Raw genomic sequence first — 461,373 nt, 5'->3', positions numbered from 1 at the left:
CTTCTTTGAATTGAGCCAAAGTTGGTAAACAGCCATTCTACGTCCAAACGGCAATAAATACCACTCTTTCTCCATTAATACTCGTTTCTTCGCAATGACAGTCAGCATAACAAATGCCCCTATGGATACAGCTGTTAAACCCGTCACCATAGCTACCATACGTGAAGACAGTGAATGGCTTAAGATTGCCGATACAAACTGTAACCAGACAAGTACAACGACTGCCATACTGAAAGAGGCTGTCCCAACTTTTTTATAAAAATCGACAGATGCTAGCTGAATGCCAGTCAATGTTTTTAAATAAATAATTAGTAAAATCGCTGTTAATAATAATCCTATATCATTTACGATAGCCGCTCCTAATACACCTAACCAACCGATTAATCGTACATTCAGTATCATTTTTAGCAGAAAACCTAGCATTAAAAATAGAGCTGGCTTTTTTAATTTTCCATAGCCTTGTAAAATCGCTGTAAATGTAAGAATAATCGATAATGGTACAATTTGGAATACATAGACGATTAATACTTCGGATAAAGTATTCGTTTTGAAAAGCATTTCATTTAAATACGGCATAACTAGCATTAAACCCAAGGCTGCAGACCAGCCGAATAGTATGGACGCTTTGTACGTTAATTGTATAAATGGAACTGCACTGCGCCCCTCTTGTTTTTTAGATAAATGAGCAACAAGCGGAACAATAGCAAGCGACAATGAGGATGCAATGACAACACCTAGTTGAACTAAAGGTTGTCCACGATCATAAATACCTTTTGTTTCCTTCGCCATTGTAGGATTCATGCCATTATCAATTAATGCTGAATATATCGTAAACGAATCGACAAGCTGATATCCAAGTAGTAGAAGACCGCTCATACTGACACTTAAGCTTAGCCATGTCACCTCTTTAACAATGGGCAAACTTGAAATAGGATGTAGTTGTAGTTTAGTTAGCTTTAGCCCAAAACGTTTATATGAGATATAGGCAAGTAATAACAAGGCCGTAATTTCACCAATTACAGTACCAATAACAGCCATTTCACCTGCACCATAAAGGGATTTAGTAGTCGTCATAATGATAAATGTTCCTGCTAAAATAACAGTAACTCTTACCGCTTGTTCGAGGACTTGGGCATAAGCAATCGGCTCCATAATGCCTCTAGATTGGAAGCCACCTTTTAAAATAGCCAATGCTGGCATAACCAATACTACAAATGAGCCTGAGCGAATCAATGGTGCTAATTGAGCATCTCCCATCAATTGGGCAATTTTTTCAGCTCCTCCAAATAAAACAGCAAAAAACAGTAGCGATAACACCGTCAAATACCGAAAAACCACACGCATAATAGTGCTTCGTCTTTGATTACGTTCTATTGTATCAACAATGCAATCATTATCTGCAAGCATTTTAGAAATGGCTATAGCAAAGCCACTAGATGTCCAAACAACGAAAATCGATATAACTGGATATACCTGTTGATAGATATAAAAGCCTTCATCTCCAACTAGATTTTGAAAAGGTACACGATAAATTGCACTAAGAACCTTTACAATAAGAGCCGCTATTGTCAATAAGGCGGCACCCTTCATGTAGCTTTTCATGCCAAAACGTTGCGACATAAATTGCCCTCTTTCCTTCTTAACAATGCCAATAGTATAGCATATCTCAAAAGTTTGACGCGCTAAGGAGCTATACTGTTCCTATATTGACCAATCTTTATGTACGCAAAAAAAGTTATTGTTCAGCCTTAAAGGTCATCGCAATAACTTTTCCATGCATCAACTATTCATTTGTTTAGCTAAGAAGTTTGCAGCTGTTTCCACTACTTTTACCTCTACTTCACCGACAAAATGCACTTTAGATAAGGCAATAATGCAACCTATCGGATCACCGTTCACCATAATAGGTGTCGCACAATACGATTTCACTTGCTCATATTGCCCAGGGACAATTTCAATCGTTGTCTCCATTTTTTCTATTTTTGTTGAGCGCTCTTCCATGAAGCTCTCCGCAAAGGATGTAATGCGACGGTTAATATATTCCTTTTTACCAATCCCTGCAACTGCGATTACCTCATCGCGGTCAGTGACAAATGCTGGTGTTCCTAATGTTTCATAAAGTGTTTCAACATATTCTCTTGCAAATTCACCCAAATCATTGATGGGCGAATATTTTTTTAATATGACTTCACCTTCACGGTCCGTATAAATTTCAAGCGGGTCGCCTTCACGAATACGTAGCGTCCTACGAATTTCTTTCGGAATAACCACACGCCCTAAATCATCAATACGACGAACAATTCCTGTTGCCTTCATTCTAATGCCTCGCTTTCGCTACAATGAAATTTTTATTCAACTATAGTATGGTTTTTTTTTAAACAATCTATGCAAAAACTGAAGAAAAAGGATTTCACAACCATCAAATTTTTTCAAAAAACTGTATTACTTACATCAATCAACTCCTTATTAGATTACCCAAGGAACAAATTTCTATAATCAATTCATAAAAAAACTGGAAAAATAAAAAGGCTATCTTATCTCTTCCATAAAAAGATAAGATTAGCCTTTTGCTATTTTTTTGCCTTATCGATAATTTGCATTAGCTCTTCCAAAATATCAAAGGGTTGATATTTTCCGCTCTTACGCTCATCGATTGTTAATTTCAACTGCATGCCATCCATACCAAAGCCAACAGCACGCTCAAACTTCATTGACGCTTCAATAATCTTACTGCCATCGACATTGGCTGTCCCCTGTTCGGATAATAGGATAGTAATAATTTTTTGCTTTTCCTTTACAGATACTACTCCAGCACCTAAGCCCCAAACCTTCATTCTTGCTATTCGTAGTAGACGCTCTGTTTCTATTGGAAGATCGCCAAATCGATCCTCCAATTCCTCCATGATTTCTTCGTACTCCTCCACCTGATCCATTGCCTTAATACGTTTATACATTTGGATTTTTTGATACCCATCTGGAATATAGGCATCAGGGATATAAGCATCAACACTTAGCAATATTTCTATATCTGGCTTTTCTTCTTTTTTCACACCTGTTTGACGTTCAGCAATGGCATCCTGAAGCATTTGTGAGTATAAATCAAAGCCGACTGAATCGATAAAGCCATGCTGCTGCGCACCAAGTAAGTTACCTGCTCCCCGAATAGATAAATCACGCATAGCAATTTTAAAGCCGGAGCCTAGCTCAGTAAATTCTTTAATTGCCTGCAATCGTTGTTCTGCTACATCTGTCAATACTTTGTCACGTTGGTACATAAAGTACGCATAGGCTACCCTGTTAGAGCGACCAACACGTCCACGTAATTGATAGAGCTGCGCTAAGCCCATGCGATCAGCATCATGAACAATTAATGTATTCACATTTGGTATATCGACGCCTGTCTCAATAATGGTTGTTGTAACAAGCACATCATAGTCACCCTCTAAAAAGGCTAAAATCACAGATTCCAGCTCTGACTCTGTCATTTTTCCATGCGCAAAGCCTATACGTGCTTCAGGGACAAGCACTTGAATCTCCTCAACCTTTCGAGCCATATCTTCTACTCGGTTATATAAATAAAACACTTGTCCGCCACGCGCCATTTCCCGCTCAATAGCTTCTCGCACTAATGCGCCACTGTGCTCCATCACATACGTTTGAACCGGGAATCGGTTAGCTGGTGGCGTTTCAATAACAGATAAATCTCGGACTCCTACCATTGACATGTGAAGTGTCCTCGGGATTGGAGTTGCCGTTAAAGTTAAAACATCAACATTTGTCTTTAGCTGTTTAATTTTTTCCTTATGTGTCACACCAAAGCGTTGTTCTTCGTCAACAATTAACAAACCAAGATCTTGGAAAATTAAATCTTTAGATAAAATTCGATGTGTTCCTATAACTATATCAACGCGCCCCTCTTTTAAGCCTTTTAATGTGGCAGACTGCTCCTTTTTCGTTCGGAAACGAGATAACAGGCCAACATTAATGGCAAAATCCTGAAAGCGCTCACGGATGGTTTCATAATGCTGCTGGGCTAAAATCGTTGTAGGAACGAGGAATGCAACCTGTTTACCATCTTGAATAGCTTTAAATGCTGCACGAATGGCTACCTCGGTTTTACCATAGCCTACATCACCGCACACTAAACGGTCCATAGGGCGTTCTCGCTCCATATCTCGTTTCACTTCTACAATAGAACGTAGCTGATCCTCTGTTTCCTCATAAGGGAACAATGACTCGAAATTACGCTGGTCATCATTATCAGGTGTAAAAGCATGCCCCTTCTCAGCTTCACGCTTCGCATATAGCTTAATTAAATCGTCGGCAATATCCTGTACAGCAGAAGATACCTTCGCTTTAGCCTTTTTCCATTCAGCGCCACCTAATTTATGTAGCTTCGGTTCACGATCCTCTGACGCCACATATTTTTGGATTAAGTCTATTTGTTCTACAGGTACGTATAGTTTATCGTCTGCACGATAGCGAATATGCAAATAATCCTTATGTGTACCATTGACCTCTAATGTTTCTACACCAATATATTTACCAATCCCATGATGAACATGTACAACATAATCACCTGGTTTAATTTCCGTATAGCTTTTAATACGTTCAGCATTAGTCATTTTTTGTGTACGTGCTTTTTTCTTTGCCTGCTGTTTAAAAAGCTCGTCTTCTGTCACAATTGCTAAACGTTGCAGTGGCAACTCAAAGCCACTCGACAAGCCACCATCTACTATATAAATACCAGGTTCTGTTGGTTCACCAATAGCCGTATGAATATCGTATTCTCCAAGCATGTGCTGAACCCGTTTAACACGTTCTTTATCTCTTGCAACAATCAGTACGGTAAATTTACCAAGTAACCAACGTTCGACTTCAGTTTGAAGCAATGACATTTGTCCGTGAAATTGCTGCATTGGCTTACAAGAGAAATTAGTTGTCTTATTAAACGTTATTCCAGCAAATGTTCTTGAAAATAATGAAAATGATAGCTTCTGTTGTGACAACATTGCTTGTATTTCTTTTAATGTAAAGGCAGGTTTGACATCATGAACCATTTTTCCTTCTTCAATTAAAGATAAAAACCATTCATCCTCTTCACGTTCCCATGCATCCATCACTTCCTGAATGCGTCCAAGCTCGTCAAAGAGCACAATACCATCTTGTGCAAAATAATCTCCTAAATAAGCTGTTTTATCGTATAATAATGAGCCATATTTATTTACGTAGTCGGGTAAATTCCCTTGCTGTAACAATTCAATATCATATTGAATATATTGATACAGAAGTTCTTTTGTCTCCTGCTTTTTTACCTTCTTTAGGCTTGCAGCCAATGCCGCTTCTAAACGGCCTGCTAATGCCTGCCTTTCTAACTTAGTTAGAATGACCTCTGAAGCAGGAAGAATACGAATCTTTTGTAATTTATCAATCGAACGTTGATCATCTGCTGAAAATGTTCGTATGGAATCAACCTCAGTATCAAATAATTCAATTCGAATAGGTGCTTCCAAATAAGGTGGATAAATATCTAGTATGCCTCCGCGCAACGCAAATTCTCCAGGTGTCGTTACCATTGAATTACGCACATAGCCCATTTCAACTAATGTTTGTAACCAAGTATCTATTTCAATCTCATCGCCTACAGCTGTTTGTAAAAAATATTGTAGCCAATGTTCCTTAGGCTGCATTATTTTCCGTAAACCTGCCACTGGTATGACGTAGACAGCCTTCTCACCTCTAGCTAAGCAATCGAGTGTTGCAATTCGCTCCGCACGTAGTTCTGGTGAAGCAACAGAAAGGTCTGCTGCAATGAACTCATCCGCTGGATAATAATGAACATGCTCTTCACCTAATAATCCAGCAAGCTCATCAACCATCTTTTGTGCCTGCAGTAGATTAGGAGAAACAATGTAGATTGGCTTCTTCACATGCTCAAATAACGCATCGACCATTACGGGGCGTGCGCTTCCTGTTAAACCAGTAATAAGCTGTGATGCAGTTTGACCGCTCTGAATCTCCTGTAAAAATGATGTAATATGTTTATCCTGCGACACAAGCTGTCGTAAAACCTCCACAGTCAAAAGCTCCTTTCAGCATAAAATTCTAAATTTTCAATGCTATTATTCTAGTACTATTTTATTTATCTTTCTTATCAGCTATTTTATAAAATGGAAAAAGCCTTGAACACACATGAAGTGCGTCAAAGCATCCTTCCAATTATTGAATCCATTTATTGAGTGCGTGATAATCTGGATATTGTTTCAGCGAATCCTCACATTGCTCACAAATGCAGTGCACAGTCGTTTGTCCATGTTGATCTTTCTCAACATAATCATCTGCTTCTCCCAATTCAAAAATATGCAATTTTCGAATTGTATCATCTGCATCAAATGGTAGTGTCCCTATTTCTACTTCACAATGCCGACATCGGTAGCGAACTGACATCTCCAAATCATCCTCCTTTAAGCAGCTTTCTACTTAAAGTATAGACATTTATAAAACGGATTATGCACTTTCCAATGGCATCCGCATTGCAATAACTTGAAAATTAGAGAATTGATTTTTGCTTGTAGTAAAGACTAATCACTACAAACATCAGCTGTCATGATAGTAAAAGGTCTGTAGTCATTCACCTTAAACCAGTCCAATTATCCAAAGACTTTAACGGAAATTTATTAGTGGCATTCCATCTATTTGCTAGCGTTAAAGTGATTCATCACATCAAGAAATGGCTTTGAAAGAGATGCTTCAACAGCATTTACAGAATTTTCAATGGCTTCTTCAATAAGACCTTGATCGTCCTTTGAAAATCTTGCTAATACATAGTCTGCTACCTTCATACCAGCTGGCGGGCGGCTAATCCCTACTCGGATACGATTAAATTCCTGAGTACCAAGATGCTGAATTAAGGATTTAATGCCGTTATGACCACCTGCACTTCCTTTTTGTCGCAGACGTAATTTACCTGTTTCTAAATCTAAGTCATCATAAATAACAATCAAATCTTCTACATCAATATCAAAATAATCCATAAGGGGACCGACACATTCCCCTGATAAATTCATATATGTTAAAGGTTTAACAAGTAGAACCTTTCCCTCAGGTCGATGTACAGTTGTATACATCCCATTAAATTTCGAGTTTGTTAAAGGTGTTCCCCATTTTTCTGCTAATGCATCAATAACATCAAAGCCAATATTATGTCTTGTATGTTCATAAGGTTTACCTGGATTTCCTAATCCAACGATAATTTTCATAAGTACCTCTCTCTTCTTTCCAATCTAATAGTCATTATTTTACCATATAGCACACCTAGAAAGCATTTTGTACAATCCTACTGACATAAAAAAAGGCTAATAAGAAAGCCGTAGCCTCCTTATTAGCCTTACCCATTATTTACTTTTATACTTGCTCTTCCACACTTTCTGTAGTCTCTTCCCCTACAGAAGGAGGCGCCACAACGGTTACTAATATATAGTCATCTTCACTGATGATTTCAACAGGTATTTTTTCACGAATATCTGCTACCGTTAGGGTTTCCCCGATTTTCAATGCTGAAATATCAACATCAATTGATTCAGGTAACGCCGCAGGTTTTACTTTCACTTTCAATTCTAAGTTAGGCTGCATTAAAATACCGCCCTCACTTACTCCAACTGACTGACCAAGTAATTTAATCGGAACATCAGCTTCTAACTCTTCAGCCATATTAATAGCTAAAAAGTCGACATGATTTACTTCATCTTTCAATGAACATTGCTGTACCTCTGACACAACAGCATTCACTTTTTTCCCCTCTAACTCTAGTGAAAACACACTATTTTGCCCATTTTTTTGAATGGATTTTTTAAAATCTTTTGCAGCAATAGAAATTGGGGTTGAATCTAACTTATAGCCGTAAATAACTGCAGGAATGGCTCCCCCTTTTCTAAGTTGGGTTAATGTCGAACGATGCCCAGTTTCGCGCCTTGTAACACTTAATACTGTACTCATACCTCTTTATTCCCCTTCCAAGAAAATTATTTACGCCTTATCAACAATGTATTTGTTGAAGGCTATGATAATATTTAGCTCTATTTTTTAACTTAGAGTAAATATTATTAAGACACATTATCTATTATACCCCTTTGTGAGATGATTCACACCAAAAGCACTCATCTATTACGTCATCTTCACAAAAATGAATATAAAAAAGACAAATCCACCCAAAAAGGTAGATTTGTCTTTAACTCGCCATATTTATTAATCAAATAGAGTACTTACAGATTTGTTTTCATAAACACGAGAAATAGCATCAGCCATTAATTTAGCTACAGAAAGCTCCGTAATTTTAGGCGATTTTTTCTCTGCTGGCAACTGAATTGTATTTGTCACAACTAATTCTTTAATAGAAGAGTTTTCAATACGTTCAATCGCTGGGCCAGATAATACAGGGTGTGAGCAGCAAGCATAAACTTCTTTAGCGCCAGCAGCACGTAAAGCATCGGCACCAATTGTAATTGTACCTGCTGTATCAATAATATCATCAATCAAGATTGCCACTTTACCATCAACATTACCAACAATGTTCATAACTTCCGCAACATTTGGTTTCGGACGACGTTTGTCAATAATTGCAATCGGTGCTTTTAATCGTTCAGCCATTTTACGAGCACGTGTTACCCCACCATGGTCTGGTGAAACAATCACGATTTCATCATCTGGAATACCTTTAGATTTGAAGTAATCAGATAGTAATGGTACCGCCATTAAGTGGTCAATTAAGATATCAAAGAAGCCTTGGATTTGAGGTGCGTGTAAATCTAATACGATAACACGTGTTGCACCAGCAGTCTCAAGTAGGTTAGCCACTAATTTAGCTGTAATTGGCTCACGCGCCTTTGCTTTACGGTCTTGGCGTGCATAACCATAATAAGGCATTACAACGTTTACTGTACGAGCAGACGCACGTTTAACTGCATCTACCATAATTAAAAGCTCCATTAAATGTTCGTTTACTGGTGCAGAAGTAGACTGCACGATAAACACATCACAACCACGAATACTTTCTTCAATGCTAATTTGAACTTCTCCATCGCTGAAGTGCTTAACAGAAGATTTACCTAATTCAACGCCCATTTCCTGCGCAATTTCTTGAGCTAATGGATTATTGGAATTAAGTGAAAATATTTTTAATTGTGAGTTTGCATAATGATACGGCATGATGGCCTCCTGTTTAGTTGATAATTATTTTGAATTTAATTTGCTTACATAATTCGGTTTGTTTTCTTGTCGTGCACGAGCTATTGCTAGTGCGTCTTCAGGAACTTCTTTAGTAATTGTAGAACCTGCTGCAATAAATGAACCTTTTCCAACTTTCACTGGTGCTACTAAGTTAGTATTACATCCTACAAATACATCATCTTCAATAATTGTTTTGAACTTGTTTTTTCCATCATAATTTACTGTAATGGAACCACAGCCAATATTGACGTTACTGCCTATTTCTGCATCACCAATATAGCTTAAATGCGATACTTTCGTGTCATTATCTAGCTTGCTTTTCTTCACTTCTACAAAGTTACCAATTTTCACATGGCTACCGATGTCTGAAAGTGGTCGAATATGAGCAAATGGCCCAATAGCTGTATCATCCGCAATAGCGCTTTCACGTACAACAGAAGAATGTACAGTTGTGCGGTCACCAATGCGACTATCTACAATTTGAGTATTTGGTCCAATTATGCAATCTTCACCGATAACAGTGGCACCTTCAATCATTGAGCCTGGTTGAATAACCGTATCGCGCCCAATAACTGCGTCTGCGCTAATATGCGTTGTTTCAGGATGTATAATTGTGACACCATTACGCATATGTTTTTCATTGATTCTCGTACGCATTAATGTCTCAGCTTGTGACAAAGCTACACGATCATTGACACCTAATGTTTCTTCAAAATCATCAGTGACATAAGCTTCAACAATATCACCTTGCTTTTGTAAAATTTCAATGACATCCGGTAAATAATATTCACCTTGTGCATTGTCATTTTTCACAAGCTTCAATGTTTCAAATAACAATTTGTTATCAAAGCAGTATGTGCCCGTGTTTATTTCTTTTACTAATTGCTGTTCTGCTGAAGCGTCCTTTTGCTCAACAATTTGCTCAACCTGTCCGTTATCGCCACGTAAAATACGACCATAGCCAGTTGGATTTTCCGCAATCGCTGTTAAAATAGTTGCTTTAGCATTCTTTGCTTGGTGATGTTCGAATAAAGCCTGCATTGTTTCAGGACGAATTAGTGGTGTATCCCCACATACAACTAATGTAGTTCCTTCTTCGTTACCTAAAATAGCCTCAGCTTGTTGAACAGCATGAGCTGTACCTAACTGTTCGGCCTGCAGAACATACTCGCTTTTATCTCCAAGCTGTTGTTGCACTTTCTCTGCACCATGTCCAACAACCGTTACAATGCGATTTACATCTAACGTTTGAATATGATCCACCACATGTTGCACCATTGGTTTCCCACATACTGGATGGAGCACTTTATATAATTTGGACTTCATACGTGTACCTTGACCTGCAGCCAAAATGACAGCAAAAATATTGCTCATCTGTAAGTCCTCCAATACGCTCATTTTCTCTTATGACTATATAGCAAAATTCATCTATTTTCAAGGCATGTAGAGTTGACAAAAAGATGAATTACAAAATCCATTGCACCTTATGCTCGATTGTCATGAAGTATATCCTAAAATTACTCATATTCTCTTTTTATCAAAATAAAAAGAACCCTTCCTACTAGAAGAGTTCTTCCTCATTTTCTACACATTAATTTGTAGCAAATCCTTTAATAGGTATTTATTCCCTTTTTATTACACACCAATACCCTCTAATTCTTCCTCTTTGCCCGTTTCCTCTATTTCGCTAGAGTTATGATAGGCGTTTAAAATGATCTCTTGAATTTTATTTCGAGTGTCAGAATTAATTGGATGGGCAATATCTCTAAACTCCCCATCCGGTGTTCGTTTACTTGGCATAGCTACGAATAAACCAGTATTTCCATCAATTACACGAATATCATGAACAACAAACTCATTGTCAAGTGTAATGGAAGCAATCGCACGCATGCGACCATCCGTCTGTACTCGACGTAATCTCACATCAGTAACTTCCATTTTCTCACCACCTCTCTTCTTAGATGCCTTCATGAAAATATCATATCCTCAATTACCGAATATTTTCCTTTTAATAGTCTATCAAATTTTCTAAAAAATTTGAATACTTATTAGAATAATATTTTTTCTTATATACGGAATTTTTGACAATTGTTTGTCAGCTTAAAAAAATTCCCTAAAAAGAAGAGCGTTTCTCTTTAGGGAACTTAACGAATTATTTTATTTTACGATTGCGATAACTTCGATTTCTACTTTTACATCTTTCGGAAGACGAGCTACCTCTACAGCTGAACGTGCTGGTTTATGGTCACCAAAATGGCCTGCATAAACCTCATTCATTGCGACAAAGTCGTTCATATCTTTCATAAAGACCGTTGTTTTCACAACATGATCTAAAGAAGTTCCAGCTTCCGCTAAAACTGCTTTTAAATTAGCGAACACTTGATTTGTTTGAGCAGTAATATCGCCTTCCACTAATTCACCTGTAGCTGTTAATGGAATTTGACCAGAGCTATAAAACATACCGTTAACAATAATCCCCTGTGAATATGGTCCGATGGCTGCTGGCGCATTTGTTGTTGCTACTACTTTCATTTGTCATGTCCCCTTTTAGAAAAATAGTTACCTTCACTTAATGCAATTGTACGATCTTTTTCGTTCACTTCATGAAGCTTTACAAGTGAATAATAATCATCTACTAAAGTTTCGTCGGCATGCTCAGCCTCCACAAGCACCGCGATGCCTGCTAGCTGACAGTCAAATTCCTCTAATAGATTTTTCATGCCGTTCATAGTACCACCGACCTTCATAAAGTCGTCAGTAATTAACACACGTTGTCCACTCTTCATGCTTCTTTTTGATAATACCATTGTCTGAATTCTTCTGGAAGAACCAGACACATAGTTAATGCTAACTGTAGAGCCCTCAGTTACTTTACTGTCTCTTCTCACAACTACTACTGGTACATTTAAATGTCTTGCAATGGCATGGGCAATGGATATCCCCTTAGTTGCTACAGTCATTATGACATCAATTTGTTGATCTGCAAAGGCAGAAGCAAAGACCTTCCCTACACGATTTATTAAATCTGGGTTTCCTAGCAAATCTGTCATAAATAAGTAACCGCCTGGTAACAATCGATCTGAATGTTCAAGCTCTGCCTTTAAATCCTGAATGACTAAACGTACTTCTGCCTCGGACATCTTCGGAATATACTTTACTCCTCCAGCAGCACCTGGCACTGTCATCAATAACCCGATTCCTTTTTCTTCGAATGTTTCCTTTACAATCGTTAAATCCTCACTAATGGATGACTTCGCAGATTGATATAGTTCTGAAAAATAAGTTAGCGGGATCAGCTGATGTGGATGTTCTAGTAAGTAGTACGTCATATCAACTAGTCGTTCACTACGCTTCCATTTCATGCGACCCTCTCCTAAACACGAATATTTATAGGTAAAATTAACACAAATTTGCGTTTCTAAGCAAGCGTATTCCGCTCACCTAAAATTCGCACTGCATAAACTTCCTCACAAAAACCACGTAAACCATTATAAATGCGACTAACACGAGCTTCACTATCAACTAGTCCAAACACAGTCGGGCCGCTTCCACTCATTAACGTAGCATCTGCACCAAAGCGTTTCATTTGTTCTTTTAACATCACAACTTCTGGATGTAAGTTAAATGTTACAGTTTCCAAAACATTTCCTAATGAAGAACATAATAGCTCATAATCTTTTGTTTCTATCGCTTGTATCATTTGCTTGGTATTTGGATGTTTCAACCCTTCAACCTTAAGACCCCCATATACCTCAGCCGTTGACACGCCAATTTTAGGCTTTGCTAATACAACCCAACAGTTTGGAGGGGCTGGTAATTCAGCTATTTTTTCTCCACGGCCTGTAGCGAGTGCTGTGCCACCATAGACACAAAACGAAACATCCGAGCCAATTTTAGCACCCAGCTCCGCTAATTCATCTATCGATAACCCTAAATCCCAAAGCTCATTTAGTCCCTTTAATGTAGCTGCTGCATCACTACTGCCACCTGCAAGTCCAGCCGCAATGGGTATTTCCTTTTCAATAGTAATGGATACACCTTGCCTAATGCCGTATGTATCTTTAATGAGACGCGCTGCCTGATACGCAAAATTACGATGATCATTTGGTACAAAATTATCTGTTGAAATAATTTGAATAACACCGTCTTCTCGAGATTCAAGACTGATACGATCAGCTAAATCGACAGTTGTCATAACCATCTCTACTTCGTGAAAATTATCTGGCCTTTTATAAAGTACATCTAATGTTAAATTGATTTTTGCAGGCGCCTTTACATAAAGCATCTTTCTTCCTCCCTTATAGCTACACGTATAAACAGTTCTTTTTTTCGCGCAAGATTATTCATTTTATTTTACCATAATGAGAATGCGAAAATGGAAAAAAAGAACCGTTTACCCTGTTCGGAGTAACGGCTCTCTCTCGTCAGTTGTATTTGTTGTGTCAGTAAGGATTTTCATCCTTGCTGAATGAAACTTTATAAGATGACTACTTTAATAAAAATAGCCTACTTATGCTCTTGCTCATTACTTGCCCGTTCAGCCATTTCTATGGCACGTTTGACCATATTACCAGCATCTCGAGCTTTTATGCCGCCCCAGCCTTCCTTTTGCACAACATCATAAAATCCAAGCTCTTTTGCGATCTCTTCTTTTAATCGAGGTGACATGATACCTTTTCTAGGCATATAAACTCCTCCTTTAACAACTGACGAATTTAGTATGCCCGTGAAAACGCAAAACACTCATGTAGTTTTTAACATACATGAGTGTTTCTAAAATATAGAAATAAGTACTAGAAACTATTTTGCGACAGCAGCTTTTGCTTCGTCTAAAAATGTAATCTCTACTGCTTCAGTTAAAATATCTGTGTAGCTATACGATACGCGCTTGCACGTATTGTCTTCTTGATCGAGCTCTACTACAAAGATAGCGCGATATGTCTCACGTAATATCCCTGCACACTCAACCGTTTTCTTGCGACCACCATTTGCTTTTAATTGCAAACGTTTACCCAAATGACAATCCAACGACTTTTTAATGTCCGCTAAAGTTTTTGGCATTTTCGCTTACACCTCACTACTAACTAGTATAAGCGAATCGCCCAAAAATGTCAACAAAATATAATATTTTATCAGCCCATTATAAATCTTGTCAACTTATTTTTTATAAAAAGCATATATTTTTTTACATCCATGAAAAAATGTTAACAAAAATTCTTACTTTGCAAACACAGGATATAGTGCATCGGCTAATTTTCCAAACTCTTGAATAGTAAGTGTTTCTCCTCGACGAGTTGGCTCAATTGTAGCTGCCTCTAATGCCTGTAAAATTTGTTCCTTTTGTGCCTTCCCATTTGGTAAACCAGCTTGCAGATTATTGTAGATTGTTTTTCTTCTTTGAACAAAAGATGCTCGAGTCACAACAAATAAAAAATCCTCATCTATTACTTTTACTGGTGGCTCGTCATGCTTGATGAGCCGAATAACCGCTGAATCGACATTTGGTTGTGGCATAAACACTGTTTTTGGTACAGTCATAGCAATATCAGCCTTAACATAATACTGAATCGCAATAGATAATGAACCATATTCCTTCGTTCCAGGCTTAGCCGTTATACGATCAGCCACCTCTTTTTGCATCATGACAACAAAACCTCGGATTGGTAATCGGTCATTTAGCAATTTCATTAAGATTGGGGTAGTAACATAATACGGTAGATTGGCAACGACCATAATATCTTCAATACCTGGCATTTCCTCCGCAATAATCTTTGCAACATCTGCCTTAAGAATGTCAGAGTGGATAATAGACACATTATTATATGGACTAAGTGTGTCTTCTAGCACAGGTAATAAACGTTGATCAATTTCAAAGGAAACAACCTTTTTGGCACTTCTCGCCAAATGCTCTGTTAGGGCACCAATACCAGGACCAACTTCAATTGCGCCACTATTTTCTGTTAAATTTGCGTGACTTACAATATTTCGTAAAATATTAGGATCAATTAAAAAGTTTTGTCCTAAGCTTTTTTTAAATGAAAATCCATACTTTTTTAAAATTTCCTGTGTACGAATTGGTGTTGCAATATCCTTATGCATCATTTTCCTCCTGATCTAACTGTGCGACCGCCGCACCAAATTGCTGTTCTGTAATCTGAAACATTTTTAACCTTTTATGAAGCTGTTTACCGTTTGTAGCACCGATATTTAAAATTTCTCCCAGTCGATCACGTCGCTGTTTTGATTGTGGATAGCCAATCAAACGCGCTGTCATTAAATCTTCCAGTGTAATATCATCTTCGTTTGGCACATCTTGTTTAGGGGTATAGACATGTCGTAATGCTTCACGTATATCATCGTCAGCTGCATGCTCAATCCCCAAGCCTTTACCATTCTTCGCAATTGTTTTGGCTTTTGGTAAAAAGGCATGTTTCACTCCTTGAACACGCTCTTCAATAATGGCACGTATTCGACGTCCTGGGTAGTCAGGATCCGTAAATACAATAACACCACGCTTTTCTTGAGCATGTTGGATTCGCTTCAATGTTTCTTCAGAGATAGCAGATCCATTTGTTTCTATAGTATCTGCTTGTACGGCACGCTTAATAGCTGTCGTATCATCTTTTCCTTCAACGACAATGATTTCTTTTATTTGCAAAAAGACTCCTCTTTTCTATCTACCTTATCTTCTGACCATTTTACAACTGCAAGATACCGTTTGTACAGAAATACAGGGTTTGAACGAGCCTTCTAGCGAACGTACCGTCAAACATTGCTAATAATTAGCATTCCAACGCCTTCTTTCAAGGGGCGTTTGTTGTACTTACTGTTTAAACAGTTGTTAAAACAAAAAAAAGCCTCCCTGCCAGTCAAAACAGGAAAGCTCCATTAGTGAAATAACATTTTGATTAATTTTACAATTTTTTTAATTTAATACTTTAATACGCACTTTCTTACGTCCCCAGTTACGTGCCTGAGCATCTGTTTGTACAAGTATATCGATCTTATTACCCTTAATTGAGCCACCAGTATCTCCAGCGATAGCTGTACCATAGCCTTCAACCCATACTTTTGAGCCTAATTTAATAACAGAAGGGTCAACTGCGATTACCTTCATACCAGAATTTGAACGCAAGTTTATACCAGTTGCTGATGTACCAGTACAACCGTTGCAATATGGTGTATAAGCTGTTGCCGTTACATAGAATTCTTTACCACTAGCTGGCTCTGCTGAACCACGTGACACAGTTGCTGCACTTGCAACGACTGTTTTTGTGCCAACTGCAACGACTTGTTTTTTTGGCTCTTTTAAAACTGCCTCTGCTTGTAGGTTTTTAGCTACAACCTTGCCATTTTCTTTGACAACTTCATACGTACGAGAAATTGAGCCCTTCTCGCCCGTTGCCACTACCTTTTGTTTCCCCTTTTGCAATGAAGCATCCTGCTTCTTTTCAACTGCGAAATCTAAAGAGTCTTCCACTACATCGATAACCTTTTCTACGCGAACTACTGCGATTTTACTCTGTGGAGTAATAACGTCCTCCAGGTTATTTTCGACACGATCGAATTCATTTAACTGAATTCCTTGTTGTTTTAAAAAGTTAGCGACCGTAGTCGAAGTGGACCATACTTGTCTTTTGTTTACGCCATCGACAAGCGCTACTTGAAACGCTTTTTGAATATCGATTTTGTTCTCTGCTCCTAGTTCAGTATCTAGACCTTGTGCTAAAGAGTCGTGTTCAGATACTTCAATATTTGCTTCCTTCAAAATGTCTTTCACTAGTGTTTCAGTTGTCCAAACTTTTGACTGATTTCCATCAACTGAAATAGTTACTTCTTTTGCCTGTTCCCATTGAATTGCTAATCCATTAACAATTTTGGTGTTCAGAGAGGGTGATATTTTATCATGCGCTGCTACATCTATATTTCGATCTTGTAATAATTGTTCTACAGTTTTGGCATGTGTTGAAACTTCGATTGTTTCTCCGTTTGCTTCAAGCGTTACGGCTTTTTTCGTACCTTGATAAAGTACGAAAGAGATTACAGATACAAACAGGACAAGTGAAATAATTCTTATCACTGCTTGCTTACTCCTCAATGATCCTAAGAACAAGTTTTTCATGGAATTATTTGACATGAAAAAACGCCTCCTTAATACAAGGTTGGATTATACGGACTAGTTTTGGCACTGTCAACCCGAAAGTATTTCTCTGAAAATTGACTTCTATGTTTTTGCCAACCACAAACCCTGTATTGGAGGCATCTAAGCTAGTTAATTGTCAATCCCAAAAAAAATTTTCGCATTGGCGGTAGTTGCTTGTGCAATTTCCTCAATTGTTAACCCCTTCAATCGCGCAATTTCCTCCGCAACTAAGGGCACAAAGCTTGGTTCATTACGCTTACCTCGATGTGGATGTGGCGCCAAATATGGTGCATCTGTTTCAATCATCAAGTGCTCTAGAGGTATTTCCGTAGCCACTTCCTTTGGCAGACGTGCATTTTTGAATGTCACTGGTCCACCAAGACTAATCATAAAATTCATAGCTATACATTCACGTGCTGTTTCTACACTCCCACTAAAGCAGTGCATAACACCCCCTACGGATGCTGCGTTTTCTTCACGCAAAATTTGTACAACATCCCCTGTTGCATCCCTGTTATGAATAATGATTGGCAAACCTAACTTTTGCGCTAATTGAATTTGTTTGCGGAAAAGTGCTTGTTGAACTTCTTTTGGTGACTTATCCCAATAATAGTCCAAACCTGTTTCACCAATGCCAACTATTTTTGGATGTGCAGCTAATTCCTCAATCCAATCTAAATCTTGTTGCGTACAATCAATAGCGTCTACTGGATGCCAGCCAATGACACCATAAACAAAATCATATTGCTCTATTAATTGCATTGTTCTATTAATGGTTTTACGGTCAAAACCAATAACAACCATTTTCTCTACTCTAGCTTCAAGGGCTCTATCAATTACCTCTTGAAGGTCTTCCTCATACTGATCTGCATTCAAATGTACATGTGTATCAATAAACATCTTCATTCTCCTAACATCGATTTTATTAAAATTTATTATTTCATATTTTTCGTAAGCATTACAATTTTGTTACAAACCATTCGGTATTGTGACATTCCACTTAATCGACAATACTTGCAATAATTCTATATACCCATAAAATCACATTTTTCACACCATATAAATTATTTCAAAATAACAATAACCTAATTTCTCTAACAGATTTGAAAAGCCTGCTGAATAATATGTATTCAGCAGGCCTTTCTTAGTTTGTTACTTTACTTTCGCACCATTTTCTAGTTTTGGATCAACTGATGCTAATTTTAAAATTCCATCTTTTTCACCAGCTAGAATCATTCCTTGTGATAATTCACCACGTAGTTTAACTGGCTTCAAGTTTGCTACGACAATCACTTTTTGACCGATTAATTCATCAGGTGTATAGAATTTTGCAATACCTGAAACTACTTGACGTTGCTCATATCCAAGATCCACTTGAAGCTTTAATAATTTATCTGCTTTTGGAACAGTTTCACATGCCGTAACAGTCGCCACACGCAAATCAATTTTCATAAAATCATCAATGGTAATTTCAGGAATTTCTGGGTTTTCGTCAGTCTCTGGAGTCTTTTTAGTCTCTTCTTCTTGTGTTGTTTTCACAGAGCCACGCATTTCCTCACGAATATAAGCAATTTCAACTTCATTTTCCAAGCGTGGGAAAATTGGTATCCCTTTTTCTACCACTTTAATGTTTGTTGGAATAGTATTGCCGAATGTTTCAATTGTATCCCATGCTAAGAATTTGTCATCTAAACCTAACTGATCGATCATACGTTTCGGTGTTGTTGTCATAAATGGTTGTAACATGACAGCAATTTGGTGTAAGCTCTCTGCCAAATTTCGCATAACGGCTCCTAATTTTGGCTTATCTGACTCTTCTTTTGCTAACACCCAAGGCTGTGTCTCATCTATATATTTATTAGTACGCGACACCAGTGTCCATAAGTCAGCAAGAACAACACTAAATTGCATTTTTTCCATACTTTCTTCATATTTAATACGCACCGACTCAGCTTGCTCTTTTAATGCTGCATCAAATTCTGTTGATTGAAGATTTTCTGTAGGAATAATACCATCAAAATATTTATTAATCATTGAAATAGTTCGATTTAGTAAATTTCCTAAATCGTTCGCCAAATCAAAGTTTGTACGTTCAATAAATGATTCTGGCGAAAATACACCATCAGAGCCGAATGGTAATTCACGTAAAAGGAAGTAACGTGTCGCATCTAGGCCATAACGTTCGATTAACATTTCTGGATAAATGACATTGCCTTTTGATTTAGACATTTTACCGTCTTTCATCATAATAAAACCATGTGCAAATACTTTTTTCGGTAATGGTAAATCTAACGCCATTAAGAAAATTGGCCAATAAATTGTATGGAAGCGCACAATATCTTTCCCTACTACATGTACGTCTGCTGGCCAGTACTTGTTGAATAGTGTTTCATCGTCAGACAGGTACCCTAGAGCTGTAATATAATTCGTTAATGCATCCACCCATACATAAATGACATGCTTTGGATCCCCAGGTACTTTAATCCCCCAATCGAAGGACGTTCTTGATACTGATAAATCTTCTAGCCCTGGTTTAATGAAGTTATTAATCATTTCATTTTTTCGTGATTCTGGCTCAATGAATTCTAGGTTTTCTTCATAATAAGTTAATAAACGATCTGCGTATTTCTTCATATTAAAGAAGTACGATTCTTCTTTTACTTTGTGTACTGGTCGACCACAGTCTGGACAGTTCCCATCAACTAATTGAGTTTCTGTAAAGAATGACTCACATGGTGTACAATACCAGCCTTCATATTGGCCTTTATAAATATCACCATTATCTAAAAACTTTTGGAAAATCTTTTCGACAGCTTTCGTATGTCGCTCTTGCGTCGTCTGTATAAAATCATCATAAGAAATATCCATTAAAGACCAAAGCTTTTTCGCAGCATCTGCAATTTCATTTACATAATCTTGAGGGTGTTTCCCCGCTTCGGCTGCTTTTTCTTGTATTTTTTGCCCATGTTCGTCCATTCCTGTTAAAAAACGAACATCATAACCACGTAAACGTTTATAGCGTGCAATAGTATCAGATGCAACGGTTGTATATGCCGTACCAATATGAAATTTCCCACTTGGATAGTAAATGGGTGTTGTTATATAGAATGTTTTTTGTTTTTCACTCACAAGAACTGCCTCCATTGTTTTACAATATACTTTCTATTCTAACGAAGTACCAAATTCGTTTCAATGAAAGTTTATCATATGCGAAAATTGTCGAATAATATATTGAATCCATTAAATGACTTAAATAAGAATCTTTTTTACTATTGTTGAAAATATTTATTAAAAACCTTTTAAAATGAATAAAATAACTGCATTCTTCTCAAAAAAATTTTTTAGAAAGCATAATATTAGTGTATTAATTAATTGACGTTTATGGCATTACTTGGTATGATAACTATCAGACAAGGAAATTATGTCGAAATTTGACGAAATACCAATATAACTTTTAATAATTAGGAGGAAATCTATTATGAAATCAACAGGGATTGTTCGTAAAGTCGATGAGTTAGGTCGTGTAGTAATTCCTATCGAGTTACGCCGTACGCTAGGTATTGCTGAAAAGGACGCTTTAGAAATCTATGTGGATGACGATAAAATCATCTTAAAAAAATATATGCCTAATATGACATGTGCTGTTACTGGTGAAGTTTCCGATGATAACTTCCGTCTAGTTGGAGGCAAATTAATTTTAAGTCCAGAAGGCGCTGAAATGTTAGTAAAAGAAATCCAATCTAATTTAAAAAAATAATTGATTGCTCACCTAAATCAAATACAATGATTTAGGTGTTTCTATTTATATAATTTACTATACCCAATTTCTAAACCCCATATAATGTCCATGTCAGACCTTTCTATTTAAGGGTACTATTATTTACAGTTATTATCAATTTAAAATCAAATAAAGAGCTACCTTAGTAAGGTAACTCTTTACTATTATTGACTATGATATTCATTATAAACATCTCTTTTAGCTACTTGTCTCAACTTGGCTACTTCCTTAATGGCTTCTTTTGATGTTATATTCGATTGATTTATGATGAAATCAACATGTTCAATAATGGACATTGTCTCCCAATAAGCCTTTGCATGTTCATCTTCCTCTTCGGCAGAGCTATTGCCTTCAAGAACAATACAAAACTCTCCACGAATCTCTTGGGTTTGCGACCATTCTACAGCTTCAGCTAATGTGCCGCGTAAAAACTCTTCAAATTTCTTTGTCAGCTCACGCGCGAGGACAACGCGACGGTTTCCGAGTATTGCTTCCATATCTTTTAATGTATCTTTTAAGCGATGAGGTGCCTCATATAATAAGATAGTTTCTTGACGTTTTTTTAATTGCTCTAACTGCTGGCGTCGATCTTTTTTTCCACGATTCAAAAACCCATAAAAGAAAAATGGCTGTGGTGTTAATCCAGAGGCAATTAATGCTGAAATCGCAGCATTGGGACCTGGTACTGGCACAACTGGAAAGTTTTGGGCAATTGCTTTTTCAACTATGTCCGCACCTGGATCAGAAATACAAGGTAAACCCGCATCACTTACTAATGCAATTGTTTTCCCTTCGTGAAGCATAGATAATAATTTTTCGCCACCTACTGCTAAATTATGTTCATGGTAACTGATTAATGGTGTTTCGATATCAAAGTAATTACATAGCTTCTTTGTATTTCTAGTATCTTCTGCCGCAATAATATCGGCTTCTTTTAAAATGCGAAGTGCACGTACACTCATATCCTCTAGATTTCCAATAGGCGTTCCTACCAGATATAAACAACCTGTCAGATCGTGTATTGTACTTTTTTGTGATTTCACGATTCACCCCTCCTTATATAGTTTATTTTCTGCATTCTTGTTAATTGCTTAAAAGCATATTCAGCACGCATTGCTTCTTGCTTTGTCTCAAACATTTCTTTATAAATACATTTCACTGGGCCTCTAGCTCTTGTATATTTTGCCCCTTTACCAGCGTTATGTACAGCAACACGCTTTTCTATATTATTTGTATATCCTGCATAAAGGGTTTGATCCGCACACTCTAGCACATAAAAGTAGTGATTACTGCTCTTTTCCATAAAGAATGTCTCTCACTTCTGCTGTATATTCGTTATTGCCATCATAGACATACAAGGGTGGCAAGATTTTCAAATCCGGTTTTCCATCTTTTATTCCTTCTATTAATAATGTATTGGCTTCTTTGCCTTCTTTCGGATAAATGAGTTGCATCCGTTTGGGCTCTAAGCGATTTGCTCGCATAGCTGTAACAATATCTAATAATCGACCTGGACGATGGACAAATGCCGCCTTGCCACCTTGCTTTAATAATTTACTTGCAGATTGGATGGCTTCTTCTAATGTTAAATATAATTCATGTCGTGCAATGGCATGATGTTCACTGAGATTTTTATCACTTGCTTCATGTGCTAAAAAATAGGGAGGATTGCAGGTAACAACATCATACTGTTCTATGCCTAAGTGTTTTGGTATTTCTTTTACATCACCAAGAATCATTTGAATTTGGTTTTCCAGTTGATTGTAATGGATGCTTCTCTCTGCCATATCAAATAAACGGGGCTGAATCTCAACTCCCGTAATTTCCCCTTTTGTACGTGCACTTAAAAAGAGAGGAATTACGCCATTTCCTGAGCATAAATCAACAATTTTTCCCTTATGATAGGGAATATTGACAAACTTTGAAAGCAACACTGCGTCTAACGAAAACGAAAAGACGGAGGGACTTTGAATAATACGCAAATTCTCCGCCAATAAATAGTCTAATCGCTCATCATCCTTTAACCATTTTTCCATGCTTATTCCTCCTACGCTACAAAACAAAAGACTGATACCACCGTAGTGGGAATCAGCCTTCTATTACACATTTTGTTTATTTAAAAATGATAGACAAAACAGACAATCTTCACCTTTACGTGAACTTCCAAAATGAACATGACAAACGTGGAAGCCTTCCTGGTATAAGCGAGCTAGGTTATCATAACCTTCACCTATATCTAGAGGACTCTCTTTCTTTACTTCAGCAGCTTGTACGGAGTTTGTATTAGAAAGTAGTTCTTCCAGACGTGTACGAAGATGATGATTTTCTGTTTCAAGCGCCTTATGCTCTTCCATCATTAACGCTACAAATTGTTTCAATGCACCAAATTGCTCCTGCATTGCTTCGAGCTGTTGTTCGAACTCCATAACGGTATCCAAGAAATTACGGTCCTTCACCCAAGCCACCTCGTTAAATTCTCTATCTTAAATAAGATTTTTTTCGCATGCTAGCAGTTCTTCTAGTGTATACTCAACTGTGCGTTCCTGCTCATGTAAATATACTTGAATAAGTCTTTCCAGCACATTTAACCCTACAACTTTCCCGCGACCATCTGGTGTCATCGCTACCTCACCTATATCTGGCATGCCCTCTTTTGCCTCTTCATATTCATCATTTTCATACTTTAAGCAGCACATTAAACGTCCGCAAAGACCTGATATTTTTGAAGGATTTAAAGATAAGTTTTGATCTTTAGCCATTTTAATAGAAACTGGCTCAAAATCACCTAAAAATGTGGAGCAACAAAGCATTCTTCCACATGGGCCGATACCACCTAATAATTTTGCTTCATCACGCACACCAATTTGGCGAAGTTCGATACGTGTTCTAAAAACCGAAGCTAAATCTTTTACAAGATCCCTGAAGTCAACACGTCCTTCAGCTGTAAAATAAAAAATAATTTTATTACGATCAAATGTATATTCAACATCTACAAGTTTCATTTCTAAATTATGCTCTATAATTTTAGTACTAGCGAGTTCAAATGCACGTTTCGACTCAGCTGCATTTTCCTCTACTTGTATACGATCACGATCATCTGCTGGTCTAAGTACTTGTTTTAGTGGTAATACAACATCATTATCACCTACTACTTTTTGAGGGACAACTACTTTTCCATACTCTACCCCGCGAGCTGTCTCTACAATAACATATTGACTATCTTCTAGTAGAAATGATGCCGGATCAAAATAATATATTTTACCCGCCTTTTTAAAGCGGACTCCTACTACATTATACAAATGTATATCCCTCCTGCAGATTTAGCATTAACTGCTCAATCAATAACGTCCTATTCATGTTACGTTGTAAAGAGGCGCGCGCTTGTAAAATAGATTCCATTTGACTTGATAGTCGCTCATAAGTGGAATGTAACGCAACTTCTTTAAATAGTGGTAACATGTCTGGATAAGTACAAGCTGCCTCGGGATTAGCTTTTATTGACACTATATCACGGTAAGCAAATAGTAGTAAATCCAATGCTTGCTCCATCTCGCCTTTTTCTTTAAAATGTGGTAACCACTCTTCATGTGCAATAAGCATTGCCTCGTGTACATTTTGCCGAATGGCCTCCACTAATTTTAACACTGTTTTTCGAGCGAGTGCAAACTGCTCATCATTTGCCAAAAATATAGCCATTTCGAGCTCGTTTGTCATCATGCTTACTGTTGAAGCCATCGAATCCGAAATATTATTGTCCTGTAAGTGCTTCAACAAAACATGACGTGGCATTTTTTGAAATTTGATATGTTGGCAACGAGAACGGATTGTTGGAAGTATTGACTGCATTTGCTCTGTTAATAATATGGCAGTTACTTCTCCATCCGGCTCCTCTAAAAATTTAAGTATCATATTGGCTGATGCTGTATTCAGACGGTCTGCATGATGAAGCACATAGATTTTACGCCCTTCTTCTACACCCATCATTTTCATCTCGCCAATAAGTTCTCGCATTTGATCAATTTTTATAAATTGACCATCTGGATAAATTTGATGAATATTTGGGTGATTTCCCGAATCCACACGTCTGCAATTTCGACATGTTTCACATGGAACATTTCCATTTGGTTGCTCACATAGCATTAATTTGACAAAAAAGGTCATAATATCTGCCTTGCCTGTCCCTTTTTCGCCATCAAAAATATATGCATGTGCTAATCTATTTTTGTCAAAAATCGTTTGAAGTTGCTTCATTACGACTGGCTGTAGCGTGAATAGCTCTTCAACATTCTTGGCCATACATTTTAATTCCTTCCTGTATCTACAACAAAAAGTGTAACTGTCTCCAATTTTTACTTTTTGAAAAGAAACATTACAGTGCTTCCTAGTTTAGTGGCAAGCTGCCAAATCAAAATTTGAAAAAAGCCCGCGCCTAAATGAGAATGAGACACGGGTTTTACATATATAAATTAATTAGTAAGCCTTTAATCTCACCGATTTTATCAAGGAGGTCTATCGCTTCTTTTTCCTCGTCTAAGAGATCTTGGGCAAGTTCGACAAGACGTGTATCAATAGTTTCAATGATTTTTAATCGTCTGCCTTCGCCAAAACGATTCCATGTATGTGATTGTTTTAAATCCATTCCATGTTCTACTGTCTCTTGTAGAAATCGTTTTACAAGCATTTTAAACTTAGCAAGTTCCCGTAAATTACGTGACCTTGCAACACGATCACCAGCACTCGAAATATCTCCTAATAAACGTGTTAGTTGCTCTGTTTGCAGCTTGTTACCTTGCTTAACGACCATATCTCCAAATCGGTTATTTTGATTATTATTTTGTAGTGGCTCATTGCGATTTGTATTTAACCCGACACGTATATCTTGATTAATCTTCAAGCTGGTTTCGCCCCACTATCTTTATCAATTTCTCCCTGCATTGGGATAAATATCAGGATCATTAGATAAGCCTAATATCAGTGACCTCTTACGAATGGAGGCTACTTATTAAAAATGATGGAATTGTTCAATTGGTAAAACAAATACAGTAGCTCCTCCTACCTCTACCTCCACAGGGTAAGGTATATAGGAATCGGCATTTCCTCCTAATGGAGAAACTGGCGCAACCATTTGCTCCCGTGCTCGACAATTATCCCGAATAATATCTAAAAGTTTGGGTATGAGAGAGTCTTCAGTTCCTATAAGAAATGTCGTATTTCCTGAACGTAAAAATCCTCCTGTGCTCGCTAATTTAGTTGCGCGAAACTGATTTTTCGTTAAAGCATTTGATAAGCGACTGCTATCCTGATCTTGCACTACAGCTACGACTAACTTCATTCGCACTCACCCCTTTTATAAAATTCACCTAAATAGGTTTTCATACTATTCCTAAGCATTTATAAACATTAATACTTCGACTATTATCCATGTGAAATTAATTACACCTCGGCATAATTACGTCCATATTTTATCAAGCTTGCTCGTAATTCAGTAGGTATCTGCTGAATTAGATAAAATAATGGATAGTATCATTATATCACAATGTTGTGGACAACTTCATGCTTTTAGTGCATTGCTTCCAATAATAATAACCATACATCTTCAACAACATGCTCAATATGTTGGTCTGCATTCACTACACGTATACGTTCTGGGTACCGATCGACTAGTTGTAAATATCCTTCACGTACCTTCTGATGAAATGGCAAACTTTCAACATCTAAACGATTTACTTCTCTCTTGTCAGTTGCATGAATACGTGCTAATCCAACCTCTGGTGGAAGATCAAATAATATAGTTACGTCAGGTAATTTCTTACCGATAGCAAATTCGTTAATAGAAAGTACCTCATCAACACCTATTCCTCTTGCATAACCTTGATAAGCTAAAGATGAGTCGATAAAACGATCACATATTACCAACTGACCAGCATCTAAAGCTGGTTGTACTTTTTCAAAATAATGCTGACTTCTTGCTGCAGCATATAACAATGCTTCTGTTCGCTCGTCCATAGCTGTATGTGCAGGATTTAAAATAATGGTTCTTATCTTTTCTGCAATTTCGATGCCGCCTGGTTCTCTTGTTGCTAGAACGTCAATATTTTTTTCTGCTAGTCGCTCAGCTATCATTTGAATGATTGTTGTTTTCCCTGCTCCCTCTGGGCCTTCGAATGTAATAAATATATTGCTTTTCATGCTGTTATTGCCTCCAACTATCTAATGACCTGAATCATTTTTTCTGCTAATCGATGATTTCCTTGGAATGTCGCTCCTGCTGCTAATAGCTCTTCCAGTTGACTTAATTTTGCTACGGTTATTCTTTCTCCTGGAACAAGTAATGGAATACCAGGCGGATAAGGAATAATCATACTTGCTGAAACCCTTCCCATTGTACGCATATATGGTAACCATTCTTTACTTAATGATGCAATTTCATTAAAGGTATAAATAGGTTCAGTAATAGGTACAAAATGATAGGCTGTTTGAGAAGCAGCTATGCTATCCGTTTTAGTTGTGTTTAATAGCATTGTTATAGCTTCTTTTATGCGGACTCTTATTTCAGCAAATGGGTAAGGATGTCCTTGCTTCAGCAAAGGTAACACAAATAATACTTGATTCGCATCAGCTAGCTCTCCATAGACATGCTTGGCCTCCAGTACCTCCTGTAATTGAAAACCACTATAACCATTGACACGTAACAATACCTTAAGTGGATCATCTACTTCAATTACTTCTAAGGAACCAATTGATCGTAATGCTTCAATCCATTGTTTCTTTTTTTCTATTATATATGCCCCATCACTCTCCATATATGTCTGTACATAATAGCGAGCATCATCTAATGAGGCTAATAATACATAGGATGGGCTACTAGATTGCAGCATACGTAGATAGTGATGTATTTTGTCAGCATCAATTAATTTCGACTTAACATGCATAAAGGATGCCATCGTCATTGCTGGTAATGTCTTATGTGCTGATTGTACAACGACATCTGCTCCTAATGACAAAGCGGATGGTTGAAATAATGTACACGCATTAAAATGAGCGCCATGTGCCTCATCCACTAAGACAGGGATTTCTTTTTCATGACAATAAGCAATTTGTTGCTGTATTTCATTCGATGTCATCCCATAATAAGTAGGATATGTTAAAACGACCGCTTTCGCCTCTGGATAATTTTTCACTGCTTCTTTAAGATCTTTATAAGTGACATGCGTTGCCGTTAACGTTCGCTCATCCCAGATTGGTGAGACAAAAATAGGCTTAGCCCCCACAAGTTCAATGGCGTGGAAAATTGATTTATGGGCATTACGTTGGACAATAATGGTATCACCTTTATCACATGTAGCATAAATCATCGTTAAATTCCCAACAGTAGAACCGCCCACTAGAAAGAAACTCTTCATTGCTCCATATGTATCTGCTAGTAAATTTTCTGCTTCTAATATCATTTCCTCAGGGTAATGCAAATCATCTAAACCTGTTAATTCAGTTACATCATAACGCATAACATCTTTAAATGCTTGCGGAAGATGGGACAGTTCGCCATGCTTATGACCTGGGACATGAAAAGAAATATTTTGTTGTTGTCTAAAACGTTCTAATCCCTCTATAATTGGCTTTTTCTTTTGCAAAACAAACACCCATTTTCGTTAGATTCTTATTTAATTATACGAAATTATAACGAGATAAAAAAGCTATCCCTCAACAAGGTTCTCCATATTTATCTGTTGAACTAAAATTTTTCAACAAAACGTCTTATTATCTCTGTTTCCATTGCATCTAGATTACTTTGAGTTTACTCCAAAGGAATCATCGTTTAGAGGCTATGTGACAACATAATTTAGTCACGCCGGCATTCTATTTGAATAGATATTTGAATAGCCACTAAAAAGCAGACATTCTTTACCTCATTATCGAAGAGAGAACATTTAGTAAAAAAACATTTGCTCATTCCATATAAAAACCGATTATTGCCGTTATCTGCAATAATCGGTTCTCCCACCCTTTTCCACAAAACTATTCTTTCACCACTTTAACGGCCATTTCCTTTACTAATTGCTCCACTAGTCTTGGGACAAAATTATCTAAAACTGGATTCATCATTCCTGCTAAAAAGCCGCTAGCCTTCATTGTTAACTTACCAGTAAGTTGCAATGATTGATCTTGATTTTGTTTTATTTCAAATGAACCATCGCCATTTATCGGATCGGATAAGCCCTCCAAATCAAAAAGTATCTGATGAGCATCTGATTTTTTCACCTTCAGCTCCACTTTAACAGCTTTTTGAATAATGCCAAAATCTCCTTGAAAGACCCAAATCATATCATTTTCATTCAATAATTCGTGGTGTAAGTAACCTGGTATTAAAACAGCCCATTGTTCTTTATTTTGAATAAATTCCTCTAACTTTTCTTTCTGCATACTGATATTCTTACTATATTGTCCAGTTGCCATTACATTGCACCCCTTTGTGTGTTTTAATCACTCCATTAAACTTTAACATTTTATAGGTCTCTAAATAAATAAAAAAAACCACTGATTTCTCAGTGGTTACTTTGTTGCCTAGCGACGTCCTACTCTCACAGGGGGAAGCCCCCAACTACCATCGGCGCTAAAGAGCTTAACTTCCGTGTTCGGTATGGGAACGGGTGTGACCTCTTTGCCATCATCACTAGACTATGGTCGACCTTCAATACACGGCGTATTACTGCGTCAGCTGCTCTCGTTCAATCAGTCACGTACAGAAGTACGCTCCTTCAATCACTCGTTTGCTTCCTTGTTCTACTTGTGTCTTGAAGCTCTTTTTTTATTGAAAGTTTTGTTCTTTCAAAACTGGATAAACGGTTCATTGAATGGTTCAAACATTTTGGTTAAGTCCTCGATCGATTAGTATTCGTCAGCTCCATGTGTCACCACACTTCCACCTCGAACCTATCTACCTCATCGTCTTTGAGGGATCTTACTTACTTGCGTAATGGGAAATCTCATCTTGAGGGGGGCTTCATGCTTAGATGCTTTCAGCACTTATCCCGTCCACACATAGCTACCCAGCGATGCCTTTGGCAAGACAACTGGTACACCAGCGGTGTGTCCATCCCGGTCCTCTCGTACTAAGGACAGCTCCTCTCAAATTTCCTACGCCCACGACGGATAGGGACCGAACTGTCTCACGACGTTCTGAACCCAGCTCGCGTACCGCTTTAATGGGCGAACAGCCCAACCCTTGGGACCGACTACAGCCCCAGGATGCGATGAGCCGACATCGAGGTGCCAAACCTCCCCGTCGATGTGGACTCTTGGGGGAGATAAGCCTGTTATCCCCGGGGTAGCTTTTATCCGTTGAGCGATGGCCCTTCCATGCGGAACCACCGGATCACTAAGCCCGTCTTTCGACCCTGCTCGACTTGTAGGTCTCGCAGTCAAGCTCCCTTGTGCCTTTACACTCTACGAATGATTTCCAACCATTCTGAGGGAACCTTTGGGCGCCTCCGTTACCTTTTAGGAGGCGACCGCCCCAGTCAAACTGTCCGCCTGACACTGTCTCCTACCCCGCTAAGGGGCATGGGTTAGAATTTCAATACAACCAGGGTAGTATCCCACCGACGCCTCCTTCGAAGCTGGCGCTCCGAGATCTCTGGCTCCTACCTATCCTGTACAAGTTGTACCAAAATTCAATATCAGGCTACAGTAAAGCTCCACGGGGTCTTTCCGTCCTGTCGCGGGTAACCTGCATCTTCACAGGTACTATAATTTCACCGAGTCTCTCGTTGAGACAGTGCCCAGATCGTTACGCCTTTCGTGCGGGTCGGAACTTACCCGACAAGGAATTTCGCTACCTTAGGACCGTTATAGTTACGGCCGCCGTTTACTGGGGCTTCAATTCGCAGCTTCGCTTGCGCTAACCACTCCTCTTAACCTTCCAGCACCGGGCAGGCGTCAGCCCCTATACGTCACCTTACGGTTTTGCAGAGACCTGTGTTTTTGCTAAACAGTCGCCTGGGCCTATTCACTGCGGCTCTCATGCGCTTGCACGCTCAAGAGCACCCCTTCTCCCGAAGTTACGGGGTCATTTTGCCGAGTTCCTTAACGAGAGTTCTCTCGCACACCTTAGGATTCTCTCCTCGACTACCTGTGTCGGTTTGCGGTACGGGCACCTCTCACCTCGATAGAGGCTTTTCTTGGCAGTGTGAAATCAGGAACTTCGTCCATACGGACTCGCCATCACAGCTCAACGTTACAGTGTGCGGATTTGCCTACACACACGCCTTACTGCTTGGACGCGCATAACCAACAGCGCGCTTACCCTATCCTACTGCGTCCCCCCATTTCTCAAACGGTGAGGAGGTGGTACAGGAATATCAACCTGTTGTCCATCGCCTACGCCTATCGGCCTCGGCTTAGGTCCCGACTAACCCTGAGCGGACGAGCCTTCCTCAGGAAACCTTAGTCATACGGTGGACGGGATTCTCACCCGTCTTTCGCTACTCATACCGGCATTCTCACTTCTAAGCGCTCCACCAGTCCTTCCGGTCTGACTTCAACGCACTTAGAACGCTCTCCTACCACTGACATCGTAGATGTCAATCCACAGCTTCGGTGAATCGTTTAGCCCCGATACATTTTCGGCGCAGCGTCACTCGACCAGTGAGCTATTACGCACTCTTTAAATGATGGCTGCTTCTAAGCCAACATCCTGGTTGTCTGTGCAACGCCACATCCTTTTCCACTTAACGATTACTTTGGGACCTTAGCTGGTGGTCTGGGCTGTTTCCCTTTTGACTACGGATCTTATCACTCGCAGTCTGACTCCCGTGTATAAATATCTGGCATTCGGAGTTTGTCTGAATTCGGTAAACCGGGATGGCCCCCTAGTCCAAACAGTGCTCTACCTCCAGTATTCTCATCACGAGGCTAGCCCTAAAGCTATTTCGGAGAGAACCAGCTATCTCCAAGTTCGATTGGAATTTCTCCGCTACCCACACCTCATCCCCGCACTTTTCAACGTGCGTGGGTTCGGGCCTCCAGTAAGTGTTACCTTACCTTCACCCTGGACATGGGTAGATCACCTGGTTTCGGGTCTACGACCACGTACTATTTCGCCCTATTCAGACTCGCTTTCGCTGCGGCTCCGCCTTCTAAAGCTTAACCTCGCACGTAATCGTAACTCGCCGGTTCATTCTACAAAAGGCACGCTATCACCCATTAACGGGCTCTAACTACTTGTAGGCACACGGTTTCAGGATCTCTTTCACTCCCCTTCCGGGGTGCTTTTCACCTTTCCCTCACGGTACTGGTTCACTATCGGTCACTAGGTAGTATTTAGCCTTGGGAGATGGTCCTCCCGGATTCCGACGGAATTTCACGTGTTCCGCCGTACTCAGGATCCACTCAGGAGAGAACGAACTTTCGACTACAGGGCTTTTACCTGCTCTGGCGGACCTTTCCAAGTCGCTTCATCTAACTCGCTCTTTTGTAACTCCGTATTGAGTGTCCTACAACCCCAAGAGGCAAGCCTCTTGGTTTGGGCTCTTCCCGTTTCGCTCGCCGCTACTCAGGGAATCGATTTTTCTTTCTCTTCCTCCAGGTACTTAGATGTTTCAGTTCCCTGGGTCTGCCTTCAAGACGCTATGTATTCACGTCAAGATACTACGCCATTAAACGTAGTGGGTTCCCCCATTCGGAAATCTCCGGATCAAAGCTCACTTACAGCTCCCCGAAGCATATCGGTGTTAGTGCCGTCCTTCTTCGGCTCCTAGTGCCAAGGCATTCGCCGTGCGCCCTTAATAACTTAACCAAGTTATTAAGCCTATAAAAAAACTTAAAAAATAAATGTGTTTGTTACAATTTCAATGTCGTTTTATCCAGTTTTCAAAGAACAAGTTTTGAAGATTTTCATTCAAGAAAGAATGAACCTTCAAAACTGAACGCAAAACGTAATCTTACAAACCCTAGGTTTGTATTCCGAAATAATCCTTAGAAAGGAGGTGATCCAGCCGCACCTTCCGATACGGCTACCTTGTTACGACTTCACCCCAATCATCTATCCCACCTTCGGCGGCTGGCTCCAAAAGGTTACCTCACCGACTTCGGGTGTTACAAACTCTCGTGGTGTGACGGGCGGTGTGTACAAGGCCCGGGAACGTATTCACCGCGGCATGCTGATCCGCGATTACTAGCGATTCCGGCTTCATGTAGGCGAGTTGCAGCCTACAATCCGAACTGAGAACGACTTTATCGGATTAGCTCCCTCTCGCGAGTTGGCAACCGTTTGTATCGTCCATTGTAGCACGTGTGTAGCCCAGGTCATAAGGGGCATGATGATTTGACGTCATCCCCACCTTCCTCCGGTTTGTCACCGGCAGTCACCTTAGAGTGCCCAACTAAATGATGGCAACTAAGATCAAGGGTTGCGCTCGTTGCGGGACTTAACCCAACATCTCACGACACGAGCTGACGACAACCATGCACCACCTGTCACCGTTGCCCCCGAAGGGGAAACTATATCTCTACAGTGGTCAACGGGATGTCAAGACCTGGTAAGGTTCTTCGCGTTGCTTCGAATTAAACCACATGCTCCACCGCTTGTGCGGGCCCCCGTCAATTCCTTTGAGTTTCAGTCTTGCGACCGTACTCCCCAGGCGGAGTGCTTAATGCGTTAGCTGCAGCACTAAGGGGCGGAAACCCCCTAACACTTAGCACTCATCGTTTACGGCGTGGACTACCAGGGTATCTAATCCTGTTTGCTCCCCACGCTTTCGCGCCTCAGTGTCAGTTACAGACCAGATAGTCGCCTTCGCCACTGGTGTTCCTCCAAATCTCTACGCATTTCACCGCTACACTTGGAATTCCACTATCCTCTTCTGCACTCAAGTCTCCCAGTTTCCAATGACCCTCCACGGTTGAGCCGTGGGCTTTCACATCAGACTTAAGAAACCACCTGCGCGCGCTTTACGCCCAATAATTCCGGACAACGCTTGCCACCTACGTATTACCGCGGCTGCTGGCACGTAGTTAGCCGTGGCTTTCTAATAAGGTACCGTCAAGGTACAGCCAGTTACTACTGTACTTGTTCTTCCCTTACAACAGAGTTTTACGAACCGAAATCCTTCTTCACTCACGCGGCGTTGCTCCATCAGGCTTTCGCCCATTGTGGAAGATTCCCTACTGCTGCCTCCCGTAGGAGTCTGGGCCGTGTCTCAGTCCCAGTGTGGCCGATCACCCTCTCAGGTCGGCTACGCATCGTCGCCTTGGTGAGCCGTTACCTCACCAACTAGCTAATGCGCCGCGGGCCCATCCTATAGCGACAGCCGAAACCGTCTTTCAGTATTTCACCATGAGGTGAAACAGATTATTCGGTATTAGCCCCGGTTTCCCGGAGTTATCCCAAACTATAAGGTAGGTTGCCCACGTGTTACTCACCCGTCCGCCGCTAACGTCAAAGGAGCAAGCTCCTTCTCTGTTCGCTCGACTTGCATGTATTAGGCACGCCGCCAGCGTTCGTCCTGAGCCAGGATCAAACTCTCCATAAAAGAAATTTGAATAGCTCAAATTGTTTTGCTGGCATCAATTTTGATGTCCAAAATTTTGTTTCGTTCACTAACAGAAGTTAGTTACTGAAAACTTTATTGATTACGTTTTGCTTGTTCAGTTTTCAAGGTTCATTTCGTTAACTGCTGTTTTAGCAGCAACTCTTATATAATACCATGTCGTATATAATGTGTCAACATAAATTTTTAATTTATTTTCGTTTCAATCAGTTATATTAGCGACTTTTATAACTATATCATATTCTTTTCATATTGCAAGCTTTTTATAAAAAAAATATTAAAGCTGTTATTCCTAATACACCCGGAATACCTAAGACGGCAATAGTTAAGACTGAAAATAGATTGATGGGTACATTATATCCTATATAACCAATACCTAAATGGATTATAAATAATAATAGAAAAGCAAATGCAAATCTAAACCAAAACACCGATAACCCTTCTAAAATCTTACCTAGTTTAGCATGTCTTATTATTACATAAAGAAAAAGAAGCCCTACAGGAATACTAATACTCATAATTACTAACCAAGACAATATGGTTGCCCCCTCAATTAAATAATTATGAAAGTTTATGTTTCCTGTATCGCTTCTATGAATATTTAAATAAGAACTATTTTATTAATACCTTGCGAATTCTAGCTTCCTTAAATAAATAGAAATGAATACTTTCTGCTGTTTTGCGTTGAGCAATTACCCCGAGATCATAGTCATCCATTAATTCTTCTATTATCTTCGCCTGCTGTAAATCCTCTTTTGTTTCTTTTATAAGATTCACAAGCCTATCATCGAATTCTTTTTTTAACTTTCCTTTACTACGGAAGAACATATTAATCCCTCACTCATAATTCGCGTCGGCCTTCCATTGCCTTAGATAGCGTAACCTCATCTGCGTATTCTAAATCTCCCCCTACTGGCAATCCATGCGCAATACGAGTCGTACGAATCCCTGAAGGTTTGACAAGGCGAGATATGTACATAGCTGTTGCCTCACCTTCAATTGTTGAATTCGTAGCTAAAATAAGCTCTTGTACACTTTCATCTTGCAAACGCACTAACAAGGAAGCAACATTAATATCCTCTGGACCGATACCATCCATTGGAGAAATTGCACCTTGAAGTACATGATACATGCCGTTGTAGTCACGCATTTTTTCCATTGCAATAACATCCTTTGTATCTTGCACAACACAAATAATAGAATGATCTCGCTGCTTGTCTGCACAAATGTGACATGGGTCTACATCTGTTATATTGCCACAGACAGAACAGTAACTCAGGTTTCGTTTAGCATCAATCAATGCTTTAGAGAAAGATAATACATCGTCTTCTTTCATAGATAACACAAAAAACGCCAGACGAGCCGCGGTTTTCGGCCCGATACCTGGCAATTTCATAAAACTATCGATCAATTTAGATATTGGTTCTGGGTAGTACATATGATTACCTCCTAGAATGGAAGGTTTAAGCCTTGAGTGAATTTACCCATCGTTGAGTTTGTTTTTTCTTCTACCTTTTTCAACGCTTCGTTTGTTGCAATAACAATTAGGTCTTGTAACATTTCGATGTCTTCTGGGTCTACTACAGCTTCATCTAGATTTACTGACACTACTTCACGCTGACCAGAAACTGTTACTTTTACCATGCCGCCGCCTGCAACACCTTCAAATTGCTCAGCATTTAAAGCCTCTTGAGCCTCCATCATTTCCTTTTGCATTTTTTGCATCTTTTTCATCATACCTTGCATATTTCCCATTCCACGCATAAATGTCTTCCTCCTAAAAATTTAATCTTCAATAATTTCAACAAAATCTTTACCAAAGAGCTTTTCAGCCTCTGTCACAAGTGGATCTTGTGAAGCAAGAGGTTGGGCATCATCGATAAATGGTTCATCTGGCATTTCTGCCGGTGGTGGCTCTAATAATTCTTCTCCATGCTCTGAGACAGCCTGTGATTTCTTTTGCTGTAGACTGTGATCACGGATAAACTCTTCACGCATTTTCAACCAAGATTCTTCTGGTATACATAGCATCTCGTACATTGTACCAGTTTGCCCAGCAATTAATTGTGTAAAGTGAGCCTTTAAAGATTGGTTATCGGCAACCATCTGACAATGAATATCATACTTGAATTTTAACACAAAAGCACTCGAAGATGCCGCAACAGGTTCAGCCTCTGCTAAAAGAGCCGATTGAGATTTTTGCATTTGATTTAATGCTTGTGCCCAAACTGACTTGATACGTTGCACATCTTGCTTTGTAGCATCTTTCAACACTTCCTGAATACGACCAGTGGGTGCTTTATAGCCATTCGGGTTTTTAGCACGAGGTCTTTGCTCTTTTTGCGTTGACGTCATTTGCACAGGAGTTCCTGTTTGCAGTTGCAAGGATAATTGTTGAATCATCTGCTCAAGCGCTACCACCTTTTGCGTGAGTTCTGAGCTTTGTACAGTTTCGTTCATAGCCACCGTTTGATGCGCTAACCCTCCCGAAAATTGTGCCATTTTAAGCAATGCTGTTTCTAAGTAAATTTTCGTATGGTGAGAGAAACGCATCTCCTGCTGTACTTTTGCGAGTATATCAATATAGCCATAAAGCATATCTGGAGCAAATTCGTGTGCTAAAGTAAATACACGCTCCTCAGGGGACACTAACTCTAAAAGTTCAGCTAAATCATCACTTGTTTGAAGTAATAGTAAATCGCGGAAAAAAGTAATTAAATCTTCTGAAAGGCGCAAGGGATCCTTGCCATCAGCTATAAGTTGCTCTAAAAGAGCTAGCATTTGAGCAACATCTTTTACTTTCAATGCTTCAGCTAAGTCATAAAAAACATCCTGACTAATTGAACCTGTAACTAATAATGTGTCCTCAAGCTTTAATTTTTCCCCACTAAATGACACAACTTGGTCTAGCAAACTTAAAGCATCACGCATTCCTCCTGCGGCTGATTGTGCGATCACCTTTAAACCTTGTTCTTCATATGGTAAATCAATATCTTCTAGGACGACCTTCATACGTTCAATAATATCATTGGTAGAAAGTCGCTTAAAATCAAAGCGCTGACAACGAGAAATAATCGTTGCAGGCAATTTGTGAGGCTCTGTCGTTGCTAAAATAAATACAGCATGAGGAGGTGGCTCTTCCAAAGTTTTTAAAAGAGCGTTAAAGGCACTTGTAGAAAGCATATGCACTTCGTCTATGATGTACACCTTATATCTACTGCTTGCAGGAGCAAAGCGAACCTTTTCTATAATATCCCTAATCTCTTCAACACGTGAATTCGAAGCCGCGTCAAATTCAATGACATCAGGATGGGAGCCATCCGTAATACTTATGCATGTAGCGCATTCATTACACGGTTCTTTCGATGGTGCATGTTCACAATTTAAAGCCTTCGCAAAGATTTTGGCTGTACTTGTTTTCCCTGTACCACGCGGCCCAGAAAATAAGTAAGCATGCGTTGTTTTATTTGCTAGGAGAGCATTTTGTAGCGTTCTTTTGACATGTGCTTGGCCAGACATTTCTCGAAAAGATTGCGGTCGATACACACGATAAAATGCTTGATACGTCACTGATTTCCTCTCTCCTTCTCCATTTAATTGAATAGTTATATTATAGCATTTGCCTTCTTATATAGAAAATGAAGTTACTAAATTTAAAAATAAAAAAGCACCCGCCTTATAGTAGACGGATGCTTTGAATTGGCAAGTTAATGCCGTGCACCTTTCCTTGACAGCCGCACATAAGCGTTACTCTTGTCGTTAGCTCGGATTAGGCAACCCCGCGGCACATGGATAAGACCACTTAATGCTGCTTCCTTCCGGACCTGACATGGTTCATGGGTATCCATTGCGCAGGACCCAATCGTCAACACTACGTGCAAAAGGCAGACCAAACAATACGGACAGCCTCGAAAAAGGAATTCAGTCTCGCTAGAGCGGATTGCGAGTTACAGGACACCGCTACCTTCCCACCTAGCACGGCAATAACTAGTATACTGACAGTTTGTATAAATTGCAACTTAATGCACAAATTATTTATTTCCAAGCCCTGAATAAACTACTTAAATTTTTTTCAAAAAAAATATTGACGAGTGTTTCTAGTTATGATAAATTTATTTTTGTCGATAAGACAGCAGAGCAATATAACATGGAGGTATACCCAAGTCTGGCTGAAGGGATCGGTCTTGAAAACCGACAGGCGGGTAACACCGCGCGGGGGTTCGAATCCCTCTACCTCCTCCATTTTTAAAATTTCCGACTACAATTGTAGCCGTTTTTTTTTTGCCAAAATTGTATGTATTACTTGTTAGATACCACTTCCGCCTCGGTTGTGGTATTTTTTATTATATGAATGATGGGAGGTTGTAATATTGCAATCGAAATTATCTATGACACGTGCTTCCCTTACTTGGATTTTCATTATTGCTGTCCTGACCGCAATTGGTAGTGAAATTAAAATTATGCCATTTGCTAATACAACATTCCGTTTTGGTTTAGGTACGATCATCTTCTTTTTATGCACACTACTTAAACCTACACCGATTATTTTAGCTGGTATTGCAACAAGTATAGTGACAACAATTTTTCGTGTTATTAATTCCACGTTACACAACGTTCCAATTTCTGAGAGTCTATTTAACCATTTACCAGCCGCGTTATTTTATGTATTGTTTGCAGTGTGCCTACAAATTTTAGATATTCAACAATATAGAGAAAAACCTTTAAAACTTGGTTTACTCGTCGCCTTTAGTGAGGTCATTAGTAATTTAGCAGAACAAATTTTTCGATTTTTTGTCCAAAATTATACTTTTTTATTTCTTCATGACCTTCTGATCCTATTAGCCGTAGCTATATTACGTAGTTTTTTTGTAGTAGGTATTTATAGCTCCATTTTGATTGCTGAGCAAAAAAAACGAGTACAAGAAATGCTCAATATCGGTTCTGACCTCTATGTTGAGACCCTATACTTAAAAAAATCAATGAACCATATTGAAACTATTACAGCCAGCGGTTATGAATTATATCGACAGTTAAAAGTGCTAGGTTATCGAGCTGAAAGTTTACAGGCACTTCATATTGCCCAGGAAATCCATGAAGTGAAGAAAGATTCTCAACGTATATATGCTGGTATTTCGAAGATTGTGGGCGAAAGAAGCTTCGGCCCTTTCGTATTATCTGAATTATTGCATTATATTGAAGAAGGCAATAGGAAATACGCTGAATTACTTGGGAAGGATATACAATTTAATACATGTATAGACTTCGATTTTCAAACAAAGGAACATATTGCACTCCTTGCTCTTTTAAATAACTTATCTGCCAATGCTGTTGAGGCTATTGAAGAACAAGGTATCATTTCTATTGCTATTGGGCGCCAAGAAGATAATACTGTAATAACAGTATGTGATAATGGGCAAGGAATTTCACAAGCAGATATTTCTGTTATCTTTGAACCTGGATACACAACCAAGTTCAATATTGATGGTGTAGCGGCAACTGGCATTGGGCTTTCACACGTTGCTGAATTAGTAGAAAAATTAAAAGGCTCAATAACCGTTGATTCAGACGATCAATATACAACGTTTAAAATCATAATTCCTACGCAAACTATTCAAACGGGAGAGACTTAAATGAGGTATTTTATTGTAGACGATGATCGTGCAAGTCGTGTTATGTTAAAACAAATTATTGAAGATAGCGGGCTAGGTACAGTTATTGGTGAGGCACGTAATGGTGAGGATGCCATACCACAGATTTTAATGACGCAGCCAGAATTTGTGTTAATTGATTTACTGATGCCCAAGCTCGATGGTATAGCAACAGTTGAGCAACTTATGCAAAATCGTTTTGAGGGACAATTTATTATGATTTCACAAGTTGTGAATAAGGAAATGGTTGGTGAGGCCTATGAACAAGGAATTGATTTCTTCATTCATAAACCAATCAACCGTATCGAAGTAGAAAATGTTTTGAAAAAAACAACTGAACAATTTCGACTTAAAAATTCACTGTTAGTTATACGTCAATCACTTACAAACATTGAATTAACTGAACAAAAGGCTCATAAAGCAACATCACGAGATCATATTCAATCTATTTTAAATGATATGGGCATTGTCGGTGAAATTGGTAGTGAGGATATAATTGCCATTATAGAAACATTACTTGCTCATCAGCATAAGATTGCACCTCTTCCTCCATTAAAAGAGCTGTATGAAGAAATTGCAGCTGTGACAAAGGCTACACCCGATGACATATTAAAGGAAAGTAAAGCCATTGAACAGCGTGTGCGCCGAACAATATTAGCTGCAATGATTAATCTTGCTAATTTAGGGGTTGTTGATTATACAAACTCTGAATTCGAGTACTATGCCCCACGCTACTTTGATTTTAAAGAGATTCGCCAGCTCATGACACAAATTGAAGACCACGATAATCGTAAAGCAAAGGTTAATATTAAGAAGTTTATTCAAGTTTTATATTCAGACATTTTAACAAAAGTAAATTAATTTTCTCGGATTTTGTCGGATTCCGTAAGTCCTCTGTATTATTAAAGTAAGGCGTGTCCTGAAAATTTAATACTAGGGGAGGTACAAAGGATTTGAAAAAGAAATTTAAAATCAGTTTAGCCGCTCAAATTTTAATCGGTTTGATTTTAGGGATCATTATTGGTGGTATCTTTTACGGAAACCCCAAAATTGAGACATATTTACAACCATTAGGGGATATATTTTTACATCTAATTAAGATGATTGTTGTACCGATTATAATTTCGACTTTAATCGTTGGTGTTGCTGGTACTGGAGATATGAAGCAACTTGGACGATTAGGCGGGAAATCTATTATTTACTTTGAAATTATTACAACTGTTGCCATCGTAGTTGGATTACTTTCTGCGAACATTTTCCAACCTGGTGCAGGTATAAATATGAATGAACTATCTCAAGGTGATATTTCAAAGTATGTATCAACAACTGAAGAAGTACAGCATGAGGGGCCATTTGATATCATTGTAGGCATTGTCCCAACAAATATCATTCAGTCAATGGCTGAAGGTGATATGCTTGCGATTATCTTCTTCTCAGTTCTTTTTGGTTTAGGGGTTGCTGCAGTTGGTGATCGAGGAAAACCAGTCTTAGACTTCTTCCAAGGGGTAGCAGATGCTATGTTCTGGGTAACAAACCTCGTAATGAAATTCGCTCCACTTGGGGTATTTGGTTTAATTGGTGTAACCGTTTCCAAATATGGGTTTGCCTCCCTGGTTCCACTTGCCAAATTGGCCATTCTTGTATATGCAACAATGCTATTCTTTATCTTTGTCGTTCTTGGCCTTGTGGCAAAATTCGCAGGAATTAGCATCTTCTATTTAATTAAAGTATTAAAAGATGAACTAATTTTAGCGTTCTCTACAGCAAGTTCTGAAGCTGTATTACCACGTGTTATGATGAAAATGGAGAAATTAGGTGCGCCAAAGGATATTGTTTCCTTTGTTATACCAACTGGTTACTCCTTTAACTTAGATGGATCAACACTCTACCAAGCCATTGCAGCATTATTTATTGCTCAAATGTACGGTATTCACCTAAGCATTGGTGAACAAATTACGTTAATGCTTGTACTAATGGTTACATCTAAAGGGATTGCAGGTGTTCCAGGAGTATCATTCGTAGTACTTCTAGCAACTTTAGGTACTGTCGGTATTCCACTTGAAGGACTAGCATTTATCGCTGGTATTGACCGTATTCTTGATATGGGACGTACAGTTGTTAACGTAATTGGTAACTCATTAGCGTCATTAGTAATGGCAAAATGGGAAGGTCGTTTCGATCGCGAAAAGATGAAAAATTACTTTAATGATAATGAAAATCTAGCGTAAGTTAAAAAAATCCTCACGATGTTGGATGGCATCGTGAGGGTTTTTTTATTTTGCTAATATTTTATCTAAATAAGCTATAATGGATTCTTTTCCATTGACATGTGCTTCCTGTGCACGCTTTTCATCTTTTTCGAGTTTGGCTTCTGCTGCTGCTACAATTTTTTCAGCCTCTTGCTGTGGCACGACAATCACACCGTCTACATCCCCAATTATATAATCACCAGGGAGAACTGTTACTCCCCCTATGGCAATGGGCACATTTACTTGACCACCACCATTTTTATTGCCTGCAGCTACGGTAGTACCTAACGAGAATATAGGGAAATTTAGCTCCCGAATTGCTTCAATATCACGGATTACGCCATCTACAACAAAACCTTGTACACCAATGCCCTTTGCTAAGGAAATCACAAAATCTCCAGCTACCGCTCTATTCGTATTTCCTTTTGCATCAATTACTAAAATATCCCCTTCATTCGCTGCTCTAATTGCTTCCAATACTGCCCCGTTTTCACCATCTGGTAAACGTACAGTCACAGCTCGCCCTGCAATTTTAAAATGATCTGCTAACGGCTTGATATCACTACGCAAATTGGTATGCCCACCTGTCGCATCTGATATAGCTGTAGTTGGTAGATGCTGAAAGCTTACTTCCACTTTTGTCATACATAACACCCCTATTATGATTGATGAAAGCCTTACACTATTATTGTAAATAAAAAATATAGACTATTTCAATATATATCGAAAACAAGTGGAAAAAATGACAACAGTATTTCACCATTATTTTTTATGAAATATGTGTATTGATATTAAAATGGCATCATCTATTTAAAGGATAGTGCCATGTTTAAGATTAAATAATTTCGATAAACTGCTTGGATTGTTCATCTAATGCTTCAGCAGCAGATGCAATTTCACTAAAATCATTTGTAGTGACGGTAATTTGTTCATTCGTTTTATCCGCTTTTTCAGCTATCCTTGTAATACTGTCTGTCACCTGACTAATTTCTCGTTCAATCCCTTCAACATTATCTTTCACTTCTGAAATGGATTGCTCAACTCTTACAGAAAGCTTTCGAACCTCTTTGGCTACTACATCAAAACCTCTACCATATTCGCCAGCTCTAGCTGCTTCAATGGCCGCATTTAAAGCCAATAAATTAGTTTGTGAGGCAATCTCTTGAATCGTTTTGACAATGCCTTTTATAGAATCCGCTTGTTTTTGAAGCTGTGCAAGATTACTTACATTTTCATTTGATTCCTGTGACACTACTTGAATGGTTTCCAGTAGGTCCTGGCTATTTTGAATACCAGCTTCTGAACGCTGATAAAGCTCTTTAGACATACTCTTTAATTTGTCGGCTACGCTCATTATCTCATTTTGACGTTCAGTAATATTAGCAGCTATTTTAGAAACACCTATTACTTTTCTTGTATTATTTGCGAAAACAGGCATATATGTCGCTTCCAACCAAATTCTTTGACCGTTAGCATCGATTCGCTCAACTTTATCCTGATAGCTATTTCCAGCTGTTAGATTACGCCAAAATTTATCGTACTCGCTACTATTCGTAAAATCAGGCAAGCAAAGTTCTTTATGGTGCTTTCCTAACATCTCCTGTACGGTATAACCTAATGTTTGAGCAAATAGCTCATTGACGTATGCTACTCTTCTGTCCATATTAAAGCGGATAATTGCTATATTACGTTCAATGGCTTGTACTACTAAATCATCGGTTACTTGAGCATCTACACTGTGCATATACAACACCTCATTTATTTCTATTTTTTACTTAAAATATAATTATTTAACTTTTATCTTACATAAAAAACATGGGAATGCTCACCCATGTTTTTTTAATAAACGTAAAACACCTTTCGAAGTCGTTGCCACATGAAAGAGCGCCTTTTGTTCTGCACGTATAAAGTCTTCCTCTAACATTATTTTAAAATGCTTCAAAATTGCATTATAGAATCCATTTACATTATATAAAATGACAGGTTTTTCATGCAGTCCAATCTGTGCCCAAGTAAATACCTCAAAATATTCATCTAAAGTTCCTGCGCCACCAGGAAGAGCAATAAAGGCATCGGCTAACTCTGCCATTTTAGCCTTACGAATATGCATAGAGTCTACAAAATGAATCTCTGTTAATGAGGCATGTGCCAATTCTCTCTTCTGTAAATGAGTGGGCATCACACCAATTACTTCTCCACCCGCTGCTAAAACAGCATCGGCTACCTTCCCCATTAACCCTGTTTTAGAACCACCATAAACCACACCATGACCGCTGTTAGCTAGTGCTGTACCTAGCTCCGCCGCCTTCTCAGCATAAATAGGATTTTTACCTAAACCAGATCCGCAATACACTGCAATTCTTATAGTAATCCCTCCTATTCAAAAAACGTGCAACAATCAGCTATATATTGTCCCACGTTTTTTGGTCATTTACTTTTACTTTCGTAAATGGCTTGTTTGTTTTAGCATATGACTGATGCGGCTCACAATTGATTCAATGGCATCAGGATTTTTTAATAAATCATAATCGTTAATATCTAAACGAAGAACTGGACAGGAATTAAAGTTATTAATCCAGTTTTCGTAGCGTTCATGCATTTCTACCCAATAATCATTCGGTGTCTGTTGCTCCATGGCACGTCCACGCTCTTGAATACGACCAATAACTGCATCAATTGGTCCTTCAAGATAGACAAGCAAATCTGGATGCGGGAAATAGGGTGTCATCACCATCGCATCAAACAAATTTGTATATGTTTCATAATCTGTCGGACTCATTGTTCCTTTATCATAGTGCATCTTAGCAAAAATCCCAGTATCTTCGTAAATGGATCGATCTTGTACAAATCCTCCGCCATATTCAAAAATACGCTTCTGTTCTTTAAATCGCTCTGCTAAAAAGTAAACCTGTAAATGAAAGCTCCATTTTTCAAAGTCATCATAAAATTTATCAAGGTATGGATTCGTATCTACTTTCTCGAATGATGTACGAAAGTTTAGTGCCTCTGCCAACGCCTTTGTCATCGTTGATTTTCCTACACCAACAGTTCCTGCAATAGTGATGACTGTTTGTGGTGGAATATCATACTTCTCTCTTAAATTCATTATTGCAAACTCCTTTGTTGTAACGTATCTTTAATTATTTTTAAAACATGTTCTAAATCATTTGGATTTTTTACAAAATCAAGCTGATCTCCATTAAATCGAATAACTGGAATTTCAGGATGCATGTTCTCAAAATGCTGGATAAAGGAATGATAATCAGCCACAAGCTGCTCCATGTAATCTCGTGAAATCATCTTTTCAAATTCTCGACCACGCATGGCGATACGCTTCATTAATGTTTCAACGCTGGCATGTAAATAAACCACTACATTTGGAACAGGCATATCCTTCGTTAAAATTCTATAGATTTCCTCGTACTTGTCGTACTCAGTTGGCGCCAATGTACGTTTCGCAAATATTAAATTTTTAAAAATATGATAGTCTGCTACAACCGGTTTGGCATGCGCTAATCGAAATTTTTTAATATCCGTTAATTGCTTATAGCGATTACAAAGGAAGAACATTTCCGTTTGGAAACTCCACTCCTCAATGTTTTCATAAAACTTATTTAAAAAAGGGTTTTCGTCTACAATTTCTTTTAATAGATGGTAATTAAATGTCGCTGCTATCTCTTTTGATAAAGAGGTTTTACCAACACCAATCGGACCTTCTACCGTAACAAATGGAACCGTCACCAGAAGTTCCTCCTTTTTGTTCGATGGATTATCACGTTGTGCCCTACTTTGGCACCTCATTCATTAAATAAATCAGTACTTTTCATTCTATCATAGTAGGAAAATGAAAAACAGAATCAACCTATTGATTGTTCTAGTAAATTTCTCTGCGCGATTTTTCTCTAATTCATAGAAAAAAGACATCGAGAATATACTTCCCAATGCCCTTACAATTCTTATAATTTCACTCGCTGTAATCGTAGTGCATTCAATACTACCGATACCGAACTGAAAGCCATTGCCGCCCCTGCCACCCACGGAGCAAGTAGACCGATTGCAGCAATAGGAATACCTAATGTATTGTAGGCAAATGCCCAAAATAGATTTTGTTTAATATTACGCATTGTTTTTCGACTCATTAGAATGGCATCTGCGATACTATTTAAGTCACCACGAATTAGCGTAATGTCTGCCGCTTCCATCGCAACGTCTGTTCCTGTACCGATTGCCATACCAATATTTGCGGTTGCCAGTGCAGGTGCATCATTAATACCGTCACCTACCATCGCTACTTTTTTCCCTTGAGCTTGAAGCTTTTTCACTTCATCTGCTTTGCCTTCAGGTAATACTTCAGCAATTACATGATTTACGCCTACCTCTGTTCCTATGGCTTGAGCAGTCCGTTCATTATCACCAGTCATCATGATGACCGTAATGCCCATATCCTGTAAACGATGAATAGCCTCTTTTGATGTATCTTTCACTGTATCAGCGACCGCTACTAAGCCTGCATATCGACCATTAATGGCAGCAAGCATCGCTGTTTTGCCGTTGCGTTCTAGTTGCTCCATGGTTGGTAATATATCATCAATATAAATTCCATATTGTTGCATTAATTTACGTGTACCAATGACAATACCTTGACCTGAGACAGTTGCCTGCACACCATAACCAGGTATTGCTTCGAAGAATCGAACTTCACCTAAAGCGATACCACGATCTTCTATACCGTGTACAATGGCTTCTGCTAGAGGGTGCTCTGATTGTTTCTCAGCTGCCCCAATTAAAGATAAAAAGCGTACTTCATCCTGCTCTGATGCTAATAAAACATCTGTAAGCTCAGGTTTACCATGTGTCACTGTACCGGTTTTATCTACAACTACTGTATCAATACTTTGTGTTTGTTCTAAATGTTCTCCACCTTTAAATAAAATACCAAATTCAGCTGCACGTCCTGAGCCTGCCATTATTGACGTTGGCGTTGCTAATCCAAGAGCACATGGACAAGCAATGACAAGTACTGCAATTAAAACCTCTAAAGCAGGTGTAAATTCACCAGGTCGAACCCATATAATCCAAATTAAAAATGTGACAATTGCAATGCCAACAACGATTGGTACAAAAATTCCTGAAATTCGATCTGCCAAACGTTGAATCGGTGCTTTTGATCCTTGAGCATCTTCTACCACTTTTATGATTTGCGCTAATGCTGTATCACGACCAACCTTTGTCGCTATCATTTTAATAAAACCATTTTTATTAAACGTAGAACCAAATAATGGATCGCCTTGTTTTTTATCAACTGGTAGACTTTCCCCTGTTAACATTGATTCGTCAACGGCTGTTATTCCCTCAATTACCTCGCCATCAACTGGAATCTTTTCCCCTGGTTTCACTAACATTACATCGCCAATGATCACTTCTTCTAAAGGAATCTCTTTTTCTACACCATCACGTACAACAATAGCGGTTTTGGCTTGAAGTCCCATTAGTTTTTTTATGGCTTCAGATGAGCGTCCTTTTGCTTTTGCTTCAAATAATTTACCTAATAAAATTAATGTAATTAAAACTGCACTCGTTTCAAAATAAAGATGTGGACCATGATGTGATCCTATCGTCACAATTGCTTGATAGACACTATAGAAATAAGCTGCTGATGTCCCCATGACCACAAGTACATCCATATTTGCACTGCCATTGCGTAATGCTTTATAGGCACCTACATAAAATTGCTTACCGATAATAAATTGCACAGGAGTAGCCAATAGCATTTGGACCCATGGATTCATAAGGAATTCTGGCACATATAAAAATGACGTAAAGGAAAAATGGCCGACCATCGTCCAAAGCAATGGTAAAGAAAGAATAGCCGAAAAAATAAATTTCCGTTGTTGCTGTTTAATGGCTTTTTCACGGTAATCCACTGTTTCCTGCTCATCTGCCTTTTGATGAGCACCATAGCCTAACTTCTCTACCTTTGCAATGATATCTGCCATGGACACTTCTGATGGATTAAACTCAATCACCGCTTTTTCCAGTGCTAGGTTAACATTGGCAGAAGAAATACCACTTAGCTTATTTAACCCTTTTTCAATGCGAGTCGCACAAGCTGCACATGTCATACCCGTAATATCAAGCTCAGTCTTTTGTTTAACAACACCATAACCTAGTGCTTCTATTTTCTTTTCAAAATCTTCTTCAGTTAGCTTTTTTGAGTCATACTTAATAGATGATTTTTCTAGCGCTAAATTAACCGTCGCTTGTTCTACCCCATCCATTTTATTTAAGCCTTTTTCTATACGAGTGGCACAGGCTGCACACGTCATGCCTGTAATTTGCAAATTCGCTTCTTTTATATCAGAACTCATTTACCTTTCACCTCTCCTTATACCAACAGGGGGTATATAATTTTGAAAATAAGAGAGTGCTACAGGAGCACTCTGCAACTACTATTTTACATCATAGCCTTGATCATCAATTGTCTCTTTAATTTGATCAATGGATACCTGTGCATCATCAAATGCAACATCAACTAAACCATCTGCTAAATTAACTTTTACTTGTTCAACACCAGCTAAAGCACCAACATTTTTTTCAACTGCACTTACACAATGACCACATGACATTCCTTGTACATTTAACGTTACGTTTTGCATAATAAAATCTCTCCTTTTAATATGGTTTATATTTATTTTTTCATTAACTTTTGAATCGTTACTACTAACTCATCTAAAACCGCTTCATCGCCCTCTGATAAACGATCTACAACACAACCCTTTAAGTGACCTTCTAATAATATTTTTGCCACACTATTCAATGCGGACTGTGTAGCAGATAGTTGCGTAATAATATCATCACAGTAAACGTCTTTATCAATCATTCCTTTAATGCCGCGAATTTGGCCTTCAATACGATTTAAGCGCGTTGTTAAATCCTTTTTCACACGCTCAGGGTGATGACTTTTTCGACAAGACGTAGCTCCCTCTGTATGACAAACATCATCTTTTACTGTGTCTTCCATTCTACCCCTCCTATCTCAACTTCATAATACTATACCCAAGAAGGGTATGCAAACGATAAAAATTTTTTCTATTCATGATGATGCTCATGATCATTTTTAAATTGGCATAAAATTGTATTTTCATGTTGATGTGATGCCGTTTCTAATTGAATGGTTACATGCTTAATACCCTTATGCTCAAGATTATGTTCAATTTTTCGTAGAATATGCTCACCATCAGCTATTTTTAACTGTTCATTGACAACCGCATGACAGGACAATGCATTCGTTCCACTAGTAATTGTCCAGATGTGTAGATCATGGATACTTTTTATTCCATCCGTCTGTTCTATTAGTTGAATAATCTCCTGAACATCTACATTTGAAGGTGTTCCTTCCATTAAGACATGGATTGAAGCCTTTGTGACATAGTAGCCACTTCTTACTACTAATAAAGCAACAATTACGCTCGCAAGTGGATCTGCCCAGCCCCAGCCAAAAAACATAATTAATAAAGCCGCAACAATTGCCCCTACAGACCCTAGCATATCGCTAAGTACATGTAAAAAAGCGCCACGCATATTTAAATTATCTTTTGTGTCACTGCCACGCAGCATAATCCAAGCCACTAAAATATTAATGAACAAACCAATCGTACTAATAATAAGCATTCCTGAAGTAGCTACTTCAGGCGGATTGGCAAAGCGTTTAAACGCTTCATAGAAAATAAATAATGCTATCCCTATTAATGTAATACCATTTAATACAGCAGCTAAAATTTCAAATCGTTTATAACCATACGTTTTACTATAGCTAGCCGCCTTTTCTCCAAACATAAAGGCTAACATCGCAATACCTAAAGAGATAGAGTCACTTAACATATGACCTGCGTCTGATAAAAGAGCTAAGCTATTCGTTAAAAAACCACCAATTGCCTCTACTATCATATAGCCTGTAATAATAATAAACGACAGTAATAACACCTTTTTATTTGCACCATGTGTATGATCATGACCGTGATCGTGTTGATGTCCCATTTGTATTCCTCCATTTCATTTAATTATGTGTCGCATGCTCAATAGCTTGCTTCAATAAATTCATAATGTGATCGTCATCCTTAGAATAATACAAGGTTGTTCCCTCTCTTCGAAATTTCACTAAGCGTAAATTTTTTAAAAAACGTAATTGATGAGAAACAGTCGATTGGCCTAAATCTAAAATTTCAGCAATGTCGTTGACTGAATGTTCATCTGTACATAGTAAGTTTAAAATGCGAATTCGAGTCGGATCACTCAATGCCTTAAAGGTTTGAGATACTACAAATAATGTCTCTTCATCTAAATGCTGAATTGCAATTTTTTGTGTTTTTGAACTTTTTAATGTTTCATCCATAAAAGTTTACCCCATTCTTAAATATTTATATATGAGCATGTGTTCATGTATAAATATATAGGGTTATTTTAGGAATGTCAATAATCAACTATACCGAAGCCTAGTTGCATTCAGATTTAGCTTTGTGCTTACACAAAGCGTTCCTTTCTGATTCCTTGACACCCGCTGAAAGAAAGTTAAAAGTAGCAATTACCAATTAAGCAGGATAAACTACTTTATAAGGAGAGATTTTTAGTGGATATTTTTGAAACAGATCGTCAATTTATGAAACAAGCATTAGAAGAAGCCAAAAAAGCAGCTATACTTGGGGAAGTGCCTATAGGTGCTGTACTTGTTTATAATGGGGAAATTATTGCAAAAGCTCATAATTTACGAGAAACAACACAAAATGCAACAACACATGCTGAGCTAATGGTTATTCAAGAGGCTTGTAAAAAAATCGGCAGCTGGCGTCTCGAAAAAACAACACTCTATGTTACGCTTGAACCTTGCCCAATGTGCGCAGGTGCAATTTTGCAATCTCGTGTACCACGTGTTGTCTATGGTGCAAGAGATATCAAAGCAGGCTGTGTAGATTCACTCTATCGTTTATTAAACGATGCACGCTTTAACCATGAATGTGAAGTATCTGAAGGAATCTTAGCAGATGAATGTGGACAAATCTTAACCGATTTTTTTAAAGCTTTACGAGAGCGTAAAAAAGCTGAGAAAAAAGCACGTATAGCTTCGGAAAATGAGACTATCAATTAAAGAAGGTGCCTCCTAATGAGACACCTTCTTTTTTATCCTCAGAGTAATAGCAATATATATGAACTGTGTCGTAGCAGCAACAGCATCTTCATAGGTAATGAACATTAAGGTTAAATAGTTAATCGTCTGAAAACACATTCACCTTCGATATAACTTTGCTTGTAAAGATACATCTGGTGGTCAATGAGTAACGTTCCACCATTAGCTTCCTGTAACTGTCCTTTTCTTTCTTCATTTACTTAGTATAGCATCCACTTTCATTATGAAGAACTTGTGCTATAAAATCTTTCTCTGTTCTAGTTCCCCTGTTAATAAAATCGAAGCATTTTTCTTTGCGCTAAGACTGGCCTTTTCAAGTTGAGACTTCATTTCAGTGTTAGTCGTAATGAAACTTTCTAGACGATAAGCCGTATGATTATCTCAAGATAGTTTATGTCCCAGGAAATTATCTAAGTATTTTAATTGCTTACTTTCATAAAAATGCTTTGAGAATTCAATTACCTCCATAGCTTTCCATTGCTCCATAATGGGATAAGTTTAGCGATAAATAATTAAAACCATCTAATGTTGTAAGCTGTTGCCCATAGGTTAAAACGGATTTCCCTGATTGCATGACTTCAAAAACGGTACTTGTTTCAGGTGTTAAGCCACTTTCTAATTAATATATTTAAATTTGCTAGATTATAAAAAATTACAAAACCTTTCATGGGAGATTTCAATTTTGGAAAAGCAAAAAAGCTATTTTAGATTCTCCCCTAAAGGATGGTCTAAAATAGCCTTTATTTGTTTTTTATTTTGGTGCGATTACGTCTTTACCACCCATATAAGGTCTTAAAACTTCAGGAATCACTACGCTTCCATCAGCTTGTTGATAGTTTTCCAGGATAGCCGCAACTGTACGACCAATGGCAAGACCTGAACCATTTAATGTGTGAACATACTCTGGTTTTGCATTTGGTTCACGACGGAAGCGGATATTTGCACGTCGTGCTTGGAAATCCTCAAAGTTAGAACAAGAAGAAATTTCACGGTACATGTTTTGTGCTGGAATCCACACTTCTAAATCATATTTCTTCGCTGCAGTAAAGCCTAAATCGGCTGTACACATTTTTAGTTTACGATATGGTAATCCTAATAATTGCAGTACTCTTTCAGCATGACCTGTTAATAGCTCTAACTGTTCGTATGATTCCTCTGGTTTTACAAAACGAACTAGTTCTACTTTATTGAATTGGTGTTGACGGATTAAACCACGTGTATCACGTCCTGCAGAACCTGCCTCTGAGCGGAAGCATGCACTGTACGCAGCAAAACCTTGTGGTAAAGCCTCAGCTGGTAATATTTCATCACGATAGAAGTTCGTTACTGGAACCTCTGCTGTTGGAATCATGAAATAATCAGTTTCTTCTAATTTGAATACATCTTCCTCGAATTTTGGAAGCTGTCCAGTACCTGTTAAGCTATCACGATTTACAATGACAGGTGGTAGCATTTCCTCATAGCCATGCTCTTCTGCATGTAAATCCATCATGAACGTCATTAATGCACGTTCTAAACGAGCTCCAAGACCACGGTAGAATAAGAAACGGCTACCTGTTACTTTTGCGCCACGTTCAAAATCCACAATTTTCAAATCTGTCGCTAGATCCCAGTGTGCTTTAATATCAAAATCAAATGCTGGAATTTCACCCCAAGTATATTCCTCAACATTGTCGTCCTCTGTTGTGCCTACTGGTACAGATTCATGAGGAATGTTTGGTAAACGCATCATCATATCTTTAAAGCGCTCTTCTACATCATTTAATTGATTGTCTAATTCTTTAATTTCATCGCCTACCTGACGCATACGAGCAATGACTTCATCTGCGTTTTCCTTATTGCGCTTCATAAGTGAAATTTGTTCAGATACTTTATTACGTTCTGCTTTTAATTCTTCCGTTTTAGCAATTAATTCACGACGCTTTGCATCTAAGCCTTCAAAGTCATCTAAGTTACCTAAATCTTCATTACGTGTTAATAGCATTTCTTTAATTTCCGCGAAATTATCGCGTACACGTTTAATATCTAACATATTCATACCTCCAATAGTTTCTTTAATGATGGGAAATTGTTGCATCAAAATAAACACAAAAAAGCCCTCATCCCTGGAAAGGGACGAGAGCTACCCGCGTTGCCACCCTAATTGACTAGGCGTATGCCTAATCCACTTATTTTATAACGGCATTTCAGCCGGCTACAGCCTACTTCACTCACTTCGACTGTGCAACTCCAGGACGGATTCACAAGTGCTTTTATCAGCTTCCACCAACCGCTGACTCTCTAAAAAAAACGTGCTTGCTACTACTTCCCATCATCGTGTTCAATTATTTAAATTTTAACCATACTGTACTATATGAAAACAAATTTTGCAAGTCATACCATAGAGGAGACAAAATATTCAAGAATTCGCTTATCTGCTGTTAATTCAGGATGAAACGAACAACCTAATAAATGACCATCTTGCGCCAAAATTATTTTTCCGTCATGCTGAGCGAGAACATCAACATCTTTACCTACCGCTTCAATATGAGGTGCACGAATAAAAACTGCTGGAATACGTGCACCTATTTTAGGAATATCCAGTTGAACTTCGAAGCTATCTATCTGACGTCCAAATGAATTTCTTGCTACCGTCACATCCATAACTGCTAAATGCGGTTCGTCATCCACTAATTGATTGGCTAATAAAATTAATCCTGCGCATGTCCCAAATACCGGTAAACCTTGCTGTGCAAGTTCACGGATTGGCTCTAGTAGGTCAAAACGGTCCAGCAATTTTCGCATTGTCGTACTTTCCCCACCAGGTAGTACAAGTCCATCGAGATTCACTAAATCCTTCTTCTGTTTTACTAAAATCGCTTCACAATCAAGCCCTTCTAACATTTGGACATGCTCACGGACTGCTCCTTGTAATGCTAAAACACCAATTCGTTTCATTTTACCAGCCTCGCTCTTGCATACGCTCGTTTTGCCCAAGCTGTGCAATATCAATACCCTTCATTGGTACACCGAGCTCTTTAGATATTTCAGCAATTAGCTTATAGTCTTTATAGTGGGTAGTCGCCTCCACAATAGCACGTGCAAATTTTTCTGGATTTTCGGATTTGAAAATACCAGAGCCCACGAAAACGCCATCAGCTCCAAGCTCCATCATTAATGCAGCATCGGCTGGCGTAGCAACACCACCTGCCGCAAAATTTACTACTGGTAAACGACCAAGACGTTTAATTTCTCTTAATAATTCGAAAGGAGCCCCCAGTAATTTTGCCTCCGTCATTAATTCATCTTCTGTCATACCCACTACTTTACGTACCTGAGCATTTACTTTGCGAATATGTCGAACTGCCTCCACTATATTCCCTGTTCCTGGTTCACCTTTTGTTCGTAGCATTGACGCGCCTTCTCCGATACGACGGGCTGCTTCACCTAAATCACGACAGCCGCACACAAACGGTACTGTGTAATCACTTTTTAATAAATGGTATTCTTCATCTGCTGGTGTTAAAACTTCACTTTCATCAATATAATCAACCCCCATTGCCTCTAAAACGCGTGCTTCAACGATATGCCCTATACGTGCCTTTGCCATAACAGGAATGGTTACAGCCGCCATTACTTCCTCCACAATACGAGGATCAGCCATACGTGCAACGCCACCTGCCTTACGAATATCTGAAGGTACCCTTTCTAATGCCATAACGGCTACAGCGCCTGCTGCTTCTGCTATTTTTGCTTGCTCTGCATTAATGACGTCCATAATAACGCCGCCCTTTTGCATTTCTGCCATTCCACGTTTTACTAACTCTGTACCTGTTTGTTTCATTTTCTAACCTCCACCTTTATGATGAAGTTTAGTATAATAGAAATTGACCATATAAAAATATCCAGTTTTTAAAATAATCATAAGGTCAGGAGGTTATACAACATGGATATGCTTTTATTTCAGCTTGAAAGAGATAGTAATAAACCGCTTTATGATCAGCTTTATAACGGTATTAAGGATGCTATTATTTCCAAGAAAATAATGGTAGGAGAAAAATTACCGTCAAAAAGAAAATTATCCGATTTTTTAAATATTTCTCAAACAACAATTGAAATTGCTTATGCACAGCTATTAGCTGAAGGTTATATTATGTCTAAATCACGGGTTGGCTACTTTGTTGAAGAAATAGATGAACTACCCTACATTCAGCAAGACAATGTAACCTCCGTCAATGAGCATCCTAAGAAAAAAACATACAAAATTGATTTTAATCCTGGTTCTATTGATATCGATGCCTTTCCGTTTCAAACATGGAGAAAGTATGCGAAAGAGCTTTTTGACGATACCTCAAAAGAATTATTATTAACAGGTGAACCTCAAGGTGAACTTTCTTTACGTACAGAGATTGCAAATTATCTATATCAATCACGCGGTGTTGTCTGTCATCCAAAGCAAATCGTAATTGGCTCTGGTACTGAACAGCTTCTGCCTATGATCCTACGTCTTTTTAACGACGATACCTGCTTTGCCCTAGAAAACCCAGGGTACCCAGCCGTGCATCGTATGTTTTCGCAGCATAAGCGAAAAGTCTATCCGATTGCAGTGGATGAAGAGGGAATTATTATTCATGAGCTTGAAAAAACGAGCGCTAATGTCGTTTATATTACACCCTCACACCAATTTCCTACCGGTGCGGTATTATCTGCCACTAGACGGGCACAAGCTTTAAACTGGGCTGCTCAGAGCTCCTCACGTTATATTATTGAAGATGATTATGATTCGGAATTTCGTTATGCTGGAAAACCAATTCCTGCACTACATGCCTTAGATCGAAATGATACAGTGATTTACATGAGTACTTTTACAAAGTCATTAATGCCATCCTTGCGAGTAGCTTATTTTGTACTTCCACCTAAACTACTTGCCACATATAACGATGTCTTTAATTATTATTCATCTACTGTACCTCGCTTCGATCAGCATATCGTGGCAAATTTTATGCGAGACGGGCATTTTGCAAAGCACCTCAATCGAATGCGTAAAGTTTATCGAAAAAAACATGATAAGCTAACCTCCTTTTTAGAAAAATATTCTTCAGCGATTAAAATAACTGGTGAACAAGCTGGAATGCATATTTTATTAGAAGTACAGCACATTTTATCAGAAAAACAATTACAGCAACTTGCTTCTCAAGCGGAGATTGGTATTTATCCGTTATCTGCTTATAGACTAGACCATTATGAATCTTCACATGCTCAATTTTTACTTGGCTTTGGTGGAATACCTGTTCAAACAATTGAACAATCCATTGAACAGCTGATGGATTGTTGGGAAATAGAAAAAAATGACCCGTCTACTAGTTAGTAGATAGGTCATTTTCTTTTACGTTTCAATCAATTGAATCTGATAGTGTTCAAACCATGTATGAATTTGCCCTAAATATGCTAAAAGCTGAGGCCCTGCCATTAATTGCCCATACCATGGAATTTTAAAAGAGCTACCTCCCGATTCAATTAACTCTGCAAGCTTTTGTCGTTCAAATAGTTCATGTAAAATTGAATTTTTATCGTGAAGGATTTCTCTCAACCATTTTTGAACACCTGCTGTATAAACAGGGTGGTACGTTTTAGGATAAGGATTCTTTTTACGATACAACACTTCATCAGGTAATAAGTGTGCCATCGATTTTCGAAGTAATCCTTTTTCTATTCCATCCAAATTCTTCATTTCCCACGGAATATTCCAAGCATATTCCACAAGCCTATGATCTGCAAAAGGAACACGCACCTCTAAACTTGCCCCCATGCTCATACGATCTTTTCTTTCTAACAATGTTTGCATGAACCAGAGCATATTTAAATAAAACATTTCTCGATGTCTTGCTTCTGCCGGACTTTCTCCATCTAACAACGGTACTTCAGCCATTGTTTGTGTGTAGAGTTGATGTGCATAGGACTCAATTTTTAATTTTTTATCCCACTTCTCTTGAAGTAATCCACCTCTTTCAGACAATGAACGAATCCAAGGAAAACCTGAAGTTTTTTCTTGAAACCATGGGTATCCACCAAAAATTTCATCTGCACACTCTCCTGATAATGCTACAGTAAAATCTTTTTTTATTTCTCGACAAAACCATAATAACGATGAGTCGACATCTGCCATTCCAGGAGAATCCCGGACGATCACTGACTCTACTAATAAATCAATTAACTGCTGTTGCGTGATTTCCTCTGCATGATGTGTTGTCTGGAAAGTATCCGTCATTTTTTGAATCCAATACGTATCCGTTGATGTTTGGAAAGCATGTGGATTAAAGAAACGTTCATTATCTTCGTAATCGATAGAAAATGTATGCAATTTATGATTTTGTTGTTGAAATCTATTTGCTGCAATACCGGTAATGATACTGGAATCAAGTCCACCTGAAAGAAATGTACAAATAGGTACATCTGAAATAAGCTGACGTTCAATCGCATCCGTCAATAAAAAACGAACATGCTCAGTAGTTTCCTCTAATGTTTCTTCATGCCTTTGGCTTTGTAGCTGCCAATATGGCCACTTTTTCAAGCCTTCTCTGGAAAACCGCATAGCATATCCCGGTCTTAATTCCTCGATATTTTGAAAAAGTGTCTTGCCTGGTGCTCTAGAGGGCCCTACAGCCATCATACTTGCCAATCCTTCCACATTTACACTTGCTTGAACCATGGGATGTGCCAACAAGGCCTTCACTTCAGATGCAAAAAGCACACCGCCTTGTTGCTCTGTATAATACAAAGGTTTCACACCTAATCGATCTCGGCATAAAAATAGTGATTGTGTTTGCTCATCCCAAACACCGAAGGCAAAAATGCCATTTAAAAAATCTACACATTTTTCTTTCCATTCAATATAGGCAGTTAATAACACTTCCGTATCTGAATGTGTTGTAAAGCTGTGGCCTCTTTTTAAAAGTTCTTTACGTAACTCTTCCGTATTATAAAGTTCGCCATTGTATGTAATGACATAGTTTACGCCATCATGTATTTTTTTCATTGGCTGTTTGCCGCCAATTAGATCGATAACTGCCAATCGTCGATGGCCAAATGCAATATGCTCACTACACCAAATATTTTCATCATCCGGCCCTCTTTTATTTAATGTTTGTGTCATCGATTTTAAAATTGTGTCACTTGTTCTTAAATCCCTTTGAAAACTAGCCCATCCTGTAATTCCACACATTTAGCCACATCCTTTCGCCTATTAGCTTATGCAGGACTATGCTAAAATGTGAAAAAGCACATGAATGCTTTATAACATTCATGTGCTTATTAACTATAGATTAAAATAGTCCCCCAACAAAGTCTGTAATGCCTCCCCATAAATTGCCGAAGAAGTTACCTATACCTTGGAAGAACAATGAAATACCGCTAGCACGCTCTACAGCCTCTGTTGTGACAACATCGGATGAAATATCCTTGCCATCGATAAAGCCGTAATCAGTGCCTTCTGTGCGCTCAATAACGACCTTTCCTACAACAGTGTCTTTCTTAACATCTGCCTCTAAACTCTTTTTATCTAAAACCAATGTAGGTTTATATAAATCTTTATCAGAAGACTTAATCATAAATGAAATTGGTTCTTTTACTGCAATCGCTACTTTGTCTTCTTTACCTTTTGTCACTTTTACCGTTTTTTGATCTTTGAATGTATAGTTCGCTGGTAAAATTTCTTGTTTAGAGAATTGTGAAAAACCATAATTAAATAATTTTGCTGTGGCATCAAAGCGAGCTGCATATGATCCTTGTCCATTTGCATCAACAGCTTTCATAACCACCGCAATCAAACGAGTACCATTGCGCTCTGCAGTACCTGTGAAGCAGTGACCTGCAAAGTTTGTTGTACCTGTTTTTAATCCATCTACCCCTTGATATTCATACACTAATCCAGGTAACATAAAGTTCCAGTTAGACATTTCAATGGCATCATCTGTGCCTTCACGGAACGTTTTCTTTGTAATTTGAGATGTTTCTAAAACCTTCGGGTGGTCTTTTAATAGATGATACGCCAATTTAGCTACAGATTTAGCAGGCATTACATTTTCGTCTTCTGGACCTGTACCTGATGGATGCATACCAAATAAATCAGCGTTATTAAGACCCGTAGAATTGACAAATTTATAGCCCTCTAAGCCAAGTTCCTCTGCTTTTTTATTCATTAACTTTAAAAATTCAGTCTCAGAACCCGCAATCGTTTCGGCAATAGCTACGGTTGCCGCATTTGCCGAATAAATGGCCATGGCTTCGTATAACTCACGGATCGTGTAAGAGCCATCTCTACGTAAAGGTACATTACTTAATGCACGATTTTGAGACATACGATACGTATAATCTGTTACTTGATATTCCTGTTCCCACTTAACTGTCCCTGCATCAATCGCGTCCAGTAACAGGTATTCAGTCATCATTTTCGTCATACTTGCAATACCTAGTGAAGTATCTGCGTTTTGTTCATATAAAATTTTCCCTGAATCTGCGTCAATTAAAATCGCAGCATCCACTGTTAATCCCAAATCTGTTTCCGCATTTGCCTTTGCAGGAATACCCGCAAAAATACTAAATAATAAAACAGGGATTAGGAGTAAACGTAATACGGTGTTCATTTTCTTTTTCACCTTTAAAGCCCTCCAAAAAAATAATCTTGTCCTCGACATTTTATCATAGATAACAACAACCGTGTTGACTCTCTACCATAAAAAAATGCTCTCGCGCCATCTTTGTAGACGATGCGAAAGCATAAAAGTTGCAAGTAATTTATTACATGGAATAGTTTGGTGATTCTTTTGTAATCTGTACATCATGTGGATGTGATTCACGTAGACCAGCACCTGTCATTCTAACAAATTGTGCATTATCTCGTAGGTGCTCAAGATGTGGTGCTCCACAATAACCCATACCAGCGCGAATACCACCAATCAGTTGGTAAATTGTATCAGCTAATGGTCCCTTATATGGAAGGCGACCCTCAATACCCTCAGGTACTAATTTTTTCGCATCCTCTTGGAAGTAACGATCTTTAGAACCTTTTTCCATTGCTCCGATAGAACCCATACCACGGTAAACTTTGAAACGACGTCCTTGGAAGATTTCTGTTTCTCCAGGAGATTCAGATGTACCTGCAAGAAGTGAACCAAGCATTACAACATTACCTCCAGCTGCTAGAGCTTTTACGATATCACCAGAGTATTTAATACCACCATCAGCAATAATTGTTTTACCAAGCTCACGAGCTACTGTAGCACAATCATATACTGCTGTAATTTGTGGTACACCCACACCAGCTACAACACGTGTAGTACAAATAGAACCTGGACCAATACCTACTTTAACAACATCTGCACCAGCTTCAAATAATGCACGTGCACCTTCTCCTGTTGCTACGTTACCAGCAATGATCTCTAACTCTGGGTAGGTTTCTCGGATTGAACGGATTGTTTGTAAAACGCCTTCTGAATGCCCATGGGCTGTATCGATTACTACAATGTCAACTTGTGCTTCTACAAGTTTCTCAATACGCACCATTGTATCTTTTGATACACCGACTGCTGCTCCTACTAGTAAACGACCATGTGTATCTTTAGCAGCATTTGGGAACTCAATTACTTTCTCGATATCTTTAATTGTAATAAGACCAGTTAATCTACCTTCTTCATCTACAATTGGAAGTTTTTCGATTTTATATTGTTGAAGAATTTTTTCAGCATCCTCTAAAGTCGTTCCTACAGGTGCTGTAATCAAATCTTCTTTTGTCATTACATCTTCAATTTTTAAAGAGTAATCAGAGATAAAACGTAAGTCACGGTTTGTAATAATCCCTACTAGCTTTTGATTTTCCATACTATCAACAATAGGTACACCAGAGATTCGGTATTTACCCATTAGATGCTCAGCATCGAAAACTTGATGTGTCGGAGTTAAGAAGAATGGGTTTGTAATAACACCATTTTCAGAACGTTTTACTTTTTCTACTTGTTCAGCTTGCTCATCGATCCCCATGTTTTTATGAATAATACCGATACCGCCTTGACGTGCCATAGCAATCGCCATTTTAGACTCTGTAACTGTATCCATACCTGCACTGACCATTGGAATGTTTAATTTAATCTTTGGTGTTAATTGAACAGATAGATCAACATCTTTCGGTAATACTTCGGAATGAGCTGGTACTAATAATACATCATCAAAAGTTAAACCTTCTTTGGCAAATTTAGTCTCCCACATTTTCGTAACTTCCTCCTATAGTTAAAAGAATATTAATTGTAAGATTAACAACGTGGACTGCTACTGTCAAGAAACTTATAAAAGAAAGACAATTCAGATTTTTAATGATAGCAAATTTTAATTAAAAATCCAAATAAATAGCTACAGTAAAAATATAGAATGAGTTAGATATATTTAATTTTTTCATAATATTTCTTAGAAAGTAATTGTTTTTTGTAGAAAATCCTTTAAATTATTAAAGAATTTCATTAGGAAATAAAAAAACAGCCAGCACACAGCTGACTGTTTTTTTTGCCTAGCGATGTCCTACTCTCACAGGGGGAAGCCCCCAACTACCATCGGCGCTAAAGAGCTTAACTTCCGTGTTCGGTATGGGAACGGGTGTGACCTCTTTGCCATCATCACTAGACTATGGTCGGCTTTCAATATACATCGCATTTCTTCGTCAGCTTCTGTCGTTCAGTCAGTCACGTACTTGAGTACGCTCCTTCCCTCTCTCCATTGCTTCCTCGAACTACTCGTATTTTGAAACCCTTCATAAAAGAAATTATTCTTTCAAAACTGGATAAACGGTTCATTGAATGGTTCAAACGTTTTTGGTTAAGTCCTCGATCGATTAGTATTCGTCAGCTCCATGTGTCACCACACTTCCACCTCGAACCTATCTACCTCATCGTCTTTGAGGGATCTTACTTACTTGCGTAATGGGAAATCTCATCTTGAGGGGGGCTTCATGCTTAGATGCTTTCAGCACTTATCCCGTCCACACATAGCTACCCAGCGATGCCTTTGGCAAGACAACTGGTACACCAGCGGTGTGTCCATCCCGGTCCTCTCGTACTAAGGACAGCTCCTCTCAAATTTCCTACGCCCACGACGGATAGGGACCGAACTGTCTCACGACGTTCTGAACCCAGCTCGCGTACCGCTTTAATGGGCGAACAGCCCAACCCTTGGGACCGACTACAGCCCCAGGATGCGATGAGCCGACATCGAGGTGCCAAACCTCCCCGTCGATGTGGACTCTTGGGGGAGATAAGCCTGTTATCCCCGGGGTAGCTTTTATCCGTTGAGCGATGGCCCTTCCATGCGGAACCACCGGATCACTAAGCCCGTCTTTCGACCCTGCTCGACTTGTAGGTCTCGCAGTCAAGCTCCCTTGTGCCTTTACACTCTACGAATGATTTCCAACCATTCTGAGGGAACCTTTGGGCGCCTCCGTTACCTTTTAGGAGGCGACCGCCCCAGTCAAACTGTCCGCCTGACACTGTCTCCTGCCCCGCTAAGGGGCATGGGTTAGAATTTCAATACAACCAGGGTAGTATCCCACCGACGCCTCCTTCGAAGCTGGCGCTCCGAGATCTCTGGCTCCTACCTATCCTGTACAAGTTGTACCAAAATTCAATATCAGGCTACAGTAAAGCTCCACGGGGTCTTTCCGTCCTGTCGCGGGTAACCTGCATCTTCACAGGTACTATAATTTCACCGAGTCTCTCGTTGAGACAGTGCCCAGATCGTTACGCCTTTCGTGCGGGTCGGAACTTACCCGACAAGGAATTTCGCTACCTTAGGACCGTTATAGTTACGGCCGCCGTTTACTGGGGCTTCAATTCGCAGCTTCGCTTGCGCTAACCACTCCTCTTAACCTTCCAGCACCGGGCAGGCGTCAGCCCCTATACGTCACCTTACGGTTTTGCAGAGACCTGTGTTTTTGCTAAACAGTCGCCTGGGCCTATTCACTGCGGCTCTCATGCGCTTGCACGCTCAAGAGCACCCCTTCTCCCGAAGTTACGGGGTCATTTTGCCGAGTTCCTTAACGAGAGTTCTCTCGCACACCTTAGGATTCTCTCCTCGACTACCTGTGTCGGTTTGCGGTACGGGCACCTCTCACCTCGATAGAGGCTTTTCTTGGCAGTGTGAAATCAGGAACTTCGTCCATACGGACTCGCCATCACAGCTCAACGTTACAGTGTGCGGATTTGCCTACACACACGCCTTACTGCTTGGACGCGCATAACCAACAGCGCGCTTACCCTATCCTACTGCGTCCCCCCATTTCTCAAACGGTGAGGAGGTGGTACAGGAATATCAACCTGTTGTCCATCGCCTACGCCTATCGGCCTCGGCTTAGGTCCCGACTAACCCTGAGCGGACGAGCCTTCCTCAGGAAACCTTAGTCATACGGTGGACGGGATTCTCACCCGTCTTTCGCTACTCATACCGGCATTCTCACTTCTAAGCGCTCCACCAGTCCTTCCGGTCTGACTTCAACGCACTTAGAACGCTCTCCTACCACTGACATCGTAGATGTCAATCCACAGCTTCGGTGAATCGTTTAGCCCCGATACATTTTCGGCGCAGCGTCACTCGACCAGTGAGCTATTACGCACTCTTTAAATGATGGCTGCTTCTAAGCCAACATCCTGGTTGTCTGTGCAACGCCACATCCTTTTCCACTTAACGATTACTTTGGGACCTTAGCTGGTGGTCTGGGCTGTTTCCCTTTTGACTACGGATCTTATCACTCGCAGTCTGACTCCCGTGTATAAATATCTGGCATTCGGAGTTTGTCTGAATTCGGTAAACCGGGATGGCCCCCTAGTCCAAACAGTGCTCTACCTCCAGTATTCTCATCACGAGGCTAGCCCTAAAGCTATTTCGGAGAGAACCAGCTATCTCCAAGTTCGATTGGAATTTCTCCGCTACCCACACCTCATCCCCGCACTTTTCAACGTGCGTGGGTTCGGGCCTCCAGTAAGTGTTACCTTACCTTCACCCTGGACATGGGTAGATCACCTGGTTTCGGGTCTACGACCACGTACTATTTCGCCCTATTCAGACTCGCTTTCGCTGCGGCTCCGCCTTCTAAAGCTTAACCTCGCACGTAATCGTAACTCGCCGGTTCATTCTACAAAAGGCACGCTATCACCCATTAACGGGCTCTAACTACTTGTAGGCACACGGTTTCAGGATCTCTTTCACTCCCCTTCCGGGGTGCTTTTCACCTTTCCCTCACGGTACTGGTTCACTATCGGTCACTAGGTAGTATTTAGCCTTGGGAGATGGTCCTCCCAGATTCCGACGGAATTTCACGTGTTCCGCCGTACTCAGGATCCACTCAGGAGAGAACGAACTTTCGACTACAGGGCTTTTACCTGCTCTGGCGGACCTTTCCAAGTCGCTTCATCTAACTCGCTCTTTTGTAACTCCGTATTGAGTGTCCTACAACCCCAAGAGGCAAGCCTCTTGGTTTGGGCTCTTCCCGTTTCGCTCGCCGCTACTCAGGGAATCGATTTTTCTTTCTCTTCCTCCAGGTACTTAGATGTTTCAGTTCCCTGGGTCTGCCTTCAAGACGCTATGTATTCACGTCAAGATACTACGCGATTAAACGTAGTGGGTTCCCCCATTCGGAAATCTCCGGATCAAAGCTCACTTACAGCTCCCCGAAGCATATCGGTGTTAGTGCCGTCCTTCTTCGGCTCCTAGTGCCAAGGCATTCGCCGTGCGCCCTTAATAACTTAACCAAGTTATTAAGCCTATAAAAAACTTAAAAAATAAATGTGTTTGTTACAATTTCAATGTCGTTTTATCCAGTTTTCAAAGAACAAAGCTACTGCCTGCTTCTACATCTCGCAGCTTTGCGACGAAAGCGTAGCGACAGGAGCACATAATTAGAAGTAATTCATTCAAGAAGAATGAACCTTCAAAACTGAACGCAAAACGTAATCTTACAAACCCTAGGTTTGTATTCCGAAATAATCCTTAGAAAGGAGGTGATCCAGCCGCACCTTCCGATACGGCTACCTTGTTACGACTTCACCCCAATCATCTATCCCACCTTCGGCGGCTGGCTCCAAAAGGTTACCTCACCGACTTCGGGTGTTACAAACTCTCGTGGTGTGACGGGCGGTGTGTACAAGGCCCGGGAACGTATTCACCGCGGCATGCTGATCCGCGATTACTAGCGATTCCGGCTTCATGTAGGCGAGTTGCAGCCTACAATCCGAACTGAGAACGACTTTATCGGATTAGCTCCCTCTCGCGAGTTGGCAACCGTTTGTATCGTCCATTGTAGCACGTGTGTAGCCCAGGTCATAAGGGGCATGATGATTTGACGTCATCCCCACCTTCCTCCGGTTTGTCACCGGCAGTCACCTTAGAGTGCCCAACTAAATGATGGCAACTAAGATCAAGGGTTGCGCTCGTTGCGGGACTTAACCCAACATCTCACGACACGAGCTGACGACAACCATGCACCACCTGTCACCGTTGCCCCCGAAGGGGAAACTATATCTCTACAGTGGTCAACGGGATGTCAAGACCTGGTAAGGTTCTTCGCGTTGCTTCGAATTAAACCACATGCTCCACCGCTTGTGCGGGCCCCCGTCAATTCCTTTGAGTTTCAGTCTTGCGACCGTACTCCCCAGGCGGAGTGCTTAATGCGTTAGCTGCAGCACTAAGGGGCGGAAACCCCCTAACACTTAGCACTCATCGTTTACGGCGTGGACTACCAGGGTATCTAATCCTGTTTGCTCCCCACGCTTTCGCGCCTCAGTGTCAGTTACAGACCAGATAGTCGCCTTCGCCACTGGTGTTCCTCCAAATCTCTACGCATTTCACCGCTACACTTGGAATTCCACTATCCTCTTCTGCACTCAAGTCTCCCAGTTTCCAATGACCCTCCACGGTTGAGCCGTGGGCTTTCACATCAGACTTAAGAAACCACCTGCGCGCGCTTTACGCCCAATAATTCCGGACAACGCTTGCCACCTACGTATTACCGCGGCTGCTGGCACGTAGTTAGCCGTGGCTTTCTAATAAGGTACCGTCAAGGTACAGCCAGTTACTACTGTACTTGTTCTTCCCTTACAACAGAGTTTTACGAACCGAAATCCTTCTTCACTCACGCGGCGTTGCTCCATCAGGCTTTCGCCCATTGTGGAAGATTCCCTACTGCTGCCTCCCGTAGGAGTCTGGGCCGTGTCTCAGTCCCAGTGTGGCCGATCACCCTCTCAGGTCGGCTACGCATCGTCGCCTTGGTGAGCCGTTACCTCACCAACTAGCTAATGCGCCGCGGGCCCATCTTATAGCGACAGCCGAAACCGTCTTTCAGTATTTCACCATGAGGTGAAATAGATTATTCGGTATTAGCCCCGGTTTCCCGGAGTTATCCCAAACTATAAGGTAGGTTGCCCACGTGTTACTCACCCGTCCGCCGCTAACGTCGAAGAAGCAAGCTCCTTCTCTGTTCGCTCGACTTGCATGTATTAGGCACGCCGCCAGCGTTCGTCCTGAGCCAGGATCAAACTCTCCATAAAAGAAATTTGAATAGCTCAAATTGTTTTGCTGGCATCATTTTGATGTCCAAAATTTTGTTTTGTTCACTAACCAAGGTTAGTTACTAAAAACTTTATTGATTACGTTTTGCTTGTTCAGTTTTCAAGGTTCATTTTATGTTTTCTCTTTGTTAAGAGCTAACTTTTATATAATAACATGTTTAATATTTAATGTCAACAGTTATTTTATTTTTATATTTTAGTAGTTGCTTATCTCAACAGCAACTTTTATATAATAACACCTCATTTATTATTGGTCAATAGTTTTATATAAATAATTTTAAACGAACTAAAATTTCAACCTTGGCCAATTCCGTAAAAATTGAATTGTACGATTTCTTCCTATTTCTAAAAGAGTTTCTTTTGTCTCCTCATTTAAATCAAATTGAGTTGCACTATAATCTTCTACAGGAATAAAGATAATATCTCTTTCATGTCGCCTTGATATATACCTCTCATCATGTGCGTCTTTCATAGTTGAAAATAATGCTTCAAATAAGTTTAGGCCATTTTTAATTTCTTGCGGACATTGTTCTTCTCTCCTTCTGCTTAGCTTCAAACCCAAAATTGGTCGTACTTTTCGACCTTCTTTATCATCAAATATCCATAATGGGAAATTACTTAAAACCCCACCATCCACGATTACTGATTCTCCTTTGCCAGTTTTTAAGGTAACTGGTTCAAAGAAAAATGGTATACCACAACTCATACGTAGTGCACAAGCAACTGAAAAGTTCTTCGCATCAATCTGATATTTGTGTAGATCATCTGGTAAAACAATCATTCTACCATTGGTCAAATCTGAAGCTACTAATTTTAGTGAATCTTTAGGCAAATCTCCAAAAGTATATACACCTTTTGCAGCTAATTTTTGAAAAAACCATTTTTCTAATGCCTTTCCTTTATAAAGACCTAAATGATTATAAACATTTATCCATTTCATAAAAGGGAAAGGTAATATTGTTCTTCTAGGATCCAGTAATGAAGGTACATCCAATTCTTCTAGCATAGCTTCGATCTCTTTACCGCTATATCCCGCAGCAATAAACGCAGCTAAAATTGCACCTGCACTTGTACCAGCTACACGTTTAAAACGAAAATGTTCAGCTTCTAGTACTTGATATGCCCCAACCAGGGCAAATCCCTTCAAACCACCACCAGAAAAAACGCCATCAATCCACAAAATTTCCTCTCCTTTTTGATGTAATCTTTACAGTATAAGAGAGGGTAATGATGATTAGAACTAAAATTTATACTTTATTGTCGAAACCTAAAACATGGTTAACAACTTTTGTTTATGATCAAATTGGATTTTTTCTAATATACGGAATAAAAGGGATTTCACAAAAGGAAGGTAATTAGTACATACTGACCTATTAATTAAGAGAGACGTTTTTTCTATGGCTATTAAGAGTAAGTTACCCATTTGAAGTAAAATGAGGGCAAATGAAATGAAGTTGCTTGTATACCAGTAAAACAAGTACTAGAGGAACTGAATATAAAACATACACAGTTAAAATGCTATTGAAACAATTCGTAGAGGAGAAAGAGGCGAAACAGTCAGGTAAGGTAAGGGCAGGCCATACATTTCGTTATGGTTAAGGTGAAATCACTACATTTTTCAGAAATCTACCAACAAAAAAATAGTGTAACGATTTATGCAAAAATATAATTGGTCTTATTATGTCATAGTAGAGAAAGGAAGCGCACAGGACATTCCATACATATAGCTGAAAATAAATTTAAATTAGTCAAGATTTTTATGCACGAACAACCCTTCATGATCATTTGATCCTCAAGAATACTGTTGTCATTGACTATATATTTCTGAATGTTTTTTGTTTCTTCCTACTGTATCTACATAATATCCACGACATCAAAACTCCCTGTTAATATATTTGTATTTCAGATTCGCCTGTCAATCAAATTTCATTAAACTACCTTTCCCTTTCAAATAACCCATATGAAACACTTAATTTTGGAGAATTACTCACCAACATATGAATATAATCAGGGCAGGCTGTTGCTTCGATAATTTCTGCTCCTTTTCTTTCACCTAACTAGCAAAGGATTCTTCCTATATTAACTTTAATTTGTACACAAATAATCTGCCTTCTATATTTTGGCGCAAAGACAATGTGATACTTACAATTCCATGTTGTGTGTGCTAAACTCTTGTTATCTATTTGGATCCCCTTTCGTACGAAGTCGGTTGACCAGACCAGAATTCATTATACGATTGGGGATTTTTTCTTGTCCATAGCTAGAAGCTCTTTAGAACCCCTCGCATAGCAAGGGGTTTTCAAAAGATACAAAAATAAAAAAACAGCCAGCACACAGCTGACTGTTTTTATTATGCCTAGCGACGTCCTACTCTCACAGGGGGAAGCCCCCAACTACCATCGGCGCTAAAGAGCTTAACTTCCGTGTTCGGTATGGGAACGGGTGTGACCTCTTTGCCATCATCACTAGACTATGGTCGGCTTTCAATATACATCGCATTTCTTCGTCAGCTTCTGTCCTTCAGTCAGTCACGTACTTGAGTACGCTCCTTTCCTCTCTCCATTGCTTCCTCGAACTACTCGTATTTTGAAACCCTTCATAAAAGAAATTATTCTTTCAAAACTGGATAAACGGTTCATTGAATGGTTCAAACGTTTTTGGTTAAGTCCTCGATCGATTAGTATTCGTCAGCTCCATGTGTCACCACACTTCCACCTCGAACCTATCTACCTCATCGTCTTTGAGGGATCTTACTTACTTGCGTAATGGGAAATCTCATCTTGAGGGGGGCTTCATGCTTAGATGCTTTCAGCACTTATCCCGTCCACACATAGCTACCCAGCGATGCCTTTGGCAAGACAACTGGTACACCAGCGGTGTGTCCATCCCGGTCCTCTCGTACTAAGGACAGCTCCTCTCAAATTTCCTACGCCCACGACGGATAGGGACCGAACTGTCTCACGACGTTCTGAACCCAGCTCGCGTACCGCTTTAATGGGCGAACAGCCCAACCCTTGGGACCGACTACAGCCCCAGGATGCGATGAGCCGACATCGAGGTGCCAAACCTCCCCGTCGATGTGGACTCTTGGGGGAGATAAGCCTGTTATCCCCGGGGTAGCTTTTATCCGTTGAGCGATGGCCCTTCCATGCGGAACCACCGGATCACTAAGCCCGTCTTTCGACCCTGCTCGACTTGTAGGTCTCGCAGTCAAGCTCCCTTGTGCCTTTACACTCTACGAATGATTTCCAACCATTCTGAGGGAACCTTTGGGCGCCTCCGTTACCTTTTAGGAGGCGACCGCCCCAGTCAAACTGTCCGCCTGACACTGTCTCCTGCCCCGCTAAGGGGCATGGGTTAGAATTTCAATACAACCAGGGTAGTATCCCACCGACGCCTCCTTCGAAGCTGGCGCTCCGAGATCTCTGGCTCCTACCTATCCTGTACAAGTTGTACCAAAATTCAATATCAGGCTACAGTAAAGCTCCACGGGGTCTTTCCGTCCTGTCGCGGGTAACCTGCATCTTCACAGGTACTATAATTTCACCGAGTCTCTCGTTGAGACAGTGCCCAGATCGTTACGCCTTTCGTGCGGGTCGGAACTTACCCGACAAGGAATTTCGCTACCTTAGGACCGTTATAGTTACGGCCGCCGTTTACTGGGGCTTCAATTCGCAGCTTCGCTTGCGCTAACCACTCCTCTTAACCTTCCAGCACCGGGCAGGCGTCAGCCCCTATACGTCACCTTACGGTTTTGCAGAGACCTGTGTTTTTGCTAAACAGTCGCCTGGGCCTATTCACTGCGGCTCTCATGCGCTTGCACGCTCAAGAGCACCCCTTCTCCCGAAGTTACGGGGTCATTTTGCCGAGTTCCTTAACGAGAGTTCTCTCGCACACCTTAGGATTCTCTCCTCGACTACCTGTGTCGGTTTGCGGTACGGGCACCTCTCACCTCGATAGAGGCTTTTCTTGGCAGTGTGAAATCAGGAACTTCGTCCATACGGACTCGCCATCACAGCTCAACGTTACAGTGTGCGGATTTGCCTACACACACGCCTTACTGCTTGGACGCGCATAACCAACAGCGCGCTTACCCTATCCTACTGCGTCCCCCCATTTCTCAAACGGTGAGGAGGTGGTACAGGAATATCAACCTGTTGTCCATCGCCTACGCCTATCGGCCTCGGCTTAGGTCCCGACTAACCCTGAGCGGACGAGCCTTCCTCAGGAAACCTTAGTCATACGGTGGACGGGATTCTCACCCGTCTTTCGCTACTCATACCGGCATTCTCACTTCTAAGCGCTCCACCAGTCCTTCCGGTCTGACTTCAACGCACTTAGAACGCTCTCCTACCACTGACATCGTAGATGTCAATCCACAGCTTCGGTGAATCGTTTAGCCCCGATACATTTTCGGCGCAGCGTCACTCGACCAGTGAGCTATTACGCACTCTTTAAATGATGGCTGCTTCTAAGCCAACATCCTGGTTGTCTGTGCAACGCCACATCCTTTTCCACTTAACGATTACTTTGGGACCTTAGCTGGTGGTCTGGGCTGTTTCCCTTTTGACTACGGATCTTATCACTCGCAGTCTGACTCCCGTGTATAAATATCTGGCATTCGGAGTTTGTCTGAATTCGGTAAACCGGGATGGCCCCCTAGTCCAAACAGTGCTCTACCTCCAGTATTCTCATCACGAGGCTAGCCCTAAAGCTATTTCGGAGAGAACCAGCTATCTCCAAGTTCGATTGGAATTTCTCCGCTACCCACACCTCATCCCCGCACTTTTCAACGTGCGTGGGTTCGGGCCTCCAGTAAGTGTTACCTTACCTTCACCCTGGACATGGGTAGATCACCTGGTTTCGGGTCTACGACCACGTACTAATTCGCCCTATTCAGACTCGCTTTCGCTGCGGCTCCGCCTTCTAAAGCTTAACCTCGCACGTAATCGTAACTCGCCGGTTCATTCTACAAAAGGCACGCTATCACCCATTAACGGGCTCTAACTACTTGTAGGCACACGGTTTCAGGATCTCTTTCACTCCCCTTCCGGGGTGCTTTTCACCTTTCCCTCACGGTACTGGTTCACTATCGGTCACTAGGTAGTATTTAGCCTTGGGAGATGGTCCTCCCGGATTCCGACGGAATTTCACGTGTTCCGCCGTACTCAGGATCCACTCAGGAGAGAACGAACTTTCGACTACAGGGCTTTTACCTGCTCTGGCGGACCTTTCCAAGTCGCTTCATCTAACTCGCTCTTTTGTAACTCCGTATTGAGTGTCCTACAACCCCAAGAGGCAAGCCTCTTGGTTTGGGCTCTTCCCGTTTCGCTCGCCGCTACTCAGGGAATCGATTTTTCTTTCTCTTCCTCCAGGTACTTAGATGTTTCAGTTCCCTGGGTCTGCCTTCAAGACGCTATGTATTCACGTCAAGATACTACGCGATTAAACGTAGTGGGTTCCCCCATTCGGAAATCTCCGGATCAAAGCTCACTTACAGCTCCCCGAAGCATATCGGTGTTAGTGCCGTCCTTCTTCGGCTCCTAGTGCCAAGGCATTCGCCGTGCGCCCTTAATAACTTAACCTAACGGCTTTCAATACATATTACATTTCGTTGTCAGCGTCACTCGTTCAATCAATCACGTACTCAAGTACGCTCCTTCATTCACTCGATTGCTTCCTAGAACTGCTCATGTCTTGAAACCTTCTAATGTTATTAAGCCTATAAAAAAACTTAAAAAATAAATGTGTTTGTTACAATTTCAATGTCGTTTTATCCAGTTTTCAAAGAACAAAGATTGGTGGAGCCTAGCGGGATCGAACCGCTGACCTCCTGCGTGCAAGGCAGGCGCTCTCCCAGCTGAGCTAAGGCCCCAAGAGGTATATATGGTGGGCCTAAATGGACTCGAACCATCGACCTCACGCTTATCAGGCGTGCGCTCTAACCAGCTGAGCTATAGGCCCTCTTGGAAGTTTTATATTATTTAATAAACCTTCAAAACTGAACGCAAAACGTAATCTTACAAACCCTAGGTTTGTATTCCGAAATAATCCTTAGAAAGGAGGTGATCCAGCCGCACCTTCCGATACGGCTACCTTGTTACGACTTCACCCCAATCATCTATCCCACCTTCGGCGGCTGGCTCCAAAAGGTTACCTCACCGACTTCGGGTGTTACAAACTCTCGTGGTGTGACGGGCGGTGTGTACAAGGCCCGGGAACGTATTCACCGCGGCATGCTGATCCGCGATTACTAGCGATTCCGGCTTCATGTAGGCGAGTTGCAGCCTACAATCCGAACTGAGAACGACTTTATCGGATTAGCTCCCTCTCGCGAGTTGGCAACCGTTTGTATCGTCCATTGTAGCACGTGTGTAGCCCAGGTCATAAGGGGCATGATGATTTGACGTCATCCCCACCTTCCTCCGGTTTGTCACCGGCAGTCACCTTAGAGTGCCCAACTAAATGATGGCAACTAAGATCAAGGGTTGCGCTCGTTGCGGGACTTAACCCAACATCTCACGACACGAGCTGACGACAACCATGCACCACCTGTCACCGTTGCCCCCGAAGGGGAAACTATATCTCTACAGTGGTCAACGGGATGTCAAGACCTGGTAAGGTTCTTCGCGTTGCTTCGAATTAAACCACATGCTCCACCGCTTGTGCGGGCCCCCGTCAATTCCTTTGAGTTTCAGTCTTGCGACCGTACTCCCCAGGCGGAGTGCTTAATGCGTTAGCTGCAGCACTAAGGGGCGGAAACCCCCTAACACTTAGCACTCATCGTTTACGGCGTGGACTACCAGGGTATCTAATCCTGTTTGCTCCCCACGCTTTCGCGCCTCAGTGTCAGTTACAGACCAGATAGTCGCCTTCGCCACTGGTGTTCCTCCAAATCTCTACGCATTTCACCGCTACACTTGGAATTCCACTATCCTCTTCTGCACTCAAGTCTCCCAGTTTCCAATGACCCTCCACGGTTGAGCCGTGGGCTTTCACATCAGACTTAAGAAACCACCTGCGCGCGCTTTACGCCCAATAATTCCGGACAACGCTTGCCACCTACGTATTACCGCGGCTGCTGGCACGTAGTTAGCCGTGGCTTTCTAATAAGGTACCGTCAAGGTACAGCCAGTTACTACTGTACTTGTTCTTCCCTTACAACAGAGTTTTACGAACCGAAATCCTTCTTCACTCACGCGGCGTTGCTCCATCAGGCTTTCGCCCATTGTGGAAGATTCCCTACTGCTGCCTCCCGTAGGAGTCTGGGCCGTGTCTCAGTCCCAGTGTGGCCGATCACCCTCTCAGGTCGGCTACGCATCGTCGCCTTGGTGAGCCGTTACCTCACCAACTAGCTAATGCGCCGCGGGCCCATCCTATAGCGACAGCCGAAACCGTCTTTTAGTGTTTCACCATGAGGTGAAACAGATTATTCGGTATTAGCCCCGGTTTCCCGGAGTTATCCCAAACTATAAGGTAGGTTGCCCACGTGTTACTCACCCGTCCGCCGCTAACGTCGAAGGAGCAAGCTCCTTCTCTGTTCGCTCGACTTGCATGTATTAGGCACGCCGCCAGCGTTCGTCCTGAGCCAGGATCAAACTCTCCATAAAAGAAATTTGAATAGCTCAAATTGTTTTGCTGGCATCATTTTGATGTCCAAAATTTTGTTTTGTTCACTAACCAAGGTTAGTTACTAAAAACTTTATTGATTACGTTTTGCTTGTTCAGTTTTCAAGGTTCATGTTCATTATTTCACTGTCACCTCTTGGCGACTCATTTATAATATCAAGATTCTAAAACTATGTCAACACTTTCTCCGAAAATATTTAAATGCAATATAATTAAATGCGTTTAAACACCATCATAGCAAATAAGACTACTACCTAATGGATTAATATTGTCTGTTATTTTATAGAAATATACTATCCAGACACTTAGTAAAGAAGATGCAAACTATACTCAACATGGACACATACTTTACTAATGGCATGAAGGGTCAAAAAATGGCAAGCCATAATATATGGTTTGCCCTAATATTTTTTAAAGACTTGTTATAATTCGTGAAATATAAAAACTACGATTTTTTCCTAAATCAAAAATTTCTCCTGAATGGATTAATTTAATGAGTGGACGTGTTGGTGCAAATTTATTTACAAACATTACTTCACCACGTTCCAAATTAGACAGTTCAACAATCGTACCTATAGGAAGATCTGCAACAATATCGATTAAAGCACGTACTACTTTAATATCGAACTTCCCAAACTCAGATTCATTAATCATTTCTATAACTTTAAATGAAGATTGTTTTGATCTATATACTCGTTCACATGTCATAGCATGAAAGACATCTGCCACAGCTATAATTTGAGCAAAAATTGAGATATTAGCGATCTTTTCACCTTTCGGATAGCCACTTCCATTTAAACGTTCATGGTGTTGGAAAATTGCCTCTTTCATTGTCTCCTTTAAAATCGTTAAATCTTTTACCATATTATAGCTATAAATTGGATGTTTATAAATTTCATCATACTCTTGCTCTGTTAAAGGTGTCTTCTTATCTCTAATACGTGGGTGTACTTTAGCCATACCACAATCAGCTAATAAACCACCTATTGCAACTTGAATGGTAATCCCTCTATCATAACCAAGCTTTTGAGCAATCACTGCGGAAATCAAACCAGTTGCAACACAATGGTGATACAAGTAGTCTTTCGCATTTGAATACTCATTTAAATCAAATATAATTGTACGATCATCTAGGACCATCTCTACTAGAGGTAAAATAATTGTCCTTGCCTTGGCAATATCTACTTTTGCTCCGGCTTCCCAATTTTTAAATTCTTTTTTGAATTGTTCAACAGAATTATTATAGACTTTTCTAAAAGTCGGTATTTCTTCTATCACAACCTCAACATCATTTTCTTTCTTCTCTACTCGAGTATCGTTTTCATTTTTATAAACGGGGACGTTGAAAATATTAAACGCATGAAATACTTGCAAATGTACGTAGGAAATCATCGTATCTTTAAAAATGATTGGATACTGTGTATTAGCAAAAATATCTTCAGAAATTACTTTACCAACGCCTAACTCTGAAATCGGAACATATATAGTTTCCACGAAATGAACACCTCTCCACTGTTTCTTGCTTCAAATAAGGTATCTTCATTTTATCATGGAATTCTAAATAATTACTTATTTTTCATTATTTACGTAAAAAAACCGATGAACGACATGTAATTCTGTCGTCATCGGTTGAAATTATTCCTCTATTTCATCTTCTTCGTCTTCTGGAGACTCTTCAGCTTTTTCAACTTTAGCTACAGTCGCAACTAATTCGTCGTCTCCTAATCGAATTAAACGAACTCCTTGCGTACTACGTCCAATTAATGAAATATCATTGATATCCATACGGATCAACATACCGTTGATTGTAATAAGCATGAGATCTTCAGAACCATCAACTGTTTTCACAGCTACCATAGGTCCATTTTTATCTGTAATCTGGATGGTTTTCAGACCTACACCACCGCGACTTTGTAAACGATATTCATCTTCAGAAGTACGTTTACCGTAACCTTTTTCAGTAACTACTAAAATTTCTTGCCCTGGTTCGACAATCTCCATGCCTACTACTTCGTCACCATCACGTAGCTTAATGCCTCGCACTCCACCAGCTGTACGACCCATAGAACGAATGTCATCTTCTTGGAAACGAACGAGCATACCATCGCGTGTACCAATAATCACTTGCTTATCTCCATCTGTTAGACGTACAGAAATAAGATCATCATCTTCTCGTAAGCTAATAGCTATTAAACCATTTGTTCGAATGTTAGCAAATTGTGAGACAGGTGTACGTTTCGTAATACCTGTTTTCGTCGTAAAGATAAAGTAAGCATCTTCATCAAACGATCCAACGCGAATCATGGCTGTTACTTTTTCACCTTTATCTATGTTGAGTAGGTTTACAATTGGTAATCCTTTAGCGGTACGACCGAACTCTGGAATTTCATATCCTTTTGCTCTAAATACTTTACCTTTGGTCGTAAAGAATAAAATTGTATCATGGGTAGAGGTATTCATTAGATGCTCTACAAAATCATCTTCGTTTGTCCCCATTCCTTGTACACCACGACCACCACGCTTTTGACTACGATATGTATTCGCAGCTAAACGCTTGATATAGCCATTATGTGTTAAAGTAACAACTGAGTTTTCAACAGGAATTAAATCCTCATCCTCAATCATTTCTAGACCACCAGATGTAATCTCAGTACGGCGTATATCATTAAAACGTTCTTTCACCTCTAAAATTTCAGTACGAATAATATCCACAATTTTTTCTTCATCCGCTAAAATTGCTTTTAAATCCGCAATAAGAATTTGAAGCTCTTGGTATTCTGCTTCAATTTTTTCACGTTCTAATCCACTTAAGCGAACTAAACGCATATCTAAAATAGCTTGAGCCTGGCGCTCTGATAAGCTAAAACGCTCCATTAATTGCGGCTTTGCTTCTTCGCCGCTACGCGAACCACGAATGATGGCAATTATTTCATCAATATGATCGAGTGCAATTCGTAAGCCTTCTAAAATATGAGCACGATCTTCAGCCTTTCGAAGTTCGAATTCTGTACGACGACGAATAATTACCTTTTGGTGCTCTAAATAATGGTAAAGCATTTCTTTTAAGCCCAATACTTTTGGTTGACCATTTACTAATGACAGCATATTGATACCAAAGCTTGATTGCATAGCTGTTTGTTTATATAAATTATTTAAAACTACATTAGCGTTGGCATCTTTACGAACTTCAATGACTACTCGCATACCGCGACGGTCAGATTCATCACGTAAATTTGTAATACCATCTATTTTTTTATCACGTACAAGCTCTGCAATTTTTTCAATAAGCTTAGCCTTATTCACTTGGTAAGGTAATTCATGAATAAGAATGGTCTCCTTACCATTTGACTTTTGCTCAATTTCCACCTTCGCGCGAATAATGATGGAACCACGTCCAGTTTCATAAGCTCTGCGAATACCACTACGCCCTAAAATCAATCCTCCAGTAGGGAAATCAGGACCTGGAATAATATCCATTAACTCCTCAGTAGTAATGCCTGGATTTTCAGAAAGTGCTATAACAGCATCAATTGTTTCTCCTAACTGGTGAGGAGGAATATTCGTTGCCATACCAACGGCAATTCCCGCAGCACCGTTCACTAAAAGGTTTGGATAGCGACTTGGTAAAACAATTGGTTCTTTTTCTGATCCATCATAGTTATCAGTGTAGTCAATTGTATCTTTATTGATATCACGAAGCATTTCCATAGCTATTTTAGACATACGTGATTCTGTATAACGCATGGCTGCTGCTCCATCACCATCAACAGAGCCAAAGTTTCCGTGACCATCAACAAGCATATAACGATAACTAAAATCTTGCGCCATACGTACCATTGCATCATAAATGGATGAGTCACCATGTGGATGGTACTTACCCATTACATCCCCAACAATACGTGCTGATTTTTTGTAAGCTTTATCTGCGGTGTTACCTAATTCCTGCATCCCATATAAAATACGACGATGAACTGGTTTTAATCCATCACGTACATCAGGTAATGCACGCGATACAATTACACTCATTGCATAATCAAGAAAGGATGTTTCAATTTCTTCTGTGATATTAACTCCTTTAACACCGGAGCGTTCTTGTTCTGACAAAGTGTAGACCTCCTCTCAAGAAAAATTAGATATCTAAATTAGCGTATACGGCATTTTCCTCGATAAATTGACGACGAGGTTCAACTTCATCGCCCATTAAACGCTCAAATGCTTGGTTAGCTTTAATTGCATCATCTAATTCTACTTGTAATAATGTGCGGTACTCTGGATCCATTGTTGTTTCCCAAAGTTGCTCAGCGTTCATTTCACCAAGACCTTTATAACGCTGCACATTTGGTTTTGGCATTTTTGGTAGTCGTTCTATAATTTCTTTTAATGTTTCTTCATCGTAGCAGTACTCAATATGCTTACCTTGTTTCACTTGATAAAGTGGTGGCTGTGCAATATAAATATAGCCTGCTTCTATAAGTGGTCGAAGGAAACGGAAGAAGAATGTTAAAAGTAATGTACGAATATGTGCTCCATCGACATCGGCATCTGTCATGATAATGATTTTATGATAACGAGCTTTTTCTAAATTAAACTCTTCACCAATACCTGTGCCGAATGCTGTAATCATTGCACGAATTTCCGCATTCGATAAAATTTTATCTAGTCGGGCTTTCTCAACGTTAAGAATCTTACCACGTAAAGGCAAAATCGCTTGGAAGTGACGGTCACGTCCAGATTTAGCCGAACCGCCGGCTGAATCACCCTCAACAATATAAATTTCACAATCAGCGGGGATAGTAGAAGAACAGTCAGCTAATTTACCCGGTAAGCTTGATACTTCAAGTGCATTTTTACGACGAGTAAATTCACGTGCCTTTTTCGCAGCTACACGTGCACGGGCAGCCATTAAACCTTTTTCTACAACCTTACGAGCAACAGTTGGATTTTCTAACATAAAACGTTCAAAGCCATCTGAGAATAATGAATTAGTAATTTGACTTACTTCTGAATTCCCTAGCTTTGTTTTCGTTTGTCCTTCAAATTGTGGATCTGGATGTTTAACAGAAACAATAGCTGTTAACCCTTCACGTACATCCTCGCCTGTAAGATTGGCATCAGATTCTTTAAGCAATCCATTTTTTCGAGCATAGTCGTTAATAACACGTGTAAGGGCTGTTTTAAAACCAGACTCATGTGTACCGCCTTCATACGTATTAATATTATTAGCAAATGAAAAAATATTAGAGGAGAATCCAGCATTGTATTGCATAGCAATTTCCACTGAGATGCCATCCTTCTCTCCAAGAACATCAATTGGATCATGGATTGGCTCTTTAGATTGGTTTAAATGCTCAACATAAGATCGAATACCACCTTCATAGTGATATGTAGTTGAACGAACCTCTTCTTCTCGTTCATCAGCAATCGTAATCTTAATACCACGATTTAAATAAGCCAATTCTCTAATACGATGAGCTAAAATATCATATTCATAAACAGTCGTTTCTTTAAAAATTTCTGGATCAGCTTTAAATCGCGTTGTTGTACCATTGTGGTTTGTTTCACCGATCACCATTAATTCTTGAACAGTTTTCCCACGTTCAAACTTAATTTCATGAATATGACCTTCACGATGAACCTGAACAATTGTTTCAACAGAAAGTGCATTCACCACTGATGCCCCAACTCCATGAAGACCACCAGAAACTTTATAGCCTCCACCGCCAAATTTACCACCAGCATGTAAAACTGTCATAATAACTTCAACAGCTGGCTTACCCATTTTTTCTTGAATGCTAACTGGAATACCTCGACCGTTATCTTCTACGCGAATCCAGTTCTCTTTTTCAATTGTTACTTGTATATCAGTACAAAATCCTGCAAGAGCTTCATCGATACTATTATCAACAATTTCCCATACTAAATGGTGAAGCCCTTTAGAACTTGTTGAACCGATATACATCCCTGGTCTTTTACGTACTGCCTCTAAACCTTCTAGTACCTGTATCTGATCGGCTTCATAAGCTTGGTTTTGTAAACCTTCGTTCTCTATAGCCACGGCTTTCATCTACTCCTTCATAACATCATTGTGTGTAAATGAATGAACAGTCAACCGAGCTGACTATTACCATTCTTTTGTAATCTAAAAAACTACCCTGGCTAACTTTTTTCAATCGCACCTTGTTTCACGTGGAACAGTTGAGCCTGTTCCATCGTTTCATGATGAATTCCATCCACACTTGTAGTTGTTACAAAGGTTTGGACTTCACCTTGAATGGTATTTAATAAATGCGATTGACGATAATCATCGAGTTCCGACAAAACATCATCTAAAAGTAGTATGGGTGTTTCTTTTGTTTCTTGTTTAATTAATTCAATTTCAGCAAGCTTTAAAGACAATGCAGTTGTACGTTGTTGTCCTTGAGAGCCATAAGTTTGAACATCATAGCCATTTACTAAAAACTGCAAATCATCACGGTGTGGGCCAACAAGTGTCACACCCCTGTCAAATTCACGTTCTCTCGCTTCAATCAATTTTTGATGTAAAGTATTTTCAATTTCACTGGTAGAGTGTTCTTTTTCAATACCAGCTACCGTACGATATTTTATAACCAGTGTTTCCTTGCCTTGTGATATGCCTGCGTGTATAGGTTCAGCCCACTCCTGCAATAAATCCATAAATTGAAATCTTTTACGAATAATTTGGGTAGCTGCATGAATATATTGTTCATTGTAGACCTCATACATCACATCATTTGACATGGACTTGCCTTGATTCATCTTTAAGAAATGGTTACGTTGTTTTAAAACTTTTTGAAAGGTCAATAAATCATGTAAATAGACAGGCGAAATTTGCCCAATCTCCATATCAATAAAACGTCGGCGTATTTGAGGACTCCCCTTTACAACGTTCAAGTCTTCTGGCGCAAACATAACAACGTTCATTTGACCAATATAATGACTGAGGCGACTTTGCTCTATATGATTTATCTTGCCCTTTTTACCTTTCTTTGTAATCGTAAGTTCGATTGGTAAAATACCATGCCTTTTTTTAACGGCCCCTTCTATTTTACCATAGTCTGAATCCCAACGTATCAATTCTTTATCGTTCGTTGTTCGATGGGATTTAGCCATTGCTAAAACATAGATGGACTCCATAACATTTGTTTTTCCTTGAGCATTTTCACCAATAAAAACATTAATTTTTGGAGAAAAGTTTAAAGCTAAGGCATCATAGTTACGATAATTTGTAAGTTTTATTTGCTCAATATACATAATTTATTGTCCAGCTGGTCCTACGATTTGGAAGCGACCACATCCGGGAATATTTATAACGTCTCCGTCACGTAATTTTCGACCTCGACGATCGTCTACTTCTCCATTTACATATACAGCATTTTCTTGTAAAAACCACTTGGCCATGCCACCTGAACTAATGGCATCAGTGATTTTTAAAAGCTGCCCTAACGTGATGAACTCCTCATCAATTTTAATGTCCTGCATAGTGTGTTTCCCTCCGAATACAGACTGTCTATCTCTCTATCATACCTAAAATTACGCCATAAGTAAAAAAAGATAGTCACAATAGCGACTATCTTAGCAGTTATGAAATTTTTAATAAGTTCGTACAGGTAAAATCAATTGTAAAATAGCATCATCGTGAACGGAGCGTAAAATAAATGGTCTCATCGCTCCTGTAAATTGAATAACTACATCTTGGCCATCAATTGCTTTTAAAGCTTCCATCATATATTTTGCACTGAAGGAAATTTTCAAGCTTTCTCCTTCTAATGATTCAACAGGAATTTCTTCTTGCACTTTACCGATCTCAGGAGAATTAGAAGAAACTTCAACTGCTTGGTTATCTAATATTTCAAAACGTACAACATTGTTACGATCTCCTCGTGCAACAAGTGACGCACGATCGATAGCTTGTAATAAAGCTTTACCGTTAATCGTTACATTTGTTTGATATTCTTCAGGGATTAAACGCGTTGTATCTGGGTAATTGCCTTCCAGTAAACGAGAGAAGAATAATACATCACCAGTTTTAAATAATACTTGCTGGCTTGTAATAACAATTTGCACTAGATTTGTTGAATCTTCTAGTACTTTATTTAATTCATTTAAACTTTTCCCTGGAATAACTACGCTATGTTCAACTTCTGGTAAATTTTCCAATTGCACTTTACGTCTTGCTAATCGATGACTATCTGTTGCAACACAGATTAAAGTTTCGTTTTTGATCTGCCAGTTTACACCTGTCAACACTGGTCTACTTTCAGAAGTGGCAACAGCAAATACTGTTTCACGGATAATTGTTTTTAAAAGATCTGCCGGAATAGTAAATTTTTGATCTTCCGTTAATTCTGGTAATAATGGGTACTCTGCTGCATCAGAGCCAATTAGATGGAACTCAGATTTACCTGAACGAATATGCGTTTGGAAACCTGGTGTTACTTGGATTTCAACATCGTTTGTTGGTAATTTACGTACAATTTCATTAAACATACGTGCTTGTACAACAATAGATCCTGTTTCAGTAATGTGAATAATTTGTTGTCCATCTTCCTCTACTGGAATAAATGTTTGAATTGTAATATCAGCATCACTACCTGTTAAGCGGATACCTTCCTCTGTTACATCAATTTTAATCCCCGTTAAAATCGGAATAGTTGTTTTTGAACTTACTGCTTTCATGACATCATTTAAACCCTCTAATAAACGGTCACGTAAAATATCAAATTTCATTCTATTTCCCTCACATATTTATATTATTTATTTATATAAAATAAAAAGATATAGTAATAGGCCCTGTGGATTTGTGGATAAGTGTATTTTTATGAATAAAATCAGTCTATCCACATGTAGATAGACTGTGTATAAGTTTGTGTTTAAATAGTTGGTTTGTCCACAGTAATTACTTACCTAACATACTACGAATTTGTTTAACATCTTGTTGTAGTTGAACGTCATCTTTCAACATAGAAGATATTTTTTCGTGTGCATGGATGACAGTCGTATGGTCGCGACCACCAAATTCTTCGCCAATTTTCGGCAGCGAAAAATCTGTTAATTCGCGTGATAAATACATAGCGATTTGGCGTGGGAAAGCAATTAATTTTGTACGTTTTTTGGCAGAGAAATCTTCTAAACGTATATTAAAATGTTCCCCTACTGCATTTTGAATATCTAGTATTGTCACTGCTCGCGGCTTTGAATTTGGGATTATATCTTTTAATGCCTCAGCTGCTAATGTTGCCGTAATATCTTTGTTCACCAGTGAAGAATAGGCGACGACGCGAATAAGCGCACCTTCAAGCTCCCTAATATTGGAGTCAATCTGGTTCGCAATATAAAGCATTACTTCATTTGGTACCTCTAGACCATCTGCTTTTGCTTTTTTGCGCAAGATAGCTATACGAGTTTCCAAATCAGGCGGCGCAATATCAGTTATTAACCCCCACTCAAAGCGTGAACGTAGACGATCTTCCAATGTTGGAATTTCCTTAGGAGGACGGTCACTGGATATAACAATTTGTTTTGATTCTTCATGTAAAGTATTAAAAGTGTGGAAAAATTCTTCTTGAGTTGATTCTTTTCCAGCAAGGAATTGAATATCATCAATTAGCAGTACATCCACGTTGCGGTACTTATTGCGAAAATCAAGTGCTTTGTTATCACGAATAGAGTTAATAAATTCATTTGTAAATTTCTCGGATGATAAGTAGACTACTTTTGCATTTGGATTATGTTCTAAAACATAATGGCCAATCGCATGCATTAAGTGTGTTTTACCTAACCCAACTCCCCCATAAATAAAGAAAGGATTATATGCCTTTGCAGGGGCTTCAGCGACAGCTAACGAGGCAGCGTGTGCAAAGCGGTTACCAGAGCCAATAACAAACGTATCAAAAGTATATTTCGGATTTAACATACCTGGTGAAATATCATGGTGATCGTTATTTTTCGCTTGGATAATCGGCGCCGGCAAATCGAAATCGTCCGAATCCTGGTTTTTTTGAACAACAAATTTAATAAGCAAGTCTTCGCCTGTAAGCTCCGTTAATATACCTGTAATCAAATGAATATAATGATTCTCAAGCCAGTCTCGAGCAAACGAATTAGGCGCAGCTATTGTCACAGTGGAACCACTACCATTATAAGATAGTAGTTTTGTAGACTTTAGCCACGTTTCGAAGCTTGGTTTAGAAATTTTTTGTTCAACTTGAGCCAGGACATTATTCCATAGTTCTTCTAAATGTTCCAAGCTGCTAATCTCCTTTACAGTGTTCAATACATAAAAAAAAATCGCATTTATAGAAATGGTAAATACGTTCATATTACAACTCGTCCACATAATCACAAGCTGTGGATAAAAGTTAACCAAAGGCTGTGATAAAAATTATCCACAGCATATTAACAGTTGTGGATAATTAAAATGTTCATTTCAGTTTTCAACAAAGTGAAGCACAGTAATCGTATCAGAAAAACAAAGCTATTTCAATAGTTTATGAAACTTATCCACATAGCTTGTAGTTATGCACTTTAGAGTTGTCCACAAGCACTGCGTATGTGAAAAAGCTGTAGATAATCATTGTGGATAAAAAATAATGCAAAAAATACTATACACAACTCTGTGTAAAAAAAACAAGTACTCTGTGGATAAATATTTTATGTTCATGCAATAAATAATCTTTGAATTAGTAAAGATGCAATAGATTGATTTTGATACATAGATTAGCTGGTTAAAAGAAATTTATGAAATACATTGACAAAATAACTAGAAACTTTATATAATATTCGAGTCTGTATGTTGAAAAATTCAACTCATATCAGGAGGTGTCTATATAAATGAAACGTACTTACCAACCAAAGAAACGTAAGCACAGCAAAGTTCACGGTTTCCGCGCACGTATGAGCACGAAAAACGGTCGCAAAGTTCTTGCTGCTCGTCGTCGTAAAGGAAGAAAAGTTTTATCAGCATAAAATAAGTCCACTGAGCCACATCAGTGGTCTTTTTTTTCTTTATTTTTGGTAAACCTAGAAATGAGGATCAAAAGATATTATCTAATAGCAGGTGAAAGAAATGAAAAAACGCCAAAGAGTGAAAAAAAATGATGATTTTCAAAAGGTGTTTAAAAAAGGTAAATCTTTCGCTAATCGTCAGTTTGTTGTTTATTTTTTAGCAAAAGAAGGGCAAACAGAATTTCGTGTAGGTTTATCGGTTAGTAAAAAGCTTGGAAATGCGGTAACACGCAACAAAATAAAACGCTATATTCGACAAAGTATTCAAGAATTAAAGGATGATTTAAAGCCGAATATGGATTATGTTATTATCGCCAGACATCCGGCGGCCACTATGGATTTTCATGAAGTGAAACAAAGTTTGCAGCATGTACTACAAATCGCAAAGGTAATGAAGAAAGTGTAATGTATGCAAGCAAGTGGTGAAAATACGCCTGTACTGTTAGTAATGGAGTAGAAATAGAGCGGTTTTGCATACAATTATAAATAGAGGAATATACGCGTAGGGGTATTTGTAGCGTGCGATTTCATAAAAAAATATGTAAAATTCGCAACATAACTTAGGAATAAGTATATGTAGTTAGAATATTTAGTAGAGTGAACGTTATAGGCGTGATAAAATAACTGATAACTTTATCTTTATTGAGGACGTCCCAAACGCTGGCTAAATCATGATAAAGTAGCTGGCAGATCTTGAGGTAGGAAACTGCCAGTGAATGAAGAAATGCATATAGAATGAAGAAAAAGTGAATAGTAATTGTAGGGGGAAGAAGGTTGAAAAAACAACATTGGGTAATTTTGTCACTAGTATCAGTAGCCTTACTACTTTCTGGTTGTACAGAATTCAATGAACCAATTTCAAAAGACAGCACAGGCTTCTGGAATGAATTCATTGTTTGGCCGTTGGTATCAGCGATAAAATACTTTGCTGATTTGCTCGGTACGTATGCATGGGGGATCATTGCCGTAACGATTATTATTCGTTTAGCAATTTTACCTTTGATGATTAAACAAACAAAGAGCTCTAAAAAGATGCAAGAAATTCAACCAAAATTGAAGGAACTGCAGAAGAAGTATGCTTCTAAGGATGCTCAGACACAACAACAATATCAGCAAGAAATGATGAAGCTAATGAGTGAATCTGGAGTAAACCCACTAGCAGGGTGTTTACCAGTAATCATTCAAATGCCAATTTTAATTGGTTTCTATCATGCAATTAGTCGTATGAATGCTACATCTACATTTGATTTAGGAAATTTCTTTATCTTCCCGTTAGCAGATCCTGCACCTGCATTAGCAATTACGGCAGGTTTAATGCAATTTATCGTATTACGTACAGGACCAGCAATGGATAATCCTCAAATGAAAATCATGATGTATATTATGCCATTCATGATCATTGGTTTTGGTATGGCCTTACCAGCTGCATTATCACTATATTGGGTAATCGGGAATATTATTTCGATTTTCCAAAACCTGTATATTTATAAACCTTGGAATAAAGATAAAACACAACCTGCTCAAAATGGAGGGGCTAAAAAGTGAAACAACTTACGCAAATAGGCGCAACAACACAAGAAGCGATCTCATTGGCGTTACAGAAACTTGGCAAAACCCGTGAACAAGTAGATGTTGAAGTTTTACAAGAAGGTAAAAAAGGATTTTTAGGTTTTGGTGCACGTTCTGCAGAGGTACGTGTAACAGTAAAGGAAGTTCAGGTTCCGACAATTGAAAGTGACAAAGCCGAACCGCAAAATGCGACTAAATTAGACGAACCATTAGTAGTAGATGATGTTGAAACAATAAGTTCACAAGTTTCTGAACAACCAAGTGAAATCGAAGAAGTTCAACAAATCGTAAAAGAGCAAAATGAGGAAGAAGACACGGCAAACCCAATTGAAGAGGCAAAAGCTTATTTACAAAGTATTGCTGAACAGTTGGCTATTGATGATCTTGATATTGCTACGACTCGCGAGGGGAAATATGTATTATTTCAACTAAAAAGTGAGAAAGCTGCACTGCTTATAGGAAAACGTGGTCAAACACTAAATTCCTTACAGCAATTGACGCAACTCGTATTGAATAAAAGCGCTAAGCAGTTTTTAATGGTGAAATTGGATGTAGAAAACTATCGCGAACGTCGACAAGAAGCTTTAGAATTACTTGCAGATCGAATGGCGGATAAAGCATTACGCTTAAATCAACGTGTGGCATTTGAACCAATGCCGTCTTACGAGCGAAAAATAATTCATAATCAATTAGCAAATCGTCTAGATCTTGAAACGTATTCAGAAGGCACAGAGCCTAATCGTTATTTAGTGATTGAACCAGTAAATAATAATTAGTCTGCTGCTGTAAACATACAGACACTATATATTGAAAGGTCATTTTATCTTCGTGATAAAATGACCTTTTTTAGTGAGGCAAAGAATAGTGATTTTTGTCGAAAATAAGATAACCTAAAAAATTGATATTATCCACATTTGGAAATGATCCTTACTTTAGATTTTGTTGAAAATATGTTAGTCTAAGGTGTTAGTAAGTATTGGTCGGTTTCGATTATCCACATGTGGATAACGTTGAGGAGGTCATTAAATGGAGTTCGATACAATTGCTGCGATATCCACACCTATGGGTGAAGGTGCCATAGCTATCGTTCGTTTAAGTGGGGACGAGGCAGTGACAATTGCAGATAAAATATTCAAATCACCTGGTGGGAAAAGTTTAACAACGAAAGATTCGCACACCATTCATTATGGTCATTTAGTTGATCCTAAAACAAGTGAGGTAGTAGAGGAAGTAATGCTATCACTGATGCGTGGACCAAAAACATTTACACGTGAGGATGTAGTTGAAATAAATTGTCACGGTGGACTAGTTTCAGTGAATCGTGTATTGCAACTTGCGTTAACGAATGGAGCAAGATTAGCTGAGCCTGGCGAATTCACAAAACGAGCGTTTTTAAATGGACGTATTGATTTATCTCAGGCTGAAGCGGTTATGGATCTGATAAGAGCTAAAACAGATCGTGCGATGAATGTTGCTTTGGGTCAAATGGATGGAAAATTATCGAGACTTATTGGTGATTTACGCCAAGCTTTACTAGAGACATTGGCACAAGTAGAGGTTAATATAGATTATCCGGAGTATGATGATGTAGAAGAAATGACAGTACCTGTATTAGTAGAAAAATGTACATGGGTAAGAAATGAAATTAGTAAACTTCTACAAACATCTTCTCAAGGAAAAATTTTACGCGAGGGCTTATCAACTGTTATTTTAGGTCGTCCAAATGTAGGGAAATCTTCTCTTTTAAATAGCTTAGTACAAGAAAATAAGGCCATAGTGACAGATATTGCAGGAACTACTCGTGATATTATAGAAGAGTATGTCAATGTACGCGGTGTTCCACTTCGTTTAGTGGATACAGCAGGTATTCGGGAGACAGAAGATATTGTTGAACGAATTGGAGTAGAACGTTCTCGAGAAGCTCTTCGTGGAGCAGATTTAATTTTGTTTGTATTAAACTACGCAGATGAATTTACTGCTGAGGATGAGCGTCTATTCAAAACAATTGAAGCGATGGATTACATCGTTATTGTCAATAAAACAGATTTACCGCAAAAAATTGATTTAGCACGTGTCGAAGAATTAGCTGATGAGCATCGTATTGTAACGACTTCCTTGTTACAGGAAGAAGGCATTACAGAGCTAGAAGAAGCCATTGCTGCTTTATTCTTTGAAGGACAAATCGAAGCGGGCGATTTAACATATGTTTCAAATGCAAGACATATTGCACTTCTGCACCAAGCACAGGCAACGGTTGAAGATGCAATAGCAGCTGCACAGGAAGGTGTACCAGTTGATATGGTACAAATCGATGTAACAAGAACATGGGAAATACTTGGTGAAATCATTGGTGACACTGTACAAGAAAGCCTAATTAATCAGCTATTTTCACAGTTCTGCTTAGGAAAATAAATTGATAAGAGAAAGGAAGATACGAGCATGCCAACAAAATATGAGGCAGGCACGTTTGATGTTATTGTAATTGGCGCAGGTCATGCAGGTTCAGAAGCTGCACACGCTGCGGCTAAAATGGGCGCTAGCACATTAATGCTAACAATCAATTTAGATATGATTGCATTTATGCCATGTAATCCATCTATTGGTGGCCCTGCCAAAGGAATCGTCGTACGTGAAATTGACGCTTTAGGTGGCGTCATGGGGAAAGTTATCGATAAAACACATATACAAATGAGAATGTTAAATACAGGGAAAGGTCCAGCAGTACGTGCATTGCGCGCACAAGCGGATAAAGTTTTGTACCAACAAGAGATGAAACGTGTGTTGGAGGAAACTGAAAACTTAACAATCCATCAAGGAATGGTTGAAGAGCTGATTATTGAAGATGGGGAAGTTAAAGGAGTCATTACACAAATTGGTGCCGTTTATCGTGCTAAAACAGTCGTTGTGACAACAGGTACTTTCTTACGCGGTGAAATCATTATTGGTGATATGAAGTATTCAAGCGGTCCTAATAACCAACAACCTTCGATTCGCTTAGCCGATAATTTAAAAGAGCTTGGCTTTGACCTAGTTCGTTTCAAAACAGGTACTCCACCACGTGTAAATAATCGTACAATTGATTATGACAAAACAGAGATTCAACCAGGGGATGACGTTCCACGTGCATTTAGTTTTGAAACAACTGAGTTCATTATGGACCAGCTACCTTGCTGGTTAACCTATACAAGTCCTGAAACGCATGAAATTATTGAAGCAAATTTACATCTTTCACCGATGTATTCAGGAATGATTAAAGGGACAGGGCCACGTTATTGCCCGTCTATTGAGGATAAAGTTGTGCGTTTTAATGATAAGCCTCGACACCAAATTTTCTTAGAGCCAGAAGGCCGTAATACGCGTGAGGTGTATGTTCAAGGTTTGTCAACGAGCTTACCAGAACATGTCCAAACACGTTTACTAAAATCTATTCCTGGCTTAGAAAATGCGGAAATGATGCGTGCTGGTTATGCCATTGAATACGATTCAATTGTGCCAACCCAATTATGGCCGACATTAGAAACAAAACGCATTAAAGGCTTATATACAGCTGGTCAAATTAACGGTACATCTGGTTATGAAGAAGCAGCCGCACAAGGCTTAATGGCGGGAATGAATGCTGCTGCTAATGTACTTGGTAAAGAGGAGTTAATTTTAAGTCGCTCTGATGCCTATATTGGCGTTTTGATCGATGACTTGGTGACAAAAGGGACAAATGAGCCATATCGTTTATTAACATCCCGTGCAGAGTATCGTCTATTGTTACGTCACGATAATGCCGATTTACGTTTAATAGAGCTGGCTTACAAAATGGGCATGATTCCACAAGAAAGATATACAAAGTTCATTGAGAAAAAGGAACTGATTGAAACTGAAATTGCACGTCTTCGTGAAATCATTATTAAGCCAAATGAAGCAACCCAATCTGTTATTCGTTCTGTTGGCGGTAGTGAATTAAAGGATGGTATTCGTGGCGCAGATTTATTAAAACGTACTGAAATGCATTATGAGTTAATCGCATCTTTAATTCCTGCAGAAATAGAGTTTACGGATGAAGTAAAAGAACAAATTGAAATTCAGCTTAAATATGAAGGCTATATCGAAAAAGCATTACAACAGGTAGAGAAGCTACACAAAATGGAAAACAAAAAAATTCCTGAGAATATTGATTACGATGCGATTTCAGGTTTAGCAACAGAAGCACGTCAAAAGTTAAAACAAGTTATACCACTTTCTATTGCACAAGCTTCTCGTATTTCGGGTGTTAACCCAGCTGATATTTCCATTCTGCTTGTTTATATTGAACAAGGTAAAATCGCGAAAGTAAGCAGCTAATCAACAGCGTAAAGTGAATAAGGGGCGGGCATACCATTGTGCCCGCTTCCTATTTTTAAGGTTATACTGCTGAGTGAAGTAGTATAGTAAGATCGATAAAGGAGACTTTACATGAACGAACAACAATTTATTGAGGCTCTGAAAGAGAAAGGCATCGAACTTTCGGATAAGCAGATCGCTCAATTTAAAAAATATTTTGAATTACTTGTCGAGTGGAATGAAAAAATGAATTTAACCGCTATTACAGATTTAGAAGGCGTTTATTTAAAGCATTTCTTCGATTCGATCAGTGCCTCATTTTATTTTGATTTTTCAAAAGTAATTACTGTTTGTGATGTTGGAGCAGGTGCTGGTTTCCCTAGTATCCCTATTAAAATCTGTTTCCCGCATTTACATGTCACAATTGTCGACTCCTTAAATAAACGAATTACATTTTTAAATCATTTAAGTGATGAGCTACAATTAGAGAATATGCATTTTGTACATGCACGAGCAGAAGAGTTTGGTCAAAATACAAAATATCGTGAACAATTTGATGTGGTAACAGCACGCGCTGTAGCTCGTTTATCAGTGTTATCTGAGCTATGCGTACCTTTAGCAAAGCAAGATGGTTATTTTGTTGCTTTAAAGGCTGCAGCAGGAGCAGAGGAATTAAAGGATGCTAAAAAAGCTTTAATAACATTAGGTGTTAAACTGAGAGAAGAATTTTCTTTCAAGCTACCTGTTGAAGAAAGTGACCGCACTTTATATATATTTGATAAAATAAAAGGAACACCGAAAAAATACCCGCGTAAGCCAGGTGTACCAAATAAAACACCAATTCAATAATTAGTGTTTCATGTGAAACTTCTCAAAGTAGAAAATATTTTTTCTATTTTGAGCATACATACTAGTTATGGATGGTTCACGCAAAAGACATCTATGAACTATATACATTTGATGAAATATAATAAATAATAATAGAATGACACTTAGCAAGATAGTTACTTAAAGGTGGTGCCACTTGGATGAAAAGTCCTTTTTCACGTTTTTTTGGAGGCGGGAGTAAAACGGAGCCTATTGTGAAAAATGAAGTAGAACAAGCAGAGGCGGTTCATGCAGCGGAAGAAGTCATAAAGTTGCCTATTGATCAAATTGTACCTAACCGTTTTCAGCCACGTACTATTTTTGATGATGAAAAAATTGAAGAATTATCAAGAACCATTCATACACATGGTGTGATTCAGCCAATTGTTGTACGTAAAACATCAGAAAATCAATATGAAATCATTGCCGGTGAGCGCCGTTACCGAGCGATGAAAAAGCTACAATGGACAGAGGTCCCTGCTATTGTACGTAATTTAACTGATAAGGAAACAGCTTCTATTGCGCTAATAGAGAACTTACAGCGTGAGGAGTTAACCGCAATTGAAGAAGCGGTAGCCTATCAAAAATTATTAGAGCTTCATGAGCTAACACAAGAAGCTCTGGCCCAAAGACTTGGAAAAGGACAATCCACTGTAGCCAATAAATTGCGTTTATTAAGGCTGCCGGATGAAGTGCAGCAAGCCATTTTGAAGCGTAAAATATCTGAACGACACGCACGTGCATTAATTGCTATTAAGGATCAACCATTACAATTAGAAATTTTACAGCTATCGATTGATAATGAATGGAATGTTCGTCAGTTAGAGGAGCAAATTCAAGCCATATTAAACCCAGTCACAGACGAGCCGGAAGAAACAGTACCAAAGAAAGCAAAACCAAAACGTAAGGCTATAAGTAAAGATGTGCGCATTGCTTTAAATACCATTAAACAATCACTAACAATGGTAACGAAAAGTGGTATTACAGTAAAAACAGAAGAAGAAGATACAGAGGAATACTATCAAATTACAGTGAAGATACCTAAAAAGAAAAAGGTGCAATAAATTATTTTAAAAAAGTAATATATTGTTCTGTCCAATACTGAACAGAGGAGATATCTCAGAAAAATAAATGAGATATCTCCTTTTTTGTATATATTCTTAATATTTTATACAACTCTCTTCAATTTTTTTGATAGAATGAAAGTTAGATAGCGTATTAAATAGTGATTTTACAAATGATTTGTCAAAGTTAAGTTTGATAGATGAAAGCAGGTGCTTTTAAATGGGTAGAATTATAGCAATCGCCAATCAAAAGGGTGGCGTAGGTAAAACAACAACTTCGGTCAATTTGAGCGCTTGCCTAGCATATTTAGGTAAGAAAGTGCTATTAATTGATACCGATCCTCAGGGGAATACAACAAGTGGACTTGGTATTAATAAAGGAGAAATACAAGCTTGTATTTATGATGTGCTCATTGATGATGAAGATGTTGAAAATGTCATTCAAAAAACAAACGTAGAGAATTTATCAATCGTGCCAGCAACCATCTCACTTGCAGGTGCAGAAATTGAATTGGTTTCGACTATTTCAAGAGAAGTGCGTTTAAAACATGCACTGCAAAATGTGAAAGAAGATTTCGATTATATAATTATTGACTGTCCTCCATCTTTAGGGCTTTTAACTATTAATGCTTTAACAGCTTCAGATGCGCTCATTATCCCTGTACAATGCGAATATTATGCGTTGGAAGGGCTAAGTCAATTGCTCTCAACTGTTCGCCTTGTTCAAAAGCATTTAAATCAGCAGCTCTATATTGATGGCGTTCTATTAACAATGCTAGATGCACGCACAAACTTAGGGTTGCAAGTTATTGATGAAGTAAAAAAATATTTCCAAGATAAAGTATACAAGACGATCATTCCTCGTAATGTGCGATTAAGTGAGGCACCAAGTCATGGTCAACCAATCATCACTTATGACGCAAAATCGAGAGGTGCAGAAGTTTATTTGGAGATGGCGAGGGAAGTGATTAAAAATGGCTAAAGGTTTAGGAAAGGGTATTGGTGCACTATTTCCAGGAGAGTCTTTAGAACAAAGTGGTCAAGTGGAAGAAATTCAATTAGATTTAATTGTGGCGAACCCCTTTCAACCTCGTAAAATTTTTGATGAAGAAAGTTTACAAGAGTTAGCAGATTCGATTAAAGAACATGGTATTTTGCAGCCAATTGCTGTGCGCAAAAAAGGACGCAAATTTGAAATTGTTGCAGGGGAACGTCGTTATAGAGCATGTCTGTTAGCTGAATTAGAGGTTATTCCTGTCATCATAAAAGAGCTATCAGATGCACAAATGATGGAGTTAGCTATTTTAGAAAATCTTCAACGTGAGGATTTAACCGTTATTGAAGAAGCGGAAGCCTATCAGAGTCTAATGGAAAACTTACATTTAACTCAAGAAGAATTATCGAAACGGTTAGGGAAAAGTAGACCACATATCGCTAATCATGTTCGGTTGCTTGCTTTACCAGAAGATGTACGTAAATTTATGAATGATGGTACCTTATCGATGGGGCAGGGACGAGCATTACTTGGCCTGAAAAATAAAAGAAGAATCTCAGAAGTGGCTAATAAGGTCATTAATTTAGGGTTGAATGTACGTCAAGTTGAAATGCTAGTACAAAACTTAAATGAAGAAGTTTCACGTGAAACAATTCCACCAAAGAAGAAAGATATATTTGTATCAGCCAAGGAATCCCAATTACGAGACTACTTTGGAACAAATGTTCAAATCAAAAAAACAAATAATAAGGGGAAAATTGAAATTGAATTTTATTCTGAAGATGATTTAGAACGTATTTTAGAAATACTAAATTTACAGGAAGAATAAAATACATTTCTATAACTTAATCAGAGCGCCAAGCAAACAGGCGCTCTCTATTTTTTAGAGAGAAGGAAGGCTTAAGTGTGGTATTACTAGGGGCATTGATTAATGCTGTGCTAATAGTAGCAGGTGCATTAGTAGGGCGCATTTTTAAAAATATTCCTGAATCTATGAAATCTACTGTACTATCTATTATTGGCTTAGCAGTCACATTATTAGGGATAAAAATGGGCTTTGAAAGTGATAATTTTATTATATTAGTAGTAAGTTTAGTAGTAGGTACTGTAATAGGTGAGTGGTTAGATTTAGATAGACAAATGAATCGTCTAGGGAAATGGGTAGAGAGTTTATTTCGTACAAAACGAAATGACCAAAATCAAATTAGCATAGCAGAGGGCTTTGTCACTGCCTCCTTAATTTTTGTTGTTGGGTCAATGGCTGTAATCGGTGCACTCGATAGTGGTCTTCGTAATGATCATAATGTATTAATTACAAAAGGATTAATAGATGGGTTTACATCCATTATTCTAGCATCCACTTTAGGCATTGGTGTATTGCTATCTGCCGTACCTGTTTTTGTTTATCAGGGATTAATCGCACTTTTTGCAGGCGTTATCAGTTCCTTTATACCTGATGCTGCACTACAAATGTACATTACAGAAATGACAGCTGTAGGCGGTGTTATGATTATGGCAATAGGGTTAAATATTGCTGGCTTAGCTAAGATCAAAGCTGCTAACTTGCTGCCAGGTATCGTCATTGTTGGTATTATGGTGGCTATCTTCTACACTTTTCAATGAATAGCGATGGGAAGCCAATAATAAAGCTCTTGAAAGTTTTTCAGCCATAGCATAAGAAATATGAAGTCTTGTATTTTGTAAAACGAGCATTTCCATAAAGCCTCCAATATTGACGATTCCTTTAACGGAAATGTCTCCGATTGGGGGTAATTCTTTTTTTACAGCCTTGCCAGGGAAGATGGGTCCACTTTGCACTGAAATATGACCAACATTTTGTTCACTGCCTAGACAGGCATCAATCGCAATAATGAAAGGTTTTGTAGTATGATTGTGTAGCTGTTGCATTGTAGAATCAAGATTTAGAGCATGTAAAGGATCTTCTAAAGAACCTACAATTTCATAGGGAAAGCTGACAGATTTTTTTAAAAAGCTACCTGTTAATGGCCCAAGTGTATCGCCCGTACAACGGTCACTGCCAATACAACAAAAAATTAGTCGTTCATGATGAAACGGTATATGTTCTAAAAATAATGTACTTAATTGCCAAACGGCATTTTTACTCTCGTGATGAAGGGAATAAGGTAGTAACAAATTTGGTATAGTATTCATAAAAAAACTCACTTTCTTTTTATTTTTAGAAGTGCTCAATTTTTATGCAGTATACGCAAATTTTTAGCAAGTTATTCAAGAGGTGGTAATTATGGAAGAGAATAAAAAATTAATGGAGAGATACTGGGATAAGCTCACATCTGAGGACCTTTGGGAATCGGTTATTAATGCATCTTTAGAGATATTGCTCATTTTATTAGCATCATGGATTGCAGTAAGATTAGGTAAAAAATTTATTAAAAAAGTGTTTTTAATACGAATGCGTTCCCCATTAAACCACTCAGAGCGACGCCAACGAACAATTGCAAGATTATTACAAAGTGTGATTTCCTATGTTGTTTATTTCTCTGCAATTATTGGGATTCTTTCTTCCTTAGAAATAAAGGTAGCAGGTTTATTGGCTGGTGCAGGGATTGTTGGTTTAGCAATTGGTTTTGGCGCTCAAAGCTTAGTGAAGGATGTTATTACTGGATTCTTTATTATCTTTGAAGATCAGTTTGGTGTAGGGGATTATATAAAAATTAACGCAGCAGAAGGTACGGTTGTAGAAATTGGTTTACGTACAACGAAAATTAATGGTGCTACAGGTGAGCAATTCATCATTCCGAATGGTGCAATTGGTGAGGTCGTCAATTATTCTGTTAACAACTCCAAAATTTTTATAGATTTACAAATGGCTACTGAGGCTGATTTTGAAAAAGCAGAGGCAATAATTAATAAGTATTTAGAAACATTACCAAAAATGCATAAGGAGCTAATAGCGACGCCAGTATTTTTAGGTGTGCAAAATGTTAAAGGGACAGAGGTAACGATACGAATAGCTGCTGAAACATTACCGCAGCAGCAATATGGAGTAGCACGTAGTATTCGCCGTGACGTTACCAAACTTTTTGAAGAAAATAATATACCAATGGCCTATCCAAAAATGATGTTCTATGGGAAAGAAGAAGGGAGAAGTGAATAATGGAAGCGAAAAAATTTGGTTTAAATGATATTGTTGAAATGAAAAAACAACATCCATGTGGTACCAATAAATGGAAAATCATTCGTATGGGGGCAGACGTACGTATCAAATGCGAAGGATGTCAGCATAGTGTAATGATTCCACGCCGCGACTTTGAGAAAAAAATGAAAAAGGTTTTAATTTCTGCTAATGAGGCGTAACATCAGGCATATTAGACTTTTTATGAGTGAATCAATATAATAGATAAGGTTATATGAGAGAAAAAATTTGAACTGAGTATAGAAAGGTTGTGTCCATTCATGGCATTAACAGCTGGAATCGTTGGTTTACCTAACGTTGGAAAATCAACATTATTTAACGCAATTACAAAAGCGGGCGCATTGGCTGCAAACTATCCATTCGCAACGATTGATCCAAACGTTGGTATCGTTGAAGTACCTGATGCACGTTTAGATAAATTAACAGAATTAGTTGTACCGAAAAAAACTGTACCAACTGCATTTGAGTTCACAGATATCGCAGGAATTGTAAAAGGTGCTTCCAAAGGTGAAGGATTAGGGAATAAATTCCTTGCTCATATTCGTGAAGTAGATGCAATTTGTCAGGTTGTACGTTGTTTTGTAGACGAAAACATTACGCACGTATCTGGTGCAGTAGACCCAATTGATGATATAGAGGTTATTAATCTGGAGCTTGCACTTGCTGACTTAGAATCTGTAGATAAACGTTTACAACGTGTTAGCAAAATGGTAAAACAAAAAGATAAAGAGGCTATGGTGGAAGAGCCAGTTCTTCTAAAAATTAAAGAGCAATTAGAAAACGGTAAACCGGCACGTGCGGCTGAGCTTTCTGATGATGAACTAAAGATAATTAAAGGTCTTCATTTACTAACAATTAAACCAATGCTATATGTAGCAAACGTTTCAGAAGATGAAGTAGCAGATGCTGACAATAATGAGTATGTGAAAAAAGTACGTGAGTATGCTTCAGCAGAAGGTGCTCAAGTTATTACAATTTGTGCAAAAATCGAAGAAGAAATTTCTGAGCTTGATGATGAAGAAAAAGCTATGTTCTTAGAAGAACTTGGAATTAAAGAATCAGGCTTAGATCAGTTAATCCGTACTTCTTATGATTTATTAGGATTAGCTACTTACTTCACTGCAGGCGTACAAGAGGTACGTGCATGGACATTCCGTAAAGGGATGAAGGCGCCACAATGTGCAGGTATCATCCATACGGATTTTGAACGTGGCTTTATTCGGGCAGAAACAGTTGCTTATGCTGATCTATTAGAGGCAGGTTCTCAAGCAGCAGCGAAGGAAGCTGGTAAAGTACGTCTTGAAGGTAAAGAATATGAAGTACAAGATGGCGATATTATGCTGTTCCGCTTTAATGTATAAAAACTGACAAGGGCAATCGAAAATGGTTGCCCTTTTTCGATTGTATCATTATCAGAATTTTTAACGTATGGAGGCGACTAACGCATGAATGCTTTGCAAATTAAGGAACGTGGTTTAGAGTTTGAGCAACTGGGGATGCTACCACAGGACGTCTTAGATTTTATTTATGAGCAACAATTATTTAAATTGTTCACGTCAAAAGAATTAGGTGGTAAGGATTTAGATTTAGTAGAGGGTGTAAAAGTATTTCAGCAAATGTCTGCACTCGATGGTAATGTCGGCTGGCTAATTACTATTGGTACAGGTGGAAATGCATTTATCCCAACATTCAGCCAGGATATTTGTGAGAAAATCTATATGCCTAAAGAAGCAGTCATAGCAGGCAGTGGTTATCCAACGGGAATAGCTGTAAAAACAGATGGAGGCTACTACATAACGGGGCAGTGGAAGTATTGTAGTGGCTCTAACTATGCGTCAACATTTACAATGAACTGCTATATTGAAGAAAATGGTGTCAAAACAGAAAAAATTATTAGCTGCTCAGTGAACCCGCAAGATGTTGAAATTTTGAACGATTGGTGTGCCATGGGCTTGAAGGCAACAGCAAGTCATACAATCCGTGTGAACAATGTTTGGGTACCACAGGAAGCTACTTTTCAATTAGGTACAATCAGAAATAATTATGGCGATTCAGTACATAGCTTTCCATTTACCACTTTTGCGGAAGCTTCCTTTTTAAGTGTTTGTCTTGGGATAACAGAGAATTTTTTAGAAGAAGCAACCGTTTTAATGAAGCAACGAAATCATGATAGAAGCTGGGCTGAGCATATTGGATCCCTTCAGTTTTTATTAATGCAACAGCAGAAACGTTACAAGCAATACGAGGAACAATTCTATACAACATTATCTAAATATTGGGAATTACATCAACGTGGTGATCAATTATCCGAAGAGGACTTATCACAATTTACACAAATGAGTAAGGATATTGCTGCAGCTTGCCTAGAGATAGCGAATAATTTAATACGCAGTCTTGGTATGGATGCTATTACAGAAACATCCACTATTAATCGTATTTGGAGAAATTTATACACAGCGGCCCAGCACGGATTTTTAACGCCTTAAATTAGAATCTGTAGCTAGTCATTTCTACGCTACAGATTCTTTGAATGATGAAGTGTTACTTTAGTGAGCTATCCTTTTCCAGTGGTAGATAGACATAAAGTTTCGGCAATTTGGGATCATCCCGTATCAAAGCATCTCTTGGATATTTTCGTAATTCTTTATACATGGAAAAATCACCTACTGCTCCTGCTATTAAAAAAGCCCCAATCAGGATCAAAACCGTACTATTGAGATAAAACCCAACAATGGTTGGAAGGATGCCGGTTGTCCAGAATGGCAGTAATAGAGCCTTTTTCATAGCATGATTGAAAAGAGGCTGTTCAGTCGTCGCGTAGGCAATGCCAAGCTCTAAATTGATGCCGTATTTTAAAGCCTTAAAGGGCACTTTGCCAAAAAACATAAAGCCAATTAAATGAAAAACCTCATGTAGTATAATAAAAATAATATACAACGCCACGAACAGTGCTGTGCCACTAACCATGTTCCAAACAGAAAAATGAAAATCTTTAAAGCAAATATATTGAATAGCTGTAAATAATATGACAAGACCACTAGTGATCACAAAATTGTCGATCATTAATTTCTTTAAATCTAATTCGATAACAATAGGCTCTTTATTATTAGTTAGCATGAAGGCGCTCCTTTCAAATATACTGTCATTATATAATGAATTATTAGTTTGTGACTTGAAAGAAATGTATCTATATGTTACAATTCATTGATGTGAGTAATAATTAATTACTTGCTCCTTGCTCCCTTCAATAGGAGAGCCTAAGTCCATAAGGAGGTGTAAACAGATGAGAAAATACGAATTAATGTACATCGTACGTCCGAACATTGAAGACGAAGCGAAGAAAGCTTTAGTTGAACGTTTCAACGAAATCTTAACTTCTAACGGTGCAGAAGTCATCGAATCAAAAGAGTGGGGCAAACGCCGCTTAGCTTATGAAATTAAAGACTTCCGCGAAGGTTACTACCAAATCGTAAAAGTAAACGCTTCTTCAGATGCAATCAACGAATATACACGTCTTGCTAACATCAGCGAAGACATCATTCGCCACATTGCAGTTCGCCAAGAAGCTTAATAATTAATTTTTAACAAAACGCTGAAAAGGAGGTTGCATTCTGATGATAAACCGTGTCGTATTAGTCGGAAGACTAACAAAAGATCCTGAGCTACGTTATACACCAAATGGAATTGCGTCTACAAGATTTACAGTTGCTGTAAACCGTGCATTCTCAAATCAACAAGGTGAACGCGAAGCTGATTTCATTAGCTGTGTTGCATGGCGAAAACAGGCTGAAAACCTAGCGAACTTCATGCGAAAAGGAAGTTTAATTGGGGTAGAGGGCCGTATTCAAACAGGCAGTTATGAAGGACAAGACGGTAAGCGAGTATACACAACAGATGTCGTGGCAGATAGCGTACAGTTTTTAGAACCCCGTAATGGTAGCGGTGCACCTGCTCCTCAATACGGTGGTGGACAAACTTACGGTAATAACCAACCGTCATATGGCGGTGGTCAACCACAACAACAGTTTGGTGGCGGCGCAATGCCAGGACAGGGTTCCTATGGCGGCGATGCTTATCAGCAAAATCAACCACCTATGAATCAGCCGAATTATACACGTGTAGATGAGGACCCATTTGCGAATAGCAAAGGGCCAATAGAAGTATCTGAGGATGATCTTCCATTTTAATGCTTCTAAAATTATAATAAGATAAGGAGGAGACATACTATGGCACCACGTCGCGGAGGCCGCAAACGCCGTAAAGTTTGCTACTTCACTTCAAACAATATTACGCACATCGACTACAAAGATGTAGATTTATTAAAAAAATTCATCTCTGAGCGCGGTAAAATTTTACCACGTCGCGTAACTGGCACAAGTGCAAAGTACCAACGTAAATTAACTTCAGCTATTAAAGTATCTCGTATCATGGGATTACTTCCATTCGTAGCAGAAGACAAATAATATTAAAAAAGTACAACATTGGTTATTGAACCTTTGTTGTACTTTTTTTATGTACTTAATTTCAAATATATGTAAAAATATTATAGCAATAGCTGCGGATTATTGTAGAGGTCTTAGATTTTATAAATATTTTAGAACAAAAAGGATTATCATCAAATACTGTAAAAAGTTATTTAGAAGATTTAAAGGTTTTTTATTTATGGCTAAATAGGAGAGTTTGAAATTCTATGAAGTAAAGCCAGCAGATATACCGAACTTCATTGAGTTTATAGATAATCGTCAAGCTAGTAAAAAGGTTTCTCCTGCAACATTAAATCGTTACTTAGCAACAACTAGTTCCTTTTATAGTTAAAACAATAAAAGTGTGAGTTAATCTGAATATGTATCTCGTATAGTATTACCAAACCGTTTTATAAACTGAAATTAGAAGGAACAAGTCAGAATTTATTTTCGAACGCTTAGACAAAATAAAACTGTATTCTTTTACCTCTTGTTTAAAATCATCCTCAGTAAAAAAGAGTAGTCAAAGTTGACTACTCCTTAATACCACGGCTTTATTCATTTAATAAATATATTACTCTCTTTTTGCATCTAATCGCCGACGAAATACTAAAGCCGAGACAGCGAAAATAACGAAAGCTAATGTTGAAGCAGCCGTAACCATCTGTAACACAATTCCTATTGGAGATTTGAACAACAAGGCGACCGAGATGATTAAAACGGCACCAGTTAAACCCATTCCTAAAATCGAGATTGCCAAAACCTTATTCATCTAATCACCTCACAGGTAGTTGAAACAAGCTACCGCTCCAGCAATACCCCCTGCACCAATAACAGCATATGCTCCAATACATGCAGCACAGATTGGAGCAGTTACTGGTGTCGGTGCTGCACACGAACCGCCACACGCAACCGCAATAATATAAGCCACCGTACCACCGACACCAAGTACTGCTCCAAGACAACTTGCCACTGCTCCTATACCCATCGGTTGAATCATAGATGGCTCTTCTGCAAGTAATTCTTCATCCGTCATATAAGCAATCCCAGCATCCTGAGATTTAACAAGTGTTCCATTCAAATACGTCGAAATCTGGAAATTTCCTAGCTCATTCTGGGTAACCAGCATTTCATTTGTCTGCAATACATTATGATCCTCATCTAAGAATACCGTTATATTACTAGGAAGGCTATAATCCCCATGCAAAGGAACTGTAACCGCCGTAACTCCACCACCAACAGTGTACACACTCGAACCTTCCAAATCAAATGCAGACACAGGAGCTACATTCTCAACTTTCCCCTTCTCGACTGCACGGAGCGTTGTATTAACCAGTTCCTTAGCAAGTTTGCCGGTAACTACAACAATACTCGGAGCATCCTCAGCTTGCACAGAAACATCTTTAGCTGGAGACAAACCTAAACAAAAAACAGTAAAGATCATTAATACTGGCAAATACATTTTTTTTGCCATCGACATAATAAAACCTCCCATTTTTAGTATTTTGTTACAAATTATTAATTCTACACCAAATCTAAATTTCCTTCTTTTTGGTAATTAATATATTTATCTGCAACAAAAAAGTAGACATTATTTTTTTGAGTTGATAACTCGTGCAATTAACACTTAACAGCCCTTGAGATTGCATCAAATACAGGATAGCTCTGCCTAATTCTGTATCTAACATGATTCTATCCCTCAAGGGCTTTTGTGTTTAAAATACAAAGAAGAAAGGAGGGATTGGTCTAGAATAATAAAACTCAGATTATACATGTTTTTTTGTTTGATAGTGTTATCAATTGAATACACAAGGATTACATACTGTATGGTAAGAAGGAGACATACTATGGCACCACGTCACGGAGGCCGCAAAGTTTGCTACTGCACTTCAAACAATATTACGCACATCGACTATAAAGATGTGGATTTATTAAAAAAATCCATCTCTGAGTGAGGTAAAATTTTACCACGTCGCGTAACTGGCACTAGCGCTAAGATTAACTTCAGCTATCAAAGTATCTCGTATCATGGATTCGTAGCAGAAGGTAAATAAGATTGATGACGTTAAGGTAACGGACCTTACATCAACTTAAAAACCAGCATATTACGATATTCGAATCAGTATATGCTGGTTTTTTGTTATAGGTAAAAGTCATTTTTTCAAGCCTAATATACGTTTTCTCTTCATGGACCGTTGAATTTGCACCAGTAATGTACCAAAATATTTTATAAGCAAGCGCAGTAATACTAAACAAGAATGATAAAATTAATGGCAATGCATATAGTGATCTAAGTGATTTTTGTTCAATACTATGAAAAAATGGTACAATAAAGGGTAGTAAGTTTGACTGAAAAAAAGGAAGGTTTTCAATGCCGAATAATCAAACAAAAGCGCTTGTACAAGGCTCAATGATGGTTGCACTTTTTACAATATTAATGCTGATTTCTGCATATGTACCATTCATCTTTATAGTAGCTTTATTATTCGCTCCTCTACCGATTGCTTGGTATAGTGCAAATTACAAGCGTTCCTCATCAATACTCGTTGCAATAGTAGGCTGTATCCTAACCACTATCACGAGTGGAATAACCATGCTACCGTTTGCCTTTATTTTAGGGCTATTAGGTGTCATTATGGGTAATGCAATTTATCTGAAGAAAAGTAAGCTCTATTTATTTATGTCAACAGGGATTGCTAATCTAATCTCCATGGCAATGGTTTATCTTGCCTATGTAAAACTTGCAGGAATTGACTTCATTAGCATGAGTTTAGAAATGGTTCGTAAAAATTATGAACAATCTAATGAATTTGCAAAAAGTGTAACGGGGCAAGTAGCTTTACAACCAGAACAGCTTGAGGCGATGCTTAAAACAATCGAGCTGACGATGCCTGCAACGATAACAATATCAGCATTTTTTGCTGCATTTATTATCATCACGTTAAATTTACCAGCTTTAAAACGACTAGGAGTAGATGTACCGAAGTTTGCTCCGTTCCAAAATATGAGATTACCACGCTCTATTTTATGGTATTACATGATTGTTTTATGCATTAATCTGTTTATGCGTCCAGAGGCTGGTTCCACGTTAGATATAATTGTATTAAATGTTTCTTATATTTTATGGATTTTACTCATTCTACAAGGGATATCTTTTATCCATTATTTCATTTCTAAAAAGGGCATGCCAACGGGAGTAAAATGGGTAGCTACCGTATTAGCTATTCCGTTATCATCCTTCATGATTTTACTTGGTATTGTTGATTTAGGTTTTGACGTACGTGCACTTGTAAAGGGGAAAACTAAAGAATAAGGGGCTGATTGTAATGGGGACTTTTAGAAAACGACCAATTCGCTATCCGCTTTTTGTTCTTTCCATATTTGGAATTGTGACGTTCGTGCTTCTATGTATTTGGAATATCGGGATAGGTATCGGTTATGGGGTAGGTTTTATTTTATTAATGGCCTACACATGGAAGGTAGAAAAGATTGCTTTTGAAGAAACTGAAAAGCATATTGAATCCATTTCCTTCCGAATGAAAAAAGTAGGCGAAGAGGCATTGCTTGAAATGCCTATCGGGATATTGCTCGTTAACGAGCAATATGAAATCGAATGGTCGAATCCATATATGCAAGGTATCTTAAATATGGAATCATTAGTGGGAGAAGGTATTGTCGATATATCTGACGACATCTATGTATTAATGAAGACCGAGGAAACAAACGAGGCTACGATTACACTAAGTGATCGGAAATATCGTGTGTATTATAAAAAAGAGGAACGATTACTATACTTCTTTGATATAACAGAACAGATTGCCATTGAAAAGCAATACTATGCAGATCGTACAGTTATTGCTATCTTATTTGTCGACAATTATGATGAAATCACACAAGCTATGGACGACCAACCACGAAGTTTAACAAATACGATGGTTACGTCAATTGTCAATGAATGGGCTGCTGAGCATGGTGTATTTGTCAAACGAATATCATCAGATCGTTTTTTAGCGGTACTAAACGAATCTATTTTAACAGAGCTTGAAAAGAAAAAATTTGCTATTTTAGATACTATTCGAGAAAAAACAGCTCAGAAAAATTTATCATTAACATTAAGTATTGGTGTAGGGGCTGGATCATCATCACTAGTAGAGCTTGGTGAATTGGCACAATCGAGTCTAGATCTTGTATTAGGACGTGGCGGTGACCAAGTGGCGATCAAACAACCTACTGGAAAGCTTAAATTTTACGGTGGGAAAACGAATCCAGTTGAAAAGCGTACACGAGTTAGAGCTCGCGTCATTTCACACGCATTGCGTGATTTAATTCAAGACAGTGACCAAGTGTTTGTTATGGGACATAAAAATCCTGATATGGATTCCATAGGTGCATCTGTCGGTGTACGAAAAATGGCTCAGATGAATGATGTAAAAGGCTATGTCATTATAAACTTTGATGAATTAAATGGTAGTGTGACACGACTCATGAATGAAATTGAGAGTAAATCCGATTTCTATGAAAATTTCCTAACACCTGAGGAAGCTGCTGGGAAAATGACAGAAAAATCATTGCTCGTGATCGTGGATACTCATAAACCGAATTTAGTCATCGATGAACACTTATTGAAGCTAGCTGAAAAGGTTGTCGTAATCGACCACCATCGTCGAAGTGAGGACTTTATAGAAAATCCTACACTTGTTTATATGGAACCATATGCATCATCGACGGCTGAGTTAGTGACAGAGTTACTAGAATATCAGCCGAAGCGTGCAAAGATCAATATGCTAGAGGCTACTGCGTTACTGGCAGGCATTATTGTCGATACCAAAAGCTTTACACTTCGAACAGGAGCACGTACATTTGAAGCGGCTTCTTATTTACGAACGAATGGTGCTGATACAATATTGGTGCAGCGTCTTTTAAAAGAAGATGTGGACACCTATATTGAGCGCTCCAAAATTGTGCAAACCGTGCAATTTGTAAAACCTGGAGTAGCTATTGCTGTAGGAGAGGAATCGAAAGTGTATGACTCTGTTTTAATTGCACAAACAGCAGATATTTTACTAACCATGAAGGATGTTAGTGCATCCTTTGTCATTGCACATCGAGCAGATGGAAAAATTGGTATAAGTGCACGATCTCTAGGGGAGGTCAATGTACAGCTCATCATGGAAAGGCTTGGCGGCGGTGGACATTTAACGAATGCTGCCTGTCAAATAGAGGCTAAATCCATTGATGGTGTGAAAAAACATTTAGAAGAGGCCATAAATGAGGTCTTTGAAGGGAGTTCTGACTAATGAAAGTAGTATTTTTAAAAGACGTTAAAGGAAAAGGAAAAAAAGGTGAAATTAAAAATGTAGCTGATGGCTATGCACAAAATTTCCTGATTAAAAATGGCTATGCTGCTGAAGCAAATGCTCAAGCACTGAGTCAATTAGATGGACAAAAAAAATTAGAAGCTAAAAATGCAGCAGCTGAATTAGCTGAAGCACAAGCATTAAAAGAGAAATTAGAAGCGTTAACAGTTGAGGTAAAAGCAAAATCAGGTGAAGGTGGCCGCTTATTCGGCTCAGTATCAACAAAGCAAATTGCTGATTCATTACAAAAAGTACATGGCATTAAAATTGATAAACGTAAAATGACTTTACCTGATGGCATTCGTGCTCTTGGCTTTACAAATGTTCCTGTAAAATTGCACCATGAAGTATCAGCAACGTTAAAAGTACATGTAACGGAAGAATAAGGAGCGACGATCCATGAGTGAACCGATGATGGACCGCGTTCCACCGCATAACCGGGAGGCGGAGCAATCGGTTATCGGTGCAATATTTCTTGAACCACAGGCGTTAATAACAGCATCAGAAATTTTATTGGTGGATGATTTTTATTTAAATGCCCATAAGAAAATTTTCGAAACGATGCTACGCTTGAGTGATCAAGGAAAAGCGATAGATGTTGTAACAGTTACAGAAGAGTTATCAGCTAAAAAGGAGATTGAAGATGTTGGCGGGCTATCTTATTTACTAGAGCTCGCCAATGCTGTCCCTACAGCTGCTAATGTCGCACATTACGCCAAAATCGTTGAGGAAAAGGCGCTATTACGTCGATTGATTCGTGTAGCTACGAAAATCGTTGAGGACGGCTACACACGTGAGGACGAGGTAGAGGCATTATTAGGCGAAGCAGAGAAGAAAATGATGGAGGTTGCCAATCGAAAGAATGCTGGTGACTTTAAGCATGTTAAAGATGTGCTAGTGGAAACATTCGATAATATTGAGAAACTTCAATCACAAAAGGGAGATGTAACGGGTATACCGACAGGCTTCCGTGATTTAGACAATATTACGGCGGGCTTCCAGCGCAATGATTTAATTATTGTAGCAGCACGTCCTTCTGTAGGGAAAACGGCCTTTGCGTTGAATGTGGCGCAAAGTGTCGCCGTACAAGCGCGTGAGAATGTGGCAATATTTTCTTTAGAGATGGGTGCAGAGCAACTTGTCATGCGTATGCTTTGCGCAGAAGGCAATATTGATGCACAAGTTTTACGTACAGGTGCTTTAACTACGGATGATTGGGGTAAACTAACTATGGCAATGGGTAGTTTATCGAATTCAGGAATTTTTATTGATGATACACCAGGTGTACGAATCAATGAAATTCGTGCGAAATGTCGACGTTTAGCACAGGAAAATGGACTCGGAATGATCTTAATCGATTATTTACAGTTAATTCAAGGTAGTGGCAAACCGGGAGAAAACCGTCAGCAAGAAGTATCGGAGATTTCACGTTCCTTAAAGGGACTAGCCCGTGAATTAAAGGTTCCTGTTATTGCACTATCACAGCTATCTCGTGGGGTTGAGCAGCGACAGGATAAACGACCAATGATGAGTGACTTACGTGAATCGGGAAGTATTGAGCAAGATGCTGATATTGTTGCCTTTTTATATCGTGATGACTATTACGATAAAGAATCTGAGAGTAAAAATATGATCGAAATTATTATTGCAAAACAGCGTAATGGTCCAACAGGAACCGTTACACTGGCCTTTAAAAAGGAATTCAATAAGTTCATTAATGTGGATTGGTCTCAAATGCCACCACCACCGCCACGTGATTAGTCGTTATTCAGATAAGTTGCCTCTTAAGTAATGCAATATTACCCATAGATTAAATTAATCTGAATGTTCGATAATATTCATATCATTCTGTTATTAAACACGAACGTTGAATCAGATTTTTTGATTTTATGTTCGTGTTTTTTCACTGTTTTTTATTGACGGGGCGTTTCTATCATTGTTACAATGATTGAGGCTTGAAAATTGAGATACAAAGGTATCTAACGGAGGTGCTGATTATGACATCAGTAGTAGTTGTAGGAACACAGTGGGGAGACGAAGGGAAAGGTAAAATTACAGATTTCCTTTCGCAAAAAGCCGATGCAATCGCTCGCTTTGCAGGTGGAGATAATGCAGGACATACCATTAAAATTGATGGTGAAACATACAAACTACATTTAATTCCATCAGGGATCTTCTATAAAGAAAAAACTTCAGTAATTGGTAATGGATTAGTTGTCAATCCAAAGTCATTAGTAACAGAGCTTAAAGGTTTACAGGAGCGCGGCATTAATACAGATAATCTACGTATTTCTAATCGTGCACATGTTATTTTGCCTTATCATATTAAGCAAGATATTGCAGATGAAGAAAGTCGTGGCGATAATAAAATCGGCACAACTTGTAAAGGGATTGGACCTTGCTATCAAGATAAAGTAGCGCGTATTGGAATCCGTATGGCTGATTTACTTGATAAGGAAATCTTTGAAGAAAAACTACGTCATAATTTAGCCATTAAAAATAAATTATTTGAGAAATTCTATGAAGTTGAAGGCGTAACATTCGAAGAAATTTTCGAGGAATACTATGGCTATGGACAAGAAATCGCAAAATATGTCGCAGATACATCTAAAATCTTAAATGATGTCCTTGATGAAGGCGGCAAAGTGTTGTTTGAAGGTGCACAAGGAATTTTACTTGATGTCGATCAAGGTACGTATCCATATGTAACATCTTCAAATCCAGTTGCAGGTGGTGTAGCGATTGGAGCAGGTGTTGGTCCATCACGTGTGACAAGTGTTATTGGCGTATCGAAGGCCTATACATCTCGTGTAGGAGATGGTCCTTTCCCAACAGAATTATTTGATGAAGTGGGTCAACAAATTCGTGAGGTTGGTCGCGAATATGGTACAACAACAGGTCGTCCACGTCGTGTAGGTTGGTTCGATACAGTCGTTGTTCGTCATTCACGTCGTGTAAGTGGAATTACACATCTTGCACTTAACTCTATTGACGTTTTATCTGGTTTAGAAACAGTAAAAATCTGTACAGCATATAACTATAAAGGTGAAACAATTACGGAGTATCCAGCAAATCTTCATATTATTGAACAATGTGAGCCGATCTATGAAGAGCTTCCAGGCTGGTCAGAGGATGTAACGAGCTGCCGCACTTTAGAAGAGCTACCTGAAAACGCACGACGCTATGTAGAGCGCATCAGTGAGTTAACTGGCATTCAAATTGCTACTTTCTCAGTGGGACCTGCTCGTGAGCAAACAAATGTTTTAGTGGATGTTTGGGAAGCCTAATAAAGTAAAATAAATTGAAATGGGCGTGCCATATGAGGTACGCCCATTTTTAGTGAATATCCCTTTTCTTAAAGCGACCGCCTTTTACCTCGGCGATATTACCGATGGCTAAAAATGCATTGTCATCAATTTCTGCAACAATTGATTTTAACTTCGCTTCTTCTAAACGAGTAATAACGGTAAAGATAACTTTCTTATCGTTCCCCGTATAAGCCCCCTCCCCATGAAGGAAGGTAACACCACGACCAAGTCGATCCATAATCGTTTGTCCAATTTCATCAATTTCATCACTTATGATATAAACCGATTTTGATTCTTCTAATCCTTGAATAACAATATCAATCATTTTATAGGCAATATAGTATGCAATGATGGAGTACATGGCCTGCTCCCAATTAAAAACAAAACCTGCCACTGCAAAAATAATGACGTTGAAGATCATAATGATTTCCCCGACTGAAAACGGTGTCTTGCTATTAAATAAGATGGCTAATATTTCAGTTCCATCCAATGAACCACCATAACGAATGACAATACCGACACCAACGCCTAAAATCATTCCACCAAAAACTGTAGCCAATAGTGTGTCTTCCGTAAATGGATGTATGTTATGTAAGGCAAGTGTTGCTAACGAGAGTACAGTAATACCGAGCCCTGTAGAAATAGCAAAGGTTTTCCCAATTTGTTTATAGCCTAAAAAAATAAAAGGTAAGTTTAAAATGAAGATGAAAATACCAAGGGGTAAATTTAATAAATGAGATGTGATAATGGAAACGCCTACGATGCCTCCATCCATGATGTGGTTAGGTACTAAAAATAGCTCCAAGCCCAATGCCATTATTATTGCACCTAGCGGAACCATAATAATCCTAAGAAAAATTTTACGCATATTATTTTTCTGCATTCTCAACATTTTTGTTGAGATCTCAGAGGTTTGTGAATCACTCAATTTAATCGCTCCAATCAAATAATGTATTTTCTTTTATAGTTTATCGGAATATTAAAAAAGTAAAAAGTATTAAGTCGAAATTCACTTGAAAAAATTTAGAGATTAATATACCAATGGCTCAATATAGTTTATTTTATCCTTCTATAGGCAGGTGTTTTTTATAACCTAATATATGAATAAAAATACAGTCATTACTAACTATATAAAATTTATTCTATGTAACAATTAGTAGATAAATAATACATTTACATTACAAAAGGGTGAAATCATTCAAACGCCATTTTCTTTATGGTAAATTATAAGGGTGCAAAAAATCCTTGTGGGTAAATCATCCTACTATAGGGTAAAGTTGGAAGGGGCTTTATTGATGAATTCGTTTTGGAAAAGAAAAGAAGAAAACAATAGATTCACCTACAATTTTTCTTCTTTTAAAAAGGCTTCAATCGTTGCAGTTTTAATGACCAGCCTAACGATTAATATGGGTTTTGCTAAGGAATATAATAAAGAAAACTTAAATAAAATTTTCCACGTTTATGTGGGTAATGAATATATTGGTGCAGTATCTGATGAGAAAGCTATTCAAGAAATCATTGCCTCAAAGGAAAAAGTAGCGAGTCAGCAATTCAAAGGATTATCGATTGATGCTAGTTCAGCTGTTAAAATAATCCCAGAGCAAGTATTTGCGAATGAAACAAAAGATGCGGAAACGTTATCCAAACTTGAGCAATCTTTAGTAGCAAAATCCGATGCTTTTACATTATTAGTTGATCATAAACCAGTTGTATCATTAGAGAATACAAAGGCTTATGAAAAGACTGTCCAATTGTTAAAGCTACAATATGTTTCTCAGCAAGAATTAGATAAACTTGCTGAAACCCAGCAAGCTATTAACAATTTACCTGAATTACAAAATGGTGAATCTCGTCTATTAGATATTTCGTTTAAACAGGGAGTTTCGGGATTGTCGCAAAAAGTTACACCGACTGAAATTGTATCGCCTGAGCAAGCGGTAAAATATTTAATGACAGGCTATCTTGAGCAAGAGACATATAACATTCAATCAGGTGATGTGTTAGGGTCGGTTGCTAAAAAACACAATTTAACAACAAGCGAACTATTAGCATTGAATCCTGACATTACAGTGGATACAGTTTTACAAATTGGACAAGCACTAAATGTTACAGTGGCAAAACCGTTTGTAACACTTGAAGTGAAAAAAGAAAAGAAAGTTGCAGATGAAATTCCATTTAAAAAAGTGGTCAAAGAAGACCCTACAATGTATAAAGGCGAAAAAGTAATTAAACAAGAAGGCGCTAATGGAAAAAAAGAAACAACCTATGCATTAACGTCTGAAAATGGAGCACAAACTTCAAAAGTTGCATTAGCAGAAAAAGTTATTCAACAACCAGTAGATCAAATTGAAGTAGTTGGTACAAAGGTAATTTCTTCACGAGGAACTGGTGAATTTGCATGGCCAGCAGTAGGAGGCTATATTTCAAGTGGCATGGGTGAACGTTGGGGAGCCTTCCATCGAGGTATTGATATCGCTCGTCCAAGTAACTACAATATTTTAGCTGCTGATAATGGCGTAGTTGTTGCAGCTGGTACTTCAGGCAGCTATGGTAATCGCATTGTTATCAATCACAATAATGGCTATACGACACTTTATGGGCACCTATCTTCAATTAATGTTGAAGTGGGCCAAGTAGTGGAAAAGGGTTCTGTAATTGGAATAATGGGTTCTACTGGAAATTCGACAGGTACACATTTACACTTTGAAGTTGAAAAGAACGGTTCATTAGAGAATCCGTTATCTTATGTAGGTCGATAAACATGTGGAATAGAAGGCAGTCCAAATGGTGGGCTGTCTTTTTTCAATTATTTCCCGAGAAATAATTGTTGGAATATATCATTTTCTGTCACTGTATAAGATGGATTGAATATCGATTAATGCATAGAACTCGAAAGCATGATAGAGTTAAGAGTAGTGAATTTACAAATACACATTGTTTAAGAATAGATAAAAAGCGAAAGGGAGAGAATGAATGAACAAAACCATTTTAGTTGTTGACGATGAAAAACCAATCGCAGATATTTTGCAATTTAATTTGATAAAAGAAGGCTATAAAGTTATTTGTGCTTATGATGGTGATGAGGCATTAAAAAAAGTAGAGGAAGAGCAACCAGATTTAATGCTTTTAGATATCATGCTACCAAAGCGCGATGGAATGGAAGTGTGTAGAGAAGTACGTAAAAAATACGATTTCCCTATTATTATGCTAACTGCTAAGGGCTCTGAGATTGATAAAGTATTAGGATTAGAGATGGGCGCAGATGATTATGTCACAAAGCCATTTAGTACACGAGAGCTGATTGCACGTGTGAAGGCTAATATGCGCCGTCTACAAGTTGTTGCTCCTGCAGCAGAAGAGGCTGAGGAAGAGTCTAATGAGATTGTTGTGGGATCTCTTGTTATCCAACCAGATGCTTATTTAGTAATGAAGCGTGATGAAGCAATTGAACTGACACATCGTGAATTTGAATTACTTCATTATTTAGGAAAACATATTGGTCAGGTCATGACACGAGAGCACTTACTACAAACAGTATGGGGCTATGATTACTTTGGTGATGTACGAACAGTTGACGTAACAATTCGTCGTTTACGGGAAAAAATTGAGGATAATCCTAGTCATCCCGCTTGGATCGTCACACGACGTGGTGTAGGTTATTATTTACGAAATCCTGAACAGGAGTAATAGGAATGCAGAAAGTGAGCTTCTTTAAATCCATTCATGTCAAACTAGTGCTGATTTATATTTTATTAATATTGCTTGCCTTACAAATTATCGGTATCTATTTCGCTCGTGAATTAGAACGAAATTTGAAGAGCAACTTCCAAGATTCCATTTTTCAGCGTGTCGACTTGATGCAATATAGTATTCGTGAAGAAATATTAAAGGAACGCGATGAAAGCATGCCTAAATTAGAAGAAAGTCTAAAATCCATTGTGATGGAGTTTTCTACTGGTTTAAAGGATGTTTCGAATGGAGATATTTTAGAAATTCGTGTTATTGATGATAGACAAAGAATTCTTGCCACATCGGAGCTTGAAAATCAAAATTTAATCGGACAACGTTCTAATACGGATCTAGTGCGTCGAGCCATATCTGCTGAAACACTCTTTGACATCATTAAACTAGACAATAAAACGAGAAATCGAGTGTGGGTATTAGCGAATCCGATTAGAGCTGGTGCAGGACCAGACGATGAAATTATCGGTGTTCTCTATATTGAAGCTAATATTGAATCCGTTTTTGAACAAATGAATGACATTAACCGAATTTTCCTTGGTGGTACGGCTATGTCCTTAGTTATTACCATCTTCTTAGGTATTCTTGTTGCACGAACGATTACACAGCCAATTGCTGATATGCGAAAGCAGGCTCAGGCGATGGCAAAGGGGAACTATTCTCGGAAAGTACGAGTATACGGTACGGATGAAATAGGACAGCTAGCCATTACCTTTAATCATTTAACCAACCGTTTACAAGAAGCACAATCGACAACAGAAGCCGAACGTCGAAAGCTAGATTCGGTTCTGACTAATATGACAGATGGCGTTATCGCGACCGATCGCAAAGGACGTATAATTCTGATTAATGACCCTGCACTAGAATTACTGCATATTTCAAGAGATATTACATTAGGACGTCCTATCGCCTCTGTATTGGGAATTGATCAGGAATATGGCTTTGAAGACTTAATTCATATGAATGATGCGATCAATTTAAACTTTAGTACAGCCGATGCACCCTATATACTTCGTGCTAATTTCTCTGTTATTCAAAAAGAGACTGGTTTTATTAACGGTTTAATTACTGTACTGCACGATATAACAGAGCAGGAAAAGATTGAAATGGATCGTCGAGAATTTGTATCGAATGTATCACATGAGTTAAGAACGCCGTTAACAACGATGAATAGTTATTTAGAGGCACTAGCAGATGGGGCATGGAAAGATGAAAATATTGCTCCGACATTTTTAAATGTGACACAAACTGAAACAGAGCGAATGATTCGTCTAGTGAATGATTTATTACAATTATCAAGAATGGATAGTTCGGATTATGAGTTGAATAAAGATATTGTGTTATTCAATTCATTCTTTAACCGTATTATCGACCGATTTGAAATGTCTAAATCGGATAAAGTCCAGTTTGAACGATTATTCCCTGAAACATCATTCTATGTAGAAATTGATACGGATAAGGTGACACAAGTCATCGATAATATCATTTCGAATGCCATTAAGTATTCACCAGATGGCGGTAATATTCGCTTTGGCTTTACTGGACAAGAAGACATGCTGAAGGTCATGATTTCTGATGATGGCATGGGTATTCCTAAAGAAAATGTAGGGCGTATTTTCGATCGTTTCTATCGTGTGGATCGTGCACGTGCTCGTTCTATGGGAGGAACAGGCTTAGGATTAGCTATTGCGCGGGAAATGATTGAAGCTCACGGTGGGAAGATTTGGGCTGAAAGTGAGGAAGGACACGGTACAACGATTTTCTTCACATTACCATATGATGCAGATGAATTTGGTGAGGCAGGTGAGTGGGAATGAAATATATAGAGCCAGTTAAATCTGTTGTATTATTTCTATTTGTCATGCTAAGTGTGGTCTTAACTTTTTTGATTTGGACCTACACACCTGATTATAAATTTATTGAAAAAACAACAGGAGAGGAAATTCTCATTAAGCCACAAAAGGATATGGAGGATATTATTCGTCCGTATAAGGCTATTTTCCGTTCCGATGAAGAATTTACAGGTACAGTATCTAATGCTGCAATGAAAGATATGATGAAGACTTTTAAAGGCTGGAATATTCTTGACCTAGTACCTGTTAACAATAATCTATCTCCAAACTATGTGAATCAAATTATTAGTGCAGATAATCGGATGACCATCTTCTTTACTGGTGAAATTCCGTTTTCAGCCTTTAATACGATCTTTCAGTTTACGGACAAGGAATTACCCGAAACAACGTTCAATCGTATGATTATCGATTGGAGTAATTATAATAGCAAGGATCTAATGCTTTATTATATTAGCAGCAATAACCAATCATTATTCCGTTCACATGTCAGTGTGCCAAACGTAAATCAGTTTATCAAAGAAGTCATAGAGCCTGCGAAAAAATATGAAGCTTTTAAAGAAGTTGAGCGCGAAGGCCAGACATCTCTTTATGTAGCTAGTAATAAAATGGAATCTGTAAAATTTACGTACTATATTGAAGAAATCACACCAGAATTATTTAAAAATGTGTTATTCCCAGAACCAAATATTGTCCAGCGTAATGTTGAAAGTGCATCCTCTGAAAAATATACAGATGGTATGTCCTTAATGACATTAGACACAAATCTCAAATCATTAAACTATGTTTATCCAGCGGCAGAAAGCAGTATACGAATTGAGCCATCGAAGCTTCTTAAAGATAGCTTTGAATTTATCAATGAACATGGAGGATTTACAGCAGATTTTCGTTATGCTTCAACGAGCATCAATAAAAATCAAATGGATTATCAATTATACTTACAAGGTTTACCTGTCTATAGCAATCATGTCATTACTCGAATGACGACAATTTGGGGAGATAGCCGGATTTTCCATTATAAGCGTCCATACTTTTCATTAGATATGGATATTGAAGCAGAGAAGGAAATTAAAGAACTACCTTCTGGTACAGAGATTGCTGAGAGATTAAAAAATGCTAATAACATTGCCTTATCAGACATTGAGGAACTTGTATTGGGCTATTATTTAACGCAAAATCAAGAACTGAATATCTTTACATTTGAACCTTGTTGGTTTGTTATTCGTAATGGTACATGGATTAAACTGACGCCTGAAGTTTTAGGAGGTGTTAAAAATGGATTGGAATAGAACAAAATCTATTTTTATATTCGTTTTTTTAATTCTCAACATCTTCTTATATACACTTTATGTAAATCGCTATAATGAAGCAAAAGATATTGAAGTACCTGGTGAAAAAACGATCGAAGCTCGTTTAAAAGATGATAATATTACGTATGGCTCATTACCAAATAATATTGAATCGGCCTCTTATATTACAGCCCAAGTACATAAATTCACAAAGGCTGAATTTAAAGATACTAATCAACAGGTCACCCCTACGGATGACAATACAAAGGCTCGTGCTATTTTCATGAAGCCTGTTAAATTACGTAATGTGAATGATGATGCAAGCTTTACAGATTTTGTTCTAGCCAATGTCAATGAAGGAGCATCGTATGCTTTATGGAAAATAGATCGAGAAGAACGCGTCGCTGTTTTTTTCCAAAAGACGAATAATCGAATGTTCTATTATAATGGTTCATTAAAAATAAAATGGAATACAAATGACGAAGTAATAATGTATGAACAAACAATGATTGATAATATTGAAGAAATGGAGCAGCAGGAAACGGTTATTCCACCACTTCAAATTATTCAAACATTGTATGCAAAAGGACCGCTCAAGCCAGACTCGCGCATTACGCAAATGAAGTTAGGTTACTCCACGCTTGTTAAATTAACGCGTACACAGGTACTGGTGCCAACGTGGGAGGTTCAAGTGAAATTACCTGATGGAGGAAAAGAGGAGTACTTTGTCAATGCAGTAGAAGGTAAAGTCATTGAAATCCAGGAGGACAAGCAGGAGAGCGGAGAAGAAGACTGGGGAGTTGAATAATGCGATTTAGTGTTTTAGCAAGTGGCAGTACAGGAAATTCGATTTATGTAGAGAATGACGACCATGCTTTTATTGTCGATGCGGGACTTAGTGGGAAAAAGATGGAGCAGCTCTTTACAAAAATCGACCGTAATATGAAGCAGCTTAGTGGTATTTTTGTTACACATGAGCATAGTGATCATATTAAGGGAATTGGTGTACTGGCACGAAAATATAGTGTACCAATTTATGCAAACGCCAAAACATGGCAGGCAATGGATGGGCTAGTTGGTGATATTCCTATAGAACAGCGTTTTGAATTTGAAATGGATACAGTGAAGTATTTTGGTTCTTTAGCTGTTGAGTCCTTTGCTGTGTCACATGATGCAGCAGATCCAATGTTCTACACTTTCCATGAGAATGATCGCAAGCTGGTCATTATTACAGATACCGGTTATGTTAGTGATCGTATGAAAGGGATTATCCGTGGAGCAGATTCCTTTGTTTTTGAAAGTAATCATGATGTCAACATGCTTCAAATGGGACGTTACCCTTGGTCCATTAAACGTCGTATATTAAGTGATGTAGGACATGTGTCTAATGAGGATGCAGCTATCGCAATGAGTGAAGTTGTATTTGATAAGAAGACCAATATTTATCTTTCGCATTTAAGTAAAGATAATAATATGAAAGAGTTGGCACGCATGAGTGTCTCTCAAACTTTGCAATCTTGTGGCATCCTTGTCGGTGAGCATGTTCATCTCTTTGATACAGATGCAGAAGAACCAACAAAATTAGTCACGGTTTAATCATAAGCTATTTAGGCAAAACTTGGAGCTGTTCAAGGCATTTTAAAAAATGCTTTGGGCAGCTATTTTTATGCCCATTTTATTTGTTTTTCATCTGATTTTAATGTTTGAATTGTAAGATTAGGGTAACAATTAACAAATAGCACTAAAGGAAAGGATGAGGAACTTGAGTTATTTCCAAGATGATGATAAAAACAGTGATTTCTTAAAAAATGATGAAGTACCGAAATCACCTCTTCAAGAAAGATTAGAGCGTGAGGAGCAAGAAATGCAAGCCAAGCGGCATAAAAAGAAAGGCGGTGGCGGAGGAAAGGGAGGCTATTTCTTTAGTGGTCTTATCGGTGTGATTATAGGTGCTTTACTTGTATGGCTTATGTTACCTGGACTAGTCAATCAAATGCCTGGGACAACATCAAGTGGTACAGGAAAAAATAACACAACGATAAACCAAGTTGCGACAGAGATAACAACCGATGTGACATCCGCAGTAGATAAAGCTTCAGCAGCCGTTGTGGGTATTACGAATATTCAAGAAATAACGAGTGGAGGCTTTTGGAGTCCACCATCAACAACGACAAAAGAAGCAGGAAGCGGTTCAGGTGTTGTTTATAAAATCGAAGGAGATAAAGCCTTTATCGTTACAAACAACCATGTGATTGAAGGTGCAAAACAGTTAGAGGTCACAATGCCAGACGGAACGAAAGAACCAGCTCAATTAGTAGGTCATGATGTTTGGACAGACCTTGCTGTTATTTCTATTAGCGCTAAAAATGTAAAAACAGTTGCGACATTCGGTAATTCTGATGTATTAAAACAAGGCGAAACAGTTATTGCAATTGGGAATCCCCTTGGCTTAGATTTCTACGGCTCAGTTACAACAGGTGTAGTTTCTGGGAAAGACCGTTCTGTACCAGTAGACTTAAATGGTGATGGTACGGAAGATTGGCAACAAGAAGTATTACAAACAGATGCTGCGATTAACCCAGGAAATAGTGGTGGAGCCCTTGTCAACTTAGCTGGAGAATTAGTAGGGATTAACTCCATGAAAATCGCTCAATCCTCCGTGGAAGGTTTAGGATTCTCTATTCCCATTAATTCAGCTATTCCAATTATCGAGGAATTAGAGAAAAATGGTGAAATGAAACGTCCAACAATGGGAGTGTCACTAGCAGATCTAACAGATGTCCCATCATTCTATCAGCAACAAACATTAAAATTACCTGCAGAGGTGACAACAGGTGTTGTTGTAACAGATGTCATGAATAACTCAGCTGCATCAAAAGCAGGTGTTCAACAATATGATGTTATTGTGGAAATGGATGGTCAAAAGATCGAAACAACTATTGATTTACGCAAGCATTTATATAATGAGAAAAAAATTGGTGATAAACTAACATTAAAAGTTTACCGTCAAGGTAAATTAGTCGAGCTATCACTAACATTAACAAACGGTAATACATTGTAAAGAATATAAAGAGCGATGGAGATCTAACAATTCTCCATCGTTTTTTTTGCGAGGATGAAGAAAGGCTTTTATGAAATATTGTGGATAACTAGAAAATTGTGAATACTATTTCTGTACAAGTAAACGTGAGAAGAAGGCACTTCTTCCATACATGCCATTCCTTTGTTACAATAGGTTGTGGATAACATAGACTGATTTGTGAATAAGTTTGTGGAAATTTCGGAAAATAAGGAGACGTAAAAAAATGGAAAAATACAGTTGTGAAAGCCATATAGAACACGCTTTAGACATGTTTGTAGCAGAGCAAAAAGTGTTCCCAATTATGGATAAAATCAAAGAAGATAAAAAGTTATCCACAAAGTGTAACTACTGTGAACAGCCAGCAGAATATATTGTATCAAGTAAATAACTTTACACAATATATAGAAGTAGCTTGTGGATATGTTGATAACTTTTGTGGATAATTTGTTTGTAAATGAATTGTAAAGGTGGATAACGTGTGAATATAACGATTGTATCAGTCGGCAAACTAAAAGAAAAGTACTTAAAAATGGGAATCGATGAGTACGTAAAACGACTTGGCGGCTATGCAAAAATGGATTTGATTGAAGTACCAGACGAAAAGGCACCTGAACAACTAAGTGAAGCCGAAATGGACATCGTCAAGAAAAAGGAAGGCGAACGCATACTAGCCAAAATAAGCCCAGATGCCTACGTCATCGCCCTAGCCATCAACGGCAAAATGAAAACCTCCGAACAAATGGCAGCCGATATCGAATCCCTCATGACCTACGGCAAAAGCAAAATCACCTTCGTCATCGGCGGCTCCCTCGGCCTACATGATGACGTGCTAAAACGTTCTGATGAACAACAATCTTTCGGTAAAATGACGCTCCCTCACCAGCTCATGAAGCTCGTGCTAGTCGAGCAGGTTTATCGGAGTTTTAGGATTATGAAGGGTGAACCGTATCACAAGTGATAGTAAAGCGGAAGTTTGAGATAGAAATTTTTTATTGAATAGTTTCACATAAAAATCTCTTCAACAAGTTATATGAACATATTGAAGGGATTTTTTATACCAAAACATACATATTTAGAAATATACTACATTGGTAATATGATACAATAATTTATAGGTGAGAAGTAATAAAGGGATAACACTAATTTATTTTTTTGTAAAGGAGAAATTATGGATCCATACATTATAAATGATGAAGATGTTCAGAACATATTACAACAAAAAGGATTAATAGTAACATCTGTTAATAAGTTACCTAGAAGTGGGCAGAGGCAGGTATTCCAAGTAGCCCTTAGTACTGGAAATGTAAGTATGCTTAAATTTGTTGATGTTTCACCCTATATCACGTTTAACAAATTAGCATTTAGAGAAATATCAACTAGTGACTTTGAATCCGAACGAGATTATGAAATAGAGGCTAAATCTAAAAGAATTATCAGAGAGCTTAATGCATCAAAAAAATGCCCTATTCTACCCCAATTAGAGATTTTTGAAGAACATCAAATGTTAATAAGGGAAGATTACCATTTTATTTATTATTTTGAAACAAGATTTGAGGGAGATACTTTAAATAGTAGTGAGTTATATCGTAGTTCCCAAAATATTGATGCCGTTATTACATTTTTATTCCAAATGGTTAATCAAGTTAAAGTAATGCATGATAGTGGATACGTACACAGGGATTTAACTCCAAGGAATATTATATATTATAAAGGTAATTTTAAAATAATAGATGCTGGATTGGTAAAATCAAATGAAGAGGAGAAGCTTACTGGTACAAGAATGGCAATAGGAACCCCTTATTATATGGCTCCTGAGCAGGAAAAAAGAACTTCTAATTATACTTGGGACTTTAGAACAGATTTATTTCCATTGGGATTAATTGCAATAGAAATATTTCTACCAGCAACTCGGTCGATGGGGATAAACCAAATTAGAGATATGTATCACATATTCCAGCTATGGAAAGATAAAGATTCTAGTTCTAGGTCTTTAATGCTATTTAGTAAAGTAATATCTAGATTGGCAACACCACAAAGGCATCGAAGATGGTCAAATTTAGATGAATTATTATGTCAATTAGAAAATCTAATGGGTCAGGAGGAAGAATAATGATTTTTGCACAACATGGTCCTGCTTGGAAGCCAAAGATAGATAGATTTTATACTAACAAGTTAATAGACGGAGTAATTTGGGATCCAAGAGAGGAAACTATAAGTCGAATTAAGGATGTAAGGGAAGATAATGAAGCATATTCTTCTGGTAAAAATATAGTAGATTTAAAATTGTATTATAAACAATTTTCTGGATCGATACCAAAAAAATTGAATGACCTTCCTTACTTTCCTGAGCAAGATATAGATAGAAATTTTTTAAGAAACACAAGCAATATCGAAAATTTAGTAGAGAGTTCAATTGATTTTCAATTAGATTTTAATGTAAATGCATTAATGGCTCCGTCTCTATATTTATATAGTTTTAATGATCGAATAGTTGATAAACTTTTCGATATGTGGGAGATTTTTAGCGAGGAAGTATCTGATAGAGGAATAGAAGCTGAGAAATACGTTTCAATTATTTTTAGCGAAAATGCTCTTGAAAATAAATCATATATTGCTGACTTTTTAGACGATTTTAGTGATATATCTCATAAATTCCAAGGTATATATATTACTATTGATCGGGAGAATAATAATAAACATAGGCATGATTTTAATCCAACTCGACTACAAAATATGCTTCAATTTATCTATGATTTAAAAAATCTTGGTTTAAAGGTTATCATTGGTTATGTGGGGATAGAGAGTATCCTATATTTTGCAGTTGGAGCTGAGGCAATTGGTACAGGCTGGTTTTACTCATTAAGAAACTTTAATAAGGAACAAAAAGGTTTAGAACCAGTTGACGGTATGGGAAGGCAAAAGAAAAGATATACTTCTATGAAGATGCTTTTTGAATTAGCAATAGAGGACGAAATATTTAGTATTCCTGAGAAATATAAAGAGGAAATGTATGGTAGGATTCTGTGTGATTGTGAGTTAGATGACAAAATTAACTCAGGAAATATTGAAAGTATAAACTTAAATGAAATTTATCAACAATATTTTGAGGCTTTGAAGAAAGTGGTTGAAGAAATTGTAGAAAAAGGAAGTATAGATGAAAAGTTAAGGCTAGTAAATGAAATAATTGATAAAGCAGATTCTAATATAAAACGATACAATGAACTGAATCCATTACAAAAGATTAATGGTAGGCATATAGAGAATTATAAAAATGCCTTAAATGGGTTTCAAGAGGATAACTTTATTTTTTTATAAACAGTACAAACAATAAAGAAGCTATTCCAGTTAGTAATAGCTTCTTTTTATTGAGCTGAAATAGAAAAGGTAGAAGTTTCTATTTGATACTTAGCAATACTAGAAATTAACGAAGGATTAATTGTAAATTTCAAAGTTTCCTTTTTAGGATTGAATAGGTATTCAATTTTATTATCAGAAACACCAATCAGGCCAACATTATAGGTTTGAAAATAATTTATTTTATTTTGTTTTAATTTGTATGCTAATTCAATTGGTAATACAACATAAGAATAAGACGAGAATTTTTTATTAATGGAAGCTTGAAGTATAGCTTTTTTCCATTTTTGTAATTTTGCTTCATAAGATATGAATTGTAGTATAGGGAATTCAAATTCTTCTGAGATAATGTACCGATTTGAATTAATTTCTGTGACTATGTTTGCTTTAATTAACTTAGATAATATAGAGCTTAACGTTTTCTCTCCATAATCCGTACATTTTTGTAGATAGGTGAAGGTACGAATTGCTTTTTTATGTAAAAAGGCTAATACCTTAGCAAATTGGTATGTTGAAAGTAAATTGGCTTGATCATAACTGAGTAAGTTAGAATCGTTAATAAATACCTGAACCATATCTACATTTCCGAATCGCGCATTAAACTCTGTTAGAATTTTTTCATTTTTGTTTAATTCGGCTTCTTTTAATTGTATAAATTTATTTTGTAAGCATAATTCGCTTGTAAACATTTAAAACACCTCTCATTAATCTTATATCATATTTTATAATTATGTGTAACTATATTTGATTTAATAAAAGGAAATTTATTGAGTATTTATCGGTGTTTAAATACACCCATTGATATTTAATTGCTCATAAATTAAAATCATTTTATTTTAAGTATATGATTGTTAAAGATATTCCATGCAATTCTTCAAACTATAAACAAATTAGAGAATTATTAAAATGATAGCAATCTAATGATTAAGAAAGTATTGGAGAAAGTTATGAGCAGAGAGAGCCTTTCAATAAAAAATATAAACGTAAATAACTTTTTGTTTTGAATGACATCTTGCTACAATTAGGAAGTAAAAAAAGGGCAATTGAGGTCTAAAATAAAATCTTACATTGTAATACTTGAAGAAAAAATACAAGGAGTAAATAATTTAAACATTAGAGTATATTAAAAAAAGTCGCCCTATGTATATGGAGCGACTTTTACTTGTCTTTGACTTCTATCAGGTCAATGATGTCTCTAATATCATCTAGCTCTAAAGTATCTGCGATTTTCTCTATATGACTAAAATTTATGTTTTGTCTTTTTTGATTAGCTAATTCGCTTAAAGCAGCATGGCGTATATCAGTTAATCGAGATAATTCCCTTAATGAAATTCCTCTTTGATTGACTAGTTCATGAATCTTCACTTTGACTTTTCTTGTCATAGCTCTCCCTACAATCGATTGATATTGACTATTAAGGAAAACTTACCATATACTAAATAATATAGTGGTACGCTTAAGCGTACCGATTTTTGTATGATTTTTTATAAAGAAAGACGAATACTCAAAAAGTAGGAGGAATATATTAATGAGTGAGCTAAAAATGGATGATGTATTGGTAAAGAGGAAGCCTATATGGAAAATTAAGGTTATATGGGCTATCGGAATTATCGTAGTATTATTTTTAGCCTATAAATTAGGTAGCTCTCCAAATGTACCAGAAGGTATTGGAGAAAATTATTATAGTAATGCTCTATGGGCGTTCCATGAACTAAACGTAGCGTTTGAAAATGGTGAATTTCCGAGTAATGAGGTTACAAAATCTATCTCTGATAACGCAAGAGAAGTAGAAACTAATTCGGCCAATTACACTGATAAGGAAAAATATATAAGTGAACAATTTATAAAAATGGTTCTAGGAGTAGGTGAAGGTTTGGAAGAGCAAGTATATGAAGCTCGTTCTAATCTCGCTAACGTGTTGGAAATAGAAGAAACGTATTAGAAATAGGTGGGGGGCTTATTTTAATAATATATAGAAAGTTCTCTCGATAAAAAATATATACAGCTCTCGAAATCTCTAATAACTAAGAAACTTATTTATTAGCGAGGAGAAAAAAGGGTCTCATAAATACGATAGAAAGAAGTGGAAAATATGAAGAACGCTTATGAAGAACTATCTAACGAACGAGAAGGATATGTGATGGAAAATGAAGAGAGCGGTGTGGAGATAACTTGTACTGAAAAATTTGTGAAGGCATGGGAAGAAAGAGGTTTTGTGATTATTAAAAAAGGTCTTGTTAAATTAGTTAATGAAAAATAAGCAAATCCCCAATGGCTATAAAGCCCCTTAGGTGATAACTGGTTGCTAAACTTCCAGAAACCACCTAAGGGGCTTTTGACGTAATAATTATGGTAGTTTAGCTGGGGAAGATATAAAATGGCAAATTCCTTGTTTAAAAAGCCCTTAACCATTTGAAACTAGGGATTGAGTTTGTCTTTAAATTACCAGGTTCCTTCGAAAGGAAAAAGATAGATAACGGCACTTAGTAGTTAAAGATTTTTATGTGCATTTTTATGTGTGATCGTGCTGTTAAGGATTACTGTATTTCCCACGCCTCGTTCTAAATCTATGTGGAAATATGAAACTATAAGTCGCTTTAAGGTGATAAAGCCCCACACGCCCACTTGTGTACTTTAGCGTTTTAATGCTTTAGATAAAATATAGGTGGATATTAAGAAGTAGAATGAAATTTACATCTGAATACTCTACTGAAATTTGAATGAACAGAAGCTAGAGCATATAAATGGATATAGAGAAACAGAGACACAGAAAATTGAAAAGGACTTAGTTGAAAGAAAGTGAAAAAAATAGCACTTCAGAAAGAGAATGAAATAACCAATTAATTTGCAAAAGAGTTCCCCATGATGTAAAATAGGAACAAGCGTTCCTTTTTATTTAGAGGAAAAGAAAAAATAGGGGGTATATAGTGAATAAAGAATCTAAAGGTAGTGTATTTCCAGTTACAACGTACTTAAATCAAAATGTAGTATTTGATTTATTGGCAGTTATTGAAGATGGATTTGCACAAGTAACAAATTTAAATGTCACGAACACTGATGGAAAAAATACTAATAGCAGCATTAATGGAGAGGCTGGATTTGGTTTATACGGGATAAAAACAAAAATTAAAGCAGCAATGGGTGTAGAGAAAAAATCGTTGGAAGAAAAGAATTCAAGTGAGGAAAAAGTACACACGCCAACGTCTTTATTCGCAAAATTACTTTCATATTTAGAAGAAAATCAATTAATTAACGATATTGAAGAGCAAGGAAATTTAGATAATTTAGCATCAGGGAGTTTTGTCAGATTTAATAGTAAATTGGAAAAAAACCCGTTGATTGCCCTTTTAGAATCAATTGAACAAATGATGGTCTTAGCAATGACGTTTCAACCTGCCCAAAAAAGTAACAAAAAGGATGGAAATCAAGAGATATTAAAACAAGTAAAAAGCATGAGAAATAGTTTAATGGAAAATGATAACATGGATTTAATTTGCACTATTAATGAAGAAGAATCATTAAAAGCAGTTCTTCCTGTTTATTTAAATTATTTCATTCATAAAAATACTAATGAAATCATTGATGGAAATTATACTGTTTTTGGAAAAGTTGTGAAGGTTGTTACTAATGATCAAGATGAAATTAATTTATTTAGAAATACAGCATTTAAATTATTCCAACAACAAGCTTTAGATAGCCTTCTTCAATCTATGAACACTGGATTAGATGAACAACTTGATTTTCCTAACATTGTTTCAAGAATCTCAAAACCTGCAATACTAGTAATTCCAATAGCAATTTATTCATAATCTATAAATTTGACAAAAGTTCCATATAGCTCCACTAAAGGTAATGTAAATAATGGTTCTAAACCCTTTGAATCAATTCTTTAGTAATGCTTTCAAACCACATTGCATATAGTAAAATTTTGAAAAAATCCATTTGACGTTCTGTATTATTTTTTGTACGATATTGAAGAAAAGAATGCCCGGACTAGAACGGGAGAGGTTCATAGCGGATACCCTCTATAAAAAACTATGGAAACATGACAATAATGCCATGTCCATATTGGACGTGGCTTTTTTTTATGTGTTTACGTATGTTTTAAATAGAATGCTTGGTGATGCCTCTCTTGAAAAGTGTTGGGAAACATTTTACAAGGAGGTTTTTTTATGTCTGGCCGAAGTCATGAAGAAGGATTAAAGGATTTAACCCTGTTAGGTAATCAAGGTACAAAGTATTCCTATGATTATGCACCAGAGGTATTAGAGGCAGTGGATAATCTACATGCCAATCGAGATTATTTCATTAAATTTAATTGTCCAGAGTTCACTAGTTTATGCCCGCTTACAAATCAGCCTGATTTTGCCACGATGTACATCTCGTATATCCCAGATAAAAAAATTGTTGAAAGTAAATCACTAAAGTTGTATTTATTCAGTTTTAGAAATCACGGTGATTTCCATGAAGATTGCGTTAATATCATTATGAATGACTTAATTGCATTGCTTGATCCACGATATATTGAGGTTTGGGGGAAGTTTACGCCACGTGGGGGTATTTCGATCGATCCATGGTGTAACTATGGGAAGCCAGGAACGAAATACGAGGAAATCGCCAATTATCGTTTAATGAACCACGATCTTAATCCAGAAAAAATTGATAATCGATAAATGGAGATTTAAATAGTTCCATCAAGAAAGAGGTTTTTAGCTACCCTCTTAAAAAAACTAAGAAGAAAGCAGCACTTTTTCTTAGAGTGCTGTTTTTTCGATATAAGGGAGTTTTATAGATGAAGCAGGAAAAAGCAATTGTTGTATTTAGTGGAGGTCAGGACAGTACAACTTGTTTGTTTTGGGCAAGGGAACGTTTTAAAGAGGTTGAGGCAGTCACTTTTGATTATGGTCAAAGGCATCGTCTTGAAATTGAATGTGCAAAAGAGATAGCGAGTGAACTTGGAATCAAGCATCATATTCTTGATATGTCACTCCTAAACCAACTTGCTCCGAATGCTTTGACACGACAAGATATTACAGTAGAAGACGGAGATAATGGTGAGCTGCCATCGACTTTTGTGCCTGGTCGTAATCTTCTCTTTCTTTCATTTGCTGGTGTTTTAGCGAGTCAAGTAGGAGCGAAGCATATCGTGACTGGCGTTTGTGAAACAGATTTTAGCGGATATCCGGATTGCCGAGATGTTTTTATTAAATCCTTGAATGTAACGTTAAATTTATCGATGGATGATTCTTTTGTTATTGATACACCGTTGATGTGGCTGAATAAGGCACAGACATGGGAGCTTGCTGATCGTTTTGGGGCATTGGAATTTGTTCGAGAAAGAACGTTGACTTGCTATAACGGTGTTATAGCGGATGGTTGCGGTGAATGCCCGGCCTGTAAACTGCGAAAAAAAGGGCTAGATGAGTATTTGCGTTATAGGAAGGAGTCTTAAGGCATGTCAGATTTTAAAATCGTCGATAAGCTCCAAAAAATAGATGAAGATATTCAAAAAGATCAATTGAACTATCATGCAAAGCGTGTTCTTGTAAGTAAAGAATTTACCTTTGATGCTGCTCATCATTTACATCATTATGAGGGGAAATGTAAAAACCTACATGGTCATACCTATCGTGTAGTATTGGGATTGAGTGGCTACACAGATGAACGCGGTTTGATGATTGATTTTGGCGATATAAAAAAAATATGGAAACAAAAAATAGAGATTCATTTGGATCATCGTTATTTAAATGAAACGCTTCCACCCATGAATACGACAGCAGAAAACATTGTTGTTTGGATTTATGAAAAGTTGGCAGAGGCCTTGCTTGATGAACCAAGGTATAGCGGTGCATGTGTAGAGTTTATTAGGTTATATGAAACTCCGACAAGCTATGCAGAAGCGAGACGGGAGTGGATGGAAGGTGAGTAAGGTACCTGTTATCGAGATTTTTGGACCGACGATTCAAGGTGAAGGAATGGTCGTTGGCCAGAAGACAATGTTTGTGAGAACTGCAGGTTGTGATTATTCCTGTTCTTGGTGTGATTCATCGTTTACTTGGGATGGCAGTGGAAAGCATCTGATTGTCCAAATGACAGCGGAAGAGATTTGGACTGAGTTGAAATGTCTTGGAGGCAATGGCTTCTCATTTGTCACGATTTCAGGCGGCAATCCTGCACTCAATCCACATTTAGCTGAGCTCATTGCCATTTTAAAAGAAAACAACATAAGAATTGGAGTGGAAACACAGGGAAGCAGGTGGCAAAAATGGATGCATGAAATTGATGAATTGACCATTTCTCCAAAGCCACCTAGTTCTGGAATGACCACGGACTATTCGGTGCTCTCATATATCTTCGAAAAACTTAAAAATCAAAACAGCAATCACCAGATATCTCTCAAAATAGTCGTTTTTAATCAAGAGGATTACGATTATGCTAAACAAATTCACCATCGATATCCAATGATTCCTTTTTATCTTCAAGTCGGTAATGATGATCTTATGACAACTGATAATTCACAATTAATTATGCATTTATTGGATAAATATCATGCACTGATTGATAGAGTGATGAAGGATGAAGAATTAAGAGATGTTAAAGTACTGCCACAGTTACATGCCCTTGTTTGGGGAAATAAAAGAGGCGTATAGTATGCCATTACAAAAATGTTTTTAAATTGAGGAGTAGTAGTATGAGAATATTGTTTTATTTATTATCTATTGTCATCGCTAATGTAGTAACGGCAGCATTTGCGCCATTGCACTTCGGTATGTTTATTGTTCCAATGGGGACGTTTTTAATTGGGGCAACCTTTATTTTTCGGGACCTTGTACAAAATAAATATGGTAGAGCAAAGACGTATTTATTTATTATTACAGCTTTAATTTTATCAGCAGTAGTGTCATTCCTACTGGGGGATACACTTTTGATTGTGGTAGCGTCAGCACTATCATTTGTTGTCGCTGAAACAGCTGATACAGAAATCTATACTCGATTAAAATTACCAATGGCTTGGCGCGTGTTCTACAGTGGTCTTGTTGGAGGATTTTTGGATTCTGCAATTTTCGTAGTAATCGGCTTGAGTCCACTTGGAGCTAATATATTACCTTGGGAAGCCGTACCAGCCGCCATTTTCGGACAAATTGTTGTGAAGACAATTATTCAAATGTTTGGCGCAATGATTTTAAATCAAGTTGGTACAATGAAAGAAAAACATCTAACTACAGGATAACTCGTTGAAAACATTGATTAGGCATATTCCACAAGAGATGCCGTTCATTTTGACGAGACAGAGCGATAAGTAAAACAGGCAGATTCGCTTTATAATGCGAATCTGCCTAGTTTAATTTTAAAGGTCTTATTGCATTTTCAATTGTTTCTATCATTTTTATGCTGATTTCTCTAGTTTTTGATCTAAATGGTGACTAAGAAAAGTTAGCAAACTTGCACAGACGGCAACAATCCCACCGACCCATGTAACATTCATTAAATTTCCCTGATGATAAACAATTCCACCTAATGCAGAACCAAAAGCGATACCTACGTTACTTGCTACAGGCATAAGTGAAGCAGCCAATCCTTTCGCACTGGGTTGGTAAATTTCAGCGAGGTCTATTAAATAAAGCTGAGTAGATGTTGTTAAGAGGATAGCCATTAATGACATTAAGCCAATATTGACCAGCCCTAAAATAAAATGATTTGTAGTCCAAAATAAACTTGTCAGAACAATAGCCTGCACAAGAAAAACAAAGCGAAGGCGACCGATAGCATTATGACTGGCAATTTTACTGGCGAGGATATTGCTGAAAATCGAAATAAACCCATAACCAAATAAGATTAGACTAATAGAATTATTTGGTGCTCCCATTCCCTTCAAAATAGGAACAAGGTACGTAAAGACAGCGTAAGTTGCCCCAAATCCTAGAGCAGGAATGAAAAAGGCCATTAAAATACGCGGCTTGATCATTAAAGAAAACTGATCCCGTATCGAACTACGTACTTGGCTGAGTTGATTAGGTAAGACAAAAAAGGATGCCAAAAACGCCAAACCACCTAGAAAGGTTGTTAACATGAAAGTGGCATTCCAACCATACCAGTCTGCGATTACAATACCAATTGGTACTCCAACGACATTTGCTAGTGTGAAACCACCAAAAACGAATGATATAGCAAGTCCGCGTTTGTTTATGGGCATGGTTTCGCTTGCAACAATCATGGCTAGAGAGATTAATACTCCTGTTACAATCGCTGTCATAATACGAAGTACAAGCAGCATGATGTAGCTCGTTGAAATGACGCAAAAAGCATTGAGGACGATGAAAGAAAGGATCAAAAACAACATCCATTTACGCTTTGGAAAATGACTTGTTGCTGACATCACTAGTGGTGTGGCAATAGCAAATGTAATGGCAAATGCAGAAACAAGTGTGCCTGCTTTTGCATTAGTCATTTGAAGGCTTGAGGAAATATCAGTTAAGATTCCGACTATAACAAATTCGCTTGTCCCTAGTACAAATGTCAATAACGTAAGTGTTAAAATGAGTAACCAATGTCGCTTGGATAATTGTGAGTTGTGCATAGATACCTCTTTCTAAGATGAATATAAATGTGTAGTAGATAAACAACCTAAACATCATATCATAAAATATTTTAGCGAGAAAAAATCTTTCTAGATTAAATCGGAATGAATGGATTCTCAAAATCGACAAAACTACAGAGAAATCACATTCTGTTGCTAATCCTAAAGGATATCAATAAAGATGCTTTTGTATTAAATATGTACATAAAAAATAATTCCTAGTACCTTCCACTTTTCCTTAAAGAAGGAATTTACTGATTTTGCTCGAACTCTATAAATAAGAAATTCCTGTTCAAAATCTAAAATACTCACTTAAAGATGCTCCCTTTTAAAAGGGGAAAAGGAAGGTTCATGATGATTCAATTCCAAAAAGATAATATTACTGTTTTTCAAAGTGCATTGTATATGACTACTTCGGTTATCATTCAAACGAATGAAGCGATAATTATGACAGATCCTAATTGGTTACCTAGCGAAATTGAGGAAATTCAGGCTTACATAAACAACATGAAGGGTGATAAGCAACTATATATTATTTACACTCATAGCGATTTTGACCATATTATTGGTTCAGGGGCCTTTCCAGGAGCAAAGGTAATTGCATCTAAACAATTTGATAAAAACCCGAACAAAGCAAAAGGCATTCAAAAAATCAAACAATTTGATCAAAGTTATTATATACAGAGGAGCTATTCCCCTGTATATCCAACAGTAGATATTGTCGTTTCAGAGGATGGGCAAACATTAGAGTTAGATTCGATAACTATGACATTTTATCAAGCACCTGGTCATACGGATGATGGTTTATTTACAGTGATAGAGCCGTATGGGCTATTTCTTTCGGGAGATTACTTGTCAGATATTGAGTTTCCTTTCATCTTTAGCAGTTATAAAGACTATGTCAATACTATTCGTAAAGCTGAAGATATTTTACTGCATCATCAAATAACAACCCATATACCAGGACACGGAACGACAACACAGAACCAACAAGAAATCCAAAAAAGGATTCATTTTTCTAAACATTACTTAGCACAGCTTCCGCAGGATAACGGAGAGTTAGAGAAATGTTTAAGGGAAGAGTATTCGTTTTTTGAAGGAATAAAAAGCATTCATACTGACAATAAAAAGATGATCAATAAAGAATGTTCAGAAGAGAATCTGTAGTCGATAATCTTTTGAGATGTATTACAAGTAAAACAAAAAGGAGATTGGCTTAGTACCCATAGAAAAAACACCTCCACGTTGAATGTTTTGTATTTAATACCCGTTTTTCAACGAAAGGTGTTTTTATTTGTCTCCTTTTTTTAGGTCAGTGCGAGATGGATACTCACTGGCTTTTTTCCTATTAAGGATATGACATTGAGGTTAACTTTAAGGTAAGAGTATTATCTACGTTCAGGCAAATGTGCCAACTCCTCGGTTATTTCAGCCCTCCCGTACAAAAGTTGTAGAGGTTTTACTTTTGTGTCGGGCCTTTCAATGTCTAATAGAGGTGAGGGCACAATTGCTCTTTAGTTCATGTGAAAATGTAATTACAGAAAATGATGTTTTATTATAAAACTACTATTCTAAATAATATTGTAAAAGTTTAATATAAAAATTTTACGAAAAATTTAGAATATTAATATTAAATAACAATATATTTATTATTTTTCTGTTAAAATTACTATGTTAAACAATATTTTGGCAATGTTTAATCATTACAATTAATTGTATTGATTGGATTCAAAATCATCCTTATTAAATAGGAATGGGGAGGTATTACTCTAAGTATGCGTAAATGGGGAAAATCGAAGTATTTAAAAGCAATAACAGCAATGGCATTAACGGCTTCAGCGGTAGTAGTAGCACCGATTGCATCTGAAGCTAGTAGTTTCAAGGATGTACAACGAACGCATCCATTTTATGACGAGATTAAAAATTTAAATGATCGTGGCATTATTAATGGGTTCCAAGATGGGACATTTAAACCTGAGCAAAACATAACACGTGGACAAGTTGCTAAAATTATTACGGGTGTATTAGGACTGGATACATCGAATGTTAGCAATCCAAACTTTAAAGATATTCCTACTAATCATGTATATTTTGGTGCAATTGCTGCATTAAAGGAAAAGGGGATTATTAATGGTTATGAGGATGGAACATTCCGTCAGGATGAATTTATACAACGTAACCATGTAGCAAAAATTGTAGCGAACGCTTTTAATTTAAAAGCTTCAAATACGAATTCATTACCGTTCACTGATGTGCGTGCAGATTATAAAGAAGCGATTGCTGCTTTATATGAAAACAACGTAACGACTGGTAAGACAGCTACATTATTTGATGGTTCTTCCAATGTAACACGAGGACAACTGGCTGCATTTATTACTCGTTCAGAAGCTGTTAGTAATCCGACTACTCAACCTTCTCAAAGTGTAACGTTTAAAGTTGAAAAATATACAGCGAATGAAATTGCTATTAATGGTAAAACTTATTTATTTGGTGATTCAGTAAAGTCAATTTTTACAACTAAAAATAAAACCGCACTAACAGGAGCAAAAATTACAGCAACTATTGAAAATGGGATTATAACAAAAGTAAATAATGTTGTTTTAAATAAGGCAGGTTCAGCAGAGATGGGCGTTGTATTCAATACAAATGCAACGCTCGATTCGATAACAATTAACGCAGATGGTGTGACCGTTAAAAATGTATCAGTTACAGGAAATGTAATCATTACCTCAAATGTTAAGAAGAAAATGGAATTTGATGGTGCTACAATTACTGGCGATTTAATTATAGCTGATGCAATTGATGGTCAAAGTACACTTGTATTGAAAATCAAAAATTCGCACACAGAAAAAGTACAAGTCAAGCGTCAAAATATTTCGATTGTGACGGACACGGTGATTCCTGAAATTATCATAGCAGCTACCATTACTGCTATAAATATTGACGGATCAGCAACGAAGGTAACAATTGAATCTACGGCAAAACTGAATATGACTGGGAATGTAAAGTTTGAACGATTGTGGCTTCCTACTGCAGTGGAGTTAGAATTGAATGCTGTTGGTTTAGTGAAATATTTAACGGTTCTAAACGCTGATGCCCGAATTACAATCGGTTCAGGTTTACTAATAAATGACTTGTCGATTCCAGCAGGTTCAACGGTAACAAAAATTATGACCAACTATGCCTCGGTTGCTTCCCAAATTAAAGCCATTATTGGAGGTTCTTCGCCAAGTACAGGGGTTCCAAACGCAGGTGGAGGAAATGTAGCACCCGATCCGGTTGTTCCACCAGAAAAAGTGAATGAATTTAATGTAAAGAATGCCGAGGAATTAAAACAAGCATTAAATAAAGCGAAAGCAGGTGACTTGATAAGGTTAACAGCTCCAGTGACTGCAGATGTAACGCTAACAGATTTAGTAATGATTGATTTGAATGGTCAAACCTTGAATGGGAATGTAACGCTAACAGTACCTACAGCTTCAGGGAGGTACTCTTTAATGCCATCTGGTAGTACTGGTACTATTGCAGGGGATTTAATCATTGCTGCACCAAATGTGAATATCAGTTTAGATGGGTTAACCGTTGAAGGGAACACAATAATTGAATAATAACTTCTAGTAAATTCCTTTGTAAGATAGGGAAAAAGTTGATTGTATAGATAAAAAATCATAAGGAGCTAAACGAATGAAGAAATATGAATGTAATGTCGTTTCCAAGATAGCTTTATCATTTTTACTTGTAATTTCTATGATTTTGCCTTACTTAACAATTGCAAAGGCGGAAACGACAGAAGCTATTGGAGTGGGGGAATCGGTCAGTCAATTGGATCCAACTTCTGACTTAACAATTGCTGAAGCTCGTGCAGCGGTTGGAACGGACCGCACAGTCCAAATTCAAGGGACGGTTACGACAACACCTGGTAGCTGGGGAGGTAAGGCCTTCTATGTACAGGATGATTCAGCAGGAGTATATGTTTTCTCCAGTTCTCCCGAAGCAGGGAGCTTAGCTGTTGGAGATATTGTCAAAATCACAGGGAAAACGAGTTTATATAGCGGAGAGGTTCAATTTAATTCACCGATAATTGAACGAATTTCAACTGGGACAGCACCAGCGCCACAAACAGTGAATCTACCGATTGATGACAGTATGCAAGGTGAATTAATTACACTTGAAAATATGAAGATTAAAGATTTAAAGCCATCTGGTACGTCTGGTACATTTGAATTTAAAGCAGTCGATGCAGCATATAACGAGCTGTTAATTCGCCATGATAACCGTACAGGCTATCAGTTCTCTCAATTTGAAGCAGATGGGTTCAATAACAATGATGTGATTACCGTGACAGGGATTGCTTCAATTTTTAACGGAACTTATCAATTAAAAACGTTAAGCTCGAAAAGCTTCCAATTAGTATTAAATTATGAGCCAACACAAGTAGCGAATATTAAAGCTGTTCCAGCAACAGGAGAAATCTATGCAGGAACAAAAGTAACATTGTCTACAGATACACCAAATGCAACAATCTATTACACGATAGATGGTTCTGAACCGTCTACAGCTAGTATGGTTTATGATGCGGCAGCTGGCATTGTTGTCAATGAAGCAATGACGATCAAAGCATTTGCTACAGCAACTGGCTTAAACGATAGCGTAATTACATCCTTAAATTTTACAGTTAAAGATGCGCCATCCACTATTTCAATTACGGAAGCTCGTCATAAAGAAATCGGACAAACTGTCATCGTATCAGGTATTGTAACAGCAAAATTAGAAACTGCTACAGCGCACATTCAAGATGAAGATGGTGCGGCGATAGCCATTTATCCTGTAGATAGTCTTACTGCTAATATCGGTGATCGGGTGACGGTGCAAGGTCAAGTAGCTGAATATAGCGGACTAAAGCAATTAACGAATATTTCGCTTGTTGGCAAGCCCGTTCCTTCTACAATACCAGAGCCACACATTATTAAAAGTATTGAGGTTGCAGAGGATAATGAATCGAAATTAGTAACGATTAAAAATGTTGCCATTACTGGTTCAGGTCAAAACTTTACCGGAACAGATGATGTAGGTACATTTGCTATTTACGATAAAACACGTGACTCAGGTTTAGTGAGTGGAAAAACGTATGGGGAAATTACAGGAATTATTGGTCAATATACAAACCACCAACTGCTTCCGATACGCATTATTGAAGATGTAACAAAGGTTCAGGATATCAAAGCATCTCACGTTGGGGGCGTAACAGCGGGCACGAAAGTCTCACTTTCTACAATGACAGAAGGTGCAACCATTTATTACACAGTGGATGGCTCAACACCAACTACAGCCAGTACAAAGTATACAGGAGAAATTCTTGTTAATAAACCAATGACGATTAAAGCGATTGCGGTGAAAGAAGGTTTAACGAACAGTGCGATTGCTACATTTGCTTATGAAATTATTGATACTAAAAATGCAAAAATTAGCGATATTCAAGGGGCAAGCCATAAATCACCATATGTCGATTTAACAGTAAATGATGTAGAGGGAATTGTTACATTCGTTATCAATTCAACTAGCTTTATTATGCAAGAAAATGGGCCGACGTTCGATGGCGTAAAATCAACAGCAATCAAGGTAAATAAGTCGGCACATAATGTAAAAGTAGGGGAAGTTATTAAAGTAGCAGGAAATGTAATAGAAGCAGGTGGAAACTCTCGATTGACAGATACGCAAATTTCAGCAACAACTATGACAAAAACGGGTACGGCAGTAATTCCAGAAGCTCTTGTGATAGGGGAGGACCTTTTCCCACCTAATAAAATTATCGATAATGATGGCTTTGCCATTTTTGACCCACAAGAAGATGGCATCGACTTTTGGGAATCCATCGAGTATATGCGGGTATCATTCCCGGATGCGAGAGTAATTGGACCGATTTATAATAATGATTCACCAATTGTTGTACCGAGTACAACAAATAATACATTTAATGTGAATGGTGGTTTAAATATTGCTGCCGACGATTATAACCCTGAAAAAATTATGCTTGAAGGGGTTTCAGGGAAAAATTATGATTCAGGTGACCGTTTTAATGAAGCGCTTATCGGATTTGTAGAAAATTTTACAGATGGCTATCGACTGAACACGAATAAAGTCTTTCCTGATGTGATAAAAGCAAACCTTCAGCAAGAAGTCACACATCTTGAACCAGTTGTGGACAAGTTAAATGTCGCTTCTTATAATATCGAAAACTTTTCGAATAATCCTGCCAATACATCTAATGAAAAAGTGGACAGAATTGCAGCGACATTTGTGAAAAACATGAAGTCACCAGATATCATTACATTAGTCGAAGTACAAGATAATGATGGGCAAATTGATTCAGGAAATGCTGATGCATCGGAAAGCTACATGCGATTAATTCATGCAATTAAAGCTGCGGGTGGTCCTGCCTATGATTGGATTGATGTCATGCCAATTAACAATACAGTAGGTGGTGCACCTGGTGGTAATATTCGTGTAGGTTACTTATATAACCCGACGCGTGTTTCATTAGTGACAGGTATAAAGGGAGTAGGTGACCAAGCGAATACGTGGACAGCAGATGGAGGTCTTGCCTTAAATCCTGGCTTTGTTGATCCATCAAAATTTGTAGATACACGTAAACCAATTGCAGCAGAATTTGAATTCCAGGAAGAGCGTGTAGTCATTATTGGAGCTCACTTAAATTCTAAAGGTGGGGATGGTTCACTTTGGGGGCCAACACAGCCGCCAGTGTTAGAATCAGTAACGAAACGTCTTCAGCTAGCTCAAGCCATCAATGACTTTATCGATAAAGGTCTTGCAATGAATCCGAATTTAAATATCATTGTAGCAGGGGACATGAATGACTTTGAATTCACACCAGCACTTGAAACGTTAAAAGGTGATGTTTTAACGAATATGGTAGATAAAGCCCCAGAAAAAGACCGTTTTACGTACTTCTTCCAAGGGAATAATCAAGTGTTGGATCATATTTTAGTTTCGAATAATCTTGCTGATGTTACCGAAATTGACTTGATTCATATTAATGCGAACTTTACAGAGGCACAAGGCCGAGCATCGGATCATGACCCAGTATTAGTTCAAATTGATTTGAAGGCAGGGAAAGAAGAAATACCAACACCAATATTACCTGAAAATGTATATAGCTTTAATAACTACAAAACAGGTAAATTAATAGTGAATCGCCCAAGTGTTTCGTTAACGTTAGGGGACAATACAAATATTAAAAATGGGATTGCGGTATTTAGTCAATATGCTGAATTCCATGGTGAAGGATTTGCGGACAAAACGGTAACGATTAGTCCCAAAAAAGGAAATGCGATTATTGACTTTAAAGGAACGAAAATGGGTGAAATTATTATTGAAGGGGAAAATGTAAAAGAAATTCGAAATTTACCTGTTGGAGCGAACATAACATATACTAAAGGAGCTTCGGAAGAGAAAATTAAGTTTAAATAAAAACTAAGGATGCTAAACACAAATTTTATTGGCATCATCATCTTCTGAAGCAAGTAATACATTTTTAATAGTTAGGCATATTCAGATTATATGAATATGCCTATTTTTTTTGTTGTAAAGCTAGTCCATACGTTTTAGAAAATTTTGATATGTATATCAACAAATAAATATCCTTATTTTTATAATTAAAAGGAAAAAATGTTGAAAAATACTTTATTTGTAATATAATCATTTAATAGGGTTTAATATAGTATTTATGAATTGATTGGAGGTGCTTATATGTCAGACAGAAATTTTGTAGCAACAGTATTACTTTGTTTCTTTTTAGGAAGTCTAGGGGCTCATCGTTTTTATGTTGGTAAAATTGGTACAGGTATTTTAATGTTTTTCACATTAGGTGGATTGGGTATTTGGACATTGATCGATTTGATTATGATTATCGTTGGTAAATTTACTGATAAAGATGGTCATCTTATAAAATCTTAATAGTTAAAATGATTGAAATAAAAAACGGCTGGCTCATACATACATACTTTTAAGCTTGTTGCTTTTATTTATAGCCATACGATAAAAAGAAGGGAGACATATAAATGTCTACCCTTCTTTATTGTTTATGGTGGAATAAGCAGATTACCATACCAGACCACTGTGGCAGAATTATTTAATAATAATAGCTATCATTCATCATTTCTGCTACAACGCCTATTACAAATGCAATAATCATCATAATAACTGAAAGAGCTAGCCCACATAATGCAAAGATTAAAGCAGACTTTGCTGCTTTTGGTTGTGTGTCTTTCCATATAAAATAGAGGATAATGCCAAGTAGAGGGAAGCAGCATAAGCTGAGGACATTAACCCAAATATTTGGGTTATCATTTTTTGCTACATTTACTTGGTTGTTAAATTTTAATACGTTGACACCACAATGTAGACATATTTCGGCATTTTCGTCAACGCTAGAACCACAATTAGGACAAAACATATTAGAACCCCTTACATACTAAAAATTTCTTATTTATTAATCAACTTGCCTTGCTGTTTTTTCTTCGTTTAATGACATTAATAGGCGTAATAATTAAAGTAGATAAGCTCTTTTGACATATTTCCCATTATCATTGGCTTAAACAACTAGGAAAAACTTACAACTCCTCTAATTGCAACGTTATTAGAATCTGTAGCTTATACTAATTTTTCCTTTAAGTATAATATTACTGCTAATACACATTGCTTGATTAAAGCCTAATAAGAGACAGAATTTTGTCATATGTATACCTAATTTAATAACTCGATAATCCAATAATGAACATTATAATATAGAATAATATGGTAATTCCTATGTTAATAAAGAAGAACATTAAGGCTGATTTAGCCGCAACTGGTTTTTCGTTTTTCCAAACAAAGTACATAATTAACCCAACAAGTGGCACACAGCAAAGTGTAATTATATTAACAGCCCAGTTTGGTGTGTCTTCTCCACTTGCATTTTTTACGCGGACACCACAGTGGACACAAATTTCTGCGTATTCGGAAATATGTTCACCACAGTTTCTACAATACATAATTGTACCTCCGATATTTTGTTATAGTCTTCTTCCAACATATTGACCAAATAAAAAAAATTGGTAACCAATAGTGTAGAAAATATAAATAATGCCGATTCCACCAATTAATCCAGTAAGGAACCGTCTATTATTATTACTTGTCCATTTACCAAATAATTGACCTGTACCGTCAATAGCCATTGGTAAAATTAATAAGGCTATTATCCATAAATCAAATATGCCTAAGAGTATGACTAATATGATGGATAAGAGGTAACCTACTGCCATACCAGTACATCTTGCACATAGAGGGAGTTTCCGCCCCTTATAATGGAAAGAACGGTCCGGTCTTTGATGGCAAAAGAAAAATACCCGCAGTATGAAATTAATATTATTTACCAAATTTGTAAACCCCTTTATTATTCTAGCGTTTAGTATATAACATAAATAGAAATTATGGAATATACCTTATAATTTAGTTTTCACTCCCTTTTAAGGTCTAATATGTATTACAAGTAAAGCAAAAAGGAGATTGGCTTATAGCCAGTCTCCTTTAGCGTATGTCGTATCTTATCTGAAGATTTACTCAGCAGTGTAGGCTGCTAGAAGATCACGTACTTCATCGGTGGAATTTGCATTTAGTAATTGAACTCGTAATTGACTAGCGCCTTTAAAGCCGCGCACATATATTTTAAAGAAACGTTGCAATGCTTTAAATGAACGCATTTCGAATTCCTTAGAGTAGTGATCATGAAGGTTGAGGTGCAAGTATAGTAAGTTAAGGTATTCTTTGGCGTTATGCTCTGATGGCTCTTTTTCAAAAGCAAATGGGTTTGAAAATATGCCTCGGCCAATCATGACTCCATCGATGCCGTATTGCTCCACTAGTTTTAGACCTGTTAAACGGTCAGGGATATCTCCATTGATTGTCAGCAACGTTTTAGGAGCAATTTCATCCCGTAGCTTTTTGATGTCTGCAATTAATTCCCAGTGTGCTGCGACCTTGCTCATTTCTTCTCGTGTCCGAAGATGGATAGAAAGATTAGCTATATCCTGTTTAAAAATATGACTGAGCCACGCACGCCACTCTGCTACATCTGTAAAGCCAAGTCTTGTTTTTACACTAACAGGTAAGCCACCTGCTTTTGCTGCTTGAATTATTTCTGAGGCTAGTTCAGGGTGAAGAATTAAGCCGGCTCCTTTACCTCTCTCAGCCACATTATCGGCCGGGCACCCCATATTAATATCGATACCTTTAAAGCCTAGCTCCTTCATACCGATGCTCATTTGACGAAAATGCTCAGGGTTGTCTCCCCAAATATGGGCAACAATTGGCTGCTCATCTTCAGTGAAGGCTAAGCGGTTACGTACATTTTCGAAGCCGCCAGGTTGACAATAGCTTGTTGTATTGGTGAATTCCGTAAAAAATACATCAGGCCTCCCCGCTTCACTAATGACATGACGAAATACAACATCTGTCACATCCTCCATTGGTGCTAAAATGAAAAATGGCCGTGGTAAATCAAGCCAAAAATTATGTTGATGCATTGATGAAAATCCTCACTTTCGAAAATAATACCTTTGCAAAAAGATACCATATTTACTGTCCTTCTACATAGCTAGGGGCTTAGCTTGATACAAGAAACGGTATCTTATTTGAAAGTGGGAAATTTGATGAGAAGGAAAAGGGGAAAAACCTTGATAGGTCCTCGCTGCCGTTTAGGGTCTTGAACATGGTAAAAGATATAATTAGTATTTCATAGAAATATTGACATTTATTTTTCAGACAACTAAGCTTAATGAAAAATAGAGCTGGGGAGGGACTGCCAGTGGAATTAATTCAACTAAATTGTCCGAATTGTAATGGGAAAATTGAATATAAAGAAGGGCAATCATTTAAATGTCCTTTTTGTGAAACTGAAATAATGCTGAAAGAAAATAAAGTCTATTATGTAGATCAAACGATTAATCATTATTATGGTACAGCTGCTCCTAATACAGCTACACGTCCCAAAACGAATTTAAAGGCACTTCTTATTGTACCGATTGTCTTCTTGTGTGCCTTTCTTGGGTATTTTCTTTTTAGTAGTAATCAAACAGAGCATGGAAACCATGAAAAAATAGCTGTTCGAACAATGCCTGAAAGTGAAGTGCTTCTATTCTTTTTAAGGGACATTTTTGATAAGGGTGGAGCAATGCCAACTAAAGAAGAGATTGCAAGTATTCGATATTTGGCCCCCTACTACTCTGATGATCAATGGCATTTTGATTACAGTCTAGACGATCCATTTACAAATAAGGAAGCTGAAATTTCTACCTATATCATGATGGATAAGTTATTAAATACGCAAGAAATCGAACAAAAAGAATTTGAAGCCTTTACTGGACTAACTGTATTGAAGCTCATGAATGATTATGAAATAGCACAAAGTGAAAAGGTAAGCTTTCGACATCTGAAAAACTTAAAAAGCTATACAGGTAGCTTTAATGAATCATTTAGTAAAATTGCGGAATATTTTAGCGATAAGTCTAATATTGTAGAGCTCTCTATCCAAATTCGAAGTAATGAGGAACTTGCTTTATTATTAGAGTTTCCGAATCTCCAATCACTTGAAATATCTTATGTGACTGAAGAAGTTAAGGATTTTGAGCTTCTTAATAAATTGTCACTAAAATCATTGTCTTTAAAATTTTCCAATGATTTGAAGTGGTTGTCTACATTAACTGATTTAGAGTCGTTAGCGATAGACAATAGTGAAGCGACCGATTTTAGCTCCTTCTATTCACTGAATCAATTACAAGAATTGAAGCTTACATCGGTAAGAAATTTAAAAACGCTTGATTTTTTACAAAATATGCCTAACCTACAATCGCTTGATCTCGAAAATATGAACATTGCCAATTTAGAAAAGCTTAGAAATAAATCATCTTTGACAAAGCTACGTTTATCTTCTCCAGGTCAATTTGAATTGCTTGATATTGTGAACAGTCTGACATCACTCACTGAGTTATCATTAGCTGGTTATTATGGCGATACATCGCCGATTGCAGCACCCAATTTGAAGAAGGCGGAGCTAAAGGGTTCTTTTATACAAAAGTTAGAGGCACCCACTTTAAAAGATTTGACTGTTTATATAAGTGGATCGGAATCGCAATTGAATGGTGCAGCATTTCTGAAATACCCACAGCTAGAAAAGCTTACAGTCAAGGAGTATGGGGTTTTCACGGGCGTTCGTTCCTTAAATGACCTACCTAGTTTGCAAACAATTCATTTTAATGAGACCATTTTTTATGAAGAAACAGGTGATTTATTCAATTTACAGCACGTAAAGACATTAAATTGTTCTGAATGCAATTTTCAATTTAATAGTCAACAACCATTAACAAACAACGTGTTGGAACATTTAACTTTGAATGATGTATCGATTCAAATAGGTAATAGTGATTGGATAGATGAGGTTGATAAGATCATGCCTTACTTTGCTGGCCTTTCAGCTTTACGTTCATTCACATTACAGGATAGTTCACTTCAATCGTTACATTTCATGAAAAATTGGCAACAAATCGAGGTGCTTCATTTAGAAAATAACGCTATTTCAGATGTAGAGCCTTTAGTGAATATGCCTAACCTAAAAAGGCTATATATTTTAGGAAATCAGGTTCAAAATCAATCTGTTTTAGACAAAGGAATTCTCATTTATTAAAGTCAAGTGTATTTTTAACATGAACTCACTTAGTAATCAAATTAGGTACCAGTCATAAAGGAGGCTGGTACTTGTTTTTAGATAGAATAAGGCTCGAGATGAGTATAGTATTACAAACTAAATATCGGGTCGATAAGGAAGAAACGATAGGAGTATTGGATTTATTTGTTTTAAGCAATCGGATAGTTTTATAATGAATAGATGGTTAAGTAGAGGAGCTGAAAAATATGTTCGCACGTAATAAAGGTGTTTATTTAGTGTTATCATTACTAGCAATCACTTTTGTTTTAACAGGCTGTGGTACCGCTAAAGACACAGCAAAATCTGAAGGAGACACAGTGGATTATGCGGCGGAAGTGAAGGAAAATCCAATTGTGACGATTACGATGAGCAATGATGAAAAAATTGTCATTGAATTAGAACCTACTGTCGCCCCAAATACAGTCGCTAACTTTATTTCCTTAGTGAAAGAAGGATTTTATGATGGTCTTATTTTCCAACGTGTAATTCCTGATTTTATGATTCAAGGTGGAGATCCTTTAGGGAATGGTACTGGTGGACCTGATTATTCAATTGATGGTGAGTTTTCATCAAATGGATTTGACAATAATATGAAGCATGAACGTGGTGTTATTTCGATGGCTCGTTCGCAAGATCCTAATTCTGCAGGTTCACAATTTTTCATTATGGTAAAGGAAGCATCACATCTTGATGGGGATTATGCTGCTTTTGGGAAAGTGATCGAGGGTATGGAAACAGTCGATGCCATTGTTGCGGTTGAGCGAGATGCCACAGATAAGCCGCTAGAAGATCAGCAAATGAAAAAGGTAGAAGTGGATACAAAAGGCTTTGATTATCCAGCGCCTAAGGTCAATAAATAGTTAATCTAGAATTTATTGATAAAAACAATAATATAGACATAAAAGAGTATGTAAGAGGTGAAATCTTACATACTCTTTTTACTTGTCAATTTCCTTTGGTATTGAAATAAGCCATAAAAAATCGTCCTCTATCAGTATTTGGATGTCGTGCCCTTGAGTAACTAGCTGTTCAGCCTTATGCTGTTTGCTACTGATGCCACGACGTTTATCTCCAAGGATGACGAAATCCGTTTGCTGTGTAACAGCTCCCTGCAAGGACCCTCCACAGGCTTTTACTTGTTTGGCAGCCTCTGAACGGGTCATTGTAGAAAGAGCCCCTGTAAAAACGATTTGTTTTTTATAAAAGGGGTGTGTTCGGCTTTCAGCTGAATCAGGGTGGAAAATGATTTCTAGGTTGTCCTTATTCGTCATATGGGTACTCCTTAACATTCTCTTTTCATTTTAGATAATAAATAAATCCACAAAATTTTGCATGTATGCTACATTAAAAATAAAAAATTTAAAGAGGTACATACACATGAATTCGCAATTGACTGCTTTTATTACTCTTAGTTGTACATCGGGTTTTCTAAATTTGTATTTATGTTTATACGTATTTCTACAACGCTACAATTACGCAAAAATTGCGCAATTGTTTATAGGGTATACGGCGTTAATTACGGTATATTGTTTTGCCTCTGCTTTTGGTTTAATAGCTACAACACTGGACGCAATAAAGTTTTGGACAGCCATTCAATATGTAGGTATGGCTTTTTCAACACCGCTCGGTTTATTGTTTATCATGCAATATTTGGGCTTTCATTTGTCAAGGAAAAAGATAATGGCCCTTCTAGCTATCCCTTTTATTAGTTTAATAATGGTTGCTACAAATGATATGCACCATTTTCATTATAAGATATTTGAAGTTGATCCCGTGTTAGGGGCTCCTTATGTTTATCAGGAAATCGGTATATGGTACATCATTCATGGTATATTTACGTTTGGCTGTATGTTTGTATCCTTTTTACTAATAGTAAAGTATTGGAAAGAAACAAGTAAAACTTATCGCCAACAACTGATTGCCTTAATGTGTGGTCAGTTAATTCCTATGATCACTGCTTTTATATACTTATTGGGTCTAACACCTCAAGGGGTTGATCCTGTTCCAATGGTCTTATGGATTTCTTCTCTGTTGTATTTATGGTCTATTAATTCCTCCCGTTTATTTAGTGTAATGCCTGTTGCCAAAGATGCTATATTCCAAAGTATTAATGATGGGGTCATTGTGTTAGATGAGTCGTTTCGATTAATAGAGTTTAATCAAGCATGTAGCAAGGTGTTCCCTCAACTAACTCGGTCTATGTTTGGTGTGGATTTTAGGAAGCTATGGCTTGAAGTAACTGGGCAAACGATGCCATTTACATTAGAGACGACGATGAATACGCAAGAAATAGAGCTTGATCTTATGAGTCATACTTACCAGGTACGCATATCAGCGCTACGGCATGTTAATCATGGTAATGGGCATTTACTCATTTTTACCGATATTACAGAGTTAAAGAAGCTACAACGGATGTTAGAACAACAGGCTTATTATGATGAACTGACACAAATCTATAATCGTCGAGCATTTTTTCAACAATGTAATCAAGCCTTCAGCGAGATAAGAGCATCATCAACAGCATTTACAGTAGTATTAATGGACATTGATTATTTTAAAAGTGTCAATGATACGTATGGTCATGCTGTCGGCGATCAGCTACTTGTTCATGTTGTACAGGTTTGTCAGAGTCAATTGAAAAAAGGCGAGCTTTTTGCAAGATATGGTGGTGAGGAATTTGTTCTTGCACTCAAGGGCTATTCATTGTCTAAGGGGGAAGCATTAGCTAAGCAGCTCTGTCACTGTGTAGAAACACAACCTCTTATGACTATTGAGGGGGCTATTTATGCTACCATTAGCTGTGGAGTAGCTGAAGGAACAAATGAAGAAGAGACATTGTATCAGCTTTTAAATAAAGCGGATAAGGCACTGTATGGAGCAAAGCAAGCAGGGCGTAATCGAGTACATGTTTATTTAGAATAAAAAAGGCTAAAATATACGATCATTCATGGAAGGAATGATGTATATTTTAGCTTTTTAATTACCAATTTGTATGGAAAACACCTTCTGCATCAGTACGTTCATACGTATGGGCGCCAAAATAATCACGTTGTGCTTGTAACATGTTCGCATTAGATGAGCCTGTTCGATAACTATCGTAATATGTGAGAGAAGCACTTAGACATGGGAACGCATTACCTGCTTGAATGCCTTCACAAACTATTTTTCTTAAGCCGTTTTGATAGTCCTTTGTCTTTTCTGCAAAGTAAGAGTCAATTAGTAAATTATCAAGTGTAGGTTGCTGTTGGTAGGCTTCACTAATCACATTTAAAAATTCTGCACGAATAATACAGCCACTGCGGAAAATTAAGGCAATATCCTTTAATGGCAAGTTCCAGTTGTAAAGCTCAGATGTCATTTTATATTGTGTGAAGCCTTGTGCATATGCACAGATTTTACCCATATATAAGGCTTGACGTACGTTTTCTATCCACACATCTTTATCTTGATTTTGTGGATTGTAGTTCGGCCCTGACAGTATAGCTTCAGCTCGAACCCGCTCCTCTTTTAATGATGAAATATAGCGAGCGAATAAGGCTTCTGTAATAATCGATGTAGGGATACCGTTATCAATGGATTGCATACTAGTCCATTTTCCAGTACCTTTTTGACCTGCTTTATCAAGAATCATATCGATTAGTGGTAAACCTGTTACTTCATCCTTTTTTCTTAAAATTTCAGCTGTAATTTCAATCAAATAGCTTTTTAATTCGCCTTGATTCCATGTTTCAAAAGTATCAGCAATTTCCTCAACAGATAATCCTACATTTTTTCTTAAAAACGTATAGGCCTCAGCAATTAGCTGCATATCTGCATACTCGATCCCGTTATGCACCATTTTAACAAAGTGGCCTGCACCTTTAGGACCTATATACGTACAGCATGGTGTACCATCCACTTGTGCTGCGATTTTTGTAAGTATAGGTGCTACTTTGTCATAGACCTCCTGATCACCACCAGGCATGATAGATGGCCCTGTCAATGCGCCCACTTCACCGCCTGAAATCCCAATTCCTAAATAACCGATTTCTTGTGCTTTTAATTCATCATATCGACGCTCTGTATCTTGATAGTGAGAGTTACCACCGTCCATAATAATATCGCCTTTTTCAAGGAATGGCACTACAGATTGAATAACGGAATCAATAGCCTTCCCAGCTGTCACCATCAAAAATATCTTTCTTGGTTTTTCTAAAGATTGTACGAACTCTTCGATATCATAGTAAGGAGTAAGCGCTTGTCCTTCGACCTTTTGTAGTAGTTTGTCGGTTAAATCTCGTGTGTAATTATAAACGGCCACTTGCTCGCCCTTATTAGCCATGTTTAAAGCAATATTACTGCCCATAACACCTAAACCAATAACGCCTATTGTATTTAACATTGTGCTCGCTCCTTTTTTACATTTCTTAAACGAATAAACTAAGTAATAAAATAAATCCTAAACCAGCTACAGATACAATTGTTTCTAGCAACGTCCATGTAGCAAACGTTTCCTTCATGCTTAACCCAAAATATTCTTTAAACATCCAGAAACCAGCATCATTGACATGTGAAGCAATTAAGCTTCCTGCACCCGTTGCCAGCACAACCAAAGCGAGATTCACGTCACTTTGACCTAACATTGGAATGACTAGCCCTGCTGTTGTTAAAGCAGCCACTGTAGCAGACCCCAATGAAATACGTAAAATAGCGGCAATTATCCACGCAAGTAAAATCGGTGATAAGGTAGTTCCATGGAATAGCTCGGCAACGTAATCCCCAACACCCCCATCGATTAATACCTGTTTAAAGGCGCCACCGCCCCCAATGATTAAAAGCATCATACCGATATGTGAAATGGCTGTTGTACAGGATTCCATTACCTGCTTAATCGGAATTTTTCTGGCTATTCCCATTGTATAAACAGCTACTAATAAGGAGATTAGCATGGACGTACCAGCTTCACCGATGAAGCGGATACCTGCTAAGAGGCCATTATCTTCAAAGCCCATTGTTTTTTGTAGCAGTGTAATAATAGTGGCAAGGGACATTAAAATCACAGGTAATAGTGCAGTGAAGACACTTATGCCAAAGCTAGGGGTATCCTCTAATTCAAATGTTTTTTGTTCACCTAAAGAAGCAATATTCCCAGTTTTGTTGAATGATTCAGGCACTAATCTTTTCGCCAACTTTGTAAATAATGGCCCTGCCAAAATAACGGTTGGAATGGCGATGATAAAGCCATAAAGCAAGACCTCACCAATATTTGCCCCGAATTCACCAGCGATGACGGTTGGTCCTGGATGTGGTGGCAAAAATCCATGTGTGACGGATAAGGCTGCTGTCATAGGAATTCCTAAATATAAAATAGAAACTTTTAATTGTCTTGAAATGGCGAAGACAATAGGGATTAATAGCACAAGCCCTACTTCAAAGAAAAGAGCGATACCGATAATAAAGGATGCGGCTACAACAGCCCATTGGATGTTCTTTTCACCGAATTTGTTTACAAGGGTCATGGCAATGCGCTGTGCACCGCCTGAATCCGCAATTAACTTGCCAAGCATAGCTCCAAGTCCAAATATTAATGCTAAGTGACCTAGCGTACCACCTAATCCTGCTTCAATCGTTTTCACGATGACATCTAAAGGCATGTCGAGAGCCAATGCCACACCAAATGAAACAATGATTAATGAGATAAATGTATTTAATTTAAAGCCCATGATTAAAATTAATAGCGCAATAATACCAATACCTACAATAACTAATGGCATGTATTCTCCTCCTCTTTAGTCGGGCTTAATTAAGCTCCTTTGATAATGAGCAATTGACGCATAATCATCTGCTAACACTCTAGATAAACGAATGAAAATGGGGAGCAATTGTCTATATTCTTTGGCCGCCTCTTCGATTGGGGTATGTTTATAAGTGTCACCAACCATATCAGCGACAACATCAAAGGAATCAATTTTTCCAATCGCATATAAGCCTAAAATACAAGCACCGAGACAGGAACTTTCATAGCTTTCAGGTACTACTACTTCCGATTCAAAAATATCAGCCATCATTTGTCTCCAAATCTCAGAGCGTGAAAAACCACCTGTTGCTTGGATACGTGTGACAGGGCTTTCCATACACTCGAGTAATGCTAAATAGACCGTATATAAATTGTAGATAACCCCTTCGAGAGCGGCTCGTATCATATGTTCTTTTTTATGTGACATTGTTAAACCGAAAAATGAACCACGTACATCTGGATTCCATAAAGGTGCACGTTCACCTGATAAATAAGGATGGAATAGCAGTCCATCAGCACCAGGTCTTACACGTTCTGCAATTTTTGTTAACACTTCATATGGATCAATACCTAGTCTTTTGGCTGTTTCGATCTCAGAAGAAGCAAACTCATCACGAATCCAGCGTAATACCATACCACCATTGTTTACGGGTCCGCCGATAACCCAATGATTTTCTGTTAAGGCATAACAGAAAATTCTACCTTTCACATCTGTTTTGGGCTTATCGATAATAGTACGGATAGCACCACTTGTCCCAATTGTGACAGCAATTTCACCTTCTCTAATTGCGTTAACACCTAAATTGGACAGTACGCCATCACTTGCACCAATGATAAACGGTGTTTGAGGATCAATACCAATTTGTTTAGCTAAACGGACATTACAGTTAGAAAACGATTGCGTTGTAGGTACAAGAGTCGATAATTGTGCTTTCGTAATACCTGCTATGGCTAAAGCTTCTTCGTCCCAATCTAATGTATGGAGATTCATCATACCCATACATGAAGCTAAAGAATAATCCACAACGTATTGATCGAAAAACTTCTTAAAAATATATTCTTTAATGCCAATGTATTTCTTTGTTTTTTGAGCGATTTCAGGATGCTCGTTTACAAGCCAAGTAATTTTGCTTAATGGAGACATTGGATGAATAGGTGTACCAGTTCTTTTATAAACCTCATGTCCATTCCATTCATCTTTAATTTTATGTGCCCATGCCTCACTACGATTATCCGCCCAAGTGATAACAGGTGTTAAGGGTTGATCATCCTTGTCTACAGCAATAACACTATGCATAGCACTACTAAAGGAAACAAATAATAATGATTTGTCAGAATGGACTTTCATAATGTGGGTAATGGCTTGCAGCACAGCTTGAAAAATCTCTTCTGGATTTTGCTCAGCTGTTGAAATATCAGGTGTATATAATGGATACCCAATATTCTCTTGTTGAATAACCTTGCCTTGTTCACTAAATAATACGGCTTTGGTGCTAGTAGTCCCTATATCAACACCTAACATATAGTTAGTCATTTTGTGGCTCAACCCCTTTAGATAGCATTTGCTGTGACCGCCATAGATCTTCTACCTTGCCTTGAACATCATCAAAATTTTCATGTAAGGATTTAATCATGAGCTCTCGATCTTTTGCTCTGATCGCATCAATATACAGCTCATGGTTTTTCACAATACGAGTGAAATCCTCATATTTTTCTTGGAAGCGCATGCGCATAGATAACAAAATAAGGCCTTCCATTACTGGCTTTAAATTATTCCAAATCATCGTCATATAAGAATGATCGATGGAACGAATAATTGCCTCGTGGAACATAACATCCTGATAAGAAAATTCGTCGGCATCGTTATATTTAATGGCAACCTTCATCATTTCTAATGTTTTGCTCAGCTCTATTGCTAAGCTAGTTGTATCCATTTTTATGAGACGTTCAAACACGAATGTTTCAATCAACAGACGAACATCATAAATTTCTTCAATTTCTTTTTCTGATAAACCAATGACAACAGCGCCCATTTTCTCTAATCGAATGATATTTTCAGACGCTAGTATTCTTAAGGCTTCACGAATAGGTGAACGACTTACTTCAAAATCAGCTGCTAGTTTGTTTTCAGAAAGAATGGTACCGCTTTCAATTAAGCCTGAAATAATGCGCATTCTAAGTTCATAGGCTACACGATCGCCTGTTGAAGCTTTAGAAAGCCATTTTTGTGGGTATAAATAGTCCTTAGATTGGCTCATAAAATCACCCTTTTTGATTTTGAGTATACTTGTATACAAGTATTATAGTCAGAAAGAAAATAAGATTGCAAGCGACTTACTAACAATTAGAAATGGAAAAAAGCCTCAACACTATACTTAGCTAAATAAAAAATTTAATGCACATTGTTTTCTTGCTCTATGGACAAACTTGAGAATGAAAAGTTCATAAAACATTTAGTCGATGTTAGAGCTTTTCAAATACTCGATGGAGGATGGTTATGTCAAATATGAAAACAAATCGTAACAATGCAAAAGCAACTGGAACGAGTAGTGCAAACAAATCAAATAAACAGCGTCAAAAACTCCATCAGGAAGAGTTTGGAGCTGAATTTGAGCTTGATGCGTCTTCAGCACAGGTCAATAATTTTGCTGAAACACAAGGGAAAACAGGCATCAAGCAACCTGTCAGTGAACGGACTGCATGGCACTAATTGATATTTGACAACTATTCATGACATTGGGAAAAGAACTAAGGCAGCGGATGCCTTAGTTCTTTAAATATCGCCTGGGAAATATTGTGTTGGGAGGATTATTTACCATACATATTTTCGAATCAATTCATAATACTACATCTAGAACAATGAAATTTTTTAAGAAGGGAAGATGTATACATTGGCTAAACATTCCGATACAAGTTGGAAGCAAGATCATCCTAGTACATTGTTTAGTAACTCAGTGCTAAAGGCAGATCGTTTGTTGAAGCATGCTAAATTACATCCAGAGGAAATAGCGTTAGAGCATGCTTTCAATCAAATAAAGCATGCCGAAAATGCACGTTTCAATGCAGAGCAATATGGTGAACATTTAGATATTGTGCAGCAAAATAAAGAAAGCCTAGAGCAGATTAAACAGCAATTACATGAAATGAAAGATGATATGAATAGGTAATCACAGAGGAAAGCGGCTTAAATTCTCGTAATGAGGTTTAAGCCGTTGCTTATTTCAATGATGAGGTTAACACCAAACAATGATTTCGTATGGTGTGGTTTGGGCAGGAATGCTCCGAGTGGTAGGTCCATAAAAGACAATGAGGTTTCGATTGGCAGGGCTTTTAGAAAAGGGCTGCCCATTTTTAAGCGAGATAACAGTAGTAGGAGAAAGGTTTAATTGCAATAGGCCATCACTACTTAGCAATTGATGATTAAAAAAATCTACCTTTACATTTTGATAGTTGCTATCTTTAACAATAATTAAAGCACGATATTGGGGTGGATAAATCATTGGTACAGGTGCATCCCCATCATAATAGCCTGTGACCCATTCCCCTGTCGTAACGATTTCATGATGAACAAAATAAGTAGAAGGAGAAATAACAAAGTTGACGACCCCGCCAGCTCCATCTTCTAAGGTCATCATTTTATAACAACCTTCCTTATCCCCGTTTTGCCCTACTGGAAAATCACTGATTTGTGTGACGACACCACGAAAAGATTTAAAATTGACCATAGTCATTCCCTTCTTACATAATTCTAAATTGTACCGTATCATTTTAATGTATGTAGTATAGGAAATTTAGGTGACAGGCAGTAACTAGGGATTACTATTTTTTATGAACCCATCTATACTGAAAATGTTTACTATAAAGCTAGAGGAGTGGAATCTATTGAAGTGGATTTCTAAAAATAAGAAAATCTTTCTGTTTTTAATTTTTGCTGTCATTGTTATTGCTGGTGTACTCGATATTAAATATGAGGGATTATTCTTTCAGCTATTACCTACATCAATACAAACATTTTTAGCTGATTTATTCTAGCATGTTGAGAACCGTACCTAAAAGAGTGCGGTTTTTTCATTAGGATAATTTTTGCCCCACATGCAACCAATTAATTAAAACAGAAAACGTCATTATGGATTTTCTGTTGTTTGAATAGTGTAGAATAAAAAATGACATAGCAAAAAGGAAGTCCATGATCAATGGACAAATGGACATTAGCACTTGAAACATTCTTGAAAGATTGGAAAGATCGAGGGGATGTCGTAGGAGCACTAGTTTGTGGGAGTTATGTTACAGGGTAACCCTCAAAACGCTCTGATATCGATATACATATTATTTTGGCAGATCATGTGGAGTGAAAAGAAAGAAGCAATCGAGTAGTGAATGGCTTTTTAATTGAATACTTTGCGAATCCACCAGCTCAAATTCGAAAGTATTACCAAGAGATTTTAATAGACGGAGAACCATGTCGATGTTGCAATTTAAAACAAGTAGAATAGTATTTAATTATACTAGAATAATAAAAAACTAAAAATTTGAAGCAGAAGAGTGGCTCAAAAAAATATAAAGTAATGAATAAAACAGTAATAGAAATAAAAAAATATGGAGTATGGAATGCACTGGATAATTTAAAGGACTGTTATGAGCAAGAGAGAAAAGACTTTAACTTTACCTATCATAACGAATTAGCAAATTTGTTTATGGAGTACTGTCAGTTTTTGAATGTAGAAATAGTTCCTTCTTGTCAAATCTATGCCCTATCTTGAAGATCCAATCTATTTTCAAAAATATAGTAAGCTAGCATTTCTAGATGTGGCTTTTAAAAACATGTTTGTCCATGCAATGCGGGAGGACAACGCACAACAGATGATGACATTATATGAAGCATTAGTCGATTATGTGTTACTGCAAATGAGTGGTTTTCATAGTGATGGCGGGCATATTAAAAGCCCAATCGACAGTTCATCTTGAAGAATGGGGAGCTAGTTCAAAAACAAGACGGGCTGCCTATCGCTATGTTATTATAGAGATATAATAATAAAAAGAATCTATTTTTTATGAAAATGTCAACCATTTTTAGGGCGATTATTCCATAAAGCTTAAAAAAACCAAGTTTTAACTAGAATAAAAAGTTGTTTTTTTGCTTGAGTTATGAATGGAAAGGCTCGAAAAAAGCTGATAACTCTCATATAAATAGTTGATATTTTATTCTTGAACTAATTGTGATAAACTGCAATAAGGTAATAATTGATACAGAAATGGTGTGCTCCAAGGTTGCTCCATGGCTTACAGTACTTCTAAAGCGGGAGTGCTAACATCCTTTCTGCAAATCTTAACATATAAGGAAGGTAAAAATGAGTAACAGACAAATTAAATCAGATGTTATCTTAATTGGTGCCGGAATCATGAGTGCAACTTTGGGAACATTGCTCAAAGAATTAGCACCAGATTGGAAAATTACAGTGTTTGAAAAGCTTGAGAAAGCAGGCGAAGAAAGTTCTCACGAATTGAACAATGCGGGAACTGGACATGCTGCATTATGTGAGCTGAACTACACTTCAGAGAAAAAAGACGGATCAATCGATATCAAAAAAGCGATTAATGTTAATGAACAGTTCCAAGTTTCAAGACAATTTTGGTCGTATCTTGTAAACAATAAGCTGATCAATAATCCACAAGACTTCATTATGCCTTTACCACATATGAGTTTAGTACAAGGGAAAGAAAATGTTGAGTTTCTAAAGAAACGTCATGAAACGATGATAAAAAATCCTTTATTTGAAGGAATGGAATTTTCTAATGACCCTGAAACACTAAAAAAATGGATTCCACTTATTATGGAGAATCGTCCAGCGGGTGAAGACATTGCTGCAACAAAAATTGACACGGGTACGGATGTTAACTTTGGTGCTTTAACACGTATGTTAATTGACCACTTAAAATCCAAAGATGTGGATGTTAACTACAACCATAGTGTTGAAAGTTTAAAACAAGCTAGTGATGGTTCATGGGAAGTACGTGTGCATGATTTAGACGGCTGTAAAATGGAATATCATTCAGCAAAATTTGTCTTCCTTGGAGCTGGTGGAGGAAGCCTAGAATTATTACAAAAATCAGGTATTCCTGAAGGGAAACATATTGGTGGGTTCCCAATTAGCGGTCTATTCTTAGCATGTAATAATCCAGAAGTGGCTGAACAACATCATGCAAAAGTTTACGGAAAAGCAAAAGTTGGTGCTCCACCAATGTCAGTTCCGCATCTTGATACACGTTATATTGATAATAAGAAATCATTACTATTTGGACCATTCGCAGGTTTCTCACCTAAGTTTTTAAAAACGGGTTCCAATATGGATTTATTTGCTTCTGTAAAACCGCATAATATTACAACATTATTAGCGGCAGGCGTGAAAGAGATGGGATTAACAAAATATTTAATCCAACAGCTTATGCTTTCAAAAGAACAACGTATGGAAGAGTTACGTGATTTCATTCCAAATGCGAAGAGCGATGACTGGGATATTATCGTAGCTGGTCAACGTGTACAAGTTATTAAAGATACAGAAGCTGGCGGCAAAGGAACACTCCAATTTGGTACAGAAGTTGTAAGTGCTGCTGATGGATCGATTGCAGCTTTACTTGGAGCTTCACCAGGTGCGTCTACGGCTGTGCATGTTATGCTTGAAGTTCTTAATAAATGTTTCCCTCAACATATTAAAGAGTGGGAAACAAAAATTAAAGAAATGATTCCATCTTATGGTTTATCATTAGCAGAAAACCCAGAGCTTCTAAAAGAAATTAATGCAACAACAGATAAAGCTCTTTGTTTAAAATAAAGGCAATTCATATAAGCGTTTAAGACAGGCCCTCAATCTATTCAGGATTGAGGGCTCCTTTTATTTTGCAAATATCTTTTCCTGGGAAATGTCTAACCTAGTTGCTTTTTTAATAAATGAACCTTGAAAATGAATATAAATATCAGTTGTTATTGATTAAACTGTAGTCCTATTTCCTGTTGTTTTGTAAGTAGTTGTTTTCTATACTCTTTATAAATGTATGAAGGAGGCCAATCTAAAGATGATTAAGCTACAAGACATTGGAACATTTAGGGAAATCCCGGAGCTTGCAATGCATATCTATGCTGGAGATTTAACTGCGTTGCAAGAAGCCAAGGATAAAGGCTGGAATATTGAAGAGGAAATCCATTTAAGTAAGCATACATCATTAAGCCCATTGGATTTAGCATTAATTGCACAGCAATTTGATGTAGTAAAACTATTAGTTGCGTATAACGTAAATTTAAATGTTAAAAAGAATCCAGCTTTTTTACGAGCTGTTCGTTATTGTAAGGAGGAAATAGTGCGTTACCTTGTTGAACAAGGCGCAAAACTAGATGGACATAATCAAGTTGGCTCTGGAGCTTATTTACAGGCATACTATGGAAATAAAAGAAATATCCCGCTTATTCATGAACTCGGACTTGATGTGAAAGAGTATGGAGGGGCAGTATTACGACAAGCTGTATCTGATTTTGATAAGAAAACAGTCAATTATTTACTTGAACAAGGAGTAGATATTAATTACCAAAAGCCTGACATGGTCTATCCCTATGGAGCAACACCATTAACAGTTGCAACACGAATGGGCAATATCACTATGGTGAAATATTTAATTGAACGAGGTGCAAGTATCACTTTAACGGAGAAAGATGGGCAACGCCCTTATACTATTGCACTAGGTATGAAAAATAAGGAGCTTGCCAATTATTTAAAAGCACTCGAACCTATAGAGCTTCATTCGATAGAGAATAAAAGGTGTGCGTTACAAAAATATAAATTACCAAAGGAATTGCTTGATTTTCTGACAGGTGATCAATTGCATCTTAAACTTGCACCAAATGATTATGACATTCACTATATCGATTTTTTTAACCTAACGGATACAATTGAGATGAAGTTTGGTCAACAAAAGCTGCTTCTTCTTTCAGCCAATGTCGACAATTATTCTGATTTACAAGTAGTTTGGAACCCGGAAGGTGAGGGACAAGTTGGATGCTATGATGTGGAGCATGAGGAATATGCAGATTTATGCAATTTCACAGAGTTCCTAGCTAAGCCTGAGTTCTATCTTATCCAATTTCTTGAAGGGGAACTTTAGTAATATTGCGTCCATGGTTACTTTCTGAATTGGGATAGGACAGGAAAGATAATTTTCACATGTATTATCATACTGTTCATTATTTATATTTAACAGGTGAGGGCAAAATAAACGATTTTGGAGTATCTCTTTTCATTTTTATAATGAATGTCATATTCCCAATTGTACCAATCACGAAAATACGATGTATGGCTTTTATATAGGTTCATCTTGTGGTTGTCAGTATCATATTTGTGATTTTGCCCATTGGTGCTGTTTTCGCTGGATTGCATCTCCTAAGTTACTATTGAAAGTTTTGCTATTTTTCTCTATTTACTATGTCTTCTATTAAAAATGTAAAAAGGCATATTCCATTAAGAATACGCCTTTTTCTAAAACTAGTAACAAATATTAATTCATGACTTTTATTGTCAATCCTCGGAGTTCCAATTGTGCCTGAATACACTAGATTAACGAAAATGGAAGATTGTTTAATCATGTTATCTAAATTCGAAGCTTTGATAAACAAAATACCATAGAGCGTTTGATATAGGTGGCACAAAGGAATAGTAGTACAGCTACTAGCAGTGCTAGGGGGATGCTGAATAGAATTGGGAGGTCTACATCATACCAGATGCTCATTTTAATTTGATCTAGTCCGAATGTTCGTAACATGCCAGCGAGTATAGATAGAACAGCACTTACAAGTAAGCCAATGTAAAGAACGGATAAGACAACTAGGGCTAATGAGCAAAAAAAGGCTTGTAGCATTTTTAGGAATGTCATTCTTTTTCCCTCCGTATAATGTGGTATACCTTTGCGTTTGAAGCAATCGTATAATCATCTGTATAGTAAAGCGTCTCAATTAGACAGTTTTCTCCCACTCTAACTACTTCGCCGTCAACAATGTGTGCATCTGTATACGATAGTTGCAGTTGTTTTCCTTTGATTGTATGGCAACTTAACCTTTTCTTAAATAATGGAAGAAGTGTCACTCGATCTTTTTCTATCACTACATTGTCCGCTAGTAGCTTGCTAATTTCACTTTCCCCCGATAATTTCAACTGAAAATGATTAGCCACTATTTCTTCAGCTTTTACTACACCAATAGCGTCGAACCGTCTGCTCTGTAATTTCTCCTCAATTATGAATTTCCCAGAACTATTGATCTTGTGGACACATCCATTACGTATTTGAATGTTTCCAGCGTTTGTTAGTTCTTCGATCTCACAATAATCCTTTAATGTGCATGAGCCTGAACTGTTAAATACCTGGGCAGTAACAGAGCAATAAAAGGAGCTATGACCATGAGTGGACACCTTTTTTAAGTGTACTTCTTGATGTAAAGCTACAGCTCCTCGAATATTTAATTGCTCATACCCAGTATCCAGATGTTTAATGCGACCATTCGTTAGTGTTAGCGTACGCAGTTTTTGAAACATAAAAAATCACCTCATTTTATTTTAATTAATATATATTTTAATTATTGAAATATATATTAATTAAAATATATGCATCTCCCTTTTGTCAAGAACAAAAGAATTCCCTAAAATTTGAGCAATAAAAAAAGGATTTCAATTTGTTGAAATCCTAAAAGATATTATTCATTAATTGATTTACTTCACGTAAGATATTAGCCATGTCTGCCAGTTTATCCTGAGAAAACTTTAAGAAAATTTCTTGGACCTTCTGATCACCATTATTGGTTAAAGCCATTTTGACAACACGACGATCATTATTTTCTCTAATTCGTTGAATCAGCTCTAGCTTTTCCAGCTTATCGCACATGGAAGTTACAGCTCCAGGTGTTACACTAAAGAAGTCAGCGATTTCTGTTGCCTTCATTCCATTATTTATTTTTAGTTGCAGAAGTAAAATCAATTGGTTTTGCGACAATGCTTCCCCTTTAGTTAAAAGTTCCACAAACATTTTTGATTTTTGCTGAATGTCCAGCATTTCTTTCATAATGATTTCTACATTGTGTAGATTATCTGCCATATAATCACGTCCATTAAAATATTTAATAATTAAATTATATAGCAATTAAATAAATCTTTCCAAGCATAGAATAGCTCTAAAAAAATTTATTGTTTAAAAGTCACACGCATCCATTCAAAAAATCTATCTTTTTCTTCGAACTGTGGGTAGTGTGCAGAGTTTTCGTATGCTATAAATTCTTTTTTCTCGGCATCTATTTGGTCGAAGTATTTTTTAGCGGTATTCGATGATGTTTGATAGTCGTAGTCACCCATTACAAAATAGAAGGGGAGGTCTAGTCTATTAACTTTAGTAGGTAATGGATGTTGCATGACCTCTTTTAATAATGCTTCTTGAGATAATGATAGGCCTTTGTTGTAGCGGATCATATCCAATAAATTATATTCTGCACTGAATAGCATTCCTAACATATTGCCGTCAGGGTTATCAATGTTTCTTGTGGCTCCTCCATATTTATTTACGTAATGGCGGGGTGTAAATGTCTTACCCTTATTTATGTCTTCCGTTAACCTTTGTAAATATACAACATCTTCTGTGTTCCCTTGGAGTTGAGCCTGTAGGATGGTGTACTGTAAACTATCCATTTCACTTTCAATGGTATTACTCATTTGACCAATACCAATGTAGGCTTCATATTTTTCAGGAGCTTTAGCAGCTGCTTGTGTGGCAATATATGTACCATAGGAATGACCGATTAAGATGATTTTTTCTTTGTCTAGGCGATTAGCTATATAATCAGTCAGTGCTAATAAATCCTCCACAAGCAGGTCAGATGAAAGATTAGAATAGTCCTCGAAAAAATGATAGGATTTCCCGCTAGCCCGTTGATCGTAATGGACCACGGTAAATTCGGTTTCCAACAAATCTTGATATTTTTTGGCATAGGGGATTTCAGAACAGCCAGGTCCACCGTGGACAAAGATGATCACAGGATTATCTTTGTTTTGCCCACGTATCATAATTTCATGGTCACTGTCGTTAATTGCTACCTGCTCTAATGTACTAATGCTATTAGTTCCCTTTATAGATGATGTCCATGTTGGGAATAGAAGTGCTAGTAAAAGTAAGGAGCTCATGATAATGACAAGATATTTGACGAATTTTTTAATAGCTTTCATAGAATCCCTTCTTTACATGCGTTTCGTAAAGGTAGCTTGATACATTTTTCTTTTATACACATAAAAATACATACTTAGCGGCCACCATAGCGTAACAAAAATAGGGTAGATCGCCCATATAACCGTAGGTGAAGAAACGACGTTAACAATAATGAAAAAGCTACTAATTAGCAATGAAGCTGTCACGGAGAATGCTACAAACGTTTTCCGTTGAGCATGATATAAAGCTAGAGGCCACCACATAATTAAAAACGCGGGATAAATCGCCCAAGGATATTGAGGAGACAGCATGATATTCAGGAATGCATAATAAATAATTGTGGAAGCACAGCCGATGAGTGCTGTTTTTAAAGTTTTTGCTTTTTCACCTAAGTACATAAGAATCGGCCACCAGATAATTGGATAAATAGCATAGATAAACCATAAATGATTTGGTGCATATAAATAATTTTCAACGATAAGAAATGCGATAATCATTGCACTACAAACGATAGAGTATTGTTTATACATTTTATTAGACATAAAAAATAGCGTAATTGGCCATAGCAAGAGCAGCAGGCAAGGATATATAAACCACATTGTTTGCGGTGATGTCGTGTAATTGACGATCCCTAAAAAAATCATGGTCATCAGGCTCCCGGCTAAAGAAAAGTTAATAAAGTTCCTCATGTTCATTCACCCCATTTCTTACGTGACCATACAAAGTACATTGATAAAGGCCACCAAAGTATTGCGAAGATTGGATAGATGGCCCAAACTGTATGTGGAGTGTAATAAAGATTAATAAAGATAAAAAATGCAATGATTAAGCCACTCCCCCAGATGGAAAACTCTAAATTTAGTTTTGCCATGTTTTTCTTAGCAGGCTCCTTAACACCCAATTCCTTTTTCAAATCTTCAATATCTCCGAATTCTACAATCGCCTTATTGATGGCATCTTCTTGTTCCTTTCCTTGATCCATCAAGTAAAATACTTTTTCTTCAAGATTTTCAATGATTTCTTGTTTGACCATTTCAGTCTCGTTATTACGAGGAATATCCTTAAAAAGCTCATCAATATGGTTTTTTATTCTTTTCATTCAAAGCCCTCCATAAATAAATCGATTATTTCCTTTACTTCTGACCATTCTTTCACTAACTCATTTAAATAGGCTTTACCTAATGAGGTAATACGGTAATACTTTCTTTTGCCTCCATGTGAAACATCGCCATAATAGGCTTCAATAATTTCTTTTTTCTCGAGACGTTGAAAAACGGCATACAAAGTTGCTTCCTTGATTTGAAATCGATTGTTTGTACGGAGACTTATTTCCTGAGAAATTTCATAGCCATAACGATCTTTTTCTGAAATTAGCCGTAAAATAATCGAATCCAAATGTCCTCGGATAATATCACTGCGAACCATAAGTCACCTACTTTATTTTATTGCTCTATCTGTCAGAGTAATAGTAGCAAACATTACTCTACCTGTCAAAGTAATTTATTTTTCCTTTTTGGCAATTATGTCCAATTCCTCTTCATGAAAAAACTCCATTCACTGAAATGCCGCAAAGGACAATTTCATAGCGAATGGAGCTCAAACAATACTTTTACATATATAATGCTGCAAGAAAAATTCCGAGGGCTTCCTCATAAATTTCGTCAAACTGACTGATTGGCAAAGGATTCGTACCGCTTCCTAGCTCAACGGTAAAGCCAGGTCTACGCCAATCTTGGATGAACCAATCTTTATAGCCTGCATAGCTTCCTGCAGATTGAATGGGTTCATAGCCGCTGACTCTACTAAATTCATTCACAAGTACCTCTGATTCTGGAGGCTCAAGATTTTCAAAGCCCCAATAAATAACACGCCCCTGTGTATGAAAGGCTAGTACTCTTGAAAAATCACGTAGTTTAGTCAAGTCAGCCATCGCAATAGCTTCAGGTTCAGATAAAGGTCTGTCACCACCATAATCTCTAGGCCCTGGTGTCTTAGGGTTACGGGCACTTTCTAACTCCCATTGTGCAGGAAATTGATCATTTAAATCGACGCCATGGATGTTTGCTTTCCAGCCAGAAAAATCAGAGCTATCATTATTCCATGTAATTAGTTGATTTCTTAATGTTGTATCATTTGGGGGACCTTGTATTACTAAATCCACTCCATCAGGATTCACCATGGGTACGATAGAAAGAGAGGTTTGCTGGTAAAGAGAGAATGGAGAGATGCCACGAATGCTACTTTGGTTGGTGAGGGCGAGCAAATAGTCGTTTAAAAATGTTAGAATAATAGGTGTAGTAATCCATTCATTTGCATGGAAGGAGCCGTTATAGTGAACACGTTTAGCTCCATTGCCAATCAACAACTCAGGTAGACCTTTCCCTAAAACGGAACTGCCAATAGTTGAATTGTGAAGAAAAGGATAAGCATCAATTAGTTTATTAAGATCATTCATCATACGGGTATACGTATAATTTTGCTTACCATCAACTAAACGCCACGTAATACGTTGTGGTATATGAATCATCTGACCAATTTGTAAGCGATTTGGATTGAGACCTGGATTAACGAGTAATAGAGCGACTAGGGGGAGGTTTTGACTCTGTGCAATTTGCCAAAAAGAGTCCCCTTGTTTCAATTGATAGTCGATGGTCACAAAACCAGGAATACGAATGCGTTGTCCAACTCTTAAAAATTGGGGATTTATATTTTCATTGGAATCTAAAATTAGTTGAAGTGGTATTTTAAACACTTCACTGAAATGCCAAAGTGAATCTCCTGGTCTTACGATTATGTCCACATGTATTCTCTCCTTAATTTAGAAATGGCTCAATATAAAATGTATATGAAAAATGCATAGACTTATTAATACGAAACAGCAAAATTTCTTTGTTGCTCATGTCAAAAGAAGAGATAATCAGTTATTTTTACATGTATACTAGTAATAAAATAGAGTGAAAGAAAGGTAAAGGTAGGAAAACCAAATGTTAAATAGATTGAAATTGGGTATACGCTCTAAGATTACATTAGGTTATATCGTAATCATTCTTTGCTTACTTGCAGCCGTTGTCATATTAAATAATCAAATTAATTCTTTGCAAAAGGAAAGAAATTATATTATTAAGTACGATTCCAATGTTCAAACACTAACCAATGAAATTGAAAAATATATATTGGATATGGAATCGAGTCAGCGAGCTTTCATTATTACAGGCAAGCAAAGCTATCTTGAGCCTTATAATAAGGCAGCTGATAATTGGAAAATAGATTTTAATGATCTCTATCAGCGAATGACAGATAAACCATCACAGCAGGAAAAACTAAAAGAGATAGAGGAAACGATTGAACATTGGATTGCCACTTCGGGAGAGCCAACGATTCAATATAAAAAAGATAATAATATAGAAGCGTTAAATGAGTTTTTTAAAGTAGATACTGGGCGCCAAGATTTGGAGAAAATGCGTAAGTTATTTGATTCGTTCCGTTCAACTGAAAATGTTTATACACAGGCGAAGGCAAGTCAATTAGATAAACAAAATAATAAATTAACTAGTGGTTTATTTGGGATTTTAATTTTAGTTTCTATTATAGCAATTGTCATAGCTAGTGGCATTTCACGTTCTATTGTAAAAACGATAACAGAAGTTACACAAACTATACAAGAAATCGCAGCTACAAAAGGTGATTTTACAAGAAGAATCTATGTGAATACCAATGATGAAGTGAATGATCTTGCTAATGCAACGAATATACTGCTAGAGTCAGTCGAAAAGAGAGAATGGCTACAAAGCAATATTGCGGAAATTGTGACAAAATATCAAGGAGTTTCAGCCATCACAAAATTGGCTGAGACCTTCCTGTCAGAAATCGCGCAGAAAACAGAGGCATCGCTTGGTGCATTTTATGTTCGTGAAGTAACAGAGGACCAAGTACAATTTGTGAAAAAGGCTGCATTTGCTGACGGAGATGATCGCGTCGGTATGGAAAGCTTTAAAATAGGACAAGGATTAATTGGGCAATGTGCATTAGAAAAACGAATGTTATTTTACGATAATATTCCAAAAGACTATCGTTTAATCAGAACAGGATTAGGCGAGGTAAGACCGCATAATATTTTATTGATTCCTGTCATTTTTGAAAATGAAGTGATAGCAGTTGCAGAAATAGCGACAATGACTAAATTTAGTAAGCTACAGCAAGAATTAGTAAAGCAGGTCACAGAAACTTTTGGGCTAACAGTGAATAGTGTTTTAGGACGCATGGAAATTGTTCGTCTATTGAATGAATCTAGAGCAATGACTGAGGAGTTACAAGTTCAATCAGAAGAGCTGCAGACACAATCAGAAGAATTACAAATGCAGACCGAAGAGCTGACAATGATTAATGAGCAGCTTGAAGAACGTACAAAAGAGGCAGAGTCTAAATCAAGAGAGCTAGAAAAGGCGAAAAAGGAATTAGAAGAAAGTGCCGAGCAGCTTATCTTGAATTCAAACTACAAATCCGAGTTTTTAGCAAACATGTCACACGAATTAAGAACACCCTTAAACAGCATATTAATTTTATCGGAGATGCTAGCAGAAAATAGTCAACAAAATCTAACAGACGAGGAAATAGAGTATGCTCAAGTCATTCATTCTTCTGGAGAGGACTTACTTGCTTTAATTAATGATATTTTAGATTTATCAAAAGTCGAGGCAGGAAAGCTTGATATTATTTTTAATGAAGTGAACATGAGCGAAGTACCTGTACAAATTGAACATACCTTTGCACCTGTTGCGATGAAGAAGAATTTAGCATTCCATATTTCAAAGGCAGATCATGTTGTAGATGTATTCTATACAGATGAAAAGAGATTCCATCAAATCATAAAGAATTTATTATCCAATGCCTTTAAATTTACGGAACATGGTTCGGTAAATTTAGCTATTCATCAGCTTACACCACAGCAGTTAACAAATAATATGCAGGATATAAGTACAGATTGGCTTGAAATTACTGTATCGGATACGGGGATAGGTATTCCAAAAGACAAGCATCAGCTTATTTTTGAATCATTCCAGCAAGCCGATGGCGCTACGGTTCGAAAATATGGTGGGACTGGACTTGGTCTTTCTATTTGTAAGGAGTTTGCTAAATTGCTTGGTGGCTGGATTACGCTGCAAAGTGCTGAAGGACAGGGGAGTAGCTTTACGTTAACGATTCCAAGCTTACCAAATGGAATCGAAGAGGAGCATTGTCAAAAGCTTGCCATGAACGAAGTGGCCGTTACATTGGTAGAGGAGCCAATTGCAGAGCAGTCAAAGGAAATAGAGGGAGCCCTTCAACAAGAGGTAGAGGTTTTCCAAGGGAAAAATATTTTAATAGTAGATGATGATAACCGTAATATTTATGCATTAAAAACGGCATTAGAAAAAAGAGGTATGAGCATTCTAGTTGCTAAAGATGGGCTTGAATGCTTAGAGGTAATGCATGCTCATCCTGACATCGATCTCGTTCTAATGGATATAATGATGCCGAATATGGATGGCTATGAAGCGATGACTATTATTCGACAACAAATGAAACGAATAGACTTACCGATCATTGCATTGACGGCAAAGGCTATGAAAAATGACCGTGATAAATCATTGCAGGCTGGCGCATCTGATTATATTAGCAAGCCATTAAATTTAGATCAATTACTATCGGTCTTAAGAGTCTGGCTCGTTTCTAAAGGGAGTTAATGAACATGGAGCAATTTCAGCCTTTGGAGCAAAAAATACAATTAAATAAACAAACAAATTTAGAAATTGATTTATTACTAGAGGCTATTTATCGTTTATCAGGCTATGATTTTCGTCAATACAATCGTTCATCCATTTCACGTAGAATTTATAATAGGATGGGGATCAATAACATTCCAACGATTTCCCGGGTACTAGAAAAGGTCATTCATGATCAAGAATTTTTAGAGCAGATGTTGAATGATTTTTCGATAAATGTAACCGAGATGTTTCGTAATCCTAGCTTTTTTAAAGCTTTTCGTGAAAAAGTAATCCCCATTTTAAGAGAGTATCCAGAAATACGTATTTGGCATGCTGGGTGTGCGACAGGTGAGGAAGTATATTCTATGGCTATTTTACTTCAGGAAGAGGGGCTTATAGAGAGGTCTATTATTTATGCAACAGATATGAATGAGCAAGTATTAGAAAAAGCGAAGAAAGGGGCTTTCCCTATTCATAAAATGCAGGCATATACGAAAAACTATATGCTTGCTGGAGGAGCCCATGCGTTTTCAGAATACTATCAAACAGATTATCAATATGCTTACTTCCATCCAACACTATTGAAAAATATTATTTTTGCTCAGCATAATTTAGTAACGGATCATTCCTTTAATGAGTTTCATGTTGTCTTGTGCAGAAATGTCCTGATTTATTTTTCACCTAAGCTACAGAGCCAGGTACACCACTTGTTTTATGAGAGTCTAAGTGACAAAGGATTTTTATGCTTAGGGGATAAAGAAACATTGCGGTTTGAAGAGATTATTTCAAAATATCGAGAAATTGTAGGCAACGAAAGAATTTATCAAAAAATGTCTTAATGAGTAAGAGGCTATCTTCATGTGATAGCCTCTGCTTTTTATTTATATGGAAGTAGTGCTAGCTTGAATCATTAATACACACATATCATCAGGCTGGTTTTCTTGTTTATCTTTAGGTAATAGGTTGTCAATGAGGCATTGTGAATAATCCCACTTAGTGGATGTTAGCGTTTGCAAATGCTTTTCTGATTCGATTTCACAGGGGCCCATTGCCTCTAAAACACCATCTGTAAATAACACAATTTGAATATCTTGTTCATATTGAATACATTGCTTTTGAACTTTCATTTCATCGAAAAAGCCGACCGCACAGCTACCTTGATTTAATGGAATACATGTTTTTTCATCTATTAGTGCGTATCCAGGAGGGTGACCAGCGTTTATGTATTCGACTGTTTTTTGCTCTGTATCAATGATGAAATAAATCGCTGTAAAATAATAAAGATTATTATCTTTTCCATCTTGTAAAAGAGTCATATAACGATTCAGTTCTTTGATGACAAGCTCTGGGTCGTTTAGTTGTTTAACGGCCTCTCTTAAAACAGAGGAGATAAACATACAAACAAGCGCTGCAGATATACCGTGACCCATCATATCCAATAAAATGATAGCATAGCGATGATCGTCTATTTTGTACCAATAATACATATCGCCTGCTAAATTAGAGGATGGTAGATAAGAAACTTCTATCCGGATATCCTTCTCGTTTAATGGTGGACTGAGCAGGCTTCGTTGTACATGAGTGGCTAGATCTAGTTCATATTGAATTTTCTTGTCATGCTGGGTGTGCCAGTCTAATTCAGCTTTTAAGCGTAAGGCAACACGAATTCTTGCAAGCAGCTCCGTTTTATTAATTGGTTTTGTAATATAATCTACGCCACCAATGTCTAGTGCTTCTGCTAGTTTGTTTTTATCTTCCAGTGCTGTGACAAATATGATTTGAATATCTTTCAATCTTTCATTTTGCTTAATGCGTTTGCAGGCCTCAATACCATCTACTTCCGGCATCATAATGTCTAACAATATTAAATCTACAGAATTTCCTGTTGGATTTGGTGCATCTAATTGTAAATAATCAAATAGCTCATAAGCAGATGAAAGAGAAACACAGTTATCATAACCTGCATTTTTTAGTATTTTTTCAATGACAAATAGATTGACTTGATTGTCATCTACTAGAAGAATGGTCATAGTTAATTCCCCTTACTCTGATTGAATTGTGCAGATTATTCATGTATATAAAATACTTTCAACTTTATCATTATACAAAACATCAGAGAATAAAGGTATTTTAGCGATTTGAAGAGGGGGATTTTATACTTTCGCTTTTTTAAATCCTTGATAAATATCAAATGCATTTGCTAAAACAGCAATAATTATACTGACGAGTAAGATTTTATCTATAGTATAGGCAACCTTAGCGGATGTTGTTTCTAGGATAGCAGCCATGTAGGGAATCGAGGCACTATGAATAAAATCTTGGTGTATCGCCATTAAAATAAAGACGATCGTTCCTACACTTTGAAGTAGTGCATTCGTGATGGCGATGAGCATTGTCCACTGACCAGCACGCCATTTTATAAAGGTTAATGCGAGACTAAGAACAATACATAATAAGACGATAGGAGCAAATGATTGTAAAACATTTTGATTAAAGATTGGCATAACAAATTTCAAGCTACCATTGTCATTCGTTGTATAAATCCCTAAAAGACGATAAGCATTCCAATAGACAAAAGAAAATATTAGAATTCCAACTAGGCTAAAAATCGTATCACTTAAAGTAATGACTTTAACTTTGGGAATGGGTTTCATTTTAACTAAATCATCAGGAGACCATTGCTTGGCGTTTTTCAAAAAGGGTAAATAAATCTTTTCAGAACCAGAGCGCTCGATGATGATGAAAACAACGGTAATCCAAAACAATACGTGAAATATTACAGCAATAATCGCCACAATAATCATGGCAAATGCCGAAATAATGGTTGAAAGAAGCGCTTCTTCACCTGAATAGAGCACAATTTTTTGGATTACATGAATAATAACCGTAATGAAAATAGCCCAAGGCATAACTAGCTTGATTGTTCTTGTATATTGATCAAAAATCTCTGGGCCAATTAAAAAACGAGGTGTATCCTGAAAGCTTGCCGCAACTTCGGTAGGACTTCCAAGTTTTTGGAGTACATCCTTAACATCGGATTCAGAATAGGACTCAGGCAGCATATCCTCAATCGTAGCTTTTAGTTCAAGCTTTATGTCTTCACGCTTATTCTTATGTAGCCTTTTAGACACTTCGTGAATATACGAATCAATTAAAGACATTTATTTTCCTCCTTTAATCATTTTCATTGTTCATTATTTCGGTGTATAGGTTATTTGTGGGATATAAAAATTAATATGAAAAATGCACAAACAACATGCAACACTTTGAAAATGGAGGGGATATGATGAGAGTAATAGAGAAGTTATTAAAAGAACAAGATGTTTTAGACTTTCTGAATATCGTTGTAAAAGACTATCCAGGAAGAATGGGACAAAAGAGCAGCTGAAAAATCGCTTGATAATTTTTTCAGTATTATGGACTTTGGGAAGATGACAAACTCATTGGTGGTATGCAACTACATGACTTTCAATTGAACCTGTTTTCTAGTAATTGGTGGGGTAGGTCTTGTTGCAGTTGTTTTATTACATAAAAAGAGAAGGTTGCTAAAGAACTCATCTAACATCTCTTTCAAATTTTTTTAGCAAAAAACATTCATTTTGTTGTTTTGTTTCCGTTTATTTTTATAAGAAAATGGGTTTTGGCTCTGGACCGAGCTTTCTTCGCTGGTGATGGGTGTAGTAACGATCCAAGAGCTATATTTATAAGACTTATTGCAGTTTTTCTATGTGTTTGAAAAGCCTACATGTATTTCGACATTTTAGAATAGGAATAGCTCTTACTACCGGTCAGTGCTCCTTTTTTATAAAAATAGAAGATCGCGTTGGTCTTTCAAGTGGTGTGATATTAATAATAAAATAGCTTATGATTAATATCAGGATAATCAATGAATAAATTAAAGTGTTTAGAGGGTGATCATGCTCCACAATAATTAAACGAATCATCGCTGTGATACCTATATATATAAAGTAGCGCAGTGGAAAATGATAATCCTCTTTAAAATATTTAATAATCATTGTGATGAACTCAAAATATAAGAAGAAAATAAGAATATTGGCAAGGAATAATTTATAATCGCCACCTTCCTTGGCGAAGATTAATATTTTAAGAAATTCGATTAGCTCCTTAAAAAGCAAAAATGATAGGATAAGAGCTAGTAGCACAAGGCAAGCGTTGAGAAATAGCTGTAGAGATTTCGGCACAGCTTTAATGAGCTGCGAATAAGTAAAATTTTTTTGATTCATACATTTCCTCCAATCGAGTGTTAGTATTAGGTTTGTTAAATACATCATCATATGGCTGAGCAGTGGCTTATTATGATATAAATATAACAATTTGCCGTAAATCTTGTCTTTATTTTTTGTAAAGTTTTGGTATATTTTCATGAAAGAAAGTTTTCAAAATAATTTAGTGGTATGCTAAAATAGATGTGCATGAATATAAAATATAAAAGGGGTTTTTAAAATGGCAAAGGCTGCAAAAACTGATGCGAAAATTACACCAGAACGTTTAGAAGAAGCGTTAAACGTTCGTGATCGTCTTATTATCGAGCTACTGGTACAAGTACTTGATGAAAAATTAGTAATTGAGCGCCCTGTATTACGTGAACGTCTAGGAAACCTTGTAGAACTTGCTGATCATGATGCAGAGCTTAAGGAAACAATCCACGCAGTAATTAACAAACTATAATGTTAAGAAGAATGCTACGCCTAAACCGTAGCATTCTTTTTTCTTGTCATGTAAAGCGTTCTACTAAGTCGTACATGCGCTCTGCCTCTGTATGAAGTTCCATAGAGGAGTGCATAATCGAGTTCACTGCTGACTTTTGTTCGTCTATGGAAGCATTAATTTGTTCCGTAGCTGCGGCAGATTGAGTAGCTACACTGGCTATTTCTTTGATAGCATTCATCACCACTATGCGATTTTCCGCCATGTCGTTCATCCCCTCATCTAGTGAAACGAGATGCTTTGTAATATCGTGAATGGAGTCTGCTAGGAATGTAAAAGCTCCTTTTACTTCAGTAATCGATATGGCTTGATTTTGTGAAAGTTGGAGCGTGTGTATCATCTTTGCATCAGAGTTTGCAGTACCCACCTCAATACGCTGTAATAGATTTCTGACACGCGTAGTAGCTTCGTTTGTATCCTCCGATAAATGCCGGACTTCCTCTGCCACAATGGCAAAACCTTTACCGTGTTCACCAGCACGCGCTGCCTCTATGCTAGCATTGAGTGCCAAGAGGTTTGTTTGTTCAGATATAGATGTAATTGTTTGTACCACTTGATGAATCTCCTTCATTTGATTCGTCAAACTGGAGAAATTAGTTCTTAACTCCTCAATCACCTGTGTGAATTCACTTGAATTTTGCAGTAAACCTTCTACTTTTTGTCTACCATTTTCTTGTGATGAATTGATGATAATCATATTTTCAGTGATCTCACTATATTTATTTGTAGCAAGTGAAATAAGTGAAGATAGTGTTTCAACCTTACTAATGGCCATCTCAGCTTCTTCTGCTTGCACAACAGCCCCTTTAGAGATGTCATTGATTGCTTGATGAATTTCGTCAGCAGAAGCGGTTGTTTCCTCTGTAATAGCACTAAGCATCTCTGAAGAAACTCTCATTTGAGAGGCGCTATCCTTCGTATTGTTGACCATTTCATATAAGCTATGTTTCATATTATTCACGTTATTAGCCAGTATACCTAGTTCATCTTTTGTGGTAACAGGTATGTCATCGCCAGTTAGCTTACCTTTAGCAATATCTGAAGTAATCACCATGATTTTGCGTATGTAGGTAGTCATTCGTCCAGAGAAGAACCAGAAGAGTGCCACACCAATAATCGTTGCAAGGATTGTCATACCAAGTGTGTAATAGAAAACATTTTTAGTGCCTGCATTGAAGTCCATTTCGTATGTACCAGCTGCAATAATCCACCCCCAATGTTCGTCCATTTCTACATAAGTAATTTTAGGTGCAACGATTTCAGGGGTGGAGGGTAGTGCCCAATCATAACGGACATATCCTCCGCCAGCCTTAGCTGCTTCAATCATTTCGCGTACAAAATAGCGTCCATCCTCTGTTTGTAATTCAGCAATATTTTGCCCTTCAAGAGATGGATGCGTTTCGACTATGCCGCTATCTTGAAAGGCATAGAAATAAAAATTATCCCCATATTTAACAGGATTATCGATGGATCGTTTATTGTCTTCAACTCTTTTACCAACAATTTGTGTTCTTGCACTTTCCTGAGCTTCCTCTAACGTTATATTTCCCTTTTGGACTTGAGCATCTAATTGTGCAATTAATTCAAGAATGCCTAGTGTGCCATTTTTAAGACTTTGTCGACCTACTTGATCTAGTTCACCTTTCACTACGATGTAATTGACGGTTCCAACTAGTACTGTTGATATTAGAATAACTATGATGGCAAGACTAACAAGTTTATTACGTACTGATTTCATGAAACAAAACCTCCGTTCCTCCAATATAGTTATATTATAATATATAGTTTTCTAATAAAATAGAAAATTCTGATAATAAATGTCATATTTTAATATACTATGTATTCATGATGCTTATAGAACAATTGATGGGGAAGGTCTCATAAAAGAACCCCAATAAAGAACAAGTAGTTCTTTATCGGGGTTACTGTGGATTAGTATACTTTATCTCCATTGAAGATAGAATTTTTTACGATAACATAATCAACATTTCGAATAGCCTCTAGTTTTGTGCCACCAGCATAAGAAATAGATGATTGTAAGTCTTGCTGCATCTCGATTAATGTATCTTTGATGCTACCTTTATGCTCAACATACATTTTCTTTCCTTCGACATTTTTGCGTTCGCCTTTTTGGAATTCAGAGGCAGAGCCGAAGTATTCCTTCACCGTTTTACCATCAACCTCAATTGTTTCACCTGGTGATTCTTCATGACCAGCAAATAAAGAACCAATCATCACCATTGAAGCGCCGAAACGTACAGATTTAGCGATATCGCCATGTGTACGAATACCACCGTCAGCAATAATTGGCTTTGTAGCAGCCTTTGCACACCAACGTAGTGCAGCTAGCTGCCAGCCACCTGTACCAAAGCCTGTTTTGATTTTAGTAATACAAACTTTACCTGGTCCAATGCCTACTTTTGTAGCATCTGCACCAGCATTTTCTAGTTCACGTACGGCTTCAGGTGTTCCAACGTTTCCAGCAATGACAAAGCTGTTTGGTAAGTGCTTTTTAATATGCTGAATCATACGAATAACAGCATTTGAATGACCATGTGCAATATCAATTGTAATAAATTCAGGTACTAAATTAGCAGCTGCTAATTCTTCAATAAACGCATATTCATCTTCTTTTACACCAACACTGATCGAGGCAATTAAGCCCTTTCCTTGCATTTCTTGAATGAAGTTTATACGAGTTTCTGGTTGGAAACGGTGCATAATATAAAAGTAACCGTTTTCAGCAAGTTTCTTAGCAAGATTTTCGTCAATAATTGTTTGCATATTTGCAGGTACTACAGGAAGCTTAAAAGTATGTCCACCTAAAGTAACCGAAGTATCACACTCTGAACGACTTTCTACAATACATTTTGCGGGAATTAGTTGAATATCCTCATAGTCAAATACGTTATCCATTATATACACTCCTAAAATACGAATATTTTTAAAGATTTATTTTAAATTGTTCGCCATTTGGTAATTTACATGATTTTTGAGTAAATGTCAAAGCTTTTACGAAAATAAATGAAAAATTTAAAAATAAGGGGGAATAAATTTATTTGTAGATGAATGATTCCATTTATAATTTGTGCTATGTTTTGTAATCCATGTACAATAGAATTGTTTCAAAAAATGACAAGGGAGTGTTGGAAATGGCAGTAGAAGTGTATTTGATCTTTAATGGAAATTGTCGAGAGGCTGTTGCGTTTTACGAAAATGCTTTTAATACGGACAAGGCTGAAATTATGACGTTTGGAGATTCACCTCAAAATCCTGATTACCCACTACCAGAGGAAGCGAAAGATCTTGTGATGCATACAAGACTTTCTGTATTTGGTAGTAGAATTATGTTCTCAGATACATTTCCAGGCTCACCGTTCTCCGTTGGGAATAATGTTACATTAGCGGTTGTTTCCGATGACGAAGAGCAAATGCGAGCAGCATTTGATAAGCTGAAAGACGGCGGAAAAGTAACGATGGAGTTACAAGAAACATTTTGGAGTAAATGTTACGGTTCGCTGACAGATAAATTCGGTATTGAATGGCAATTTAGCCATGAGGCAAATGAATAAATAGCTAATTAAAAGCACGATGATCTTGGAAAGTCCAAAGATCATCGTGCTTTATTTTAATTCATCCATGTCTTTTGTCGAAAGCCAAGCGTTATGGATAATTAGTAATTAAATCGGTCTACATAGCCTTGTAATTCGTCCGCCATATCAAGTAAAGTTTTAGCCGAAGAAGCGATTTCCTGCATGGAGGACAATGTTTGTTCCGTTGAAGCGGCAACTTCTTCAGAAGCTGCTGCATTTAGTTTTGCATGGTCTGATAGCTCAATTGCTGTTGCGGATACTTCTTCTACAACGGCAGACATTTCTTGTGCCGAAGCTGATATATCTTCCATTTTCGGTGCAATCTCTCGAAGACTTTCAACGATACTTGTAAATTTCTTTTTCGTATCCTCAGATTGCTGTAACCCTTCTTGGACATCTGATGAAGCTTTCATCATCGTTTGCACAGATTTAGCCGTGTCCTGTTGTATGCCTGTAATAAGCGTAGAAATTTGTTCTGCTGATTGATGGGATTGTTCCGCTAATTTACGTACTTCATCTGCTACAACCGCAAAGCCTTTGCCTTGTTCACCAGCTCGGGCTGCTTCAATAGCGGCATTCAGAGCAAGAAGGTTCGTTTGGTCAGAAATGGCACTAATAATTTCTATAATGGAACCAATTTCTTTTGTTCGATCAAACAGTGATTTAATCATTGTGTCGGACTGTGTCACAGATTCATGGATGGAAACCATTTGAGTCACAGTTTGTTCAACAGATTGTCCGCCTTCCTCTGCTAATTGGATAGCCTGACTGGACAGGTCTGAAACTTGTAGGGCACTATCTGCCACTTCTACAACACCTTTAGCAATTTCCTCAATGGAAACAGCATTTTGATCGATTCCAGTTGTTTGTTTTTCGGTGCTGATAGCTACCTGCTGCATAGCCTCTGTTACCTGTTCAGATGCAGCTATGTTTTGTTCAGCATTAGCTGAAAGTCCTTGGGCAGAGGTTTGAACATGCTGAGAGCTTTGGTCAACATTGCGTATCAGTTTTTTTAAGCTAACTTTCATCGAGACAAATGCCTCACCAAGCTGTCCAATTTCATCCTTTGTATGAATATCAATAAACTCCGTTAAATCGCCCTCACTAATTTTTAATGCACTTTGTTGAAGTCGTTTAATAGGGTTCACAATAGATTTAATCATAGAGAGCATAAAAATAATTCCTACAATAATAGAAATACCAATGATGAGCAATGTGAGAGTAAATGAAGCAGTAGCTGCCTCTGTAGCCTCTGCGATGAACATTGTACCAACTATTTTCCACCCTGTAAGTTCATTGGTTTCAAAACGTAACTGGCGATCATCTTCCGTAATCATACCTTCCTGTTGTTCGTAAACTTTTGCCATATATTCTTCTGTTGCTTGTGAGCCGCTTTCTTTATCTTTTTGCGCAATATATAGCTGATTACGATCTAGTAAGGATGCAAACCCAGTTTCTCCTATACGTGTTTCGTCTGTCAGTGCACTAAGAACCGAGATATTTACATCTAAGGCCATCACACCAGAACTATCTGGAAGAGCTTGCATGACAGTCACTACTACATTATTTGTTGATTTTGAGATATATGGTGAAGTAATGGATACTTGCCCTTTGTTCTCAATTGCTTCTACGTACCAAGGTCGTTTACGTGGATCATAATCACTTGCATAATCATGGACGGGTTCATCAATTATTTGACCATCTGCTGTTCCAATATATAACAGCTCTACCTCAGGATGAGTATTAATATATTCTTGAAAAAGTTTTTTTAATTCAATTTTTTTATCTTCTTGTAAATAAGATTGATTTATTTTTTTGGAAAAATATCCAATGTCATGAACTTTTGGCGCAATTGTATTTGTAATATTGCTGTTAAGCATACGCACACTTTCCTTAGCGCTTGCTTGTTGCTCTTCTAAAATCTGATTTTTAGTACTTTTAAAGGAGGTATACCCGATTAAAAGTGCGGGAATGAGGAGTATCATTAAAAATGCAAAAATGAGTTTCTTTCTTAAGCTAATCTGTTTCATATAGTATTCCTCCTTAAAATGACATTAGTTAATTGTCATAATTTGATAACTGGTTCAATAGACAAGTCATTCCAATGTTTAATCTGATTCTAAGAGGAAAATGAATAATAATCAACATAATTTTCTGAAAAATCTGGAAAATAAAGTTATACTATAGTACTTTTTGTAGAAAAATATTTTATTTTGTAATTTCCCCTGTTTTTATATGTCAAATTAGTACAGAAAAAATCTGAGCTCCATAATAGAACTCAGATTCTGAAAGGATAATTTAATATTCAAAACGATTTACGTAACCTTGCAATTCATCCGCCATATCAAGTAACGTTTTGGCAGAGGATGCCATGTCCTGCATAGAGGATAAAGTTTGCTCAGTAGAAGCAGCAACTTCCTCTGTAGCTGCAGCATTTAATTTGGCGTGATCTGATAATTCAATAGCTGTAGCGGAGACTTCTTCCACGACTGCAGACATTTCTTGTGCAGAGGCAGAGATATCCTCCATCTTTGGCGCAATGTTTCGTAGACTTTCAATAATGCTGGCGAATTTCTTACTTGCTGATTCTGTCAATTGTAAGCCATCCTGAACATCTGCTGAAGCCTTGACCATAGTCTGCACAGATTTAGCTGTATCCTGCTGAATACTCGTAATGAGCGCAGCAATTTGCTCTGCTGATTGGTGAGATTGCTCTGCTAATTTTCGTACTTCATCGGCTACTACGGCAAAGCCTTTGCCATGTTCTCCAGCTCTTGCTGCCTCGATAGCAGCATTGAGGGCTAGTAAATTTGTTTGGTCTGAAATGGCACTAATCATCTCTAAAATGGAACCGATTTCTTTCGTGCGATCATATAGAGTTTTAATCATTGTATCTGATTGTGTAACAGATTCATGAATAGAGTTCATTTGTTGTACAGTTTGCTCGACTGCTTGTCCACCTTCATCTGCCAGTTGGATAGCATGGCTAGAAAGGTCTGATACCTGCATAGAGCTGTCTGCGACCTCAACAACCCCTTTAGCAATTTCCTCAATGGAGATAGCGTTTTGGTCAATACCTGTTGTTTGCTTTTCCGTGCTGACTGCCATTTGTTGCATAGCATCCGCAACCTGTTCAGAGGCAGCAATATTTTGTTCTGCATTGGCAGATAAATCTTGAGCAGACTTTTGAACATGCTGGGAGCTTTGGTCCACGTTGCGAATTAGTTTTTTCAAGCTAACCTTCATGGAGATAAAAGCTTCCCCAAGTTGTCCAATTTCATCTTTAGAATGAATTTCAATAAACTCTGTTAAATTACCTTCACTAATTTTCAACGCGCTTTGCTTAAGTCGATTAATTGGATTAACTACAGACTTAATCATGAAGAGCATAAACATAATACCAACTAGAATGGACACAACAATAATGATCAAGTTGATATTTAAAGTGGAGGCAGCAGCCTTTGCAGCTTCTGCAGTAAACATTGTGCCTATTATCTTCCAGCCAGTAAGTTCATTTGTAGCAAACTGTAAATGACGGTCTCTTTCAATAATTGTGCCGCTTTCTTGCTCATAAATTTTAGTGATATAGTTTTCTGTTGCCTCAGTACCACTTTCTTTTTCAGGCTGTGCGATATAGAGCTTATTGCTATCTAGAAGAGAGGCAAAACCAGTCTCTCCAATGCGGATATTATTCGTAATATCACTTAATGTAGAAATGTTAAGATCTAATCCTATGACTCCAGAACCATCTGGTAAAGCCTGCGTAATTGTAATGACAATGTCACCCGTTGATTGTGTAACATAAGGGGCAGTGATGGAGACCTCTCCATTATTATCTAAAGCTTGCTTATACCAAGGTCTTGTACGAGGATCGAAGCCATCAGGATAGTCTTGAGCAGGCTCGTCAAGTAGTTTGCCATCGGCAGTACCAATATAAATCAGCTCTACTTCAGGGTGCATATTAATGTATTCGCTTAGTAATGATTGAAGTTTCGGAATGTTATGATCTTGAAAGTAGGTTTTACTAAATTTTTTTGAAAAATATTGCACATCTTTTAGTTTGGGTTCAATGGTATTCGTAATATTAGTATTAAGAATACGTACACTTTCAGTTGCACTTGCATGCTGTTCTTCGGAAATTTGCTTTTCTGCACTTTGGTAGGAAACAATTCCAATCAACAGGGTTGGGATGAGAAGCATTGCTAAAAACGAAAAAATAAGCTTTTTTCTTAAACTTAGTTGTTTCACTTGTATTATCCTCACATAATTTTTTTAGTCTAAACTTTTCCCTAGAAGGTAAATAATTCTCATTCTATCAGAAATAAAATAAAAGTTAAGTACTTTGGAATAATAATTTACAAGTTATATATATTATGGTCAATTATTCGAAATTTCGCTAAATTGAAATCGTTAGAAGCTATATAAAGCTACAGTTTGATATATACTAATGCTCAAAAGAGGAGGGAAATAGGTTATGATTCATCAAATTGGGCAGGTAATGCTATATGTTAATGACCAAGAGGTAGCAGTAAAGTTTTGGACAGAAAAGGTGGGGTTTGTTGTCGTTGCTGATCAGGAAGAAGCAGGGATGCGCTGGATTGAAATTGCGCCAACGAAGGATGCACAAACATCATTTGTGTTGCACAATAAAGAGATCATAGCTAAAATGCAGCCGGAGCTAAACTTAGGAACTCCGTCTATCATGTTTTATGCTGATAAAATTGAAGAAATGTACCAAGATTTTCAGGCAAAGGGCATTAAAGTGGGCGATTTAGTTATGATGCCAATGGGTAGGGTATTTAATTTTGCTGATCCTGAAAATAACTATTTTGCCTTGGTTGAAAAACAAATATAAATGATGGAATCTGCTCGTATTTTGCTTTGTTTTTAAGCAAAAATGAACAGATTCCTGTTTTTTTTATCTTATTTAATAGAGAGAGTCTTCTATGATAAATCCTCTCCAAAAATACTAACCGTTTGTCGATCTATCATAAATTCATGACCATTCCATTTTAAAACATTTTCTACATAGCCTAGTCCATCGGCATGATACCTACCTGCAATTCCTTGATAACCTAAAATTTCATAAGTTCCATCTCGATCATAATCAATGGGATATAGTCCGCTAAAAGGGTCTACCCAGCCTTCTATAGGTTGCTTTAATGTACCGTCCGGATTATAAATTTCTGCTAAGTAGTCCGCTCCTTTATACTGTAAATCGATTGTGTATCTTTTAGCGGGATTCGAACTTTGAACTACAGCCTTGTAGTGATCTACATAATTGACGCTATATTTGAGTTTATTATTAAAAGACTCTGCGTCAAAAATAGAACGAACTTGATTGTTGATGGATGAAAATATTTCACCGTTTATAATTCCTCCGCTACCCCCAGTATCAGAGACAACCAGAATATCCTCAATATGATTACCAGTAAAATCGCCTAGAAAAATAGTCGGATTATAGCCCAAATTCTGTTTCAAGGGAAATTGTTGCATTTGTTGTGTTTGCACATAAAAAATAGTGAGTGTGATATTTTTCCACAGAGGGCTATCCGGTTGTTGAACGCCCACTAAAAAAATTGTTTCCAAAAAACCATCGCCATTAATATCTCCAAACTTAGTTTGAATTACTTGTGGAGCCAAATAGGATAAGGTGCCAGCACTTTGTGGCGAATTAAAATGATTAGTCATGTATACACCTCTTTCATTAGTCTTAGCATATGTTGTAAACAAAGCATGGTGCATAAATTAAAGGGTAAAATTGAAACATTGTAATTCATATTAAACTAACAAAAAAACTTGAGTTTCACCCATTGACATTTTCAAATGTGAAAAGTATTATAAATGTCAACGAATCAGAAAATTCAGTACCGAATAGTGTCTCACTACAATATGTAGGCAGAGATTTTTTTTCACTACTAATTCTTAGTAATTTTATATGATTTATATATATTAGGAAGAAGGAGATTTACTTGAAGGATTTATTTGTAAAAACAGAGCGACAACGGTTTTGGTTAGATCAGCTAGCAGCTATTGCAGAGCCAATTAAGGCTGAGGCTGTTGAGGTAGACGAACAATCTCGTTTCCCGTTTGAAGCACATCAATTGCTTTTGCAAATTGGCTATCCACAACTAACTTTACCGAAACAATATGGCGGAGAGGGTTTATCGGTCTATGATATGGTCCTTGTGCAAGAAACATTAGCAAGCTATGACGAAAATGCATCTCTTTCTCTTGGCTGGACATTAGGCGTTGTTGGTGAAATATATGAAACCCACTTATGGACTGAAGATGTATTAACAGCATTCGCTCAAGAAATAAAGAGCGGTGCCATCATTAATAGAGCAGTTAGTGAGGCAGCAACGGGTAGTCCAACACGCGGTGGTCGACCTGGAACATATGCTGTTTCGACAAAAGAGGGCTGGCTATTAAATGGACGCAAAATCTTTACGACTGCGTCACCGGTGCTCGATTATTTCCTTACCTCTGCTTGGATTGAAGAAAAGCAACAAATTGGTTTCTTCCTTATTCATAAAGATTCTGTAGGGCTAACGATTGAAGAAAATTGGGAAATGTCTGCGATGCGAGGTACTAGTAGCCACGATCTTGTGTTAAAAGATGTCATAGTGGCAACAGAGCATTTAGTAGAGTTACCAAGTCATCCTAGTGGTGGCAAGATAAATGGCTGGATACTCCATATCCCAGCAACATACTTAGGTATTGCACAGGCTGCCCGTGACTATGCGATCCATTTTGCCAATCATCATCAACCGAATAGCTTGAATGCTCCGATTAGTACGTTGCCAAATGTACAACAGCTTTTAGGAGATATTGAATTAAAGCTTCATCAAGCACGTTTTGTCTTGTATGGAGTGGCTGAGGCTTATGATGATCCAGCTAGACGTAGTTTATTAACAAATGAAATGGCTGTTGCTAAACATACAGTAACAAACATGGCAATAGATATAGTCGATAAGGCAATGCGTGTAGTGGGAGCGAAAAGCTTGCAGCTATCCAATCCATTACAACGCTATTATCGTAATGTCCGTGCAGGACTTCATAATCCGCCCATGGATGATATGACGATTATAAAGTTAGCGACTGCCGCTATTGAACAACAAAGATTAAATGGAAATTCATAATGATTACATGGAAATAAGGAGAAATGACAGATGAAAAAGAATAGATTATTTCAATTTGCCGCAATTGGTTTGGCTTCTATAGCACTTTTGACGGGGTGTAATTCAGGGGAATCAGCAGATAAGGATCCAGGTGATGGTGAACAGGTTCGTACAGTAAAGGTCGCCTACGATCAAGCCTCCAAGCCTATTAGCTATATCGACGATAATGGAAATCCAACAGGGTATGATGTAGAAGTAATGAAATTAGTAGATGAATTATTACCTGACTATCAATTTGAATACGTAGGTACAACAAGTGATGATTTGTTGATTGGTGTTGAGCAAGGGAAATATCAAGTAGGGGTTAAAAATGCCTTCTTTACACAGGAGCGTACAGAGAAATTTATTTTCCCGAAGGAATTTTTAGGGTTAAGTAGTGCGGGGCTCGTTTTACGTAAAGAGGATGAAGGTGTGAAAACATTAGCCGATTTTGCAAAAAAAGGTTATTCTTTAGCACCGATTGCTGCTAATAACGCGCAATATACAATTATCGATGAGTATAATACGGCAAATCCAGACAATAAAGTACAACTTCAAGCTGGTGATGCATTTACCGTAGACGTTGTGCAGTGGGTAAATGAAGGGCGTGTTGATGGGGGCGTCATGATTGAGGGACCATTTAAACAACAAGTGCTTGCTAAGGATGGCCCTTATTACAACTTAAAAGATGAGGTTGTCTATAACGAATTTGCTGTCATTAAAACATGGCCTCTGTTCAATAAAAAAGAGCAAGAATTTGCTGATGCCTACGATAAAGCGATAGCTCAAATTAAAGAGCAGAAAAAACCAAATGAATTAAGCACCAAGTTCTATGGTCGCGATTTATTTGAAGTGCTAGAAAATGTTAATCGTTAGTTTGAAACGGAACGAATAATAAGGCTGTTGAGTCTTTAATGCTCAGCAGTCTTTATTCATAAAAGGAAAAGTTGGTGAGGAAATGGATAAATATTTTGATGCAACCTACATTTGGAACGCAATCCCAATGTTATTACCATTTTTAAAAATGACGTTCTTAGTTGCAGGGTCCTCGATTATCTTAGGCACACTATTTGGTTTATTGTTGGCGGCAGCTAAGCTATCTTCAATAAAGTGGTTACAAAAATTCGCAAATTTATATACAACGATTATGCGTTGTACGCCATCCATCGTTTTGTTATTTCTTGTCTATTATGGTGTGCCAGCATTAGCAGAAAATGTTGGTCTTAACCTCCATTCAATTGAAACAGCTATATTCGTTGTCGTAACATTCACCTTACAATTTGCTGCAATCATGTCTGAGGTGATAAGATCAGCCTATTTAGCTATTCCAAAAGGTCAGTTTGAAGCAGCGGTTAGTGTGGGCTTAACACCATTTCAGGCATACTGTCGAATTATTTTCCCTCAGGCACTTGTCGTTGCTTTGCCGAACTTTGGGAATGGTATGATTGCTTTGCTACAAGAAGGTGCACTAGCTTATACAATTGGTCTAATTGACATTGTGGGCAAGGCAAATTTAATTATTGCCAGTAACATCAATGCTCATGCCTTAGAAATTTATATTGCATTAGCCATTATTTATTGGGTGTTATCAATTATTATAGAAAAAATATTTACTATATTAGAAAAGATATTTGGGAAGGGTAAGAAAACTTTAGAAACAACTTAAGGAGGAGGCGTGAACGTGAATTATCCATTTTTACTTGAAACATTTTTCATTGCATTATCTGGTGTTCCCATTGCACTCCTTGTCACAGTTGTTGCTTTATTGATAGCTCTGCCACTTGGTTTTTTGTTGGCACTCACTAGAATTAATAAAATTCCAGTTATTCATCATCTAGCAAAAATTTACGTTTCATTCGTGCGAGGAACGCCAATCATTATACAAATCTTTATTATCTATAGTAGTATCCCGTTAATGTTAAAAATTATTTTTGAAAAATATAATATTGCGTATGATATTTATAAAATCAATCCAATTTGGTATGCGTTTATCGTGTTTGCATTCAGCTCAACAGCCATTTTAATAGAGGTCTTTCGTTCTGCGTTAAGCACTATTGAAAAGGGGCAATTAGAGGCTGCACACTCAGTAGGTTTGACAACATTCCAAGCTTATACTCGAATTATCATTCCACAAGCATTAGTAGTTGCGCTACCGAATATTTGTACAGCTACCGTCAATCTTATTAAAGCTACCTCGTTAGGCTACGCAATGTCACTTCCTGAAATTACACTGAAGGCAAAAGTAGCTGCAAATGTTGGCTACAATTACGTGGAAGCCTATCTGGATATCTTTATCGTGTACTTAATATTATGTAGTACGGTGGAGTACTTGTTTAAGCGCTATGAAAAATATTTAAGCAAATATAAAGTGGCAAATGCCTAAGGGGTGAATGAGCATGTTAGAAATTAAAAATATTCATAAATCATTTGGTGGTAATGAAATTTTAAAGGGTGTTGATTTAGCGATTGATAAAGGCGATGTTGTTGTTATTTTAGGCCCTAGTGGCTCGGGAAAAACAACATTATTACGTTGCATCAATTTTTTAGAAAAAGCGGATCAAGGACATGCGACATTTGGAGATATTCAAGTGGATTTTCAACATGTGAAGAAAAAAGACGTACATGCAATTCGCCAACGTGTCGCATTTGTCTTCCAAAATTATAATCTTTTCACTAATAAAACGGCATTAGAAAATGTGACGGAAGGTTTAATCATTGGACGTAAAATTCCTAAAGCACAGGCTGTGGACATTGGTAAAAAGGCACTTGATAAAGTAGGTTTATCGGAAAAGTATGATGCCTATCCAAGTCAACTGTCAGGCGGTCAGCAGCAGCGAGTAGGAATTGCACGTGCAGTAGCATTGAACCCAGATATTATTTTATTTGACGAACCAACGTCCGCACTTGATCCTGAATTAGTAGGTGAGGTCCTACAGGTCATGAAAAATATTGCAGCTGAAGGCACAACAATGCTTGTGGTGACACATGAAATGGGATTCGCCAAAGATGTTGCTAAACGTGTGATTTTCATGGATGGAGGCGTTGTCGTAGAAGAGGGGAGCCCTCATGATATTTTCGTAAGCCCAAAAGAGGAGCGCACAAAGAAATTTTTAAAACGTGTCATTCCAGAAGATTACACTTTCTATATATAAAAACACAGGAGGATCTGTCAGTAACAGATCCTCCTGTTATGTTGTTGAAGAAAGACGAAGTAAATAGCAGAAAAAGACTTTTTGGCAAGGCGAGAGGTTGATTTCCGTTCCGCCAGCATCCTTCTCAGGGCACGTCCGATGAGCCGCTTCACGCATTCCGTTCGCTCTAGGGTCTCAGCTGTGATGCTGGCTCCACTCCAACCAACCATGTGCAAAAGTGTCTTTTCCTTCTCTTTCATACTAGACGTAGTGGGCTCGGCGCTCGCCCACAGGAAAGCAAGTAGCCTGCAACGGAAATCCATTTTCACCTTTCACAAGAATTCTATTGATAGTTTTGTTTTTCAGCACTATGACAGGAGGATCTGTTAGCTATCATTGAAGGAAATGCGTTAATTTGTTGATGGAATAAATGTGTAGCTCATGCATAGCCCTTGTGCAGGCTGTATAAAAATAGTACCGTTCGTTTTCCTTTGCGTAATTAGCAGCAGATGCATTATAAATAAGCACAGCATCAAATTCGATACCTTTCGCCATATAAGCTGGAAGTAATAAAATACCCTTTTTAAACTGCTTCGTATTATGGTTAATCAATTGAATATCTACTTGATTACTTAATTGCCCATATACTGCGGAGCATTCAGCAGCAGTTTTACAAATGACAGCAATGGTTTCAAATTTAGCAGAGAGGTGATGGATGTTTTGGGTAATTTCATCTATCAGTTCCAATTCATTAGGAACGACAGTAATTGATGGTTCTGGACCAGTTCGGTTAAATGCCTCAACTTCGCTACCATCATTTAAAATTTTTGCAGTAAGTTGAATGATTTGTTTTGTCGAACGATAGCTTTTCGTTAAAATCATTTTTTCAGCCTGCTCACCATATAATTGAGGGTCGAGCAGGGAAGGGTTATCGAAGGTATGTGGATGAATCGTTTGATGTCCATCTCCTAAAATAGTCATACGTGCTTTTGGGAATAACTGCTGTAATACAGTTAGTTGGAATGGAGAATAATCTTGCGCTTCATCAATCAATACATGATGGATCATCGTATTAGTCTGCTGCCCTTCAATTTTGTCCTGTAAATATAAAAATGGTGCTGCATCTTCATAAGCTATAAAACGTTTCGCTAAATTTGGAAGTGTCTGCTGGCAAATATCCTCCCAATCGTTTGGCATAAGATGCTGTAAATCTTTAGTAATGGGATTATTCAAATCAAAGAGTTGGCGATACGTACCTAACATATGCACAAACTTTAATTGGTGAACGGAATTGCGTAACGGTTTAAAGTATTTTTTAACAATTTGTCTCGCTAATTTTTGTCGTTCTTGATCTAAATCATCGAATGAATTTTCAGTATAGCGCCCTTCGTATAAAAGCTCACTGTAAGACTTGGAGTAGTCCTCTTTATCTAATAGTTCAGTCGCTTCTTCTACCCATTCTTTTGTACGCTCAGCCTTTTCAAATTTCGTCAGTTGCTGCAATAACCATTCTTTTACGAATTGTAGGCGATTTGGTATCGACATAGTGGAAGGGAAAGAATAGAAGTATTCAGTAATTTCCTGTGCTGTAATAATTCGTTCCCCACGAAATACGATATTTTTAAATAATAAGCCCTTATTGGATAAATAGCTTACATATTGATCCATCAAATGCTTGTAAGCAAGGCTCGCTTTATAAGATATACTACTTAATTTTGTTTGATAATGAGCTTCATCTTTTTCTGTTAAAAGGCCCTCTAATTGCTCGTACGGATATTCCAATTTAAACTGTCGACCTAATCGTTTTTCTACATACTCTATAAACGTTAATTGCTGCATATTGTCCTCGCCTAAATCAGGTAAGACCGTATGGACATATTGGTTAAAAAGTTGATTAGGTGTAATCAGTAAAATTTGATCGGCCGTCATTTCATTGCGATAGCGATACAATAGATAAGCGACTCGTTGTAAAGCCACAGCTGTTTTACCACTACCCGCAACACCCTCTACAATAAGATAGCGTGATTGAACATGGCGAATAATTTTATTTTGCTCAGCTTGAATCGTTGCAACGATACTACGAATATGCTCGTTTGCATTTTGTGCAAGGATATCAAGCAATAAATCATCCCCAATGGTAAGACCAGTATTAAACATCGATTGTAGCTGCCCGTTTTTAATAATAAATTGCCGTTTCAGTAGCATTTCACCATGAATCTCTTCTGCTGTTGTGTCGTAGGAGGCTTTACCTGGTGTGCAATCATAGTACATACTTGATATAGGTGCACGCCAATCATAAATAACTATATTTTCATCTTGTTCGTCCAATAAAGTGGCAACACCTATATAAATTTTTAATGGATCTTGCTGCCCATCTTGTAAAAAGTCAATACGAGCAAAATAGGGTGACTGTTGTAAACGTTCGTATACCTTTACATTCTGAATTGCACGCTGCTGTGCAAGCTCTGAGTCAGAGAGAAGCTCTACCTGTTGCTTAATCGCGAAAAAGGTTTCGTCAACATCTTCAGCAGTGTCTAAATTGACTCTGACATCGTTCCAAAAAGTTTTCTTTAGAGCGACAGCATTTTCCTTGAAGCTCTTTTCTTTTAGCAATAATTCGTTCTTTTTGTGATCAATGAGGTTTAAACTTTGCTCAAGATGATGTTTTTCTTCTAGCCAGTCATTTTGATTTTCCAACGTTTACTCACATTCCTCTCCATATTTTTCTCTTCTGTTAGTAGTAATCCTCACCTATAAATATGGTGAAAAGAAAATAATTGTGATTCTCCTTTAAATGGTTGTCCAAACACCTTTTTTAGTATATAAACGTATTTAACCTAAGAGGAAATGTAGGGTGATTGAATCAGGAAATTTATCATACATCTACTCCGCAATGAAGTATAGTCTAATAATTATTGTAAATTTATGCTATAATAAAATTATAAAGAAACCTGCGTTTAACGATAAAGGCTGTTCCACAAATAAGTGGAGCAGTCTTTTTTATATGTAGGAAAGTCTAACATTATGCCTGTTTTTTAAGAATTTGTTATTAATATTTAGTTTTTATTTGTCCTAGAAGTAAAAATAAATTTAACTGAATTGTCGAAATATATTGACATTTCATCTTCTGTTTTTTATTCTTGTGTATAAAGTTTCCGTTAATCGGAATGTTTTTCCGTTTGGTGGAAACTTGTAGGTGTGTAAGAAATGCTTAATGGATACGTTGTCTGTGCCTCAGTTCAAAGCTAAAGAAAAAATTATTAGGGGGAGACGGTTATGGTAAACCTACAGCAAGATAAAAAAGAAGATGAACCACGGATAAAGGGAATTAATGCATTTGTATTAATGTTTATTATTATTTTAGTCATGTCGTTACTGACCTATATTTTACCAGCTGGACAATATGAAAGAGTTGAGAGTAATGGCAGAATGATAGTAGATCCAGAATCCTTTCAGTATATCAAGTCAAATCCTATTGGCTTTCTAGAAATATTCAATAGTGTGCATCTGGGAATGCTTGAGGGTGCTTCTATTATTTTATTTGTCTTTTTATTTGGAGGCGCTTTAGGGGTAATGCAAAAGACTGGAGCTATTGATTCCTTTATTAAAGTTATGGCCTCGAAATTTGGAAAACAAGAGTACGTATTAATCCCTATTCTAGTTTTAATATTTGCTAGTTTAGGGACACTAATTGGCTCAGCAGAGGATACGCTTGTCTATATAGCGATTATTATCCCGTTAACGATGGCACTCGGAATGGATGCGATTACAGGCTTTGCGATCGTCATGCTAGGTACATTAGCAACTGGCTTTACTTCAGGCATTACGAACCCATTTAACATTGGTGTAGCTCAAACTATTGCAGAGCTTCCAATGTATTCAGGAATGTCATATCGAATCATTGTGTTCATCGTTTTTTATAGTTTGACAGTACTTTATATATACAGGCATGCAAAAAAAGTGAAGAGTGACCCATCGAAAGGGATTTACGGAAAGTTTAAAAGAGAAGAGAGCATCAAAATTGATTTAGACTTTAAGATGAGCCCACGTCATTTGATAGCACTATTCGTATTATTGGGAAATTTTGTTGCATTGATTGTAGGGGTAATAAAGTATCAATGGTATATAAGTGAAATTGCCGGTGTCTTTCTATTAAGCAGCATTATTATGTCTATTATTTGTAAGATTGGACCAAATAAAATGGCTGAAGGGTTTATTTCTGGTGCCCGGGATATGGTAGAAGGGGCATTAATTATCGGATTTGCCCAAACCATTTTAGTTATTACTACAAATGGAGGATTAATTGATACTATTCTTCATTTTGTTTCAAATACTGTAAGTGTATTACCTGCTTCTATCAATGCGATAGGAATGTTTTTGCTTCAGCTCTGCTTAAATTTCTTAGTACCTTCTGGAAGTGGACAAGCTGCGTTAACGATGCCGATCATGACGCCTTTAGCCGATTTAATTGGTGTAACTAGGCAAACAGCCGTACTGGCTTTCCAGTTTGGTGATGGTATTTCAAATATGGTCATTCCAACAAGTGGTGTTTTATTAGCGGGACTAGCAATAGCAGGTATTCCATTTTCAAAATGGTTCAGATGGGTATTTCCTTACTTCCTTATACAGACAGGCTTAGCGATTGTCTTATTAGTCATTGCGCATCTCATAAATTATGGACCATTTTAATAAAATAAATAATAAATTAGGAGTGATTAGATTGATAGAAACGGCTAATTTAAAACAACAGGTTGTTGAATGGCGTCGGCATTTGCATATGCATCCTGAATTATCACATCAAGAGCATAAGACAGCTCAATATATTTATGATCAATTAATAACGTTTCCTCATTTAGAAGTAAGACGTTTAACAGAAACAAGTGTATGTGCCTTTTTAAGAGGTACAAAAACAGAAGATAAAGGACATACCATTTTACTACGAGCTGATATTGACGCATTGCCGATTGAAGAAGAAACGGATCTACCATTCAAATCAATAAATCCAGGGGTCATGCATGCGTGTGGACATGATGCTCATCCAGCCATGTTACTTGGTGCAGCAAAGGCATTGGCTGAGCGTGGGACCCATTTTAATGGAGAAATTCGTTTTGTTTTTCAGCATGCTGAAGAGGTGACACCAGGGGGGGCTGCTCAACTAGTTGCACTAGGAATAGTAGAGAATGTCGATTATGCTTTCGCTTTACACGTGAGCCCTGATTATGAAGTAGGGCAATTTGCTATGAAAGATGGTAAATTTACTGCAGCAGCAGATGATTTTGAAATTAAAATTTATGGTCGTGGCGGTCATGCATCAACACCAGAGGTCGCTATAGATCCTTTAATAATTGGTTCTGAAATAGTTGTAGCTTTACAAACAATAGTGTCACGTAAAGTGCCAAGTACACATGCACCTGTTTTAACTGTTGCAAAATTTCACTGTGGAACGGCATTAAATATTATTGCAGATACAGCAGAGCTTGGAGGAACAATCCGTTCCCTAGATGCGAAAATTCGTGTGGATACACGAGAACATTTAGAAAAGATAGTGACAGGTATTGCAACTATGCACGGTGCAAAAGTAGACATTAATTGGGAGCTAGGTTGCCCTTCCGTCACAAATGATAAGGAATTAACGGCATTATCTCGTCGTATAGCTGGAGAGATTGTTGGTGCTACAGGTGTGAAGGTATTGCCTGAACCTATATTTGGCACAGAGGATTTTGCCGATTTTTCAGAAGTTGTTCCCTCATCTATGCAATTTATCGGGGTACATAACGTAGAGTTTGGTGAAGCGTACCCATTGCACCATCCTCGTTTTAAAGTAGATGAAGAAGCTCTTATATATGGTGTTCGTTACTTTGAAAATATAGCACGGACACTTTGCCCATAAGTGACGTAAGCTAAAAAATAATGAAGGCATGAGTATTGGTGTGGTAATGGCTCATGCCTTTTAAATTGCTTACAGTATGTATTGAAAACTAAAGGATTGTTCTTTTAATACGATATAGAAACTTGAAGGGAGGTGCAGAGGATGAAGGTAATCTTTACAGTGGGGTTGCCTGGAAGTGGAAAAAGTACATTTGTGAAACAGCTAGCGAAAAGTGAAAATGCGATTATTCTTTCCAGTGATGCAATACGTCAAGAATTGTTTGGTGATGCCACCAAGCAAAAATCACGAGTAGTCTTTCGCACGTTATATGAGCGTCTGAATGATTTAGTGGCAAAAGGTTATTCTGTCATTGTAGATGCCACCAATATAGAGCGGGAGCGTAGAATGTTTGCACTCCGCAAATTGTCGAGTGCGGTTAAGAAGGAATGCTATTACTTTGATACCCCTTATTCAATCTGTGTAGCCAGAAACCAACGGCGGAAGCGGCATGTACCATTATTGGTGATGGAAAAAATGAGAAAGCATCTAGAGTTTCCTACAGCAGGAGAAGGGTTTGATGAAGTGCATATTGTACATGAATCAAGTCCCTATGATATCTCTCGACAGCAATTTGTCTCACTTATACAAAGCCAACCCACTTATGAAGAACTGTTTCAAACACTTCGATCAGTCCCACTTTTTAAAGAAATTTATCATTTCAATCAAGAAAATCCATACCATCAATTTTTACTATGTCAGCATACGTATTTCGTGTTTGCCTATATCAATGAATACTACTTGGAAAGCGATAAACTGGCACTACAATTGGCTGCATTGTTCCATGATGTCGGCAAACCATTTTGCAAAAAATATAAACCATTGCAACAACGATATGGCTATTATGGGCATGAAAATGTATCTGCCCAATTGGTTTGTCATTTTCTCGTAGAGTTGGGCTTTGAAGAGGATTTTGTGTTGAAGGTTGTTCATTTAGTGCAATTTCATATGTTAATCCAGTATGGGGGCGATAAAGGCGGAAGCCAAATTTATCACTTATTAGATGGTGATTTATTAACAAGACTTTATTTCTTCCGAGAGGCAGATCAATTTGCTAAATAAAAAGGAAAGGAAGTGGAACTATGACGAAATTAATGAAATACCCAAGAAGCTTTCATTTACCCTGGAGCAGGGGCTATACCCATGATGATAAAGTTGCTAAAAATGTGAATCATTTTATAGGAAAAGAAGTGGTGGTCACTGAAAAACTAGATGGGGAAGGCACTACGCTTTACAAAGACTATATGCATGCCAGAAGCATCCATTCAGCCAATCATCCTTCTAGACATTGGATAAAAACATTTCATGCAAGTTTTGCGTATCGAATTCCTAATGATTGGCGCTTATGTGGAGAAAATATGTATGCGAAGCATTCCATTTATTATCAAGCCTTAACAAGTTATTTTTATTTATTTAGTATTTGGAATGAAGATAATATTTGTTTAAGTTGGGATGAAACGGTCGCTTTTGCAGCTGAGTTAGGTATTGAAACAGTACCCGTTTTATATCGGGGTATTTTTGATGAAGAACAAATAAAACGGACATTTACTGGTAAATCCATTTTTGATGGTGAACAAGAGGGGTATGTGATTAGAAACGCTGCCTCATTCCATTATGATGATTTTCGCTATAATTTAGGAAAATTTGTGAGACCGCAACATGTTCAAACAAGCGATCATTGGCTACAGGTAGAAATGATTCCAAATGGCTTAAAATAAAATGGATCTAACAAAATTACTTTGATTAAAGATTAAATAAAAAGGACTGAGAAAAATGTAATACTAAATCAATTACTCCAAAAATATATAATATGAGGAAGTGTGCAAGGAATGCATATCCCTTTTGAAAAGGGCTTACAGGTTCGATTCCTGTCATCCTCACGCAAAGGTAAATAAAAATGAACTCTCATTTCTACACGAGAGTTCATTTTTTTTATTTAGTATAGTTATCGAAGTAACCTTGAATATAAATCATAGGTGTTCCTTTGTCACCTGAGCCAGATGTTAGATCAGATAGCGAACCGATTAGGTCTGTTAAGCGACGAGGTGTTGTTCCTTGTGCAGCCATTTGACCCGTTAAATCTTCATCTTTATTTTGAATGTATTCAGAAATAGCGGCTTTTAATTCTTCACCTCGAAGGTTAGCAAAGTCGTTATCTGCTAAGTATTTCAATTTAACCTCGTTTGGTGTTCCATGCAATCCAGCCGTAAACGCTGGTGAAACAACAGGGTCTGCAAGCTCCCAAATTTTACCCACTGGATCTTTAAATGCACCGTCACCATAAATCATGACTTCTACCGTTTTGCCTGTTGCCTCTTTAATTTTTGCTTGGATTCCATCAACAATTGGCTGACAAGTATGGGGGAATAGTTTTACACTATCCTCTGTCGCTTTGTTAGAGCCAAGAAGACCATATTCTGCATTGAAGCCAGACCCATTAATAGACTCAGCTAAAATATTATCAAGGCTGTAAACTTTTTCAGCACCATTTGCTGTTAAAATGCGCTTTGTACGGAAGCGTGTATGAATATCACATGTTAATACACTCTTTGTATAATTTAAAATTGTTTTTGGGTTATTAGAGAAGATGACTTCACATTTAGCGCCTTCTGCTTCAATTAACTCTTTATAGTATTCGATATAATCTACACCCGTGAATGTATGTTTTTGGTAGCCAAAATGTTCACGGAATTCAACCTCATTTAATGTATCTGTCCAAGGGTTAATGCCTTTTACATCTAACTCATCAATATCTACAAGGTGATTACCTACTTCATCGGATGGGTAGCTTAGCATTAGTACAACCTTTTTAACACCTTTGGCAATACCACGTAAACAGTTGGCAAAGCGGTTTCGACTTAAAATCGGGAAAATAACGCCGACAGTATCATCGCCGAACTTAGCTGCCACATCTACAGCGATATCATCTATTGATGCATAGTTACCTTGTGCACGTGCTACAACAGATTCAGTTACTGTGACAATATCACGATCCTCGATTGCATAGCCTTCAATTGTCGCAGCATTTAACACTGTATCTACAACGATTTGTTCAATATTATCGCCTTCGTTAATAATAGGACCACGAAGACCTCTTACAACTGTACCGATTACACGTTCCAACTTAATCTCTCCTCATTCTATCAATCGTAAAGTGAAATAAAATCCATATGATTTTACTATACGCTCCAGTAATGATATAAGTAAAATTAATAGTTCATATAATAGCTATAAGAGGTGCTTATATGATAGGGAAATTAGATTTATATCGTATTTTTAGTGTTGTAGCAAAAAATAATAGCTTTTCGAGTGCGGCTAAGGATTTATATATGACACAGCCTGCTGTTAGTCAGGCAATGATGCAATTGGAGAAGGAGCTTGGAACACGTCTTTTTAATCGAACTCCAAAAGGTGTGACGCTGACAACAGAGGGTAGTCTTCTCTTTGAATATACGAATTCAGCTTTAGGGCTTTTAGATGCTGGTGAAGAAAAGTTGCTAGAGTTTAAAAATTTAACAACAGGGCAATTAAAACTAGGAGTAGGGGATACCATTTCACGCTTCTTTTTAATGCCTTATTTAGAAGCATTCCATACAATGTATCCGAATATCAAATTACAAATGTTGAATGGTACAACATCTGAAATATGTAATTTTATTAAATCGGGTGAGGTCGATATCGGATTTTGCAATTTTCCAATAGAAGATTCAACATTACAGTTAACCGTATGCACGAATATTCAAGATATCTTCGTGTGTGGGGAGAAATACAAGACACTTGCGTCTAAAAGTTTAAGCTATGAGGATCTTTTGAAATTTCCACTTATCTTTCTAGAGAAAAAATCGAATTCACGAAAGTATGTGGAAGACTATCTCTTTGCAAGAGGTATCCATATTGAACCCGAATTTGAGCTAGGTTCACATGATTTGGTGTTAGAGTTTGCTCGTAGTAATCTCGGTATTGCATGTGTAACCAAGGAATTTTCAAAGGACTATCTCCAGCGAGGTCTTCTCTATGAATTAACCTTAATGGAAAGTATTCCAACAAGGAGTATTGGTATGTGTTATTTGAAAACAGTACCTCTTTCTAGAGCAGCGACAAAATTTGTGGAAATCATTGAAACTAAGCGTTTGAATACGAGAAGAACCATAAAGAAAGCTTAGCGACGAGAAAAAGTCAGCTAAGCTTTCTTTATTAATATATCTATGAGTATGTCGACATTGCGCTTATTTTTCATCGTTGGTGAGCAAAGATAAGAAAATGTCCGCAGAAAATGCTGTCCTTCAAGGGGCAAAATGGTCATATCTTCATTTTTTAATTCACGTTCAATAACACAAGCGGATAGTAAGGAAAGACCAAGTCCCTGCATAACGCTCTCTTTGACCCCCTGATTACTACTAATCGTCAAAAGTGATTGGATTTGTAGACCGTTAGCTCTGAATAAATGATCTAAATAATAACGTGTCCCAGAGCCTTCTTCACGGGCAACCCAGTTTTGCTGTTGAAGTTTATCAGGGGTAATGGGTTGTTGCTTTGTCAGTGGATGATTACTGGCACTGACAATAAATAGTTCATCCTGCATAAATGGCTTAATTACCAGTTCATTATCCTGTGCTTGCCCTTCTATCAGACCAATATCAACTTGCAATAATTTTGTATATTGAATGATTTCTTTTGTATTGCCAATAATAATTTGAAGCTCAAGTTGTGGGAACTGTTGCTGCAAGCTTGCTATGATGGGGGGCAATATATATTCGCCAATCGTAAAGCTTGCTCCAATGACTAATGTACCTTGGACCTCTTGATGATAGGCCGCAATATCTTCTTTCGCCGCTTCAGTTATAGCCATGATTTGCTTCGCTCGTTTATATAGAATTTCACCAGTTGGTGTAATTTGCACGGATTTTGGTGAACGAATAAACAAGGTTGTTTGTAATTCTTGCTCTAGGTTTTTAATGTGTAAGCTAACACTTGGCTGTGAAATATGAAGTATTTCAGAGGTTTTCGTAAAATTATTGACCTCAACTAGTGTGACGAACGTTTTTAAAGCTTCGTATTGCATACTTTCACCTCTATTATTAGAAATGTTAATGATAATGATTATATATATGTATTTTACTAATAGTTCGCTTTTTATTAAAGTAATAATCAACAAGGGAGAAAGAAGTGAACAACATGGTTAATAGACAGAATAAAGTGAAATCCACCCTTAATCCTAATTTCTTGAAAGGAGTATTGTTAACACTCCTTATTGCTTTAGTAGCGAAATATATTGCCACATTTCCTTTCTTTTCAATATTAGGTCAGTTGGTTATTGCCATTATATTAGGAATGGCTTGGAGAGCAGCTTTTAAAGTACAAGATTCATGGCAAGTGGGTATTGCCTTCTCTAGTAAGAAGCTATTACGGCTTGGCATTATTTTATTGGGCATGCGTTTAAATTTGGCAGACATTTATCATGCAGGGGCAAATGTTTTTTTGATTGCAGTCATTAATTTAGTATTTGCTTTACTAGTTGTGTACGGATTAACAAAAATGTTTAAAGTGGAACAGAAGCTAGGGATATTAACGGCTTGTGGGACAGCAATTTGTGGGGCTGCTGCTGTAGTGGCAATCGCACCTCAAATAAAAGCAAATGAAAAAGAAACGGCAGTAGGGGCAGCAATTGTTGCCTTATTAGGGACTATATTTACGCTTATTTATACGGTTATCTATTCCATCATCGACTTAACGCCAACGGAGTACGGTATTTTTGCAGGTGGTACATTACATGAAATTGCCCATGTTATTGCAGCAGCGTCTGCTGGTGGAAATGAAGCCATTGATATAGCGGTTATTGTGAAATTAACACGTGTTGCCCTACTTGTACCAGTAGCGATTATGATCGGTATTTTCTATCGAAGAATAGACAAAAATAAAGAGAAAAAGGCATTTTCCTTCTCCATCATTCCGTGGTTTATTTTAGGGTTTTTAGCGATGAGTGCTATTAATTCATTGGGGATTATACCAGCTAATGTAGCACAAGCATTTGTCAATATTGCGTATATTTTAATCGCTATGGCCATGGCTGGCCTTGGGTTAAATGTGGACATTAAAACCTTTAAGGAGCTTGGTGTAAAGGCATTTATTGCTGGTTTAATTGGCTCTGTTTGTTTATCCGTTTTGGGTTATATACTAGTCATTATTTTATCTTAAAAAAAGACCCTGCATAGTCGGTTCAACATGCAGGGCTTTTTAGATAGAATCAGAAGATAATGTATAAATAATTTAATTGTCGTTCATTAACGTAAAGCTTCGATGGAAGATGCTAATTCAGCCACCACAATTTTGCTGCCAATCATTGGGCTGTCCGCTTTTTCTCCCTCAGAACCCGAACTTGGACGCTGATGGGCTGCTGCGAATGCATCGCTATTACGCCATGCTTGGAAATGCTCTTTGGATTCCCAATACATATTAACACTCATCTCGTCATAAGTAGGATCGTCGGTCGAAATTAACACCTCTACTTTATGGAAGCCTTCAAATTGTTGTAGTGGACCTGGCTTTGTAAAGTTAGGTGCCATTTTCGCAGCAAAACCAGGTTTCACTTGAATACGATTAGTTACAATAATCATGCTTTTACCCCCCTTAATTTCATTTACTTAAATTTTGAATGAATTATCATTGATTATCATTCGCAATCAATGATAAGTGGCTTAGGAAGACATTGTCAATAGATGCCCCTCTATATATTATCTCATAGCAGTTTATGGGCTGTATATAGGCTGACATTTAACTGACATAATCTGGTGCTATAATGAATGTAAGAGCGAACTAGTATCGAGGTGAATGCCTATGGCAAATATTTTAGTAGTAGAAGATGAATATGCAATAAGTCAGGTGTTAAAGGTATATTTACAAAAAGTGGGTTATGATGTGACACAATGTTTCAATGGTGGTGAAGCCTTGGACATGTTTCGGGAAATACAGCCAGACCTAGTGTTACTAGATATTATGTTGCCAGAGAAAAACGGCTGGTCCATTTTAAAGGAAATTAGAGAGCTAAGTACTTGCCCTGTTATTATGTTGACAGCATTAGGTGAAGTAAACTACCGCTTAGAAGGGTTTGACCATGGGGCAGACGATTATATTGCTAAGCCTTTTATTGCAGATGAAGTTGTTGCAAGGGTGAGGGCTGTTTTAAGACGTGCTGAAGGAAGCACAGATTCATCCGTTATAAAACGTTATGGTTCTTTAACCATTGATAGTAAAGCACATAGGGTATTTCTTGGTGAAGAAGAGATTGTATTAACGCCAAGAGATTTATCGGTGCTTATGTTTTTAGCAGACCATCCCAATCAAACATTTACCCGTGATCAGCTCATAGATCAAGTTTGGGGTTGGGAGTATGAAGGTAGTGATCGAGCAGTAGATTTAGCTATAAAGAGGCTTAGAAGGGCATTAAAGGAATGGGATGGGGCAGAAGGAGAAATAAAGACACTACGTGGATTGGGGTATCAGCTAAGTGTTCAAAAAAAATAAGCGAATATCTTTACTCCAATATTGGACGAGCCGTTATTTATTAACACTTTTTATTGGCTTAGCTATAATTTCCTTCATCTCGGCTGCGTGGATTCGTCATACAACATTTGAAAATCGATTAGAATTGATGGCGTTTTTAGCAGACGAGACGGTCTATCGTTTAACTGATACAACAAATCCTAATAATGGGCCGATAAATGGTATTCCAGGCTTTATTGGGGATCGTGAGCGCTTCAATATGAGAGAGATTGATCCGATTTTGTATGTTGTTGACACAGAAGGCAATATACTGACGAGTAACCGCCCTGTGCCTCCTGGCAGTGCCAAAAATGTGACTGGTTTGTTGGATGGAGAAGAAGGAACGAAGGAAGTAACTGGGGAAAGAGAGCCCGAATATGTGGTTATAAGAAAGATAGAAAATAATGATCAGTTATTGGGCTGGGTTCTCGTGATGGAGAAGAAGGTAAATTTAACAAGGGTTAACCAAGCATATGGTCAGCTCGCCTTATTGATTGGAGCATTGGCTTTATTAGGCTGGATAGCCATTTACTTTTTATCAAAGCGTTTAGCCCGTCCAATCAAGCAAGTAGCAGAGGCAGCCAAGCATGTCCAGGAAGGTCATTATGCTGTTGATTTACCTCAAGATAGTAAAGAAAAAGAGGTCTATGAGCTTGTTACATCCTTTAAAAATATGGCGAGTAAGCTAGAACAACTGGAGAAAACGCGAACGGAATTATTAGCAGGTGTCACTCATGAGTTGAAAACACCTGTTACCTCGATAAGTGGTCTATTACAAGCTGTAAAAGATGGCGTTGTAACAGGGCAGGATGCGATAGAGTTCATTGAAATGGCGATGGTTGAAACAACAAAAATGAAAACAATGGTTGGTGATTTACTTGCCTTTAACCACTTTGCTGTGGATGCTATCCCCGTGAAGATCGAATCTGTAGATGTTAATCAGTTATTGCGTGATGCAGTGGCTCAGTGGGAAGTCATGCAGGATGATGAGCTTGTAAGTGTGAATTTGCACTTATTAGATCAACCTGTACTGGTAGAGGCTGATATTGTTCGTATCCAACAAATCATGACAAACCTTTTAACGAATGCCAAACAGGCGATGGACAAAGGAACAATCACCTTAACGCTGACAGATCAAGGGGATACGTTATCGATGATAGTCAAAGATACAGGGCGCGGTATCCCTCAGGAGGAACAGGCATTTATTTTTGAGCGTTTTTATAGAGGAGAAAATAAAAAATATACAGTTCGAGGCTTGGGTTTAGGACTACCACTTAGTAAAATGATGGCACAATCTGTCGGGGGGGATTTACGATTAATCGAAAGCAAGACCTCTGGTACATCCTTTGAATTAGTATTACAAAAGGCTACTACGCTGTAAGAGCGTGGTAGCTTTTTTATATTGATGCAGCCAATCATTGTACCGAGAGTAGAGGAAGACGATAGTTATTTTTTTGCATGTCTCATAGAGATGGTGGTGAGCATTGAATTGTAAAAAATAGTTGAAGAATATGTAAAGCCGACATCTGCCTGACACAAAAGCTCTTTATAGTAAATGGTGTAGACGAGGAGTAAACAAAAGGACGAGCCTTATGAAGGCTTTGCCATCTTCCTGTACTAGCTAGTAAACAATTCAAATGGGAAAGTAGCTGTCAGTATAACACTAAGACAAGGGAGCGTGATGAGATGCCGATAGTAACTTCATTTAATCCAAATGGTCGCCAAGAAATTAAACAAGCGATCTCCTACCCATATTATGCTTTATTAAAAGCTAAGCTTCAGCATGTTATGCAGCTAGACCAGCATGCGGGCAAGGACGGTAAATATTTGATCCGTAGTACGTATTTCGATAATTTGGCCAATAAAGTGCTAAATGAGAAAAAAGAGGGCTATATCAATCGGGATAAATATCGGGTACGCATATACGGGAAATCTAGTGCCATTATTAATTTAGAGCGAAAAAGTAAGCGTAACAATGTCACTTTTAAATCGAAATGTAAGATATCTCAGGCTGAGTATGAACAAATGCGTGTCGGGGATATATCCTGGATGGAGAATGACGACCGAGCGCTAATTCGAGACTTATATCAAGAAATGAATTATAGCCAGCTTAGACCTACAACGGTAGTAGACTATGAGCGAGAGGCGTACATTTATCCGTTCGGAAATGTCCGCGTAACGTTTGATAGTAAGGTCCAATCGAGTCTACGCAACACAGATATGTTTAATCAAAACCTGCCGATGGTAGATGTACTGGAGCCGAACCTTGTGGTTTTAGAGGTAAAGTATGATGAATATTTACCAGACATTATCAAGTATTTACTACAATCTGTAGATACACGTGCAGAGGCCTATTCCAAATATCAGCTTAGTCGTATGTACGGCTAAATACAAAGGAGAATGAACAAATGGATACAATTAAATTTAGCGATATATTTAAATCCAACTTTTTAGAAAAAACAACATCATTTTCATTAATCGATTCTATTATTGGCTTAGTAGTGGCATTTTTTATAGGGCTTTTCATTTACGCCGTTTATAAGAAAACTTTTAATGGTGTCATTTACTCTCATTCATTCAATATCTCATTACTTATTATGACAATGGCAACTGCACTTGTAATTATGGGGATTAGTTCAAATGTTCTGTTATCACTTGGTATGGTTGGTGCTTTATCCATCGTACGTTTCAGAACACCTATTAAAGATCCAATGGATTTAGTCTATATTTTCTGGGCAATTGTTTCTGGTATTTTATGTGGAGCAGGGTTTATTCCATTAGTAATTATCGGTGCTGTGTTAATCGGTCTTGTACTACTAGTGTTCGTGAATAAAATTACGGTAGAGAATCCTTATTTATTGATTGTAAAGTTTGAAGAAGAGCTAGCAAATGCTGAGGTGGAGCGAATTATTGCTGCACAAACAAAAAAATTCGCACTCAAATCAAAATCCATTATGCATAATGATGAAATTGAAACAACTTACGAAATTCGTGTAAAGCAAAATGATGCGAAGCTGATGGATGAACTAACAAAAGTTGCTGGTGTTAAATCAGCCATTATGCTTAGCTACGATGGGAATTTCACAGCGTAATGACCTCATTAACAAAAAGGACTACGATGAGAGGTGATGGCTATGATTAAAACACGAATTGTCTACCTGTGCATGGCAATTTTACTCCTTCTCTTTGTCGTGATATATGCTGTACTTCCAAATGCAGGAATTGAAACGAAAAATTCCGAGTTCTCCTATGAGGATATGGTATTTAATAGCAATAAAGTAACCACTGTCGATATCGAGATTGCTGAGGAAGATTGGACTGACATGCTTGAAAATGCAGCGGACGAGGAATTAAAACAGGCGGATATTACAGTAAACGGCAAGAAAATTGAGAATGTTGCTATTCGCACAAAAGGCAATTTATCATTACGATCAGTTGTCAATAGTGACTCGGATCGTTATAGTTTAAAAATCGATTTTGATTACTATGATGATACTCAAAGCTTATATGGTTTGAAAAAATTAAATTTAAATAATAATTATAGTGATGCTACATTGATGCGGGAATATATCTCCTATGAAATGATGGAGCAAATGGGCTTACCAACACCAGCACACTCCTATATGTATGTCACAGTAAATGGTGAGGAACGGGGCTTGTTTTTAGGAGTGGAAGCAGTAGATGAGACATTCCTAGCCAATAACTATGGTTCTAATGATGGCTTTTTATTTAAGCCAGACGGAACTGGCAGTGATTTGAAATATATTAGTGATGATATTGCAGACTATACAGGCATGGGATTAAAAACAAATGAAGGTCATATGGATCAATCCAAGCTTGTGGAGATGCTAAATGCTATTAATAACGGTGGAGACATCGAAAAATACCTTGATGTCGATGAAATGTTACGTTATTTCGCTGTCAATACAGCACTTGTCAATTTAGATAGTTACCAGGGGAATATGAAACATAACTATTATTTGTATGAACAGAATGGTGTGTTTTCAATTATTCCATGGGATTACAATATGTCCTTCGGCGGCTTTGGTGTTGGCGGTGGAGGCGGTAGAATGGGTGGAGAAAACAGTCAAAATCCAGCTGATGCTCCGACAACTTTAGAAGAATCAGTAGCACAAAACAATGAACAACTTAATCAGGCAGGTGGGGGGAGGTTACAACAGCCAGATGGAGGCTTCAATAGGGGAATGGAAATGGGGATGTCAAGCAACCTGTTAGCCGAGAGTGCTATTAATTTTAGTGTGAAAACCCCTGTTTCTGGCACAACGTTAGAGGAGCGGCCACTGCTGAATGCCTTGCTTACTAATGAAGAGTACCGTGCTAAATATGAAGGTTATCTAGAAGAGCTAGCGACAACCTATTTAACAGAGGATTATGTACAAGCTATTACTAAAAACTTAGCACTATTAATAACGACCTATGTGGAGGCAGATCCCACAAAATTCTCTACTACAGAGCAATTCTTAGAGGCAGTTGAAGGTGAAAATAGCTTACCTGAATTCGCTAAACAGCGCTCCCAATCTATTTTAAAGCAGCTATCTGGAGAGCTGGTTGTAGAAGCGTCTACGACATCACAAGGAAATATGGGCGTACCAACTCCAAATGAAAATGGTGAGATGAATTCAATGCCAGAGAATTTTGACCCGAGTCAACTACCAGAGGATTTTGATCCATCACAGAGCCCACCGTTTAATAGAGAAGGCAATGGCCCACGAGAAGGACAAAATGGCGAATCAATGCAACGTCCTGATGGAAGCGGAGGCCCAATCAGTATGCCAGGTGAAAATGATGGAGCGTCTAATCAAGCAACTGTAATTGATAAAAATACAGTGTTTACAGCCGCAGCCTGCCTTGTATTGCTTCTCTTAGCACTTCTCTTTGTTGTTAAATTTAAACGCAGAGGTCGTTGAAAAATAACCATATCCAACATGTTTGGGTATGGTTTTTGCATTTTATCGTGTTAAAATAAAGCATTCTTTTCTGAGGAGTCTTTTCATATGAATGAACAGCAGTTTGATAAATATTTGCATATTAACACAGTGGGAGAACAATACGGTTTCCCAAAACTCGCACACTATCACCGATATGAGCCAACACCATATAGCGGGTTGGAACAATTGTTTGAAGCGTACGAGATGCCGGACAATCCAGTATTCATTGATATGGGATGTGGAAAAGGAAGAGTACCCATTTATGTGCATCATAAGTTCCGTATTCCGACTATTGGGATAGAAATGGATGCAGGATTTTATGCAGAGGCTGAAGAAAATAAACGTAGTTATCTCCAAAAAATGAAAGCACATGCACCCATTTCGTTTATTCATACAATAGCTGAGGCTTATGAAATAAAGTCACGTGATAATGTGTTCTTCTTCTTCAACCCTTTTTCGATTCATATTTTTCGTACAGTCATTCATAATATTTGGAAATCCTATGAACAGCGAATGCGAGATATTCATTTAATTTTATATTATCCGCCTTATGATTATTTACAATTTTTACATCACGGAACATCATTTGAATTACTTCATGAGGTTCATTTAGAAAATGAAACCAATATTAATGAACGTCTTTGTGTGTTTGTCTTAAAAAGAGCTTAGAGCTTGGGAAACCAACTCTAAGCTTTTCTAATTTAAATAAAGTAACATCGCAGTAATTATTTTCAGGGAAATAATGATATGAGAAAATGAACGCTCTTACTTAGACTTTATTGTAAAAAAGTAATTTCATCTAATAGTTTTGTACTAGTCTTTATGTAAAATTAAAAGATAATTCACAAATAACTAATTATACTGAAAAATCACTCTAGACTAAATATAAAGAATGTTTTACAATGTAAAAGGCTTATATGAATAATATTTTTCATTCGTTTTAGGATAGTTATAAATAATTATTTTTGCTATTGAGTAAATGAATTTAATTGTTTATAATTATCAGAAATATCTAATATTTTAGAAATTTTCAGGGGGAATTTAATTATGAGAGAGAGCAAAAAGCTTAAGAAGTTCGGTTCACTTTTAGTAGCATCTTCATTACTTGCTGGTGTTCTTGCAGGTTGTGGTAACGGAGACGATTCAAGTTCTGGCGGAGGTTCATCATCAGGCGGAGGTTCATCTGATGGCGATACAATTAAAATTGGTGCCAACTTAGAGCTTTCGGGGAATGTAGCATCTTATGGTTCCTCTATTGGGCTAGGTGCAGAACTGGCTGTAAAAGAAATTAATGATGCTGGCGGTATTGACGGCAAGAAAATTGAACTGATTAAAGTAGATAATAAATCAGAGAACTCTGAGGCAACCTCAGCTGCTATTAAACTAGCAACGCAAGATAAAGTAGTAGCAATGCTAGCGCCTGCAACTTCAGGAAATACAGTAGCAACGGTTCAAATAGCCAATGATAATAAAATTCCAATTGTAACTGGTTCTGGTACAGCGCCAAATATTACAGTAAACGAAGATGGCAGTGTGAATGAATATGCATTCCGTACATGCTTTATCGATCCATTCCAAGGAATTGTAGCGGCTAACTTTGCCTCAGGCGAGCTAGATGCGAAAAATGTAGCTATTTTCGCAGATAATGCATCAGACTATGCAAAAGGTTTGGCAAAATCCTTTAAAGAAACAATTACTAAGAGTGGCGGAAAAGTTGTGAAAGAAGAAGCTTATGTAGCGAAGGATACAGACTTCCGTACACAGTTAACAAATATTAAAGCATCAAATCCAGATTTCATCTTTATCCCAGGATACTATGAAGAAGTTGGTTTAATCGTTAAACAAGCACGTGAAATGGGTATTGATGTACCTTTAATGGGTGCTGATGGTTGGGATTCTCCAACTTTAATAGATTTAGCTGGTGCGGATGCATTGAATAACACATACATCACAAACCACTATTCTGCTGAAGACCCAGACCAAAAAATTCAAGATTTCGTAAAGGCATTTAAAGCGGCAAATGGTGACAAAGCACCTGACGCATTTAATGCACTTGGTTATGACTCAATTTACTACATTGCAGATGCGATTAAACGTGCAGGCTCTACGGATGGTGAAGCAATTAAAAATGAATTAGCTGCAACAAAAGATCTTTCTTTAGTAACAGGTACTTTCTCAGTTGACGAAAACCATAACCCAATTAAAACAGCAACAGTTCTTGAATTCAAAGACGGTAAACAAGTGTTCAACTCTAAAGTTAATCCTTAATGTTTTGTAAGCAAGGGGGAGGCGGGTAAACACGCCTTCCTTTTTATGTTTTAGATAACTAGAATGCTAACGTAATTCATAACTTTCTAGTATAGATGCATGTACAGATTTCTCATTTTTCAGAAAATTCAAAGGAGTGAATGCGCATGGAATGGATACAGCAACTTGTGAACGGTATTTCACTTGGAAGTATCTACGCGTTAATAGCGTTAGGGTATACGATGGTATACGGTATTATCAAGCTGATTAACTTTGCTCATGGTGATGTTTTCATGATCGGGTCATTTATTGGCTTTTACGCAATTGCTAAATGGGAGCTTGGTTTCTTCCCGGCTCTATTATTGGCAATGACCGTTTGTGCGATCTTTGGTGTTTTAATTGAACGTATTGCCTATAAACGTTTACGAAATGCAACACGTATCGCAGCATTAATTACAGCGATTGGTGTGTCATTGTTAATTGAATACACTACTATTTTCTTCAGAGGTGCTCAACCAGCAGCTTATCCTGAAGTTTTCAAAAATAAATCATTTGATATTTTTGGTGTACAAATTAGCAGTACATCCATTTTAATTTTATCAGTCGCAGTTGTACTGATGATTCTTTTACAATTCATCGTACATAAAACAAAAATCGGTAAAGCGATGCGTGCCGTTTCTCACGATGCAGATGCAGCTCGCTTAATGGGTATAAACGTTGATAATACAATCTCTGCAACATTTGCTATTGGTTCAGCTTTAGCTGGTGCAGCGGGTGTTATCTTCGGTGTTTATTATACAAAGATTGATCCTTTAATGGGTGTTATTCCTGGCGTTAAAGCATTTATCGCAGCTGTTCTTGGTGGTATTGGTATCATTCCGGGCGCTATGGTTGGTGGTATGTTACTAGGCGTTGTAGAGTCCTTAGTAAGTGCGCTTGGCTTCTCATTATGGCGTGATGCAGCGGCATTCGTAATTTTAATTTTAATTTTAATCTTCAGACCATCGGGTATCTTTGGTAAAAATGCCCGTGAGAAAGTGTAGGTGAGCGGTTTTATGAAAAAGTCTAAAATTTTTTGGGGCTATGCCGTAATAGCGCTAGTCATCTATGCAGTTGTGCAATTATTGATTACAACAGAAGTAATTGATTTGTACTACAAAAATATGTTAATCACAATGTGTATTAACATCATGCTGGCTGTCAGCTTGCATATTGTTATTGGGGTTACTGGACAATTCTCAATTGGGCATGCTGGGTTCCTAGCAGTTGGTGCATATGTGTCCGCTATCATTACCACAAAATTAATGCTGCCATTCCCATTGGCTATCTTTTTAGGGGCAGTCGCAGCAGCGGTTGCTGGTCTAATAGTAGGGATTCCCACTCTGCGTTTAAAAGGAGATTATTTAGCAATTGCGACACTAGGCTTTGCTGAAATTATTCGTATTATCTTTTTAAATACGGATTATGTTGGTGGCGCAGCGGGGATGCAGGTTAAATATTTATCTAACTGGACATATGCATTCTTTGGTGTTGTGTTAACGATTCTCGTTATCTCGAACTTTACAAATTCTCGTCATGGTCGTGCGTGTATTTCCATTCGTGAGGATGAAATTGCAGCGGATGCTATGGGTATTAATACGACCTATTATAAAGTTGTTGCATTCGCGATTGGGTCTTTCTTTGCAGGTCTAGCTGGAGCTATTTTCGCACATAACTTTTATATTATCCAACCGACAACATTTGGTTTCTTAAAATCATTTGATATTTTAATTTATGTTGTACTCGGTGGCTTAGGGAGTCTTTCTGGTTCAGTGATTGCAGCGATTTTCTTAACTTTTGTATCAACTTATCTAGCAAACTTCCCTGAAACTCGTATGATTATTTATAGTTTAGTATTAATTATTGTCATGCTGTATCGTCCAACCGGCTTAATGGGAACAAAGGAAATTACGCAGTTATTTAAGTTTGGTAAAAAGGGAGGTACAAAATAATGACTGGAAACCTTCTTATAAAAGTTGAAAACATGGGGATTCAATTCGGTGGTTTAAAGGCGGTACAGGGTGTGAATATGTACCTTAATCAAGGTGAATTAGTAGGGCTAATTGGACCTAATGGTGCTGGGAAAACAACCAGCTTTAATATGCTGACAGGGGTTTATACCCCAACGGAAGGTATAATTACTTTTGATGGTATGAGATTAAATGGACTGGCACCATATCAGGTGACGCAAAAGGGTATTAGCCGTACGTTCCAAAATATTCGCTTATTTAAAGAGCTATCTGTTCTAGACAATGTTAAGGTAGCCAATCATTCTCTTGCTAAGCATTCCATGTGGTCTTCTATTTTCCGTTTGCCAACTCATTTCAAGGGTGAGGCAGCAATGGAGCATCAATCAATTGAATTCTTAAAAATCTTTGGCTTAGATGTCTATAAGGATGAACTAGCGAAAAATTTACCATATGGAATGCAGCGTCGTTTAGAAATTGCTCGTGCTTTAGCAGCGAATCCCAAGCTACTATTATTGGATGAGCCAGCAGCAGGGATGAACCCACAGGAAACACATGATTTAATGGAGTTAATTGCATTTATTCGTAAAGAATTTGGCTTAACCATTTTGTTAATTGAGCATGATATGAGCTTAGTTATGGGTATTTGTGAACGCATTTATGTACTCGATCATGGACAATTAATCGCTGACGGGACACCAGAAGAAATTCGCAACAATCCTAAGGTAATTGAAGCGTACCTTGGTGAGGAGGTTATCGGCTAATGCTAAAAGTACAAAATATCGATGTTTATTATGGCAACATCCAAGCATTAAAGGGCCTCTCTTTAGAAGTAAACGAGGGTGAAATTGTAACGTTAATCGGTGCAAATGGTGCTGGAAAAAGTACATTGTTAAAGACATTATCAGGTTTACTGAAGCCAAAAGGTGGCATTATTGAATACGAGGGCTTCTCTATTGCTGGGAAGGCAGCACAAACTATTGTTAAATCGGGGATCTCCCACGTTCCCGAGGGTCGTCGTGTTTTTGCCAATATGTCAGTAGAAGAAAACTTAGAGCTTGGTGCCTACCTACGTAATGATAAAGCTGGTATTAAAAAAGATATGGATCATGTTTTCGAGTTATTTCCGCGCTTATTAGAGCGTCGCAAGCAGCAGTCAGGCACATTATCTGGTGGGGAACAGCAGATGCTTGCGATGGGCCGTGCCTTAATGGCAAAACCAAAACTGTTATTAATGGATGAACCTTCGATGGGTCTTGCACCGCTAATGGTTAAAAACATCTTTAATATTATTGAACAGGTCAATAAAGAAGGTACAACTGTATTGCTTGTTGAGCAAAATGCTAATATGGCTTTATCTGTTGCTAATCGTGCGTATGTACTTGAAACAGGACGTATTGTTTTAGCTGGTTCAGCAAAAGAGCTTCAAGAGAGCGAGCAAGTAAAAGCAGCTTATTTAGGCGGATTATAGAATTTGAAGGGCATCTCAACAAAGAGATGCCCTTTCAGTTGATCTTCGATATATCAAGATTACCTCTTGATAAAGCTGATCCCTTGAAAAATCAAAGGTAGCCTTTTTACTTTATTTTTTGGTAAGGTGGAAAAAAGGAGTGATACATGTTGAAGTTTTCAGCACAATATTTTATTAAACAATTAAATTTAGCCGAACATCCAGAAGGAGGCTATTACATTTCATCATTTCGTGCCACAGACGAGCTAGCAGTGAGAGATGTTCAGAGACCTATTTATACGAGTATTTATTTCTTATTACGCTCACAAGATATCTCACATTTACATCGATTGCAATCAGATGAGCTATGGTATTACCATGCGGGAAGTCCACTAACAGTTCATATGATTTTCCCCGATGGTACCTATGAGGCGAAAAAGCTTGGTTTGAATGTAGAAGCTGGTGAGGTACCACAAATTGCAGTTCCGAAAAATACCATTTTCGGCTCATCGGTGGAGGATTCCGAGTCGTTTAGTCTAGTCGGGTGTATGGTTGCACCAGGATTTGACTTTGCAGATTTTGAATTGTTTACACAGGAAGAGCTTTTAGCAGACTATCCTCAGCACGAGGGAGTTATTCGTAAAATGACTTACAAAACCATTAAATAGAAAAGTAGCCGTCTCAAAGTTTTTGAGACGGCATGATTTGTTCACCATAGTATTTCTTCAGGATAATTCAGTTGTATTTGGATATCATGTAATGCTTGCTTAGTCGTAATAGCTGCTTCCATTAGAGTTGATTTTAATGCCAAATATTCATGATCCTCTACCATTAATCGCACCGCAAATGCCGCTAAATGTGCTTTTCGCTCCTCTTTACTTAATTGAATATATTCTAGATTCAGAACATCAACATATTGCGTAGCAAAACGGAAAGTGAATGGATTTTTAGCATGTAGCATTCGGACAAACATAACATAATCCTCCTCATCAATCTCCTGTTCCAAACAATCGGCAATAGCCGCTTGAAACTTGCGTAAAATGGCAATTTCATAATTCCACATGGACGCATTGTTTAACTGCTGATGCAAATCAATAAAATCATTTAAAGCAATCGCACTAAATATTATTTCTGGCCAAAGAATTTCTGTGGCAAAATAAACATTTTTATTAGGAAAGATCAGTTCATGTTGTGTCAGGACATTTTTATTAAGTCCGTTACTCACAAAATCAAGGTGATGTTCCCCGAGCATAGCATGTCTTAGTTTATAGCATACGCTTAAAATACGTAGTCGAGGACCTTGATAATCATAGTATTTATTTTCATCACCAGTTACTTTATAGATCGCATTGATTAGTTCATCTAAATCCCAATAATCCCCGCTAACCCGTACCCCTGTTAGTTGCTCTGTGCTTTGAATAGATATCATAGTCCTCGCCCTCCTTTAAGTGCTTATTTAGGTGTGTAGTTGAGTAGTTTGAATAGTTCTGTTCGTTCCTTATCTGTTAAATCACGCCATTGGCCCACTTTTAAATTACCAAGCTTAATATTCATAATACGAATACGCTGTAGGCGCTTAACGGAATAACCTAGCGCTGAGCACATTCGGCGGATTTGACGATTTAAGCCTTGCTCTAAAATGATTTTAAAAACTTTGTCCGAAATCTTTTCTACACGACAAGGTAAGGTTGTTGTATCTAGAATATCAACACCGGCTCCCATTTTTTTAATAAATTGCGCTGTTATAGGCTGATCAACTTGAACGATGTATTCTTTTTCATGATGGTTTTCTGCACGCAGAATTTTATTGACGATATCGCCATCATTAGTTAATAACAATAATCCCTCTGATTCCTTATCGAGACGTCCGATATGAAAAATACGTAAGGGATGATTGACGAAATCAACGACATTGCCTTTTATATGACGCTCTGTTGTACTTGTAATGCCGACAGGTTTATTCAGAGCAATATAGACAAGCTGTTGTTCTTTCTTTACCTCTTTTCCATCAACGCAAACTATATCACCCGTTTCAACCTGACTACCGACAGTCGCCAACTGACCATTAATGGTTACTTTTCCTTCAGCAACCCATTTATCAGCACCACGACGGGATATGATGCCTGTTTCACTTAAATATTTATTAATACGCATATTGTTCTCCTATATTTTATATTATTTTTAAGTATACCTTAACGTGTACATGCCGTGAATTCTAGAAGCTTTTCTAGCAAAAATAAATTAAATGGAAAAGTTTTTGAAAAAGTTGAAATTATTTTACGTTTCTGACAATATAGTAGTTGAGAGGGTTTCTATGAAAATAGTGTTATTCCGATATAAAATAACGTTTTTTCTAGATAGTTCTCATTAAATTGTGTAAAGGGGAGAAGTAAAATGGTTTATGCATTTCCAAACACTGAAGGATCGGTAGTTCAATTCAAACAGAAATATGATAATTATATTGGTGGCGAATGGACACCCCCAGTGAAAGGTCAATACTTTGATAACGTCACTCCTGTTACTGGACAAGTTTTTACACAAGTAGCACGTTCCACAGCTGAGGATATTGAACATGCACTCGATGCAGCACATGCTGCTAAAGATGCATGGGGCAAAACATCACCAACAGAACGTGCAAACATTTTACTTAAAATTGCGGACCGTATTGAGGAAAATCTAGAAAAGCTAGCCGTTGCTGAAACATGGGATAACGGTAAAGCGGTGCGCGAAACATTAAATGCAGATATCCCTCTTGCAATTGATCATTTCCGTTATTTTGCTGGAGTCTTACGTGCTCAAGAAGGTTCCGTTAGCCAAATTGATAACGATACAGTTGCTTATCACTTCCATGAGCCGATTGGTGTAGTGGGTCAAATCATCCCTTGGAACTTCCCACTATTAATGGCAGTATGGAAGCTCGCACCAGCACTTGCAGCTGGGAACTGTGTCGTATTAAAACCTGCAGAGCAAACACCAGCATCTATTATGGTGCTTGTGGAATTAATAGAAGATTTATTACCACCAGGAGTCATTAATATTGTGAATGGATTTGGTTTAGAAGCAGGGAAACCGCTTGCATCCAATCCTCGCATTGGTAAAATTGCCTTCACAGGTGAGACGACGACAGGTCGTTTAATTATGCAATATGCATCTCAAAATCTTATTCCTGTTACATTAGAATTGGGCGGTAAATCACCAAATATCTTCTTTGAAGATATTATGGATAAAGATGATGCCTTTTTAGATAAAGCCGTAGAGGGCTTCGTACTATTTGCTCTCAATCAAGGAGAAGTATGTACATGTCCTTCACGTGCACTGATCCAGGAATCTATATACGATAAATTTATGGAGCGTGTACTACAGCGTGTAGAGGCCATTAAAGTGGGCAATCCGCTTGATCCAAACACAATGATGGGTGCACAGGCTTCAAGTGAGCAAATGGAAAAAATTCTTTCTTATTTAGATATTGGTAAGCAAGAGGGTGCACAATGCCTAATTGGTGGCGAGAAAAATAATGTAGGCGAGGGCTTCGAAAATGGCTACTACATTAAACCGACAGTCTTCAAAGGAAATAATAAAATGCGTATTTTCCAAGAGGAAATTTTCGGACCAGTTGTTGCTGTAACAACGTTTAAAACAAAAGAGGAAGCACTAGAAATTGCTAATGATACATTATATGGCTTAGGTTCTGGTGTTTGGACGAGAGATATTAATACAGCTTATCGCTTCGGTCGTGAAATTCAAGCAGGTCGTGTTTGGACAAACTGTTACCATGCTTATCCGGCACATGCTGCATTTGGCGGCTATAAAATGTCAGGTGTTGGTCGTGAAAATCACAAAATGATGTTAGCGCATTACCAACAAACGAAAAACCTATTAGTTAGCTACAGCGAAAACAAACTTGGTTTCTTCTAATTTGTAGGGAGGTGCATGAGCGTGGTTGAACGTGTACTAGCTACAGAAGAAGCGCTGGCACTAATCAATCTATTAAAAGATAAACATGGATCTGTGATGTTTCACCAGTCCGGCGGATGCTGTGATGGCTCCTCGCCAATGTGCTATCCAGAAGGTGATTTGCTATTAGGAGATCAGGATGTGTGCCTTGGAGAGATTGGTGGTGCGCCTTTCTACATGCACAAAAATCAATATGATTACTGGAAGCATACACAAATCATATTGGATGTTGTTGCGGGCAGAGGAGGCATGTTCTCATTAGAGGGCGTAGAGGGAAAACGTTTCCTAACAAGGTCAAGAGCCTTCACATCTGAGGAGTTACGAGAACTAGGGTTAATTTAAATGAAGGATAGTACAGCGGCAGAAAAATTTGCCGCTGTTTTTTATATTAATTTTTGTGGAATAGAGTATGTAAAGCGATATTGGTTGATGAATTTCTTAAAAATAGGAATAAATTTAATCGATCCTTTAAGGTGACGGTAAATAATAGTTTTCTTGTGGTTTTTGCTATCATCCTCAAGACCTCCTTTTATAGTTGTTAATATTTCCTATTAAATCAGATAAATGAAGTAACATACATTAAATTAAGTTTACTTTTTATGTTAATTGTTACAAAGAGGATTGAATCTTTCACACAGATTGTAACGTAAAATGGGTAAAGGAGTGTGCTAAATATGGATTACGCGCTGATTGAAAATGAACTTACAAATACAGTTGAGGATGTATCAAAGGCTGCTGGTTGGACAGTCGATCGTAAAATTGTTTTAGCGATTGCTAGTAAATTTGTAGCGTCAGGAAAAACTTTTGATGCAATAAGATATAAAAATGTTCTGCAAGAGATGAAGAAGCAATCCTCGTGGATGTCCCCTTTACGAACAACAGTTGGGTATAGTATTGCCGCCAATTTATTGGAGCAAGAAGATACTGAAAAGGCAGTCGAGAATTTACTTACAAACGTGAGTATCTTGAAGGAAGCAAAATTTAGAAGCGGCAATTTCAGCTATATCGGAGCACAGTTTTTGACTGAGGATGAACAAAATAAAAAAGCACATGCACAGGCAGCTAGAACTTTATTCGATGCTATTCGTAAACATCATCCATTTTTAACATCTTATGAGGACATTCCTTATGCAGTGTTATTGAGTAGTCCATCTGATGATGTTGAGCTACGGGCGGAAACAATGAATCAATATTATAAAGAATTACGAACATATAATTTTAATGCTGGTAATGAACTACAGTGGCTATCACAGGTATTAACATTTTTATCCCCACAATTTGATGTTAATCTAGCACCAAATGTTGTGGCACTCCGTGATACACTCAAAAACCAAAATGTAAAGGTCAAGGCTATGCATTATCCTTTACTCGGCTTTTTAGCCATACTAAGTCTTACTAAAGCACAGCTTCAAGATATTATTGATTTATATCATGAATTAAAGGACTTGAAATTATTAAAATGGCACCGTGAATTTGTTCTCTTTATGGCTGTACAAATCGCTATTTATGATATGGCGAAGGTGCAAAAATCTTTGTCCATGACCATTATGTCTTCCATTGAATTATTAATCCAAGCACAGCAAGCAGCGATGATAGCTGCGGTTAGTGCAGCTGCTATTGCATCAAGTTCAAGTTCTTCATGATAGAATAAAGGAGAACTTGATTATTTGGAGGTGCATTTGAAGGATGAAGGAAACAAAACTATGGATGAATGGTCAGTGGCAAGATGCCAAGGAAAGCTATGAGCTAACATCTCCGTATAGTGGTGAGGTTATTGCTCAGGTAGCAAAAGCATCGATACAAGATGTAGAGAGAGCTATCGAAGGTGCACAGCAGGCATTCCAATCGTTTAAAAAGACTACAGCCTACGAACGTGCCGAAATATTATATAAAGTTGTTGAGATTATGCGACAACGTAAAGAAGAATTTGCTGAAATTTTAGCATTAGAGGCAGGGAAGCCTATAGTAGCAGGATTAGCCGAAATGGATCGTACAATCGCAACCTATCAATTTGCGGCAGAGGGAGCTAAACAGTCTAAGGGTGAGACTGTTCCGATGGATGCAGCACCTGGAGCTGGAGATCGTATAGGCTGGACAAAACGAGAACCATTAGGTGTAATCTCAGCCATTACGCCGTTTAATTTTCCATTCAATTTAGTGGCACATAAATTAGGCCCAGCATTTGCAGTAGGTAATACGGTTGTATTAAAGCCAGCAACACAAACGCCGTTAAGTGCTATTGTGATGGCTGAAATTTTTCGTGAAGCAGGATTACCTGATGGCGCGTTGCAGATCGTAACAGGAAGTGGTGGCGAGCTTAGTGATACACTTGTTACGCATCCATACGTCAAAAAAGTAACCTTTACAGGCAGTAGTAAAGTTGGTTTGAGCATTAAAGAAAAGGTCGGTTTGCGTAAAATAACGTTAGAACTAGGTTCTAATGCAGCCGTAATTGTCGAACCATCGACGCCAATTCATAAAATTGTTAGTCGTTGCGTAAGCGGTGCTTTCAACTTTGCTGGACAAGTATGTATTTCGTTACAACGTATTTATGTGCATTCGTCCATCATTGATGAATTTACTGAAGCATTCGTTGAAGAAACGAAAAAACTTATAGTAGGAGACCCGTTAGATACAAAGACAGATGTCAGTGCCATGATTAATCCAAATGAGGTAGAACGTATCCGAGCGTGGGTTGAGGAAGCGCAAGAACAAGGGGCAGTTATTGCAACAGGTGGCGAATTTACAGAACGTACTCTAACACCAACAGTTATGACGAATGTAACAGCTGACATGAAAATTGTCTGTCAGGAAACATTCGCACCAATCGTCTCAATTGTTTCATATGAAACATTAGACGACGCGATTCGACTTGTGAACGAGTCGGACCTTGGTCTAAATGCGGGTATTTACACGAATATATTGTCAGATGCCTTATATGCAGCAGACGAATTACAGGCTGGTGCTGTCATTATTAATGATATTCCGACATTCAGGGTAGATAACATGCCATATGGTGGTGTGAAGATGAGTGGTTATGGACGAGAAGGAATTAAGTGGGCCATTGAGGAAATGAGCGATATGAAATTTATTTCGATGAAAAAATCATTCTAAATTTGCATCAGCTCTTCTTCTGCGATACGATGACGAAAGAACATTACATGAAGGGAAGTTGCAAGTATTATGCCAAACAACGCTGTACCAATGAGCCAATCACGTACGGTTCAATCGCGTCTCGTATTACCCCCAGACACAAATAATCACAATTCTATTTTCGGTGGAAGAGTGTTAGCTTATATTGATGAAATCGCTGCTATTACAGCAATGAAACATGCGAAGGGACTCGTAGTTACAGCATCTATTGATTCGGTTGATTTTTTATCGGCTGCACATGTAGGGGATATTCTTGAAATCGAGAGTATTGTTTCGTCTACAGGACGTTCTTCTATGGAAGTTTACGTTCGTGTTGTTTCTCGTAATATTGAGACTGGCGAGGAAAAATTAACGACAGAATCCTTTGTTACGATGGTTGCAGTAAATGAGGAAGGGAAACCAGTACCAGTTCCTGCGATTTATCCTGAAACAGATGAAGAAAAACGTTTGTTTGAAACAGGGCCAGCAAGACGAGAGCACCGTAAGCAAAAACGTGCATTACCACATTAAGGAGAAAGGGAAATTCGCTTTTAAAAGTGAATTTCCCTTTCATTTTACATATTTAGTTCATTAACTACATTAATAAGAGAGTCAGAAGAAGAAGAAACGAGCGTAGCTCCCTGTGATAATTCAGTAATTAGATTAGAGATGGCTGAAATATCTCTTGATGTGTTGACATATTGCTGTTGAATGCCAGAAACAGCATCGGCAATATCATTAAATGACTTGGATAAATTCTCTTGTGTATTGACACTGTGCTGAATTTTTTGATCCACATTAAGAACGGAATTGGCCATCGTTGTAATATTGCTTTCTGTTTCTTTAATGAGGTGTGAAACATTTTGTACGGCATTTTTTGTTTCCTCAGCAAGCTTGCGTACTTCCTCAGCCACCACCGCGAAACCTTTCCCATGTTCTCCAGCTCGAGCAGCCTCAATGGAAGCATTTAAGGCTAATAAATTGGTTTGATCAGCAATACCTGTAACAAGTCCAACAATCTCAGAAATTTTCTGAGAAGAGGTACGTAGCTGATTCATCGTTACCTCCAGACTGTTGACACTTTGTAAAATGACTTGGATTAAATCATTTTGTTCTTTAAGCTGCAGTTGACCACGTCTTGATTTTTCTTGGGTATCTGCTACGAAGCTTAATCCTTGCTTTGTCGCCACAGCAATATCATCTGTCTGCGAGGAAATAACCAATAGTGATGCTGCTGTTTCTTCACTAATAGAGTTGAGCTCCTCTGCTGTACTCTGAATGGTTGTAACAAGAGAGTTTTTTGTTGCATCAGCCACTGAGCGAATGCGTTCTTCTTCATTTTCATAGGCCTCAATCACAAGCTGTTGCTCGAAATTAATGATTTTACAAAAAGCATTTATGGCACGAATGGCATCTTGTTTTGAGATGTCCACCTCGCTCACAAAATTTGTAAATGTAGAAGTGAGTGATTGGAATGAGGCAATATACCATTTGGATTGTAAACCAATTCGCACGTGAGTCTCGGCAATTGCCTTTCTTTCGGCAATGTAGGCATCATTTATATGACTCTCAAAAATATCACTTAAATGTTTATGTAATGTAATTTTCAAACGGTCAATATGTGATGTTCTATTAATAATATCGATTAGATCTTGGCTCAAACTAATGGCAGCATAAAATTGCTCCACCATTGCAGGGATGAGATCCTTTGCAAGCGGTTGTAGTTGTTTAATGATTGCTAAATCGTCTACTGTTAAATTTAAAAGTTGCAATTGTTTTTGAAGATTCGGGTAGTTCGATACATCTAGTCGAACATCATTCTTAAAATTTTCAGGTGTTAATGTAATTGAATAGTTAGCACTACTGTTTTTGGAAAACCAACTCATTATTATTTGCTCCATTCCTAATATCCATAATAAATTGTAAGTAAAAAAGCCTTTTGAAATTTGTTAGGTTTGTAAATTTGATAAATAATTGGTATTAAATCTATTTTACTATTATTTGCTGAATATTTGGTTAAAAATTTGGTTATTTCTTTATTTTTTTACTTTATTGTCAGTTCAATTAGTGAAGCGAAGTAAATTTGAATTTAAAATAGGAAACCTGTAAAATACGAACTGTTTAGCAAGATAGAGACTGTACGTAAAAAGGGAGTAGAGGAGGTATTATATGGAGAAAAAGCGTTTTAAATTTGTCATCCCAGTCATGGTTATTGTCGCAATTGGCTCTGTTTATATGTTACGAAACTATTATGCTGAGGTACCCTCTGTTGAGCGATTATTAATTACAATCTGTGCAACTTTGGGATCAGGCGTACTAGCATACTTTTTATTTCCGCAGCAAGGTGATAATAAAATTGATGACAGGGGACCCTATTAACTTCTTGAAAAAGGAGACTGCTCGTTTCATGACAAAACGAGCAGCTTTTTTTATGGTTTAAATAATTTAAACCAGCCTTTATGTTTAAAGATAGCTAGCATAAAGATCGCAATAATAATCATGGAGCCTAGTACAATAAAATAGCTGTAATGGCCATGAAGCTCAGGCATGTTATCAAAGTTCATGCCATATACACCAGCAATAAAAGTAAGCGGGATAAAGATAGTTGATACAATGGTTAAAGTCATCATAATACCGTTCATGCGACTTGAGCTCATAGCCATATAGCTATCACGCATATCCGCTGTCAGTTCTCGATTGGATTCAACCATTTCAGTTAGTTTAATGAGATGGTCATAAATATCTCCGAAATAAGCTCTTTCTGATTTGTTTAAAGAAAAACGGTAAGAATTAAGAATTCGATATAAAAGATCTCGCATCGGTAAAATAGTGCGTCTTAGGTCAAGTAAGTCACTACGGAATTCGAAGACAATCTTCATGGCATTTACGTTGCTTTGGTATGTAAGTTCGCCTTCAAGTGCATTAAGATGATCTTCAATTTTATAAACAAGAGGGAAATAGCTATCCACGATTTTATCAATTGTTTGATATGTTAAATAAACCGTTCCCCGTTCCCAATTCTTTGGTTGGCTTGCTAGTATCTTTTGTACCTTATCTATTTCAGGAACAGGGTTTTTATGGAACGTCACAATAAATTTATTGGAGGCAAAAATATTAACCTCTTCTGCAGCAAGGTTCTCTTCATTTACTCGATGAATAACAAAGAAATGAAAATCATCATAGAAATCGAGCTTTGGGCGCTGTAATCGCATTAAGCAATCTTCAATAGCAAGCGGATGGAAATGGAAAAATGTATCTAATAATGATTCTTCTTCGGCTGTAGGGCAATTAAAATCAACCCAATACCATTCAAATTCTTGCTGATGTATAACTTCCAATGGAAAATCTTTTAGTAATTGTTGTTGTTTTGTAATACCAATGGTGCTTATCACGGTTTTCACCTCAAATTATTTACTACAAAATATTTATTTAGTGCCCCTCTTTAAAGCATACCCAACCAGCAAATAAAGTAGTGGCAAAAAATCTAGAAGGTTTTGTAAAGCCCGCCTTTTGTAGCAGTGTTAAAATATCCTCTTCACGCATAAACGAAAGGGAGCGAATGGATTTTTCCATCTCTGCTACATCAGATGCAGAAAGCTTTGTATGTTGTAGCCAATAGGAACGCCATAAATCAAATTGTAGTTCAGTTTCTAAAGAGCCGGGCTGACCATATTTCGAGACAAGGACAAACGGTGCTCCAGGCTTTAAATGTCTTGCGATTTCTTCTAATGTAGATAGCTTTTCTTCATAACCCAGAATAAAATGCAGAACGAGAACACAACTTGCTGCATCGTATTTTATGGAGGGTAATTGAGTACCTAGTATTGTTCCTTGGTGGAAAGACAGCGTATTGGGTAGAGTGTGTAGACGTTCCTTTGCTATGCTGAGCATGGACTCTGATGGATCAATACCTGTGAATGACCAGTCGGGCCTTCCATCTGCAAGCTGTAAAATTTCATTGCCGCTTCCTGCACCCACAATTAACATATCAGCTTTATCTGGGAGTGTAGAATGATAAAAGGTTTGTATTAAACGTAGCATGGCATCATAGCTTGGCAATGTACGACGAATACCCTTTTCATATTCGTTTGCTAATGTGTTGTTAAATTCCATCTCTCATCACAGCCTTCCAAAAAAATTTTAATAAATCTTATTTAATGTGAAACTATTACGGGTATAGTTCCGTAAATAGTAGTACATAAAACATAGACAAAGTACAAAGAAAGGGTTGATATATATGGAGACTAAATGGTCTAAAGTAATCATACACGCAAGTGCATTTTTTGCGCCATGGTTAGTACCTATTATTTTCTTCTTAATTAGTTCGGATGAGGAAGTGAAGGCGATTTCTATTCAAGCATTGCTCTTCCAAATTGTTATGGGTATTTTAATCGCTATCTCAGTTGTTTTAAGTTTTGTTCTTATTGGGTTACCGTTTTTAATCATTTTCGGCATCATGTTATTTGTTGTACCAATTATCGGTATCGTAAAAGCATTGTCTGATGAGCCTTGGCGTTATCCAATTGTTGGTCGTTGGGTATAATTTTCATAGACGCAAGTATATGCTAGTTGCATATGCTTGCGTTTTTTCTATGACTAATAAGGGTACATTAGGTATATGAGCAAATTATAACCCGCGCAGTTTTAACTGAAAAAGTGCTGTTTTTCGTACTAAAATAGGCATTTTAAGACTTTTCACTTTTCTATGGGCGAAATCATTGCAATTTTTTTGAAGCGTTTTGTATAATATACTAAAAGAAAGTCAAAGATAGTCAAAGTCAGTGAAGCAAGCGAGGTGTATTCCTAAAATGCGTAATATATCAGACATCATAGAAGGTTACTTAAAGCAAGTACTTGAATTAGGTGGAGAAGGGCATATTGAAATTAAACGGAGTGAGATTGCTGATAAATTTCAATGTGTGCCATCACAAATAAATTATGTAATTAATACAAGATTTACTGCCGAGCGAGGTTACCTTGTTGAGAGCAAACGTGGTGGTGGTGGGTACATACGAATTTTACGTGTCCGCGCGCATTCACAGATTGATTTAATCGACGATGTTCTCAGACAAATAGAAGGTGGAGCATCTCAAACGATGGCAGAAGATTTAGTATATCGGCTCATCGATGAGCAGGTAATTTCAAAACGAGAAGCGAAATTAATGTTAGCAGCAATTGATCGCTCCACAATCGATTTACATCTCCCTTTAAGAGATACTATTCGAGCAAAGATCTTGCGAGCAATGCTGACAACAATCAAATATGAACAGCAAAAATAGTGAGGTGATGGAAATGATATGCGAACATTGTAAACAACGTAATGCGACAGTTACAGTAACACAAGTTCAAAATGGGCAAAAGGTGGAGCACCATTATTGTGACGTCTGCGCCTCACAGTTCCATCCATTTCATGCAGAGTTTAAACAAGAGCCAGTGTCTATTCAACAGCTATTGTCGAACTGGTTCGGCTCGCCTACATGGCAAAAGGTGGGGGAAAAACAACAAGTTCAACCACAACAGCAAACATGCCCACAATGTGGATTTTCGTATAAACAATTTTTAAAAGAAGGTAAATTTGGATGCCCGAGCTGTTATGACACCTTTAGTGAGCATTTGCCTAAGCTCTTTAATCGCATACAGGCAGGCCCTCAACACATTGGTAAAATGCCTGGTGCTCGTAGTAATGTGTATGTCATTAAAAAGCAAATAGAGGATATCCGCAAGCGTATGAAGGCCGCTGTAGCAGAAGAACAATTTGAGGAGGCGGCGAAGCTCCGTGACGAAGTTAAAGAGCTAGAGAAGCATCTACAATTTGAAGGTGGTGATGTGTCATGATGATTGATTCATTTTTAGAGCGTGCGACCCCAACGTGGATGCATATCAAGGATGATTATTCAGATATTGTCATTAGTACACGTATTCGCCTTGCTCGAAATTTAGATGGCTATCGATTTCCATTAGCTTTCTCAGAGAATGAGGCACTGCAGGTGGAACAGGCAGTTACACATGCACTAAGTGATAGCCCAACGCTTCAAAATGATTATGCTTATTTTGCTATTAAGGATTTAACGCCTCTACAGCGTCAAATTCTTGTAGAAAAGCATTTGATTAGTCCACAGCTAGCTAAAAAAGAGCAAGTAGGCTCCATACTTCTTTCTGAAGATGAATCCGTTAGCATTATGGTGAATGAAGAGGATCATTTACGCATTCAATGTATGACAGCAAGCTTTCAACTTCAAAGTGCCTATGAACAAGCAAATAAAATTGATCGTATCCTAGAGAAAGTATTACCGTATGCCTTTCGAGATACTTTTGGCTATTTAACAAGTTGTCCGACGAATATTGGCACGGGTCTTCGCGCATCGGTCATGATGCATCTACCCGCACTGACATTAACCGGGCAAATGAATCAAATTATTAATGCCATGACCCGCTTAGGAATGACTGTAAGAGGTATATATGGGGAAGGCAGCGAAAATTTAGGAAATGTTTATCAAGTGTCGAATCAAATTACACTTGGGAAGACAGAAGAAGACATTTTAGCAGACATACAAAGTGTCGCTGAAAAGATTATCCAAAAAGAGCGACACGCAAGAGGGAAGTTGATGGAAAAGGCAGAACTTGCTCTAGAAGATAGAGTATATCGGGCTTTAGGTACCCTTACACATGCGAGAATTCTAACAAGTGAGGAAGCCGCTACCTGTCTATCTAATGTTCGTTTAGGAGTAGATCTACAGTTAATTGATGGGATTCAAGCAACAACCTTAAATGAATGTGTTGTTAGTATGCAACCAGGTTTTTTACAGCACTATGCAGGTGAGGCACTGCCCCCTGCTGAACGGGATCGTGTCCGAGCGGAAATGCTCCGTGAGGCATTATCTCAAGAATATGCGAATAAGCCTATAAATGGGGAAAAAGGAGAGGATTTATATGATGTTTAATCGTTTTACACAACGCGCGCAAAAAGTATTACAGCTTGCTCAGGAAGAGGCTATTCGTTGGAAGCACGAATCTATTGGAACAGAGCACATTCTATTAGGGCTTATACGTGAAGGCGGCGGTATTGCTGCGAAAGCGTTAGAAGCCATTGATATTAGTCCTCAAATGATTGAAGCTGGTATTGAGGAATTAGTTGGTAAAGGTAAAGAAGATGTCGGCCCAATTGTTCACTATACGCCAAGAGCTAAGAAAGTAATTGAACTATCTGTGGATGAATCACGTAAATTAGGTCACTCGTATATCGGCACAGAGCACTTATTATTAGCGCTTATTCGTGAAGGTGAAGGCGTGGCAGCTCGCGTCTTAAACAATGCGGGTGTCGGCTTAAATAAAGCACGTCAGCAAGTATTATTGCTATTAGGTAACAACGATAATGCACAATCTGGGCAACAAGCAGCTCAAGCTGCCAATACCCCAACTTTAGATAGCCTAGCACGTGATTTAACACAAATTGCACGTGAAGGCACATTGGACCCTGTTATTGGTCGAAGCAAGGAAATTACACGTGTGATTGAAGTGTTATCGCGTCGTACGAAAAATAACCCTGTATTGATTGGTGAGCCAGGTGTTGGTAAAACAGCGATTGCTGAAGGGTTAGCACAGCAAATTATCCATAATGAAGTACCAGAAATCCTACGTGACAAACGTGTCATGACTTTAGATATGGGGACGGTTGTTGCAGGTACTAAATATCGTGGTGAATTTGAAGATCGTTTGAAAAAGGTGATGGATGAAATTCGCCAAGCCGGCAACATCATTTTATTCATCGATGAATTGCATACATTAATCGGTGCAGGTGGTGCAGAAGGTGCGATTGATGCCTCCAATATTTTAAAACCATCTTTAGCACGCGGTGAGCTTCAATGTATTGGTGCAACAACATTAGACGAGTACCGCAAATATATTGAAAAGGATGCAGCATTAGAGCGTCGCTTCCAACCAATCCAAGTGGATGAACCAACAGTGGAAGAAGCGATTCTAATTATTCAAGGCTTACGTGACCGTTATGAAGCGCATCACCGTGTAAAAATTACAGATGAAGCGATTGAAGCAGCGGCTAAAATGAGTGACAGATATATTTCAGACCGATTCTTACCAGATAAAGCAATTGACTTAATCGACGAGGCAGGTTCTAAAGTCCGCTTACGTTCATTTGCAGTGCCACCAAACTTAAAGGCACTTGAAGATAAACTTGAAAATGTGCGCTCTGAAAAAAATGCAGCCGTATCAGGCCAAGAATTTGAAAAGGCAGCCTCTCTAAGAGATACAGAGCAAAAGCTGAAAGATGAAATTGAAGCTACACGAAAAAATTGGAAAGAAGAGCAAGGCAAAGCGGAATCTAAAGTGACTGTGGATGATGTTGCAGCAGTTGTATCAATGTGGACAGGAATCCCAGTAGCTAAAATTGCTTCCGAGGAATCTTCGAAGTTATTACAACTTGAAGAAGAGTTACACAAACGTGTAGTAGGGCAAGGAGAAGCGGTAGAAGCGATTTCTCGTGCGATCCGTCGTGCAAGAGCAGGCTTAAAAGATCCAAAACGACCAATCGGCTCATTCATTTTCTTAGGACCTACAGGTGTTGGTAAAACAGAGTTGGCAAGAGCACTTGCTGAAGTGATGTTTGGCGATGAAGATGCGATGATTCGTGTCGATATGTCTGAGTACATGGAGAAGCATTCGACTTCTCGTTTAGTAGGTTCACCTCCAGGCTATGTGGGCTTTGATGATGGTGGTCAATTGACTGAAAAGGTTCGCCGTAAACCATACTCGGTCGTATTATTAGATGAAATTGAAAAAGCACATCCAGATGTTTTCAATATTCTACTGCAAGTTCTTGAAGATGGCCGTTTAACAGATTCTAAGGGCCGTGTAGTAGACTTCCGTAATACAGTAGTCATTATGACTTCAAACGTTGGTGCCGATGCTTTAAAATATCAAAAGAGCCTTGGTTTCAATGTAGGTGGAGCAGAATCTAAGCATAAAGATATGAAGGGTACGATGCTAGAAGAATTGAAAAAGGCATTCCGTCCAGAGTTCTTAAACCGTATCGATGAAATGATTGTCTTCCACGCATTAGATAAAGAGCATTTAAAAGAAATCATTGCAATGATGGGCAATGCACTAACAAAACGCTTAAAAGAGCAAGATATTTCGTTGGAGCTAACTGATGCAGCACTTGAGAAAATTGCTGAGGAAGGCTATGACCCTCAATATGGTGCTCGTCCGTTACGCCGTGCATTACAAAAACAAGTAGAGGATCGATTATCAGAAGAATTACTGAAAGGTAATGTAGAGAAGGGTAATCAGGTAATCATTGATTATGTAGACGGTGAGTTTATTGTAAAGAAAAAAGAGGGAGTATCCATCTCTAAATAATTTTATGCAAAGACAGCGAGGCTTTAAGTGCCAAGCTGTCTTTTTTTCTGTACAATTAATGATAAGAACAAATATTCGAGGTGAAAGCAATTTGGCAAAGAAAAAAACAAAGTTTGTATGTTCAGGCTGTGGCTATGAAACTGCAAAATGGATGGGAAGATGTCCAGGGTGTGGAGAATGGAATAAGATGGTGGAAGAAGTTGAGATGGTCGCAAAGGGACCACGAGGAGCATTCCAGCATTCTGCTACAGTTACCCAAAAGGCTCTCCCAATTATTCAGGTCGAAGCGACTGAAGAATCCCGTGTAGCGACGGAAATGGGCGAACTGAATCGCGTATTGGGTGGTGGTATTGTACCCGGTTCGCTCGTATTAATCGGGGGAGATCCGGGGATTGGGAAATCTACACTATTACTACAAGTTTCAGCATTACTTTCGAATAAAGGGCATCGTGTGCTTTATATTTCTGGAGAGGAGTCCATTCGTCAAACAAAATTACGAGCAGAGCGTCTAGGAGTGGTTTCTCAAGAGCTTTACATATATTCCGAGACGAATCTCGAATTTTTAAACCAAACCATTGATGAAGTACAACCGAAATTTGTCATTGTCGATTCCATACAAACCGTCTTTCATCCAGAAGTAACAAGTGCACCAGGTAGTGTATCGCAAGTTCGTGAATGTACGGCAGAACTGATGCGAATCGCCAAGACAAAAGGCATTGCTATTTTCTTGGTCGGGCATGTAACAAAAGAGGGGCAAATTGCCGGACCTCGTATTTTAGAGCATATGGTTGATACAGTGTTATATTTTGAAGGAGAAAGACATCATAATCATCGTATTCTACGCAGCCAAAAAAACCGCTTCGGCTCTACCAATGAAATTGCGATATTTGAAATGCTTCAAGGGGGATTAAAGGAAGTGCTGAATCCTTCTGAATTATTTTTGCAGGAGCGGTCACAAGGAGCAGCGGGATCCACTATTGTTGCATCCATGGAGGGGACAAGACCCATCCTTGTTGAAATTCAATCTTTAGTAACACCTACAAGCTTTAATTACCCTAAACGTATGGCAACTGGTGTCGATCAAAACCGAGTGCAATTGCTAATGGCAGTGCTAGAAAAACGGATGGGCCTCATGCTACAAGCTCAGGACGCATATATTAAAGTTGCTGGTGGTGTCAAATTGGATGAGCCAGCAATTGATTTAGCGGTGTTGACAAGTATTGTCTCAAGCTTTAAAGATCAAGCTGTGCGAGCAACGGACTGCTTTATTGGTGAAGTAGGGCTGACAGGTGAGGTACGTCGAGTATCGCGGATTGAACAGCGTGTTATTGAAGCGGCAAAGCTTGGGTTTAAAAGAGCTTTCATACCTGCCTCCAATATTGGCGGTTGGGATTTTCCACAGGGAATAGAAATAGTTGGAGTAGAAACGATCAAAGATGCATTAAATGCATGCTTTAGAGAGTTGTAAAGGGAAATTGTGCATGTTGGATACCATTCTGACATGCATTTTCCGTCATTTTTTAACGTTAAAATCGGAAACTCAAGTAAGGGGATAGGCGTCCTAGATAATAGCAGGATAAAGTCATGCAAGAGTGTCATCGAAAACACAGTAAGATAGAGGTTGGAAAGAATGATGTCTAAATGATTTGTCCCTGTGAATGAACATCAAAAATAATGATAATTTGATGAGCTCATGAAGGATTTTCTACAGTAAACTATGTATAATCTTAACTAACAATAGGAGGTGACAGCTTGTGAAAAAATTTGTTCAAATTGCCTTTTTACTGATTGGAGGAGCATTGGGCCTTGTTTTCTTACCGCCATTATACGAATTGCTTCATTTATCATCTAATCCTTGGCTAGATAATCCTTACGTATCAGTAGCATTAGGCGCGCTTTTACTATTTACACTGTCTTTTGCATTTTCCGATTATTTTGTGAAGCTCATTAGCTGGATGGAAGAGGTCCTGTTTAAGGTGCCTATCGGTGATTTATTTTTTGGTACGCTTGGTTTAATCATGGGACTGATTGTAGCTTATTTTTTAGGCTTCGCCATCGATAGTGTGCAATTCCCTGTAATTACAGAAGTACTCCCTATTATTCTGTCATTTGTATTAGGTTATTTAGGGTTCCGTTTAGGTTTTAGAAAAAGAGATGAATTAATACAGCTTTTTACTTTACGTAGTAATAATACAAAGAAAAAGGCTGCTGAAGGTGCTGAAATTCAAGAAATACGTGGGAGTTATAAGCTGTTAGATACGAGCGTTATTATTGATGGTCGTATTGCTGATATTTCTGGAACTGGCTTCATAGAAGGAGTCTTAGTCGTACCTCAATTTGTCCTTACAGAGCTGCAGCATATTGCCGATTCTTCCGATACGTTAAAACGTACAAGAGGACGTCGTGGATTAGATATTTTAAGAAAATTACAAGATGAACGTAAGACCAAAGTGGAAATTACGGATGAAGATTTTGAGGATGTACAAGAGGTGGATTTAAAGCTTGTACGTCTTGCAAAGAAAATGGGGAATGACACACAGATTGTCACAAATGATTTTAACTTGAATAAAGTCTGTGAGCTCCATCATGTGAAAGTATTAAATATTAATGATTTAGCGAATGCGGTGAAGCCTGTTGTAATCCCAGGTGAAGATATGCAGGTTGTGGTCATCAAGGATGGTAAAGAGCATAATCAAGGGGTTGCCTATTTAGATGATGGAACAATGATTGTTGTTGAAGGTGGCCGTAGCTATATCGGACAGGCCATTACTGTGACAGTAACGAGTGTGCTGCAAACATCAGCGGGTCGAATGATATTTGCCAAGCCGAAGGACGATTAGGATGTGGAAAAATGCAATATGAAGTAGTACTACCTGCGGCAGGAAGCGGAAAACGCATGGGTGCGGGACAAAATAAATTGTTTTTAAAACTTTTAGAGAAGCCTATTCTGATCCACACGCTAGAAGTGTTTCAACAAGATCCTTTTTGCACTGGTATTTGGCTGGCTGTAAAACCAGAAGAACGTACTTATATTCAAGAATTGCTAGAGCAATTTGAGATTACAAAAGTGAAGGGCTTACCTGATGGCGGTGCTGAGCGACAGCATTCAGTCCATTCATGTATGAAAGAGATGCAGCAGGTAGATATTGTGCTTGTCCACGATGCAGCTCGGCCTTTTATTACACATGGTATTATCGCTAGCCTTGTACAAAGTGCTCATGAGTTTGGGGCAGCTATTGCAGGGGTTCGAGCGAAGGATACAATGAAAAAGGTTCGTAATGGTATTATCGAAGAAACAGTTGATCGTGATAGCTTATGGATGATTCAAACGCCACAAGCCTTCCAATTTGATTTAATTGTGGAGGCAGAGGATGTTGCTGAGAAGGTGGGCTTTCTTGGTACAGATGAAGCTATGCTAGTTGAACGCTTAGGTCATGCAGTGCATATTGTAGAAAGTAGCTATGAAAATGTCAAAATGACGACACAGGAAGATTTAATATTTGGTGAAGCTATTTTACGTAAACGAGCATTGCAAATAAACGAATAGTAATCTAAAAATCTCATTGGCAATTGTTGCTAATGGGATTTTATCTTGATTTAGCCAATGTTTATAGAGCCAGACGCAGGCTTATGCTGAGATGTAAGTGAGGGAAAATGCTCACTATTTGCTATCAGCTCAATTTCCTAGGAAATATGTTAAAATGTGAGGGTATAATAGTGAGTAAATATAAAAGTGAAAGAAGGTGAATGAGACTGCGATTACAGCAGGCAAGGAGCTGTTTTGATCCACATGTTTTGCTAAAGTAGTCTCTCTATCATATGTTTCGAATTGGACAAGGTTTTGATGTACATGCATTTGAAGAAGGTCGTCCATTAATTATTGGTGGTATTACGATTCCACATGAAAAAGGGCTAGTAGGGCATTCTGATGCAGATGTTCTTTTACACACGGTTACGGATGCAGCTCTAGGGGCAATTGGAGAAGGAGATATCGGTCGTCATTTTCCAGATACGGACCCAGCCTTTAAAGACGCTGATTCAGCAAAACTATTAGCGTATATTTGGAAAATTGTTGAGGACAAAGGCTATGTGCTAGGGAATGTAGATTGTACAATTATGGCACAGCGCCCCAAGATGGCGCCTTATATTGGACAGATGCAAAATCGCATCGCTGAATTGCTCCATGCAGAGCCGTCTCAAGTCAATGTAAAGGCAACGACAACTGAACGTTTAGGTTTTACAGGTCGTGAGGAAGGTATAGCGGCTATGGCCACAATTCTATTGATGAAGAAATAAATGCGGATTAACTCCGCTTTTATTTCCTGTAACAGAGTGGTAAAATGAACAAAGTCAATTTTTTGATCGAAAATTTAGGAGGCTTTTAATATGACGAAAGAAGTTCGCGTTCGATACGCGCCATCTCCAACAGGTTTTTTACATATAGGTGGAGCGCGTACAGCATTATTCAATTATTTATATGCAAAACATCATAACGGTAAATTCATTGTACGTATTGAAGATACGGATATTGAGCGTAATGTAGAGGGCGGAGAAGCATCTCAGCTAGATAACCTAAAATGGTTAGGTATTGAATATGATGAGTCCATTGATATTGGTGGACCTTATGCGCCTTATCGTCAAATGGAACGTCTTGATATTTATAAAGAGCACGCTGAGAAATTATTAGAACAAGGTGTCGCTTACAAATGTTTCTGCTCATCAGAAAAGCTTGAAGCATCACGTGAAGAACAAAAAGCAAGGGGTGTAGCGGCCCCTACTTATGATGGGACATGTCGTCACTTATCAGCAGAGGAAGTCGCAGCTAAAGAAGCAGCGGGCGAGCCATATACAATCCGTATGCGTGTTCCTGAAAATGTAACTTATGAGTTTGAAGATTTAGTTCGTGGACCAGTTACATTTGAATCTAAAGACATTGGTGATTGGGTACTTGTAAAAGCAAATGGTATTCCAACATATAACTATGCGGTTGTGCTAGACGATCACTTTATGGAAATCTCGCATGTTTTCCGTGGAGAAGAGCATTTATCGAATACGCCAAAGCAAATGATGATTTTTGATGCATTTGGCTGGGAATATCCACGCTTCGGTCATATGACATTAATTATTAATGAAAATCGTAAAAAGCTATCTAAACGTGATGAATCAATTATTCAATTTATCACGCAATATAAAGATTTAGGATATCTTCCTGAAGCAATGTTCAACTTCTTTGCGCTACTTGGATGGTCTCCAGAAGGGGAAGAAGAGATCTTCTCTAAAGAAGAGTTTATTAAAATCTTTGATGAAAAACGTCTTTCTAAATCACCATCTATGTTCGATAAGCAAAAGCTGACATGGATGAATAATCAATATATTAAAAAACTATCTTTAGAGGAAGTCGTAGCATTGTCTTTACCACACTTGCAAAAAGCAGAGCTATTACCTGAAGAACTTACGGCAGAGCAATATGCATGGGCGACGGATTTAATCGCACTTTATCACGATCAAATGAGCTTTGGGGCAGAGATTGTGGAGTTATCTAGCCTATTCTTTAACGACCATATTGAATATGATGAAGAAGCAAAAGAGGTTTTAGCGGGAGAGCAAGTGCCTGAAGTAATGGCAGCATTTAAAGCAGAGCTTGAGCAATTAGAAGAATTTACACCAGATGCAGTAAAAGCTGCTATTAAAGCTGTGCAAAAAGCAACAGGTCATAAAGGTAAAAATCTATTTATGCCAATTCGTGTTGTAACAACAGGTGAAACGCATGGACCAGAGTTACCAAATGCGATTTGTTTAATTGGTAAAGAGAAAACAATTGACCGCGTAGAAAAATTTGCCCAATAAAGAGAAATTTATTGACAATCCATTCTTTCGTTGTAAAATGTATTTACATTGAAAAAGCGTTGATAAGGAGAAGTAAGTGGCGCATGCTCTTAAGAGAGGACCATCACCGGCTGAAAGTGGTCTGAGCCCAGGCAAAACTGAAATGCACCTTTGAGCATAGAGCTGAACTATAGTAGGCTTTATCGAGTCGTTCCCGTTAAAGAACGTCCAGAGTGGAAGGCATCTTTGCCTTCAAACAGAGTGGAACCACGCATTTTAAGCGTCTCTGTCATTCCCTTTTGGGGATGATAGGGGCGCTTTTTATTTTTTAGAAAAAGGCAATGATGCAGGCTTCATTAATTTACAAGGAGGCGTCAATACCACATCATCTACGCAGGGAATCTGAAGGAAATTGGCAATTGCTATCGTTTTAGTGTGTAGGATTTCAAAGGATTTGAGCAAGACCAACATGAAAAGGGGGAGTTTTTGTGTTTAAAAGAATGAAGGAAGATGTGGAAACAATTTTTGAGAATGATCCAGCAGCGCGTAGTGTATTTGAAGTGGTGTTAACCTATTCTGGTTTGCATGCGACATGGGCGCATCGAGTGGCGCATTGGTTCTTTAAAAGACGTTTTTATTTTATAGCTCGTGCCATTTCGCAAATTAGCCGTTTCTTTACGGGGATTGAAATTCACCCAGGTGCAAAAATTGGTCGTCGTTTCTTTATAGACCATGGTATGGGTGTTGTCATTGGTGAAACATGTGAAATTGGTAATAATGTTACTTTGTATCAAGGTGTAACATTAGGTGGTACAGGGAAAGAAAAAGGAAAACGACACCCTACGTTAGAGGACAATGTGCTTGTTGCAACGGGCGCGAAAGTGTTAGGTTCTATCACAATTGGTGAGAATAGTAAAATTGGTGCGGGATCAGTTGTTTTAAAAGAAGTACCGCCAAACGCTACAGTTGTCGGTATTCCTGGTAAAATAGTAATTAAGGATGGAGTTCGTCTAGAGAAAAAACTAGATCATCAAAATATACCTGATCCTGTGGAAGAACGTTGTCAAGTTTTCGAGAAGCAAATCACTGAATTGCAGCAGGAAATCGAACGCTTACAAAAGGAGAGAGAAACACAATGAGTATTCAAATATTTAACTCATTAACAAGACAAAAGGAAACCTTCGTACCGCTAGAAGAAGGAAAAGTTAAAATGTATGTCTGCGGTCCGACTGTTTATAACTATATCCATATTGGAAATTCACGTCCTGTCATTGTGTATGATACAGTTCGCCGTTATTTTCAATATAAAGGCTATGATGTAAAATTCGTATCCAATTTTACGGATGTAGACGATAAAATCATTAAGGCAGCAAATGCGTTAGGCGAAGAAGTGCATGAATTAACAGAGCGCTTTATTGCTGCGTACTTCGAGGATGTTACAGCACTAGGGTGCAAAAAAGCGGATGTTCATCCACGTGTAACAGAGCATATGGACGATATCATTCAATTTATTCAAGTATTAATTGATAAAGGCTATGCTTATGAATCTGCTGGGGATGTGTATTATCGCACACGTAAGTTTGATGGCTATGGTAAATTATCGCATCAATCAGTAGACGATTTAAAAATCGGTGCTCGTATTGAAGCAGGCGAGAAAAAAGATGATGCATTAGATTTTGCTTTATGGAAAGCTGCGAAGCCGGGTGAGATCTTCTGGGAAAGTCCATGGGGAGATGGTCGTCCAGGCTGGCATATTGAATGTTCTGTAATGGCTCGTGAGCATTTAGGAGATACTATTGATATTCATGCTGGTGGGCAAGATTTAACTTTCCCTCACCATGAAAATGAAATTGCTCAATCAGAAGCACATAACGATAAAACATTTGCACGTTATTGGATGCATAACGGGTATATTAATATCGATAATGAAAAGATGTCTAAATCTCTTGGCAATTTCATTCTTGTTAATGATATTCGTAAACAAATTGATCCACAGATACTACGTTTCTTTATGCTATCGGTTCATTATCGTCACCCAATTAACTTTGCTAAAGATTTAGTAGAAGCTGCTGCAACGGGCTTAGAACGCATTCGTACAGCTTACAATAATGTGAAGCATCGTCTTACAACTACAGCAAGCTTAGGTGATCACTCGGAAGAATGGCTGAGCAAAATTGCTGAACAAAAAGCACAGTTTGAAGAGGCAATGGATGATGACTTTAATACTGCAAACGCTATTTCAGTATTATTCGAGGTAGCACGTATTGCTAATATTTACTTAAATGAAGCAAATACTTGCAAAAAAGTTTTAGAAACATTTATGGAAACTTTTGAAGTAGTAGGCGACGTCTTAGGTATTGAATTTGTAAAAGAAGAAGAGCTATTAGACGAAGAAATTGAAGCATTGCTACAAGAGCGCGTAGAGGCACGTAAAAACCGTAATTTTGCTCGTTCTGATGAGATCCGTGACCATTTGCAAGCCCAGGGTATCATTTTAGAAGATACACGACAAGGAACTAGATGGAAACGAGGGTAATAAAGTTGGATAAACTTCGCAATGAAGATGTTAAGCAATTAAATGCGCTGGCATTAGCCTATATGGGGGATGCCGTATTAGAACAAAAAATACGTGAGCATTTGCTACGTTCTGGCCGTGTTAAGCCGAATACGCTGCATCGAGAGGCAACTCGTTATGTTTCAGCAAAAGCGCAATCTATGATCGTTCATCGCATGATGGATGAAAATTATTTAACAGAGGAGGAATTGGCTGTGTTCCGTCGTGGACGCAATGCCAAATCCGGCTCTGTACCAAAAAATACAGATGTCCAAACCTATCGTAATAGCTCAGGCTTTGAGGCAGTGCTTGGTAGTTTATATTTATTAAATGAACTAGAACGCGTGTATGAAATCATTGCATATGCTATTCAAATAATCGAGGAATCAAAGGGAGTGTCTAAATAATGGCAGAACAGAATGGTGAAATTATTGCCGGTAAAAACCCAGTGTTAGAAGCACTTCGTTCAGGCCGCGATATGAATAAAGTATGGATTGCAGAAGGTGTCAAAAAATCTGGTGTGAATGAATTGCTAGATTTAGCCCGAGAACGTGGTGTAATAGTTCAGTTTGTCCCAAAAAAGAAAGTCGATCAATTATCGAGTGCTAATCATCAAGGAATTGTTGCATCTGTTGCCGCTTATAAGTATGCTGAACTTGAGGATTTATTTGCAGCTGCAGCCAATAAACAGGAAGATCCTTTTTTCCTAATTTTAGACGAGCTAGAGGATCCTCATAATCTAGGGTCTATTATGCGAACGGCTGATGCTATCGGAGCACATGGTATTATTATTCCAAAGCGTCGATCTGTTAGTTTAACAGCTGTAGTGGCAAAAGCATCCACAGGTGCTATTGAACATGTTCCAGTTGTACGTGTGAACAATCTTGCTCAAACGGTTGATGAACTAAAAGAACGAGGTGTATGGATCGCTGGTACAGATGCGAAGGGCTCGGTGGATTATCGAAAAATGGATGCCACATTACCGTTAGCCATCATTATTGGCAGTGAGGGCAAGGGAATGGGTCGTTTATTAAAAGAAAAATGCGATTTTTTATATCACTTACCAATGGTTGGGCATGTTACATCATTAAACGCATCAGTTGCTGCAGCGCTTTTAATGTATGAAGTGTATCGTAAACGTCAAGAAGCGAATGAGTAACAATGAAAAACATTTTGCTTGTTGATGGCTATAATATGATTGGATCTTGGAAAGAGCTGCGGCCATTGCGTGATACAAATTTTGAGGATGCGCGCAGAAAGCTGATAGAAGTTATGGCTGAATATAAAGCGGCTATGGACTGGCGCGTAATTATTGTTTTTGACGCACATCTTGTACCAGGAGTTGAGCAATCTTATATAGAAAATGGTGTAGAAGTCATTTATACCCGTAAAAATGAAACGGCAGATGAACGAATAGAAAAAATGACGCGTGAACTAAAGGCTAGAAATGTACAGATACATGTAGCAACGTCCGATATGGCAGAGCAAAGCGTTATCTTTGGTAATGGTGCTCTAAGGAAATCGGCTAGAGAGCTAGAAATTGATACAAGCATTATCCAACATAAAATTTCACATGACGTGAGGCGCAAACAAGAAAGCAAGCCGCCTTCTCGTATAGAATTAAAGCCAGATGTTGCACTTGCTTTTGAAAAATGGCGACGAGGATTGAAATGATAGATTGACGCATATTTTCCAATTCCGTTATACTGTTCCTAATTATCTGTTGTGGCTGAGGTGATACCATGTTTAAAAATAGCATTGTACAAGTGACACAAGATTTTGAACGATTCAATGATGAAGAACTTATTGAAATGGTGCATCAAGGTAATACAGATGCGTTGGATTACTTAATTACGAAATACCGTTTGTTAGTAAGAGCAAAGGCAAGGTCCTATTTCTTAATTGGAGCAGATAAGGAAGACATCGTGCAAGAGGGTATGATCGGTTTATATAAAGCGATTCGTGATTTTAAAGGCGATAAACTGGCTTCTTTTAGGGCTTTTGCAGAGCTGTGTATTACAAGGCAGATCATCACGGCGATTAAAACAGCTACTAGGCAAAAGCATATTCCACTAAACTCCTATATCTCTTTGGACAAGCCTATATTTGATGAAGAGTCAGACCGAACGCTAATGGATGTGCTAACAGGTGCTATTATGGACGATCCAGAAGAATTGATGATTCATAGAGAAGAGTTCGGCTATTTAGAAGAAAAAATGAGTGAGATTTTAAGTGAATTAGAACTACAAGTTTTAGCTTTATATTTAGATGGTCAGTCTTATCATGAAATTTCTGAGAAATTAAATCGCCATGTGAAATCGATTGATAATGCATTGCAGCGGGTCAAGCGTAAATTAGAGCGACATTTGGTCCTTGAGGAAATGTCTTAGTCCATATAGGCCTTTATTGACATTGACAAATATAGGTGTTAGTCTTAAAAAGACAAAGTGCCGAAAAAGGTGAGTATATGGCAAAAAAAGTCGTGCTAAATTGCGAGAAATGCGGGTCGAGAAATTACACGTTCCCAGCTAAAGAAGGTTCAACTGTACGTCTCGAATTAAAGAAATTTTGCTCGCATTGCAATGAACATACAATGCATAAACAAACGCTATAAAATGATATGTAAATAGACAGATATGATTGATTCGGAGGTTAAGCTAGAATGGGCAAGATCAAAGGCTTTTTAAGTGATGTAATGTCTGAAATGCGCAAAACAAGCTGGCCAAAAAGTAAAGAACTAACGAAATATACAGTCGTTGTAATTTCAACTGTTGTCATTATGGCTTTATTTTTTGTATTAGTTGACTTAGGTGTTTCATCATTATTCCGCTGGTACTTAGATTTATAATTTAGTAAATAGCATATTTTTGAAATAGCCCGTCCATTGTAATAACGGGTTTTTTCGTTTGTTTTATCTTCATTCAGCAGAAAACTTTATCTATTGGTTTGATGACATGGTGAAGTGAAGGTCAGTAAAATACGCTCATGATGATAAGGATGCTACTAGGAGAGTATGATAGTAGTGATTGATGACTATGCTAGTTTCGGTATATATCATCGGGCTTTCGCTGGCTATTAGCGAAAGCTATATTTTTCTAATGAGATGTTTGTGAAAAGAGTAAGAATGCGTTTAGCATATCGCGATTCATTTTCACTTTTATTTGTAAGGGAGGGACGGACGAGGAGTCCTAGTAGTTATGGAGAAAAATTGGTATGTTGTTCATACGTATTCAGGGTATGAAAACCGTGTAAAAGCAAACCTAGAAAAACGTGTAGAAACAATGGGAATGCAAGATAAAATCTTCCGTGTAATTGTTCCTGAGCACGAGGAAACAGAAATGAAAGATGGGAAAAAGCGCACGATGATGCGCAAAGTTTTCCCTGGTTATGTGTTAGTTGAGTTAATTATGACAGACGATTCTTGGTATGTAGTACGAAATACGCCAGGCGTTACTGGCTTTATCGGCTCATCAGGTGGAGGAGCAAAACCAACACCTTTACTACCAGAGGAAGCAGATCGTCTACTACAACAAATGGGTATGACTGATAAGGTTGTAGAAGTTGATATAACTGTTGGTGAGGCTGTTGAAGTATTAGAAGGGCCGTTCGCTCATTTCCAAGGGCGTGTTGAGGAAATTGACACGGAAAAAGGAAAAATAAAAGTGTCGGTTGATATGTTTGGTCGCGAAACAATTATGGAGCTAGATTTCGAACAAATTCAAAAATTATAGTTCCAGTAATTGATCTATGACATGTCAATTGGTAGATGTTTCGCAGATTTTGTTAATTACTACTTGCTTAAAAAAATTAAAAGTGGTATCATTTCATAGGTCAGACTGTCATACTTTTAGTTGACGTCTGTATTGATAATTTTAATGTTATCGGCACTTAGCTGACAGACAGATATTGAGTGGGAGGGGCAACCCAATTACCACATCACGGACTTAAGGAGGTGTGTCTCGTGGCTAAAAAAGTTATTAAAGTTGTAAAACTTCAAATCCCTGCTGGTAAAGCTAACCCAGCTCCACCGGTTGGTCCTGCATTAGGTCAAGCGGGTGTGAACATCATGGGATTCTGTAAAGAATTCAATGCGCGTACTGCTGATCAAGCTGGTCTTATTATTCCAGTTGAAATTTCAGTATTCGAGGACCGTTCTTTCACTTTCATTACAAAAACTCCACCTGCAGCAGTGTTACTTAAAGTAGCAGCTGGTATCCAATCAGGATCTGGTGAACCAAATCGTAAAAAAGTGGCAACGGTTAAGCGTGATAAAGTTCGCGAAATCGCTGAAACTAAAATGCCAGACCTTAACGCTGCTTCAGTGGAAGCTGCTATGTTAATGGTTGAAGGTACTGCACGAAGCATGGGTATTGTTATCGAAGACTAATCCCATTTACTTGATGTTTTGTTTTTTGGAAGGTTGCGAAGTTTCTTTGTGAACACGCAACCTTTATTCGTGGGAGGTAAAATCCGCTATAACCACAATCAAGGAGGAAATATATAATGGCTAAAAAAGGTAAAAAACTGCAAGATGCAGTAAAATTAATTGATCGTAACTCACTATATAGTGCACAAGAAGCAATCGAACTTGCTCAAAAAACTAGCACAGTTAACTTCGACGCTACTGTAGAAGTTGCTTTCCGTCTAGGTATTGATACTCGTAAAAACGACCAACAAATCCGTGGTGCAGTAGTGCTACCAAACGGTACTGGTAAAACTCAACGTGTATTAGTATTCGCAAAAGGTGAGAAACTTAAAGAAGCTGAAGCAGCTGGTGCTGACTATGTAGGCGATGCAGAATACATCCAAAAAATCCAACAAGGTTGGTTTGATTTCGATGTAATCGTAGCAACTCCTGACATGATGGGCGAAGTTGGTAAACTTGGTCGTGTATTAGGACCTAAAGGTTTAATGCCAAACCCTAAAACTGGTACAGTTACTTTCGATGTAACAAAAGCGATCGAAGAAATCAAAGCTGGTAAAGTAGAATACCGTGCTGATAAAGCTGGTATCATCCACGCTCCTATCGGTAAAGTTTCTTTCTCAGCAGAAAAATTAGTAGAAAACTTCTTAGCTGTTTTTGATGTAGTGCAAAAAGCAAAACCTGCTGCAGCTAAAGGTACTTACATGAAATCTGTAAATGTTACAACTACAATGGGCCCAGCTATTAAAGTTGACGCTTCTAACGTAGTAGTAAAATAATTTATATATATGTGTTGACGACAGTGAGTATACATGATATTATAGTTGCTGTTGTGAATTATCCATTTGTACCGTAGACAGTAGGGGTGACTTGTCACTTAATGATCCTACCGAGGACATCGGAATTCAGATTCTTATTTTAAAGATGATGACTTTCAGCCTCTGCGTCTATTTGACCCAGAGGCTTTTCTTTTGTCGGTATAAATGACCCATTCTAATAGGAGGTGTCATCATGAGCAAAGCAATCGAAAACAAACAAGTACAAGTTCAAGAGATTACTGAAAAATTCCAAGGCGCTGCTTCTGTAGTAGTTGTGGATTACCGTGGTCTTAATGTTGCACAAGTAACTGAGCTTCGTAAACAACTTCGTGAAGCTGGCGTTGAGTTCAAAGTTTACAAAAATACTTTAACTCGTCGTGCTGCTGAGGCTGCTGGTCTTGAAGGAATCAACGACGTATTAGTTGGTCCTAACGCAATTGCGTTCTCAAATGAAGATGTTGTAGCGCCTGCTAAAATCATCAACGAGTTCGCTAAGAAAAACGAAGCTTTAGAAATTAAAGCGGGTATTATTGAAGGTACAATCTCTTCTGTTGAAGATGTTAAAGCACTTGCAGAACTTCCATCACGCGAAGGTCTACTTTCTATGCTTTTATCTGTACTTCAAGCTCCAGTGCGTAACTTCGCACTTGCAACAAAAGCTGTTGCAGAACAAAAAGAAGAACAAGGCGCGTAATTTAATACGCACTCAGACTTCTGCGGCCTGATCGCAAAAAAATAAAACATTATCCAATTAGGAGGAAATTATAATGAATAAAGAGCAAATCTTAGAAGCTATCAAAGCTATGACAGTTCTTGAATTAAACGATTTAGTAAAAGCAATCGAAGAAGAATTCGGTGTAACAGCTGCTGCTCCTGTAGCAGTAGTTGCTGGCGGTGCTGCTGCAGCTGAAGAAAAAACTGAATTTGACGTAGTATTAGCATCTGCTGGTGCAGAAAAAATCAAAGTAATCAAAGTGGTTCGTGAAATCACTGGTTTAGGTCTTAAAGAAGCTAAAGAAGTAGTAGATAACGCTCCTAAAGCTCTTAAAGAAGGCGTTTCTAAAGATGAAGCTGAAGAAATCAAAGCTAAACTTGAAGAAGTTGGCGCATCTGTAGAAGTTAAGTAATCTCGTATTACTTTTTAACAAAAGGAAAGCTCGTCATTTTGGCGAGCTTTTTTCTTCATTCTGAGGAGGCATGAAAATGTCAGATCATTATTATACAAGTAAGCCTCAAACTGAGAGTAAACCTCGTCACTGGACATTCAAGTTACTAGGGCATTCGTTTTCGTTTGAAACGGATGCAGGTGTATTTAGTAAAAGCGAAGTAGATTTTGGATCCCGTGTTTTAATAGACGCTTTTAAAATGCCTAATATTAATGGTGCGATATTGGATGTAGGTTGTGGATATGGGCCGATAGGATTATCGATTGCCAAAGCGAATCCAGACCGTACCGTTTATATGATGGATATAAATGAACGCGCAGTTACACTTTCGCAGAAAAATGCGCAAGTGAACGGTGTTCAAAATGTGCGAATATTTGTGAGTGACGGCCTATCGATGGTTGATACAGATGTAGAAGCTGCAGCTATCTTAACGAATCCACCAATTCGTGCAGGGAAGGAAACGATTTTCCGCTTTTACGATGGAGCTTATGATCGACTAGTGCCTTCGGGTGAGCTTTGGGTAGTCATCCAGAAGAAACAAGGAGCACCATCGACAGTAAGTTACCTAGAAGAAAAATTTTCAGAAGTCGATATTGTCGAGAAGAAAAAAGGGTACTGGATAGTACGCGCAAAAAAATAAATGAAATATGTATAATTTATTGACTTGACAAATCGGCTATGATAATATGATACAATGCAAAAATATTATTTTGAGGTCGTATGCCCTTTTGTATAGAAATGTTTTTATATGGGTATACTTGCCAAGATAAGTTTAGTTAACCGAAAATGAGATCTTTTTGAAGACTCGTTTTCTTTTTGTCTTTCGAAATCATACACTATTTGTATGATTTTGCAAAGACCTAATATCGCTTTATTGAGGGGTGAATGAGTTGACAGGTCAACTAGTTCAGTACGGACAACACCGCCAGCGTAGAAGCTTTGCGCGTATTAAAGAGGTGCTTGAGCTTCCAAATCTGATTGAGATTCAAACGGCGTCTTACGAGTGGTTCCTTGAAGAAGGTTTACGTGAAATGTTCCGTGACATTTCGCCGATCGAGGACTTTACAGGTAATCTTTCATTAGAATTCATCGATTATTCATTAGGTGAGCCTAAGTATGATGTTGATGAATGTAAAGAGCGAGATGTTACTTACGCAGCTCCATTACGTGTGAAAGTACGTCTTTACAACAAAGAAACAGACGAAGTGAAAGAACAAGATGTCTTCATGGGTGACTTCCCATTAATGACAGAAACAGGTACGTTCATTATCAATGGTGCTGAACGTGTTATCGTTTCACAATTAGTTCGTTCACCAAGTGTGTATTTCCATGATAAAACTGATAAAAACGGTAAAAAAGGTTTCGGCGCAACAGTGATTCCAAACCGTGGTGCATGGTTAGAGTATGAAACTGATGCAAAAGACGTAGTTTATGTGCGTATCGATCGTACTCGTAAGCTACCAGTAACAGTGTTACTACGTGCACTAGGTTTCGGTTCAGACCAAGAAATTATCGATATTATCGGTGATAACGAGTATTTACGTAATACGTTAGAAAAAGATAACTCTGAAAGTACAGAAAAAGCACTTTTAGAAATCTATGAACGTTTACGTCCAGGTGAGCCTCCAACAGTAGAAAGTGCGAAGAGTTTATTGTACTCTCGTTTCTTCGATGCAAAACGTTATGATTTAGCGAATGTTGGTCGCTACAAAATGAATAAAAAGCTTCATATTAAAAATCGTTTATTTAACCAAACGATTGCTGAAACGCTTGTAGATCCTGAAACAGGCGAAATTTTAGTAGAAAAGGGTACAGTGCTTGACCGTCGTACTTTAGATAAAATTCTACCTTACCTAGAAGATTCATCAAAAGGTATTGGTTACCGTACTTTATCGCAAGTTGGTGGCGTGCTTGAGGACGATGTAACAATCCAATCTATTAAGATTTATGCACCGAAAGATGAAGCACAAAAAGAAATTAATATCATCAGTAATGCGTACATTGATGAAGAAGTGAAGAATATTACACCAGCTGACGTTTTATCTTCAGTAAGCTATTTCTTCAACTTACTTTACCAAGTAGGCGCAACAGATGATATTGACCATTTAGGTAACCGTCGTCTACGTTCAGTAGGTGAGTTACTACAAAACCAATTCCGTATCGGTTTATCTCGTATGGAACGTGTAGTACGTGAGCGTATGTCCATTAACGACACAGCTGCAATCGTACCGCAACAATTAATTAATATTCGTCCTGTAATTGCGTCTATTAAAGAGTTCTTCGGTAGCTCTCAATTATCTCAATTCATGGACCAAACAAACCCTCTAGCAGAGTTAACACATAAACGTCGTTTATCTGCATTAGGGCCTGGTGGTTTAACACGTGAGCGTGCTGGTTTTGAAGTGCGTGACGTTCACTACTCTCACTACGGTCGTATGTGTCCAATCGAGACACCTGAGGGTCCAAACATTGGTTTAATCAACTCATTATCTTCATTTGCCAAAGTCAATAAATTTGGATTCATCGAAACGCCTTATCGTCGTATTGATCACGAAACAGGCCGAGTAACGGATCAAATTGATTATTTAACAGCTGATGAAGAAGATAACTACTATGTAGCACAAGCAAACTCGCTATTAAATCCAGATGGTACATTTACTAATGAAGAAGTAGTAGGTCGTTTCCGTGGGGATAACACAGTATTCAATAAAGCTCAAATGGACTACATGGACGTATCTCCTAAACAAGTAGTTTCTGCTGCAACTGCCTGTATCCCGTTCTTAGAAAACGATGACTCTAACCGTGCACTTATGGGTGCCAACATGCAACGTCAAGCAGTTCCACTTCTTAACCCAGAAGCACCATTCGTTGGTACGGGTATGGAACATGTTGATGCGCGTGATTCAGGTGCAGCTGTTGTAGCGAAATACGATGGTATTGTTGAGCACGTAGAGGCTCGCTCTATCCATGTTCGTCGCATTGAAGTTGTAGACGGCAAAGAGGTTAAAGGCGATTTAACAAAATATAAATTACAAAAATTCATTCGTTCAAACCAAGGTACTTCATATAACCAACGTCCACTTGTAAAAGTTGGCGAGCGTGTGAAACCTCGTGATATTTTAGCAGACGGTCCATCAATGGAAAGAGGAGAACTGGCTCTTGGACGTAACGTACTTGTTGCATTCATGACTTGGAACGGCTTTAACTATGAGGATGCTGTTATTATGAGCGAGCGCCTTGTAAAAGACGATGTCTATACATCTGTTCATATTGAAGAATATGAATCAGAATCTCGTGATACAAAGCTTGGGCCTGAAGAAATCACTCGCGATATTCCGAACGTTGGAGAAGATGCACTTCGTAACCTAGACGAACGTGGTATTATCCGTATTGGTGCGGAAGTACGTGATGGCGATATTCTGGTAGGGAAAGTAACACCTAAAGGGGTTACAGAATTAACTGCGGAAGAGCGTTTATTACATGCAATCTTCGGTGAAAAGGCTCGTGAGGTTCGTGATACTTCATTACGTGTACCACACGGTGCTGGCGGTATCATTCTTGACGTTAAAGTATTTAACCGTGAAGATGGCGATGAATTACCACCAGGCGTTAACCAATTAGTTCGTGCTTATATTGTTCAAAAACGTAAAATTCGCGTTGGGGACAAAATGGCCGGACGTCATGGTAACAAAGGGGTTATCTCTCGTATCTTACCGGAAGAAGATATGCCATTCATGCCAGATGGCACGCCTGTTGATATCATGTTAAATCCGCTTGGTGTACCTTCTCGTATGAATATCGGACAAGTTTTAGAGTTACACTTAGGTATGGCTTCTCGCTACCTAGGCGTCCACATGGCAACACCAGTATTTGATGGTGCTAATGAAGAAGACGTTTGGGAAACAATGGAAGAAGCAGGGATGAACCGTGACGGTAAAACAATCCTGTATGATGGACGTTCTGGTGAACCATTTGATAACCGTGTATCTGTTGGGATCATGTACATGATCAAACTTGCTCACATGGTTGATGATAAACTTCACGCACGTTCAACTGGTCCTTATTCACTTGTTACGCAGCAACCACTTGGTGGTAAAGCGCAATTTGGTGGACAACGTTTTGGTGAGATGGAGGTATGGGCACTTGAAGCATACGGTGCTGCATATACACTTCAAGAAATCTTAACGGTTAAATCCGATGACGTTGTTGGTCGTGTGAAAACATATGAAGCCATCGTTAAAGGTGAAAGTGTACCAGAGCCAGGTGTTCCTGAATCATTCAAAGTATTGATTAAAGAACTTCAATCTCTTGGTATGGATGTTAAGATGTTAACAGTTAATGATGAAGAAGTAGAGCTTCGCGATTTAGACGAAGAAGAAGATCTTCAACCAGCTGATGCACTTAACATTGCACCACAGCCAGATACAGAAGAAGAGCCAGTAGAGTCTTTTGAATAATGGAAACCCAAATTCACAATGGTGAATAAGGTCAAACTTATTTTTCAAATTAGCCGGGCAGGATTTAACGCCCTGCCTGGCTTTTTCTTTTAATAAATCATTCTATTTCTAATCCTTTGCCAAAGAGGCAATTCTTTGCAAGCGATTATCGAGCTGCGTAAAAGAGTCTTTATAAAGACCTATACTAGAGGGAGGTAGGCTCCTTGATAGACGTTAATGAATTTGAATATATGAAAATCGGTTTAGCATCCCCTGACAAGATTCGTTCTTGGTCATATGGTGAGGTTAAAAAGCCTGAAACAATTAACTACCGTACATTAAAACCAGAAAAAGATGGTTTATTCTGTGAACGTATCTTTGGTCCAACTAAAGATTGGGAATGTCATTGTGGTAAATATAAACGTGTACGCTATAAAGGCGTAGTTTGTGACCGTTGTGGCGTTGAAGTAACACGCGCTAAAGTTCGTCGTGAGCGTATGGGACACATCGAATTAGCAGCACCAGTTTCTCATATCTGGTACTTCAAAGGTATTCCAAGCCGTATGGGTCTAATCCTAGATATGTCACCACGTGCATTAGAAGAAGTTATTTATTTTGCTTCATATGTTGTGATTGATGCGGGTGCTACTAACTTAGAAAGCAAACAATTACTTTCTGAAAAAGAGTACCGTGCATACCGTGAAAAATTCGGCAACACATTCGAAGCTGCAATGGGTGCAGAAGCAATCAAAAAACTATTAAGCAAAATTGACTTAGAGGATGAAACACATTCTTTAAAAGAAGAGTTAAAATCTGCACAAGGTCAAAGACGTACTCGTGCTATCAAACGTCTAGAAGTTGTTGAATCTTTCCGTAACTCAGGTAACTCACCTGAATGGATGATTCTAGATGTTCTACCTGTTATTCCACCAGAGCTTCGTCCAATGGTGCAATTAGATGGTGGTCGTTTTGCAACTTCCGATTTAAACGATTTATACCGTCGTGTAATCAACCGTAATAATCGTTTAAAACGTTTATTAGATTTAGGTGCGCCAAGCATCATCGTACAAAACGAAAAGCGTATGCTACAAGAAGCTGTTGACGCATTAATTGATAATGGTCGTCGCGGACGTCCTGTAACAGGTCCTGGTAACCGTCCACTAAAATCACTTTCACATATGCTGAAAGGTAAACAAGGTCGTTTCCGTCAAAACTTACTTGGTAAACGTGTTGACTATTCTGGTCGTTCCGTTATCGTAGTAGGTCCAAACTTAAAAATGTACCAATGTGGTTTACCAAAAGAAATGGCTATCGAATTATTCAAGCCATTCGTAATGAAAGAGTTAGTAGAGCGTGGTCTTGCTCATAACATTAAATCTGCTAAGCGTAAAATTGAACGTTTAAACAATGACGTTTGGGACGTTTTAGAAGATGTTATTCGTGAGCATCCGGTATTACTAAACCGTGCACCAACGCTTCACCGTCTTGGTATTCAAGCATTTGAACCAACACTAGTTGAAGGTCGTGCTATTCGTCTTCACCCATTAGTATGTACAGCGTATAACGCTGACTTCGATGGTGACCAAATGGCGGTTCACGTACCGTTATCAGCAGAAGCTCAAGCAGAAGCTCGTCTTCTAATGCTTGCAGCACAAAACATCTTGAATCCAAAAGATGGTAAACCTGTTGTAACACCTTCTCAAGATATGGTATTAGGAAACTACTACCTAACACTTGAACGTGAAGATGCTCGTGGTGAAGGTACTGTTTTCTATGGTCCAAATGAAGTCTTAATTGCATATGATACAGGTCATGTACATTTGCATACACGTATCGCGATTAAAGCAAGTTCGTTAAATAACCCAACATTCACAGAAGAACAAAATAATATGTTCCTATTGACAACTGTTGGTAAAGTAATCTTTAACGAAATCTTGCCAAAATCATTCCCTTATATTAATGAGCCAACTGATTTCAACTTAGAGCAAGTAACACCAGAGAAATACTTCGCTAATTTAGTAATTGACGAAGATACTCTGAAAGAGCTTGAATCAGATAGCGCTTATAATAATTTAGATGAAAAAGGGAAAATTGATGCACAACGTACAGCTGTATTGCGTAAATATTTTGCATCAGTACCAGTTGTAAATCCATTCCGTAAAAAATTCTTAGGAAATATCATTGCTGAAGTGTTTAAACGTTTCCACATTACTGAAACATCTAAAATGCTTGACCGCATGAAAAACCTAGGATTTAAATATTCAACACGTGCTGGTATTACTGTAGGTGTATCTGACATCGTGGTATTACCTGATAAAGGTGAAATTTTAGCTGTAGCTCAAGAAAAAGTGGATAAAGTTCAAGCGCAATTCCGTCGTGGTTTCATTACAGAGGATGAACGTTATGATCGTGTTATCTCAAGCTGGAGTGCTGCGAAAGACGAAATTCAAGCGAAACTGATGAAGTCACTTGAGAAAACAAACCCAATTTTCATGATGTCTGATTCAGGTGCCCGTGGTAACGCATCTAACTTTACGCAGTTAGCTGGTATGCGTGGTCTGATGGCCAACCCGGCTGGTCGTATTATTGAACTTCCAATTAAATCTTCATTCCGTGAAGGTTTAACAGTATTAGAGTACTTCATCTCTACTCACGGTGCTCGTAAAGGTCTTGCCGATACAGCCCTTAAAACTGCCGATTCAGGTTACTTAACACGTCGTCTTGTTGACGTTGCACAGGATGTTATTGTACGTGAAGATGACTGTGGTACTGACCGTGGCTTAACAATTGGTGCATTAATGGAAGGCACAGAACTGATTGAAGCTCTAGATGAACGTATTGTTGGTCGTCATACGAAGAAAACAATCGTACATCCTGAAACGGGTGAAGTTATTTTAGGAAGAGATGGTTTAATCGACCAAGATGTTGCTCGTGCAATTATTGAAGCAGGTATCGAGGAAGTGACAATCCGTTCAGCATTTACATGTAATACAAAACATGGCGTATGTAAAAAATGTTACGGCATGAACTTGGCAACAGGTGAAAAGGTTGAGGTTGGAGAGGCAGTTGGTATTATTGCAGCTCAATCAATCGGTGAACCAGGTACACAATTAACAATGCGTACATTCCATACAGGTGGGGTTGCCGGAGATGATATTACACAAGGTCTTCCACGTATCCAAGAGATCTTTGAAGCACGTAATCCAAAAGGTCAATCTGTTATTTCAGAAATCACAGGTACTGTTTCAGATATCACAGAAATTCGTGAAGGCTTAAAAGAAATTACTATTCAAGGTGACGTAGAAACGCGTAAGTATCAAGCACCTTATAATGCACGTTTAAAAGTTATCGAAGGTGATAATGTAGAGCGTGGTCAAGTTTTAACAGAGGGTTCTATCGATCCAAAACAATTGTTAAAAGTCAAAGACGTTTCAACTGTTCAAGAATATTTATTAAAAGAAGTTCAAAAAGTATACCGTATGCAAGGGGTAGAAATTGGTGATAAACATATCGAGGTAATGGTTCGCCAAATGCTTCGTAAAGTACGTGTAATTGAAGCTGGAGATACAGATTTATTACCAGGTTCATTACTAGATATCCACCAATTTGCAGAGGCAAATGCAGATGCTGTTATGAATGGCAAAAATCCTGCAACTTGTCGTCCTGTTATCCTGGGTATTACAAAAGCTTCTCTTGAAACAGAATCATTCTTATCTGCAGCATCGTTCCAAGAAACAACACGTGTGTTAACAGATGCAGCAATTAAGGGTAAACGTGACGAGCTTCTTGGATTAAAAGAGAACGTAATTATCGGTAAACTTGTTCCTGCAGGTACTGGTATGCAACGTTACCGTCAAATCCGCATCGAAAAAGATGAGCTTGACACAGAAGTTGTTTCTGCCGAATAGACATTAAAATAGGACCGAAGAGATGGAATTTCACCGTCTCTTCGGACTTTTTAAAGATATTAGTTGACAGTGTAAATTGGTAATGATAATATATTGAAGGTTGATAGTTAACTGTCTGTACTTCGGAGGATATGAAAATGTCTTATGATAAAGTAAGGGCTAGTCAAACAATCATAGGTACAAAGCAAGCAGTAAAAGCAATGCGAGCCGGTTCAGTGAAAGAACTTCTTGTGGCACTTGATGCAGACAATTGGGTAACCGATTCGGCCATATCTTTCGCGAGAGAAATCGGTATACCAGTTATTCTTGTTGAGTCGAAAAAGGAACTGGGCAAGGCCTGTGGAATCCATGTTGGAGCTGCGGTAGTTGCGATTACTGTAGAGTAGTTTTTGTGTATTAAACACAAAGACTTTGTTTTTACCCAAAAAATGAACCACCTGGATGTGTGGTATTAACAAGGAATAAATGAAGGGAGGAAATATCGATGCCTACAATTAACCAATTAGTACGTAAGCCTCGTCAATCTAAAATCACGAAATCAAAATCACCAGCGTTAAACAAAGGATATAACTCATTTAAAAAATCTTTAACTGATGTTAAATCACCACAAAAACGCGGTGTTTGTACTCGTGTTGGTACAATGACACCTCGTAAACCGAACTCAGCGTTACGTAAATACGCTCGTGTACGTTTAACTAACCAAATTGAGGTTACAGCTTATATCCCAGGTGAAGGCCACAACTTACAAGAGCACAGTGTTGTTCTTATCCGTGGCGGACGCGTAAAAGACTTAGCGGGTGTTCGTTACCATATCGTACGTGGAGCTCTTGATACAGCTGGTGTAAACGGTCGTTTACAATCACGTTCTAAATACGGAACAAAACGCCCTAAAGAAAAAAAATAATTTAACGTTAAATAACGTTATTTAATACTGAGCCTCATACTAATTGTCACAAATATCGAATCTTGCTAGCAGATTTGATATTTGATCGACAAATACGAAAAGGCCAACTTTATAAAATAATCGATAACTATTCGAAAGGAGGAAAACACATGCCTCGTAAAGGTCCTGTTTCCAAACGTGACGTGTTACCAGATCCAATTTATAGTTCAAAACTAGTAACTCGTTTAATCAATAAAATGATGGTTGATGGTAAAAGAGGTACTTCTCAAAAGATTTTATACGGTGCGTTCGAACTTGTTAAAGAACGTTCTGGTGAAAATCCAATTGAAGTATTCGAAGCCGCTCTAAACAACGTAATGCCAGTTCTTGAAGTTCGTGCTCGCCGTGTTGGTGGTTCAAACTACCAAGTACCGGTTGAAGTACGTCCAGAACGTCGTACAACTTTAGGTCTTCGTTACCTAGTTAACTATGCTCGTCTTCGTGGTGAAAAAACTATGGAAGAACGTTTAGCTAACGAAATTCTTGATGCTTCTAACAACACTGGTGCATCAGTTAAGAAACGTGAAGACATGCACAAAATGGCAGAAGCGAACAAAGCATTCGCTCACTACCGTTGGTAATTTAACCTATGTGTTAGCCAGTTAGCTAACACAAGGTCTCTTATACAGTCTTTACCCCAATATGGAAGGAGAAATTTCCTATGAAACGCGAATTCTCACTTGAGAATACTCGTAATATTGGGATCATGGCTCACATTGATGCTGGTAAAACAACAACAACTGAGCGTATCCTTTATTACACTGGTAAGATTCACAAAATCGGTGAAACTCATGAAGGCGCTTCTCAAATGGACTGGATGGAGCAAGAGCAAGAGCGTGGTATTACAATCACTTCTGCTGCAACAACAGCCCAATGGGCAGGCCATCGTGTAAACATCATCGATACTCCTGGACACGTAGACTTCACTGTAGAAGTAGAACGTTCATTACGTGTACTTGACGGTGCTGTTACAGTACTAGATGCTCAATCTGGTGTTGAGCCTCAAACTGAAACTGTATGGCGTCAAGCTACAACTTATGGTGTTCCACGTATTGTATTCATTAACAAAATGGATAAAACAGGAGCAGATTTCTTATATTCTGTAGGAACTCTACATGATCGTTTACAAGCAAACGCTCACCCTATCCAATTACCTATCGGAGCTGAAGATCAATTCTCAGCAATCATCGACCTAGTTGAGATGAAAGCTACTTTCTATGGCGACGAAAAAGGTACAGCAGTAACTGAAGGAGAAATTCCTGAAGAATACCGCGCACAAGCTGAAGAATACCGTGAAAAACTAATCGACGCTGTTGCAAGTGTTGATGAAGAAATCATGGAAAAATATTTAGAAGGCGAAGAAATTACTGTTGCGGAACTTAAAGCGGCGATCCGTCGTGCTACAATCGCAGTAGAATTCTACCCAGTAATCTGTGGTACAGCATTCAAACACAAAGGCGTACGTCCAATGTTAAATGCCGTTATCGATTACTTACCATCTCCAGTTGATGTACCAGCAATCAAAGGTACTTCAGTAGATGGTGACGAAGAGTTAGAACGTAAATCTTCTGATGCAGAGCCATTCTCAGCTCTTGCATTCAAAGTTATGACTGACCCATTCGTAGGTAAATTAACTTTCTTCCGTGTGTACTCTGGAACATTAGATTCAGGTTCATACGTGCAAAACTCTTCTAAAGGTAAACGTGAGCGTGTAGGTCGTATCCTACAAATGCACGCTAACTCTCGTGAAGAGATCTCAAAAGTATTTGCTGGAGACATCGCGGCAGCAGTAGGTCTTAAAGACACTACTACTGGTGATACTCTTTGTGACGAGAAGAACCTAGTTATTCTTGAATCAATGGAGTTCCCTGAGCCAGTAATTTCTCTTTCTGTAGAACCAAAATCAAAAGCTGACCAAGATAAAATGGGTCAAGCTTTACAAAAACTTCAAGAAGAGGATCCAACTTTCCGTGCTCATACTGACACAGAAACTGGACAAACAATCATCTCAGGTATGGGTGAACTTCACCTTGATATCTTAGTTGACCGTATGCGCCGTGAATTTAAAGTAGAAGCTAACGTAGGTGCTCCAATGGTATCTTACCGTGAAACATTCCGTAGCTCTGCAAAAGTTCAAGGTAAATTCACTCGCCAATCTGGTGGTCGTGGACAATACGGAGATGTAACGATTGAGTTCTCTCCAAATGAAGAAGGTAAAGGATTTGAATTCGAAAACGCTATCGTTGGTGGTGTAATTCCTCGTGAATACATTCCTGCAGTTGAAGCAGGTCTTCGTGACTCTCTTGACCGCGGTGTAGTAGCTGGTTACCCTCTAATCGACATTAAAGCGAAATTAGTATTCGGTTCTTACCATGACGTTGACTCGAATGAGATGGCGTTCAAAATTGCTGCATCTATGGCTCTTAAAGAAGCTTCGAAACAATGTGACGCTGTTATCTTAGAACCAATGATGAAAGTAGAAGTTGTAATTCCAGAAGAATACCTTGGCGATATCATGGGTAACATTACTTCTCGTCGCGGACGCGTTGAGGGTATGGATGCTCGTGGTAACTCACAAGTTGTTCGTGCGATGGTTCCTTTAGCAGAAATGTTTGGTTATGCAACAACACTTCGTTCTGCAACACAAGGTCGTGGTGTATTCTCAATGACATTCGATCATTATGAAGAAGTACCAAAATCAATTGCTGCTGAAATCATCAAAAAAAATAAAGGTGAATAATTGAATTTTCATCTTGCATAAAGTATAACTAATTTGTAAGCTATGATTGCAGGATAGGGGATGGGCCCGTTCTCTATCGGCATTCATTCTATAAATTTCAAAAATAAAACATATAATTTTGAGGAGGCAATCTCTAATGGCTAAAGAAAAATTTGACCGTTCTAAAACGCATGCTAACATTGGTACAATCGGACACGTTGACCATGGTAAAACTACTTTAACTGCTGCAATCGCTACAGTTCTTTCTAAAAAAATGGGTGGTACAGCTAAATCATACGCTGACATCGATAACGCTCCAGAAGAAAAAGAGCGTGGTATCACAATCAACACTTCTCACGTAGAATATGAAACAGAAACTCGTCACTATGCACACGTTGACTGCCCAGGACACGCTGACTATGTTAAAAACATGATCACTGGTGCTGCACAAATGGACGGCGGTATCTTAGTAGTATCTGCTGCTGATGGCCCAATGCCACAAACTCGTGAACACATCCTTTTATCTCGTCAAGTAGGTGTTCCATACTTAGTAGTATTCATGAACAAATGTGATATGGTTGATGACGAAGAATTATTAGAATTAGTAGAAATGGAAATCCGTGATCTACTATCTGAATATGACTTCCCAGGTGACGATATTCCTGTAATCAAAGGTTCTGCTCTTAAAGCTCTTGAAGGTGAACCAGAATGGGAAGAAAAAATCGTTGAATTAATGGACGCTGTAGATTCTTACATCCCAACTCCAGAACGTCAAACTGACAAACCATTCATGATGCCAGTAGAGGACGTATTCTCTATCACTGGTCGTGGTACAGTTGCAACTGGCCGTGTTGAACGTGGTCAAGTTAAAGTTGGTGACGTAATTGAAATCATCGGTATCGCTGAAGAAGCTAAATCTACTACTGTAACTGGTGTAGAAATGTTCCGTAAATTATTAGACTATGCTGAAGCTGGTGACAATATCGGTGCTTTACTACGTGGTGTTGCTCGTGAAGAAATCCAACGTGGTCAAGTATTAGCTAAACCAGGTTCAATCACTCCACACACAAACTTCAAAGCTGAAGTTTACGTTTTATCAAAAGAAGAGGGTGGCCGTCATACTCCATTCTTCTCTAACTACCGTCCTCAGTTCTACTTCCGTACAACTGACGTAACAGGTATCTGTAACTTACCAGAAGGCGTTGAAATGGTAATGCCTGGTGATAACATCGAAATGACAGTTGAACTTATCGCTCCAATCGCTCTTGAAGAAGGTACTAAATTCTCTATCCGTGAGGGTGGCCGTACTGTAGGCGCTGGCGTAGTTGCTTCTATCCAAAAATAATTTTAGCTTTCGCTAATTATCAAACCAATCTGTAGGGACGCTTACAGATTGGTTTTTTGTGTTAAAATAAGGGAAATCAAATGATTTTAATTAGTGTATGTATACATAACAGCTAGCATGTCATCTAGGAGAAATAAAGAAAAGGGGAATTGAACATGGACATGAAAATCTTGCTCATTGAAGATGATCCATCCATTTTTAACATGATTCAAGAACGTTTTGCACATTGGTCATTACAAGTGGTTGGTCCTAAAAATTTTCAAAAGGTGATGGACAATTTTATAGAGGAGAAACCACATCTTGTGCTGATTGATATTCAATTACCTGCCTATGATGGCTTTCATTGGTGTCGAGAAATACGTCATTTATCCAAAGTACCCATCCTTTTTCTTTCGTCTCGAGATCATCCAATGGATATGGTGATGGCTATGCAAATGGGAGCAGATGATTTTATACAAAAGCCATTCCATATGGAAGTGCTACTCGCGAAAACACAGGCGATTTTACGAAGAACCTATGACTATGTTGAGGAGAAAATGGACGTTACTCGTTTTAATAATGCCGTTATTGATTATACAAGGAGTGAGATTGTGTTTAATGGGGCTACTGCTTCCTTAACGAAAAACGAGCTCTTCATTTTACGAATTTTAGTGGAACAGGTTAATCAGATTGTTTCAAGAGACGAATTAATGAGAAAGCTTTGGGATGATGAACGTTTTGTCAATGATAATACTTTGTCGGTAAATGTTAATCGATTACGTACAAAGCTAGAGGATATTGGTTTACCAGAAGTGATTCTAACTAAAAAAGGACTTGGATATATGGCAGTCAGCCAGAGGACGTGAAAAACATGCTATTATTATTTATAAGAGAACGCTTTGCATGGATTGGTTTTTTTATTTTCATTTTTACACTTCTAAATGTGCTATTTTCTTTAGATGTTGGTTTAAATAGTATTTCAATATGGTATGTAAACATTAGTTTGCTTGTTAGTTTTACACTCTTTTTTGTGTGGCGTTATGTCAATGAAGTTGGGAAATTAAAAGATTTCCTGGGAAATATGGACGACTACCTTGATGAAGCACATAAAAACAGACTAGTTTTAACTCCTTTTCAGGAAGCATGCTTTCAAAAAATAGAAAGTGTCTTTTCTGAGAAGAACATGGAGTTAAATCAAGCTAAAGTGCAACTACAAGAGTATTCAGATGAGCTGTTGGCTTGGGTTCATGAAGTAAAGGCCCCTTTAACAACGATTAATTTATTGTTAGAGCATATTGAGGATGTATCACTGCGCCGAAAATTAGAGAATGAATGGCTGAGACTACATCTTTTAGTCGATCAACAGCTACATCAAACAAGATTAGCCTCTATTGAAAAGGACAACTATTTAAATGAGGTCGAGCTGAAACCGATTGTCTATAAAGAAATCAGGGGTATGCAGGCTTGGTGTATTGAAAAAGGTATTGGCTTTGAAGTCGCTGAGCTTACAGATACGGTTCTGACTGATGGCAAGTGGCTGGCGTTTATTGTTCGGCAAATTCTCTCAAATGCCATAAAATATAGTCCAGTAAATTCTGAGGTCACAATTTTTACTGAACATGACCCAACAGGTGCGACATTATTACATATAAAAGATGTAGGTATAGGTATTCCTTTAGAGGATTTACCTCGAATTTTTCAAAAATCGTATACGGGAACAGCGGGAAGAGAATCCTCACAATCTACAGGAATGGGTCTTTATTTGGCATCCAATGCAGCCCGAAAAATCGGGATTCGCATCTATGTTCAATCGAATGTTGGAGACGGCTCATTATTTACACTGCGTTTTCCCTTACAAAATGAATATGTCAAACTAACAGGTAGATGACGAAATTGTCACCTACCTTTTTATATTGTCATGTAAAACGCACGAATGAATAGCTATGACAGGGTACACTTGGATTATAGAAAGGGGCGTTATCACGTGACAGTTTTAATTGGTCGTAAAATAAAGAAAGTATATGGCAAAAAATCAACGGCTCAAGAAGTGCTAAAGGGTATTGATTTAGAAGTAAATAAAGGTGAGTTTGTAGGCATTATGGGACCTTCAGGTTCAGGTAAAACAACACTTTTAAATGTCTTGTGTTCTATAGATTTCGCAACAGAAGGTGTAATTGAAATAAACGGTCATAATTTGCGTGATATGAAAGAAAAGGCATTAGCGAATTTTCGACGAGAGCAGCTAGGATTCATATTTCAAGATTATAATTTACTGGATACCCTCACAGTAAAGGAAAATATCCTTCTGCCATTAGCTATCAGTAAGTTACCAAAAGCTGTTGCGGAAAGTCGAGTGAAAGAGCTAACATTCCTATTGGGTATTACAGAAATTTTAAATAAATATCCCAATGAAATATCTGGTGGACAAAAGCAGCGTACCTCTGCTGCACGTGCACTTATTACGACCCCATCGTTGGTATTTGCAGATGAGCCTACTGGTGCATTGGATTCTAAATCGGCTACAGCCTTGCTCCAAAATCTCCAAAACATTAATGAGACGAAAGAAGCGACAATAATGATGGTTACACATGATGCAGTAGCTGCAAGCTTCTGCACACGTGTTTTATTTTTAAAGGATGGCCTGATCTATAGTGAACTTTATAAGGGTGATAAAACAAGGCAGGCATTTTTCCAAGAAATCATGCATACGCAAAGTGTGCTAGGCGGTGACGGGTATGAGTCTTAGTAAGCTAGTGATTAGAAGCATGAAGAAAAATATGAAGCACTACTATCTATATTTCTTTGCTCTTATTTTTAGTGTTACTTTGTATTTTTCCTTTGTTACATTGCAAAATAATTCTGAGGTATGGGATGCTGTTCAAATGAGTGGAACGGCTACGGCAGGATTTAAAGCAGCCACTTATATTCTCTATTTTATCGTTTTATTCTTCGTCCTATATGCAAATCATTTATTTATGAAACGTCGTAGTAAGGAAATAGGCTTGTACCAATTGATAGGCATGACAAAGGGGCTAATCGTGCGTTTACTAGCGATTGAAAACATTCTCTTATTTATTGGTGCTGTTATTCTAGGGATGCTGGTAGGTTTCTTTAGCTCACGCGTATTTGCTATGATTTTACTACGTGTCCTTGAAAAAGAAGCTCTTGTAACCATGACATTTAGTACACAGGCATTACAGCAGTCGATGATCGTGTTTGCTATTCTTTTGGTTATTGTTCTTGTACAGATGGCTTGGATGATTCATCGTGTTTCATTATTATCACTGTTTAGCGCGGCAAAACAAGCAGACGAGCGTGTGAGACGTTTTAGTGCATTACAAATGGCAATTGGCTTTATGGGTCTTGTGCTGATTGCTTACGGCTACTATGCGTCAACAAAGCTATTTGATATTGATTCAGCTGGTCATTTATTTATCAATATGATGATAATTTTAGCTACGACTATTGGTGGTACATTTCTTGTCTTTCGTTTCTCCGTAGCCTTTATTATGAATACTATTCGCTTGAAGAAAAAAGGGCATTTATCTATCAAGGATGTATTAGCATTAACACCGATTATGCATCGCATGAAGAGCAACGCAAAGTCATTAACACTTATCACTGTATTAACAGGTGTGTCTCTAGGTGTAACGACGCTATCCTATATCGCCTACTATTCCTCAGAGGCATCGGCTTATAGCCAAGTACCTGGTGATTTCATATTGCTAGAAGAGCAGGGTCAGACCTTCTTAGAGGAGTTAGAGAAAAATAACATTACGTATGATAAAGTAGATTATCGTTTACAAGGAGTAACAGCCTCTGTAGGTCAATTAATGTCTAAAAAGCAGCAGGACAATCCTTTATATGATATGGAAGGAACAATCTATACTATCCCGCTTTCTGATTATCAGCAAAGCGTTCCTGAAGCATCGCTATCAGGCAACGATGTTATCTTAACCAACTATGGCGGTTATATGGCTGAAATGTTTCCATTAGAAAAAGATCGTGATGTAGTGGTATCTGCAGGAGAGCTTGAAGAAACTTTCCATGTAGTAGATGTTCATGATAAAAGTGTTATAAGTGGTATTGTCACGGCTGGAGGTGGCGGACCTATCTTTGTTGTGACAGATGACATGTTTACAAGTTTAACTACGCAAGCAGCGCTTTATCCTTGGCATCAACAAACGACCATTACAATAACAGCAAAAGAAGAATTAGAAACAGCAGAGAAATTATATATTCAAACAAATGCAGGAGTTATTACGGCTGTAGAAGGTGATGGTAAGACACAGCAATATACACAATCTTCCTTTGAAGAAAAACGTAAAGATAATATTGAAACATTAGGTCTTACGATTTTTACAACAGCATTTTTAGGATTAGCATTTCTAATGACAACTGGTAGTATTCTATACTTTAAACAAATGTCTGAGGCAGAGGAAGAAAGAAGTTCCTATACAATACTCAGAAAAATTGGTTTTGCCGAGAAAGACATCATGAAAGGCATTTATATGAAACAGGCCTTTAATTTTGGTGTCCCATTAGTTATTGGATTATTGCATAGCTACTTTGCTGTTAAGTCAGGATGGTTCTTATTTGGTACAGAGTTAACGGCTCCCTTGTGGATTGCGATGTGCTGTTACGTAGCGTTATATACGATCTTTGGCATACTTTCGGTTGGCTATTATAAAAAAGTTGTTCGTGAATCGTTGTAACAATTAAATATGAAGAAACTCAAAAACAGTGTAATGATTAATCCTTTACACTGTTTTTTTATATAAACATATTGAAATTGTGAAAACTATTGACTTTCAAATATCAGAATAATAAAGTTTAACATGTTAGTAATTTAGTGTATGAAAGTGAAGTGTAACAATGAATGCAGTAATTGCGGCGGTAGCCGTTATGTTGATATTAAGCTTGCTTCGCATCAATGTCGTTCTTTCCTTAGTACTAGGAGCTTTTGTAGGTGGTCTTACAAGTGGAATGGGCATTGAGGCAACAGTACAATCATTTACAGAAGGGTTAGGCGCAGGGGCCACTATTGCATTGAGTTATGGTCTCCTTGGTGGCTTTGCTATTGCTATTGCCAAAACTGGAATACCAGAATTGATGATTGCAGGGATGTTAAAAATTTTAAATGGCGAAAGTAATAGAAAAGGCTTAGTGAAGGTTTTAATTTTTTTCCTTATTTTCGTGATGTCTATTTTATCTCAAAATGTTATTCCTATTCATATTGCCTTCATTCCATTATTGATTCCTCCTATTTTAAAAATATTAAATATGTTGGAGGTTGATCGACGTATCATTGCGGTCCTAATTGCAGTAGGCTTAATCGGTACTTATAGTTTCGTGCCAGCTGGTTTCGGAGCCATTTTTCAAGATATCGTTGCTACACAAGTGTCAGAGGCTGGAATGGCTGTATCTTCACGTGATGTACCGGCAGCAATGGCGATTCCGGTGCTAGGAATGCTGATTGGGCTGCTTGTCGCCTTTGTTGTATACCGCAAGCCAAGACAGTATAAGCACAATGAAGTAGAGACTGAATCTTTAAACGTGAACGTCAGTAAGTTTGTGATGTTTTCTACAGCTCTTGCATTAGTCGCATCACTTTGTGCTCAAGTATTAACAGATTCAATGATTGTCGGTTCGTTTACAGGGATTATGTTGATGTATTTTACAGGTGCACTTAAATGGAAAGAGGCAGATGACATTCTCTCTGAAGGGATGAAGATGATGGCCTTTATTGGCTTTGTCATGATTGCGGCCAATGGCTTCGCAGCCGTTATTAATGCTACTGGGGATGTGGATAGCTTAATTACAAGCTCAATCGCTGTGCTGAAAGGTAATAGAAGTCTCGCTGTCTTTATCATGCTAGTCATTGGATTAGTTGTGACGATGGGTATTGGTTCATCTTTTGCTACAGTACCTATTATTGCTACGTTATTTGTTCCTCTTGCACAAGGGTTGGGATTGAGTCCATTAGCGATTCTTTGTTTAATTGGTACAGCAGGTGCTTTAGGCGATGCAGGCTCTCCAGCTTCAGATTCTACGTTAGGACCAACAGCAGGCTTAAATGTAGATGGACAACATCATCATATTTGGGATACTTGTGTACCGACATTTGTTTTTATTAATATCCCTTTGATCCTGTTTGGTTGGATGGCATGTGTATTCTTTCTATAAAATAAGAAGTAGTTTCTTATCTATAGAAACTACTTTCTTAAAGAATTGTTTGAAAAGTACGGAAATGTTGATATGACAACCTTAACTATTGCAATATGTAATAAAATTTTATATACTAATAAACGGCTTAATAAAGCGAAGAAGTAGTAGTACTAAGAATATCTACAACATTTAAAAGAATTTAGCGAAAAGACTTGCTTATTCTTTTTTTATTGTATATAATGTTGAATGTTGGTCTTTGACTGCGATGAAGCGAGAGGTTGCCGACACACCCGGCCGCTTTGCCATGGCGGTGTGTGGGAAAATTTTCGTGGAGAATGTCTAGAAAATAGGCGAGAAGGAGGGAAAATAATGGCAAAACAAAAGATTCGTATTCGTTTAAAAGCGTATGATCACCGTATTTTAGATCAGTCTGCTGAGAAAATTGTGGAAACTGCAAAACGTTCAGGTGCAAGTGTATCAGGTCCGATTCCACTTCCAACTGAGAAGTCTGTGTACACAATTCTTCGTGCGGTTCACAAGTACAAAGATTCTCGTGAACAATTCGAGATGCGTACGCATAAACGTCTGATCGATATCGTTAACCCAACACCACAAACTGTTGATGCGTTAATGAAACTTGATTTACCATCTGGCGTTGATATCGAAATCAAACTTTAATGGTAAAAATAATATAACTTTTCAAAACTTACAGGAGGTGTGACAAATGGCTAAAGGAATCTTAGGTAGAAAAATTGGTATGACACAAGTTTTCGCTGAAAACGGCGATTTAATCCCGGTAACAGTTATCGAAGCTGCGCCAAACGTAGTTCTTCAAAAGAAAACTGTTGAAACAGACGGCTACGAAGCAATTCAAGTTGGTTTCGAAGACAAGCGCGTTAAGCTTTCTAACAAACCTGAACAAGGTCACGTAGCAAAAGCGAACACTGCTCCTAAGCGCTTCATTCGTGAATTCCGCAACGTGAACGTTGGAGAATACGAAGTTGGTCAAGAAGTCAAAGTAGAAATTTTCGCAGAAGGCGATGTAATTGATGTAACAGGTGTTACTAAAGGTAAAGGTTTCCAAGGTGTTATTAAACGCCACGGACAATCTCGTGGTCCTATGGCCCACGGTTCTCGTTACCACCGTCGTCCTGGTTCAATGGGTCCAGTTGCTCCGAACCGCGTATTTAAACAAAAGAAATTACCTGGTCAAATGGGTGGCAATGTAGTTACAATCCAAAACTTAGAAATCGTGAAAGTTGATGCTGATCGTAACTTACTACTTGTTAAAGGTAATGTTCCTGGTTCTAAAAAAGCTCTAGTTACAGTAAAAACTGCAATTAAAGCTAAGTAATCACTTCAAGAAAGGAGGAAACAGGAATGACAAAAGTATCTGTACTTAGTCAAACAGGTGCTTCAGTTGGTGAAATCGAATTAAACGATGCGATCTTCGGAATCGAGCCAAATGAAGCAGTATTATTCGACGCAGTAGTAGCTCAACGTGCTTCTCTTCGTCAAGGTAATCACAAGGTTAAAAACCGTTCTGAGGTTGCTGGTGGTGGTCGTAAACCATGGCGTCAAAAAGGAACTGGTCGTGCTCGTCAAGGTTCTATCCGTTCTCCACAATGGCGCGGCGGTGGTATCGTATTCGGTCCTACTCCACGTAGCTATTCTTATAAATTACCTAAAAAAGTTCGCCGCTTAGCTCTTAAATCTGCTTTATCAGCTAAAGTAGTAGAACAAAACTTCTTAGTTCTTGATGCTCTAACTCTAGCAGCACCAAAAACAAAAGAATTCACAAAAATTCTTAAAGATCTTTCTTTAGAGAAAAAATCTTTATTCGTAACTGCTGACCTAGATGAAAACGTAGCATTATCTGCTCGTAACATCCCAGGTGTAACAGTTTTAACTGCAAATGGAATCAACGTTCTTGATCTATTAGGTCACGACAAAGTTGTATTCACTAAATCTGCAGTAGAAAAAGTTGAGGAGGTGCTTGGATAATGGAAGCACGTGATATTTTAAAACGTCCGGTCATTACTGAGCGTTCTTCAGAACTTATGGCAGAGAAAAAGTATACTTTCGAAGTAGACACTCGCGCTAACAAAACTCAAGTAAAAGACGCTGTAGAAGAAATCTTTGGCGTAAAAGTTGAGAAAGTAAACGTTCTTAACTACAAAGGTAAATTCAAGCGTGTTGGCCGTTACGGTGGTTACACTAACAAACGTCGTAAAGCGATTGTTAAATTAACTGCTGATAGCAAAGAAATTGAATTATTCGAAGTGTAATCCTTAATGGATTTATGATTTGAACACTCAAGAAGGAGGGAAAACACAATGGCGATTAAAAAGTATAAACCTACCTCTAATGGTCGTCGTAACATGACGTCATTAGACTTTGCGGAAATTACAACTAACAAGCCTGAGAAATCATTGCTTGAACCAACTAAACGCAAAGCTGGTCGTAACAACCAAGGTAAAATCACTGTTCGTCATCATGGTGGTGGTCATAAGAAGCAATACCGTGTTATCGATTTCAAACGTGTTAAAGATGGCATTCCGGCAAAAGTTGCTACTATTGAATATGATCCAAACCGTTCTGCGAATATCGCATTAATCAACTACGCTGATGGAGCAAAAGCTTACATCTTAGCACCAAAAGGTCTAGAGGTTGGTCAAACAATCGTTTCTGGTCCAGATGCTGATATTAAAGTAGGTAATGCATTACCATTAGCAAACATTCCAATGGGTACTACAATCCATAACATCGAGTTAAAACCTGGTAAAGGTGGACAATTAGTACGTTCTGCTGGTACTTCTGCTCAAGTACTTGGTCGTGAAGATAAGTACGTAATCGTTCGTCTTCAATCTGGTGAAGTACGTTTAGTGTTAGCTACTTGCCGCGCTACAATCGGTCAAGTTGGTAACGAACAACACGAACTTGTACACATCGGTAAAGCAGGTCGTAGCCGTTGGTTAGGTAAACGCCCAGAAGTTCGTGGTTCTGTAATGAACCCTAACGATCACCCACACGGTGGTGGTGAAGGACGTTCTCCAATCGGACGTAAATCACCAATGACTCCTTGGGGTAAACCAGCACTTGGTTACAAAACTCGTAAGAAGAAAAACAAATCGGATAAATTTATCATCCGTAGTCGTAAAAAATAAAGTGGTTAAACTACGGTTCTATGTGAGAGCCGTGGTGGAATCACGGAGGGAGGTTCCTACATGGGTCGCAGCTTGAAAAAAGGACCTTTTGTTGATGACCACTTAATGAAAAAAGTGGAAGTACAAGAGGCTTCTGAGAAAAAACAAGTTATCAAAACTTGGTCACGCCGTTCTACAATCTTCCCGAACTTCATCGGTTTAACGATTGCTGTATATGATGGACGTAAACATGTTCCTGTATACGTAACAGAAGATATGGTAGGCCATAAACTTGGTGAGTTCGCACCGACACGTACTTACAAAGGTCACGGTGCAGACGACAAGAAAACAAGACGCTAATTTTGAGAGGAGGTAAATCCTAATGACACAAGCTAAAGCTATCGCTCGCACAGTACGTATTGCTCCTCGTAAAGTACGTCTAGTTGTAGACTTAATCCGAGGTAAGCAAGTTGGTGAAGCAGTTGCAATTTTACGTCATACTCCAAAAGCGGCGTCTCCAGTCGTTGAGAAAGTATTAAAATCTGCAGTTGCTAATGCTGAGCACAACTACGATCTTGACATCAACTCTTTAGTAGTTTCTGAAGTGTTCGTTGATGAAGGTCCAACTTTAAAACGTTTCCGTCCACGTGCGCAAGGACGTGCAAGCGCAATTAACAAACGCACAAGCCACATCACTCTAGTGGTATCTGAGAAGAAGGAGGGTTAATCCGTGGGTCAAAAAGTACATCCAATAGGACTGCGCGTTGGTATTATTCGTGACTGGGAGTCAAAATGGTACGCTGAAAAAGACTATGCAACTCTACTTCACGAAGACATCAAAGTGCGTAAATATATTGAAACGGCTCTTAAAGACGCTTCTGTTTCTAAAGTAGAAATCGAACGTGCTGCAAACCGTGTAAACATTACAATTCACACTGCGAAACCAGGTATGGTAATCGGTAAAGGTGGTACTGAAGTTGAAAACCTTCGTAAATACCTTAGCGAGTTAACTGGTAAACGCGTACACATCAACATCATTGAAATTAAACGTGCAGATCTTGACGCTCGTCTAGTAGCTGAAAACATCGCTCGTCAATTAGAAAACCGTGTATCATTCCGTCGTGCGCAAAAGCAAGCGATCCAACGCACAATCCGTGCTGGTGCAAAAGGAATTAAAACACAAGTATCTGGTCGTTTAGGTGGCGCTGATATCGCGCGTGCTGAACACTATAGTGAAGGAACTGTTCCACTTCATACTCTACGTGCTGACATTGACTATGCACACGCAGAAGCTGACACTACTTACGGTAAATTAGGCGTTAAAGTATGGATCTACCGTGGTGAAGTTCTTCCTACGAAGAAATCTGTGGAAGGAGGCAAATAATATGTTATTGCCTAAACGCGTAAAATACCGTCGTGAACACCGCGGCAACATGCGTGGCGAAGCGAAAGGCGGCAAAGAAGTATCATTCGGCGAGTGGGGCTTACAAGCTCAAACTGCTAGCTGGATTACTAACCGTCAAATCGAATCTGCACGTATCGCGATGACTCGTTACATGAAACGTGGCGGTAAAGTTTGGATTAAAATCTTCCCACACAAACCTTACACTAAAAAACCTCTAGAAGTCCGCATGGGTTCTGGTAAAGGTTCTCCTGAAGGTTGGGTAGCAGTAGTAAAACCAGGAAAAATTATGTTCGAAATTGCTGGTGTATCTGAAGAGATTGCACGTGAAGCACTTCGTTTAGCATCACATAAGCTTCCTGTTAAATGTAAGATCGTAAAACGTCAAGAAACTGGTGGTGAATCTAATGAAAGCTAATGAAATCCGTGACCTTGCCACTTCTGAAATTGAATTAAAAGTGAAATCACTGAAAGAAGAGCTTTTCAACCTTCGCTTCCAATTGGCGACTGGTCAATTAGAAAACACAGCTCGTATTCGTGAAGTGCGTAAAGCAATCGCGCGTATGAAAACTGTTATTCGTGAAAGAGAAATCAGTGCAAATAACTGATAAAGGAGGTTTTCAAGTATGACTGAGCGTAATCAACGCAAAGTTTACACGGGCCGCGTTGTTTCAGATAAAATGGACAAAACTGTTACTGTTTTAGTTGAAACTCACAAAAAGCACAAGCTTTACGGTAAACGTGTAAAATACTCTAAAAAGTTTAAAGCTCATGATGAGCAAAACCAAGCGAAAATCGGTGATATCGTACGTATCATGGAGACTCGCCCGCTATCAGCTACTAAACGTTTCCGTCTAGTTGAAGTTGTAGAAAAAGCGGTTATTATTTAATAACTATTTCGGAACAACCATTTCCGAAGGGAGGTAACCTAAGTGATCCAACAAGAAAGTCGTATGAAAGTTGCTGACAACTCAGGTGCACGTGAAGTTCTTACAATTAAAGTGCTTGGTGGCTCTGGCCGTAAAACTGCTAACATCGGTGATATCGTTGTTTGTACAGTTAAGAAAGCAACACCAGGTGGCGTTGTCAAGAAGGGTGACGTTGTTAAAGCTGTTATCGTTCGTACTAAATCAGGCGTACGTCGTAAAGACGGTACGTACATCAAATTTGATGAAAATGCTTGTGTAATTATTCGTGATGATAAATCACCACGCGGAACTCGTATTTTCGGACCTGTTGCACGTGAATTACGTGACAGCAACTTCATGAAAATCGTTTCTCTAGCTCCAGAAGTTCTTTAATTTCATGATAGTGCCAATCAAGGAGGTGCGACAGCATGCATGTAAAAAAAGGTGACAAGGTTAAGGTTATCACTGGTAAGGACAAAGGCAAAGAAGGAGTAATCCTAGCTGCTTTCCCTAAACAAGACCGCGTTCTTGTTGAAGGCGTTAATATCGTGAAAAAGCACGTTAAACCTAACCAATTGAATCCACAAGGTGGGATTGTAAGCCAAGAGGCTGCAATTCACGTTTCGAACGTAATGCTAATCGATCCTAAATCTGGCGAGCCGACTCGTGTAGGTTATAAAATCGAAAACGGTAAAAAAGTTCGTGTTGCAAAAAAATCAGGTGCAGTAATCGACTAACTAGTAAATAAAAGAAGGGAGGTACACACATGAGCCGCCTAAAAGAAAAATATTTAAATGAAGTTTCTCCTGCTCTTATGAGCAAGTTTGGATATAAATCAGTTATGCAGTTGCCGAAAGTTGACAAAATCGTTATCAACATGGGTGTTGGTGATGCTGTTCAAAACTCTAAAGCATTAGATGCAGCTGTAGAAGAATTAACAATTATCACTGGTCAAAAACCAGTTGTAACTAAAGCGAAAAAATCGATCGCAGGTTTCCGTTTACGTGAAGGTATGCCAATCGGTGCTAAAGTTACATTACGCGGTGAGCGTATGTATGAATTCTTGGACAAATTAATCTCAATCTCACTTCCTCGTGTACGTGACTTCCGTGGTGTTTCTAAAAAAGCATTCGATGGTCGCGGTAACTACACTCTAGGTGTTAAAGAGCAACTAATTTTCCCAGAAATCGATTACGATAAAGTTTCAAAAGTACGCGGTATGGACATCGTGATCGTAACGACAGCGAACTCTGACGAAGAAGCTCGCGAGTTATTGACACAATTCGGTATGCCGTTCCAAAAGTAATTTAAACAAGGAGGGCGAAAACGTGGCTAAAAAATCTATGATCGTTAAACAACAACGTAAGCAAAAGTTTAAAGTGCAAGAATATACACGTTGTGAACGCTGTGGCCGTCCACACTCTGTATATCGCAAATTCAAACTTTGCCGTATTTGTTTCCGAGAACTTGCATATAAGGGACAAATTCCTGGCGTGAAAAAAGCCAGCTGGTAATCCCCTAATTTGGGAAGGAGGTAAATGTAATGACAATGACTGATCCGATTGCAGATATGCTTACTCGCATTCGTAATGCGAACATGGTTCGTCACGAGAAGTTAGAAGTACCAGCTTCCAACGTGAAAAAAGAAATCGCTGAAATTTTAAAGCGTGAAGGTTTCGTACGTGACGTAGAATACGTGGAAGACAACAAGCAAGGTATTATCCGTATCTTCTTAAAATACGGTAAAGATAACGAGCGTGTTATCACTGGCTTAAAACGTATTTCTAAACCTGGTCTACGTGTATATGCTAAAACAAATGAAGTGCCTAAAGTACTGAACGGTCTTGGTATCGCTTTAGTGTCAACTTCACAAGGTTTATTAACAGATAAAGAAGCTCGCGCTAAACAAGTTGGCGGCGAAGTTCTAGCATACGTTTGGTAATTAGCAATAAATGAATGGAGGTGCAACTAAATGTCTCGTGTAGGTAAAAAAATTATCGAGGTACCAGCTAACGTAACTGTTACTGTTGCAGCTGACAACACTGTTACTGTTAAAGGTCCTAAAGGCGAACTTGTTCGTTCTTTCCACCAAGATATGAAAATTGAGCAAGAGGGTAACGTAATCTCTGTATCACGTCCTTCTGAATCAAAAGAACACCGCACAAACCACGGTACTACTCGTGCGCTTCTAGCGAACATGGTTACTGGTGTTTCTGCAGGTTTCGAAAAAGCTTTAGAACTTATCGGTGTTGGTTACCGTGCGCAATTACAAGGCAAAAAACTTGTACTTAACGTAGGTTACTCTCATCCAGTAGAGTTCACACCTGAAGATGGTCTTGAAATTGAAGTTCCTTCTAACACTAAAATCATCATTAAAGGTATTAGCAAAGAGCGCGTTGGTGCTCTTGCATCTAACATCCGTGACGTTCGTCCACCAGAGCCATATAAAGGTAAAGGTATCCGTTACGAAGGCGAATACGTTCGTCGTAAAGAAGGTAAAACAGGTAAATAATGCTGCCTAAGCATTAGAAAGGAGTGACCCTTGTGATTACGAAACAGGATAAAAATCAAGTTCGTAAAAAACGTCATGCGCGAGTTCGTTCTAAAATTTCGGGTACTGCTGAGCGTCCACGCTTAAATGTATTCCGTTCTAACAAGAACATCTACGCTCAACTTATCGATGACGTAGCAGGCGTAACAATTGTTAGCGCATCTTCTCAAGAAAAAGATTTTGAAGGCACTGGTAGCAATGTTGCAACTGCATCAAAAATCGGTGAAACAATCGCGAAACGCGCTGCGGAAAAAAATATTACTGCTGTAGTTTTTGACCGTGGTGGTTACTTATATCATGGACGCGTGAAAGCTTTAGCTGAAGCTGCACGTGAGAATGGTTTAGAATTTTAATAAGAAGGAGGGACACATTTCATGAGTCGAATTGACGCAAACAAACTTGGAGAACTTGAAGAACGCGTAGTTACTATTAACCGTGTTGCTAAAGTTGTTAAAGGTGGACGTCGCTTCCGCTTCACAGCACTAGTTGTTGTTGGCGATAGAAACGGTCATGTAGGTTTCGGTACTGGTAAAGCTCAAGAGGTTCCAGATGCTATCCGTAAAGCTGTTGAAGATGCGAAGAAAAACTTAGTAGAAGTGCCACGTGTTGGTGGAACAACTCCACACTTAGTGCTTGGTCGCTTCGGTGCAGGAGAAATCTTAATTAAACCTGCTGCTCCTGGTACAGGAGTTATCGCTGGTGGTCCAGTACGTGCTGTACTAGAACTTGCTGGTATTACTGATATTCTTTCAAAATCTCTTGGATCTAACACACCAATCAACATGGTGCGTGCAACTGTTCAAGGTTTAACTGAATTAAAACGCGTAGAGGACGTAGCTAAATTACGTGGTAAATCAGTGGAAGAAATATTAGGATAAGGGGGGAAAGATAATGGCTAACAAATTAGAAATCACCCTTACTAAATCTGTGATTGGTACTAAACCTGCACAACGCAAAACTGTTGAAGCTTTAGGTTTACGTAAATTACACCAAACTGTAGAGAAAGCTGATAATGCAGCTACTCGCGGTATGCTTGATAAAGTAGCACACTTAGTTACTGTAAAAGAAATTTAATTTTCAATAATTGAACAAGGAGGTGCCACCCACTATGAAACTGCATGAGTTAAAACCAGCAGAAGGTTCTCGTAAGCAACGCAATCGCGTTGGTCGTGGTATCGGTTCTGGTAACGGTAAAACAGCAGGTAAAGGTCATAAAGGTCAAAACGCTCGTTCTGGTGGCGGTGTACGCCCAGGATTTGAGGGCGGTCAAAACCCATTATTCCGTCGTTTACCAAAACGTGGATTTACGAACATTAATCGTAAAGAATACGCGATTGTTAACCTTGATGCTTTAAACCGTTTCGAAGACGGTGCAGAAGTTACTGCTGCATTATTACTTGAAACTGGTATAGTGAGCAACGAGAAAGCTGGAATTAAAGTTCTTGGCAACGGAGCTCTTAATAAAAAGCTTACTGTTAAAGCTCATAAATTCTCAGCTTCAGCGAAAGAAGCAATCGAGAATGCCGGCGGAACTACTGAGGTGATTTAATGTTTCAGACAATCTCTAACTTTATGCGTGTTCGAGATATAAGAAATAAAATCATTTTCACACTTTTAATGTTAATCGTTTTTCGTATTGGAACTTTCATTCCAGTACCAAACGTTGACGCTGATGTATTAAAGGCAACTGATGAGTTTAACCTCGTTGGTTTCCTGAATACTTTTGGCGGTGGTGCTTTAAAGAACTTCTCCATCTTCGCGATGGGAATTATGCCTTACATCACAGCCTCAATCATTGTTCAGTTATTGCAAATGGACGTAGTACCGAAATTTGCTGAGTGGGCAAAGCAAGGTGAAGTCGGAAGACGTAAACTTGCACAATTTACTCGCTACTTTACTATTATTCTTGCTTTTATCCAATCATTCGCAATGTCATTCGGTTTTAATAGAATGTATGGTGGATCTTTGATTAAAGAAGAGGGCGTTCTAACTTATGTTACAATTGCTATAGTATTGACAGCGGGAACAGCATTCCTAGTATGGCTTGCTGAGCAAATTACTGCTCACGGTGTTGGTAATGGTATTTCTGTTGTCATTTTCGCAGGTATCGTTGCAGCATTGCCTACAGGGATCAACCAAATTTTTGCACAGCAAATCGAGGGTGCTGGAGATAAATTATTTATCAACATCATTGTCCTTGCATTGCTTGTATTAATTTTATTAGCAGTTGTAGTTGGGGTTATATACGTGCAACAAGCACTTCGTAAAATTCCAATTCAATATGCGAAACGAGTTACTGGACGTAGTCAGCAAACTGGTGGTCAACAAACGCATCTACCGTTAAAAGTAAATGCTGCAGGGGTTATTCCGGTAATCTTTTCAGTAGCGTTTCTTGTAACACCTCAAACGCTTGCTGTGTTCTTTGGTGAAAATAGTGTTACAAATTGGATTACGAAAAATCTGCAGTATACGCAGCCTATCGGTATGACAATTTATATTATTTTGATCGTCGCGTTCACATATTTCTATGCATTCGTTCAAGTGAATCCAGAAAATGTGGCAGACAACTTGAAAAAACAAGGTGCTTACATTCCAGGTATTCGTCCTGGTGAAAACACTCAAACGTATTTAACAAGCGTGTTATATCGTCTAACTTTTGTTGGTGCGATATTCTTAACTGTTATTGCTGTAATGCCGATTTTATTCATTAATTTTATGAATTTACCTGCCTCAGTGCAGATCGGTGGTACTAGTATTATTATCGTAGTCGGTGTAGCGCTGGAAACGATGAAGCAGCTAGAATCTCAACTTGTTAAACGTCACTACAAAGGCTTTATGAAATAATGTTGGTTTTTAGGGAACGTTCCATCGTTTCCTTAAATCAGCAAACCTTTTGTGGGAGGAATATTTCCTAATGAATATCGTTTTAATGGGTCTGCCAGGTGCTGGTAAAGGTACTCAGGCAGATAAAATTGTTGAGAAGTACGCGATTCCTCATATTTCTACAGGCGATATGTTCCGTGCTGCAATTAAAGAAGGTACTGAACTAGGCTTACAAGCGAAATCGTTTATGGATCAAGGTGCACTAGTACCTGATGAAGTAACGATTGGTATTGTTCGTGAGCGACTGGCTAAACCTGATTGTGAAAAGGGCTTCTTATTAGATGGATTCCCACGTACTGTTCCTCAAGCTGAAGCATTGGATAGCATTCTTGCTGATCTAGGTAAAGCGATTGAGCATACATTAAACATTCAAGTTGAAAAGGATGAGTTAATTGCTCGTCTTTCAGGTCGACGTATTTGTAAAACTTGTGGTACATCATATCATTTAATTTTCAATCCTCCTACGGTGGAAGGAAAATGTGATAAAGATGGCGGCGAGCTTTATACACGTGCAGATGATAATCCTGAAACGGTTGCAAACCGTCTGGAAGTAAATATGAATCAAGCACAACCTCTACTTGATTTCTATCAAGCTAAAGGTGTGTTAACTAACATTGATGGACAGCAAGATATTAACAAAGTGTTTGCTGATCTTGATGCTCTATTACAGGGCAGCCGCAGCTGATACCCGGCTCCGGGCGCAGAGTACTGCTTCCGCGGGAGGCATGCGGGAGCAACAACGAAACATAATTTTTTTGAGAGTTGCAAAAGCATATTGTGCCCGGTATATATTTCTTCTAAAGAGTGCAACATACCTTTTGGAGGAGTATAATGGGTTTCGTGGAAGCATCTGTGTAACGGGTATGAATATCTCATCAAAGACATTCCGGTATTCGTGTAAACATGGGAGGTTCAGTGCCCTTATTGGTTCTGTAAATTCCGTGGATTGTGTGAAGCGAAACCAGACGAGCGTCTTTCAAACATCTCTCATACAATCCAAACATATGTTGAAACGAGGTTGCTTCTAAAGTTGCAGCAGATATCCGTTTGATGTAACGATGAGAACTTTAATTTGCATATAGAGAGGAGACAGAGTAGATGGCGAAAGATGATGTAATTGAAGTCGAAGGGACAGTTGTTGAGACTTTGCCAAACGCGATGTTTAAGGTAGAATTAGAAAATGGACATGTGATTCTAGCACACGTATCTGGTAAGATTCGTATGCACTTTATCCGTATTCTACCTGGAGATAAGGTTACTATCGAGTTATCTCCTTATGATTTAACTCGCGGTCGTATCACATACCGTTTTAAATAATCTTTTGCGCTCCGGACTACTAAGGAGGTTAGGTTAGATGAAAGTGAGACCATCTGTGAAACCGATCTGCGAAAAATGTAAAGTAATTCGCCGACGCGGTAAAGTAATGGTAATCTGTGAAAATCCTAAACATAAACAAAAACAAGGTTAATTCTAAAGGAGGTGCACAACGTACATGGCACGTATTGCTGGTGTTGATATTCCTCGCGACAAACGCGTGGTAATTTCATTAACGTACATTTTCGGTATTGGTAAAACTACAGCTCAGAAAGTACTAGCTGATGCAGGTATTTCAGAAGATACACGCGTACGCGACTTAACTGAAGATGAGTTAAACAAAATCCGTGAACAATTAGATTCATACAAACTTGAAGGTGACTTACGTCGCGAAACTTCATTAAATATTAAACGTCTGATGGAAATCGGTTCATTCCGTGGTATCCGTCACCGTCGTGGCTTACCTGTTCGTGGTCAAAATACGAAGAACAATGCGCGTACGCGTAAAGGTCCTCGTAAAACTGTTGCGAACAAGAAAAAATAATTGGTAAAGGAGGTTCCTTCTTAACATGGCTCGTAAACAACAAACTCGTAAACGTCGTGTGAAAAAGAATATCGAATCTGGTATTGCACACATTCGTTCTACATTTAACAATACAATTGTAACGATTACAGATATGCAAGGTAACGCTGTATCTTGGTCAAGTGCTGGTGCTCTTGGTTTCCGTGGTTCACGTAAATCTACACCATTCGCTGCTCAAATGGCTGCAGAAACTGCTGCTAAAACATCCCTTGAACATGGTCTGAAAACGTTGGAAGTAACTGTTAAAGGTCCTGGTGCTGGTCGTGAAGCTGCTATTCGTGCACTTCAAGCTGCTGGTTTAGAAGTAACTGCTATTAAAGACGTTACTCCAGTTCCTCATAATGGTTGCCGTCCGCCAAAACGTCGTCGCGTGTAATGGGTGCGTCTCATATTGTATGAGAACATCATTTTTTGTACAGACTGTCTTGTGCAGATAATAAACGATACGTCATTGACGATCGAATCTATGATGGAAAGAACCTATACATTCGATGTTTTGAAGGAGGGTAAATAAAATGATCGAAATTGAAAAACCAAAGATTGAAACGGTGGAGATCAGCGAAGATTCCAAATATGGAAAGTTTGTTGTAGAACCGCTTGAACGCGGATATGGAAACACTTTGGGTAATTCTTTACGTCGTATCCTTCTGTCTTCATTACCAGGAGCTGCTGTCACTTCAATTCAAATTGATGGTGTTCTTCACGAATTCTCGACTGTAGAAGGCGTAGTAGAAGATGTAGCTTCAATCATTTTGAACGTGAAAAAACTAGCTCTTAAAATCTACTCTGACGAAGAAAAAGTTATTGAGATTGATGTAAAAGGCGATGGTACAGTTACGGCTGCTGACATTACACATGACAGTGACGTAGAAATTTTAAACCCAGATCTATATATTGCAACAATCGCTAAAAACGGTCATTTACGTATGCGTATGTATGCACAACGCGGCCGTGGTTACACTCCTGCTGATCAAAACAAACGTGAGGATCTTCCTATCGGCGTGATCCCGATCGACTCTATTTACACTCCAGTATCACGCGTCAATTTCCAAGTGGAAAATACTCGTGTAGGTCAGTCTTCTGACTACGACAAACTTTCTCTTGATGTGTGGACAGATGGTAGCATCGGTCCGAAAGAGGCGATTTCGCTCGGAGCAAAAATTTTAACCGAGCATCTTAACATCTTCGTTGGCATGACGGATGAGGCACAGACTGCTGAAATCATGGTCGAAAAAGAAGAAGATCAAAAAGAAAAAGTTTTAGAGATGACTATCGAAGAACTTGATCTTTCTGTTCGTTCTTATAACTGTTTAAAACGCGCTGGTATTAATACAGTACTAGAACTTGCGAATAAATCAGAAGACGATATGATGAAAGTTCGTAACCTTGGACGTAAGTCACTAGAAGAAGTAAAAGCGAAGTTAGAAGAGCTTGGTTTAGGATTACGCAAAGAAGACTAAGCGATTTAAACAACACTAATAAGATCAGATTTTTTCTATAAAGGAGGGAAACATCCATGGGTTACAGAAAACTTGGTCGTACAAGTTCTCAACGTAAAGCGATGTTACGTGACTTAGCTACTGATTTAATCATCAACGAGCGTATCGAAACTACTGAGGCTCGCGCTAAAGAAGTACGTAAAGCTGTTGAAAAAATGATTACTTTAGGTAAACGCGGAGATTTACACGCACGCCGTCAAGCTGCTGCATTCATCCGTCGCGAACTAGTAACAACGACTGATGCTGAAGGTAACGAAACAACATCATTTGCACTTCAAAAGTTATTTGATGATGTTGCACCACGTTATGCAGAGCGTCAAGGTGGTTACACTCGTATTCTTAAAGTAGGTCCTCGTCGTGGTGACGGTGCACCTGTTGTTGTGATTGAACTAGTTTAATCATAAGAGAAGACTTGTGGTGAAGAGGGTGGGAATCACCACCCTCTTTCTTTATAAATGATTTATACGACAAATAATTAAGCTGAGCGTTATGATGAGCGGGCACTTTAGGGTGTGGCGTCTCGTTTAGCTCTCCGCACCTCATTCAGGAGAAATAAGGGCTTGAGCACCCGTATTTCTTGTAAATGTAACGACAAGCGCATTTCTATCGAATGAGGTGCGCGCTTTTTTATTATGTGGGATAGCGCCAATTTGTGGTGCTTTTTTTAATATATGGGTTTTCTTTAGACGCTCAAAAGTGCACCATCAAATTGAGTTGTTATAGTAGTATTTTTCTTTTATCGACATACGGATTGTAGTAGAATTCATACATAAAAAAGTGTAAGTTAGTTAGTAGAGCTGAGCATGTAGAGAGGAGTTCTAGAAATGCCTGAAATTTTATCTTTAAATAATGTGACTTTTTCATATACACCAGAAATTCAAGACAGTCGTAATGCTGTAGAACATGTTAGTTTCGCTGTTGAAGAAGGCGAATGGATTGCCATAGTTGGACATAATGGTTCAGGTAAATCCACTATTGCCAAGCTGATGAACGGCTTGTTATTCCCTCAGCAGGGGGATGTGCGAATATTACGAGAACCCTTAAGTGAAGAAAACCTTTGGGAATCTCGCTCCTTAATGGGTATGGTTTTTCAAAACCCTGATAATCAGTTTGTAGGTGCCACTGTACAGGATGATGTTGCATTTGCCTTAGAAAACAATGGTGTGCCTTTTGAAGAAATGGTGAAACGTGTACACGCGGCACTAGAGCAAGTAAAAATGGACACGTTTTTAGATCATGAGCCACATCACTTATCTGGAGGACAGAAACAACGCGTTGCCATTGCTGGTGCACTTGCACTAAAGCCAAAGCTTCTCATTTTAGATGAGGCTACATCGATGTTGGATCCTCAGGGCCGTGCAGAGGTGTTACAAACTGTCCAAACATTACGTGCAGAAACGGGATTAACAGTAATATCCATAACACATGATTTAGAAGAAGCCATGTTAGCAGATCGAGTTCTTTTTATGAATGATGGCAAGAAGTTTGCAGAAGGTACACCTGCTGAAATCTTTGCACTTGGGGACAAGCTAGTTGAGTTTGGACTAGATTTACCATTTGCCTTGAAGTTATCAAAGCTATTGCAAAAGGAAGGTGTTCCATTAATGGGACAACATATGACAGAAGAAGAGTTGGTGAATGATTTATGGACATCAAACTTCAACAAATAAGCTATGCCTATGCACAGGGGACACCTTTTGAAAAACGGGCATTATTCGATGTAGACTTTGACATTCCATCCCATACTTATCAGGCAATTATAGGTCATACGGGTTCTGGGAAATCAACCATACTTCAGCATTTTAATGCACTTCTAAGACCTACTTCAGGAGAAGTACATATAGGGGATCGCCTGATTGTAGCTGGGAAAAAAGCAAAGGATTTAAAAGCTGTAAGACAAAAGGTCGGTATTGTCTTTCAATTCCCTGAGCATCAACTATTTGAAGAAACAGTGTTAAAGGATATTATGTTTGGGCCAATGAACTTTGGTGTATCAGAGAAGGAGGCTGAAGCGCGTGCAAGAGAACTTGTCAGCTTAGTTGGATTACCGAACAACGTGCTTGAGAAGTCTCCGTTTGATTTATCGGGTGGTCAAATGCGCCGAGTGGCAATTGCGGGTGTTTTGGCGATGGATCCAGAGGTAATAGTGTTGGATGAACCAACAGCTGGACTTGATCCACGAGGTCAAAAAGAGATCATGGATATGTTTTATCAACTCCATCAAGATCGTCGTCTTACAACGATTCTTGTCACACATAGTATGGAGGATGCGGCTCGATATGCAGATAATATTGTAATCATGCATGAAGGAAAAAATGTCTTAAGTGGACCACCACAAACTATTTTTAAAGATGGTGAAACATTAAAGAGTTTCCGCTTAGAGCCACCACGTATTGTCCGCTTTCAACAGAAGATTGAGCACATGATGGGTCGGTCCTTGTCAAAGGTTTGCTTGACGGAAGAGGAACTCGCTGCTGAAATTGCTCAAACGCTTAGAGAGGAGCGTGCAGAGCCATGATGGAAAAAATGATCTTTGGACGCTTCCTACCAGGTGACTCACCTGTGCATAAACTAGATCCACGATCAAAACTAATCTTTGTTTTTGCCTTTATTATTATTGTGTTTTTGGCCAACAATACAGTGACGTATGCTATGCTACTAGCATTTACGCTCTTGATTGTATTAGTATCACGTATTCGTCTGTATTTTTTAATTAATGGTCTCAAACCTGTTCTCTTTTTAATGGCTTTCACATTTCTTCTTCATATATTTATGACGAAGGAAGGCGTCCCTGTTTTCGAGTCAAAGTTTATCACGATATACGATGAAGGAATTAGGCGAGGAATATTTATTTCGGTACGTTTTCTAGTATTAGTATTTATGACATCTATCTTAACGTTAACGACATCACCGATCTCCATTACAGATGGTATTGAGGTTCTTTTAAATCCATTAAAAGCAATAAAAGTACCAGTTCATGAATTGGCTTTGATGATGTCCATTTCCTTACGCTTCATACCAACTTTAATGGATGAGACAGATAAGATTATGAAGGCACAAATGGCCCGAGGCTCAGATTTATCCTCTGGACCAATAAAAGATCGTATAAAGGCAGTAGTGCCATTGTTAGTACCACTTTTTGTCAGTGCATTTAAAAGAGCTGAGGATCTAGCAACTGCGATGGAAGTAAGAGGCTATCGTGGTGGTGAAGGTCGTACAAGGTACCGTAGGCTAAAATGGGATATGGGTGACACATTTGCACTTGTGTTACTAGTAGCAATAGGCGTATTGCTATTCTTTTATAGAAGTTAAAAGGAGTAGGCTTGATGCGACGATTAAAGGTAATTATAAGCTATGATGGAACGCTTTTTTCTGGCTATCAAGTACAGCCTGGAGAACGCACAGTACAGGCTGAGCTTGAGCGTGTACTGTCCATTATGCATAAAGGAGAAAAGATTAAGGTAACTGCAAGTGGACGTACAGATGCAAGAGTTCATGCTACAGGACAAACATTGCATTTCGATACACCTCTTGCCATTCCAGTTGACAAGTATAGCAAGGCTTTGAATGTGCAACTACCAAGAGATATTCGCGTACTATCGGTAGAGGAAGTGGCACATGACTTTCATGCACGCTATAGTGTGACAGGGAAGCGCTATCGCTATATTTGGTCTTGTGAGCCTATCCAAAGCCCATTTCGCAGATATTACACAGTCGAGACAAGTGGCGTCAAACCTAATGTAGAGGCGATGCAAGAGGCAGCTAAGGCTATCGTTGGTACACATGACTTTTCATGCTTTTGTGCAGCGAATACAAGTGTGAAGGATAAAGTACGTACTGTCACGACACTGCAATTTGAATGGCATGGAGAAGAACTTCATATGGTGATTGAAGGCAATGGTTTCTTATATAATATGGTGCGTATTATTGCAGGTACACTTTGGGAGGTTGGCTTAGGTCGCCGCACGATTGACAATGTGGCACTTGTAGTCGCCTCTGAAGATCGCGATAAGGCAGGAAAAACCGCGCCACCACAAGGGTTATACTTAGAAAAAGTGTTCTATTAGTGACGTTTTAGAATTCTGAACAACTTTACCAGGCGTTTAATGAAATTGCTTGACTTTAAAAGTCATTCATTATATGATAACAGATGGTATTTTCATTACCACCACAAATAAGCCCCGAAACTTATAGTGTAGTCTAATGAAAAATAACGGTAATCGAATCGATTAGGAGGATATATACATGCGTACAACATTCATGGCTAAAGGTCACGAAGTAGACCGTAAATGGTTAGTAGTTGATGCAGAAGGCCAAACTCTTGGACGTTTAGCTTCTGAAGTAGCTGCAATCTTACGTGGTAAACATAAACCAACATTCACACCAAACGTTGATACAGGTGATCACGTAATCATCATCAACGCTGACAAAATCCATTTAACTGGTAACAAATTAGAGGGTAAACTTTACCGTCACCATACTCAATTTGCAGGTGGTTTAAAAACGCGTACTGCTGGTGAAATGCTAGATAAGTACCCAACAAGAATGATCGAATTAGCAGTTAAAGGAATGCTTCCTAAAAACTCTTTAGGTCGCAAAATGTTCACTAAACTTAACGTTTATACTGGAACAGAGCATCCACATGCTGCACAAAAACCAGAAGCATACGAGCTTCGCGGATAATATAAATTAAGAGGAGGATATTACTTTGGCACAAGTTCAATACATCGGCACTGGTCGCCGTAAAAGCTCTGTAGCTCGCGTACGTTTAGTACCAGGTACAGGTAAAATTGTTATCAATAAACGTGAAATCGAAGAATACGTACCATTCGCTGCATTACGCGAAGTAATTAAACAACCATTAGTAGCTACTGAAACTACAGGAAGCTATGATATCCACGTAAACGTTAACGGTGGTGGATACACTGGTCAAGCTGGTGCTGTTCGTCACGGTATCGCTCGTGCTCTACTTCAAGTAGACCCAGATTTCCGTGCTGCATTAAAATCAGCTGGATTACTTACTCGTGATTCACGCATGAAAGAACGTAAGAAATACGGACTCAAAGGCGCACGTCGTGCACCTCAGTTCTCAAAACGTTAAAACCCTTATGTATCAAGGCTTCCGCCCATTTGGAATTATATTCAAATGGGCGGATATTGCCTTTAAAAACCGAATTGAATGTAATTTGAATGTAATTTTTTTATTAATTCCATTACCTACTTGTCATTATAGCTCTTGAATAGGTTTTTCTTTGTTGGATTCTGTTTCCGAGTCACTTTCGTGATTTAAATAATCTGCTAAAAGATTACTTATATTTTCTTCGCTTTGTTTTGTGACATGAGTATATATATCCATGGTTGTAGCGATTCTGGAGTGACCTAGACGCATTTGAACATCTTTCATCCTTGCACCGCTTGCAAATAGCATAGAAGCGTGTGTATGCCTTAAACCATGTACAGTGATATGTTCTATCTTGAAGCGCCTACAAGCGGCTTCTAGGGCGTTATTAGGGTAGGCTAGGCGCATGGGTTTTAAATCTTCTCTAGGAAAAAGAAAGTGCTCTATGTTGTCAGGATTTCCCCATTCTTCTCGTAATTCTTTATTTAATTCCATTAAGTGAAGTAAAATGTCAAATGTCTTTTCGTCTAATTTTATTACTCTTGTACCATTTAATGTTTTCGGTTTGAGCAATACATAATTTTTGTCTCTCCAATATAAGTTTTTGTAGATTTTTAGCTCTTTCGTATCTTTTAATACATCTTTTTCTTCTAGAGCTGCTAATTCACCTTTACGTAGGCCTGTAAAGATAAATAGCCTAAACATGGCGTATTTTCGATAAGACAGCTCATTCTTACAATATTTTAAAAACTTATTGACTGTTTCTTTATCCCAAAATTGAACTTTCTCTATACCCTTATCTGCCTTATGTTCTTCTTCTAAAACAGGATAATCTATTTTATTCATTGGATTATTCTTAATATAATTATTTTGTATAGCATATCTAAACACTAAATTTAATTGTATGCCATAATCTTTATAAGAAGCCATCTGCTTTGACAATTTATCAATAAAACTTTGGCAATAAGCGGTATTGATATCTTGCATGTACAACTTTGCAAAATTGGGTAAAATATGATGATTAAATTTTGATTTTTTACTCATAATTGAAGATGGCTTTAATTTTTTTTCTTCCCTTTCTATCCACTCATTGTAAACATCTTCAAAAGTTATGTTTGCTTGATTTATGAACGTACCTGAAGACACATCATTTAGTATTTCTCGTACAGCATCCTCTGCATCTTGTTTTCTTTTAAATCCTCGCCTAGTCGTGTATTTGTATCTTCCAGTAGCTGGATCTTTTCCTACGCTAAACTGGACAGACCAACGGACTCCTTCCTTAGTCTGATACTTTTTATAAGACGCCACTTTTTTTACTCTCTCCTTTTTTTGTGACAAATCCATGTTGTCTGAGTAACAATTCTCTTTCCTACTTCTATCCTCCTTTCGTGAGAAATGTTAAAAAGAATGTGCATATGTAACTTATTATTTAGCTGCACGGTATAATGACATTCTATTTATTGCAAAGTTTTTGTCAACGGTAAATGTATTAGATACAACCTCAATTGCTTTGTTAGGATCAGAAGGGATATTCATATTATCTAACATGAAGTCCGGTACACAAAAATAATAGGCAAAGTGACTGTTTTTAGTAATAAGATTTTCAGAAACCTGAGAAGGTAGGTTAACTTGTTTTAAAATTGCTTCATAATAAATACCAACCAGAAGACCGAACTCTTGCCATAAGGTAAGGGGATCTTTGGTTTGATTTAAAAAGAACCTCCATTTACCGTCTAAATTGTTTAATTCAGATGAATAAGGGATGTAATAAGCTTTTAAACCAAGATAAGCACAAGTTTTTTCAATCTTATTTTGAACAGCTTTAAAAAAATTATCTACACGATCCATACTGATTAACTCCCCGTTGGCGTAGACATCTTTAATGAATGCATCTAATGTTTTTTCCATCTTCTTGTTCTCCCATCTATTCTAGTTGTTTTCAGTTTTGAATATTAGCAAAAAATAGTCATGTTTTTGTTAATTATTCTACAAACTTCAAATTAATTCAAATGGTATCATCTACGCTGTGTAATTAGAACTATATTTTCAATAAAATAGGATGTCTATGGGTAATTGGATATACAATTGAAATAATATCGGAACTGATGTTCTTATAATGCTTAAAAAAAATTCCCATCTTCATATGAGCATCAACATCAAAGTTGATGCCAGTAAGAAGTAGGGACTATTTACTTAGTTCTAATCTCTCGTCTATATGTTATTTCTTTTCCCCTTTTATTAAGTTCCACATTGTTTTTAGCTTTTCTAAATCTTCCTCAGATGATTTTGGTAATTCCAAAATCCATCTTTTTAATTCCAGATTTTCAATTGCTCCAAAAAACTCTTTTTCATCATCGTTTATCTCTACAGTATTAGGGTTATCTGTCCTTCCTAATAAATAGTCTAAAGAAACCTCGTATAATTCAGCAATTCTTTTTAAATTACCAGTATCAGGTTCTCTTATGCCATATTCCCAATTAGCATATGTCGATAATGTTTTATTTAATCTTTTGGCAACATCAGTTTTTGTCCAGTTTCTATTTTCTCGTAAAGTCTGCATTCGTTTAGAAAGTACTTTTTTCTTTGTATTATCCATTTCATAGACTCCTATTTCCTAATAAATTTTCTAATCAGTCCTTATAGTAATATTGACATCAATAAAAATTTTTATGACTATTTTAAAAACATATTAGCATACTTACACAAAATAAGAAAGTTATTTCTCAAAATGACTAAAAAATAATTTGACATACACGTAATGAATAGTTTACTATAATCATGAACTACTCAATATGGGTAACATTATATTTGATGAGGTGAATTAATGTTAGAATATACAAATTCTTCTGCGTTGCTTAAATCGATTAAGCAAATTAGGGAAGAAAGAAGTATCACAATTACAACAATGTCTAAAAAACTTGGTTTTAAGACTCCCAGCGGATACTCTAATATCGAACGTGGAAAGCGCAATCTTAGCTTTATTAACGGTGTAAAAATTCTACAAATCCTAAAAATAAGGTTTGTAGACATTTCAATAGATAATTTTACACTCGAAAAATTAGAGAAGTACAGAAAAGAACGAGGTATTACAAAGATCTTTATATCAAAGAAACTGGGGTTTAAAAATTCTAGCGGTTACGCATATATCGAGTATGGGGAGCGAAACATTAGCTTTATCCATGCGGTATTAATTGCTGAGATACTAAATGTTGCTGTTGAAGAGCTTTTTTTTGCATAAAATATACACAAAACGAATAACTTTTAGTTTTTTTACTTAATACACACTATGAATAACATTTAGGAGTGATTTGAAATAGGAATTATCAATTATTTCATTTTTTCTTTAAAGGTGGGTGAAAGTATGTGAGTTCGATTATTCAACAATTGAAATCAGATTTAATAAAAGAAGAAATTAAGGAAGTTGTTAAGGAAGCCTATTTATTAGGAATAGAGGACGGAAGGTCAATGTTTGATTATCCCTATTTATTGACAAAAAAAGATTTGGCAAAAATATTCCAAGTTGAACCATCAACGGTAAATAAAATTGTTGGAAGAAGAGGATTTCCCAAATCAAACTTTGTGTCCGGTAGATATCCTCGTGATGAAGTTTTTAAATGGATGAAAGCTAATTGCCAAAGTTTTACTTAGTTGTTGAATTAAAAATAAGGGGGAAATGAGAATGGGTTCATTCTTTGTTGTACAAGTAAGAACAGGTTTTGAATTGGAAGTCAAAGAGATGTTACAAGTGGTTTTGAAAAGAGCTGGTATTTCCGATGTTAAAGGAATTTATGCAATGGAGACTTATACAGAGGTTATCAACGATGCAAGCTTGGTTAGTGAGTTTACTTCGTTAGATGAATTCGAAATATCCGATTACTTACACATTAAACGTATTCAATCCTTCATTACAAATTTACGAACATCGTGTGATAAGTTGAAAGAGAATAAGCATGTCGATTCGATTTCACTTTTAGAAAGTTATCAAGAACAAATACGTTCACTTACAAAAACACTTAAAGATGTCAGAAAGAATACTACAAAGGTCAGTTCACTGTTAAAAGGATATATTCTAATCGAAACATCTGCCAATTATTCCTTTCTCCCAGGACATTTGTGGCACTTGATTAAATCGGTTCCCAAAGTTGTAACCATTCCTAGCAAATACAATGTTCCGATGGAAGAAATCAAAAGCTTCTTTGAAAATAACGATATGACTCCAGAAATTGAAATGGAGTTTGATGAATTATTGTACTCAGTTGAGGAAATTGAGAGTGTAAAAAAAGATTTGTTGCATGAAGCCAATCAAGTAATCGGTACTGAGGAAGAAAAAGAATTAATCATGAAAATGGAAAACCTCAATAACAACTTAGAGGATGAATTTAATGAGATATTTAAATCTGTTCAACAGCCGGATTTTCAGGAATCTATGGCCGCGTCTTCACATCGGTTATTTAAGTTGTTGAGATTGGTTAAGTTTAATTTTAAGAAAAATCGTGAAAGAGTAACAATGCCATTAACCCTTTTTAACTTACTATTTCCTGATAAACGCCAAAATCACTTTTCATTTAAACGAATAATTTTCTTAAACAAATTACGCAATTTTATTCATAATAGTTTTCAAAGTAAAGGAGTTGAAGTAACATGACAAGTTTTTAGAAACAGAAGATGTTTTGTTGGAAAAATTTCAAGGAACGTTAACTTCAATCTTTTTTAAACAAGATGATTTCGTAATAGCAACTTTAGATACTGTTGACAATCAGCAAGTAAAAATAAAAGGTAGACTTTATGGTGTTAAAAAAGGAGAAGAAATTGTTGTAGAGGGGAAATGGGAGACTCATTCTAAATACGGTAGGCAGTTGGCTATTGAACAGTGGGAAAGACCAATCCCGAATACAAAGGAGCAAATTATAGCATTTTTATCTTCACATTTAGTGAAAGGGTGTAGTGCTAAACAAGCTGTGGTCATTGCTGACAAGCTTGGTGAAAATGCTATTGAAATTATTAATCAATTAGGCGTTGAAGCAGTTAATAATATAAGAGGTATTGGAAAAAAACGTTCTATGCAAATTGTAGAAAGTATACGTTCTACATTTGAGATTCAAAAAATCATTAGCTCTTTGCTTGTTTATGGCGTTACAGCAAATATGGCTATGAAAGCCTATAAGGAATTCGGATCTGAGACACTGAATGTCCTACAAAAGAATCCCTATAGCTTAATCCAATTGAGATTAGTTTCTTTCTTAAAGGCTGACGAAATTGCGAGAAAAATGGGAATCATGCCATTATCCACTTTTCGTATTGATTCCTGCGTAGAATTTGTATTAAAAAAAATCTGTTTCGATTTTGGGCATTGTTATGTTCATGAAGATAAATTATATGCAGAGGTATTAAAAGCATTAAATCATAATGCTTCAGATCATCAAATTGTTGAGCTACAAGATGTTCAACAAAGCATTTATAGGCTAGAAGACAAAATAATCATAATTGATAATAAGTGTGTATATCCTAAGTACCTGTATAATTATGAAAACAAATTAGCCGAGAAACTATCGTATATGAAAGTTTCTGCGGTTGGCGAAGCCTTGCCTTTTTTAAATAACCTAATTGTTGATTACCAAAAAAAAAATCAAATTATTCTTGCCGAACTGCAACGTGAAGCTATCAGGCTTCTGTTCCATGAGCAAATACTTATTCTTACTGGAGGTCCCGGTACAGGCAAAACCACTACTGTTAAAAGCATGTTGGATATATATAAATACGTATACCCTAAAGCACGTATTGCTTTAGCAGCGCCAACAGGTAGAGCAAGCAGGAAGCTTTCAGAAGTAACAGGAATGGACGCTTCCACGATGCATAAATTAATTGGATACCGACAAGGTGAAGCTCCAGAGTATAATGCCAATAACAAATTAGGTATTGATTTTTTAATTATTGATGAAATGTCAATGGTCGATATACAATTGGCGAGCTTGGTTCTTGATGCAGTACCTAAAGAAGCGGTAGTCGTGTTTGTTGGTGACATAGACCAACTTCCTTCTGTTAGTCCTGGAAATGTTCTCAGTGATTTGATTAAAGCAGAATTGCCAACCGTGAAGCTTACTGAGATTTTTAGACAGGCACAAGAAAGTCAAATTGTTACTAATGCCCATAGAATCAACAAGGGGAAATCTTTATTAATTGATCGAGATAAAAATGACTTTTACTTTATTGAGAGAGAAGATCCTGAACAGATCGCGCAGTTAATCGTATTAAGCGTCAAAAGGTTCTTGAATCTTGGTTATTCCCTTTCAGATATTCTTGTATTAAGCCCAATGAAGAAAGGGGCTGCCGGTACGCATCTCCTGAATGAAATGATTCGAGAAGCCATCAATCCTTATTCTCCTGAAAAAAAAGAATTGATATATGGAAAAAAGATATTTCGTGAAGGCGATAAGGTTATTCAAATTCAAAACAATGAACCAAAGAATGTATCAAATGGAGATATAGGTATTGTTGTACGTATCACAAAAGTTAGAAATGATGATGGTGAGTTAGAAGATGTAATGTTATGTAATTTTTCGGGTAGAATAGCAACCTATAGTAAAGACGAACTTGGGCAGATCGAGCTGGCCTATGCTATTACTATTCATAAATCACAAGGCGGTGAATCGCCTATAGTGATTATTCCAGTGACAACAAGTCACAAGCTTATGTTAGCAAGGAACCTGATGTATACAGGATTAACAAGGACTAAAAAAATTATAGTGTTTGTAGGTACTTTAAAGGCTATGAATATTGCCATTGCTAATGATGAAATTACCAGAAGAAATAGTCGATTGGCAGAGCGAATTGTATCAAATATTCAATACAACAATCGTTATAAGTCAAAAACTAACCAACTTTAACAATTAAAGAGAAGAAAGGTTGTACTATGGAGAATGAAACAAATTTAGTATTCATGACTTAATTAATTTAATGGAAACCAAGGGCGTTCTAATAAGAGCGTCCTTTCTTTTGCTTTATTTCCATAGTGAAAGGCTAGGAAGGCGGTACAAAAATGAGTCTAAAGGAACAAATAGATATTGCCGAAAGAAATGCGAGGTTAAGGGATTTTCAAAATAGCGTTGATTTAGCAGCAGTGGTTGAACAAGAAAAGAAAGCAAATAGCTTGGGGTATGGTTTGTATAAAATAAAGGAATCTAATAAATGTCCATTTGCACAGGATATAATAGACAACTTTGATGTTATTAATCGGACTAACTATTTAACAACAGGGGAGTATGCCCTTGTACAAATGATTAAACCATTGGTGGCTATGTCCACAAATGAAATAGTGGATAGAAATACACAAGAATCCATTAATGTTGCTGGAATTGCTAAATACTTAAATAAGGATCGTTCGGGAATTAGTCGTACGGTTAATAAGCTAATTGAAAAGGGAATTCTCTTAGAAATTGTTGAACCCGATGATCTCATCTTATTTAACCGCACAGTGACGGAAAGACCAATATTAATGAATCCGGAAATCGTATACAACGGTGATAAGAACAACATTAATAAAACATTAATCAAACTAATTACTTCAAATGATGTTCTTGAAAAGAACAAAATTCATCTTCCCTGGAAGGTTTGGTTTAATAAAGGTAACAGAAGCGGTCGTTTATATGCCAGAAAGACTTATTTGAAGTTCAAGGGGAGTGAAAGTAATGGAAAAGATGATTCAAATTGAACAAAATATTAATTTGCTGCTGAAAGAAAAATACATCACTAATGATGATTTACGGTTTATTAATAAGATCAGTGGCATCATTCAAAGTCATACTAATACTATTTCAACTAATCCTGTGGGGTTTATGACCGTTCAGGAAATTGCAAAGCATGTAGATATGAACGTTGTTGAAGTGGAAAAGCGTATTAGTTCATTAGTCAAAAAAGGCATTTTCTTCGAATTTATAAATAAAGTGAACATAAGTGAATATAATCCAATGACATCTAAAAGGCCACTATTCATGAATCCAGAAATTATGTATCGAGGGGATGTACACATGGTAGACGCTACATTATGCACTCTTGTATCACATTTCGATAAGATTGAAAGAAAAATAAATATGCCTTTCAAGGTTTTTATGGGTCCTGATATGGAGTATGGCATCATTTACCCTAGAGAATGGATAGAACATTTTCTGAAAGAGATTCACTATAGTATTTGATAGGTGTAGATTATTATCTACACCCTTAAAGGTATATTGATGAATATCCGAACGTGTATTATTTTACGTTCTTATCAACAATTTATATTACAGGGAGTGGTGTTTTTTCTAGGTGTAGATAAAAGTCCTCACATGTGAGGATAATTATCCACACTTTAATTTGTCATAAAGCATTGATATTACTATGTTATTAGAGTCAAACAGGATGTGCTTCTTCTTATTCTTTATATATACAAGCGAAGTAAATAAAAAAAAGAGTTGTTTGCAAATTTAATTTTGTAACACAACTCTTTTTTTGCTGAATAGGAGTTTGATGAAATGGATAAAGCGTTGTTCATAAGCGACCTAGATATGAAGAGAGAATTTGTTATAAATCAGTTAGTAAACAGAGGAGTATTTATTTCAAAGAATGGTGAAAGCATATATTCACTAAACTATCGCCAGCTCATTGCTGAACTGGCACTTACTAAGGCTAAGGAAAATTAACCGCACGGTATTAAACGAAAAAGATAAGAATCAAAATACAAAAAAAACGGGCTGGACAGATTTGTGGCTAAGGGTTATTGGCAAACCAAAACTCTAAATTCACCAGCCCCTGTTTTTCAAAATGATAATCGGAGCAAGAATATCTGGTACTACTGATATTGCTACGGCTGTATTTATTGGGGTGCTCATTGCTCTTGTTATTTGTGAGTAGGAATTAAACATACGGATCTATTAATCTGTTTACTAGGAGTTTTTATACTTTGGTATTGGTGATAAAGACAAGCCGGAAAGTGAGGTATTTATGGAGTGGCAAACACATATGGTATCCGGCGTTCTTGCAGGATACGTTATAACTGGTGATTGGAAAGGTGCCGTGATAGGTGGAATTGCTGGAATTGTACCGGATCTAGACGAGCCCCAATCTAAATTTGGTAAGCTTTTTTTCTTTATTTCGATTCCACTAGGGCTGTTATTTGAGCATAGGTCGTTTACACATTCATTGTTGTTCCTATTGATAGCTTGGGGCATTGTGTATCCTTTTTATGGGTTCAATGTAACATTGGCTATTGTGGCAGGTTTATTAGCGCATATTTTAGGTGACATGTTAACTGGGAAAGTGAAGTTTTTCTATCCCTCAAAGAAAGGAATTGGTGTACCTACTCCAATTTCATTATTTGTAGTAATTGATAGATTGGTTAGATACACATTATTACTATTGATTGTATGGATTATAATTACTGACTTGATAAATAACTTCATGTAATTTATAGTAACTACATGAAGTTTAATGTATAATAAGTCAAGATAAATAAAACGAATGTAACTTTTAGGGAGGAAAATACTTTGAATAATTATATATCAGTTGATTTAGGTTATGGGTTTGTAAAAGCTACTTCATCATTAGGGAAACGAGCATTATTTCCATCACTTGTAGGGAAAGGGTATGATCGAGCAATCACAGATGTTTTTAGTGATGAAAAAGATGATTTGTTAAATATGCAAGTTTTTGTTAATGGTGAAAGTTGGTTTGTAGGTGAGCTCGCTAATGAATCACGTTCACTATCCCGGATCTTCGAACGTGAGCGGTTTGAACATTTATATACTCGTATTATGCTTAATATTGCTATCCAACTTGTTTCTTCGAATGATGCGGGTCCTATATATTTATCAACAGGCTTACCACTAGATTTTTATAAGGCGCAAGCAAAGGACTTCCAGCAATCTATTATAGGATTACAACCCCAAATAGAATGGATTTCTGGCCCAATAAAAGGGCAAACAATAAAGAATAACATTGAGAAAGCAATTGTTTTCCCGCAAGGAGCTTCGGCTATCTTTGCAGCTCTTATCAATCACGAAGGGAAGTATGTCTATCCGCAATTTATGGTTAAGGGTTCATTAATTGCATTGATTGACATTGGATTCCGTACAACGGATTACGTTGTTGTTGAAATTAAAGAGAACGGTGCTTTTACCCCAAAAGGAAAACTTTCTGGCACCGTTGATGATGGAGTTGTTAATTTACATCGGGATATTCGCCAAGCGTTTAAAACGAAAACTGGTGGAGCTGATTTGAATGAGTTTCATTTGAATCGGGTTCTGAGAGACGGAATGCTAAGATATAAGGGTGAAAAAATTGATTTTGAGGACATTATCAAGATGAGTAAGAAATCAATTGCTGCTAACATCGTGGATCGCTTGAAAAGTGTGTGGGGTGAAGAATCGGACTTATTCGATGCTATTTTCCTAGCCGGCGGCGGTGGCAATATGTTTGAAGATTTGATTCAACCACAGTTTGATAATCGCCTTATTAAAGTAACAGAAAGTCAATTTGCTAATGCTATTGGTTATTTTAGACTTGGTAAACCTGTCTTTGATAAATTACTTAAAAATTAAAAAAGAAGTGATGGCAAATGTCTAATAATAATGATTGGGAAAAACGCTATTCCTTTCGATTAACAAATGATGATCAAGAGCTTTCAAATTTACTTGAAAATGTTCCGAAAAATAAGCGTAGTGAAGTTATTCGTAAGATGCTTCACTACGCCTATAATGGGATGACCCAGAAGAGAAAAGAGCAAGAACAAATTAAATTACTAAAAGAAGAAATTAGTCAGTTAAATGAAGTTGTATTGAACAGTCATAAAGAAATTATGAAGAAGCTAGAAGCTGGAATTGTTATGAAAGGATCTACACAGGAAGTTGAAGATGAAAAAATTTCTGAGGAAGCAATTGAAGATTCAGCTTTTGCAATGCTAAATATAGAAATTGATTAAAATATTGCAATGGAGTGGGAGGAAAAATCAGATGGTTAAATTCGCTTATGAAAGTTATGAAACAGATATTCCGAGCTGGGCGCAGCATCATCAAATGATAGGTGTTCATGTTAAGCGTGAATACAAAAATGGAGAAGTGGTTGAAACCGAAAACGAACTGTTAAAAGCTATTATGAATAAAAACAGTTCTATATTAAAGGGTAAACCTGTTACTTTATATAATCGAGAAACAGGTAAAAGAAGCGAGGCTACGGATTACTATTTACCGCTGAAAAATACAGATTTTAAACCAATCATTAAGTATTATGAAACTGGTGCTTCCAATACTCGCCAATCGATAGGTATTCGTTATAAGTTTTTGTTAGAAAGAAGCGTATTCATCCTGGATCATACCTTCACAGCTCAAGGCAACTATCCTTTGACCGATGTATTAAATGATATAGAATACATCATAGAAGAAAAAACATACAACAACAGTAAATTGGAGGAAGTTGGTATTGCTAAGATTGATGAATCTAATGAATATGAGATTGTCGTTGTCGATGAATATGGAGAATGTACATCTATTCAAATGGAGTTAACTGAGTTGTTGAACTATTTAATTGGGATTGAAATTTACAATTATCAAATAGAAATTTTGGATTAGTTTTATTTAAAAGTAGGAGTAAATAATTTTAAAGTTAATGTTTGCATTCCTATAAGAGCTGTGGTAATATACTAAATAGTTACACATAACGAGTATTTAGGTTACTCCAAAAAGAAATGTTTGTTTGATTGAAAGACAACTTTTACTAATTGTAAAGGTTGTCTTATTTTTAATTATTAAAAAGGATGTGGTATATATGTCTCTTATGAGTTTGGAACAAACCTATAAAGCTCTTGTTTTAAAAGGATTCTTTGAAGAAGAATTAAAGCAACTAGAAAATATAAAAGAGCGCATTATAGGTAAAGGTACAATTGAAAATGACAAACTACTACGAATGGCAATGAAATCCGTTTTGTATCTATCACTTATTATGCTTGCTTTGAATTTTTGGCCGCGTCCTTTTTGGACAACGCTCTTTTACTATCCGATTCATTTGTTTGTATCAGTAGCCATTGTTTTTCCAATTGTATTAGCAACTCACTTTTACAATGTTTTTTTGAAGAAGATTAATATTGCAAAAAATAAAAAGGGTAGTGAGCTACTGTTCTACCAGCAAAATAAAGCAGCAGTTGAAACGAATCGTAATACCATTTTAAATATGTTGAAAGTAAATTCTAAGATTCCTGTTAAGTATCAAGAAAAGGAAATACTAGAAATCTTAATTCAATATATGAAAAGTGGAAAGGCAATAAGTGAAGGTTACGCTATGCATTTGTTTGAAAAAGAACATCCTCATTACTTTAAAAAAGCATGCGAATCATGACATTGGTAAGGTGGTGATGCTTAGTGTAGAGAAGTAGGTCAAATGAGTATTCGCTTTGATTTAGTTTAGGTGAAGGAGGATTTGCTATGTTTAAGTTAATTTTCGGTTCTTTATTTATGATTCTTTTAATTGCTGTAATTGGAACTGTTATATTGGATCAGTTCCCGGCATTGGTGCCACTGTGGGAAGAATTTCAGATGCATATTGTTAATCTTTACAATATGTCTAATGTTAGATATGGAACAGGCATTACATTTTTAATTATTATTGGTTTGGTTGTTTTATTTGGTAGTTCTAAAAAGCTTTAATAGGATAGTGAATGTAAAATATGTTGGATTCACTTGATACTCAGGTGAAAGGAGATTGATTATGGCTAAAAAGCTAGGAAATAGAACTAAAAGTAATGGTAAGTTCAAAAAAATTCTGACTATTGTAAAAAAAGCTAATGAACAAGAAAAACGTAAAAGTGAAGCTAGGAAAACGGAAAAGAAAAGTAAACCAAGAGGGTATCGAGCTAAACGCTTCGGTGTAATCTCCTTTTGGTTTCTTTTTATTCTCATGATCTTGATATTCTTTATTAACACTGTATCCTCAAACGGGAAAAATGATATGAATCAAGTGTCCATAGAAATGAACAAGGCAACATCGGCAGAAGCCATAGAATTTTCGAAGGATTTTCTTTATAAGTACTTTACATGGACAAATATAGGGGCACACAATTCTGATGAAAAAGAAAGACGTAAAGAATTAATTAGCCGTTTCTTAGCAAAAGAATATGTGGATTATGCTACAAACGCTACATCAACAGTATGGAATTCTGAATTAAAATTTGAAAGTATACTACTTAAAGGTATTGAGGATCTTGATGATAATAAAGCAATGTTAACTTTCAAAATTAGCCCTGTGTTTATTAAGACGAAAGAGGCCATTGAAAATGAGAAAAAGACGGTAGAGGAGAATCAAATAATTAAACAAATAAAGAAAACTAAATTTGTGAACGTAAAACTTATCTATGATCAAAAAACAAATAAGTTTTTAGTTTTCGAGCTTCCTAACTTCACCTATGTTGAAGAAGAGGGGAGCGAAATAAAGATTGTACCAGAAACAAATAATTTAAAAACAGATGACAGCGAGAGTAAGGAAATCGAGCTGTTTTTAGAAACATTCTTTGATTCATACGCAAATGACTCTAAAGAGAAACTATCATATCTGTTTGAAAATCCTGATAACATTACTGGTTTAAATCAAACAATGGAATTTGTTAAATTTGATAGAATGGTCGTTTTTAAAGGCAAAACGGATAAAGAAAAGGTTGTAACAGTGGATGTCAAATTTAAGGAGCCTGATACAAATATTGAATTTATCTCGCCATATACCCTGATTATTAAGCATACTGAGCAAGGCTATTTAGTAAAACATCTTGGTGATAAAAAGTATATTGATGAATTGAAAAAAAAGAATAAGGAGGAAGAAGAAAAGGAGGTTCAATAAAAAAAGATGAGGGATTTTATTAACAATCCCCCCTCTTTTTTAATAAATCTTCAACAGCTTCGTCAAGCAGTTTACTTATAGGAACTTTTGTTTTTTTGTGTAACGATCTTAAACCTTGATCCAATTTGTTATCTATCGTGCTTGATATAGGTGTTCTATTTTTAAGCCCTCTATTACTGGAGGAGTTGTTACTCTCTTTATTGTCCATGAAATCATCCTTTCTTATATAGGCTCATTATATTTCATCAAGTAATTCCTTGCAACTACATGAAGGTATGATGTAGAATAAATTCAAACAAAAAAATGTTAATGATTAACATCTAGGTTATCGATTAACATAAGGAGGAATTGTCATGAAGATGAAAAATAAATTATTCTTAACTACTCTTGCCGCTGCAATTGCTATTCCTGTTCTAACTGCACCAATCCCTACTCAGTATGCAGAGGCGAAAGGGGCTGTTGTATTAGCGAATAATCCATTCAAGGATGTAAAAGTAACATATACTCATTACAATATCATCCATGAGATGAGAGATATAGGAATCATTAAGGGATATGATGACGGCACTTTCCGTCCAGGTGAAACACTTAGCCGCCAACATGCAGCAGCGTTAGTCAGTCGAGCGCTAAAAATTAATGATTTAACACTTGAGCAAACAACAGAGTTTAAGCAGCCGAAAGATTTAACTACAGCTAGTCCTTATTACGAAGACATTAAGTTGTTGGTAGAAGCAGGGCTATTAGAAATGGATAGTAAAGGTAATATCAATCCAAGGCAAGAGCTTACTCGTGGTGAAATGGCAAAGATTATTACAGTTGCTTTCAATCTTGATGTGAAGGCAGACTACGTGTTTGAGGATGTTAAAGGCTCAAAGTATGAGGATTACGTGAAGGCTTTATATTCTAATGGCGTAACAAAAGGTTACGAAGACTATACGTTCAAACTGGATGGTTCCTTAACTCGTATGCATTATGTACTGTTCGTATACCGTGCAATGAACCTGGACGTTAACTTTGTAGCTGAGCCTATTCCGACCCCAACACCTAAACCAGATCCAACGCCTACTCCGAAGCCAGACCCTAAACCAACAAGTAAAAGCCCGGTCAAGTACAGTGATTTGAGCCGACAAGACATTAAAACTAAAATTCCTCATCCAGCAGGATATATAGCAGGTGAACATGAGAAAAAAAATGCGGAGATTGTTAAAGAAATAATGGCTGAAAATGGTCATGGCTACACATCCAGTTTTACAATTGAAGCTAATTCATCATTCTATGATGATTCTTTTACATTCGAAGATAAGCTTCGTTTAAGTGCTGAAAATGCTGGAACAACCTATGAGGAATTTGTAAAGGTTATTAATCAAGTAATTGATACAGGTGAAGTTTATAATGGAGAAACGTATACGGTTTACTTTAATTACCAACAAGGTATGATTTATGTTTCCGGTGTTCGTAACCACGCAAAATAATTCTGAATAAGAGAATCTAAAGAGACTTTTCATTTTGAAAGGTCTTTTTTCTTTTCCTTGAAAGGGGTGATATTTATATAAAAGTTGAATTTTTGGTTTTAACATCATACAAGAGGAGTGAAGCTATTTGAAGAACTTAATGAAGCGAGTATCCCTAACAATACTTGGTGGAGCACTCCTGTTGACAGGTTTGGCCAGTAGTAATCCTGTAGAAGTAAAAGCTGCTGAACCGGTCAAAGATACAATTACGCTATCTATTAAGTTTCCTGACACGATTAAAGAGGATTTTGGGGTGTTTACAGGAATGGAACCAACAAATCCAAGTACAATTCATCAGATGGTGAAGAGTGAAGGAACGAGTCATCCTGAACGAACAGGATGGAGTGGAGTTGCCTATGTATGTAATAGAATTGATAAACCTTATGTTGCTGGGTATGACTATTGGGGAAACCCTATATGGGACACTTATACAGAATCGGGATGGGGAGTTGAAGGTAGTTATGCCACTGACGATAGTCATAGAACATATAGCCCATCCACAATTCAAAATGAAATCACTAAAAAATATGGTCAAGATTTGTATGATCTAGTGGTTGCCTCTGGCGCACAGTTTCAGTATGATCCTAATTCGGAAGTGCCAGCACGTTTTAAAGCAAATAATTATCAATTTGGTTACGGTGATACAGGGCGTTATATCATTTATGCCGCTGAAACGCTTTATTACGGTACTCACTGTCAAGCTAATGAAAAACAGTATTCCTATAAAAACTTTGAATTCTATGTAACAACAACATTTGATGTTTTTTGGAAGGAGCCAGAAGATAAGAAGGGGACGGCATTAGGCAGAGCCTATTGGGAATTAGAGAGAACAGATCAAAATGCGCCTAGCGAAGTTGCGGTATTTAATGAATTTGAAAGCGACTTCGATAAGCATGTCGCTGTACGAAATATTAAGCATAAGGTAAAACTGGGGAATCGCAATGTTGAGCAGCAGGGACCAATCCAATTTCATACTAATGCACAGCAAGTAAAAGGGCAGAATATGGAGTATTCTTATGAATATGAATACACTAACAAAGAAATCGGCTGGCAATGTTCCGGTAGCGGGGAAAATGCAAAATGTGTTTGGAACTCGAATCCTGATTGGAGAGCTGTTCAGAAGTTTGAGGTTAAAGGTTCTATTCCTGTCGATCACCAGCAAGGGGAAACCGAAAAATGGGATACTTTGGATAATGTGCTAGGTAAGAAATGGATCGTGGGTCGCGAAGATAAGTGGAGTCCTGAAAAAAGTTCGAAGGTTTTCCACGAAGAATGGAAGCGCTCAAGCTCTAACAATGTGCCAACATCATTTAATTTAAAGACGCAATCCACTTTACCTATTTTGCAAGGTGCGCTCGACTATAGTGTTGAGGTGCCTTCTGAAAAACATAAAGAATCGTCTTTTGAACCATTATTAAGGAAAAAAAGCTCAGGGTATTACTTCCCTACGGACGTAGATGATAGCTTGAAATCAGAATATGTGAATGCAACAAGCTATGGTTACAATTACGCATTTCCTTTACAACAACATGTGATGAATGATAAAGGCAGCAGTGGTGAGAAACGTTCATTTACGATGGATTACACAACTGATTTGTTCATGCTTTCACAGCACACTGGTCATCTTGTAGGTGTGCCATATGCAAATGCTGCGAAACAAAGCATGATGAGTAATACTTCAATTCCAGATGTAAGCTCGTATATTGAACAAGGAAAAAACAAAGTCAAGTCAAGCTTTGAAAGCTCTACGGGACAAAAATTTAATGATACGGTCTTGTATGCAAATGCTTCAAGCATAGCTAAGCTACAACGCTACTATCTTCCAGTAGATGCATCATCAACATTACATCCAAAACAAACATACAAGAATCATATCGTTTATGAAAATATGGGATTAAGTGATGCAATCTTTGAATTTGATCAAACATTTACATTTGATCATTACTTATTTGGTTCTGCCGCTAATGATACATGGATTGTTGAGCAAGTAGATTCACGTACTAGCATGAAAACATTAAGTTCTAGTGAAATTAATAAGGTTTATATTTCACGAGATCAAACAAAAGATTTGATAAATGCTAAAGCGACTCGTACAGATGTGCAAATGCATGGTTTCCGCTTTTCTGATCGTAATTATATGGACACAGTAAAAAACATAGTTCGCTATTAAAGCAAAGAGTGTTTAGTTAATCTAAACGCTCTTTTGTTTTGAAGTTTTTGACTTCTTTTGTGGACTTTTTATGGACTCCATTGTTTTCGAGAAATGTTAAGGTGATTTTGAATCCCTACTTTTACGACATACCTGAAGGTTTATTAAGATACAAAAGGTGGTGATGTGAAAGAAGTAAAGATAATTAAATGAATAAGTAAGAAAGGAGAAATACACATATGTCAATTCAAGGGGTTTTTGAATGGATATCCGGGGAAGCAAAATGGGCAATATTTATTGTATTGATTGTTTTATTATGTGTAACAGGATTTAAGCGTGCATGGATTGCGATGGTCTCAGTACTTGTTGGCGTAGCGTTTATTGCGATGTTTATTATTAAACCAGATTTAATTATCACGTTAGCAGAATGGCTTACAGGTTTATTGAAATTTGGTGGTTGATAATATTAATACTATTAATGAAAAGAGGTCTATGTTCTTATGTAGATCTCTTTCTTTTTATTCAATAAATAGGTTGGTGGTGACATTTTGAATAATAACAAAATACCTTTGTATGTACTAAATAACTTTCTTAAATTTGAAAGAAAAATTTATCAAGTTTTTGGATTGCAATTAGGTAGAGCTCTAAGTGTAAAGGCAATAATATATTTCTTTGTCCTTGGCATTATTGAAATAGTTGTTTACAACTTACCAATGATTGGTAGTTTAATAAATTGGCTTCCATTATCTATTCTTGTGATGATTCCGATAGGTTTTGCTTGGTTACTAGCAGATGTGGGTACGGAGGGAAGATCACCCGTTTACTTCTTCCGTTCTTTCTTTGCTTATCAAATAAGAAAGTATATACACAAAACAACAATGTACAGAGGAAGAATGATTCTAAAGCCAACAAGTTTTCAATTTCGCAATTATGTTACGGTGAGTTTTCCTGTTAATGAAAACGAAGCTCGACCGATGACTTATTCAGAATTGGTCAGAGATGATGATATTCATTCAGATGAGGCTAAAGTTAAAAATGATAAAAGTGACAATATTTACGAAAATGAATCACACTCTAAATTAGATGAAGAACAAGAAGCAGCTAGTGAAGAAATAATTAATTTATTAAAACAGGACAAAAAAGAGTCTAAGGATACTATTGATGAATTGGAAATACCAGAACATAACATCCAATCTAGTAAGCCTGTGATTATAGAAAAGAAAAATAATAATACTACTACCGCAGCTCTTTTTGATGAATCAAGTAGTCCTGATCAAATGAGTCAAAAATCGTATCAGTTTCCCTTATTGAACGTTATTAAAACAGAAAAACCTAACAAACAAAAGAATTCGTTAAGTGAAGCAACTTATAAAGAGAATGAGAAAAAAACATCGATATTTAAGTTTTTTGTTATGGTAATGCGGTATAAATCGAGAAATAAAAATACCAAATCAAAAAAAGTAAGATAAGAGAGAAAGGATTGACACATAATAATGAAAATTGACTTTCCTGTTAAACATATAGATGGAAATTTAATCTTCGGTCATGATGATACTGTTTGGGCTTGGTTTAAGGTTGGAGGCTTCAATTATGATTTTTTAGATGATAATGAAAAATTAAGCCCCTTCGGACAGCAAGTATCATTTCTTGCAAACGTTGGGTTAGATTTACACTATCTCTCTATGCCAAGTCCAACAGATATTTCTGGAATATTAGATGCTACTATTGAAGAAATTCAAAGAAAAAAATTCCCATTAAGAGATAATGGTGTAGCATTTATGGAAGAATTGAAAAAAGCATTAGAAAATGAAAAGGAACTAAATGAGTCGAACGAATACCATGATTATATTGGCATTCAGTTAGATAAGAGTAAAAATAAATACATTTCAGGAAACGTTGGTATTAATGCAATTAATTCAATCAAAACATTTATTGATGGTTTTAATTCACCTGTCTATCAAGCAATAGGGCTTTATCCGAACGATATTCTTGAAAGTGAAATTAAGGCGTTCAGAGGTCAAGCATCATCTATAGAAGCGACAGTTTCTAATGCCTTCTCAATAGTAAGTAACGTGAAAACTTATGAACTAGTCTATATTATAGATAAATTATATAGCACTAGAAATAACAATTCAGACGTGCAAGTAAGACACGATTTTACAGTTGGGCAAGTAGTTGAAGGAGTAGACGAAAGGAAAGTTAAACACAAAGCAATTCGTAGCAATAAAAAAGACTTTATGGATTTGCAAAATACAAACATTGATGAAATTAGCCCTAAAGAGCTTTTATTAAGCCGAATTACAGAAGATAACGAGATTGAAGATTTATATGTGCAACATTTAGTTATTGCTGATATGGGAGATGTAAAATTTCATCCTGGTAGTGAGTGGCTGTATAAAATAAAAATGCAAATGCCATTCCCTGTGACAGTTTCAGTGCGTGTGGATCATCAACCTAATGAAATGGTCAAAAAGAAATTGAGTAACGCTAAATTAGAAATTCAGGATCAACGTAAAGAGGCGTATAAAGGAGGGCAAAATGTTGATTTAAATGTAGATATATCAGAACAAGGCACAGTTCAAATGGAGAATTATTTTACTCAAACAGGCTACCCAGGATTCGCTTGTTCCTTTATTTTGAAAGTCACTGGCGAAAGTTCAGAGCAATTAAAAACTCGTGTGGATTTATTGCGTGATGAACTTTCTAAATATGGGATTAAAATTCTTTCTCCGTATGGCGAACAAGTTTCTTTATTCTTAGAAATGATTCCTGGATCTAAAAAAATACGTGAAGATTATAAAATTGAAGTAGCACCGGGAATATTGGGAGGGATGATGTTTGGAGCAACCACAAATATTGGGGACAATCGAGGTTTCTATATCGGGCATACAGTCCCCCTATCCAAACCAGTATTTATCCAGCCCGATTTAGCGGCTAAAGCATTTGATGGTCTAGGTAATATAGTTGACTCTATTTCTATTTTGGTGGCAGGAATGACCGGAAAAGGGAAGTCATTCTTAATGAACTTACTCATTTATCTTTCAACTCTTACTGGATCAAAAGGGCTCATCATTGATCCAAAGGGAGATAGGAAAAATTGGGATAAAGGGCTACCGTTAATTCCAAAAGAATATATAAACATTTGGACATTAGGTACGAATGCAAATGATGCGGGTTCACTTGATCCTTTCCGAACAAGCACAAGTATTGAGGAAGCAAAAGATGTTACAATGGATATTCTTTCGTATTTAGCCAAGATCAATATAGAAGATGATGGTTATAGTATTTTAAGTGAAGTTGTTGAAAATGCAGGAAAACATGAAGATCCATGTGTTGGTGTAGTAATAAGTAATTTAAAACATATCTATAATAATAGGCCAGAAAATATGTCGCAGAAGCGTTTCGAAGCACTAGAATCGCTGCTTAATACATTAGCAACGTTAAAGCGTAATCAGTTGTCCATGTTGTTGTTCGGTGAGGTAGGACAAAAATATAAAACACTTGAGCACGATATGCCTATTCAGGTATTAATGATTCAAAATCTAAATTTGCCGTCTGAAACAGAATTGAAAAATAAGCGTCCAATTCATATGATTTCAGAAGCGATAATGATTTCAATTACGGCATGGACTAAACAATACATGTTTAATAGTGATCGTAATAGTCATAAATTTATACTTCAAGATGAAGCCAGTGCAGTTAAACGTAGTGCCATTGGTTCGGATCTGATGGACTTTATTGTTCGTATGGGACGTTATTATAATACAACGCTAATAGAGGGTTCTCAAAATGCTTCGGATCACGATGATAACGTGGCCAATATGGGGATGAAGTTCAGTTTCGGTTTGCGAAAAACAGAAGAGGCAGAAGAAATGCTTGATTATTTGAACCTACCAAAAATTAAAAACAACGTAGAAAAACTACAAAACTTAAACCGTGGAGATTGCTTGTTCCAAGATATTTATGGTCGCTCTGCTGTCATTCGTATCAATCCAGTATTTATAGAATTAAAAAACGCTTTTGATTCATCTACTTCTACTTCCGAAGAACGTGAACGTGAAAAAGAAAAAACAAAACAGTAGTAAAGAGTTCTTCACAACTCGTAGTTAAAAATTGAAAATTATTAAATAATTTGTTACACTAATTGTATATTGGTAATTGTCAAGCTACACACTTTGTAGAAGTCGTTATATTCTTGTTTCGCAAGAAAGATTCGGCATGGGTATTTTCTTAGTTACTCCAATTAAGGGGATAATGAAGCAAATAATCTATGCCTATTTTATTTGTTTAAAAAGTGAAATGAAATACAATAGAGCCACAATAGAATAGATTAATAAGAGTGAAAGGATGTTAAAAATGAAAAAAAAGTCTAGAAAAACAGCTTTAATTTTTCTGCTGTTATTTGGTTTAATTATAGTAGGCATGATGTTCTTATTTAGCAATGGAGCTAATAGTAAAAATCAAAAAGAAGATGCTCTTGTTGCTGTAAAAAAAGAAGATCATAAAAATAATGAAATTCATTTGGAAGAAGAAAACGCAGAAGAGTTTGAAAGAATGAAGTATGATCAACAGTTCAAGGATGCTGATGAATTTATTTATGACTACATGATTGCCAAGATGGATGGTAATAACCCAAAAATTCTTGAAGCTATGTTAAAAGACACATCTTCATATCAAACATTTATTGATTCAACTGATGTAAACAAGATAGAAAATGAAGGGAAATTTGATAAAGACGTATATTATTATAGAATTACTCGATACGCATCTGAATTTAATAAAACAGGGCGTTTATACTATGACTACAGTATCTTGAGCTTGAATGCTCTAGGGAAAACGGATAATTATGTAGATACACTTGTACTTGTAAAGAACGAAGGGGAATGGAAAGTCGAAAAAATTATACGTTCTTTACCAATTGATTTAGAAACGAACGGAGCAGCAGTCTCAGATAAAAAAAATATTTTAAATCAGGAATTATACGAAAAATATCCCTTTAAGTAAAAACACACATATCTTACCTCATTTGGAAAGGGGGGAATGGTATGAACTGTCCCTTGTGATTGATACAGGGGATTTTTTTCATGCCTATAAATTTGAAGAAAACTTATATTTCAAAACCACTTTTTATAGTGGTTTTTTTGTATGCTTTATTTTTTTTATTAGGCAATAATATTCCCGTAGCGTATGCAGAACAAGATACTCCAATTGAGAAAAATACAAAACTTAGTGAAGCGTTTATGATAGGTCAATATGGGGAATTTAAACTTAATCCGAAGTACTATGAAATTGACAGTGTGAGTGATCAGGATGCAGCAAAATTAGAGGAAAATGGGATATTTGATGATATTAAAGATGCATTATTTGGATGGGCAGATGTCGGAGGTAAAATTACAGACAAATTTAATTATGCTTTGAATTCAATGGTTAATATCCTGTTTCAATTTAATATTTTTATGACAAGGGTTATGATAATTTGTTTAGAATTCGGTTACGACTTTAATGTAATTGATAAATTAATTGACGAACTAGGAAGCATTATGCCTAGTATTACAGGTATTAAATCAGGCGGTCTCGTTGGTGGAGGTATGTTTGGTAATCTAATGCAAATTGTTGTTCTTATTACAGCTTTATATACTTTATATATGTACGTAGTAAAAAGAGCACTTATTGCATCTATGGGAACAATATTTAAAACTGTTGGATTACTTTCAATTTCATTTTTATTATTTTCAAACTATGCTTCTTTCTTGAAAACAGCAAACAATTTATCGGAAGAGATTTCTTCTTATATTGTTGCTACTTCTTCAAGTAATGAATTATTAAATCAAGACGAAGGCAAATCAACATTAAGTAGTATGAAAGATACATTATGGTCTATGTTTGTTGACAGACCATATCTTTATTTACAATATGGAGAACATGATATTGATGCTATTGGAAAAGATAGAATTATAACTTTAATGAAGATGAAACCTGGTGAGGATCGTTACAATTATGTACTGGAAAATGAGGTTGCCGGACAAGATAATACACTTATGCTAAATAGTTCGGTTAGTGAAAAAGTAGCTTTTACACCGTTTTATTTAATCATCAACGCTTTTATTTCAATTCCGATCTTTTTATTGTCCATAATGTTAGTGATGCTACAGTTTTGGTTCATTATTATAGCAGCAATTGCACCGTTTGCATTATTAGTTGGTGTAATACCAGGATTTAATGGGGTTACAAAGCGATTTTTTGTTGAATTAACTGTACCATTAGCATTGAAGGTGTTCTTCTCCTTTTTTACACTCTTTGTTTTAATTCTTTCAGAAGTGTTATATAGATTAGAATTTAATCGTACAAATGATATTACGAGTTATGTAGGTATAGGTATCCTAGAATTTATTTTATTTATAACACTATTCTTGTTAAGAAAACGAATTAAAGATATTTTCGTTTCTGGTTCACAAATTATATCTGGATTAAGGGATGCAACAGGTACATTTACAGATCCAATTAAAAAGGCTGCTCAAACGACTACAACGCTTGCAGGAGCAGCAGTAGGAGGAATGGTAGCTGGTCCACAAGGTGCTATGATGGGAGCCTCTGTTGGTAGTACAGCAGGTCGAGTAGTTACAGGTGAAGCAGGAGCGACAGAAGTAGCAAGTACAGCAGTAAGAACAGCTCAGTTTGCTCAATTAAAAGCCAATGGTACCCCTGCTCCTGCTCTAAATCAATTGGAAGACGGCAAAAAACAAATGATTAATGACTTCTTACAAGATAAAGGCTTTGATGATCAAACTATTAATGACACAATCTCTCAATTTGAGAATAATGGAATTTCAGATGTAAATGAAGTGGAGTTAAACGAACAATTTGATAAGTTGGCAGAAAACGCAAAAGGTGAAGGGTTACAAAATGATTTTGCTACAGAATTTGTTAGAGGAGTTAAGGATAACAGATCTACTAATAAGATTCAAAGTCAGTTAAGGACATTAACAGGAGCTGCAGAAAAAACATTGCCAGAAGCTGATATGCTTGTAAAAAAATCTATGACAGCAGAGAGTACAGCGCAATTCTTCCTTAACAAAGGATTAGGCACAACTGTCTCTTCTGAAACGATGGGGAGTATCGTAAATACTTTAGAAAGTAAAGGGTTGAATGATGTATCTTTAAATGAAATGGAAACGCAATATGGCAAACTTGAACAACAATATCAGGATGGCAAACTAAATCAAGATTTTGAAAAGTCATTCACACAGGGCATTATTAACGATAGAAATAAAGCAGATATTCAAAACCAAAACAATCAGATATTTGGCGATTCTGCTAAAAACAATATTATGTCGTTTGGTCCAAAAAAATTGGATGAAGGTACAACAATTTCACCAGTAGGAACAGAACAAGCAACAGAGCCAATGAATACTGCATTAAGGAATAATCAAGATATTCCTGTTTATTCAATGGGAAGTGATTCTCCTATAAATAATTCTACGCAAGGTGAGATAGTTAATAATACTCCTATAAAAAACAACTCTTCAAATGTAGGGAGTTCTTTAGGTGACACACCAATTGAAAATAGCTCAATGGAAAGTAGTACAATGGGCAACCAACCAATGCAAAACGGCTCTATAAGTGGAGCGACAATTAATAGTGAATCAATGCAGCAAGGTAGTTCAATGAAGAGTGGACCAGTTCAAGGAAGTTCATTTACTAATCCTATTGATCGAGTACGTGATGTTAATAGAATGCGAACATATACTGATACACAAAGGTCTTGGGAAGAAACTAAAAAAAATGTCGAGTCCACTGAAACAAATATAGAAACAAATATAGAAAATGGAAATAACGAAAATTAATAAAAAGTGTAGCGTGCTGGTTAATCCATCACGCTTTTTAGTCATTTTTTTTAATTTTCAAGGAGATGATTTTAATATATGACCGAAACAAATAAACCGACAGAAGGTAAGGGGAAATTTTTTCTTTTAGGTTCAGCATTACTAGGGTTGGGCTGTATGCCTTTGGTTCTGTTCTTTTCAATTGTTGTTGGACTATTAGCGTTTGTAATCATTGCAGATGAGGATAATGGAAGTAGTAGTAATTTTGGCGCTTTTTGTAGTTTAGAAGGTAGTGTTGACATGGACTCTTTTAACAACATTCTATCTAGTGCGGGTGTTTTCGCAGGGAAGGAATCAGCTTTTTTATCAGTGGCAAGTGAATTTGGCATAGACCCTGTGTTAATGGCTGCTATTGCCTTACACGAAACAGGATTTGGGACATCAAGTGCAGTTGTAAATAAAAACAATCCTGGAGGGTTGATGAATCCGGCTACAGGAAGCTCACAATTATATGTTTTTACAACTTTAGAGGAAGGCTTACATGCTATGGGGCAAACACTGCATAACAGAATTATAAAAGATGGACTGAATACCATAGAGAAACTAGGGCGTGTCTATGCTCCTGTTGGCGCCGCAAACGATCCCAATAACCTTAACAGCCATTGGGTTCCTAATATAACTAAAATTGCAAATGACTTAGGTGGCTTGATTATGAACTGTGAAGAAAATATAGAGATGCTAGGAAATGATGCTTACCAAATTATTTTAAATGAGATGTTGAAATATGAAGGTTGGTCTTATTCTTGGGGCGGGTATAATCCTTCAATGGGTTTTGATTGTTCAGGATTAATGCAATGGGCCTATAGAAAAGCAGGTATTAATTTACCTAGAACATCTTATGAGCAGTACAAGGCTAGTACATCAATATCAAAAAACGATCTGCAACCAGGAGATTTAATTTTCTTTAAAACAGCAGACTATGCACCAGTGACGCATGTAGGTATATACGTAGGGAATGGTAGAATGTTTAACTCGAATAATTCCGGAGTGATGTATAACAATGTGTTTGATACTTACTGGGGCTCAAGAATTGTAGGCTATGGCCGTGTAGGGAACTTTATAAAACAATAAAAGGAGCTGCTGATTTATGAATAAAACTTTTAAAGTTATTTTGATTTTAGCATTTGTATTGTTAGGAACCTTCTTAATTTCATTGAAATTCTTTAATACTGATGGAACAAAAGTGATTTCGGTAAACAATGAGATTAAAGAAAAAGAAAAAAAAACTCAAACAATACAGGGTAAAGGGACAATGGATGAAACGGAAGTAGAAATGTTGGATGGAGAACAGGATAACGAAAATGAACCAAAGAAAAAAGTCTCCTTTGGACCAACAGAGCCTGATTTCGAGAATGATATTATAAAGAAGTTTGGTATAGAAGAAGTAAGGCAAGCGAAAAAATCCGCTAGTGCTGCCCTTAGCTATTGGATACTGGATAAGGATGTACAAACGGAATGGGAGCAGGTCGCTACTCTTGATTTCTACGAAAATGAGGTGAAAACAAAATCAATTTTTGAAGACGTCCTAACACGAAAAATTGACAGCTTAGAAATATTTCCAACTCAACCGGCTAATGAAGATGAGATGCGCTTCTCTATTTTTGCTGAATGGAAGGTGTTGAGTGGGAATGAAGTAGTTAATAATCAAAGAAAACTCTATTATGTTAGCATGGTTGAATCAAATGACAGCTGGCTCGTAAGTGAGATTGAAAGTTTTTAAGCTGTTGAAATTGAAATACTTAATGTTTTAATCATTTACTACCTTTCAATAGCATTAATGAGCTGTTGTGACGTAAAAAGATGGGTAAAACATTGTTCTATCAACGTTTGTATTCTTAGCGTCTGACGTAAAACTAATAGTGCGTCGGACGTTATTTTCTTGATAAAACAATGATATAGCAACATTGTGAAGGCTTTTTATTTAATAACGTCATAATAGTGAGAAGTACTCAAAGAAACACAGCTTTGCACGTCTGACGTAATAAATTTACATCCTTTGTTTATCAGTGTTTTAAAAGGAAATAACGTCATAACTAATAGGAAAGGAAGGTTTGATGCAACTTTTAATGGAGAGCACATTAAAAAACTTAGAGTTGTTAAGGGTTAGTCTCATGTTAGATCAAAGCGAATTAGATATACAGTCTTACACCAAGATGAATTGGAACAGAAGCCAGTTTTACCAGCCCCTTATGATCAGCGGCTATCCAGTTTTTCAATTCAGGTATGATGGCGCAATGCCATTGTATGATGAAAAGGATAAGAAGTATGTGGCGCTTGTCCGAAATTACTATTATCAAGCGACGTTAAATATGTATGAGTTTCCGAAAATCGAAATTCATTTCGGGAGAGCGGTATTAATTATTCAGCATATTTTTCCTAATGGAATTATTAGAGATCTGGATAATCGCAACAGGAAATATCTAATAGATGCAATACGGCACACCGGATTAATTGATGATGATAATTTCATGCATTTATCCATCTTAGAAGAAGGCTTTATTAAGAGAGAGAGTTCGCCTTATCTAAACGTTTTTTTACTAGAAGAGAAAAACTTGCAAGACTTCCTGTCTCATAAAAATGAACTAGCTTTATTAGAAAAGGATAGTTTCAAAAATGTTATTCAGTGGGACGAAGTGAAGCAACAGATGGAAGAGGATGAAGCTAAACAGAAAGCAAGTGACCAAAAATTGAAAGAAGAAATGTCGGAGCTATTCTAGTATGTGTGTCAATTAATTTGTACACAAAAAAAGCATTAAATTGAACATATTTTTTTGAAGTCAACTAGTCTGTTCTTATGTACAAATTAAACCATTTTTATAACCCTTAAAATGTACATGAATTTTAGAAGTGAATTGTACACAAAAAAACGGCAAAACATCTGGTTTTACTTAGTTTTCCGTAAACAATTCAAAAATGGCTAAAAGCCTGAAAAGAAAATAGTTTTGTTAGTCATGTTCGATTTTATGAGAATGTGGCGTAACGAAACAGCCCTGTCGCGCACATGGCTTATCTCAAAAAAACTTGGAGGGGGGAGAGCGCTGCATGGAACATAATCGCTATACTAAAAAAGATGGTATTAAAAAAATACAACCGCTTGATCACGATATTTTGCATGGCTTGTACGAGTACCGTGTAATGAGTACGGATCAGATCGAACGACGATATAAAATGACCGCTTCGTACACATATCGCAAATTACGCTTGTTAAGAGTGAGCGGTTATATTAGTAGTCATCCAATCATGCGCTACCGCTTCGGTCAAAGAAGTCAAGGGAAGTATCATCGTTTAACAAAAGAAGGTCTTACTGTATTACGAAACAAAGGAGTGTATGTGGATAAAAAAATTCATCAGTTGGATGTGGCGGAAAACTTAGTACCGTTTTTATTGGCAACAAACGACTTAATGATTGACTTAGAACCATATGGATGGATCTTAACGGATAGCCGTGAAATTAAGTTACGTTACCAATTGAATCGTAGTGATAATATACAGGGAACGCTACAGAACATTTGTACGGGCGGTAAGGAATATGGAATCTACACCTACCTGTATAGCGTCAGTGACAAGAACGTTGAAAAGATGATTAGAGAAATCAAAAACTATTCTTCGAGCACCTTGGAAAACAAACCAGCACTAATGGAATATCTTATTTTCAAAAAAGGCGAAAACGGATTTAACGATATAATTAAAACTTTTACAGAAGAAAGAAATCGCGACATTCTGGCGAAAGTACGAAGTTTAAAAATTTTGCCTTATACATTTGGCAAATATTACTTGCGACTATTTGAAAATGAGGACGAAATACTGCGCTATGCGTGCTCGATTCCAGAAAACGCATTGTCATTCAAAAGACGTTTAGAATTTCAAGAAGTCCGTGCTAAATATGCTGGATTAACTTGTGTTGTTGTTCACAAAGGAGAGGAAAAATACTTTGTTAACTTGGTGGATAACGATTTGAAAAAAATATTTGATATTCAGCAATATAAAAAAGAAGATTTCCAACAGGACGGAAGGAAGGTGTTGGCATATGTGAACAGCTCAATGAAACACATACATGAGGAATCACTAAAAAATTATCGTCACGTAGAGTATTTAGAAGCGGGAACGGAGATGATTGATTATTTGTTACGTGTTCAACCAATAGGAAATGGTTAAGAAGGACGTTCTAGTTTACCATTCAAAACTCGTTTTGAAATTCGAGGTTATAACGAGTCAAAAGACGTTTTGAATATTGACATTTTGTTTGAAATGGAAAGGTGTGTATGTATTGAAGGAAATTATTTTAATTGAAGATTTAAAGCGAGTAACGAGTATTTTGGGTTGTAATGAAATGGAGTATTTAAATAAGGAAATTGCAGAAAATCTTAATAAAGAATCTCAAATTAACTTGTTCGCTGTGCTGCAACAAGTTTTGAAAGACGAGATATCATTCCTACTTGAAATAGAAATCAGACGACAAAATAGTAAGGGAACAGAAGTAAAGAACGACGTCTTGATTAATTAACTGCTTCTTGTGGGTTATGTAGTAAGGTCAGAAGGAGTTGGTTGTATGTTGCAATTAATTGTAGCAATAATCAGTTTTGGTTTGAGTGGTTATGGTTTGATGTTGTTATGGGAAGGTGATTTCATACCTAAGCCCGTATGGTTCATTGTGCTAGGTGTCCTTACGATAATTATTCATGTAGTTATTCGTTATATGACACAAGAAAATAAAAGAAAGACAAATAGATTGGTGTCGGTTACAGTTTCGATTTATGCAGTGCTAACGGCGTCCAGTTTTTTTTATTACAATTGGACATTTGATAAATTCATTAGCGCCGGGTTCATGATGAAGATTATTTTGTTTTTACTTTTATTTGTATCGCTATATTTGAATTATGTAGTGATGAGAGCAGAAACATCCTATAAAAAGAAGCGTGGAAATCAACGTATCAAAGAACAGCCTAATGAAACAATCATTCAAAAGTGGAAAAAGCGGAAGGACAATAAGAATGCAAATCAAATCTATATTACGTTAGGAGAATCAACTGAAAGTGAGGATTAGTAGTTACCAGGATAATGAGTATAGAAAACTAAGTTTTTACAACAAAAAGGCAAGGAACAGTTTAGTATTTATAAACACTGTTCTTTTTTTATTTATTTTTTTAGTTGTCGCTCTATTTATTGGATTTAATATGCATGGTAAACGATGGCAAGAGCCAATAAGTGGTGAGGATATTTATATAAATGAAACCTATGAAATAGAAAGGTGATTGGTAATGCAAGAGAAACAAGGATTATATGCGGGATTCTGGATTAGATTTTTTGCAATAATGATTGATGGGCTTACTATCGGTATACCTTTTTGGATTATTCAAAGTGTAGTTACATTCACCTTTATCCTACCGAAAACAAATAACTTTGTAACAATGCTCGAAAATGGTGGGATCTCTACAATTGAGGAATTTAATTCGAGGTTATTTAATATGCAAGTAACTTTTGTCCTGTTGAGCATAATTCTCATGGTAATTGTGACTACTATGTATTTTGTTTTATTGGAAAGTTCGAAGAAACAGGCGACAATAGGAAAGCTTATCTTAGGAATTAAAGTGGTTAATGAAAATCAGGGACGCATATCACTTAAACAAGCAGTTGGAAGAACGTTTGCTCGTGTGTTATCAGGGCTGCCGTTATGGGCTGGCTATCTTATGGTCGTTTTCCATTCCGAAAAGAAATCACTACATGATTTGTTGGCGAAAACGCATGTTGTGAAGAGCAAATGAAGCAGTATCAGTTATTCAAAAATCGTTTTGAAACAGAATAATATAGTTAAAAGGATGTATTGAACATGAAAACAACTCTAAAAGCGCAAACAGACAATGGAACGTTAATACAGGCTTTTTCTTTTATAGAAAAAGACGGATATGAAATTAAAATCGGTTTTGTTGTGTCGAACTACAGAAAGTATCGAGATAAAGTGCTTGTGAAGCAGCAAACAGCTTTACAAGAATCGGGTAGAAATTGCTTTTCTCCTTATACTCAATCTTTATTTGATTCCTGTTTTAAAAAATGGTGATGTACCGATGCTCAATTAGGTGAGTTCACTTGAAGGGAGGTAAGTGCGCCATGACACAAGATAAAGAAACCAGGGATAACAAGTCTCCGCTTCTATTACCAATTACTCTATTACTCACGTTATTAGCTGGATTCAGTTGTTGTATTTTGCTTACAGATGATTGGGTAAATTTGATTCCTAGAGTCAGGCCGATCATTTGGATGTACGGTATCAGTTGGATTCTGTAAGTAAAAATTCAAAAATTATAATTAGGAAAGGATTAGGTAGTTATGTTTAGTTGGTTTAAAAAAATTATGCAGCAAGGTACAAAAGAAACAAATGCAGAACAAGGTGAAGATCAAATTGTTTGTCTGAAATTAGATGAAGCAGATATTGCCAGTGACTTTTTCGTTATGCAGAAGGAAGATGAAACGAAGTATGCATTCATTAATGTATTGAAGAAGCTTGCAAGTGAGGAATCAACCGATTGCGAAACTGCTTCTTTACACTTAGGGGAGCAATTACAAGAAATTAATGCAATGTTCATAAAGATGTCCTATGAGTTATTACGTGAACTATCCACTGATGATTTTTCTTATAAAGCACGTTTCTTTTTTAAACGATTGGAGCGGGAAGCCAATGAAACGGATGCACAAACTTTGTATAACTTCGTTGTATATCAAATAACAAATGACCTATATGAATTGCCTGAATTGATGGTAAAAACTGCTGCGGGGAAAAAACGATTTAATCGTGAAATTATTACACTTGCAGGTTGTTATTCCAGCTTAGTCAACATGTGCGATTTTATTGGCTTGAAAGAACGGAGGGAAGTAATCTTAGAGAGTTTAATTAAGATTGTTCCCGAATTAGAGGTTTTATCTAAGGTGGTTGTGAATGGTGAAGCGGAGATAAAACGTATTTCAAATAATAATAATGGTTCAATGATTGGGGGAGAGAGAACAAATAAAATGGGTGAAAGAATTGGTAGTGGAAATGTTAAAACGTCAATGTCAGGCTCCTTCAATGAGTGACATAAAGGCGTTTTATTTTTTTGGCACAAACCTACACATTTTGAATATATTTATTACTCGTTTTAATGAGTGGAGGGATATGTAGTCACATGATGTACTTTGGTCCAATAATTTTTGTTTTATCTATTTGGGGATTAAATGTTGTGGAGTTAAAAAAGGAAGAATCCAATCCAAGCTTTATTCTTTTTTACAAAGTAATCGCAGGTTCTTTTACAATAATGCAATTTGTCGTGATGCCTATAGCTCAAGCTCAATCGTCACTTATTCATATCATTTTGTCCATCATATTAGGTTTATTCAATTTTGCGATTACAACATTTATTTGCATGCCAGTTGAAAAGCTGCCTGCTTGGTATATAGAAAGATTGAAAATTCCTGTTAGTACACCTAATGAAACGATAAATGAAACCGCTTCTGAAATTAGTAATGATGAAAGGAGTTCTGACAATGAAGAGCAACTTTGAAAATCAGAACCTATCTGTTCAAAGAGAAGCGCTGCTTGAAATAACTGCTATTACAAAAGGACTCACGACTTTTAATCAGGCGTATAAAAAAATTGACGATATTGCTTTAGAAGCATTAGAGAAGTCAATTTCGCATACACGTTTTTTTGAAATACGGAAACCACATTATGCCTTGATTAAAGCGAAGTCTGTCGAGCAAGCGATTGAGCTATATGCTGATTTAGTAGTAATTGATGATGGTGTAAATACGGAGTTTAAGGAAGTGTCAAATGAATATGCCCTTGCTCTCTATAGCTATTTGTTAGTTAAGAATCAATCCCGAAATTTATCAATAGAAGACATCCTGGACAAGTTCAGGAAAGAAAAAGTTGAAGTTCTGATCATCAATCACCCCTAGCAGTTTGAAAAATTAAATAAGGAAGGAGGGCGAGCATGGGACTACCTATAAAATGGGGTGGGGATGATATGTTTACACATATGCTCGTTGTTGGTCCTACTCGTTGTGGAAAAACGGCTACCATATTAAAGCCGCTGATTTATCAATTGTTACTGCTAAAGGCTAGAGGTATTCCTTTAGGTTTATCTGTTATTGAGCCAAAAGGAGATGTGGCCGCAATGGTTGCTGAAATGTGTGAAGAAATGGGCATTCCTCACACCCATATTGATCCGTTGAATCCCAATACGGATCGCTTCAATCCGATGGAAGGGGAAATTAACTCTGTAGCGGAGGCAACCGTTATTGTACTAAAAGGCTTATTTGGTAAGCAAGATGCTTTCTTTGCAACGGTACAGGAATTATCAGCTAGAAATGTAACCAAATTATTAAAAGAGTTGCATGGAGATAACATGGACATTGTTGATGTTATGAATACCTTGCGGGATGAAAACGTGCTTACGGAGAAAGTAGCGAAATTAAAAGCAAGAGATGGTATGACTGATTTAGTTCACTTCTTTGAATCTGAATTATTAGGCAGCATGAAGGAAAAGTACCGTCAGTTTGTTATTGGCTTACGAGCACAGTTAGAAAACGTAGTGTCCAATGATGCTTTGCGTCGTATTATGACAGGGAAAAGCAGTATCAATATTGACCAGCATTATGCAACAGGCGGTGTATTGGCAGTTAACACAGCATTGGGGATGTTGCGATCATCAGGTGATGCATTCGGACAATTTGTCGTGATGCATTTACAAAATGGTGCTTTTAGAAGACCTGGGACAGAAAGAACACGTATTCCTCACATCATAATTTCTGATGAATACTCACGATATATCAATCCAGATGTTGAAATCTTTTTGAACCTTGCCGCTGAGTTTCGAGTAGCAGGAATTTTTGCTACTCAATCGCTAGGGCAGTTAGAGATAGAATCAGGGAAAATTAACGCTAAAGCAATGAAGCGGGCTATTTTAGGCGGTTGTCGAAATATAGTTGTGTTTGGTGGAATTAAAAGTGAGGATGCGAACGAATTTGCCGAGGAATTGGGTAAAGATAAAATAACGATGCGACAAAGCACTTATAAGAATAGAATCCTCTTACCGAATCTCTTTCCAGACTCGTATAGAGATACAGAAGATCAAGAATATCGTTTTGATGCAACTGATTTAATGGATGGCTTACCACGATTTCATTTTGTCCATAAATTATTGCAGGATGGGCATCCCCAAAAGCCGGCAGTTGCAATAGGACAGTTTGTACGCAAGGATTGGAAGGAAGCGCGGGAATGGGAATACAATCTTATGAATGACATGCAACTCAAACGTTTATCTAGAAGCGGATTATTTAAAGGTGTTCCGCTTCTGAATACTCTTTTTGAACAGGCAAAAAGAAAAAAACGAAACAAAATAACTTCTGTTCAAGATACAACGGAGACATATGATGAATTTGATCAGAGTATTCAAGGTGGTCATAAAGAAGAAGAATCAAAAGTGTTGACTACAGTTAACAACGCTGTTGATAAAACTGTGAATAATATTGTGGATAACTATGATAATCCACAGGAAAAATATGTTGAAATACCTAGGGAGTCGTTACATGTTAATCAAAGTGAACAAAACAACATGTTTACATCTATTCCGTTACAACCATCGACTGAGATAAACCACCAACCATATAAAGAGTATGAACAACATGAATCATGGGGACCTGTAGATAATTCGCAGAACCGACATAAATTCCATAAATATACAGAGGTAAAGCCTTTGCCAAGTGGTGAAGAAATTCAACAAAGTAATCAACAAAAGAATGTTGTTCAAGAAAGTAAACCTAAATCAAGTCAAAAAGTTAAGCTAAATTCAAGAGATAGCTTTTGGGATTAATTTTTTTTTGAAAAAGTAGTTGCTTCTTGCTGACAAAAGTTATACAATATGTGTAGAAAGAAGTGAGTTACCCAATAAACATTGTCATAATGAATAGAATGTTAAAGGAAACTTATCTTGCCCCCCTCTTAAATATATATAATAGAATGACCTAGAAGGAAAAAACCTTGTAGGTCATTTTATTACGGTTTGTTTTATGGGGGCAGCCCAGATGAAGGGAGTGATTTATGGAATAACTTTCAAAAAATCATTTCAGTATATATTTAAGAATCTAGTTATTATGCAAATAAAACACCTCTCATGAAGAAGATTGAAAATTTCATGAGGGGTGTTTTAGTATTCATTTTTGGAAACTAACGGCTTTTACATTGAAAATTAAAGGAGTGTTTTTATTATGTTAAATTCTAAGTTTGTTGTTGGTGGTACTTTTTCTGGTAAAACAAATTACAACCACGCTAAAAGTGTTGCTCTTGTTGGCCCAATTGCTTCAGGCAAGACGGAGCAACTGAGTATCTTTGCGGAAGAGTTAATCTCGCAAGGTAAAAAAGTGTGCGTGATTGAAGTGAAGGAGCAATCTAGCATACAAGAGCGAATAACGGTTGACCAAGAAATCATTACTCATTTTGACCCGATTCAGAATGAATTTCCTGACGAAGTAAAACAATTAATGTTTATAAAAGTTCCTATGACTGCTATTCAAAAAGGGGAAACGGTATTTAATGTAACGTTAATTGTCAATTTGCTAAAACACTTTGAGGTACTTCTAGTAGATGAAACAACGTATGTGCTTCGTGATCTTATTAATGCTGGTATGTTCAAAGACTTTGTTAAAGTCTGTGTGGAAAATGAAGTAAGTATAGTTGTAACTGCACATGATTTGAGTCAATTAAATGTTTCTCAAAAAGATTTTTTATTTAATGCAATTATTAAAGGTTATTCAGTCAGAGGTAATATTGGGCATGGTTGCTCAATAGGCTCGATTTCAGGGGGAGTAATTGAACAAAGTGTTTCGACAACATCAAAACAAGAAGGCAAACAAAAAATCAGTTTGGAATTACTAATTGAACAAAAAACGGAAGAAGTTAGACGTTTGATGGGTTACGTTGATTTTCTTAATTACTTGAAGGAGTATCTCGAAACGTTGGAACTTTATTTTAGAGGGCATCAAGTTAAACTAATCGAAAAAACTCGAAAAAAATTAGAACAAACTGAGGATGCCAAGCCATCTGTTTCTAACTTTATTGAGGAACTTAAAAATGAAATCAATTTAACTGATCGTCCTGAATTATATTTAGGTTTAGCATGTGCCATAGAAAGTTATGAAAGGAAATACTGTGGTCAATAATTTAGTCATGGAACGATACGTTATTTAGTTAATGCAATTGTTAAAGGTTGTTCAGTCCCAGGGCATGAAGCTGTCCATAGTGAGTGTTTTACTAGGTCAACAACTTATTAATATAGCTTGGATCACTGATGTCAAAGCGCAGTAGCAGTATTTGCTATTGGCGCTTATTTTTGTTCTTAAAAATCATGTAACGGCTGCCTTATTTCGGCAACTGAGCATGACGAGTTCAAAACAATATGATATCAACATCTCTATATAAATAGAGATTGATATAAATAAAAAACGCATTTTAAAGGAGAGATTTGGATGGCTATTGAAGAATTGAATAGTGTATTAATTGAAGGTTTTGACTCTACGAAGATGATCGCAGAAGAGGGCTATGACAAGGATTGGAAGACGGTTGTTAGTGCAAAGCAAAATAATAAGATTCTACAAGCCGAAATTACAGGGATTGAACAGCTTGGCGGTAAAGAATGTGCTGTTGTGAGTGTGGGACATATTCGTGGATATATTCCAATTGAATTTACAGGAGTACAAAATCTTCGCCAGCTCCGGGCAATGTCTGGCAAACCATCGGTATTCAAAGTTCTGGAATACCTTGAGGAAGATGAGAAACGAATTTTCATGGCTTCTCGAACTGATGCCCTGAAAGAGATGGCTGCCATTACACTGCGAAAAATCAAGGTGAATGACCATATCCTCGCAGTAGTACGTAATGTAAGTCCAACGCTAGTAAGAGCTGATATTGGCGGCATTGAAGTTCGCATTCCTTTGACTGAAATGAAATACGGTTGGATCGATGATTTAACAGAGCATGTTAAAATCGGTGATCATATTAAGGTAAAGGTGCTTTCCATCGATGAGGAGGAACAAAAAGTAACCGTGAGTGCGAAGGCTTTACAGGAAGACCCATGGGAAACGGCAAAAGAGCGATACAAACGAAATAGTGAATATGTTGGCAAAGTATCCGGTGTTCGTGATTTTGGTATTTTCGTTAATTTGGAGGATGGGGTTGATTCACTAGCAAGTCACTTGAAATTCCAAAACGTCAAAAAAGGTGATAGAGTTCTTATTCGTGTAAACAACCTTGATGAAGGCAATAAACAGATTCGTTGCAAAATCATTCGAGTAATTAATTAATAGCATAAAAATTTAAAAAGGGATTACTTTGTGTAATCCCTTTTTAAATTATAAAAATGTGGGAAAGGAGGATTCGCGAAAAATGTCGGTTAGTCCTTTTTCGTTGTCAAGGAGCTGGTCATTATATTGGAATAGACTACCTTCAAATTTTAAAAGAATGGAACATTTTAACGGAGAATCCCCTAAAGAATTACTAGCTATTAAAGCCTTAGCCACTGTTGGCGTAATTGGGGGGCAGCAGCTTCAAAAGATTTTTTCTATTGATAAAAAGAGATTGAAAAGCATGGTGATTGAGCAGAAGATTGTTCGTCATGAAATTAAGTCAGGTAATAAAACTATACCTATTTACACTTTAGGGATGAATGGGGCTGTGATGGCTGGTATATCTGATAGTTATTCTTTGAATTATTGGGTTTCTTACAAAACAGAAGATGTTTTGAAATGTATTCTATATTTCCAACTGTACAAGCATTTTGATACGGGTTCGTATCAATCTATTGTTCAACCGACACCAAAACCATTCGTGGGAGCTCTTACATTAAGGGGGAAGCGGTTTTATGTTTACGTAGTTCGTGGTGATACCAATGATCTTAATATGTTTTTGAAATGGAATGAACATTTTAGTGAACGAGTCATTATTTTGACGGAATCCCTCCAGCATTTAGAGCCATTAAAGTGGGTTTTATCAAATTTGAAGATCCGCATTGCTCTTGATGAAGATTTAATAAATGAAGTTGAACATATTCAAAACCTGTTTTATTTCATGGAGGATGGGGAGTTTGTTAGGGAAACAGTAAAGGTTCAATAAGCAAACAAAAAAAGGATAGAAAAACCATCGCCCCTTTTCCAGCCTAACACAAACCAGACTAAAAGAAAGGGAATTAAAAAGGAGTGATACTGTTGGCAATGAATTCGAAAGAAACGGAAGCAACCGCTTCTCGAACTGTTAATGTAATTGATATGGTTGTTTATAAGCCCTATTTTAACGGCGCTTTATGTGTAAGTAATGTTCCGCATACTTTGAAAATTGATGCAAATACCAGTAGTAAAAGAGGACGCATACGAGAAGAATTTGTCACGTCAGAGGTATTTCAACAATTGGGAACAATTTTTGAGTATATGGAAAGGTATGCTCTAACTGAATTGGATTATCAACATTTTGTAAGTGATCATACTTCATCTATGCCTTCATTATCCGATAATTTTTCAAAGTCTATAAATGATCGGGAAAAAATTATTAGTTATGTTATGAAGGAATGGATTGAAAAATATTACAAAATGAACTTGCAAGCAAATTCGAATGTTCATTTTAATTCTAAGGAATCAGAAGATAAAAAATTAATAAAAGAGAAACTTGAGTTTTTTCATTCTCGATTAGAACAACTACCAGAGTTACATCGTGACATTATTAAGTTAAAGTATCTTAAATTAGAAAGTAACGGCCGCTTTCCAATTGATGATTTTATCTATGCAGAATTGCATATTGGGAGAAGTTATTATTATAAACAAAAGAAAGAAGCCTTATATTGGTTGGGCTTGTCCTTGTTAAATCAATAAAATAAGGCTTAGCAATTGGTGGACTTTTTATGGACTATTTGAGGACTATTCGTGGACTTTGATAGATTGTACAGACGGTATAGTAAAGGCATAAGGAAGCAAAACACTTTCTTAACCCCCAAAAATGAATAAACCAAATTAGAAGGGAGCTATACAATGGGAGAACATAAGGGAGTAATTACAATAGTAATTGCTGTGCTATTACTATTCGGTTTATGGGTCGCATTTGGAGAGAACGTAATCAAACCACTACTTGACGACATTGGTTCAAACTTTAGAGCAATGGTGCAAAGCGTACTACCATCACCGAAGTAACCATTAGCTGCTGTACAACAAAAAATTGAATACAATGCTTTCGTTACTTATTAAAATCCATTATCACAGTTTTCTATCCTTTTTTAAGAACCCCTTCGATAAATTGTCGAGGGGGTTTTTGGATAGGACGATGAAATATTCAAAAAAATGAAAGCGAGGAGGGAGCATATGTCTACCACTTTGAAGTGGGTATCTATTTTTCTAACTGTCTTATTTGTTGCGTTCTTTATTGCTTACACTGCTGCTGTACAAAATACAGCCGTTCGTACTACCTCAGAAGTAGAAACATTAGCTGAAAATCTTAGTGTTGGCTTAATTAGAGGTGAAATTGAGGACTCTAATGACGGATACCCTTACTTTGATAAAGATGAGGTGGTTGCCAACCTGATTTCAAACGTAGCAAATGTTCAAAAAAATCATGGGTATGATATTGAGCTTCTATATGTGTTTTTGGATAAAGAAGGGGATATCACCGAAAACAAAAGTGAAATGAGAGGGATTCAGTTTATCGTTCAGTACATGGACGATGAAGGAAAAGTAAGGGCTTCGGCAGAACGACGTGTAACTATCGACACGTTAAAGCGATAGTGGTTTTATTACTAACAATTGAGGTGGTGTATTTATGGGAGAACATAAAGGTGCACTACTAGTATTTGTATTCTTAATTGCTTTTGTAGTGCCTGGGTTGTTTATGTTTAGTATTGATGCCCTACATCAACAAGCTTTTATGAAAGTTACAGCAGAGGTTGGCGAAATCGTTAAAGAAGAAGGCGGCGTGACTGAGATAGTAGCTGGTACGGTCAACGAGCTTCATAAGCTAGGGTATGTTGTAACTTTTAAAGATAGCAAGGGGCAGACGCTTATGAGTGCCGTTGAGTATGGTGAAACCATCGTTGCTGATTTCACCTATACGTATACCAATGTCTATAAGGAGAGGAAACTTGAAACTAAAAATAATATCCAGATCTTGAAACGTAATAGCTCTGGGAGCGGAAATATTGATCAAGGAGGTGTTTTCAAAAACATAAGTTTAAAATCGAATGAAACTGATAGTAGTAAAGATCTTATTCAGACATTTAAGGTGCCTGGCTTAAAAAGCATTAGAGGACTTTCCAGTGATAGTGGCTCCGCACAAGTAGTCAACATTAGCGGTGAAGATGTAACAATCCGCATGAAGAACGGTACGCCGATCCGTCAGGAACAAATAAATGATGGTGAAGATGCGGATCAGAAATATGTAGTCGGGGAGGATGGCCCGTATTATGACAAGGATGGTTATACTGGCACCCTTGAAAAATATGTAGCTAGTGGAGAATATGTTGAAGGCGATTCAAAGATGGTTACTGGTTATGATTTTGAAGACTACAACGTAGATGGCTATACCGGCAAACTTGAGAAGTATCTTGATAGCGGTAACTATTTGCCAGAGGATAGCAAAGAAGTATCAGAAACATTAACAATAGAAGCTGAAATAGAGGAAAAGACAGTAACTGAAACAGTTACAACAGATGTAAATTCATTTGCGGACACGATCAATTATGATAAGGACGAATTTAGAGGCGTTTTATCAAAGCAAGGCAATTCTTCAGCTAAAGTAATTGATGGAGAATATACTCCGTCAGAAAGTAAAGAAGTGATGGATTCTATCACATCAAATAAAAATTCTTTCCCCGATACACTTAGTTATTTAAAGGATGAATTTAAAGGGACATTGTATAAAAATGGTCACTCTACTAAAGTTGTCGTTTCAGGTTCATATACACCAGCAGAAACAAAATATATAGAGGGTTATGACTTGGCCAACTATAATGTAGACGGATTTAAAGGAACTCTTGAAAAATATGTAGCCAGTGGTGAGTACATTCCAGCAGATACTAAAGAAATAAAAAATTATGAGACTTCATCTAACAAATTATATTGCGAAACCAACCGTACTTTTTATACAGATGGTTCTATGGAAGCTCCTATTGGTAATTGGGTTACTAGGTCAGTAAGCGGTGGCTATGCTTATTACAATTATCAAGAAGACGGTTACGAAGGTTTGCTGATGTCTGATTCTTGCGGAAGTCTATCTTCAAAATACTATAATAAAGAATTTAATGATGAATTTAATGATTATTTCAAATCTTTTAGTCAGTCTTTAAATTTAACAGGAAGAAAAATGCAAGAATACTACAATCAAAACCACAACAAAAAACACTATATTCAATCGTACAAGTATCTAACTGAGTTCACATTATTCAGACAAGATTTTAAAGACTTACAAAATGGATCTTACAGTGCTACAGCTTTTGTAGGTTATAAATTTCCGTTAAATGGATTGAATTTAAAGTATAGCGGTACAGTTACAAGGCGAGGAAAAGATACAAGAGTTTACAAGTATCGTGGATATGTCACGAAACCTGAACAAGACACTCGGGTATATAGCTACAAACAATCTTACACAGGAATAGTAACAAAACCCGAAAAAGATACTCGTGTTTACAAATACGAACAGAACTATACGGGGACTGTTGTCAAAACCAATAAAGATTCCTTCCCTGAGACAATTGAATACTCACAAGGCGGCTATAAAGGCACTTTAACAAAAGATGGAGATGTAGAGGAAAGAATTATAAGCGGCGAATATATTACAGCGGATAAAAAATATATAGAAGGGCATGACTCGTCGAACTATGATCAAGATGGTTATAGCGGAACATTAGAACGTTATGTGAAAAACGGTCAAGTTATACCAGAAGAGACTAAATGGGTAGAAGGTATTTCTACTGCCGAATATAACCAGGATGGATTCACAGGTACGCTTGTGAAGTATGTAGCAAGTGGAGAGTATCTACCAACAGATACCAAATATATCAAGGATTTTGAAGCTCCCGTTAATTCACCAAATACACTTTTCAACTTCTACTATTATCCTAAAAATAATTTAGATTCTCTGATAGATTTTACAAGTGTATTATCTGGTAATAATTATGGTGGTAGTTCTGGTTATATTGTTTGGAAATATAAAGACTCTGATGGGTATGAAGGCTGGTTATACCACCTTGATAAGAATGGTCAAAAGATGAATAGTTTTGATTATATGAAAACTTTTGATCAAGAAGTTGCTATTGAAGCTGTTGATTTCTTGAATGCTAATGGTCTTTATACAAATAAAGACCTGGTGGAGTATCTTGAACAAAATAAAGATAAACAGGATCTTCAAGGTAGAATCAATATACCACTAAAACATGATAATTATAAGTTTTTGAGAAAAGGCGCTGGAATTGATGTTTCGGCAAATAGAATTACTATTTACTTAAAGTTTTTAGAAGATATTTTCCCAAACACAAATGTAAAATATAGCGGTGACGTAACAAGAACGGAAAAAGATACTAGAGTTTACAAGTATCGTGGATATGTTACGAAGCCAGCACAAGACACTCGTGAATATGCTTATAGGGGATATGTAATAAGACCTGAATCAGATACTCGTGTTTATGAATATGTTCAGAAGTACAAAGGGATTGTTACACACCCAGAAACAGATACACGCATTTACAAGTATCAAGGCATCGTGGAAAGACCGCTTCTTGACACCCGTATATTTAAATATCGTGGATATGTTACGAAGCCAGCTACACCTAACTCGGGCGAAACAAAAGAATTCTATCAATACAATATGATTTTGGAGTATGAAGCTTGGCGGTAATCGTAAAAAGAAGATTTTAACGTAAAGGTGGTGCTCGGTTATGGGTGAAATGAAAGGTGCAATTATTGCCATGCTTTTGTTTGTCGGAATATTCGTGCCTGGCTTTATACAATTCGAATTAAACTCCTTACACAACCACGCCTTCTTAAAAGTTACATCAGAAGTTTCTGAATTGGTCAAGGAAGAAGGCGGCGTAACGGGAAGGGTAACAAATTATATCAACCAACTATCTTCAATAGGTTATAGTATCAGTTTTAATGATAGTAGAGGCAACCCGCTTCATGGCTCCATGAAATATGGAGAAACCATTGTAATTAATTATCACTACACATATGAAGGGGTATTTAAAGAAGAAACCCTAACTACCCAAAATAAAGTGTTTAATATGATTCGAAACAATTAATAAAAAGGAGTGTTGAACTTTATGATTACTGAATTAGTCAGGGAAGAGAAATTAAAAGAGATTTTGAAATATTACAACAAAGATTCAAAGGTTTTTTTCAAAACACGGTTAATTTTCTTAATTCTCTTTACTCTTATTGCAGGGTTATTCATTTATTATTCAGAGAAATACCATTTGTTCTATGTTCCTATTATTGCAATGGTGGTTGGTTTTAAATATCCGTACTATACGTTACTTACAAGAAAGAAAAAAGATGATTATCTTAATTCCTATTTGTTTCCGGAGATGATAGAAAGTTTCATGGCGTTAATTCCTTCTGCGGGGAATGTATATCAAGCTTTTATTGCTTTGTTGCCTTATACTCGTGGTTCGATAAAAGGACGACTTGAAGAATTAATTAAAAAAATTGAAGTGGACAATAAACGTGAGCATTATTTAGAATTTGCCAATTATGTTGGATCAAGTGAAGCCTATATGATTATGGATATGATCTACCAGTTCAGTGAATTTGGTATCAAGAAGGAAGCAATGAAGGAATTGCAGGCATACATCACAGAAATTCAGAAGAACAGAGTTGATGAGCTAATAGAGAAGAAAATGGGCAGTATGGAAACGCTAGGTTATATTCCAATTTTTATTTCCATGTTTACAATTGTAGGCTTTGCTGGCGTTATATTTGTGTATTACATGGCTGGAGTTACTGGCTCTATTTCAAACATCGGACAATAAATCTAATAAGATAAGAAAAGGGGTTATGACTATATGATGACTGAGCAATTAAATGAATACGAAATTCGCATTAAAAAAATTCTGGAAAGTAGTTTTATAGCAGACTACTTAAATGATGAAGGTATAACAGATATTAACTTTGATGCTGATAAGGTAAGAATCCAACATAACCAAAAAGGTCCCCAAATCCTAGATGAAAAACCAAAATTACAAGAAGTAAGACGCTTAATTAAACAAATTTCGGACGTTCAAAAAAAGGAGTTTACTGATAATGAACCGATATTAGATACAGAGTTTGGCTATATCCGTGTAAATGCTGTTCATGATGCTGTCAGTCCGGATGGAGATACATTAGCACTACGTATTTCCAGACCACGACTAGCTGTAGATAATCTAAAAGAAATGACATTCGGTAATAATCAAGATATTGAAGACTTATTGACGATCTTGGTTAAAGCAGAAAGTAACATTATTATTGCTGGTCGTACGGGATCGGGGAAAACGGAGCTTCAAAAGATGCTTGTGGGTCCAATTGATAGTAGCAAAATTATAGCTCTGATAGAAGATACAAGAGATAGTCATATAAAAGCTTTGTATCCAGACAAGTTTATTTATAGTTGGCGAACTTTATTATCTGAACAGCGTAATAAAAAAGTTACAATGTCTGATCTTGTTAAAACAGCATTACGTAACAATCCTGACTGGGCTATTATTTCTGAAACACGTGGAGCGGAAGCTGCTGATATTCTAGATAGTGTAAAAACAGACCATGCGATTATCACAACGATTCATGCTAAAGGTGCTGCGAACGTTCCTGCTCGCTTAGTACCAATGATTCGTCAAGCACCTGCATACTCCATCATGAGTGATTTAATTGTTGGGAGAGAGATTGTAGAGTTCCTACGATTTGGGATTTACATGCAATATGCAATTGAAGATGGTCTAATTGTTCGTAGAATTAAGGAAATCATGGAGTACAACGATTATACGGAAAAGGGAGCTGTTGGAACTTATTTATATCGTCATATTCAAGAATATGATGAAAAGAAAAAGAAATACGTTTCAAAAGAGATTTTTAATCCGTTATCAGAAAAAAGCTTAGAGGAAATTAAGGATAAACAGTTGTATCACTTACTGCCTGATATTTTCAAAATAAAGCAGCCTATAGCTGTGTAAGAAAGGTCGGAAAATAAGATGAATAAAATTCGGGGTTTTATCAAAAATGTAATTGAAATTTATAGTCCAATAGAGCTTATCATATTATTTGTTGTATTGTTCGGTGGTGTTTTTCTCTATTTCTATACTATTTCAGAGAATAAGGTAATTAGTGTTTTTGTAGGAATTGTAGGATTGGCATTCTTTTTCTACTGTTTCTCTTATCAAACAAAGAAACTAAATCAGTATCAAGAACAATTAAGTAATCTGTTAAAATACGTAACTAACATGAAGTTTTTTCTTCAAACAGGCGAAAACGTCCTTTATTCGCTTAACTCAACATTGCCTACATTAACAGATAAATTTATTAAGCGGGATGTCGAAATCGTAATCGAAGGTTTGGAGAATGAAGCGGAATTAAAAACGGAGCATTTTAATAAATATAAATTTCCTTCGTTAGAACAGTTTCATCAAAATCTGAAAATAAGTTACGAACGCGGAGGTAATCCAGAAGAATTATTTGATGCGGTACAAAAGAATATGATGTTTGAATTGGATAAGCGAGATGAGCTTTACAAGAAACGAAAAGGACTAGCATTGAATATATATATTTTGTTAGCAATCGTTTCTATCATGCCAGTAATGCTACGTTTTCTTGTAGCCAACCTGTGGACGATTTTCTTGAGTTATACGATTATTAGTTTAGCTATCTTGCTTATGACGCTTGCTGCTATTCTAACTGTTTTGTTTTTCACACAGAAAAAGAAAATGGACATTTCAGTACGAATTTAATTTTAGATTGAAGGCTCCTACTTGATGTAGGAGCTTTCTTTTGGAGGAATTGGTAAAACATTGGGGAGGTATCTATTTTATGCTAAAAAAATTTGGTGCTAGTGTTTTTGGTTTGTCGAAAATTGGCGTGTTTATATTGGGGGAGGATCTACGTAAAGCAGAAGCAAGTAATTATATATTGGATCAGTTCGAGCAGATTCATTATTTAATCAAGACTAAAACTGACGAGTATTGCTTTACGAATCGTGCTCTTATTCATGTAGATGGAACAAGTTCTGAAAGTAAAAGGAATGTGTTGCATCGTTATGATTATCATTCCTTTATTATTGAGCAGGTCTACTTAGAAACAGCCGGCTCGAATGATATTGACGCAGAGATTAAGATTACGATCAAGTCAGTATCTGAATTAAAGCCAAAGGAATATGACAAGCATCCTCCTTTGAAAATGGCTTTAATACAAAAGCCATCTGAAATTGAGTTCTCCATAGATATTCATAGGGATCATTTGGATAACTTAAAAGCACTATACAAGACACTGGTATCGGTTGGTCAGAAACAGAAGCAGAACATTCAATACTTGGATTCGTCTGAAAAGACTTTGAACATGGCATTTAATTCATTTGTAGCTGGAAGAAATGTAGACAGCTCGCCATCAACTGTTTTTCAAGAGATTACGAACTTTGCAGATCAGTGGATGCTAAATAAAAAAGATATGTATGCTAATGACAATTTCGAAAGCATTTTTATAGCCAATGCACCTACAAGTTATTCCGAGCTGCCAGAAGAATAGTAAGGGCTCCCTGGTTAGGAATCCCTTTTTATTACTCTTAAAGCCAGAGTTAACAAAACGAGTTCTAATTTAGGATAAGAAAAGGAGATAAGGGAATGAGCATTAAAAAAACGTTATGGGCAAACATCGTATTTTTATCTATGGCCACATTTTTATTTTTTGAAGGAATCACAACTAATAGCGCTGCTGCGGCAACAACATCAACGGAATTAAACGTAGTCGAACAAAAGGAAGTAAAGGTTACTACAACGGATAAAAACAAAACAGCTTTCAATTTGTTAAAGGATATGAGAAATGGGGATGAGTTTGCTTTTGGAGGGAGAATGTGGGTCCTTATTGATCCAGCCACAGGTTATGCCATGATGAAAGAAGAAATAGCGGATATGACATTAGAAAATGCCGATTTCGAAAAGGGAAATTCGAATAAAATATTGGAATACTTCGATTCTACCTATTACAACGAATTAAGTAAAAAAGATGCAGCTTTAATGGAATTCAAAACATTTGGTTTAACTAAAATAAATGAAGGCTTACACGTTACTGCTAAGTTTAAATCCGAAGCAGGGGTAACAGAAGGAGGGGCATTATCATCATTACAAGATGTTTCTAGAGCAACAAAAGAAACTGCTTTAGAAAAAGATGATAAGGAATTAAAATCCCCTGTATTAATAAAATTAATAATAGTTGGTTCTTTAGTCGTTTTAGTGGGGATTGTAGTTATCGTTGTTCATCGTAATAAAAATAATAAAAACAAATGATGAATACAGTAAGTGCCTAGTTCGACTTGAATTAGGCACTTTTTTTATTTCACCTGTTATTCAAATAAAGATAAAAAATACTCAAAATGAATAGGTTTATAATTGACTTACACAATTAGAAAATATTACACTATTGATATAGACAAATTAAATAAGTAGGAGGGGGTGACGTGTTGATGATAACAGCCAAAAGTTATTTTAGTGGTGCTGGCGGAATGGATTTAGGAATGATTGAAGCGGGCATTGATGTAATCGAATCATTTGAAATTGACCAAAAAGCCTGCGCTACCTTACGCAAGAATTTCAAGCACACGGTAAATGAAACGGATATTACTAGAATCACAGTATTAGATCAACAGGACGCTGACGTTTACATTGGAACCTTCCCTTGTACAAGGTACAGCAACATTGCAGACATACATGGAACACGCACAGGTGACGATCTTTTTCTACACTTTTTCCGACATGTAGCCCTAGCCCAGCCAGAAGCCTACGTTATCGAAAATGTTCCAGGTATGAAAAAATTTCAGGTAGTTATGGAGTGTATGACGAAACTGCCTAATTACTATGTAAGAGTAGAATGTCCGGTTAATGCAAACATGTGGCTTCCGCAGGAGCGTAAGCGATTAATTGTAATTGGCACCAAAAGCCCTTTTTACAACTTAGAATATCCTGAAAGCAAGCCAGTAAAGATGCGTGACATTATTGATGTAGGAACAGAAGTATATGCTCCTGCTTATGTACAGAAACGCTTAGATGGTCACTATAGAGATAAGCCAATCATTACGGATCTGGATGGCATAGCACCAACATGTGTTGCTCACTATGGGAAGGACCGTTCTACAAGGCTTATAAATGATAGTGTCAATGTTCGGCCTTATTCTGTTCGTGAATGGGCGAGGCTCCAAGGATTTCCTGATTGGTTTGTGTTCGATGGCACGGATAACGATGCATATAAAATGATTGGAAATGCTGTACCTGTAGATATGGGAATATGGGTTGGAGGGCAGCTCAAAGAGTATTTTGCCAGTAAGGATAGAGTTCTTTGGACAGGAGCGTGGTAGCGTGAAAGAATCGGATTTGTTTGAACCAGTAAAACAGCTTCTGCTAGAGAAGATAGGCTGTGAAAAAGTATATGCAGAGGTACTTCATTATGATGTTGTAGGAGTCATCGGAAATCATATTATCATCGTGGAAATGAAAAAAGCGCTTAATTTCAAAGTGATTGAACAAGCTGTTGACGCTAAACGTCATGGACATTATGTATTTGTAGCCGTACCAATGAAAAAAAATGGTTTTTCTAGGTTAGTAGAGAATTTTTTGAAATATGTTGGAGTCGGCTTGATTGTCATTCAAGAGGATAGCTGTGGCGGCTATGCTGAAATACCTTATGGCATGTTTGCTAAATTAAATCGTAAAACTGTGGATATTCGAAAATTCATTAAAGACGGTTATCACGACACAATCACTGGTGGTCACAAAATGGGAGATTTCAACTATCAAAGTAACTATACATTGATGATGGATGAGGTAAAACAATATTTACAACGATACCCTGATAGGTGGATCACTGTTAATGAAATACTGAATCATTGTCAATGTTATTATTCAAGTCCTAAAGCACAACTTGCAGCTGCTTTAAAAGCTAATTGGGATACTGGTTGGGTAGAACACAAAGTAATAAATCGTAAAATACATTTTAGATATAAAGCGTTTGAGGATCTTTGAAAGATATTGTTCAGTTGAAGAAACATTATGTTGAGGAAGGAGGAAAAAAAGATTGTCGGAGGACGAAAAGGTATACAAGCAGGCTATGGAGCGTATGGATGAACTTGTTGAAGAAGTAATACAAATTTGTATTGACGTTGCCGATGAAAACCATTACGAAAGAGAATGGGTCCTGGAACGTTTTAGAGCTAAATTTAATAGCGCAAAACGTAAAAAAAGGGAGTAATCGAACCGTATTGTTCAACATAAGAAACATTACGTGGAGTAAAGGGAGTGGATGAATATGGCTAAAAGATATAGACGTTCACTGTTGGAAGAATTTGAAACGTTATGTGGCCTTTCACCTGCACCAAACGCCGAAGAATTTCGAGTGGAAGTTGGGTCATTTGTAATTGAATATGTAAAAGCCAATGGGAAAGCCCCTTCTAACAAGGAAATTATCGAAGAATGTATACCACAAGATGCATTAAACATTCTAAATGATTTATATGACGTATATTTAAAAGTTCATGAGGTTGGATGTGATGCTCATAAAGAATACATTGATACCGCAGAAAAAACAGGCTATTTCAGCATATAAAGATATTTTTAAGATGTAAGGAGTAACTATAATGATTTTTGAAGTCACAAAGGATAGTACATTACTTGATGAAAAACCGCTAAAACCTATGGATGAAGCCAAAAAGATTGAAGGACAAAAGGGATGGTTTATTGAGATTGAAAACCTTGATGATTTGATTGCTTTACAAGAGAAATATGGAATCATGGAATTGACAATATCCTTTAGACACAATTTTAAAGTTCTTAATATTCCAGACCATAATTGACTATATGGGGGTTTAAAAACTGAACAGTGAACATTAAGTGTTTCTCATTTTATTGGAAAGGGGATCTCATATGCAATGTAGGTGTTTAATATGGCTAATAAACTAGAATGCGAGTTTTGTGGCGAAATCTACAATAATTCCGATCGATTAGATACATTGTCACATGGATGGTTCTGTGATTGCTGTGACGCTTTTAATTTTTATGAAGGTGCACGAATTGAGCGTGATCAATTCTTAGTCATCTTAGAAGATAAAGCAAAAGAAGAAGGGACAAAAATTAGAAAAATTAGCAATTTAAGACGTAATTTATCACCATTCCGTTATCCTGGCGGTAAATCGAAAATGATTGACTACTTGTATCATCATTTGTACAAAAATAAAGCCGAAACACTGTATTCGCCATTTTCAGGCGGTGGTAGCTTTGAATTAGCGATGTTGGACGCTAGTGTGGTGAAAAGGATTGTATTAAACGATTTAGATTTTGGGGTGTATTCTCTATGGTGGAGTATGCTGTATATGCCTGAAGAGTTGATTTATCGAATAAACCATAACCAGCCAACACATAAAGATTTCTTCAAGGCTCAACAACAAATCAAGAAAAATTTTGCAGGAATGAACACGCTAGAAGCTGCGTGGGCAACGTTACTTGTAAATCGCTTAGCCTATAGCGGTATTAGCAAAGCAAATCCGCTCGGTGGTAAAAACGGCAGTAGGGATCAATTACTTGCACGTTGGAATCCTAAAACTTTGATTAAAAAAATTAAGTATATCGCCAAACTGTATAAAAAGATCGAACTGCATTGTGAAGATGCTTATGAATTCATGGTGGAGTCATATTGGGATGGCAATGGTGTTCTGTTCATTGATCCCCCATACGTAATAAAAGGTGCTACCTTATACAACATTGCAATGACCTTAGATGAACATAGAAAACTAGGTGTCCATTTAGACTTGTTGTATCAAGGAGCTAGTGGTGCGAACATCATTGTCACATACGATTACAATAGAGTAACTGCAAAAATGTTTGAATCGGCTACAGAAACGATTGTAGTTGGACGTAGGTATTCAGTTTAATGCATGGTTGGAACATGAAGGAGGATTTATAACATGGCTTTTTTAAGTTATTTGATGCGATCTAGTACATGGGTTGTAATACTAATTATGCTTTGTGTGAGCGTTGATGGAATCTATATATGTGCAACTGCAATTAGTAAGGAGCCAGAATTGGAAGCAATTAGTGCCATTAGTGCTATTATTTTTTCCTTAACTATTTTCATGCTCGGATTCGTGCTGGTCTGTAAATATTTTATGATGAAAGAAACTTTTGCTAGTGTTTCTACAGGTACAGCTTTTATGTGTACTTTGGGCCTAGCTGCATTGATGGTACTGTCTTTTATAGGAAACGACAGAGGCATTATAACAGTTTGGATACTGTATCTAGTGGTAGGAGTTGTAGTTCAACTTGTTCGGAAATTACTTTGGCGTAAACAAAAAACTTATACCATTTGCAACATGACTGTTACAGAAGGTAAACCGATTGGACTAGGGCATGAGTTTCCCAAAAATATAAAAAAGCATTAGAAAAAGGAGATGGGATAGAAATGACAATACGCAACGAAGTCCTATTAACAGCGATAAAAAAAAGGATGCAAGCTATCATCTAGGTGGTACATCGCTAGAAAATGATTGGAAATGGTTAATTAAACAAGCAGAAACACTCCAGAAAATCGCTGATAGATGGTGCGAAATTGAATTTAATAATATAGGCAATCCAGAAGATTTATATGAGGATGTACAAGATATATTAAGAGAAAATGGTGACTATTAAACACAATGGGTAAAAGAAAGAGGATTTGATATGTTCGGTTTTAAAACCAAAAGGAACATCATAAGTGGCTCTCTTTTTTTAGACATGGACTTAGAATATTTATTGACGTTATTAAGTCATAAAGGATACGAAGTTCAGATAAATCAAGATTTACACGATAACGGTAATGATAAGGTATGGGTTGTTGATTTATACCATCATGCTACTGATAATAACGATCCTTCTTTTAGAGGTTTACTTAATCAGTCGCTACAAGAACTACTTATTCATATTTGTAAAGTTCATAAAATTATTGAGTAAGCAGTTTGTTATTTTGAGAGAAATGTAAAAAAAGGGGCGTTTTAGAGACTATGACAATGGAAGAATATTTAAACCGTAGAGATAATGGTCAATCATTAGAAGAAATTCAAAAGGAAAAGTATCTAAGTGAAAGTACGGTATGGACATTAGAACTTGGTTATCAATGTTACTTAAGCAAATTACCCTTAGATTTAGCTATATCTATTATCAAAAATGCAACAATGATTGACCCAACTAATTTAGAAGCAATGAAAATTCTTTTTAACCCAAAAAGTTAAAAATTACTGCTCAATTTGAATGATATAGCTAATTATTGGAGCGTAATAATTTGAAAAATAGCTGAGTTTGTATAAAAGTTTTTTGTCAGAAGGAGGTTTCAACGAAGTTGAGTGAAGAAACATTAAAGAAATTAGGTTTCATAGCAGCATATGAGTTTCTTTTTGATACAGATGAATATACGATTGAGGAATCAGTTACAGAAGAAGCTGGAGATTATTCTGAGTGGCAAGAATTTCAGGGAGAAAACGAAAGAAAGATAGAAAAATACAAACAAGTTTTTATTAAACATTTTAAAAATTGTTCATTGTAATGATGGGAGGGGGTACATCACATGCGAGGGAAATGTATTGATTCGGGTGGTTCAAGAAATTTAATCGTGGGGGAAATTTATTATCTATTCCCTCATGGTGGTTTCGCTTATGAAGCTAGTCTCTTCCCAAAGTCAGGCTCACATTTTGGCTTGTACCAAAAGAGTCTTTTTGAAATTATTGAGGAGAATAAAACTGACGAGGATGCTGGGCTACTAGAACCACAAAAGCCGGACACGTTACCGGTACTGGAAGTAGGTAAAGTATATGAAGCGGATCTAATATGGAAAAAAGCTGGCTACAATGTTCCATTAGGGAGATATTATATTCGAGCTACTTATGGCTGTTATGCAAATAAACATGAATGTTACTTTTACTCGGATGCGGATCTGAAAGCTGTTAGAGGGTGTTTTCCGCTTCATTGGTTTACGAATATTCGTGAGTATGCTTTAGAACCGATTAAAGAATTACCCAAAGAACATTGGCAGCAGATGAATTTATTTAATATTTGAAAGGAATTGAGGTGATTATATGCAAATTATATTAGATACACTTGATAGAAAGTGGAAAAAGTACGTATTTACTTTCTTGTTATTAATTATTATAAGCCTATCGTTCTTTTTGTATTTATTCAACGGGGCAGTTCTTGTAAGTAATGGAGTTCTAACTGTCGATGGAAAGTTATTTATTTTTTATATCATTATGTACTTTTTAATAAACATGAGTTATGGAATTTTTATTCTTAATAGATTTCAAAAGTATCAAAGTAAAATTCTTCAACAATTCGGCAACGATGAAAAACTAAATTATAAACAAAGGGGTTAGTAAAATGTTCGGTGAAACACTAATAAAGTATTGTCCAAACTGCAAAGAAAATGTCAAATATACTACCACGGTTCTTTATATGATTGATGGCAAAGAATATATTGACCTTTTTATTTGTCCGAAATGTAAAACAGATTTAGCAGAAGAAGATAGAGAGTTTATTAAAAAAGCACGAATCGAAGGTAAAAATGTTATAGCTGTTATGTGTTAATAAATTAAAACAATTTAATCATGACAATTGCATTGTATAGTAGCTCAAAAAAAGGAAGGTTTGATAAAACATAGACATTCCAGAAGAATTAGTACTACTCCCTATTCCTAAAAATTTTATATTTTTAAACTACACAAAATGTTGAACTATGTTACACCATTTGTTATAATCAGAATATATTAATTATCTTTGAGTCACATTTGTGAAAGTCGTTATACCTTCTTTTGATGAAGGAGAATCGGCACAAGTTATTTCATTTCCTACTCTTTGAAAAAAGGATGTCAGGTTGACGATCACCGTCAGAAATTTGCTTTCAGCATAATGTATCTTAGTAAATGTTATTTTACGTGGAGTTTGTTAGAATCCGGTTGCGATTGCTGCTACTAATAAACTTATACACGTTAATATATAAAAAGTCGATTGATTCTATTTAGAATTGTATCGGCTTTTTTTGTATCCAAAATATTTGAAATGAAGGAGTGGATAAACTCAACCACACAAAATAGCTTTTGTTAGTTGATAAGGTTTTTTGAAGTCGATGGATTTGTTCTTTTTAAAGACAAATGTCGGCTTTTTCTTTTTAAAAATATTAATTGAACGGAGGAAAATAATATGACAGAAGTTGTAAAAGAAAACGGAAAGTTAAATCTTTATCGAAAATTACTACAAGTAAGAAAAGCGGTTCCTTATCTACAAAAAGGTGAGCAAGGTCATCAATATCAATATGTTGGTAGCTCACAAGTGTTAGGTGCTTTAAGGGAAGAATTAGACAAAGTAGGGTTACTTTTATTTCCGAATGTCATTGATTCTAAAGTAACCATTACAAATGTAGAAAGTAAGGATAAATACGGTAATCTTAAAATTACTTCTAAACTTGTAACCGAACTAAAAATGGAGTTTACGTGGGTAGATGTTGAATCTGGTGAAGAAATTACGGTGCCGTTTTATGCACAAGGATTAGACACTGAGGGAGAAAAAGGTGTTGGTAAAGCTCTTACTTATGCTGAAAAATATTTCCTTCTAAAGCAATTTAATATTGCAACAGACAAAGACGATCCTGATTCATTCCAAAGTAAAGTTGAAAATGGTAGCCCAAATTATATTAGTCAGGAACAGGTGAATGAGCTAATGAATTACGCTGTTCGGGTAGCTAGTTTAAGAAATGTGCCTACTGATAGTATTATTCAATCACTAAATATGGGCATTAAATCTTTGGATCGTCTTTATGCAAATAACTATAAAAATGTTCGAGGAAAGTTGCTTGGTTGGATTAATTCAGCGGAGAAAAAACAGGATCAACAGCCGCAACAGCCGCAACAAACTCAACAACAAGGAAATGCATCAGCCAATAAAAGTATTGTTCAAGATACGTTTTTGTTGAACAGATATGAAACCGGAGAACATAAAGGAGTGCCTTTTGGCAAAGTTTATGCGGGGACAGCTAGTAATGATGAAATATCATTGTTAGTGAGAGAAAATAATCAATTGGTTGAAGCTATTAAGCAAATTCAACAGGGTAGTTATATAACTGTTAATTTTTATGAAGAAGATGGTTTTTACTTCTTAGTGGAAATTGTAAGTATTCGTAATGGAAACCCACAACCAGAACAGCAACCACAGCATACAACTCAACAAGGTCAATCACAACAGCCGCAACAACAATCTAATCATCAAAATCTTGAAGGCTTTTTCTTAAATAAAGTTGAGCGTGGTTCAACCCCAACTGGAATTCCATTCACGAAATTACATGTTACTAAAAAGAGCAATAATGAGCAATTAACTGTTTTTGCACAAGATGAACAATCCATTGAAGTAACAAACCATCTTGTGGATGGACAGGAGATTATGATGGCAATTCGTAAAGACAGTGGCTTCAACTTCTTTGTAGCATTAGGTGGTGTTTAATATGCTTCCTAAAATTTTAGAAGTTGCAGAAAGACATGGTGTTGAAATTAATCCTCGAACTTATGGTAAGAAAGAGACGCTTGGGAAGTGTCCTTTCTGCCTAGAGGATTCTAACAAGAGGGGTAAATATTATCTTTCACTCAATACTCATGATCAAGTGTACAGGTGCTTCTTTTGTAATAAACAAGGAGGGGTTCTCGATTTTGAATCGAGAATATCAGGCGTTCCTTATCCTGAATTGAAGGAAAAGTATTTCGGTAAAAACAGAAAAAGTATGCATCCTGCTGAACAATTAAATCCAAGCCAATTAGAGTGTATTGGATGGAAGTCTTCTCGTGGTAGAAAAGATGATATGAAAAAACACAGAGATCTTATATATCAGCACTGGCTACGATACGAATATAGTCAATTAACGGAGCTTTTTGCAGAACTTATGGTTATGGCTTATTTAGAAGACCAGGTTGAAAGACAACTGGAACTCTTGAATTACTTGAAGGAAAGATGTGAGAAATCAAAAGTTTATTCGTGTTATTCAAAAATTATGGATGAATATAGAAAAGAACCAGCTCTACGTGCAGATTGGGCGGTAGAAGGCGTCAAGGTCGCTAGAATTTCATGGAAAGTAAGTCAGGCTCAAAATGATTTAAATTTCTCAAAAGTTATCTTGCAGGTACCTTTTATTCACTATTTATATATGAAAGAGAAAGAAGGGCATGGCACCAGTAGGCAAGCTATAGGAAGTTAAAACACATTAAATAATGATAAAAAATAAAAAAAAATGAACAAAAAGGAGAAATGTAAAATGATGAACAATTGGAATGGTATTGGACGTTTAACAAAAGAGCCGGAGCTTAGATATACACCACAAGGAAAAGCAGTAACAAATTTCACAATGGCTGTAAATCGTGCATTCACAAATCAACAAGGAGAACGTGATGCGGATTTCATTCCAGTTGTAGTTTGGAATAAATTAGCGGAGAATGTTGCCAACTTCACTCATAAGGGATCGTTAGTAGGAGTGACAGGTCGTATTCAAACTCGAAATTTCGATGGGAATGATGGAAAGAAAGTATATGTTACTGAAATTGTTGCTGACTCTGTTCAGTTCTTAGATCAAAGGCAAGGCAATGCCAATGGTATTGGAAATGGGAATGGTCAAGGTCAACCACAACACGGAGGTCAACCACAGCAACAGTGGGGAGGACAACCACAGCAACAGTGGGGAGGACAACCACAGCAACACGGAGGACAACCGCAGCAACAGTGGGGAGGTCAACCACAGCAACAGCAAACTAGTGGTGGAATGTCAGGACAGGGTTCGTTTGGCGGAGGGGCATACCAGCAAAATCAACCACCTATGAATCAGCCGAATTATTCACCCGTAAATGAAGATCCTTTTGCTAATAGCAAAGGACCAATAGAAGTATCTGAGGATGATCTTCCATTTTGACCGTTACTTTAGTGTATAATTCTTCCATTTTAAAAACAGATAGATGTAGAATAAGTGAGTGAGAGGGCGGTATAACCGTCCTCTTTGTTTTTTTAAATCTTAAACTAAAAGGTTAGGAGAGTTACAAATGATAACAATTCAAAAAATGAAACCTCTTTTTATTAATTTTGTTGCTGAAAATAAAATTGAATTAACATTCGCAACAGAGCATCTAGTTATTTGGAAGGATAGTGTTTTGTATCATTTTATGCCGATTGAGGGCAAAGAAATTATTATTAATAAAAGTACCCGTACTGTTGAAAATGTTGATCAGTATTTTGTGTTTTGTAAAGGGGCTCATTTAATTCGAGTAAGTATTAAAGAGTTGTTAGATAGTAGTAATTTTTATGATCATTTGTTTGCTATTTTTGAAAAGTTAAACATTATACAAGAATTAACTAGTGTAGAAATAGAAGACACTATAAAAGAGGTTGAAAAAATCAACATATTAAATGCTATTGATATTGCACTAAAAATTAAAGATAAGAAATCCTTCTATTACCTATCAAGTTTAATTAATAAATAAAATTTAAAAAGGGGTAGTTATAATGATTGGAACACCAGGCTATGAAAAATTAAAAAAAGCAGTTGAAAGTGACTGTAATAAAAATAGAAGTTGTGGATGTTTTAATCCTAATGGTTGTCCGTTAGAAAATCCTTCAATCGGTACTTATGGTGATAAAGGGTACAAAAGTTGTTTCCATAAATATTGTGATAAATTCAAATGGGTTATTGATCGTGCGAATCATTATGCCGAAAATACTGGCATGGATGCAAAAGATATTTTGAATGCATGGGAAGATGACCGAAGCTATTGGTACATGAGCTACTATCAAGAAGCCAATCAACCTGAATTAACAGATGATGTTCGAGTATTCACAACCGTAGAAGAATTGAAAAATAGCATTGGAAATACAGGTTTCCGATGTCCTAGTTGTAATGGAGTATCTAGTAGCCCTTATACATGTAATAGTGGTATTGAATTAAGTGATGGGACAAAGAAAAAGGTTTGTGATTGGAAGTCCTATGGTTTGTTTGGATCTCTAGGAAAAGGAGCTGCAGTCTTTGTTAAGGAAGAACTAAAGGTCGGAACATTTTTTATGCCTATTGCATGGGAAACTCATATTGAAAAAGAAACAACGGAAATGATTACCGATTTAATGAAAGGGGCTATTGTCCAGTTCAAAGCAGATTGGGGTAATAAGCCTGTCCCTGCGAATACATCTACAGTCTCAAGGGTAGCAAAGGATAAATCTTGGGCAGATGTTCAAACACCTTTTGGAAGCAAAAGAGTGAAGAAACCAATGGAAAATCTGAGAATTATAACGGAACCATTAGAAGGTAAAAAGAAAGAGATTTAGAAAGTAGAGGATAAGCCATTCATCGGCGTAGTCCTAGATGAGTAAAGGGTGAAAAGTATGATATTTTCATTTTCACGATTAAGTATATACAATGAATGCCCTTATCGTTTCTTTAAAAAGTATGTGGAAGGATATGAGGAACCGATCACCTTGCCACTTGCTTTAGGAAAGGCAGTTCATAAAACCATAGAAGATAAGATTAATGGGGTGGAGCATTCAGAAGCGGTTTTGAATGGATACATTGAAGCAGACTTTCACCCAGCAGTCGCATATAAAGATATTTCAGACTTGGCGAGTCGAGCTAAAATCTATCCGAATATGGGTAGAACAGAGGTATACTTCGAGATTCCATTAGATAATTCTGAAAATGCACCTAGAATACGCGGCTACATTGATCTGGTTGGAAAGGGTGAGAAGTTCATCACCGATTGGAAAACGAATCGAGTGATGTATAACGTACTGGATACTTACCAGATAGGTTTGTATGCATGGGCAATCCATAAACTATATCACGTATCCGAAGTAGTGGGCACTTTATTCTTTCTTAGGTTCAGGAAAGCAAGCACTCATGTATTTGACCTATTGGATATGGAGAAAGCAAGATTGTGGGCTTTGGGGCTGGCCAACTCCATCAATTCGAAGTTGGGACTGTATGCTATAGTCCCAGAAGAGGTCGAGAAAATTTTTCCTGCTTGTCCATCAAGTAATTGTAAACACTGTCCGTTTGCTTTAGAGTGCTATCAACGGTTTGGTAAGTATTAATTGATTGATAGAAAATTAAATAAAATAGGAGTGATTGATGTTGTTGAATATACATTGGTGTAACAAATTTCCACATAAAATATATGCATCTGTCATTTTAAAAAACAACAAAATTAAAATGTGGAAAGTTGGCGCTTCTAAATTAAGCGAGCAATACAATGTCTCAGATTTAATCACGGCGAATCCAGAATACACTTATGAAGAAATAGTATTCACCGCCAATAATAATCAAGAACATAATGAGATATTTAGAAAATCCTCTGTTGATTGGTTAAGTCAATGGAATCTCTATGAAGCATTTCAAGGATTTAGCCCATTTGATAAGGAAATACCCAAAGGTTTACCATTCTAGATGCAAAATCAATATAAAAATAGAAAAACGGCATATACCCGTTTTTCTATTTTTATTGAAGTTTTTTTGGGAAAAACCATAATAACTACACATTGTGTTGATATTAGTTACACGTTTTGATATAATGTACATATATTATTATTTACTATGTCGCTGTTCTAGCGGAAGTCGTCAAATTCTTGTTGTACAAGAAAGATTCGGCATAAATAATATTACCTTTTTTAATCTCTTACTAAAGAGAATTGTAGGTAGACGTTTCTCGTCATTGAATTGCTCAAAGCAAAGTATTAAAAGTTTGTTATTTATGCTGCAAGTAGTCACCAGCCCTATTTTATACATTCGTATATTAATTTGCTTGTAACTATTTGCGATAAATATACATAAAAGTCGATTGTTCCCTCTTGGGATTTACAATCGGCTTTTTTGTGTTTAAAAAATATTAAAGGAAAGGTTGGGGTTTTAATGTCAGTTGCGATATTAAGTAATGTAACAGATTTTGGTGCGAGGAAGATCAAAAGAGATATTAAAGGTTTGGATTCGGAAAAATCCTTTATTTCGTATCAGGATAAAAATAAAAAAAGATTTTCTATGGTTTTTGAAAATGGTTCGTTCTATCTCTTAGAGGAGAAAAAGGTAAAACCAATCTCAGACAATGAGGTGAATAGAATCTTGATCCTAATTAAAAATAAAATTTACAAATTAATTGGGCAAGGTCATTACAGTAAATCAATTCTTGTTTAATAGAAAGCTTTTTAAAAATATTTAAAAAGAGGGGTTTTATTATGGCAAGTACAGTAAAAGCGGTAATCGGCAATAAAATCGAATCAGTAGAAGAAGCTGTAAAAGTAGCTAATGAAGTAGAGCGCCTTGAAGCTGTTTTAAAGGTGATGAAGGACCAAATGAAAGCTTATGTAGAAAAAAACGGTCCAATTGAAACAGATTCAGTCGTTTGGGATATATTCGAATCCAGTTCGTTTTCATTTACAGCTAATGAATTAAAAGGAGTAGCGGAAAACATTGTTCTTGAAGGAAAAAATCCTTGGGAGCTGATGTCTATATCCGCATCTAACCTTAGAACGTTAGGTTGGGAAGATTCTTTTGTTGAAAAGCTTGGTAAGAAAAAAACAACAAGACGATTCAGCTCACGAAAAAGGTAGCTTGTTTAAAATAAATTGTTTGTATTAAAGGAAGAAGCTGTTATGGCAGCTCTTCTTTTTGTATTTAAAAAATTGGGATAATGATGGCAACGGTGATGTTTAATAAACAAGTTGGCATGACTGTTAGTCTTAAAAGGAGAAAAAAATGAAGAAATCTCAAAATAATGTTGTTGAAGCTCAAAGCTATTATTTAATTTTCTTCCAGGGATTGGATTGGCACGAAGTGCATTTTGGTATTAAAGATGCAGAACTTTTAAGTGATGACGAAATTATTTCAAAAGCCTTTTATGAATTGTTTAAACTAAATCATTCTCCGGATCAATACAACAATAAAAATTTAGAAAAATATCATCAGATGTTCCAGGGAGCTGTAATTGTTAATCGTTCATATTTAACGAAAATTGAGAGAAAAAATTAAAAACGCAATATATATTTAAAAATAAAATAGAAGAGATGGAGAGATTAATATGCTATCTAATACGAGTAAAAGCAATCCTTTGATAAAATTACCTGAAGTAAAAAAGGAATTTGATAAATTGCAAAGATATTTAAGAGAGTTATTAGATTCCTTGGGTTATGAATGTGAAAATATTGAATTTAATCGTGAAAGCGTAGATGAATTATTTTTAAGAAATGAATATTTTTCTTTAGCGTATGAGTTAAAGAAGATTGAAAAAAAATTATCTTATTTGAAAAAACCGGTTCTTGAAGAAGGTCGTATTAAAGCTAATTCATTAGGGAGATTTGAGTTGCCTAGTGGGTATTACTTCACAAGCGGTAGTAGTTGTGAAATCCTCACTACAAGGTTTGAAGAACAATGCTGGATATATACAGCGATAGAACATAATGGTGACAACTATTACGCTACAGCTTTAGGTAAAGATATAAGAATAGATGGTATGCTTGTTCGAGTTAGATAACAGGAAGAAACTAAGCTTGTGCTTTGTACAATCAGGAGAATGGTTTTTCAAATGAATATGATGAAGTCTAGCACTTTGGCAAAAGTAAAAATAAAAACTAAGGAGAATATTATTATGAAAAAATGTATGTTTTGTTCACAGGGAGAAGAATTGAAGAAAGCTATATATATGGGTAAAGAAGTTTATACTCATGAGGAATGTGCTGAAGTCAATGACAACTATCAATTAAATATTGTAGAGGACTGTATCGAAAATGAAAACTAAGGATACTGTCTTTATATCTTAGATATTAATCATTCTACAAGTGGGGGAAAGTGTCATTTTTATGAGTTATATTTACTAGACCACCTATTTTCCACTATTAAAAATAAGGAAATTTAATCGATAATTGAGAAGTTATTTCTAAAATGAATTGGGACACTGCTTACTAGCGGTGTTCTTTTATTTATTAACTGAAAATTTAAATTGCGTTTAGAAAGGGGATTGAGACGTGAATTTGGACAATATTCTAAGCTTTACTAAGAATAAGGATATATGTTGGTGTGGTGATGCCCTTATGTTGTGGATACAACCGGAAGACTTAAAAAAATTCGTGGGTTTATTTAACAACAAATATTTTACCGATTATTTTGTGGGCGTTTCGTTGAGAACAGATGGTAATGTTGCAATTAATCTGATTGAGCATTTGCAGCGATTCGGAATTGATCCGAATGATGTATTAACTAGGAATAAAGAAGAGCTTAATACCGATCGGTATTAAGCTCTTCTATTTTTATAAAAAAAGAAAAGGGGTTTTGTGGTATATGGCTACTTATGTATGTAGTGATATTCATGGTCAATTCAATTCTTGGTTAGCGGCTATTGAAAAAAGTGGAGTAAGTCTGCAAAAAGGGGATTCACTCGTTATTTTAGGAGATCTGATAGATAGAGGTGAGGATAGCCTTGCTTGTGTTATATACGCCTTTGAATTAATAAAAAGGTATCCTGGTCAAGTCACTTATTTAAGAGGAAACCATGAGCAAATGTTTCTTGATTTCGTAAATTGCACTGACATATATTATTCGATTCTTATTGGTTCGGAATGGTGCAATAATGGTGGCTACGCATCAATACAATCTTTCTTAGGGTATATTCCGAATAAATTCAAAGAAACACAAAAAGAGTTAAGAGAAAGGTATTCAGATATTATAAAAAAAATGAATGCTCTCCCTTTTTATAAAGTGGATGAACAGTTAAACTGCGTTTTCGTACATGCTGGTTTTGAATCAAACATACCATTGGAAAAGCAAAATCAAGAACAAATGCTTTGGACTAGAGAAGAGTTCTTCAAAGAGTTCCATCCCTATAAAGGTGATGTATTAGAGGGCAAGCTAATTGTTCATGGGCATACTCCGGTTCAGTATATGGGGCGTTATACTGGTTCTGAATATAACGGAAAAGGTTTCTATAAAAGAGATCACTATTTAAATATAGATGGTGGTTCGGCAAGAGGTGAAAAAATACTAATTGTGAAGATGGAGGATCTCTCTTGTGTGGAGCAGGAGATTATCAAATAGTAAAAAAAGAAGAGGAGAAAAAATGTTAAGTTTAAATAATGAAATGGATACTATAATTGAAACACTATATAAAAATCTAAAACAACGAAATTCATCAGATCATATACATTTAGAGTTGAATGAGATCTTTCAAGATAAAAATGCGAATGCTTGCATTTCTGTTTATCTAAATGAACGTCCAACTCATAAGATATTGGAGGATTTAATAAAGTGGGCGAAAGAAGAAGGGTTACAGAATGTTGTAAGTAAAATTGATGAATTAAAGGCTTAATCATAAGGAGCGAAAGATAAAATGAAATATTTAGAAGTAAAAGGCGATTTGTTTTCTGTATCGAGTGAATATACGTTAGCACATTGCATTAGTGCTGACTGTAGAATGGGAGCTGGCATAGCTGCTTTATTTATGAAGCATAATCCTAATATGCGAGTAACCCTTAGAAAATACAACCCCGAAATTGGAGATGTCTTATATTATAATATGGAAGGGAAACACGCTGTTTTTAACCTTGTAACAAAGGAACGCTTCTATCATAAGCCGAACAGAGCTGATTTTAATAAAGCAATTTATAATCTGAAAATGGCAATGGAAAGTTATGAGTGCAAAAAATTAGCTATTCCGTTATTGGGAGCCGGACTAGATAAATTAGATTGGAATGAGAGTAGTCAATTTATTCAACATGTATTTTGTGATACCGATATAGAGATATTAGTTTGTATTTTGTGAGATTGTTAAAACAGCGATCAATACGGTCGCTGTTTTTTTTATGACGTAAAAGGTGAAGAAATGACATACATTTCTTCACCAGAATAGTTTCCTTTTAATTATTTAGTTCTCTATTTGTGTAAAAAAATAAATTAGATATTCAAATTGTGTAACACAGGACAATAAGAATTCGCATCACATTGATAATAAATAAACTCCCAAAAACCAGGTGTATGAACTTCTTTTAAGAAGTTCATTTTTTCGATGATCTTCATTTTTATTTCTTGTTCTAAATCATCTCGTTCATGAATAGGAACTTTTTGCAAATTATAATGAATCTTTAATTGGAAATCGTTTAGAACGTCTTCCCAATCCTTATTATCATACAAATTTTCTAATTTTTTTGTACAATAAATTTCATTCAATTAACTCACCTACCGATCCTTACCTCTATAGTTCTTTTTTATTTTTTCTAAAGCTCTTTTGTGGATATTAGATATATTTTGAGGTGTTTCGCCATGTAGTCTGGCTATTTCCTTATTAGAGAAGCCCATAATGTAAATCAAATCTAAAATATGTTTTTGTTTCTCCGTTAATTGTTGATAAATTAAATAAAGATGTTCATCCTCTATTAGTTCATCAAGGGTAAATACCCCTTCGAAATATTCAACTTCTGTCGAATTTGTTGTAGAATCATTATTAATTAAAGTACTCATATTTTCCTCTGAGTACTGTTGTCCAGATTCATCTAAAGTTAAATGAAAACGTTGATTTCTTCTATTAATTCTTTTGTCGAAATCGATGGTGTAAAAGTAAATTAAGTTACTAATATATTTTAAAATCCTAATTTTCGAATAATAGCTTTTAAAACTATCGTCTAACTTTTTTAGGTTTTTTTCTGACGTATCCTTTAAAACATTTTCTAATAGTATTTGGTTTTCTTCAATACTAAGGAAATTTACAATAACTTTGTTTTGAAGCAGCTCTTTATTCTCTTTATAAAAGACATTTAGTATTTCTTTTCTTGTCAATTACATCCCTCCTTTACTATAAAGTGTAACAGATAAGAGAAAAATCAACTAAAAAAAACATTTTTTTTAGAAATTTTAGTTTTGTTTGACTCCCTTCTCTTTATTAATAAAGGAGGGAAGAAAATGCGTGATAAAAGGGAATTTGGGACATATGAAATTATTTCTGTTTTAGAAGTTTTGAACACCATTCCTGAAAATTTAGATGTCATTAGAGCAAGGGAAGTATGGGAAGTATCTAAAAAAGGGGACGGAATTGTAACAGCTATTTTGGATACAGGTGTTAATAAGGAGCACCCGAATTTGATAAAGAATATCATTGGTGGATATAATTTTACTGTTGATGATAATAGTGATTCGAGTGTCTATAAGGATTACACGGGTCATGGTACTCATGTAGCTGGAATTATCGCATCATGCGAATGCAGTAAAGGAAGAGGAATTGTTGGAGTAGCACCCAATAGTAAGCTCTTAATTTTAAAAGTTATAGATAAAAAAGGTATTGGCAATTTTGAAAGTTTAATAAAAGCTATACGCTATGCCACTAATTGGAGAGGAATTAATGGTGAAAAGGTTAACGTTATTAATATGTCTTTAGGCGGACCCAAACCGAATGAGTCTTTGCATCAGGTTATTAAAGAAGCAAGACAGGCTGGAATTGTCCTTGTATCGGCAGCAGGGAATCATGGAGATGGAGATCCTAATTCAATTGAAATTTCATTCCCAGGGTATTATAAAGAAGTTATTCAAGTAGGCTCTGTTACACAAGAGCTTAAACCATCTGTATTTTCTAACACTAACGTTAATCTTGACTTTGTAGCACCGGGGGAACGAGTTTTTTCAACGCATTTAGATAACAAATTTGTCGAATTGTCTGGAACATCTATGGCCGCACCTTACGTTTCAGGTGCAGCAGCCTTGATTCTTAATTTGATTGATCGTTCTAATCCTGCAATGATTCCATATCTTGTGTATCAGTACTTACTCGATCACGTTAAAAGATTAGACTACTCAATAAACCAAGTGGGAAATGGATTTATTCAATTGACAACGTAAAAACAAAAAAACGCCCAGCAGAGTAGGGCGTTTTTAAATTTAGTTAAGAATGTTTTTTTCCAGTTTACTTGGTATATAACCATTAATCAATATTTGCTGATTAGTTTCTTTATCAATGACTACAACTAATGGAATTCCTGGAACCTTAAATTTATTAAATTCGTCTTGGTTCACTTCTATAGTAACATCCTTTTCTACATAATCAACGTTATTTTTCTTCAACCAATCCTTTGTTCTAACACAATATATGCAGTTGTTATTCCCAAATAAAATAACTTCTTTCTTCACACTTTAGTCTCCCTTCGAGAAATTTATATGGTACATTAACTAAAGTGTCGCTAATCATAAAAATATCAATTGTTTAGACAAAAAACCTTATTGAATATTTTCAATAAGGTCAAATGTGTTAAAAATCACTTTTTTTGATTATTCTTTTTGGGCTTATTGTGACCACGGCAATTATAATAAGACAATTGCTGAAATAACGCTGATTTATTCTTAACCCAATGATCTAAATATTTCACTCTCTAATACAGCTATAAGTAACAAAATAATTGTTAGTGCATTAATACATATTTCACTTATACTATTGTATAATTAAGTAGAGGCTTGATTTTTGTTCAGCTAATTATTCAGTGCAAACGCGATCAAGTTTCTTATAACTTTAGAAAGGATGAGTCTAATGAACAAGCCCCAACTACGAAAAGGACTAAGAACAATAGGTATTTTAATATTTGCAATTGGGTTAGCTTTTATTATTCTAGAGGAACTCAAGCCTTATGTAACAATAGGTATTATTTTGGCGGTAATTGGTATCGCTCTTAATTTAGCGTCAAACTTCTATAAAGAGAAAAGAAACCGGGAATAAGCTCCGGTTTCTTTCTTATTAGTCGCAATCGATGCCCAGTCCCACCAAACATCCAGCACAAGCGGCCAAACCAGCACCAGTCCAAATAGCCCCACAAGCCACTGTACAGACCGCTTTAAGCCATAATGGTAGGCTTGCGAATCCTTCTTCTAAGCAGGTTTGAAGCGACAATGTTGTAACTTCCCTCGGAGCAATGGCTACTCCATTAATTTGCGTTTCTATATGTTGATCATTCTTGAAAATACCCTTAACTTCCCTTGTTTCATTTGAGTCGGTAAAGGCTAAAGTAAATCCATCTTGAATCGCTTCCAATGTCATGACTTTGATAGATTTTACAGCCTCTTGTTCGGTGTAATACACTGCAACAAATTTAGCTTTGTTTTGATTGTCCGATTTAATGGGAATAAGTAAACTCTTTGTTGAAATTCCTTTAAAGGAGTGCCATGATGCTTGTTTGACATCAAGGGGATATTTAGCAGCTAGAGAAGTGTAAGATGCATTAGAATCAAGATTTATTACTAGAATTTCATTTTCGTCAGCCTTTGTAGAAATGTGAAATTCTTCCTTTGAAACAAAGTTAACATTTTTAATCATAATTATTCCTCCCTATTGTTTCTTATACACAATCGATCCCAAAACCAACCACACAACCAGCACATACAGCACATGCGGGCAATACCGCTCCGAAACATGCTCCGCAAGAACCGGCACAAGCTGCTTGAGCGTACCACGGTAAATTGCCCCATTGTTCCTGCAAGCAATCTGCTAAATCTAAAGTTTCTACTTGTCCTTTACTTCGGTCTCGTCGAAAGTTAATAAGCTTGTAATCACTATCAAAAGTACCTTCGGCCTGAAGATTACCATTTAAGTCTTCATATCTCAGTTTCAAATTGGAATTCAGATCCATAGTAAATACTTTAAGCCTAATATCGTCCTCGTTACTGTTTGATACAAAGGCAGTGAGATACACTTCATGTTCTCGATTCGTCAAAGTAAATAATACTGTGTAGTATTCAGAACCACGATACGTATGTTTATTAATATCAGTGAAATCAATTGGATTGGATGCAGTAAATTCACTCACATCTGGCAGGTTTAAAATTTTTTTTACAATACCGTCTTCTAAAGATAATGGAGTGGTTTCATGGAATCCTTCGTCATAAGCCAAATTGTTTTTAATTGCTCGTAAAAACTCATTTTGCATTTAAGATCACTCTTTTCTCCCTTAACAGGGGTATTTTCGTTTGTTACTTTTTTTGGTTTGTTCTTTTACAATTTATAAATCCTCCTTGTAATTTTTTCTAAACCTATCAGGCTCAGCTATAATATAAAGAGGAATGAAACTTCAAAATATCAACCATCATCATGTATTGTATTATTTTCTTCTTTTACTTCGGAAAGAATGAATTATAGATTGGCTTTGTTAGTCATAGTGTTGATGATTGTTACACGTTTTGTTATAATGTACATATATTTAATTTTTGAAGTCGCTTCTAGCGAAAGTCATTATATTTCTGTATTACAGAAAAGACTTGGCACAAGTGATACTAATCCGTATTTCTTTTGAGTTTTATTTAAGAATAGGATAGGCGTTGTAACGCTAAAAGTTTTGCTTGATAGCAATAAATAAATATAGTTGATATTTACGCTTTATGCGTTAAGTATATAAAAAGCTGATTGATCCTTTTATGGATGAATCAGCTTTTTTGTTTTTTAAAAATAATATGAGAGAGGGGAATGAAATGATGGAAGTGATTTATCGAGTGGTTTCGAAAAAAGTTACACCAGGTTTTCAAACAGAAATGTTTGAGAATAGGGAACTATTGCTTTCCAAGTATAAGCAGCTTGGAGTTGATAAAAGGACATCTGTGAGGAAGGAGCTATAGGGCCAACCGGTGTTAGCTGGTCTTCTCGGTCCTATGTATGACGGTGTACAAGATGAAAAAGTAGTTGTTCGCTATGAGGATCAAGCGGTCTACAACTTTTTGACATCATAAAATAAAAAAAGAAAGGGTTGGGTCAAATGACATCAATACAAGATTCATTTTACGACATGACAGAAAAGGAACGGATTTGTTTTATAAAAGATATGAAACAGAAAATTGTTAATAGCGGCGATGCTCTTTTAACCAAAATGATTGCAATTGTAGATGTAGAAGTCTTGAAGAATGAAGCGGACTTCTATGTTCATGATATGGAATTTTTAAAAGAGCTGGATAAAAATGAAGTGGTACTATGGATCGTGCGTAATCATGGTACACACTTTATTTATTTGACAAGTGATTCTTTTACTAGAAAAGGTGAATGGTCTAATAGAGAATATTATCGAGCTGTTATCCAGAATTTTAAGAAAGAGATTTGTGGTTATTATCTTATAGAATATGGGAAACTCGAAAAAGTAAATGAAAAAGGTGCCTGTGCTGCTTTAGCAATTCATGAAGAGATTGCTAGAAGCAAACAAAAGTATTCACATACTTTAATTATCTAATTACAATGAGAAGCTTCTTAGTCATTGGGTTAGGAGAAAGATATGAGAAAAAATAATAAATCTGTGGTAATGGAGCTGAATAACCTTGCTGATTACGTTATTGATCGATTAAAACTTCATGGAATAATTATTCAACGATACGATGCTTTTAGCACAAATAGCATTTACTTAAAGCTGGATTATGGTGTGTGCAACAGTATTCGCATCAGCGATCATAAAGGAAAAAAACATTTATCCTATCGTTATAACATTCTTAGCTGCTGTCCATACGTATTAAAAAGCTATGATGAGCATAACTACATTAGATATTATTTTCCAATTAATGAAGTAGATCTGCTATTAGACAAGATTTTGTTTGATCGAGCTATGAAGTTGGATAGATATGGAATGAGAAGGTATCGTTCATATATGGATCAGAATGGTTTAGAGGGGAATCGTAAAGGAGGTTTTTGGCATCAAGCCAAAACTGTATAAATTAGAAAAGGAGAGCTGTTATATGAATATTTTAAATGGCTTAACAGTTAAAGAACAAATGGGTATTGCTTTCTTTGTTTCTAAAGGATTTGCAGAGGGTTCAATTGATGGTTTAGAATGGTCTATCTGTTATGATGAAAAGGAAATTTCGCCTAAAGAATTAGAGGAAATGATCAATCAGGGTTATACAAGCAGTACAGGATATCCTGAATGGACTTTATCTTTTGCTAGAAAGAATATGTTTGAACACGAGAATAATGTTCGAACTTTAAAAGAAATTTTGTATCAAGTTGGAGATCAAGAATTAGAAGTTAAAGGATTAGCTTGTATTGCCAGTTTAGAAAGTGATTCAATTTATAGAAACGAAACTATTTGGAGATTGACTAAAGAAGATTTTGAATGTTGTTTATTAGATGAAGGGATTACATTAACCAATGAGCAAAAAGCCGAGCTATATGAACAAGCGAAACGTTCATTCACCATTAACGAATGGGCTGATTTCGTATCTCCTTTCATCTCCTTTCATTGGGGAGAATGTAAATCTGAATTAGATAAGAGCGAAGATGAATATAAAGCCACATGTGCTATATGTGGAGAAACATTTGATGAGGTTGATGTAAATATGATTGATTATGATGATGATGTTTGCGTAAATTGCGAAAAGACTTATTTAAAAGCTAAGAAACGTGCTGGTTATGTGGTTGAAGTCTCTAAGAGTGAGTAAAAATAAAATAGATTTTAGGAAAAAAAGGATGGTCTTTTTGTAGATTATCCTTTTTTCTTTTCTTAAAAAATGGGTAGGAGGAGTTTAGTTTGAAGAAAAACACAGAATTTTTTGTACATGTTACATTTAAAAATGGAGTAATGCCAAATACTCAAATTGCCTTTGTTAATTTTGAAGGAAAAACAGTGGAAGAAAAAATAAACTTCTACTGTAATCAATTGGAAATCGATACCTTTGATATTGTTCGGTATAATGATGATTTAGAATTTATCATAGATGATGAAGGGCGACTTAAAGCAGGAAATCCAGTCTTTGAGATTCCTGGCGAAATTTCTCTAGGTTCTCTACACGTTTATGGTGGTTTTTTGATTGGAAAACGTATGATAACAGAAAATGATATTGATACTGTTGGTTTTACTTCGAAAGACGAAGCTGACATTGCTTTAAGAAAAGCTGGTTTAAAACTAAAACTAATAGGGGTGACACGATAATGCACTCAATAGTTAGTTACCCTGAACGTGGACATTGGGGCAATTCCTCTTATAGAGGTAATTGCTCCGGTCACGTTATAAAGGATCTAATTCAGCAGTTTTACCCTGACTCAACACCAAAACGGTTTGTAGAAGTGTTTTCAGGTGGTGGCACAGGAAAGGATGTTGCGAGTGAGCTAGGCATTACTAACAGTATACACCTTGATTTGAACACAGGTTGGAATGCATTGAAAGATGAAATTCCATTTGGAAGTGATTTCGTTTTTTCACATCCTCCATATTGGAGCATCATCAAATATGATAAGCAGCGCGGCTTTTATGATCCAGACGATTTATCTAATGTCATGAGCTATGAGGAATTTATCGAAAAATTGGATAAAGTGAACGCTAAAATATTTCAAAGCTTACTGAATGGTGGCCGTCATGCTTTTCTTGTTGGTGATGTTAGACGGCAGGGGCGGTATTATTCCATTATTAAGGACATGACTTGGTTTGGCAGCCTGGAATCTCACATCATAAAGGCACAGCATAACTGTCATTCGGATAACAAGCAGTATGTTAATAACAACTTTGTTCCAATAGTCCATGAACATCTACTCGTATTCAAAAAGGAACAAGTATGGTTGCTTCAATTGAAAAGCACAGTGACAAGGACGTTTGATCTTCGTCAGTTTAGCCATATTACATGGCGTGATTTGATTCAGGGTGCTATGGAGTGGTTAGGTGGTAAGGCGAATTTACAACAAATATACGAAGTGTTAAAAGACTGTAAGAAGGCTGAAACTAATCAGCATTGGCGAGAGAAGATCCGTCAAACGTTGCAGCTTCATGACAATTTTGTAACTGTTGAGCGTGGTGTATGGAAATTGGCTAGATAAGGGGTTAACTATTATGAAAAATATAAAAGGCTATACACTAGAAGAAACATTAAAGTATATTCAAGAATTAGAGAATAAAACAAAGAAATTTGATGAAATTTATGCATTATTCGGTATGCTAAAAGGAGAAATTGACGAATTTGATTTTAGCGATAAGGTAATAGAAATACTAAGTAAATAAATATCAAATTTAGTTTGTTGGAAATTCTGATAGAACAGTTGAGCTTTGGGGGCTAAACTATTAAAACGAGGTAAAAAGAAAGGGACTACAATGTGGTCCTTTTCTTTTTTTTGCGACGTGTCCCGTGGCACATATCTTATAAGCGATGAAAGACCAGTCGCGGGAGGGGTCAAGCCCGCTTATGAGCGAGCACGACTTTCATTACCTTCGCAATATGCAACATTAAGGAGAATACTATCGTCTGTGAATTATGATCGAAGAGGTTACATTCTTTGAAATTACTCAACAAGGAGAAATACAAGATGAAAAAAACTACTATATCACTTCTCTTAGTCACTGCATTACTCGGCAGCTTGCTGACCGCTTGTTCAAACGATACTAAGAGCAATGATGGGACTCACGAAGCTACAAAACCCACAGCCACCAACGAGAACATAGAAGTCAGTCCAAGTCCAACTACCGATCCAGTTCCAGAAAAATTACAAGAGTCGGACAAGCTTTTAATAGTGTCTTCTACGAACAAAATTGTGAATGCAATGCTGGAGACAATTGAACAAACCGGTCAATATGATTTGGATTTAGAAGGAATGAAAGACTTCTATAGAATTGATCCCGAGATTATTGAGGAATATACTATTAAAACACCGGCCAACAACCTTATCTCAGATGAGATCGCTGTATTCAAGGTTAAGGATATTAAAGATATTGATGTAATAAAAAAAGGGATGGAGCAACGAGCTACAGATATTCAAGGAATGTTCGAGCATTACTTACCGGAACCATTTAAGCATGCTCAAAACTATAAAATAGAAGCAAAAGGAAAATATGTATTGTTCCTTATTTCAGAGAGCGCAGACGATCTAGTGAAAGTGTTCAAAGAATCCGCCAGTGAATAACCTCCTTCAATTCATGCACGAAGCTACAACAAAATTGCAATGTGCTATCATTGTTCTTATTTACTAAAGTGGGATGAAGAGGAGAAGAAACAACATTTTATGAATAATAAAATTTATAACAGCTACTTTTATTGACTTACACATTTTGTTGATAGTTGTTACTCGATCTGATATAATACTTATATATTTATTTTTCAAGTCGCTCTTAGCGAAAGTCGTCACATTCTTGTTGTCAAGAAAGATTCGGCATAAATTTATCGCTTTAATTCCAATGGAAAGCTGACGTTATGTCAAAAATGCTGTTTAGTAAATTAATAATGTTTGGTATTTGCACATGCATAATGTGTCCAATATAAAAAAGTCGAACGTTCATATTGAGCTTTCGGCTTTTTTTCTTGTTTTAAATACAATAATAGATTGTGATGGCAGCCTAGTTGTTTTGATAAAAAATTAGAAAGGAAGTTGCTATATGAAAAATGAAGAACAGCAATTTTTAAAATACGTGAAGCTATATGAGCTAGTTGCCAAACTATATAATCACATCCTCTTGAATACAAAAGAAGGGGAAAAGGCACTTGCTTATTTAGAAAGTCGTGGAATTACAAGAAAGACCATTGAAAAGCTGAAAATAGGATACTCTTATAAAGGAAATATGCTTCGTATTTTGCTTTCCAATCATGGTTATGATTTGAATTTGGGAAAAGACTACGGGTTACTAAAGGAATTTGAAAAAGAACCTAAATTTCGTGATTTCTTTTATGGCCGCATTATGTTTCCGCTTCGAAATGAACATGGGCAAACAATAGCATTTGCAGGAAGAACGCTTCCACATAACACACACCCAGCAAAGTATCTGAATACACCAGAAACACGGTATTTCTTTAAAGGAGAAATCATCTATAATCTTGATTTAGCAAAAGATGCAATTAAGGAGAAAAATGCAGCAATCATGTTAGAGGGTTATTTTGATACTGGAACAGCAACCCAACATGGACTTCATAATGTTATTTCACTTATGGGAACTGCTTTAACAGAAGTGCAAATTGTTAAATTAAAACAGCTTACCAACCGTGTAATTCTTTGCCTTGACGGAGATAAAGCTGGATATGAAAGTGCAAAACGTAATAGTGAATTGCTTTTAGCATCTGGTTTTGAGGTGCGTATTGCTGTGATTCCAGGAGGACTAGATCCTCATGAATACATTACAAAGTATGGAATAGAAGAATTTGTTCAAAAGGTCATAAAAGATGCATTACCCTATCTTCAATTTTTGAAAGAGTATTCAAAACGCAATAAAGAACTTTCTAATGAAATTGACCAATTACAATATGTGAATGAAGTACTTAGGAATCTTGATACGGTGCCATCATCTAAAGAACAAGGAATATATTTTAGGGAGCTCGCAAAAGAAGTGGGTGTGCCAACGGATATGTTCATGAATGCTATTCGTTCAGAAATGAATAAATAAAAATTCTAAAAGATACCTGTTTTTCGAGGTATCTTTTTTTGTTGAAAAATTGGTTAAAGGAGAGAAATCCTATGATGGAACAATTATCAATTTTTGATGAGGAAATTATATTAGCAGCTCAAGAACCTCAAAATGGAAAAGTTCGAGAGGAAAGAATTAAAACAGCTTTTGAAGAGTTATTAGATTATTCTAAAGAAAGAGGAAATCCAGTTTATATGGGAAGAAAATATATACCTTCAAATGCAAAATTGTATCTTATTGATTTTAAAGAAAAGGGCTGGATACAACTCAGAAGTGATGGGTTTCAAATTCCATGCGAATATTTAAAGTTTCATACTGTCGATGAATTAATTGAAGAATATCAAAACTCAGCCTATAAACTATTAGCTAAACCAGATGTATGTTGGTATAAGGATTTTTTGGAGTTGCGGAATTTCTTTGGTCCTATTCAATATAAAAACGAACAGGATAAAAAGCAATTTTATATTGCAAAAAAGAAAATAACAAAAGAAGCTGCCTTAAAGTTAGGATTGGAACATTTTATGAATGTACCATCATCTAGGGGGAGTCAAATGAATTCTATTTCTTCCAAATGGGCTAAAAAACATGTACTGCCAGTGATTGCAGAACATGTTATTGCAATTACAGATATTGATGAAATGGAAGGCTTCTTTGATAATCATGTCTTTTTCTTTGGTAGACGTGATTGGGATTGGGGAAACAGTGGGTCGTATAAAGTTCCTGCTTATCCTGAATTTAAAAAGTTCTCGCCAACAGAGTTTGATTTAGCTTGTTTAACACAGGCTAAAGATGAGAAAACGGTTGCCCTTATATTTAAGTATATAGGCTACTCGTCTGGTAGGGGCATTATGGCTGACAGGGCTGTTATTTACCCTCATGGATGGTCAATGGAGAAATATGAGGAATCATTAACAGAAGAAGATAGGGAAGTCATTAGGCTAGACAAGGAACGATTAGCTAGGCTTCATAATTATAAGTGGTGATGGTTATGGAGCAAATTCATGAGCTTTACTTGTCTACTGTTGATTGGGGCGAAGCGAACCATAACCCAATGGTACGTGCTTACGGATTAAAGAAAGATCGAAAGGCCAAATGTAAAAGCTGCGTGCATTATTCGAAGGATACCTGTAGTTTTGGGTATCCTTTTCAGCATTCGCCTGAGTATAGAGCCTGTAAAAAATATAAGAGTAAAAAGAAAATAGAGAAATGACAAAATAGATTTTATTTATATTTGCACGTAGGACTAGAAGAAATTTAAAATTTTCTTCTAGTCCTTTTTATTCGAGCTACACATTTTGTTGATATGGGGTATTCTTTTTGTTATAATAATAGTATAAATTTATTATTTTAGGTCGCGTACAGCGAAAGTCGTCATATTCTTGTTATACAAGAAAGATTCGGCATAAATCCATTGTGCTTTTGTTTTTAAAAAGCTGACGTTAAGTCTAAATTTGCGTTTAAGCATAAAATAATTAGAGATTGGTCTTTACACATATTTCATGTGTTAGATATAGAAAAAGTCGAAAGTTCATTCTGAGCTTTCGACTTTTTTGTTTTTTAAAATTACAAAATGTGAGGGGAGAAAATTAAAATCAATTTTATTCGGAGATTCTAACACGTTTTATTAGATAACAGCTTCTGTATACCGCTTTGAAACGGCACCGAAAAAGTCGTATAAAAAACAGGTACTAATCAAAATCATTTTTTATCTTAACTAAATTAAAGGAGAGGTAACTATGGCACGTTTGGAAAGTGAAGCAAAAGGTGGTTATTATCCTACGCCGCCAGAAGAAATGGAATGCATTTTAAAATTCCTTGAAATTCGAGTGACGAATGAAGAAACACAACAGGAAATCACATTACTTGATCCATGTGCTGGTCAAGGTGATGCTTTGAAACAAATGGCTGACTTTGTAAGTAGTACATTTTCTAATGTAATGACATTTGGTATTGAATTAGAAAAAAGTCGTGCTGAACAGGCTAAATTAAAATTAGACCACGTTCTTTCTTGTGGGTATGAGGAAGCCAGGATCTCGCATGAATCCTTTTCTGTGATGTATTTAAATCCCCCATTCGCTGAAATGCAAGGAGAGAGATTAGAAAAAATTTTTTTAGAAGATTTAACAAAAGATTATCTTGGAGAAGCGGGTCTATTAGTCTTAAATATTCCGCAGTACGTTTTAAAACATGTAGCAAAGATACTTGCACATCGTTTTGAAAACATTCATGTAAAACGATTTACTGACGAAAATGGTAATTATGACCGTTTTAAGCAAATAATCGTCTTTGGTGTTAGACGTAAAAAAGGACTTCTTACTTCTAATGAGCGTGCGTATCGAGAACGTATTGAAAACGAGTTGTACACGTTATCTTTCTTAGGTAAAGATTACGTTGAACCGTTAAGCAATGTTGATATTAAATACGTTGTACAGCCTTGTAAGAAAGCTGTACAAATATTTCATAGTATAAAAGTAGATCCGAGTAAAATCGTTAGTTCTGCTGAATATTGCAATCATTATGATAAGGTAATGGGTACTATGTCCAGCCTGGAAATTACATCAAGTATTCGAAATATAAGACCTGCCTTGCCATTAAAAATTACACATATTGCGGCAGCGATTAGTGCAGGTGCGTTACCCGAAAGTATGGGGTCTCACCTACTTGTAGGTGTTACAAAACGTATTCAAGAAAAAGAAGAGAGGTTCGATTTAAAAACAGAGAAAACAAAAGAAATTACAACTTTCAAACCAAAATCTGTTGTAAGAGTTTTTTCTGAAAAAGGTATATTTAACTTAAAGTGAAATAAACAACAACTAAATTTCTTTTGTTTATTTATTTTTTTATAAAAAAATAAAGGAGGAAGCCCCTCTTTGCATGATTTATGCAGAGGGGCGATTGCCCTTCTGTTTTCTTGCGAATGGGCAAAACTATGAAAATAAGAATAGTCGAAGAAGGTAAACAGTTTGAGGCATTTGTGAAGTTCATTATACTTGATAACGATGAAATTATTGGTATTTCATATGCAAACAATTTTACTGCATGTCGTAGTATTCACGCGAGTCTATATAAAAATAATGACGTTGAACTTATCTACGATGATGGGCGTATCCGTAGGGTAAAATCCTCAAAATCATTCAAACGTATAGAAACGATTGATGATATTATCTGCCATCATACGTTGTTGCCTCGTTCAGCTAGTGATGAATACTATCAACATGAAGTAACAGAAATGATTAAAAAAGGTGATAACTATTTTCCTTCTAGGGTGGTTTTAGCACCTAAAGGAAATGCTATTCAGGTAGCTGGTCAGTTTCTGTCTGAAACTTTCGGACTTCCTAAAAAAGAGGATTGGATTTCTGAATATGTTTCTTTGTTGCTAGATAAGTGCAAGTCCTTGGAAGTCATAACAACGGACTTGGCTGGTGCGTGGAGGGGATTAAAGGCGTTTAGAATTGAACCGATGACCGAAGATGAAGTATTAGAAAGAGTGAATAAGTATATTCAACTAAATATATTGAAAACTCGTTCTGTTTCATTTTTGGGGGAAGGTATTTTTAAAGAAGATATGACCACGGAAGAATATTTAAGAACTAATGTGGAAATATTGGCGAAAAAGTTGGATGTAACAATGAAACCTCTAACATATGGTTCTGAATTAGATGAGTGCATAGGTGAGCTAAATCGAATTCCTGTGCCGGTACAAGCAAAAGCCAGCATTGCATCCCTTGAAGTACTAAAACATAAAAAAGGTGTGTTTGTTGTTGGAGAAATGGGGACAGGGAAAACGCAGATCTCTCTAACATCTATTTATATACATCATAAAAGACGTATGAAAAGCGAGGCGATGGATGGAACGCGGGTGCTAATCGTTTCGCCAGCTAATGTATTGCCAAAATGGGCAACATTAGAAATACCAAAAGTATTAGCAAAAGGATCGTATAAAATTCGTATTCTTTCATCGACTGAGGATGCAATTCGTTACATTAATGAAATTGAGAACGGATATATAGTACCAAAAGAAATGATAGAGTTTGTGTTAGTATCAACTGACCGAATGAAGTTAGGTCCGCAAGGTTATATATTAGGTGCGAGATGGGATAATCATCGTCATGTATGGATTAGTCCAGATACAGGATTAGCTTTACAAAAACCGAATGCTACAAAAGTAGAAAGGAAAGACGAAACCTTGTCTTTAGCAGATTGGAAAGACGTTGTGGAAACTCCAAAGTTGCCGCCTACAAAAGAAGAATTTAATAAAGCTAAAAGAAGTGGCGAATTGTTACCGAATGGATTGCCAATGGGCTATGTACGAAAATGGAGGATGTCCGTTCGTAATTTTCAGGATTCATATGATGAAAAAACAAATCGTTCCCTTGCACGTCCTGCTCGTAAAAATTGGGGAGAAACAAAAGGGAAAGCACGCTGGATGATTGCAGAAATATTCCAACGTAAATTAAAAAACTACTTTCATTTAGCTATCTTTGATGAAGTACATCAAAGTAAAGCCTCTGGTAGTGGTCGCGGTTTAGCACTTCATAAAATTATGAAATCCGCTCGTAAGCATATTTATTTAACAGGTACATTGACAAACGGTACATCAACAAGCATTAAATCTTTGTTATGGAGAGCTTTCCCAAGAGATATGTTAGAACGAGGTATTAATTATGCTACTTCTGATGAACAATTTGCACTACGCTATGGGATAGTAGAAAAAATTAAAACAATAGATGATGGTGGTATTACAGGAGTCTATACAAAACAGAAAAAAGACACAACCATCGTGAAAGAAAAACCAGGGATTTCACCACAGCTTATAGCGGATTTCCTCTTAGATAAATGTATATTTGTTGAATTATCAGATTTAGGTGTTCCATTAGTGAAATTAGAGGAAGTGCCTAAAATTATTTCATTAGATACAGATCATGCTGAGGAATATGAAAAGTTCCATAGACGACTGTATAATATGGCTTTACATTATCAAAGAGAAATTGGTTCAGCAGCTTGGGCAAAGTTTAATCCTTCAACCATTAACTATGGGGATCAGCCACAACTAGGCGCTTATATAGAAATTGGTTCATATGATAATCAAGGTAACTTTAAAGTGTTAGACGACATTCAAGCACCTAAGTTTCCAGTAGATTATGAAACAGCAAAGGAACGTGAAATATTAGCTGATATTGAAAAAGAGTTAATGGATCAGCGTCACTGTATCGTATTTACACATTATAGTGGTGATTATAAAACAAATGAACGCTTAAAATCTTTGATTGAGAGTCGTGGTTTTTCGTGTGAAATTATGAATGAAAAAGTAAATACAGCAGATCGAGTAGAGTGGTTAGATGCCCAAGTCAAAGCTGGCACGGAAGTTCTGATCATGAATCAACGCTTAGTGGAAGTAGGCTTGGATTTGATGGATTTCCCAACTATTATGTTCTATCAACTCAATGACGACATCAATGTAGTTCGACAAGCGAGTAGAAGGGCATGGCGATTGGGGCAACATCGAAATTGTAAAATCTACTACTATGTAGCGGATAACACGACTCAATTCGTCCAATTCCAACGTTTAATGAGTAGACGAGTTGCCGCTATGATCGTTGAAGGACGTATTGAACGTTCAGATGATTTAGCGAAATATGCTGATGCTGCTTCTAATAGTGCGGTAAGTGATTTATCGAAAACACTTTCTTCCGTAGAACTGACAAATGCTTGGGTGTCTGCTGCGGAAAAAGATATTGATTCTGAATTAGAAATTGTTTCAGAAGAAGAATTCCAAGTACGAGTGACAGAAGCGTTCAAACTTCTTACAAATGAAACGATTCAAATTTGTGGATATAAAGCACCAACGACAATGTTAATTGCATCAACAGAACAGCAAGAATGCAAACAAAATACATTACTCGAAACGGATAATGTCATTCAAATAAATGAGAAGAGGGGGAAAACAGAAATTAACATAAATGATAAAAAGGGATATTCCATACAACTAGATTTGTTTGAAAATTCGAGTAAAACTAAAGTTGCTCAAAAACGAGAAAACCTTCGTTATGAGCAATTAGATTTATTTGAGGTCATGGGTTCATAAAGAGTTTGATTTGATAACAGACTAGAGATAGTTTATAGAAAAAAGGGGAGATAACAATGATAACACGAGTAGATTATAAAAAATTAGATAAAATTAGATTAGAAATTTTATATAAGGCTTTGCTTTATGTGGTACACAAAGAAGGAGTAGAGTTTGAAGATAAACATGAGGGAATGGCTGATGCACTTCAATATTCAGTTCCGGAAACAGATGTTTCAGATATTCCCTTTGTTCTTGATGAAATTTATGAATTTCTTGAACAATTTGATGATATTAAAGAACATCTCTCTTCCGAAGATGAAGTTAGGTCGAATAATAGAGAGATTTTAAATGAAATAGATGAAACAACTGAAGAAGCAGAAAAAGCATGGGAAACCCATTGGAATCTTGTGAGGAAAAGGAATGAATTAAGTGATAAATTGTGTTTAAATATTACCTTTGAAGATTTAAGACCAATGGAAAAGAAAGATATAGTAGTGGGTCAAAGACTTTTTGGTAAAAACAACGAAGGCTTTTATACTCTTGTTATTGAAAAAGTTTTAGGAGATGGTGATTTGGACTTTAAGTCTTTTGAAGCAGCTGGTGCTAGGTATGGAATATTTGAGAAATATGTACTGAAAGACTCGCTATAGTACATTTTGAAGACTACTTGACTTAAAGATAATTAATACTGGGGGCAGGTTCATAGCAGCTTGCCCTTTTTTTATTAACTTGGTATACACAAATTGTTGAACTTTATTACACGTTTCGTTATAATTGAAATATATTTTGTTATTTCAAGTCGCTCTTAGCGGAAGTCGTCATATTCTTGGTAACAAGAAAGATTCGGCATAATTTCTATTTCATACATTCTTTCTTTGAAGGTTTGTATATTGATGGTTTCCATCACAAAATTGCTTTTGCATAATAATTAGATAGGTATTTACGTTACAGTTTTATTGGAGTTGGCTTACCATGCTGCCGTCAATAAACTTATACGTTCATATATAAAAAGCCGATTGTTCTTATGAACTTTGGCTTTTTTGTTTTTTCAAAAAGTAAATTAGGGGGGTATTAAATGAAAAAATATTCGGTCGAAGAAATCCTAAGAAAAGTGGGATATTCATGGGATGAAATTAAAGAAATGAGTGATCAGGAAATTCAACAGTCGGTAGTGGAAAATAACTTTCGTTATTGTCAGTTTTGTATGAAATACGTCCACACAGATGATTTTAATGGTGAACCAGAACTATGCGACGAATGTATTTAAAAAAACTGAACGTTTTGTTTAGGAGGATCGATTTTTATTATTTAAAATAAAAAAGAATGGAGGATTTCGTATGGCAAGAGGGTGGTATGACTTTTATATTGGAGATAGAGTCCAATATAATCTAGCTGGCGATATACAAGTAGAAGGAATCATTATTGATTTATATATTAGAGATAAAAGTAAAGGCAGAATAAGATTGGAAAACGGATCGGAACGAGATGTTGTTTTGGAATGGTGTGAGAAAATAGTCTGATTATAAATCAATGGCAAACATGTAATCAGTACGTTACCACCTCACTTAATTAAAGATGGCGATCTAAGCGGTAAAGATTTGCAAGATCACATCATTGTTAATGCACCAATTAAGTTGAACGTGTGAAAAGTATAAAAGAATGGGTGCATAGTCACTCATTCTTTTATTTGTATAAATAGGGAGCAGCTTTGTTCGGTTTTTGTTTAAAAAATATTAGAAAGGAGATTTTTAAATGAGTGAAAAGGAACTTCATGAATGGGTAACTGAGTTGCAGAACAATAATGTTGATTTGTATTCATTTGTAGCAGAAAATTCCCCAGAGGATATAAGTGATGATGAATTGGATGCATTAGTAACAGAGTTAGAAGGCGATTATTTAAGTTTGCGAGAATTTGTAATTAATTCCTTAGAAAAATAATCGTTAGAAAGTTCTTATGCAATCTTAATCAAGTCTCAAGTTGAGGCTGAGTATATGAATCTATTGCGCCGCGCGAATGAGTTTAGTCAGAAGGTGAAAGAAGATGATAAAGAGGAAAAATGTAGCGACGCTTATACTTCTAATGGCAGTGTTTTTTGGGTTTAACCAGGAAGCAAAAGCAAATGAGATTTTGAAAGAAGATAAATATTTAAAAGATGTTGCTACCTACAAGGTTGATAAAACGGAGTCTACAATAGAATTAGATTTTCTCAAAGAAGATGTGGATTTTTATTATATTAATATTTGCGATAAAACAAACAATAGTACGAGCTGTAGAAACGAACCTAACCTTTATACAGAAGCATTTCAGAAAAAAGAAAAAAAGGTTACATTGGCTTTTCGTAAAGAAGGTATTCAAGGAGTAGAAATTTCGATGAAAGATAAGGATGGTAATTTCAAAGGAATTGCTGCTCTTATTCTTGATATATCTAATAAAAGCTTTTTGGAAAATTCCTTCGTTGCTCCCAAAGATAATGATTTTATTCAAAGTCTTTTAAGAAACGAATTTGAAGGTTATGAAAACTGGACTTCTACTTTAAGAGTAAAAAAAGTCCATCAGTATATCACAACGAATTATAAATACGACTACGATTTATACGAGCAAATCAAATTAGGAACAATTGATTTTAACAATCCAGATTTAGAAAAAATGAAAAATGAAAAGATCGGTATTTGCTATGATCTTGCAGCCCTCTACGCAGCTATTCTCCGGGCAATGGGAATACCGACAAAAGTAGAAGTTGGGAAAGCTATTTCAAATAATAATTCGAGTGTGAATCACGCTTGGAATTCAGTCTATGTTAATGAACAATGGAAATTAATTGATATAACCTGGGATTTAGGTGAAAGTTTTTCTTATAAAGAGTCAACTAATTACAAGATGGATTATGAGTTTTAAGTCGTAAAATAAATAGTCAATTGGATCAAAAAAAAAATATCAAGTAAAGGAGAAAATAATGAAGGATTCCAAAGCATATATGGCGCACTTTCTAAAAAGAAAGAATGCAAAAGTTAATGTTAAAGAAGTGACTGTTATCGAAAAGGAAGGACAATATTACCATGTGGAAGTTTATAATAATATTTTCATTGGAGAACTAAACAAGCCAATTGAAGAAAACGGTATGGTTTATATTTATTCATTATACAAGGAAGAAGTGCTACTAAAAGCCTCTAAGTATAAACAAGTGCTTACATCTTGAGGAAGTTGCCAAAAAGATTGAAAAAGGATAAAACGTTGCAGAGTAAATGAAAAATATGGTTTACAAAAAAAGGAGAGATAGTTATGAATGTATACTATTTAAAGTTCTATCCTTATGAAGATATAATTAAATATGATGATGGAAAAATAGAGCTGGCAAATAATTATAAAGGTGAAACTTTGGATATGACCCCCTTTATCGACAAGTTAATTATTGAAGCTAAAAAGTCTTATCCTAATGAATGCTTTGAAGTTGTTCAATCAGTAAAGGACTTTTACAAAAAATTATTGAATAAACAACTATCTATGCGATCAGCTATGCTTTAATTTTAAAAATGCGTAATTAAACAATTGAAATATAAGAAACCATCTTCTGTAAAAAAGAGGGTGGTTTTTTTGTGGCCATGGGTGCGAATTTTGGAAAAATGGTTATAGCAGAAAAGATGCCAATTTGAATACAAAACTTATTTTGAAATTCTACTTTGTAGCAACGAAATAAGTTACGACATTAAATCCTTGTCATAACTTATGGTTAATTATATAATGAAAAAAACAAAACAACACAAAATGAGTAATTATTATATTCAAAACGTGTTTCTTTTATGAAAAGGAAAGGTGGTTGTTTTCTTGGAAAAAAATAGCAAAGTGATTTTTAAAAGTCATTTTGAAAATCGTCAGAGACACTTAAAGAGAAAGCGGCATATTAGAGAAAAAAATAAGGAAATTCCCACTAGGTATTATGGAGACATAAAAAGGTTTGTAGAATTTTGTTCCATTACTGACCAAGAGGAAATTCCGGAATCGATGCTTGATTATCTGTACCAGTCCTTAATTGAAGAGAGGATAAAACTTACAACTTGGGAAAGAAGGCTTGCTGCTATAAAAAAATATCTTACAGTTAAATATAATTATGATTTTCATAGTGATGCAGAAGTAGCCGAAGAAATATCTGTAATGAGAAAAATGTACGATGAAGAACAAAATGCGGATCTCATACAATTGAAAGGAAAATCTCCTGTTAACAAAAATGATTTATTGAATATGATTGATAAGCTCCCTGTTCGGGCAAAAGCTATTTGTTTAGTCAATTTAATTACAGCAAACAGACCTAATGAAATGGTGCGTTTAAAAATAAATGATTTTGACTTAGAAGGAGGCTTTGTCAGCATTTATTTAAAAAAGCAAAAAAGGTGGCATAACAAAAGGTTAACGCCTGAGGTTATAAAAGCGATTCGAAAATACATCGAAGAGTACAAGTTAAAGGCAGATGATTTTTTTGTAGGGCATGTTTACAAAAATGATAGATATGAAAGCAGAGAAATTAGCGAAACGGCCTATCGTAAAGCTCTTAAAAATTGGACAGGACTTACACCTTATAATTTCCGGAAAACGCAAGTTTCAGCCATGCATGATGCTGGAGCTGATCTTTCGACCATAGCTAAACAAACCGGGCATATGTCACTTCAAACATTGTCAAAGCATTATCTGTCTGTATCTGATTCGACTATTGATAAATACTTATAATGTACTTTACGGGATTAAAGATTTCTAAATGTGTAGAAATGGAGAGTGAAGGCGATGGAATTACCAACAATACAAATATCCGTAGCCAATTTGAGAGAAGTTCTTACAGGTTTGGTTAACGATTATATTCGAATTGAAAAATCAGAAACTGGATTAGCGTATCAACAAAGAAGTAATTTTAAAATGGGGCAAATAAACGTAGTAACATTGCTTTTAGGGGAAGAGTGGAACTTTCATGAAACTGGTCAGTGTTATTATGATTTTCTAAAGTATCTTGTTGAAAAATATAAACTAACAGGTGTGTGGAGAATTGAAGACTTATGGGAACTGAAAAAGAAATAACTCTATTGATCAGTACTTGTAATCTGGGTTATTAAACTGTGCCTATATATAATAGAAGAAACTCGTTTTTTTAAACGAAATTTGTTTAAGGGAGGACTTACTTTTATGCTAAATGATGATGAATTAAGATTATTTGATATGAGTAGTATAAGTTCTGAAATGTTAAAAGAAACATTAGAAAGCTCGAACTTGAGCCTAATGGGTATTTTTATAATCTGTCTATTCCTAATTGCTCTTATATCCATCGGTGCCGGTTTATTTAATCATAAAACAAATAGCTTAGTTTCAAGAATGTCCCCTATATATTTTGGGGCAGCTATTATGGTGCTTGGGGGGGGTTTAGCTGCTATGAATGGTTATATACCTTGGTGATTCAGGGATTTTTGAAAATGATCTGCCTTTAATCAAAAGAATAAAGACCATAAAATCTCTGTTATTCATTCTAGTAACTAAAGTAGGTGATTAATGATGAAACAGGAAGTAGTACAATTAGATCTATTTGATCTTAGCAAGGAAGAAACCATTGAAACTGAACATAATTTACCTAAAAACAGTGAGGGTACAAAAGCAGAAGATGAAGTTATGCAGCTACATGTAGGTGATACGGTAATGATTAAATTGCCTACAGAGAATGAAAATCCAGAATTATACGACTACTTGCATAACTATTTTCCTAACTTAAAGGATAAGAAAGGCGTTATAAGTGATGTGTTGCCATACAAGAGACTCCAATATAAAGTTGTATTTGATATTAAGTCAGAATTAATCGAAGTCATTATGTACCATGCTGAATTGGAGTGGATAGGATAGATAGGATTATTCCTAGACACACGTAATTGAGCCGACATTGGAAATATGAAGCATATGAAAGGAAGAATGATTGTATTAATGCAGCCAAGAACAAGTTTGGAAACTATTATACAATCGGGCAATTATCAATTTCTGAATTTAATGCTCTTGAAGTAATTGATCAAGAGAGTTACTTCGAAAACAGAAAGATTTGAGGAGCTGAATAACCTGAAAGCAATAAGGTTGCAAGGCTATTTTTTATACCCTTTTTATACCCGATTTGAATATGTGAGATACACATAAGGTCTATAAATAAATGATGAAGGAGTTGGTTAGTAGTGGGATACGATATTTTAAAGGCTACGATAGTAGTTTGTTGTGCGATTATGGCAATTGTGGCTTATGCCTTTTATGATCATTTACCGCAAAATTCACAAGTATCACAAATGGAAACATTTGATGTAGGCGAGGCGACTTATATTACGTTTGAAAACAACGGAAAACCATTATCTATTCCAGTATCTGAAATAAAAGGTATTGAACACTCGAATAAAATGTATTCTTATTACGATTATTTCAAAAACAAATATACACTCTATCTAACAGATATAGATTTCAATAAATTAAAACAACAAATTGACTCTAGTGAGAAAACAGAAGGAGTATTGATTATAAACTAATGTTCTTATTGCAAATAAGAAGTGGGAATGGTTGGGAATGAATATTGAAAAAGTATACAATCAAACTCAAAAGTTAAGCGGTCTTTATAAAAATTGGGAGAAACAAGGACTTACTGAGAAACAAAAGAAAATACGATTGAAGGCATTTTAAGATGAAGCCAAAAGGAGAAATTTGCAAGAAGAGGGTTAGCCTTTGAGAGCACCAAACAAGGCTATTTTTTATTTTTGGATGTTACACAATTCGGATAACTAAAATACACGAATAGTTAAATGTTGGTCGTACTTAACTGATAAAGGAGGCATTAATTTTGACGCTATTAGAATCTCAATATGATGGTGGAGCTATAAATAAAACAATATGTGATTTCTGCAATGAAGAACCTGAGAATGGTGTGCTACTCGAAAAACCTAATTCCATTATCGCAAATGGTCGTTTAATTGTTTCACAAAGAAATAAGCCTTTGCATCTTTGCTTGGATTGTTTAGTGAGGGAAACGGAAGAACCTGCACAATATAAAATAATTGAAGTTACAGAGGAAGATAATAGACTGCTTAATGGAATATTAAAGGAGCGATTTTTCAATGAAAACAATAACTATTAAACAACCCTGGGCGACATTGATCGCATTGAGGGAAAAGCAGTTTGAAACACGTAGTTGGCAAACCAAACATAGAGGGCCTCTGGCGATTCATGCTGGTAAATCTGTCGATAAAAATGCCTGCCTTGAACCGTTTATTAAAAATACACTAGCTGCACATGGCTTCCCTTCTTGGGAGCAACTGCCAACAGGCGTGGTAATTGCTACAACGAATTTGGTGGACTGTCATAAGGTAATTAGCGACTATGGAGATCATGCAGTAATGCACACAGGGTTGAAAATCAGTGGTAATGAATATCTCTTCGGCAATTATGAGGAGGATCGTTATGCCTGGGAACTAGATACGATTCATGTCTTAGATGAACCCATACCAGCTAAAGGTAAATTGAGTTTGTGGGAATGGCAACATGAATTGTAATAATTGTTTTGGAAAAGACATGAAGTAATTACATTTTCAAATGTTAGGGGTGACATGATTGGAGAGTTTAACGAATGAACAATTAATTGATCAATACCGATCGGAAGAGAACGCGTTTGTCAAAGAGGATATTAGAAACCAGTTTTTTCGAAAAGAATAGTAAGCTTCCTTTCTATGTAGCAAAAACCTATGAAAGAAACAATCTCCCTACGGACGATCTTGTGGCTCTTGGCAATCTTGGTATGCTAAAGGCTTTCAATACTTTCGATACATCACAGGGATGGAAGTTTGCGACTTATGCTACTAGGTGTATGCATAATGAAATTCTTATGGAACTTAGAAGATCTAAAAAGTGGGATAGTCTAGGCTCGTTGGACGCCCCTGCTTTTGAAGATACAAATGGAGACAAGGGGGTGACGGTGTTAGATTTTGCTTTTGATGAATCTGTAGATATAGAAAAACAATGTGAGAATTCCGAACTCATACGAGTCGTTAAAGAAAAAGGTAAGGAACTGCTATCAGAAAGAGAGTATGAATTTATATTGAATCTTTTAAAGGATGATTCAGTTCCTCAAAAAGAGCTTGCTGATAAATGGAACGTTACTCAATCTTATGTTTCTCGTCTTACAAAAAAAGCACTTCTTACAATTCGTCACATCTTAATGCCTGAAGAAAATAAGCCTATTTCCAAAGAGACTTTAAATAAAAAAATAATCAAGAAGGAGCGGGAGCCGGTTATGGAAGTACAAAACAAAGCTGAATTAGTTCCAAGGAAAACTATTTACGAAAAAGTAAAACATTTATATTTGGACAATCCAAATATATCAGCTTCTGATCTACTAGACGTGTTAGGGGGCAAAAAAACAACTATCCAAACTTATCTAAATAAAGTAAGAAAAGAGCTTAGTAGCCAAAATGTTGCGGATAAAGAGAAAGAGGAATCAATCGTCCTTAGTAATAACACCAGTGGAAATAAAATGTCTTTTGCTAACTCAGTAAATAAAATTGCTTTTAACAACATTTCAATATCAGTAGAGAATACCTCTGTAGATTCACTTCAAAATATTTTTAAGCTTTTAAATGATGTTTTACAAGACTCCGAAAAATATGATTTAGCAATCAGTGTTGTAAAGCATTAATCAGGGGCTTCGATGGAAAAACAGGGGGACATGGTTAATGGAAGTAAACAATGAAGAAAGGGATGAGCTTTATAAATAAATTAATATTACTTACTATGCCTCTTTTACTTTTAGTGGTAAGTGTAGCAATTGCCGATTTTTCCTTAACGGGAATCTTAAATTTAATTACTATTGCGTATCCAGATGTCTATCAGTGGATTGTTAATCAGGCTGAGAACGATTATGTTCGTAGCATATGTATAATAGTTTATTTGGTCATGTTAGCGTGGTTTTCTTTAGCAATCGGTAGTTTTTTATCAAGGATTTGTTATAACTATTTATTGCACGGTAGGACTAAGAAGGGGGATGTGTAACATGGTAGTTTTAAGTTATTTAAGGAAGTTTAATATGTGGGTTGTAATACTGATTATGCTTCGTTTGAGCGTTGACGGAATCTATATGTTTGCAATTGAAATTAGCAAAGGAACAAAAAAAGCAGCTATTGAACAAATTTGGTTCTGTATCTTTTTGGCACAAATGATTGCAATCGGATCATTATTTAACTTCACTTATCCGATCCGTATGTTCAGAAATTCTATTGAAGGATTTTTATTAATCTTAAGTTTTGTTTTATTAGTAAGTTTCTCATTTGCGGGGAACAACCTGTTTACCGCGTATTTGATTTTAATATATGTAGTAATAAGTGTTGTGCTTATCTTTATTGAGAAATTACTTAGGCGCAAACAAAAAACTTATACCATTGGTAACGTGACTTATAACACTGGTAGAAAGGTTGGATTAGGGCAAGGACTTCCCAAAGAAATTAATAAAAAAATAGAAGGTTAAGGGATTTATCAAATAAGCCGAATTAAAGGAGCTATTTAGATGGAAATGAACTATCGTTGTAAAGTTTGCAACCGCTTCTGTATTGAAGGAATGAATGAGCTAGGAATGAATAGATGGGCTAAAGATAGATTGTGTTTTTTCTGTTTTGATAAGCAAGATATAAATAATAATGAGAATCCAGAGGATGGTACTGTACAAAAAGAGCTTATTGGGGATAGGGAGGTTGTTTTACAAGGATTTTGGGATAAAGAAAAAGTGATTGGGCGAATCATTTTAAAACAACTTTTGAAGGAGCAACCCCAATTGTTGCCTCCGTTAACAATTAATTTATTGCAAGAGTTTTTAATGAAGATGGCAAGACGCCCAAGAAAAAATACGTGCGGTATTTACAGTAGTCTTATAAGTCCTAATGCTTATTCATTACCAAAAGACCTTTTAGATTCGGATAATTCATTAGTTGTCGCTTTAAAAGATATATGTGAGAAAGCACGTTCTCAAAAAATAAGTTCAGTAATTGTAATGGTGGATCTAAAAAAAGCAGAACAAGCAATATGGGAGGACAATTCAATCGAATAAGGGTTTCATATTACACCTATTCCCTTCCATACTATACCCTTTATTTAGTTGAAGAAGATTATCATAGAATTTTCAAATCTGTGAATAAAAAAGAAAGAGGTCATTTTGATGAAATGGAAAACTAAAAAGACAATTTATTCAATCTATGCATTTCAAGAAGGCAATTTCGAAGTGATTGTGAAATTTTCTTTTGTAATGTCAGGTCTGTTTCTTATGGGAGCTTTTGGAATAGATTTGCTATCAGTTTTTTTTGGTAGCGGTAAACTTTTCTTTTTTAATGATTTTAATAACTTTACTCTTTTTTCAATGATACCATTGGGTATAATGTTGATATTTCTTTTGGTTTCGTTAGTTTTATACTCTTTTGCTAAACATCATTCAAACAAGTGCTTACCAATAATGAAAAAACTAGAAGTTATTAATGAATTTAAAAATATTACCACTTATAAATATAGTTCTACAGATAAGATACTTTGTGAGATTGAAGCAGCCTATTTTAATGATGAAGAAGAAAATCAGCATCTGAACTTAAAAGATGCTTTGAATGAGCACAATGCAGAAATAGACCATATCTATACAATCGCTAAAAATAGCAAGCAGATCGATGAGAGTATGAAAAAGCTTGCAGTTAAAAGAGCTGATTTTATTATTAGTCTTTTAGAGGCAAGCATTGAAAAGGATAAAGAACAGGTGGAGAGAAATAAAGACCTGGAACTAAAAGCAATAGAAAAAGAATGGAACGAAACTTATAAATGTTCCAAAAGTTAATTTAGAGCATTACAAGAATTAGCAACATCAAATATAAATGTTTACACAAAACAAACGAAGGGAGAAAGAAGTATGCAAAATGATTTAACACAACAAAATAGCTCTTGTTCTTGTGTAGATGGTGTTAGTTCCTCTTTAATAGAGATCGTCCAAAATATGTTAGTGGTACAAGATGAATTAAACATAATGGAACAAATTCTATCAATAATTGAAAAACAAACGGAAGAGAATAATCCTGAATACTTGTTATTCGCAACCGTCTTTCAATACATTGGAAAAATTCATAGTGATTTAGAGAGCCTTCAAGTAATAATGCTAAATTATTCTAATGATATTGTTGACGAATTTTCAGGTGAAGTTTGTAAGGAGCAGGGGAAGCGAACTGATAGTTAGAGGGGTATATCGTTTGATTAGGTATGTTTGCGGCAATAGTCAGTTCTAGTTAAATGAGGTTTTTTCTTGCCTAAATATACACAATTTGTTAATATAATAAAAAAACATACTCAAAATGAGTATGTAAAATAGTATTTTATTTATGACATAGCATTTAAGATCAATTTTTAAGTGAAGTATTTAGCGATCTATAATTGCTGAATCACTTAATATAAAAATTAACATTAGGAGGAATATAACAATGAAAGCAGAAGCATTAAAAATATCTTCACGTAGTAATCCAAACTCAGTTGCAGGTGCACTTGTGGCTGTAATTAGGGAGCAAGGGAATGCAGAAATGCAAGCGGTAGGAGCAGGTGCGTTGAACCAAGCTGTAAAGGCGATAGCAATTGCTCGTGGATTTGTAGCTCCAAGCGGAGATGATTTGGTTTGCTCACCCGCATTTGTGGATATTACAATATCAGGTGATGAACGAACAGCTCTAAAATTGATTGTCGAAAAACGTAAACGTTAATTTTTAGGCATACAGCAACTGTTGAAAAAAAGTTGCTGTTTTCTTTTTTTATTGTTTAAATGAAGTAGTTTAAATCTATTGACTGTCTATATTCTATTCTTCTCTTTCTCTCTATCTTTGATCACATCTGTTAAATTATCAATGCTATCTTTGATATCTTCAATTTTCTTTTCAAATCGCAAAAACAAATACAGTGTTATGATTATTGGAAAACCTACATTGCCAATGGCATTTAACCAATCAAAGCCTTCTATCATGTAATTCCCTCCTTGTTTACACTTCTTATTTAATAAAGAGTACTTGGAGGGGGAAATAGCAACTCACAATGTATTTTTTAAAAAAAGTTGAAAGAATATTAATAACCTAAACGGATTAATTGGCTATTTAAAATGCAAATATTACACATTTTGTTGAACTTAAATACACGTTTTGTTATAATCTAAGTATATCCTTTATCTTTAGGTCGCTTTTCGCGAAAGTCGTCAAATTCTTGTTTCAAGAAAGATTCGGCACAAGTTTTACTAACCTACTCACCTTCTATATGGTGCTCTAGGTGGACGATTTTCGTCATCAAATTGCGCCAGCATAGTAACTATTAGTTTTTATGATTCATGCATTTGTGCTTTTTATAAGTTTGCATTGAATAACTCAAAGTCGATTGTTCCTTGATTTTCAAGGTGGAATCGGCTTTTTTTTGATAAATAATAAAAAAAAGGAGGGAAGGTCCTCTGTATGCTTTTTATACAGGGGGCTATCCCTCTATTTATATAAGCATACAAGGCGAGAGCTATGTTTGAAAAACATCATTGTAAAAATGAAAAAGAGTGTAAAAGAAAGCGTGAAAAGTATGAGGAATTGCAGTCGAAGTTCGCAGCCCTCGGTCAGCAAGAATTAGATGACTTTTTAAATGTCATGGAAGAGGGGAAAGGAGCTATTAGATTTGATAAGCATTTTACAAAACGCTCCTTAGAACGTTCGATTTCAGATTGTAATGTCAAAGAAGTTCTGAACTATGGATGGGTTATTGAGCGAAATAAAACTTCCAAGAGTGTTTCTGTGGTTATATTAGGGTACGTAGGCAAAGAGTACAGACCGTTACATATTGTTTTCGATATTGTCAGTGAAAACTTATGGGTAGCTGTTACTGCTTATGATCCCAAGACACATTATTGGAAATGGAATAACACTTTTAATGGTAGAGTATGCTTCTGTAATTTTGAAGCAGTCTAACAAAATTAAAATAGGTAGGGAAGGATGACAAGTTATGTCTAACCAAAAATTCTTAGTTGCAAAGATGAGTGAACGAGAAAAAACAGTAGCTAAATTAAAAGCAAGTTTGTATTCAATATCTATTGATAATTTAGTTTCCCAAGCGATCAATGAGTACAATTCTGGATCAATTAAAAACATGGTTTGTCACTATTGTAATGAGCAAACGGTTGTCAGTCTGAAAAAGTTTAAGGAATGTCACCACATCATAGCTGGGAAAGAACATGTAATTAAAGTAATGAACTACCCAGTTAACAATTGCTGTATATGTGGTGCCGAATTCGATGATATGAACTTATCGGTTTATACAAACGATCTTGTTCGATATGAAATTCAAAAAGCTTTAAAAAGTAAAGATCCTATTGCAGTTGAAATGGATTTTAACGAGCTTATTAAAATGTGAATTATTACGGTTTCTATAAAACGCGTTTCTTTTAACAGTTCTGTTAATGGCGATGCGTTTTTTATTTTTAAAAAAATGATATGAGAGGATGGTTTTTATGACTATTAAATCTGTTCAAAATATGACGGCTGTCCAAAACATTAATCAAAGTGATATTCTTGGTCATTTGATGTGGTACAGCGTAGGAAAACAGCTTGTGGATGCTACAGAGCTACAACAAAAGTTAGTTCAATCTGGGTTGGAAGAAAGCTGGATGCCTAACAAAATTCGTTCAGTAGATGCCTTTAGACGCGCAACAAAAGAAGTTGAAACTCGCAAATTAACAGACAAGGCTAACATCTACGAGAATTATATTATTCGAGAGGTTTTTGCTGATAACGAAACTGTTCAGCGGAACATCGTTGTTGAAACAGTGGATCAAAATGGTAAGAGGCTTGATTATAATAGCGAAGCGGCTGTGATTACACTGGAAAAGACAAATGATAATGTCTCGTTTGTTACCACAAGTGAACAAACATTAGATATGTGTAAAGATATTGAAAATCGTTTCACTGTCTATAAGGATCATTATTCTGCTCAACAAGTGCGAGTAATGGTAAATAAGATTCTTCAATCGTTGGCACCTGTGCCAGTGCGTCCTAACGGCGGGATCTATTTTATTCCTAATTCACATACAGGACAGCTAAATAAACTAGTTACTTTTACGGGTTCATTAGAAAATAGCGAAGGCTTTAAAATTCCTGTTGTAGATACATTTGATAATAAACAAATGGTCACTCATAAGCTAAATGAGCACTTAGAGAGTATTATATTTCAATGTAAATCCAGCGAAAACTTAAAAAAGTCGCAAGTTAAGGAAATTATAGATGAAGCTAAAGCAGCTGTTGAGGACTACAAAAACTATAAGGGGATTGTAGCCGATCAAGCAGATGTGCTTGAGAATAAAATTAATTTACTTCGATTAGAAGTTAGAAGACTGATTTCTGAATTGGATAATTGAAGAAGGTATTATCTTTTTAAAAATATAAAAATGAAGGGTGTGCGTTTGCATGGTAAAAACAATTTTTTATACAAGAGTGGATAAATCCTATCGTAAGATTAGGGAGTATGTTAAAGAAAATAATATTGATCATGTTGAAAGGAATTTAACATCATCTACTCCACTAAAAAAAGAAGAATTGTATCAAATTTTAAGAAATACAACAGAGGGTGTTGATGAAATTCTTGCGACAAGAGGAAAATTGTATAAAGAGCTAGTTGAAAGTGGATTTAACTTTGAGGATCTAACAATTACCCAATTGTTTGAATTGTTACACCTCTATCCATCTTTAATGAAAAGTCCAATAGTAGTAGGAGAAAGCACTATGTTAGTTGGAACTAATGGCGAAGACTTAGGGGTGCTTCTCAACAGAACACATAAGAAGCAATTATTTGAAAAAGCTTTATTGAGTTCAAAGAAATTAATTGACTGCCCTTCTGTTTCAGAAGCGGTTTAATAAAAATTGAATCCGAGCGTAATAAATTGAGGTCATTTCATATAGAAGGTGAAATGATCTTTTTCTGTTTAAAAATAAAAAATGAAAGAGGTTTTGGAAAAATGACTATTACAACAGCAGCAACTACATTTCAAAAAATGATGGATATACGAACAGCTCTAAACACTAAATTCTTTGAACGTGAGAAAGAAATTGATGCGATTCTTATCGCGCTGCTATCACGTCAGCATGTATTGTTCATTGGTTCTCCTGGCACTGCAAAAAGTGCATTAGCCTCAGAATTATCGAAAATTGTTGAAGGTATGTCCTATTTCCAGTGGTTGCTTACTCGATTCAGCACGCCGGAAGAATTGTTCGGACCATTATCTTTGAAAGATTTAGAACAGGGCGTTTATAAAAGAAATACCACTAAAAAGCTACCAGAAGCACATTTGGCTTTTTTAGATGAAATTTTCAAATCCAATAGTGCAATACTGAATAGTTTATTGACACTAATTAATGAGCGTGTTTTTTACAATAACGGTGGTATTGTCAATACGCCTTTAATTAGTATCGTTGGTTCTTCTAATGAGTATCCAGAGGAAGGTGAAGGGCTAGAAGCATTATTTGACCGCTTTTTGCTTCGCTTTGAAATTGATTATATCGGTGACGATCAAAACTTCATTTCTATGCTTAAAGGAAATGGCCAGAATCAACAAATACCAACAATAACAATAGGTGAATTAACAGACCTTCAATTTTACGCAAATATGATTTCAGTTCCGGAAGAAGTCTATAAGAAATTAGTTGAAATTCGGATGGAGTTGAAAAATGAGGGTATTCGTCCTTCTGACCGTAGATTCAAGCAAAGCATTTCCGTATTACAGGCAAAGGCATTTCTTGAACAACGTCAAGTAGTAGCTGTAGATGATATTGTTTTCTTGGAAAACGCTCTTTGGGAAGAACCTTTACAAAAAGAGATGACTTCTAAAATTGTCCGCAAATTTGCACAAGATTCTGTTATTAGACAATTAGAGGAATATCATGCGGATGCAAAGGAACTCGAAAAGTTGATACAAGATGATAAATCAACTGAAACTCAGTTAGAAGTAACGCAGAAATTAAAAGTTATTATGAATGATATTCAACAGTTAGAAGCGAAGAATCCAGAAAAAATAGCTGTTATTGAAACGATTAAGCTAAAAATTGTTGAGATTCAAAAGAAAGTAGTTAACAGTGTTCTTGATTTTTAAGCTATTCGTAAAAATTCAAAAGAAAAAGGGGCTTATTAAAATGATTTTTAAAAACGTGAACTTAATAACAGAAGTTACTAAAAGTAATACAATAAAAGAGGTTTGTTACGTTTCTACAATATTTAAACAAACTGTCTTTTTAAACGCTGATGAAGACCTTGAAGTAAGGGATCACGAGTATGATATAAATTTAAATATTGATATTCCAGTGCATACCTTTGAATCGTTTATAGGTGTATTGCTGGAGCTTAGAAAAAATTTTAATGTAGCTTGTGCATATTCAAAAGAGATGATTTCTTTTGAAAATCATCCTTCAGACAATGGTCATATAGTAGGTGACAAGAGTTATGCATTTGCTTATTGGGATTCAGTTCATAATAATGTATTGTATTCGAATTATGAGCAAGCTAATGTATTCATGTATTTAACCGAATTTGAACGCTATGCTAATTTATATGTGTGTCATAAGAAGAAATAGTTGATAGATGAAGAAATATCGGATTCGTTCGATATTTCTTCTTTTTTAATAATATGACTGAAAGAGAGGGTTTCCATTATGACGAAACAATTAAGTAAATATAGAGATTACTCTATTTTGAATACTGATAACTTTGATAAAAGACGTTTTGAATCATTGTTAGAAATGTCAAAAGGACTAAAAAAAATAAGTAATACTGCTAAAAAAGAGTTGTATACTTTCGAACCATTACTTAATGATATTTGGGCTAGCTTATATAAAACAAAACCTGAATTAAAAGATGAAGTATCGCAAGAACTTCAAACAAATAAAACGTTTATGGAGCGGATTATGAGTGATGAGAAATTTCAAGAGTATCGTTCATACACTATGTTGGATGAATTAGCTTCTGGGATTGCAACTAAGAACTTTGGTGAAAAAACATACGATTGGATATTACAGCAAAAAGAAGCGAATGAACGGTTCAAAGAATTATTAGAGCAGATTCAACAAATACAGGAGCAGCAAAAGCAGAATAAGAAAGATATATCAAACGAAAAAAACGACCAGGGTGATTCGCAGGGTAATTTAAATGAGCAAATGCAGCAAGCCATGTCTGATTTGAATAAAGAAATTCAAAACTCACTGCAATCCTCAAACGGGGGAGATGGATTTCAACAAGCCATGCAACAGGCTATGTCTGATGCTAAAGATACCACTGATAAGGTTAATGATCTTTTAGGTAGCTCTGCTGGTAAAGGCGATCCGCAATTAAAAAAAGTGCCCTTGAAAGAGAAACTTCAATTAGCTGAATTGCTTTCTAATAATAAAAAGTTAAAGGAAGTTGCGGAATGGGCTGGACGCTTCAAGGCGATTGCTCGTAAAAAGCAAAAGTCAAAACACGATAAAGCTGCTGATCGTAATGGCGTAAGGCTCGGTGATAACATTGAACAATTACTTCCTTCTGAATTAGCGATGTATACTCACCGACTAACAAAACTGGATTTTCTAAGAAGGTATGTTGAAGGTCAAACTATGCAGTACGATCAAAGAGGTAAGGAGGAACTTGGTAAAGGACCGATTATTTGTTGTCTCGATGAATCCAGCAGTATGAAAGGATTAGAGACACAATCTAAAGGTTTTGTACTTGCTCTTATGATGATTGCGAAAAAGCAGAAGAGAGATTTTTGTTTTATTCCTTTTTCCTCACAAGTTGGAAATGTAACAGAATATATACGAGGAAAAATAGCTATTCAAGATATGATTGAATTAGCCAACAATTTCATGCGTGGTGGTACTAACTTTTATCAACCTCTTTCAAAGTCATTAGAGATTATAAATAAAAGTCGTTTTAAACAAGCCGATATTGTTTTCATTACAGATGGAGAAGCACAGGTATCACAAGAATTTTTAGACGTATTTAATTTAGTGAAGGTTGAAAAAGATTTTAATGTGCTTTCGTTGGTTATTTCTCAAAGATCAGAAAGTACAAGCAGTGTAGAGCTTTTTTCTGATAAAATAGTGAATATTAAGGATTTTGTAGATGAAAAAAGTTTCGAAGCATTTGAGATCTAAATACTAATGAAAGGAAAAATCATAGATCGCTTGGATTTGTATAAAATCAAGCGGTCTATGATATAATGGAAGAAACAAATGGAATTGAATATGCATAAGATACTCATAATAAAAGATGAACATGGTGTAGATAGTGTAGGTGATTTTATTGAAGCATTGGCACAACAGTCTGAAACGGATTGGGAAGCTAAAATGCATTTGTTATTCTTAGACCATGCATTTAATCTTTTGAGTACTCAGCCAATAGATAAGTTAACGAATAATAAAACAACAATGACAATAACAATAGATGGACAGAAAAAGAACAAAATCTTATACACTGATAAAGCCTTTAAGGACGGCTCCAATTTATGAATTAAGATACGCATTAAATGGCAATCAACATATTCGATTTCTGTTTTTCCCTTATGTATATGAGGGTCAGTCCAATTATATTTTTGTAAAGTGTTTTATCAAGACCAGAAAACCGCCGTATGATGAAACAGATGATATGAGGGATATGACGTATCAAATGTATTTGAAAGTACGTCAAAATCCACAAAATTATTTGTAAAGGGGATGGTTGAATTGAAAAAAGCTAGAAACTTACTGAATATGACGTCTTCTATTATTAACGAGAAGTTTCCAGAACTTAAAGAAACCAGAGAAGGGTTAGCTCCAATATATGCCAAGATAATCTTTTCAAGAAGGTTAGAAAAAGGATATTCTCAGGAGCAATTAGCAAAGTTAGCGAATGTTGATCCAGAAACTATTTATCGTGTTGAGGGAGGGTATGACAGCCTTCCTACAACTACTTATGATAACCTCTTTCGAACATTGGATTTAAATACAAAAGATATTGCAAAAGCTATGATTGAACTGCAAGCTGCTAACGATGAACTTGCTATAACCCTTTGATAATATTAACCCTTTGCCTATTAAGGCAAGGGGTTTTCATTTCTAAAATTAATAGTGAGAACAACTTAAATAAGCAAATGCTTGTTGGGAAATGCATTATTTGGTACATTATAGAAAATGATACAGTGGGAATGGGGTTATAATATGGGCAAAGTTATTCAATTCAAAACTAGAGAAGAAATTGATCGAGAAAGAAAAAGAAAAATTTTAGATGAATGGAATGAATATCTTGAATGGGAATACGAAACACTGAAAAGAATTCAGGAGGAAAAAGCATCAGATTGAAAGAATAGATAACAGTGGGGTATTTGGAATCCTTAGTTGCTTTGATGATACATAGCGGCAGGTTGGTATTTCATTTTTTTCAACAAGCGTACTGGCTACGAAATGCGTTTATAAATACACGTACACATCATCATAAAGAATACTTAAAATACACTTGCTTTTTACTTACACAAATGTATAATATAAATATGGTTATACATTTGTGTAAAAGGGAGGTGCATGACGTGGAAGAATTAAAACGATTACCTGATGCAGAATTGGAAATAATGCTTATTGTTTGGAAATCAGAAGGGCAAGTGAGTTCTTCATATATTTTAGAACAGTTAAAGAATAAAAGGGGTTGGGTATTACCTACTTTAATGACGGTATTATCAAGGCTTGTGGATAAAGGTTTTCTACAATGCAAAAAAGAAGGACGAAGTAACCGATACAGTGCAGTAATTTCCGAAGCAGATTACAAGGAAAGTGAAGGTAGATCCACACTTGTTAAACTGTTTGATAACTCCATTCAAAATATGGTGATGTCCTTATACAATGGCAAGGCCATTAATAAAAATGACCTTGCAGAACTTCGGGAAATGCTCGATGAAGTAGAAGGGAAAGAACCATGATACTCACAGATTATTTTATGGACTATCTACTTATTTCCTTATCCGTAAGCTTAATTATAGCAGGCTTGTTAATATTCTCTCCTATGTTAAGCAAACATTATTTAGCAAAATGGAAGTATTGGATATGGCTGATTCTAGCAATACGTTTGTTGTTGCCTTTTAATTTTTCATTTGAGAACAGCTTTATAACGATTCAAGTACCCGAAAACGTAACAACCGAACATATATGGCCGAATGCAGCCCCTGTTAAACAGGTAGATACTGAAATAGTAAAGAATGAAAATCAACAGGAAAACAGTGTAAATGAACGAGCGAACACGCCGCATTCTGCCAGCCCGCCTGTATTTGCATCTGGGCAGCAAGCCGATGAAGAAATAAATCAAGTGGTAAATCCCCCTGTAGATTATGAAATCAACCATATGATAAATCAAACCAAAGAACATAAGCTTTCGATGGTGGAAGTTGTTACCTTGATTTGGTGCAGCGGCGCAGTTTTAGTTATGCTATATCACCTTATTGGTTACTATTTGTTCAGAAAACGAGCTTTGCGTTGGAGCAGCTCCATAAAAAGCGAGTATGTCAAATCTGTGGTTGCAAATATAATGACAGAAATGAACATTAAGGCTTCTTTAACAGTGTTGACGAGTGAGATTGCTCCAAATCCAATGCTGATCGGATTTAAAAAGCCATTACTATTGATACCTCACGAAAACTATTCGGGTGAAGAATTGGAATTCATTTTAAAGCATGAACTTGTTCATTACAAAAGGCATGACATGATATATAAATTATTGCTTATCTTAATAAAAGCCATTCACTGGTTTAATCCTTTGGTATGGATCATGGTACGGGAAGCCAGTCGTGAAATTGAGATTTCTTGTGATGATATGGTTGTGCGGGAACAGGGATTGGCATACCGAATAAAATACTGTGAAGCTATGTTGTCTGCGATGCAAAATACAGGCAACGGTTATGCTGCTTTAACGACCCATTTTTCAGGAGGTAAGCGTGACATGAAACTAAGGTTTACAAATATATTGCATCCGAAAAAGAAGCGAAAAGGCATTATACCTCTTTGTACTGTTTTGCTACTGGTTGGAACAATTGCGATATTATCTGCTTGTACGAACATAGTACAAGGTTCTAATGGAGAGAAGAACGAAAATGATGCAAGTCAATCACAGTCGGAAGTTGAAGCTATAGAATTTGAAGATAAAAACATACACTTAGTTAAAGATGCGGAAGATGGTATTCCAGGCTTATTAACAAAGGAAACAGCAACGATTGGAGATGTTCATTTAGGAGATAATAAACAAACGGTTTTCGGCATTTTACAAACACCGGACAAGGTAGAAAAGAATCCTGATAAGGGTGAAAATTCGTGGTACTATTCCAAGTATGAAACAACTTTATTTTTCTATCAAGAAACACCAGACGTTCCGGCTGGAGGAGTAGTTCGTATGATAATTGAAGGGAATTCAGATATGAAGACAAATACTGGACTTGGTATCGGTGATTCTCTGCAAGATATTATAGATGTATATCAGGATATAAATGGAGATACGGAGAAAGAAGGAGTAAGAACCGTTTGGGTAAACGGCAAAGATAAAAGTCCAGAATCCTCCAATCAATATTACCCAACGTTGAAATTTGAACTACAGTCGAATACCATACGCTCTATTGAATTAAGCAATCGAGGCGTTAACCCAGGTCCGTACCACCAGAAACCTTTAACGCTTGCTGACATGAAAATTGGTGACATACAGATAGGGGATTCGAGTAAGAAGTTGGTTGAGAAATATGGTGAACCAAGTCAAAAGACCACAGTTCACGGAATTGGAGATCCGGAATGGATTTATAAAAAACAAGGAATTCAAGTTTCCCTTGAACCTATCTGGGCTGTCGGAGCCATAAATCCGTTTTCGGGAAGCACACCTAGAGGAATTAAAATTGGTAGCACAGAGGAAGAAGTAAAAAAAGCATATCCAGACTTTTCGGTTTCCGACAATTATATTATCCAGCGTTCTACTGACAATGCTTATTACATTAACTTTGATATGGAGAATGGTGTAGTAAAGAGTATCTTTATTGAAAGGGAACTGGTGAGTAGTAAACGTTAACTCCTCACGTTTATATAAATAATACGGAAAAGCCCTTGTCATTCGAACAAGGGCTTTTGGTAATTATGAAAAAATAATGGATTTCGTATTTTAAGAATAAAGATTTGTCATGCCTGGCAAATTTGGGTCATCAAATACTCGATCTTTAAATGCATAAATACAATCGCGATTGACAATTGTATTGTAGAATCCTTCGTATCCGCCAGTAGTTGTCCAAGGTCGCTTACCTGCTTCATTTTTTAGAGTATAAGATGTAGATGAGCAATAGTCTACAGATCCCCAGCTATAATTAGAATAATATCCATTGTACAAAGCTGTTGCAGCTGCATTTAATCCATCATCGTCGAACCCTCCATCAGAGTACGCAAACTGGATATGTGGGTATCCCTCAATAAGAAGTTGAGCGTAAGCCTTCACTCCGTTATTAGGTCCGTTAAATTTTGTTGTGGTTGGAGTATTCTGAGTTGTTCCGCTATAACCACATAGAGCTCTTTGGTTCCCTGGATTCCACCGTGCTTGGAAGTCGGAAACGCTCCAACCTAGTTCAATTCCCCAATGAACAAGTATAAATGCAGGTGGAAGAATTCCGTATTTTGGAGCTTTATAAGTTTGATATGCCACCCATTTTGCAAGGTCTTTAATGGTATATGAATTACCACCATAGGTAACTACTCCGTTAATAAAATTAGTGTGATTAGCTACACAAGCAGCAAGCGGCATAATCTTTTCAGAAGCAGTTTCACCCTTTTCAACTTCTCCTACAGGTACTTTCATTAAACGTACATTTTCCTCGTGGTTACGGCTCATAATCGTCATTCTTATCTCTCCCTTTTTTTATTTTGCAAATTATCTTATTTCTATATACATGATTCACGTTTTACATTTGATTTTGATACTAAACCATGCATGTTAATATAAAATAACCTACATATAATAAAGAGATAGATAGAGATGGTTAGTAAACTCTTCTGCTATTTTTTGTTTCTTCAAATGAGGCGTTTTTATGGAAACTTGCGATTACATTGTATTTGTTAATTTCTCTAGTTGCCTTGTACCAGTAATCAACCGAAGACAAGGAACAAATCATGTAGATGATGACAATTAAACAAGAGGATTCCAATAACAGAAAAAGACTGCCATGGATTTCACCCTCGGCAGTCTTTTAAATTAATCCCAAGAATCAGGGTTAATGGTTAACGAAAACCTTGTCTTGCTCTGAATAAACGTAGTCTATTTATCATGAGGTGCAAGATTGGATAGTGGTACTTCAATTTCCTTTGCAAATTTAATATCATAACCATTCATTATACGTTTATCAACTTCCACATTAAATTTCCCGTCGCCATCCATATCTTTATAAATTATGAATGTTCCTTGAGGATTAGTGGGATTTATAATTGTTACGTTTTCCGAAAATTCACCGTTATCATTGATATGTATTTCACCTTCACTTAGGTAACCATGCCCATCGTCTATTTGGTAAAAAAACTTCGTATCCTTTAACTTATTCAAAGGTCCAATTATTCCACTTACCGTAAATTGCAATTCATCAATCGTTTGCGATTCAGTTGGATGATACATATTAACTGTAAATTGATCTACCAACGTACTATTGTTCTTTTTTTCAACCTCACCCTCTCGCCCTGAACATGCGCTTAAAACCAAAATAAAAATTAAAAAATATATTTTCTTCAATTTTCACCCTCCTAGTTGATTTTTCTTTATATACTCCACTTTATTATTATGATTGGTCAATTCACAATCAAATAGAAAATTGGAGGAGATTACATGCGACTCAAAGGACTCAAAATTTGTGTAGACCCAGGTCATGGCGGTACTGACGTAGGAGCAACAGCAACTTACAATGGAGCAACAATTAAAGAGAAAGATTTCGCTTTAACATTTGCTAAATCTGTTGCAAGTTATCTAGAAAATGATGGTGCAACGGTTTATATGACTAGAACCACAGATAAAAAAGTAGAAGTAAATGATCGATGGGAATATGGTCGAGATAAAGGTGTAGATGCATTTATTAGTATTCATTGGAACTCAGGCGTATCTACAGCCAAAGGAACAGAAACACTTTATGCTGCCACTCGTTCAGGTGATTCCAGTTTTGCACAAGCTCTACAATCTAATGTTGTTAGTTATCTTGGTACAAATGATAGAGGGATAAAAACCGATACCCAAGCAGCCGTTGGATCACTGGGAGTACTACGCTATCCATCGCAAAGTACTTACACATATCCAAGAGCATTAATTGAAGTGGAATTTATTAGTAACCCTACTGCTATGGCTGATTTAGATTATCCCTTCTATGAAGCTTCATTAGATTTTGCAGCAGGAGTTCTAAATGGAGTAAGAGAACACTTCGGCAAGTAAAAGAATTTTAAAACTTTATTACGTTCTTATGTAAATACACAATCATCTAAAAACACCTTTGTTTGATAAAACCTTAGAGATCATATATTTTTTTTGAAAATTCATATGTAGCATATCAATCAAGGTGTTTTTCTGATAAACTTTTTTAACTCGTAATGAGGTAATGAGCATATACATAATTTCACATTTGTGAACTTACTATTAAGATAAACGATAACCCTATTTTTTTCAATGACAAATTATACAAACGTATAAAACCTTCTGGAATTATTAAAAGCAAGGGCTGGCTAATCACATTGTACTTGTTAATTTATCTTCATCAGCCAAGAAGAAGCGTTAACATAAATCGTAAAGCTTCATTAATATATAAGCGTGCTTTAGAACAATAAATAACCGACAAACGAAGTGAATGTAATTGGTATTAGTGAATGTAAAATGAATGTAATTAGTCAAATGAATGTGTTTTGACTAAAAAAAATATATAAATTTATAGAAGGTTGTATAACGAAAACCTTTGAATTACTTAGGAAAAATCCCTGTTTCGACTTTTTGTAGAAGTATATATGAGCCTGTATATCTAAATAACGAAAGAACGTAAAAAACCAGGTCTACGCGGCGCTCGTCGTGCACCTCAGTTCTCAAAACGTTAATATCAGCGTTCTATACAAAGACTCTTTCTACTTTTGTGGAAAGAGTCTTTTTTGTTATTTAGTCATTAGACTAAAGATTGCTTACTCTTATTTCTTATAAAGCTGATGATTGCAAATTCTAGATGCGATGTAACACTGCCAATGACTAGTGTGAACCAGTATGTAGCTGTCCCTTTTTACATAATCATTACTATTTCCGCACAGATTTAAGATATATTAAAAATATTTTCGCATAAGTTTATGTTTTTTTAAGAAATTATTTAGAGGGAGTTTAACATTCCACTTTAATATAGTTCTTGAAGGTACTACAAACCATGCATTTTCTTGAAATTTGTCATTATGGGTTTGGCGTAACTCAAAAATAGAATGTAACAATGGAGGTAAGTAGGTATGAAAAAATTATTGATAGTATCAGTTGCGGCAATGGCACTACTTGCAGCATGTCAAGATAAGGAGCCTGAGAAAGGCAATAGTGAGGAAATAAAAACAGAAAGTGCTGCTCCAACGAAGGACCAAGCAAAGGAGCAATTAACGAAGGGTGAAGAAATGGCCAATATATTAAGTAGTACGAATTGGCAAGGCACAAAAGTATATGATAAAGACAACAATGATTTAACTGCGGAGAATTCTAACTTTATTGGCTTAGCAAAATATGATGCTGAGGCAGGTCATTATGAATTCTTTGACGCTGCTACTGGTGAAAGCCGTGATGATAAAGGGACGTTCTTTATCACAAATGATGGGACACAAAGAATTTTAATTTCTGAATCCAAGAATTATCAAGCTATTGTAGAAATTACAGAGCTAAACGATAGTATCTTTACTTATAAAAGAATGGGCAAAGATGCTGCTGGCAATGAGGTAGAAGTGTTCGTTGAGCATATTCCATATAAAGAAAATGAACTGGCATTTACCGATTCAAATAAAACGCTGAATGCTTCAACAGGTAATATTGTTACAGACGTTGACGGAGATAAGATTTTAGCTGACACATTATGGCACGGAACTGTTGTATTAGATGAAGCAGGTAATGATTTAACAGAGTTTAATTCAAATTTTATCAGCATTGCAAAATATGACGCAAATACAAATAAATATGAGTTCTTCAACCCTGAAACAGGTGAGAGTCGTGGCGACTATGGTTATTTTAATGTCATTCATGGCAATAAAATAAGAGCTCATGTTTCAATTGGTGATAATAAGTATGGCGTTGCTCTTGAAATTACTGAAATCAATGAGAAGAAATTTACGTATAAACGTACAGGTAAAGACAAAGACGGTAATGATATAACTGTATTTGTTGAGCATGAACCTTATAAAGGTGAATTAAACCCTGTATTTACAATGCAATAAAATGATACTTCCTCCTTTATTATAGAAGAAAATCAAAACTCCTAAGTTTATTACTTGGGAGTTTTTTTTACTTTCTGGCATAGTTCATCTACTAATTTCGTACACTAAATGTAAAAGGGTGGTGGATATGGGTGAAGCGCTGGCTTGCACTAGGAGTAATTATGCTTATGAGTATAGTGGTCGTGGCATATGAAACAAATGCTTCGGACCGTAACTTCTTCTTACCAGACCCACTTGGTGGCATCAAAATTGTCATTGATGCAGGGCATGGTGGTGAGGACGGAGGAGCTTCAAAGGGCGAAGTAATTGAAAAGGAAATTACACTTGCAATTGCTCAGCATGTGGAGAAGAAATTAAAGAAAAAAGGCGCAACAGTCGTAATGACGCGAACAAAAAATGGGGATGTGATTGATGAGCATGCGCCGTCAGAAAAATATGGAACTTTAAGAGAGCGGAAAAAGCAGGATATTTTCTTAAGAAAGGATATCGTTGAAAAAGAAAAGCCTGATGTATTTATTACAATTCATGCAAATGCTATACCCGAAACAAAATGGCGTGGTGCACAGGTGTTTTATCATAAGGAAGGACATGCCGATGGCGAAATTCTTGCCAAGAGTATTCAACAATCCATTCGCACTAATCTAAAAAATACAGACCGAGAAGCTTTGTCTATTAAGCAAATTTATTTACTGAAGAAAGTAGAAGTCCCTGCAGCATTAGTAGAGACTGGTTTTATCAGTAATGATGAAGAACGAGCATTATTAATCGATAAGAACTACCAGGAAAAAATGGCAGATGCCATAGTTGAAGGTATAGAAGAGTATTTATTAGCTAAGATTGAGTAGAGCAACATCTACAACGTAAACCATATCAGTATGATATACTAACATTGAGACAATATAAGGGGAGTGTTCGTCGTGATTACTGAACAACAAGTACGAGAAATACTAGGACAACTACAAGATCCATTTTTACATAAATCGCTTGCAGAAACAGATGGTATTACAAACGTAGCAATAAAAGAAGAAAAAAAACATGTTAGTGTAAAAATTGCGATCGCTAAATTAAATACACCTGAACAGCTACAGCTACAAATGAAGGTTGTTGAGGTGTTGAAAGAAGCGGGTGCAAATACGGTTGGCATTCGTTTTGAAGAACTATCAACAGAAAAATTACAAAGCTTCCGTGGCACTGCAACAGAGTCAGAAGCACAAGATATTTTATCTCCACTAAGCACAGTACAAGTGATTTCAATTGCTTCTGGTAAAGGGGGAGTAGGTAAATCTACAGTATCAGTTAACTTAGCTGTTGCTTTAGCTCGTCTAGGAAAGAAGGTCGGATTAATCGACGCCGATATTTATGGCTTTAGTGTGCCCGATATGATGGGTGTGACGGATATGCCTAAAGTAGTTGACAATCGTATTTTCCCAGTAGATCGCTTGGGTGTAAAAATGATTTCAATGGGCTTCTTTGTGGAAAACAACGCACCGATTGTATGGCGTGGTCCAATGCTAGGTAAAGTATTAGATCAGTTTTTCCGTGATGTTGAATGGGGAGAGCTAGACTATCTACTATTAGATTTACCTCCAGGCACAGGTGACGTAGCATTAGATATCCATCAAATGCTACCATCATCAAAAGAAATTGTTGTCACAACACCGCATCCGACAGCAGCATTTGTTGCAGCTCGTGCAGGAGCAATGGCTCTTCAAACAGACCATGAAATTTTAGGTGTTATCGAAAATATGGCTTGGTTTGAATCTAAATCAGGTGATCGAGAATTTGTCTTTGGACAAGGAGGCGGACCTAAGCTAGCTGATGAATTACGTACAGAGCTGCTTGGGCAGATTCCGCTTGGTCAACCCGATTGGACAGAAGAAGATTTTGCTCCGTCTGTTTATGCTGAGAAACATACGACAGGACAAATTTATTTAGACATCGCGACGAAAATCATTGATAAATTAAGTAAATAAATAAAAAACGGATTTCCACCTTTTATGGGGAAATCCGTTTTTAAATTGCTATGGTTACTCAGTACTTTTTTGCTCCTTATCCGATCCGCCATCACTTTCACCACTAGCTTCTTTCTTATCGCCACTTCCTGATGAACCCGTTTCGCCACTCTTTTTAATAAGTTCCTGCCATTTAGATTGCATTAAAGGGCTTTCGATCGTTTCCTTTACCACTTGCTCCATTTGCTTGCGCATATTGGATGATTTTAGGATGGTCTCTAGCTGCTTTTGCATATCGGGTTGCCCAAAAAAGGCCTCCATATCCTTTTGGAAAGTCGGATCTTTTATTAAGTCCTTCATAATATCCTGTTGCTGTTTTTGCATGCTTTTTGCAACAGTTTCTTTAAATTTTGGATCTTCAAAGGTTTTCTTCCAAAAGTCTTCTGCTTCCTTGGAAAGTAATGTTTCCTCAGTAGCCTTTTTCACTTCATCATGCTCTAAAATCAAAAGCTCACGGAAACTTGGCTCCTCCAAAAGCTGTCGCAATGCCTTTTTACCATCCTCTGTTTGCAAAGAGTCAATCATGATTTTTTTTATTTCATCATAGGACATGGTAGAGGTTTTATCTTGTGAACAGGCAGAAAGAAAAAGCATTAGAATCAATAATAAGGTGAATTTTCGCATCGACAATCAGTCCTTTCTCTAGATAGACTCTTTCAATTATTGTTCACATTTCTCGGGACTTTATGTATTGGTTAGGATGAGAAATAGCTTTTTTAACAAGGCATTGATAAAATAAGGACAGATATATTGAGAAATTGGGGGACTTTTAGTTGTGACGATACGAAATTGGGCAAAGTTTTTCTTCTTTGCAATGCTCGTTGGTGGTGCAGTCAACGGAGTTTTTAGTTTATTTATTCGCTGGGAATTTTTCCAACCATACATAGCAAATGGTCAATGGGGCGAATTTTTCGCTGGACTTTTATGGATGGTTTTCTTAGGGTTTACCATGAGTGTTATAGCACAAGCTGGTTTTTTTGCTTATTTAACACTTCATCAAGTAGGTGTTAATATTTTTAGAACACTGACATTATGGAATTGGGTACAGCTATTATTAATTGCCATAACGATTTTCGATATTATATTCTTCCGCTTTATTCCTGGTGTGAAGGATGGACAAAGCTGGTTGTTCTACGTTGGATTATTAATTGTTCTAATATTTGGTGCAATAGCAACAGCTGTTCAAAAAGTAAAATTAACGGGGAAAAAGCATGTAATGATTTCGGCTCTATTCTTTATGATTGTCATTACAACGCTGGAATGGACAATTGCATTAATGGGTCGTGATGAAAATATTAATGAATATGTTGCGCTTTTATTATTCCCATTATTGGCTGTTAATGCGTATCAACTATTAGTATTGCCTAAATATAATGCAAAATCCGATGAAGATCGTCAAAAATTAGAAGCACGCCGCAAAGCTCGTCGTGAACAGGCTAAAAATGCATAAGAAAAAATTGCCTCACTTTAGTGGAGGCAATTTTTTTATGGGGCTTTTTTAGTTTGAACTTTATAACCAAATATATTTTCTTCAATTGACATAAACTTATGTTGTTGTATTAGAGCGTTAAGCTCTTTAAAGGATATTTGATTATTTTGATGGAGTGGGAAAAATACAAAATCACCTTTTTGTAATTTAGGTGTTTTCTCACCCTGCCAAATAAGAGAAGGCGACAGTAAATTCATTTGTTGTTGGAATAAAGATTTCTGTAGATCCTGCGAATATTGATGATTTCGGGTAGCAAACCATAAAGGTTTTTCCTTTAAATACTTTTCATAGGTATTAATATCTTTTTGGATGAGTGCAATGTCAACGGGTTCTTCTATTGAATCATCTGGACCAAGTAGTCCTGTAGGCAATTTTCGTTGTTGTATAATTTTTAAATGTTCGGGTGAACGTTTAATCCAGTCGGTATCTAAAAGTAGAAGAGGATAAGGCTCTTTCACCGTTTGAAGCCATTCTAATAGAGAGTCATCAGAGAAAGAAATCTCTACTATAAGAGATGTGCCATAATGTCCTTTCGTGACCACTACTGGTGCATTCGCAATATTAAATACAGAAATCATCGTTGAGTTTATAGGCTTTAGAAAAGCAAAAAGGATTACGATTAAAAGCAGTGAAATCAACGTTTTGCGGACCATAATAATAACCTCATTTCTAAGATTTTAAATAAAAAATGAATCTCTTTAAAAAAACTTATGATTTAGTGTTGACTTTCATGAATAATCGATGTTATTATGTATAAGTCGCCAAGAGGTGACAGTGAAACAAAAAACATGAACCTTGAAAACTGAACAAGCAAAACGTAATCAATAAAGTTTTTAGTAACTAACCTTGGTTAGTGAACAAAACAAAATTTTGGACATCAAAATGATGCCAGCAAAACAATTTGAGCTATTCAAATTTCTTTTATGGAGAGTTTGATCCTGGCTCAGGACGAACGCTGGCGGCGTGCCTAATACATGCAAGTCGAGCGAACAGAGAAGGAGCTTGCTCCTTCGACGTTAGCGGCGGACGGGTGAGTAACACGTGGGCAACCTACCCTATAGTTTGGGATAACTCCGGGAAACCGGGGCTAATACCAAATAATCTGTTTCACCTCATGGTGAAACACTAAAAGACGGTTTCGGCTGTCGCTATAGGATGGGCCCGCGGCGCATTAGCTAGTTGGTGAGGTAACGGCTCACCAAGGCGACGATGCGTAGCCGACCTGAGAGGGTGATCGGCCACACTGGGACTGAGACACGGCCCAGACTCCTACGGGAGGCAGCAGTAGGGAATCTTCCACAATGGGCGAAAGCCTGATGGAGCAACGCCGCGTGAGTGAAGAAGGATTTCGGTTCGTAAAACTCTGTTGTAAGGGAAGAACAAGTACAGTAGTAACTGGCTGTACCTTGACGGTACCTTATTAGAAAGCCACGGCTAACTACGTGCCAGCAGCCGCGGTAATACGTAGGTGGCAAGCGTTGTCCGGAATTATTGGGCGTAAAGCGCGCGCAGGTGGTTTCTTAAGTCTGATGTGAAAGCCCACGGCTCAACCGTGGAGGGTCATTGGAAACTGGGAGACTTGAGTGCAGAAGAGGATAGTGGAATTCCAAGTGTAGCGGTGAAATGCGTAGAGATTTGGAGGAACACCAGTGGCGAAGGCGACTATCTGGTCTGTAACTGACACTGAGGCGCGAAAGCGTGGGGAGCAAACAGGATTAGATACCCTGGTAGTCCACGCCGTAAACGATGAGTGCTAAGTGTTAGGGGGTTTCCGCCCCTTAGTGCTGCAGCTAACGCATTAAGCACTCCGCCTGGGGAGTACGGTCGCAAGACTGAAACTCAAAGGAATTGACGGGGGCCCGCACAAGCGGTGGAGCATGTGGTTTAATTCGAAGCAACGCGAAGAACCTTACCAGGTCTTGACATCCCGTTGACCACTGTAGAGATATAGTTTCCCCTTCGGGGGCAACGGTGACAGGTGGTGCATGGTTGTCGTCAGCTCGTGTCGTGAGATGTTGGGTTAAGTCCCGCAACGAGCGCAACCCTTGATCTTAGTTGCCATCATTTAGTTGGGCACTCTAAGGTGACTGCCGGTGACAAACCGGAGGAAGGTGGGGATGACGTCAAATCATCATGCCCCTTATGACCTGGGCTACACACGTGCTACAATGGACGATACAAACGGTTGCCAACTCGCGAGAGGGAGCTAATCCGATAAAGTCGTTCTCAGTTCGGATTGTAGGCTGCAACTCGCCTACATGAAGCCGGAATCGCTAGTAATCGCGGATCAGCATGCCGCGGTGAATACGTTCCCGGGCCTTGTACACACCGCCCGTCACACCACGAGAGTTTGTAACACCCGAAGTCGGTGAGGTAACCTTTTGGAGCCAGCCGCCGAAGGTGGGATAGATGATTGGGGTGAAGTCGTAACAAGGTAGCCGTATCGGAAGGTGCGGCTGGATCACCTCCTTTCTAAGGATTATTTCGGAATACAAACCTAGGGTTTGTAAGATTACGTTTTGCGTTCAGTTTTGAAGGTTCATTCTTCTGAATGAAACACTTCAAAACTTGTTCTTTGAAAACTGGATAAAACGACATTGAAATAGTAACAAACACATTTATTTTTTAAGTTTTTTTATAGGCTTAATAACATTAGAAGGTTTCAAGACACGAGCAGTTCTAGGAAGCAATCGAGTGAATGAAGGAGCGTACTTGAGTACGTGACTGATTGAACGAGTGAAGCTGACAACGAAATGTGATGTGTATTGAAAGCCGTTAGGTTAAGTTATTAAGGGCGCACGGCGAATGCCTTGGCACTAGGAGCCGAAGAAGGACGGCACTAACACCGATATGCTTCGGGGAGCTGTAAGTGAGCTTTGATCCGGAGATTTCCGAATGGGGGAACCCACTACGTTTAATCGCGTAGTATCTTGACGTGAATACATAGCGTCTTGAAGGCAGACCCAGGGAACTGAAACATCTAAGTACCTGGAGGAAGAGAAAGAAAAATCGATTCCCTGAGTAGCGGCGAGCGAAACGGGAAGAGCCCAAACCAAGAGGCTTGCCTCTTGGGGTTGTAGGACACTCAATACGGAGTTACAAAAGAGCGAGTTAGATGAAGCGACTTGGAAAGGTCCGCCAGAGCAGGTAAAAGCCCTGTAGTCGAAAGTTCGTTCTCTCCTGAGTGGATCCTGAGTACGGCGGAACACGTGAAATTCCGTCGGAATCTGGGAGGACCATCTCCCAAGGCTAAATACTACCTAGTGACCGATAGTGAACCAGTACCGTGAGGGAAAGGTGAAAAGCACCCCGGAAGGGGAGTGAAAGAGATCCTGAAACCGTGTGCCTACAAGTAGTTAGAGCCCGTTAATGGGTGATAGCGTGCCTTTTGTAGAATGAACCGGCGAGTTACGATTACGTGCGAGGTTAAGCTTTAGAAGGCGGAGCCGCAGCGAAAGCGAGTCTGAATAGGGCGAAATAGTACGTGGTCGTAGACCCGAAACCAGGTGATCTACCCATGTCCAGGGTGAAGGTAAGGTAACACTTACTGGAGGCCCGAACCCACGCACGTTGAAAAGTGCGGGGATGAGGTGTGGGTAGCGGAGAAATTCCAATCGAACTTGGAGATAGCTGGTTCTCTCCGAAATAGCTTTAGGGCTAGCCTCGTGATGAGAATACTGGAGGTAGAGCACTGTTTGGACTAGGGGGCCATCCCGGTTTACCGAATTCAGACAAACTCCGAATGCCAGATATTTATACACGGGAGTCAGACTGCGAGTGATAAGATCCGTAGTCAAAAGGGAAACAGCCCAGACCACCAGCTAAGGTCCCAAAGTAATCGTTAAGTGGAAAAGGATGTGGCGTTGCACAGACAACCAGGATGTTGGCTTAGAAGCAGCCATCATTTAAAGAGTGCGTAATAGCTCACTGGTCGAGTGACGCTGCGCCGAAAATGTATCGGGGCTAAACGATTCACCGAAGCTGTGGATTGACATCTACGATGTCAGTGGTAGGAGAGCGTTCTAAGTGCGTTGAAGTCAGACCGGAAGGACTGGTGGAGCGCTTAGAAGTGAGAATGCCGGTATGAGTAGCGAAAGACGGGTGAGAATCCCGTCCACCGTATGACTAAGGTTTCCTGAGGAAGGCTCGTCCGCTCAGGGTTAGTCGGGACCTAAGCCGAGGCCGATAGGCGTAGGCGATGGACAACAGGTTGATATTCCTGTACCACCTCCTTACCGTTTGAGAAATGGGGGGACGCAGTAGGATAGGGTAAGCGCGCTGTTGGTTATGCGCGTCCAAGCAGTAAGGCGTGTGTGTAGGCAAATCCGCACACTGTAACGTTGAGCTGTGATGGCGAGTCCGTATGGACGAAGTTCCTGATTTCACACTGCCAAGAAAAGCCTCTATCGAGGTGAGAGGTGCCCGTACCGCAAACCGACACAGGTAGTCGAGGAGAGAATCCTAAGGTGTGCGAGAGAACTCTCGTTAAGGAACTCGGCAAAATGACCCCGTAACTTCGGGAGAAGGGGTGCTCTTGAGCGTGCAAGCGCATGAGAGCCGCAGTGAATAGGCCCAGGCGACTGTTTAGCAAAAACACAGGTCTCTGCAAAACCGTAAGGTGACGTATAGGGGCTGACGCCTGCCCGGTGCTGGAAGGTTAAGAGGAGTGGTTAGCGCAAGCGAAGCTGCGAATTGAAGCCCCAGTAAACGGCGGCCGTAACTATAACGGTCCTAAGGTAGCGAAATTCCTTGTCGGGTAAGTTCCGACCCGCACGAAAGGCGTAACGATCTGGGCACTGTCTCAACGAGAGACTCGGTGAAATTATAGTACCTGTGAAGATGCAGGTTACCCGCGACAGGACGGAAAGACCCCGTGGAGCTTTACTGTAGCCTGATATTGAATTTTGGTACAACTTGTACAGGATAGGTAGGAGCCAGAGATCTCGGAGCGCCAGCTTCGAAGGAGGCGTCGGTGGGATACTACCCTGGTTGTATTGAAATTCTAACCCATGCCCCTTAGCGGGGCAGGAGACAGTGTCAGGCGGACAGTTTGACTGGGGCGGTCGCCTCCTAAAAGGTAACGGAGGCGCCCAAAGGTTCCCTCAGAATGGTTGGAAATCATTCGTAGAGTGTAAAGGCACAAGGGAGCTTGACTGCGAGACCTACAAGTCGAGCAGGGTCGAAAGACGGGCTTAGTGATCCGGTGGTTCCGCATGGAAGGGCCATCGCTCAACGGATAAAAGCTACCCCGGGGATAACAGGCTTATCTCCCCCAAGAGTCCACATCGACGGGGAGGTTTGGCACCTCGATGTCGGCTCATCGCATCCTGGGGCTGTAGTCGGTCCCAAGGGTTGGGCTGTTCGCCCATTAAAGCGGTACGCGAGCTGGGTTCAGAACGTCGTGAGACAGTTCGGTCCCTATCCGTCGTGGGCGTAGGAAATTTGAGAGGAGCTGTCCTTAGTACGAGAGGACCGGGATGGACACACCGCTGGTGTACCAGTTGTCTTGCCAAAGGCATCGCTGGGTAGCTATGTGTGGACGGGATAAGTGCTGAAAGCATCTAAGCATGAAGCCCCCCTCAAGATGAGATTTCCCATTACGCAAGTAAGTAAGATCCCTCAAAGACGATGAGGTAGATAGGTTCGAGGTGGAAGTGTGGTGACACATGGAGCTGACGAATACTAATCGATCGAGGACTTAACCAAAACGTTTGAAACATTCAATGAACCGTTTATCCAGTTTTGAAAGAATAATTTCTTTTATGAAGGGTTTCAAGATACGAGTAGTTCGAGGAAGCAATGGAGAGAGGGAAGGAGCGTACTCAAGTACGTGACTGACTGAACGACAGAAGCTGACGAAGAAATGTGATGTATATTGAAAGCCGACCATAGTCTAGTGATGATGGCAAAGAGGTCACACCCGTTCCCATACCGAACACGGAAGTTAAGCTCTTTAGCGCCGATGGTAGTTGGGGGCTTCCCCCTGTGAGAGTAGGACGTCGCTAGGCGCAAAAAGTCGCTGCTGATACACTCAGTAGTGGCTTTTTTTACTTAAGCTAACTAATAAATTGAGATGATTTATAAAAATATAAAAAAGAAGGCATGCCTTAAGTGGAATGCCTTCTTTTTTGATATTTAATGTGTTTGAACAGTGGCAGCTCGTAGTTCAATGCGGCGAATTTTTCCGGATGTTGTTTTTGGTAACTCATCAATAAAAACAATACTACGAGGGTATTTATACGGTGCTGTTAACGCCTTTACATGCTCTTGTAACTCCTTTGTTAACTCGACTTCATCTCGCTCTTTGAAGCTCTCTCGTAAGATAACAAAGGCCTTCACAATATGGCCTCTAATTTCATCTGGTGCAGCAACAACTGCACATTCTTGTACAGCTTCATGTTTGTTTAATGCATCTTCAACTTCGAATGGACCAATCGTATAACCAGAAGATATAATAATGTCATCTCCACGACCTTCAAACCAGAAATACCCATCTTCATCACATTTAGCTTGATCGCCAGTAATATACCAATCACCGCGAAATGCAGCTTGCGTTCGTTCTGGCTCTTTGTAATACTCCTTAAATAGAGCTGGTGAGGATTTGTGGATGGCAATATCGCCAACCTCTCCTACAGGTGCTTCATTTCCTTCATTGTCGATAATACGTACAATATTACCTGGAGTTGGAACACCCATGGATCCAGGGCGTAATTCAGTGTTTTCGAGTGTACCAATTAATAATGTATTCTCTGTCTGTCCATAGCCATCACGTACTTTTAGCCTGAAACGATTCATAAATGTTTCAATGACTGGGCGATTTAACGGTTCACCAGCAGAGACTGCACTACGGAGGGATGAAAGATTATAGTCTTGCAAATTATCAATTTTCGCCATAATACGATATTCAGTTGGTGTGCAGCAAAGGACATTTATTTTTTCATCTTGTATGAGCTGAAGGTACGTTTTTGCATCGAATCCACCATGATAAACAAATGCAGTAGCACCGAGCATGATTGTAGATAAGAAAGGGCTCCAAATCCATTTTTGCCAGCCAGGAGCTGCTGTAGCCCATACTAAGTCGCCTTCACGTACGCAGAGCCATTTTGAAGCAGCTGTTCGAATATGCGCATATCCCCAGCCATGTGAATGTACTACACCTTTAGGTTTCCCAGTTGTCCCAGATGTATAGGAAAGGAACGCCATGTCATCACGTTTAGTAGCTACTGCTGTAAATGTAGTTGGCTGTGTGCTTGCCAGTACATCTAAAGAAGCCCAATCGCCTTTTGCAGTACCAATAACTAATTTGTTCTTTAATGTGTCTACAGTAGAAGAAATTTGGTCAACCTCACCTGTAAATGCTTCATAGGCAATAACTGCACTAGCAGAAGAGTGCTCCATGCGATATTCTAAGTCACTTGCACGTAGCATTTCTGAACATGAAATAGGCACGATGCCAGCCTTTAAACAGCCAAGAAAAACAAAATAGGCTTCTGGTAGGCGAGGAATAATAACTAGAACGCGATCTCCCTTTCGAAGTCCTGTCTCTGTAAAAGCATTTGCGTATTGATTCATTTTTTGGACAAGCTCTACATAGGAAACTGTTCGTCTCTCTTGTTGCGTATTTAACCAGCGTATTGCTTGGCGATCACTATCTTGTGAAAACTTTTCTAATTCCTCTGTGATATTATAAAATTCAGGTGCAATTAAATCATTTGTTACCATCCGAATATTCCTCCCCCAGGAAATTTGATAGAAAATTCTTAAAACTATTTTTATTTTAACAATTGCAATAATATACAGCAAGAATATTTAGCACGCAAAATAGAAATATTAGATTTAATAGAGAACTATTATGCTTTTGGATTAATTTTTAAACCTACTTCGACAAAAAATATAAAAATTTTCATAAAATATGTTGCATAATTTATAATGCTTGCTATAATAATAAATGTACTTAAGAGGTTGTTTAAACCCAAAGTGAATAGTATCGTTCCGAAGTAGCTCAGTTGGTAGTAGCACCTGACTGTTAATCAGGTTGTCGCAGGTTCGAGTCCTGCCTTCGGAGCCATTTTTTTTGCCCATTTTTAAGAAGCTGTTATACATAAAAAAAGTTATAAAAAAGTATTGCAACTATTAAGAAATGATGTTATTATAAATCTTGTCTTGTTTGAGACGTGATACTGGCCCCTTGGTCAAGTGGTTAAGACACCGCCCTTTCACGGCGGTAACACGGGTTCGAATCCCGTAGGGGTCACCATTTAAAACATAGGCTTTATAAAGAAAAATAAACTGTGATATAACACCTGTTTCTATGGAGGATTAGCTCAGCTGGGAGAGCATCTGCCTTACAAGCAGAGGGTCGGCGGTTCGAGCCCGTCATCCTCCACCATTATTGTGTTATTTCGGAGGGGTAGCGAAGTGGCTAAACGCGGCGGACTGTAAATCCGCTCCTTAGGGTTCGGCGGTTCGAATCCGTCCCCCTCCACCAGTTTTATAAATGATTGGGGTATAGCCAAGCGGTAAGGCAACGGATTTTGATTCCGTCATGCCTAGGTTCGAATCCTAGTACCCCAGCCATTTTTCTTTTTTTACGAGCCATTAGCTCAGTTGGTAGAGCATCTGACTTTTAATCAGAGGGTCGAAGGTTCGAGTCCTTCATGGCTCACTTTTTTAGAATAAAGTATATTCAAAAGTGTTATAATAACTATAGATAACTAATCTCTTACTGAAAACAGTAGGAGATTTTTTTATGTTATCAAAAATTGAATAAATATGCACTTTTTTGTCTAGTTGAGCCAAGTGGTATCTAGGCTTTACAATAATATTATAACTTTTAGGGGGTATAAAAACATGAATAAACTTAATATTTCTATTATTGGAGTACCAACAGATTATGGACAAACACGTCGTGGTGTAGATATGGGGCCAAGCGCGATTCGCTATGCAGGCGTTGTGGAACGTTTGGAGGCTATTGGACATGAAGTACAAGACCAAGGGGATATTCGTGTCAGTCAAAAACTTGCAGACGCACCTGTCGATGAGAAATTACTGAATTTAGAGGAAGTTGTAGATGTTAGCACGGCTTTAGCTAATAGCGTGCATGAAGTAGTAGAACAAAATAAGTTCCCACTTGTATTTGGTGGAGACCATAGTATTGCTATTGGCACACTAGCTGGATTAGGTGAGCATTATAAAAATCTTGGCGTTATTTGGTATGATGCTCATGCAGATTTAAATACACCTGAAACAACACCATCTGGCAACATCCATGGGATGCCATTAGCAGTTAGTATTGGACTAGGTCATGAGCGCTTAGTGCAAATTCGGAATTATGCACCGAAAATTAAACCAGAGAACGTTATTATTATCGGAGCTCGTTCAGTAGATCCTGGTGAGCGTGAGTTAATTCGTCAACAAGGGATTAAAGTATATACAATGCACGAGATTGATCGACTTGGTATGACGCGTGTCATGGAAGATGCACTTGCTTACTTGAAAGAACGTAATGTTGATGGATTACATCTATCACTTGATTTAGATGGCTTAGATCCGCTTTACACGCCAGGAGTTGGTACACCCGTTCCTGGAGGAATTACGTATCGAGAAAGTCATTTAGCAATGGAAATGTTACAAGAATCAGGGATGCTAACATCAGCAGAGTTTGTAGAAGTAAACCCAATTTTAGATGAGAAGAATACAACAGCAAATGTGGCTGTTGCATTAATGGGATCTTTATTCGGAGAGACACTAGTTTAAAGAAAATTTGACAAAAAATTGCCTGTTGCCACATTGCATAAAAATCTTTTGTTATAATTGAATTAAAACGAAACTTTTCTTATCGATGGGTCGTATAGTATAAGACAGTTGTAAAGGTGGAGAAGTCAACACAATGGATGCGTTAGTAAACAAGAGAATAAAACAAGTGCTTAAAGGCGATCAAAACGCATTTGCCGATATTGTGAGTCTCTATCAGCACAAACTGTACCAAGTATGCTATCGAATGTTAGGCAACAAACAAGAGTCTGAAGACATTGCTCAAGAAGCTTTTGTGCGTGCTTATATGAATTTGCATACTTTTGATCAGAAAAGAAAGTTTTCGACGTGGCTTTATCGCATAGCGACAAACCTCTGCATTGACCGTATTCGCAAAAAGAAACCGGATTATTATTTAGATGCAGAAGTAGCTGGTACAGAAGGGCTTGATATGTATTCGCAAATCGCAGCAGACGACCAGCTACCAGAGGAGCAGTTAGAGCAAATGGAGCTGCAAGATCGCATTCAATATGAAATTGGACGATTGCCGGATAAATACCGTTCGGTTATAGTATTGAAATATATAGAAGAGTTATCGTTACAAGAGATTAGCGAGATTTTAGATATGCCGCTTGGAACGGTGAAAACGAGGATTCACCGCGGACGTGAGGCATTACGTAAGCAATTAAACAATCTGTAGGAGGGGGAGCGTCATGAATACTTGTCCAGAGCATATTATAGACTATATGCATGATTATTTAGACGGTGACATTAGTCGTGAGCATGAGCAAGAGTTGAAACAACACTTGCATACATGTAATGATTGTAAACAGTTGATGCAAGAATTGAGTGAAACAATCGCCTTTGTGAAGAGTGCTTCCCATATTACAGCGCCTCCGGATTTTGAAGCAGCAGTGATGGCTCGTTTACCAAAACCAAAAAGTCGAGTAGGTATACAAAAATGGATACGCCGGCATCCGTTCTTTGTGGCAGCAGCAGTATTTTGCTTATTCATGAGTGCTACATTGATGGGTAGCTTTATGGATGACCAGCATTTTTCAGTGACCAAACAACCGAACTTAGTTGTTGATGGTCAAACGGTGATTGTACCTGAAGGAGAAGTAGTGAAGGGCGATATTGTTGTTAAAAATGGTGATTTGGTTGTTGAAGGTGAAGTTGATGGCAATGTCACAGTAATTAACGGGCAATATATGGCGTCTTCAGCGGTAGTTTCAGGCAAAATTGAGGAAATTGACGAAGTATTTGAATGGTTATGGTATACGATTAAAAATTCTGTAAAAACGGCCATGACATTTGAGGAAAAAGATGAAACTAAATAACACTCTATACGTCCTAAAAAATAGTGCACGTGAGAGGCTGAAAGGTCTACTCTTATGAGTAGACTTTTTATTTGAAAAAAGTTACATTTGTTAAGAATGTGATATACTTGAATGTGTATGGATTCGCAATGAAAAGTGGGGGATGCCACGTGCAAATTATCGAACATTTCACGGATTTAACACCTGTGAATATTGTTATTAACTTCATTGATGTACTGCTCGTGTGGTACGTTGTTTATAAAGTCTTAACCCTCATTAAAGGTACGAAGGCTGTCCAATTACTGAAGGGAATATTTGTCATTATTATTGCCCGACTTGCAACAGACCTTTTAGGGTTACAAACTCTAGGCTGGATGTTACAACAGGTCATTGAGTTTGGTTTCTTAGCGATTATTATCATATTCCAACCAGAAATCAGACGTGGTTTAGAACAAATTGGGCGAGGAAAGCTATTCCAGCGTTCATCAAGTCAAGAAGAAGAAGAACAAACAAGGCTCATTGAGGCGATGAAGAAGTCTGTTAGTTACATGGCTAAACGTCGAATCGGTGCGTTAATTTCTATTGAAAAAGAAACAGGCCTTAATGAATATATTGAAACGGGTATAGGACTAAATGCTGAAATCTCATCAGAACTGCTGATTAATATCTTTATACCGAATACACCACTTCATGATGGAGCGGTTATTATGCAAAAAGATAAAGTTACAGCAGCAGCTTGTTATTTACCCCTATCTGAAAGTCCATTTATTTCAAAGGAGTTAGGGACACGTCACCGTGCTGCACTTGGCTTAAGTGAAGTTACGGATGCTATTACAATTGTTGTCTCAGAAGAAACAGGTGCAATTAGTATTACGTTAAATGGTAATCTCCACCGTAATCTTTCTCTAGAGGAGTTTGAAACACTATTACGAAAAATGTGGTTCGGTTCAGCACAAGAGTCAAATGCTGCCTCTAAGTTGACTTGGAGGGGGAAAAAGAATGGATAAAATGATGGATAGCCCTTGGGTATTAAGAATCATAGCGCTATTTTTGGCATTTTTGCTTTTTTTCTCAGTTCGTACCGAGTTATCTCCAATCAATACAACAACAACGACTGAACAGACGGATATTATTCGTGATGTACCAGTAGATGTTTATTATGATAATGAAAATCTGATTGTAACAGGCTTACCTGAAACAGTAGATGTGAAGATAAAAGGGCCAATGCCTGTTGTTATAAAAACAAGAGCTACAAAAGATTTCTCTGTATTTGTCGATTTAAGTAATCTATTGATTGGGGAGCATGATGTAAAGCTACAATACGAAAATATTTCTGATAAGTTAAAGGTTACATTAGACCCTGCAACTATTCATGTGAATATTGAGGAAAAGGTCACGAAAGAGTTCCGAGTGGACCCTGAAATGAATAATAGACTAATCGAAGAAGGTTATATTTTAAAAGATATGACTGCTGATCCACCAACCGTTTACGTAACAGGTGCAAAAAGTGCTATTGAAAGCATTAGCTATGTAAAAGCTACTGTTGCAGGTGAGCAAGGCTTGAAGCAATCCTTCTCGCAGGATGCGGCAGTAAAAGTATTGGATCGAGATCTAAACAAGTTAGATGTGACGATAGAGCCTGAAACTGTGAAGGTTCAAGTTGATATAGCAGAATATAGTCGAGAAATTCCAGTGGTCCTGAAAGAAACAGGGCAAGCAGTACAAGACATTACGATCAATTCGTTAACATTTGCGCCAAGAATGATAAAAGTGTATGGTAGAAAATCAATTATTGACGGTTTGACAGAAATTCCAGTTATAGTTGACCTGTCAAAAATTACTGAGTCTCAAACTTATGAATTTGATGTAAAATTACCAGATGGTGTGACAAAAATATCTGACAAGAAAATAAAAGTGAAGGCAGATATTACAAAAGTAGAGCAAGAAGAACAACAGAAAACACCAGCTTCTACAGAGGAAACGCCACCTCCAACTGAAGAACCAGATGTGACGGATGATAGTACTACTACTGATAAAAATACATCATCTGAGGAAACGGAAGATATTGATTCTTAAACAATATCTGACTATAATTTTATTTTGATTCTAAATCAAAATCCAATCGTGGTTTGTGCTGGTGAGTAGTTAGGACAGGAGTCACCAACAAATCGATTGAGGGGATATTAATAATTACCGAATGAATGAATAAAAACAGACTTTTCCAAAAGTAAGCGGACAAGTGTCTTTTGGGCGATAGTAACTCAAGAGACACAGTCTTGCATTGAAGGAGAGAATAAGTAGAATGGGTAAATATTTTGGAACAGATGGCGTCCGTGGAGTCGCGAATAGTGAATTAACACCAGAGTTTGCATTTAAACTAGGTCGTATCGGTGGCTATGTTTTAACAAAAGATGCAACTGATCGTCCAAAGGTTTTAATTGGTCGTGACACACGTATTTCAGGTGAGATGCTTGAAGGTGCACTTGTTGCTGGTCTTTTATCGATTGGGGTAGAAGTAATGCGTCTTGGTATTATTTCAACACCAGGTGTGGCATACCTTACTCGAATTATGAGCGCAGATGCAGGCGTTATGATTTCAGCTTCACATAACCCAGTTGCTGATAATGGCATTAAATTTTTTGGTCCCGATGGTTTTAAGTTAACGGATGCTCAAGAAGCGGAAATTGAAGTGTTGCTTGATGCACAAGAGGATACACTACCACGCCCAATTGGAGCCGATTTAGGATCTGTAAGTGACTATTTCGAAGGTGGTCAAAAATATATTCAATACTTAAAGCAAACAGTGGATGAGGAATTTGATGGTATCCTGGTAGCACTAGACTGTGCTCATGGAGCTACATCAGCATTGGCTACACATTTATTTGCGGACCTAGAAGCTGATATTTCTACAATGGGAGCTTCTCCAACAGGCTTAAATATTAATGATGGTGTAGGTTCTACACATCCAGAGGGACTAGCTAAATTTGTTACTGAAAAGGGTGCAGATGTTGGTTTAGCATTTGATGGAGATGGTGACCGATTAATTGCTGTAGATGAGAACGGTAAGATTGTTGATGGCGATCAAATTATGTTTATCATTGGTAAGTATTTAAATGCGGTAGGACGCTTGAAAAAGCAAACGATTGTTTCAACAGTTATGAGCAATATGGGCTTCTACAAAGCTGTTGCTGACAACGGTATGCAAAGTGTACAAACTGCTGTTGGTGATCGTTATGTTGTAGAAGAAATGCGTGCCAAAGAATACAATTTAGGTGGCGAACAATCAGGGCATATTGTTTTTCTAGACTTTAATACAACAGGTGATGGATTACTTACTGGCATTCAGCTTGTCAACATTATGAAAGCGACTGGTAAAAAGCTTTCAGAGCTTGCTGCTGAAATGAAAATCTTCCCTCAGCGTCTTGTCAATGTACGTGTAACAGATAAGCATGCTGTGACTGACAATGCGAAGGTGGCTGCTGTCATTGCAGAGGTAGAAGCAGAAATGGCCGGCAATGGTCGTGTTCTAGTGCGCCCTTCAGGGACTGAACCACTTGTACGTGTAATGGTAGAAGCAGCAACAGAAACAGATTGTGAGCGTTTTGTTGAGCGTATTGCGGACGTAGTACGTGCAGAAATGGGCTTAGCAGAATAATATATAGAAACTCGATTTCCATAACAGGAAATCGAGTTTTTCTTGTTTAAAAAGAATGTTTGAAATGAATTAGATGGGGAACAGTAGTAAGGAGTCACAATAACAAGGAGTGTTTAATTGATATGGCTAAAATTGCTACAGTGATAACAGATATGTTTGAGGACATTGAGTTTACAAGCCCCAAAGAAGCTCTAGAAGCAGCTGGGCATCAGCTCGTAACAATTGATACCGAAGCAGGTAAGGAAGTTAAGGGGAAACATGGAGAGCCAGTGAAAATAGATAAAGGAATTGAGGAAGTAAACGCCTCAGAATTTGATGCGTTATTTATTCCTGGTGGTTTTTCACCTGATATATTACGAGCAGATGATCGTGTAGTGGCATTTGTAAAATCCTTTATGGATGACATGAAGCCGACCTTTGCTATTTGTCATGGACCACAGCTGCTAATTACAGCTAAGACACTGAATGGTCGTGATGCCACAGGCTATAAATCCATTCAAGTGGATTTAGAAAATGCAGGGGCAATATTCCATGATGAAGAAGTATTCGTCTGTCAAAAGCAGCTCGTAACAAGTAGAACGCCAGACGATCTTCCAGCATTTAATAGAGAAATAGTTAAATTATTAGACAATAAATAAAAGATAGGCACAAGCAGTCAATTGCTTGTGCCTTTTTGTGGAATTTACTCCGCTTTATTTAGCATAGCAACTAATTATTTGTCTACATATTTGTCACGAAAAAGCATGGGGATTAGGTGTTTTTTATAACGAAAATTTGACGGATAGCATATGATTGAGTATGATGGAGAAGTTGAAGATGACGAGGTCCGACCTTATCCTTTAACGAGCGCTAAGGAGGAAAGAAAGCGCAAAATCGGAAAACAATTATAGCGCCTGAGCTGAAGAAATCGGACGACAAGATCTTCAGCAGACGAGGTGGAGGTTTATCGAAAATTCGGCGGATGCCTCCCAATCGACATACCCGATTGTCATTTTTCATTTTGAAAGCATTTAAGTGATTGAATGTACAGAAAATGGAGAAGGTATAGTAAAAGCAATAGATAAATCAAAGAAGCTTCACTATCGAAAAAAACTCTAATCAGTTGGCTGAATGAGTGGGTGGCTTGCATGTAAGGGAGTGCTTATTTTAAATATAAAATAAAGCATCGCTCGTACATTCAAAAAACTTCGATAGGATGAGGTCTAGTTTGTCATTGCATGAAATTGACAATATCGGAGGACGAGAATTTATGTGTGGAATTGTAGGATATATTGGTGAATCAGATGCAAAGGAAATTTTATTAAAGGGTTTAGAGAAGCTTGAATACCGCGGCTATGACTCAGCTGGTATTGCAGTACGTAATGAAGAAGGTGTAACAGTTTTTAAAGAAAAAGGACGTATTGCAGACTTACGTGAAGCGGTGGACGAGGAAGTTGCAGCAAAAATTGGAATTGGTCATACACGTTGGGCAACACACGGTGTACCCAATCGTTTAAATGCTCACCCACATCAAAGTGCATCAGGACGCTTTACACTTGTGCATAATGGGGTTATTGAAAACTATCATTTATTACAAAAAACATATTTAAAAGGCATTCCGATGAAATCTGATACAGATACAGAGGTTATCGTGCAATTAGTAGAGTTATTTGTGAAAGAAGGTCTTAGCACAGCAGAAGCTTTCCGTAAAACTTTATCTCTATTACATGGCTCATATGCCCTTGCATTATTAGATGCTGAAGCGACAGATACTATTTTTGTTGCAAAAAATAAATCACCACTTTTAGTAGGTATTGGTGAAGGCTTCAATGTTGTTGCTTCGGACGCAATGGCTATGCTACAAGTAACGGATCAATACGTGGAGCTTCATGACAAAGAGGTTGTAATTGTACACAAAGCAAGTGTCGAAATTACAAAATTAGATGGTTCTGTAGTAGAGCGTGCACCATATACAGCGGAGCTTGATATGAGCGATATTGAAAAAGGAACTTATCCTCACTATATGTTAAAAGAAATGGATGAGCAGCCAACTGTAATTCGTAAAATTATTCAAGCATATGAAGGCGACAATGGCGATTTAACAATTGACGCAGAGATTTTAGAGGCATTGAGAGCAGCGGATCGCTTATATATTATTGCGGCAGGCACGAGCTACCATGCAGGTCTCATCGGTAAACAATATTTCGAAAAAATGGCGGGTATCCCAGTAGAGGTTCATATTTCTAGTGAATTCGGCTACAACATGCCATTACTATCAGAAAAGCCTTTATTTATCTTTATTACACAATCAGGTGAAACAGCTGACAGCCGTCAAGTACTTGTAAAAATTAAAGAACTTGGCTATCCAACATTAACGATTACAAACGTACCTGGCTCAACGCTATCACGTGAAGCAGATCATACATTGTTATTACATGCAGGCCCGGAAATTGCAGTGGCTTCTACAAAAGCTTATGTTGCTCAAGTAGCAGTACTTGCGTTAGCAGCGTATGTAACGGCAAAGGCAAATGGCAAAGGCTTAGAATTTGATTTAAAACAAGAGCTTGCGATTGCCGCTAATGGAATCCAAACAATTATCGATTCAAAAGATGTGTTAGAAGATATTGCAGAAGACTACTTAAAAATCGCGCGTAACGCATTCTTCATTGGCCGTAATATGGACTTCTATGTCAGCCTAGAAGGGGCCTTAAAACTGAAAGAAATCTCGTACATTCAAGCAGAAGGCTTTGCTGGTGGCGAACTGAAGCACGGAACAATTGCCTTAATCGAAGAAGGTACACCAGTGTTTGCACTTGTCACTCAAGCATCAGTAGGATTAAATATCCGTGGTAATGTCAAAGAAGTAGCAGCTCGTGGCGCATATCCTTGTATCATTGCAATGGCAGGCATTGATGAAGATGGTGACCGTCTAGTCATTCCGCATGTTCACGAATTACTAACACCACTTGTATCTGTAGTGCCATTACAATTAATTAGCTACTATGCAGCACTTCACCGTCGTTGTGATGTGGATAAACCACGTAACTTGGCTAAATCGGTGACTGTTGAATAGGATTAGGTTTAAGCATTTATGCTAGTGTTCAGTTACAATAAAGTTCTATACTAGACAAAATAGTTGTATACTTTACAATAAAGTCTTATACTGGACAAAAAAGTTGTATACTGGATATTCAAACAATTTCTATGAGTGATTCTAACTATATTATTGTATATAAATAAGATAAACCTTGATACAGTATGATGCTGTATCAGGGTTTTTGTTTTTTCAAAATGGCTTTCAAACCTTTCATTTTTCTAACTATATATATATAAAGTAGGTACATTAAAATAACCTTGGTACATTGTCTACTGTGCCAGGGTTTTGTTTTGTCATTATTACCGTTGAATTATAATCCTTAGAGCAGGAATTAAAACTTTTTTTAAAAAAAAATTGCTATTAATTAATGAGTTGTAGAAAGGTATCAAAAATAAACTTCTTAATTTTGATATGTATCAACATATGCATATATTCTCCACATTTATAGTCTATACTTTATTTTTAAATGTTCTGTAGAAAGGTTGCGTGAGAGTATTTGTTAGAACAATTAAATTTAATACTTGCATTTGGGGCTGGATTATTATCATTTGTATCACCTTGTTCATTACCATTGTATCCTGCTTTTCTATCTTATATAACAGGAATATCCTTTAATGAACTAAAAGAAGAGAAAGGGATCTTAAGACGAAAGTCTTTAATACATACCCTGCTTTTTTTACTTGGTTTTTCTATTATTTTTATGGCATTAGGTTTCTCAACTTCTTTTATCGGAAAGATTTTTATTCAGTATAAAGAGTTACTAAGGCAATTTGGAGCAATTTTCATGGTCTTTTTTGGATTAGTTATTCTAGGTTTCTTTAAATTCGATATTTTACAATCGGAAAAAAAGATTAGTTTTAAAAAAAGGCCCAAAGGATATTTTGGCTCAGTACTTATTGGTATGGGTTTTGCAGCTGGATGGACACCTTGTACTGGACCAATTCTTGCCGGAGTAATAGCTTTAGGAGTGTCTAACCCCGGGCAAGGAATGTTGTACATGTTATTTTATGTGCTAGGTTTCTCTATACCTTTCCTAATAATGTCCTTATTTATTGGAAAAATGAAGTTTCTTCAAAGAAAAAATGGACTGTTTATGAAAATAGGTGGTGCAATAATGATTCTGATGGGGGTTTTATTGTACTTTGATATGATGACTAAAATTATTGCGTTTTTAACACCTATTTTTGGAGGATTTACTGGCTTTTAGTTTTATATCATATAAGAGGGGAAGGAACCAAACTTAATTATGGATAAAAAAAAGAGACGATTTCTTATGCGTTCAATTATATTAATTGTATTATTTGGGGCAATATTATTTACAGTATATACAACTTTAACTAAAGAAAAAAATGAAGTATTACAAATAGGGGATAATGCTCCAAATTTTACTCTAGTTGATATGTATGGTGATAAACATAATTTGGAGGAATACAAAGGACAAGGTGTCTTTTTAAACTTTTGGGGGACTTGGTGCAAACCCTGTGAAAGGGAATTCCCAATTATAGATAGATATTATAAGGAATATAAAGAAAAAGGTATACAGGTATTAGCTATAAATATAGCAGAATCCGACTTCGTGGTTCAAAATTATATTGACCGAAAAGGTTTAACTTTTCCGGTATTAATTGACAAAAACAAAAGTGTAATGGAAGCATATAATATAAATCCATTACCAACGACTATTCTTATTAATTCAGAGGGTAAAATAGAAAAAATAATCACTGGAGAAATGAAAGAACAGGATATAAAGAGTTACATGGAACAAATTTTACCAGACTAAGTAATAATTTTTTAGACTAATAAGAGAGGTGAAAAAATTAGTGAACAAAATCTCTACAAAATTAGCATCGTGTTTTTTTATTGTAGTGCTAATAATGGATTTATTTCTTATGTTTTATCTTCATCGAAATATAATTAATTCGAGAGTTGAAGAAGAATATTATACATTATTGGCGAATGGTGCTAATCATAGAGATGTTTTAATTGAAAATTTTTCTGAAACTACAATAAAACATATCGTTTTGATGGAAAAAAGTAAAGATCGTGCGGTGATCATTACCGATAATAAAGGAAATATCATTGGTAGTTCAGATATTAGTGAATCTTTAAGTGGACAAATAGTTTCTTTAATAAAGAACGTAGACGTAGAAACAGATGAATTATTGACTTCTAACTGGAAAGAATCCCCTTATATTATGAGTGTGCATCCTTATATCTCAAATACAAATCAATCTGGATACGTTTTAATGCTACAAAGTACTGGTTCTCTTAATAAGATGGTTCATGAATTAACTGAACATTTTGGTATGGCAGGTGCTACAAGTTTTATTGTACTTTTTATTGTTTACGCGGTTCTGTCAAAAGTTATAACAAGACCTTTAATACGGATGAAAGAGGCAACAGAGAAATTAAGCAAAGGTGAGTTTAATGTAAAGCTTGCAATTAAAAGTAAAAACGAGCTTGGTGAGTTAGCAAGTTCAATTCAGAAATTAGCCAATGATTTAGAACGTTTAAAAACAGACCGGAATGAATTTCTGGCGTCAGTGGCTCATGAATTAAGTACACCGTTGACATATTTAATTGGATATTCAAAAGTAGCGATGAGAGAGAGTCTAAGTAAGAAACAAAGAGAACAGTATCTTGAAATTATTGTTGAAGAGTCCAATAGAATGAAGGAATTGGTAAAAAATTTATTAGACTTGGCTAGAATGGACGAAAACACATTTACTGTCATGAAAGAATCTTTCTCTGCTCGATATTTTTTCGAAGCAATATGTAAACTTGTTGCTCCTTCATATGATCTCAAGAATATTAAGTTGAACTTTGTTTGCACTGAAGATTTTCAAATATATGCTGACCCATTACGTTTAGAGCAAATTGTCATAAACCTATTGGATAATGCTTTGAAATATTCAAAGGAAAATACAGAGGTAACATTAAAGGCTTGTAAAAATGAAGGGAAAACAAGAATTGAGGTTATTGATACAGGTATTGGCATTCCACAAGAAGAAATTGACTTCATTTTTGAGAAGCTATATCGTGTTGAGAAATCACGTTCTCGTGCATATGGTGGTTCAGGAATTGGACTTGCTGTTGTGAAGGAATTAGTAGAAGCACACAATGGTACCATTGAAGTCAAAAGTAAACTTGGAGAAGGAAGTACATTTACGGTGATCATATAACACATGGAGGTTAAATATGCAGACAATTTTGATTGTGGATGATGAAGAAAGAATGCTCGATTTAGTCGAATTATTTTTAATTCCACATGGATATACCTGTATTAAAGAAAAGAGCGGAATAAAGGCAATAGAGAGAATTAAGAAAGAAAATATCGATCTCGTTTTATTAGATGTTATGATGCCTGAAATGGATGGATGGGATGTTTGTGAATCTATTCGTGAATTTTCAAAAGTACCCATTATAATGCTAACTGCAAGAGCTGATAAATCTGATTTAGCTAAGGGACTTTTATTAGGTGCAGATGACTATATATCCAAGCCATTCGATGAAAGAGAGTTAATAGCAAGAATCAATGCTGTTTTGCGTAGAATTGTCGGATTTGAAAAGGATAATGAAAATATCACTTTTAAAGATTTTGTTTTAGATAAAGAAACATATTCTCTACACTACCAAAATTCAAGTGTGCAACTTACTTTAAAAGAATTTTTAATTATAAAAGCATTAATATCTCGACCTTCTAAGACATTTACAAGAGAGGAATTACTGCATGCTGCATGGGAATATGAAACAGATACAGATACGCGGACTGTTGATTCACATATAAGAAATCTAAGAGAAAAATTAAGTAAATCTGACTTTCCTACCGATGAGTTCCTTAAAACGGTTTGGGGAATAGGGTATAAATGGAGTTAAAAGGAGAAAAGTATGAAAAATTACAAAATTTGGTTAGGTCTATTAGTTATTGTTTTAGTTTTAAGTGCTTGTAATTCAAAAGAAAAAGATAGTTATTCATTTGAAGAAGTGGATAACCCAAAAATTGAACATATACATGGTTTGGGATATATAAATGGTAAAAGTGATTTTGTAATTGCAACACATAGAGGATTGTATAAATATGGTGTAAAGGGTTGGGAAGAAGCGAACAGCCAAAAACATGACTATATGGGCTTTCAGGCGGTCAAAGATGGCTTCTATTCAAGTGGACATCCTGAGGAAGGCTCAAACCTTAAAAACCCTTTAGGAGTTATAAAAAGTACAGATGAAGGAGCAAATCTAGAACAATTAGCCTTTTACGGCGAAATTGATTTTCATTATCTTGCAGCTGGTTATGATTCGAATACAATCTATGTCATTAATGAAACACCTACAGAGAATATGAGTGGTGGATTGCATTATTCAATTGATGAAGGGAAGTCTTGGACTGAATCAGCTATGAATGGCTTTAATTCCGAGTTTGTTTCTAATTTATCAGCTCACCCTTCCAAAAAAGAAATAGTTGCAATTGGTAGTAAAGATGGAATCTTTGTTTCGAATGACTATGGAGTTAACTTTAAATTACTTAAGTCTACTCAAATGGTTACATACGTAACTTTAAATGAGAATGGGGGTTACTATACAAACTATGACTCAAATTCTGTTTCCCTTAGATCATTCTCATTGGATAGTAAAGAAGAAAAAAATATACAACTCCCAAACGAGATAATGCAAGACCCAATTATTTATATCGCTTCTAATCCTACTAATCGAGAAGAAATTACTTTTGTAACAAATAATCTTAACTTCTATCTTTCTAAGAACGAAGGGGAATCGTGGGATAAATTAGCTTCAGAAGGGGAATTAAAAATAAAATAAGGTTATTGAAGGGTGATTGAGATGTATAATTTGATGTCTCAAATTAGTCAAACCATAAGTGAACCAGTTTCTGTATTCTTAAATTCATATGAGCATTCCCCAATCATTATATCTATCCTCCTTGGGTTGATAGGTGCATTTGCTCCATGTCAACTGACTGGAAATATTAGCGCTATTACGTTATATGGTAATCGTACTATCCAATTAGGTAGTAATTGGAGAGAGATCGTTTCGTTTATTATGGGTAAAGTCATAGTATATAGTGCAATTGGTTTGTTGGCGTGGGCATTTGGACAAACATTTGAAAACAAAATAATTAATTTCTTTCCGGTTTTCCGAAAATTGATTGGTCCTCTATTAATACTTACCGGACTTGTGTTAATGGGGACAATAAAGTTAAGAATATTAAATCGAATTTCAAAGAACGTTCCTACTATACTAAAAGAAGGTTATATTGGTTCCTTTTTTCTAGGAGCTAGTTTTGCAATTGCATTCTGTCCAACAATGTTTGTACTCTATTTTGTATGGCTAATGCCAACCGTTATGTCGACTTCATATGGATTAGTGTTACCTGCAATATTTGGATTGGCAACATCAATACCTCTTGTCATCATCTTATTTTTTATATGGTACTTTGATATTAAGGGATTAGTAATGAAGAAAAGTATTAAAGTAGGTAGGTTTATTCAAAAAATAGCCGGAGTTACTCTTTTTATTATTGGAATTTTTGACACAATTACTTATTGGGGAATGTAAATATAAATAATTTAGAAACAAATAAAAGTACATTGCTTTTCAAACATTAATAGAAATCACTATTGTTACAAGTGTTAAGTTTAGATTACGTAACTTGTTCTCCATATTTTCTCCACATATTTTTTCTAAGATACATGTGTAGATTACTATGAGGAGAATAATAATATGGAAACACATTTAATAAAAAAGGTTGCGATTTTAGTAGTAATCTTCTTAATACTAGGTTCAAATTTTGTTTATAGAGTTCATGGCGCAATGAAGGTCGAATCTCCTTTGATTAGCAGTGAAGCTGCTATATTAATAGATGAAAAAACGGGGCGAATTTTATATGAAAAAAATCCAAATCAGAAGATGGCTCCTGCTAGCTTAACAAAGATAGCAACTGCAATATATGCAATTGAAAAAGGGAACCTAGAAGACATTGTCACAATTAGTAAAAATGCTAGAGAAGTTGAAGGAACTAGGGTTTTTTTAGAAGAAGGAGAAAAGGTTAATCTAAGAAAGCTTATTCAAGGCTTACTTGTGAATTCTGGTAATGATGCAGGTATTGCTATTGCTGAGCATTTGGATGGGTCTGTAAAACAGTTTTCGACTAGTATAAATAAATATTTAGAGAATATTGGAATACAAAATACGAACTTTGTAAATCCCCATGGACTATATGATCCAGATCATAAAACTACTGCACAAGATTTAGCAAAAATTACGAAATACGCAATGCAAAATAAGGAGTTTCGTAAAATTTTTGGTCTAAAGGAACTTAATTGGGATGGCAAATCGTGGGATACTACTCTTTATAGTCATCATAAATTAATGAGAGAGCGACCTTATGAAGGAATAACGGGTGGAAAGACTGGATATGTTGATGAATCAGGAATAACTCTTATAACAACAGCAACAAGAAACGATATATCGGTTATTGTCGTAACGCTTAAAGCGCAAACAGAAGACATGGCCTATAACGATACAATAGAACTTCTTGATTATGCATTTGAGAATTTTGAGTCTAGGAATATTCCGATGGGAAAAATATATAAAATTGATGAAATGTCCTTTAAGACCAAAGAAAAACTCGATTATATAGTTTTACAACATGAAACAGTTAGTCAAAGAATCTCTGGAAAGGGTCATTTAGAGCTATTAAATCAAAATCAGGATACTATCGCATCTTTTCAGTTAGAAAATGCCAATAGTAAAATAAATAAAAATGTAACTCATAAAGACACAGAGGACTCGAATTTAAATCAGGATGCATCGGTGTACACAAAATTTAGCGTAATGTTTATTTTCGTCCTATTCATCTATTTAAAGTTTATTCGAAAGAAGAAATTAATATAAATTAAGACAAAGAATGAGGTACATTTTTATCCTCATTCTTTTTTTGTTAAATAATAATTTTATTCAAATTACAATTCATAATTTTTGCATAACTTTGGGGTAAATTAAGATTAAATAAGAAATATTTTTTCTAGGAAACCTAGGAGAAATGAATTCAAGAAAAATGAGGGAACATTCACTAAAAAAATAGTACACATCTGATTTATATTTAGAGGAGTGATATTTGATGGAGAGAAAAGAAAAAAGAGACCACATCCACAATCATAATGTTTCGCATGAACCAATAACAAATCATATGCAAGATGTTCATGAAAATTACAGCCCTAACAATAAGAAAAATAATGAACACAATCATCATCAACATAATCAAAGCGAGGGTAACAACAAACACCATGGTCATTCGATTTCTGATTTTAAGAAAAGGTTTTGGGTATCTTTAGTATTAACGATTCCAATATCATATTTATCCATGATGATTCAGATGCTTCTTGGATATAAAGTAAATTTTGCTGGTGACACATTATTACTATTCTTACTTTCAACAATAGTCTTTTTCTATGGAGGAAAACCATTTTTACTTGGAGCATGGAGTGAATTGAAAAATAGAACTCCTGGGATGATGCTATTAATTACTCTTGCTATCGTAACAGCTTATGTCTATAGTTCACTAACAGCATTTTTCATTGAAGGAAGTGACTTCTTTTTTGAATTAGCAACCTTAATTGTTATTATGCTTCTTGGACATTGGATCGAAATGAGATCAATAATGGGTGCTTCAAAAGCATTAGAAGAGTTAATTAAATTAATGCCTAAAGAAGCTCATAAGTTAGATGCATCAGGCAACCTTATTGAAGTATCTGTTGAAGATTTAAAACCAGGTGATCAAATACTAGTAAAACCAGGCGAGAAAATTCCCATTGATGGAATAGTTTTTGAAGGACACTCTACAGTTGATGAATCGATGTTAACTGGGGAATCAATTCCTATTGAAAAAAAGGTAGGTATGGAGGCCATTGGGGGTTCAATTAATGGAGAGGGTGTACTAAAAATAAATGTTAGTAAAACAGGCAGTGACACTTATCTTGCACAAGTAATCCAATTAGTAAGCGATGCAGAAAAAACTAAATCAAAAGCTCAAGGATTTGCTGATACAGCCGCTAAATGGTTATTCTATGTCGCTATTGTTGCAGGTATTATCACACTGGTTTATTGGTGGTCAACAGATGACTTTGATTTTGCATTAGAAAGAATGGTGACAGTTTTAATAATTGCTTGTCCTCATGCTTTAGGTCTAGCTACTCCTTTAGTAACATCACGTTCTACATCTATTGCTGCTAAGAAGGGTTTATTAATTAGGAATCGTACTTCATTTGAAAACGCATTTAAAATCAATAGAATTGTGTTTGATAAAACTGGTACCTTAACTGAAGGTAATTTTGGTATAACGGATATTCATCCAGTTACAGGGGTTAGCGAAAAAGAATTATTAAAGCTTGCTTACTCTGTAGAAATTCAATCTGAACATCCAATAGCAAAGGGAATTGTAAAAGAGGGTAAGAAGCAAAATATAAAAGTATCTGAAGTAAAAGGTTTTAAAAATTTAACAGGTAAAGGGTTAGTGGCTAATGTTAACGGGTCTGAAATTGCAATTGTTAGTCCAAATGTTTTAAAAGAAAAAAATATTAGCTTCGATGAAAGTACTTACGAAAAACTTGCACAACAAGGTAAAACCGTTATTTTTATATTAAAGGATAATGTATTTTTAGGCATGATTGCTTTAGCAGACATAATAAGGGATTCCTCTTATAAGGTTATAAAAGAATTGAGTGATTTAGGTATTGAAACCGTTATGATGACAGGTGATAACGTGCGTGTAGCAAAATATGTTGGTGAAAAACTAGGCATGACGAAAGTTATTGCTGAAGTATTACCCCATGAAAAAGCTAATAAGGTGAAAGGACTAAAAGAAGAAAATTCGAAAGTTGCAATGGTTGGTGACGGTGTTAATGATGCGCCTGCACTGGCTGAATCAGATTTAGGTATTGCGATCGGTGCAGGCACAGATGTGGCCATTGAAACTGCAGATGTAGTACTGGTAAACAGCAATCCAGAGGACATTCTGAATACATTAAAGCTATCGAAAGCTAGTCATAAAAAAATGGTCCAAAATTTAGGGTGGGCAGCTGGTTATAACATTCTTGCAATTCCACTAGCTGCAGGCGTTTTATATAGTGTAGGTATTGTTATTACACCTGCAATTGGAGCTGCTGTCATGTCCTTAAGTACGATTATATGTGCAATAAATGCACAATTGCTCAAAATCGAATAAGTAAAGATGAAGCAAAAAATTCGTCAAATATAATTTGACGAATTTTTATTATATTGTAAAAAAAAGATTCCAATTTCCTGATTAGTTAAAACTGGGGTACCGTCAGGAAAATGCGGATTTACAACGTTAAGCCTATTTTCCTGACGATTCCCCCATTTTTAACAACGTTAAGAAAGTTTTAGTGGTCTTAAAGAATCTAATGAGATCACTTTCTCCGAATTAAAATGATATTCTCCTAGCAAATTAATATGTTCCCAACCTAAAGGTGACATATGGTGTAACAAATCTTCATTAAAACTACCAGTCTGTTTTTGATATTCAACTGCTTTTGTTAGATGTAAGGTATTCCATATACTGATGGCATTAATGATTATGTTTAAGGCACTGGCCCTTTGCAATTGATGCTGTATGGTTCGCTCCCTAAGCTCACCTTGTTTTCCAAAGAAAATAGCTCTTGCTAATCCATTCATGGCTTCTCCTTTATTCAATCCTCTTTGTATTTTTCTTCTTAATGATTCATCCGAAATGTAATTCAAAATAAAGATCGTTTTTTCTATTCGTCCCATCTCACGCAAGGCTGTGGCTAAGCTATTTTGTCTTGAATAAGATCCTAGTTTCCCCATAATAAGGGATGCTGAAACTGTTCCTTCCTTTATAGAATGAGCTAATCGCAAAACGTCCTCATAATTTTCTTTAATGACCTTTGTATTTATTTGTCCACGTAAACTGGCTTCTAATTTTGGATATTCACTTGCTTTATCTATTGTAAATAATTTTGAGTCTGATAAATCTCTTATTCTCGGAGCAAATTTAAATCCTAATAAATGGGTCAATCCGAAAATTTGGTCTGTGTAACCGGCTGTGTCTGTATAATGCTCTTCTATGTTTAGATCTGTCTCATGGTGCAATAAACCGTCCAAAACATGAATCGCATCCCTTGAATTAGTATGAATAATCTTTGTGTAGTAAGAAGAGAATTGATCACTAGTAAAACGGTAGATGGTGGTTCCTTTTCCCGTGCCATAATGTGGGTTTGCATCTGCATGCAGTGATGAAACACCTAGCTGCATTCTCATACCATCTGACGAGGATGTTGTACCGTCACCCCAATAGGAGGACAACTGTAATTTATGATGGAAATTTACTAAAATGGCTTGGGCTTTATTCATTGCATCTTCATACATGCGCCATTGAGATACATTGGCTAATTGCTTATATGTAAGTCCAGGTGTGGCTTCGGCCATCTTGCTCAAGCCAATATTCATTCCCATTCCTAAAAGAGCAGCCATGATAATGATTGTTTCTTCCTTATCTGGTTTTCGATTATTGGAAGCATGAGTGAATTGCTCATGAAATCCTGTAATATGAGCCACATCCATGAGTAAATCAGTTAATTTTATTCTTGGTAGCATCTGATAAAGGCTTGCACTAAACCTTTTTGCCTCTTCTGGAACATCTTTTTCTAAGCGTGCAAGTGACAGCTTTCCTTTTTCAAGAGAAACTCCATCCAACTTGTTGGAATTGGAAGCTAACCATTTTAACTTTTCATTAAGGCTGCTGGTTCTCTCCGTTATATAATCCTCGAATGATAAACTAACTGATAATCTCGTATTCTCCCTCGTTTGGTTCCATGTATCTTCCGAAAACAAATATTCCTCAAAATCTCTATATTGTCTGCTACCTATAATGGAAACATCTCCTGCCCGAACATGCTCCCGAAGTTCTGATAAAACAGCCATTTCATAGTAATGACGATTTATTGTTGTACCATCCTCCTCGTATAAATGCTTTTTCCATCGTTTTGAAATAAAATCCACAGGTGAGTCATTAGGCACTTTTCGTTTTCCGGATTCGTTCATTCCTCGGATAATCTCAACAGCCTTTAAAAGTGGCCCATTTGCCTTTGTGGAATGGAATTCCAATACTCTTAATAGCGTTGGCGTATATTTTCTTAGTGAATAAAACCGTTTTTGTAGTAAGTCTAAATAATCATAGTCGGCAGGACGTGCAAGCTCCTGAGCTTCTTCGACTGAAGAGACAAAAGAATTCCATTCGATAACGGATTCTAAAACCTCAAAAACGTCTAATTTCTCCTGTTTTGCTTTGATCAAAGCTTGTCCAATGTTCGTAAAGTGTATAACTTTCTCATTCAGCTTTTTACCATTTTGTTTCTGAATTTCCTCTTGAGCCTTACGGCCTTTTGATAACAGACTGAGTATTTGTCTGTCATGAATTTCAAAAGCTTTATCCGTTAACTCCTGAGTAAGATTTAATAAATAGACGGTTAATATTGAGTAGCGTTTATTTTCCTGAAAGTCACGGAATGCATAAGGCTCATATCTTGAACCTAAACGAGATAGCTGTAACAGGCGATTGCGATGCAAATGACTAATTTTTACCGTCTCCAATTCTATTTCCCGTATGTATTCCAGCCGTTCTATTACTTTTAGAAATGTTTCGGGTGAAGGATGACCCGGGGGTTCCTTTAACCAACCCAATATTGTTTTATTGGAATCGGATGGATGCTGCGAAGTTATGATCTCTTCAAGTTTTTCTTTTTGCTCAATTGTTAGAGACTGACTAACCGCATTAAATAGCTTCTTTTCAGCCATTGCTCTTGCCTCCCACACCATTCTTTCAAGTGTAGTGATAGCAGGTAGTATGATTTTGTTTTTTCTTAGAAAATCTATACATTCATGCAGTAGATGAATGGCATCACCATTTTCCAAAGCTAATTGATGAAGGTGCTTAGATGTCATTCGATATTCTCTTAGGGTAAAAGTTACAAAGTCGTATTCACTTCGAATTTCTTTCAAATGATCCCAAAGTGTATTTTCCCTTTGAGGATAATGACTAAGTGAGGATGGACTTACACCGATCTGTTTCGATATATATTGTAAGACTGAATCTGGGATGCTTTTGATATGGGTGTATGGCCAACTGGGATAGCGAAGAACAGCTAATTGAACGGCAAATCCTAAACGGTTTTCTTCCCTCCTTCGCTTATTAACTATTTCTAAATCCCGTTTGGAAAAAGTGAAGTAGGTCCCAAGTATCCATTCATCTTCAGGGATTTGCATAAAAGCCTGTCTCTGTTCCGGTGTAAGCAATTCTCTACCTCTCGCAATTTTCATTCAATATCCTCCCATTTCTGTATTTTCAATTTATTAGTTCAATTATATATCAATAGAGTGTACTCTATTGATACAAGTGTAGGAGACTGATAAAATCATAGTTAAGAGCGTCTCATAAGACTTGTCTCAAAAAATGAGGTGATATTTTGCGGAAAATTGGTTATATACGTGTCAGTTCAACTAGCCAGAATCCTTCAAGGCAAGTTCAGCAACTGAACGAAATCAGAATGGATATTATTTTTGAAGAAAAAGTTTCCGGAGCAACAAAAGATCGTAAGCAACTTCAAAAGATGTTAGAGGATATACAAGAAGGCGACATCATTTATGTTACAGACTTAACTCGGATCACTCGAAGTACGCAGGATTTATTTGAATTGATTGATTTAATACGAAGTAAAAAGGCGAGCTTAAAATCACTCAAGGATTCATGGCTAGATTTATCAGAAGATAATCCTTACAGTCAATTCTTAATTACGGTAATGGCTGGTGTTAATCAATTAGAGCGAGATCTTATCCGTATGCGTCAACGTGAAGGGATTGAGCTGGCTAAGAAAGAAGGCAAGTTTAAAGGCCGGTTAAAGAAATATCATAAAAATCACGCAGGAATGAATTATGCAGTAAAACTATATAAAGAAGGCGGTATGACTGTAAATCAAATTTGCGAAATTACTAATGTATCTAGGGCTTCATTATATAGAAAGCTATCGGAAGGAAACAAATAGTTTGTCCTGATTCTATCAAAAGGTGTATTTTTTCACCAACATTTTTAGGCATGAAATGTCGGCAATTATTATCTATTTTGTTTTATAGTAAATATTGAAAGGGATTAAACTTATGGATTGGCTAGAAAGAATGAACAATGCGTTAAACTACATTGAAAATAGTCTGGATGAAGAAATAGACTACAAAAAGATTGCAAAAGCAGCTAATTGTTCTGAGTTTCATTTTTCAAGAATGTTCTCTTCAATCTCTGGTATATCGCTATCAGAATATATTAGACGTAGACGGTTAACACTCGCAGCATTTGAAATTCAAAAAAGTGATATTCGGATTATCGATGTGGCAATTAAATATGGTTATGTTTCTTCTGATACTTTCTCACGTGCCTTTCAAAAAATGCATGGAGTAACCCCTTCCAATGCTCGTAATAGAGGGGTACAGTTAAAAGCCTTTCCCAGAATTTCCTTTCAAATTTCTATTAAAGGAGATAACGAGATGGACTACAGAATTGAAAACCTTGATTTTGATTTAAGAATTGTTGGAAAAAGTAAGCCAGTAAAAACAAGCAGAGCATTTAAAACAATCCCTACGCTTTGGAACACTGCTAAAAAAGATGGATTTATGCAAGAACTAGTAGATATGTCATGGGAAAATCCAAAATGCACGCTTGAAAGCCTTCTGGGGGTTTGCGGAAAAGAAGCCGCCATAACAGATGAACAATTTTCCTATTTCATGGGCGTAAGATACGATGGGGAATCCCCAGAAAATATGGAGACGCTTATTATTCCCGCAGGTACATGGGCAGTTTTTCCGAACATAGTGGATGCATGGAAACGTTTATATTCCGAGTGGGTTCCTACCTCCGAGTATGAACTTGCAAATTTACCGTGTATAGAATGTTATTACGGTCAGAAGCATAAACCAAGACACGAACTCTGGGTCCCTGTTATCCCGAAGTAATATACAAATTCTCCAATAATAGAAGACTTTTATGGAGTGACAAAAAAGCCAAATTTCTCAATTTAATTGACGAGAAATCAGGCTTTTTATATTGGAATTTCCTTATTGTTGTAATCGGCATTTTCATGACGCTACCCTTATTGCAACAAAAAACAAATAGACTTGATGAAAATGGGTCTAGATTAAACTCCACCTGAACCAAAATAGCTAATCCGTCGATAGATTTCCTCATATTCGTACTACCTCGTTCGAGATAGACACTTTCAATCATTGAAGGTCTCAACATACTGATTGAAGCGTCCTTACTACATCTGGAAGTAACTTTGGATCGCATTCAGGTTCAACATCTAAAGAAGCTTGGCCACCCCCTACCACTAATCTTGATTTTCGAAAGAATCGTCCATTTCTAATGTCAACCATATAGGTGAATTATCACTTGTATCCTGAGTCATTTTAAGCTTTATTTCCAATACCAGAACTGATGAATGCTTCCTTCATTAGAAGCACACCATTTTGAAGCACTTTGTCCGCTGGCCAAACAGTTGGTAATCCGTTGTCCCCATTCCATTCATAATTGAGATTTATTCATCGCAAAACCTCCTTAGAATTCGATCTTTAGGAGATTATCGCATATAAAAAAATGCCAAACATGTGGGTAAGGTAGAGGCTTACACTTATAATATGAGGTGTTATATGAATAATTTCTTAATAAATGGAGAAAATACCGTTTAGTATCCTTGCCAATTAGTTTTGATGTGATTAGTTTATTCTTTATAAAATCCAACTAAGTTAGTAGGTTTAACAATGCAACAACATAAAGCGAATTTTTCACAAGTATTTGTTTTGTTTATGATGAGTATTGGCTTAATGAATCACGTTATGGTGATTCCTATGTTATTAGCTATCTCGAGGAGAGATTCATGGATTTCTGTCCTCTTATCTGGGGGATTCATTCTGGGATGGTTACTTTTTATTCGATTTATTATGAAAAAGTTAGACCACACACATCTGTATTCATGGTTAAATAACCACTTTGGGAATATTGTTGCAAAGGGATTATGTTTATTAATGTATATGTTTATTCTCTTATTTATTGGAGTTACCTTAAAAGATATGATTGTATGGACAGTTACATCCTATTTTCCACAAAGTCCTGCGCCCATTTTAGCTATTGTATTTTTAGTTATCTGTTTTTTTGCTGCAACATCTAATTTTACAACCTTATCTATTCTGTCAGGTTTTTTATTAGTATTTGTTGTTGCATTGGGCTTTTTCGTTATGAGTCTTAATCTTCCTCATAAGGATTATTCTCAAATATTTCCTATCCTTGAAAATGGATTGACACCCGTTATTAAAGGAATCGTCTACAGTTTAGGTTCTCTGCTAGAAGTGACTTTAATTTTTTTTATTCAACATAATTTAAAAATGAATATCAAGTCACGGAGTTTTATTATTCTTGGGTTAGTGTTGATCTGCTTAACGCTTGGCCCTTTATTGGGCTCTATTGCTATTTTTGGACCTGAAGAGGCTGCTAATCAGAGGTATCCTGCTTACGAAGAATGGAGATTATTGAAAATAGGAAAGTTTATTGAACATGTAGATTTCTTTTCAATTTACCAATGGCTATCAGGTGGATTTATTAGGATAAGTTTTGGTTTATATATTATTGGACAATTATTTTCATTTAAAAACGAGAAAAAAAGGAATGTATTAATAGGAATCAGTTCACTAATTACATTTGTGGCTGTTCTTCTTCCTATGAGTGATATTGAATTTGTTCGTTTTTTACAAAATGTTTATTTTCATTTATCTTTTTTATTTCTGCTTTTCTTTTCATTAGTATTAGGATTTTTAGTTTTTCTAAAAAGATTAAAGGAGAGATAATCCTTGAGAAGAGGGGAACAGAATAATAAAAAAAATGGGAATGGAAAATATACTATCTATAAACCTAATCCAATTATAAATGAGGAAAAAATACGTTCAACATATCAAAATAGTGAAGATGTAAAAGTAGTTCTCCATAAAATCGGGAGTGAAGATAGTGATATAGAGACCTTTTTCATTTATTGCGAGAGTTTAGTGGACAAAAAACAAATTAATCAATTTATTATTCCTCAATTAGAAAAAATAGCTCAAAAACATCAATACCGTTTCTTAAAAGAAGAAATTGATAAATATCAACAAGACCTAGAATGGACACCTTTAGAAGTGAGTGAAGGGTTCGAGTCTATTTCTTTGGAAATATTTAATGGAAATTTAGTTCTGTATTTTCCTAAGTCGTTTACCTTTTTCTCTGTTAGTGCATCAAATAAACCAAACCGTTCTACCGAACAATCTAATTACGAAACATCCATTCGTGGGCCAAGAGACAATTTTATTGAGGATATTTCAACAAACGTGGCACTTATTCGAAAAAGATTAAGACATCCCACCTTATCTTATCAAACATTGACGTTAGGTAAACGGACTCAAACTCAAATAGGGATATTATATTTAAAAGATGTAGTTAATTTAGAGATACTAAATAACATTCTAGAATGTCTAACTTTAATTGATATTGATGGCGTAGTTAGTTCAACTCAAATTCAAGAGATGGTATCGAAACAATCTTTATCTATTTTTCCTCTTTGTGGTGATACAGCCAGACCTGATTTTGCAGTGGAATGCTTATTGCAAGGTAGAGTAGTGATTATAATTGATGGCTCCCCAATTGTTATTATCGCTCCTGTTACTATAACTTTTTTAATAAAAGCTGCAGAAGATTCCCACTTTAATTTTCTAACTGTATCATTTGCACGCTTTTATCGGTGGGTTGGATTTCTTTTAGCTGTCTTCCTACCCGGATTTTGGATGGCATTACTTGCTTATCACCAAGATCAAATTCCTTTCCCTCTTCTTGCGACTGTGACTGTTGCAAGATCAGGTCTACCATTTCCAGCACCACTTGAGCTTATAATTGTTTTGTTTCTTTTTGAGATGTTCCGTGAAGCTGGTCAAAGATTACCTTCCCCACTTGGTCAAACCCTTTCAGTAGTAGGCGGACTAATCATTGGGGATGCTGCAATCCGTTCGGGTTTTATTTCCCCATCTGTGATTGTTATTACTGCTTTATCTGCTATTGCGGGATATACCCTAGTAAACCAACTACTAGCAGGAGCAGTATCCATACTCAGAGGCTTTGTACTATTATGTTCAATTTTAATGGGGTTATATGGTTTTATGCTTGGGGGATTTGTAATCGTTCTTTATCTTTCTAGATTGCGTTCCTTTGGGATACCTTACTTAGCTTTGGTTTTCCCAAAATCTAGTTCTGATTTTTTCAAGGCATTATTTCGCTTACCGTGGAGAAGTTATGGGCATAGAGTAAGTTACCTTCGGACCAATGATAGTTCTAAAACTGATGAAGGAGAAGGGAAAGAGTGAAGCTGAACAAACTAAAACTAATAACCATGATACTCTTGTCTAGCACAATATTATCTGGATGCTGGAATATTAAAGAAGTACAAGATATTTATTATGTAGCAGCTCTTGGTATAGATTTTAAAGAAGGAAAATATATAGCCTATGCTCAGTTACTTGACTTTTCTAATGTTGCTAAGTTAGAAGGGGCAAGACCTGATAAACAACCACCAGTTTGGATAGGAAGAGGGGAAGGCATTACAATTACGGAAGCATTAAATCAATTATATAAAGATGCACAACAAAGACTTTTTTGGGGACATGTCTCTACGCTAATTTTGAGTGAACAACTCCTAAAACAAGATATTAAAGATTCGATTGATTTTATTAATCGATACCGAGAAATACGCTATAATATTCTCTTATATGCTACAAAGGAACCCATAGAAGATGTACTTAAAACAAAAGCGTTTTTTACATTGTCGGGATTGTCAACCATTCTCCATGAACCATATGAAAGCTATAAACAGAGATCTTATATACAACCTAAACAGTTTCATCAATTTATTAGAGATAGCGATCCAATGGGACAAACAGCTTTAATTCCATCAGTTAAAATTTCGACGGAAAACTGGAAAGAAGAATCAAAAAAAGCACCATTATTAAGAAATGATGGTGCTTTTTTCATAAGAAATAATCGCCTAGAAGGCTGGCTTTCTGAGACTGATTTAAACGGTCTAAGATGGATGGATGAAAAAACCGTTCGATCTCCTGTGTGGATTGTTGAGAATGATAGCGCTGTTGTTTCAGTAGTGGTAGAGAAACCTAAGATTACCATTACCCCTATTATGAATAGTAAACCAATACTTTTTAATATTACAGTTGAAGTGCAAGCCGGAATCAATGAGAAAATCAAGGAAATTAATGATAAAGAGTTGGTTACAAAAACTGAAGATATTATAAAGTTAGAAATTCTAAACTCCTTTGAAAAAGGAATAGAAATAAATTCAGATATCTACAGATTAGGGGAATCATTATATCGACAAAACCCAAGTAAATGGAAAGAAGAAGTGAAAGCAGACTCGTTTTACTTAAATAAACATAGTATAAAGCATTTAAAAGTTAAAGTTAATTTAGTTAACTCAGGAAAGTTGAAGTACCAAGACGGATATTAATGTTAAACTTATAATTTTAGGGTGTTTTAACACATTCAAACTAGGTGATCCCTTATTAAATGATGGGTGATATACAGAAAGGCTTGTATATCACCCATTACTTCCAATTACCAATTAGGGAAAGCTCACTACTAAATATAAAGGAGCTCGCATACAAAAAATGACTTCTGACTTAGTTCGTTCATACCGAGGTGAATCTGCTGTATGATAAATTTTTATGATACTGAGAAATTGGACTTTTTTCTATTATAATTTCCTTAACGTTGTAAATCTGCATTTTCCTGACGGTACCCCAAACTATATATTAAATTTTACATATAGTATATCAGAAGCTTAGTGAACAGAGGGGGGATATAAGTGTGTATAAATAACAACTTTATAGAAGATCAAGCTTTTCATATAACAGAAAAGATTTTGGGGAACTCCATATACAAAGTGGTGAGGATTGAAGGCTCGAGAAGCAATACTCATAATCAAAAATCGAACGGGGAGAACCTTATAACAAAACTAATTTTAGAAGACGAGAATGGTGTATTTTATTCAATTAAACCTGATCAATTTGGTCTTATGTTCGCAAATGGAGAAGTTAGTTATAAAAAATACTGTCGATTGCAAAAAAAAGATGACTTAAAAGTAATTAGTTATTCAATCATAGGAATGGGAATCATAATTAGTATGATGATAGGTCTCATGAAGCTTCTCTTAGTTTAATAGGGTATTCGGATTTTATGGTGGAAAAGGGCTTATAAATCACCCTTCTCCAAATTCTTAATAAGTGTGGAAAAATCGACACCAAAGTTGTCTGTAATGTCGTGATCATTCACTTCATACCAATTGAAAGTATCGTATAACATAGCTTTATTGAAAGCACTTGAATTAAATCGTGGCTTACGCTTTTTATGGAGCTTCTCATTGAAAAGGATTTTGGCTCGTAAGGCATCAAACGAGTAACCTCTACCCATTCGCTCTACCTGCCTAATAATGCTGTTAATTGACTCCGTATAAGCATTAGTGAGCCTTTTATCAAAGTAGTTGAATATTTCGACATGCCAGTTGTCTACGGCTCTCACGAGGTCTTTATATGCGTCTTTAGAGTTGCTGGACATACAACGGTGTCTCCATTGACTATAACGAAGATGACCTTCATCTGGATCAGGAGTATCCCATATCCAGTAAAACTCTTCTTTGAGTTCATAGGCTTCTTTTAAAGCAGGAAGATTACCTAACCAAGTATCTAAGAGGAATGATTCACGTTCATTTAGATCGTGTTTACGCTTTAGAAGGATAAACCTTTCACGCATAAGGGTACGTCTTTCTTTTTGGCTCATATGGGCTTTCAAAGACTTTCTGACGTTATCTAAGGCTTGATTAGCCATTCTAACTACATGAAACTTATCTACGACAACTTTAGCGTGTGGAAGGATAGTGTTCACTGCGTCTTTGTAGGGCTTCCACATATCCATTGTGACGTACTCAATGTAAGTCCTGTCACTGATTTCTGAAAGACGTTGGATGACTGTTTCCTTGTTACGGTTAGGCTTGATGTCATAAATAGTCCTGCGTTCAATATTAGTCAATACAAGCCGAGGTCTACGGATAATATGTATCTCGTCTATCCCAAGCCACTTAGGAGTTTCAAACTGGTATTCACGTTCTTTGAGTGCCACATAGTCCTTAAAAACGTTCCTAATGGTTTTCTCGTCAACACCAACGCTTTCTGCGACTTCTACAAAGGTCTTAGACATGGATTGCTCTTGAATGGACTTTAAAAGCCTTTTGGTCATACTACGCTTTTCATCTACAGATATTAGGCGTTCCCAGAAGGTAGATCCGCATTCACGACACTTGTATCGTCTACGGTTCAATTGTAAGCCCACTCGCTTTAAACGAATGGGCAAATCCATAATTAGTTGATTTCTTGAACTGTGTTTGTACAACTTGTCAAAACCACATTCAGGACAACGTTCAGGTGGTCCGACTGCTTCAACTTTAAACATCATATCGGTTTCATTTTCTTGTGGCGGTTCTATTGTTTTAATGTCTGGTAGGGATAATAAGTCTGACATATTATTCATCCTTTATTACTCTGCGGTGTTAAGGTATCAATTATAGATTTGATGTCGAAATCATCAGTGTTAAATTATTTTTGTGACCACAAATGCACTTAGAAAATCCCTTAAAGCATTAGCTGGTTCACTTGAATAGGGAGTTGTAAAAAAGTTCCCTTAGCCTGCACAACAAGATAATTTCGAAATATCTTTATCGAACGTAAGTGCAGCTAATTTTAGCCCTTCAGCCATTGTTAAATATGGTGCTAGGGTTTCTGTTAAATCTTCTATCGTTAAGCCAAATTTAACAGCTAATGATGCTGCATAGATGACATCTCCTGCATTCTCAGATACAATATGAACCCCTAATACTTTTAGTGTTTCTGCATCTGCTACTAGTTTAAATACACCGGTTGTTTCACGGTTTACAATTGCTCTTGGAACAGCATCTAAAGGTAATACAGATGTCTTCACATCATACCCTTTCTCTTTTGCTTGTTCTTCTGTTAAACCAACCGTTGCAACCGTCGGATTCGTAAACGTAACAGCAGGAACTACCGATAAATCTATTTTTTTGTTTAATCCACCAATAGCATTATCAGTAATAATTCCACCTTCATAGGCTGCTACATATACAAATTGTGGTCCTAAAGTCACATCTCCTGCTGCATAAATCTTTTCATTACTTGTTTGACCAAAATCATTGATCAGGATTTCATTATTTTTTCCAGTTTCAACACCTGCTGCACTTAAATTTAAAGAATCCGTATTTGGTTTTCTTCCAGTGGCAACAAGTAACTGATCTGATTCAATGACTTCTCTACTGCCATTTACTGTTACGTAAACCCTTTTTATCTCTCCACTTTGTTCAACACGCTCAAAAGTTGCCCCTTTGACAAGGTTTATACCCTGTTCAATTAACGCTTTTTCAACTGACTCTGAAATCTCAGGATCATACTCCTTTAAAAGTCGCTCACTTCTTTGCATAAGCGTTATTTCTGAACCTAAATGATGAAATAGTTGTCCAAGCTCCATTCCAATGTATCCTGAACCAATTACAGTTAATCGTTTTGGTATTTTCTTTAACTCAAGAAGTGTTGTACTAGTTAAATAGTCCATTTTTTCAAGTCCTGAAATTTGGGGCAACGAAGGCGATGCACCTGTTGCAATTAAAAAGCGTTTTGCAGATAACTTTGCCCCATTGACCTCAACCGTACTAGCATCAACGAATTTTGCTTCACCTTTAATTAAATCAAAATTATATTCATCAATTAAATCCATATATTTTTGATTCCGAAGTTCGCTCACCAATTTATCCTTTTGCGTGATTAAACTAGCTAAATCCACTTCTCCAGCGGATGTTTGTAAACCTATAAACGGATTGTCTTTTGATAAATGATTGATTTCCCCTGCCCTAAGAAGAGTTTTTGACGGAACACAGCCAATATTCACACAGGTTCCCCCAACCGTTCCACGCTCAATCATTCCAACTTTTGCACCGTATTCTATAGCTTTAATTGCCGAAGAAAAGGCAGCAGCACCAGAACCAATAATAAGAAGGTCATAATTGTCTTCATTAATTAACGCCACGTTTTCTAGTGATGATACTTCTTCAATTTCTCCGGCTTGGTAATTTGCTTCATCAATCGCCTTTATTGCACTTTCAACCTCAATATCATCGGGCAGTTCAAATACTGCTTCACCACGACGATAACTAGACTCAATATTTTTAGCACCTATCTTTTCAAGTGCTGATTCTACGTGTTTTTCACAACCCGTACAAGTCATTCCTGAAATGTTTACCTTAAATTTATTCATAAAAAAGCTCCTTTCGTTAATTAATCTCTCATGTTAATGTTTCTATTATTGGACACGAATGTAATTGCTTTTCATCTGGACATCGTTGTTTTAAGTCGTCTAACATAGTTTCAATTCGTTTTAAATCCTCTATTTGTTTTTGCACTTCCTTTTGTTTTTTAGAAACAAATTCGAACATATCTTGACAACGAACTTCATCTTTATCTACAACACCAAGTAATTTATAAATCTCGCTTAAAGAAAAACCAAGTTCCTGTATTCGTTTAATAAACCCAACACGCTTAACGTCATCATATGAATATATCCGATAACCAGCTTCCGTTCGGTGAGGTTCTTGTAATAAATTTTTTCGCTCGTAATATCTGATCGTTTCTTTATTAACTCCACATTTATCTGCAAACTCACTAATGCGATAAATCATCTTATTTCACCCCATGAATATTATAAACCGTGTACCATAGTACACGGTCAAGTAAATTGGACTATTTTATTTTTTTCCCAAAGTATCACTCGTATGTGATTGATACTTTTATATAATACTATTGATTATCCTAACATCCCACCAGAAAATCCGATTTAAACACCAGTTGTTTTTAAACTATTAAGAAAGTAATTCCACTATATATTCCGAAGACCCGTTTAATATCAATAGGGAAGATTAGTTATGATTGAATGGGGTATATAGTAAATAGGAGTGGTTATAATAAGACAGACTAAATTAACAGGAGGTATTTAAAATTGAAAATGAGCTATGAAGAATGTATTAAAGCTTGTCTAGAGTGTATGAAGGAATGTAATAAATGTTATCATGAATGTCTAGAAGAAGATGATGTTAAAATGTTAGCGGAGTGCATTCGTACCCTTAGAGAATGTGCCGATATTTGTGCATTTTCTGCTAAATCGATGCAGTCTGGTAGTCCATTCGTAAAGCAAATTTGTCAATTATGTGCTGAGATTTGTCAGGCATGTGGTGATGTTTGTAAAAAACATGAACATCATAAACATTGCCAAGAATGTGCAGAAACATGTTACCGATGCGCTGAAGTATGTAAAAAAATGGCTGTGTAGAAGATTTGATTTTATAAATGAAGAATCAATGATAAATAAAAGTAATTCTTCTAACGCGAAAATGTTTTAAACTCTGCTTATTTAGGAGCAGAGTTTTTTGATGGACTGCTAAAAAATTTAATTAAGTCACAGTGTTTGAATGTTAAATAAACGTGATATTTAACATATACTGCATAATTAGTGACGCATATAGTAAATTAAAACACCACTTTACATACCTAACTGGGGTATGGTAACATGAATGTGTGTTTAGAGGAGGTTGATAATTTACGGTGATGATGTAATTACAAATTTATCGTTTAAAGAAAGCTTGTTTGATAATGATAAACTGCATTAAAAGTGATGAAGCCAATATAAGTTAAAATCACAATTCGAAAGTTAAAAGGAAATATAAAAAAATTATTAATACCCTTTTACATTTTATAAAAATATTTCAAAAGAGAGGGATTTTTATGGAAAATAGAATCTTAAAGGTAACTGGAATGTCATGTGGTCATTGTGTAAATACTGTTGAAAAAAGTTTAGGGAAATTAGAAGGTGTTGATCAAGTAAACGTGAATTTAAAAGATGCACAAGTTGAAGTATCGTTTAATGAATCCCAAGTATCGCTTGAGAAAATTAAGGAAACAATAGAAGAACAGGGATATGAGGTAAAATAATATTTTTGAGAGTGCATAAATGCACTCTCTTGTTTTCAAAAATATATACCCCTATTGGGTATGAGGAAGGTGAACAGCATCATGAGTAATACATTAAAAGAAGCGAGCATTCAGATCACAGGAATGACCTGTGCAGCTTGTGCAACTCGTATAGAAAAAGGTTTAAATAAAATGGATGGTGTGGAACAAGCGACTGTTAATTTAGCGCTTGAAAAATCATCTATTAAGTACAATCCAGCAAAATTAAGTGAAGAAGATTTCGAAAAAAAAATAGAAGCACTTGGTTATGGGGTTGTTAAACAAAAGGCGGAACTTGATATTACAGGTATGACATGTGCAGCTTGTGCAACTCGCATTGAAAAAGGGTTAAATAAGTTAAGTGGTATCTCTTCTGCCAATGTTAACTTAGCCCTGGAAAAAGCAATGATTGAGTTTAATCCATCTGAAGTGTCAATCGTAGACATCATTGCGAAGGTGGAGAAATTGGGCTATGGGGCTCATCAAAAGGCTGATGAACAGGAAACAGTGGACCATCGAGAAAAGGCCATTAAACAGCAACAACGAAAATTTATTTTATCGGCTATTCTTTCTTTACCGCTGCTTTGGACGATGGTTGGACATTTTTCCTTTACATCATTTTTATATGTCCCAGAATTTCTAATGAATCCGTGGATCCAAATGGTATTGGCTACTCCTGTGCAATTTATTGTTGGTAAGCAATTCTATGTAGGGGCATATAAAGCTTTACGTAATGGTAGTGCTAATATGGACGTACTTGTGGTCATGGGGACATCAGCAGCTTATTTCTATAGTGTTTATCAAGCGATTGTGACGATAGGGTCGCATCATGGTCCAAATCTTTATTTTGAAACGAGTGCTGTATTAATTACATTAATATTATTAGGTAAATTATTTGAAGCCAAAGCAAAAGGACGCTCATCTGAAGCCATAAAAAAACTAATGGGACTTCAAGCTAAAACCGCTATTGTTGTACGTGACGGTGTAGAAAAAGAGGTTCCTTTAGAAGAAGTTATCATTGGCGATGTTATTCTAGTGAAACCAGGTGAAAAGATACCTGTAGATGGTGAGGTAATAGAGGGAACAACAGCTGTTGATGAATCAATGCTTACAGGTGAAAGTTTACCAGTTGATAAAAAGCAAGGCGATCAATTATTTGGATCGACGATTAATAAAAATGGATTTATTAAAATGACAGCGACAAAGGTTGGTCGTGACACAGCGTTAGCACAAATCATTAAAGTGGTTGAGGATGCTCAAGGATCAAAAGCACCAATTCAACGCTTAGCAGATCAAATTTCGGGGGTTTTTGTACCAATTGTTGTTGGCATTGCAATTGTCACATTTTTAGTTTGGATCATTTGGGTTCGCCCAGGAGAATTTACACCAGCTTTAGAGGTCTTAATTGCAGTACTTGTAATCGCTTGCCCTTGTGCGCTTGGGTTAGCAACGCCAACCTCCATAATGGCAGGTTCAGGTCGTGCAGCTGAATTTGGTATTTTATTTAAAGGTGGAGAACATTTAGAACAAACACAAAGTATTGATACAGTGGTTGTAGATAAAACAGGTACAGTAACACATGGTAAGCCTGTTCTTACAGACGTTCTTTTAGATTCAGAGCAGGAGGAAGCTCGTTTTTTATCATTAATTGGGGCTGCTGAAAAACAGTCAGAGCATCCGTTAGCAGAAGCTATAGTACAGGGCATAGAAAAACGTGGCATAGCATTAGGAGAAGTTCAATTTTTTGAGGCTATTCCAGGTTATGGTGTGCAGGCAACTGTGTCAGGTCAAGGAGTTGTCATTGGTACACGAAAATTAATGCAACAATACGGAATCAATATTGATAATATTTTACCAACAATGGAGCAGTTAGAGCGAAACGGTAAAACAGCAATGCTTGCTGCCATTAATGGTCAGTATGCAGGCTTAGTAGCTGTTGCTGATACAGTTAAAGATACGTCAAAAGAGGCAATCCACCGACTACAGAATATGGGCATTACAGTCATTATGATGACTGGTGATAATGAACGTACAGCTCAAGCGATAGGAACAGAAGTAGGCGTGAATCAAGTTATCGCTGAAGTATTGCCTGAAGGTAAAGCAGACGAGGTGAAAAAGCTACAAGCACAAGGGAAAAATGTAGCGATGGTGGGAGATGGTATTAATGATGCTCCGGCATTGGCCACAGCAAATATCGGTATGGCCATTGGTACAGGAACGGATGTTGCCATGGAAGCTGCTGATATTACGTTAATTCGTGGCGATTTAAATAGTATTGCAGATGCTATTTTAATGAGTCGAAAAACAATGCGGAATATTAAGCAAAACCTATTTTGGGCATTTGCCTACAATACTTTGGGTATTCCTATTGCTGCAATAGGTCTACTTGCTCCATGGGTAGCAGGTGCGGCGATGGCATTTAGTTCTGTATCTGTAGTTTTAAATGCATTACGCTTACAAAGAGTAAAATTAGATAATAAATAACCCTTTAATTCAATTGTAAACTTTACTCTATTGGGTTTACTTATAAAGAAATACGCAATAGTTTAACTGACATAATTTAACTTACTATTTTCATCAGATAAACCATCCTTAGGTAGGTAAAGAGCAAAATAAATTAATTGTTTGGGAAAGTATGGAGGAAAATTGGTATGAGTAATGAAGATAAAAAAATTAAAATTGCCGTTAATGGGGGAATAGAATTTGGGGCAAAACTAAATTCTAAACAACTTTTAACGATCACCAAATATATGGAAGACGACGCACAGCTTGAGTTAACAACCTTCCAACAACTCTATCTAGAAATTCCGGAAAATAAAAAAGAAGAAATAATTGAAGAATTCAACCGTGTTAATTTATCTTGTTATCCAGTTGGCAACTTTGTAAAGAGTTTGAGAACATGTAATTTTTGCAAAGGAGAAGAAGAAGAGGGGATGCCAGTAGCAAAAGAAATAAATAATCGTATAGCAGGAAAAGCTGTACCATTCACTCTTAAAGTTGCATACACAGGTTGCCCTGTTGGTTGCGGTGAACCAATGTTAAGTGATATAGGGATTATGAAAATTAAAGACCATTACAATTTATATGTTGGAGGAAAAGCAAAAGGGAAAGATGCAGAGGTGGGATCTTTGTTGCAAGAGAATCTAACACCAGATGAATTGTACGATAAAATAGAAAAGATTATAAATGTATATTCACAGAATGGAAAAAAACGAGAAACGTTTTTCAAATTTTTAAAACGGATAGGAAAAGAAGAGTTAATAAATTAGTTTTACTCTAAGAAGTTCTGGGAAGGTTATAATGGCGGCTCTGAATAAATGAGCCGCCATTTTTAATTTAAGTCCTCGAACAAAATTTATCGAGTTAATCGTTCTATAAAGATATTTAATTGATTTAATGTTACTTTGTCGTTTACGCCAAATGTGCCATCACCTTTACCTTGCGTAATCTTATTTGATGAAAGAACTGCTATAAAATTTTTGGCCCAATGAGTACTCGTTACATCTGTAAAATTCTTTGGTTCTCCTTGTTGTTCTAAATCAAATGCTTCAACTAAAACCTTTGCTAATTGACCGCGAGTAATCGGTGAATTTGGGTTAAATTTACCATTACTATCTCCATTAAAAATTCCAAGTTTTTTTAGTGCTACTATAGCTCCAGCTTGTTCAGAAGATGATTTAACATCAGGGAAACTTGAGTTTGTATCACTTGTATCTAATGCTAAAGCTTTAGCAAGCTGTATGGCTACTGCTCCACGTGAGGCATAAATGGAAAAGTCTATCTCTTCACCTTTAACTTCTGCTTGAGCTATTTCATTTGTAGTAAAGTTTGCAATACGTTTTGCACCTATATAACGAGAACCCCAATAGTAAGGATCGTTTAATTTATCAATTCTAACACCCGAACTTGGAGTAGCTGATATAAAATTACCATTCTCTATGTATATTCCAACGTGAGATATGCCGTTGCCTGAAGTATTAAAAAATACGAGGTCACCTGCTTTTAAACTATCTTTAGAAACAGAAGTACCTTGCTGATATTGGTCTTTAGATGTGCGCTCTAAAGAAATACCTAACTTAGAAAATATAAACTTTGTATATGCTGAACAATCTACACCTGTATTAATATCATTCCCACCATATTTATAAGGAGCTCCTATATAATCTTTCGCTGTACTCGTCAAATCAGTAACTGATGCTGCTTCAGCATCATTCATACCTATTCCTGAAAAAATTACAAATGACGCAAAAACCGGTAGTAACCATCTCTTTTTCACTAAACTTACTCCTTTCGAAAAGCAATCGCTTTTTTGATTAAAGTAAGAATAGCATGGAATAGAGATACTAAATTTTTCATTTATATTACTGATTTGTGCAGAATATTAAAATTGGTGACTTAATATACTCGGTGTAATCTCACTGCAATAATAACTAGGTGATGTTACTTGAAGATAAATAAAACTTAAATCAAGTAATAATAAAATAAATACTCTCTTTCGAGCATACCTATATAAGGTATACGGTGTGTATTTTAGACAGGCTAATTAAATTGTTAAAGGATGGATATGTGGGATTTTATCAAATGTTTGTCTTAGTATCACTAATGTTTTTATTGTTAATTGTCATAATGGTTTCAAGAATTATGAAAAAGACTATTAAGCCTATGCAAGGTATGACTATTTCAATGTTTTTTAGTATGAATGTAGGGCTAACATTAGGAATACTTTTTGGAGTTACCTTTCAAGGGAACTTGTTTTACTCAACGATTATTTCAATTATTCTCGGTGCAAGCATTGGCTTTTTAAGTGGTTGCAACTTTGGATTATTACCTATGTTAGAAGGTTTAATGGCAGGTTTAATGGCTGGTATGATGGGGGCAATGTTAGGTGAAATGGTGGATGGCGGGCAATCCATTGTATTAATAAGAATTTTTCTGTTGCTATCAATTTTCACTATTTTTTTATTTGCGCTACTTCCAAGTAAAAGTCAAAAAACATTCCAAAGTCAAATGGGCTTTTTAACACCCTTCTTCTTTTCGGTTTTTATACTCTTCTACTTTTTTGGGGGCATTCCTTTTGCCGAAAAACAAATAAACTTTATTAAAGACTCTTCTTTAGTGGATCATAATCTACACTCGAACGCTCAAAATAAATTAGAAAAGAAAGAGATTAAGATTATTTCTATAGAAACAGAAAATATGAAGTATTCGCCCTCTGAAGTAATTTTGGAGAAGAATCAACCGGTTTCATTAGAATTAATTAATAAAGATAATATAGAACATGATATTGAAGTTACAATACCAACATCAAATACTATTAGTAGTAATAATCATGTACATCACAAAAAGGAGGAGAATATGATTCATCTCCATGTTGGGCCTAAAAATACAGAAAAAATGAGTTTTACTCCCATTAATACAGGAGAATATCAATTTGTTTGTACTATTCCAGGACATAAGGAGCTTGGTATGGTTGGCAAGTTTATAATTAAGTAATTAGCTTTGATTTTGTAATTGATATACAAATGGAGTTGTCAAATTAAATACAATGATACTTATTTGAAAATGCCCAGTTATTATTAACAGGGCATAAGGTATATCTATATATTTAGATAAGCTCTATTTTTTGATAAATAAGATGACGGTGAAATAAAAAATGTTTAGTCTCAAATAAAAGTAGGGTATTAATTTTGAAGCATATGGATACAATCACAAATATTATTTTGCTTCGTTTTCATTACTTTGTATAATTTCGTTTACCATTTTTAATTCAGAAATCAAATAATCTATCTGTTGTTGCAAGTAACTTGATGGCGAAGAAAAATCGCTTGTAAATTGGCCATCTTCACTACTTACAGTCTTTAAGACATTCAATGCAATTTCCACAGTTAATGCAAATAATTCATCACCTAGTTTTTCAATAGATTCAATTAATAATTGAGAATCAGAAAATGTTTTAAAAGCTTCGTTATCAATGGTTATCTACTCCTTAAAAAATTGGTTAATCTCATTATATGAATTAATTTAAAAAAAGCTCCTTACCCCTTTTGCTGTTTCAACATTTTTGACAATCCAGGTTTTAAAAATGAATAAGGAAGGTATCTTTAAAATGTATATATTAAATTTTCTTGGTGATTCTAAATAAAGAAAAACTCGTATGAAATATCCCTAAAGTAAATTTATGATGATTGGGAATACAAAAATTCAAGCCTGCGAGTAGGAGGACTATGATGGAGAAAAAAATTATAATGAGTCTTGTTACTATAGTTGCTGCATTAATGCTTTCTGCATGTACAGGAAATACAAATAAGAAAGAAAGTCAACAAGAAATGCAGACAAATGAAATGGCCGAGAAAGATATGGAAGGTATGGACCATTCTGAAATGAATCCTAGTTCAAATGAACTTCCTGAAGGTTTAAAAGAAGCTGAAAATCCTAAGTTTGGAGTTGGGACAAAAGCAATAATTCATGCAGATCACATGAAAGGCATGGATGGAGCTGAAGCAACAATTGTAGGGGCATACGATACAATAGTCTATACTATATCTTACGCTCCTACAAATGGTGGAAATCGAGTAACAAATCATAAGTGGGTCATTCAAGAAGAAATAGAAGGTGCTGGTTCAGAGCCATTTGAACCAGGAACACAGGTTATTATAAATGCTAATCATATGGAGGGTATGGAAGGGGTAACTGCAAAAATTGATTCCGCAGAAGAAACTACTGTGTATGTGGTTGACTACACTTCTACTAATGGTGAAAAAATAAAAAATCATAAATGGCTAACGGAAAGTGAATTATCTTCTCCATAAAAATTAAATACTTAAAGATGTTCGACGAGTCAATTTTGACAAATTGGACATCTTTTTTAGTTTTAGAAATTCTATAATATCCTTTAATTTTAATCCATAATTTCTCCATAATTATTCGTTATATTCATTTTTAATAATATAACAATAACTGAGGAGGCGTGGGAAATTAGAAAGAGAGGAATTATCTTCACTTTGGGAGTATTAGTAGTTTTTTTAAAGGGTTGTACAAACGAAAATATCAATTCAAATAAAATAGCAGTTTTAACAGTTGAATATTTTAGTGGAGATCCACTTAATGATCTATATGTGGAATTACTCGATGAAGAAGGGAAAGAAATAGATTCAACAATTAGTTTGGATAAAGGTGAGGCAGAATTTTATAATTTACAACCAAATGAAACTTATACAGTAAAAGTAGGGAGTCCAGACAATTTTACAACAGGGATGTATTTAACAGAAAAAAAATTTACGTATACGTCATCTACACAATCCATATTGGTTCAAACATATGCAGTAAATCATAATAAAGGATTTGGAGTACCTGTAATTCTACAAAATCCTGAACTACCAAATGGGTGTGAAATAACTACTCTTACAGCAGTACTTAATTACTATGGTGCAGAAACATCTAAATTAGAAATGGATCAAAATTATTTACCTAAACAATCTTTTGAATACAAAATGAAAAAAAAGTATGGGCCAAATCCTAATCAAGCATATGGCGGCGAGCCAAGTAATCTAGAAACGGGTACATATGTTTTTGCCGAACCAATTGTCAAAGCAGCTAATAATTTTATCACAGAGAGAAAGTTAGATTTACAAGCAAAAAATATTAGTGGAAGAACAATAAAAGAAATAACAAATTATATTAGACAGGGAATACCAGTTATTACATGGGTAACATTGGACCTCTCACCACCAAAGGTTAAAGGGGGATGGATTATTGAAGAAACAGGTGAATACCATCAAATGTATCAAAATTTACATACAATGGTACTATTATCTGTGGGAGATACTACTGTGGAAGTAATGGATCCACGTAAGGGAATTATAACATTGGATAAGGGAGCATTTTTTAATAGTTATGAAGCATTAGGCGAACAGGCAGTTGTTGTTTATTAACAATAGTTCATTATATGCAAGTAATAGGTTAAAAAAGATAGCGTTTAATCATGGAAGAAAAATTACTTCATTTACTAGAACAATCTGGATTATTTGCAATTTTGGTTAGTTTAATGATAAATACTTTGGTTAGTATTATAGGTGTACTACCAAGTGTTTTTGTTACAGCCACTAACCTTGTGTTTTTTGGAGTATTCAACGGTTTGCTGATTTCTATTATCGGTGAATCAATTGGTGCAGTTATTAGCTTTATTTTATATAGAAAAGGAATCAATAAATGGAAAAGACCGTTCGTATTGCACCCTAAACTTTTAAAATTAAAGGAGTTGGAAGGTTCTGATGCATTTTGGATAATTGTCAGTTTAAGGATTTTACCTTTTATGTCATCAGGTCTTGTGACTTTTACTAGTGCATTTTCTAAGGTGTCTTTAGGCACATTTACGCTTGCTAGTACGATTGGAAAAATACCAGCTTTAATCTTTGAAGCAGGTGCAGTATATGGTTTTATGCAAGTAAATTTAATATGGAAAATTGTAATAAGTATCTTATTAATTTCAATTATCATTTTGATTTGGAAAGTTAAGAAATAAAAAAAGTTATTCAAAGTTTTCTTAGATAGAGTGGTTAATATTTGTCTCATTTAATTTCAAATCCATAAATTCTCCATATTTATTTGTTATAGTGCCTATGTAAAGAATAAAAGGAGGAAACATAATGAAATCTAAACTTTTGATTACTTCATTATTAGTAGGCGCTATTATAATTGGAGGATGTAGTGCGGGTAATTCGGAATCTAATAATAATTCAAATATGGACCATTCTAATATGTCTGGTAGATGGACCATTCCAATATGAGTGATGAAGAAATGAAAAACATGGAGGGTATGGATAATAAAGATAATAGCATGGAAAATGGTCATGCGAGTCATAACAATCCATTAGCATTAAATAATTCAAATGGGGAAAATGAGCTTGCGCTCCCACCTATTATTGAACCTAAAAATGGAATTGTTGATATTACTGCTCAACAAGGAACAACAGAAATCTTTAAGGGAACTAAAACAGAGACATATGGATATAATGGTTCCTTTTTAGGGCCAATCATTCGTATTAATAAAGATCAAACGGTAACGTTTAGAACTAAAAATGATTTATCTGAACCAACAACATTTCACTGGCATGGATTAGAAATCCCTGGAAATGGTGATGGCGGCCCACATCAAGTCCTAGAGCCAGGTGTAACAGAAGATGTAAATTTTACAGTTAATCAGGGAGCATCTACGCTGTGGTTCCATCCACATCCAGAAGGTGCTACAGCAGAGCAAGTATATAAAGGTTTAGCTGGTTTAATTTATATAGATGATGAAAACTCACAAGAAATCAATGTACCAAATGAATATGGTGTGAATGATTTTCCATTAGTATTCCAAGATAGACAATTTACTGAAGAAAAGCAATTAAATTATCAAGCAGTCCTTAATGAAGATGGTACAATTGGAGATACTTTATTAATTAATGGTACGTTGAATCCTAAACTTACAGTTGGTAAAGAAAAAGTAAGACTTCGTTTATTAAACGGTTCTAATGCTCGTAATTATACTTTTAATTGAATACCGGAGATACATTCCAACAAATTGCTACTGATGGTGGTTTCTTAAATCAACCAACTGATATGAAAGAAATTACCTTAACACCAGGTGAGCGAGCAGAGGTAATAGTGGACTTTTCAAAAATGGATGACAAGACTGATATAGCATTAATAAATGATGAAGGTACTACCCTTTTACCATTTAAAATTGAACAAAAGACTACAAGTACAAGAACAATTTCAGAAAAATTAAATGATTTTAGTGTTACTGAAGAAGAGAAAAATTTACCAGTTTCTAAGAAGCTTGAACTATTTGGTATGGGGACAATGGTTTCTATAAATGGAAACCAGTTTGATATGAATTCGCATTGATTTCACTCAAAAGCAGGGTGGACTGAAATTTGGGAAATTTATAATAAACCTGATATGATGGGTGGTATGACACATCCTTTCCACATACATGGCACTCAATTTAAAATCGTGTCGATTGATGGTCAAGAACCTCCTTTAAATTTAAAAGGGTGGAAGGATACTGTCTCAATTGAAGCTGGTCAAACAGTTAAATTAGCAGTGAAGTTTAATAATAAGGGCATATACATGTTCCACTGCCATGTCCTTGAACATGAAGAAAATGGTATGATGGGGCAAGTTGAAGAAAATTAAATATAAATAGATTATTAAAACCTCCAAATACCATGGAGGTTTTTTATGGTTTCTATTACATAACTCTTATATCTAGGGTTATTGGTCGTGGTTCATATTAAATAACCTACCCTATAGAAATACTCAATCTTTTTTCTAAAATTTCAATTGAAATTTAACATTTAACAACATTTTTATTTAGTTAATACAAAAGAATACCTTAATGATTTTATGTATTTTTTGTCCCTTTAATGGAAATGAATATAAATAAAATGAAAGGTAATATTTATGGAATTTTATAAAGAGATTGAAATCTACTGTTATAAGTGTCGTAAAAAGACCATTTTTACATGTAAGGATTTGCATAATAAAATCGGTGTTGACAGTCATTGTAGTGAGTGTATTGGGATTTGGTTTGAATGGCAAAATCGAGCGGTAGAAAGAGAATTGGAGAAGTGGATTGTATATAATCAAGGGCTGTTAAAAACATAATGTGAATCGAAGAAAGTATAGTATTTTTCTTACTAAAATTAGCAAACGTCCACTCTTTAAAGGACGTTTTTTATGTGTAAACGATTGTAATATAAATACTTTTATAAAATGGAATAAATTAAACTACAAGTAAGTCAAAAAGTTATAATAATTTTAGAAATTATTTTTTTGAACCATAATTATGTCGACGAGGCGGTGCTTTACATGTCTAAAAGGAAATACGGTTGGTCTGAGAAAAAAAGAAATGACTATATTAAAGAAGGACGAGGTCAAGGGGAACTATCAAATTATATACCTTGGATTAAAATACAAGATATATCGTCACAAGGAAATGCTTCTCGATTAATAGGGTGGACCGCGAAGAGACAGCATGAATTGTTGTCTAACTTGGAAAGAGACTTTTTTCTCTTATTAGATTGGGAAGATACAGTGGTAGACATAAGAGAACAGTTTCCTTTAAATGTTGAAACAACTATTCGTATAGCTGAAGAGAAAGGAATTAAGCACTCTAAAGATAATAGTTCAGGTATACCGATAGATATGACAACAGATTTCTTTATAACAGTAGTAAAAAACTCTGAAAGAAAATATATCGCTAGAACTGTAAAACCAAGTGAACAACTTGAAGATAAACGAGTAATTGAAAAGTTTGAAATTGAACGAGAGTATTGGGAGATACAAGAATAAGTTGGGGGGTCATAACTGAAAAGGAAATTCCTAAACAACTAGCAAACAATATTCTATGGATACATAAATCTTATTATTTAGCAGAAGAAGATATAAGCTATTCTACTTTATTATTGCATTTATTGATTTTAAAAAAAGATAGCGAAGAGAGTTTATTAGTAGTTTGTAATAAATTTGATGAGGATTATAACTTAGAAACAGGCTCATCTTTAAGTTATATAAAACATTTTATAGCTCGAAAATATATTTCGATTGATATGAGTAAGAAAATTAACCCAAGCAATCTAACTTTAGATCAAATTATTATGAATGTTTCTAAGGAGGATAACATTGATTACAATATCAGTTAATGAATTAATTAAAGACTTGACGTGTAATAAAGTATATCGTCTACTTTGGATTGATGAAAGTAACATCGTTACATATGCAATTGATATAGAAGATTCCAATGCCTTACCATTCCTTTTAAAAGTTAAAGATATACATCAAGGATTTATAGAAAATTCATACTCCAAATTCGAATCTGATCACACAAACATACTAATTAACCACATTAATTTACCTGAGGGAATGAAACAAAAGAGAGACACAGCGTGGGCAATTATCAAAAACTTAGTGAATGATGAACCTTCAATTTATAAGAAAAAAGAACGTGGGCAGCTAATAAATGAACTTGTAAATAATAAAGTATGTACAAAAATGACTGCTTATAAATATTTGAGAAAGTACTGGCAGATAGGAAAAACTATGAATAGTTTGCTTCCGGATTATAGTAACTCTGGAGGTAAGGGAAGAAATAAAAAAGTGGTACTTTGAAAAGGGGAAAACCTAGAACCACTAACAGTGTAGGAATAAATGTAACCGATGAAACAAGGGAAATATTTCGTAAATCGATTAAAAGGTACTATTTTACAAGCAAGAGAAACTCATTGTCATTCGCATATAAAATGATGATAAAGGAGTTCTATGCAGATGAAGTTCGTTACGAAAACGGAACAAAATATATAGTAATACAGGATGAAAATAAAATTCCTTCATTAAGACAATTTAGATATTGGCACAACAAAGAATTTGGTATTGAACAAAAAATAGTAAGTCGAGAAGGTGAGAAAAAATTTGAACGAGATCATCGAGCAATATTAGGATCTTCAACTTATGAAGTCATGGGGCCAGGATCACGATATCAAATAGATGCGACTATTGGTAATGTGTATCTGGTATCTAGTTTTAATTCTGATTATATTGTAGGTAAACCAATTATATATTTTGTGGTGGACGTATATACACATATGATTACAGGAATGTATATCGGATTTGAAGGTCCTTCTTGGGCAGGAATGATGATGGCAATAGCAAATGCAGCATCAGATAAAAAGGAATATTGCAGTAGATATGGTATAGAAATTTCAAATGAAATGTGGCCATCTGCGCATCTTCCTGAAATTATTCTAGGGGATAGAGGTGAGTTGGAGGGATATAACGTGAATAGTTTAATTGAAGGGTTGGATTTGGTAGTGGAGAATAATCCTGCTTTTCGACCAGATTGGAAGGGAATTGTGGAAAAATTGTTGATACTTCACAAAGTAAAATAAAGCCGTTCTTACCAGGTTACATACAGAGTGATTTTAGGGAACGTGGGGCTAGTGATTATCGTTTAGAAGCTAAGTTAACTATAGATCAATATACAAAAATTCTAATCAATTTTGTTTTATTTTATAACAAAAATCACTATATGAAGGATTATCTAAGAGATGAGCAGATGATACGGGAAAATGTAAAACCGACTCCTCTTAAACTCTGGAATTGGGGCATTAAAAATAGAGCAGGTAAGCTAAGGAAGGAACATCCTAATACTATAAAGTTTTACTTATTGCCACGAGATACAGCTACAGTAACCTCAAAGGGAATAAAGTTTAAAAATAGGTTATTTAGCTGTGAAACAGCTATAAGGAAATTCTGGTTTGTACAAGCTAGAACAAAGAAAAGTTGGACAGTTGATATTTCATACGATCCTCGAAACATGGACATTATTTATCTGCACATTAATGATAAATCACTTTTTGAAAGTTGCTTCCTTTTAGATCATCAGGAGAGATACAAAAATAAAGTACTTGAAGAAATTGAACAATTATTAATGATTGAACAAAACACATATAAAATTGAAAGTCATAGTTTGTTACAAGAAGAAATTAATTTTTATTCTAAAATTGAAGGAATAGTGGATGAGGCAATTAAGACACCAAATCAAGATGAAAATAATAAAATCACTAAAACGGAAAAAATAAAAAATATTAGAGAAAATCGGGAAGTTGAAAAAAGTTTACGAAGAGAGTATGAGGCATTTCAAATAGGTGTAACTGAGATTGATAATGATAAAAACATTATTTCTTTTGCACCTTCTGAGCAGAAAGATGAAAAAACTGAAACATCTACGATAATGGAATTATTTAAAAAGCAAAGAAGGAAGAAGAAGGAATGAAAAATGGGAAGACAATTGAATTAGAGAGTGGTATTGAAGTTCTATTGGCAGAGTATCGTGAACAAGAAATAATTGATTATAAAGGGGATCCCAATCCAAGCGTTACCTCCGATACTCTCTAAAGAAGAAGCGTTTGATCAACTTAGCTTTATACCTATGTTTCATAATAGTGAAAGAAATTTATCAAGTCATCATCGTTACCATGCTTTACTAAGATTATCAAGATTTTATCAGCCTATAAATCAAACCTTAAATCTAGAACAGCGTTTTTCAGGTTTCATTAGGTATGGATATGTTAATATCGAAATCCATTACATAAAAAACATGTTCAAGCATTACTTGATTTACACAACAAGCTTGTTAATAAAGAGGAAATTGGATTACCGCCAGATATACGTTCTTCTGCTTCAAGTTTCACTTTAATGGGATATCCAGGAATAGGTAAAACATCTGCGATAGAAAGGGTACTATCTCTTTATCCGCAAGTAATATTGCATCAAAATCCAATCAATTTGATTCAAATTGTATGGTTAAAATTGGATTGTCCACATGATGGATCATTAAAAACTCTTTGTATGGAAGTTTTCAAAAAAGTTGATTCGTTGACAGGTACTAATTATTTTGAAAAGTATGGTAAGCCATCAAATTCAGTTAGTTCAATGGTAACTCGTATGGGGCAAGTCGCTCGTTTACACTCAATAGGCGCTCTAATCATTGATGAGGTTCAGCACTCGTTATCTGCATCAGGTGCTGCATCAGAAATGATGATGAATTTTTTTGTAACGCTAGTGAATGAAATAGGAGTACCAGTAATGTTTATTGGAACCATGAAAGCCAAGGCATTATTACAAAAGGATTTCAGACAAGCACGTAGAAGCAGTGGCCAAGGCGACATGGTATGGCAGCAAATGAAACAAGATGATGATTGGGAAGTATTAATCACAAGTATGTGGGATTATCAGTGGACGAATGAATATACGGAACTGACAGAAGAATTATTAAACACGATTTACGAAGAGAGCCAAGGAATTGTGGATGTTGCTGTTAAGTTGTATTTACTCGCACAAGCGAGGGCAATCAATTCTGGCCTTGAAAAAATAACCCCTAAACTTATACAAGGTAGTGAAAGAAGATTTGAAACTTCTTCAACCTATGTTGGAGGCTCTTAAATCCGGAAATCAAAGCGACATTGCAAAATACGAAGATATTGTTCCAATGGATATTGAAGATTATATTCTAAATAGATTGCCAGTATTAGACCTTAAGGCCAGGGTTCAGGCGAAAAAAGAAAAGATGGCACAAGATCGTACAAATAAAGAACTTCCAATACTAGAAAAATTAATCCTATCCTTAATTAATTTAGATGTTTCAGAAAAAATTGCTGAAAACGCTGCTAAATATGCACTGAAAAATTCACCTGAGTCAACAATTCCACAACTAATGACTCTATCACTCCAATACATTGAGGGAAAGAAAGAAAAGAAAAATGAAGCGAAAGGCAATATTTCAGTAAATAAACTTCAATCAATAGTTGATATAGGAAAGAAGAATAAACGCTCTGCTTATGAGGCATTATGTGAAGAAGGATATATTAAAAATCCTTTAGATGACTTAATAATGTAAGGGTGTGTAAATAAAATAGATGTTAGCATTTTTTCCTTCAATTTATAAAGATGAACTATTATATAGTGTGTTGGCTAGATACCATAAACGTTCAGGGAATTTAAGTAATAAACATTCAACTTTAAATTTGTTTGGAAAAGAAAGCATATATTATTCCTGATTTACCTACTGATTTAGAGATATTATTAGAAAAAGTAAATCCTTTTTTAAATTCGAGTATTGATGAATGGATAAATTATCATACATTGTATAACTACTATACAAATTTTACTTCAAAAGAAATAAAACAGAGTGTTCGAAATAAAATGTTATATGGCTGTGGCAATACTTCCTTGCATTATTCAACAGGTCAAATGGCGGACAGTAAAGAAGCCTATGTATTTTCGCTATTGTCCTAACTGCTTTGAAGAAGATATTCAAGTGAATGGAGAAACATATTGGCGGACATATCACCAATTACCAAGTGTATTTATTTGTTTAAAGCATTTTCTTGCTGCTTGTAGACAGTTCAATCTTAATTAGGCAAGGAAACTCTTCGTATTTTTATTCAAACATTGAAAACAGTTTAGAGAAGGGCAATAAAAGTGATGTTTCAAAAGTAAACTTTGATTTGCTACGTCATTTTGCTGTAGAAAGTAGCAACTTAAATCAAAAGGATTATAAATTTGATCAGTTAAATTTATTAGAGATTTATCATTACCTATTGGATCGCGAAGGGTATGTAAAATCAAACGGCACAATCGACCAAAGGCGATTAGAAGAAGACTTTATTAAGAAGTTTAAGGTCGATTTTTTAATATTGATGCAATCATTTCCAAGTGGTGTAGAAGGACAGTGTTGGTTAAGGGCAATAACAAGAAAACATCGAAAGTCTTTTCATCCTGTACGGCATTTACTGTTCATTTATTTTTTAGGTGAATCGGTTGATACAATTGAACAGTATGCAAATAAACGATATAGTCCATTTGGTGAAGAGCCATATCTTGATGTTTGAATCCTGCGGCAGAACACTTTCTACAGCCTGTAATAACTAATTTAAAGGTTACTCGTTGCTATGATACTAAAAGGCCGGTAGGAACCTTCTCCGTGCCTGTGGCTTTGTTTATTCTCGTAAGGGGCCAGATAAAACAGAAGAGGATAAAACAAATATAGGGCGTATTAAGATGTTAGGTGATACTTGGTTGAGCAAACTCCATCAATTGGTTGAAATAGAACAGTTGAGTTATAAAGCATGCTCAAAAAATATTAAAAGTCGACACCAAAACAATTATTAAGTATTCTAAGCAAAGAAATAGTAAGCCTATGAACAAGGAAAATCATATTAAAAGTGATTTGAAGCAAAAATGGATTGATTTAATTAACCAATACCCCATATTATCAAGAACAGAACTTAGAAAAAAAGACCCATCACTTTATATGCGAATTTATAGAAATGATAAGGAATGGTTAAAGGAACATTCCCCAGTTGTTAAAGTAAATAGGGTTACTAATAAAAGAGTTGATTGGGTACAGAGAGACCTTCACATCTTGGGCATGGTAAAAAAAGCAGTGGAAGATATAAGTGCTAAAGAAAAACCAGTTAGAATAACCGTAAGCAGTATAGGTAAAATGATTAATAATAAATCGTTGTTAGAAAAAAGAGTAAATAAACTGCCCAATACGATGAAGTATATTGAGAGTGTTAAAGAAAATACGACCAATTTTCAAAAGAGGCGTATTAGTTGGGCTATAGATCAATTAAAAGATGAAGAACTTGAAGTTTGGAAAATAATGCGAAAAGCAGGAATCAGTGAAAGATTTTATTCTGGGTTAGAGATAGAAATAAAAGGCAGATAATAAGTGCGAAGCAAAAATTCTGATATAAGAATGATACCAAAAAGCCGTGTTGATAGCTGAAAACACGGCTTTTTTTGTTGTAGTCATAATGGTGTTGTTCATCTTTGAAATCGAAAAATTAAAATCCTGTGAATCCACCAAAGAAGGGAGTAAACCAAGCAATAATTTTTGTCATCATGTCAAAATAGAGTAGCACACCCATTACTATCATTAACCATCCACCAATGCTCATAATGAGATGACTTTTTGTCTGGAAAAAGACGTTGCATGCTGTGCAAATCATATTGACTAGAAGAACTTGAACAGTGAACAAGTTTGTAATCAAAGCAATATTTATTCTTCTATTTAGCAACAGAAGCACAGTAATTGAAACTACTGTGCTTCTGTTTTTTAGTTCAATACATACTATGCAACCTCTCATATTCATGTGGGGGGAGCATCTACAGAAGATTTTATAGATAATTGACATAACTATGTAACAAAATATCCCGAGGTTTATATTGATTATTCTAATTGCTGTAATAAAATGATGTTATATCTTGTTAAGTTATAACATTCAGGAGGAAACTATGCTTTCAGAGAGACAACAAGTTTATACGTGACATGATTTGATATATACAATTTGAAAATCCCAATCAGTCAAATACTTTGAGGTATCAGATATGCAATAGATTGAGATATAAAACCTCTGATTGAAGAAGGGCTTATTATGAAGACATATGGTGGGATTACACTTATAAGGGATCAATCTATACATCGTGTTGAGGAAGACGAGTGTGTGTATTGTCATCGTAAGTGTGATGATCGATTGGTTTACAGGATAATTCTTTTAATGGAGAACGTGAAAATGCTTGTTGCAGCCATTGTGGAATACTGCGGCATCGACAGTTAGGTGATGAGGTAGCACAAGCAATTTGTACCGATTTTTTAACAGGGACAACGATTAGCGCTCATCTAGCTTGGTTTGTTTTAGACACTACTGTCCATATTCGTTGTTGTTACCCACAAGTGTTGGTATTTGAGACTAAAGAATATGCAGAGAACTTTGTAAAAGGATTCGGAGGTAAAGTCCTTACATTTTCCGAAATAATGAAATCATTTCCTCAACACCTTAAATTGTCCTGTAAGAACAGTTGAAGAGGGGAATTTAAATGAATGAGGTACTTCTTCAGATACATGTGTGGTTAAGTCAGTTAGCCAATTTAGTAGCAGAACCAATTTATACATTAGCACTAAAACTAGATGTATGGGGAATGAAGGCTTTCTTATTAGGGTTGGTTGGGGCAACTGCACCATGTCAACTTACATCTAATTCTACTGCTGTTGCTTTGATTACATATGAGACTGAAAAAAATAAAAGGTGGTTGAATGTAGGGAGTTATATTACAGGCAAATCTTTAGTGTACATATTGTTAGGCATAATGTCTGTATTCATCGGTAGTACAGTTGCTGATATTCCTTTCATTGGAACAATGTTTTTCCGTAAATTATTTGGCCTTACTCTTATTCTAATTGGATTAGCTCTCCTTGGAAGATTTCAGTACATTCCTCTGCATCACAACGTATCTTCCAAAAAGTCCAAAAAGGATTGAAATTGAAAAATACATCTCTTTCTTTTGGGTTGGCTATGGGTTTTTTATTCTGTCCTACGTTGTTTTGGTTATTTTTTGTCTTGTTATTGCCGACAGGAAATGGAGAATTTAATTTGATAGGTCCCATTTTTTTTGCAATTGGAACAGCAATGCCACTCATTTTATATGTGATACTACTGACTATTAGTGAACGGTTATTAAATCCAATGAAGAAGACTTTGTATTCATTCCATAATGTATCAAGGAATATTTCTGCAATCTTCTTTATATTGTCAGGATTATTCGAAACTTTAAATGCTTGGATAGGATAGAAGGGAATTTGTTTATGATATATATATTTAGTTTTAGTATTATTTTTTTGTTAACCGGTTACGCTCATTTTTTCTACCTATCGTGCCAAATCGTTCTTATCAGAAATGACTGCTATGATGATTGCAATGGCTGTTTCTATGATGGCTAGCATAGTAGTAGGAACCATATTAGGAGTAATATTAGTAGGGAAAATGACTGTCCCAGTAATCTCCTCAGTACTTTTTGGCATGATAATTGGATATGTTATTGGGCGTCCCTTTAGTTTATTGGCTTCATTAGATGGACTATTAGCAGGTATCATGGGCGGCATGATGGGTGCAATGTTGGGGGTAATGGTTTTTTCTCAAGATCCTGTCGTTATGATGATATTTGTGGATGCAATTTTTATCATTGTCATGATTCTTATATTGAAATTAATTAGACAAGAAGTTAAGGGAACAGATACAATAACGGTAATATCAAATAAAAATAAATGGAGTAAAGTTATTTTTTGTGTAATTGCCGTATTATTAGTTGTTTCTGTTGTATTCTTTAAACCCATTTCTCATTACTTCAGAGATCTTTTGGGTGATACAACTCCGGTTTCAGACGATTCTTCTACAAAAATAAATGAAGTAAAAGCAGAGCAAAAAGACGGTTATCAGGAAGCCGTCATAATGGAAGAGCCATTTGGATATACACCTGAGAATGTAAAAGTAAAAGCTGGAATCCCAGTCCAACTTCATTTTCAAAAGAGTTTTTCAGGTGGATGCTTATCATACTTAATAATAGAGGATTTCCAAATAGAAAAAGATCTTGATAAAGGTGATAACTTGGTCGAATTCACACCAGAAAAACCGGGTATATATACGTTTCATTGTGGAATGAATATGTATTTTGGAAAGATAATAGTTGAATAATGGATAACAACGAACAAAGCACAGCCATTAAGAGTCTGTGCTTTGTTTTAGTTTCACCTTTAAAATTTCTTTACTTATGTAGATTTAAAAAATAAGTATCGTGGGGTTTTATTCTTATACGAGAGATATTCTACTTTAAGCATATTCTCTAAGTGTTTTTCTTCTTGAAGAATAAGGTTATGAATTGAAACTATATTTAGTAAAGAAATAATTAATGTAACTAAGTTAGGGAATGTCAAAAATAGACCTATAAACATTAAATTGAATCCAACAAATGCAGGATTTCGACTATATTTGTATAAACCATTGGTGATCTGCGAGGTTTTTGTTTCTTTATCTATACCAACTCTCCAAGAGGTTTTCATTGTTATCATTGATAAAATAAAAAAACAGTAAACCAATGGTAATTGTCATTAATCCAAAGTAATGCATAACCTCATTGGTGAATAGTTTAGGTAAAATATTATCAATCGAATTATCAAATATTGACTCTAAAAGCCATGCAATTCCCCATACGAAAGTTGAAATTTTAACAAACATTTCGGAAGAATCGACGGATGTCCCCTTATTTCCTTTTCCTAACACATTTGCTTTTATCCCTGATTTCTTATTTAGAATAACTAGCTTTAATGAATAGGAAAATAAAAACAAAGCAAACAGAATCAATGAAAAAACATTTACCAGTTCCATTTTTATCTCTTCTTTCTATAATGAATTAAGTGCTATTTTAAGAAAGTAAAGTACTAGAAATAAAAAGATGGACTTTCATATAAAAAGCCCATCTATTGAATAAAGTGCGTTAATTCATTCTTTAACACGCATTAAACGTAAGCTGTTTAATGCTACTAACAATGTTGCTCCCATATCTGAGACAATGGCAATCCAAAGTGTTAGCCAACCTGGAATAACTAATAGTAATGCAGCTAGTTTAATTAAAATGGCAAATGCTATATTTGCCTTGATAATATTTAAGGCCTTACGACTTAGCTTTATTGTAAACGGTAATTTCCGTAGATCATCTGCCATTAAAGCAACATCTGCAGTCTCTAATGCAGTGTCTGTACCAGCACCACCCATGGCGATACCGACTGTAGAAGCTGCTAAAGCAGGAGCATCGTTGACACCATCACCGACCATCGCAACATTGCCATAGTCTTTTCGAAGTTGTTTTATATAGGAAAGTTTGTCTTCAGGCATTAATTCAGCTTGAATTTCAGAAACCCCTACATGATGACCAATTGCATTCGCAGTCCCTTTATTATCACAGTTAACATGATTGTTTTCTTAACACCCATGTTATGCAATTTCTCAATAATTTCTTGGCTAGATTCACGTACCTCATCAGCTACGGCAATGATTGCTTGAATCTCTTTTTCAGTTCCTAATATCATGGCAGTTTTGCCTTCATTTTGTAACTTAAGGATGTTTCCTTCTAAATTCTCTGGAATAGGTACATTTAACTCTTGGAACAATTTTGGGCTACCGATGTAATACAAAGTACCATCTACTTCACCTTTTATTCCTTTGCCAGTAATGGCTGCGAAAGCATCAACGTTGATATTTTTGAATGAAACATTTTCTTCTTCGGCTCTTTTAATAATCGCAGAAGCTAAAGGGTGCTGAGATCGATATTCTAAAGCCGTAATTATGGCTAGAATCTTTTTTGAATCTTTTTGGGTATTCATTACATCAAAGTTTGTAACCACTGGAACACCTTTTGTAAGCGTACCTGTTTTATCAAAAGCAATTGCCTTAAGCGAACCCATTTCCTCTAAATAAATGCCACCTTTAATTAAAACCCCTTTTTTAGCAGCATTACCTATAGCTGAAACAATTGAAATTGGTGTTGAAATAACAAGCGCACATGGACATCCAACTACAAGTACTGATAAACCTTGATAAACCCAAGTTTCCCAACTACCATCGAAGAACAGTGGGGGAACAATTACTACAAGCCCTGCAATGACCATGATAATTGGTGTATAATATTTCGCAAATTTATCAACAAATGCTTGTGAAGGAGCGCGTTCACCTTGAGCTTCTTCAACTAGATGTATAATTTTTGAAATCGTTGTATCTTCAACGTATTTTGTAATTTTAACTTCTAATAAACCCTCTTCATTTAGTGTTCCAGCGAATACCTCATCATCTACTGTTTTTGAAACTGGTACTGATTCCCCTGTAATAGCTGCTTGGTTGACTGCAGAAAGACCGCTAACCACGATGCCATCCATTGCAATTTTTTGCCCAGGTATAACAATCATAATATCGCCAATCTCTATATCATCTACGTGTACCATGATTTCTTGACCATTTCGACGAATTAAAGCTTCTTTTGGTGCAATATCCATTAATGAGCGAATTGATTCGACGTGCTTTATCCATTGAATAACGCTCTAAAGCTTCACTAATAGCGAATAGGATAACAACTATGGATGCTTCTGCCCATTCTCCTATAAATGCAGCACCAATGACAGCTACCGTCATTAATGTTTTCATGTCAAAATCAAAGCGAGTTAAATTTTTGAAACCAACTTTGAATAGATTGAAACCACCGATTACAATTGAAGCTATAAATAATAGGGAGGTAATAAGATTTTCTTCACCGTTTACGTATTGAGATAGATAACCGAATACGATAAATAAGCTTGCGTATAAAAGTGTGCTATGTTTTTTGTAAAATGGTACTTTCTTTTCAACTTGCCCCTCACTATTGTCAGAAGATGGAGCTTTAGATCTGTATGAAGGTGTATCCATTGATACTTTTAAATTTTCAAAAGCTCCAGCTTTTTCAGTTTTCCGCAATAGTTGTTTCGCCAGTTACGGAAATTTTAGAAGCACCGAAGTTTACTTTTGCATCTTGAACCCCTGGAAGCTCTTTTACATTACGTTCAAATTTACCTGCACAGTTTGCACACGAGAAGCCTTCAATTCTATAGGTAGTATCTGTTTGGGGTGGAGTAACACGTTTTTGTTTTTCTGGCGTTACTTTTAAGTTTTCGAGCTCTCCAGCCTTTTCTAACTCCTCCACGGTCGCATCGCCTGTAACTGATATTTTAGATGCCCCAAAGTTCACCTTTGCATCTTGAACACCAGGGCATCCCTTTTACATTACGTTCAAATTTACTTGCACAGTTGGCACAAGAGAAACCGTTCACGCGGAATACCTGTTTTTCCTCAGTCATTAATTTCACCTTCTTTATGTTCTTCAAATGCAACACTGATTAAATTCTTAAAATATGGGTCATGAATAGCGTAATAAACCAATTTCCCTTCTTCAACCATATTCAGCTAATCCTAAATTTCGTAGTAAACGCAAATGGTGCGACGCAGTTGCTGTTGTTGACCCAATAATATTAGCGATATCGCAAACACATAATTCATCTTCTAGTGTTAGCGCATAGGCAATTTTTACACGTGTATCATCCGAAAGTGCTTTAAAAACTTTAGCAACATCCATTGATTTTTTTTCTTTTAACTTGTCTTGAACATAGTTTACTTTATCCTCATGAATACAGGTGATTTCACATATTTCTTTCATATATTTTCCTCCAGTTATCATTCAAACGTTCAAACGATTATTTGATTGTTTTTATAATAAACTAAACATTCAAATAGTCAAACAGTTATTTGAATGTTTTATTTATTTAATGCAATTTATTATTTTTGACCAGAAAAGTATATGCAAAAGCCTAAGCTTGAAAAAAGTTAATTTTTTTGGATATGTATGGAAAAAGAAATGTAGATCATTAAATTAGAGGTTAGCTATTGAATATAATAATTATTAGTTTGAATAATAGTTGCAAATTGCAAATAAAATTGCTATATATATTTATTAAGGATAGAATATTTTTGTGTTTTACTTAGTTTTATTAATTACAGCTATTATTTTTAATGAATTTATATTTGCAAAATGCAAATAATGAAGGGGGATAAAAAATGAAAGGGGTTCTTGATATATCGTTATTTGGGGAGGGCAGGCTGGACTTGCAGCAGGCTATCATTTACTGAAAAAGGTCTACGATTTTTAATATTAGAAGAAAGTAATCAGATCGGGGGTTCTTGGCCAAATTATTATGACAGTCTTAAATTGTTTTCTCCAGCAGGGTTTTCCTCTATGCCCGGCATGAAGTTTCCTGGAAACCAGAATCTCTATCCGAAAAGGGATGAAGTTATTCGATACTTACAAGATTATAAAAAAAAGTTCCAATTACCTGTTTTAATTAATCAGAGAGTAGATATGATTGAGAAAAATAACATAGGTTTTATTGTTCGAACTGTCACAGGCGATAAATTTCAAGTTAGAACAATCATAAATGCTACAGGCTCATTTAATAATCCTTTTATTCCTAACATTCAAGGAAGAGAAGTCTTTCAAGGGAAAACACTTCACTCTTCAGAATATCGAAATCCACAGCCATATCACAACCAAAGGGTAATCGTAATCGGAGGAGGTAATTCGGCTGTGCAAATTGCTGTTGAATTGTCTAAGGTTAGCCAAACTACTCTTTCAGTACGACAGCCAATAAAATTTGTAAAACAACGTCTACTTGGACGGGACATACACTATTGGTTGAAGGTATTTGGTTTTGATACCTTTCCTTTCTGGCGCTTTGGAAAACGGCACCCAGATCAAATGCTGTGAATGATATAGGAGGATATAAGATTGAATTAGTAAGGGGAGTCCGGAACAACGTTTAATGTTTACTTCTTTTTATGAAGATGGAGTTATTTGGCGGACGGAGAAAAGGAGCCTGTAGATACCATTATCTATGCCACAGGATACAGACCACATTTACCCTATATGAAATTACTTGGTGCATTAGATGGGGAAGGAATGCCTTTACAAAAGGCAGGTATTAGCAGTATCCCTGGATTATATTTTGTGGGACTAGAAGGACAACGATCATTTGCATCTGCAACTTTAAGAGGTGTGGGAGAAGATGCCGAGTATGTTGTGAAAAAGTTACTTCACCACATGAAAAGTAGAAACTTTTGAAGTAGGAAAAACATCTTCAAAAAAAGTTAAATATATTTTAGTTGTATTTTGCAAATAAATAATATATATGTCTTTATAGGAGATGATTAAATGGAAAATAAACGTGAACTTTTTCAAGTTTTAACTCAAAAGTTTGCTCTACTAAATAAAACATGTTGTACTGTAGGATCAATTGACATCACACCAATACAGAGCCATATTCTATATGAGATCGACAAACAAAATAATCCTTCTATGCAACAAATAGCAGAGGCAATAGGTATGGATATTACTACATTTAGTAGACAGATTCAAACTCTTATTAAGATGAATCTTGTCAAAAAAACTCCTCTAACATCAGATAAAAGAGTGTACATTTTGTCATTAACTGTGGAGGGTACATTTCTCGCTACTACAATTGATGAAATGATAAACAATTATTTAAATGAAGTTTTTTCACATTTGAATGACTTCGAAAAAGAAACTGTTTTACGTTCAATTGAACTCTTAAATAAAGCTATGGCTAAATCAAATTTGTGTTGTACACCTTCTCCATAACTCGTTACTAAAGAAAAATTAATGGAGATAAATTAATCTTTATCATTATCTTTTAAAGCGTACGTTTAGGTAACTGAACGTACGCTTTTTACAAAGTATAAAAATTTTTTTCAAAAATGGGTAAATATCTGTTGCAATTCAAAACATTAAATCATAATATAAGAATATAGTTATATACTGATTATGTCACCTTCTTACGAGGTGATTTTATTTAAAATAATATATAAGAAAACAGTTATATAAGGAGTGCAGATAAATGGAAAACACACTAATTGAAAAACAACTAAAAGCAGCAGCGGATTTGAATCGCATTAAATTACTTGCATGCATGAAAAACGGGGAGGTATGTGTATGTGATTTTGTGGATGTGCTAGGAATATCACAACCAGCCGTTAGTCAACATCTACGAAAATTAAAGGAGGCAGGCATTATTACGGAACGGAAAGTAGGGACTTGGAAACATTACCGTTTAGTAGAGAATCAAACGCCACTGATGAAGGGCATTTTAGAACAAATTCAGCCTTTAAAGCGGTGCAATTGTGAAACCGATTGCTGCCATGTAGGGGGAAATATAAATGAGTAATGAATCTTTAACAAACAGCTTTCTTTTCTAGATTGTTACCTTACCCTTTGGATATTCGTTGCGATGGGAATAGGTGTTGTATTAAGTATCACCATGCCTAATGTTGGGGAAGCGTTAGAGTCCATGTCTATTGGAACAACGTCCATACCGATTGCTATAGGGTTAATTGTCATGATGTATCCACCATTAGCGAAAGTAAAGTATGAAGAAATGTGGCGAGTGTTTAAGGATTGGAAAAGCGCCATTACTATCACTTTTACAAAACTGGTTACTCGGCCCGTTCCTCATGTTCTTTTTAGCGATTATCTTCTTACAAGATTACCCAGAATATATGGCTGGACTCATTATGATTGGCTTAGCTCGATGTATTGCCATGGTGATTGTGTGGGATGATTTAGCGCGTGGAGATCGTGAATATGTAGCTGGTTTAGTTGCCTTTAACTCCATTTTTCAAATTGTGACGTATTCAATTTTTGCTTACTTTTTCTTAAATGTATTACCTGGTTGGTTTGGTTTAGAGAATTTCAATGTATCCATTTCTATGTGGGAGATTACAAAGAGCGTTCTAATTTACTTAGGGATACCATTTGCAGCAGGATTCCTCACACGATGGATAGGAATTAAAGCAAAAGGAAAACAGTGGTATGAAGAAAAGTTCTTACCCGAAAATTTCACCACTTACTTTA

At 36.7% G+C, this 461,373-nt stretch carries 470 protein-coding genes, 10 tRNA genes, 12 rRNA genes, 1 other RNA gene, 12 pseudogenes, 1 riboswitch and 3 other annotated features (1 of these 509 only partly in view); of the genes and pseudogenes, 360 read left to right on the top strand and 145 right to left on the bottom strand.

The annotated features are described in order from the left end of the window. The 19 genes from AC6BKE_RS02785 to metG form a co-directional block, all read right to left on the bottom strand. Positions 1 to 1,620 carry the 5' portion of a putative polysaccharide biosynthesis protein gene (locus AC6BKE_RS02785; RefSeq protein ID WP_036122352.1) on the bottom strand. 3 nt of this gene lie to the left of the window's left edge, so only the first 1,620 of its 1,623 coding nucleotides appear in the window; it begins with the start codon at positions 1,618 to 1,620; the stop codon falls past the left edge of the window. A gap of 159 nt (positions 1,621 to 1,779) precedes the next feature. Beyond that, complete coding sequence (gene spoVT, locus AC6BKE_RS02780) at positions 1,780 to 2,316, bottom strand: stage V sporulation protein T (protein ID WP_036122344.1); 537 nt, start codon at positions 2,314 to 2,316, stop codon at positions 1,780 to 1,782. 254 nt (positions 2,317 to 2,570) lie between these two features. After that, positions 2,571 to 6,077, bottom strand: a complete 3,507-nt coding sequence (gene mfd / locus AC6BKE_RS02775) for a transcription-repair coupling factor (RefSeq protein ID WP_036122341.1) — start codon at positions 6,075 to 6,077, stop codon at positions 2,571 to 2,573. Between the two features lie 142 nt (positions 6,078 to 6,219). Then, positions 6,220 to 6,447 carry an anti-sigma-F factor Fin gene (locus AC6BKE_RS02770; protein WP_004229176.1) on the bottom strand — a complete coding sequence of 76 codons (228 nt, stop codon included), beginning with the start codon at positions 6,445 to 6,447 and terminating at the stop codon, positions 6,220 to 6,222. A 245-nt stretch (positions 6,448 to 6,692) separates the two neighbouring features. Next, complete coding sequence (gene pth / locus AC6BKE_RS02765) at positions 6,693 to 7,259, bottom strand: aminoacyl-tRNA hydrolase (protein ID WP_036122336.1); 567 nt, start codon at positions 7,257 to 7,259, stop codon at positions 6,693 to 6,695. A 145-nt stretch (positions 7,260 to 7,404) separates the two neighbouring features. Further along, on the bottom strand, positions 7,405 to 7,995 hold the full coding sequence (locus AC6BKE_RS02760; protein WP_036122334.1) for a 50S ribosomal protein L25/general stress protein Ctc: 591 nt from the start codon (positions 7,993 to 7,995) through the stop codon (positions 7,405 to 7,407). A 249-nt stretch (positions 7,996 to 8,244) separates the two neighbouring features. Then, complete coding sequence (locus AC6BKE_RS02755) at positions 8,245 to 9,204, bottom strand: ribose-phosphate diphosphokinase (protein WP_036122331.1); 960 nt, start codon at positions 9,202 to 9,204, stop codon at positions 8,245 to 8,247. Between the two features lie 24 nt (positions 9,205 to 9,228). Further along, complete coding sequence (gene glmU, locus AC6BKE_RS02750; protein ID WP_141905714.1) at positions 9,229 to 10,599, bottom strand: bifunctional UDP-N-acetylglucosamine diphosphorylase/glucosamine-1-phosphate N-acetyltransferase GlmU; 1,371 nt, start codon at positions 10,597 to 10,599, stop codon at positions 9,229 to 9,231. A 261-nt stretch (positions 10,600 to 10,860) separates the two neighbouring features. Then, on the bottom strand, positions 10,861 to 11,163 hold the full coding sequence (gene spoVG / locus AC6BKE_RS02745) for a septation regulator SpoVG (RefSeq protein ID WP_036122325.1): 303 nt from the start codon (positions 11,161 to 11,163) through the stop codon (positions 10,861 to 10,863). Positions 11,164 to 11,382: 219 nt separating this feature from the next. Further along, positions 11,383 to 11,757: a Rid family detoxifying hydrolase gene (locus AC6BKE_RS02740; protein ID WP_141905713.1), complete on the bottom strand. Its 375-nt coding sequence runs from the start codon at positions 11,755 to 11,757 to the stop codon at positions 11,383 to 11,385. Beyond that, on the bottom strand, positions 11,754 to 12,587 hold the full coding sequence (gene purR, locus AC6BKE_RS02735) for a pur operon repressor (protein WP_004229190.1): 834 nt from the start codon (positions 12,585 to 12,587) through the stop codon (positions 11,754 to 11,756). The genes AC6BKE_RS02740 and purR overlap by 4 nt, the downstream gene beginning before the upstream one ends. 56 nt (positions 12,588 to 12,643) lie before the next feature. Next, entirely contained in the window at positions 12,644 to 13,510 is an 867-nt protein-coding gene (ispE, locus tag AC6BKE_RS02730) for a 4-(cytidine 5'-diphospho)-2-C-methyl-D-erythritol kinase (protein WP_036122319.1), read from the bottom strand. A gap of 221 nt (positions 13,511 to 13,731) precedes the next feature. Then, positions 13,732 to 13,911, bottom strand: coding sequence for a small, acid-soluble spore protein, alpha/beta type (locus AC6BKE_RS02725; RefSeq protein WP_036122317.1), 180 nt, complete (start codon positions 13,909 to 13,911; stop codon positions 13,732 to 13,734). Between the two features lie 114 nt (positions 13,912 to 14,025). Further along, complete coding sequence (gene veg / locus AC6BKE_RS02720) at positions 14,026 to 14,286, bottom strand: biofilm formation stimulator Veg (protein WP_004229199.1); 261 nt, start codon at positions 14,284 to 14,286, stop codon at positions 14,026 to 14,028. A 156-nt stretch (positions 14,287 to 14,442) separates the two neighbouring features. After that, a complete protein-coding gene (rsmA, locus tag AC6BKE_RS02715; protein ID WP_036122314.1) occupies positions 14,443 to 15,324 on the bottom strand; it encodes a 16S rRNA (adenine(1518)-N(6)/adenine(1519)-N(6))-dimethyltransferase RsmA in 882 nt (293 codons plus the stop codon). Continuing rightward, the gene (rnmV, locus tag AC6BKE_RS02710) at positions 15,317 to 15,883 is read right to left on the bottom strand and encodes a ribonuclease M5 (RefSeq protein WP_036122312.1); all 567 of its coding nucleotides are present in this window, start codon (positions 15,881 to 15,883) and stop codon (positions 15,317 to 15,319) included. Before rnmV ends, rsmA begins: the two co-directional genes overlap by 8 nt. Positions 15,884 to 16,150: 267 nt before the next feature. Next, positions 16,151 to 17,362: a resuscitation-promoting factor gene (locus AC6BKE_RS02705; RefSeq protein WP_036122310.1), complete on the bottom strand. Its 1,212-nt coding sequence runs from the start codon at positions 17,360 to 17,362 to the stop codon at positions 16,151 to 16,153. A 135-nt stretch (positions 17,363 to 17,497) separates the two neighbouring features. Further along, a complete protein-coding gene (locus AC6BKE_RS02700) occupies positions 17,498 to 18,268 on the bottom strand; it encodes a TatD family hydrolase (protein WP_271912007.1) in 771 nt (256 codons plus the stop codon). A 252-nt stretch (positions 18,269 to 18,520) separates the two neighbouring features. Beyond that, positions 18,521 to 20,512: a methionine--tRNA ligase gene (metG, locus tag AC6BKE_RS02695; protein ID WP_036122305.1), complete on the bottom strand. Its 1,992-nt coding sequence runs from the start codon at positions 20,510 to 20,512 to the stop codon at positions 18,521 to 18,523. A 334-nt stretch (positions 20,513 to 20,846) separates the two neighbouring features. Between metG and abrB the strand changes: the two genes are divergently transcribed. Then, the gene (gene abrB / locus AC6BKE_RS02690; RefSeq protein ID WP_004229214.1) at positions 20,847 to 21,125 is read left to right on the top strand and encodes a transition state genes transcriptional regulator AbrB; all 279 of its coding nucleotides are present in this window, start codon (positions 20,847 to 20,849) and stop codon (positions 21,123 to 21,125) included. Between the two features lie 185 nt (positions 21,126 to 21,310). Here the strand turns inward: abrB and rsmI are convergent, their stop codons facing one another. The 20 genes from rsmI to ffs form a co-directional block, all read right to left on the bottom strand. Further along, complete coding sequence (rsmI, locus tag AC6BKE_RS02685) at positions 21,311 to 22,189, bottom strand: 16S rRNA (cytidine(1402)-2'-O)-methyltransferase (RefSeq protein ID WP_499855779.1); 879 nt, start codon at positions 22,187 to 22,189, stop codon at positions 21,311 to 21,313. Beyond that, entirely contained in the window at positions 22,186 to 22,449 is a 264-nt protein-coding gene (locus AC6BKE_RS02680; protein WP_036122300.1) for a GIY-YIG nuclease family protein, read from the bottom strand. The genes rsmI and AC6BKE_RS02680 overlap by 4 nt, the downstream gene beginning before the upstream one ends. Continuing rightward, positions 22,433 to 23,182, bottom strand: a complete 750-nt coding sequence (locus AC6BKE_RS02675) for a tRNA1(Val) (adenine(37)-N6)-methyltransferase (protein WP_036122296.1) — start codon at positions 23,180 to 23,182, stop codon at positions 22,433 to 22,435. The genes AC6BKE_RS02680 and AC6BKE_RS02675 overlap by 17 nt, the downstream gene beginning before the upstream one ends. Before the next feature lie 63 nt (positions 23,183 to 23,245). Continuing rightward, complete coding sequence (yabA, locus tag AC6BKE_RS02670; RefSeq protein WP_004229222.1) at positions 23,246 to 23,602, bottom strand: DNA replication initiation control protein YabA; 357 nt, start codon at positions 23,600 to 23,602, stop codon at positions 23,246 to 23,248. A gap of 27 nt (positions 23,603 to 23,629) precedes the next feature. Then, a complete protein-coding gene (locus tag AC6BKE_RS02665; RefSeq protein WP_141905706.1) occupies positions 23,630 to 24,445 on the bottom strand; it encodes a PSP1 domain-containing protein in 816 nt (271 codons plus the stop codon). After that, positions 24,438 to 25,442, bottom strand: a complete 1,005-nt coding sequence (gene holB / locus AC6BKE_RS02660; protein ID WP_036122279.1) for a DNA polymerase III subunit delta' — start codon at positions 25,440 to 25,442, stop codon at positions 24,438 to 24,440. Before holB ends, AC6BKE_RS02665 begins: the two co-directional genes overlap by 8 nt. Positions 25,443 to 25,599: 157 nt before the next feature. Beyond that, the gene (locus AC6BKE_RS02655) at positions 25,600 to 26,040 is read right to left on the bottom strand and encodes a YaaR family protein (protein WP_036122373.1); all 441 of its coding nucleotides are present in this window, start codon (positions 26,038 to 26,040) and stop codon (positions 25,600 to 25,602) included. Positions 26,041 to 26,148: 108 nt separating this feature from the next. Continuing rightward, entirely contained in the window at positions 26,149 to 26,478 is a 330-nt protein-coding gene (gene darA / locus AC6BKE_RS02650; RefSeq protein WP_004229230.1) for a cyclic di-AMP receptor DarA, read from the bottom strand. A 227-nt stretch (positions 26,479 to 26,705) separates the two neighbouring features. After that, a complete protein-coding gene (gene tmk, locus AC6BKE_RS02645) occupies positions 26,706 to 27,335 on the bottom strand; it encodes a dTMP kinase (RefSeq protein ID WP_058844483.1) in 630 nt (209 codons plus the stop codon). A 17-nt stretch (positions 27,336 to 27,352) separates the two neighbouring features. After that, positions 27,353 to 28,777 carry an aminotransferase class I/II-fold pyridoxal phosphate-dependent enzyme gene (locus AC6BKE_RS02640; protein WP_283778268.1) on the bottom strand — a complete coding sequence of 475 codons (1,425 nt, stop codon included), beginning with the start codon at positions 28,775 to 28,777 and terminating at the stop codon, positions 27,353 to 27,355. A 385-nt stretch (positions 28,778 to 29,162) separates the two neighbouring features. Beyond that, positions 29,163 to 29,600: an SRPBCC family protein gene (locus tag AC6BKE_RS02635; RefSeq protein ID WP_330494075.1), complete on the bottom strand. Its 438-nt coding sequence runs from the start codon at positions 29,598 to 29,600 to the stop codon at positions 29,163 to 29,165. 106 nt (positions 29,601 to 29,706) lie between these two features. After that, a 5S ribosomal RNA gene (rrf, locus tag AC6BKE_RS02630) occupies positions 29,707 to 29,822 on the bottom strand. Between the two features lie 190 nt (positions 29,823 to 30,012). Beyond that, positions 30,013 to 32,940, bottom strand: a 23S ribosomal RNA gene (locus AC6BKE_RS02625). A gap of 183 nt (positions 32,941 to 33,123) precedes the next feature. After that, positions 33,124 to 34,675: ribosomal RNA gene (locus AC6BKE_RS02620) — 16S ribosomal RNA — on the bottom strand. Positions 34,676 to 34,956: 281 nt separating this feature from the next. Next, the gene (locus AC6BKE_RS02615; protein ID WP_036122146.1) at positions 34,957 to 35,229 is read right to left on the bottom strand and encodes a pro-sigmaK processing inhibitor BofA family protein; all 273 of its coding nucleotides are present in this window, start codon (positions 35,227 to 35,229) and stop codon (positions 34,957 to 34,959) included. Positions 35,230 to 35,305: 76 nt separating this feature from the next. After that, a complete protein-coding gene (locus tag AC6BKE_RS02610) occupies positions 35,306 to 35,521 on the bottom strand; it encodes a YaaL family protein (protein ID WP_036122143.1) in 216 nt (71 codons plus the stop codon). Between the two features lie 13 nt (positions 35,522 to 35,534). Continuing rightward, positions 35,535 to 36,131 (bottom strand): recombination mediator RecR, encoded by a 597-nt coding sequence (gene recR / locus AC6BKE_RS02605; RefSeq protein ID WP_036122141.1) that lies wholly within the window; start codon positions 36,129 to 36,131, stop codon positions 35,535 to 35,537. Between the two features lie 11 nt (positions 36,132 to 36,142). After that, positions 36,143 to 36,457: a YbaB/EbfC family nucleoid-associated protein gene (locus AC6BKE_RS02600; RefSeq protein WP_036122138.1), complete on the bottom strand. Its 315-nt coding sequence runs from the start codon at positions 36,455 to 36,457 to the stop codon at positions 36,143 to 36,145. A gap of 21 nt (positions 36,458 to 36,478) precedes the next feature. Beyond that, the gene (gene dnaX / locus AC6BKE_RS02595) at positions 36,479 to 38,263 is read right to left on the bottom strand and encodes a DNA polymerase III subunit gamma/tau (RefSeq protein ID WP_342504294.1); all 1,785 of its coding nucleotides are present in this window, start codon (positions 38,261 to 38,263) and stop codon (positions 36,479 to 36,481) included. A gap of 143 nt (positions 38,264 to 38,406) precedes the next feature. Then, positions 38,407 to 38,674: signal recognition particle sRNA large type (ffs, locus tag AC6BKE_RS02590), an RNA gene on the bottom strand. Positions 38,675 to 38,842: 168 nt separating this feature from the next. Here ffs and AC6BKE_RS02585 point away from each other — a divergent pair. The 4 genes from AC6BKE_RS02585 to AC6BKE_RS02570 all read left to right on the top strand — a co-directional run bounded on the left by AC6BKE_RS02585 (position 38,843) and on the right by AC6BKE_RS02570 (position 42,569). After that, positions 38,843 to 38,935, top strand: a tRNA-Ser gene (locus tag AC6BKE_RS02585). A 128-nt stretch (positions 38,936 to 39,063) separates the two neighbouring features. Continuing rightward, on the top strand, positions 39,064 to 40,323 hold the full coding sequence (locus AC6BKE_RS02580; protein ID WP_051891648.1) for a sensor histidine kinase: 1,260 nt from the start codon (positions 39,064 to 39,066) through the stop codon (positions 40,321 to 40,323). After that, the gene (locus AC6BKE_RS02575; protein ID WP_036122124.1) at positions 40,324 to 41,202 is read left to right on the top strand and encodes a response regulator; all 879 of its coding nucleotides are present in this window, start codon (positions 40,324 to 40,326) and stop codon (positions 41,200 to 41,202) included. Between the two features lie 92 nt (positions 41,203 to 41,294). Beyond that, positions 41,295 to 42,569, top strand: coding sequence for a cation:dicarboxylate symporter family transporter (locus AC6BKE_RS02570; RefSeq protein ID WP_036122120.1), 1,275 nt, complete (start codon positions 41,295 to 41,297; stop codon positions 42,567 to 42,569). Between the two features lie 45 nt (positions 42,570 to 42,614). Here AC6BKE_RS02570 and AC6BKE_RS02565 read toward each other — a convergent pair whose 3' ends face one another. The 10 genes from AC6BKE_RS02565 to AC6BKE_RS02520 all read right to left on the bottom strand — a co-directional run bounded on the left by AC6BKE_RS02565 (position 42,615) and on the right by AC6BKE_RS02520 (position 50,982). Further along, positions 42,615 to 43,235, bottom strand: a complete 621-nt coding sequence (locus tag AC6BKE_RS02565) for an RraA family protein (RefSeq protein WP_058843212.1) — start codon at positions 43,233 to 43,235, stop codon at positions 42,615 to 42,617. Between the two features lie 190 nt (positions 43,236 to 43,425). After that, positions 43,426 to 44,334: a methyl-accepting chemotaxis protein gene (locus AC6BKE_RS02560; protein WP_036122113.1), complete on the bottom strand. Its 909-nt coding sequence runs from the start codon at positions 44,332 to 44,334 to the stop codon at positions 43,426 to 43,428. A gap of 81 nt (positions 44,335 to 44,415) precedes the next feature. After that, complete coding sequence (locus AC6BKE_RS02555; RefSeq protein ID WP_058843213.1) at positions 44,416 to 44,943, bottom strand: LOG family protein; 528 nt, start codon at positions 44,941 to 44,943, stop codon at positions 44,416 to 44,418. Between the two features lie 84 nt (positions 44,944 to 45,027). Next, positions 45,028 to 45,696 (bottom strand): deoxynucleoside kinase, encoded by a 669-nt coding sequence (locus AC6BKE_RS02550; protein WP_036122086.1) that lies wholly within the window; start codon positions 45,694 to 45,696, stop codon positions 45,028 to 45,030. After that, positions 45,696 to 46,331: a deoxynucleoside kinase gene (locus AC6BKE_RS02545; protein ID WP_036122083.1), complete on the bottom strand. Its 636-nt coding sequence runs from the start codon at positions 46,329 to 46,331 to the stop codon at positions 45,696 to 45,698. Before AC6BKE_RS02545 ends, AC6BKE_RS02550 begins: the two co-directional genes overlap by 1 nt. Positions 46,332 to 46,546: 215 nt before the next feature. Next, positions 46,547 to 48,958: a heavy metal translocating P-type ATPase gene (locus tag AC6BKE_RS02540; RefSeq protein ID WP_499855772.1), complete on the bottom strand. Its 2,412-nt coding sequence runs from the start codon at positions 48,956 to 48,958 to the stop codon at positions 46,547 to 46,549. A gap of 81 nt (positions 48,959 to 49,039) precedes the next feature. After that, positions 49,040 to 49,246, bottom strand: a complete 207-nt coding sequence (gene copZ, locus AC6BKE_RS02535) for a copper chaperone CopZ (protein ID WP_058843215.1) — start codon at positions 49,244 to 49,246, stop codon at positions 49,040 to 49,042. A 32-nt stretch (positions 49,247 to 49,278) separates the two neighbouring features. Next, the gene (locus tag AC6BKE_RS02530) at positions 49,279 to 49,611 is read right to left on the bottom strand and encodes a metal-sensitive transcriptional regulator (RefSeq protein ID WP_036122075.1); all 333 of its coding nucleotides are present in this window, start codon (positions 49,609 to 49,611) and stop codon (positions 49,279 to 49,281) included. Positions 49,612 to 49,679: 68 nt separating this feature from the next. After that, entirely contained in the window at positions 49,680 to 50,627 is a 948-nt protein-coding gene (locus AC6BKE_RS02525; protein WP_499855770.1) for a cation diffusion facilitator family transporter, read from the bottom strand. Between the two features lie 19 nt (positions 50,628 to 50,646). Next, positions 50,647 to 50,982, bottom strand: a complete 336-nt coding sequence (locus AC6BKE_RS02520; protein WP_089934908.1) for an ArsR/SmtB family transcription factor — start codon at positions 50,980 to 50,982, stop codon at positions 50,647 to 50,649. Between the two features lie 234 nt (positions 50,983 to 51,216). On the opposite strand from AC6BKE_RS02520, the gene tadA reads away from it, so the two are divergent. Continuing rightward, the gene (gene tadA, locus AC6BKE_RS02515; protein ID WP_499855769.1) at positions 51,217 to 51,732 is read left to right on the top strand and encodes a tRNA adenosine(34) deaminase TadA; all 516 of its coding nucleotides are present in this window, start codon (positions 51,217 to 51,219) and stop codon (positions 51,730 to 51,732) included. 790 nt (positions 51,733 to 52,522) lie between these two features. Here the strand turns inward: tadA and serS are convergent. The 3 genes from serS to pdxS form a co-directional block, all read right to left on the bottom strand. Next, the gene (serS, locus tag AC6BKE_RS02510; protein WP_058843222.1) at positions 52,523 to 53,803 is read right to left on the bottom strand and encodes a serine--tRNA ligase; all 1,281 of its coding nucleotides are present in this window, start codon (positions 53,801 to 53,803) and stop codon (positions 52,523 to 52,525) included. A gap of 76 nt (positions 53,804 to 53,879) precedes the next feature. Beyond that, positions 53,880 to 54,095 (bottom strand) — a binding site (T-box leader). A 49-nt stretch (positions 54,096 to 54,144) separates the two neighbouring features. Beyond that, positions 54,145 to 54,708, bottom strand: coding sequence for a pyridoxal 5'-phosphate synthase glutaminase subunit PdxT (gene pdxT / locus AC6BKE_RS02505; protein ID WP_036122068.1), 564 nt, complete (start codon positions 54,706 to 54,708; stop codon positions 54,145 to 54,147). A gap of 1 nt (position 54,709) precedes the next feature. Next, on the bottom strand, positions 54,710 to 55,594 hold the full coding sequence (gene pdxS / locus AC6BKE_RS02500; RefSeq protein WP_058843219.1) for a pyridoxal 5'-phosphate synthase lyase subunit PdxS: 885 nt from the start codon (positions 55,592 to 55,594) through the stop codon (positions 54,710 to 54,712). Positions 55,595 to 55,696: 102 nt separating this feature from the next. On the opposite strand from pdxS, the gene pdxR reads away from it, so the two are divergent. Beyond that, a complete protein-coding gene (gene pdxR, locus AC6BKE_RS02495) occupies positions 55,697 to 57,118 on the top strand; it encodes a MocR-like pyridoxine biosynthesis transcription factor PdxR (RefSeq protein WP_340809637.1) in 1,422 nt (473 codons plus the stop codon). An 18-nt stretch (positions 57,119 to 57,136) separates the two neighbouring features. Here the strand turns inward: pdxR and asnB are convergent, their stop codons facing one another. The 20 genes and pseudogenes from asnB to dnaA form a co-directional block, all read right to left on the bottom strand. Next, positions 57,137 to 58,972, bottom strand: a complete 1,836-nt coding sequence (gene asnB / locus AC6BKE_RS02490; RefSeq protein WP_101966300.1) for an asparagine synthase (glutamine-hydrolyzing) — start codon at positions 58,970 to 58,972, stop codon at positions 57,137 to 57,139. Positions 58,973 to 59,072: 100 nt separating this feature from the next. Then, positions 59,073 to 60,404, bottom strand: coding sequence for a D-alanyl-D-alanine carboxypeptidase family protein (locus AC6BKE_RS02485; protein WP_080717062.1), 1,332 nt, complete (start codon positions 60,402 to 60,404; stop codon positions 59,073 to 59,075). A gap of 142 nt (positions 60,405 to 60,546) precedes the next feature. Next, entirely contained in the window at positions 60,547 to 62,010 is a 1,464-nt protein-coding gene (gene guaB, locus AC6BKE_RS02480) for an IMP dehydrogenase (protein ID WP_036122042.1), read from the bottom strand. A gap of 293 nt (positions 62,011 to 62,303) precedes the next feature. Beyond that, positions 62,304 to 62,419 (bottom strand): 5S ribosomal RNA (rrf, locus tag AC6BKE_RS02475). Between the two features lie 187 nt (positions 62,420 to 62,606). Continuing rightward, positions 62,607 to 65,534: ribosomal RNA gene (locus AC6BKE_RS02470) — 23S ribosomal RNA — on the bottom strand. A 242-nt stretch (positions 65,535 to 65,776) separates the two neighbouring features. Then, positions 65,777 to 67,328: ribosomal RNA gene (locus AC6BKE_RS02465) — 16S ribosomal RNA — on the bottom strand. A 307-nt stretch (positions 67,329 to 67,635) separates the two neighbouring features. Further along, on the bottom strand, positions 67,636 to 68,529 hold the full coding sequence (locus AC6BKE_RS02460; RefSeq protein WP_036124545.1) for a patatin-like phospholipase family protein: 894 nt from the start codon (positions 68,527 to 68,529) through the stop codon (positions 67,636 to 67,638). A 696-nt stretch (positions 68,530 to 69,225) separates the two neighbouring features. After that, positions 69,226 to 69,532, bottom strand: a pseudogene (gene tnpA / locus AC6BKE_RS02455) (IS200/IS605 family transposase); the annotation flags it as partial. 171 nt (positions 69,533 to 69,703) lie between these two features. After that, positions 69,704 to 69,819, bottom strand: a 5S ribosomal RNA gene (gene rrf / locus AC6BKE_RS02450). A 187-nt stretch (positions 69,820 to 70,006) separates the two neighbouring features. After that, a 23S ribosomal RNA gene (locus AC6BKE_RS02445) occupies positions 70,007 to 72,934 on the bottom strand. Positions 72,935 to 73,148: 214 nt separating this feature from the next. Then, positions 73,149 to 73,224 (bottom strand) — tRNA-Ala (locus AC6BKE_RS02440). Between the two features lie 12 nt (positions 73,225 to 73,236). Beyond that, positions 73,237 to 73,313, bottom strand: a tRNA-Ile gene (locus AC6BKE_RS02435). Between the two features lie 94 nt (positions 73,314 to 73,407). Continuing rightward, positions 73,408 to 74,959: ribosomal RNA gene (locus AC6BKE_RS02430) — 16S ribosomal RNA — on the bottom strand. Positions 74,960 to 75,389: 430 nt separating this feature from the next. Next, on the bottom strand, positions 75,390 to 76,472 hold the full coding sequence (locus AC6BKE_RS02425) for an HD-GYP domain-containing protein (RefSeq protein WP_036119578.1): 1,083 nt from the start codon (positions 76,470 to 76,472) through the stop codon (positions 75,390 to 75,392). A 141-nt stretch (positions 76,473 to 76,613) separates the two neighbouring features. After that, entirely contained in the window at positions 76,614 to 79,082 is a 2,469-nt protein-coding gene (gene gyrA / locus AC6BKE_RS02420; RefSeq protein WP_499855767.1) for a DNA gyrase subunit A, read from the bottom strand. Between the two features lie 25 nt (positions 79,083 to 79,107). After that, positions 79,108 to 81,042, bottom strand: coding sequence for a DNA topoisomerase (ATP-hydrolyzing) subunit B (gene gyrB, locus AC6BKE_RS02415; RefSeq protein WP_051891598.1), 1,935 nt, complete (start codon positions 81,040 to 81,042; stop codon positions 79,108 to 79,110). 92 nt (positions 81,043 to 81,134) lie between these two features. Next, on the bottom strand, positions 81,135 to 82,250 hold the full coding sequence (recF, locus tag AC6BKE_RS02410) for a DNA replication/repair protein RecF (RefSeq protein WP_036119574.1): 1,116 nt from the start codon (positions 82,248 to 82,250) through the stop codon (positions 81,135 to 81,137). Between the two features lie 3 nt (positions 82,251 to 82,253). Further along, complete coding sequence (gene yaaA / locus AC6BKE_RS02405; RefSeq protein WP_036119572.1) at positions 82,254 to 82,478, bottom strand: S4 domain-containing protein YaaA; 225 nt, start codon at positions 82,476 to 82,478, stop codon at positions 82,254 to 82,256. 111 nt (positions 82,479 to 82,589) lie between these two features. Continuing rightward, positions 82,590 to 83,726 (bottom strand): DNA polymerase III subunit beta, encoded by a 1,137-nt coding sequence (gene dnaN / locus AC6BKE_RS02400; protein WP_036119570.1) that lies wholly within the window; start codon positions 83,724 to 83,726, stop codon positions 82,590 to 82,592. 169 nt (positions 83,727 to 83,895) lie between these two features. Then, a complete protein-coding gene (gene dnaA / locus AC6BKE_RS02395; RefSeq protein WP_036119568.1) occupies positions 83,896 to 85,245 on the bottom strand; it encodes a chromosomal replication initiator protein DnaA in 1,350 nt (449 codons plus the stop codon). Positions 85,246 to 85,829: 584 nt separating this feature from the next. Here dnaA and rpmH point away from each other — a divergent pair. From rpmH to AC6BKE_RS02340, 11 genes are all read left to right on the top strand, one after another. Next, positions 85,830 to 85,964, top strand: a complete 135-nt coding sequence (rpmH, locus tag AC6BKE_RS02390; protein ID WP_004233310.1) for a 50S ribosomal protein L34 — start codon at positions 85,830 to 85,832, stop codon at positions 85,962 to 85,964. Positions 85,965 to 86,064: 100 nt separating this feature from the next. Beyond that, positions 86,065 to 86,409 (top strand): ribonuclease P protein component, encoded by a 345-nt coding sequence (gene rnpA, locus AC6BKE_RS02385; protein ID WP_036119559.1) that lies wholly within the window; start codon positions 86,065 to 86,067, stop codon positions 86,407 to 86,409. A 368-nt stretch (positions 86,410 to 86,777) separates the two neighbouring features. Continuing rightward, complete coding sequence (yidC, locus tag AC6BKE_RS02380) at positions 86,778 to 87,548, top strand: membrane protein insertase YidC (RefSeq protein WP_025115704.1); 771 nt, start codon at positions 86,778 to 86,780, stop codon at positions 87,546 to 87,548. Continuing rightward, positions 87,545 to 88,348 (top strand): RNA-binding cell elongation regulator Jag/EloR, encoded by an 804-nt coding sequence (jag, locus tag AC6BKE_RS02375; RefSeq protein WP_058844070.1) that lies wholly within the window; start codon positions 87,545 to 87,547, stop codon positions 88,346 to 88,348. The genes yidC and jag overlap by 4 nt, the downstream gene beginning before the upstream one ends. 250 nt (positions 88,349 to 88,598) lie before the next feature. Further along, positions 88,599 to 89,984 (top strand): tRNA uridine-5-carboxymethylaminomethyl(34) synthesis GTPase MnmE, encoded by a 1,386-nt coding sequence (gene mnmE, locus AC6BKE_RS02370; protein ID WP_499855764.1) that lies wholly within the window; start codon positions 88,599 to 88,601, stop codon positions 89,982 to 89,984. Positions 89,985 to 90,011: 27 nt separating this feature from the next. After that, complete coding sequence (gene mnmG / locus AC6BKE_RS02365) at positions 90,012 to 91,904, top strand: tRNA uridine-5-carboxymethylaminomethyl(34) synthesis enzyme MnmG (protein ID WP_036119546.1); 1,893 nt, start codon at positions 90,012 to 90,014, stop codon at positions 91,902 to 91,904. Positions 91,905 to 92,015: 111 nt separating this feature from the next. Beyond that, positions 92,016 to 92,732 carry a 16S rRNA (guanine(527)-N(7))-methyltransferase RsmG gene (gene rsmG, locus AC6BKE_RS02360; protein ID WP_036119543.1) on the top strand — a complete coding sequence of 239 codons (717 nt, stop codon included), beginning with the start codon at positions 92,016 to 92,018 and terminating at the stop codon, positions 92,730 to 92,732. Between the two features lie 179 nt (positions 92,733 to 92,911). Beyond that, the gene (gene noc / locus AC6BKE_RS02355; RefSeq protein ID WP_036119540.1) at positions 92,912 to 93,814 is read left to right on the top strand and encodes a nucleoid occlusion protein; all 903 of its coding nucleotides are present in this window, start codon (positions 92,912 to 92,914) and stop codon (positions 93,812 to 93,814) included. Between the two features lie 220 nt (positions 93,815 to 94,034). Beyond that, a complete protein-coding gene (locus tag AC6BKE_RS02350) occupies positions 94,035 to 94,796 on the top strand; it encodes a ParA family protein (RefSeq protein WP_036119537.1) in 762 nt (253 codons plus the stop codon). Then, positions 94,789 to 95,637: a ParB/RepB/Spo0J family partition protein gene (locus AC6BKE_RS02345; RefSeq protein WP_036119535.1), complete on the top strand. Its 849-nt coding sequence runs from the start codon at positions 94,789 to 94,791 to the stop codon at positions 95,635 to 95,637. The genes AC6BKE_RS02350 and AC6BKE_RS02345 overlap by 8 nt, the downstream gene beginning before the upstream one ends. Positions 95,638 to 95,714: 77 nt before the next feature. Further along, the gene (locus AC6BKE_RS02340) at positions 95,715 to 96,431 is read left to right on the top strand and encodes a DUF554 domain-containing protein (RefSeq protein WP_036119532.1); all 717 of its coding nucleotides are present in this window, start codon (positions 95,715 to 95,717) and stop codon (positions 96,429 to 96,431) included. Here the strand turns inward: AC6BKE_RS02340 and yyaC are convergent. After that, a complete protein-coding gene (yyaC, locus tag AC6BKE_RS02335) occupies positions 96,348 to 96,980 on the bottom strand; it encodes a spore protease YyaC (protein ID WP_036119529.1) in 633 nt (210 codons plus the stop codon). The two genes, AC6BKE_RS02340 and yyaC, sit on opposite strands and share 84 nt — an antisense overlap. A gap of 91 nt (positions 96,981 to 97,071) precedes the next feature. Between yyaC and AC6BKE_RS02330 the strand changes: the two genes are divergently transcribed. The 4 genes from AC6BKE_RS02330 to AC6BKE_RS02315 all read left to right on the top strand — a co-directional run bounded on the left by AC6BKE_RS02330 (position 97,072) and on the right by AC6BKE_RS02315 (position 100,469). Continuing rightward, positions 97,072 to 97,944 carry a mechanosensitive ion channel family protein gene (locus tag AC6BKE_RS02330; RefSeq protein WP_036119525.1) on the top strand — a complete coding sequence of 291 codons (873 nt, stop codon included), beginning with the start codon at positions 97,072 to 97,074 and terminating at the stop codon, positions 97,942 to 97,944. Continuing rightward, the gene (locus AC6BKE_RS02325) at positions 97,944 to 98,144 is read left to right on the top strand and encodes a DUF951 domain-containing protein (RefSeq protein WP_036119522.1); all 201 of its coding nucleotides are present in this window, start codon (positions 97,944 to 97,946) and stop codon (positions 98,142 to 98,144) included. The genes AC6BKE_RS02330 and AC6BKE_RS02325 overlap by 1 nt, the downstream gene beginning before the upstream one ends. 99 nt (positions 98,145 to 98,243) lie before the next feature. Then, on the top strand, positions 98,244 to 99,344 hold the full coding sequence (gene ychF, locus AC6BKE_RS02320) for a redox-regulated ATPase YchF (RefSeq protein WP_499855760.1): 1,101 nt from the start codon (positions 98,244 to 98,246) through the stop codon (positions 99,342 to 99,344). A gap of 84 nt (positions 99,345 to 99,428) precedes the next feature. Then, positions 99,429 to 100,469, top strand: a complete 1,041-nt coding sequence (locus tag AC6BKE_RS02315) for an acyl-CoA dehydrogenase family protein (protein ID WP_340809634.1) — start codon at positions 99,429 to 99,431, stop codon at positions 100,467 to 100,469. A gap of 55 nt (positions 100,470 to 100,524) precedes the next feature. Here the strand turns inward: AC6BKE_RS02315 and AC6BKE_RS02310 are convergent, their stop codons facing one another. Further along, positions 100,525 to 101,100: a DUF3267 domain-containing protein gene (locus tag AC6BKE_RS02310; protein WP_499855758.1), complete on the bottom strand. Its 576-nt coding sequence runs from the start codon at positions 101,098 to 101,100 to the stop codon at positions 100,525 to 100,527. 166 nt (positions 101,101 to 101,266) lie between these two features. On the opposite strand from AC6BKE_RS02310, the gene rpsF reads away from it, so the two are divergent. From rpsF to AC6BKE_RS02285, 5 genes are all read left to right on the top strand, one after another. Further along, a complete protein-coding gene (gene rpsF / locus AC6BKE_RS02305) occupies positions 101,267 to 101,554 on the top strand; it encodes a 30S ribosomal protein S6 (protein ID WP_036119511.1) in 288 nt (95 codons plus the stop codon). 43 nt (positions 101,555 to 101,597) lie between these two features. Beyond that, positions 101,598 to 102,170: a single-stranded DNA-binding protein gene (gene ssb / locus AC6BKE_RS02300; protein ID WP_058844074.1), complete on the top strand. Its 573-nt coding sequence runs from the start codon at positions 101,598 to 101,600 to the stop codon at positions 102,168 to 102,170. A 39-nt stretch (positions 102,171 to 102,209) separates the two neighbouring features. After that, positions 102,210 to 102,446: a 30S ribosomal protein S18 gene (gene rpsR, locus AC6BKE_RS02295; protein ID WP_004233359.1), complete on the top strand. Its 237-nt coding sequence runs from the start codon at positions 102,210 to 102,212 to the stop codon at positions 102,444 to 102,446. Positions 102,447 to 102,538: 92 nt separating this feature from the next. Continuing rightward, positions 102,539 to 102,667: a site-specific integrase gene (locus AC6BKE_RS02290; protein ID WP_446721450.1), complete on the top strand. Its 129-nt coding sequence runs from the start codon at positions 102,539 to 102,541 to the stop codon at positions 102,665 to 102,667. Further along, positions 102,664 to 102,798 carry a hypothetical protein gene (locus tag AC6BKE_RS02285; protein ID WP_340809633.1) on the top strand — a complete coding sequence of 45 codons (135 nt, stop codon included), beginning with the start codon at positions 102,664 to 102,666 and terminating at the stop codon, positions 102,796 to 102,798. Before AC6BKE_RS02290 ends, AC6BKE_RS02285 begins: the two co-directional genes overlap by 4 nt. Before the next feature lie 222 nt (positions 102,799 to 103,020). Here the strand turns inward: AC6BKE_RS02285 and AC6BKE_RS02280 are convergent, their stop codons facing one another. Together AC6BKE_RS02280 and AC6BKE_RS02275 are read right to left on the bottom strand one after the other, a co-directional pair. Next, positions 103,021 to 103,218 carry a hypothetical protein gene (locus tag AC6BKE_RS02280; RefSeq protein WP_036119346.1) on the bottom strand — a complete coding sequence of 66 codons (198 nt, stop codon included), beginning with the start codon at positions 103,216 to 103,218 and terminating at the stop codon, positions 103,021 to 103,023. Positions 103,219 to 103,227: 9 nt separating this feature from the next. After that, positions 103,228 to 103,926, bottom strand: coding sequence for a hypothetical protein (locus AC6BKE_RS02275; protein WP_499855755.1), 699 nt, complete (start codon positions 103,924 to 103,926; stop codon positions 103,228 to 103,230). Between the two features lie 367 nt (positions 103,927 to 104,293). Between AC6BKE_RS02275 and AC6BKE_RS02270 the strand changes: the two are divergent. The 6 genes and pseudogenes from AC6BKE_RS02270 to AC6BKE_RS02245 all read left to right on the top strand — a co-directional run. Continuing rightward, a pseudogene (locus AC6BKE_RS02270) lies at positions 104,294 to 104,398 on the top strand (30S ribosomal protein S18); the annotation flags it as partial. A 419-nt stretch (positions 104,399 to 104,817) separates the two neighbouring features. Beyond that, positions 104,818 to 105,759, top strand: a complete 942-nt coding sequence (locus AC6BKE_RS02265; protein ID WP_271911969.1) for a YybS family protein — start codon at positions 104,818 to 104,820, stop codon at positions 105,757 to 105,759. Between the two features lie 13 nt (positions 105,760 to 105,772). Then, positions 105,773 to 107,743: a DHH family phosphoesterase gene (locus AC6BKE_RS02260; protein ID WP_036119352.1), complete on the top strand. Its 1,971-nt coding sequence runs from the start codon at positions 105,773 to 105,775 to the stop codon at positions 107,741 to 107,743. Beyond that, a complete protein-coding gene (gene rplI, locus AC6BKE_RS02255; RefSeq protein ID WP_342535220.1) occupies positions 107,743 to 108,189 on the top strand; it encodes a 50S ribosomal protein L9 in 447 nt (148 codons plus the stop codon). Before AC6BKE_RS02260 ends, rplI begins: the two co-directional genes overlap by 1 nt. Before the next feature lie 13 nt (positions 108,190 to 108,202). Then, on the top strand, positions 108,203 to 109,564 hold the full coding sequence (gene dnaB, locus AC6BKE_RS02250; RefSeq protein ID WP_036119357.1) for a replicative DNA helicase: 1,362 nt from the start codon (positions 108,203 to 108,205) through the stop codon (positions 109,562 to 109,564). A 236-nt stretch (positions 109,565 to 109,800) separates the two neighbouring features. Next, entirely contained in the window at positions 109,801 to 111,090 is a 1,290-nt protein-coding gene (locus tag AC6BKE_RS02245) for an adenylosuccinate synthase (protein WP_036119360.1), read from the top strand. Positions 111,091 to 111,139: 49 nt separating this feature from the next. Here the strand turns inward: AC6BKE_RS02245 and AC6BKE_RS02240 are convergent, their stop codons facing one another. Continuing rightward, positions 111,140 to 111,979, bottom strand: coding sequence for a YitT family protein (locus AC6BKE_RS02240; protein ID WP_423791722.1), 840 nt, complete (start codon positions 111,977 to 111,979; stop codon positions 111,140 to 111,142). Positions 111,980 to 112,406: 427 nt separating this feature from the next. Between AC6BKE_RS02240 and AC6BKE_RS02235 the strand changes: the two genes are divergently transcribed. The 11 genes from AC6BKE_RS02235 (at position 112,407) to AC6BKE_RS02185 (ending at position 124,388) form a co-directional block, all read left to right on the top strand. Then, the gene (locus tag AC6BKE_RS02235) at positions 112,407 to 113,870 is read left to right on the top strand and encodes a peptidoglycan DD-metalloendopeptidase family protein (protein ID WP_499855751.1); all 1,464 of its coding nucleotides are present in this window, start codon (positions 112,407 to 112,409) and stop codon (positions 113,868 to 113,870) included. Between the two features lie 214 nt (positions 113,871 to 114,084). Further along, positions 114,085 to 114,798: a response regulator YycF gene (gene yycF, locus AC6BKE_RS02230; protein ID WP_036077923.1), complete on the top strand. Its 714-nt coding sequence runs from the start codon at positions 114,085 to 114,087 to the stop codon at positions 114,796 to 114,798. Between the two features lie 5 nt (positions 114,799 to 114,803). Continuing rightward, positions 114,804 to 116,669 carry a cell wall metabolism sensor histidine kinase WalK gene (gene walK, locus AC6BKE_RS02225; RefSeq protein WP_058844079.1) on the top strand — a complete coding sequence of 622 codons (1,866 nt, stop codon included), beginning with the start codon at positions 114,804 to 114,806 and terminating at the stop codon, positions 116,667 to 116,669. Continuing rightward, positions 116,666 to 117,991, top strand: a complete 1,326-nt coding sequence (locus AC6BKE_RS02220; protein ID WP_499855748.1) for a YycH family regulatory protein — start codon at positions 116,666 to 116,668, stop codon at positions 117,989 to 117,991. The genes walK and AC6BKE_RS02220 overlap by 4 nt, the downstream gene beginning before the upstream one ends. Continuing rightward, a complete protein-coding gene (locus AC6BKE_RS02215; RefSeq protein ID WP_036119375.1) occupies positions 117,978 to 118,799 on the top strand; it encodes a two-component system regulatory protein YycI in 822 nt (273 codons plus the stop codon). Before AC6BKE_RS02220 ends, AC6BKE_RS02215 begins: the two co-directional genes overlap by 14 nt. After that, a complete protein-coding gene (locus AC6BKE_RS02210; protein WP_499855747.1) occupies positions 118,799 to 119,587 on the top strand; it encodes an MBL fold metallo-hydrolase in 789 nt (262 codons plus the stop codon). The genes AC6BKE_RS02215 and AC6BKE_RS02210 overlap by 1 nt, the downstream gene beginning before the upstream one ends. Positions 119,588 to 119,753: 166 nt before the next feature. After that, on the top strand, positions 119,754 to 121,052 hold the full coding sequence (locus AC6BKE_RS02205) for a S1C family serine protease (RefSeq protein ID WP_036119381.1): 1,299 nt from the start codon (positions 119,754 to 119,756) through the stop codon (positions 121,050 to 121,052). A 244-nt stretch (positions 121,053 to 121,296) separates the two neighbouring features. Then, complete coding sequence (locus AC6BKE_RS02200; protein ID WP_499855746.1) at positions 121,297 to 121,461, top strand: CxxH/CxxC protein; 165 nt, start codon at positions 121,297 to 121,299, stop codon at positions 121,459 to 121,461. A 90-nt stretch (positions 121,462 to 121,551) separates the two neighbouring features. Beyond that, complete coding sequence (gene rlmH, locus AC6BKE_RS02195) at positions 121,552 to 122,031, top strand: 23S rRNA (pseudouridine(1915)-N(3))-methyltransferase RlmH (protein ID WP_036119387.1); 480 nt, start codon at positions 121,552 to 121,554, stop codon at positions 122,029 to 122,031. 210 nt (positions 122,032 to 122,241) lie between these two features. Continuing rightward, the gene (locus AC6BKE_RS02190) at positions 122,242 to 123,183 is read left to right on the top strand and encodes a protein kinase domain-containing protein (RefSeq protein ID WP_499855745.1); all 942 of its coding nucleotides are present in this window, start codon (positions 122,242 to 122,244) and stop codon (positions 123,181 to 123,183) included. Beyond that, positions 123,183 to 124,388, top strand: a complete 1,206-nt coding sequence (locus tag AC6BKE_RS02185) for a hypothetical protein (RefSeq protein WP_499855744.1) — start codon at positions 123,183 to 123,185, stop codon at positions 124,386 to 124,388. Before AC6BKE_RS02190 ends, AC6BKE_RS02185 begins: the two co-directional genes overlap by 1 nt. A 47-nt stretch (positions 124,389 to 124,435) precedes the next feature. On the opposite strand, the gene AC6BKE_RS02180 is transcribed toward AC6BKE_RS02185, so the two are convergent. Both AC6BKE_RS02180 and AC6BKE_RS02175 read right to left on the bottom strand, forming a co-directional pair. After that, positions 124,436 to 125,116, bottom strand: a complete 681-nt coding sequence (locus AC6BKE_RS02180; RefSeq protein ID WP_499855742.1) for a hypothetical protein — start codon at positions 125,114 to 125,116, stop codon at positions 124,436 to 124,438. A gap of 469 nt (positions 125,117 to 125,585) precedes the next feature. Beyond that, positions 125,586 to 125,810 (bottom strand): helix-turn-helix domain-containing protein, encoded by a 225-nt coding sequence (locus AC6BKE_RS02175; protein ID WP_286923200.1) that lies wholly within the window; start codon positions 125,808 to 125,810, stop codon positions 125,586 to 125,588. A 145-nt stretch (positions 125,811 to 125,955) separates the two neighbouring features. Here AC6BKE_RS02175 and AC6BKE_RS02170 point away from each other — a divergent pair, with 145 nt between their 5' ends. From AC6BKE_RS02170 to AC6BKE_RS02135, 8 genes are all read left to right on the top strand, one after another. After that, on the top strand, positions 125,956 to 126,369 hold the full coding sequence (locus AC6BKE_RS02170) for a hypothetical protein (protein WP_499855741.1): 414 nt from the start codon (positions 125,956 to 125,958) through the stop codon (positions 126,367 to 126,369). Between the two features lie 150 nt (positions 126,370 to 126,519). Beyond that, a complete protein-coding gene (locus AC6BKE_RS02165) occupies positions 126,520 to 126,687 on the top strand; it encodes a hypothetical protein (protein ID WP_499855739.1) in 168 nt (55 codons plus the stop codon). Between the two features lie 667 nt (positions 126,688 to 127,354). Next, the gene (locus AC6BKE_RS02160) at positions 127,355 to 128,236 is read left to right on the top strand and encodes a DUF6414 family protein (protein WP_499855737.1); all 882 of its coding nucleotides are present in this window, start codon (positions 127,355 to 127,357) and stop codon (positions 128,234 to 128,236) included. Between the two features lie 189 nt (positions 128,237 to 128,425). Beyond that, positions 128,426 to 128,472, top strand: a riboswitch (PreQ1 riboswitch). A 127-nt stretch (positions 128,473 to 128,599) separates the two neighbouring features. Continuing rightward, a complete protein-coding gene (gene queF / locus AC6BKE_RS02155; protein WP_342535200.1) occupies positions 128,600 to 129,100 on the top strand; it encodes a preQ(1) synthase in 501 nt (166 codons plus the stop codon). 119 nt (positions 129,101 to 129,219) lie between these two features. Then, positions 129,220 to 129,879 carry a 7-cyano-7-deazaguanine synthase QueC gene (gene queC / locus AC6BKE_RS02150; protein ID WP_499855734.1) on the top strand — a complete coding sequence of 220 codons (660 nt, stop codon included), beginning with the start codon at positions 129,220 to 129,222 and terminating at the stop codon, positions 129,877 to 129,879. Between the two features lie 3 nt (positions 129,880 to 129,882). Further along, positions 129,883 to 130,356, top strand: coding sequence for a 6-carboxytetrahydropterin synthase QueD (queD, locus tag AC6BKE_RS02145; protein WP_342504309.1), 474 nt, complete (start codon positions 129,883 to 129,885; stop codon positions 130,354 to 130,356). Further along, positions 130,349 to 131,077, top strand: a complete 729-nt coding sequence (gene queE / locus AC6BKE_RS02140; RefSeq protein ID WP_499855733.1) for a 7-carboxy-7-deazaguanine synthase QueE — start codon at positions 130,349 to 130,351, stop codon at positions 131,075 to 131,077. The genes queD and queE overlap by 8 nt, the downstream gene beginning before the upstream one ends. Positions 131,078 to 131,118: 41 nt before the next feature. Continuing rightward, on the top strand, positions 131,119 to 131,658 hold the full coding sequence (locus tag AC6BKE_RS02135; protein WP_101966857.1) for a VUT family protein: 540 nt from the start codon (positions 131,119 to 131,121) through the stop codon (positions 131,656 to 131,658). Between the two features lie 156 nt (positions 131,659 to 131,814). Here AC6BKE_RS02135 and AC6BKE_RS02130 read toward each other — a convergent pair whose 3' ends face one another. Then, the gene (locus tag AC6BKE_RS02130; RefSeq protein ID WP_036119412.1) at positions 131,815 to 133,005 is read right to left on the bottom strand and encodes an MFS transporter; all 1,191 of its coding nucleotides are present in this window, start codon (positions 133,003 to 133,005) and stop codon (positions 131,815 to 131,817) included. Between the two features lie 354 nt (positions 133,006 to 133,359). Here AC6BKE_RS02130 and AC6BKE_RS02125 point away from each other — a divergent pair, with 354 nt between their 5' ends. From AC6BKE_RS02125 to AC6BKE_RS02110, 4 genes are all read left to right on the top strand, one after another. Then, a complete protein-coding gene (locus tag AC6BKE_RS02125) occupies positions 133,360 to 134,172 on the top strand; it encodes an MBL fold metallo-hydrolase (RefSeq protein WP_499855731.1) in 813 nt (270 codons plus the stop codon). A gap of 608 nt (positions 134,173 to 134,780) precedes the next feature. Continuing rightward, positions 134,781 to 136,613, top strand: a complete 1,833-nt coding sequence (locus tag AC6BKE_RS02120; RefSeq protein WP_499855729.1) for an S-layer homology domain-containing protein — start codon at positions 134,781 to 134,783, stop codon at positions 136,611 to 136,613. A gap of 76 nt (positions 136,614 to 136,689) precedes the next feature. Next, a complete protein-coding gene (locus AC6BKE_RS02115; protein ID WP_499855727.1) occupies positions 136,690 to 140,493 on the top strand; it encodes a chitobiase/beta-hexosaminidase C-terminal domain-containing protein in 3,804 nt (1,267 codons plus the stop codon). A 279-nt stretch (positions 140,494 to 140,772) separates the two neighbouring features. Beyond that, the gene (locus AC6BKE_RS02110; protein WP_058844088.1) at positions 140,773 to 140,979 is read left to right on the top strand and encodes a TM2 domain-containing protein; all 207 of its coding nucleotides are present in this window, start codon (positions 140,773 to 140,775) and stop codon (positions 140,977 to 140,979) included. Positions 140,980 to 141,154: 175 nt separating this feature from the next. Here AC6BKE_RS02110 and AC6BKE_RS02105 read toward each other — a convergent pair whose 3' ends face one another. The 4 genes from AC6BKE_RS02105 to AC6BKE_RS02090 all read right to left on the bottom strand — a co-directional run bounded on the left by AC6BKE_RS02105 (position 141,155) and on the right by AC6BKE_RS02090 (position 143,585). Then, positions 141,155 to 141,478 (bottom strand): zinc-ribbon domain-containing protein, encoded by a 324-nt coding sequence (locus tag AC6BKE_RS02105; RefSeq protein ID WP_058844089.1) that lies wholly within the window; start codon positions 141,476 to 141,478, stop codon positions 141,155 to 141,157. A 295-nt stretch (positions 141,479 to 141,773) separates the two neighbouring features. Further along, positions 141,774 to 142,055, bottom strand: coding sequence for a tryptophan-rich sensory protein (locus AC6BKE_RS02100; RefSeq protein WP_058844090.1), 282 nt, complete (start codon positions 142,053 to 142,055; stop codon positions 141,774 to 141,776). 21 nt (positions 142,056 to 142,076) lie between these two features. After that, on the bottom strand, positions 142,077 to 142,439 hold the full coding sequence (locus AC6BKE_RS02095) for a DUF2085 domain-containing protein (RefSeq protein WP_058844091.1): 363 nt from the start codon (positions 142,437 to 142,439) through the stop codon (positions 142,077 to 142,079). A gap of 180 nt (positions 142,440 to 142,619) precedes the next feature. Next, entirely contained in the window at positions 142,620 to 143,585 is a 966-nt protein-coding gene (locus tag AC6BKE_RS02090) for a tRNA dihydrouridine synthase (RefSeq protein WP_499855725.1), read from the bottom strand. Positions 143,586 to 143,866: 281 nt separating this feature from the next. On the opposite strand from AC6BKE_RS02090, the gene AC6BKE_RS02085 reads away from it, so the two are divergent. Beyond that, entirely contained in the window at positions 143,867 to 145,741 is a 1,875-nt protein-coding gene (locus tag AC6BKE_RS02085) for a leucine-rich repeat domain-containing protein (protein ID WP_499855723.1), read from the top strand. Between the two features lie 227 nt (positions 145,742 to 145,968). Beyond that, positions 145,969 to 146,622 carry a peptidylprolyl isomerase gene (locus AC6BKE_RS02080; protein WP_036127157.1) on the top strand — a complete coding sequence of 218 codons (654 nt, stop codon included), beginning with the start codon at positions 145,969 to 145,971 and terminating at the stop codon, positions 146,620 to 146,622. 78 nt (positions 146,623 to 146,700) lie between these two features. Here the strand turns inward: AC6BKE_RS02080 and AC6BKE_RS02075 are convergent, their stop codons facing one another. After that, a complete protein-coding gene (locus AC6BKE_RS02075; protein WP_499855721.1) occupies positions 146,701 to 147,033 on the bottom strand; it encodes a BRCT domain-containing protein in 333 nt (110 codons plus the stop codon). A gap of 106 nt (positions 147,034 to 147,139) precedes the next feature. On the opposite strand from AC6BKE_RS02075, the gene AC6BKE_RS02070 reads away from it, so the two are divergent. After that, the gene (locus tag AC6BKE_RS02070; protein WP_330493800.1) at positions 147,140 to 148,684 is read left to right on the top strand and encodes a histidine kinase N-terminal 7TM domain-containing diguanylate cyclase; all 1,545 of its coding nucleotides are present in this window, start codon (positions 147,140 to 147,142) and stop codon (positions 148,682 to 148,684) included. Between the two features lie 58 nt (positions 148,685 to 148,742). On the opposite strand, the gene gnd is transcribed toward AC6BKE_RS02070, so the two are convergent. From gnd to AC6BKE_RS02050, 4 genes are read right to left on the bottom strand one after another with little or no spacing between them, the layout of a single operon-like run. Next, positions 148,743 to 150,143, bottom strand: coding sequence for a decarboxylating NADP(+)-dependent phosphogluconate dehydrogenase (gene gnd / locus AC6BKE_RS02065; RefSeq protein WP_499855719.1), 1,401 nt, complete (start codon positions 150,141 to 150,143; stop codon positions 148,743 to 148,745). A 25-nt stretch (positions 150,144 to 150,168) separates the two neighbouring features. Next, the gene (locus AC6BKE_RS02060; protein ID WP_036127149.1) at positions 150,169 to 151,515 is read right to left on the bottom strand and encodes a GntP family permease; all 1,347 of its coding nucleotides are present in this window, start codon (positions 151,513 to 151,515) and stop codon (positions 150,169 to 150,171) included. 15 nt (positions 151,516 to 151,530) lie between these two features. Further along, positions 151,531 to 153,072, bottom strand: a complete 1,542-nt coding sequence (gntK, locus tag AC6BKE_RS02055; RefSeq protein ID WP_101966861.1) for a gluconokinase — start codon at positions 153,070 to 153,072, stop codon at positions 151,531 to 151,533. After that, complete coding sequence (locus AC6BKE_RS02050; protein ID WP_036127145.1) at positions 153,065 to 153,796, bottom strand: GntR family transcriptional regulator; 732 nt, start codon at positions 153,794 to 153,796, stop codon at positions 153,065 to 153,067. The genes gntK and AC6BKE_RS02050 overlap by 8 nt, the downstream gene beginning before the upstream one ends. A gap of 239 nt (positions 153,797 to 154,035) precedes the next feature. Here AC6BKE_RS02050 and AC6BKE_RS02045 point away from each other — a divergent pair, with 239 nt between their 5' ends. Both AC6BKE_RS02045 and AC6BKE_RS02040 read left to right on the top strand, forming a co-directional pair. Beyond that, entirely contained in the window at positions 154,036 to 154,248 is a 213-nt protein-coding gene (locus tag AC6BKE_RS02045) for a hypothetical protein (RefSeq protein ID WP_058844097.1), read from the top strand. A 181-nt stretch (positions 154,249 to 154,429) separates the two neighbouring features. Continuing rightward, entirely contained in the window at positions 154,430 to 154,705 is a 276-nt protein-coding gene (locus tag AC6BKE_RS02040; protein ID WP_036127166.1) for a hypothetical protein, read from the top strand. A gap of 66 nt (positions 154,706 to 154,771) precedes the next feature. On the opposite strand, the gene AC6BKE_RS02035 is transcribed toward AC6BKE_RS02040, so the two are convergent. Next, positions 154,772 to 155,263: a hypothetical protein gene (locus AC6BKE_RS02035; RefSeq protein WP_036127141.1), complete on the bottom strand. Its 492-nt coding sequence runs from the start codon at positions 155,261 to 155,263 to the stop codon at positions 154,772 to 154,774. Positions 155,264 to 155,420: 157 nt separating this feature from the next. On the opposite strand from AC6BKE_RS02035, the gene AC6BKE_RS02030 reads away from it, so the two are divergent. The 3 genes from AC6BKE_RS02030 to AC6BKE_RS02020 all read left to right on the top strand — a co-directional run bounded on the left by AC6BKE_RS02030 (position 155,421) and on the right by AC6BKE_RS02020 (position 159,689). Next, positions 155,421 to 155,570, top strand: coding sequence for a hypothetical protein (locus tag AC6BKE_RS02030; protein ID WP_230593948.1), 150 nt, complete (start codon positions 155,421 to 155,423; stop codon positions 155,568 to 155,570). Positions 155,571 to 156,886: 1,316 nt separating this feature from the next. Further along, positions 156,887 to 158,368, top strand: coding sequence for a malate:quinone oxidoreductase (locus AC6BKE_RS02025; RefSeq protein ID WP_036127138.1), 1,482 nt, complete (start codon positions 156,887 to 156,889; stop codon positions 158,366 to 158,368). Between the two features lie 241 nt (positions 158,369 to 158,609). After that, complete coding sequence (locus AC6BKE_RS02020) at positions 158,610 to 159,689, top strand: ankyrin repeat domain-containing protein (RefSeq protein WP_101966862.1); 1,080 nt, start codon at positions 158,610 to 158,612, stop codon at positions 159,687 to 159,689. A 483-nt stretch (positions 159,690 to 160,172) separates the two neighbouring features. Here AC6BKE_RS02020 and AC6BKE_RS02015 read toward each other — a convergent pair whose 3' ends face one another. The 8 genes from AC6BKE_RS02015 to AC6BKE_RS01980 form a co-directional block, all read right to left on the bottom strand. Then, positions 160,173 to 160,454, bottom strand: a complete 282-nt coding sequence (locus AC6BKE_RS02015; protein ID WP_036127135.1) for a hypothetical protein — start codon at positions 160,452 to 160,454, stop codon at positions 160,173 to 160,175. After that, the gene (locus AC6BKE_RS02010; protein ID WP_101966863.1) at positions 160,451 to 161,110 is read right to left on the bottom strand and encodes a hypothetical protein; all 660 of its coding nucleotides are present in this window, start codon (positions 161,108 to 161,110) and stop codon (positions 160,451 to 160,453) included. Before AC6BKE_RS02010 ends, AC6BKE_RS02015 begins: the two co-directional genes overlap by 4 nt. Positions 161,111 to 161,258: 148 nt before the next feature. Next, positions 161,259 to 161,666 (bottom strand): MarR family transcriptional regulator, encoded by a 408-nt coding sequence (locus tag AC6BKE_RS02005; RefSeq protein ID WP_036119500.1) that lies wholly within the window; start codon positions 161,664 to 161,666, stop codon positions 161,259 to 161,261. A gap of 86 nt (positions 161,667 to 161,752) precedes the next feature. Next, positions 161,753 to 162,784, bottom strand: a complete 1,032-nt coding sequence (locus AC6BKE_RS02000; protein WP_499855714.1) for an alpha/beta fold hydrolase — start codon at positions 162,782 to 162,784, stop codon at positions 161,753 to 161,755. 12 nt (positions 162,785 to 162,796) lie between these two features. Next, complete coding sequence (locus AC6BKE_RS01995; protein ID WP_342504320.1) at positions 162,797 to 163,408, bottom strand: hypothetical protein; 612 nt, start codon at positions 163,406 to 163,408, stop codon at positions 162,797 to 162,799. A 47-nt stretch (positions 163,409 to 163,455) separates the two neighbouring features. Beyond that, entirely contained in the window at positions 163,456 to 163,863 is a 408-nt protein-coding gene (locus AC6BKE_RS01990) for a permease prefix domain 1-containing protein (protein WP_036119491.1), read from the bottom strand. Then, positions 163,860 to 164,189: a PadR family transcriptional regulator gene (locus AC6BKE_RS01985; RefSeq protein ID WP_036119488.1), complete on the bottom strand. Its 330-nt coding sequence runs from the start codon at positions 164,187 to 164,189 to the stop codon at positions 163,860 to 163,862. Before AC6BKE_RS01985 ends, AC6BKE_RS01990 begins: the two co-directional genes overlap by 4 nt. A 184-nt stretch (positions 164,190 to 164,373) precedes the next feature. Beyond that, the gene (locus AC6BKE_RS01980) at positions 164,374 to 165,564 is read right to left on the bottom strand and encodes a M14 family metallopeptidase (protein WP_340809620.1); all 1,191 of its coding nucleotides are present in this window, start codon (positions 165,562 to 165,564) and stop codon (positions 164,374 to 164,376) included. Between the two features lie 184 nt (positions 165,565 to 165,748). Here AC6BKE_RS01980 and AC6BKE_RS01975 point away from each other — a divergent pair, with 184 nt between their 5' ends. Both AC6BKE_RS01975 and AC6BKE_RS01970 read left to right on the top strand, forming a co-directional pair. Further along, positions 165,749 to 168,487, top strand: a complete 2,739-nt coding sequence (locus AC6BKE_RS01975) for an ATP-binding protein (RefSeq protein WP_271911926.1) — start codon at positions 165,749 to 165,751, stop codon at positions 168,485 to 168,487. Positions 168,488 to 168,492: 5 nt separating this feature from the next. Beyond that, on the top strand, positions 168,493 to 169,347 hold the full coding sequence (locus tag AC6BKE_RS01970) for a CheR family methyltransferase (protein ID WP_499855710.1): 855 nt from the start codon (positions 168,493 to 168,495) through the stop codon (positions 169,345 to 169,347). A gap of 42 nt (positions 169,348 to 169,389) precedes the next feature. On the opposite strand, the gene AC6BKE_RS01965 is transcribed toward AC6BKE_RS01970, so the two are convergent. The 3 genes from AC6BKE_RS01965 to psiE form a co-directional block, all read right to left on the bottom strand. Further along, positions 169,390 to 170,538, bottom strand: a complete 1,149-nt coding sequence (locus AC6BKE_RS01965; protein WP_036119474.1) for a SpoIIE family protein phosphatase — start codon at positions 170,536 to 170,538, stop codon at positions 169,390 to 169,392. Positions 170,539 to 170,661: 123 nt separating this feature from the next. Then, positions 170,662 to 171,669 carry an HAAS signaling domain-containing protein gene (locus AC6BKE_RS01960; RefSeq protein ID WP_271911923.1) on the bottom strand — a complete coding sequence of 336 codons (1,008 nt, stop codon included), beginning with the start codon at positions 171,667 to 171,669 and terminating at the stop codon, positions 170,662 to 170,664. A gap of 627 nt (positions 171,670 to 172,296) precedes the next feature. Further along, positions 172,297 to 172,752: a phosphate-starvation-inducible protein PsiE gene (gene psiE / locus AC6BKE_RS01955; protein WP_499855707.1), complete on the bottom strand. Its 456-nt coding sequence runs from the start codon at positions 172,750 to 172,752 to the stop codon at positions 172,297 to 172,299. 220 nt (positions 172,753 to 172,972) lie between these two features. Here psiE and AC6BKE_RS01950 point away from each other — a divergent pair, with 220 nt between their 5' ends. Next, positions 172,973 to 173,197, top strand: coding sequence for a hypothetical protein (locus AC6BKE_RS01950; RefSeq protein WP_036119465.1), 225 nt, complete (start codon positions 172,973 to 172,975; stop codon positions 173,195 to 173,197). A gap of 46 nt (positions 173,198 to 173,243) precedes the next feature. Here AC6BKE_RS01950 and AC6BKE_RS01945 read toward each other — a convergent pair whose 3' ends face one another. Both AC6BKE_RS01945 and guaC read right to left on the bottom strand, forming a co-directional pair. Further along, the gene (locus tag AC6BKE_RS01945; RefSeq protein ID WP_499855705.1) at positions 173,244 to 174,974 is read right to left on the bottom strand and encodes a methyl-accepting chemotaxis protein; all 1,731 of its coding nucleotides are present in this window, start codon (positions 174,972 to 174,974) and stop codon (positions 173,244 to 173,246) included. A 194-nt stretch (positions 174,975 to 175,168) separates the two neighbouring features. Continuing rightward, a complete protein-coding gene (gene guaC / locus AC6BKE_RS01940; protein WP_036119459.1) occupies positions 175,169 to 176,152 on the bottom strand; it encodes a GMP reductase in 984 nt (327 codons plus the stop codon). Between the two features lie 236 nt (positions 176,153 to 176,388). Here guaC and AC6BKE_RS01935 point away from each other — a divergent pair, with 236 nt between their 5' ends. Continuing rightward, on the top strand, positions 176,389 to 176,808 hold the full coding sequence (locus tag AC6BKE_RS01935) for a VOC family protein (RefSeq protein WP_036119456.1): 420 nt from the start codon (positions 176,389 to 176,391) through the stop codon (positions 176,806 to 176,808). Positions 176,809 to 176,909: 101 nt separating this feature from the next. Here AC6BKE_RS01935 and AC6BKE_RS01930 read toward each other — a convergent pair whose 3' ends face one another. Both AC6BKE_RS01930 and AC6BKE_RS01925 read right to left on the bottom strand, forming a co-directional pair. After that, on the bottom strand, positions 176,910 to 178,859 hold the full coding sequence (locus AC6BKE_RS01930) for a methyl-accepting chemotaxis protein (protein WP_499855703.1): 1,950 nt from the start codon (positions 178,857 to 178,859) through the stop codon (positions 176,910 to 176,912). A gap of 268 nt (positions 178,860 to 179,127) precedes the next feature. Beyond that, on the bottom strand, positions 179,128 to 181,077 hold the full coding sequence (locus AC6BKE_RS01925; protein WP_089933348.1) for a methyl-accepting chemotaxis protein: 1,950 nt from the start codon (positions 181,075 to 181,077) through the stop codon (positions 179,128 to 179,130). Positions 181,078 to 181,303: 226 nt separating this feature from the next. Between AC6BKE_RS01925 and AC6BKE_RS01920 the strand changes: the two genes are divergently transcribed. Further along, positions 181,304 to 181,684, top strand: coding sequence for a VOC family protein (locus AC6BKE_RS01920; protein ID WP_089933349.1), 381 nt, complete (start codon positions 181,304 to 181,306; stop codon positions 181,682 to 181,684). Between the two features lie 89 nt (positions 181,685 to 181,773). On the opposite strand, the gene AC6BKE_RS01915 is transcribed toward AC6BKE_RS01920, so the two are convergent. After that, positions 181,774 to 182,520 carry a YybI family spore inner coat protein gene (locus AC6BKE_RS01915; RefSeq protein WP_036119444.1) on the bottom strand — a complete coding sequence of 249 codons (747 nt, stop codon included), beginning with the start codon at positions 182,518 to 182,520 and terminating at the stop codon, positions 181,774 to 181,776. Between the two features lie 281 nt (positions 182,521 to 182,801). On the opposite strand from AC6BKE_RS01915, the gene AC6BKE_RS01910 reads away from it, so the two are divergent. The 5 genes from AC6BKE_RS01910 to AC6BKE_RS01890 all read left to right on the top strand — a co-directional run bounded on the left by AC6BKE_RS01910 (position 182,802) and on the right by AC6BKE_RS01890 (position 187,141). Continuing rightward, entirely contained in the window at positions 182,802 to 183,971 is a 1,170-nt protein-coding gene (locus AC6BKE_RS01910) for an acyl-CoA dehydrogenase family protein (RefSeq protein WP_058844106.1), read from the top strand. 30 nt (positions 183,972 to 184,001) lie between these two features. Further along, positions 184,002 to 184,865: a transporter substrate-binding domain-containing protein gene (locus tag AC6BKE_RS01905; protein WP_499855699.1), complete on the top strand. Its 864-nt coding sequence runs from the start codon at positions 184,002 to 184,004 to the stop codon at positions 184,863 to 184,865. Between the two features lie 82 nt (positions 184,866 to 184,947). After that, on the top strand, positions 184,948 to 185,655 hold the full coding sequence (locus AC6BKE_RS01900; RefSeq protein ID WP_036123917.1) for an amino acid ABC transporter permease: 708 nt from the start codon (positions 184,948 to 184,950) through the stop codon (positions 185,653 to 185,655). A gap of 15 nt (positions 185,656 to 185,670) precedes the next feature. Next, complete coding sequence (locus tag AC6BKE_RS01895) at positions 185,671 to 186,372, top strand: amino acid ABC transporter permease (protein WP_036123914.1); 702 nt, start codon at positions 185,671 to 185,673, stop codon at positions 186,370 to 186,372. Positions 186,373 to 186,385: 13 nt separating this feature from the next. Next, positions 186,386 to 187,141, top strand: coding sequence for an amino acid ABC transporter ATP-binding protein (locus tag AC6BKE_RS01890; RefSeq protein WP_058844107.1), 756 nt, complete (start codon positions 186,386 to 186,388; stop codon positions 187,139 to 187,141). 372 nt (positions 187,142 to 187,513) lie between these two features. Here AC6BKE_RS01890 and helD read toward each other — a convergent pair whose 3' ends face one another. Beyond that, entirely contained in the window at positions 187,514 to 189,817 is a 2,304-nt protein-coding gene (gene helD, locus AC6BKE_RS01885; RefSeq protein ID WP_499855697.1) for an RNA polymerase recycling motor HelD, read from the bottom strand. 579 nt (positions 189,818 to 190,396) lie between these two features. Between helD and AC6BKE_RS01880 the strand changes: the two genes are divergently transcribed. From AC6BKE_RS01880 to AC6BKE_RS01860, 5 genes are all read left to right on the top strand, one after another. Continuing rightward, positions 190,397 to 191,809, top strand: coding sequence for a YfcC family protein (locus AC6BKE_RS01880; protein ID WP_036123899.1), 1,413 nt, complete (start codon positions 190,397 to 190,399; stop codon positions 191,807 to 191,809). Positions 191,810 to 191,831: 22 nt separating this feature from the next. After that, a complete protein-coding gene (locus AC6BKE_RS01875) occupies positions 191,832 to 193,010 on the top strand; it encodes a M20 metallopeptidase family protein (RefSeq protein ID WP_499855696.1) in 1,179 nt (392 codons plus the stop codon). A 141-nt stretch (positions 193,011 to 193,151) separates the two neighbouring features. Then, a complete protein-coding gene (locus AC6BKE_RS01870) occupies positions 193,152 to 194,108 on the top strand; it encodes an AAA family ATPase (RefSeq protein ID WP_058845143.1) in 957 nt (318 codons plus the stop codon). 20 nt (positions 194,109 to 194,128) lie between these two features. Further along, on the top strand, positions 194,129 to 194,764 hold the full coding sequence (locus AC6BKE_RS01865) for an RNA ligase family protein (protein ID WP_499855694.1): 636 nt from the start codon (positions 194,129 to 194,131) through the stop codon (positions 194,762 to 194,764). A gap of 94 nt (positions 194,765 to 194,858) precedes the next feature. Then, positions 194,859 to 194,926 (top strand) — tRNA-Ser (locus tag AC6BKE_RS01860). Between the two features lie 52 nt (positions 194,927 to 194,978). Here the strand turns inward: AC6BKE_RS01860 and AC6BKE_RS01855 are convergent. After that, the gene (locus AC6BKE_RS01855) at positions 194,979 to 196,169 is read right to left on the bottom strand and encodes a coenzyme F420-0:L-glutamate ligase (protein WP_058845142.1); all 1,191 of its coding nucleotides are present in this window, start codon (positions 196,167 to 196,169) and stop codon (positions 194,979 to 194,981) included. A gap of 122 nt (positions 196,170 to 196,291) precedes the next feature. Between AC6BKE_RS01855 and AC6BKE_RS01850 the strand changes: the two genes are divergently transcribed. Then, complete coding sequence (locus AC6BKE_RS01850) at positions 196,292 to 197,209, top strand: LysR family transcriptional regulator (protein ID WP_058845141.1); 918 nt, start codon at positions 196,292 to 196,294, stop codon at positions 197,207 to 197,209. A gap of 17 nt (positions 197,210 to 197,226) precedes the next feature. Here AC6BKE_RS01850 and AC6BKE_RS01845 read toward each other — a convergent pair whose 3' ends face one another. Then, the gene (locus tag AC6BKE_RS01845) at positions 197,227 to 198,108 is read right to left on the bottom strand and encodes a LysR family transcriptional regulator (protein WP_036123879.1); all 882 of its coding nucleotides are present in this window, start codon (positions 198,106 to 198,108) and stop codon (positions 197,227 to 197,229) included. A gap of 113 nt (positions 198,109 to 198,221) precedes the next feature. Between AC6BKE_RS01845 and AC6BKE_RS01840 the strand changes: the two genes are divergently transcribed. Beyond that, positions 198,222 to 199,241, top strand: coding sequence for a YeiH family protein (locus AC6BKE_RS01840; protein WP_499855692.1), 1,020 nt, complete (start codon positions 198,222 to 198,224; stop codon positions 199,239 to 199,241). 86 nt (positions 199,242 to 199,327) lie between these two features. Here AC6BKE_RS01840 and AC6BKE_RS01835 read toward each other — a convergent pair whose 3' ends face one another. Further along, complete coding sequence (locus AC6BKE_RS01835; protein ID WP_036123876.1) at positions 199,328 to 199,660, bottom strand: heme oxygenase; 333 nt, start codon at positions 199,658 to 199,660, stop codon at positions 199,328 to 199,330. Between the two features lie 220 nt (positions 199,661 to 199,880). Here AC6BKE_RS01835 and AC6BKE_RS01830 point away from each other — a divergent pair, with 220 nt between their 5' ends. From AC6BKE_RS01830 to AC6BKE_RS01775, 12 genes are all read left to right on the top strand, one after another. Beyond that, complete coding sequence (locus tag AC6BKE_RS01830; protein WP_271911906.1) at positions 199,881 to 200,567, top strand: response regulator transcription factor; 687 nt, start codon at positions 199,881 to 199,883, stop codon at positions 200,565 to 200,567. Further along, the gene (locus tag AC6BKE_RS01825; protein WP_058845137.1) at positions 200,551 to 201,966 is read left to right on the top strand and encodes a HAMP domain-containing sensor histidine kinase; all 1,416 of its coding nucleotides are present in this window, start codon (positions 200,551 to 200,553) and stop codon (positions 201,964 to 201,966) included. Before AC6BKE_RS01830 ends, AC6BKE_RS01825 begins: the two co-directional genes overlap by 17 nt. A gap of 305 nt (positions 201,967 to 202,271) precedes the next feature. Further along, positions 202,272 to 202,973, top strand: a complete 702-nt coding sequence (locus tag AC6BKE_RS01820) for a polyphosphate polymerase domain-containing protein (RefSeq protein ID WP_499855690.1) — start codon at positions 202,272 to 202,274, stop codon at positions 202,971 to 202,973. 20 nt (positions 202,974 to 202,993) lie between these two features. Then, positions 202,994 to 203,677, top strand: a complete 684-nt coding sequence (locus AC6BKE_RS01815; protein ID WP_036123865.1) for a DUF4956 domain-containing protein — start codon at positions 202,994 to 202,996, stop codon at positions 203,675 to 203,677. Positions 203,678 to 203,719: 42 nt separating this feature from the next. Next, positions 203,720 to 205,513 carry a CotH kinase family protein gene (locus AC6BKE_RS01810; protein WP_499855688.1) on the top strand — a complete coding sequence of 598 codons (1,794 nt, stop codon included), beginning with the start codon at positions 203,720 to 203,722 and terminating at the stop codon, positions 205,511 to 205,513. Between the two features lie 87 nt (positions 205,514 to 205,600). Beyond that, the gene (locus AC6BKE_RS01805; protein ID WP_036123850.1) at positions 205,601 to 206,203 is read left to right on the top strand and encodes an SAM-dependent methyltransferase; all 603 of its coding nucleotides are present in this window, start codon (positions 205,601 to 205,603) and stop codon (positions 206,201 to 206,203) included. A gap of 378 nt (positions 206,204 to 206,581) precedes the next feature. Then, on the top strand, positions 206,582 to 207,802 hold the full coding sequence (locus AC6BKE_RS01800; protein ID WP_036123848.1) for an ABC transporter substrate-binding protein: 1,221 nt from the start codon (positions 206,582 to 206,584) through the stop codon (positions 207,800 to 207,802). 146 nt (positions 207,803 to 207,948) lie between these two features. After that, positions 207,949 to 208,824, top strand: a complete 876-nt coding sequence (locus AC6BKE_RS01795; protein ID WP_036123845.1) for a branched-chain amino acid ABC transporter permease — start codon at positions 207,949 to 207,951, stop codon at positions 208,822 to 208,824. 12 nt (positions 208,825 to 208,836) lie between these two features. Further along, the gene (locus AC6BKE_RS01790; RefSeq protein ID WP_340812367.1) at positions 208,837 to 209,772 is read left to right on the top strand and encodes a branched-chain amino acid ABC transporter permease; all 936 of its coding nucleotides are present in this window, start codon (positions 208,837 to 208,839) and stop codon (positions 209,770 to 209,772) included. Beyond that, a complete protein-coding gene (locus tag AC6BKE_RS01785) occupies positions 209,772 to 210,551 on the top strand; it encodes an ABC transporter ATP-binding protein (protein ID WP_036123840.1) in 780 nt (259 codons plus the stop codon). The genes AC6BKE_RS01790 and AC6BKE_RS01785 overlap by 1 nt, the downstream gene beginning before the upstream one ends. Continuing rightward, the gene (locus AC6BKE_RS01780) at positions 210,551 to 211,258 is read left to right on the top strand and encodes an ABC transporter ATP-binding protein (RefSeq protein WP_036123837.1); all 708 of its coding nucleotides are present in this window, start codon (positions 210,551 to 210,553) and stop codon (positions 211,256 to 211,258) included. The genes AC6BKE_RS01785 and AC6BKE_RS01780 overlap by 1 nt, the downstream gene beginning before the upstream one ends. Positions 211,259 to 211,404: 146 nt before the next feature. Beyond that, positions 211,405 to 211,905, top strand: a complete 501-nt coding sequence (locus AC6BKE_RS01775) for a cupin domain-containing protein (RefSeq protein WP_036123834.1) — start codon at positions 211,405 to 211,407, stop codon at positions 211,903 to 211,905. A 41-nt stretch (positions 211,906 to 211,946) separates the two neighbouring features. Here AC6BKE_RS01775 and AC6BKE_RS01770 read toward each other — a convergent pair whose 3' ends face one another. Continuing rightward, positions 211,947 to 212,666, bottom strand: a complete 720-nt coding sequence (locus tag AC6BKE_RS01770) for a DUF6904 family protein (protein ID WP_036123832.1) — start codon at positions 212,664 to 212,666, stop codon at positions 211,947 to 211,949. 23 nt (positions 212,667 to 212,689) lie between these two features. After that, positions 212,690 to 213,391 (bottom strand): 23S rRNA pseudouridine(2604) synthase RluF, encoded by a 702-nt coding sequence (gene rluF / locus AC6BKE_RS01765; protein WP_036123828.1) that lies wholly within the window; start codon positions 213,389 to 213,391, stop codon positions 212,690 to 212,692. A gap of 240 nt (positions 213,392 to 213,631) precedes the next feature. On the opposite strand from rluF, the gene adh reads away from it, so the two are divergent. From adh to AC6BKE_RS01740, 5 genes are all read left to right on the top strand, one after another. Beyond that, complete coding sequence (gene adh / locus AC6BKE_RS01760; protein ID WP_499855684.1) at positions 213,632 to 215,152, top strand: aldehyde dehydrogenase; 1,521 nt, start codon at positions 213,632 to 213,634, stop codon at positions 215,150 to 215,152. Between the two features lie 21 nt (positions 215,153 to 215,173). Beyond that, a complete protein-coding gene (locus AC6BKE_RS01755; RefSeq protein ID WP_499855683.1) occupies positions 215,174 to 215,533 on the top strand; it encodes a DUF779 domain-containing protein in 360 nt (119 codons plus the stop codon). Between the two features lie 332 nt (positions 215,534 to 215,865). Then, positions 215,866 to 216,834: a DUF4003 family protein gene (locus AC6BKE_RS01750; RefSeq protein ID WP_340812365.1), complete on the top strand. Its 969-nt coding sequence runs from the start codon at positions 215,866 to 215,868 to the stop codon at positions 216,832 to 216,834. Positions 216,835 to 216,877: 43 nt separating this feature from the next. Beyond that, positions 216,878 to 218,305 carry an aldehyde dehydrogenase family protein gene (locus tag AC6BKE_RS01745; RefSeq protein ID WP_271911899.1) on the top strand — a complete coding sequence of 476 codons (1,428 nt, stop codon included), beginning with the start codon at positions 216,878 to 216,880 and terminating at the stop codon, positions 218,303 to 218,305. Between the two features lie 69 nt (positions 218,306 to 218,374). Beyond that, positions 218,375 to 218,854 (top strand): acyl-CoA thioesterase, encoded by a 480-nt coding sequence (locus AC6BKE_RS01740; protein WP_016992152.1) that lies wholly within the window; start codon positions 218,375 to 218,377, stop codon positions 218,852 to 218,854. Between the two features lie 44 nt (positions 218,855 to 218,898). Here the strand turns inward: AC6BKE_RS01740 and AC6BKE_RS01735 are convergent, their stop codons facing one another. After that, positions 218,899 to 220,209, bottom strand: coding sequence for a globin-coupled sensor protein (locus tag AC6BKE_RS01735; RefSeq protein WP_036123811.1), 1,311 nt, complete (start codon positions 220,207 to 220,209; stop codon positions 218,899 to 218,901). Between the two features lie 283 nt (positions 220,210 to 220,492). Between AC6BKE_RS01735 and AC6BKE_RS01730 the strand changes: the two genes are divergently transcribed. Then, positions 220,493 to 220,702: a hypothetical protein gene (locus AC6BKE_RS01730; RefSeq protein WP_036123806.1), complete on the top strand. Its 210-nt coding sequence runs from the start codon at positions 220,493 to 220,495 to the stop codon at positions 220,700 to 220,702. A gap of 50 nt (positions 220,703 to 220,752) precedes the next feature. Here the strand turns inward: AC6BKE_RS01730 and corA are convergent, their stop codons facing one another. Then, positions 220,753 to 221,715, bottom strand: a complete 963-nt coding sequence (gene corA / locus AC6BKE_RS01725) for a magnesium/cobalt transporter CorA (RefSeq protein ID WP_036123803.1) — start codon at positions 221,713 to 221,715, stop codon at positions 220,753 to 220,755. 37 nt (positions 221,716 to 221,752) lie between these two features. Continuing rightward, positions 221,753 to 222,436 (bottom strand): class I SAM-dependent methyltransferase, encoded by a 684-nt coding sequence (locus AC6BKE_RS01720; protein WP_271911897.1) that lies wholly within the window; start codon positions 222,434 to 222,436, stop codon positions 221,753 to 221,755. A gap of 124 nt (positions 222,437 to 222,560) precedes the next feature. Between AC6BKE_RS01720 and AC6BKE_RS01715 the strand changes: the two genes are divergently transcribed. The 72 genes and pseudogenes from AC6BKE_RS01715 (at position 222,561) to rpsI (AC6BKE_RS01360) (ending at position 281,370) form a co-directional block, all read left to right on the top strand. Continuing rightward, on the top strand, positions 222,561 to 222,866 hold the full coding sequence (locus AC6BKE_RS01715) for a DUF4870 domain-containing protein (protein WP_036123796.1): 306 nt from the start codon (positions 222,561 to 222,563) through the stop codon (positions 222,864 to 222,866). Positions 222,867 to 223,131: 265 nt separating this feature from the next. Continuing rightward, positions 223,132 to 223,602, top strand: a complete 471-nt coding sequence (locus tag AC6BKE_RS01710; RefSeq protein WP_058845128.1) for a CtsR family transcriptional regulator — start codon at positions 223,132 to 223,134, stop codon at positions 223,600 to 223,602. A gap of 13 nt (positions 223,603 to 223,615) precedes the next feature. After that, positions 223,616 to 224,158, top strand: a complete 543-nt coding sequence (locus tag AC6BKE_RS01705; RefSeq protein ID WP_036123855.1) for a UvrB/UvrC motif-containing protein — start codon at positions 223,616 to 223,618, stop codon at positions 224,156 to 224,158. Then, positions 224,155 to 225,264 (top strand): protein-arginine kinase McsB, encoded by a 1,110-nt coding sequence (gene mcsB, locus AC6BKE_RS01700; protein WP_036123789.1) that lies wholly within the window; start codon positions 224,155 to 224,157, stop codon positions 225,262 to 225,264. Before AC6BKE_RS01705 ends, mcsB begins: the two co-directional genes overlap by 4 nt. Beyond that, a complete protein-coding gene (locus AC6BKE_RS01695) occupies positions 225,254 to 227,698 on the top strand; it encodes an ATP-dependent Clp protease ATP-binding subunit (protein ID WP_036123786.1) in 2,445 nt (814 codons plus the stop codon). The genes mcsB and AC6BKE_RS01695 overlap by 11 nt, the downstream gene beginning before the upstream one ends. Before the next feature lie 91 nt (positions 227,699 to 227,789). Next, positions 227,790 to 229,166, top strand: coding sequence for a DNA repair protein RadA (gene radA / locus AC6BKE_RS01690; protein ID WP_036123854.1), 1,377 nt, complete (start codon positions 227,790 to 227,792; stop codon positions 229,164 to 229,166). Positions 229,167 to 229,452: 286 nt separating this feature from the next. Beyond that, on the top strand, positions 229,453 to 230,538 hold the full coding sequence (locus AC6BKE_RS01685) for a PIN/TRAM domain-containing protein (protein ID WP_036123784.1): 1,086 nt from the start codon (positions 229,453 to 229,455) through the stop codon (positions 230,536 to 230,538). A gap of 11 nt (positions 230,539 to 230,549) precedes the next feature. Next, on the top strand, positions 230,550 to 231,245 hold the full coding sequence (ispD, locus tag AC6BKE_RS01680; RefSeq protein ID WP_271911893.1) for a 2-C-methyl-D-erythritol 4-phosphate cytidylyltransferase: 696 nt from the start codon (positions 230,550 to 230,552) through the stop codon (positions 231,243 to 231,245). Positions 231,246 to 231,517: 272 nt separating this feature from the next. Beyond that, positions 231,518 to 231,994: a 2-C-methyl-D-erythritol 2,4-cyclodiphosphate synthase gene (ispF, locus tag AC6BKE_RS01675; RefSeq protein WP_089933398.1), complete on the top strand. Its 477-nt coding sequence runs from the start codon at positions 231,518 to 231,520 to the stop codon at positions 231,992 to 231,994. Between the two features lie 90 nt (positions 231,995 to 232,084). Next, on the top strand, positions 232,085 to 233,545 hold the full coding sequence (gene gltX, locus AC6BKE_RS01670) for a glutamate--tRNA ligase (protein ID WP_340812363.1): 1,461 nt from the start codon (positions 232,085 to 232,087) through the stop codon (positions 233,543 to 233,545). A gap of 50 nt (positions 233,546 to 233,595) precedes the next feature. Next, positions 233,596 to 233,815 (top strand) — a binding site (T-box leader). A 197-nt stretch (positions 233,816 to 234,012) separates the two neighbouring features. Then, the gene (gene epsC / locus AC6BKE_RS01665) at positions 234,013 to 234,663 is read left to right on the top strand and encodes a serine O-acetyltransferase EpsC (protein WP_036123753.1); all 651 of its coding nucleotides are present in this window, start codon (positions 234,013 to 234,015) and stop codon (positions 234,661 to 234,663) included. Beyond that, positions 234,660 to 236,060, top strand: coding sequence for a cysteine--tRNA ligase (gene cysS / locus AC6BKE_RS01660; protein WP_340812362.1), 1,401 nt, complete (start codon positions 234,660 to 234,662; stop codon positions 236,058 to 236,060). Before epsC ends, cysS begins: the two co-directional genes overlap by 4 nt. Beyond that, complete coding sequence (locus tag AC6BKE_RS01655) at positions 236,045 to 236,485, top strand: Mini-ribonuclease 3 (protein WP_170829858.1); 441 nt, start codon at positions 236,045 to 236,047, stop codon at positions 236,483 to 236,485. The genes cysS and AC6BKE_RS01655 overlap by 16 nt, the downstream gene beginning before the upstream one ends. Then, on the top strand, positions 236,485 to 237,237 hold the full coding sequence (rlmB, locus tag AC6BKE_RS01650; protein ID WP_036123745.1) for a 23S rRNA (guanosine(2251)-2'-O)-methyltransferase RlmB: 753 nt from the start codon (positions 236,485 to 236,487) through the stop codon (positions 237,235 to 237,237). The genes AC6BKE_RS01655 and rlmB overlap by 1 nt, the downstream gene beginning before the upstream one ends. Positions 237,238 to 237,239: 2 nt before the next feature. Beyond that, on the top strand, positions 237,240 to 237,752 hold the full coding sequence (locus tag AC6BKE_RS01645) for an NYN domain-containing protein (RefSeq protein WP_036123742.1): 513 nt from the start codon (positions 237,240 to 237,242) through the stop codon (positions 237,750 to 237,752). A gap of 68 nt (positions 237,753 to 237,820) precedes the next feature. Next, positions 237,821 to 238,468, top strand: coding sequence for an RNA polymerase sporulation sigma factor SigH (sigH, locus tag AC6BKE_RS01640; protein WP_036123738.1), 648 nt, complete (start codon positions 237,821 to 237,823; stop codon positions 238,466 to 238,468). A 77-nt stretch (positions 238,469 to 238,545) separates the two neighbouring features. Beyond that, positions 238,546 to 238,692, top strand: a complete 147-nt coding sequence (rpmG, locus tag AC6BKE_RS01635) for a 50S ribosomal protein L33 (RefSeq protein WP_004233588.1) — start codon at positions 238,546 to 238,548, stop codon at positions 238,690 to 238,692. 48 nt (positions 238,693 to 238,740) lie between these two features. Continuing rightward, positions 238,741 to 238,926, top strand: a complete 186-nt coding sequence (gene secE / locus AC6BKE_RS01630) for a preprotein translocase subunit SecE (RefSeq protein ID WP_036123733.1) — start codon at positions 238,741 to 238,743, stop codon at positions 238,924 to 238,926. Positions 238,927 to 239,275: 349 nt separating this feature from the next. After that, the gene (gene nusG / locus AC6BKE_RS01625; RefSeq protein ID WP_036123731.1) at positions 239,276 to 239,809 is read left to right on the top strand and encodes a transcription termination/antitermination protein NusG; all 534 of its coding nucleotides are present in this window, start codon (positions 239,276 to 239,278) and stop codon (positions 239,807 to 239,809) included. A gap of 230 nt (positions 239,810 to 240,039) precedes the next feature. Continuing rightward, on the top strand, positions 240,040 to 240,465 hold the full coding sequence (rplK, locus tag AC6BKE_RS01620; RefSeq protein WP_004233593.1) for a 50S ribosomal protein L11: 426 nt from the start codon (positions 240,040 to 240,042) through the stop codon (positions 240,463 to 240,465). Between the two features lie 116 nt (positions 240,466 to 240,581). After that, complete coding sequence (gene rplA, locus AC6BKE_RS01615) at positions 240,582 to 241,280, top strand: 50S ribosomal protein L1 (RefSeq protein ID WP_036123728.1); 699 nt, start codon at positions 240,582 to 240,584, stop codon at positions 241,278 to 241,280. Positions 241,281 to 241,333: 53 nt separating this feature from the next. Continuing rightward, positions 241,334 to 241,480, top strand: a sequence feature (ribosomal protein L10 leader region). A 32-nt stretch (positions 241,481 to 241,512) separates the two neighbouring features. Further along, positions 241,513 to 242,013 carry a 50S ribosomal protein L10 gene (rplJ, locus tag AC6BKE_RS01610; RefSeq protein WP_004233596.1) on the top strand — a complete coding sequence of 167 codons (501 nt, stop codon included), beginning with the start codon at positions 241,513 to 241,515 and terminating at the stop codon, positions 242,011 to 242,013. 73 nt (positions 242,014 to 242,086) lie between these two features. Next, a complete protein-coding gene (gene rplL, locus AC6BKE_RS01605) occupies positions 242,087 to 242,446 on the top strand; it encodes a 50S ribosomal protein L7/L12 (protein ID WP_004233598.1) in 360 nt (119 codons plus the stop codon). Between the two features lie 76 nt (positions 242,447 to 242,522). Continuing rightward, positions 242,523 to 243,125 (top strand): class I SAM-dependent methyltransferase, encoded by a 603-nt coding sequence (locus AC6BKE_RS01600; protein WP_058845123.1) that lies wholly within the window; start codon positions 242,523 to 242,525, stop codon positions 243,123 to 243,125. Positions 243,126 to 243,366: 241 nt separating this feature from the next. Then, the gene (gene rpoB / locus AC6BKE_RS01595; RefSeq protein WP_170829859.1) at positions 243,367 to 246,942 is read left to right on the top strand and encodes a DNA-directed RNA polymerase subunit beta; all 3,576 of its coding nucleotides are present in this window, start codon (positions 243,367 to 243,369) and stop codon (positions 246,940 to 246,942) included. 203 nt (positions 246,943 to 247,145) lie between these two features. After that, entirely contained in the window at positions 247,146 to 250,829 is a 3,684-nt protein-coding gene (gene rpoC / locus AC6BKE_RS01590) for a DNA-directed RNA polymerase subunit beta' (RefSeq protein WP_058845122.1), read from the top strand. Between the two features lie 137 nt (positions 250,830 to 250,966). Then, positions 250,967 to 251,215, top strand: coding sequence for a ribosomal L7Ae/L30e/S12e/Gadd45 family protein (locus tag AC6BKE_RS01585; protein ID WP_036123715.1), 249 nt, complete (start codon positions 250,967 to 250,969; stop codon positions 251,213 to 251,215). A 98-nt stretch (positions 251,216 to 251,313) separates the two neighbouring features. Next, entirely contained in the window at positions 251,314 to 251,733 is a 420-nt protein-coding gene (gene rpsL, locus AC6BKE_RS01580; RefSeq protein WP_010860613.1) for a 30S ribosomal protein S12, read from the top strand. 149 nt (positions 251,734 to 251,882) lie between these two features. Then, on the top strand, positions 251,883 to 252,353 hold the full coding sequence (rpsG, locus tag AC6BKE_RS01575; protein WP_036123710.1) for a 30S ribosomal protein S7: 471 nt from the start codon (positions 251,883 to 251,885) through the stop codon (positions 252,351 to 252,353). Between the two features lie 80 nt (positions 252,354 to 252,433). After that, positions 252,434 to 254,512, top strand: coding sequence for an elongation factor G (gene fusA / locus AC6BKE_RS01570; RefSeq protein ID WP_036123709.1), 2,079 nt, complete (start codon positions 252,434 to 252,436; stop codon positions 254,510 to 254,512). 136 nt (positions 254,513 to 254,648) lie between these two features. Continuing rightward, positions 254,649 to 255,836: an elongation factor Tu gene (gene tuf / locus AC6BKE_RS01565; RefSeq protein ID WP_036123706.1), complete on the top strand. Its 1,188-nt coding sequence runs from the start codon at positions 254,649 to 254,651 to the stop codon at positions 255,834 to 255,836. 155 nt (positions 255,837 to 255,991) lie between these two features. Next, positions 255,992 to 256,681 (top strand): response regulator transcription factor, encoded by a 690-nt coding sequence (locus AC6BKE_RS01560; RefSeq protein ID WP_080717086.1) that lies wholly within the window; start codon positions 255,992 to 255,994, stop codon positions 256,679 to 256,681. Positions 256,682 to 256,686: 5 nt separating this feature from the next. Then, positions 256,687 to 257,703, top strand: a complete 1,017-nt coding sequence (locus tag AC6BKE_RS01555) for a sensor histidine kinase (RefSeq protein WP_342535191.1) — start codon at positions 256,687 to 256,689, stop codon at positions 257,701 to 257,703. A 96-nt stretch (positions 257,704 to 257,799) separates the two neighbouring features. Beyond that, the gene (locus AC6BKE_RS01550) at positions 257,800 to 258,561 is read left to right on the top strand and encodes an ABC transporter ATP-binding protein (RefSeq protein ID WP_330493774.1); all 762 of its coding nucleotides are present in this window, start codon (positions 257,800 to 257,802) and stop codon (positions 258,559 to 258,561) included. Then, positions 258,551 to 260,530: an FtsX-like permease family protein gene (locus AC6BKE_RS01545; protein ID WP_058845121.1), complete on the top strand. Its 1,980-nt coding sequence runs from the start codon at positions 258,551 to 258,553 to the stop codon at positions 260,528 to 260,530. The genes AC6BKE_RS01550 and AC6BKE_RS01545 overlap by 11 nt, the downstream gene beginning before the upstream one ends. A gap of 160 nt (positions 260,531 to 260,690) precedes the next feature. Next, positions 260,691 to 262,001 carry a Na+/H+ antiporter family protein gene (locus AC6BKE_RS01540; protein WP_058845120.1) on the top strand — a complete coding sequence of 437 codons (1,311 nt, stop codon included), beginning with the start codon at positions 260,691 to 260,693 and terminating at the stop codon, positions 261,999 to 262,001. A gap of 351 nt (positions 262,002 to 262,352) precedes the next feature. After that, positions 262,353 to 262,661, top strand: coding sequence for a 30S ribosomal protein S10 (rpsJ, locus tag AC6BKE_RS01535; RefSeq protein WP_004233624.1), 309 nt, complete (start codon positions 262,353 to 262,355; stop codon positions 262,659 to 262,661). A 46-nt stretch (positions 262,662 to 262,707) separates the two neighbouring features. Further along, positions 262,708 to 263,337, top strand: a complete 630-nt coding sequence (rplC, locus tag AC6BKE_RS01530; RefSeq protein WP_036124665.1) for a 50S ribosomal protein L3 — start codon at positions 262,708 to 262,710, stop codon at positions 263,335 to 263,337. A 26-nt stretch (positions 263,338 to 263,363) separates the two neighbouring features. Continuing rightward, positions 263,364 to 263,987 (top strand): 50S ribosomal protein L4, encoded by a 624-nt coding sequence (rplD, locus tag AC6BKE_RS01525; RefSeq protein WP_004233626.1) that lies wholly within the window; start codon positions 263,364 to 263,366, stop codon positions 263,985 to 263,987. Then, complete coding sequence (gene rplW, locus AC6BKE_RS01520; RefSeq protein ID WP_036124663.1) at positions 263,987 to 264,271, top strand: 50S ribosomal protein L23; 285 nt, start codon at positions 263,987 to 263,989, stop codon at positions 264,269 to 264,271. Before rplD ends, rplW begins: the two co-directional genes overlap by 1 nt. Before the next feature lie 48 nt (positions 264,272 to 264,319). Then, complete coding sequence (rplB, locus tag AC6BKE_RS01515; RefSeq protein WP_036124661.1) at positions 264,320 to 265,150, top strand: 50S ribosomal protein L2; 831 nt, start codon at positions 264,320 to 264,322, stop codon at positions 265,148 to 265,150. A 60-nt stretch (positions 265,151 to 265,210) separates the two neighbouring features. Continuing rightward, positions 265,211 to 265,489: a 30S ribosomal protein S19 gene (gene rpsS / locus AC6BKE_RS01510; protein ID WP_008181911.1), complete on the top strand. Its 279-nt coding sequence runs from the start codon at positions 265,211 to 265,213 to the stop codon at positions 265,487 to 265,489. A gap of 22 nt (positions 265,490 to 265,511) precedes the next feature. After that, positions 265,512 to 265,856 carry a 50S ribosomal protein L22 gene (gene rplV, locus AC6BKE_RS01505; RefSeq protein WP_004233639.1) on the top strand — a complete coding sequence of 115 codons (345 nt, stop codon included), beginning with the start codon at positions 265,512 to 265,514 and terminating at the stop codon, positions 265,854 to 265,856. A 3-nt stretch (positions 265,857 to 265,859) separates the two neighbouring features. Next, entirely contained in the window at positions 265,860 to 266,513 is a 654-nt protein-coding gene (gene rpsC / locus AC6BKE_RS01500) for a 30S ribosomal protein S3 (RefSeq protein WP_025116438.1), read from the top strand. A 1-nt stretch (position 266,514) separates the two neighbouring features. Further along, positions 266,515 to 266,949, top strand: a complete 435-nt coding sequence (gene rplP / locus AC6BKE_RS01495; protein WP_025116437.1) for a 50S ribosomal protein L16 — start codon at positions 266,515 to 266,517, stop codon at positions 266,947 to 266,949. After that, positions 266,939 to 267,139 carry a 50S ribosomal protein L29 gene (gene rpmC, locus AC6BKE_RS01490; protein WP_004233646.1) on the top strand — a complete coding sequence of 67 codons (201 nt, stop codon included), beginning with the start codon at positions 266,939 to 266,941 and terminating at the stop codon, positions 267,137 to 267,139. Before rplP ends, rpmC begins: the two co-directional genes overlap by 11 nt. Positions 267,140 to 267,157: 18 nt before the next feature. Next, positions 267,158 to 267,421: a 30S ribosomal protein S17 gene (rpsQ, locus tag AC6BKE_RS01485; protein WP_008181723.1), complete on the top strand. Its 264-nt coding sequence runs from the start codon at positions 267,158 to 267,160 to the stop codon at positions 267,419 to 267,421. 42 nt (positions 267,422 to 267,463) lie between these two features. Continuing rightward, positions 267,464 to 267,832, top strand: coding sequence for a 50S ribosomal protein L14 (gene rplN, locus AC6BKE_RS01480; RefSeq protein WP_004233650.1), 369 nt, complete (start codon positions 267,464 to 267,466; stop codon positions 267,830 to 267,832). Between the two features lie 35 nt (positions 267,833 to 267,867). Further along, on the top strand, positions 267,868 to 268,176 hold the full coding sequence (gene rplX / locus AC6BKE_RS01475; RefSeq protein WP_004233652.1) for a 50S ribosomal protein L24: 309 nt from the start codon (positions 267,868 to 267,870) through the stop codon (positions 268,174 to 268,176). 29 nt (positions 268,177 to 268,205) lie between these two features. After that, a complete protein-coding gene (gene rplE / locus AC6BKE_RS01470) occupies positions 268,206 to 268,745 on the top strand; it encodes a 50S ribosomal protein L5 (RefSeq protein WP_008181719.1) in 540 nt (179 codons plus the stop codon). Between the two features lie 22 nt (positions 268,746 to 268,767). Next, positions 268,768 to 268,953, top strand: a complete 186-nt coding sequence (locus tag AC6BKE_RS01465; RefSeq protein WP_004233656.1) for a type Z 30S ribosomal protein S14 — start codon at positions 268,768 to 268,770, stop codon at positions 268,951 to 268,953. A 29-nt stretch (positions 268,954 to 268,982) separates the two neighbouring features. Then, on the top strand, positions 268,983 to 269,381 hold the full coding sequence (gene rpsH / locus AC6BKE_RS01460; protein ID WP_008181717.1) for a 30S ribosomal protein S8: 399 nt from the start codon (positions 268,983 to 268,985) through the stop codon (positions 269,379 to 269,381). A gap of 30 nt (positions 269,382 to 269,411) precedes the next feature. Continuing rightward, positions 269,412 to 269,951: a 50S ribosomal protein L6 gene (gene rplF, locus AC6BKE_RS01455; protein ID WP_008181715.1), complete on the top strand. Its 540-nt coding sequence runs from the start codon at positions 269,412 to 269,414 to the stop codon at positions 269,949 to 269,951. Between the two features lie 32 nt (positions 269,952 to 269,983). Then, positions 269,984 to 270,343 (top strand): 50S ribosomal protein L18, encoded by a 360-nt coding sequence (gene rplR / locus AC6BKE_RS01450; protein WP_036124657.1) that lies wholly within the window; start codon positions 269,984 to 269,986, stop codon positions 270,341 to 270,343. 21 nt (positions 270,344 to 270,364) lie between these two features. After that, positions 270,365 to 270,868: a 30S ribosomal protein S5 gene (rpsE, locus tag AC6BKE_RS01445; protein ID WP_008181711.1), complete on the top strand. Its 504-nt coding sequence runs from the start codon at positions 270,365 to 270,367 to the stop codon at positions 270,866 to 270,868. A gap of 13 nt (positions 270,869 to 270,881) precedes the next feature. After that, the gene (rpmD, locus tag AC6BKE_RS01440; RefSeq protein ID WP_004233668.1) at positions 270,882 to 271,064 is read left to right on the top strand and encodes a 50S ribosomal protein L30; all 183 of its coding nucleotides are present in this window, start codon (positions 270,882 to 270,884) and stop codon (positions 271,062 to 271,064) included. Between the two features lie 34 nt (positions 271,065 to 271,098). Beyond that, positions 271,099 to 271,539: a 50S ribosomal protein L15 gene (rplO, locus tag AC6BKE_RS01435; RefSeq protein WP_036129082.1), complete on the top strand. Its 441-nt coding sequence runs from the start codon at positions 271,099 to 271,101 to the stop codon at positions 271,537 to 271,539. After that, positions 271,539 to 272,834, top strand: a complete 1,296-nt coding sequence (gene secY / locus AC6BKE_RS01430) for a preprotein translocase subunit SecY (RefSeq protein WP_036129079.1) — start codon at positions 271,539 to 271,541, stop codon at positions 272,832 to 272,834. Before rplO ends, secY begins: the two co-directional genes overlap by 1 nt. 70 nt (positions 272,835 to 272,904) lie before the next feature. Then, positions 272,905 to 273,558, top strand: coding sequence for an adenylate kinase (locus AC6BKE_RS01425; RefSeq protein ID WP_036129077.1), 654 nt, complete (start codon positions 272,905 to 272,907; stop codon positions 273,556 to 273,558). 252 nt (positions 273,559 to 273,810) lie between these two features. After that, a pseudogene (locus AC6BKE_RS01420) lies at positions 273,811 to 273,885 on the top strand (type I methionyl aminopeptidase); the annotation flags it as partial. 86 nt (positions 273,886 to 273,971) lie between these two features. Further along, positions 273,972 to 274,190: a translation initiation factor IF-1 gene (gene infA / locus AC6BKE_RS01415; protein ID WP_004233690.1), complete on the top strand. Its 219-nt coding sequence runs from the start codon at positions 273,972 to 273,974 to the stop codon at positions 274,188 to 274,190. Between the two features lie 37 nt (positions 274,191 to 274,227). After that, positions 274,228 to 274,341, top strand: coding sequence for a 50S ribosomal protein L36 (gene rpmJ, locus AC6BKE_RS01410; RefSeq protein WP_000868344.1), 114 nt, complete (start codon positions 274,228 to 274,230; stop codon positions 274,339 to 274,341). Positions 274,342 to 274,365: 24 nt separating this feature from the next. Next, positions 274,366 to 274,731 carry a 30S ribosomal protein S13 gene (gene rpsM / locus AC6BKE_RS01405; protein ID WP_004233729.1) on the top strand — a complete coding sequence of 122 codons (366 nt, stop codon included), beginning with the start codon at positions 274,366 to 274,368 and terminating at the stop codon, positions 274,729 to 274,731. Positions 274,732 to 274,756: 25 nt separating this feature from the next. After that, positions 274,757 to 275,146, top strand: coding sequence for a 30S ribosomal protein S11 (gene rpsK / locus AC6BKE_RS01400; protein WP_004233731.1), 390 nt, complete (start codon positions 274,757 to 274,759; stop codon positions 275,144 to 275,146). A gap of 139 nt (positions 275,147 to 275,285) precedes the next feature. Beyond that, on the top strand, positions 275,286 to 276,230 hold the full coding sequence (locus tag AC6BKE_RS01395; protein ID WP_004233733.1) for a DNA-directed RNA polymerase subunit alpha: 945 nt from the start codon (positions 275,286 to 275,288) through the stop codon (positions 276,228 to 276,230). 56 nt (positions 276,231 to 276,286) lie between these two features. Beyond that, positions 276,287 to 276,667 carry a 50S ribosomal protein L17 gene (gene rplQ / locus AC6BKE_RS01390; protein WP_012296051.1) on the top strand — a complete coding sequence of 127 codons (381 nt, stop codon included), beginning with the start codon at positions 276,287 to 276,289 and terminating at the stop codon, positions 276,665 to 276,667. Positions 276,668 to 277,093: 426 nt separating this feature from the next. Beyond that, entirely contained in the window at positions 277,094 to 277,939 is an 846-nt protein-coding gene (locus tag AC6BKE_RS01385) for an energy-coupling factor ABC transporter ATP-binding protein (RefSeq protein WP_036129072.1), read from the top strand. Beyond that, entirely contained in the window at positions 277,915 to 278,787 is an 873-nt protein-coding gene (locus AC6BKE_RS01380) for an energy-coupling factor ABC transporter ATP-binding protein (protein WP_058845117.1), read from the top strand. The genes AC6BKE_RS01385 and AC6BKE_RS01380 overlap by 25 nt, the downstream gene beginning before the upstream one ends. After that, positions 278,784 to 279,581, top strand: coding sequence for an energy-coupling factor transporter transmembrane component T family protein (locus tag AC6BKE_RS01375; RefSeq protein WP_036129069.1), 798 nt, complete (start codon positions 278,784 to 278,786; stop codon positions 279,579 to 279,581). Before AC6BKE_RS01380 ends, AC6BKE_RS01375 begins: the two co-directional genes overlap by 4 nt. Before the next feature lie 14 nt (positions 279,582 to 279,595). Continuing rightward, the gene (gene truA / locus AC6BKE_RS01370; RefSeq protein WP_101966879.1) at positions 279,596 to 280,336 is read left to right on the top strand and encodes a tRNA pseudouridine(38-40) synthase TruA; all 741 of its coding nucleotides are present in this window, start codon (positions 279,596 to 279,598) and stop codon (positions 280,334 to 280,336) included. A 178-nt stretch (positions 280,337 to 280,514) separates the two neighbouring features. Beyond that, positions 280,515 to 280,952 (top strand): 50S ribosomal protein L13, encoded by a 438-nt coding sequence (gene rplM / locus AC6BKE_RS01365; RefSeq protein WP_004233742.1) that lies wholly within the window; start codon positions 280,515 to 280,517, stop codon positions 280,950 to 280,952. 25 nt (positions 280,953 to 280,977) lie between these two features. Continuing rightward, positions 280,978 to 281,370, top strand: a complete 393-nt coding sequence (rpsI, locus tag AC6BKE_RS01360; RefSeq protein ID WP_499855666.1) for a 30S ribosomal protein S9 — start codon at positions 280,978 to 280,980, stop codon at positions 281,368 to 281,370. A 126-nt stretch (positions 281,371 to 281,496) separates the two neighbouring features. Here the strand turns inward: rpsI (AC6BKE_RS01360) and AC6BKE_RS01355 are convergent, their stop codons facing one another. From AC6BKE_RS01355 to AC6BKE_RS01345, 3 genes are all read right to left on the bottom strand, one after another. Continuing rightward, positions 281,497 to 282,696, bottom strand: a complete 1,200-nt coding sequence (locus AC6BKE_RS01355; RefSeq protein WP_499855665.1) for a site-specific integrase — start codon at positions 282,694 to 282,696, stop codon at positions 281,497 to 281,499. Positions 282,697 to 282,813: 117 nt separating this feature from the next. Continuing rightward, a complete protein-coding gene (locus tag AC6BKE_RS01350; protein WP_499855664.1) occupies positions 282,814 to 283,296 on the bottom strand; it encodes a hypothetical protein in 483 nt (160 codons plus the stop codon). Positions 283,297 to 283,606: 310 nt separating this feature from the next. Continuing rightward, positions 283,607 to 283,984 (bottom strand): helix-turn-helix domain-containing protein, encoded by a 378-nt coding sequence (locus tag AC6BKE_RS01345; RefSeq protein ID WP_499855662.1) that lies wholly within the window; start codon positions 283,982 to 283,984, stop codon positions 283,607 to 283,609. 228 nt (positions 283,985 to 284,212) lie between these two features. Between AC6BKE_RS01345 and AC6BKE_RS01340 the strand changes: the two genes are divergently transcribed. The 14 genes from AC6BKE_RS01340 to AC6BKE_RS01275 all read left to right on the top strand — a co-directional run bounded on the left by AC6BKE_RS01340 (position 284,213) and on the right by AC6BKE_RS01275 (position 295,239). Further along, entirely contained in the window at positions 284,213 to 284,626 is a 414-nt protein-coding gene (locus tag AC6BKE_RS01340; protein ID WP_499855660.1) for a helix-turn-helix domain-containing protein, read from the top strand. A 125-nt stretch (positions 284,627 to 284,751) separates the two neighbouring features. Then, positions 284,752 to 285,036: a hypothetical protein gene (locus AC6BKE_RS01335; RefSeq protein WP_499855658.1), complete on the top strand. Its 285-nt coding sequence runs from the start codon at positions 284,752 to 284,754 to the stop codon at positions 285,034 to 285,036. Between the two features lie 31 nt (positions 285,037 to 285,067). Next, the gene (locus AC6BKE_RS01330) at positions 285,068 to 286,033 is read left to right on the top strand and encodes a hypothetical protein (protein WP_499855656.1); all 966 of its coding nucleotides are present in this window, start codon (positions 285,068 to 285,070) and stop codon (positions 286,031 to 286,033) included. Positions 286,034 to 286,061: 28 nt separating this feature from the next. Then, the gene (recD2, locus tag AC6BKE_RS01325; protein WP_499855655.1) at positions 286,062 to 288,272 is read left to right on the top strand and encodes an SF1B family DNA helicase RecD2; all 2,211 of its coding nucleotides are present in this window, start codon (positions 286,062 to 286,064) and stop codon (positions 288,270 to 288,272) included. A 152-nt stretch (positions 288,273 to 288,424) separates the two neighbouring features. Beyond that, on the top strand, positions 288,425 to 289,096 hold the full coding sequence (locus tag AC6BKE_RS01320) for a MarR family transcriptional regulator (RefSeq protein ID WP_499855653.1): 672 nt from the start codon (positions 288,425 to 288,427) through the stop codon (positions 289,094 to 289,096). After that, entirely contained in the window at positions 289,074 to 289,577 is a 504-nt protein-coding gene (locus AC6BKE_RS01315; RefSeq protein WP_499855652.1) for a hypothetical protein, read from the top strand. Before AC6BKE_RS01320 ends, AC6BKE_RS01315 begins: the two co-directional genes overlap by 23 nt. A gap of 318 nt (positions 289,578 to 289,895) precedes the next feature. Continuing rightward, on the top strand, positions 289,896 to 290,063 hold the full coding sequence (locus AC6BKE_RS01310) for an LYR motif-containing protein (RefSeq protein ID WP_499855650.1): 168 nt from the start codon (positions 289,896 to 289,898) through the stop codon (positions 290,061 to 290,063). 301 nt (positions 290,064 to 290,364) lie between these two features. Then, entirely contained in the window at positions 290,365 to 290,826 is a 462-nt protein-coding gene (locus AC6BKE_RS01305; protein ID WP_499855648.1) for a metal-dependent hydrolase, read from the top strand. Positions 290,827 to 290,906: 80 nt separating this feature from the next. Further along, positions 290,907 to 291,959: a ParM/StbA family protein gene (locus AC6BKE_RS01300; RefSeq protein ID WP_499855647.1), complete on the top strand. Its 1,053-nt coding sequence runs from the start codon at positions 290,907 to 290,909 to the stop codon at positions 291,957 to 291,959. Between the two features lie 17 nt (positions 291,960 to 291,976). Further along, entirely contained in the window at positions 291,977 to 292,339 is a 363-nt protein-coding gene (locus AC6BKE_RS01295; protein WP_499855646.1) for a hypothetical protein, read from the top strand. A 31-nt stretch (positions 292,340 to 292,370) separates the two neighbouring features. Next, a complete protein-coding gene (locus AC6BKE_RS01290; protein ID WP_499855645.1) occupies positions 292,371 to 292,985 on the top strand; it encodes a hypothetical protein in 615 nt (204 codons plus the stop codon). Between the two features lie 196 nt (positions 292,986 to 293,181). Continuing rightward, positions 293,182 to 293,748 (top strand): hypothetical protein, encoded by a 567-nt coding sequence (locus AC6BKE_RS01285; RefSeq protein ID WP_499855644.1) that lies wholly within the window; start codon positions 293,182 to 293,184, stop codon positions 293,746 to 293,748. Between the two features lie 86 nt (positions 293,749 to 293,834). Continuing rightward, positions 293,835 to 294,056, top strand: coding sequence for a hypothetical protein (locus AC6BKE_RS01280; RefSeq protein ID WP_499855642.1), 222 nt, complete (start codon positions 293,835 to 293,837; stop codon positions 294,054 to 294,056). A gap of 61 nt (positions 294,057 to 294,117) precedes the next feature. Beyond that, on the top strand, positions 294,118 to 295,239 hold the full coding sequence (locus AC6BKE_RS01275; RefSeq protein ID WP_499855641.1) for a conjugal transfer protein: 1,122 nt from the start codon (positions 294,118 to 294,120) through the stop codon (positions 295,237 to 295,239). Positions 295,240 to 295,258: 19 nt separating this feature from the next. On the opposite strand, the gene AC6BKE_RS01270 is transcribed toward AC6BKE_RS01275, so the two are convergent. Then, on the bottom strand, positions 295,259 to 295,447 hold the full coding sequence (locus AC6BKE_RS01270) for a ribbon-helix-helix domain-containing protein (RefSeq protein WP_499855639.1): 189 nt from the start codon (positions 295,445 to 295,447) through the stop codon (positions 295,259 to 295,261). 145 nt (positions 295,448 to 295,592) lie between these two features. On the opposite strand from AC6BKE_RS01270, the gene AC6BKE_RS01265 reads away from it, so the two are divergent. From AC6BKE_RS01265 to AC6BKE_RS00970, 60 genes are all read left to right on the top strand, one after another. Continuing rightward, complete coding sequence (locus AC6BKE_RS01265) at positions 295,593 to 296,711, top strand: S-layer homology domain-containing protein (protein WP_499855638.1); 1,119 nt, start codon at positions 295,593 to 295,595, stop codon at positions 296,709 to 296,711. A 127-nt stretch (positions 296,712 to 296,838) separates the two neighbouring features. Beyond that, the gene (locus AC6BKE_RS01260; protein ID WP_499855637.1) at positions 296,839 to 298,920 is read left to right on the top strand and encodes a hypothetical protein; all 2,082 of its coding nucleotides are present in this window, start codon (positions 296,839 to 296,841) and stop codon (positions 298,918 to 298,920) included. Positions 298,921 to 299,138: 218 nt separating this feature from the next. After that, complete coding sequence (locus AC6BKE_RS01255) at positions 299,139 to 299,360, top strand: hypothetical protein (RefSeq protein ID WP_499855636.1); 222 nt, start codon at positions 299,139 to 299,141, stop codon at positions 299,358 to 299,360. 87 nt (positions 299,361 to 299,447) lie between these two features. Beyond that, positions 299,448 to 300,368 carry a TcpE family conjugal transfer membrane protein gene (locus AC6BKE_RS01250; protein WP_499855633.1) on the top strand — a complete coding sequence of 307 codons (921 nt, stop codon included), beginning with the start codon at positions 299,448 to 299,450 and terminating at the stop codon, positions 300,366 to 300,368. A 24-nt stretch (positions 300,369 to 300,392) separates the two neighbouring features. After that, on the top strand, positions 300,393 to 302,981 hold the full coding sequence (locus tag AC6BKE_RS01245) for an ATP-binding protein (RefSeq protein WP_499855631.1): 2,589 nt from the start codon (positions 300,393 to 300,395) through the stop codon (positions 302,979 to 302,981). Positions 302,982 to 303,255: 274 nt separating this feature from the next. Then, complete coding sequence (locus AC6BKE_RS01240) at positions 303,256 to 303,903, top strand: hypothetical protein (protein WP_499855630.1); 648 nt, start codon at positions 303,256 to 303,258, stop codon at positions 303,901 to 303,903. 80 nt (positions 303,904 to 303,983) lie between these two features. Continuing rightward, the gene (locus AC6BKE_RS01235) at positions 303,984 to 306,743 is read left to right on the top strand and encodes a glycine zipper family protein (protein WP_499855629.1); all 2,760 of its coding nucleotides are present in this window, start codon (positions 303,984 to 303,986) and stop codon (positions 306,741 to 306,743) included. Between the two features lie 78 nt (positions 306,744 to 306,821). Beyond that, entirely contained in the window at positions 306,822 to 307,853 is a 1,032-nt protein-coding gene (locus tag AC6BKE_RS01230; protein ID WP_499855628.1) for a C40 family peptidase, read from the top strand. Between the two features lie 16 nt (positions 307,854 to 307,869). Next, a complete protein-coding gene (locus tag AC6BKE_RS01225) occupies positions 307,870 to 308,502 on the top strand; it encodes a hypothetical protein (RefSeq protein WP_499855627.1) in 633 nt (210 codons plus the stop codon). Positions 308,503 to 308,893: 391 nt separating this feature from the next. Continuing rightward, positions 308,894 to 309,499, top strand: coding sequence for a hypothetical protein (locus tag AC6BKE_RS01220; protein ID WP_499855625.1), 606 nt, complete (start codon positions 308,894 to 308,896; stop codon positions 309,497 to 309,499). A gap of 325 nt (positions 309,500 to 309,824) precedes the next feature. Next, a complete protein-coding gene (locus AC6BKE_RS01215) occupies positions 309,825 to 310,937 on the top strand; it encodes a replication-relaxation family protein (protein ID WP_499855623.1) in 1,113 nt (370 codons plus the stop codon). A 112-nt stretch (positions 310,938 to 311,049) separates the two neighbouring features. Continuing rightward, positions 311,050 to 311,286, top strand: a complete 237-nt coding sequence (locus tag AC6BKE_RS01210) for a hypothetical protein (protein ID WP_499855622.1) — start codon at positions 311,050 to 311,052, stop codon at positions 311,284 to 311,286. A 45-nt stretch (positions 311,287 to 311,331) separates the two neighbouring features. Next, entirely contained in the window at positions 311,332 to 311,826 is a 495-nt protein-coding gene (locus AC6BKE_RS01205) for a hypothetical protein (RefSeq protein WP_499855621.1), read from the top strand. A 214-nt stretch (positions 311,827 to 312,040) separates the two neighbouring features. Then, positions 312,041 to 312,544: an RDD family protein gene (locus AC6BKE_RS01200; protein WP_499855620.1), complete on the top strand. Its 504-nt coding sequence runs from the start codon at positions 312,041 to 312,043 to the stop codon at positions 312,542 to 312,544. A gap of 65 nt (positions 312,545 to 312,609) precedes the next feature. Then, the gene (locus tag AC6BKE_RS01195) at positions 312,610 to 312,837 is read left to right on the top strand and encodes a hypothetical protein (protein WP_499855618.1); all 228 of its coding nucleotides are present in this window, start codon (positions 312,610 to 312,612) and stop codon (positions 312,835 to 312,837) included. A gap of 269 nt (positions 312,838 to 313,106) precedes the next feature. After that, positions 313,107 to 313,850, top strand: coding sequence for a hypothetical protein (locus AC6BKE_RS01190; protein WP_499855617.1), 744 nt, complete (start codon positions 313,107 to 313,109; stop codon positions 313,848 to 313,850). An 89-nt stretch (positions 313,851 to 313,939) separates the two neighbouring features. Continuing rightward, entirely contained in the window at positions 313,940 to 314,314 is a 375-nt protein-coding gene (locus tag AC6BKE_RS01185) for a hypothetical protein (protein WP_499855616.1), read from the top strand. Beyond that, positions 314,298 to 314,711, top strand: coding sequence for a YosH family protein (locus AC6BKE_RS01180; protein WP_499855615.1), 414 nt, complete (start codon positions 314,298 to 314,300; stop codon positions 314,709 to 314,711). Before AC6BKE_RS01185 ends, AC6BKE_RS01180 begins: the two co-directional genes overlap by 17 nt. 35 nt (positions 314,712 to 314,746) lie before the next feature. Then, entirely contained in the window at positions 314,747 to 316,627 is a 1,881-nt protein-coding gene (locus tag AC6BKE_RS01175; protein ID WP_499855614.1) for a type IV secretory system conjugative DNA transfer family protein, read from the top strand. A gap of 394 nt (positions 316,628 to 317,021) precedes the next feature. Continuing rightward, on the top strand, positions 317,022 to 317,972 hold the full coding sequence (locus tag AC6BKE_RS01170) for a hypothetical protein (RefSeq protein WP_499855612.1): 951 nt from the start codon (positions 317,022 to 317,024) through the stop codon (positions 317,970 to 317,972). A gap of 306 nt (positions 317,973 to 318,278) precedes the next feature. After that, positions 318,279 to 319,112 carry a S1 RNA-binding domain-containing protein gene (locus AC6BKE_RS01165; RefSeq protein ID WP_499855611.1) on the top strand — a complete coding sequence of 278 codons (834 nt, stop codon included), beginning with the start codon at positions 318,279 to 318,281 and terminating at the stop codon, positions 319,110 to 319,112. Between the two features lie 157 nt (positions 319,113 to 319,269). Continuing rightward, positions 319,270 to 319,920 carry a hypothetical protein gene (locus tag AC6BKE_RS01160; protein WP_499855609.1) on the top strand — a complete coding sequence of 217 codons (651 nt, stop codon included), beginning with the start codon at positions 319,270 to 319,272 and terminating at the stop codon, positions 319,918 to 319,920. A gap of 92 nt (positions 319,921 to 320,012) precedes the next feature. Beyond that, the gene (locus tag AC6BKE_RS01155; protein ID WP_499855608.1) at positions 320,013 to 320,669 is read left to right on the top strand and encodes an ArpU family phage packaging/lysis transcriptional regulator; all 657 of its coding nucleotides are present in this window, start codon (positions 320,013 to 320,015) and stop codon (positions 320,667 to 320,669) included. A 156-nt stretch (positions 320,670 to 320,825) separates the two neighbouring features. Then, positions 320,826 to 320,984 (top strand): hypothetical protein, encoded by a 159-nt coding sequence (locus tag AC6BKE_RS01150; protein ID WP_499855607.1) that lies wholly within the window; start codon positions 320,826 to 320,828, stop codon positions 320,982 to 320,984. Between the two features lie 168 nt (positions 320,985 to 321,152). Then, on the top strand, positions 321,153 to 321,572 hold the full coding sequence (locus AC6BKE_RS01145; RefSeq protein ID WP_499855606.1) for a hypothetical protein: 420 nt from the start codon (positions 321,153 to 321,155) through the stop codon (positions 321,570 to 321,572). 34 nt (positions 321,573 to 321,606) lie between these two features. Further along, entirely contained in the window at positions 321,607 to 324,675 is a 3,069-nt protein-coding gene (locus AC6BKE_RS01140; protein WP_499855605.1) for a hypothetical protein, read from the top strand. Between the two features lie 40 nt (positions 324,676 to 324,715). After that, a complete protein-coding gene (locus tag AC6BKE_RS01135; protein WP_499855604.1) occupies positions 324,716 to 325,078 on the top strand; it encodes a hypothetical protein in 363 nt (120 codons plus the stop codon). A gap of 21 nt (positions 325,079 to 325,099) precedes the next feature. Next, positions 325,100 to 325,807 carry a hypothetical protein gene (locus tag AC6BKE_RS01130; protein WP_499855602.1) on the top strand — a complete coding sequence of 236 codons (708 nt, stop codon included), beginning with the start codon at positions 325,100 to 325,102 and terminating at the stop codon, positions 325,805 to 325,807. Between the two features lie 33 nt (positions 325,808 to 325,840). Beyond that, complete coding sequence (locus AC6BKE_RS01125) at positions 325,841 to 326,983, top strand: CpaF/VirB11 family protein (protein WP_499855601.1); 1,143 nt, start codon at positions 325,841 to 325,843, stop codon at positions 326,981 to 326,983. Positions 326,984 to 327,001: 18 nt separating this feature from the next. Then, the gene (locus AC6BKE_RS01120; RefSeq protein WP_499855600.1) at positions 327,002 to 327,754 is read left to right on the top strand and encodes a hypothetical protein; all 753 of its coding nucleotides are present in this window, start codon (positions 327,002 to 327,004) and stop codon (positions 327,752 to 327,754) included. Positions 327,755 to 327,833: 79 nt separating this feature from the next. Beyond that, complete coding sequence (locus AC6BKE_RS01115; RefSeq protein WP_499855598.1) at positions 327,834 to 328,544, top strand: PH domain-containing protein; 711 nt, start codon at positions 327,834 to 327,836, stop codon at positions 328,542 to 328,544. A gap of 95 nt (positions 328,545 to 328,639) precedes the next feature. Next, a complete protein-coding gene (locus AC6BKE_RS01110) occupies positions 328,640 to 329,302 on the top strand; it encodes a hypothetical protein (protein WP_499855597.1) in 663 nt (220 codons plus the stop codon). Positions 329,303 to 329,478: 176 nt separating this feature from the next. Continuing rightward, the gene (locus tag AC6BKE_RS01105; RefSeq protein ID WP_499855925.1) at positions 329,479 to 330,366 is read left to right on the top strand and encodes a DNA cytosine methyltransferase; all 888 of its coding nucleotides are present in this window, start codon (positions 329,479 to 329,481) and stop codon (positions 330,364 to 330,366) included. A 1-nt stretch (position 330,367) separates the two neighbouring features. Beyond that, positions 330,368 to 331,030: a hypothetical protein gene (locus tag AC6BKE_RS01100; protein WP_499855595.1), complete on the top strand. Its 663-nt coding sequence runs from the start codon at positions 330,368 to 330,370 to the stop codon at positions 331,028 to 331,030. 52 nt (positions 331,031 to 331,082) lie between these two features. Then, complete coding sequence (locus AC6BKE_RS01095) at positions 331,083 to 331,256, top strand: hypothetical protein (RefSeq protein ID WP_499855593.1); 174 nt, start codon at positions 331,083 to 331,085, stop codon at positions 331,254 to 331,256. A gap of 57 nt (positions 331,257 to 331,313) precedes the next feature. Beyond that, positions 331,314 to 331,610, top strand: a complete 297-nt coding sequence (locus tag AC6BKE_RS01090; RefSeq protein WP_499855591.1) for a hypothetical protein — start codon at positions 331,314 to 331,316, stop codon at positions 331,608 to 331,610. A 31-nt stretch (positions 331,611 to 331,641) separates the two neighbouring features. Continuing rightward, positions 331,642 to 331,857: a hypothetical protein gene (locus AC6BKE_RS01085; RefSeq protein WP_499855590.1), complete on the top strand. Its 216-nt coding sequence runs from the start codon at positions 331,642 to 331,644 to the stop codon at positions 331,855 to 331,857. 90 nt (positions 331,858 to 331,947) lie between these two features. Further along, positions 331,948 to 332,931 carry a DNA adenine methylase gene (locus AC6BKE_RS01080; protein ID WP_499855589.1) on the top strand — a complete coding sequence of 328 codons (984 nt, stop codon included), beginning with the start codon at positions 331,948 to 331,950 and terminating at the stop codon, positions 332,929 to 332,931. Between the two features lie 33 nt (positions 332,932 to 332,964). Next, entirely contained in the window at positions 332,965 to 333,438 is a 474-nt protein-coding gene (locus AC6BKE_RS01075) for a hypothetical protein (protein ID WP_499855587.1), read from the top strand. 277 nt (positions 333,439 to 333,715) lie between these two features. Continuing rightward, positions 333,716 to 333,985, top strand: coding sequence for a hypothetical protein (locus AC6BKE_RS01070; RefSeq protein WP_499855585.1), 270 nt, complete (start codon positions 333,716 to 333,718; stop codon positions 333,983 to 333,985). A gap of 50 nt (positions 333,986 to 334,035) precedes the next feature. Continuing rightward, positions 334,036 to 334,263 carry a hypothetical protein gene (locus AC6BKE_RS01065; RefSeq protein WP_499855583.1) on the top strand — a complete coding sequence of 76 codons (228 nt, stop codon included), beginning with the start codon at positions 334,036 to 334,038 and terminating at the stop codon, positions 334,261 to 334,263. A 107-nt stretch (positions 334,264 to 334,370) separates the two neighbouring features. Further along, entirely contained in the window at positions 334,371 to 334,574 is a 204-nt protein-coding gene (locus AC6BKE_RS01060) for a hypothetical protein (RefSeq protein ID WP_499855582.1), read from the top strand. A 21-nt stretch (positions 334,575 to 334,595) separates the two neighbouring features. Next, on the top strand, positions 334,596 to 335,084 hold the full coding sequence (locus AC6BKE_RS01055; RefSeq protein WP_499855581.1) for a hypothetical protein: 489 nt from the start codon (positions 334,596 to 334,598) through the stop codon (positions 335,082 to 335,084). 317 nt (positions 335,085 to 335,401) lie between these two features. Next, positions 335,402 to 335,608: a hypothetical protein gene (locus tag AC6BKE_RS01050; protein ID WP_499855580.1), complete on the top strand. Its 207-nt coding sequence runs from the start codon at positions 335,402 to 335,404 to the stop codon at positions 335,606 to 335,608. A 612-nt stretch (positions 335,609 to 336,220) separates the two neighbouring features. Next, a complete protein-coding gene (locus AC6BKE_RS01045) occupies positions 336,221 to 337,513 on the top strand; it encodes an ERF family protein (protein WP_499855578.1) in 1,293 nt (430 codons plus the stop codon). A gap of 1 nt (position 337,514) precedes the next feature. Beyond that, a complete protein-coding gene (locus AC6BKE_RS01040) occupies positions 337,515 to 338,258 on the top strand; it encodes a hypothetical protein (protein ID WP_499855577.1) in 744 nt (247 codons plus the stop codon). A gap of 57 nt (positions 338,259 to 338,315) precedes the next feature. Then, entirely contained in the window at positions 338,316 to 338,963 is a 648-nt protein-coding gene (ssb, locus tag AC6BKE_RS01035; RefSeq protein WP_499855576.1) for a single-stranded DNA-binding protein, read from the top strand. Between the two features lie 127 nt (positions 338,964 to 339,090). Next, positions 339,091 to 339,528: a hypothetical protein gene (locus tag AC6BKE_RS01030; RefSeq protein WP_499855575.1), complete on the top strand. Its 438-nt coding sequence runs from the start codon at positions 339,091 to 339,093 to the stop codon at positions 339,526 to 339,528. A 22-nt stretch (positions 339,529 to 339,550) separates the two neighbouring features. After that, a complete protein-coding gene (locus tag AC6BKE_RS01025; RefSeq protein ID WP_499855574.1) occupies positions 339,551 to 340,363 on the top strand; it encodes a hypothetical protein in 813 nt (270 codons plus the stop codon). 57 nt (positions 340,364 to 340,420) lie between these two features. Next, positions 340,421 to 341,125, top strand: coding sequence for a PD-(D/E)XK nuclease family protein (locus AC6BKE_RS01020; protein ID WP_499855573.1), 705 nt, complete (start codon positions 340,421 to 340,423; stop codon positions 341,123 to 341,125). Between the two features lie 43 nt (positions 341,126 to 341,168). After that, entirely contained in the window at positions 341,169 to 341,477 is a 309-nt protein-coding gene (locus AC6BKE_RS01015; RefSeq protein ID WP_499855572.1) for a hypothetical protein, read from the top strand. A 462-nt stretch (positions 341,478 to 341,939) separates the two neighbouring features. Next, entirely contained in the window at positions 341,940 to 342,218 is a 279-nt protein-coding gene (locus tag AC6BKE_RS01010) for a hypothetical protein (protein WP_499855570.1), read from the top strand. Positions 342,219 to 342,259: 41 nt separating this feature from the next. Further along, on the top strand, positions 342,260 to 342,634 hold the full coding sequence (locus tag AC6BKE_RS01005) for a hypothetical protein (protein ID WP_499855568.1): 375 nt from the start codon (positions 342,260 to 342,262) through the stop codon (positions 342,632 to 342,634). A gap of 145 nt (positions 342,635 to 342,779) precedes the next feature. After that, positions 342,780 to 343,052, top strand: a complete 273-nt coding sequence (locus AC6BKE_RS01000) for a hypothetical protein (RefSeq protein ID WP_499855567.1) — start codon at positions 342,780 to 342,782, stop codon at positions 343,050 to 343,052. Between the two features lie 49 nt (positions 343,053 to 343,101). Then, on the top strand, positions 343,102 to 343,554 hold the full coding sequence (locus tag AC6BKE_RS00995; protein ID WP_499855566.1) for a DUF5348 domain-containing protein: 453 nt from the start codon (positions 343,102 to 343,104) through the stop codon (positions 343,552 to 343,554). Between the two features lie 51 nt (positions 343,555 to 343,605). Beyond that, complete coding sequence (locus tag AC6BKE_RS00990) at positions 343,606 to 343,818, top strand: hypothetical protein (protein WP_499855565.1); 213 nt, start codon at positions 343,606 to 343,608, stop codon at positions 343,816 to 343,818. A 226-nt stretch (positions 343,819 to 344,044) separates the two neighbouring features. Further along, positions 344,045 to 344,314 (top strand): hypothetical protein, encoded by a 270-nt coding sequence (locus AC6BKE_RS00985; protein WP_499855563.1) that lies wholly within the window; start codon positions 344,045 to 344,047, stop codon positions 344,312 to 344,314. Positions 344,315 to 344,357: 43 nt separating this feature from the next. Next, a complete protein-coding gene (locus AC6BKE_RS00980; RefSeq protein WP_499855562.1) occupies positions 344,358 to 345,110 on the top strand; it encodes a metallophosphoesterase family protein in 753 nt (250 codons plus the stop codon). A 22-nt stretch (positions 345,111 to 345,132) separates the two neighbouring features. Further along, a complete protein-coding gene (locus AC6BKE_RS00975; RefSeq protein WP_499855560.1) occupies positions 345,133 to 345,381 on the top strand; it encodes a hypothetical protein in 249 nt (82 codons plus the stop codon). Positions 345,382 to 345,402: 21 nt separating this feature from the next. After that, positions 345,403 to 345,834 carry a macro domain-containing protein gene (locus tag AC6BKE_RS00970; RefSeq protein ID WP_499855558.1) on the top strand — a complete coding sequence of 144 codons (432 nt, stop codon included), beginning with the start codon at positions 345,403 to 345,405 and terminating at the stop codon, positions 345,832 to 345,834. A gap of 131 nt (positions 345,835 to 345,965) precedes the next feature. On the opposite strand, the gene AC6BKE_RS00965 is transcribed toward AC6BKE_RS00970, so the two are convergent. Further along, complete coding sequence (locus tag AC6BKE_RS00965) at positions 345,966 to 346,238, bottom strand: hypothetical protein (RefSeq protein WP_499855556.1); 273 nt, start codon at positions 346,236 to 346,238, stop codon at positions 345,966 to 345,968. 9 nt (positions 346,239 to 346,247) lie between these two features. Next, positions 346,248 to 346,844 carry a sigma-70 family RNA polymerase sigma factor gene (locus AC6BKE_RS00960; RefSeq protein WP_499855554.1) on the bottom strand — a complete coding sequence of 199 codons (597 nt, stop codon included), beginning with the start codon at positions 346,842 to 346,844 and terminating at the stop codon, positions 346,248 to 346,250. 123 nt (positions 346,845 to 346,967) lie between these two features. Here AC6BKE_RS00960 and AC6BKE_RS00955 point away from each other — a divergent pair, with 123 nt between their 5' ends. After that, positions 346,968 to 347,897: a S8 family peptidase gene (locus tag AC6BKE_RS00955; protein WP_499855553.1), complete on the top strand. Its 930-nt coding sequence runs from the start codon at positions 346,968 to 346,970 to the stop codon at positions 347,895 to 347,897. 39 nt (positions 347,898 to 347,936) lie between these two features. Here the strand turns inward: AC6BKE_RS00955 and AC6BKE_RS00950 are convergent, their stop codons facing one another. Further along, the gene (locus AC6BKE_RS00950) at positions 347,937 to 348,185 is read right to left on the bottom strand and encodes a glutaredoxin domain-containing protein (RefSeq protein WP_499855552.1); all 249 of its coding nucleotides are present in this window, start codon (positions 348,183 to 348,185) and stop codon (positions 347,937 to 347,939) included. Between the two features lie 394 nt (positions 348,186 to 348,579). Between AC6BKE_RS00950 and AC6BKE_RS00945 the strand changes: the two genes are divergently transcribed. Beyond that, a complete protein-coding gene (locus AC6BKE_RS00945) occupies positions 348,580 to 348,765 on the top strand; it encodes a hypothetical protein (protein ID WP_499855550.1) in 186 nt (61 codons plus the stop codon). A gap of 18 nt (positions 348,766 to 348,783) precedes the next feature. On the opposite strand, the gene AC6BKE_RS00940 is transcribed toward AC6BKE_RS00945, so the two are convergent. Continuing rightward, a complete protein-coding gene (locus AC6BKE_RS00940) occupies positions 348,784 to 349,359 on the bottom strand; it encodes a hypothetical protein (RefSeq protein ID WP_499855548.1) in 576 nt (191 codons plus the stop codon). A 22-nt stretch (positions 349,360 to 349,381) separates the two neighbouring features. After that, entirely contained in the window at positions 349,382 to 349,969 is a 588-nt protein-coding gene (locus AC6BKE_RS00935) for a hypothetical protein (protein WP_499855547.1), read from the bottom strand. Between the two features lie 538 nt (positions 349,970 to 350,507). Between AC6BKE_RS00935 and AC6BKE_RS00930 the strand changes: the two genes are divergently transcribed. The 33 genes from AC6BKE_RS00930 to AC6BKE_RS00770 all read left to right on the top strand — a co-directional run bounded on the left by AC6BKE_RS00930 (position 350,508) and on the right by AC6BKE_RS00770 (position 374,216). Next, a complete protein-coding gene (locus tag AC6BKE_RS00930) occupies positions 350,508 to 350,651 on the top strand; it encodes a hypothetical protein (RefSeq protein WP_499855545.1) in 144 nt (47 codons plus the stop codon). A 137-nt stretch (positions 350,652 to 350,788) separates the two neighbouring features. Beyond that, positions 350,789 to 351,253, top strand: a complete 465-nt coding sequence (locus tag AC6BKE_RS00925; RefSeq protein WP_499855543.1) for a hypothetical protein — start codon at positions 350,789 to 350,791, stop codon at positions 351,251 to 351,253. Positions 351,254 to 351,295: 42 nt separating this feature from the next. Further along, a complete protein-coding gene (locus AC6BKE_RS00920; protein WP_499855542.1) occupies positions 351,296 to 351,727 on the top strand; it encodes a hypothetical protein in 432 nt (143 codons plus the stop codon). 22 nt (positions 351,728 to 351,749) lie between these two features. After that, the gene (locus tag AC6BKE_RS00915; RefSeq protein WP_499855541.1) at positions 351,750 to 352,451 is read left to right on the top strand and encodes a hypothetical protein; all 702 of its coding nucleotides are present in this window, start codon (positions 351,750 to 351,752) and stop codon (positions 352,449 to 352,451) included. A gap of 89 nt (positions 352,452 to 352,540) precedes the next feature. Beyond that, positions 352,541 to 352,942: a hypothetical protein gene (locus tag AC6BKE_RS00910; protein WP_499855539.1), complete on the top strand. Its 402-nt coding sequence runs from the start codon at positions 352,541 to 352,543 to the stop codon at positions 352,940 to 352,942. After that, positions 352,942 to 353,820 (top strand): hypothetical protein, encoded by an 879-nt coding sequence (locus AC6BKE_RS00905; protein WP_499855538.1) that lies wholly within the window; start codon positions 352,942 to 352,944, stop codon positions 353,818 to 353,820. The genes AC6BKE_RS00910 and AC6BKE_RS00905 overlap by 1 nt, the downstream gene beginning before the upstream one ends. Positions 353,821 to 353,833: 13 nt before the next feature. Further along, entirely contained in the window at positions 353,834 to 354,001 is a 168-nt protein-coding gene (locus AC6BKE_RS00900) for a hypothetical protein (protein WP_499855537.1), read from the top strand. 302 nt (positions 354,002 to 354,303) lie between these two features. Continuing rightward, positions 354,304 to 354,897 carry a DUF4358 domain-containing protein gene (locus AC6BKE_RS00895; protein ID WP_499855536.1) on the top strand — a complete coding sequence of 198 codons (594 nt, stop codon included), beginning with the start codon at positions 354,304 to 354,306 and terminating at the stop codon, positions 354,895 to 354,897. 469 nt (positions 354,898 to 355,366) lie between these two features. Further along, a complete protein-coding gene (locus AC6BKE_RS00890) occupies positions 355,367 to 356,365 on the top strand; it encodes a DNA primase (RefSeq protein ID WP_499855535.1) in 999 nt (332 codons plus the stop codon). 71 nt (positions 356,366 to 356,436) lie between these two features. Next, positions 356,437 to 357,369, top strand: coding sequence for a hypothetical protein (locus AC6BKE_RS00885; protein WP_499855533.1), 933 nt, complete (start codon positions 356,437 to 356,439; stop codon positions 357,367 to 357,369). Positions 357,370 to 358,122: 753 nt separating this feature from the next. Then, positions 358,123 to 359,187 (top strand): DUF6094 domain-containing protein, encoded by a 1,065-nt coding sequence (locus AC6BKE_RS00880; protein ID WP_499855532.1) that lies wholly within the window; start codon positions 358,123 to 358,125, stop codon positions 359,185 to 359,187. Positions 359,188 to 359,315: 128 nt separating this feature from the next. Then, on the top strand, positions 359,316 to 362,471 hold the full coding sequence (locus AC6BKE_RS00875) for a helicase-related protein (protein ID WP_499855531.1): 3,156 nt from the start codon (positions 359,316 to 359,318) through the stop codon (positions 362,469 to 362,471). Positions 362,472 to 362,527: 56 nt separating this feature from the next. Next, the gene (locus AC6BKE_RS00870) at positions 362,528 to 363,103 is read left to right on the top strand and encodes a hypothetical protein (RefSeq protein ID WP_499855529.1); all 576 of its coding nucleotides are present in this window, start codon (positions 362,528 to 362,530) and stop codon (positions 363,101 to 363,103) included. Between the two features lie 425 nt (positions 363,104 to 363,528). After that, complete coding sequence (locus tag AC6BKE_RS00865; RefSeq protein ID WP_499855528.1) at positions 363,529 to 363,720, top strand: hypothetical protein; 192 nt, start codon at positions 363,529 to 363,531, stop codon at positions 363,718 to 363,720. A 70-nt stretch (positions 363,721 to 363,790) separates the two neighbouring features. After that, positions 363,791 to 363,973: a hypothetical protein gene (locus tag AC6BKE_RS00860; RefSeq protein WP_499855526.1), complete on the top strand. Its 183-nt coding sequence runs from the start codon at positions 363,791 to 363,793 to the stop codon at positions 363,971 to 363,973. Positions 363,974 to 364,205: 232 nt separating this feature from the next. Further along, on the top strand, positions 364,206 to 364,391 hold the full coding sequence (locus AC6BKE_RS00855; protein ID WP_499855525.1) for a hypothetical protein: 186 nt from the start codon (positions 364,206 to 364,208) through the stop codon (positions 364,389 to 364,391). 103 nt (positions 364,392 to 364,494) lie between these two features. Continuing rightward, entirely contained in the window at positions 364,495 to 365,349 is an 855-nt protein-coding gene (locus AC6BKE_RS00850; protein ID WP_499855523.1) for a transglutaminase domain-containing protein, read from the top strand. Between the two features lie 58 nt (positions 365,350 to 365,407). Continuing rightward, positions 365,408 to 365,650: a hypothetical protein gene (locus tag AC6BKE_RS00845; protein WP_499855521.1), complete on the top strand. Its 243-nt coding sequence runs from the start codon at positions 365,408 to 365,410 to the stop codon at positions 365,648 to 365,650. 83 nt (positions 365,651 to 365,733) lie between these two features. Then, a complete protein-coding gene (locus AC6BKE_RS00840; RefSeq protein ID WP_499855519.1) occupies positions 365,734 to 365,976 on the top strand; it encodes a hypothetical protein in 243 nt (80 codons plus the stop codon). A 300-nt stretch (positions 365,977 to 366,276) separates the two neighbouring features. Next, on the top strand, positions 366,277 to 367,173 hold the full coding sequence (locus tag AC6BKE_RS00835; protein WP_499855518.1) for a tyrosine-type recombinase/integrase: 897 nt from the start codon (positions 366,277 to 366,279) through the stop codon (positions 367,171 to 367,173). Positions 367,174 to 367,227: 54 nt separating this feature from the next. Then, entirely contained in the window at positions 367,228 to 367,515 is a 288-nt protein-coding gene (locus tag AC6BKE_RS00830) for a hypothetical protein (protein WP_499855516.1), read from the top strand. Between the two features lie 105 nt (positions 367,516 to 367,620). Beyond that, positions 367,621 to 367,887, top strand: coding sequence for a hypothetical protein (locus tag AC6BKE_RS00825; protein ID WP_499855515.1), 267 nt, complete (start codon positions 367,621 to 367,623; stop codon positions 367,885 to 367,887). Positions 367,888 to 367,980: 93 nt separating this feature from the next. Further along, positions 367,981 to 368,325, top strand: coding sequence for a hypothetical protein (locus tag AC6BKE_RS00820; RefSeq protein ID WP_499855513.1), 345 nt, complete (start codon positions 367,981 to 367,983; stop codon positions 368,323 to 368,325). Between the two features lie 317 nt (positions 368,326 to 368,642). Continuing rightward, the gene (locus tag AC6BKE_RS00815) at positions 368,643 to 368,984 is read left to right on the top strand and encodes a hypothetical protein (protein ID WP_499855512.1); all 342 of its coding nucleotides are present in this window, start codon (positions 368,643 to 368,645) and stop codon (positions 368,982 to 368,984) included. Positions 368,985 to 369,292: 308 nt separating this feature from the next. After that, positions 369,293 to 369,586, top strand: coding sequence for a hypothetical protein (locus tag AC6BKE_RS00810; protein ID WP_499855510.1), 294 nt, complete (start codon positions 369,293 to 369,295; stop codon positions 369,584 to 369,586). Continuing rightward, the gene (locus AC6BKE_RS00805; protein WP_499855509.1) at positions 369,567 to 370,001 is read left to right on the top strand and encodes an ASCH domain-containing protein; all 435 of its coding nucleotides are present in this window, start codon (positions 369,567 to 369,569) and stop codon (positions 369,999 to 370,001) included. Before AC6BKE_RS00810 ends, AC6BKE_RS00805 begins: the two co-directional genes overlap by 20 nt. 116 nt (positions 370,002 to 370,117) lie before the next feature. Further along, on the top strand, positions 370,118 to 371,140 hold the full coding sequence (locus tag AC6BKE_RS00800) for a sigma-70 family RNA polymerase sigma factor (RefSeq protein ID WP_499855507.1): 1,023 nt from the start codon (positions 370,118 to 370,120) through the stop codon (positions 371,138 to 371,140). A gap of 50 nt (positions 371,141 to 371,190) precedes the next feature. Then, positions 371,191 to 371,493 (top strand): hypothetical protein, encoded by a 303-nt coding sequence (locus AC6BKE_RS00795; protein ID WP_499855505.1) that lies wholly within the window; start codon positions 371,191 to 371,193, stop codon positions 371,491 to 371,493. 1 nt (position 371,494) lies between these two features. Continuing rightward, the gene (locus AC6BKE_RS00790; RefSeq protein WP_499855503.1) at positions 371,495 to 371,965 is read left to right on the top strand and encodes a hypothetical protein; all 471 of its coding nucleotides are present in this window, start codon (positions 371,495 to 371,497) and stop codon (positions 371,963 to 371,965) included. Between the two features lie 39 nt (positions 371,966 to 372,004). Continuing rightward, the gene (locus AC6BKE_RS00785) at positions 372,005 to 372,541 is read left to right on the top strand and encodes a hypothetical protein (protein WP_499855501.1); all 537 of its coding nucleotides are present in this window, start codon (positions 372,005 to 372,007) and stop codon (positions 372,539 to 372,541) included. Between the two features lie 108 nt (positions 372,542 to 372,649). Further along, positions 372,650 to 373,309 carry a hypothetical protein gene (locus AC6BKE_RS00780; protein ID WP_499855500.1) on the top strand — a complete coding sequence of 220 codons (660 nt, stop codon included), beginning with the start codon at positions 372,650 to 372,652 and terminating at the stop codon, positions 373,307 to 373,309. Positions 373,310 to 373,381: 72 nt separating this feature from the next. Then, positions 373,382 to 373,702, top strand: coding sequence for a hypothetical protein (locus AC6BKE_RS00775; protein WP_499855499.1), 321 nt, complete (start codon positions 373,382 to 373,384; stop codon positions 373,700 to 373,702). A gap of 241 nt (positions 373,703 to 373,943) precedes the next feature. Further along, complete coding sequence (locus AC6BKE_RS00770) at positions 373,944 to 374,216, top strand: stage V sporulation protein S (RefSeq protein WP_499855498.1); 273 nt, start codon at positions 373,944 to 373,946, stop codon at positions 374,214 to 374,216. Between the two features lie 86 nt (positions 374,217 to 374,302). Here AC6BKE_RS00770 and AC6BKE_RS00765 read toward each other — a convergent pair whose 3' ends face one another. After that, on the bottom strand, positions 374,303 to 374,473 hold the full coding sequence (locus AC6BKE_RS00765; RefSeq protein WP_499855497.1) for a YvrJ family protein: 171 nt from the start codon (positions 374,471 to 374,473) through the stop codon (positions 374,303 to 374,305). A gap of 532 nt (positions 374,474 to 375,005) precedes the next feature. Here AC6BKE_RS00765 and AC6BKE_RS00760 point away from each other — a divergent pair. The 12 genes from AC6BKE_RS00760 (at position 375,006) to AC6BKE_RS00705 (ending at position 384,561) form a co-directional block, all read left to right on the top strand. Then, positions 375,006 to 375,446 carry a DUF4258 domain-containing protein gene (locus tag AC6BKE_RS00760; RefSeq protein ID WP_499855496.1) on the top strand — a complete coding sequence of 147 codons (441 nt, stop codon included), beginning with the start codon at positions 375,006 to 375,008 and terminating at the stop codon, positions 375,444 to 375,446. A gap of 34 nt (positions 375,447 to 375,480) precedes the next feature. Beyond that, positions 375,481 to 375,888, top strand: coding sequence for a hypothetical protein (locus tag AC6BKE_RS00755; RefSeq protein WP_499855495.1), 408 nt, complete (start codon positions 375,481 to 375,483; stop codon positions 375,886 to 375,888). A 97-nt stretch (positions 375,889 to 375,985) separates the two neighbouring features. Further along, complete coding sequence (locus AC6BKE_RS00750; protein ID WP_499855494.1) at positions 375,986 to 376,888, top strand: DUF6744 family protein; 903 nt, start codon at positions 375,986 to 375,988, stop codon at positions 376,886 to 376,888. A gap of 49 nt (positions 376,889 to 376,937) precedes the next feature. Beyond that, positions 376,938 to 377,384, top strand: a complete 447-nt coding sequence (locus AC6BKE_RS00745) for an ArsC/Spx/MgsR family protein (RefSeq protein ID WP_499855493.1) — start codon at positions 376,938 to 376,940, stop codon at positions 377,382 to 377,384. A 101-nt stretch (positions 377,385 to 377,485) separates the two neighbouring features. Continuing rightward, entirely contained in the window at positions 377,486 to 378,616 is a 1,131-nt protein-coding gene (locus AC6BKE_RS00740; RefSeq protein WP_499855491.1) for an AAA family ATPase, read from the top strand. A 40-nt stretch (positions 378,617 to 378,656) separates the two neighbouring features. Further along, entirely contained in the window at positions 378,657 to 379,094 is a 438-nt protein-coding gene (locus AC6BKE_RS00735; protein WP_499855490.1) for a hypothetical protein, read from the top strand. A 78-nt stretch (positions 379,095 to 379,172) separates the two neighbouring features. After that, positions 379,173 to 380,648, top strand: a complete 1,476-nt coding sequence (locus AC6BKE_RS00730; RefSeq protein WP_499855489.1) for a VWA domain-containing protein — start codon at positions 379,173 to 379,175, stop codon at positions 380,646 to 380,648. Positions 380,649 to 380,738: 90 nt separating this feature from the next. Beyond that, positions 380,739 to 381,002 (top strand): hypothetical protein, encoded by a 264-nt coding sequence (locus tag AC6BKE_RS00725; RefSeq protein WP_499855488.1) that lies wholly within the window; start codon positions 380,739 to 380,741, stop codon positions 381,000 to 381,002. A gap of 213 nt (positions 381,003 to 381,215) precedes the next feature. Continuing rightward, complete coding sequence (locus AC6BKE_RS00720; RefSeq protein WP_499855487.1) at positions 381,216 to 381,545, top strand: helix-turn-helix domain-containing protein; 330 nt, start codon at positions 381,216 to 381,218, stop codon at positions 381,543 to 381,545. Positions 381,546 to 381,689: 144 nt separating this feature from the next. Further along, positions 381,690 to 381,830 (top strand): hypothetical protein, encoded by a 141-nt coding sequence (locus AC6BKE_RS00715; protein WP_499855485.1) that lies wholly within the window; start codon positions 381,690 to 381,692, stop codon positions 381,828 to 381,830. Between the two features lie 224 nt (positions 381,831 to 382,054). Next, complete coding sequence (locus AC6BKE_RS00710) at positions 382,055 to 382,441, top strand: BlaI/MecI/CopY family transcriptional regulator (protein ID WP_499855483.1); 387 nt, start codon at positions 382,055 to 382,057, stop codon at positions 382,439 to 382,441. After that, on the top strand, positions 382,438 to 384,561 hold the full coding sequence (locus tag AC6BKE_RS00705; RefSeq protein WP_499855481.1) for a M56 family metallopeptidase: 2,124 nt from the start codon (positions 382,438 to 382,440) through the stop codon (positions 384,559 to 384,561). The genes AC6BKE_RS00710 and AC6BKE_RS00705 overlap by 4 nt, the downstream gene beginning before the upstream one ends. Positions 384,562 to 384,651: 90 nt before the next feature. On the opposite strand, the gene AC6BKE_RS00700 is transcribed toward AC6BKE_RS00705, so the two are convergent. Next, the gene (locus AC6BKE_RS00700; protein WP_499855479.1) at positions 384,652 to 385,377 is read right to left on the bottom strand and encodes a hypothetical protein; all 726 of its coding nucleotides are present in this window, start codon (positions 385,375 to 385,377) and stop codon (positions 384,652 to 384,654) included. Positions 385,378 to 385,791: 414 nt separating this feature from the next. Further along, the gene (locus AC6BKE_RS00695) at positions 385,792 to 386,256 is read right to left on the bottom strand and encodes a hypothetical protein (protein WP_499855477.1); all 465 of its coding nucleotides are present in this window, start codon (positions 386,254 to 386,256) and stop codon (positions 385,792 to 385,794) included. A gap of 93 nt (positions 386,257 to 386,349) precedes the next feature. Between AC6BKE_RS00695 and AC6BKE_RS00690 the strand changes: the two genes are divergently transcribed. The 5 genes and pseudogenes from AC6BKE_RS00690 (at position 386,350) to salA (ending at position 390,919) form a co-directional block, all read left to right on the top strand. Continuing rightward, complete coding sequence (locus AC6BKE_RS00690) at positions 386,350 to 386,943, top strand: N-acetylmuramoyl-L-alanine amidase family protein (protein WP_499855475.1); 594 nt, start codon at positions 386,350 to 386,352, stop codon at positions 386,941 to 386,943. 581 nt (positions 386,944 to 387,524) lie between these two features. Then, positions 387,525 to 387,593 (top strand): 30S ribosomal protein S9, encoded by a 69-nt coding sequence (rpsI, locus tag AC6BKE_RS00685; protein ID WP_499855923.1) that lies wholly within the window; start codon positions 387,525 to 387,527, stop codon positions 387,591 to 387,593. 528 nt (positions 387,594 to 388,121) lie between these two features. After that, positions 388,122 to 388,946 (top strand): annotated as a pseudogene (locus AC6BKE_RS00680) (DUF4822 domain-containing protein); the annotation flags it as partial. 131 nt (positions 388,947 to 389,077) lie between these two features. Beyond that, entirely contained in the window at positions 389,078 to 389,791 is a 714-nt protein-coding gene (locus AC6BKE_RS00675) for an N-acetylmuramoyl-L-alanine amidase (protein ID WP_036129063.1), read from the top strand. Between the two features lie 72 nt (positions 389,792 to 389,863). Beyond that, entirely contained in the window at positions 389,864 to 390,919 is a 1,056-nt protein-coding gene (gene salA / locus AC6BKE_RS00670) for an iron-sulfur carrier protein/transcriptional regulator SalA (RefSeq protein ID WP_499855474.1), read from the top strand. A gap of 54 nt (positions 390,920 to 390,973) precedes the next feature. On the opposite strand, the gene gerD is transcribed toward salA, so the two are convergent. Next, positions 390,974 to 391,582, bottom strand: a complete 609-nt coding sequence (gerD, locus tag AC6BKE_RS00665; RefSeq protein WP_036129059.1) for a spore germination lipoprotein GerD — start codon at positions 391,580 to 391,582, stop codon at positions 390,974 to 390,976. 151 nt (positions 391,583 to 391,733) lie between these two features. Here gerD and AC6BKE_RS00660 point away from each other — a divergent pair, with 151 nt between their 5' ends. Further along, entirely contained in the window at positions 391,734 to 392,408 is a 675-nt protein-coding gene (locus AC6BKE_RS00660; protein ID WP_009374014.1) for a KinB-signaling pathway activation protein, read from the top strand. Between the two features lie 35 nt (positions 392,409 to 392,443). Here AC6BKE_RS00660 and AC6BKE_RS00655 read toward each other — a convergent pair whose 3' ends face one another. Continuing rightward, the gene (locus tag AC6BKE_RS00655; RefSeq protein WP_499855471.1) at positions 392,444 to 393,100 is read right to left on the bottom strand and encodes a hypothetical protein; all 657 of its coding nucleotides are present in this window, start codon (positions 393,098 to 393,100) and stop codon (positions 392,444 to 392,446) included. Positions 393,101 to 393,367: 267 nt separating this feature from the next. Between AC6BKE_RS00655 and AC6BKE_RS00650 the strand changes: the two genes are divergently transcribed. The 3 genes from AC6BKE_RS00650 to rrf (AC6BKE_RS00640) all read left to right on the top strand — a co-directional run bounded on the left by AC6BKE_RS00650 (position 393,368) and on the right by rrf (AC6BKE_RS00640) (position 398,455). Then, a 16S ribosomal RNA gene (locus tag AC6BKE_RS00650) occupies positions 393,368 to 394,919 on the top strand. 306 nt (positions 394,920 to 395,225) lie between these two features. Further along, positions 395,226 to 398,153, top strand: a 23S ribosomal RNA gene (locus AC6BKE_RS00645). Positions 398,154 to 398,339: 186 nt separating this feature from the next. Further along, positions 398,340 to 398,455 (top strand): 5S ribosomal RNA (gene rrf / locus AC6BKE_RS00640). A gap of 127 nt (positions 398,456 to 398,582) precedes the next feature. Here rrf (AC6BKE_RS00640) and mbcS read toward each other — a convergent pair. Further along, positions 398,583 to 400,169 carry an acyl-CoA synthetase MbcS gene (gene mbcS, locus AC6BKE_RS00635; protein WP_036128909.1) on the bottom strand — a complete coding sequence of 529 codons (1,587 nt, stop codon included), beginning with the start codon at positions 400,167 to 400,169 and terminating at the stop codon, positions 398,583 to 398,585. A gap of 269 nt (positions 400,170 to 400,438) precedes the next feature. Here mbcS and AC6BKE_RS00630 point away from each other — a divergent pair. From AC6BKE_RS00630 to AC6BKE_RS00525, 22 genes are all read left to right on the top strand, one after another. After that, positions 400,439 to 400,515 (top strand) — tRNA-Asn (locus AC6BKE_RS00630). Positions 400,516 to 400,629: 114 nt separating this feature from the next. Continuing rightward, a tRNA-Glu gene (locus AC6BKE_RS00625) sits at positions 400,630 to 400,704 on the top strand. Between the two features lie 56 nt (positions 400,705 to 400,760). Beyond that, positions 400,761 to 400,836, top strand: a tRNA-Val gene (locus AC6BKE_RS00620). A 15-nt stretch (positions 400,837 to 400,851) separates the two neighbouring features. Further along, positions 400,852 to 400,935 (top strand) — tRNA-Tyr (locus AC6BKE_RS00615). A gap of 14 nt (positions 400,936 to 400,949) precedes the next feature. Beyond that, positions 400,950 to 401,024: transfer RNA gene (locus AC6BKE_RS00610), tRNA-Gln, on the top strand. A 15-nt stretch (positions 401,025 to 401,039) separates the two neighbouring features. Next, a tRNA-Lys gene (locus AC6BKE_RS00605) sits at positions 401,040 to 401,112 on the top strand. A 185-nt stretch (positions 401,113 to 401,297) separates the two neighbouring features. Next, entirely contained in the window at positions 401,298 to 402,203 is a 906-nt protein-coding gene (gene rocF / locus AC6BKE_RS00600) for an arginase (protein ID WP_058845283.1), read from the top strand. A 133-nt stretch (positions 402,204 to 402,336) separates the two neighbouring features. After that, entirely contained in the window at positions 402,337 to 402,900 is a 564-nt protein-coding gene (gene sigW, locus AC6BKE_RS00595; RefSeq protein WP_004225410.1) for an RNA polymerase sigma factor SigW, read from the top strand. A gap of 13 nt (positions 402,901 to 402,913) precedes the next feature. Next, a complete protein-coding gene (locus AC6BKE_RS00590) occupies positions 402,914 to 403,540 on the top strand; it encodes an anti-sigma factor family protein (protein WP_058845282.1) in 627 nt (208 codons plus the stop codon). Between the two features lie 149 nt (positions 403,541 to 403,689). Next, the gene (cdaA, locus tag AC6BKE_RS00585; RefSeq protein ID WP_089935020.1) at positions 403,690 to 404,526 is read left to right on the top strand and encodes a diadenylate cyclase CdaA; all 837 of its coding nucleotides are present in this window, start codon (positions 403,690 to 403,692) and stop codon (positions 404,524 to 404,526) included. Beyond that, positions 404,519 to 405,595, top strand: a complete 1,077-nt coding sequence (locus AC6BKE_RS00580) for a CdaR family protein (RefSeq protein ID WP_499855469.1) — start codon at positions 404,519 to 404,521, stop codon at positions 405,593 to 405,595. Before cdaA ends, AC6BKE_RS00580 begins: the two co-directional genes overlap by 8 nt. 226 nt (positions 405,596 to 405,821) lie before the next feature. Next, complete coding sequence (glmM, locus tag AC6BKE_RS00575) at positions 405,822 to 407,174, top strand: phosphoglucosamine mutase (protein ID WP_101967053.1); 1,353 nt, start codon at positions 405,822 to 405,824, stop codon at positions 407,172 to 407,174. Between the two features lie 122 nt (positions 407,175 to 407,296). After that, the gene (locus AC6BKE_RS00570) at positions 407,297 to 407,812 is read left to right on the top strand and encodes a DJ-1/PfpI/YhbO family deglycase/protease (protein WP_141905919.1); all 516 of its coding nucleotides are present in this window, start codon (positions 407,297 to 407,299) and stop codon (positions 407,810 to 407,812) included. Positions 407,813 to 408,423: 611 nt separating this feature from the next. Next, positions 408,424 to 410,226, top strand: coding sequence for a glutamine--fructose-6-phosphate transaminase (isomerizing) (gene glmS / locus AC6BKE_RS00565; protein ID WP_101967027.1), 1,803 nt, complete (start codon positions 408,424 to 408,426; stop codon positions 410,224 to 410,226). A 520-nt stretch (positions 410,227 to 410,746) separates the two neighbouring features. Beyond that, entirely contained in the window at positions 410,747 to 411,457 is a 711-nt protein-coding gene (locus AC6BKE_RS00560) for a cytochrome c biogenesis CcdA family protein (RefSeq protein WP_009374095.1), read from the top strand. Positions 411,458 to 411,496: 39 nt separating this feature from the next. After that, complete coding sequence (gene resA / locus AC6BKE_RS00555) at positions 411,497 to 412,030, top strand: thiol-disulfide oxidoreductase ResA (RefSeq protein WP_036075026.1); 534 nt, start codon at positions 411,497 to 411,499, stop codon at positions 412,028 to 412,030. A 40-nt stretch (positions 412,031 to 412,070) separates the two neighbouring features. Further along, complete coding sequence (locus AC6BKE_RS00550; protein WP_009374093.1) at positions 412,071 to 413,432, top strand: sensor histidine kinase; 1,362 nt, start codon at positions 412,071 to 412,073, stop codon at positions 413,430 to 413,432. A 16-nt stretch (positions 413,433 to 413,448) separates the two neighbouring features. Continuing rightward, positions 413,449 to 414,126: a response regulator transcription factor gene (locus AC6BKE_RS00545; protein ID WP_009374092.1), complete on the top strand. Its 678-nt coding sequence runs from the start codon at positions 413,449 to 413,451 to the stop codon at positions 414,124 to 414,126. 12 nt (positions 414,127 to 414,138) lie between these two features. Then, positions 414,139 to 415,065 carry a F510_1955 family glycosylhydrolase gene (locus AC6BKE_RS00540; protein WP_009374091.1) on the top strand — a complete coding sequence of 309 codons (927 nt, stop codon included), beginning with the start codon at positions 414,139 to 414,141 and terminating at the stop codon, positions 415,063 to 415,065. A 21-nt stretch (positions 415,066 to 415,086) separates the two neighbouring features. Continuing rightward, entirely contained in the window at positions 415,087 to 415,821 is a 735-nt protein-coding gene (locus AC6BKE_RS00535; RefSeq protein WP_009374090.1) for an urease accessory protein UreH domain-containing protein, read from the top strand. A gap of 165 nt (positions 415,822 to 415,986) precedes the next feature. Continuing rightward, the gene (locus tag AC6BKE_RS00530; RefSeq protein WP_009374089.1) at positions 415,987 to 417,159 is read left to right on the top strand and encodes a D-alanyl-D-alanine carboxypeptidase family protein; all 1,173 of its coding nucleotides are present in this window, start codon (positions 415,987 to 415,989) and stop codon (positions 417,157 to 417,159) included. 226 nt (positions 417,160 to 417,385) lie between these two features. Next, positions 417,386 to 419,488: a copper-translocating P-type ATPase gene (locus tag AC6BKE_RS00525; protein ID WP_009374088.1), complete on the top strand. Its 2,103-nt coding sequence runs from the start codon at positions 417,386 to 417,388 to the stop codon at positions 419,486 to 419,488. Positions 419,489 to 419,655: 167 nt separating this feature from the next. On the opposite strand, the gene AC6BKE_RS00520 is transcribed toward AC6BKE_RS00525, so the two are convergent. Beyond that, positions 419,656 to 422,622 (bottom strand): Tn3 family transposase, encoded by a 2,967-nt coding sequence (locus tag AC6BKE_RS00520; protein ID WP_229387499.1) that lies wholly within the window; start codon positions 422,620 to 422,622, stop codon positions 419,656 to 419,658. Positions 422,623 to 422,768: 146 nt separating this feature from the next. Between AC6BKE_RS00520 and AC6BKE_RS00515 the strand changes: the two genes are divergently transcribed. Both AC6BKE_RS00515 and AC6BKE_RS00510 read left to right on the top strand, forming a co-directional pair. Further along, on the top strand, positions 422,769 to 423,344 hold the full coding sequence (locus tag AC6BKE_RS00515; RefSeq protein ID WP_079524004.1) for a recombinase family protein: 576 nt from the start codon (positions 422,769 to 422,771) through the stop codon (positions 423,342 to 423,344). Between the two features lie 112 nt (positions 423,345 to 423,456). Next, positions 423,457 to 424,302, top strand: a complete 846-nt coding sequence (locus tag AC6BKE_RS00510; RefSeq protein WP_229387497.1) for an AraC family transcriptional regulator — start codon at positions 423,457 to 423,459, stop codon at positions 424,300 to 424,302. On the opposite strand, the gene tnpB is transcribed toward AC6BKE_RS00510, so the two are convergent. Both tnpB and tnpA (AC6BKE_RS00500) read right to left on the bottom strand, forming a co-directional pair. Continuing rightward, complete coding sequence (gene tnpB, locus AC6BKE_RS00505; protein ID WP_411268580.1) at positions 424,289 to 424,573, bottom strand: IS66 family insertion sequence element accessory protein TnpB; 285 nt, start codon at positions 424,571 to 424,573, stop codon at positions 424,289 to 424,291. The two genes, AC6BKE_RS00510 and tnpB, sit on opposite strands and share 14 nt — an antisense overlap. Positions 424,574 to 424,762: 189 nt before the next feature. Beyond that, positions 424,763 to 424,870 (bottom strand): IS66 family insertion sequence element accessory protein TnpA, encoded by a 108-nt coding sequence (tnpA, locus tag AC6BKE_RS00500; protein ID WP_379261829.1) that lies wholly within the window; start codon positions 424,868 to 424,870, stop codon positions 424,763 to 424,765. 236 nt (positions 424,871 to 425,106) lie between these two features. On the opposite strand from tnpA (AC6BKE_RS00500), the gene AC6BKE_RS00495 reads away from it, so the two are divergent. Genes AC6BKE_RS00495 through AC6BKE_RS00485 form a run of 3 tightly spaced genes read left to right on the top strand, consistent with a single transcriptional unit; the run spans position 425,107 to position 428,876 of the window. Next, positions 425,107 to 426,186, top strand: a complete 1,080-nt coding sequence (locus tag AC6BKE_RS00495; RefSeq protein WP_229387495.1) for a GerAB/ArcD/ProY family transporter — start codon at positions 425,107 to 425,109, stop codon at positions 426,184 to 426,186. A 3-nt stretch (positions 426,187 to 426,189) separates the two neighbouring features. After that, positions 426,190 to 427,725: a spore germination protein gene (locus AC6BKE_RS00490; RefSeq protein ID WP_229387493.1), complete on the top strand. Its 1,536-nt coding sequence runs from the start codon at positions 426,190 to 426,192 to the stop codon at positions 427,723 to 427,725. After that, positions 427,722 to 428,876: a Ger(x)C family spore germination protein gene (locus tag AC6BKE_RS00485; protein WP_229387491.1), complete on the top strand. Its 1,155-nt coding sequence runs from the start codon at positions 427,722 to 427,724 to the stop codon at positions 428,874 to 428,876. Before AC6BKE_RS00490 ends, AC6BKE_RS00485 begins: the two co-directional genes overlap by 4 nt. A gap of 114 nt (positions 428,877 to 428,990) precedes the next feature. Here the strand turns inward: AC6BKE_RS00485 and AC6BKE_RS00480 are convergent, their stop codons facing one another. The 4 genes from AC6BKE_RS00480 to merR form a co-directional block, all read right to left on the bottom strand. After that, positions 428,991 to 429,089 (bottom strand): sunset domain-containing protein, encoded by a 99-nt coding sequence (locus tag AC6BKE_RS00480; protein WP_449290221.1) that lies wholly within the window; start codon positions 429,087 to 429,089, stop codon positions 428,991 to 428,993. A gap of 530 nt (positions 429,090 to 429,619) precedes the next feature. Continuing rightward, positions 429,620 to 430,942: an ISL3 family transposase gene (locus AC6BKE_RS00475; RefSeq protein ID WP_009374086.1), complete on the bottom strand. Its 1,323-nt coding sequence runs from the start codon at positions 430,940 to 430,942 to the stop codon at positions 429,620 to 429,622. A 159-nt stretch (positions 430,943 to 431,101) separates the two neighbouring features. Then, positions 431,102 to 432,742, bottom strand: a complete 1,641-nt coding sequence (merA, locus tag AC6BKE_RS00470) for a mercury(II) reductase (RefSeq protein WP_002440486.1) — start codon at positions 432,740 to 432,742, stop codon at positions 431,102 to 431,104. Positions 432,743 to 432,770: 28 nt separating this feature from the next. Continuing rightward, positions 432,771 to 433,163, bottom strand: a complete 393-nt coding sequence (gene merR / locus AC6BKE_RS00465) for a mercury resistance transcriptional regulator MerR (RefSeq protein WP_001863748.1) — start codon at positions 433,161 to 433,163, stop codon at positions 432,771 to 432,773. Between the two features lie 317 nt (positions 433,164 to 433,480). On the opposite strand from merR, the gene AC6BKE_RS00460 reads away from it, so the two are divergent. The 4 genes from AC6BKE_RS00460 (at position 433,481) to AC6BKE_RS00445 (ending at position 437,756) form a co-directional block, all read left to right on the top strand. After that, on the top strand, positions 433,481 to 433,810 hold the full coding sequence (locus AC6BKE_RS00460) for a four-helix bundle copper-binding protein (protein WP_009374082.1): 330 nt from the start codon (positions 433,481 to 433,483) through the stop codon (positions 433,808 to 433,810). Positions 433,811 to 434,262: 452 nt separating this feature from the next. Further along, positions 434,263 to 434,469 carry a copper chaperone CopZ gene (gene copZ / locus AC6BKE_RS00455; RefSeq protein ID WP_009374080.1) on the top strand — a complete coding sequence of 69 codons (207 nt, stop codon included), beginning with the start codon at positions 434,263 to 434,265 and terminating at the stop codon, positions 434,467 to 434,469. 81 nt (positions 434,470 to 434,550) lie between these two features. Further along, positions 434,551 to 436,971: a heavy metal translocating P-type ATPase gene (locus tag AC6BKE_RS00450; protein WP_009374078.1), complete on the top strand. Its 2,421-nt coding sequence runs from the start codon at positions 434,551 to 434,553 to the stop codon at positions 436,969 to 436,971. 167 nt (positions 436,972 to 437,138) lie between these two features. Next, on the top strand, positions 437,139 to 437,756 hold the full coding sequence (locus tag AC6BKE_RS00445) for an NAD(P)/FAD-dependent oxidoreductase (protein WP_009374077.1): 618 nt from the start codon (positions 437,139 to 437,141) through the stop codon (positions 437,754 to 437,756). An 86-nt stretch (positions 437,757 to 437,842) separates the two neighbouring features. Here AC6BKE_RS00445 and AC6BKE_RS00440 read toward each other — a convergent pair whose 3' ends face one another. Next, entirely contained in the window at positions 437,843 to 438,763 is a 921-nt protein-coding gene (locus AC6BKE_RS00440; protein WP_009374075.1) for a C40 family peptidase, read from the bottom strand. A 290-nt stretch (positions 438,764 to 439,053) separates the two neighbouring features. Between AC6BKE_RS00440 and AC6BKE_RS00435 the strand changes: the two genes are divergently transcribed. The 19 genes and pseudogenes from AC6BKE_RS00435 (at position 439,054) to AC6BKE_RS00345 (ending at position 451,765) form a co-directional block, all read left to right on the top strand. Then, entirely contained in the window at positions 439,054 to 439,980 is a 927-nt protein-coding gene (locus AC6BKE_RS00435) for a cupredoxin domain-containing protein (RefSeq protein ID WP_051145745.1), read from the top strand. A 734-nt stretch (positions 439,981 to 440,714) separates the two neighbouring features. Continuing rightward, entirely contained in the window at positions 440,715 to 441,296 is a 582-nt protein-coding gene (locus AC6BKE_RS00430) for a YdhK family protein (protein ID WP_009374071.1), read from the top strand. Between the two features lie 192 nt (positions 441,297 to 441,488). After that, positions 441,489 to 442,418 (top strand): C39 family peptidase, encoded by a 930-nt coding sequence (locus tag AC6BKE_RS00425; RefSeq protein WP_009374070.1) that lies wholly within the window; start codon positions 441,489 to 441,491, stop codon positions 442,416 to 442,418. Positions 442,419 to 442,468: 50 nt separating this feature from the next. Further along, entirely contained in the window at positions 442,469 to 443,008 is a 540-nt protein-coding gene (locus AC6BKE_RS00420; RefSeq protein ID WP_009374061.1) for a TVP38/TMEM64 family protein, read from the top strand. 124 nt (positions 443,009 to 443,132) lie between these two features. Further along, complete coding sequence (locus AC6BKE_RS00415; RefSeq protein ID WP_499855466.1) at positions 443,133 to 443,273, top strand: hypothetical protein; 141 nt, start codon at positions 443,133 to 443,135, stop codon at positions 443,271 to 443,273. A gap of 11 nt (positions 443,274 to 443,284) precedes the next feature. Next, the gene (locus AC6BKE_RS00410) at positions 443,285 to 444,028 is read left to right on the top strand and encodes a multicopper oxidase domain-containing protein (protein ID WP_499855465.1); all 744 of its coding nucleotides are present in this window, start codon (positions 443,285 to 443,287) and stop codon (positions 444,026 to 444,028) included. Then, positions 444,025 to 444,378, top strand: a complete 354-nt coding sequence (locus tag AC6BKE_RS00405; protein WP_499855463.1) for a hypothetical protein — start codon at positions 444,025 to 444,027, stop codon at positions 444,376 to 444,378. The genes AC6BKE_RS00410 and AC6BKE_RS00405 overlap by 4 nt, the downstream gene beginning before the upstream one ends. Positions 444,379 to 444,444: 66 nt before the next feature. Beyond that, positions 444,445 to 444,669, top strand: a complete 225-nt coding sequence (locus AC6BKE_RS00400) for a multicopper oxidase domain-containing protein (RefSeq protein ID WP_499855462.1) — start codon at positions 444,445 to 444,447, stop codon at positions 444,667 to 444,669. A gap of 675 nt (positions 444,670 to 445,344) precedes the next feature. Then, entirely contained in the window at positions 445,345 to 445,827 is a 483-nt protein-coding gene (locus AC6BKE_RS00395) for a TnsA endonuclease N-terminal domain-containing protein (RefSeq protein WP_499855461.1), read from the top strand. Further along, positions 445,809 to 446,177, top strand: a complete 369-nt coding sequence (locus AC6BKE_RS00390) for a TnsA endonuclease C-terminal domain-containing protein (RefSeq protein ID WP_499855459.1) — start codon at positions 445,809 to 445,811, stop codon at positions 446,175 to 446,177. Before AC6BKE_RS00395 ends, AC6BKE_RS00390 begins: the two co-directional genes overlap by 19 nt. Next, positions 446,158 to 446,643 carry a hypothetical protein gene (locus tag AC6BKE_RS00385; RefSeq protein ID WP_499855458.1) on the top strand — a complete coding sequence of 162 codons (486 nt, stop codon included), beginning with the start codon at positions 446,158 to 446,160 and terminating at the stop codon, positions 446,641 to 446,643. Before AC6BKE_RS00390 ends, AC6BKE_RS00385 begins: the two co-directional genes overlap by 20 nt. Then, a complete protein-coding gene (locus AC6BKE_RS00380) occupies positions 446,640 to 447,419 on the top strand; it encodes a TnsB C-terminal domain-containing protein (RefSeq protein WP_499855457.1) in 780 nt (259 codons plus the stop codon). Before AC6BKE_RS00385 ends, AC6BKE_RS00380 begins: the two co-directional genes overlap by 4 nt. Beyond that, positions 447,371 to 448,306, top strand: coding sequence for a Mu transposase C-terminal domain-containing protein (locus AC6BKE_RS00375; protein ID WP_499855455.1), 936 nt, complete (start codon positions 447,371 to 447,373; stop codon positions 448,304 to 448,306). The genes AC6BKE_RS00380 and AC6BKE_RS00375 overlap by 49 nt, the downstream gene beginning before the upstream one ends. Continuing rightward, a pseudogene (locus tag AC6BKE_RS00370) lies at positions 448,303 to 449,929 on the top strand (ATP-binding protein). The gene AC6BKE_RS00375 and the pseudogene AC6BKE_RS00370 overlap by 4 nt, the downstream one beginning before the upstream one ends. A gap of 131 nt (positions 449,930 to 450,060) precedes the next feature. Continuing rightward, entirely contained in the window at positions 450,061 to 450,327 is a 267-nt protein-coding gene (locus tag AC6BKE_RS00365) for a hypothetical protein (RefSeq protein WP_499855946.1), read from the top strand. Next, positions 450,242 to 450,451: a TniQ family protein gene (locus tag AC6BKE_RS00360; protein WP_499855921.1), complete on the top strand. Its 210-nt coding sequence runs from the start codon at positions 450,242 to 450,244 to the stop codon at positions 450,449 to 450,451. Before AC6BKE_RS00365 ends, AC6BKE_RS00360 begins: the two co-directional genes overlap by 86 nt. A gap of 88 nt (positions 450,452 to 450,539) precedes the next feature. Further along, positions 450,540 to 450,923 carry a TnsD family Tn7-like transposition protein gene (locus AC6BKE_RS00355; RefSeq protein ID WP_499855453.1) on the top strand — a complete coding sequence of 128 codons (384 nt, stop codon included), beginning with the start codon at positions 450,540 to 450,542 and terminating at the stop codon, positions 450,921 to 450,923. Beyond that, a pseudogene (locus AC6BKE_RS00350) lies at positions 450,920 to 451,203 on the top strand (TnsD family Tn7-like transposition protein). Before AC6BKE_RS00355 ends, AC6BKE_RS00350 begins: the two are co-directional and overlap by 4 nt. Positions 451,204 to 451,231: 28 nt before the next feature. Beyond that, positions 451,232 to 451,765, top strand: coding sequence for a TnsD family Tn7-like transposition protein (locus AC6BKE_RS00345; protein WP_499855451.1), 534 nt, complete (start codon positions 451,232 to 451,234; stop codon positions 451,763 to 451,765). Between the two features lie 118 nt (positions 451,766 to 451,883). On the opposite strand, the pseudogene AC6BKE_RS00340 reads toward AC6BKE_RS00345, so the two are convergent. Beyond that, a pseudogene (locus tag AC6BKE_RS00340) lies at positions 451,884 to 451,997 on the bottom strand (cytochrome c biogenesis protein CcdA); the annotation flags it as partial. A 477-nt stretch (positions 451,998 to 452,474) separates the two neighbouring features. Between AC6BKE_RS00340 and AC6BKE_RS00335 the strand changes: the two are divergent. The 4 genes and pseudogenes from AC6BKE_RS00335 (at position 452,475) to AC6BKE_RS00320 (ending at position 454,568) form a co-directional block, all read left to right on the top strand. Continuing rightward, complete coding sequence (locus tag AC6BKE_RS00335) at positions 452,475 to 452,657, top strand: hypothetical protein (RefSeq protein WP_499855450.1); 183 nt, start codon at positions 452,475 to 452,477, stop codon at positions 452,655 to 452,657. After that, positions 452,573 to 452,902, top strand: a complete 330-nt coding sequence (locus tag AC6BKE_RS00330; protein ID WP_499855920.1) for a nitrous oxide reductase accessory protein NosL — start codon at positions 452,573 to 452,575, stop codon at positions 452,900 to 452,902. Before AC6BKE_RS00335 ends, AC6BKE_RS00330 begins: the two co-directional genes overlap by 85 nt. Before the next feature lie 14 nt (positions 452,903 to 452,916). Continuing rightward, positions 452,917 to 453,668: pseudogene (locus tag AC6BKE_RS00325) on the top strand (urease accessory protein UreH domain-containing protein). 114 nt (positions 453,669 to 453,782) lie between these two features. Beyond that, the gene (locus AC6BKE_RS00320) at positions 453,783 to 454,568 is read left to right on the top strand and encodes a cupredoxin domain-containing protein (RefSeq protein WP_499855449.1); all 786 of its coding nucleotides are present in this window, start codon (positions 453,783 to 453,785) and stop codon (positions 454,566 to 454,568) included. A 74-nt stretch (positions 454,569 to 454,642) separates the two neighbouring features. Here AC6BKE_RS00320 and AC6BKE_RS00315 read toward each other — a convergent pair whose 3' ends face one another. From AC6BKE_RS00315 to AC6BKE_RS00295, 5 genes and pseudogenes are all read right to left on the bottom strand, one after another. Then, complete coding sequence (locus tag AC6BKE_RS00315) at positions 454,643 to 454,933, bottom strand: methyltransferase family protein (protein ID WP_499855448.1); 291 nt, start codon at positions 454,931 to 454,933, stop codon at positions 454,643 to 454,645. After that, complete coding sequence (locus AC6BKE_RS00310; protein WP_499855446.1) at positions 454,902 to 455,258, bottom strand: hypothetical protein; 357 nt, start codon at positions 455,256 to 455,258, stop codon at positions 454,902 to 454,904. Before AC6BKE_RS00310 ends, AC6BKE_RS00315 begins: the two co-directional genes overlap by 32 nt. A gap of 114 nt (positions 455,259 to 455,372) precedes the next feature. Beyond that, positions 455,373 to 457,500 (bottom strand): annotated as a pseudogene (locus tag AC6BKE_RS00305) (heavy metal translocating P-type ATPase). 33 nt (positions 457,501 to 457,533) lie between these two features. Further along, a pseudogene (locus tag AC6BKE_RS00300) lies at positions 457,534 to 457,753 on the bottom strand (heavy-metal-associated domain-containing protein); the annotation flags it as partial. Beyond that, a pseudogene (locus tag AC6BKE_RS00295) lies at positions 457,746 to 458,109 on the bottom strand (ArsR/SmtB family transcription factor). The pseudogenes AC6BKE_RS00300 and AC6BKE_RS00295, both read right to left, overlap by 8 nt. 398 nt (positions 458,110 to 458,507) lie before the next feature. Between AC6BKE_RS00295 and AC6BKE_RS00290 the strand changes: the two are divergent. From AC6BKE_RS00290 to AC6BKE_RS00280, 3 genes and pseudogenes are all read left to right on the top strand, one after another. After that, positions 458,508 to 459,567 (top strand): annotated as a pseudogene (locus AC6BKE_RS00290) (flavin-containing monooxygenase). A gap of 90 nt (positions 459,568 to 459,657) precedes the next feature. Continuing rightward, the gene (locus AC6BKE_RS00285; protein ID WP_009374034.1) at positions 459,658 to 460,104 is read left to right on the top strand and encodes a MarR family winged helix-turn-helix transcriptional regulator; all 447 of its coding nucleotides are present in this window, start codon (positions 459,658 to 459,660) and stop codon (positions 460,102 to 460,104) included. A gap of 256 nt (positions 460,105 to 460,360) precedes the next feature. Next, positions 460,361 to 460,687: an ArsR/SmtB family transcription factor gene (locus tag AC6BKE_RS00280; RefSeq protein ID WP_499855445.1), complete on the top strand. Its 327-nt coding sequence runs from the start codon at positions 460,361 to 460,363 to the stop codon at positions 460,685 to 460,687. 35 nt (positions 460,688 to 460,722) lie between these two features. Here AC6BKE_RS00280 and AC6BKE_RS00275 read toward each other — a convergent pair whose 3' ends face one another. Beyond that, on the bottom strand, positions 460,723 to 460,860 hold the full coding sequence (locus tag AC6BKE_RS00275; protein ID WP_499855944.1) for a hypothetical protein: 138 nt from the start codon (positions 460,858 to 460,860) through the stop codon (positions 460,723 to 460,725). On the opposite strand from AC6BKE_RS00275, the gene AC6BKE_RS00270 reads away from it, so the two are divergent. Beyond that, complete coding sequence (locus tag AC6BKE_RS00270; RefSeq protein ID WP_499855918.1) at positions 460,811 to 461,080, top strand: hypothetical protein; 270 nt, start codon at positions 460,811 to 460,813, stop codon at positions 461,078 to 461,080. The genes AC6BKE_RS00275 and AC6BKE_RS00270 overlap by 50 nt on opposite strands. Beyond that, a partial coding sequence (locus tag AC6BKE_RS00265) for an arsenic resistance protein (RefSeq protein WP_499855444.1) occupies positions 460,974 to 461,373 on the top strand: 400 nt, incomplete at its 3' end. The genes AC6BKE_RS00270 and AC6BKE_RS00265, both read left to right, overlap by 107 nt.

Source organism: Lysinibacillus sp. COL-1 (assembly GCF_059814265.1).
Note: the sequence above shows the minus strand (reverse complement) of the source record. Positions and strands in the feature narration are given on the sequence as shown.

Bases quoted from the DNA above. Each gene is read 5' to 3' on its own strand.
- spoVT (WP_036122344.1), bottom strand. From the start codon at position 2,316: ATGAAGGCAACAGGAATTGTTCGTCGTATTGATGATTTAGGGCGTGTG.
- AC6BKE_RS02770 (WP_004229176.1), bottom strand. From the start codon at position 6,447: ATGTCAGTTCGCTACCGATGTCGGCATTGTGAAGTAGAAATAGGGACA.
- pth (WP_036122336.1), bottom strand. From the start codon at position 7,259: ATGAAAATTATCGTTGGATTAGGAAATCCAGGTAAACCTTATGAACAT.
- AC6BKE_RS02760 (WP_036122334.1), bottom strand. From the start codon at position 7,995: ATGAGTACAGTATTAAGTGTTACAAGGCGCGAAACTGGGCATCGTTCG.
- AC6BKE_RS02755 (WP_036122331.1), bottom strand. From the start codon at position 9,204: ATGCCGTATCATTATGCAAACTCACAATTAAAAATATTTTCACTTAAT.
- glmU (WP_141905714.1), bottom strand. From the start codon at position 10,599: ATGAGCAATATTTTTGCTGTCATTTTGGCTGCAGGTCAAGGTACACGT.
- spoVG (WP_036122325.1), bottom strand. From the start codon at position 11,163: ATGGAAGTTACTGATGTGAGATTACGTCGAGTACAGACGGATGGTCGC.
- AC6BKE_RS02740 (WP_141905713.1), bottom strand. From the start codon at position 11,757: ATGAAAGTAGTAGCAACAACAAATGCGCCAGCAGCCATCGGACCATAT.
- purR (WP_004229190.1), bottom strand. From the start codon at position 12,587: ATGAAATGGAAGCGTAGTGAACGACTAGTTGATATGACGTACTACTTA.
- ispE (WP_036122319.1), bottom strand. From the start codon at position 13,510: ATGCTTTATGTAAAGGCGCCTGCAAAAATCAATTTAACATTAGATGTA.
- AC6BKE_RS02725 (WP_036122317.1), bottom strand. From the start codon at position 13,911: ATGCCTAGAAAAGGTATCATGTCACCTCGATTAAAAGAAGAGATCGCA.
- veg (WP_004229199.1), bottom strand. From the start codon at position 14,286: ATGCCAAAAACTTTAGCGGACATTAAAAAGTCGTTGGATTGTCATTTG.
- rsmA (WP_036122314.1), bottom strand. From the start codon at position 15,324: ATGCATAAGGATATTGCAACACCAATTCGTACACAGGAAATTTTAAAA.
- AC6BKE_RS02705 (WP_036122310.1), bottom strand. From the start codon at position 17,362: ATGTCAAATAATTCCATGAAAAACTTGTTCTTAGGATCATTGAGGAGT.
- AC6BKE_RS02700 (WP_271912007.1), bottom strand. From the start codon at position 18,268: ATGTTTATTGATACACATGTACATTTGAATGCAGATCAGTATGAGGAA.
- metG (WP_036122305.1), bottom strand. From the start codon at position 20,512: ATGGAGGCAGTTCTTGTGAGTGAAAAACAAAAAACATTCTATATAACA.
- abrB (WP_004229214.1), top strand. From the start codon at position 20,847: ATGAAATCAACAGGGATTGTTCGTAAAGTCGATGAGTTAGGTCGTGTA.
- AC6BKE_RS02680 (WP_036122300.1), bottom strand. From the start codon at position 22,449: ATGGAAAAGAGCAGTAATCACTACTTTTATGTGCTAGAGTGTGCGGAT.
- AC6BKE_RS02675 (WP_036122296.1), bottom strand. From the start codon at position 23,182: ATGGAAAAATGGTTAAAGGATGATGAGCGATTAGACTATTTATTGGCG.
- holB (WP_036122279.1), bottom strand. From the start codon at position 25,442: ATGGCCAAGAATGTTGAAGAGCTATTCACGCTACAGCCAGTCGTAATG.
- darA (WP_004229230.1), bottom strand. From the start codon at position 26,478: ATGAAGTTAGTCGTAGCTGTAGTGCAAGATCAGGATAGCAGTCGCTTA.
- tmk (WP_058844483.1), bottom strand. From the start codon at position 27,335: ATGAAAAGCAATATATTTATTACATTCGAAGGCCCAGAGGGAGCAGGG.
- AC6BKE_RS02635 (WP_330494075.1), bottom strand. From the start codon at position 29,600: ATGGCAACTGGACAATATAGTAAGAATATCAGTATGCAGAAAGAAAAG.
- AC6BKE_RS02610 (WP_036122143.1), bottom strand. From the start codon at position 35,521: ATGTTCTTCCGTAGTAAAGGAAAGTTAAAAAAAGAATTCGATGATAGG.
- recR (WP_036122141.1), bottom strand. From the start codon at position 36,131: ATGTACTACCCAGAACCAATATCTAAATTGATCGATAGTTTTATGAAA.
- AC6BKE_RS02600 (WP_036122138.1), bottom strand. From the start codon at position 36,457: ATGCGTGGAATGGGAAATATGCAAGGTATGATGAAAAAGATGCAAAAA.
- AC6BKE_RS02575 (WP_036122124.1), top strand. From the start codon at position 40,324: ATGAGGTATTTTATTGTAGACGATGATCGTGCAAGTCGTGTTATGTTA.
- AC6BKE_RS02565 (WP_058843212.1), bottom strand. From the start codon at position 43,235: ATGACAAAAGTGGAAGTAAGCTTTCAGCATCTACCAACTACAGCTATA.
- AC6BKE_RS02560 (WP_036122113.1), bottom strand. From the start codon at position 44,334: ATGCACAGTGTAGATGCTCAAGTAACCGATGATTTAGTAGTACAAGCC.
- AC6BKE_RS02550 (WP_036122086.1), bottom strand. From the start codon at position 45,696: ATGAATTTAAGAGAGAAGTATGATATTCCACCACAAACAGTCATCACT.
- AC6BKE_RS02540 (WP_499855772.1), bottom strand. From the start codon at position 48,958: ATGAGTTCTGATATAAAAGAAGCGAATTTGCAAATTACAGGCATGACG.
- copZ (WP_058843215.1), bottom strand. From the start codon at position 49,246: ATGCAAAACGTAACGTTAAATGTACAAGGAATGTCATGTGGTCATTGT.
- AC6BKE_RS02530 (WP_036122075.1), bottom strand. From the start codon at position 49,611: ATGGAAGACACAGTAAAAGATGATGTTTGTCATACAGAGGGAGCTACG.
- AC6BKE_RS02525 (WP_499855770.1), bottom strand. From the start codon at position 50,627: ATGGGACATCAACACGATCACGGTCATGATCATACACATGGTGCAAAT.
- AC6BKE_RS02520 (WP_089934908.1), bottom strand. From the start codon at position 50,982: ATGGATGAAACATTAAAAAGTTCAAAAACACAAAAAATTGCAATTCAG.
- serS (WP_058843222.1), bottom strand. From the start codon at position 53,803: ATGTTAGATATTAAACGTGTACGCGATAATTTCGCGGAAATTAAAGAA.
- pdxT (WP_036122068.1), bottom strand. From the start codon at position 54,708: ATGAAACGAATTGGTGTTTTAGCATTACAAGGAGCAGTCCGTGAGCAT.
- pdxS (WP_058843219.1), bottom strand. From the start codon at position 55,594: ATGAAACAAACAGGTACAGAGTTAGTAAAACGTGGAATGGCAGAAATG.
- pdxR (WP_340809637.1), top strand. From the start codon at position 55,697: ATGGATATGCTTTTATTTCAGCTTGAAAGAGATAGTAATAAACCGCTT.
- asnB (WP_101966300.1), bottom strand. From the start codon at position 58,972: ATGTGTGGAATTACAGGATGGGCTAGTTTTCAAAGGGATTTAAGAACA.
- guaB (WP_036122042.1), bottom strand. From the start codon at position 62,010: ATGTGGGAGACTAAATTTGCCAAAGAAGGTTTAACTTTTGATGATGTA.
- gyrB (WP_051891598.1), bottom strand. From the start codon at position 81,042: ATGAAAGCCGTGGCTATAGAGAACGAAGGTTTACAAAACCAAGCTTAT.
- recF (WP_036119574.1), bottom strand. From the start codon at position 82,250: ATGTATATTGAGCAAATAAAACTTACAAATTATCGTAACTATGATGCC.
- yaaA (WP_036119572.1), bottom strand. From the start codon at position 82,478: ATGCAGGACATTAAAATTGATGAGGAGTTCATCACGTTAGGGCAGCTT.
- dnaN (WP_036119570.1), bottom strand. From the start codon at position 83,726: ATGAAATTTGATATTTTACGTGACCGTTTATTAGAGGGTTTAAATGAT.
- rpmH (WP_004233310.1), top strand. From the start codon at position 85,830: ATGAAACGTACTTACCAACCAAAGAAACGTAAGCACAGCAAAGTTCAC.
- rnpA (WP_036119559.1), top strand. From the start codon at position 86,065: ATGAAAAAACGCCAAAGAGTGAAAAAAAATGATGATTTTCAAAAGGTG.
- mnmE (WP_499855764.1), top strand. From the start codon at position 88,599: ATGGAGTTCGATACAATTGCTGCGATATCCACACCTATGGGTGAAGGT.
- mnmG (WP_036119546.1), top strand. From the start codon at position 90,012: ATGCCAACAAAATATGAGGCAGGCACGTTTGATGTTATTGTAATTGGC.
- rsmG (WP_036119543.1), top strand. From the start codon at position 92,016: ATGAACGAACAACAATTTATTGAGGCTCTGAAAGAGAAAGGCATCGAA.
- noc (WP_036119540.1), top strand. From the start codon at position 92,912: ATGAAAAGTCCTTTTTCACGTTTTTTTGGAGGCGGGAGTAAAACGGAG.
- AC6BKE_RS02350 (WP_036119537.1), top strand. From the start codon at position 94,035: ATGGGTAGAATTATAGCAATCGCCAATCAAAAGGGTGGCGTAGGTAAA.
- AC6BKE_RS02345 (WP_036119535.1), top strand. From the start codon at position 94,789: ATGGCTAAAGGTTTAGGAAAGGGTATTGGTGCACTATTTCCAGGAGAG.
- yyaC (WP_036119529.1), bottom strand. From the start codon at position 96,980: ATGAATACTATACCAAATTTGTTACTACCTTATTCCCTTCATCACGAG.
- AC6BKE_RS02330 (WP_036119525.1), top strand. From the start codon at position 97,072: ATGGAAGAGAATAAAAAATTAATGGAGAGATACTGGGATAAGCTCACA.
- AC6BKE_RS02325 (WP_036119522.1), top strand. From the start codon at position 97,944: ATGGAAGCGAAAAAATTTGGTTTAAATGATATTGTTGAAATGAAAAAA.
- ychF (WP_499855760.1), top strand. From the start codon at position 98,244: ATGGCATTAACAGCTGGAATCGTTGGTTTACCTAACGTTGGAAAATCA.
- AC6BKE_RS02315 (WP_340809634.1), top strand. From the start codon at position 99,429: ATGAATGCTTTGCAAATTAAGGAACGTGGTTTAGAGTTTGAGCAACTG.
- AC6BKE_RS02310 (WP_499855758.1), bottom strand. From the start codon at position 101,100: ATGCTAACTAATAATAAAGAGCCTATTGTTATCGAATTAGATTTAAAG.
- rpsF (WP_036119511.1), top strand. From the start codon at position 101,267: ATGAGAAAATACGAATTAATGTACATCGTACGTCCGAACATTGAAGAC.
- ssb (WP_058844074.1), top strand. From the start codon at position 101,598: ATGATAAACCGTGTCGTATTAGTCGGAAGACTAACAAAAGATCCTGAG.
- rpsR (WP_004233359.1), top strand. From the start codon at position 102,210: ATGGCACCACGTCGCGGAGGCCGCAAACGCCGTAAAGTTTGCTACTTC.
- AC6BKE_RS02280 (WP_036119346.1), bottom strand. From the start codon at position 103,218: ATGAATAAGGTTTTGGCAATCTCGATTTTAGGAATGGGTTTAACTGGT.
- AC6BKE_RS02275 (WP_499855755.1), bottom strand. From the start codon at position 103,926: ATGTCGATGGCAAAAAAAATGTATTTGCCAGTATTAATGATCTTTACT.
- AC6BKE_RS02265 (WP_271911969.1), top strand. From the start codon at position 104,818: ATGCCGAATAATCAAACAAAAGCGCTTGTACAAGGCTCAATGATGGTT.
- AC6BKE_RS02260 (WP_036119352.1), top strand. From the start codon at position 105,773: ATGGGGACTTTTAGAAAACGACCAATTCGCTATCCGCTTTTTGTTCTT.
- rplI (WP_342535220.1), top strand. From the start codon at position 107,743: ATGAAAGTAGTATTTTTAAAAGACGTTAAAGGAAAAGGAAAAAAAGGT.
- dnaB (WP_036119357.1), top strand. From the start codon at position 108,203: ATGAGTGAACCGATGATGGACCGCGTTCCACCGCATAACCGGGAGGCG.
- AC6BKE_RS02245 (WP_036119360.1), top strand. From the start codon at position 109,801: ATGACATCAGTAGTAGTTGTAGGAACACAGTGGGGAGACGAAGGGAAA.
- AC6BKE_RS02240 (WP_423791722.1), bottom strand. From the start codon at position 111,979: ATGCGTAAAATTTTTCTTAGGATTATTATGGTTCCGCTAGGTGCAATA.
- AC6BKE_RS02235 (WP_499855751.1), top strand. From the start codon at position 112,407: ATGAATTCGTTTTGGAAAAGAAAAGAAGAAAACAATAGATTCACCTAC.
- yycF (WP_036077923.1), top strand. From the start codon at position 114,085: ATGAACAAAACCATTTTAGTTGTTGACGATGAAAAACCAATCGCAGAT.
- walK (WP_058844079.1), top strand. From the start codon at position 114,804: ATGCAGAAAGTGAGCTTCTTTAAATCCATTCATGTCAAACTAGTGCTG.
- AC6BKE_RS02220 (WP_499855748.1), top strand. From the start codon at position 116,666: ATGAAATATATAGAGCCAGTTAAATCTGTTGTATTATTTCTATTTGTC.
- AC6BKE_RS02215 (WP_036119375.1), top strand. From the start codon at position 117,978: ATGGATTGGAATAGAACAAAATCTATTTTTATATTCGTTTTTTTAATT.
- AC6BKE_RS02210 (WP_499855747.1), top strand. From the start codon at position 118,799: ATGCGATTTAGTGTTTTAGCAAGTGGCAGTACAGGAAATTCGATTTAT.
- AC6BKE_RS02200 (WP_499855746.1), top strand. From the start codon at position 121,297: ATGGAAAAATACAGTTGTGAAAGCCATATAGAACACGCTTTAGACATG.
- AC6BKE_RS02190 (WP_499855745.1), top strand. From the start codon at position 122,242: ATGGATCCATACATTATAAATGATGAAGATGTTCAGAACATATTACAA.
- AC6BKE_RS02185 (WP_499855744.1), top strand. From the start codon at position 123,183: ATGATTTTTGCACAACATGGTCCTGCTTGGAAGCCAAAGATAGATAGA.
- AC6BKE_RS02180 (WP_499855742.1), bottom strand. From the start codon at position 125,116: ATGTTTACAAGCGAATTATGCTTACAAAATAAATTTATACAATTAAAA.
- AC6BKE_RS02175 (WP_286923200.1), bottom strand. From the start codon at position 125,810: ATGACAAGAAAAGTCAAAGTGAAGATTCATGAACTAGTCAATCAAAGA.
- AC6BKE_RS02170 (WP_499855741.1), top strand. From the start codon at position 125,956: ATGAGTGAGCTAAAAATGGATGATGTATTGGTAAAGAGGAAGCCTATA.
- AC6BKE_RS02165 (WP_499855739.1), top strand. From the start codon at position 126,520: ATGAAGAACGCTTATGAAGAACTATCTAACGAACGAGAAGGATATGTG.
- queF (WP_342535200.1), top strand. From the start codon at position 128,600: ATGTCTGGCCGAAGTCATGAAGAAGGATTAAAGGATTTAACCCTGTTA.
- queC (WP_499855734.1), top strand. From the start codon at position 129,220: ATGAAGCAGGAAAAAGCAATTGTTGTATTTAGTGGAGGTCAGGACAGT.
- queD (WP_342504309.1), top strand. From the start codon at position 129,883: ATGTCAGATTTTAAAATCGTCGATAAGCTCCAAAAAATAGATGAAGAT.
- AC6BKE_RS02135 (WP_101966857.1), top strand. From the start codon at position 131,119: ATGAGAATATTGTTTTATTTATTATCTATTGTCATCGCTAATGTAGTA.
- AC6BKE_RS02130 (WP_036119412.1), bottom strand. From the start codon at position 133,005: ATGCACAACTCACAATTATCCAAGCGACATTGGTTACTCATTTTAACA.
- AC6BKE_RS02125 (WP_499855731.1), top strand. From the start codon at position 133,360: ATGATTCAATTCCAAAAAGATAATATTACTGTTTTTCAAAGTGCATTG.
- AC6BKE_RS02120 (WP_499855729.1), top strand. From the start codon at position 134,781: ATGCGTAAATGGGGAAAATCGAAGTATTTAAAAGCAATAACAGCAATG.
- AC6BKE_RS02115 (WP_499855727.1), top strand. From the start codon at position 136,690: ATGAAGAAATATGAATGTAATGTCGTTTCCAAGATAGCTTTATCATTT.
- AC6BKE_RS02110 (WP_058844088.1), top strand. From the start codon at position 140,773: ATGTCAGACAGAAATTTTGTAGCAACAGTATTACTTTGTTTCTTTTTA.
- AC6BKE_RS02105 (WP_058844089.1), bottom strand. From the start codon at position 141,478: ATGTTTTGTCCTAATTGTGGTTCTAGCGTTGACGAAAATGCCGAAATA.
- AC6BKE_RS02100 (WP_058844090.1), bottom strand. From the start codon at position 142,055: ATGTATTGTAGAAACTGTGGTGAACATATTTCCGAATACGCAGAAATT.
- AC6BKE_RS02090 (WP_499855725.1), bottom strand. From the start codon at position 143,585: ATGCATCAACATAATTTTTGGCTTGATTTACCACGGCCATTTTTCATT.
- AC6BKE_RS02080 (WP_036127157.1), top strand. From the start codon at position 145,969: ATGTTCGCACGTAATAAAGGTGTTTATTTAGTGTTATCATTACTAGCA.
- AC6BKE_RS02075 (WP_499855721.1), bottom strand. From the start codon at position 147,033: ATGACGAATAAGGACAACCTAGAAATCATTTTCCACCCTGATTCAGCT.
- AC6BKE_RS02070 (WP_330493800.1), top strand. From the start codon at position 147,140: ATGAATTCGCAATTGACTGCTTTTATTACTCTTAGTTGTACATCGGGT.
- gnd (WP_499855719.1), bottom strand. From the start codon at position 150,143: ATGTTAAATACAATAGGCGTTATTGGTTTAGGTGTTATGGGCAGTAAT.
- AC6BKE_RS02060 (WP_036127149.1), bottom strand. From the start codon at position 151,515: ATGCCATTAGTTATTGTAGGTATTGGTATTATTGCGCTATTAATTTTA.
- gntK (WP_101966861.1), bottom strand. From the start codon at position 153,072: ATGACTAACTATATGTTAGGTGTTGATATAGGGACTACTAGCACCAAA.
- AC6BKE_RS02050 (WP_036127145.1), bottom strand. From the start codon at position 153,796: ATGAGCCAATCTAAGGACTATTTATACCCACAAAAATGGCTTTCTAAA.
- AC6BKE_RS02045 (WP_058844097.1), top strand. From the start codon at position 154,036: ATGTCAAATATGAAAACAAATCGTAACAATGCAAAAGCAACTGGAACG.
- AC6BKE_RS02035 (WP_036127141.1), bottom strand. From the start codon at position 155,263: ATGGTCAATTTTAAATCTTTTCGTGGTGTCGTCACACAAATCAGTGAT.
- AC6BKE_RS02025 (WP_036127138.1), top strand. From the start codon at position 156,887: ATGAGTAACAGACAAATTAAATCAGATGTTATCTTAATTGGTGCCGGA.
- AC6BKE_RS02020 (WP_101966862.1), top strand. From the start codon at position 158,610: ATGATTAAGCTACAAGACATTGGAACATTTAGGGAAATCCCGGAGCTT.
- AC6BKE_RS02015 (WP_036127135.1), bottom strand. From the start codon at position 160,454: ATGACATTCCTAAAAATGCTACAAGCCTTTTTTTGCTCATTAGCCCTA.
- AC6BKE_RS02010 (WP_101966863.1), bottom strand. From the start codon at position 161,110: ATGTTTCAAAAACTGCGTACGCTAACACTAACGAATGGTCGCATTAAA.
- AC6BKE_RS02005 (WP_036119500.1), bottom strand. From the start codon at position 161,666: ATGGCAGATAATCTACACAATGTAGAAATCATTATGAAAGAAATGCTG.
- AC6BKE_RS02000 (WP_499855714.1), bottom strand. From the start codon at position 162,784: ATGAAAGCTATTAAAAAATTCGTCAAATATCTTGTCATTATCATGAGC.
- AC6BKE_RS01995 (WP_342504320.1), bottom strand. From the start codon at position 163,408: ATGATTTTTTTAGGGATCGTCAATTACACGACATCACCGCAAACAATG.
- AC6BKE_RS01990 (WP_036119491.1), bottom strand. From the start codon at position 163,863: ATGAAAAGAATAAAAAACCATATTGATGAGCTTTTTAAGGATATTCCT.
- AC6BKE_RS01985 (WP_036119488.1), bottom strand. From the start codon at position 164,189: ATGGTTCGCAGTGATATTATCCGAGGACATTTGGATTCGATTATTTTA.
- AC6BKE_RS01975 (WP_271911926.1), top strand. From the start codon at position 165,749: ATGTTAAATAGATTGAAATTGGGTATACGCTCTAAGATTACATTAGGT.
- AC6BKE_RS01970 (WP_499855710.1), top strand. From the start codon at position 168,493: ATGGAGCAATTTCAGCCTTTGGAGCAAAAAATACAATTAAATAAACAA.
- AC6BKE_RS01965 (WP_036119474.1), bottom strand. From the start codon at position 170,538: ATGACCATTCTTCTAGTAGATGACAATCAAGTCAATCTATTTGTCATT.
- AC6BKE_RS01960 (WP_271911923.1), bottom strand. From the start codon at position 171,669: ATGTCTTTAATTGATTCGTATATTCACGAAGTGTCTAAAAGGCTACAT.
- psiE (WP_499855707.1), bottom strand. From the start codon at position 172,752: ATGAATCAAAAAAATTTTACTTATTCGCAGCTCATTAAAGCTGTGCCG.
- AC6BKE_RS01950 (WP_036119465.1), top strand. From the start codon at position 172,973: ATGGCAAAGGCTGCAAAAACTGATGCGAAAATTACACCAGAACGTTTA.
- AC6BKE_RS01945 (WP_499855705.1), bottom strand. From the start codon at position 174,974: ATGAAATCAGTACGTAATAAACTTGTTAGTCTTGCCATCATAGTTATT.
- guaC (WP_036119459.1), bottom strand. From the start codon at position 176,152: ATGGATAACGTATTTGACTATGAGGATATTCAACTAATTCCCGCAAAA.
- AC6BKE_RS01935 (WP_036119456.1), top strand. From the start codon at position 176,389: ATGGCAGTAGAAGTGTATTTGATCTTTAATGGAAATTGTCGAGAGGCT.
- AC6BKE_RS01930 (WP_499855703.1), bottom strand. From the start codon at position 178,859: ATGAAACAGATTAGCTTAAGAAAGAAACTCATTTTTGCATTTTTAATG.
- AC6BKE_RS01920 (WP_089933349.1), top strand. From the start codon at position 181,304: ATGATTCATCAAATTGGGCAGGTAATGCTATATGTTAATGACCAAGAG.
- AC6BKE_RS01915 (WP_036119444.1), bottom strand. From the start codon at position 182,520: ATGACTAATCATTTTAATTCGCCACAAAGTGCTGGCACCTTATCCTAT.
- AC6BKE_RS01905 (WP_499855699.1), top strand. From the start codon at position 184,002: ATGAAAAAGAATAGATTATTTCAATTTGCCGCAATTGGTTTGGCTTCT.
- AC6BKE_RS01900 (WP_036123917.1), top strand. From the start codon at position 184,948: ATGGATAAATATTTTGATGCAACCTACATTTGGAACGCAATCCCAATG.
- AC6BKE_RS01890 (WP_058844107.1), top strand. From the start codon at position 186,386: ATGTTAGAAATTAAAAATATTCATAAATCATTTGGTGGTAATGAAATT.
- AC6BKE_RS01880 (WP_036123899.1), top strand. From the start codon at position 190,397: ATGGTAAACCTACAGCAAGATAAAAAAGAAGATGAACCACGGATAAAG.
- AC6BKE_RS01870 (WP_058845143.1), top strand. From the start codon at position 193,152: ATGAAGGTAATCTTTACAGTGGGGTTGCCTGGAAGTGGAAAAAGTACA.
- AC6BKE_RS01865 (WP_499855694.1), top strand. From the start codon at position 194,129: ATGACGAAATTAATGAAATACCCAAGAAGCTTTCATTTACCCTGGAGC.
- AC6BKE_RS01850 (WP_058845141.1), top strand. From the start codon at position 196,292: ATGATAGGGAAATTAGATTTATATCGTATTTTTAGTGTTGTAGCAAAA.
- AC6BKE_RS01845 (WP_036123879.1), bottom strand. From the start codon at position 198,108: ATGCAATACGAAGCTTTAAAAACGTTCGTCACACTAGTTGAGGTCAAT.
- AC6BKE_RS01840 (WP_499855692.1), top strand. From the start codon at position 198,222: ATGGTTAATAGACAGAATAAAGTGAAATCCACCCTTAATCCTAATTTC.
- AC6BKE_RS01835 (WP_036123876.1), bottom strand. From the start codon at position 199,660: ATGATTATTGTAACTAATCGTATTCAAGTGAAACCTGGTTTTGCTGCG.
- AC6BKE_RS01830 (WP_271911906.1), top strand. From the start codon at position 199,881: ATGGCAAATATTTTAGTAGTAGAAGATGAATATGCAATAAGTCAGGTG.
- AC6BKE_RS01820 (WP_499855690.1), top strand. From the start codon at position 202,272: ATGCCGATAGTAACTTCATTTAATCCAAATGGTCGCCAAGAAATTAAA.
- AC6BKE_RS01815 (WP_036123865.1), top strand. From the start codon at position 202,994: ATGGATACAATTAAATTTAGCGATATATTTAAATCCAACTTTTTAGAA.
- AC6BKE_RS01810 (WP_499855688.1), top strand. From the start codon at position 203,720: ATGATTAAAACACGAATTGTCTACCTGTGCATGGCAATTTTACTCCTT.
- AC6BKE_RS01805 (WP_036123850.1), top strand. From the start codon at position 205,601: ATGAATGAACAGCAGTTTGATAAATATTTGCATATTAACACAGTGGGA.
- AC6BKE_RS01800 (WP_036123848.1), top strand. From the start codon at position 206,582: ATGAGAGAGAGCAAAAAGCTTAAGAAGTTCGGTTCACTTTTAGTAGCA.
- AC6BKE_RS01795 (WP_036123845.1), top strand. From the start codon at position 207,949: ATGGAATGGATACAGCAACTTGTGAACGGTATTTCACTTGGAAGTATC.
- AC6BKE_RS01790 (WP_340812367.1), top strand. From the start codon at position 208,837: ATGAAAAAGTCTAAAATTTTTTGGGGCTATGCCGTAATAGCGCTAGTC.
- AC6BKE_RS01785 (WP_036123840.1), top strand. From the start codon at position 209,772: ATGACTGGAAACCTTCTTATAAAAGTTGAAAACATGGGGATTCAATTC.
- AC6BKE_RS01780 (WP_036123837.1), top strand. From the start codon at position 210,551: ATGCTAAAAGTACAAAATATCGATGTTTATTATGGCAACATCCAAGCA.
- AC6BKE_RS01775 (WP_036123834.1), top strand. From the start codon at position 211,405: ATGTTGAAGTTTTCAGCACAATATTTTATTAAACAATTAAATTTAGCC.
- AC6BKE_RS01770 (WP_036123832.1), bottom strand. From the start codon at position 212,666: ATGATATCTATTCAAAGCACAGAGCAACTAACAGGGGTACGGGTTAGC.
- rluF (WP_036123828.1), bottom strand. From the start codon at position 213,391: ATGCGTATTAATAAATATTTAAGTGAAACAGGCATCATATCCCGTCGT.
- adh (WP_499855684.1), top strand. From the start codon at position 213,632: ATGGTTTATGCATTTCCAAACACTGAAGGATCGGTAGTTCAATTCAAA.
- AC6BKE_RS01750 (WP_340812365.1), top strand. From the start codon at position 215,866: ATGGATTACGCGCTGATTGAAAATGAACTTACAAATACAGTTGAGGAT.
- AC6BKE_RS01745 (WP_271911899.1), top strand. From the start codon at position 216,878: ATGAAGGAAACAAAACTATGGATGAATGGTCAGTGGCAAGATGCCAAG.
- AC6BKE_RS01740 (WP_016992152.1), top strand. From the start codon at position 218,375: ATGCCAAACAACGCTGTACCAATGAGCCAATCACGTACGGTTCAATCG.
- AC6BKE_RS01735 (WP_036123811.1), bottom strand. From the start codon at position 220,209: ATGAGTTGGTTTTCCAAAAACAGTAGTGCTAACTATTCAATTACATTA.
- AC6BKE_RS01730 (WP_036123806.1), top strand. From the start codon at position 220,493: ATGGAGAAAAAGCGTTTTAAATTTGTCATCCCAGTCATGGTTATTGTC.
- AC6BKE_RS01720 (WP_271911897.1), bottom strand. From the start codon at position 222,436: ATGGAATTTAACAACACATTAGCAAACGAATATGAAAAGGGTATTCGT.
- AC6BKE_RS01715 (WP_036123796.1), top strand. From the start codon at position 222,561: ATGGAGACTAAATGGTCTAAAGTAATCATACACGCAAGTGCATTTTTT.
- AC6BKE_RS01710 (WP_058845128.1), top strand. From the start codon at position 223,132: ATGCGTAATATATCAGACATCATAGAAGGTTACTTAAAGCAAGTACTT.
- AC6BKE_RS01705 (WP_036123855.1), top strand. From the start codon at position 223,616: ATGATATGCGAACATTGTAAACAACGTAATGCGACAGTTACAGTAACA.
- mcsB (WP_036123789.1), top strand. From the start codon at position 224,155: ATGATGATTGATTCATTTTTAGAGCGTGCGACCCCAACGTGGATGCAT.
- AC6BKE_RS01695 (WP_036123786.1), top strand. From the start codon at position 225,254: ATGATGTTTAATCGTTTTACACAACGCGCGCAAAAAGTATTACAGCTT.
- ispD (WP_271911893.1), top strand. From the start codon at position 230,550: ATGCAATATGAAGTAGTACTACCTGCGGCAGGAAGCGGAAAACGCATG.
- ispF (WP_089933398.1), top strand. From the start codon at position 231,518: ATGTTTCGAATTGGACAAGGTTTTGATGTACATGCATTTGAAGAAGGT.
- gltX (WP_340812363.1), top strand. From the start codon at position 232,085: ATGACGAAAGAAGTTCGCGTTCGATACGCGCCATCTCCAACAGGTTTT.
- cysS (WP_340812362.1), top strand. From the start codon at position 234,660: ATGAGTATTCAAATATTTAACTCATTAACAAGACAAAAGGAAACCTTC.
- AC6BKE_RS01655 (WP_170829858.1), top strand. From the start codon at position 236,045: ATGGAAACGAGGGTAATAAAGTTGGATAAACTTCGCAATGAAGATGTT.
- rlmB (WP_036123745.1), top strand. From the start codon at position 236,485: ATGGCAGAACAGAATGGTGAAATTATTGCCGGTAAAAACCCAGTGTTA.
- AC6BKE_RS01645 (WP_036123742.1), top strand. From the start codon at position 237,240: ATGAAAAACATTTTGCTTGTTGATGGCTATAATATGATTGGATCTTGG.
- sigH (WP_036123738.1), top strand. From the start codon at position 237,821: ATGTTTAAAAATAGCATTGTACAAGTGACACAAGATTTTGAACGATTC.
- rpmG (WP_004233588.1), top strand. From the start codon at position 238,546: ATGGCAAAAAAAGTCGTGCTAAATTGCGAGAAATGCGGGTCGAGAAAT.
- secE (WP_036123733.1), top strand. From the start codon at position 238,741: ATGGGCAAGATCAAAGGCTTTTTAAGTGATGTAATGTCTGAAATGCGC.
- nusG (WP_036123731.1), top strand. From the start codon at position 239,276: ATGGAGAAAAATTGGTATGTTGTTCATACGTATTCAGGGTATGAAAAC.
- rplA (WP_036123728.1), top strand. From the start codon at position 240,582: ATGGCTAAAAAAGGTAAAAAACTGCAAGATGCAGTAAAATTAATTGAT.
- rplJ (WP_004233596.1), top strand. From the start codon at position 241,513: ATGAGCAAAGCAATCGAAAACAAACAAGTACAAGTTCAAGAGATTACT.
- rplL (WP_004233598.1), top strand. From the start codon at position 242,087: ATGAATAAAGAGCAAATCTTAGAAGCTATCAAAGCTATGACAGTTCTT.
- AC6BKE_RS01600 (WP_058845123.1), top strand. From the start codon at position 242,523: ATGTCAGATCATTATTATACAAGTAAGCCTCAAACTGAGAGTAAACCT.
- AC6BKE_RS01585 (WP_036123715.1), top strand. From the start codon at position 250,967: ATGTCTTATGATAAAGTAAGGGCTAGTCAAACAATCATAGGTACAAAG.
- rpsL (WP_010860613.1), top strand. From the start codon at position 251,314: ATGCCTACAATTAACCAATTAGTACGTAAGCCTCGTCAATCTAAAATC.
- rpsG (WP_036123710.1), top strand. From the start codon at position 251,883: ATGCCTCGTAAAGGTCCTGTTTCCAAACGTGACGTGTTACCAGATCCA.
- fusA (WP_036123709.1), top strand. From the start codon at position 252,434: ATGAAACGCGAATTCTCACTTGAGAATACTCGTAATATTGGGATCATG.
- tuf (WP_036123706.1), top strand. From the start codon at position 254,649: ATGGCTAAAGAAAAATTTGACCGTTCTAAAACGCATGCTAACATTGGT.
- AC6BKE_RS01560 (WP_080717086.1), top strand. From the start codon at position 255,992: ATGGACATGAAAATCTTGCTCATTGAAGATGATCCATCCATTTTTAAC.
- AC6BKE_RS01555 (WP_342535191.1), top strand. From the start codon at position 256,687: ATGCTATTATTATTTATAAGAGAACGCTTTGCATGGATTGGTTTTTTT.
- AC6BKE_RS01545 (WP_058845121.1), top strand. From the start codon at position 258,551: ATGAGTCTTAGTAAGCTAGTGATTAGAAGCATGAAGAAAAATATGAAG.
- AC6BKE_RS01540 (WP_058845120.1), top strand. From the start codon at position 260,691: ATGAATGCAGTAATTGCGGCGGTAGCCGTTATGTTGATATTAAGCTTG.
- rpsJ (WP_004233624.1), top strand. From the start codon at position 262,353: ATGGCAAAACAAAAGATTCGTATTCGTTTAAAAGCGTATGATCACCGT.
- rplC (WP_036124665.1), top strand. From the start codon at position 262,708: ATGGCTAAAGGAATCTTAGGTAGAAAAATTGGTATGACACAAGTTTTC.
- rplD (WP_004233626.1), top strand. From the start codon at position 263,364: ATGACAAAAGTATCTGTACTTAGTCAAACAGGTGCTTCAGTTGGTGAA.
- rplW (WP_036124663.1), top strand. From the start codon at position 263,987: ATGGAAGCACGTGATATTTTAAAACGTCCGGTCATTACTGAGCGTTCT.
- rplB (WP_036124661.1), top strand. From the start codon at position 264,320: ATGGCGATTAAAAAGTATAAACCTACCTCTAATGGTCGTCGTAACATG.
- rpsS (WP_008181911.1), top strand. From the start codon at position 265,211: ATGGGTCGCAGCTTGAAAAAAGGACCTTTTGTTGATGACCACTTAATG.
- rplV (WP_004233639.1), top strand. From the start codon at position 265,512: ATGACACAAGCTAAAGCTATCGCTCGCACAGTACGTATTGCTCCTCGT.
- rplP (WP_025116437.1), top strand. From the start codon at position 266,515: ATGTTATTGCCTAAACGCGTAAAATACCGTCGTGAACACCGCGGCAAC.
- rpmC (WP_004233646.1), top strand. From the start codon at position 266,939: ATGAAAGCTAATGAAATCCGTGACCTTGCCACTTCTGAAATTGAATTA.
- rpsQ (WP_008181723.1), top strand. From the start codon at position 267,158: ATGACTGAGCGTAATCAACGCAAAGTTTACACGGGCCGCGTTGTTTCA.
- rplX (WP_004233652.1), top strand. From the start codon at position 267,868: ATGCATGTAAAAAAAGGTGACAAGGTTAAGGTTATCACTGGTAAGGAC.
- rplE (WP_008181719.1), top strand. From the start codon at position 268,206: ATGAGCCGCCTAAAAGAAAAATATTTAAATGAAGTTTCTCCTGCTCTT.
- rpsH (WP_008181717.1), top strand. From the start codon at position 268,983: ATGACAATGACTGATCCGATTGCAGATATGCTTACTCGCATTCGTAAT.
- rplF (WP_008181715.1), top strand. From the start codon at position 269,412: ATGTCTCGTGTAGGTAAAAAAATTATCGAGGTACCAGCTAACGTAACT.
- rpsE (WP_008181711.1), top strand. From the start codon at position 270,365: ATGAGTCGAATTGACGCAAACAAACTTGGAGAACTTGAAGAACGCGTA.
- rpmD (WP_004233668.1), top strand. From the start codon at position 270,882: ATGGCTAACAAATTAGAAATCACCCTTACTAAATCTGTGATTGGTACT.
- rplO (WP_036129082.1), top strand. From the start codon at position 271,099: ATGAAACTGCATGAGTTAAAACCAGCAGAAGGTTCTCGTAAGCAACGC.
- secY (WP_036129079.1), top strand. From the start codon at position 271,539: ATGTTTCAGACAATCTCTAACTTTATGCGTGTTCGAGATATAAGAAAT.
- AC6BKE_RS01425 (WP_036129077.1), top strand. From the start codon at position 272,905: ATGAATATCGTTTTAATGGGTCTGCCAGGTGCTGGTAAAGGTACTCAG.
- infA (WP_004233690.1), top strand. From the start codon at position 273,972: ATGGCGAAAGATGATGTAATTGAAGTCGAAGGGACAGTTGTTGAGACT.
- rpmJ (WP_000868344.1), top strand. From the start codon at position 274,228: ATGAAAGTGAGACCATCTGTGAAACCGATCTGCGAAAAATGTAAAGTA.
- rpsM (WP_004233729.1), top strand. From the start codon at position 274,366: ATGGCACGTATTGCTGGTGTTGATATTCCTCGCGACAAACGCGTGGTA.
- rpsK (WP_004233731.1), top strand. From the start codon at position 274,757: ATGGCTCGTAAACAACAAACTCGTAAACGTCGTGTGAAAAAGAATATC.
- AC6BKE_RS01395 (WP_004233733.1), top strand. From the start codon at position 275,286: ATGATCGAAATTGAAAAACCAAAGATTGAAACGGTGGAGATCAGCGAA.
- rplQ (WP_012296051.1), top strand. From the start codon at position 276,287: ATGGGTTACAGAAAACTTGGTCGTACAAGTTCTCAACGTAAAGCGATG.
- AC6BKE_RS01385 (WP_036129072.1), top strand. From the start codon at position 277,094: ATGCCTGAAATTTTATCTTTAAATAATGTGACTTTTTCATATACACCA.
- AC6BKE_RS01380 (WP_058845117.1), top strand. From the start codon at position 277,915: ATGGACATCAAACTTCAACAAATAAGCTATGCCTATGCACAGGGGACA.
- AC6BKE_RS01375 (WP_036129069.1), top strand. From the start codon at position 278,784: ATGATGGAAAAAATGATCTTTGGACGCTTCCTACCAGGTGACTCACCT.
- truA (WP_101966879.1), top strand. From the start codon at position 279,596: ATGCGACGATTAAAGGTAATTATAAGCTATGATGGAACGCTTTTTTCT.
- rplM (WP_004233742.1), top strand. From the start codon at position 280,515: ATGCGTACAACATTCATGGCTAAAGGTCACGAAGTAGACCGTAAATGG.
- AC6BKE_RS01350 (WP_499855664.1), bottom strand. From the start codon at position 283,296: ATGGAAAAAACATTAGATGCATTCATTAAAGATGTCTACGCCAACGGG.
- AC6BKE_RS01345 (WP_499855662.1), bottom strand. From the start codon at position 283,984: ATGGATAATACAAAGAAAAAAGTACTTTCTAAACGAATGCAGACTTTA.
- AC6BKE_RS01340 (WP_499855660.1), top strand. From the start codon at position 284,213: ATGTTAGAATATACAAATTCTTCTGCGTTGCTTAAATCGATTAAGCAA.
- AC6BKE_RS01330 (WP_499855656.1), top strand. From the start codon at position 285,068: ATGGGTTCATTCTTTGTTGTACAAGTAAGAACAGGTTTTGAATTGGAA.
- AC6BKE_RS01320 (WP_499855653.1), top strand. From the start codon at position 288,425: ATGAGTCTAAAGGAACAAATAGATATTGCCGAAAGAAATGCGAGGTTA.
- AC6BKE_RS01315 (WP_499855652.1), top strand. From the start codon at position 289,074: ATGGAAAAGATGATTCAAATTGAACAAAATATTAATTTGCTGCTGAAA.
- AC6BKE_RS01310 (WP_499855650.1), top strand. From the start codon at position 289,896: ATGGATAAAGCGTTGTTCATAAGCGACCTAGATATGAAGAGAGAATTT.
- AC6BKE_RS01305 (WP_499855648.1), top strand. From the start codon at position 290,365: ATGGAGTGGCAAACACATATGGTATCCGGCGTTCTTGCAGGATACGTT.
- AC6BKE_RS01295 (WP_499855646.1), top strand. From the start codon at position 291,977: ATGTCTAATAATAATGATTGGGAAAAACGCTATTCCTTTCGATTAACA.
- AC6BKE_RS01290 (WP_499855645.1), top strand. From the start codon at position 292,371: ATGGTTAAATTCGCTTATGAAAGTTATGAAACAGATATTCCGAGCTGG.
- AC6BKE_RS01285 (WP_499855644.1), top strand. From the start codon at position 293,182: ATGTCTCTTATGAGTTTGGAACAAACCTATAAAGCTCTTGTTTTAAAA.
- AC6BKE_RS01280 (WP_499855642.1), top strand. From the start codon at position 293,835: ATGTTTAAGTTAATTTTCGGTTCTTTATTTATGATTCTTTTAATTGCT.
- AC6BKE_RS01275 (WP_499855641.1), top strand. From the start codon at position 294,118: ATGGCTAAAAAGCTAGGAAATAGAACTAAAAGTAATGGTAAGTTCAAA.
- AC6BKE_RS01270 (WP_499855639.1), bottom strand. From the start codon at position 295,447: ATGGACAATAAAGAGAGTAACAACTCCTCCAGTAATAGAGGGCTTAAA.
- AC6BKE_RS01265 (WP_499855638.1), top strand. From the start codon at position 295,593: ATGAAGATGAAAAATAAATTATTCTTAACTACTCTTGCCGCTGCAATT.
- AC6BKE_RS01255 (WP_499855636.1), top strand. From the start codon at position 299,139: ATGTCAATTCAAGGGGTTTTTGAATGGATATCCGGGGAAGCAAAATGG.
- AC6BKE_RS01245 (WP_499855631.1), top strand. From the start codon at position 300,393: ATGAAAATTGACTTTCCTGTTAAACATATAGATGGAAATTTAATCTTC.
- AC6BKE_RS01240 (WP_499855630.1), top strand. From the start codon at position 303,256: ATGAAAAAAAAGTCTAGAAAAACAGCTTTAATTTTTCTGCTGTTATTT.
- AC6BKE_RS01235 (WP_499855629.1), top strand. From the start codon at position 303,984: ATGCCTATAAATTTGAAGAAAACTTATATTTCAAAACCACTTTTTATA.
- AC6BKE_RS01230 (WP_499855628.1), top strand. From the start codon at position 306,822: ATGACCGAAACAAATAAACCGACAGAAGGTAAGGGGAAATTTTTTCTT.
- AC6BKE_RS01225 (WP_499855627.1), top strand. From the start codon at position 307,870: ATGAATAAAACTTTTAAAGTTATTTTGATTTTAGCATTTGTATTGTTA.
- AC6BKE_RS01220 (WP_499855625.1), top strand. From the start codon at position 308,894: ATGTTAGATCAAAGCGAATTAGATATACAGTCTTACACCAAGATGAAT.
- AC6BKE_RS01215 (WP_499855623.1), top strand. From the start codon at position 309,825: ATGGAACATAATCGCTATACTAAAAAAGATGGTATTAAAAAAATACAA.
- AC6BKE_RS01205 (WP_499855621.1), top strand. From the start codon at position 311,332: ATGTTGCAATTAATTGTAGCAATAATCAGTTTTGGTTTGAGTGGTTAT.
- AC6BKE_RS01200 (WP_499855620.1), top strand. From the start codon at position 312,041: ATGCAAGAGAAACAAGGATTATATGCGGGATTCTGGATTAGATTTTTT.
- AC6BKE_RS01195 (WP_499855618.1), top strand. From the start codon at position 312,610: ATGAAAACAACTCTAAAAGCGCAAACAGACAATGGAACGTTAATACAG.
- AC6BKE_RS01190 (WP_499855617.1), top strand. From the start codon at position 313,107: ATGTTTAGTTGGTTTAAAAAAATTATGCAGCAAGGTACAAAAGAAACA.
- AC6BKE_RS01185 (WP_499855616.1), top strand. From the start codon at position 313,940: ATGATGTACTTTGGTCCAATAATTTTTGTTTTATCTATTTGGGGATTA.
- AC6BKE_RS01180 (WP_499855615.1), top strand. From the start codon at position 314,298: ATGAAGAGCAACTTTGAAAATCAGAACCTATCTGTTCAAAGAGAAGCG.
- AC6BKE_RS01175 (WP_499855614.1), top strand. From the start codon at position 314,747: ATGGGACTACCTATAAAATGGGGTGGGGATGATATGTTTACACATATG.
- AC6BKE_RS01170 (WP_499855612.1), top strand. From the start codon at position 317,022: ATGTTAAATTCTAAGTTTGTTGTTGGTGGTACTTTTTCTGGTAAAACA.
- AC6BKE_RS01165 (WP_499855611.1), top strand. From the start codon at position 318,279: ATGGCTATTGAAGAATTGAATAGTGTATTAATTGAAGGTTTTGACTCT.
- AC6BKE_RS01160 (WP_499855609.1), top strand. From the start codon at position 319,270: ATGGAACATTTTAACGGAGAATCCCCTAAAGAATTACTAGCTATTAAA.
- AC6BKE_RS01150 (WP_499855607.1), top strand. From the start codon at position 320,826: ATGGGAGAACATAAGGGAGTAATTACAATAGTAATTGCTGTGCTATTA.
- AC6BKE_RS01145 (WP_499855606.1), top strand. From the start codon at position 321,153: ATGTCTACCACTTTGAAGTGGGTATCTATTTTTCTAACTGTCTTATTT.
- AC6BKE_RS01140 (WP_499855605.1), top strand. From the start codon at position 321,607: ATGGGAGAACATAAAGGTGCACTACTAGTATTTGTATTCTTAATTGCT.
- AC6BKE_RS01135 (WP_499855604.1), top strand. From the start codon at position 324,716: ATGGGTGAAATGAAAGGTGCAATTATTGCCATGCTTTTGTTTGTCGGA.
- AC6BKE_RS01130 (WP_499855602.1), top strand. From the start codon at position 325,100: ATGATTACTGAATTAGTCAGGGAAGAGAAATTAAAAGAGATTTTGAAA.
- AC6BKE_RS01125 (WP_499855601.1), top strand. From the start codon at position 325,841: ATGATGACTGAGCAATTAAATGAATACGAAATTCGCATTAAAAAAATT.
- AC6BKE_RS01120 (WP_499855600.1), top strand. From the start codon at position 327,002: ATGAATAAAATTCGGGGTTTTATCAAAAATGTAATTGAAATTTATAGT.
- AC6BKE_RS01115 (WP_499855598.1), top strand. From the start codon at position 327,834: ATGCTAAAAAAATTTGGTGCTAGTGTTTTTGGTTTGTCGAAAATTGGC.
- AC6BKE_RS01110 (WP_499855597.1), top strand. From the start codon at position 328,640: ATGAGCATTAAAAAAACGTTATGGGCAAACATCGTATTTTTATCTATG.
- AC6BKE_RS01105 (WP_499855925.1), top strand. From the start codon at position 329,479: ATGATAACAGCCAAAAGTTATTTTAGTGGTGCTGGCGGAATGGATTTA.
- AC6BKE_RS01090 (WP_499855591.1), top strand. From the start codon at position 331,314: ATGGCTAAAAGATATAGACGTTCACTGTTGGAAGAATTTGAAACGTTA.
- AC6BKE_RS01085 (WP_499855590.1), top strand. From the start codon at position 331,642: ATGATTTTTGAAGTCACAAAGGATAGTACATTACTTGATGAAAAACCG.
- AC6BKE_RS01080 (WP_499855589.1), top strand. From the start codon at position 331,948: ATGGCTAATAAACTAGAATGCGAGTTTTGTGGCGAAATCTACAATAAT.
- AC6BKE_RS01075 (WP_499855587.1), top strand. From the start codon at position 332,965: ATGGCTTTTTTAAGTTATTTGATGCGATCTAGTACATGGGTTGTAATA.
- AC6BKE_RS01070 (WP_499855585.1), top strand. From the start codon at position 333,716: ATGTTCGGTTTTAAAACCAAAAGGAACATCATAAGTGGCTCTCTTTTT.
- AC6BKE_RS01065 (WP_499855583.1), top strand. From the start codon at position 334,036: ATGACAATGGAAGAATATTTAAACCGTAGAGATAATGGTCAATCATTA.
- AC6BKE_RS01055 (WP_499855581.1), top strand. From the start codon at position 334,596: ATGCGAGGGAAATGTATTGATTCGGGTGGTTCAAGAAATTTAATCGTG.
- AC6BKE_RS01050 (WP_499855580.1), top strand. From the start codon at position 335,402: ATGTTCGGTGAAACACTAATAAAGTATTGTCCAAACTGCAAAGAAAAT.
- AC6BKE_RS01045 (WP_499855578.1), top strand. From the start codon at position 336,221: ATGACAGAAGTTGTAAAAGAAAACGGAAAGTTAAATCTTTATCGAAAA.
- AC6BKE_RS01040 (WP_499855577.1), top strand. From the start codon at position 337,515: ATGCTTCCTAAAATTTTAGAAGTTGCAGAAAGACATGGTGTTGAAATT.
- ssb (WP_499855576.1), top strand. From the start codon at position 338,316: ATGATGAACAATTGGAATGGTATTGGACGTTTAACAAAAGAGCCGGAG.
- AC6BKE_RS01030 (WP_499855575.1), top strand. From the start codon at position 339,091: ATGATAACAATTCAAAAAATGAAACCTCTTTTTATTAATTTTGTTGCT.
- AC6BKE_RS01025 (WP_499855574.1), top strand. From the start codon at position 339,551: ATGATTGGAACACCAGGCTATGAAAAATTAAAAAAAGCAGTTGAAAGT.
- AC6BKE_RS01020 (WP_499855573.1), top strand. From the start codon at position 340,421: ATGATATTTTCATTTTCACGATTAAGTATATACAATGAATGCCCTTAT.
- AC6BKE_RS01010 (WP_499855570.1), top strand. From the start codon at position 341,940: ATGTCAGTTGCGATATTAAGTAATGTAACAGATTTTGGTGCGAGGAAG.
- AC6BKE_RS01005 (WP_499855568.1), top strand. From the start codon at position 342,260: ATGGCAAGTACAGTAAAAGCGGTAATCGGCAATAAAATCGAATCAGTA.
- AC6BKE_RS01000 (WP_499855567.1), top strand. From the start codon at position 342,780: ATGAAGAAATCTCAAAATAATGTTGTTGAAGCTCAAAGCTATTATTTA.
- AC6BKE_RS00995 (WP_499855566.1), top strand. From the start codon at position 343,102: ATGCTATCTAATACGAGTAAAAGCAATCCTTTGATAAAATTACCTGAA.
- AC6BKE_RS00990 (WP_499855565.1), top strand. From the start codon at position 343,606: ATGAATATGATGAAGTCTAGCACTTTGGCAAAAGTAAAAATAAAAACT.
- AC6BKE_RS00980 (WP_499855562.1), top strand. From the start codon at position 344,358: ATGGCTACTTATGTATGTAGTGATATTCATGGTCAATTCAATTCTTGG.
- AC6BKE_RS00975 (WP_499855560.1), top strand. From the start codon at position 345,133: ATGTTAAGTTTAAATAATGAAATGGATACTATAATTGAAACACTATAT.
- AC6BKE_RS00970 (WP_499855558.1), top strand. From the start codon at position 345,403: ATGAAATATTTAGAAGTAAAAGGCGATTTGTTTTCTGTATCGAGTGAA.
- AC6BKE_RS00955 (WP_499855553.1), top strand. From the start codon at position 346,968: ATGCGTGATAAAAGGGAATTTGGGACATATGAAATTATTTCTGTTTTA.
- AC6BKE_RS00945 (WP_499855550.1), top strand. From the start codon at position 348,580: ATGAACAAGCCCCAACTACGAAAAGGACTAAGAACAATAGGTATTTTA.
- AC6BKE_RS00940 (WP_499855548.1), bottom strand. From the start codon at position 349,359: ATGATTAAAAATGTTAACTTTGTTTCAAAGGAAGAATTTCACATTTCT.
- AC6BKE_RS00935 (WP_499855547.1), bottom strand. From the start codon at position 349,969: ATGCAAAATGAGTTTTTACGAGCAATTAAAAACAATTTGGCTTATGAC.
- AC6BKE_RS00930 (WP_499855545.1), top strand. From the start codon at position 350,508: ATGATGGAAGTGATTTATCGAGTGGTTTCGAAAAAAGTTACACCAGGT.
- AC6BKE_RS00925 (WP_499855543.1), top strand. From the start codon at position 350,789: ATGACATCAATACAAGATTCATTTTACGACATGACAGAAAAGGAACGG.
- AC6BKE_RS00920 (WP_499855542.1), top strand. From the start codon at position 351,296: ATGAGAAAAAATAATAAATCTGTGGTAATGGAGCTGAATAACCTTGCT.
- AC6BKE_RS00915 (WP_499855541.1), top strand. From the start codon at position 351,750: ATGAATATTTTAAATGGCTTAACAGTTAAAGAACAAATGGGTATTGCT.
- AC6BKE_RS00905 (WP_499855538.1), top strand. From the start codon at position 352,942: ATGCACTCAATAGTTAGTTACCCTGAACGTGGACATTGGGGCAATTCC.
- AC6BKE_RS00900 (WP_499855537.1), top strand. From the start codon at position 353,834: ATGAAAAATATAAAAGGCTATACACTAGAAGAAACATTAAAGTATATT.
- AC6BKE_RS00895 (WP_499855536.1), top strand. From the start codon at position 354,304: ATGAAAAAAACTACTATATCACTTCTCTTAGTCACTGCATTACTCGGC.
- AC6BKE_RS00890 (WP_499855535.1), top strand. From the start codon at position 355,367: ATGAAAAATGAAGAACAGCAATTTTTAAAATACGTGAAGCTATATGAG.
- AC6BKE_RS00885 (WP_499855533.1), top strand. From the start codon at position 356,437: ATGATGGAACAATTATCAATTTTTGATGAGGAAATTATATTAGCAGCT.
- AC6BKE_RS00880 (WP_499855532.1), top strand. From the start codon at position 358,123: ATGGCACGTTTGGAAAGTGAAGCAAAAGGTGGTTATTATCCTACGCCG.
- AC6BKE_RS00875 (WP_499855531.1), top strand. From the start codon at position 359,316: ATGAAAATAAGAATAGTCGAAGAAGGTAAACAGTTTGAGGCATTTGTG.
- AC6BKE_RS00870 (WP_499855529.1), top strand. From the start codon at position 362,528: ATGATAACACGAGTAGATTATAAAAAATTAGATAAAATTAGATTAGAA.
- AC6BKE_RS00865 (WP_499855528.1), top strand. From the start codon at position 363,529: ATGAAAAAATATTCGGTCGAAGAAATCCTAAGAAAAGTGGGATATTCA.
- AC6BKE_RS00860 (WP_499855526.1), top strand. From the start codon at position 363,791: ATGGCAAGAGGGTGGTATGACTTTTATATTGGAGATAGAGTCCAATAT.
- AC6BKE_RS00855 (WP_499855525.1), top strand. From the start codon at position 364,206: ATGAGTGAAAAGGAACTTCATGAATGGGTAACTGAGTTGCAGAACAAT.
- AC6BKE_RS00850 (WP_499855523.1), top strand. From the start codon at position 364,495: ATGATAAAGAGGAAAAATGTAGCGACGCTTATACTTCTAATGGCAGTG.
- AC6BKE_RS00845 (WP_499855521.1), top strand. From the start codon at position 365,408: ATGAAGGATTCCAAAGCATATATGGCGCACTTTCTAAAAAGAAAGAAT.
- AC6BKE_RS00840 (WP_499855519.1), top strand. From the start codon at position 365,734: ATGAATGTATACTATTTAAAGTTCTATCCTTATGAAGATATAATTAAA.
- AC6BKE_RS00830 (WP_499855516.1), top strand. From the start codon at position 367,228: ATGGAATTACCAACAATACAAATATCCGTAGCCAATTTGAGAGAAGTT.
- AC6BKE_RS00825 (WP_499855515.1), top strand. From the start codon at position 367,621: ATGCTAAATGATGATGAATTAAGATTATTTGATATGAGTAGTATAAGT.
- AC6BKE_RS00820 (WP_499855513.1), top strand. From the start codon at position 367,981: ATGATGAAACAGGAAGTAGTACAATTAGATCTATTTGATCTTAGCAAG.
- AC6BKE_RS00805 (WP_499855509.1), top strand. From the start codon at position 369,567: ATGAAAACAATAACTATTAAACAACCCTGGGCGACATTGATCGCATTG.
- AC6BKE_RS00795 (WP_499855505.1), top strand. From the start codon at position 371,191: ATGAAGAAAGGGATGAGCTTTATAAATAAATTAATATTACTTACTATG.
- AC6BKE_RS00790 (WP_499855503.1), top strand. From the start codon at position 371,495: ATGGTAGTTTTAAGTTATTTAAGGAAGTTTAATATGTGGGTTGTAATA.
- AC6BKE_RS00785 (WP_499855501.1), top strand. From the start codon at position 372,005: ATGGAAATGAACTATCGTTGTAAAGTTTGCAACCGCTTCTGTATTGAA.
- AC6BKE_RS00780 (WP_499855500.1), top strand. From the start codon at position 372,650: ATGAAATGGAAAACTAAAAAGACAATTTATTCAATCTATGCATTTCAA.
- AC6BKE_RS00775 (WP_499855499.1), top strand. From the start codon at position 373,382: ATGCAAAATGATTTAACACAACAAAATAGCTCTTGTTCTTGTGTAGAT.
- AC6BKE_RS00770 (WP_499855498.1), top strand. From the start codon at position 373,944: ATGAAAGCAGAAGCATTAAAAATATCTTCACGTAGTAATCCAAACTCA.
- AC6BKE_RS00765 (WP_499855497.1), bottom strand. From the start codon at position 374,473: ATGATAGAAGGCTTTGATTGGTTAAATGCCATTGGCAATGTAGGTTTT.
- AC6BKE_RS00760 (WP_499855496.1), top strand. From the start codon at position 375,006: ATGTTTGAAAAACATCATTGTAAAAATGAAAAAGAGTGTAAAAGAAAG.
- AC6BKE_RS00755 (WP_499855495.1), top strand. From the start codon at position 375,481: ATGTCTAACCAAAAATTCTTAGTTGCAAAGATGAGTGAACGAGAAAAA.
- AC6BKE_RS00750 (WP_499855494.1), top strand. From the start codon at position 375,986: ATGACTATTAAATCTGTTCAAAATATGACGGCTGTCCAAAACATTAAT.
- AC6BKE_RS00745 (WP_499855493.1), top strand. From the start codon at position 376,938: ATGGTAAAAACAATTTTTTATACAAGAGTGGATAAATCCTATCGTAAG.
- AC6BKE_RS00740 (WP_499855491.1), top strand. From the start codon at position 377,486: ATGACTATTACAACAGCAGCAACTACATTTCAAAAAATGATGGATATA.
- AC6BKE_RS00735 (WP_499855490.1), top strand. From the start codon at position 378,657: ATGATTTTTAAAAACGTGAACTTAATAACAGAAGTTACTAAAAGTAAT.
- AC6BKE_RS00730 (WP_499855489.1), top strand. From the start codon at position 379,173: ATGACGAAACAATTAAGTAAATATAGAGATTACTCTATTTTGAATACT.
- AC6BKE_RS00725 (WP_499855488.1), top strand. From the start codon at position 380,739: ATGCATAAGATACTCATAATAAAAGATGAACATGGTGTAGATAGTGTA.
- AC6BKE_RS00715 (WP_499855485.1), top strand. From the start codon at position 381,690: ATGGGCAAAGTTATTCAATTCAAAACTAGAGAAGAAATTGATCGAGAA.
- AC6BKE_RS00705 (WP_499855481.1), top strand. From the start codon at position 382,438: ATGATACTCACAGATTATTTTATGGACTATCTACTTATTTCCTTATCC.
- AC6BKE_RS00700 (WP_499855479.1), bottom strand. From the start codon at position 385,377: ATGACGATTATGAGCCGTAACCACGAGGAAAATGTACGTTTAATGAAA.
- AC6BKE_RS00690 (WP_499855475.1), top strand. From the start codon at position 386,350: ATGCGACTCAAAGGACTCAAAATTTGTGTAGACCCAGGTCATGGCGGT.
- gerD (WP_036129059.1), bottom strand. From the start codon at position 391,582: ATGCGAAAATTCACCTTATTATTGATTCTAATGCTTTTTCTTTCTGCC.
- AC6BKE_RS00655 (WP_499855471.1), bottom strand. From the start codon at position 393,100: ATGGTCCGCAAAACGTTGATTTCACTGCTTTTAATCGTAATCCTTTTT.
- mbcS (WP_036128909.1), bottom strand. From the start codon at position 400,169: ATGGTAACAAATGATTTAATTGCACCTGAATTTTATAATATCACAGAG.
- rocF (WP_058845283.1), top strand. From the start codon at position 401,298: ATGAATAAACTTAATATTTCTATTATTGGAGTACCAACAGATTATGGA.
- sigW (WP_004225410.1), top strand. From the start codon at position 402,337: ATGGATGCGTTAGTAAACAAGAGAATAAAACAAGTGCTTAAAGGCGAT.
- AC6BKE_RS00590 (WP_058845282.1), top strand. From the start codon at position 402,914: ATGAATACTTGTCCAGAGCATATTATAGACTATATGCATGATTATTTA.
- AC6BKE_RS00580 (WP_499855469.1), top strand. From the start codon at position 404,519: ATGGATAAAATGATGGATAGCCCTTGGGTATTAAGAATCATAGCGCTA.
- glmM (WP_101967053.1), top strand. From the start codon at position 405,822: ATGGGTAAATATTTTGGAACAGATGGCGTCCGTGGAGTCGCGAATAGT.
- AC6BKE_RS00570 (WP_141905919.1), top strand. From the start codon at position 407,297: ATGGCTAAAATTGCTACAGTGATAACAGATATGTTTGAGGACATTGAG.
- glmS (WP_101967027.1), top strand. From the start codon at position 408,424: ATGTGTGGAATTGTAGGATATATTGGTGAATCAGATGCAAAGGAAATT.
- resA (WP_036075026.1), top strand. From the start codon at position 411,497: ATGGATAAAAAAAAGAGACGATTTCTTATGCGTTCAATTATATTAATT.
- AC6BKE_RS00545 (WP_009374092.1), top strand. From the start codon at position 413,449: ATGCAGACAATTTTGATTGTGGATGATGAAGAAAGAATGCTCGATTTA.
- AC6BKE_RS00540 (WP_009374091.1), top strand. From the start codon at position 414,139: ATGAAAAATTACAAAATTTGGTTAGGTCTATTAGTTATTGTTTTAGTT.
- AC6BKE_RS00535 (WP_009374090.1), top strand. From the start codon at position 415,087: ATGTATAATTTGATGTCTCAAATTAGTCAAACCATAAGTGAACCAGTT.
- AC6BKE_RS00530 (WP_009374089.1), top strand. From the start codon at position 415,987: ATGGAAACACATTTAATAAAAAAGGTTGCGATTTTAGTAGTAATCTTC.
- AC6BKE_RS00525 (WP_009374088.1), top strand. From the start codon at position 417,386: ATGGAGAGAAAAGAAAAAAGAGACCACATCCACAATCATAATGTTTCG.
- AC6BKE_RS00520 (WP_229387499.1), bottom strand. From the start codon at position 422,622: ATGAAAATTGCGAGAGGTAGAGAATTGCTTACACCGGAACAGAGACAG.
- AC6BKE_RS00510 (WP_229387497.1), top strand. From the start codon at position 423,457: ATGGATTGGCTAGAAAGAATGAACAATGCGTTAAACTACATTGAAAAT.
- tnpB (WP_411268580.1), bottom strand. From the start codon at position 424,573: ATGATTGAAAGTGTCTATCTCGAACGAGGTAGTACGAATATGAGGAAA.
- tnpA (WP_379261829.1), bottom strand. From the start codon at position 424,870: ATGGAATGGGGACAACGGATTACCAACTGTTTGGCCAGCGGACAAAGT.
- AC6BKE_RS00495 (WP_229387495.1), top strand. From the start codon at position 425,107: ATGCAACAACATAAAGCGAATTTTTCACAAGTATTTGTTTTGTTTATG.
- AC6BKE_RS00475 (WP_009374086.1), bottom strand. From the start codon at position 430,942: ATGTCAGACTTATTATCCCTACCAGACATTAAAACAATAGAACCGCCA.
- merA (WP_002440486.1), bottom strand. From the start codon at position 432,742: ATGAATAAATTTAAGGTAAACATTTCAGGAATGACTTGTACGGGTTGT.
- merR (WP_001863748.1), bottom strand. From the start codon at position 433,163: ATGATTTATCGCATTAGTGAGTTTGCAGATAAATGTGGAGTTAATAAA.
- copZ (WP_009374080.1), top strand. From the start codon at position 434,263: ATGGAAAATAGAATCTTAAAGGTAACTGGAATGTCATGTGGTCATTGT.
- AC6BKE_RS00450 (WP_009374078.1), top strand. From the start codon at position 434,551: ATGAGTAATACATTAAAAGAAGCGAGCATTCAGATCACAGGAATGACC.
- AC6BKE_RS00445 (WP_009374077.1), top strand. From the start codon at position 437,139: ATGAGTAATGAAGATAAAAAAATTAAAATTGCCGTTAATGGGGGAATA.
- AC6BKE_RS00430 (WP_009374071.1), top strand. From the start codon at position 440,715: ATGGAGAAAAAAATTATAATGAGTCTTGTTACTATAGTTGCTGCATTA.
- AC6BKE_RS00420 (WP_009374061.1), top strand. From the start codon at position 442,469: ATGGAAGAAAAATTACTTCATTTACTAGAACAATCTGGATTATTTGCA.
- AC6BKE_RS00415 (WP_499855466.1), top strand. From the start codon at position 443,133: ATGAAATCTAAACTTTTGATTACTTCATTATTAGTAGGCGCTATTATA.
- AC6BKE_RS00410 (WP_499855465.1), top strand. From the start codon at position 443,285: ATGAAAAACATGGAGGGTATGGATAATAAAGATAATAGCATGGAAAAT.
- AC6BKE_RS00400 (WP_499855462.1), top strand. From the start codon at position 444,445: ATGACACATCCTTTCCACATACATGGCACTCAATTTAAAATCGTGTCG.
- AC6BKE_RS00395 (WP_499855461.1), top strand. From the start codon at position 445,345: ATGTCTAAAAGGAAATACGGTTGGTCTGAGAAAAAAAGAAATGACTAT.
- AC6BKE_RS00360 (WP_499855921.1), top strand. From the start codon at position 450,242: ATGGCTGTGGCAATACTTCCTTGCATTATTCAACAGGTCAAATGGCGG.
- AC6BKE_RS00345 (WP_499855451.1), top strand. From the start codon at position 451,232: ATGAACAAGGAAAATCATATTAAAAGTGATTTGAAGCAAAAATGGATT.
- AC6BKE_RS00335 (WP_499855450.1), top strand. From the start codon at position 452,475: ATGAAGACATATGGTGGGATTACACTTATAAGGGATCAATCTATACAT.
- AC6BKE_RS00320 (WP_499855449.1), top strand. From the start codon at position 453,783: ATGATGATTGCAATGGCTGTTTCTATGATGGCTAGCATAGTAGTAGGA.
- AC6BKE_RS00315 (WP_499855448.1), bottom strand. From the start codon at position 454,933: ATGAAAACCTCTTGGAGAGTTGGTATAGATAAAGAAACAAAAACCTCG.
- AC6BKE_RS00310 (WP_499855446.1), bottom strand. From the start codon at position 455,258: ATGGAACTGGTAAATGTTTTTTCATTGATTCTGTTTGCTTTGTTTTTA.
- AC6BKE_RS00285 (WP_009374034.1), top strand. From the start codon at position 459,658: ATGGAAAATAAACGTGAACTTTTTCAAGTTTTAACTCAAAAGTTTGCT.
- AC6BKE_RS00280 (WP_499855445.1), top strand. From the start codon at position 460,361: ATGGAAAACACACTAATTGAAAAACAACTAAAAGCAGCAGCGGATTTG.
- AC6BKE_RS00270 (WP_499855918.1), top strand. From the start codon at position 460,811: ATGTCTATTGGAACAACGTCCATACCGATTGCTATAGGGTTAATTGTC.
- AC6BKE_RS00275 (WP_499855944.1), bottom strand. From the start codon at position 460,860: ATGACAATTAACCCTATAGCAATCGGTATGGACGTTGTTCCAATAGAC.